Origin of the sequence: Faecalibacterium sp. BCRC 81149, from assembly GCF_022750605.1 — a bacterium.
Classification (GTDB): Bacteria; Bacillota; Clostridia; order Oscillospirales; family Ruminococcaceae; genus Faecalibacterium; species Faecalibacterium duncaniae.
The window spans coordinates 115344-571497 of the sequence record NZ_QXJA01000001.1; the positions used below are offsets into that span (position 1 = coordinate 115344).

Sequence of the window (456154 nt, forward strand, 5' to 3'; positions counted from 1 at the left end):
ATAACCGCCGCCCAGGCGGACAAGCTACCAGAAAGGGGGCGGCAAAATGGAACAGCTTTCCAGCCATCTGGCGGCAAATCTTGCGGAGCTCAACGCTAGGTTTGGCCAATCGGCAGATTTTTATGCGAAGGAGCTTGAGCTTTACCACTGCAAAGGAGCCATCGTTCTGTTTGATGGAATGGCCAGCCTGAAAGGGCTGTGGCAGCTGCTGCTGGATGCCGCCAGCCGCCGCACACCGCCCGGCCCGGCAGAACAGCTGACCGGGGAACAGGTGTTTGCGCTGTTGTTTGAGTACTCTGCACTGCCCGCAGAGCCTGCCCCTGTGGAGAACTGGGATGCCCTGATCCGGCGGCTGACGGCGGGCATGGCAGTGCTTTTGCTGGACGGATGCGCAAAAGGTATCGCCTTTTCGGTGCAAAGCCTGAACGCCCGCTCGGTGGATGAACCGGCAGGGGAGGGAAATCTCCGCGGCTCCCGGGAAGGCTTTGCGGATCTGCTCCGGGTGAATACCAGCCTGCTGCGGCGGTGCTTCCGCAATGATGCTCTGGTCATTGAGATCGGTCAAGCCGATTGTGAGATGAAAACGGAGTATGCTCTCTGCTACTGCCGGGATACGGCAGACCCAAAAGCGGTGCAAAAGGTGCGGCAGACCTTGCAGCGGGCCAGGCCGCAGCTGCTTTTGGATTCCAGCTACTTTGTGCCATGGCTCTTTCCCTGTAAGATCCGCACATTTGCCCCCGTGCGCTATACCGAACGGCCTATTGTGGCAGCGGCAAAGCTACGGGAGGGGAAATTCGTCATTCTGGTCAATGGCAGCCCCTCAGCGCTGATCCTGCCCACCCTGTTCTGCGAAAACTTTGAATGCCTGGATGACTATGCAGGAACGGCCTATTTTGCATCCTTTCTGCGGGTGCTGAAATATATCTCGTTCTACCTGAGCATTTTCCTGCCGGGCGTGTTCGTCTGCTGGGCGGTCTACCTGCCAGAACTCCTGCCGCCCCAGCTGCTGTTCAAAATCGAGGCCGCCGAGCAGGCAACGCCGCTGCCGCTGTTTGGGGAAATGCTTCTGGTGATTCTGATGCTGGAGATCATTCGGGAGGCTGGCCTGCGGATGCCCCAGACCCTGGGGCACTCTGTCAGCCTGATCGCTGCCCTCATCATCGGGGATGCCGCCATTGCCGCCGGATTGATGAGCACACCGGTCATCCTAACCGCCGCTGCCGCGTCCATTGCGGTGTTTGTCACGCCCTCGCTGTATGAGGTGGCAACCGTTCTGCGGCTGGTGGTGCTGCTGGCAGCAGGGGTGGCTGGCCCGGTGGGACTTGCCGCCTGCGCACTGGGCGTGTTATTTGGGCTGACCCGGGTCTCGGCGCTGGGTGTGCCCTACCTGCTGGATGCCGTATTTCCCGAGGTGCCGCTCTCGCCAGACGGTGTGACCCGGCGCAGCTACCCAAAACTTTCCCGGCAGCCCTTTACCATTTGGCAAAAAAGAGGTGGTTGAAATTGGAACGATCCTGTTTCTCCGAAAAAACACTGACCTTGAGTGTGCTCACTGCGGAGTTCGCTCGGTGTGTATTACAGACGGGTGCGCCTGTAACAACCCGCAGTCTCTTTTTGCAGGGCCTGCCTATGGCACTGGCGCTGGTTCTGATCACCGCCCTAACAGCCGGGGCAGAGCAGCGTGCAGACAGTTTTTGGGGTACAGACTTGCGTTCCCGGGTAGTCTGCGGCGGGCTGGGACTCTGGTTTGTCTGGGAGGCTGTGGAGACCTTCCGTCAGGCGCAGGAGCTTTGCTGGGGAAATTTTTCTTCCATGGCCATGCTGGGGCTTCTCCCGCTGCTGCTCTGGGCAGGATGGAAGCTGGAACCTGCCGTACTGGTTCGTTGTGCGCCGATCTTGTGCTGGGCGGCGGCGCTGGCGGGTTTGCTCTGCCTGCTGGGGCTGAATGGCCAGTTCCACTGGGAAAGTCTGATGATGCAAGCTGATGCTCAAACGATTATTCTGCCTCTGTATCCGGAATACTTTGCCCTGCCGCTGTTCTGCCCGGCAAAGCAGGTGCGGTGCGCTGTTTGGCTTCCGGTGAAAGTTTTTATATTGGCTGGCAGCTTTGCGCTCTGCACGGAACTGGTGTTTGGGGCGGGGAATGCCCTGCCCGGCATCGAGCTTCTGCAGGCGGGCAGGCTTGGCAGCATCTCCCGGTTTGATGCCCTTGTGCTGCTGGTCTGGTTGGCAGCGGCAATGTTCCGGTTCTGCGTGCTGGTGCAGGTGGTGCGCCAATTGGCCGGGCGGATGTGGGGCAGAACTACGCCTGCGGAGGAAAACGCATGACGGGCCGACAGCGTGCCCTCCGGTGGCTGGCGGCAGGGGTGCTGGTGCTCTGGTGCGGGGTATTTTTGCGGGCAGAGAATACCGAGAAAAGCATGGTGCGTGCCTTGATTCTTACCCCGCCCACGGTGGCGGTGCAGAGTTGGACAGTGGGTCTGCTCTACCAGTTTCCGGAAGCCGCCGCCGATGCTTCTGATGCCGCCGCACAGGTGCAGCTCTGCACCGGGCAGGGAAACACCCTGCAAACGGCTCTGACGGAAGCCGAGCGTGGCCTGCCCCGTAAAGCAAGCTACCGGCTGTGCGAGTATCTGCTTTTGAATGCCGAAACAACTTTAAAAACCATTCGACAGGCGGAGACCGTGTTGAAAGAGGAGCCGGTGCAGGGCTTGTCTGCCCGGGTCCTCTGCATGGATCTTTCCGGAGAAGAACTGGCCGCAGCAGACGGAGAAAACGAACTGTTCCCGGAACAGCTTTTGCAGGCCGTGAAGGAAGCCGCACCGCAGGCTCCGCACCTATACGAGAGCCGGAACGCTCTTTTGGCTCCGGTACTCATCCTGACGGATGGTGCCATTGAGAATGCGGAGGAAATGCTTCTGCTCACCGAAACAGGGAACACCCGGCTCACCCCGGCAGAGAGCCAGATGGCACAATTGCTGCTGGGTCAGAGCGGAGAACACACTTTTCCGCTGGGTAGCGGGCAGGTGACGTTCCGGCGCTGTGTGGTATCGGTGGAAGCCGTAGAAGATGGCTTTGCCGTGACCCTGACCGGCCAGCGCAGGGCGGGCACAGCTCTGCCCACAGCAGCACAGTGTGCGGCGCTGGAGCTGCTCTGCGTGCAGACCGTTCAGCGCTGCTGGGAAAACGGGTATGATCTGCTCTCTCTGGGAGCAGTCCGGGCGCTGAAGCAGGGAACAGGGCGAGAAGCGCTGACAACAAAAAACGCCTGCCCGCAGGTGCAGGCAGACGTGAGCTTTTTGCAGTTTTAGTGGGCGGTCTCAAAAACGATGGTGATGGTGGTGCCAACGTTCACTTCGCTTTCCAACTTGATGCGGGCGTTGTGGATGCGGGCAATGTGCTTGACAATAGCCAGCCCCAGACCGGTGCCGCCGGTGGCCTTGCTCCGGCTCTTATCCACCCGGTAGAAGCGTTCGAACACGCTGGACTGCGCGTCTTTCGGGATACCGATGCCGTTATCCTTGACGGTCAGGGTGCAATGGCCGTCCCGGGTGCAGGAGGTGATGAGCTGGACCTTGCCACCGGGGCGATTGTAGCGGATGGCGTTGTCGCACAGGTTCTGGCACAGCTCATCCAGCTGATCCCGGTTGCCAAGCACTCTGGCACTCTCGCCCAGATAGGTCAGGGAGATGAAGGAGCGCTGTGCGTTCAGCTTCTGGCGTTCCACACAATCCTTGGCCACGTCCAGCAAATCGACCGTTTCCATGTCGGGCTGTGCATGGGTCTCGCTGACGCTGTCCAGGTGCGACAGCTGCAGGATATCGTTCACCAGCTGGATCATCCGGCTGGCTTCTACATGGATCTTCCGGCCAAACTCGGGCACATCGGCAGGTTTGGCAATGCCGGTCTCAATGAGTTCCGCATAGCCGGAAATACTGGTCAGAGGAGTTTTCAGCTCGTGGCTGACATTGGCCGTGAAATCCTGCCGCATTTTCTCGTTGTTTTCCCGGAGCAGCCGGTCAGAGTGGATGCTCTCAGCAAAGGGGATGAGTTCCCGGTAGGGAACGTTTTCCTGAATGTGCTCAAGATCATCCGTCATTTTCAGAATGGGCTGGACAAGACTGCGGGTCAGCAGCCCGGCAATCAGCGCTGCGGCACCCATCATCAGGATGCAGCTCAGGATGATGGCGGGCAGGGCCGCGTCGTAGATCGACCAGATGGTCTCAGAATCCTGGGCCACACGCAGGATATCGCCGCCGGGCAGCAGCATGGCGTAATAGTAGGTCTCGTACCCCATGGTCTGGGAATCGCGGCAGTTACGGCCTACACCCTCCCGCATGGCCTGTTGGATCTCCGGGCGGGACAGATGGTTTTCCATCTGCTGGTCAGTGGCGGATTCGAACACCACACTGCCATCTGCTGCGATCAGGGTAATGCGCAGGTCACCGTTGACGAACACCGAGAGCTGATCCGGAGAGGAAAGCTGCTCGTATCCGGCGGAAACCAGATCGGCCTGATGCTCCAGCGAGGTCCACGCCTGTTCCCGGAACGCTTTGTGAAAGACGAAGAGACAGAGCACGGCGGTGCAGACCAGACCGACGAAGCCCATGAAAAACAGCCGGTAACTGATTTTTTCTTCCATGCTCTGCGGTTTCATTCTTCCTCGCCCTCCTCATTGTCGGCCAGCTTGTAGCCGACCTTGCGCACGGTGCAGATATATCTGCCCGCATCCCCCAGCTTTTTGCGCAGGGTGCGGATGTGCATATCCACGGTGCGGCTCTCAACAGAAATATCGGTGCCCCATACCACCTGCAGAATGGTCTCGCGGGTCACGACAAGGTTCGTGTTTTCCAGCAGCAGGCGCAGCAGACTGTACTCCTTGTAAGTCAGGTCAATATGGGTGCCGTTCACGGTCACGCTGTGGCGGGCGTTGTCCAGCAGGATCTCATGGAAGGCATAAACATTCTGCTTTTCCTCGGGGGCAGAGCGGCGCAGGGCGGCCCGCACCCGGCTCAGAAATTCCATGATGCCAAAGGGCTTGGTGATGTAATCATCTGCACCGCAGTCCAGCCCGCGCACGGTATCCAGCTCGCTGGATTTTGCTGTGACCATGATGATGGGCAGGCGGCGCAGAGCAGGGGTATTGCGGAGCTTTTTCAGGATGGAGAAACCGTCCTCACCGGGCAGCATCACATCCAGAATGACCAGCTCAGGCTCTGCGGTGCGCATGGCCTGCCAGAAAGGCTCAGAGGTTTCAAAGCTCTGCACTTCGTATCCGCTGGATTGCAGTGCATATTGCTCCAGCTCGCGGATGGCGGCATCGTCTTCTACAATGTAGATCATTTGTTGGGTTCCTCCTTTGCGGCTGCGGGTGCAGTGTCGCTGTCAGGGAAGAGATAGCGCTCACGGTAACGATCCAGACGGCGCTGGAACTGTTCGCTTTCCTTGGTCTCGTTGCCGTAGCGCAGGTCGTTCAGATAAGCGTGGGTATCAAAGCTGTCCTGTGCCACCTCGATCTGGGCAACAGCCACATTGCTGCAGTGGTCGCAGACACGCTCGTAGTTGGTCAGAAGATCTTCCAGAACAAAACCATACTCAATGGAACAGCTGCCGGTCTGCAGGCGGGCCACATGGCGGGCCTTGATGGCACGCACCAGTTCATCCACAACGGTCTCCAGCGGCTCGACCTTGCCGGCCATGTGCAGATCGCCTTTGCGGAATGCGTCGGTGGTGCGGCTCAGCACATCCTGCACGGCCCCCTCCAGCACCTGCAGCTCCTCCTGTGCATCCTTGGAAAACTCAATGCTCTTGGCGTGGATCTCTTCGGCGGAGCTCAGAACATTTACAGAGTGATCGCTGATGCGCTCAAAATCGCTGATGGTGTGGAGCAGAGTGTTCACACTCTGGCTGTCGGCATGGCTCATTTCACGGCTGGACAGCTTGACGAGATAGGTGCCCAGTGCATCCTCATATTTGTCCACCTTTTCCTCTTCCTCCCGCACCTTCTGGGCAAGGGAATCATCCCACTTGTGGGTCAGACTCATGGCCTGCACCACACCCACACGGGCCAGCTCGGCCATGTCAGCAGTAGCGGCACGGGCACGCTCCACAGCCACGGCGGGAGTGTTCAGCAGGCGCTCATCCAGCAGAGCAAAGCTCTCTTTTTCGGCATCGTCCGGAATGGTGAGGATGGCCAGCTTTTCCAGCCCATTTGCAAAGGGCAGCAGAACAACGGTGGCCGTCAGGTTGAAGATGGAGTGGACCACGGCAATGCCCCAGGCAGTGACTGTCTCATTGACAAAGGCAAAGTCAAGCAGCAGGTTTGCACCATAGAAAACAGCCAGGAACAGGGTGACACCGATGATGTTGAAGTACAGGTGCACCATGGCGGCGCGGCGGGCATTCTTGTTGGCACCCACGGAGGAGATCAGCGCGGTGACGCAGGTGCCGATGTTCTGGCCCATGATGATGGGGATGGCACTGCCGTAGGTGATGACACCGGTGGCGCTCAGTGCCTGCAGAATACCAACGCTGGCGCTGGAGCTCTGGATGATACCGGTGACAACGGCACCCACCAGAACGCCCAGCAGAGGATTGGAGAAGCGGATGAACAGGTTGGTGAACCATGCCTCATTCTGCAGGGGCAGCACAGCATTGGACATGGCGGTCATACCGGTCATCAGCACAGCAAAGCCGATGAGGATGGTGCCGATGCCCTTGCGCTTCTCGCTTTTGCCCATGTACAGAAGGATGCCGATAAAGGCCAGCACCGGGCTGAAGGAGGTGGGCTTGAGCATATTGATCAGGAAGCTGTCGCCCTGCAGGCCGGAAAGGCTCAGGATCCAGCTGGTGACCGTGGTGCCCACATTGCTGCCCATGATAACGCCTATGGCCTGATGCAGCTCCATGATGCCGCTGTTGACAAAGCCGACCACCATAACGGTGGTGGCGCTGGAGCTCTGGATCACGGCGGTGACGCACAGACCCAGGAAAAAGCCCTTGAGCGGGTTGTCAGTCAGTTTGCTCAGGATCTTTTGCAGCTGGCCGCCGGCCTGCTTTTCCAGCGCCTTGCCCATGATGTCCATACCGAACAGGAACAAGGCCAGGCCGCCCAGCAGGGAAAATACATTAAAAACAGTCATTTGAAGTTCCTCGCTTTGTTTGACACGTTTATTTGACGGAATGTTCTCCTATTTATGAGTATAGAGCCTGAATGTAAAATCGGAAATCCAGAGAATGTAAAAAGCGTGTAAAGTGAATGACTGTTTCCCGGTGCAGGGATGCCCCATCTCTATTATAAATGGATATGAGGGAGGATGCAACGGGATGCAGGCTCCGGAATGAAGATTTTCCGGCAGAATCATTGTAATCCGAAACCATCTCGTTTATAATAAGGGAAAGAAAAAGCGTGCCCCGCAGCCGGTGTGCTGCCGGGCAGGGAGAGGAAACATTTGTGCAGGAGGAAGAACGATGGCGAATTTCAATGTTTCGCTGAAGAAGCTGACGGAAAAGGTCAGTCTGGACGTGGTCTACACCCCGAAAGGGCTGGAAGAGATCAATGTCGAGATCGCGGAGGTCAACCGCCCGGGCCTGTTCCTTGCCGGATACTATGATTACTTTGATAAACTCCGGCTGCAGATCCTGGGTCTGGCCGAGATGAACTTTCTTTCTGGTCTTTCTGCCGAGAAGCGGTACGAGCGGCTGGACCAGCTGTTCAGCCAGCAGCCTCCGGCTGTCATCGTCTGCCGCAGTGAGGAACTGGAACCATTTCCCGAGATGCTGGAACTGGCTCAGAAGCACGGGGTGGCCCTGCTCCGCTCCAACGAGATAACCTGCACCCTGATGGGCAGTCTGATCAGCGTGCTGAATCTGGAGCTGGCACCCCGCATCACCCGCCACGGCGTGCTGGTGGAGGTGTATGGTGAAGGAATCCTGATCCTGGGCGACAGCGGCATCGGCAAGAGTGAGCTGGCCATTGAGCTGGTCAAGCGCGGCCACCGTCTGGTGGCGGACGACGCGGTGGAGCTGCGCAAGGTCTCCAACCGCCAGATCATGGGCACGGCCCCGGAGAACATCCGCCATTTTATCGAGCTGCGCGGCATCGGCATCGTCAATGTGGCCCGTGTGTTCGGCGTGGGTGCGGTCAAGGAGAGCGAGAGCCTGGACCTTGTGGTCCAGCTGGAAGCATGGGACCCCACCAAGAACTATCAGCGCACCGGACTGGAGAGCGAATATTACGAGATTTTAGGTGTGAATATCCCCAGCACCAGCATCCCGGTCTCCCCGGGACGCAATCTGGCCGTTGTGCTGGAAACCGCTGCCATCAACAACCGCCAGAAGCGGATGGGCTATAATGCCGCCAAGGAGCTGCTGATCCGTCTGGGTCTGGACGGCACCGTTGAATGAAGATTACAGATAAAGGAATCCTGTTTTATGGAACGATTGAAACAACAGCTGCAGGCGGAGAAGATCCGCTTTGTCGAAAACGAATCCCTTGCTGCCCACTGCACCTTTAAAATCGGCGGCCCGGCGGATGTTTTTGTCCAGCCGGAGACGGAGGAACAGCTCTGCCGTGTGATCGCACTGTGCAAAGCGTGCGATGTGAAATATTACCTGCTGGGCAACGGCAGCAACATCCTGTTTGAGGATGGGGGCTACCGGGGCGTGGTCGTGGATACCACGGCTCTGAAAATGGGAATTGGTTTTCTGGAAAACGTCAGCCATCCGGGTGCAGAGCCGGGGGCAGTCTACGATGCAGTCATCGCAGGTGCGGGCTTGAAGCTTTCTGCTCTGTGTAAGGCGGCGCTGGACAGCAGCCTTACCGGCCTGGAATTTGCTTATGGCATCCCCGGCACAGTGGGCGGTGCAGTTTATATGAATGCCGGTGCCTACGGCGGAGAGATGAAAGACGTGCTGGTCTCTGTGACGTATCTGACCAGAGAAGGCGAGATCGTGACAGAAGATGCCGCAAACCTCAACCTCTCCTACCGGCACAGCATCTTTGAGGAAAACGGCGGCTGCATCCTGAGCGCAAAGTTCCACCTGAAGCGTGGAGATTCGGCAGTCATCAAGGCCCGGATGGATGAGCTGATGCAGAAGCGCATCGACAAGCAGCCGCTGGATAAGCCCAGCGCCGGCAGCACCTTCAAGCGGCCGGTGGGAGCGTTTGCGGCTGCCCTCATCGACCAGTGCGGCCTGCGGGGCTATCGCCACGGCGGGGCTGCGGTCAGCGAGAAGCACTGCGGCTTTGTGGTGAATCTGGGCGGCGCGACCTGCGCTGATGTGCTGGCCTTGTGCGATGAGGTGCGGGCAGTCGTAAAGGAAAAGACCGGGTACGACCTGGAAAAGGAAATTCGAGTGGTCAAGGCATAAGAGGGAAAATGGTATGGATCTTCTGATCGTCAGCGGGCTTTCCGGTGCGGGAAAATCGGTTGCGATGAACGCACTGGAGGATATCGGCTTTTTTTGTATCGACAATGTTCCGGCAGAGCTTCTGCCCAGCATCACGGCGTTCTCCAAGGCGGGCGATAACCAGCTCAAGCGGGTGGCGCTCTCTATGGATGTGCGTGGCTGCCACACCAGCGAGCAGATCGAACAGGCACTGCACCAGCTGGATGAGCAGGGCATCGAGTACGAGATCTTATTCATCGATGCCCCGGATGATGTGCTGATGCGCCGTTACAGTGAGACCCGCCGCCGCCATCCCATCAGCATTGCCGAGGGAATCTCCACCCGGGAAGCACTGGCAAAGGAACGGCAGATCCTGCAGCCCTTCCGGGAACGGGCAGACTACACCATCAACACGGAGTTTCTCTCCACGGCCCAGAATAAGGAGCGCATTTGTAATTTGTTTGCGCCAGATGGCGGGGCAAAGGCAGCAATGCGGCTCACCGTGATGTCCTTCGGCTTCAAGTTCGGCATCCCGGAGGATGCGAACCTGGTGCTGGATGTCCGCTGCCTGCCCAACCCTTTCTATATCCCGGAGCTCAAACATAAAACGGGGCTGGATGAGGAAGTGGTAGATTTTGTCATGGGCCACCCGGAGGCAAAGGAACTGCTGCGCCGGTATGAAGGTTTTCTGGAGTATGCTCTGCCCCTCTATGTCAAGGAGGGAAAAAGCCAGCTGACCATTGCAGTGGGCTGCACGGGCGGCAAGCACCGCTCAATCACCTTTGCGCGGAAAATCGCAGAATATTGCAAACAACTGGGCTATCAGACCGGCATTCAGCACCGTGATGCGGCGCGCTGACCCGGCAGAGCCCGTGAGAACAGAAATGAGAGTGACATGAGTTTTGCATCCCAGGCACGGGAAGAAATCGCACAGCGCAGTTTGCAGCTGCAAAAGGATTGCTGTGTGCGGGCGGCAGCCTATGGCATCGCCTGCTTTGCCAAATATTTTGATGCACGGGGCCTTGTGCTGCAGACTGAGCAGGAGCTGACCGCCCGTGTGGCCGAACAGCTGTTTGCCCGCTGCGGCGTGCAGGGTACGGTGCTGGAAAAGCCCCGCCCCAGCGGTGTGGTGTATGAGTTTGGCATCCGGGAACCGGAGCAGGTGCGCCGGATGCACGAGCTGTTCAGCACCACGGGCAGCGAGACGAGCTTGCAGATCGACCCGGGGCTCATCCGGTGCCAGACCTGCGTGAGTGCCTATATCAGCACGGCGTTCCTGTGCGGCGGCACTGTGACGGACCCACAGAAGGAGTATAATCTGGAATTTCTGACCGGACGCACCAACCTTGCAAAGGATTTTGAGGCCCTGCTTGCTGAGCATGAATTTGCGCCCCACCGTACCCGCCGCAACGGCGTAAACCTGATTTACGTCAAAAGCAGCGCCAGCGTGGAGCGCATCCTTGCGTTTATGGGAGCAGCAGAAGCTTCGGCCCGGATGAATGCCCAAAAGGCAGTCAAGCAGCTGCGCAACCAGATCAACCGTCAGACCAATTGTGATACCGCAAATCTGGGCAAAACGGCCCGGGCCAATGCCCAGACCACCCGTGCAATCCGTTTTTTGCAGGAGCAGGGTGCGCTGGAAACACTGCCCGAGGTTTTACAGCAGGCTGCGGCCATTCGAATGGAAAATCCGGACTTGTCCCTGACAGCTCTGTGTGGCTGCTTTGACCCGCCCGTGAGCAAATCGGGGCTTTCGCACCGGCTGAAGAAGCTGGAAGCGCTGGCAGAGGATCTGCGCAGACGATTGGAAGAAAACGCGGAAAAGGAGGAAACGAAATGATCGAACCCAGTGAGGGCAACAAGCAGGGAAGAGACTTCGTCCACCTCCATATCCATACAGAATACAGCCTGCTGGACGGTGCCTGCCGCATTGACCAGCTGATGGATCGGGTGAAGGAGTGCGGCCAGACCGCCATTGCCTGCACCGACCACGGTGTGATGTACGGCTGTGTGCAGTTCTACAAGGCGGCCAAAAAGGCGGGCATCAAGCCAATCATCGGCTGTGAGGTCTATGTGGCCACCCGCACCCGCTTTGATAAGGTGAACAAGATCGATGGCAACAATCATCTGATCCTGCTGTGCAAGAACGAGACGGGCTATAAAAACCTTGCCAAGCTGGTTTCTGCCGCCTTTATCGAGGGCTTCTACTCCAAGCCGCGTGTGGATAAGCAGCTGCTGGAGCAATACCACGAAGGCCTCATCTGTCTCTCTGCCTGCCTGGCGGGTGAGATTCCGCAGGCGATCCTGTCCGGCGATTACGAGCGCGCTAAGGCTTCTGCCCTGTGGTATCGCGACCTCTTTGGTGAGGGCAATTACTACATTGAATTGCAGGATCACGGGCTGGAAGAGGATAACATTGTGCTGCCCCAGCTCATCAAGCTGGCACGGGAGACCGGCATCCCCATGGCAGCCACCAACGATTCCCACTACCTGCGCAAGGAGGATGCCAAGATGCAGGCGATCCTGCTCTGCATCCAAACCGGAAAAACCATGCAGGATGCCGACCGTATGGAATTCCAGACCGACGAATTCTACGTTAAAACAACGGATGAGATGTACGATCTGTTTGCCATGGTGCCGGATGCCTGTGCCAACACACAGATCATTGCCGACCAGTGCAATTTTGATTTTGAGTTTGGTAACACCAAAATTCCGTATTATAAGGCCCCCGGCGGCATGGACAACCAGGCGTTCTTTGAAAAGCTCTGCTGGGAGGGTCTGGAGCGCCGCTACGGTTCCGATGTGCCGCAGGCCAACAGAGACCGCCTGAACTACGAGATCAGTGTCATCAAGACGATGGGCTATACCAACTATTACCTCATCGTCTGGGATTACGTCAACTATGCCAAGAGCCAGGGGATCCCGGTGGGCCCGGGCCGTGGCTCCGGTGCGGGCAGTATCGCAGCATACAGCGTGGGCATCACTGACATTGACCCCATCCGCTATAACCTGATCTTTGAGCGCTTCCTGAACCCGGAACGTGTCAGTATGCCCGATTTCGACGTGGACTTCTGCTACGAGCGCCGCCAGGAAGTGATCGACTACGTCAACCGCAAGTATGGCGCTGATCATGTAGCTCAGATCGTTACCTTTGGTACCATGGCTGCCCGCAATGCGATTCGCGATGTGGGCCGTGTGATGGGAATGCCGTATCAGGAAGTGGATGTAGTGGCAAAGCAGGTCCCGGCGGAGCTCAAAATGACCATCAAACATGCGTTGGAGGTCTCACCGGAGCTCAGGCGGATGTATGAAACGGACCCGAAGGTGACGGAACTGCTCGACACTGCCATGAAGGTGGAGGGAATGCCCCGCCACGCTTCTACCCATGCAGCCGGTGTTGTGATTACCCCGGAACCAACGGATTACTATCTGCCCCTTGCCACCAACGATGGCCTGCCTGTGACCCAGTTCAACATGACGGAGATCGAGGAGCTGGGCCTGCTGAAGATGGACTTCCTCGGTCTGCGCACCCTGACGGTCATCCGGGATGCGGAGCTGGCCATTCAGAAAAAAGAACCGGATTTCTCCATCGCCAAGTTGGATTATGACGATCCCGAAACCTACAAAATGCTCTCCCGGGGTGAGACCGAAGGCGTGTTCCAGCTTGAATCTTCGGGTATGAAGCAGGTGCTGGTGGGCCTGCAGCCGCAGAATTTGGAAGATGTCATCGCTCTGATCAGCCTGTACCGCCCCGGCCCGATGGATTCCATCCCGACCTACCTGCGCAACCGCCATGAACCGGACAAAATCAGCTATAAGACCCCGCAGCTGGCCCATATTCTGGATGTGACCAATGGCTGCATCGTCTATCAGGAACAGGTCATGCAGATCTTCCGGGAGCTGGCAGGCTTTTCATTCGGGCAGGCAGATAATGTCCGCCGTGCCATGAGCAAGAAGAAACACGCTGTGATGGAGGCGGAGCGGGAACATTTTGTCCACGGCTGCACAGACCCCGGCAACGAGTGCCCGGGCTGTGTGGCAAACGGCATCTCGGAAAAGGTTGCAAACGAAATTTACGATGAGATGTCCAGCTTTGCATCCTACGCCTTCAACAAGAGCCATGCCGCCTGCTATGCCTATGTGGCATTCCAGACAGCCTACCTCAAGTGCCATTACCCCAGTGAGTTTATGGCTGCTCTGCTGACCAGTGTGCTGGACAACACCGGCAAGGTCATCGAGTATTCCGGCGAATGCGCCCGGCTGGGGATCAAGGTCCTGCCGCCGGATATCAATATCTCGGGCAGCGGCTTTACTGCAGAGGACAGCGGCCGGATCCGTTTTGGCCTGAATGCTGTGAAAAATGTCGGCACCCGGCTGATTGAACGCTCCGTAGAGGAGCGGCAGGAAAAGCCTTATACCAGCCTGTATGATTTCTGCAAGCGGATGCATGGCACCGAGCTGAACCGCCGCACTGTGGAAAGCCTCATCAAGGCCGGTGCCTTTGATAATCTCGGCTCCAACCGCCGCAGTCTGGTCGAAGCAACTGAGGGCGTGCTCAAGAGCATCGAGAGTGACAGCCGGAAGAATCTGGATGGTCAGATCGACCTCTTCTCGATGATGAGCGGCACGGACAATACGTCTGCCACCGACAGCTATGAGATCAAGCCCTGCCCTGAGTATACCCATGCCGAGCTGCTCCAACAGGAGAAAGAGGTCAGCGGCCTGTACCTTTCCGGACATCCGCTGGATGCCTACCGGGAGCAGTCAGCTCAGTTTGCCACCCACACCATCAAAGCTCTGACCGGCGAGGATGCCAATGTGCCGGACAACAGCCATGTCCGCATCGTCTGCACCATTGTCAAGAGCAAAATGGTGACGACCAAGACCAACAGCATGATGGCCTATACCAGCGTAGAGGATCTGACCGGCACCATGGAGGTCATCGTGTTCCCGCGTACACTGGAAACATTCCGGGACGTGCTGCACGATAACGCGGTCGTGGTCATTGAGGGCCGCCTGTCTATCCGGGAGGATGAACCTGCCCGCCTGGTCGCCGAGAGTATTTCGCCCATTGAGGGCTATAACCCCGTCAGGCCGCAGGCCAACCGCCCCAATCAGATGCGGGATGCAGCCCGGCGGCTCTACGTCCGGCTGCCCTCCCGCACCAGCCCGGAGTACGCCAAGGTGGTCAATTTGCTGGAGATTTTTGACGGTGATATGCCGGTGATCTTCTATCTGGAGGACACAAAACAGAAGCTGGCGGCTCCCCGCAGGCTGTATACGTCAGGTCATCCGCTTTTCTTTGAGGAACTGCAGCGCATCGTGGGTGAAAAGAATATTGCAACAAAATGACATGCGCAGGAACGATTCAAACCAGGTGCACATGTGCCAAAAACAACACCAAGACGTACGCCTGTGAATTTTAATAAACTTTTAACGAAGTGCCAAAAAGGTATTGGATTCAAGCGGGAACTGTGTTATAATGTCTAAAGGCAAGTTATGATCTGAGCAAGGCGATGGAGCTGGTGCCCAAAGAGAGAGGGTTAGTGCTCCATAGGTAAATGACGAAACAATTGGAGGGAATCTTTCCATGGAAAAGCAAATCAAAACGATTGGTGTGCTGACCAGCGGCGGCGACGCTCCGGGTATGAATGCTGCAGTTCGCGCCGTTGTCCGTGCAGGCCTGCACAAGGGCTTCCGTATGATCGGCATTCAGCGTGGCTACAATGGCCTGCTGGATGGCGAGTGCTTTGAAATGAACCTGCGCAGCGTTTCCAATATCATCTCTGCCGGTGGCACCATCCTGTATACGGCCCGCTGCCTGGAGTTCAAGACCAAGGAGGGTCAGGACAAGGGCGCTGCAAAGTGCCGTGAGCTGGGCATTGACGCGCTGGTGGTCATCGGCGGCGACGGCTCCTACCGCGGTGCCCGTGAGCTGGCACACCGCGGCATTCCGATGATCGGTCTGCCCGGCACCATCGATAATGATATCGCCTGCACCGATTATACCATCGGCTACGATACTGCAATGAACACCGCCCTGGAAATGATCGACAAGCTGCGCGATACCACCCAGAGCCATGACCGCTGCAGCGTGGTCGAGGTCATGGGCCGCAATGCGGGTTACATCGCTCTGAACGTTGCCATTGCCTCCGGTGCCATGGCTGTGCTGCTGCCCGAAAAGGAATTCGATATGCAGCACGATATTCTGGATAAGATCACCGAGACGCAGCGCACCGGTAAGCGCCACTTCATTGTCATTGTTGCCGAGGGCATTGGTCACTCTCAGGAGATCGCCAACGAGATCCAAGCCCGTACCGGCATCGATACCCGCGCCACCATTCTGGGCCATGTCCAGCGCGGTGGCTCTCCCACTCTGCGTGACCGCGTGAACGCTTCCGCAATGGGCTATCACGCTGTCTGCCTGCTGGAGCAGGGTAAGTATAACCGCATCGTCGGTATGAAGGGTGAGCACCTTGTGGATTACCCCGTGGATGAGGCGCTTGAGATGACTAAGACGCTTGACCCCGTACTTATTGACGTGTGCAACACCATTTCTATCTGAGAATAACAGACGTATCTATGCTTTATAACGCGTAAAATCAGCCCCCGGAGAGCCGTGAAACGTTCTCCGGGGGCTTTTGTGTCCCGCTTTACAGCACTTTGGCACCGTTTGCGGTCAATTTGAAGGTTGCGCCCAGCATATCCGCTGCCTCGCGGCACATCAGCATCCGCTGCAATCAAATTGCTGTAAAATCTATGTGCAAAAGTGGCTTCGCATTTTCATTTCTCTTCCCAGCAAATCGAATTCGTGCTACAATAGATTCGGACAAATCAAAGAGAGGGAACGTAACATGAAAATACAATCTGTTGCTATTTTGGGCGCTGGAGCGGTGGGCTCTTACATCATCTGGGGGCTTTCTAAAAAGGATAATATCCGTCTGGGTGTGATCGCGGAAGGCGACCGTGCCCAGCGGCTGAAGGAAAGCGGCTGCGCCATCAATGGAGCAGTTTACCACCCGGAGGTCTGGACCCCGCAGGAAGCACAGGGTGTAGACCTGTTGGTCGTTGCACTGAAATATGGCTCACTGCCCGGAGCTCTGGAAAGCATCAAGACCGCTGTTGGCAGCAATACCGTTGTGATGAGTCTGATGAACGGTGTGGACAGCGAAGAGCTGATCGCCGCACAGGTAGGTGCAGAGCATCTGCTGTATTCCTTCATTAAGGTTACATCTCACAAGGAAGCGGATGGTTACCATTTTGACCCGGATGCAACATTGGGTGTGATCTATGGCGAGCGATTTGCACCGTTTGAGAGCGAACGTGTCAAGGCAGTGCGGGAACTGTTCACGGATTCCGGGGTTAACTTCCGGGTTACGGAGCACATTCAGGAAGAGATGTGGAGCAAGTTCCGGCTGAACGTCTGCAATAATCTGCCGCAGGCGATTCTGGGGGCCGGTGTGGGCTGTTACCGGGACAGCGTCCACATGAAAGCCATCAGCGATGGCCTGCGCCGGGAACTGGAAGCCATTGCAATTGCACGGGGCATTGATCTGCGCATTGCAGATGCCGTCAGCCACGGATGCGCTGTTCCTGCCACGGCCCGTTATTCTACTCTGCAGGATCTGGATGCCGGACGGCATACAGAGATCGATATGTTCTCGGGAGCGCTGATGCGGATGGGAAAGGAGCTTGGGATTCCCACGCCGTATAACGAATACACCTACCACATGATCAAGGCCATGGAAGAGAAAAATGACGGCCTGTTCGATTATGATGGCACGGAGGAACCCACCTGGGCAAAATAAAGCGACTGTCTTATTAGGATTCGGCACGTCCACTCCCGAGTTACCGGAAGCACTTTTGGCTGTATTTTGCTTTTGAAATATGGTATAATTACCGTATTGGTATTGGGAAAAGGAGAGTAAACGAACGTGGAACTGGAACAGGCACGCAAACGCGCAGAAGAACTGCGCGTGATCATTGAAAGGAACAACCGTTTATACTATGATCAGGATGCCCCGGAGCTGGAGGATTTTGAATATGACGCTTTGACCCGGGAGCTGAAAGCACTGGAGGCAGAATTTCCGCAGCTGGTCACTGCGAATTCCCCGACCCAGAAAGTGGGCGGCACCCCCAGCGGGCGCTTTGCCAAGGTGACACATGCTGTGAAGATGGAAAGCCTGCTGGATGCGTTTTCCTATGACGAACTGCGTGATTTTGACCGCCGGGTGCGGGAAGCCGGAATCGAGCCGGAATATGTCGTCGAGATCAAGATCGACGGCCTTTCCTGCAGCCTGGAATATGAAAACGGTGTGCTAGTGCGTGCTTCCACCCGCGGTGACGGCGTGGTGGGTGAAGATGTGACAGCCAATGTCAAGGCCATCAAGCGTATTCCAAAGACTTTGAAAAATGCCCCGGAATATCTGGAAGTGCGCGGCGAGGTCTACATGCCGCACGATGCCTTCCAGCACCTCTGTGCGGAACAGGAATTACAGGGTGCGGCACCGTTCAAAAATCCGCGCAATGCTGCCGCAGGGTCTCTGCGTCAGAAGGATTCTAAGATCACCGGCAGCCGTGGGTTGTCCATCTTCGTATTCAACGTCCAGCAGGTGCGGGGCAGGGAGCTGACCAGCCATGCCGAAAGCCTAGACTACCTCAAGAGTCTGGGCCTGCCAGTCTCTCCGCGTTATCATATCGTGCACGATATCGAGGATGCCATTGCAGAGATCGAGCAGATCGGCCAGAACCGTGCAGCACTGGATTTTGATATGGACGGTGCTGTGATCAAGGTGAACAACTTTGCACAGCGGGAACTGCTGGGCTCCACCAACAAATTCCCGCGCTGGGCCATTGCGTTCAAGTATCCGCCCGAGGTCAAGGAGACCACATTGCGCAGTATTGAAGTCGGCGTGGGACGCACCGGCGTTCTGACTCCCACTGCCTGCTTTGACCCGGTGTTTCTGGCAGGTACCACGGTTTCCCGTGCCACCCTTCACAATGAAGATTTTATCCGTCAACTGGGTCTGTGTATCGGAGATACCATTCAGGTGCGCAAAGCGGGTGATATCATTCCGGAGGTCATCGGTGTGACCCGCCATGAACCGGATGCTCAGCCTTACCAAATGCCGGAATTCTGCCCCTCCTGCGGTGCCCCGGCAGTGCACCTGGAAGATGAAGCCGCATTGCGCTGTGTCAACCCGGAATGCCCTGCACAGGCACTCCGCAATATCATCCACTTTGCATCCCGGGATGCCATGGACATCGACGGTCTGGGTACTATGGTCGCCACGCAGCTGGTGGATAAAGGGCTGGTACACTCTGCGGCAGATCTCTATGACTTGACAATAGAGCAGCTGCTCACACTGGAAAAGTTCAAGGAAAAGAGCGCAAACAATCTGCTGCTGGCGATCGAAGCTTCCAAGCAGAACAATCTGGATAAGCTGGTGTTTGCGTTTGGAATCCGCAATATCGGCGATAAAGCCGCCGCATTGCTGGCAGAGCATTTTGGCTCTCTGCAGGCCATCCGGGAAGCAACCGAGGAGCAGATCGGCGAGATTGATGGCTTTGGCGGCGTGATGGCCCAGAGCGTGACTGAATTCTTTGCCAAAGACGGCACCACGGATCTGGTGCACCGTCTGGCCGATGCCGGTGTGAACATGCAGTGGAAGGGGGAGCCCAAGGGCGATAAGCTCACCGGGAAAACGCTGGTCGTGACCGGAACACTGGAAACACTCTCCCGCAGTGAAGCTGAGGCGCTCATCGTAAAGAATGGCGGCAAAGCCAGCGGTTCTGTTTCCAAAAAAACAGCTTATGTGGTGGCTGGTGCCGCCGCAGGTTCCAAGCTGACCAAGGCACAGGCACTGGGTGTGCCTGTGCTGACCGAGGCAGAGTTCCTTGCTATGATCGCAGAGGATAACTCCCAGCAATAATCAGAAAACCTGTTCTAAAAAGCCCGTACAGTTTGGATGCTGTGCGGGCTTTTCTGCGCCCTGCGGGTTCTAACCTCCGGGCCGGTGCATAAACTGATGTCAAAGGACACGGAAGGAGAACAGAAGATGGACGAGTATTATCAGGTGGTGCAGGCTTTGCCCCAATGGCTGGCAAGGCCGCTGGGGCAGCTCCCATCAGAAGACGCAGAGACTGTACATGAGCTGCGGCTCCGGCTGGGCTGTGCTCCACAGTTTACGGTGCAGGGGTGCAGCTGCACACCGACACAGCTGGCACCTGAACTGAACGCACTGCAAACGATGCAGCTGACCCCGCTGCAGATGGAAGAGATCCTGTTCACCCTCTGCGGCGGCTCAGTCCATACCCATCAGACAGAGATCGCACAGGGCTATGTCACACTGGAAAATGGATGTCGGGCAGGGCTTGGCGGGCGTTTTTTGCAAAACCCGGAACAGGGCACGGTTCTGCAGGAGCTCACCTCTGTCAACCTGCGCATTGCCCGGGAAAAGACCGTTCCGCTTCCCCCGGAACTGACCACCGCGCTGCAAGGGCATTTCATCGGGATGCTTCTTGTTGGAGAGCCGGGCAGCGGCAAGACCACATTGCTGCGCAGTATTGCCCGGGAGCTCGTCCGGCAGCAGAAGATCCTTTCGGTCATTGATGAACGGCGGGAGCTCTTTGCCGGGAATATACACGGCGAGGCGCTGGATGTTCTTGCCGGGCTCCCCAAGGGACAAGCAGTGCAGATGGCATTGCGCAGCCTTTCGCCACAGGTGATCCTGCTGGATGAGCTGGGAGGTCTGGATGAGGTCACAGCGCTGGAGCAGGGCCTGTTCAGCGGGGTGGATTTTGTTGCCACCCTTCATGCTGCCACACCCGAAGAGGCGACCATGCGCCCACAGGTAAAATGTCTGATGGAGCGCGGCGCGGTGCGGGTGCTCGTCTGGCTGACCGGCAGACAAGCACCCGGATGCATCGGGGAGGTGCGATTTCTATGAGCTCTCTGCGCTGGTTGAGTGTCTGCTGTTTTGTCGTCTGCGGCTGGTGTGCAGGCGACAGCTTTCATCAGCAGGCGCAGGCGCATCTGGAAGCCCTGCACAAAACACTGGATTTGCTGGAAACGCTGCATCAGGAAATCAGCTTCCGCCGCAGTGACCTGAATCTTCTCTGCCGGAAGTTGATACAGGATGGGCAGCTTCCACCAGAAACGGTTTCGTTACAAACGCTGGAGCCCTTTCCCTCCCTGACCTTAGAAGAACGCACCCGCTTCTCAGAATGTTTTTCAGGCCTGGGGCGGTTGGAAGCGGAGCAGGAGTGCAGACGGCTTGAATTGTATCAGGCACAGTTTCAGGCAGCCTTGCAGGAAAGTGAAGCTGTGGCCCGGACGCAGTCGATGCTTTCGCACAAGCTGGGCCTGGCCGCCGGGCTTGCAGCTGCCATTCTGCTGGGATGAATCAGCCCAAAAGGAGAGGACGCGGATGGAGATTGACCTTATCTTCAAAATTGCGGCCATTGGCATCATTGTTGCCGTGCTGAACCAACTGCTGATCCGCTCCGGGCGGGAGGATCAGGCAATGATGACGACATTGGCCGGTCTGGTGGTCGTGCTGTCCATCCTGGTCAAACAGATCAGTGTGCTGTTCGTTACCATCAAGTCGCTGTTTGCACTATGAGTGCAGCCGTGGCTGTATTCGGCATTGCGCTGCTCGCGGCACTGCTCTATGCAGTTCTGGAAAAGCAGGCCCCCGCCTATGCACTTCTGCTCTCCCTTGGGGCAGCGCTGGTGCTGCTGGTGCGGGCCGGGACAAGCATCCGGACAGTAATTTCCGGCATAGCACGCCTGGCTGGACAAGCTGACAGCGGGGCTTTTTCCTGCCTTGTACGGAGTGCGGCTATCGTTCTGCTGACAGATTATACCCGCACCCTGTGTGAGGAAGCCGGGGCAGAATCTTTAGGGTGGTGTGTTGGGCTGGCAGGTCGGTGTCTTGTACTGGCGGCGGCGTGGCCCTTGCTGGAAGAGATCCTGCAGACGATTGGGAGCATTGCAAGATGAAGAACTGGAAGTGGTGGGCTTTTCTGCTGGTGGGAACAAGCCTCTGCCTGTGCGCCCCGACAGCTATTGCGGCAGAGAGTGCCGGTTTGCACACACAGCTGCCGGGAGCAGAGCTCTGGCAGCCTTATCTTGACCAAAGCCCTGTGGATGCTTTGCAGGTAGCAGAAGACCCGTGGAGCGTTCTGCAAAGTTTTTGCACTTCGTCTCTGTTCCAGACACTGCGGGAAAGCATCCGCGGTTATGCCGCACTGCTGTTGTTTCTGCTCCTGTCTGCCATAGTCAGTCTGTTTCTTGGGGAGGAAGGTGATCACAGCTGGTGTGATCTTGTCTGCGCCGGTGGGTGCGGGATCCTTCTGTGGGAACCATTGCTTGAAATTGCCCGGCAGCTGTGCGCGCAGATTGAAAGCTGGAACCGCTTTCTCTCCGGTTTTCTTCCTGTCTATGCCGGTGTTCTGATCATGGGCGGTGAGACAAGTGCCGGGGCCGCCGCAAGCGGCTTTTTTCTGACATTGCTTTGTCTGCTGGCACAGGCCCTGACGGCCTTTGTACCGCCCATTCTGGAATGCTACCTTGCATTGAGCATGGCTTGCTGTATCACGGAACAGAGCTGCCTGGGGAACCTGTGCAAAGCGGCAGGGACACTGCTGCAAAAGGGACTTTCCCTTACTGGAAAGCTGCTGGCTGCACTGCTGGGATTCCAGCGCATCTCTACCGCACAGCTCGACCGAACGGCGCTTCGCACAGGACAGTTTCTCACCGGCACCATTCCCATTGTGGGGCAGAGTTTGAGCGATGCTTCCGAGGCTGTTCTGGCAGGCATCCAATTGCTCAAAAGCGGCCTTGGAATGGCCGCTATCCTGATTTTATTGGCTGAGTTTCTGCCACTGTATCTCGGGATGCTTGCACATCTGGGATGTATCGTTCTCTGCGGGACGCTGTGCAGTCTGACTGGAAACAGCCGTGGACAGGCACTGCTTACCTGCTTTGCTTCTGCTGTTCGGTGTATGATGGCCTGTATCGCACTCTTTTTCGGGTTGGCCGTAACAGGAACCGCACTTCTTTTTATGCTGGGAGGCGTTTGATGCAGACATTGAAAAGCGCAGCCGTGGTCTTTTGTACCGCCTGTATCTGCGCAGAGCTGCTGGCCCGGCTCACAGGAAACAGCTGGGCCCGGCGGTGCATAAAAGCCGTAGCTGGACTATATATTTTAGTGGTGCTTTTACAGGTCATCCCTCAGCTCCGGACAGAAGTTCAGTCCTTTTCTGTGCCGGATCTTTCGCCCACATCCATGGGCACGCTGGAAGATGCCATTCGGGCTGAACTGGATGCCCGCAGCAGCGGACAGGAAGCAAAGGAGGGGGACCTTTCCGGATGAAGAGCAGGGAACAGAGCCTCTTTGCCGGTTTGCTCCAGAAGCAAAACCGCACCCAGCTCGCGATCATTCTGGGTGTGGCGGCAATGCTGCTGATCTTATTCTCAGAATTATTCTCGACCCCCGCAAAACCCGCAGCAAGTGCGGGCAGTTCTGCTGCTGTTTCAGAAACTGTCTACCGGGAGCAATTGGAAACGCAGTTGAAAGAGCTGATCGAACAGCTCGATGGGGCAGGAAAAACCGTTGTGATGGTGACACTGGAAAGTGGGGAAGAAACGATCTATGCTGTGGATACGCAGTCCGGCCAGATGCAGAACCAGGAGACCCATGTTCTGCTGGAGGATGGCTCCGCCCTGGAAGAGACGACCTATCTGCCTGCCGTCTGCGGTGTGGCTGTTGTCTGTGATGGTGGGGGAGATGTCCGGGTCGCCGCCCGCATCACAGAGCTTGTCCGGGCACTGCTGGATCTTTCGGCCAATCGAATTTGTGTAGAACAGCGCAAAGGATAACGCACCATGTAATATAAGGAGGAAACAGCTATGAGAGCCATCTCGAAGAATACCCGCAAAGCAACAGCCATTACCCTGGCAGCAGCACTGGTCATTGCCGTTTACCTGAACTGGCAGTATGCCCGCACCGGTGTGACGCTGGAAGAGGATGCAGTCAACGTTTCTGCCGTCAGTCAGGAGACCGTTCCTGTCACAGATGAACTAATGACTGAAGCCGAAGCGGTTTCCAGTGCCAACAAGAATTATGGCGAAGCTCAGCTTGTGAGCGTTGCAAACAACAGCGGCTCCAAGTTCTTTGAGGAAGCGCGACTCAAGCGGACCAAAGCCCACGATGAAGCCATGGACAGCATTCAGAAAGCGCTGAAATCCGCTTCTCTCTCCACGGAAGAAAAGAAGGAGTACACCAGCCAGCTGACCGGAAACCTTGCGGATCTCAACGCGGAAAATGAGATCGAGACACTGGTCAAGGCCAAGGGGTTTGCGGATTGTCTCTGCTTTCTGCAGTCAGGTCGGGCCGATCTGACTGTTATGACCTCGGGCGATGCCTTGACAGCCGCACAGGTAGCGCAGATCCGTGACATTGTGTTGAGCAAGAGCAGTGTGACAGCCCAAAATATCACCGTTGTTGAGGTAAAGTAAGGGAGCAGTTGCGGCAGACAACAGAATGTGGTAAACTAAAACAGAACAATGAAATTGAGCGCCGCTTTTCCAGCGGCGTTTTTGCAGGGAGTGCACCATGAAGGAACCAAAACTCAAAACTGTTTACGTCTGCTCCAACTGCGGCGAAACCAGCCCGCGCTGGATGGGCCGCTGCCCCAGTTGCGGAAGCTGGAATACCATGAATGAGGATGTTGTTGCGGAAGCGCCCAAGGCAGGGCTTTCCGGCAGCAAAGCGGCAGCACCTGCCCGGCAGGAGGGTGTCACCTCGCTGACGGCCCGGCGGTTGGCCGATATCAGCACTACGGAAGAGAAAAGCCGCATCCTGACCGGCATATCGGAGCTTGACCGGGTGCTGGGCGGCGGCATCGTGCTGGGCGGCGTGGTTTTGCTCAGCGGAGAACCGGGTGTTGGCAAATCTACGATGCTTTTGCAGCTCTGCGGTGCCATCTCCAACCAGCATTCTGTTCTGTATATCACGGGTGAGGAATCTGTCCGTCAGGTCAAACTGCGTGCTGCACGGTTGAAAGTGCCGCAGGAGAACATCTATCTTGCTGCAGAGAACGATGTGGACGAGATCTGCGGCCTGATCGAAAAGGAAAAGCCGGAGCTTGTAGTCATCGACTCTATCCAGACGATGCGCTGTATGGATCTTTCTTCCTCGGCCGGTACGGTCAGTCAGGTCAAGGAGAGCGCCGCCCGTCTGCTGGCGGTAGCCAAAAAGCAGGAGATTCCCATGTTCATTGTGGGCCATGTCAACAAAGACGGGGCCATTGCAGGCCCCAAGGTCATGGAGCACATCGTGGATACTGTGCTCTACTTTGAGGGCGACAAGATGCTGCCTTATCGCATTCTGCGGGCCGCCAAGAACCGCTATGGCTCCACCAATGAACTGGGCATGTTTGATATGACAGGGCAGGGGCTGGAGGAGATCGAAAACCCCTCCCAGATGCTTTTGGAAGGCCGTCCGCTGGGGGTTTCCGGCAACTGCGTCGCCTGTACGATGGAGGGCAGCCGCCCCATTCTAAGCGAGATCCAGGCCCTTGCCACCAAAACGAATTTCCCGGCACCGCGCCGTGCCTGCAGCGGCTATGATTATAACCGCATGAATCTGCTCATTGCCGTTCTGGAAAAGCGGGCAGGGTATTTCTTTGGCAATCTGGATGTCTATATCAACATAGTGGGCGGCATTGCCCTGCGGGATACTGCCTGCGATCTGGCGGTATGCCTGTGTATGGTGTCGTCTCTGCTGGACTGTCCCGTGAGCGATAAGCTCATTGCCATTGGAGAAGTGGGTCTGGGCGGTGAGGTGCGCAGTGTGCCCAACCTTGAACAACGCCTGCGGGAAGCCGAGCGCATCGGCTTTGAGCGGGCTGTGGTGCCAAAACACAGCCTTGCCCACCTGAACCCGGCAGATTATCCGGGCATGAAGCTGATAGGTGCGGCTTATATCTCGGATGCGATCCATGCATTGAAATCAGACCGGTTGTAACGAATTTACGGAGAAACTATGTCAATCTATCTTGATGAAAAAAATCCGGGCAAGCATCCGCCGTTTGATGATGCTTCGCCGGATATTGTGGAATATGTGCGGTACCTGGAGGTGATCGCGGGCAAAAGCGCCAACACGGCCTTCAGTTATTACTGCGATCTGCGCGGTTTTTCTCGTTTTATGAAACGCCGCCGCGGGCTGGTTCCGGCAGATACGGAGATCAAGGATATTGACCCCAAGGGTCTGGATACAGCCTTCTGGGGCAGTGTGAGTAAAGAGGACATCTATGAATATCTCTATTTCCTGAACCGCGAATGCGGCAACAAGAAATCCTCGACCGCCCGGCGGCTGGCCAGCCTGCACGGCTTTTATGATTATCTGGTCAATCAGGTCAATAAGCTGACAGAGAACCCGACCGCCTCCATCAAGCCGCCCAAGCAGGATAAGGTCCTGCCCAAATACCTGACAGCGGAACAGTCCATGGATCTGCTGGAGAGCACGCAATATCAGAGCGATTTTCCGGAGCGGGATTACTGCATGGTGGTTCTGTTCCTGAACTGCGGAATGCGGCTTTCTGAGTTGGTGGGCATGGATCTGGGCGATATCGATCTGGAGCAGCGTCAAATCAGGCTCTTTGGCAAGGGCCACAAGGAACGGATGGTCTATCTGAATGAGGCCTGTGTCGAAGCCCTGCAGCTCTACCTGGCCAAACGCAACACGATGGAGGGCTTGAATCCAAAGGAAAAGGCTGTGTTTGTGACGCGCCGCCGGAAGGAGCGCATTTCCAACCGCAGGGTGGAGCAGCTCGTCACCGGTGCCATGAAAGCGGCCGGGCTCAAGGGCTTTTCCACCCATAAGCTGCGTCACACTGCGGCAACGCTGATGTATCAGACCGGCAATGTGGATATTCTGACCCTCAAGCAGCTGCTGGGTCACAGCAGTGTGGGTACAACGCAAATTTATACGCATCTGCAGGAATTTCAGGTGCGTGCCGCCATTGAGCAGAACCCGCTGGGTACGGTCACACCCGAAAAAGCACGCTTGGATACAACAAAACGGGCAGCAGGGGAGAACAGAGGGGAAAATAACGCCGATTCGATGGATGTTGAAGAAGCTGCCAGCCCGATGGAAGCTTTTGAGGGTGCTGCCAATGATGGCATCCGGGTGGATATCTCTTCTATGACCGGGGATGCAGATGGGGATGCTGATAAGGAAACTGTATGAACTATATCAACTTCTCTAAGAGCTATCATGTGCGGATGTTGATAGAACGCGATATTCCGTTGATTTTAAGACTTTGTGAGATAAACACACAGTTTTATGAACATTGTCCGCCATTTGTAACTGCGGAAAGCATTCGGGATGATATGTGTGCCTTGCCGCAGCGCAAAATGGACGAACCGCAGGATAAGTATTATCTCGGATTTTTTGATGATGCCGAGCAGCTTGTGGCTGTGATGGACTTTATTGACCATTATCCAACGGAACGAAGCTGCTTCATCGGATTCTTTATGATGGAACGTTCTGTACAGGGACATGGCATTGGAAGCAGGATCATCACAGAGCTGTGTGTGTATCTGCACAGTCTGGGTTACGAGTATATCCGGCTGGGTTACGTGGATGGCAACAAGCAAAGTGAATCGTTCTGGAAAAAGAATCAGTTCACAGATACCGGATTGAGAAATCACACGCAGGACTATACGGTCGTTGTGATGAACCGGATGCTGTAACAGATCAAACAGATCAATAACAGGAAAAACGTGTGTAAAAAACGCAGAATACACAGTTATTGTAAAACAGGCCTCCGGAGCTCAAATCGAGCCGAGGCGGCCTTAAAAACGCCCAAAACCAGAAAAGAGGGCTTTTCCACTCCCCTTTGTTTCGCATAACCTGCATTATACGAAAATACAATAATCAAAAAATCAGCCCCTCCTCTCTCTTCCCGCTGCTGGTTCTGAGATCTCAGAGAGTCTGACCGATCAACTGTTGTTATAGAAAATATGTACCCATCACTCTTCCGGCAATGGTGTGATTTCAAAGTATGCGCAGAGCGCTTCATAATATGCACGCGCAGTCCGCTTGCATCCGTCCTCACTGCCGAACTGGGCTACATCGGCATCGCTGGTCACAAAACACTGCTCCGCCAGCACAGCTGGACAATTTACATCTTCCAGAATCGTAAAGCTGCGCTCTACCCGCACTTCCTTGTGGCTGCTCTCCACCAACTGTTTTACTTCCCCTTGGTAATAGATATATCGGATTCCCCCGCGTCCCCGCAGGCTGGCCCCTGCCGCCTGCATAGCCTTGGCAAGCTGCTTTGCAAAATAATAGCTCTCCTGATGGTATGCTCGTCCCGGAACAGCCGGATAACATTCAAACCCGGCTGCGCTGGAGCCTTCGGGTGCTGAATTACCATGGATGGACAGCAACAGATCCGGGTCCTGTGCATTGGCAGCAGCGGCGCGCTCAGCGGGTTTTGCGGTGCTGTCGTAACTTTCCCGGGTGGTCAGTGGGATATAATTGGGATCACGCTCCAGCCAGGCGCTCAAAGCCTCCGCTGTGGCAGCGGTCATCTCGCTTTCCTGCACCACTCCCCTTGCCCCCGGATCTGAGCCGCCATGTCCTGCATCGATCACAATACGGTACGGCGGCTCACCAATGGTCGGACGAAAATCATCATCGTCCACGGTCGGTGATGGCTGTCCAATGGAGAATGCCGCCTGCCACAGATACAGCCCAAAACTGACACCAATAAAACAGAGAACCAGAACCACTGCGCTGCCAAAGGAAAAGCCATTGCTCTTTTTCTTTCTTTTGCGCTGTACCGAATGTTTTGCCATGATGATTTCCCTGCCGTTTTATAAGAAACGCCCGCCCAAAGAATGATCTTCCGGACGGGCGCTGCCGGGAAACTCCCGGTATGTTTTTACTTCAATTCAACCACGGTCACACCGCTCTCGCCCTCACCGTAACGGCCCAGCCGAAAGCTTTTGACCATCCGGTTGCCGCGCAGATGTTTATGAATCGCGGTGCGCAGAGCACCGGTACCGTTGCCATGGATCAGATACACCACTGTCTGCCCGTTCAGAATGGCGCGATCGATATAAGCATCCACCTCAGGCAGAGCTTCATCCACAGTCAGGCCCAGCAGATTCAGTTCCATTTTGGCCGAACGCTGCACACGCTCTACCCTGCCGTTGGGCCGGTTTGCATCGCCCGTCAGGCGGGAATAGCGCTGCTGTGCCTTGGTTTTGGGCTGAGGCTCTTTGATGAGCTTATCCGGCTGCTTCAGGCCCTTGAGCGGGACCTTGGTCTTGATGATGCCGGCACGCACCAGAACATCGCCGTTTTTATCCGGCAGAGCCAGCACGGTGGCCAGCTGGTTGAGCTCTGCAATGCAGACCTCCTGCCCTACCTTGACTTCTTTCAGTGGGACAAACTCCTTGACAGGGTTATGCACCACCTCGGTACCGATAAAGAGCTTTTCGGATTCTTTCTTTGCGATCTCGCGGGCACGCTGGGCTTTCTGCTGGGTGCTCAGACGCTCGTCCTTCTGCAGCTGGCGCAGCTCATCGGTCAGTGCATACGCCTTGCTTTCCACCTGCTGTGCCAGCGCACGGGCCTTGGCACGGGCAGCTTCCAACTCGTTTTCGCCCTGCTGGATCAATTCATCCCGCTTTTTTTGAGCGGCCTCCAGCTGGTGAGAAGCCTCGTTCTTCAGCTCCTCCACCTCGTCCTGGCTCTCCTTCAGCTGCAGCTTCAGGTCGTCCAGCTGGCCCAAAACTGCATCCAGACGCTTATCCTCGGCAGACAGATGCTGTTGGGCTGCCTCAATGACACGCTCCGGGATGCCCAGCTTCTCACTGATGAGGAAGGCGTTGGACTTGCCGGGCACACCTACGCTCAGCTTGTAAGTCGGGCGCAGTGTCTCCAGATCAAACTCGCAGCTGGCATTGACTACACCCTTGGTTTCCAGCGCAAATACCTTCAGCTCGGCGTAGTGAGTGGTCGCCATCAGCAGCACACCACGGCGGCGCAGTTCCTCGATGATGGCCACGGCCAGCGCTGCACCTTCGGCAGGGTCAGTACCCGCGCCAAGCTCATCCAATAACACCAACGTGTGCGGCATGGCAAGTTCCAGAATACCGGTGATCTTCTTCATGTGGCCGGAGAAAGTAGAAAGGCTCTGTTCGATGCTCTGCTCATCACCGATGTCCACAAGGAATTCATCGAACACGCAGATCTCACTGCGTTCATCGGCAGGGATCAGGAAGCCGCACTGTGCCATTGCACACAGCAGACCCGCCGTTTTCAGGGTGACGGTTTTACCACCGGTGTTCGGGCCGGTGATGATGAGCGAATCGTACTCTTTACCCAACGCAATGTCTACAGGTACACACTTTTTGGGGTCGATGAGCGGATGACGCGCCCGGATGAGTGAAAAGGAGCTGTCGGTGCGGACAGAGGGCTTGAATGCCTTCATATCCAGAGCCAGACGAGCCTTTGCCAACAGCACATCAATTTCCAGCATTGCCTTGTAGCTGTACTGGAACTGAGGCTCAATGGCGGCTACCTGTGCCGTAAATGCCACCAGAATGCGTTCGATCTCCTGCGCTTCTTGTGCACGATACTGCAGAATGCGTGCATTTGCTTCCACAACCGCCTGCGGCTCCACAAAGACAGTAGCACCGGTGGACGAGACATCATGGATGATGCCGCTCACCTCGCCGCGATACTCGCTCTTAACGGGCACAACATACCGTCCATTGCGAATGGAGACCACACTCTCCTGCAAATACTTAGAGGTATCCATATTGCGGACCATGCTTTCCAGCCGATCGCGGATGCTGTTTTCCGTAGCGCGGATCTTTTTGCGCAGCTCGTTCAGGGTGTGGGAAGCCGTGTCTGCCATGGCATCCGGAGCCAGAATGGCGCTGGAGATCTGCTGCTCCAGCCCGGGCTGAGGTGCCAGCGCGTAGAACAAATCATCTGTAGGCAGAGGATCATGTTCCGATGAGCCATACCAGCTGGTCAGGTTCTGAAAGTTGCGCAGAGCGCCGGCCACCATCAGCAGCTCCCCCATGGAGAGCACACCGCCCTTGACTGCACGGGCTACTAAAGAGCTGACACCATCTACCCCGCCAAAGCGCGGAGATCCGTTTTTGATGAGCAGGCTGTTGATGGCATCGGTCTGTTCCAGCGCGTAACGTACCTCATCGGGGTCGCACTGAGGTTCCAGAGCCAGCAGCTGATCTCTAGCTTCCTTGCACACGCAGCCCTCGGATGCACGCGCAATGATCTTATCAAGCTCCAAAGTTTTCAAATAGCTTGTTTCCATGTTTGTTCCCTATATCAAAATTGTTTATCCCGGTCAAGGCAGAACGGATTTCAAAAAGTCGTAACTTTTCAGCGGCTTGTCCAAGTGGGTCAAAGCGTAGCGCTCGGCCACTATGGACAGCTTTGCCAGACTGCCGACCGAAATCTTGAATGCAAATATTTTCTTATCCTCTACAAGGCAGATATGACGCAGGGCATACAGGGCACCTGTGTCCAGATTGCAGGCCTTGCCCGCCTTTTGCGCACAGTCCTCACAGAGCAGGATGCCTTCCTGCGGATCAAGATAAAACGCTGGGCCATCGTATTTTTCACAGATCTTGCAGCAGACCAACTGCGGCAGAAAGCCGCACTCGCTCATGGTGCGCAGCTCAAACACAGCCTTGACCACACGCAGGTCGGTTTTACCCTCGCTGATCATATACAGGCAGTTCAGCAGCAGGCGCAATTCCCTGGCAGCTTCCTCCCCCGTAGGAGAAAGTGCTGCTGCCATCTCGGCAAGATACATGGCAAGGCTCATCCCCTCGATGGTGGAGGAAATGCCGTGAAATACGTTGCGCACTTCCGCTTCTCGGATGGTGTACATATTCCGGCCGGGCAGCAGCACAAATTCCGAGTAGCAAAAAAGCCCGCAGGCGCTGAATAATTTGTTCTTCAGCCGCAGGCTGCTCTGTGCTGAGGCCGAAATAACTCCCAGCTCCGGTGTAAGAATGGTCAGAATCCGGTCAGATTCCTTATACCTGGTCTCTTTTAGCACAAGCCCAGGTGTTACGATCGTATCCATCTGCATATTCTCCCTGCCCGGGCAGTGTCCCGGGCAATGCAAAGAGAAAAATCAACGATTATTCGGGTTCTGTTTGAAGCCAAAGTTGTTCAGCAGAAACTCATTGTCCCGCCAATCTGCTTTGACCTTGACCCAGCACTGCAGGTTGACCCGGCAGCCCAGAAACTCCTCACAGTCCGCACGGGCAGAGCTGGCAATCTTTTTCAGCATCGCACCACCCTTTCCAATGACCATGCCCTTATGGCTCTCGCGCTCGCAGTAGATATTTACATCGATATCCACCAGATCTGTACCAGGGCGCTCCTTGAAGCGCTCCACCACGACTGCAATGCCGTGCGGGATCTCATCCCGCATATACAGCAGTGCCTTTTCACGGATGACCTCCGCCACCAGTTCCTTTTCCGGCATATCGGTGTAGGCATCATCGTCAAAATAGTGCGGGCCCTCCACAGCATAGTGGCTCAGGGCATCGAACAGTTCCTCACAGTGGTCGTCTGCCCGGACGCTTACGGTGTAAATGGCATCAAACACACCCAGCTCCTTGAGCTCAGCCTTGCGGGCTTCCAGATCAGCAGGCTCCTTGACAAGATCGGTCTTATTGATGACTGCAATGGCCGGGCCGCCGCTGCTGCGCAGAGCGTCCACCAGAACCATTTCCGGCTCATTCAGGGCACCGTATGGCTCAAACAGCATCATGGAAACATCCACATCCGCGATGGAATCGCTGGCCGTCTTGTCCATCCGCTTGCCAAGCTTATTGTGGGCCTTATGCACGCCCGGGGTGTCCAGCAAAACATACTGCAGGGGGCCGCGGGTCACAACGCCGGTGATACGGGTGCGGGTCGTCTGGGGTTTGGAGGTGACAATGGCCACCTTCTCCCCCACCAGACGATTGGTCAGGCTGGATTTGCCCACGTTCGGGCGGCCGATGACCGCCACGAACACAGATGAGGTATCGTAATGCTGCTGCATGGGTGCTGCGTTTTTCAAAATAGAACTCCTATCCTTTGCCGATATCTTTGATCATTCCGTATAGCTGACGGTGCGGGGCAGGCCAAGCTGGGTCAGCACAGCCTCTTCCTTTTCGCGCATCCGCATGGCTTCCAGACCACCGTTCTCATGGTCGTAGCCCAGCAGATGCAGCATGGAGTGAACGGTCAGGAAAGCGACTTCTCGCTGCAACGGATGGCCGTAGAGCGTTGCCTGCTCCTGAGCACGTTCCATGCTGATGACGATATCCCCCAGCATCTTGCAGCCGTTGTTCTCATCCACATCGTAAACGCCGTTTTCTCCCAGAGGAAAGCTCAACACATCGGTGGGCATCGGCTTGTTGCGGTACTGGTTGTTCAGCTCTGCAATGGCAGCGTTATCCACAAAAGTCACGCTGATCTCAGCAGGCTCATCGAAGTGCTCATATTCCAGCACAGCATTGCAGGCACGGCGGATCAGGATCCGCAGGCCAGAAGGTACTTTTACGGCTTTCTGTGAATTGGTGATCAAAACTTTATTGGACATAACATTCCTCTCCCTTCATTTTATGCTGCAATTGCAGCTTTCCGCGTCGGTTTCAACGCTTAGCCGGGTGCGCAGCCGCTTCGTAGGCCTTGATGATCTCCTGCACCAGACGATGGCGGACAACATCCTTCTCCGTAAAATAGCACTGTGCAATGCCATCCACGTTCTTGAGAATGTGCAGCGCATCCACAAGGCCGCTGCGGGTACGGTCCGGCAGATCGATCTGGGTCACATCGCCGGTCACAACCACCTTGGAACCTACACCCATACGGGTCAGAAACATCTTCATCTGCTCCGGTGTGGTATTCTGCGCCTCATCCAGGATGATAAAGGAATCATCCAGCGTGCGGCCGCGCATATATGCCAGCGGAGCAACCTCAATGATCTGCTTTTCCACCAGGCGCTCATAGGTCTCGGCACCCAGCATATCGAACAGGCCATCGTAGAGAGGGCGCAGGTAAGGGTCTACCTTCTGCTGCAGGTCACCGGGCAAAAAGCCCAGCTTCTCGCCTGCTTCCACGGCGGGGCGGGTCAGCACAATGCGGGAAACATCCTTGGCCTTGAACGCTTTGACCGCCATCGCAACGGCCAGGTAGGTCTTGCCGGTACCGGCGGGACCTACGCCAAAGGTCACAGCATTCTTGCGGATAGCATTCAGATATTCCTTCTGTCCCAGTGTCTTGGGGCGGATGGGGCGGCCCTTGACTGTGACCGTGACAAAATCCTCAGTCAGCTCCCGGACACGCTGCTCCTTTCCATCGTGAGCAAGGCTCAGGCAGTAGCGCACCGTCTGATCCTCCAGCGGCGTGTGGTTTTCGATCAGGAGCAGCATCCCCTCCACGGCACGCACAGCAGCAGCCACATTGGCCTCCTCGCCAGAGAGGCGAAGCATCGTACCCCGGCAGACTGCCGTGACAGAGAACTCCTTTTCCAATAGACGAATGTTGCGGTCACAGTTGCCAAAGATGGCAGCGGCGATCTCCACACTATCCAACTCAATACTTTTTTCGGCCATGTAGCTCCTCCAGCGGTTTATGAATTTCCACATCTATTGTACCACCAAAGGCTCAAATAGAAAACTGTGAAACTTGCACAAAATATTTTCAACATTTTGGAGCGTGTTACAAAGCAGAACCCTGAAACATAAAAAATCGATGCTGCTCTGCATTTCTGCAAAACAGCATCGATTTCATTTATTGGATCGTAAAAAACGACTCCTCAGAAACTTTTCAATTAGAACCAGTCACCGAAGCCCATCTTGACCAGATTGTCGTGGCTGATCTTCAGGCTATCGAACGGATCACGGCCATAGCAGTCATCCTGCTCCACCAGGAAGTACTCGCCGCCGCCCTCCAGGCCAGCCTGGATGATAGCGGGCATATCCAGAGTGCCTTCGCCAACCTCAGCAAACTGCACAATGTTGGTGAAGTTGCTCATGAACTTCATCATGCCTTCCTTGCTGGTGAAGTCCACGCCGCCCTCGGGGATGGGCATCTCACCGATGCGGTAATCCTTCAGGTGGACCAGACGGATGCTGCCGGCATACTTCTTGATGAACTTAACAGGGTCCTGGCCGCCGCGGTGGATCCAGTGGCTGTCCAGCTCAAAGCCCAGAGCAGGAGCATTTGCGCGGATGATGTCCAGCAGGAACTCGCCGTCGTAACGAACGAACTCCACGTGATGGTTGTGGTAGTACAGATCGATGCCGTCTTCCTTCAGCTTCAGAGCATACTCATTTGCTTCCTTGGCGAAATCCACAGCCTTCTGGTAGTTGCCCATGCAGGTCATGGGCAGCATGCCGATGCGCAGCATATCGCAGTCCAGCTTACGGCAGTCCTCGACGATCTTCTTATAGTCGTCGGGATTGCACAGGAACTCGCCGGGCATACCGGGCAGCATGGGAGAGGTGGATGCGGTGCAGGAAGAGACATTCAGGCCCAGCTCATCGATAGCCTTGCGGAAGCCTGCAACATTCTCAGCGGTCATGGGGACCTGAGAGATCTCAACGCAGTGATAGCCGATATCAGCCAGCTTGCCCATGCTCTCGTATGCGTCAAAGTGAGGCATCTTAGCGGGGGCAATGGTGCTCATCTGAACACCGATCAAACCTTTGTTTGCCATGGTTCATTTCTCCTTCTATCTGTGTTTTGCGGTCACGGAGCAACGGGATGGCCAGCCTTGCTGCTTGCATGGATGGCATCAATCAGCCGGATGCTCATTTCCGCATCTCTTACATGGATGTAATCGTCCGTGTTGTTCTCAATGGCGCGGTAAAACTTGTCGATCAGGATGCCATGAGAAGCACCAAAATAGAACTTGGCACCGGGCAGCTTCTCATTCTCGCACAGCCTGGTGCGCACGCCATCTGCATCAATCCGGAACAGGGCATCATCCTCGATCAGGAAGGAAGCCTTTTCACAGGCAACCTTGATCTGGACGCTCTCGTTGGTGTAATCACAGTTGGTGGCAAAGAACACACCGTTTGCACCATTAGCAAAGTGCAGGCGGGCAGCCACGGTGTCCTCGACCTCAATGCCGTAATCTGCCAGCTGATTCACTGAGCCATGGATGGCATCGATGTCGCCGCACAGATAATACAGCAGATCCAGCGTGTGAACACTCTGGTTGATCATGCAGCCGCCGCCAGCAGTTTTCAGCTGGCCACGCCAGGGCTGTTCGTCATAGTAAGCCTTGCCGCGGAACCAGGGTACAAAGCCGCGGCAGCCGATGACCTTGCCATATTCGCCGCCATCGATGATCTTTTTCAATTCAACGGTGGTGCGGTTCAGACGATTCTGCAGGCAGATGCCGATCTTAACCTCAGGGTGCGCAGCCTCAAATTCCACAAACTCCTTGGCCTGTGCGGTGTTCAGCCCCACCGGCTTCTCGCAGAAGACATTCACACCGTGGGAAGCAAAATACTCCGACACGGGCACATGCAGGTAATGCGGCAGGCAGAGATGTACCACATCGGGATGCTCCTTTTCCAGAAGCTCCTCATAGTCCGTATAGAACGGCACGGCCTTTGCTGCAGCAGGCAGCTTTTCCTGCACAGCGGGATTGTTATCGCACACGGCACACAGTTCGATTTCAGGATTTGCCACAATGATGGGCAGATGAACCTGAAAGATGGTGCCGCAGCCAATGATCGCAGCTCTTTTCATGGAAACGCAACTCCTTGTAAGCCTGGAACAGGCATTGCTTTTTTCAGGGATACTGATTACTCGCGGACGGGGAACTTGCCCTCAGCCTCGATCAGCTTGTTCAGCTCAGCAGCATACTCCTCGGGATCGCAGGGGTTGGAGACCTCGCGGCCGGTCCATGCAGACAGCTGGCTGCTGTTTGCCAGGTTGACACCGTTGATGCCGTCCTCGCCGGGAGCCAGCAGCGGGCTGCCGGTCAGGATGTGAGCAGCAAAGTTCTGCATAACAGTGGTGTGCTGGAAGCCCCAGCCATCGTTGTTCTCAAAGGTCTCTTCGGTGTACAGCTTGGAGCCTGCACCGTTGCCGCTGGTCAGCATGGCAACTTCCATCATGCTCATGTGCTCGTTCAGGTAATCCTCAGTGCAGGGGTTGCCTTCCTTGTCGATATAGTGGTAGACGTGAGCGGTCTTGCTGTTGTCAACAACGATCTTGCCGCCGTCCAGGTCGATCTCCAGACGATCGGTGCCGATGGCATCGTGGGTGCAGGTGGTAAAGGTGCCGGTAGCGCCGTTAGCGAACTCGACCAGCATGGTCACGTCGTTCTCAACGCCGATGTCACGATGGCAGCCGTTGATGTTCTTGGAGAAGACCTTCACGGGAATACCGCAGATCCACTGCCACAGGTCGAGCTGATGGGGAGCCTGGTTGACCAGGACACCGCCGCCTTCGCCACCCCAGGTAGCACGCCATGCGCTCTGCTGGTAGTAGCTGTCAGGACGCCACCAGGAGTTGATCATCCACTGAGAGCGGCGGATCTCGCCCAGCTCACCGCTGGCAACGATTTCCTTGATCTTCTGATACAGCTTGTTGGTACGCTGGTTGAACATGATGCCGAAGGAAACCTCGGGATGAGCCTTAGCGCAGGCGATCATCTTCTGAACATCCTTGCTGCGGACACCGGCGGGCTTCTCGCACAGAACGTTCATGCCATGCTCCATAGCGTAGATGGAGATCTCGTGGTGCAGGTAGTGAGGAACGGTGGTGATGATGGCATCAACAGTGCCGCTGGCGATCATATCCTTCCAATCCTTGAAGAAGGGCACATCGGGGTACTGCTCCTTGCACATCTTCTCCTTCTCGGGGTCGATATCACACAGAGCGCCCAGTGCGCAGTTGTCCGGGCACGGTGCGCAGACCATGCCGGGGAACGGAGCGGGAGCGTTGGTCAGGAAGCGAGCATAGCTGCCGCCCTGAGCACCGATACCGATCAGGCCATAACGAATCTTTCCTTCAGTCTTTTCCATTTGAATCTTCTCCTTTTTTCTGTTACGTTAGAATTTTGCCAGAATATCGCACAGTGCGTGATACTGTGCGGCGTAACCTTCAGCACCGTTTTTGTACTTGTTCTCACGGATGATGTTCTTTGCATCCGTGGTCTCAAGGCTCTGCAGGCTGTCAAACAGCACCAGATGCGGCTCAAGGGTCAGGAAGCCGGTATAGCCCTCTTCCACAATGGCCTTGTGCAGCAGCTCAGGAATCTTTCCCTCGCCGGTACCGCAGAGCACATTCTCCTTGTCGGTAGAAACGGCATCCTTAATGTGGATATATACAATGTACGGACGGAGAGCATCCCAGCACTTGGCGGTATCCTCGCCGCACTGTACAAAGTTTGCAAAGTCGAATGCGGACTTGAAGTGTGCGCTGTTCAGCGTCTGCATCAGGTCAACACAGCGGGAAAGAACATCACCATAGATATCCTTCTCGTTTTCGTGCATCAGGATCACGTCGTGCTTCTCAGCAATGGCAATGAACTTGCGCAGCTTCTCGATGACAGCGTCACGATAGTCGGCAGGATCCTTGCCTTCCGGCATAAAGAAGCTGAACATGCGGATGTACTTGCAATTCAGGACCTTAGCGATCTCGCACAGCGTTTCCAACTGAGCACACTGCTTTTCAAAGCCCTCTTCATCATCGATCTTGACCTTGCCAATGGGACTGCCCAGGCTGGAAACGCCAACACCAGCGGCCTGCAGGCGGGGCAGCAGATCGGTCTTGACTTCCTCAACGGTAAAGTCAGCGATTCCCTTTTTATCTGCACTGCGCAGGCTGATGTACTGCATTCCAAGCTCACGGACTGTCTTGAGCTGCTCATCAAAAGAAGAGCTGATCTCGTCGGCAAAGCCGGAAATATAAATATCCTTCATAAAAATCTCCTTTTTTGTGTAGGATACAAGCCTTACTATAACTAATATATCACAATTGTTAAAAAAATGCCGCACAAATCTTTTTCGGTTTTTTTAGCACATCGTGCAACAGAATTTGTTGTTTTGTTGCATATCATAAAATAAGGTGCCTCAAACCAATCTTGTGGGGTGAAAAAGGGAGAAAAACTGTGCAAAATGTCCATCTTTGACTTCGATTTCTTGGCAGCAAAAAACAGAGCAGCAGGATTTACAATGTAAACGGCACAGGATTTACACACGACAAACATCGAACAAACTGATATATTAGGTCTTGGAGATCGGCTCCTTTGATTCTTAAGGGCCGTGGCAGACTTTTAAAAATCGAAAAGGCCTGTCCCCCATGGGCAGGTTTGAGTTGTTTTCAGACCAATCAAAGGAGTTCAAACCCATGTCCAAGACGAAGACTGAGACCCCTGTCCTGCGCAATTCCGCTGATATCCCCTGGGAGGAGAACCGCCTGTATCTGCCTGCGGATGAGACCGAGGAAGAGAACAAAGCTCTTTACGAACGCCTCAAGAAAGAGATCGCAGACGGCCACCCGGTGGATGAATATAACAATGAAGTGCTCTGCCGCCTGACCCCGCGTAATGCTGGTTGATGTAGATAGAACAAGCCAAATGCATCCGCTGGGAACAACTCCGCTTTCCGCAAGTCCGCCATCCCGTCTCACCCTCCTCAGTGAAGATAGAACGAAGCCATACATTTGGCCAGATCCTCTGGTCGTTCTGCAAAGTTTCCATAGCGCCAGCTGTTGAAAAAACCCATATAGGCACCGATGAACGAGTTCCGGAAGTATCGGTTTTCGCCCGGCAATGAAACGGGCCATGGCACAAATTGTCTTGCGTCCCCGAATTCGATATTGGAGATCAGAACAAGAATGATCTTCTCACTCAACGCATCGCTGAAAAAGCTGGTCAGATGGCAATCCATCAGGATACAAAGATTCTTTCGCTCCGCATACGTCCAGCGGAACAGCGCAGTCAGGTTTTTTTCCAGGGTACTGTATGCAGGCAACTGCCCCGCAAGCAGGGTCATCTGCCGGTCGAGATAATAATCCAGCACGTCATCCTTGGATTCAAAACTGCGGTAAAAGGTTGTCCGGTCAAGGTCTGCCATGTGACACAGCTCTGTGACGGAGATCTTTTCCAGCGGCTTTTTCATTAAAAGCTGAAACAGTGCCGTGCAAAATGCATCCTGATTTTTCTGCGCAACGGGGTTGATATGGTTCGTGTACATTGTGCGTTGTGTTCAGCTCCTTCCTCAAAATGATTGGCTTTATTGTACCATATTCTCTAAAAAAAGCAATTTGATTTCACTGAAAGCGTTTTTTCAAAAAGAAATCTTGACAGTTATTTTCTTTTATGCTAAACTATCTATCGTTGCGAAACATTTGCTACTGTGGCTCAGTTGGTAGAGCAGTTCACTCGTAATGAACAGGCCGCCGGTTCAAGTCCGGCCAGTAGCTCCAAAATAAAAACTCCCGAGAATCAGCTTATGAGGCTGGTTTTCGGGAGTTTTTTGTCCAGACATTTCTCTTTTCAGCTCATATAAGTTTCGCCTGCCCTGCCAGATACAGCATCCCCACTGCCGCACCGCAAAGCGGCAGGAGCAGAAATAGCATCCGGGCGAACTGACCCAAAAGCGCGCCTGTGCTGGGGGCCTGTCCTCCACGCCCGAATGCGGCTGAACAGAGCCTTCCGCTTACCTGCAGTGCGGATGCGCCGAACGTGCACAGCGTTCCGGTCGCAAGGGATGCAGGGATACCGCAGACGCAGAGCAGCACAAATGCTGTCCGTGGGTTCAAATCCACAAGCAGCCTGGAGGAAAGCAATCCGGAGCCTGTCCCATACAGCATCGTAAAAAGGAAGATGGGCAGCGGCCCCAGGGCGGAAAGCCCCAGGAACAGCACTGCCGTCAGTGCACCTGCCACAGTGAAAAATTCAGTTCGGAACAGGCGCACTGCTCCGGCGGCATCCTGCACGGAAAACAGGTTCTGCCAGCAGTTCAGGTAATAGGAAAGCGTTTCGGCATCGCCTGCCACGCAACGCGCTGCCGCCACACCCGCCAGAAAGGTCCCCAGAAGGTACGCCGCCGCCAGAAGGGCAATCCCCTCACTCGGCTTGCTGCGGCGTGCAGCGGCTCTCTCCGGTGTATTTCCGCGACTCTCAGAGAACGCCGCCGGGATGGATCGTCTTTCTTCCTGCGCTGTCTCAGGAAGAACTCCACGGTTCTTCTGTTTTAACGGCTCTTCCTGTGCTGTCGGCAGGATCGCTTCGGGCAGTGCCTTTTCCGCTGCGGCTTCCGGTGTTTCCTGATAGACCCACATACTTCCCTGTCCTCCTGTTTTTCTGCTGTAAATTCTCAATGCCGGTGCCGTTCTGTACGCAGGATACTGAACACCCCGCCCAGACAGCCAAAGACAAACACCAGTGCAAAGCGGGCCAGCTGCATTTCCGTTGGTTCAATGCCCTCCGAAAGGCCGAACCCCAGCAGAAGCAGAACAAACAGTCCGCCCTGTACAGCACCGCAGATAAGGCCTCTGCTGTGATAGAAAAACGCCATGAGCCAGCCGCTGCAAAAGCTCCCGGCACAGACAATGGCACTGACCATGGGCCAGGCAGTGCTCTGCGCAAGGCTCTGGTTTGCCATCAGGTAGGCCAGCCCGGCCATGCAAGCGGCGGTGAATATCCCACCAATGCCGAATGCGGCCAGTGCTTCCAGGATGGGTAGCTTCTTCTGTTCCAACATAAAAACCCGCCTCCCTGCACTACTGTATGCAGAGGGGCGGGTAAAAAAGACCTTGCTTTTAGAGATTACTTCTTTGCGTTGGCAGGAGCATTGTCCATGTTCAGCTTCTCAACAGAGCTGATCGCATTCTTGGTGAAGCGGATCTTCACACGGTCGGAACCGGTCTCCAGAACAAAGGTGTCCTCCTTGATGGCGACCACACGGCCAACAATACCGCCGATGGTCACGACCTGATCACCGATCTCCAGAGCTGCACGCATGGCAGCATCCTTCTTCTCCTGCTTCTTCTGGGGACGATAGATCATAAAGTAGAGCAGGACCAGCATCAGAGCCAGGGTGAAGAACAGGCTGATATAGCTTTCAGTGGTAGTAGTCAGAAATTGCATGGGACAAAGTCTCCTCTCAAAATTCAGATAAACTCATTATAACCGCTTCTGCGCCCTCTTGCAAGGGAAAAGCATGAAAAAGCTCAAATTCTTGTATCCAGCAGCTTGACATAACGGTCATGGAAGGCGGTAAAGGTGCCTGCATCCAGTTCATCGCGGATGCGCTCCATCAGGTGGTTGTAGAACCACAGGTTGTGCATAACGGCCAGACGCATGCCCAGCAGCTCCTCTGCCTTGAACAGGTGGCGGATATAGGCACGAGAGTAGTTCCGGCAGGCCGGGCAGCCACAGGTGGGGTCAATGGGGCGCTCGTCACGCTCATACTTTGCGTTTTTGATATTGATGATGCCGCCCCAGGTGTTCAGGTGTCCATGGCGGGCATTGCGGCTGGGCATGACGCAGTCAAACAGATCCACGCCGCGGGAAACAGCCTCGATCATGTTGCCGGGGGTACCGACACCCATCAGATAGCGGATCTTATCCTTGGGCATATAAGGCTCCACCTCGCTGATCATCTCGTACATCACCTCAGCAGGCTCACCCACGGCCAGACCGCCGATGGCGTAGCCGTCCAGCTCCAGCTCCGCGATCTGCTTCATGTGCTCTACACGCAGGTCAGCAAAGGTACATCCCTGATTGATGCCGAACAGCAGCTGGTCGGGGTTGGTGGCCTTGCCCTCCTGCTTCAGGCGGGCCATCTCAGCCTTGCAGCGCTTGAGCCAGCGGGTGGTGCGCTCACAGCTGGCCTTGGAGTATGCGTGCTGGGCAGGATTCTCCACACACTCATCAAAGGCCATTGCAATGGTGGAACCCAGATTTGCCTGGATCTGCATACTCTCCTCAGGACCCATAAAGATGCGGTGGCCGTCCAGATGGGAGGCAAAGGTCACGCCTTCCTCCGTGATCTTGCGCAGCTTGGAAAGGCTGAACACCTGGAATCCGCCGCTGTCGGTCAGGATGGGCCCGTTCCAGCGGGTAAATTTGTGCAGACCGCCCATATCGGCTACCAGCTGATCACCGGGACGCAGATGCAGGTGGTAGGTGTTGCAGAGCATCACTTGGGTGCCAATCTGCTGCAGATCCTGCGCGGACAGGCCGCCCTTGATGGCACCGGCGGTGGCAACATTCTGGAAAGCCGGGGTCTGCACCGTGCCGTGCACGGTCTTGAACTCGCCCCGCCGGGCGTTGTGCTCCTGCTTGAGCAGCTTAAAAGTGGTCAAAGAAGGCATAAGTTTTTTCCTTTCTGTGTACGGAAAACAGCCGTACAGCCTTGTGCCGCCGGGCAGGCGGCAGGTTCAGAAGTGGTGGATACCGAGCTGCCGAAACGGATCCGGCAGTGTTTTGGGCTTTTGGGAGAGCGGGTGCTGAGGGATCACAGGATCAGCATCGCATCGCCGAAGGAAAAGAAGCGGTACTTTTCCTCTACGGCAACTTTATAGGCAGCCATGGTCTTTTCGTAGCCGTAGAGGGCAGAGACCAGCATGATGAGGGTGCTTTCCGGCAGGTGGAAGTTGGTGATCAGGCCATCGATGCAGTTGAACTTGACACCCGGGTAGAGAAAAATAGAGGTATTGCCGCTGCAGGCCTTGATCTCGCCATATTTTGCGGCGGCGGCTTCCAGTGTGCGGCAGCTGGTGGTGCCAACGGCGATCACGCGGTGCCCGGCGGCCTTGGTTTCCCGGATGCGCTGAGCAGTCTCCTCGCTGATGGAATACCACTCGCTGTGCATCTTGTGATCCGTGATCTCGTCCTCCTGCACGGGGCGGAAGGTTCCCAGACCCACATGCAGGGTAACCTCGGCAATGCCGACACCCTTGGAACGGATGGTATCCATCAGCTCCGGGGTGAAGTGCAGGCCTGCCGTGGGTGCAGCAGCGCTGCCCAGCTCCTTGGCATAGACCGTCTGATACTGGCTCTGATCTTCCAACTGCTTGGTGATGTAGGGTGGCAATGGCATCTTGCCAAATTCATCCAGTTTTTCATAAAGGGTCTCGGTGTCATAATAGAATGTAACAAACTTGTTGCCATCCTCCAGCGTTTCGTCCACCACAGCGGTCAGGGTGCCGTCACCAAAACTAACCTTGGTGCCGGGCTGCATCCGCTTGCCGGGCTTTGCCAGGCACTCCCACTGATCTCCCTTGACCTGCCGCAGAAGCAGTAGCTCACACACAGCACCGGTGGGCTGCTTGACACCCACGATGCGGGCGGGCAGCACCTTGGAATTGTTGACCACCAGCAGGTCACCCGGCTCAAGATATTCCGGCAGATCGCGGAAGATCCGGTGCTGGATGCTGTCGTCCTTCTGGCTCAGAACCATGAGCCGGGCCGAGTCTCTGGGGTCTGCAGGCTCCTGTGCAATGAGTTCTTTGGGTAAATCGTACCAAAAATCTTTTTTTAACATGCTTTGCATTTGCCTTTCCGATGATTGACACGAGTGCCGTATCAATGTTATCATAAAATCTGTATAAACAGTATCTATTATATTGCAAGGTCGGCTGGTTTGCAAGCCGTGTTCGATGTAAATTTGCTTTTATTGAAAGGAAAGGTGCTGGAAATGGAAAAACAGTATAAAGTTGGTATCGTTGGTGCAACGGGTATGGTGGGGCAGCGTTTTGTGACCCTGCTTGAGAATCATCCCTGGTTCAAGCTGACCACGCTGGCCGCATCCGGCCGCAGCGCAGGCAAGACCTATGAGGATGCCGTTGGCAGCCGCTGGGCAATGACTACCCCGATGCCCGAGAGCGTCAAGAAGATGGTCGTGCTGGATGCCGCCAAGGTGGAAGAGGTCGCTTCTCAGGTCGATTTCATCTTCTGCGCAGTCAATATGCCCAAGGCCGAGATCAAGGCACTGGAAGAAGCTTACGCAAAGGCCGAGTGCCCTGTGGTCTCCAACAACAGCGCAAACCGCTTTACCCCGGATGTTCCCATGGTCGTGCCTGAGATCAACGCGGACCACATTGAGATCATCCCTGCCCAGCGCAAGCGTCTGGGTACCAAACGCGGCTTCATCGCGGTCAAGTCCAACTGCAGCCTGCAAAGTTATGTGCCTGCCCTGCATCCTCTGATGAAGGAGTTTGGTGTCAACAAGGCTCTGGTCTGCACCTATCAGGCCATTTCCGGTGCAGGCAAGACCTTTGACCGGATGCCCGAGATCGTAGATAACGTCATCCCCTACATCGGCGGTGAGGAGGAAAAGAGCGAGCGCGAGCCGCTGAAGCTGTGGGGCCACATCGAGGGCGATCAGATCGTCAACGCCGAGAAGCCCACGATCACTGCGCAGTGCTTCCGTGTTCCCGTTTCTGACGGCCACACTGCTGCCGTGTTTGTAAGCTTTGACAAAAAGCCCACCCAGGAGCAGATGCTCGAGGCCTGGGCTAACTTCCGCGGCCCTGCACAGGAGCTGAACCTGCCCAGCGCACCCAAGCAGTTCCTGCACTACTTCACTGAGCCTGACCGTCCTCAGCCCAAGCTGGACCGCAACACCGAGAATGGCATGGCTGTCTGCATCGGCCGCCTGCGCGAGGACACCCTGTTTGACTACAAGTTCGCCTGCATGAGCCACAACACCCTGCGCGGCGCTGCCGGCGGTGCTGTGCTGCTGGCCGAGCTGCTGGCTGCAAAGGGCTATTTTGACTGAACAACACGTTCCTGACGGAGCGTACAAAGGAGTTTTATACTATGAAGAATCCTGTCTTTACCGGCGCGGCGGTGGCGATCATCACCCCCATGTACGAAGATGGCAGCATCAACTTTGATGAGCTGGGCCGCATCATTGAAGATCAGATCGCACGGGGCACCGATGCGATTGTGATCTGCGGAACTACCGGCGAATGCTCTACCATGACCGATGAGGAGCAGCTGGCCGCCATCAAGTTTACGGTCGAGACGGTCAACCACCGGGTGCCTATTATTGCGGGTGCTGGTTCCAATGATACCGATCACGGCTGTGCACTGGCAGCAAAGTCTGCTGCCTGCGGTGCCGATGCCCTGCTGCTGGTGACCCCCTATTACAACAAGACCACGCAGGCAGGTCTGGTGGCTCACTTTACCGCTATGGCCGAGGCGGGCGGCATCCCTGTTATCCTGTATAATGTACCTTCCCGTACCGGCCTGAACATCACCCCCGAGACAGCGCTGGAGCTGAGCCGGAATCCGCTCATCAACGGCATCAAGGAGGCCTCCGGCAACATCTCTCAGGTGGCCAAGATCGCTCAGCTGTGCGGCGATGAGCTGAACATCTACTCTGGCAACGATGATCAGGTGGTCCCCTTGCTGTCTCTGGGTGGCAAGGGTGTCATCAGTGTGGTCTCCAATGTCAAGCCTGAGCTGGTGCACAACTGCTGCAAGGCATGGTTTGAGGGCGACACCAAAACTGCCTGCAAGCTGCAGCTGGAGATCCTGCCCTTGGCGGATGCACTCTTCTGCGAAGTAAATCCCATCCCTGTCAAGTACGCCATGAATGTGCTGGGCTGGGAGGCCGGTCCCTGCCGTCTGCCGCTGGTCGAGCCCAGTGATGCCCACAAGGAGAAGATCGAGCAGGCACTGGAGGCCGAAGGTCTGATTCAGGAATAAACGAAACAACGCACAATGCCCGGTGGAAATGGTTTCTCCCGGGCATTTGCCGTTACAACAGAAAACGAGGAAACAAAAATGACGGATATTATCATTCAGGGCATTGGCGGCCGGATGGGCCACGCCCTCTGCGAGATGATTGCAAACCGGAGTGACTGCCGCGTGGTCGCCGGGATCGACCAGCAGGACGGTGAGCAGAACGGCATCCCCGTATACGACAGTCTGGATAAGCTGGACGGCAAGGGCGATGTCATCATTGATTTCAGCGCTCCTGCTGCTGTGGAAAAGGCACTGACCTATTGCGAAGCACACAAGATGCCCATCGTGGTCTGCACCACCGGCCTTTCCGAAGAGCTGCAGCTGAAGGTGGTGCAGCTGTCCCGCATTGTGCCCGTGTTCAAGAGCGCCAACATGTCCATCGGCATCAACCTGCTGTCGGAGCTGTGCAAGCGTGCATCGGCCATTCTGGGTGCAGACTATGATGTGGAGATCGTGGAGCAGCACCACCACAACAAGCTGGATGCCCCCAGCGGCACTGCCCTGATGCTGGCCGATGCCATCAATGAAGAGAACAACGGCGCATATCATTATGTGTACGACCGTTCCTCTGTGCGCCAGAAGCGCGACCCGAAGGAAATCGGCATCAGCTCCGTGCGCGGAGGCAGCATCGTGGGCGACCACGAGGTGCTGTTCTGCGGTCCGGACGAGGTCATCACCCTCAAGCATACTGCATATTCCCGCAGTGTTTTTGCAAATGGCGCAATAAATGCTGCTGTCTATCTTGCAAAAAAGGAGCCGGGCCTGTACAATATGGGTAACATGATCGCAGAGCTGTAAGGTCTCTGCGTCTTCCACCATTTTGAGCGGCAGGAGGGCTGACGGAATGGAACAGGCAAGACACGCTGCACCCACGAAACGACATTCGCGGCACGAACTGCAGAACCGGCGAAAACGAAAACCCGTTTTTCTGAGGATGATGGGAGTGCTGCTGGTGGCTGGTGCGGCATTGGCCTGCTTTGGCTTCTGGCGCTTCCAGACTCCCGGCATCGTGCTTGGCCCTTTTGAGGACGAGCCTTCGACCGCTGAAAGCGTTCCCCCGCCCGAACCGGAACCGCAGCCTGTTACAACCACACTGCGTTTTTCGGCCACCGGGGACAATCTGATCCATGCTCCCATCTACAAACAGGCAGCCCGCCGGGCAGCGGAAGGCCAGCGATATAATTTTGACTACTGCTACGAGCACCTGCTGGATTTTTATGCCGCGCAGGATGTTAACTGGATCAATCAGGAAACGCTCTGCAGCAAGGAACTGGAGCCTTCCACCTATCCCTGCTTTTCTACCCCCGGTGAATGCGCAGAGGCTCTTTACCGGGCAGGCATCCGGGTGTTCAGTCTGTCCAACAACCACACCTACGATAAAGGTGCCAAAGGTATCGCAGCAACACTGCGGTTCTGGGACGAGATGCCGGAAGATGTGGTCACGACCGGCCTGTGGTACGGAGAGAGCGATTATGGTACTATCCCCCTGCAGACGGTGAACGGTGTGACGATTGCCTACCTCTCCTACACCGACCACACCAATGGCATCCCGCAGAGCAGTGCCATGACGGCCAATGTCATCTACACCAGCCAGCGGGATGTGATGGAACAACAGGTGCGCAGGGCGCGTGAGCTGGCCGATTTCGTGGTGGTGGGAGTTCACTGGGGCGTGGAGGACAGCCACAAGATCACCCAGACCCAGCGGGATCTCGCCCAGCAGCTTTCCGACTGGGGTGCGGATGTTATTCTGGGCACGCACCCTCATGTGGTGCAGGATGCCGAGTGGAAGACCTCTGTGGATGGCCGCCAGACCTTTGTGGCCTATTCCCTGGGAAATTTCCTCAGCACCCAGAGCAAACCGGATCAACTCATCGGCGCCATCCTGACACTGGAGCTGAACAAGACGACGGACCCGGATGGCAGCGTTCGCTGCGCTGTCGCTTCCCCGCAATTACATCCCACCGTGACCCACTATGATGCCGGTAAATCCAACGTCCGCACCTACCTCTTCCGGGATTACACGTCGGAACTGGCGCAGGCGCATGGTGTCCGGGCCGCCTACCCTAGCTTTGGGATAGAGTACATTCAGAACGTATTACAGACCAACATCAACAGCGCGTTTTTGGCGCTCGCCTGAATTTGCAGCCCTTTGGGGCAGATTGGAGTGTTCATTATGTATGGTGTTTCCAAAATCAACATTGAGCCCAGCCTGATGATGATCAGTGTACAGGATGTGGAGTTCAAGGGCAACAGCCTGGCCCGCTACCTGCAGATCTTTGCCGATACCGGCGTTGTGGTGGATATGATCAGTCAGAGCGCCCCTCACGGTACCAACATTGATTTCAGCTTTACCGCATCTGCCAGTGATCTGACACTGGTGATGAAGGCCATCTCTGCAGCCAATCTCGACAAGGATGCCAAGGCCTCCCCGCTGATCAGCGTTGGTTACTCCAAGCTGAACCTCTTCGGTGAGGACATGGTCACCAGCTGCGGTGTAGCTGCCCGGGCCCTGAACGCATTGGCCATGGCTGACATCGAGGTTCTGCTCATCACCACCAGCGATCTGGATATTTCTCTGCTGGTGCGCAGTGAGAACGAGGACTCCGCTTACGATGTGCTGAAGAAAGCCTTTGAGCTGTAAGCTGCCATTCTCTGTGAATATCACATAAACGCAAAAAGCCCGGCGGCATCCCAAAATCGGATGTTGCCGGGCTTTTATCATACGCTGTTTCTAAAAGGTTACAGGGTCACTTTGTGGTAGACCTTCTTGCCCTTCTTGATGACGATACTGTTCTTCAGCTGATCAGCGGTAAAGCTGACAGTGGGAGCAGCTACCTTTTCACCATCCACCAGGACACCGCCCTGCACGACCAGGCGGCGGGCCTCGCCGTTGGAAGCGGCCAGACCGGCCTTGACCATGAGGGTCAGGATGCCGATGGAGCCATCGGTCAGATCCGCTTCGGTCAACTGAGTGGAGGGCATGTGCTCAGTGTCGGCAGCACCGCTGAACAGAGCGCGGGCAGCGTTCTGGGCTTTCTCAGCCTCTTCCTCGCCGTGGACCATCTTGGTCAGCTCGTAAGCCAGGATCTCCTTGGCCTCGTTCAGGCGCTGGTCCTTCCAGGTGCTCATCTCATCGATCTGCTCCAGCGGGAGGAAGGTCAGCATCCGGATGCACTTCATCACATCAGCATCGCCGACATTGCGCCAGTACTGGTAGAACTCAAAGGGACTGGTCTTGTTGGGGTCGAGCCAGACCGCATTGCCTGCAGTCTTGCCCATCTTCTTGCCCTGAGAATCGGTCAGCAGAGTGATGGTCATCGCATAGGCATCCTTGCCCAGCTTGCGGCGGATCAGCTCAGTGCCGCCCAGCATGTTGCTCCACTGGTCATCGCCGCCAAACTGCATGTTGCAGCCGTAGTGCTGGAACATGTAGTAGAAGTCGTAGCTCTGCATGATCATGTAGTTGAACTCGAGGAAGGACAGGCCCTTCTCCATGCGCTGCTCATAGCACTTGGCGCGGAGCATGTTGTTGACGGAGAAGCAGGCACCCACATCACGCAGCAGCTCAACATAATTCAGGTTCAGCAGCCAGTCGGCATTGTTCAGCATCAGAGCCTTGCCCTCAGAAAAATCGATGAACTTCTCCATCTGCTTCTTGAAGCAGGCTGCATTGTGAGCAATGTCCTCCTTGGTCAGCATCTTGCGCATGTCGGTACGGCCAGAGGGGTCGCCGATCATGGTGGTGCCGCCGCCGATCAGGGCGATGGGCTTGTTGCCGGCCATCTGCAAGCGCTTCATCAGGGTCAGGGCCATAAAATGGCCTGCAGTCAGGCTGTCCGCGGTGCAGTCAAAGCCAATATAGAAGGTGGCCTTGCCGTTGTTGATGAGGTCAATGATCTCATTGTCGGTGATCTGGGCCACCAGACCGCGTGCCTGCAGTTCTTCGTAAAGAGTCATGGGATGATCCTCCTGTTTTGTCGGGCAGAGGACAAAAGAGAACGCCCTCTGCCAAAAATGAATTTGGCAGAGGGCGAGAAAATCGCGGTACCACCTCTGTTTGCCGCCCCCTCACAGAAACGGCCTCACGAGTGCGCCCCACAGAGATGGGATACACTCCTGCGTTTGTAACGCTCGCACGCGGCACAGCCTACTAGCCAAAGCATTCAGCCTGCAACTCCGGGAGGTATTTCCCCTGCTGTTCTGCACACCCCTTGCACCAACCGGGGTCTCTCTGGGCAAACACTGACAAGGTACTTGTTCCCTTCAACGTCTTTCAACAGAAATCAGTTTAGCACAAATCAGCAGGGTTGTCAATCACTGGTTTCATGCTCGGCCAGTCCCAGCATCTCTCTGGCATTGGCACGGGAAAGCTCCGTGACATGGTCACCGGAAATAATATGCGCCAGCGCGTCCACTCTGCCTTCGATATCCAGCGGGTGGATCTCGGTATAGGTGCGTTCATTCGTGATATTTTTCTGGATAAGCAGATGGCAGTCGGCCAGTGCAGCGATCTGCGCTGTGTGGGTGATGCAGAGGATCTGGTGATCCTTTGCACTCTGTTTGAGCACCTCACCGATGCGGCTGGCTGCCTTGCCGGACACGCCGCTGTCGATCTCATCGTAGATGACCGTAGGCACTGCGTCCTTATCGGCCATGGCATTTTTGATTGCCAGCGTGATACGGCTCAGTTCACCGCCGGAAGCGATTTTTGCCAGCGGCTTGGGATCCTCACCGGGATTTGTGGAAATATAAAACTCCACGCTGTCCTGGCCATGGCTGGCCAGCGGGCCGCGGGTATGGCGCAGGGTCATGCGGACACCTGGCATGTTCAAAAAATCCAGTGTGCCGGAGATGCGCCTGTTCAATTCCTCAAAGGCTTTCAGGCGGGTCTGGGTCAGCACCTCGGCCTTATCCCGGGCCAGTACATAGAGCCGATGCTTTTCAGCCTGCAGGTGCTCTGTCCGCTCCTGTGAGAATTGGATGCGGTCCAGCTCTTCCCTTGCCTGCTGTCCAAAGGCGATGATATCTTCCACAGTATCACCGTATTTCCGCTTGAGCTTGTAGATCAGATCCATCCGCTGTTCGATTTCATCCAGCTCTGCATCATTCGTCTCGTAGCCCTCCAGCCGCCCGATCAGGTCAGCAGAAAGGTCTTTTGCGGTGTAATAAAGATCCAGCAGCTGTCCTGCAGCAGCAGAAAGGCCGCTGTCCAGTTGGGCGGCACCATCGATCGCATTGGAAGCTTCCCCCAGCAGATCAACGGCACCCGGGGCATCATCTCCGCCCGAAAGCAGCGCATAGCTCTGGGAGATGCGCTCCCGGATGGTGGAGGCATTCGCCAGCACCTTACGGCGGGCCGCCAGCGTCTCCTCTTCGCCTGCGGTCAGGCTGGCATCCTCGATCTCCTGTACCTGATAACTCAGCAGATCGATCTTTCGCTGTTTTTCACCCTCATCGGTGATGATGGCATCCAGCTCCTTTTTGACCTTGATAAGCTCCCGGTAAACAGCATAATACTCCTGATACACCGCCCCGTTCTGGGCGTAGGCATCCAGGATACCCTCATGGCGGGCCGGGTTCAACAGGCCTACGGAATCGTGCTGGCCGTTGATGTTGATGAGCCCACCGCACAGTTCCCGCAGAATGGCTGCTGTGGCAGGCATTCCATTGATGCGGCAGGTGCTCTTGCCCTCGGCAGTGATCTCACGGCTCAGGGTCAGCGCTTCTGAGCGCTCATACCCCGCCTTTTCCAGGCTGTCCAGCACTGCAGGCGGAACATCATCAAATGCCGCCCGGATGACTGCTTTTGCAGCCCCCGTGCGCACCAGATCCTTGGAGGTGCGGTTGCCCAGAATGGCATTGATGGAGTCGATCAGGATAGATTTGCCCGCACCGGTCTCGCCGGTAAGGACATTCAGGCCCTTCTCAAAATGCACGTTGGCCTTCTGGATGACTGCAACATTTTCAATTTGCAGACTGCTCAACATGTTCGTTCTCTCCCGCCTTTATTTCTGCCCGATGTAATGCCCAAGCTCGGTGCAAATGGTCTTTGCATCCCGCTCTGAGCGGGCCACGATCAGAAAGGTATCATCACCGGAAAGGGTGCCGACCACATTTTTCCACTTGAGTGCGTCAAATACCTCGCAGGCCGCATTGGCCATGCCAGAGTAGCACTTTACCAGCACTACATGTCCCGCAAAGTCCACCCCCAGGACAGATTCATGGAAGATGGTCTCAAACCGGGCCTGCATCTTGGGGTTCAGTACCTCGCTGTGGCCGGAAACATAGCGGTAGCCGGTGGTGGTGGCAGCTTTGACAAGGTTCATCTCCCGGATATCGCGGGAAATGGTCGCCTGTGTGGCATCAAAGCCCTCCTTGCTCAGGTACTCCAACAGAGTCTCCTGCCGGCTGATGGGATTCTCCTGGATCAGGCGCAGGATGGCCTGCTGCCGCTTCTGCTTGCTCTTGTTATCCCCTCGGCTGGTGCGTCCCATGTGATCTTCTCCCTTCGTCGTGTTTGTGTCATCGTCTGCCGCGCAGTTTCTGGTCAATGGCCTGGAACTGGTCAGCCTTGCTGAAGGTGATGAGCTGCACGACCTGGTCAGACAGCCGCACCTCCGCGGTGGCTCCGGCTTTTACGGAATAGCCCGCATCCCCATCACAGCTGATAAAAACTTCTTCATCTGCCACCTGGCCCACACAGAGGTTGATCTTGCGCTCCTGCGCAAAAACCATGGCCGGGCTGGCAAGGCTGTGGGGGCAGATGGGTGTGACAACGATGCCCTTGGTCTGAGAATCAAGGATCGGCCCGCCTGCCGCCAGAGAATAAGCGGTGGAGCCGGTGGGCGTTGCCACAATGACACCATCGCCCCGGTAATGCTCCACCAGGATATCGTCACAATAGATGCTGAAATCCACTGCCTGCTGCAGGCGGCCCTTGGTCATAACCACATCATTCAGGGCATGGCCCTCCCAGCTGTCATCTCCCAGCACACGAACATAGAGCAGCATCCGGTTATCCAGAAAATATTCACCCCGGGCTACGGCGGAGAGCTTGGCTTCCATTTCATCGACCTCACAGGTGGCCAGAAAGCCACACCGGCCCAGATTGATGCCGAGAATGGGCTTTCGGTATTCCAGTGAGAGGTTGGCTTCATGCAGGATGGTGCCATCTCCTCCGATGGTCAGGATGACATCCGTCCGCTCCAGGCATTCCTTCTGGGTCAGATACTCCACGCCCATGGTCATGCACTCAGCCTGCAGGCCGTCCTGCATCAGCACCTGTGCCCCATGGGTCAGCAGGATCTGCGCAGCACGCTGGGAAATGCCGTAGGCCATAGCCTTGCCGGGGTTTGGGGAAATGTAGACTGTCATCGTCTGCGTCCTCCCTGATGTTATGGATTATGGTTCAGCGGTCCAGCGTAGAATGGCTGGATGCCACCACCTGTTCAGCAACCGAATCATCCAGTGCACCGGGTTCATCGCTCTTCTGAACGAACATCAGATATTCAATGTTTCCCTCAGGGCCCTTGACGGGGCTGAAATCCAGTCCGCAGACCTTGAAGCCGTTGGCAGCAGCATAGCCCATGGCATTGTGCAGCACCTCGCGGTGGGTGGCAGGGTCACGGACAACGCCGTTTTTGCCCACCTTTTCGCGGCCAGCCTCAAACTGGGGCTTGACCAGGCAAACACCCATAGCGTCCGGGGTCGTGATGGCCTGCGCCACCGGGAAGATATGATGCAGCGAGATAAAGGAGACATCTACGCTGAAAAACTCGATCGGCTCTGCCAGCTGGTCAAGGGTCACGTTGCGGATGTTTGTGCGCTCCATATTGACCACCCGCTCATCGGTGCGCAGACTCCATGCCAGCTGACCGTAGCCCACATCCACTGCGTAGACCTTGACTGCACCATTTTGCAGCATACAGTCGGTAAAGCCGCCGGTGGATGCGCCAATGTCCATGCAGACTTTCCCCTTGGGGGTCAGCGGAAAACACTGCATCGCCTTTTCCAGTTTCAGGCCGCCGCGGCTGACATAACCGATATCATGGCCGCGCACCTCCACCTTGGCATCCTCTTTGATCATCTCACCGGCTTTGTCTACCTTCTGTTCGTTGACAAAGACCACGCCGGACATGATCATCGCCTTGGCGCGCTCACGGCTCTGGATCAGACCATGCTGAACCAGATATTGATCCAAACGAATCTTCAAGATTCTGCTCCTTTCCATGTACGGATGGCCTGTGCCAGATGTTCTGCATCCAGGCCGGTGCTTTGCTTGATCTGCGGAACCGTCGCATGGGGCAGACGCACATCCTCCACACCACGATGGATATAAGCACCCTGCCAGCCTGCTTTCCGCAGAGCCATTTCCAGATGCTCACCGATGCCGCCGCAGGCTACGCATTCCTCTGCGAACAAAACAACGTCATATCTTGAAATTTCAGAAATAAGCTCCGGTGTAAAGGGATATATCTTTACAATCTTATAGACATCACAGGGAACGTCTTCTTTGCCCAGAAGCTTCGCCGCAGTCAGCACATCCTCGACTTCATCGGCGTAACTGACCATCACAGCCTTGGCATCAGGGGCGGTATAGAGCCGGTCATATTCTCTGCCGGAACAGCCAAACTGCGCCAGTGCTGCGCTCTCACCACCGCGGGGATACCGGATTGCCCGTGGGCCCTGCATCTCATCACTGAGCAAGATGGGCAGCCAGTGCCGCAGCTCAGCATAGTTGGAGGGCGAATAGACCGGGATCCCCACCTGACTGAGGAAGGCCGGGTCAAAGATTCCCTGATGGGTCTCGCCGTCTGCCGGAACAAAACCGGCACGGTCGATGGCAAGGACAACATTCTCCTTCAGCAGGTTCACATCATGGATGATCTGGTCATAGGAACGCTGCAGGAAGGTGGAGTAGATACAGACCACCGGAAGCATTCCCTGGCTGGCGAGGCCCGCTGCAAAGGTCACAGCATGCTGCTCTGCCATGCCCACATCAAAGAAACGCTTGGGGTGGGTGTGTGCAAAGAACTGCAGGCCCGTACCATACTTCATGGCGGCCGTGATGGCACAGATCTTCTGGTTTTCCGCGCCCTCCTTGTTCAGGACATTGCCGAACACCGTCGAGAAAGACTCCTTGGGAGCCACCTCAGGGTCCGGGATGCTGTTGACCAGATCAAAGGTCGAAACACCATGGAAGTTACCGGGGTTGCTTTCAGCCGGGGCATAGCCCTTGCCCTTTTTGGTCACGACATGCAGGAAATGGGGGCCGGGCTGCCTGTGGATATCGCGCAGGATCCCTTCAAGCTCCGGTTCATTGTTACCATCAAAAGGACCATAATAGTGGAAGCCCATATCCTCAAACATGGTCGAATGATACATTGCCCTGCGCACCATGGCCTTGCTGTTCTGGATCGCAGATTTCAGCGGCGGTCCGATGACAGGCACACCATCCAGAAAGGAACGCACATTTTCCTTGGCATCGTAATAGCGGCTGGTGGTGCGCAGATGGCTCAGGTAGCGGGACAACGCGCCCACATTCTTGGAAATGGACATCTTGTTGTCGTTCAGGATGACCAGCAGATTGTCCAGCCCGCCGATATTGTTCATACCCTCGTAGACCATACCGCCGGTAAAGGCACCGTCACCAATGAGAGCAACCACCTGTCCCGGCTCACCCCGCAGCTTTTTGGCCCAGGCAATGCCCACAGCCAGCGAGAGCGCGGTGTTGCCGTGACCGGCAATAAAAGCATCATGCTCACTTTCGTTGGGGTTCGGGAAACCGGAAATGCCATCCAGCTGCCGCAACTTGGCAAAGCCCTCGCGGCGGCCGGTCAGCAGCTTGTGGGTATAGCACTGATGGCCTACATCAAACACGATCTCATCCGTGGGGGTGGTCAGCACCCGGTGCAGAGCCACCGTCAGCTCCACAGCACCCAGATTGGATGCCAGATGGCCGCCGGTCTTTGATACGTTATCCAGAAGAAATTCACGGATTTCTGCGCAAAGCTGCACGGTCTGCTGACTGGACAGCTTTTTCAGATCGCTGGGCTGAGAAATTTTCTCCAGCAAAGGCGAATTCATAGATTCACGTCCTTCTCACGTTTTGAAATGGGGCGCTCAGAGGCCCATAGGATAAAGGAAGCCGACCAGTATACCCAGTGCAAAACCGGCCATAACCTGCAGCGGAGTGTGACCGACCATCTCTTTCAGGTGCATATTCTGCAGGAAGGGATTGTTTTTCTCGGTCACTTCGATCCACTGCTCCAGCATCTTGTTCAGCACCTTGGCCTGCTCGCCGGTCTCGCGGCGTACACCCATAGCATCGTGCATGGTGATGATGGCAACAACTGCGGCCACCGCAAAGATAGCCGAATGGATGCCCTCGCTGCGTGCCGTAGCAATGACCATGGCCGTTACCGTGGCGCTGTGGGCACTGGGCATACCGCCATCGCCCCACATCCGCTCCAGCTGGAACCTGCCCAGCAGGACAAAGTTGATGATGGTCTTGAGCACCTGCGCCACAAACCAGGACAACAGGGATACTGTAAGGATCTCATTGAACGTCAGGACGCTATGGATAAATTGCATGGTAGTTCCACCTTCTTATTTTTTCGGATCAGCTGCGGCGCACCAGCAGCTCTTTTGCCAGCTGCTCCAGGAAAGCGGCCTTTTCGCCAAATTCCGCGTGCAGGGAGGCGCAGGTCTCGTTGTTCAGTTTTTTTGCCAGCTCCATGGCACCCTCGGCCCCATACAAGGTCACAAAGGTGGTCTTGCCGTTCTCACTGTCGCTGCCAATGGGTTTGCCCAGCTGTTCGGCGGTGCTGGTCACATCCAGCACATCGTCCACGATCTGGAACACCAGACCAATGCCGAAGGCATAGTCCTCCAGCTCCTTGCACTGGGTCCCATTGGCCTGAGCAGCGGCAGCACCCATCTGAACAGCAGCATTGATGAGCGCACCGGTCTTGTTCTGGTGGATCAGCCGCAGCTGCTCCTCGGTGGCAGCCAGTGCCTCATATTTCAGGTCAAGCTCCTGCCCGTAAACCATGCCATGGCTGCCCGCACCAGCGCCCAAGGCCCTTGCGGCCCGCACACTGACAATGGGCGAAGCCGGTGCATTTGCAACCACGTTGAACGCCTCAGTCAACAGTACATCGCCGGCCAGCATAGCAGTGGATTCACCAAAGGCCTTGTGGCAGCTGGGCTTGCCCCGGCGCAGGTCATCGTTGTCCATGCAGGGCAGGTCATCATGGATCAGAGAATAGCAGTGCAGCATCTCGACCGCCGCCGCAAACTGCTCGGCTGCTTCAGCGCTTCCGTTGAGCATATCGCACACGGCCAGAACCAGCACTGCGCGGATGCGTTTGCCGCCGCCCAGCAGGCTGTAACGGGCAGCCCGGCAGACCTCAGATTCCTCGGGCAAAAAAGTATCACAGGCCTTTTCCAGTGTCTGATTTGCCCGGGCAAGATACTCTTGATACTGCTTCGCATAATCCATGAAACTTCCTCCTTAATGTGCGGCATCCGGCCGGGGGGCCCGCTGCGCGTCGATCTCATCCAACTGCAGCGTGGCCTTTTCCAGCGTACCGTTACAATAATCCATCAGGGATGCGGCTTCGGCATAGAGTTTGACCGATTCCGCCAGCGTTGTTTCCGGCTGTTGCATCTGTTCAAGGATGGCTTCCAGCCGGGTCATTCCATCCTCAAAGCTTTTGGGTGCTCTCATCCAGTTCCTCCACTGTGTTGACCGTGCAGGTCACGCGGTGTTCCGTGCCCCGGAGTTTACAGGTCTGCCCGGGCCGGAGTGCATCCGGCGTGCAGATCCTTCCCCTATTGTCCTGCACCATGGCATAGCCGCGGGCCAGCACACCGTAGGGGTTCAGGGATGCGGCAAGTGCTGCCGTATGCTTCAGACACAGCTCTCCGGCCTGCAGCTTGCCTCTGGCGGCAGTTTGCAGCCGCCCGGCCAGAGTATCCAGGCGGGCAGCATGCTCCTCCAGCGCTGCCTGTACACCAGCACGGGAAAGCAGCTGTTCGGTCTGTTCCAGCCTATTATAACATAAACTCAGCTTAAATTGGATACAATTGTGAATATTTTCTTCCAAAGTGAATAATTTCCGTCCTTGTTCGGCACAGTCGGGCACAGCAAGCTCTGCCGCCGCTGAGGGCGTGGGCGCGCGCTGATCTGCCACAAAATCCAAGATCGTAAAATCGATCTCGTGACCAATGGCGCTGATGAGGGGCGTTTTGCAGCGGTAGGCCGCCCGGGCAATGACCTCGGCGTTGAACACCCACAGGTCCTCCCGGCTTCCGCCGCCGCGCGCTACAATGATCTCGTCCACCCGCCCGCTTTTGTCCAGCCGGGTAATGGCATCAGCGATCTCCTCTGCCGCTTCAAAGCCCTGCACATTCACAGGAGCCAGCAGCAGACGCACTGCGGGCCAGCGCCGACCGATGACATTGCGAATATCCTGCAGTGCAGCACCAGTCTTGCTGGTAACAAGGCCGATACACTGCGGGAACCGGGGCAGCGGCTTTTTATGCTCCGGTGCAAAAAGCCCCTCTTTGTCCAGTTTTGCCTTCAGCTGTTCAAAGGCCTGCTGTGTCGAACCAATGCCGTCCGGAAACATGTCGTTGACATAGACCTGAAACGCGCCGTCCCGCTCGTAGAGGGTCACACGGCAGCGCACCACCACCTTCATACCCTCTTCGGGCTGGAAACCCAGCCGCCGCGCATCGGAGCGGAACATCACAGCCCTGACGCTGGCGGCTTCGTCCCGCAGGGAAAAGTAGCAGTGCCCGCTCCGGGCGTTCTGCACAAAGTTGGCAATTTCGCCCCGCAGGGCCAGATCGAACAGAACATCATTCACGTCCAGCAGATTCTTGACGTACCGGTTCAGGGCCGAGACTGAGATCACTTCAGCCATAATCCAGCCCCCTGTGCGGCAAGAATGGACACACCGATGGCGTTGTCGCTGGAATACTGCCCGGGTACGAAATACACCTGCGGCAGGCGCTGCTGCACCCAAGCGCGGATGATATCACTGCTCATCACACCGCCCGCACAGACCACCGGCAGGCCGGGGTATTCCTTCTGGGCGGCTTTTGTCATCTTGACCACGGTGTCTGCCACACAGAGCAGGCAGTATTTGCAGACATACTCCGGGGTTTTGCCCTCATTCAGCAGGGCATTGCACTGATTTTCCAGCCCCGAAAGACTGCACTGCATCCCCTTCACGCTGGATCTGGGCTTAATGGGTTCCTCACACAAGGCAGCCAGACGGGAAACTTCCACACCTGCCGGGAAGCCAAACCCCAGCTTGACCCCCACACGATCCACTGCCTGCCCGGCGTATAGGTCGGTGCTGGTGCCCAGTGTGGTGATCTCCTTTACCTCATTGCAGAGCAGAAGATCCGTTGTACCGCCTGAGATGTGGAAGAGCAGCACTTTCTGGCGGAAGAGCTCTTCCCCTTTTGCTGCAAACAGCGCTGCCGCCGCGTGTCCCTGCTGATGGGTGGTATGGAGCAGCGGGATGCCCCGGGCCTGCGCAAAGGCTGTGGCCGCGCTGACACCCGCCAGGAAGCAGGGCATGTAGCTTCCCTCCACGGGGCGCGGCTTCTGGGAAACGCCCACTGCCGAGATTTGGGTCAGATCAAACTCCCGGCCAAGCTCCTCCAGCATCTCGGGCAGAGCCGTAGTATGGTGGAAGAGCGCATCACTCTGCCGCAGGCCCAGCTGGCCCTCCTTGACCGGCAGAAAACGTTTCTTTGCGCAAACAACCTCTCCGGCTGTGTGAAAAACCGCCAGAGAGGTTGCATAGTTGCTTGTGTCGATGCCCAGCGTATAGTGGCTCACTGTTCTTCCGACTCCACCGGCTCCGTATCCAGACCCTGCTCACGGGCAACAGCACCCAGCAGACCATTCACGAACTGATAGTCCTCATCTGCGCCGTATTTCTTGGTCAGCTCCACAGCCTCATTGATGACAACACCGGGCTTACGCTCGTCGCCATACAGCATCTCAGCCAGAGCCAGACGCAGGACAGTCAGGCTGACACGGGGCAGGCGCTCCATGGTCCAGTTGCGCAGATGGTCACGGATGAGGTCGTCCACCTCTGCAGAGTGGCTGTAATAGGCACTCAGCAGGCGCTGGCCGAACACATCCACAGGACGCTCTTCCCCACACTCGTTGTTCGTATCCAGTGCTTCCTGCAGGGGCACATCACCAAAGGTCTGGGAAAAAGCCAGCAGGAACGCATTCTCACGGGCTTCACGACGGGGCAAAATATTTTCCATAATCTTCCTCTTCTACTTTTTATTCCTGTTCCTCAGCCGCAAGGCCGGCAATGACAAGGTTCACACGGCTTACCGTGACATTGGTCATGTTCTGAACAGCAGACTTGACATTTTCCTGTACCTTTTCGGCCACAGCAGGGATCTTTGCACCAAACTTGACCACCAGATTCAGGGTCAGTTCAGCGGTGCCGTCCCGCATCTCCACGGTAACAGGGGGCTGGATGCTGGCAGCAGCCAGCAGCTCCTTGACCTTTTTGTTCTGCTTGCCGCAGGAGACCTCGGACACACCGTCCACTTCCAGTGCAGCACAGCGTGCGATCTTGCCGATGACCTCGGTGGAAATTTGCAGGCTCCCGCCCTTAAGATCCATATTCTGTAAATCCATTCTATGGTCCTCCATCTAAAATAAGCGTGTGCTCATTTATTTTATTTCCATCTGTTCAGGGAAGCTTCCCTGTCATTGAATGCTTACGTCTTATTATAGCAAAGTTTTGGAATTTATACAACACCCACCTGCATTTCTTGCCATCTGTTTCTGTTCAACTTGACGGATTCCACTGCGCAAAGTGCAGGCTGCCATACAGCACACTGCAAAAACGAGCAGGGCACAATCCGGCGGCACCCGCCGCATCAAAAGGACCCGGGCAGGCAGAGTACTGAACACATCCGCCTCCCCGCCCGGCAGCAGCAGATAGAACAGGGCCAGTGAAAGCGGCAGATGGAGCAACCTGGACCGGTAGAGCGGGCGCAGGGTCATTTCCGGCGGGCAGATGGTGCGCACCTGCAGCAGCACGGAAAGACCCTGCACGCTCAGTGCTGCACAGCAGAGCAGACTCCCCCACCTTCCGGTACGGGAGGCCAGGTCACAGCCAGAGCAGACTTCCAGCAGAATGGAACAGAGTGTGCCCGCACCGGCAGGCAAAAGCGCCCCTGCCCCGGCGGCCAGCAACCGAAAAAAGAGGATGAACCCGCAGAGCTTGCAGTACGTTATGGCGGCATCGGCCAGGATCTCATCCAGCCGCGGCGGTGCAGGGGATGCTGGCGCTGCAGATCCCGGTTTGACCGAACGCACTCCTGCAAACCGGTTCAGCAGGGCGGCAGTCAGATAGTTTGCGGTGATCTGTGACGCAAACAGCAGCACGCCAAGCTCTGCACTGCCCAGCAGGCTCTGCCCTACCGTCAGAACCACAAAGGATGGCCCGGAACAGATACAGGCCGGCAGCAGGGCATCCGCTTCCTCCGCCGTAAGCTGACCGGTCCTGACTGCCTGCGCCGCCGCACTGGCCGCTGGTGCAAAGCCACCCAGGAACCCGATGCAGAGCACCCGTGCCGCACAGGGTGTGCGGATGCCGATGCCCCACGCCGCCAGACGGAACGGCAGGGCCAGCAGGTCGCTTTCCGGACATTGGATGAGTAAGCGCGATACCACGAGAAACGGGAACAGAGAGAGCAGCAGCGGCCCGCTGCAGAGGGTCAGCCCTTCCCGCAGAGCAGCGGCACAAACCTCCGGCACAGCAAACGGCAGAATCCCTGCCGCCAGTGCCAGCAAAAACAAACCCATCTGAAAAGCCGATTCATACACACGCCCTCCGGTTCCATATATATGTGATACGGGGCGCAGTTTTGCCCGGCGGGGAGGGAGCGGGTGTGAAACAGCAGAAAACCGGGCGGCTCTCCCTGCGCGGCTGGTTTGGCCGGATGCTGCGCCAGCCTCCCCGGGGCTTTTACGGCCAGCCCTCTGTCTATCTGAGCGGCGGTGTGATGGAGATCGAGCACTTCCGCAGGGTGCGCACCTATGAGGAGGGCAGGCTCTGCCTGGAATTTGCGGGCGGACTGTTCACCGTGTATGGGGACGGGCTTAGAATCGAAACGCTGGCCGCGCACCGAATTACCCTGCGGGGGCGGTTTTTACGCACAGATTTTTCCAGCAGTTAGGGAGGGATGCAGCATCTTACAGCTTTGGGCCGGGGCAGCATTTTCTGCCCGGAACGGTGATACCGATGGCCTGCTCTCCGAAGCTGCACGGACAGGCCTGCACCTCACCGACATCTTCCCTGCTCCCGGCGGCTTTACAGCCCGATGTGCGGCATGGCGTTACCTCCGGCTGGCAAAACTTGCCCGCAAGCGGCGGGTGCATCTGCACATCCGCAAAAAGACAGGGCTGTTTTTTCTCCTGCGGCCCTACCTCCGGCGGCGGGGGCTGTGGGCCGGGCTTTTGCTGTTTGTGCCGCTTTTGCTTTGGTCACAGGGCCTTGTCTGGTCTGTTGATGCTTCCGGCCTGACGACCGGCCAGCAGGCGCGGGCCGCTTCCGTGCTGCGGGAAACCGTTTCCCTGATGCCGGGCAGTATCGTCACGCAGGAAAAACTTGCCGCCGTGGAATACGCTCTGCTGCAAAGCGGTGAATTCTCGTGGGTGAGCCTGAATTTTCAGGACGGGCGGCTGGAACTGGAAGCGGCAGAAGCCAAACCGGTGCCGGAGATCGCCGCCGGAACGCTCCATGGCCTGCGGGCAAAGACTGCGGGCACGGTGGTCAGCACAAACCTTTTCAGCGGGACGATGCTGGTGGTTCCCGGGCAGGCAGTGGAAAAAGGCCAGGGACTCATCGGCACTGCCCGGGCTGAACGGGACGGTACGCTTATCTTTCAACCTGCCGCTGGAAGCGTCCGGGCTCAGTTTGAGTGGGAGTTTGCGGAAGAGCTTCCGCTGACGGCTGCCACATACCAGCTGACTGGGAACACTGTCGTTCAGCGAAGGCTTTTCCTTGCCGGGCGGGTGTTCCCATTGCCTTCCCTTTTCTCCCCTGCGGACGATTCCACGGCGGTCACACGGCATCTTCAGCCGGAGCTTCTGGGGCTGATGTTCCCGCTTTCCGTCGAGGAAACTACCTATTACGAACAGGCAGAAAATGAAATTCATTCCTCAGAGGATGAAGCCAGAGCACTGACCCGTCTGCATGGCTTACAGGCCTTGCAAAATGATTACCCGGATGCAGAATTTGTGGCGCAGAAAGTAGATGTCACAACCGAGAACGATATGCTGCATTACCGGGTAGTCTACACCATCATTGCTGACATCTGCACCTGAAAACGGCCCGGAGTTTTTCGCTCCGGGCCGTTTTTAGGTTACATCTTATGCGTTTTCATTGGGTTCTTCGGCCGCTTCTTTTTTATAAGCAGCCTTCTCCACCAGCTGATTCAGGTCAAAATGATATTTGGTGTGGCAGAAATGACAGACGACCTCGCAGTCAGGGTCCTCATCCCGGAGCTTTTCCAGCTCCTTGCGGCCCAGGCTCAGCAGCATCTCTTCGGTGCGCTCGGCACTGCAGTCACACTTGTACTGCACCTCGCGCTCATCCAGAACATTGGGGTTGAAGCCTGCCAGTGCAAGGTTCATCATATCCTCGGGGATCTTGCCTTCCCGAAGCAGTTCAGTGACGGAAGGCATTGCGGCAATGTTCTGCTCCAGCTGGGTGATCTCGGCATCGGTGGCACCGGGCAGCAGCTGCAGCAGGAAGCCGCCCGCGCAGGCAATGGTCAGGTCAGTATCCACCAGCACCCCCAGAGCGCAGACGGTGGGCACCTGCTCGCTGTAAGCATAGTAGCTGGTCAGGTCCTCGGCGATCTCGCCGGAGACCAGCGGCACCTGGCCCACAGTGGGTTCTTTCTGCAGGCGGTTGTCACGGATGACAGTCAGCACGCCGTTTTTGCCCACAGCACCGCCCACATCCAGATGGCCGTTTGCTTTCAGAGGCAGCTCTACCAGCGGGTGGTCGATGCAGCCCTTGACATTGCCGGTACCATCGGTACAGGCAACAACCGTGCCGGTGGGGCCGCCGCCCGCCACACGCAGCGTAATGGAATCGCCATCGTCCTTGAGCATGGAGCCCATCAGGGACGCACCGGTGAGCAGGCGGCCCAGGGCTGCGCTGCAGGTCGCACTGGTGTGGTGCAGCTGCTCGGCCGTGCGGACGATCTCAGTGGAGTCCACACCGCAGAACACAACACCGCCGTTTTCAGAAATACCGCGGATCAGATTAGACATTTTCTTTTTCCTCCAATTGGGTATACTGCTTGACGGCACAGAAGAAATAGCGTTCGCTCTCTTCGGTCAGGGGGCCGAAGCTCTCACCGTCGCAGACCTTTTCCAGCACAAAGCCGTGCTTTTCCAATGCGGCTCGGATGGTATCCAGGTCGTAGGTATATTCATAGAACTGTTCATGGAAGTGTTCGCCGGTCTCGTGGTAGTCGATGTCCACCGTGATCTCCACCCGGCGGTCCGCAGGGTGATAGTGGTTGCGCCAGACGCAGGCAGCATCCTCTTCCTCAAAGGTAAATACATTCTCCCCCAGTACCTTCTGGTGCTTGTAAGGGGTGTTCATATCAAAGAGGAACACGCCGCCCTCTTCCATGAAAAAAGCCGCGTTGGCAATGGCGGTATCCAGGTCCGGGATGTGGTTGAAGGTATCGAAGGTAGACACCGCACCCCGGATGGTGCCGTAGAGGTCAAGCTTGAGCAGATCCTGCTGCAAAAGCAGCAGCTTACCGGAAAGGCCCAGCTGTTCCGCCTTATCCCGCACGACACAGAGCATCTCCTCGGACTGATCGATGCCGATCATATCATAGCCCGCCTGGGTCAGCATCAAGGTCAGCTCCCCTGTTCCACAGCCCAGATCGGCCAGAATGCCATCCCGGATATCGTGGGCATTCAGTTCCTGCCGGATCTGCTCATAGAGGGCATCATAGTCGGCTTCGCCGTTGAATTCATCATAGAAATAGGCAAATTCATTGTAGGCCATGGTTTACTCCGCTTCCTCGTCATCGGTGAACTCAGCCGCCACAGCCTCGTTCAACACCGCCTGCAGCTCCGGGATGCCGTAGCCGTTCTCGCCGCTGGTCAGTACCACCTTCTGGCAGCCATAGGGCAGGCAGACCTTTTCAAAATCCTCCTGTGTCTTGGCCAGCTGGCTCTTTTTGAGCTTATCGACTTTGGTCAATGCCACAACAAAGGGGATCTGATGGTAGTGCAGATACTTCAGCATCTGCAGGTCATCTGCGCTGGGGGCATGGCGGCTGTCGATAAGCTGTACCAGCAGAGTATGATGCCGGGGGGCCTCAAAATAGCTGTTGATGAGGTCATCCCAGCGCTCGCGGTCCGCATTGCTGACCTTGGCATAACCATAGCCGGGCAGATCCACAAAATAACAGTTGTCTACCTCATAGAAGTTGATGGTGGCCGTTTTTCCCGGCGTACTGGACACACGGGCAAGGTTCTTGCGGTTGCACAGCTTGTTGATGAGGCTGGACTTGCCTACATTGGAACGGCCCGAAAAGCTGAGTTCCGGGCGGTCACTTTCGGGCAGCTGGCTGGAAATGCCGTAGCTTGCAATAAAATCCGCTTTGTTGTAATTCATCGTTTGCTCCTTTGATTAGCAGACAGCCCCCGGCTTCGGTTTTTCCGGTGCGGGCGGGATGGCCGCTTCCACCGGCTTTGCCTTTTTGGCGGGGTGCGGATGACGGGCAGAAACGCTCTTGGGCTTGAGCAGAGCGGCATTGAGCACCTGCGCGAGGTCAGACATGGGCAGGAAGGTCAGATTCTTCTTCACCTCGTCGTCCACCTCGTACAGATCCGGAACGTTATCCTTGGGGATGAGCACGGTTTTCATTCCCTCACGGTAGGCAGCCATGCTCTTTTCGCGCAGGCCGCCGATGGGCAGCACATTGCCATGCAGGGTGATCTCGCCGGTCATGGCAACATCACCGCGCACCGGGATGCCGGACAGACAGGACACCAGAGCCGTGGTCAGAGTAACACCGGCGCTGGGGCCGTCCTTGGGCACGGCACCCTCGGGGGCATGGATGTGCAGATCGCATTTCTTCAGCCGCTCAGGGTCGATGCCATATTCCTCGGCGTGGACACGGACATAGGTGATGGCCAGCTGGGCACTTTCCTTCATCACGTCGCCCAGCGAACCGGTGACGGTGATCTTGCCGCTGCCATTGTCCATGACCTGCACCTCAATGGGCAGGGTCTCGCCGCCGATGCTGGTCCAGGCCAGACCGTTGGCAATACCAATGGCATTGGTCCGGTTGAGGAAATCGGGCTTGACGAAGCGGGGCCCCAGCAGCTCTTCCAGGCTGCTGCCGGTCACAGAAACGTTTTCTGCTTCACCGGACGCGATCTTGCGGGCGCACTTGCGCAGGACACTGGTGATGGTACGCTCCAGGGTGCGGACACCGGCCTCACGGGTGTAGCCGTCAATGATGCCGTAGAGCGCGCTCTGGGAGAAGGTGACCTTCCCGGCCAGACCGCAGGCCTTGAGCTGCTTGGGTACCAGATGCTTGCGGGCAATGTTGTATTTCTCCACCCGGGTATAACTGGGCAGCTCAATGACATCCATGCGGTCACGCAGAGGGCCGGGAATGGCGCTCAGATCATTTGCCGTGGTGATAAAAAGCACATGGCTCAGATCAAATGGCATATCGATAAAGTGATCATTAAAGGTGGTGTTCTGCTCGGGATCAAGAGCTTCCAGCAGGGCAGCAGCCGGGTCACCCCGGAAATCGCCCGCCAGCTTGTCGATCTCGTCCAGCAGCATCAGGGGGTTGGAGCTCTTGGCGGAGATCATAGCGTTGATGATCTTGCCGGGCATGGCCCCGATATAGGTGCGGCGGTGGCCGCGGATCTCTGCCTCATCCCGCACACCACCCAGACTGATGCGCACATACTTGCGGTTCAGGCTCTCGGCAATGGAGCGGGCAATGCTGGTCTTGCCGACACCCGGAGGGCCGACCAGGCAGATGATCTGGCCCTTGACATCCGGAGCCAGCTTGCGGACAGCCAACACCTCAAGAATGCGGTCCTTGACCTTCTTCAGACCGTAGTGGTCGCGGTCAAGGATGCGCTGTGCCTTGGCGATATCGAGGTCGTCCTCGGAAAAGCTGTTCCAGGGCAGATCCAGGCAGGTATCCAGATAGGTGCGGATGACCGTTCCCTCCTGATTGCTGCTCTGCATCTTGGCAAGGCGGTCTACTTCCTTGAGCAGTTTCTTCTCCCGCTCCTCGTCCAGATGCAGCTCCTGGATCCTGCGGCGGTACTCCTCGGCCTCTGCCGTGGTATCATCGTCCTCGCCCAGCTCCTGGCTGATCATGTGCATCTGCTCATGCAGGTAGTAATCACGCTGGTTCTTATCCATGGCCTCGTCCACTTTCTGGGCGATCTCCTTGTCGATCTCCAGCATCCGGCGCTCCCGATGCAGGCGTTCCACCAGCAGGCGCAGACGGCCGATGAGGGTGCTTTCCTCCATCACAGCCTGCTTATCCTCAAAGCGGAAGAGCAGATTGGCAGGAATGTACTCGCACAGGAAGGCGGGGTCGTTATTCGAGGTAACAGCAAACACCACGTCCTTGCTGATGCGGGGATTCATGGAAAGCACCGCGTCGAAGCTCGTTTTTACGTTGCGGAGCAGGGCCTCCGCCTCGGTCTCTTCCTCTGCCTTGATGGGGCGCATCGGAGCCGGCCGCACCGATGCCAGCAGGAAGCTGCCTTCGGTATCCAGCTCAGTGCGCTTGGCGCGGAACTTGCCCTCCACCAGAATGCGCACCAGATCATCCGAAACACGCATGACCTGCTTGATCTCGGCCACAACGCCGTACTGGTACATCTCCTCTGCCTTGGGGTCCTCAGCCTTCATATCCTTCTGCGCAATGAGGAACACCTCGGATTTATTCCGCACGGCCCATTCCACAGCAGCAATGCTCTTGTCACGACCCACCTCAAAATGCAGCAGGTTGTTGGGGAACACCACCAGCCCACGCAGGGCAATGGCGGGAAGATGGAGGATATTGCGCTCCACCTTGACAGTCACTTTTTCAGACATAAACTCATACCTCCCAGCTGCCCCGCGCCAAAGTGCGCTATCCCGTGGGCAGTTTTTTTGTTGGGTAAAAATTCAGATTTGATTTATTATATCGGATTCCAGCCCCGGTTGCAACCGGGCAGCTCATCCTTTGCGGTTTTCCTGGATATTATAACCCAGCCGTCCCAGCGCAGGCAGTATAGCCCGCAGGGTGACACTGGTGAGCATTCCCATCACAAGGCCCAGCACCAGCATAATCGGTGCATAGTAAAGGGACACTGCTGTGGAAAGGATGACACTGGCTCCCAGCAGCTGGCCGATGTTGTGGGCCAGCGCGCCACAAACCGACAGGATGAACCAGGTGGGCCGCAGCGGGCAGTGATAGTAGAGCAGCCACATCACCAGCAGCGAGAGCAGACCGCCGCAGAGGGAAAGAAAACCTGCCGTCCAGCCGGAGACCAGAAAGACGAAGAACGCCTTCAGCACATCCAGCACAAAGGCCTGTTTTGGCCCCATGAAGAACAGGGCATACATCACCACAATATTCGCCAGACCCAGCTTCATGCCTGGCAAAAGCCCGGGGATGACCAATGTGCCCTCGATGAAGGAAAGCGCCATCGCCAGAGCAAACAGCAGACCTGAAAGGGCGATGCTGTGCGTTTTGTTGTAATTGCGGCGGTTATGAGGCATCATTGTTCTCCTTTGCAGCGGATTATTCTTCACCAGCAGCCTGTTCGTACTGCTCCTGCTCTTCCATTGCCTTTTCCCAGGCAGCAAACAGCTCCTCCTGATGGAAGCGCAGATCACTGAGCTCATCGCTCTTTTGGCGGAGTAGATCGGGGTCATTGTAGACCTCCGGGGAGTTGATTTCATTGTCAAGCTCCACTTCCCTTGCCCCGCATGCTTCCATTTCATCCTCGCAAGCCTTGATCTTGGCCCGCAGCTCCGCGCGGCGGCGGCGCTGCTCCTTGCCGTAACCGGCCTTGGCGGGCTGATCCCCGGCTTTTTCCGGAGCGGCAGCAGGAGCGGCACGGCCCATCAGGGCATCGTAGCTCGGATACAGGGTGGCCTTGCCATCTTCCAGATAGAGGATGGGGCAGCCCAGACTGTTCATCAGATGGCGGTCATGGGTGACCATGAGCAGGGTCCCGGTGTATGCCATCAGGGCTTCTGTCAGGTTCTCGCGGGTGTAGATGTCCAGGTGGTTGGTGGGCTCGTCCAGAAACAGCAGATTGGGCCGCTCCAGCACAATCTCAGCAAAGCGCAGGCGGGCCAGCTCACCGCCGGAAAGTGCCTCGCAGGGCTTGAACACTGTCTCGCCCCGGAAACCCAGCTTTGCCAGATGGCTGCGCACTTCCAGCTCCGTCATCCGGGGATACTTGTTCCAGATGACATCGATCACCCGGCCCTGTCCCAGACGGTTCTGCTGCTGGGCAAAAATGCTGGGCCGGGCTCCCGTACCCAACCGTACCATGCCGCCGGAGGGGCGGCGCTTACCATCCAGCACCTGCATCAGGGTGGATTTGCCCGCACCGTTGGGGCCTGCGATCACCAGCCGCTGACCCCGGCAGACCGTGTAGGTAAAAGGTTCCAGCAGGGTGCGCTCCCCGATCCTGATGGTCAGGTTCTTCATCAGCACCAGCTCGTTCCACGGCTCCACATCATACTCAAAGCGGAACTTGAGCTGGTTTGTTTCATCTTTTGGCGCTTCCGTGATCTCCAGCTTTTCCAGCTGTCTGCGGCGGCTCTGGGCCATCTTGGTGGTGGAAGCACGCACAAGGTTGCGGTCAACATAATCCTGCAGCTTTTCGGCCAGCGCCACATCTGCATCGTGCTGCTTCTGGCGCAGGGCATCCGCAGCTTCCTTCTGAGGCAGATAGGCTGAGAAGTTGCCCTTATAAGTGGTCATGGTCTGGAAGGAGACCTCCCAGATCCTGGTGCAGATATTGTCCAGGAAATAGCGGTCATGGCTGACGACCATCACGGCACCGGAATAGCCCTTAAGGTAATTCTCCAGCCATTCCATGGTGGCAAAATCCAAGTGGTTGGTGGGCTCGTCCAGAATCAGGACATCCGGCTTCTCCAACAGCAGCTTTGCCAGACGAAGGCGCGTCAGCTCACCGCCTGAAAGCACAGCGATATTCTTCGTCCAGGTATCCTGCGCAAACCCCATACCGGACAGCACCTTTTTGATGTTGACATCCATATTGTAGCCATCAGCAGCATCGATGATGTTCTGCAAGGCATCATGCTGTTCCAGCAGAGAGGCATCCTCCGGGCTGGCGGCCATTCTGCGCTCCAGGATCTGCATCTGGGCCATGGCATCCAGCACATGGGCAAAGCAGGAGCGCATCTCGCCGTAGATATCCAACGTAGGGTCGAGCTTTGCATTCTGTTCCAGATAGCCCAGCGTCACACCATGGGTCACACTGAACTCACCCTCGTAGTCCGTATATTCGCCGGTCAGGATCTTCAGCAGGGTCGTTTTGCCTGCGCCGTTCTGGCCCACGATGCCGATGCGGTCCTCCCGTTCGACACTGGCCGTGACATCATGCAGGACGATCTTCTCGCCAAAGCTCTTGCCCAGCTTTTCCAAATGTATCAGCATTGTTCGTTTTCCAATCTCTCACACAGGCCGCACAGCATTACAGCTGGTGGCGGCGATTCTTCAGGCCCACATTGGCCAGCTCCTCCGGCTCCATCACCAGCGGATAAAGCTCTTCCAGGCTGCTGATCTCATAGGTAGGCACGACCTTGCCGGGATTCTCGGCGTGGTTGGGGTTATACCAGCAGGTATCCAGCCCGGCGTTCACACCGCCCTGCACATCACTGCTCAGGCTGTCGCCCACCATCAGCACATGCTCACGGTTCTCCACGCCCAGCGCACGGAGTGCGGCATCAAAAATTTTGCGGTTGGGCTTTTCGCTGTCCATTTTTTCAGAAACGAAGACATCCTCCACAAAATCCAGAATGCCGGATTCCCGCACACGGCGGCTCTGCACCCGGTCAAAGCCATTGGTCACTACAGCCAGTGTTGCCACTTCGGAAAGCTCCCGGAGCACGTCCAGCACGTTGGAAGATGTCAGGTCAGGGTGGGTAGAGAGCTGATCCAGATAGAATTTGTTCATCTCCACACCGTTGCCTGCGGCATTCACTGCCTTCAGAAAGCGGGTGAACCGCTCCCCCATCAGCTTGTCCCGGCGGATCTGGCCCTTTTCCAGCTGCCGCCAGAGCTCTTCGTTGATGGTGCGGTAGGTCTGCACCGTCTCGGCATCCGGCTCAATGCCGTACTCCCGCAGGGTGTCAGCCAGCGCCTTGTTTTCTGCTGCATCAAAATCCAGCAGCGTATTGTCTGCATCAAACAGAACACAGTAGTATTTTGCCATGGTTCATTACCCCTCTTTCATGCTTGTGTCATTTTCCGGGACGCTTGTCCCCGATCACCGGGGAATTTTTCCCAGATCAAAAGAACAGCGAGAAGCCAGCCCCGCCCCGGCAGAGCTGGCTTCCGGTTATTCCTGAACTATCTCATAGGTTTCATCATCGGTCTGCACCGGGGAATTGTCCGTGCACGGATCTTGCGCGGTGCAGGGTTTGTCAACGTTTCTGGGCATCTGCTCCTCGGTCACGCCGTTGTCCACATTCTCCCAGTCCATCTCATACCAGTCCACACTGCCATCGGTCACAGTTCCATCACCGGGCAGCCCGGGGATCTTGATCTCTTCACAGAACATCCGGCTCCCTCCCTTCTGCCCAGCCTATGCGGGCAGACAGAAAAAGGTTTACCGGCTGGCTTCTGCTTCGGTGGAAGCGGAAGGCTCCTCTGCGGGCTCAATATCATTTTCAACCGAAGCGGAGACCGATTCACTGTTGGTCTGCTCTTTGGATTCCGTTTTGCTCTCAGAGGCAGCACTGCTGGAGGACGAAGTGCTCTCTGCCTTACTCTCTGAGCTGCTGTGAGAAGAAGAGGTGCTCTCGCTCTTGGATTCGCTCTTACTCTCACTTTCCGCCGTGCTGTGGGAAGAACTGCTGCTCGAGCTCTCAGACTTGCCGCTCTCCGAAGAGGACGCGGATGTACTGCCGGAAGAAGTAGAAGAGCTGCCGGAATTTGAGCTGGAGGCAGGCTCCGGGCTGACCGTAATGGTCAGCGCATTGCTGACCACGGCGCAGTCGTTGTACACGACCACCGCATAGATCTTATAGCTGCCGCTGGTGATGGCCGAAGCGGACACGGTGACCGTTGTCCGGCCTGCGGCCTCCTTCACTTCCTGACCGTTGGCGAACCAATGCAGGTTTTCACTCTTGGCATATTTGCCCTCCAGCGCAGCCTTAAAGACATAGGAGCCGGCGGAAGCCTTGCCTTCCGAGATGTGAACGGAAGCAGCTGCAAACACGGCTGTCACGTCCAGATTCTGCTTGAAGCCGGTATCGGTACGGGTCTTGCTGGTCACGCCGTCGCTCCACTTGACGAACACATGGCCCTCCGCAGGGGTGGCCGTGACAGTCAGCGACTGGGATGCATCCGTGATGCTGTATGTCAGACTGGTCTTGCCGCTCTCATTTCCACAGCTCAGGGTGCCGCCGCCGCTCTTTTCCACCTGATAACGGGCCTCAAACTTGACGCTGGCGGTCTCAGAGCTGCTGACGCTTTCACTCTCGCTGGAAGAAGCGGGTTCTTCCGAGCTGGGAGCCTGCACCGCCGAGCTGGGGTTGGATACATATTCCAGTGTGCGGGTGGGGATATTATTGGTGTCCGGGCGGCGATCCTCGGTCTGGTAGGCGTGGGTGCGCAGATAGTTCAGCGCAGCCTTGAGACCAGCGCTCTTGAGGTGGATATCACCGTCCGTGTAGTAATCCGGCTGGCCGTAGCCATTTTCTCCTTTGAGGACCTCAGCCGTATTCAGAAATTTGACCCCCAGCTGTTCGCACATGTTGAGCAGCGCCATATTAAAATCATCGATCTTGGCCTGATCCATGTGGGGGTAATTGGAGTGATTCTCCGGGATAGGAGGCACCGTGTTCACGATGATATCGGTGTAGGGATAAGCCTCCTGAATGGCCTGCACCAGCGCGGTATAATTGCTGATAAAATCAGCCACCTCCATGCCGGTGTCGTTGGTGCCAAAGGTCATCACGACACGGCGGGGCTTCATTTTTGCCACCGCCTGTGCGATGGTGTAGTGGGTGGTGTCATTCTTAAAGGTGACGATTCCTTCGTTCAGGGCCACCTGGGTGCCAATGCCCTCCTTGGCGCAGAACTGCTGCAAGGAGATCAGACCGTTGTTATACAGACGCACGGTGTTGGAGTCTCCCAGAAACAGGGTGCTGTCCAGATATTCCGTGCCCGCATCCGCTGTTTCAGTCAGCAGTGCACTGGAGGTGTTGTCGATCTGATAGTGATTGGCAAGATCTGTGCTTTCACCGTCCCCGGTGGTGTCCGTCGGCACGGAGTCTGCGGGTGTGCCGGGCGTTTCCGGCTTTCCCCGTTTGAGCAGGGTCAGGGTGATGCCTACGGTCAGCAAAGCCGCCAGTGCGCAGACCACACAGACCAGAACGGCCTGCCGCTGCAGCGATGTCATAGACTGTTTGTCCGATTGATTCTTATGATTCATGTTATATTCACCACTTATCCTATCGTTCAACCGTTTGCACGGCAGGCCAGGAGCTTGTCCGTCAGTTCTTCACAGCTTTCCGCCAGCAGCACCGGGCCAAAGGGCTCCAGTTCTTCCCTGCTGCCGTAGCCATACAGAGCACCGGCAGCATCCAGCCCGCAATCAGCAGCACCGCGCATATCATCGTTGCGGTCGCCCACCATCAGCACCCGCTTGCCCTGTACACAGGGCTGGGTGAGAACATAGCGCACCACTTCCGTTTTGGTATCCCGGCTCTCATCCATGGACGCGCCGCCGATGAAATCAAAGTAAGGGGCCAGTCCCTGTTCTTCCAGAATGGGGGTCACGACCACAGTCGGCTTGGAGGTTGCGGTGCAGAGCACAAATCCTGCCTCCTTCAGGCGGCGCAGCATCTCTGCCGCACCGGGGTAGGCCGTACCCTCATGGCTGCCTTTTTCGCGGTAACTCTCCCGATAGAGCTCGGTGGCCTCCTCGATTTTTGCAGGGTCAGAAAAATGCTCTCCAAAGCTCTTGCGGAGCGGCGGCCCCAGATAGCGCCGCAGGTTCACATGGGTGACATCCACGCCCATCTTGGTAAAAACTTCTTCCAGTGTATTCAGGATGCCGGGGGCGGAATCGATCAGGGTTCCGTCCACGTCAAATAAGATCACGTCATAGTGCTGCAAGTTCGTTTCCCTCTCTTTCACACATATACACGGTATAGTATAGCACAGAATTGCGCTTTCAGCAATTCCAACAAATCGTTTTTATTCTTTTTATACAAATCGGTCACAATCTGGCCTTAAAACGAAAAATGCCTGCCCGCCAGAATGCGGACAGGCAGGGGGTCGTGCAGGCTTATTGGGCTGCAGCGCCGTTATCAGCGGAGGGATAATAGAGGTTATTGGAGATAAACTCCAGCTTTTCCTTCAGCACCAGCTCCAGATTTGCCACGGCGTGCACCATGTTGGTGGCCGAATCGTTCACTTCCAGCAGCTTGCACAGGTCGATCTCGTTCATGGCGAGTGCGGTTTTCATCTTCTGGCTCTCGGCGCAGAGGATGTGGCTCAGAGCACTTTCCTGCAGCGCGATACTTTCCATCAGATCGATCACAGCCTGACTCAGGGTAACACGGGGCAGGGCCGGACATTCCAGCGTGGTGGGACAATTGATTGTTGCCATAGGGGACTCATCCTTTCTATATAAGGTGTACCCCATCCTATGTCCCCTGCCGTGCAGCCGTTACTGCTTTTTCTCCTGTGCAGAGATCTTTTCAATTACGCTCTGGTAACCGCCGGTTCCGTATTGGATACAGCGATTGATACGGCTGATGGTCGCCGTGCTGATCTCTACCTCTTTCACGATCTGGTCATAGGTGCGGCCGCCAAGCAGCAGCTTTGCCGCTTCCAGCCGTTGTGCCATATCGGAGATTTCCTTTACTGTGCACAGATCCTCAAAAAAAGCATAACACTCCTCCCGGCTCTCAAGGCTCAGGATGGCATCGAACAATGCATCTACGGTCTCGTTTTTTCTGGAATTTTTCTCAGTCATTGCGGTCTCCTCTGCGGCAAACGCCGGAACTTCTGACAGAAAGAATCATATCATGCTATCACTTTAGCACACGAAAGTGTGAAAGTCAAGTCTTTTGCGTGAATCGTTTTCAATTCAGCGTGTCAACAGTTTTCTTCTTTTCACAAGTGAAATAAAATCACCTAAAATTTATTGCCGGATTTTCTGTCGAATTAGCACATCCTCTGAACTGCTCCGAAATATATTGACAAATTATGAAAATGGGGATAAAGTATACACAATTTTCAGGCAAAGGAGCCACAGCGTGACCTCTTTGCCGCATGAAAAGCAAAGGAAAGAGGTAAAAGAAATGAACACGCTGGTCATCGTTTTGATCGCAGCCGTGTGTCTGTTTGGTGCTTACACCCTCTACGGACGCTGGCTGGCAAACAAGTGGGGCATCGACCCCACCGCCAAGACCCCTGCGGTCGTCCATGAGGACGGCCGGGATTATGTTCCCACCAACGGCTGGACCGTTTTTGCACATCAGTTCAGCTCCATTGCAGGTGCCGGCCCTGTTACCGGTGCCATTCAGGCTGCTGCCTTTGGCTGGCTGCCCGTTCTGCTGTGGGTCCTGCTGGGCGGCATTTTCTTTGGTGCTGTTACCGACTTCGGCGCTCTGTATGCTTCTGTAAAGAATGACGGCAAGTCCATGGGTATGCTAATCGAAAAGTATATCGGCAAGACTGGCCGCAAGCTGTTCCTGCTGTTCTGCTGGCTGTTCTGCGGCATCGTTATTGCAGCGTTTGCTGACATGGTCGCCGGCACCTTCAATGCTTATGGTGCGGACGGCGCTCTGGTGGACGCTGCCCAGACCAACGGTGCTGCCGGCATGGTTTCCATCATGTTCATGGTCTTCGCTGTGGTCTTTGGCCTGATCCAGAAGAAGTTCAACTTCTCCGGTTGGAAGGAGAGCGTCATCAGCATCGTTTTCATCGTGCTGTCTTTTGTCATTGGCGCAAATCTGCCCATCATCCTGGGCAAGGCCGCATGGAGCTATATCACCTTCGTTTATATCTTCTTTGCCGCCGTGCTTCCCATGTGGCTGCTGAAGCAGCCCCGGGACCACATGACCACCTTCATGTTTGTTGCCATGATCGCAGGCGCTGTGGTTGGTCTGGTCGTTGCACACCCCACCATGAATCTGCCTGTTTACACCGGCTTCACCAACGAGAAGCTGGGTACCATGTTCCCCATCCTGTTCGTCACCGTTGCCTGTGGTGCTGTTTCCGGCTTCCACAGCCTGGTCTCCTCCGGTACTTCCTCCAAGACCGTTGAGAATGAGAAGGATATGCTGAAGGTTGGCTATGGCGCAATGATCCTGGAGAGCCTGCTGGCTGTTCTGGCTCTGTGCGTTGCCGGTGCTGCCGCTGCTGCGGACGGCACCCCCGCTGCAGGCACCCCGTTCCAGATCTTCAGCCGTGGTGTTGCCGGTTTCTTTGAGATGTTCGGCGTTCCCGCTTATGCAGCAACGGTCTTTATGACGATGTGTGTTTCTGCTCTGGCCCTGACCAGTCTGGATGCTGTGGCCCGTATCGGCCGCATGAGCTTCCAGGAGCTGTTCAGTGTGGAGGACATGGAGCACGCTGAGGGCTGGCGCAAGCTGTTCTGCAACGTCTACTTCTCCACCTTCCTCACTCTGGCCTTCGGCTTCCTGCTGACCAAGATCGGCTACGCAAACATCTGGCCTTTGTTCGGCTCCGCCAACCAGCTGCTGAGCGCTCTGGTTCTGGCCACCCTGTGCGTTTTCCTGAAGGTCACCGGCCGCAGCAACAAAATGCTGTTCCCCCCGCTGATCATCATGCTGTGCGTCACCTTCACCGCTTTGGTACAGCGCCTGATCGCTATGGTCAAGGCCATCAGCACCGCCGCTTCTGTCAGCATTCCTGCTGGCGAGACCACTTGGGGTGCCGTGTTCATTGCCAACGGCCTGCAGCTGATCCTGGCTGTCCTGCTGATCGTTCTGGGTCTGAACATTGTGTTCCACTCCTTCTCTGCTTACAAAAAGGCTGAGCACAACAGCGAGGCCAAAATCTGAGGTTTTCACGGTTTTACCGTAAAACGATAAAAATCTCCCACTGACGACATCGAACCCCGTCAGTGGGAGATTTTATTTTGTCCTTTTCAGGTCACAGCATCTTCACTATTCCTCTCTCCTCTTCTTTCAGATATGTGCTCGCTCCCATTCCTGCAGAACAGCCAATTGCAGCTCGGTGTGGAACCAGTGCTCTCCTTCTTCCATGATGGTCAGATGCGCACCCGTCCGTTGTTTGAACTGCTCAAGTACCGCCCTGGAAGTCAGGTTATCCCTTGCGCCATAGAGCACCTGCGTGGGCACTTTCCAGCGGTAGGGATGCTCCCTCACCCAGCAGAGATACTGCCACGACAGCGTCTCATCGAAATCCGTGGAAATCTCCCCTGCTTCTTTCAACTGGGCCTCACTCACATTTGCCCACTGCATCATATTGGTGATAAGATCTTCCATATCTACCACTGGTGAGAGCAAAAGAGCACTCCGTAAAGGCTTTTCCTGTAAGGCCAACATGGAAAACCAGGCTCCGATACTTGTAGCCCGCAGCGAAACATTCTTCCAACGCTCTGCAGCATAGGAATAGACCGCTTCCAACTCTGGAACCGCCACCCACGGCAGCAGCTTCTCCGAGCTGCCCCTGCGCTCTCCATGTTCGGGCAAATCAACAGCAAGAACCTGATATCCTGCTGGGCAGGCCAACTCGGCAAAATCAAGGGCTTCCTCCTTGCTGCCATTCTTTCCGTGGACATAAAGATATACCTTCCGGGAAGGTTCTCCAATCAGGAGTAGTGGGATATTTTTCAGCGTAAAACGTTCTGTTTTCATAGCATCTTTCCCATCATGACTTCATCCTCAATAAGTAAATGTGGATCGGCTTTGTGCAATCGGTTTGTTTTGCAATATCGTGAACACCGGAATGCATGGTTGCCCGCTTTACAAGCAGAACATCCGGGAACGATTCCAGAAGATACTCTGTATTTGCATCCAAATCTCCTCCGCAGGGTTCAAGAACCAGCAGATATTTTCCGCCTGGGAAGGAGCATTTCCGGTATTTTTCCACGTCTCCACGAATTTCTCTAGCATCCTCGCTGGTCCACAGTTTGTATTCAATCAGAGAATCTACACTTCTGCCCTCTGCAAGCAATGCCATATCTGCATGGAGTGTATGGTTTCCCGGGTAGGGATGTTCCCAGGAAACCTCCAGCGGAAAGTTGTTCCGCATAAGCTGTTTCCAGATAAGATAGACCAGCGTTGTTTCATACAGACAGCCAATCCCGTGGATACTCTGATGACAGTACAGGTTGTGGTTCTGTTCAAAGAGCCGATGCAGTTCTTTTTCTTCCGTTGCAAGTGCCTGACAGGCATCGTCAAAAAAACGAGTTTCATCAATCGAGTTCATCCGGCTTTTCCTCACTCTTTTACAAAAAAGAGCCGTAGAACCCTGTTACAGGCTCTATGGCTCTTCCGATACTTATGAGAAGTAAATTACTTCACCATGCTTGCAACTTCAGCAGCGAAGTCGTCAGCACGCTTCTCCAGGCCCTCGCCCTTCACGAAACGGGTGAACTTGACAATCTTGATCTCGCCGCCCAGATCCTTAGCGACCTTAGCGGTGTACTGAGCAACAGACAGATCGCCGTCCTTGACGAACTCCTGATCGACCAGGCAGTTCTCCTTGAAGAACTTCTTGATCTTGCCCTCGATCATCTTCTGCTTCACAGCATCAGGCTTGTTGGCGTTCTTGGGATCGCCAGCCATCTGAGCCAGCATGATCTCCTTCTCCTTGGCAACGACCTCAGCGGGGACAGAAGCCTCATCGACGTAGCTGGGGTTAGCAGCTGCGACCTGCATGGCGATGTCCTTGCCGTAAGCAGTGAACTCGTCCTTGCTGTCGATGTCGTTGGTGGTCTCGAAGTTGACCAGGATGCCGTGGGTGCCGCCGCCGTGGACGTAAGCAGAGCAAACGCCCTCGTAACGGACAAAACGACGAATCTTAATGTTCTCCTTGATGACCAGGATCAGGTTCTTCAGAGCCTCGTCAACGGTCTCACCAGCCTCGGTCTTGCAAGCCATCAGAGCCTCAACATCAGCAGGGTTCTGCAGCATGACGACCTTGGTTGCTTCCTTGACGAAATCAACGAACTTGTCGTTCTTGGCAACGAAGTCAGTCTCAGCGTTGACCTCGATGACAACACCGACCTTGCACTTGGGGCAGTAGTCAGCGTAGACCATACCCTCGGCAGCAACGCGGCTTGCCTTCTTGGCAGCAGTAGCCAGACCACGCTCGCGCAGGATCTCAATAGCCTTCTCGAAGTTGCCGTCAGCCTCAGTCAGAGCCTTCTTGCACTCCATCATGCCGCAGTCGGTCTGCTTGCGCAGTTCCATAACGTCCTTTGCAGAAATAGCCATTTTTGTAGTCTCCCTTACACGTTATTTCACGGGTTTGTTCTGTACAGCCAGAAATCAGGCGTTGGCAGCTTCCTCAGCGGGAGCCTCCTGGTTGCCCTGCTTGCCTTCCAGAACAGCGTCAGCCATAGCGCCAGCGATCAGCTTGACAGCGCGGATAGCGTCGTCGTTGCCGGGGATGACGTAATCGATCTCGTCGGGGTTGCAGTTGGTATCAACGATAGCCACGATGGGGATGTTCAGCTTGCGAGCCTCAGCAACAGCGATGCGCTCCTTGTGAGGATCAACGATGAACATAGCCTTCGGCAGGGTCTTCATGTTCTTGACACCGCCCAGGTACTTGTCCAGCTTCTCCATCTCCAGCTCGAGCTTAGCAACTTCCTTCTTGGGCAGCAGCTCGAAGGTGCCGTTCTCCTTCATCTTAGCCAGCTGATCCATACGGTCGATGCGCTTACGGATGGTGCGGAAGTTGGTCAGCATACCGCCCAGCCAGCGAGCGTTGACATAGTGCATGCCGCAGCGCAGAGCCTCGTCACGGATGGACTCCTGAGCCTGCTTCTTGGTGCCGACGAACAGGATGTCGCCGCCCTCAGCTGCAACTTCCTTCACGTAGTTGTAAGCCTCGTCCAGCTTCTTCACGGTCTTCTGCAGATCGATGATATAGATGCCGTTGCGCTCGGTGAAGATATACTTCTTCATCTTGGGGTTCCAGCGGCGGGTCTGGTGACCGAAGTGCACACCTGCCTCGAGAAGCTGCTTCATAGAAACGACTGCCATAGTAAAAATACCTCCAATATTGTTTTGCCTCCGCACACCGTGATCCGCGGCCATATCGGATGGCTTTGGACTGCCCTCCACTCCCGAAAGAGCACAAAAGGGCATAGTGATGCGTGTGTAATGCTAAATAATAATAGCACAGACAGGCGTGTGATGCAAGGGGTTTTCTCTGTTTTTTACAAGAAAATCGCGTATTTTTTGTTTATTCGTCCGTCTGAGTGCTGTTCAGGCTCTCCATGCCCATCCGGCTGAGGGCATAGCTCTTGCCGAACATCAGGTCATATTGCAGCAGCCAGTGCTTCTGGCTCCAGCTTTCCTGCAGGGAGCTTGGGGTCTGGGTGGTGGTGCCGTCCAGATTCATCACCGTACCCCGGGTATTGGCGCGGTCGGCTACCTGCAGCTGGCGGTTCAGCAGCTGGAAATAAAGCGGCTGTTCCAGACCGTAGAGGTTCATCATCACCGGCGAGATATCGTAAGCGGCAATGGTGCCCAGATCCACGGGCTTGTCGGTGTAGTTCGACCACATCAGCAGGGTGGTCTGGTGCAGGCGCGGGTCCGCACTGGAATCGCTGGCATAGCCGCTGCTGGTAAAGACATCATAATTGGAATCAATGGGGTTGTAATGGTCGCCCCAGAACACCAGGATCACCGGCTCGTCCACCTGCGAGAAGTATTGGGTCAGCTTGCCCAGCATGGCATCGGCATCCCGGATGCCGGTCGCAAAATCTTCCAGTGCGCCGATGGTGCTGGCCTTGAGGCCCGCCGGGTGCTCTGTCACCTTCACCCGCACATCGTCCGGGTAGTTGTCTTTATTATAATTGGTATGGTTCTGCATCGTGACCGCGTGCAGAAAAACCGGTGCATCCGAGGATGTCTTCATCTTCTCGTACTGCTGGATGATCTGGTCCGCCATGGAGTCATCCGTGACCAGACCGCTGGTCCAGTAGTGCCTGCGCACCTTGTTGACATGGGTCATCTGTTCCAGGCTCAGGAAGGTGTCAAAACCCAGATTGGGGTATGCCGTGTCCCGGCTCCAATATTTGGCCCAGAAGCAATGGACTGCCGCCGTCTGATATCCCTGCGTCAGCTTGAGGTAATTGGGCAGCGAGAACATGGGCTTGGTCACATGCTGCTGGTAGGGCTTGCTGCCGTTGGGCAGAAAGGAAGCCGAATAGCCGGTCAATGCTTCAAACTCCACATCGCAGGTTCCGCCGCCGAAACTGGGGCTGTACGCCCGGCCAGAAGCACTGGTCTGCTGCAGGGCGTGGAGATTGGCAGAGACATCGGTATCAAACTGGTAACCATACTGCTCCAGCTCCGATACATCCCAGTAGGACTCGTCCATCACATAGATGATGGTGGGCTTTTTCACGGTCTCGTCCGCAGAGGTGGTGGCACCGTAAGATTCCGGGTAGAGCGGAGCAGTGGAATATTTCTGTGCAGCTTCGGTATCATCCAGGATCTCGTTGACAGCCTCCTCTGAATACCCCTCCGGCTTGGAGATCTCCAGATTGGTCAGATTGGTCAGAAAGCTGGTGATGACACCATAATAGCGGTAATAGCGATCCTGCATCCAGGCATCCGGCACAATGCCAATGGCCTGTGTCACGGCAGGCTGCAGGAACACGCCAAAGAGCAGGCCGCAGGTAGCTGCTGCGCTGGCAAGAAAGCCTGCCACCCGAGGCTTCCAGTTCAGCTTCTGCCGCCCTCTATAAAGGAAGAAAGACACCACGACCAGCAGCACGATAATAACAATGGATACCACCATGCTGGTCTGGATGTGGATCCCGGCCGCAGCAGCCACACCCGCAGCCTCTGACACCTGCATCAGGTCCCAGGGCAGGAAGGGCTCGCCGCGCAGCTGCAGTGTGTAGAAATTGACTGCCGCCGGGGCACAGCCCAGCACCGCCGCCAGCAGGGTCGCCAACGGTGCAAACCGGGTCAGCCAGTCCACTGCCAGCCAGCTGAGAAACAGCATGGCCCACGCCAGCAGATAGGCTTCGGCATGGGGGAAAATGTATTGGGTAAAGGTCTCCCCTGTCAGGCTGCCGCGGGCGATCCACTCCGTCAGGAACAGGATGCCCAGCGTTGCCAGTGGCGGGAAGAGCAGCCGCAGCCCATGCAGGGAAAGCGGCGTATGTTTTTTTGCGTTCATAGAGAGAAGTTCCTTTCACTTCCGGAAATCAGATTTCAAGCCGGAGCGGCAAGGCTCTGCCGCTCACGGTTCTCTATTATAATCCGATTTTTTGTAAAATCAAACCCTGATGCTGGAAAAATTCACGAAAAATTTCAGCCGTCCAGCCAGTGCCGCATTTTTTGCCAGAAACCCTGCTTTTTGGCTTCCGGCTCCGGCAGCTCCGTGCGGACCAGGATCGCGTCCACTCCCAGTGTTTCGATGTCCGTCCAGGGGATGACCAGAGTCTCGTCCCGGCCCAGCAGCCCAAACAGATGAGGCTGCCCGAGCAGCAGCAGACTTTTGACCTGCGCCGTTTCCGGATCAAGTTCCAGATCATCGGCGCGGCCAAGGCAGGCCCCGTTGCTCAGTTGAACGATCTCCTTTGTGCACAGCTCCAGGAATTTCATCGTGCTCCCCTCCCCGCAGTTTGCCTGTTTCATCCTATGCGGCGACGCAGTGCTTGATGCAGGGCGGGCAGTTGTGCTATACTGTGGGCAGAATCTTTCTGGCAGAAACATCCATACAGAATTGAGGAAACAGCGATGTATAAAAATATCATCTTTGATCTGGGCGGTGTCATGGTGGATTTCGACCCCAAGACCTACCTGGTAGACCGCTTCTGCAATGCCGAGGTAGAGGAACAGGTCTCCCAGCTGACTTTTGAAAGCGAGGAGTGGAAGCTACTGGATGCAGGGCTTATCACCCGCTCTGAGGCCAACCTGCGGATGCTGGCCCGCGCAAAAGAATATGGCCGCGCGTTTGAGGTGCAGGGCGTGCTGGACGATTGGATGCATATCCTCCGCCCCCGCCGCCGGATGCAGGAGCTGGTGCGGAAACTCAAGAGCCGCGGCTACTGCGTCTATTACCTGAGCAATATCCCCGAGGATGTGCTGGATTTTCTGACCGAGCGCGACCTCAAGGGTCTGTTCGACGGCGGCGTGGCCTCCTGCGAGGTGCACATCAACAAACCTGACCCGCGCATCTATAAGGCCCTGCTGGACAAATACCAGCTCAAGGCCGGGGAAAGTGTTTTCATTGATGACCGGCTGGAGAATGTGCAGGCCGCTTTCCGTCTGGGCTTTGCCGGCATCCAGATGAAGGACAGCGTCGGTACACTGGTGCGCAGCCTTGCTACCTGCAGTGTAGTCATCCACTGAACAGCACACAAAAACTCCCCGCTCAATGCCCTGTTTGGGGCGCTGGGCGGGGAGTTTTCTGCCATTACAGATTATTTCTTTTCGTAATTCTGGCAGTAGTGCGGGGTCTCCACCTGCTGGGTGGTGCAGGAGCAGTGCTCTGTCACTTTGATCTGGGGCAGATCACACTTGCAGTTCTGCACATTGTGGCGGCACTCGCAGACATCGCAGGTCACACCTGTGTTTTCCATTTCTATCGCCTCCTTGGCTCTAGGTTGCCCCGGCTTCAGGCGATTATACATGGGTGCTTATTTTTCTGCGTTTGCTTCACGCCTTACCTTCATTGTCACGATCACATGCTTGATGGAGAGAACGGGATGCACCGGCAGCATCCGCGGCCCGGCCCAGCGCATGACAGTACGGATCTGCTCCCGCATTGCCGGTTTGTAGCAGTGAACTTTGCAGGCAGAGCAAAAGGTTTTCGTCTCCATAAAGGGGCAATGCTCGATCCGGGCCAGCGCATAATCATGGAGCTGCTGGCACTCCGGGCAGAGTTTTCCCTTCGGGCTGTGATGCTGTTTGCGGCAGTAAAGTGCGATCATCTCGCTGATCAGCAGTTTTTCATCGTTTCTCTTTTTGGCAAGGTCTTTCGGGGTGGTCTTTGACATTCTTTTCCTCCTGACAAAACAAAAACCGGCAGAGAGCCGGAATTCTTACACTCTGCCGGTTAGTCTATCAGAACAAACTTCTTTTGTCAAGCTGTGATCTTACCATGCAGCCAGGTCTGCACCCAGCTTGCGGCAGGCAGCCTGAACATCCTCATCCGGTGCCTCGTTGCAGATCAGACCCTCACCGTTGAGCACCTGTGCGCCATCACCCTGTGCACGCTCGACCCAGTCGCGCATCCACTGGCCGTCGCCCCAGCCATAAGAGCCGAACAGAGCGATCTTCTTGCCGTTCAGGGAGCCCTCCAGATCAGAGAACATCGGCTCAAACTCGCTCTCTTCCAGCTGCTCTGCGCCCATTGCGGGGCAGCCAAATGCAACTGCATCAAACTCTGCCAGCTTCGCGGCGTTCATTTCGCCACATGGAACGATGGTGCCGTTTGCACCCTCTGCCACGCAGTTTGCCATGGTCTCCGTGTTGCCGGTTGCGCTCCAGAATACAACTGCTACTTTGCTCATAATGAAGAACCTCTCTTTCAGTAATGGTTAGTATATTCTAACTTTCATCTTCAAGAAATTGCTCTGCCTGACATAAGACAGAGCAATTTGGTTAGGCTTTTCTAACCATCAAAAGAATACCACAGGGCAGACTCCTTGTCAAGAACCTTTTGCAGGATTTTTCAGAGCGCTCCTCCACCCCTGCGCAGCAACAGGAACACCACCGTCAGCACGCCGTAGATCACCGGCTGGTGGAGCAGATATAGCATCAGCGAGTTCCGCCCCAGCCACCCCAGCGGCGGGCAGACAGAACGATGAAGCGGTTCCAGCCGTTCCTTCCCGACCAGATGGTACAGATAGAAACCGGTCCAGAACAGAAACAGCCACGGGATCAGCGGGAAGTAATCGGCAGAGAAGAAACCAAAGGGGTAAAAGCCCAGATAAGCCGTGAAGTAGTTGGCGTAGAGAAAGCCCGGCGGTGTGATGAGCCAATGGCCCAGCTGCAGATAGCCATCGGCTGCATGGCGGGTGAAGTAAAACAGAAAAAAGCTCCCTGCAAGGCCTACCACCGGCGGCACCTTTTCCAGCCACTTTTCCAGCAGACCCGTGATGATCATAGCCGAACCCAGAAGCGTCAGCACGCCGAACCAAACGACATCCGCAGGCATGAAGATCAGCGTGACCGCCGTGACAAGCGCGCCGCACCCGAACACCATTGCGCCCCGTTTGACCGGGTGGCGGCCCAGCGGCAGGCAGAAGCCGGACAGCAGGAGGAACACCCAGCAGATGGATTGCTGCCACAGTTCTCCCTGCCAGCTGCCATACCACGGTGCACTCACACCAAACAGATAGACCAGGTCCCACATGCCATGGTAAAGCATCATGCTGATCAGGTCCAGCCCGCGCAGCTCGTCCAGCAGCGCGCAGCGAGTGGAAGTTGATTTCATAAGACTTCCCCTTTCGGAATGTTTTTTCCATTGTACGCCCTGCCATGGATCCCGTCAAGCAAAAAAAGCTGCCGTGCAGCTTTAGAACCGCACGGCAGCTTTATGATAACAGGTTCAGAAAAATGCAGGAGTTACAGCTCCACGTTGAAGTAGCGCTTCAGCAGGCCCTCAAAGCCGCGGCCATGGCGAGCCTCGTCCTTTGCCATCTCGTGGACGGTATCGTGGATTGCATCCAGGTTCAGGGCCTTTGCCTTCTTGGCCAGGTCCATCTTGCCGGAGCATGCGCCGCACTCAGCCTCAGCACGCATCATCAGGTTCTTCTTGGTGCTGTCGGTCACGACCTCACCCAGCAGCTCGGCGAAACGGGATGCGTGGTCAGCCTCCTCGTAGGCATAGCGCTTGTAAGCCTCAGCGATCTCGGGGTAGCCCTCGCGCTCTGCCACACGGGCCATGGCCAGGTACATACCGACTTCGCTGCACTCACCCTCAAAGTTTGCGCGCAGACCGTCAACGATCTCCTGAGGCACACCCTCAGCCTTGCCGATGCCGACCACATGCTCGGTCACATAGGTGTTGCCGGTCTTTTCGACAAATGCGGATGCAGGAGCCTTGCAGACAGGGCACTGCTCAGGGATAGAGCCCTCAGCGATATAACCACAGACGGTGCAGACATACTTTTTCATAGGAATATCCTCCATTGTTTTTTATTATGATCTTGGCCTCTCCTCTGGTACAGGGGGCCTTGCTTCTGAGCCTATTATAGCAATGATTCCCAGATTAGTCAAGACTAATTTTAAGAATTATTCCTATTTATTTTTTAGACCTGCAGGTTGCCGCTGCTCGGAGCATCGGAACCGTTGGCAGCATCAAACTCGTAATCATTGCCGGGGAGGATGGCGTTGAGCAGGATGCCCACGATAGCAGCAATGGCCAGGCCGGACAGGTTGATGGCGACACCGCCCACAGCGAAGGTCAGACCGCCCACAGAGTTGAAGCCCAGCGCGCAGACCAGGATGACAGCGGCAACGATCAGGTTGCGGCTGTTGGTAAAGTCCACACGGTTCTCGACCACATTGCGGACACCGATTGCGGAGATCATGCCGTACAGCACAAAGCTGATGCCGCCGATGATGCCGGTGGGGATGGTGTTGATGACAGCCTCAAACTTGGGGCTAAAGCTCAGGATCACAGCCATCACAGCGGCAATGCGGATGACGAGCGGGTCGTAGATGCGGCTCAGGGCCAGAACGCCGGTGTTCTCACCATAGGTGGTGTTAGCGGGGCCGCCCAGCAGACCGGCCATGGCAGTGGCAAGGCCGTCGCCCATCAGGGTGCGGTTCAGGCCGGGGTCGTTGATATAGTTGTGGCCGACCGTAGCGCTGATGGCAGCGATATCGCCCACATGCTCCATCATGGTTGCCAGCGCAATGGGAATGATGGTGAACATTGCGCTGATGAACTCAGGGCTGCCGTCGATGGCAAACAGGCCCATGGCGCTCTTGTGCAGGGGGATGCCGAACCAGTCGGCTGCAGCAATGGCCTCAAAGTTGACAGCACCGGTGACCAGAGCCACAGCATAGGAGACCAGCACACCGATCAGGATGGGCAGGATCTTGACCATGCCCTTGCCCCAGATGTTGCAGACAATAACGGTGCCCAGGGCCACAAAAGCCAGCAGCCAGTTGGACTCGCAGTTGGTGATGGCGGAGGGGGCCAGGATCAGACCAATAGAGATGATGATGGGGCCTGTGACCACCGGCGGGAAGAATTTCATAATGCGGCGGATGCCAAAGGTGGAGATGAGCAGGCTGACCAGCAGGTACAGAATGCCGGACAGTGCCACGCCCGCGCAGGCGTAGGGCAGCATTTTGGTATTGACAACGGTCAGGTTGCCGTCTGCGTCAGCCAGCATGGGGGCTACAATGGAAAAACCGCCCAGGTAAGCAAACGAGGAGCCAAGGAAGGCCGGGACCTTGCCCTTGGTGACAAGGTGGAACAGCAGGGTGCCCAGACCGGCACAGAGCAGAGTGGTGGAAACGCTCAGGCCGGTGAGCAGGGGCACCAGCACAGTTGCGCCGAACATGGCAAACATGTGCTGCAAGCCCAGAATCAGCATCCGTCCGGTACCGAGCTGCCGGGCATCGTAAATGCCCTTGGAGTAATCGATCTTTTCACTCATAGAGAAGTTCTCCTTTCATCGCTGCCCAAAAAAAGAGGCATTGCCGCAGCAACGGCAGTGCCTCAATCTTCTGGAGCAGATTCAAAAAAACGGGACCGGAAGGCAAAACACGCGCTCCGCAAAGTCGAACGAAACATTTTGCTCTCCCCTTCCCTGTCTGACTTTATAAAGTATACCAGAAACCCTGCCCGGATGCAATCCGTTTGCCGCAGTTTCCCTCAGCTTTTTGGCCGGACATCTTGAAATATGCCCCTGTCCGCACTATAATATAACCTATTGAATTGATTTGTATTTCAAGAGGAATGTTATGATCTATCTGGATTATTCTGCAAACACCCCGGTGGATGCGCGGGTGTTGGAGCAGTTCTGTGCCGTGGAGCGCCGCTGCATCGGCAACGCCAACTCTCACCACCAGGCAGGCTCTGCCGCCAAGGCAGAGATCGATGCCGCCACCATCAAAATCGCCTCCCTGCTGGGCGTTCAGCCAGCAGAGATCATCTATACCTCCGGTGCCAGCGAGGCCAACAACTTTGCTTTAAAGGGGCTGGCCCGTCTCTCCCGCCATGCGGGCAGGCACATCATCTCCACTCCGCTGGAGCATTCTTCGGTCAGCGGCACCCTGACGGCATTACAGGAGCAGGGGTATGAGATCGACCTGCTGGACGTGAAGCAGGACGGTACTGTAGATCTTGAGCACCTGACGGATCTGCTTCGCCCGGATACCATCTGCGTTGCCGTAACGCTGGTGGACAGTGAGCTGGGTGTGGTGCAGCCTGTACAGGAGATCGCCGCCATCCTGAAAGCATACCCTCACTGTCACCTGCATGTGGATGCGACCCAGGCTGTGGGCAAGATCCCCGTTTCTTTTGAGGGCGTGGACACCATGAGCCTGACGGCCCACAAATTCTATGGGCTGAACGGCATCGGCCTGCTGATCAAGCGGCGGAATCTGGCGCTGGAGCCTCTCATCCATGGCGGCGAGAGTACCACCATCTATCGCAGCGGCACCCCCACTGTGGCGCTGGCCTCCTCGCTGGCCTGTGCGCTTGATCTCGCCGTCACTGACCTGCCCGGACGCGTTGGCCATGTGGCAAAACTGAATGCAGAGCTCCGCGCCGCCCTCAGCACATATCCGCTGGTGCGCATCAACAGCCCGGAACACGCCATCCCTCATGTGCTGAATCTGAGCGTCCGTAATGTCAAGGGCACCGTGTTCCAGCGGGAGCTGGATGCCAAAGGGGTCTGCGTCTCGGTCAAGTCAGCCTGCTCGTCGGATGGTCTGCCTTCGCGTGCGGTGTTTGCGGTCAGCCGCGACCGCCGCAACGCACTGTCCTCCTGGCGCATCAGCCTGAGCCATCTGACTACCGAGGACGAGATCAAAGCCTTTTTGCAGGCGTTCGATGTCTGCTACCGTGAGCTGACCGCCGTACATTAAATAAAAAGAGGAACCAACATGAAACGTGAGCTTGAACCTTATCAGATGATCGAACGCAGCATCATCAAGAAATACCGCAAGGAGCTGTGGACCCCCTTTATCGTGGCGGTAAAGCGCTACGAGCTGGTACAGGAGGGAGACAAGATCGCCGTCTGCATCTCGGGCGGCAAAGACTCCATGCTGATGGCAAAGCTGATGCAGGAACTGCAGAAGCACAGCGATGTTCCCTTTGAGCTGGTCTTTCTGGTGATGGACCCCGGCTACAATGAGATCAACCGCCAGAAGATCGAGTCCAATGCAGAGCTGCTGCACATCCCGGTGACCATCTTCGAGAGCAATATCTTTTCCGTTGCCAACAATACCGAAAAGAATCCCTGCTATCTCTGTGCCCGGATGCGGCGCGGTCACCTGTACAGCAAGGCCAAGGAGCTGGGATGCAACAAGATCGCGCTGGGCCACCACTTCAACGATGTGATTGAGACGACCGTGATGAGCATGTTCTACGGCTCCCAGATGCAGGCCATGCCGCCCAAGCTCCACAGCACCAGCTTCCCCGGCATGACCCTGATCCGCCCCATGTACTGCATCCGGGAAGAAGATATCCTGGCCTGGAAGCGCTACAATGATCTGGAATTCATCCAGTGCGCCTGCCGCTTTACTGAGAACTGCACCATGTGCGACAACGGCGGCGGTGGTTCCAAGCGGCAGGAGATCAAGATCCTGCTTCGCCGCCTGAAGCGCGACAATCCCAATATCGAAAACAGCATCTTCCGCAGCATCCACAACGTTGCCATTGATACCATGCCGGGCTATCGATCTGAGGGTGTAGATCACAGCTTCCTGGAACGATTCAACGCAATGGAAAACCACTGAGCTGCATCCGCATTTCTGCCTGCGCCGAATCACGCTTTGTACGCGATACAACAGTAAAAAATCCCCCTCAGCTTACGCTGAAGGGGATTTTTTATGCCACCGGCGGGGCTTGAACCCGCACTCTGTCTCCAGAAAGGGATTTTAAGTCCCTCGTGTCTGCCAATTTCACCACAGTGGCGCATAGAAACCCGGCTTACAAAGCCCTGCTGCTCTGGACATTCACAGAGAGCCGGGAATAACAGGTGATGAGGTAAACATTTATCACAAGTCCGTCGTTACGGAGTTGCAAACATGTATCAAAACATGTAAGATTCACACAACGGCTATTATAATACAATAGAAACCCTGCTTTGTCAAGTTACACCTTTCCGCCATGCAGTTCCGAATACATCTTGGCACGGCACTCGGCCACAGCGGGGGTCATATTGACATAGTGCTTATGCGGCATCTCGATGCGCAGCTCGGTCTCCCAGGTCTCTTCGGTCAGCTGCCTTGCGATATAGGCCTTTTTCTCGGCAATCCCGGGCAGTTCGATGGCCAGTTCACCGTTCAGGATATGGGGCACCAGCAGCCGCTTGACCTTGGTGGGGGTGATGGTGATGGTGCGCTCGATGGCATCCGGGTCAAGATTGACCATCTTTACCGGTTTGCCCGCTTCGATGACCTCGCCATCCATGGCGATCAGATCGCACTGGGCCTGACCATTTTCATCGTAGAGCCGCCAAGGCATTTTCTTGCCCGGGATGATGGCCTTGCTGGCAGAATCCGAGCACTTCATCTTGGGCTGATAGGTGCCATCCGGCAGCTTGACCGCCACCAGTTTATACACGCCGCCGAACACAGGGTCAGAAGCGGAGGTGATGAGATTTTCGCCCACGCCGTAGGAATCAAAATGAGCGTGCTCATAGAGCTCCATGTTGGCGATCTTCCGCTCGTCCAGGCCATTGGAGGCCACCAGCTTGATATAGGGCTTGCCTGCGGCATCCAGTGCCTTGCGCAGGCGCTTGGAGCCACGGGCCAGATCGCCGGAATCGATACGGGCACTCTTGACGCGGCGGTTGGGGTCATTGGGGTACTTCTCGATCAGGTAGTCGTCCAGCTTGATGAGGTTGGGCAGGCCGCTCTCCATGATGTTGTAGGTATCCAGCAGCAGGCTGACGGAATCCGGGTAGGTATCCGCAAAGGCCTTGAAGGCATCAAACTCCGTCGGGAAGAACTCGATGAAGCTGTGTGCCACGGTGCCAACCGCCTTGACCTCAGAGCCATACTTCATCTCAGCCAAGCAGTTGGCAGTGCCGATGCAGCCGCCCAGAACAGCGGCATACGCGCCATCATTGCCTGCGCTCTCGCCCTGTGCGCGGCGGGTGCCAAACTCCATAACGCTGCGGGGCGTATGGGTGTTCAGGCCGGTCACACGGGTTGCCTTGGTGGTGATCAGGCTGTGGAAGTTCATCGTCTGCAGCAGGTAGGTCTCGATCAGGATCGCACCCACCAGGTCGCACTCAATGCGGACCATCTGCACATGGGGGTAGCAAACCGTGCCCTCGGGCAGAGCGTACATATCACCCTTCCACTTGTAGGTGCGCAGATACTCGCAGAATTCCTCACTCATACCCTTGGTGCGCAGCCAGCGGATATCCTGCTCGTTGAAGTGATAATTCAGCAGGAACCGGGTCAGCTTGCGTTGGCCTGCGCTGATGGAGTAACCCATGTTGTCCGGGTTCTTACGGAAGAACATATCGAACACAAGGGTGGTGTTCTTAAAGCCGTGCAGGAACAGGCAGTTTGCCATCGTGAATTCGTAGAAATCCACCACCATGGCAGGGTTATCATAATCTTCGTCCGGAATGTACGGAACAACTTTGATCTCGTCCATGAAAAGTTTCCTCTCCTTGTACTTCGCAGCAGCGAAAAAACCTTGCCACTGCTGAAAAAACAGCCCCTTCTCCCCCTGCCTTTGTTCCGGCAGTGCGTGGGCCTGCACCCTGTCTTGACAGGACGTTTGTACCATGATAGCATCTTTGCCGCCCGGGTGCAAGGGCTTTTGTAAATTTCCTGCGTGCAGAAAGAAAAATCTTTTTTTGGTACTGCCAAAAGGGCCGCCCCCGAAAGCTCCGGGAGCGGCCCTGCAAGCCTGTTCAGGCTCAGCCGTTTATAATATTGGGGGTCGCATTTTTCAGCACAACGTCATGGCTGCCGCCCTCCACGATGGAGGTGGAGGAAACCACAGTCAGCTTGGCCTTCTGCTGCAGCTCGGGGATGGAGAGTGCGCCGCAGTTGCACATGGTGCTCTTGACCTTGTACAGAGTGGTCTGGACACCATCGGCCAGAGGACCTGCGTAAGGAACATAGCTGTCCACGCCTTCCTCAAAGCTCAGCTTGGTGGAACCGCCCAGGTCGTAACGCTGCCAGTTGCGGGCACGGTTGGAGCCCTCGCCCCAGTACTCCTTCATATACTGGCCATTGATGCGCACCTTGTTCGTGGGGCTCTCGTCAAAGCGTGCGAAGTAGCGGCCCAGCATGACAAAATCAGCGCCCATGGCCAGAGCCAGAGTGATGTGATAATCGTGGACGATGCCGCCATCGGAGCAGATGGGCACATAGATGCCGGTCTCCTTGTAGTACTCGTCACGGGCCTTTGCGACCTCGATGACTGCGGTGGCCTGACCACGGCCGATGCCCTTGGTCTCACGGGTAATGCAGATGGAACCGCCGCCAATGCCGATCTTGACGAAGTCTGCACCGGCCTTTGCCAAGAAACGGAAGCCCTCGGCATCCACAACATTGCCTGCGCCCACCTTCACGGTATCGCCGTAGTGCTCACGGATCCAGGCGATGGTACGGCTCTGCCACTCGGAGTAGCCCTCGGAGGAGTCGATGCAGAGCACATCCACGCCAGCCTCGACCAGTGCGGGCACACGCTGGGCATAATCGCGGGTGTTGATGCCGGCACCGACCACATAGCTCTTGTTGGCATCCAGCAGCTCGTTGACATTCTTCTTGTGGGAATCGTAGTCCTTGCGGAACACGAAGTATTTCAGGTTGCCCTCAGCATCCACCAGCGGCAGAGTATTGATCTTATTGTCCCAGATGATATTGTTGCAGTCGTGCAGGGAGGTATTCTCCGGTGCGGTGACCAGCTTCTCGATGGGAGTCATAAAAGTGGTAACGGAAGCATCATCGGGGGTGTGGTTGACACGGTAATCACGGGAGGCCACAATGCCCATCAACTTGCCGTGAGGAGTGCCATCGGCAGTGACAGCAATGGTGGAGTGGCCGGTGCGAGCTTTGAGCTCCAGCACATCGTGCAGGGTGGCGGTAGGAGCCAGGTTGGAATCGGAGACCACATAACCAGCCTTATAGCTCTTGACGCGGCGCACCATGGCAGCCTCGTTCTCAATGCTCTGGGAGCCGTAAATGAAGGACACGCCGCCCTCCCGTGCCAGTGCAATGGCCAGTTTATCGCCGGAGACCGACTGCATGATGGCACTGATCATGGGGATGTTCATTTCCAGCGGGCAGGCCTCTTCCCCCTTGCGGTACTTGACCAGCGGGGTCTTCAGGCTGACTGCCGTGGGGACATTCTCTGCAGAGGAATAACCCGGAACCAGCAGGTACTCGCCAAAGGTGCGGGAAGGTTCTTCATAGAAATAAGCCATACTCTAAACTCCTTTTTTCTTAACGCATCAACAACGGGCCAGCATCAAAATAATTCATGTTTGCTGCTTATAAATTGATTGACTATACTTTACCACAAACCCCGTCAGAATACAAACCCCAGCGGCAACAAACTTTAGAACTGTCCTTTGCGGAAAAACAGTAAAATTGACCACCAAAAACGTGCAAGGTCATACTTTTTCGCCCGACAGGCCGGTTTTCTGGCACAAAGTGGAGTGCAAAAAAGTCCGCACCGGAAAACCGGACGGACTTTTTTGCACACGAAGCGAGATACCGCCTGTGCGGTACAGTGCCGACAGCTGTGAAGGAGAACAGCCGGAGGAGGAGAAGGCCCTGCACCCGATATCTCTTATTCAACAAGAAGAAAAAGATTTCAGTCTCAAAAAGCGCTCATCGCTTTCTGTAACCATATTGTAACTCTTTTGTTCCCGTTTTGCAAGACCTTTTTTGCAGATTTTGTAACATTTTTGTAATTTTCCCGGATTTATTTTGTAAATTCCAGGTAGCATTCAAACGCAGCGTGCTCTTCGCGGCGGCCCACCACATACCAGCCATCGGCCGAGGGCGCATAAAACACCTCGACCTGACTGCCCAGCGGGATCTCCCGGTGGTACTTGACGGAGACGAATTTCAGCGGCCCGGCCTCGACCACCTCCAGCGGCAGGGCATCACAGGCGATGTCCAGATAGCAGGCGTTATTCACATGGCCGTTCAGGTCGCACAGGGAGTAACTGGCTGTCCGACTGCCTGCACAGGTCAGTTCCTTTGCTTTGTGCACCAGCTGGGGCAGCTCCCCGTCCAGATTCTCGTTCCAGTAACCGGGCGTATACCAGGAGGGCTGGCGCAGGATGCACTCGCGATCGGTATCCACCATGATCCACCGGCTGTCGATCAGAGCGCACTCCTTCCCTGCTTCGTCCAGAATGCGGGTCAGCCGCTTCATCGAACCCTTCTTGCACGGCTCACAGGCGGTAAGAAATGTCAGCTTTTCGGCGCGCAGGGGCATCCGGGTGATCTGCGCCGCCTGCTTGCCCACCAGAAACGCCGTGTGGTGCGCTTTGAAAAAAGCATCATCCATGCCGTAGGCACGGGCGTGGTCTGCCGCCGCCTGCTCCACATAGCGGAACAGGGCGCTGGGCTTGATCATCCGGCGGAAATCGCCGTCTGCGTTCAGGACGGTGGTATGATAGGTATATTGATTCATACGTTTCCTTTCCAAAAGAGAACCCTCTCCGTCATTGCTTCGCATTGCCAGAGGCTTTGACGGAGAGGGCCCTTTCTTCTCAATACTGATTCCGGGTCTTTTTGCGCAGCTTGCGCCAGATATTGAAGCAGGCCAGCGCTACCATGGCAAGCAGCAGCAGCAGGAACACAACGCCGCTGCCGCCCTCATTGTAGCTCTTCATCTCGCTCCACTTTACATCGAGCTCGTTGTTGACCTCATCGCTCAGGGCGGTGAACACCTTTTCCTTGGCTTCCACTTCCTCAGAGGGGTATGCGATCTCACTGTACTTCAGGTCCTCGTCCAGGATATCCCACACCTTCTGCATGGGGGTGGTGTAGCCGATATACTCCGCATTGGCCTTTCCGATGTCCGGCTCGCACATGAAGTTGATGAACATCTCCGCAGCTTCCTTGTGCTCACTGGTGGCAGGCACCGCCATGCAGTCCACCGACAGCACACTGCCCTCCTCCGGGAACACCCAGGCCAGATCCGGGTTATCATCGATCATGGTGATGGCATCGCCGGAGTAATACACGCCGATGGCCGCCTCGCCGCCGATCATCTTATCAAAGATCTCATCCATGACGTAGGCCTGCACCAGCGGCTTCTGCGCTTTCAGGGTCTCCACCACCTCGTCCACCTCTTTCGGGGTTTCGGGGTTGATGCTGGTACCGTTCTTGAACGCCGCAATGGCGTAGGCATCACGGCTGTTGTTGAACATCAGGATGTTGCCCGCGTACTGCTCATCCCACAGGTCAGCCCATTTGGTGGGGGCATTCTCCACCATGGTGGTGTTGTAGATGATACCGGTGGTACAGAGCATATAGGGCACGGTATAGGCGTTGGTGGGGTCATAATCCGGATCACGGTAGACCGCATCGATGTTCTGGGAGTTGGGAATGTTGCTGTAATCCAGCGGTGCAAGCATTCCCTCGGCGATCATCTTTGCCACCATGTAATCCGAAGGGATGACCACATCGTAGTTGGCCGCACCGGATTTCAGTTTGGCGTACATGGACTCGTTGGAATCAAAGGTGGTGTAGTTGACCTTGATGCCGGTAAGCTTCTCGAAGGCGGCCACCACATCCACGCTGTCATCGGAGCCGTTGGAGATGTATTCGCCCCAGTTGTAAACGTTCAGGGTGAGATTCTGGCCCTGAAAGTGGGTCCAGTCGTAATCGTCCGAGACCGAAACGTCCTCGGTCACCTCAATGGTTCCGGCGGCAAAGGCGGGCGCAGCACAGCAGAACGCCATGGCCAGCGTCAGCAGCAGAACAGCAAAACGTTTCATTTTACGTCCTCCCCTCTCAGTGCCTTCTGATCCCGGCGGTACTCCCGGCTCTCCATGGCATTGGAGATGAGGATGATGGTCAGGATCACCACAAACATGATGGTGGACAGGGCATAGATCTCCGGGCTGACCTTTTTTCGGGTCATGGAATAGATGGCAATGGGCAGGGTCTCCACCGTGCCGCAGTTGAAATAGGAGATCATAAAATCATCGATGGAGTAGGTCAGGCAGATGAGGAAGGCCGACAGGATGGCCGGGCTGATCTCAGGCAGGATGACTTTGAAGAACGCCTGCCTGGGGTCGCAGCCCAGATCCAGAGCTGCCTCATACAGTTTGATGTCCAGCTGCTTGAGCTTGGGGGTCACGTTGAAGATGACATAGGGCACATTGAAGGCGATATGCGCGATCAGCAGCGTGGGCATTCCCATGATGGTGTCGGGCAGCCAGGAGACTCCCTCGGCAAAGCGCTGGTAAGCCACGAACAGCAGCATCAGGGAGATGCCGGTGATGATCTCCGGGTTGACCACCGGAATATAGGTGATATTGGTGACCACCAGGCGGCTCTTGCGGCTCATGGACGCAATGCCCAGCGAGGCCGCCGTGCCCAGAACCGTTGCAATGACCGCAGAGATGAGAGCTACCTCCAGTGAGACGCGCAAAGCGCTCAGGATGGCAGAGTTATGGAGCAGGCTGGTGTACCACTTGAAGGTAAAGCCTGTAAACAGTGCGTAGCCCTTGCTCTGGTTGAAGCTGAACACGATCATATAGGCAATGGGCAGGTACATGAAGCAGAAAAAGAGGATGACGTAGGCCCGCTGCATCAGGCGCAGATGTTTCGTTTTCATCAGGACACGCCCTCCATTTCATCTTCATCAAAGCTGGATGTGAAGCTCATGCAGAGCAGGACGATGATCATCAGCACAAGGCTCATGGCCGAACCGACATTCAGGTTGTAGCTGTTGCCCAGGAACTGCATCTCGATCAGGTCGCCGATCATCAGGTTGGAGCCGCCGCCCAGCATACGGCTGATGACAAAGGTAGACACCGCCGGAACGAACACCATGGTGATGCCGGTGCTGATGCCGGGCACGCTCATGGGGATGAGCACCCGGAAAAGGGTCTGGGTGGTGGAGGCTCCCAGATCCTGTGCCGCTTCCACCAGGCTCTGATCGATCTTGGTCATACTGGTGTAGAGGGGCAGGATCATGTAGGGCACATAGTTATACACCATGCCCAGCACTACCGCGCCGGAGGTGTTCAGCATGGTATAGGGGCCCAGACCAAAAAAGCCCAGCACCGCGTTCACAGGGCCGTTGATGCTCAGCAGGCCCATCCAGGCATAGGTGCGGAGCAGAAAGTTCATCCACATGGGCAGCATGACCAGCATCAGCATGATATGCTGCTTGTTTACCCGCAGACGGGACAGGAAATAGCCCACCGGAAATGCAATGATCAGGCAGATCACGGTAGCCACAAGGGCCAGCAGCAGGCTGCGGGCAAACACGGAGCCGTAGCCGCTGACGCTGGTCAGGTTGGCAATGGTGAAATTGCCGCTGCCGTCGGTCAGGGCGTAATAGACCACGATGATCAGCGGAACCACTGTGAACAGCACCATCCAGATAAAATAAGGATAGGCCAGCTTCTTATCGTAAATTTTCATCATTTCCCATTCAGCCCTCCGAACGTGCCATGATATGGATCTCGTTGGGGCCGATGCGCATACCAATGGTCTCACCGGGGGTGCAGGCGCGGGTGGAGTGGATCAGCCACTCACGGCCCTCGCACTCAACGTGCATCTCAAAGTGAACGCCCTTGAAGATGACATCATTGACCACGCCCACCAGCTGACCCTCCACGGGGCTGACCACTTCAATGTCCTCGGGGCGGACCACCACCTGTACGCTCTGTTCCCGGGCAAAGCCGCGGTCCACGCAGGGGAACTGCACACCCGAGAAGGAGACCAGGAAGTCGCGGTGCATCACGCCGTCCACAATGTTGGAATCGCCGATAAAGTCCGCCACAAAGGCATTTTTAGGCTCGTTGTAGATGTCCTCGGGGGTACCGATCTGCTGCACCTTGCCGCCGTTCATCACAACAACGGTATCAGACATGGTCAGGGCCTCTTCCTGATCGTGGGTAACATAAATAAAGGTGATGTTCATCTCACGCTGCAGGCGCTTGAGCTCCAGCTGCATCTCCTTGCGGAGCTTAAGGTCCAGTGCACCCAGAGGCTCGTCCAGCAGCAGGATCTCAGGCTCATTGACCAGACTGCGAGCAATGGCAACACGCTGCTGCTGGCCGCCGGACATCTGGCCGATGCTGCGGCGCTCAAAGCCCTTCAGGCCGACCACCTCCAGCATATCGCGCACCTTGCGGCGGATGGTCTCTTCGTCCATCTTCTTCAGGCGCAGGCCAAAGGCCACATTCTCAAACACGTTCAGGTGCGGGAACAGCGCGTACTTCTGGAACACGGTATTCACCGGACGCTTATAGGGGGGCACACCGGTAATATCCTGGCCCTTCAGCAGCACCTGACCCGCGTTGGGTTCCAGGAAGCCTGCGATCAGGCGCAGGGTGGTGGTCTTGCCGCAGCCGGAAGGACCCAGCAGCGTTACGAATTCTTTGTCATGGATGTCCAGGTTCAGCCCATCCAGAATGCGCTGACCGTCAAATTCCACCACGATATCGCGCAGTGAAACGATCACCGAGTTGTCCATTTTTTACTTTTCCTCCTTAAACTCAGATACGAAAAAAGACAGGGCATCCACCCTATCCTTCGTACCAGGGCGACCAGCCCCGCACAACATCCATGACATCCGTAATATTGTGCAGTTATTCTGCCCTGTCATCGCCTATCATAAACAATCCGAACTGAAATGTCAATCACTCTGTCGAGGTTTGCCGAAACTTTACATCCGGCGCAAAAAAATCCCGCGCTGTACCAAGAATTCGCACAGCGCGGGAGTGAAACGTTTTATTCTGCTTTCAGCTGATCCGCGGGGTACAAAAGCGCACTCACCACACTGGCATCCACCGTATAAACGGAGCGGTCCCCTTCCACCATCAGGTAACAGCCGTCTGTACCCATGGCATAGGTCAGATTTATTGTGCCATCGGCTGTGGTGACCTCTGCTGTGACCAGCGGGGCCTCAAAACCATACGCCGCCGGGTCGGCATCTGCTGCCTGTGCCGAGACATAGGTGCAGAGCGCCGAGAGGATGGCATCCACCTTTGTCTCGTCGAGGTCTGCGGCGGTGTCCCCTGCCAGCCGCCAGACAGTCTGGTAGGCGTTGCTGCCGCTCTCTGCCGCAGGCTCCGAGTTTGCTTTCAGGGTCACGGTCTCACCATCGGCCAGTGTATAAGAGACAGCTTCGATCTCCGAGGCCGTCAGCCCCGCCGGGTTGAAGGCACCGAACAGCTCCGCCCTGGTCAACTCAAAGCAGGCGGCTTTGGTGCCAGATACCGTGTATATGGTATCGCTGTTATTCTTGCGGACATAGAGATCTCCGGTCATGGTATTGCTGGCCCCGAAGGTATAGGTGTCCGTTTCGCCCGCTGCCGTCACCTCTATGGTCAGCGCAGGCTCCGCAAAGCCGTAGTCCTCCCCTGCCTGCGGGCTCAGCTCCCGCTTTGCATTCAAAGAGGAAAGCGCGGTGAGCATCGTGTTGCAGGCAGAGGTGTCTAAATGGTAAGCGGGATCTTCAGCCAGCGTCCAGCCATCGGCGGCATAGAGCAGGGTGTTCGTCTCGCCCTGATAGTGGAGCACGATCTGCGTCAGGTCATTGCCCGAAACTTCCGCCAGCGGAATGGTTCCATCTGCGGCCGCACTGGCAGCCTGTTCTTCCCGGGCATTCCGCAGCGTCAGCAGGGCAAACACCCCGCCTGCCAGCAGGATGAAGAAAAACAGCACCCCGAGGGTACGCTGTTTTGCTTTCATGGACAGGTCCTCACTTTCTGCGCCGCAGCACGACCACCACGGCACCCACAGCCAGCAGGGCCGCAGGCAGAACGATGACAAAGAGCAGGCCCAGCGTAGAGGCGGCAATGCCGGGCACTTCCAACGGCGAGGCTTCCAGCGCCTTGCTGTCGATGAGGACAGCGCTCTCCTGCCCGGCCAGCGAAGCCGCACACCCCTGCAGGAAGGTCACATTGCCCGGAATGACCTGATAGATGCCCTCATTGTCCATATTGCCGCAGTTGACCCAGATGACCTGGGCACCCGTGTCCTCATTGCGGGCGTATGCTGCCAGCGTGAAGGGACCGGCAATGTCGCCGTCCGCCTTCTCGGTGGTGGTCATCTCGTAGCCTTCCGGTTTGCTGTAAGCACTGTCCGAGCTGACCAGAAGGGCATCCGAGACCACATGCTCTGTCTCGGTCAGGGTGATGCCCTGTGCCATCTGCAGCAGAACTCTGCGGCTGGTGTTCACACCGTCCAGCGCGGTGGATTCCTCTGTACTGGCATAATCCGGCAGCAGGTAAAGGGCCGGGTAGCCATTGAGGTAATGGTTGGTGTCGCCCTCCACCACAAGGCCCTCGGTGCGGGTCAGGCCGAACTCGGCCATCACAGCATCCAGATTGGGGGTACTATAATAGGAATCCGTCAGCAGCAGCACGTGGCCTCCGTTGCTCAGATAGCTGCGCAGCTGGCCCAGCTCATCCACCAGACTGCCTGCGCCGGAAAAGTCCTGCGCCGGATCGTTGATAACAAGCAGGTCACAGTCCTCGGGGATGGTCTGGGAGAGCAGGTCAAGTGCCGAGACGGTCAGGTTCTGGCTTTCCAGCGCATCGGTCAGGGTGGAAGTCAGCGCCTGCTCGCCGTGGTTGGTGGTGTAGTACACATGGCGGCTCTCTCCGCTGGTCAGCTGGTAGATGGCAGAGGTGATCCTGCTTTCACCGTCAAAGGTCACGTTGGCCGCGCCGGTGGCGGCATAATCGCTGTAATCGTAGTCGTAAAGCTCTGCGGCATCCAGCACCTTGCTCTGTTCCCCGCAGACCAGGATCAGCCCACCGGAGGTCAGATCCTGTGCGCCGTACTGGGCCGCAAAGGTCGGGTAGACTGCCGAATCTTTCAGCTCCCAGGTGATATGGCTGCTCTGGGCGGCGTATTTGTCCAGCAGCTTGGAGATGATCTGGTCCTCATTGCCGGTCTGGGCCAGATAGTAAATGGTCACATCCTGCGTCAGGTCGTCGGCCACCTGTCTGGAGCTCTCGCTCAGGGTGTAGAGCCCAGCCTCGGAGAGATCGAACTCGGTATATCTGGAAGGAATGGCCCGGACGATAAGATTAACCAGCACGGCCAGCACGATCACAGCTGCGGCAATGGCTGCCGACCACACCCCGCTGCGGAACACCCGCCCGTCACCCGAGGAGCTCTGCTTTGCAAAAAGCTTCATCTGTGTTCCCTCCTCTCAGTTCCAGCGGCGCTTCTCAATGTCCTGCGCCGTAAAGAACAGGAACACCGCCGTCACGGTCAGATAATAGACCACGGCAGGGATGGAGAAGCTGTTGTTGACAAAATCCTCAAAGGGTGTAAACAGGCACAGGGCACTCAGCACGGCGCTGAAAGCCTCGGTAAGCCATGCACTGCGGAGCAGAAACAGCCCCGTCAGGCCCAGGCAGAGCGCCGCAAAGGTCAGGCACCCCAGCACAAAGCTGCGGGTGCGCAGACCGGCCGCCAGAGAAGCCGCGCCTGCGATCCCGGTGAACACTGCCAGCGCCACGGCGCTGCCCGCATTGAACATGCTGCGCAGGCTGGGCATCAGGTATGCCAGCAGCAAGGCTGAAAAGCCCGCCACGGCGGCAATGATCTGGTTCTCGGTCAGGCCGGAGAGAAACTCACACAATGCAATGGCCGCACAGCCCAGCAAAAAGTAGCAGAGCAGCCCCGCAAGGTTTGCGAGCAGAGCAGACACGGTGCCGCCCAGTGCCCAGAGGATGAAGATCATCACCGCATCCACAGCGCAGGGCAGAGCGAACACAGCCGCCATGGCAAAGAACTTGCCCAGCACGATGCCCCACACTGAGACCGGGCTGGTGAGCAGCAGCTGGTCGGTGCGGCTGTGGCGCTCCTCGGCCAGTGAGCGCATCGCCAGCACCGGGATATAGAGCAGCAGCATGAAAATGGTCTGGTAGAGGGTGTAATAACTGAAATCGGTCAGGCCGTAGATCAGGCACCGGGCCAGGAAATACAGGCCGGAGCTCGCCACCAGAAACGCCGTAAGGACGTACCCCAGCATCCCGTGAAAGAAGCTGCGGAATTCCCGCTTGAAAATAGCTGTCATTCTGCGTCCTCCTCTCCGGTTGCTTCTTCCGATTCACCGTCGGTCAGTTCCAGAAACACCTCTTCCAGGCTCTTGCCATCGGCGGTCAGCTCCTCCAGACTGCCTGCTGCCGCCAGATGCCCTTTGGAAAGGATCAGGATCTGCTGGCAGACTGCCTGCACTTCACTGAGGATATGGCTGGACAGGATGACCGTATGCGCCCGGCCCAGCTCCCGGATGAGCTTGCGGATCTCGATGACCTGTGCCGGGTCCAGGCCGACCGTCGGCTCGTCCAGAATGATGAGCCTGGGACTGCCCAGCAATGCCTGTGCAATGCCCATCCGCTGCTTGTAGCCCTTGGAAAGGCTGCGGATGAGCCGGGGCAGAACGGTTTCCAGCCCGGTACGGCGGGCAGCCCTGCACACCTGCTCCTTCCGTTCCGCCTTTTTCACACCCTTCAGCTCGGCGGCAAAGGTCAGGTACTCCTGCACCGTCATTTCCGGGTAAAGGGGCGGCTGTTCGGGCAGATAGCCCACACAGGCCTTGGCGGCATCGGCCTCCTCGGGCAGAGGGTGCCCTGCCACCGTCACCTGCCCACTGGTGGCAGAGAGATAGCCGGTGAGGATGTTCATAATGGTGGATTTGCCCGCGCCGTTGGGCCCCAGCAGACCACAGATCTGGCCATCTGCCACGGTAAACGAGACATCGTCCACGGCAAGATGATTGCCATACTGTTTGGTGAGATGAGAAACTTCGATCACGTTCACAACGCTCCTTTCTAAGGCAGCGCAAAGCGCTTTTTGAAGATACTGGTTTATTTTAGTCCGGAAATGTGTTCAAAATAAGGGAACGGCGTGTAAATTACAGAAAGAGAGCTTTTGTGCGGCATAACAACAAAAAACGCCGCCTCCCAAAGGAGACGGCGCTGAAAAGACCAGTAATTACTTACGGCCGAAACGCTTGTTGAAGCGCTCAACACGTCCGCCGGTGTCAACCAGCTTCTGCTTACCAGTGTAGAAGGGATGGCACTTGGAGCAAACTTCGACGTGGATCTCGGGCTTGGTAGAACGAGTCTTAATGACGTTGCCGCAAGCACAAGTGATGGTGCAGTCAACGTAGTTCGGATGGATACCCTGTTTCATTCTTTTTCACCTCATTTCTGGTTCTGACTTATTGGGGCCATATTATAAATGTATGTGCCCATCACAACCTTCAATATCGGCTACCCCCGCGAGCGGCCTTGGAAACGATTGCCTTAGTATTATAGCACAGATCTCAGAAAAAGCAAGAGGAAATTTCAGCTTTTTTCGTGTCATTTTTATACAGACTGTACTATGGAGTTTTATCTCAAGCTGATTTTCGTTCAACCTTATGTAAGCAGTAAAGATACTCTCTGTTATATTCCTTTGTTTTTCCACGCATTCCCGTTTATTTTGAGTTTTTTCACGGAATTGCGACCTACATATTATATCACGCCCAGCTCAAAAAGAAAAACCCGCAGTTCCCGACTTCTTGACAAGCCAGCTGCTTCTGATTACAATACAAAAAAGAGTTCGCAGACGTTCTCTTTTCATATTTCAGCCATCAGCTCCGGGAAAGGATTTTTTTCATGGAACCAAAAACAAAACAATATCTGCTCATAACTATTGTAGGTGTCACGCTTTTTGTGGCGCTGCTGCGGCTTTCTGCCGTTCTGACCTTTGCTGCACAGTTGGTAGATCTGGTACTGCCCATTCTGGCAGGCGGCATTCTGGCACTATTTATCAATGTGCCTATGACCGGGCTGGAAAAACGGCTGAAACGCCTGTTCTGCAAGGCCAAAAAACAGCCCTCGGATAAAGTACTCCATCTCCTGAGCTTCTTCATCACCCTGCTGGGTGTTGTGCTGGTGTTGGTGCTGGCGCTGACATTGCTGATTCCGGAGCTGGTGCAGTCTTTTCACAGCCTCTATGTACAGATCGAAGCAAACATCCCCCGCTGGACCGCCTATCTCAGCGCACAGGATGCCGACATGGGGTGGCTGATGAGCTGGCTGGAGGGCATCGACTGGGAGCAGCTGCTCCACAGAGTCACCGACAGCATCGATACCGTGCTGGTCAATGCGGTAGGTGCCGTATCTGCCACAGTAAATATCGTGGTGACCGCATCCTTTGCTCTGATCATCTCCGTTTATATGTCCGTTGGCTCGGAGAGTCTCTGCCACCACGCCCGCACATTGGTCTGTGCCTACCTGAAGCCCAGCCATGCCGACTGGCTGCTGAAGTTCTGCCGACTGTTCCGGCAATCCTTTGCAAACTTTCTGACGGGGCAATGCAGCGAGGCCGTGATTCTTGGCGTTCTCATGGCTCTTGCGTTTTCCGTTTTCAAGATTCCCTACGGCAGCCTGGTGGGAATGCTGACCGCCATCTGCGCCATTATCCCCTACGTTGGAGCGCTGATCTCCTGCGTAGTCAGCGTGTTTCTCGTGCTGTTGGTGGATCCCGTTCTGGCCGTGCGCTGTCTCATTGTTTACCTTGCCGTACAGTTTATTGAAAACCAGTTCATCTACCCCCGGGTGGTGGGAAAATCCGTGGGACTTTCTCCGCTGTACACCCTTGTGGCCGCTATGATCGGTGGAAAACTCTTTGGCATCATCGGTATCATCTTCTTTATCCCCCTGACGGCGGTGATCATCGAGCTTGTGAAGGAGGATGCCTGCCGACGCATACAGGCAAGAGAACCCCAGCGATCCGGGCCGTCTGAGCAATAAATTCTTCACCCCCCAGTGCCGCATCCAGAACCATCATCGTGGTGCGCCGCATCCGATTGCGAGACCTGCCGGCTGTTCCAGTGCAGGCGCAGGATGATATGGGTACAAAAATACCGCTGCTCTTGTGCATTTCCCCAAATGCAAGAGCAGCGGTATTTTACTGCGCCGCTTTCGTTTTCTTTTGCAGCGCTTCGTGCATATATCCCATCAAAATCAGGATCACCAGCAGATAATACGGAAAAATCGCGATCGTGGTGTGGTTTGCGATCACACCGAACAACGGCGGCATCAGGCAGTTGCCAATATAGGCGCTGGCCATCTGGACCCCAATGATCGCCTGCGACCTGTCCGCACCGAAGCGGCCCGGCGTTGCATGAATGATACTGGGATAGATCGGAGCACAGCCAAGACCAACCAGCAGCAGCCCTGCCAGTGTCACTGCTTCCCCAAGCGGCAGAAGAAACGCCGCTATCCCAATCGCGATGATCCCCTGCCCCATACGAACCATCTGGGTATCATCGAATTTCAAGGTCAGGAAGCCGCACAACGCCCGTCCCACGGTGATGCCGACAAAGAAAAGACTGGCAAAGCCGGCGGCGGTCTCCGGCGCGATTCCCCTGTTCAGCACCAGATAACTGCTGGCCCACAGACTGGTGGTCTGCTCCAGAGAACAGTAGCAGAAAAATGTAACCAGAACCTCTTTTACGCCGGAGATTCGGAAAATCTGTTTCAGGGTCAGCGCTTCTGCCGGGACTGCTTCCCGCTCCTCGGCATTCGCACCCGATTTCGTTTTCCAGAGCGGGAGGCTCAGCAGAATAATGATCGTCAGCACCATCTGCATCACACTGATGACCCGATACCCCGTCTGCCACCCGGCGCGGGAAGAAAGCGCCGCGCCCATGATGTAGGGCCCGACCGAGGCTCCGATCCCCCACATACAATGGAGCCAGCTCATGTGGCGGCTGGCAAAATGGAGTGCTACATAGTTGTTGAGTGCCGCATCCACGCTTCCAGCTCCAAGTCCATAAGGGATCGCCCACAGGCACATGGCCCAGAATGAGCTGCTGACAGAGAACCCGAACAGTGCTGCGGCGGTCATGGCAACGCTGATGGCCGTAACACCGCCTGCTCCAAACCGACGGGTCATCCGGTCACTTTGCAGGCTGGAGAGCACCGTTCCCACCGATATAATGCAGAAGATCACACCGGAATAGGAGACCGGAACCCCAAAACCCTGATAGATCGAAGGCCACGCAGCCCCCAGCAGAGAATCCGGCAGGCCCAGACTGATAAAAGAAACATAGATCACCGCTAACAGCAGATGGATCATCTTGCATTCCTCCTTTTGGTCGATACAATTATATCACAACAGAAGAAATGTCATTAGGATAAATTCCTCAATTTTGTACAACAAAAGCGTCAACATCGAAAGCACAGATTCATCATCGCACTTCCGTTCGGATCGTGAACCCATCCGGAAGGTTGGAAATCTCATCCTATATCCACTTTCCATCACGCTCCCACATTCATTCTTATTCGTACATCCGCCCCTATTTTACCAGCAATAAGAGAACATAGCAATTTCTTCAAGCAAAAACGCCAGCGTACCATGTTTTCGTAACACGATACGCTGGTGTCTTATTGTTCTGCTGTTACCCAGCCTTCGGTGTGAGCCATCCTTTTACAGTGTCCACATCGACCTTGCTTGCTTTTGCAATCTGCTCAATCGATACACCCTGTTCATAAAGGCTCTGTGCCATCTCAACTGCCATTTCTCTTCGGCTTTCTACTCTCAGCTCTTCCATAGCCTTGCACATTTCGCTCAACATGCTTTCGGGGCGATCCAACTGCTTACAGTATCAACATCATAGCCAAGAAGGTCTGCGATTTCTTCTACGGAATTTCCCTTCCGACTGAGTTTCAAGGCAGTCTTTTTTGCCTGTTCCATTTTACCGATTTCTACGCCTTCAGCTTTTCCCTCGGCATAGCTTTCAACTCTCAATTCTTCCATAGCCTTGCACATGCTGCCCACTCCTTTCGGGTTTTCTTTCAAGTAGCGCGTTCGTTCTGCCATCAGGTCAAAGTTCATCTCCTCTGCACTGGTGCAATTGAAATCGTGCATCAGTTTTCCAATGTCAGAATCATCACGATACTCGCCATTCACATACAGAATATGAGTTCCATCTTCAAACGGCAAGCCCAGTGTCAAGTTTATGTTCTGAATGACATATACAGGTTTTCCGGCCTTATAGTAATCTTTTTCCGTAATGAAAAGGTTTACCCACAATGATGCGGAGCACCAGTTCTGCCAATGGAATATTATCCTTGAACATCCCGCGCATAAACGTATCGTCGATAGGCCGGAACCCTCTCAATCGCTGAAGGTCTTCCTGATGATGCCGTTCACGCTTCTGTGCTTCAGTTTCCCGCAACGTCCCTTACCTCCTGTTTCTATTGTTTAGATTATCATAGAGCAGTCATTTTATCAACCCTCGTTCAACCACATTAGTTGACGCTAATATAGTTCTGTACCATCATGTGCGTCACCTTCTCCGTCTGCACGATCCCCTGTTCGTTGGAAAATCCAATAAATAATCGCATCGTCTGTTCGTAGCTTCCAATCGTCTTTTGGCTCAACCCCTTCAATTCACAGTGCTCTATGAACAGTTCCGCATCACGTTCCAACATAAAAATAACCTCCTGGATCATCCGCTGCCGCTCAATGAATCCAGAAGGTTTATTGCTATGGAAGGTTTCTGTTTATCGCTACGGAATCCATAATTCTATAATTCCATAGCGATAAACATTTTTCAGCCTCCCAGAATTGCCAGATGTGCACACAAAATATCACGTCGGCATGTGCATCCATCACACTGCCCTCTGCCGCTTATCCAGCCGCATTTTGTCAGCGATCATTGCAATGAATTCGCTGTTGGTGGGCTTGCCCCGCAGGTTGTGGATGGTATAGCCGAAGTAGCTGTTGAGGGTATCCACATCGCCCCGGTCCCACGCCACCTCAATGGCATGGCGGATGGCGCGCTCCACGCGACTGGCGGTGGTGCCGTTTTTCTTGGCAATTTCCGGGTAGAGGCGTTTGGTCACAGCGTTGATGTACTCCGGCTCGTTCATGGTGAGCAGGATGGCATCCCGCAGGAACTGGTAACCCTTGATGTGGGCGGGAACGCCGATCTGGTGCAGGATCTCAGTGACTGTCAGTTCATCGCTGTCCACGCTGGTATGCAGGATGCGCTTTTCCTGCCCGGCAGCCACCTTCAGCACGCGGCTTGCCAGAACCGTTTCGTCAAAGGGCTTGACGAAGTAGTAAGCAAAGCCCTCGTCCAGCAGCTCCTGCACCATTTCCTCGCTCTGGAACGCCCCCGTCACAAAGAAAGAGGTGTGACGCTCACCGGCTGCATTGTACTTCTGTTTCACGGCCAGCGCATCCAGCCCGGGCATAAAGGCATCCAGCAACACCACCTGGGGCCGCACTGCAAGCATTTTCTGCAGGACCTTCAGGCCGTCTTTTTCCACCACGGTCACCTCTACGCCCTTCTGCTCCAAAGCTTCACGACAGGCTGCCGTGATCTCTGCGCCAGTATCCGACATCAAAAATTTGATCTTGTCCATCGTTCATTCCTCCAATGTGTGCGGTTTTCCTTACGTTTCTGATTTTACCATAAATTCCCATGGATTTCAACTGTTATTTTTGCCATATTATGGAATCTTCAGTCGAATCAGCCTGTTTTGTTTTACCAAATCTGCTCATTTTTCCGCCGTTGCAACCTGTTCAGCCTGCTCCAACATGGTCTGCGCGAAAATTCCATAGCCCCGTGTCGGATCGTTGACGAGAACATGGGTCACTGCGCCGACCAGCCGCCCATTCTGCAAAATGGGACTGCCGCTCATCCCCTGCACAATGCCGCCGGTTCGGGTAAGCAGGGCTTTGTCCACCACCCGGACGACCATATTGCGGCGCGGGTCGGCATCGCTGATCTTCTCGATGCGGACATGGTAGGTACGGGGCGTTTCCCCGGCGACGGTAGCCAGGATCTGTGCATCCCCCGTCTCGACCTCCTGCGCAAACGCCACCGGCATGGTTTGCCCGGAAAAGCCTGTCCGTGTTGTGCCATAAACACCGTTTTCTCCATTGATCCGGATGCTGCCAATGGCGTGGGCGCTCAGGAATTTCCCCTTCAGCTCCCCTGGGCTGCCCACAGTGCCCATGCTGCACCCGGTGATCTCACACGGCACGATCTCCCCGCTGCGCAAAGCGATGCTTTCGCCGGTGTCGCCGTCGCTGATGGGATGGCCCAGCCCTGCAAAGACACCCTTTTCCGGGTCCACAAAGGTCAGGGTGCCCACACCGGCAGAGGAATCCCGCACCCACATGCCCGCCCGCCACTGGGCGGCAGCGGCATCCCAGACAGGGGTCAGGGTGGTGCTGCGCTGTTCCCCGCTGCGGACATAGATGACCTCTGCGGCGCTTCCCCGGGCGGCTTCCAGCGCTTCCTTCACAGCGTCATTGTTTTCCGTCCTGATCTGTCCAATGCGGATCACGCGGTCTCCCAGGCGCAGTCCCGCTGCCTTTGCCGGGTTCACTGTGCTCCCGCCGGGGCTGTCGATATCGGAAAAGCCAACGATCAGTGCCCCCTCGGAGAACATTTTGACCCCGAACGGCGTACCGCAGACCGTGACCTGCGTGCGCTCCGTGACCACCGTGCGGATATTCTTGATGGGAAGCCATCCGCCCAGTGACAGAGTGGTCTGGTAACTGCCCACGACCTGGGTACTGGCCGCATTCTGGCTGCCGTGAAGCCCCATAGGTTCCACCCAGCCAAAGCGAGGCAATAGCAAGGCCTGCCCGGGTTCCAGATAAACACGATCCGGCAGGCGGCTGTACAGCCAACCCAGCAGCAGAAACGGCAGCAGGAGCAGATATACTGCTGTCAGTCTCAGCAATCGGTATGCTCTGTTGCGTCGTTTCACGGTCCTGCCTCCCCGGTGATAATTTGTTCTAGTATGCACCGGGACACGATTGAATATGAAACGAGGAAATTTCTATCAAAATCGCTTGACTTTCCAGGGGTAATGTGGTAGTATATTCAAGCAGTCCGCAACAACGGTTTCAAGCCTCAGAAATCCAGGATTGCAACAATTTTATAGTTGTGCGAGGGTGGCGGAACTGGCAGACGCGCACGTTTGAGGTGCGTGTGGTTTATCCTTGGGGGTTCGAGTCCCCTCCCTCGCATAAAAGAAAAGCCCACGGTCTAGCGATAGATCGTGGGCTTTTCTTATGCTTTCTAACCAAAGCCGCAAACAAAACGGCAGGCCCGGATTCTCTCCAAGGGCCTGCCGTTTTGTGTATGCAGGAGAAGGGACTTGAACCCTCACTCACTGGGAACTGGTGCCTAAAACCAGCGCGTCTGCCATTCCGCCACTCCTGCACGGAGAACTTATTTAGTTTATCAATTTTTGCGGAAAATGTCAATTCCTCTGCCCGCTTTTGTATTCTACAAATTTTCAGCGGGTCATATCCTATAAGAGATACTGCAGATCCAATGCGATTTGTCAAGGAGGTTTGGGAGATGGTTTCATGGCTGAGAGCAAACGGGAAGATCTTATTTCGCGGGGCAGCTCTGCTTCTGGCGGGTGCAGCGGCAGGCTTTGGGCTGGGGCTGTTCTTTGCTGTGCCGGCGGAGCCCGGCTGCCAGGAAAGCGACCTGACCCCGGTACCGGACACCGGCTTTGCCTCCCCTGCTCCGGAGGCGGCCCCTGCAAGCTCATTGCCGCAGGAGGAGCCGGTGCCGGAGAAATGGGTCTGCCTGACCTTCGATGACGGCCCCAGCAAAACGACCCCGGCGGTTCTGGATGCGCTGAACGCCGCCGGGGTCAAGGCCACCTTTTTTGTGGTGGCCACGGGCTACAATGAAAAGTACCTGCCGCTCATTGCGGATGCAGCGGCAGCAGGCCACCAGATCGCGCTGCATTCCGCATCCCATGAATACAGCGACATCTACCAGAGTGCAGATGCTTACTGGCAGGATATCACCCTGTTGAAAGAGCGCATCTCGCCCTATGTCAACACAGCTTCTCTGCATTACCTGCGCTTTCCGGGCGGCAGCACCAACACGGTCAGCCGCCGCTATGGCGGGCGCGGCGTGATGGCCGAGCTGAAACAGCAGTGTGCCGAGAAGGGATATGCCTATGTAGACTGGAACGTCTGCGCTGAGGATGCCGTGGGCGGCAAGCCCAGTGCCGGGACCATCTACCGGAATGTAGTGCGTGAGACCGGCGAGCAGACCCAGTGCATCGTTCTGATGCATGATTCTGCCACCACCCGCACCACCGCCGAGGCGCTGCCGGATATCATACGGTGGTATACAGACAACGGCTACACCTTTTTGACCGTAGCCGAGGCGATGCCGCTGGGGTAATGCGCCTTACAGCCACTTTTCAAAGCAGCGCCCCAGCAGTACCCCGCCGGATGCCAGCGCCGCCAGCCAGAGCCAGTCCGTGCCGCCGGTGACTGCCCACCCCGCTGCCATGATAGCCGCAAAGACGCACACCGGCGGCAGCACGATACGCGCAATGCGCAGCAGCTTTTCCCGCCGGGAGGAAAGCCCGGTGTCAAGCTGCTCGGGATGCACGGCATCACAGCAGATCTCGTCCCGGTATTTGCCCGGATTGCGGTAAGCTTTATAAGGAATGCCATCCAGCGAGAACTCCGGGTACATCCCCTCTTTGGTCAGGGCGAACTGCATTCCCCGCTCTTCTGCATAGGTCTGCAACGCCGCCGTGAACTCCTGCGGGGTGTTGATGCTGCCCTGCGGAATAAAGAAAAAGTGCTTTTGATGCTGCACCCGCGCCAGCGTGCAGTAATCCTGCAGCCAGCCGAAGAAGAAGCCCTGCTGCGGGGTGGGGCTTTCCATGCGGGTCAGGCAGGCATCCACGTCCAGCGTATCTGCCTGCGGCTGCTGGCGGGCAAGGTCGGCACAAAACTGCATGGCTGCTGCCAGCTGCGCCGCCTGCTGCTCCAGCACAGTCTGCTGGGCTTGCAGCGCCTGCTGCAGGGGCTGTTCCCCGCGCAGCACCGCCTTGATGGTGGGCAGCGGCACATCCAGCATCCGAAGCATTCGGATGAGCTTGAGGGTGCGGACATCCCCGGCGGTGTAATTGCGGTAGTCATTGCCCTGCCTGCGCGCCGGTGTGAGAAGCCCCTCTTTTTCGTAAAAGCGGATGTTCGGGGCAGACACGCCGCTTTGTTCTGAAGCCTGTTTGATGTTCATTTGCTTCACCTCCGCCCTTACACTACACCATAAAGTCGGTTGAAGGTCAAGCATTTTTCTTAAAATAGCGCAGAAATGCCCCGGCGGGCGCAAAACCTGCCGGGGCATTCATTCTGGATCGCGCTTACTGTGCGTTGTTGAACAGGGAGAAGGCACGGTAAGCCATGTACAGGTCGTTCTTGTGGATGACCTCGAAGGGAGCATGCATGGACAGCACAGGCACACCGATATCCAGCACGGGGATGCCGCGGTTTGCGACATACTTGGCGATGGTGCCGCCGCCGCCCAGATCCAGACGGCCCAGCTCACCGATCTGCCATGCAACGTTGCCGTTGTCCAGCATCCGGGTGATATCGCTGACCAGCTCAGCGCAGGCATCGCTTGCAGAGCCCTTGCTGCCGCCGCCGGTGTACTTGAAGATGGCAATGCCGCGGCCTGCATAGGTGCCGTTCATGGGCTCAAATGCACTTGCCCAGGTGGGATCGTAGGCAGCGGTCACGTCAGCGGACAGGCAGACGCTGTGACGGAAGGCCAGGATATCATCCTGACCGGCGGTACGGCAAAGCTCCTGCATGAAGTGGAAGGCGTACATGCTCTGCATACCGGTCACGCCATCGGAGCCGATCTCTTCCTTATCGGTCAGGACGCAGACGGTGGTGTAAGCGGGATTCTTGGTCTCGATCTCGGCCATCAGTGCGGGATAAGCATCCACACGGTCATCGTGGCCATAGCCGCCCACCATGGAGCGGTCAAAGCCAACGTCGCGGCACTTGTAGGCCGGGGTGATCTCGATCTCAGCACGCATGAACTCCTTCTCGGTGATGCCGTACTTCTCGTTGAGCAGGATCATGGTATTCAGCTTGACAGCTTCCTTGACGTTCTCGTCATCAACAGCATCAGAGCCGATGAGGATGTTCAGCTCCTCAGCCTTGATGCCGTCCTTCAGGGGACGGGCGTTCTGCTCGGCACCCAGATGGGGCAGCAGGTCGGTGATGCAGAAGACGGGATCGTTCTCATCCTCGCCCACACGGACGGTGACGGTGGAGCCATCCTCACGGGTGAACACGCCGTGGATGGACAGCGGAATGGTGCCCCACTGATACTTGCGGACACCACCGTAGTAATGGGTCTTGAAGTAGCTCAGGTGGTCAGACTCATACAGCGGGGTGGGGCGCAGATCCAGACGGGGGCTGTCGGTGTGGGCAATGACCAGATGGAAGCCATCCTCAAAGCTCTTGGTACCGATGGTGGAAGCCACCACGGCCTTGTTGCACTGGACAAAGTAGATCTTGTCACCGGGCTTGTAGGTCTTTTTCGGGTCGAACTGCTGGTAGCCTGCATCCTTAAGCATCTGCTCGCTCTCGGCGGCGACCTCGCGCTCGGTCTTGCCTGCATCCAGGAACTTCTTGTAGCCCTCGGCAAAGTCGTGGGCCTTCTGCTTCACGTCAGCATCTTTATCGGCGACGTAAGCAGGCTTATAGAGCAGCTTTTCAGCCAGCTGCTGGTTCGGAGTTTTTTCTGCCATAGAATTTCTCCTGCCTTTCTCTTTCGATATTCCTAAATATTTCAAACCGGCGCAAGCCGGTTCAAGCGGGTTTGCAGCCTGCTCAAGCTCCGTACAGCTCGGTGTATTTGGCATAGCAGGCGGTGATCTTTTCCACATAGTGGTGCATCTGGTTATAGGGGAAGCCCGACAGGGTCAGCCCGTCCTCCGAGTGCTCTTCCTTCTGGAGCAGGGCATCCACGGTGCCCCACCCACTGTGGTAGGCTGCGGCGGCCGTGGAGATATCTCCGTTGTAACGCACCAGGCAGAGGTGGAGGTAATAGCACCCGAAGCGGATGCTTACATCGGGGTTATACAGGTCGCCAAAGGAAACCTCCTCCCCCAGGCCCAGCTTACTGCGGAGCCAGAGGAAGGTCTCCTCCGTCATCTGCATCAGGCCGCGCGCATCAACACTGGAAGTTGCGCCCGGGTCAAAGCCGCTCTCGGTGCGGATGAAGGAATAGACCAGCAGCGGGTCAAGGTCATACTCGGCGGCGTACTGCTCCACAAGGTCGTTGTATTTCCGCGGGTAGAGCCGCTGTTCCACCTGACGGCGCACCGGCGGCAGCGCCAGCAGGACCACACAGAGCAGAAAGAGCAGCACCAGCGTTTTCAAAAACTTTTTCAAAGCGAAGTGTCCACGCCACCTTTCCGTGCACCCTCAGCCTGCAGCTGCTCACAGAGCGCCGCAGCTGCCGCTTCCAGAGAAGCAAGGTCAGCATCGTTGCGCAGGACAAGATCGGCCCTGGCAAGCAGGACCTCTTCCGGGGTCTGGGCGTTGAGCCGCCGTGCCGCCATCTCCGGGGCGATGCCGTCCCGGGCCGCAATGCGGGCCACACTGGTGGCAAAGGGCGCAGTGACCACACAGAGGTGGTCGCACTCTTTTTCCGCATCGGTGCCCACGATCACAGCTCCGTCTATCACAAAAAGCGGTGCTCCGGCTTCCCGGGCGGCCTGCTTCAGTCTGCAGACCCGCCGGATGATCTCCGGAAGCACGAGGGAATCCAGAGCAGCCTTTCCCTCCGGTGCGGCAAAGGCGCGGTCTGCCAGTAGGCGGCGGTTCAGGCTGCCGTCGGCATACAGGATATCTGCCCCGAACCGCCGGGCCAACACTGGCAGCAGCGGAGAACCGGGCAGAAGGATCTCGCGGGAGATCTGGTCGGCATCCACCAGCGGGACACCATGGGCGGCAAACACCGCCGTCACGGTCGATTTGCCGCAGCCGCTGCGGCCGGTGATCCCAAGCGTGATCATAGCTGGATCACCCGGAACGCTGCCGCTCGGATCAGGCGGTTGTACACTGCCATGGACAGGCCGTCCTTTTTGGGGCAGCGGGCATAGACCACGCCGTCCCCCTGCTCATCCAGTGCGCGCAGGCTGCGGAAGATATGCTTTGCCTGATCGGCACCGTCACCCTCTCTGCCATACTCCACGCAGGGCCAGCCGAGCTTTTCGGCCTCGCCGGTAAAGCAGAGGCAGCTGGGGTTCTGGTCGGCATGGGCATCCACATAGGCTTTGAACTGCTCAAAGGTGCCGTCCAGCAGGGTGACATCTGCCTTAGGGGCGTAATGCTTATACTTCATGCCGGGGCTGCGGACAACAGCACCCTCGGGCAGCTTTTCGAGGATGGCCTTGGAGACCTCAACCTCCTCTCCCAAAGCACGCTCCAGATCTTCCAGCGTGATATGGCCGGGGCGGAACAGGGTGGGCTTTTCGCCTACCACAGAGATCACGGTACTCTCCACACCCACATCGCACTCGCCGCCATCCAGGATCAGGGGCAGACGGCCATCCATATCGGTGAACACATCCTGTGCGTTGGTGGGGCTGGGCTTGCCGGAAAGGTTCGCGCTGGGGGCCGCAAAGGCACAGCCGCTCTGCGCAATAACAGCCCGTGCCACCGGGTAGCTGGGCATCCGGATGCCCACCGTGTCCAGACCGGCACAGCACTCCGCGGCCACCTCCGGGCCGCGGGGCATGATGATGGTCAGAGGGCCGGGGCAGAACGCGGCCATCAGCAGCTGGGCACGCTCGGGCACCTCGCTGACAAGGCCGGGCAGCATCTCCGGGCCGGTGACATGGACGATCAGGGGGTTATCCTGCGGGCGGCCCTTGGCCACAAAGATCTTTGCGACTGCCGCGCCGTTCCGCGCATCGGCGGCAATGCCGTAGACCGTCTCGGTGGGCAGGGCCACCAGCTCCCCTCTGCGCAGCAGATCAGCTGCTTTGGCGATTGCTTCGCCCTCAGCAGGTAAAATTTCAGTTTTCATTTTCATGCGATTCATCGTTCTTTCTGTCTGTAAAGTATAAATACTTTTCAATCATTAAATCAACACAAACACGTTATTCTTTTCATCATAGCTTCATTCGGTCTGTGCGTTGAGCTGACGCAGCTTTTCGGCCTGTTCATGGGTTGCCAGTGCATCAATGATCTCGTCCAAATTTCCGTCCATGATCTTATCCAGATTGTGGACCGTCAGGCCGATGCGGTGGTCTGTGCAGCGATCCTGCGGGAAGTTGTAGGTCCGGATCTTCTCGCTGCGATCACCGGTTCCCACCTGCCCCGCGCGGTTGGCATTGATGGCATCCTGCTGTTCCTTCTGCTTCTGAGCCAGCAGGCGGCTGCGCAGGATCTCCAGCGCCTTATCCTTATTCTGGAACTGGCTGCGCTCGTTCTGGCACTCCACCACCATTCCGGTGGGGATGTGCGTGACCCGGATGGCGCTGGACGTTTTGTTGATGTGCTGGCCGCCCGCGCCGGAGGAACGGAAGGTATCGATGCGCAGATCCTTGGGGTCGATGACAAGATCCACCTCTTCGGCCTGCGGCATCACCGCCACGGTTGCCGTGGAGGTGTGGATGCGGCCCTGCGTTTCGGTCTCGGGCACACGCTGGACACGGTGCACCCCGCTCTCATACTTGAGCCGGTTATAGGCCCCTGCGCCGTTCACAGCAAGGATGGCTTCCTTGACACCGCCCAGCTCCGTCTCGTTGAGGTTCAGCACCTCCAGCTCCCAGCCCCTGCTCTGAACGTACATGGTGTACATCCGCATCAGGCTGTGGGCAAACAGCGCGGCCTCTTCGCCGCCCGCACCACCGCGCAGCTCCATGATGACGCTTTTGCCATCGTTGACATCCTTGGGCAGCAGCAAAATTTTGAGATTATTTTCCAGCTGCGCCACTTCCTGACTTTTTTCGCCGATCTCCTGCTGTACCATTTCCTTAAAGTCCGGATCAAGGGTCTCGCCCTCGAGCAGGGCTTTGGCCTGAGCAAGATGATCCTGCGCCGTGATCAGGGCCTGATAGGCCTGCACCACGGGTTCCGCCTCGTGATACTCCTGCATCAAGCGGCGGAACAGTGCGGGATCTGCCGCTGTTTCCGGCTGGTTCAGGCGGATGGAAAGTTCTTCAAACCGGTGGCTGACAGCCTCCATTTGGGAAAGCAGTCTTGACATACTGTGCAGTTCTCCTTACATGACCCAATGGTTACTCGGAAGCGCCGGGCTTGAGCACTTTCTTGATGTTTTTTTCAATTTTCGCGCGGGGCAGCATGACCTCACGGCCGCAGCCCGTGCAGCGGATCTTAAAATCCATACCGACCCGGAGCACCTCGAAGCTGGAAGCTCCGCACGGGTGTTTTTTGCGGGTCTGGATGGTATCTCCCACTGCGATATCCATATTTCTTTCCCTCCTGCCGCCCCTTGGCGGGGCAGTACCCTGTGCAGCTGGTTTCCATGCCGCACATACAGATATAGTATAAACCAAACTCGTATAAAATGCAATTGTCCGCGCATAGAGTTTTAATGCCGACACCTGCTTTGTGTGCCGACGTGCAGCGGAAAACGCTAAAATAACACAGAAAGAGGAACAAACCATGATGCAGACATTTCGTACTGAAGGCAATTACCGTTCCGCAGACCGGCTCAGCCCCGCAGAACTGCGCGCCGCCATCGCCAGCCGCGAAATTTTACAGAGCACTGCCCTTGCCTTTGACACCCAGCGCCAGCTCCGGTTCGACCTGGGCGGGGTAAAGGCCGTGATGCCCTTTGGCCAGTGTGCCGATGGGGCTGAGAGCGGCACCGTGCGGGACATTGCGGTGCTGACGCGGGTGGGCCGCCCCACCTGCTTTGTGATCGAAGGGATGGAGACCGGGGAAAACGGCCAGCCCTGCTACCAGCTTTCCCGGGCTGAGGCACAGCGGATGTGCAAGGCAGAGTATCTGGACACCTTACAGCCCGGGGACATCCTGCCCTGCACTGTGACCCACATCGAGCCGTTTGGTGCCTTTTGTGACGTTGGGTGCGGCATCAGCGCCCTGCTGCCCATCGACTGCATGTCGGTCAGCCGTATCTCCTCCCCTGCCGACCGGGTGAGTGTGGGCCAGCAGATCCTGTGCGCCATCAAAAGCCGGGATGCGCAGGGGCGGTTCGTGCTGACCATCCGGGAGCTGCTAGGCACCTGGGAGGAGAACGCCGCCGGGTTCACCGTGGGCGAGACCGTGGTGGGCATTGTGCGGAGCGTGGAGGAATACGGCACCTTTGTGGAGATCGCCCCCAATCTGGCCGGCCTTGCCGAGACCTGCCCCGACCTGCACCCCGGGCAGGCGGTGAGCGTCTACATCAAAAACATCCTGCCCGATAAAATGAAGATCAAGCTGGTCATCGTCAACCACAGCCTGGGCCAGAGCCACCGGTTCGACCTGCGCTATTTCATCACCGAGGGGCATATCGACCACTGGCTGTATTCCACCCCCGAAAGCCGCAAGCGCATTGAAACAGATTTTGCGGTTGCGGCTTGCAATCCTGTCTGAAACCCTTTATACTATAAGAAAGTGATTCTTTACGGCCTGCCCCGAGGCAGTGCCGGGCAGCAATTTGAAATGACAGGGGGATGTGCAGAACGATGGCCGCCAACGATGCTTTTACCGCCGGTGTTCGTCCCGGCGGGCTGACCGACAGCACGGAGATCCGGTTGCTGTTGTGTTATCTGGTGAAGAATGCCGGGCCGATCACCCGGACGGAGATCGAGAACGCGCTGATGGAAGAACAGCTGGTCAACTATTTTGAGATCGGCTCCTGTCTGGATGATATCACCCGCCAGCAGCTGGTCACGCTGAAGGAAGACCGCTACTCCATCACCGAAAAAGGACGCAAGGTCGCGCAGGAGCTTGCCTATGACCTGCCCCGCAGTGTGCGGGAGCGCGCGGTGGCGGCGGTTCTGCGCAGCCAGACCTGGGCCCGCAAAGAGGCCGAGTACAGCGCCCGCATCACCGAAAAGCCGGACGGCCACTGCTCCATCCGCTGCACCATCAAGGCACTGGATCAGGAGCTGTTTTGTCTGGACATCGGCACGCCTGACCGGCTGAGTGCCGATCTGGTCAAGAAGCAGTTCATCCTCAAGGGCAACGAGATCTATCAGATGCTCATCACAAAACTGACAGAGTAACAAAGAAACGGGGCTGTTGCAAAAACAGTCCCGTTTCTTTTAGTTCCAGCACGCTGCGGCGATCAGTTCCAGCACACTGCCCGCAATGCAGCGGGCCTTATCCGAGATGAGGAAGCAGTTTTCCAGCTCTGCGCGGCGGGGGTCCACATCAGCTACCTTGAATCCTTTGGTCACTGGGTAGCCATCCCGCAGCAGCCCCCGCAGGATGCCGGAGATCTGTGTGACCACCGGCAGACGCTGACCATCCGGCATTTCGATCTCGGCCACAGCCTCGCCTGCCTCCACAAAATCGGCGATGGAATGCAGGTTGCGGAAGATTCCCGCGGCCTGCGCATGGAGTACACGCTCGGCACCATAGCCGCCGATGATGCCCGGCACGCCGGAGTTGGGTGCGGCAGACCCTTCCCGGATGATGCGGCCCAGCTTGTGGCCGCGCTTGGTCTCCACCACCACGTCAACATCCTGCCCCGCCGCAAAGCCGGGGCCAAGGGCAATGGTCAGCGGAGCCATCTCCCGGGTGGTGCCCAGATTTTTCTTTGCGATGATGGCATCCACCAGAACAGCAGGCCTTGCCTGCGGCAGACACGCACCTGTTGGGTCTATCAAAATCGGCACGGCGTTCTGTGCCCAGACGGCATCGGCATCCGCCAGCGTCTCCACCCGGATGCCCCGCATTCCTTCCACAGCGGTCTCGCCTTCATAGACAGCCTCACAGAGAGATACCTGCCGACGGATGGCGGCGGGATGGGCCGTTTCCAACACCAGCACCCGCAGCCCTGCCGACCAGAGCCGATGCACAACACCGGTGGCAAGGTCTCCCCCGCCCCGGACAACGATCAGATCATCACGTTTCATGGCTCATTCCTCCGGTTCCAGACGCTGCAAAAAGACTTCCATGGAGCCGCCGCAGGCCGCAATGGCCGCGGCATCGCTGGCCCCCTCTGTGGTAAAGGCGGCCAGCCTGCACGGGGCAGCCCCCGGCTCCAGCAATTCCCGCGCCAGCTTCTGGGTGCGGTACTCCATGATGCCGCCGCCCACGCTGCCCACGGCAGAGCCATCGGGCAGGACCAACATCTTGGAGCCTTCCTCCCGTGGCGTAGAGCCATGGCGGCCTACGATGGTCGCCAGCACCGCCGGAGCGGTCTGCTGTTCCAGCGCGGCCAGCAGCGCCGGGGAAAAGCCCTCGGTCTGCTGGCGGCTGTTTTTAACGGAGACGATCTCCGCAAGAATAGAAAATGCGATCTCCTGTGCGTTTTTTGCGCCAATAGAAAGCCCAATGGGCGCGTGCAGGGCATCAATGCGCTCTTGCGGCAGCCCCAGCTCGGCCAGTTGTGTGTGCACCAGAGCCGCGCGCTTCCGGCTGCCCATCATGCCCACATAGGCGGCGGGCTTTTGCAGAATAGAACGCAGGCAGGCAATATCACAGCTGTGGGCACGGGTCACGACCACAAAGTATGTCTCCTGCCCGCCGGGGATCTGCGCAAGGCCCTCTGCAAAGGGCAGGCAGAGCACAGCATCGGCCCCGGCCTGACGCAGCTCCTCCGCAAACTCGGGGCGGTCCTCCAGCGCTGTGACCGGCAGGCCCAGCAGCTTTGCCAGCCGCACCACCGACGCGCCCACATGGCCGCCGCCGCAGACCACAAGCTGCGGGGCCGCGCCAAAGCGCTCCACAAAGATGCGCTGTCCGGCTGATTTCAGAATTCCACTGGAGGTCACAGCGGCCAAGGCAGGCAGATGCTCCCCCCAGAACGCAGGCAGTTCCTCCGGCCAGACCGGTGCTGTGTTCCGCAGCAGGACACGTTCCCCCTGCGCCTGGCCTTCCAGCACCGTGGCCAGCAGAAAATCCCCCTCCCGGTCATGGAGTGCATTGAAAAAAGAACGGTTTCCCATCCAATTCTCCTTTATTTGTTATTGTTCTACCGCCGCTGCGGCATCATAGGCAGCGGGGTCGATGCGGCTCTGCCACAGCGGCCAGTCCTCGGGCGGCATCCGCCACGCAAGGCCGCACCCGGCAGAGAGCTCCCGGGGCAGCGGAATAAGCCGCCCGGGGATGTGTTCCGCTTCGCAGTGTTTTTCCCATGCCATTGCTTCCACTGTGGTGCGGAAGGATAACACGATATAGGGTCTCTTTGCACGCATTATTTATTCCTCCGCCAGGCTGCGCACCGCACGGGCAGCGGCAAGCGCCTCCTCCCGGGTGTTGGTGTGGGAGAAGCTGAACCGTACCACACCCTGCTCCACGGTGCCCAGCGCCCTGTGCATCAGCGGAGCACAGTGCGCACCGGCCCGCACACAGATGCCGTACTCTTCCCAGAGCGCATCTGCCACCCGGGCGGAATCCTCGCCCGCCAGGTTCAGTGAAACGATGGGCGCACGCGGCGCAGTGAAGTCACCATAGAGCTGCACATCGGGAATTTCCCGGACAATTTCATAAAACAGGCGTGCAAGCGCATTTTCTTTTGTTTCCAGCGCTTCCACGCCCTGCGTCAGGAGCCAGCGCACCCCGGCCCCCAGCCCGGCGATTCCCGGCACATTCAGCGTCCCGGCTTCCAGAGCGGTGGGCATTTCGACAGGGTGGTGTTCATCAAAGCTGTGGACTCCGCTGCCGCCCACCACAAGGGGGGCAACCTGCAGCCCAGGCCGGACATACAGCCCGCCGGTGCCCTGCGGGCCAAGCAGCGCCTTGTGCCCGGTAAAGCAGAGCACATCGATCCCCAAAGCCTGCACGTCCATCAACATGGCACCCGCTGTCTGGGCGGCATCCACGATGAACAACAGGCCGTGCTTTTTTGCAAAAGCGGATACGAACGCCAGGTCCGTGCGGTTGCCGGTGACATTGGAAGCACCGGTCACAACCACTCCCCTGGTGTTGGGACGGAGCAGCTGCTCAAACTGCGCATAGCGGAGCACGCCGTTTGCATCCACGTCTACAAAGCTCACCTCACCCCCCTGCCTTTGGAGGCGGTAGAGGGGCCGCAGGACGGAATTGTGCTCACAGACCGTAGTGATGACATGTTCTCCCGGGCCAAAGAGCCCGTTGATGGCCGTATTCAGCGCCTGGGTCGCATTGGATGCAAAGGCGATGCAGGCCGGGCCTTCGGCATGGAAGAGCCGGGCCAGCGCTTCCCGGGTCTCGTAGACGATGCGGGAGGCGTGCAGGGTGGGCGCATGAGCTCCACGGCCCGGGTTGCCCGCTGTCTGGAAAGCATCCAGCATCGTCTGCCCCACCTCCGGGGGCTTATGCAGGGTGGTTGCGGCGTTATCAAGGTAGATCACGGTTTGACCACGTTCCCGGCATTCAGCATCTTTTCAGCGATGACATACATATTGGTCACGCCGCCCACGGCCAGCTTCTCCGTTATGCCGTAGTAGTTCAGGCAGGTGCCGCAGGTCAGGATCTCCACGCCCTCAGCTTCCAGTGCCTTCAGATCTTCCAGCATGGGCGAACCCTCACCGGTCAGGGATGCGCCGCCGTTGTAGAACAGGATCGTCTTGGGCAGCTTGTCCTGCTGGGTCAGGGAGAACACGAAGGCCTTGAGCAGGGTCTTGCCCAGCTCCTCGGCCCCTTCCCCCATCTTGTCGGACGCGATGACCACCACTGTATCGGTGCGGGCATCCGGGATGCAGGTTTCCGCTTCTGCCTGCTGTTTCTCTTCGCCCAGCACAGCGGTATCCGCAGCGGGCGTGTCCTTGATGGTAAAACGGACACGGTATTCCTGCTCGGCCAGCTTTTCGGAGCTGGACAGGTAGCCTTTCTGCTGGGCCATCTTGGTCAGGTTCTGGACAGCGATCTCATTGTCCACCAGCACTTCCACCTCGCCGGGGCCGTGCAGCTCTGCAATGGCCTTTTTGGCCTTGACCACGGGCAGCGGGCAGGCATCTCCACGGGCATCGATCTTGATCATCGGTTGTTCCTCCATCATTCGTATGTTACTGTGATCTCCGGTGTCTGCTTTTCCCCAATGGTGCCCACGATCTTTGCGGGCAGACCCGCCGCCTGCAGCTCTGCTTCCAGTGCAGCGGCATCCTGCGGGGCCACAGCAAACAACAGGCCGCCGGAGGTCTGGGGATCAAACAGAATTTCCTCCATCGGGAAGGGCACTTTCTCAAACCGAACAAAGGGCCCGGTGTGGTTTCGGTTGCGCTGACCGGCAGCGGTGTACAGGCAGGCATCCGCGGCCTCCCACGCACCGGGCAGTATCGGCACCGCATGGGCATCGATGACACTGGAAAGTTTCTCCCCCATCATCTCGTGCAGATGGCCAAGAAAGCTGAACCCGGTCACATCCGTGGCGGCGTGCACCTCGTACCTGCGCGCGATCTCTGCCGCTGCTTTGTTCAGGGTGGTCATGGAACGGACTGCGGCTTCCATCTGTTCCGGAGCGGCTTCGCCCACCCGGTTGGCAGTGCAGATCAGTCCCACGCCAAGCGCCTTGGTAAGAAGAAGTTTGTCGCCCGGGCGGCCGGTATCGTTGGCCGTCAGGCGGTGCGGGTCTACCAGGCCTGTCACCGACAGGCCGTACTTCACACCGGTATCGGCAATGGAGTGCCCACCCGCCAGCGTGCCCCCGGCTTCGGCCACCTTTTCGGCACCGCCGCGCAGGATCTCCCCCAGCACGTTCAGATCCATGCTCTCGGGGAAGCAGACGAGATTCAGTGCCGTTTTGACCTCACCGCCCATGGCGTAGACATCGCTCAGGGCATTGGCCGCGGCGATCTGCCCGAAGGTATAGGGGTCATCGACCATCGGCGGGAAGAAATCCACCGTCTGCACCAGGGCAATATCCTCGGTAATGCGGTAGACGGCGGCATCGTCCCGGCTGTCGTAGCCAACCAGAAGGTCGGGGTCTTTTTCGCCCCGGGGCAGCTTTTCCAGAATGCGGCTCAGTACCCCGGCACCCAGCTTTGCGGTGCATCCGCCGCCGGTGCAGAATACAATGGGGCCTTGTTCTGCCATTTCATGCACGCTCCCTTTCATCAAAATAAGTCAACATGCCCTGCACCTCATATTTTTCGCGCAGGAGCGTGAGGGTCTGTTCTCCGGCAGCAATGCGGGCGGGGTCATCCGCCTGATTGAGCACCACAGAAAAACAGCGGTTCCCCACCTGTTTTCGTCCTCCCTGCTCACTGGCCAGCAGCCTTGCCAGCAGCTCAGGGGTCAGAAGCGTTTCGGGGCCAGCGCCCAGCAGGGCGCAGGCCTGCTCCAGCCGGAAGCAGACCTCCCGCAGAGGTCTGCCCAGTGCGGACAATCCGGCCACAGCCAGCACGATATCGCTTTCCGGCAGCAGCACCGGTTCATGGGCTGCCGGGGCCTTGCAGGGCAGCCGTTTTGCACCGTCCGCTTCCAGAAGAACCATATCCGCCTGTGCCATCCAGCGGGTCAGCTGTTCCGACGGCAGGGCGGTCAGCTTGCCCTGCTCTGCCGGGACACCGGCCACGGCATATTGCCCTGCCGCCCAGAGGGCCGCAAGGGCTGCCTCATCTGCGGCATAATGTGCCCCGGGCTGCCGGATGTGGGTGGTGGTGCTCACCAGCACCCGCCAGCCTTTGGCGGCACAATGCCGGGCAAAGGCATAGAGCAGGGTGGTCTTTCCGCCGCCGCCCACCAGCGAGATCACATGGCCCTTTTCAGCCAGAAACGGAAAATATGTTTCCGAAAGCATCAGCGGTTCTCTTCCACCGCCATAGCGACCTGCTCCGGGGTGATGGGCAGCTCGTAGAAGCGGGTGCCGATGGCATTGTAGATTGCATCCGCGATGGCGGGCAGCGGGGTGTTGATGACCACCTCACCGATGGATTTTGCACCAAACGGGCCGTTAGGCTCGTAGCTGCTCTCAAACTCCACCCGGATGTGGCCGATGTCCACACGGGCGGGGATCTTATACTGCATAAAGGAGTTCTCCATCGGCCAGCCCTTGGCATCGTAGGTGATGTTCTCGGTCAGAGCCATGCCAATGCCCTGCAGGATGCCGCCCTCGGTCTGCACACGGGTCAGGTTGGGGTTGATGGGGGTGCCGCAGTCCACGCAGGCGGCATAATCCACCACCTTGACCTCACCGGTCTCCTTGTCCAGCTCAATTTCAGCCGCGCCGACCATGTAGGGCGGGGGCGAAAGGGGCGAGGTGTGGGTCTCGGTGATCTCCAGCGGCACCATGTGGCCGAACTGGGAGGCGAAGGCCACCTCAGAGAGAGAGACCCTCTTCTCCGGGTCTGCGTTCAGGGAGACGAATTTGCCGTCAAAATCCACGGCATCTTCGGTCGTCTGGAGCAGCTCCGCGCCCAGCTTGCAGATCTGGCCGCGCAGCCGGAGGGCGCACTTTTCCACTGCCTTGCCGGTGACATAGGTGGTAGAGGAAGCGTAGGAGCCGGAGTCATAGGGCGAGGTATCGGTATCCGCGCCAAAGACGGTGATATTGTCCAGGTCACAGTCCAGCACCTCGGCGGCGATCTGAGCCAGCGTGGTGTCACAGCCGGTGCCCATATCGGCAGCGCCGATGATGAGGGAGTAGAACCCGTCATCGTTTACCTTGAGGGTGGCACTGCCCACATCCATGCCGGAAATGCCGGAGCCCTGCATGGCCATGCCCATGCCCACGGCACGCACCTTGCCATTGCCAAGGTCGCGCACAGGGTATTTGTTGTCCCAGTCGATCATCTCGTGGACTTTTTTCAGGCAGCGGTCCAGCGCGCAGCTGGTGTTCACAGCGCCGTAATAGGCGGGCATCACATCGCCCTCTTTGACGATATTCATTTCACGGATCTTGAAGGGGTCCATGTGAAGTCTGGCGGCCAGCTCGTTGACGGCAGATTCCACTGCAAACAGGCCCTGGGTCGCACCATAGCCGCGGTACGCACCGGCAGACATGTGGTTGGTGTAGACCACGTCGCTGACAAAACGGAAGGCTTCGGCCTTGCCGTACAGCGGGATGGACTTGTGACCGGAAAGGCCCACCGTTGTGGGGCCGTGCTCACCATAAGCACCGGTGTTGGACAGGGTGTAGAGGTCGATGCCCTTCACGATGCCGTCCTTGGTGGCACCCAGACGGACGTGCATTTCCATCTCGTGACGGGGCGAGGATGCAGTCTGGCTCTCTTCACGGGTGAAGATAAGCTTGCAGGGCTTCTTTGTCTTCCAGGTAACAAAGGCCGGATAAATAGCCGAGACCGCCGTCTGCTTGGCACCAAAGCCGCCGCCGATGCGGGGCTTGATGACGCGGATCATGGATTTGGGGATGTGCAGGGCGTTTGCCACATTGCGGCGGGTATGGAACACGATCTGGGTCGAGCTGAGGATGTTCAGCCGCCCGTACAGATCCATCCAGCAGCAGGTGCGGAAGGTCTCCATCATGGCCTGCTGGCAGGCCTTGGTGTGGTAGACACGGTCGATGACAACATCGCACTTTGCCAGCACGGCATCGATGTCGCCGTCGCCGCACGCATCGTGGGCACAGAGGTTGCGCTTGTTGTCGGCACCTACGGGACTCAGGCTCTCCCAGTTGTCCTCCGGGTGGACAAGGATGGGGTTGTCCTTCGCAGTGTGGAAATCCAGCACCGGCTCCAGCACCTGATACTCCACCTTGATGAGCTTCATGGCTTTCTCGACACATTTCTCATCCTTGCCCACCACAATGGCCACCACGTCCCCCACGAAGCGGACGTGGCGGTCGATGACCAGGCGGTCGTAGGGGCTGGCTTCGGGGTAGGTCTGGCCGGCCTGCGTGTAGCGGCGGGCGTTCTGGTCCACATCCTCCCAGGTGAAGATGGCCTCGATGCCGGGCACCTTTTTGGCCACGGACGTGTCGATGCGCTCCACCATAGCGTTGGCATGGGGCGAGCGGTACAGCTTGACGATCAGGCAGTCTGCCGGGGCCAGATCATCCATGTAAACGGGCTTGCCGGTCACAAGCTGCATGGCATCCTTTTTGCGGAATGCTTTGTTGACGTTTTTCATTCAGCACCCTCCTGTTTTGCTTTTTTCCAGGCGAGGAAATTCTGGATGCCCCGCAGCTGGCCCTCGTAGCCGGAGCAGCGGCAGAGGTTGCCCGCGAGATATTCCTTGATCTCCTCCTCAGTGGGGTATTCCTTTTCCCGGAAGAGGGCGAGAGCGTTCATAATAAAGCCCGGGTTGCAGAAGCCGCACTGCTCCGCACCCTGATCGGCGATAAAAGCGCCGAACTCAGCAGCCTCCTCCTGCAGGCCCTCCAGCGTGGTCACCCTGTGACCGTCGGCACGGGCTGCCAGCACAGAGCAGGACAGCACCGGCACATCGTCCAGAAAGACGGTGCACAGGCCGCAGTTAGAGGTCTCACAGCCGCGCTTGACACTGTAACAGCCGTGTGCGCGGACAAAATCGATGAGCAGGGTGTCCGGTGCGGCCTCTGCCGTGACTTTGGTTCCGTTCAGAATAATATTCACCTGCATCTTGTCTCACCTGTTCCCTTCCAATTTCAGCACAGCGCGCTTGACCAGCACCCCGGCCAGATGATTGCGGTATTCCGCACTGCCGCGCATGTTGCTCTCCGTCCGGATGTTTGCCCGCACCTCAGCGGCAAAGCGGGCAGCGGTCAGCTCCGGCGTTTCGGCGGCATTGGGCTGCAGGGTATACAGCACTGCCTTGCCGGGCCGAGCACCAATGGCGACCCGGAAGCCCCCGGCTGTTTTCGCGGCGGCACAGGTCAGCACAGGAAAATCCGTCTGGCTGTTGCGCACCGACTGATAGCAGAATGCTGCCTGCTCTTTCGGCACGATGACCCGTACCAGGATATCTCTGTCGTACGGGCGCTGAGCATACTCCAAAAGCGGCACGATGCCGCCCTTGTAGAGCTCCACCGAAGCGTTCAGGGCCAGGAACATGGTCAGAACATCGGAAAAGCCAAAACGGCTGTAAATGCTGCCGCCCACGGTGGCAAGGTTGCGCAGCTGCACACCCACAATGTGGCGCACAGATTCCCGCACAGCGCCGTCCGTGTAGGCATTGAGTCCCTCGTGGAGCTCGATCTGCCGCAGGGGCACCATAGCCCCGATGGAAAAGCCCTCGGCCGTTTCCTCAATTTTGTCCAGCCCAAGGCCCGACAGGTCGATGGCGGTGCCGACATTGATGTTCTCCATCTTGAGCCAGATCATGCCGCCGATGACCCGATTGTTTCGCTTCTGGTTGAGCTGCCAGGCTTCCTCGAGGCTTTCGGCCCGTTTGTATTCCCGGATCGTCATCATACGCAGTACCTCTCTTTTTTCGATTGCTACTTTTATTTTATCACAAAATCCCTTATAATGCCACTGGAAAGACTGCCGCAGAGCCGGCAGGTTCAGGAGGAATGATTTTATGGCAGAGTTGTGCAGAAAGAACGCCCACCCTCCGGTGGGATGCGTCATCATGGCATCGGGGCTGGCCCGGCGGTTCGGCTCCAACAAGCTGCTGGCCGATTTCGGGGGCCGTCCCCTGCTCTGCCGGGCGCTGGAGGTCACCGCCACCCCTGCCCTTGCCGCCCGGGTGGTCGTGACCCGCTCTGCCAAGGTCAAGGCCCTGTGTGACGCACAGGCCGTTCCCTGCCTGCTCCACAGCCTGCCGGGCCGGAACGACACCGTTCGGCTGGGGCTGGAGGCGCTGCTGGAGCAATGCCCCAACCTTGCAGGCTGTATCTTCTTGCCCGGAGATCAGCCCCTGCTGCAGCGGGAGACGCTGGAAACGCTGATCACTGCTTTTGCCCAGACACAAAAAGAAACAGAGCGGGCGATCTTCCGGCTGGGAGCCCGGGCCGCACATGGCCCGGACACCGTTGTCGGAAGTCCCGTTCTGTTTGGATGCGGATATTTTCCCGCCCTGCGCACCCTGCCCGAGGGCAAGGGCGGCAGTGTTGTGCTCAAGGCTCACCCTGAGCAGGTACAGATCGTTTACGCCCAGCGGCGGGAAGAACTGCTGGATGCAGATACGCCGGAAGCTCTGGAGGAGCTCTCCGCCATTGCAGCGCAATGGCGCATCACCTGACAGGAGAGGCAAGGGCACTTCTTGGCTCCCCTGTCAGGGGAGCTGTCACCGAAGGTGACTGAGAGGTTTATACGGCCTTATCGTCCTTGGGCAGCAGCACGTTCAGCACAATGGCCACAAAGGCTGCGGGCACGATGCCGCTCTCGCCGCAGATCAACTGGAAGAACTGGGGGGTGTGTGCCAGGATGCTGGCATTGGCACCCATGCCGTAACCCACGCCCAGTGCAACGGAAACGATGGTCAAGGTGCGCGGGGTCATCTTTTCCTTGGTAATGAGCTGGATGCCGGACACCACGATGGAAGAGAACATCATCACGGCAGCACCGCCCAGAACGGCCTGCGGCATGATGGAGACCAGTGCGCCCAGCTTGGGGATCAGGCCGCAGAGGATCAGGAAGATGGCACCGGTAGCCAGTGCACCGCGGTTGACGACCTTGGTCATGGAAACCAGACCCACGTTCTGGCTGAAGGAGGTGTTGGGCAGAACGCCGAAGCAGGCGGCAAAGGAAGAGCCCAAGCCGTCGCAGATAACACCGCCGGACAGCTCCTTATCGGTGGCCTCACGGCTCATGCCGCCCTCCATCACGCCGGAGATATCGCCCACGGTCTCCACAGCGGTGACGATGAACATGATCAGCACGGGCAGGATGGCGCGCATATCAAAAATGATCTTGACGGGAACCAGCTTGGGGATGGCAAACCAGTCGGCCTGTGCCACCTTGCTCCAGTTCAGCACCCATGCCTTGGTGAACTCCACACCCTCGGCAGTGACACCGGTGGTGGGCAGGACAAAGCCCATGATGAAGGCTGCCAGATATCCCGCCACAATGCCGATGAGGATGGAGGAAGAACTCAGGAAGCCCGTGGTCCAATGCTTGAAGAACAGGATCACCACCAGCACGAATACAGCCAGCAGCAGGTTTTCCGCGGAACCGAAGTCCTTGGCTGCGTTGCCGCCGCCAAAGGAGTTGACACCCACGGAGATCAGGGACAGACCGATGGACAGCACCACCGTACCGGTGACCACCGAGGGGAAGAACTTGCGCAGGGGCTTGAGGAAGAAGCCCAGCACAGTCTCAAACAGGCCGCCCAGAATGGAAGCGCCCATGATGGCACCGTAGGCCAGCACACCGCCGCCCATGGAAGCAGCCACACTGTTGAACACGCCCAGGAAGCCGGAGCTGGTGCCCATGATGATGGGAACCTGACCGCCCACAGGGCCGATGGAGAACAGCTGCACCAGCGTGACCACACCGGCCACGAACATGGCGTTCTGCAGCAGGCTGACCTGCAGGTCAGCAAGCTCACCGCCTGCAAGGCCGCAGGCACTGGTGATGATAAGAAGCGGGGTCAGGTTGCCCACGAACATGGCAAATACATGCTGCAGGCCCAGCGGGATGGCCTGGCGAAGGGGCATCTTGGCATCAAACTGGTATGCACCCTTCTCCAACTCGATATTTTTGATCATAACTTCTCCTTTATCCAAAAGGCTTTTTTACACGACAAAAATTATTATAGCAGAGCCTTTCTCAAATTGGGAGAGGTCCGGGATGTTTTTTGTTCATTTTTAGTTCATAAGTCATACTTTAACTTTGAATTGTCCTTCTATGAAGCACAAAATTGGACAGATTAGCCCCCTGCTCCCGGCACCAGAAGCCTTTGAGGCGCATCAATGGCCGTGGTGCCCTCTGCAAGGTCGTTGGCGGCAAGCATCTGGGCCGGGGAGACATGGAACCGCCTGGCGATGGCAAACAGCTCCTCCCCCGCCTGTGCATAATAGATGCGCAGGCTGATCTCCGGGTCTGCCGGGGTCAACGGCTCCCCCAGCGCGATGGAGCCCACACAGGTGTTTCCGCTCCGCTGTAGGATGGCCCCTTCTGCCTTGACGGAAAGGTTGACCTCCAGTGTGCCGTTTGCGCAGACACAGCGCAGATCCTCGGCACGGAGCCAGCACTCCGGGATCAGCTCCGCGTCCGAGGGCAGCTCCCGCCCCAGCGGCAGGGCAAGCTCCAGCACCTTTTCATAGCTTTCCAGCTCCGAAAGGCTGTTCTCCCCAAAGGCAGTCACAGTCACCCGGCTGGTCAGATCCCAGTTGTTTTCCCTGTATGCCAACAGGGCCGGGCCAAAGGAGGCAAAGCAGGCCAAAATTTTTGCTCCTGCATCCGGCAGGGGGCCTGAGCCGGTCAGGGTCACGGTCTCGTCCAGGGTGCAGGCCAGCGATTCCGTCTGTACCGTCTGCGGGGTCTGTTCTGTCTCGAATTTCGTGGAGAAGGCATCCGCCACGCACTGCAGCTGGTAGGGCCTCCACGCCCGCAGGCGCAGCATCAGGTTGGCGGTCAGGCGGCTGGGTTCCTCCCCTTCTCCCTCCGTGAGCGTAAAGCCCACCGGCTCGGCCACGCAGAGGCAGCGGCAGTCCTCGCTCAGGCCGTCCACATCCAGCACCTGATTGAAGTTCAAGTTCACGCTCTGGCTCTGCAGTACCGGGTCGCCCTCGGCACGCCAGGCGCAGGAGACGACCAGCCCGCCCTTGGCAACGGCTTTCCCGTTCAGGAGCTTGAGGTCTCCGACAGAGGCATTGCCGCTGAGGTCCAAAACGGCGGCGGGCGGCGTGGGAAAGCGGATCTCGCCTTCGACCGTGACCAGCTTTTCCAGCACAGCGGCACGCCGCACCCCGGAAAGGGTGACCAGTTTCTGCTCTACCCCGCCATCCGACAGAGCCGTGATGACATCCGTTTTGACCTGCGTATGCACCGATACCACCAGCCCATACGCCCCCCGCACCTCGATGCGGCGCGGGTTGACGGTGCGGCAGTTCAGATATTCGGTCTGGCCCTCCACCTGCACGGCCCATGCCGTGAAGACGAACTCCGGCAGATCCAGCAGCTTGGTAAAAGGGAGCTTCTGCTCGGTCTGGCACAGACCCGCCCCATCTTCCCCCTGATAATAGACCACACAGCGCAGATATCCCTCCAATTGCAGCTTGCCGGGCTGCAGCCGCTTTTGCAGCACCACCGGCCTGACAAAGCACTTGACCAGCTTGAACACCGGTGGCAGATAATCAGAGATCAGGATCTCTGTTTCCAGCGGCAGCTCTGCCTTGAGGGTACAGTTTGTCCCCGCCGCCGGCAGGGCATCCCGAAAGATCTTCAACTCCATGGTACGCGCTCCTTTCCTGTCCGCTCTTGGTGTCATTTTATTCCGGGAACAGGCAGGATAGAACGAAGCTACTTTCCGGAGACACAAAAGGCCGCCGCACAGCGTTTCCACTGCGCGGCGGCCTTATCACAATCAGGGTTCGGGGAAAATCAGGTGCTTATTCAGCAGCCTTGGCAGCCTCGATCTGCTTGATCAGCTCGGGAACGACCTTGAACAGATCGCCCACGATGCCGTAGTCAGCAACACCGAAGATAGGTGCGCTCTCGTTCTTGTTGACGGCGATGATGCACTCGGAATCCTGCATACCGGCGGTGTGCTGGATGGCACCGGAAATGCCCAGAGCAACATAGATCTTGGGGTGGACCGTCTTACCGGTCTGACCGACCTGATGGTCAGCGGTCATCCAGCCTGCATCGGTAACGGCACGGGAAGCACCCACAACGCCACCGCCCAGTGCAGCAGCCAGCTGCTCAGCCAGCTCGATGCCCTTGTTGACATCCTTGCTGATGCCGCGGCCAACGGAGACGATGACATCGGCACCGATCAGATCGACCAGCTTCTCAGCAGCCTTCTCGACGCTCAGGACCTCGGTCTTGATGTCGGCAGCGGACAACTCGAAAGCGGGCTTCACGATCTGGCAGGCATCTGCCTTGGCCTGATCGAAGGGAGCCTTCTTCATAACGCCGGGGCGCACGGTGGACATCTGGGGACGGAAGCGGGGGCAGATGATGGTAGCCATCAGATGGCCGCCGAATGCGGGACGGGTCATCTTCAGGTTGCGGTCTTCCATATCGAACTTCTGCTTGGACAGGTCGATGGTGGAGCTCTCCTTCAGGAAGTCGATGTACTTTGCAGTGTCGATGTCCAGGTGGGTAGCATCAGCGGTCAGGCCGGTGTGCAGGCGGGCTGCGCAGCGAGGGCCCAGATCGCGGCCAATGTTGGTGGCACCGATCAGCAGGACCTCGGGCTTGTACTCGTTGACCATGTCGCAGACGACCTTGGCGTATGCGTCCGTGGTGTAATCCTTCAGCAGGGGGCTGTCGCAGACCATGACCTTATCAGCGCCATAGCCGCCCAGCTCCTTGGCAATGCCGTCCACGTTATCGCCCAGCAGCAGGCCGGTGACTTCGCAGTTCAGCTCATCAGCCAGCTTGCGGGCCTCGCTGACCAGCTCGAAATCGGTGGGCATCAGTTTGCCCTGGCGCTGCTCACAAAAGACCCAAACGCCCTTGTACTCGTTAAAATCAGCCATTGTAATCCTATGCTCCTTTCATCAGATCAGGTGCTTCTTGGCCAGGATACCTGCCAGCTGTGCGGCGGTGTCGTCGCCAGTCAGCATGGTGCCTGCGCCCTTCTGCGGAGGAGTGAAGGACTTAAAGACGTTCGTCGGAGAACCCTTCAGACCGATGGTATCGACCTCGATCAGCGGATCATCCTTCAGAGCGTTGTAATCGAACACTTCCATGGGCTTGTCGTAGCAGGTGAAGATGCCATTGACGCTCATGTAACGGGGCTGGTTCAGCTCCTTGATGCAGGTCAGCAGGCAGGGAGTCTGCACCTTGACCATCATGTAGCCGTCTTCCAGCATACGCTTCACGGTCAGGGTGTTGCCATCCTTCTGGATGTCAGCCACATAGGTGACCTGGGGCAGATGCAGCTTTTCAGCGATCTGGGGGCCGACCTGTGCGGTATCGCCATCGATTGCCTGACGGCCGCAGAACACAACGTCCTCGGGGCCAACGCCGATCTTATTGACAGCAGCAGCCAGGATCTGGCTGGTTGCAAAGGTATCGGAACCGCCGAACTCACGGCCAGAGACCAGAACAGCCTTGTCCGCGCCGCGGGCCAGCAGCTCACGCAGCATTCCCTCGGCCGGAGGAGGACCCATGGTGATGACAACGACCTCGCAGCCGGTAGCGTCCTTGAGCTTCAGAGCTGCCTCCAGAGCGTTCAGGTCATCGGGGTTGGTGATGGTGGCCATAGAGGCACGATCCAGAGTACCGTCTGCCTTGACGGCGACTTTGCCGGAGGTATCAGGAACCTGCTTTACACAAACAATTGCTTTCATTGTAAATCTTACCTCCCTTACTTCAGCAGAGCGCCGGAAATGACCATCATCTGCACTTCGCTGGTGCCCTCGTAGATCTCAGTGATCTTGGCATCACGCATCATGCGCTCGATGGGGTAGTCACGGGTGTAGCCGTAACCGCCGAACAGCTGCAGGCAGCGGCGGGTCACATCGCTTGCGGTGCGGGCTGCGATCAGCTTAGCCTGAGCAGCCTCGACACTGTAACGGACCTTTGCGCCGTCCATGGCCTGCTGCTTCTTCAGAGCGGCAGCGTAGACCAGATACTTGGCAGCCTCAACGCGAGCCTTCATCTCAGCCAACTCGAACTGGGTGTTCTGGAATGCAGAGATGCTGCGGCCAAACTGCTTGCGCTCCTTGACGTAGGCAACGGTCTCTTCCAGAGCGCCCTCGGCAATGCCCAGAGCCTGAGAAGCGATGCCGATACGGCCGCCGTCCAGGGTAGCCATGGCCAGCTGGAAGCCCTTTCCGCGCACGCCCAGCATACGATCCTTCGGGATACGGCAGTCCTCGAAAATCAGCTCACAGGTAGAAGAACCACGGATGCCCATCTTATCCTCAGCCTTGCCGACGGAGAAGCCCGGATCGGTGCGCTCAACGATGAAGGCAGAGCACAGCTTGGTGGGACGGCCCTTCTTATCCAGAACGCGGTCGGTGACAGCGATGACGATAAAGACATCAGCGAAACCGGCGTTGGTGATGAAGATCTTGGAGCCATTCAGGACCCAGCAGTCATCCTCTTCCTTGGCAATGGTCTGCTGACCCTGTGCATCGGTACCAGCGCCCGGCTCGGTCAGGCCGAAAGCGCCCAGCCACTCGCCGCTGCAGAGCTTGGGCAGGTACTTTGCCTTCTGCTCGGGGGTGCCGTTCTCATAAATAGGAGCAGCGCACAGGCTGGTGTGAGCGGAGACGATGACACCGGTGGTGCCACAGACCTTGCTCAGCTCCTCCACTGCCATGACGTAGGACAGCACATCGCCGCCTGCACCGCCGACAGAGGTGGGGAAGTAAATGCCCATCATGCCCAGCTTGCCCATCTTCTCGACGGTCTCTTTGGGGAAGTACTCTTCTGCATCAACCTTCTTAGCCAGGGGCTTGACTTCGTTTTCAGCAAACTCGCGGTACATCTTCTGCACCATCTGCTGCTGCTTGGACAGAGTAAAATCCATCGCTATATCCTCCTAACGGGTGTTTTTTATCTCCCGGGGTCGGGGTTCTCCCCTACCCGGTTGCAAACAAATTCCTCCCGACCGCTTTCCCCACGGCCGGGAGAAATGTTTATCAGAAATTACAGCTGGTCAACAGGGGTCTTGGTGCGGTCTGCGTTGTAAACGTAGAAGCCCTTGCCGGTCTTGCAGCCCAGGTTGCCGCCGCGAACCATCTTGCGGATCAGCGGGCAGGCGCGATACTTGCTGTCGCCGGTCTCATGGTACAGGACATCCATGATAGCCAGGCAGATATCCAGGCCGATGAAGTCGCCCAGCTCCAGGGGTCCCATGGGGTGGTTGGCACCCAGCTTCATAGCGGTATCGATGCCTGCGATATCGGAAACGCCCTCCATCTTGATGAAGGCAGCCTCGTTGATCATGGGGATCAGGATGCGGTTGACCACAAAGCCAGCAGCCTCGTTGACCTGAACAGGGCTCTTGCCGATGGCAACGGAGATCTCCTTGATCTTCTCAACGGTCTCAGCGGGGGTGTTGCAGCCGGCGATGACCTCGATCAGCTTCATGCGGTCAGCAGGGTTGAAGAAGTGCATACCGATCAGGGGACGGGTCAGGCCCTTGCCGATCTCGGTGATGGACAGAGAAGAAGTGTTGGAAGCGAAGATGCACTCGGGCTTGCAGATCTTATCCAGCTCGCCGAAAGTGGTCTGCTTGACCTTCATATCCTCGAAAGCAGCCTCAACGATCAGGTCGCAGTCTGCGCACAGATTTTCCTTCAGGCCCGGGGTGATGGCTGCAACGATCGCGTCAGCCTTTTCCTGGGGGATCTTGCCCTTAGCAACCAGCTTCTCGTAGCCCTTCTTGATCTTTGCCAGGCCGTTCTCTGCCCACTCCTGCTTGATGTCGCACAGAGCAACGGTGTTGCCCTCAACCTGTGCAAATGCCTTAGCGATGCCCTGACCCATAGTGCCAGCGCCGATAACACCGATCTTCATAGGAAATCTCTCCTTTAATATCAAAAATTGTATAGTTGATTAGTTGTTGGTGAACACTGCCTTGGGCTTCGGTTTCTCACGGCTCAGGAAGCAGGCCATGCCTTCCTTCTGGTCGTGGGTCTCGAAGCAATCGCCGAACAGCTTCTCCTCGACCTCAACAGCCTTCTCAATGGGCAGGCTGATGCCATCGTTGATGGCCTTCTTGCAGTTGCGCACTGCAATGGGAGCGTTCTTGGCGATCTTGCCGGCCAGCTTCAGCACGTTCTCCATCAGTTCAGCCTGCGGATACACGGCGTTGACCAGACCAATGCGGTAAGCATCGTCTGCCTTGATGTTCAGGGCAGAGTAGACCAGCTGCTTTGCCATGCCCATGCCGACCAGACGTGCCAGACGCTGGGTGCCGCCGAAGCCCGGGGTGATGCCCAGGCCGACTTCGGGCTGACCGAACACGGCGTTGTCAGAGCAGATGCGGATGTCGCAGCTCATGGCCAGCTCATTGCCGCCGCCCAGTGCAAAGCCGTTGACGGCTGCAATGACGGGGATGGGGAAGCTCTCGATCATCAGGAACACGTCATTGCCCAGCTTGCCGAAGGCCTCGCCCTCTGCCTTGGTCATGGTGCTCATGGAGCCGATATCAGCGCCTGCAACGAAGCTCTTGTCGCCTTCGCCGGTCAGGACAATGCAGCGGATGGCCTCCTGATCGACAGCCTCAAAAGCTGCCTTCAGGTCTGCCAGAACCTCGGGGTTCAGGGCATTCAGTGCCTTGGGACGGTCGATGGTGATGATCTCGACAGCGCCCTGCACCTCGGTTTTTACAAAAGCCATTGTGAAAACCTCCAATTCAAATTCTCAGCGTTTCAAAACAGTTCCCGCGCCCCGGCAGAGTCTCCGGTCTGAGCCGGGGCGCGGGCTGTCATTCATTTCAATTCCAAAGGGGGAGCTTACATCTCAACGATGGTAGCGCAGCCCATGCCGCCGCCGATGCACAGGGTAGCCAGACCCTTGTGAGCACCACGGTGCTTCATAGCGTACAGCAGGGTGACCAGGATACGAGCGCCGGAAGCGCCGACCGGGTGGCCCAGAGCGATTGCGCCGCCGTTGACGTTCACCTTGCTCATATCGAAGTTCAGAGCCTGGCTGACAGCCACAGACTGGGCAGCGAATGCCTCGTTGGCCTCGATCAGGTCCATGTCAGCAACGGTCAGGCCAGTCTTTGCCATGACCTTCTTGGTTGCTGCGATGGGGCCCAGACCCATGACCTCAGGCTCAACACCGGCCAGAGCGCCAGCGACCCAGGTTGCCAGAGGCTCAACGCCCAGCTCCTTGGCCTTCTCCTCACTCATAATGACCAGAGCAGCAGCGCCGTCGTTGATGGCGGAAGAGTTGCCTGCGGTCACGATGCCGTCCTTGGTGAAAGCGGGCTTCAGGGTTGCCAGCTTCTCGACCGGGGTCAGACGGGGGCCTTCATCGGTATCGAACACGGTGTCGCCCTTCTTGCCCTTGATGACAACAGGAACGATCTCGTCCTTGAAAGCGCCGTCCTTGATGGCCTTGTCGGCCTTGACCTGGCTGTTGTAGGAGAACTCATCCAGCATCTCGCGGGTGATGGGGCTGTAGCCGTACTTCTTCTGGAAGGTCTCGTTGGTGCAGACATTCTCAGCGGTCATACCCATGTGCTTGTTGAAGCCGGTGGCATCCCACAGAGCATCGTTGACCATGGTATCGACCAGCTCGCTCTTGCCCATGGGAGCGCCCATGCGGTAGCCGTAGCGGCCCTTCATCATTGCAAAGGGAGCCATGTCCATGTTCTCCATGCCGCCTGCGACCACGATATCAGCATCGCCTGCCTCGATCATCTGAGCAGCCATGTTCACGCAGTTCAGACCGGAACCGCAGACCACGTTGACGGTGACAGCGGGGGTCTCGATGGGCAGGCCAGCCTTCAGGGAAGCCTGACGGGCAACGTTCTGACCCAGACCAGCCTGGATCACGCAGCCCATGTAAACATGATCGACCTGCTCAGGCTTGACATTTGCGCGGTTCAGAGCCTCCTTGATGACGATGGAGCCCAGCTCAGCAGCGGGGACATTGGCAAGGGTGCCACCGAACTTACCAATGGCGGTACGGCATGCAGATGCGATAACGATCTTTTTCATGTGAATAGCCTCCTGATTGTGTATGTTGTGATTTAAGAAAGACTGTTTTATCAAAACGCCGAAGCGTTTCTTGCATAAGGAACGGGGGTCAGACGCTCTCTCCCCTGCTGCGCAGCTCGGCCATCTTCTGCTCCACGGCAGCTTCCACATTCGGAGTAACGAACTTGGAGATGCTGCCGCCGTAGCGGGCGGCTTCCTTTACAATGGTAGAGGAAAGATAGCTCCACTTGATGCTGGTTGCAAGGAACATGGTCTCAATACCAGGCATCAGCGCGTGATTGGTCTGCGCCAGCTGGATCTCGTTTTCAAAATCCGTTACCGCCCGCAGGCCCCGCACCATGACCGAAGCATGGCGCTTCTTGGCGAACTCCACGGTCAGGCCGTCGAAGCTCTCCACCGTGACATTGGGGATCCCCTTGCAGCATTCCTGCAGCAGGGCCACCCGCTCCTCCACGGTGAACAATGGGTGCTTTGCACTGTTGATGAGCACGGCCACGATCAGGTGATCATTGATCTTTGCCGCGCGCTTGATGATATCGAGATGACCTCGTGTGACCGGATCGAACGACCCGGGGTAAACTGCAGTTGCCATCGGTTTTGTCCTCCTTGCGCGCCTTTGAAAAGCGCATTGGTTCTGACATGATAGCACTTTCCAGTTTGCTGTGCAAGATGTTCTTTTCTTCTGCTGCGGTGTATCGTTAATTTTTAAACAATCTTACCCGCAGTGCCACGCTGCATCCTGCTACGCTATAAGTAAAGCACATCGTCAAAATTTTATCAAGTATTTTTTGTGTAAAATTTATTTTTTGTGCACCAAAGAATCTCTACAAAAAGCTAAGATTTTTAGTCATATTGCATCCAGCCCTGTTTTTTGCCAGGAAAGTATTGATTCTCCCGTTTGTTAATGATATAACTAAGTTGGAATTTACAATTCCTTTATGTTATTGTAAGAGAGGATGGTTTATAATGGATTTTACGGAATTGTATGCGCAGAAGAAAATGACAGCTGACCAGGCTGCCGCGTTGGTCAAAAGCGGCGACTGGGTGGATTACGGCTGGGCCGTGAACACCCCCGTTGCAGTGGACGCTGCCATTGCAAAGCGTCTGCCTGAGCTGGAGGATGTCAACTTCCGCGGCGGCATCCTGATGTGGGTGCCCGCCATCTTCCAGATCGAGGATCCCGCTGCCCACATGACCTGGAACAGCTGGCACATGGGCGGCATTGAGCGCAAGGCCATTGCCCAGGGCTTCTCCTTCTACTCCCCCATCCGCTACTCTGAACTGCCCCGCTACTACCGCGACAGCTCTGACCCCGTGGATGTGGCGGTGTTCCAGGTGACCCCCATGGACGAGCATGGCTATTTCAACTTTGGCCCCTGTGCTTCCCACCTGGGTGCCGTCTGCGATAAGGCCAAAAAGATCATCGTTGAAGTCAACCAGAACATGCCCAAATGCCTGGGCGGCACCGAGAACTGGGTGCACATCTCCCAGGTTGCCGGTGTTGTGGAGGGCAGCAACCCGCCCATCGGCCAGATGGCCGCTGCCGGTGCCGCCACCGAGGTCGATCTGAAGGTGGCAAACCTCATCGTCCCGCAGATCCCCGACGGTGCCTGCCTGCAGCTGGGCATCGGCGGTATGCCCAACGCCATCGGCAACCTGATCGCGCAGAGCGACCTGAAGGATCTGGGCGTGCACACCGAGATGTATGTGGATGCCTTTGTGGATATTGCAAAGGCAGGCAAGATCACCGGCCGCCACAAGAATCTGGACAAGGGCCGTCAGGTCTATGCCTTTGGTGCCGGTACCCAGAAGATGTACGATTACCTGAACAACAACCCGGAGTGCATGGCCGCTCCCGTGGAGTACACCAACGACATCCGCAGCATCTCCGCCATCGACAACTTCATCTCCATCAACAATGCGGTGGATATTGACCTGTTCGGTCAGGTGAACGCGGAGAGTGCAGGCATCAAGCACATTTCCGGTGCAGGCGGTCAGCTGGACTTTGTTCTGGGCGCATACCTTTCCAACGGCGGCAAGAGCTTCATCTGCCTGTCCTCTACCTTTATGAATAAAAAGACCGGCAAGCTGGAGAGCCGCATCCGTCCTACCCTGGAAAACGGCAGCATCGTCACCGACACCCGCGCAAACGTGCACTACCTGTGCACCGAATACGGCTGTGTGAACCTGAAGGGACTGACCAGCTGGGAAAAGGCAGAAGCACTGATCAGCGTGGCACACCCCGATTTCCGGGACGAGCTGATCGCCGAAGCCGAAAAACTGCACATCTGGCGCAGGAGCAACAAGCGCTGACATTGCCGCAGGGAATCCTGCTGTCTGCGGCAGGAATGGAGTTTCTATGACATGATGGACAAAAAACCGCATATCAAACCCTATCTCTACGGAATGTTCGCAGGCTTTGGCGCGATCAGCCTGAGTATTCTCTTCTTTTTCCTGATCTACCGCTTTCAGGGCTTCGGCAATGCCGTTTCGACCCTGACCGGCATCCTGATGCCCTTTATCTACGGCAGTGTGATTGCCTATCTGCTCAAGCCGGTGTGCAACTGGCTGGAAGCATTTCTCCACAAGCTGTTCCCGGAAAAGATGCACCGCTTTGCCAACATGTTGGCCGTTGCTCTGACCATCCTGTTCGGCCTGCTGCTGATCTACGCCCTGATCATGATGATCGTGCCGCAGCTCATCAACAGCGTGACTGCCCTGTACTACACGGCACGTGACAACATCGGCGACTTTGTGGAGTGGATCTCCAAGCAGGAGTTCATTGCCAACAACAAAAAGCTGCTGGACTTCATCGAGAACTCTTACGACAGCCTGGATGCCAACCTGGATGCCTGGATCAAAAACACCCTGCTCCCCTCCATGCAGAACATCCTCAGCGGTGCCGCTGTAGGCGTGGTGAATGTGGTGACCTGGATCAAAAATTTCATTATCGGCCTCATCGTTTCGGTGTATCTGCTGGCCAGCCGGAAGAAATTCGGGCAGCAGGGCAAGCTCATCCTTTATAGTTTGGTCAAGCCCCGCTGGGCCGACCTCATCATGGAGGAAGTCCGTTACGCTGACCGGATGTTCGGCGGCTTCATCAACGGCAAGATCCTGGATTCTGCCATCATCGGCGTGCTGTGCTATATTGCCTGCCTGATCTTCAAGTTCCCCAGCGCCCTGCTGGTGTCGGTCATCATCGGCGTGACCAATGTTATCCCCTTCTTCGGCCCCTTCATCGGTGCCATCCCCGCCACCCTGCTCATCCTGATTCAGAACCCCATCAAGGCGCTCTGGTTCGTGCTGTTCGTTCTGGTGCTGCAGCAGGTGGACGGCAACATCATCGGACCCAAGATCCTGGGCAACACCACCGGCCTTTCCAGCTTCTGGGTGCTCTTTGCCATCCTGCTGTTTGGCGGCCTGTGGGGCTTTGTGGGCATGATCATCGGCGTGCCGCTCTTCGCGGTCATCTATGATGTCATCAAAAAGCTGGTGTTCCACGGCCTGAATCGCAACGACGAATCCGGCATGGTAAACCTCTATCACGATGCCTTCGGTGACCCCGACGACGAGTGATCCCAAACGCAATAGAATCGCAAAACCGGCTCTGTCTCCTGCATGGGAGGCGGGGCCGGTTTTTGTATTCCTACCGCATGATTTTCTCAGAGCAGCCGAGAAATGCAAAGCTCCCCCTTCCCGGCGCTGTCTCGGCGCTTGGGGAAGGGGGAGCTTCGGCTTTCAGGGCAAATAAACCAAAAAGGGAGATTTCAGGGGGAGTACCTGCAATTACTGCTGATTGGGCTTCCAATCCTTATAGTTCTCGTAGCGGCTCTCACGGATCTTGTGGTGAGACCAGATCTCGTCGGCGGTGGGCTGCCAGTTGGCGGCGTAAGCCTTGCACTTCTCGCACAGATGATCGACGCTTTCCGGGCTCTGGAGGTCGGTGCTGTGAGCGCCGGTCTCGTGAACCATCTTGCGCAGCAGCTCGGGGTTTTCCAGCATCGGGCAGGGACGCAGATGGTTCTTGTTGAAGGGCTGGCCGTTGTGGTAGGCCATGAACAGCGGGCTCTGCAGGATCTCCAGAATGCTGCTGTCGTGGATGTTGGCGTTGGAGTAGTGGATGAACACGCAGGGCTCTGCGTCACCGGCGGAGTTGATGTGGAAGTAGTTGCGGCCGCCGGCAATGCAGCCGCCCACGAACTCGCCGTCGTTCTGGAAGTCCATGGGGTAGAACGGGATATCGCAGGCTTCACTGCGCAGATAGCGGATGCGCTGGATCATGTACTTGCGCTGCTCGGGAGAGGGCATCAGTTCAGGCGCCGCCTCGTTGCCCACGGGCATGTAGTGGAAGTAGAAGCCGAAGTGTGCACCCTTATCGCAGAGGAAACGCATGAACTCATCGCTGGTAACGGCTTCGATGTTGTCGCGGGTGTAGCAGATGGAGGTACCGAACAGGATGCCGTGCTCCTTGAGCAGATCCATCGCGCGCATAACGGCAGCATAGTGACCCTCGCCGCGGCGGGCATCGTTGGTCTCCGGGGTGCCCTCAATGGACAGCATAAACGCAATATTGCCCAGACGGACCACTTCCTTGCAGAAAGGCTCATCGATCAGGGTGGAGTTGGTGTAGATGGCAAACTGCACATCGTTGTGCTTCTCGGCCAGCTTGAGGATATCAGCCTTGCGCACCAGCGGCTCACCGCCGGTGAGCATGTACAGATAAACGCCCAGTTCCTTGCCCTCGGTGACGATCTTATCCATATCATCGAAGCTCAGGTTGTTCTTGTGGCCGTACTCACCGGCCCAGCAGCCCACGCAGTGCATATTGCAGGCAGAGGTGGGGTCAAACAGGATCAGCCAGGGAATGTTGCACTGATATTTGACACGATTCTCGCGGATGGTCTTGGTGCCGCGGAAGAAGGCCTCATAGCCCAGGTTCAGGGCCGTGGTGCGGGCCACGTTGGGATCCAGCTGGTTCAGCATACAGTTGATGAGCTTCGACCACTTGCTGTTGGGGTCGGTCAGGGTCTGCTTGGCGTGTGCATAGGTTTCCTCGCTGAAGGAATCGCCGTAGAACTGCTTTGAAAGATCTACGATCTGTCCAACCGTCTTGGCGGGGTCCTTCTCGGCATGAGAAAGCACGAGATCCACAGTCTTGCCCAGTGCAGCACGCTGCATTTTGTGCGTCAGAGAATCAAATGCGGTATTCATTTTTATTTCCTCCAGATTCCATAGAATTTTGCAGGGCTCTCTTCCCTGCCTGCCGGGCTGAATTTCCGGCGCTCAGATGATCTTATACTCCAGCAGCAGACGGCCCAGGTCGGTGTCCTGTACCTTTTCTACCGCTTTGCCCAGTGCAAATTTTTTGATCCAGTTCATTTTCAGATCACTCAGGGGTTTGCCATCCCGCAGCTGAACAGCGGCGTTCAGCAAGTCGCGGACATCGTAGGTGCTGCCCCAGACCTCCGGCACGCCCCGGTCGATATCCAGCAGGGTGTACACGGCTTCCATGCCGGTGCGCATGGAATACTCGGTGGTGAAGATGGTATCCCGCTTCGTCTCGGCAAACTGGCCGATGAAGGCAAAGTTCACTGCGCCCTCCGGCACCACCGCCGGACGGTCGCCTGCGGTGCGGGGCATGAAGAAAGCTGTGATATAGGGCATCATTACGGGCACGGTATTGGCACTGTGCTCTGCCAGGTCCTCGATCTGGTTTTCGGGGACTCCCAGATGATACAGCCACTCCATGCAGATCTCTTTGCCGGTACAATCCCGCATGGGCTTTTTGATGTAGTCGCCGGGCGTGTTGCTGAACAGGCCGTAAATCCAGCCCACGAGCTGGCCCTTGGGCTGATCCCGGAACTGGGGCTGACGGTTGAACGTCCAGCTGAGCAGCCAGCCGGAATCCCGCGCCGTGACAATACCGCCTGTGACGGTCCTGCCGCTGAACGGGTCACGCTGGCAGATGTTCTGGATGTAGGGCACGATGCGTTCGTCCAGCGTAGTGACCGTGGCGCTCATCCAGTTGGTCTGTTCCGGATCGGAGCAGAACTTTTCCGGGCGGCCAAAGGCCTCATCCTGCGCGGCGATCTTCTTCCACAGATCCCAGCCGTTGCCGGGCCGGAGGGTGGGGTTGAACACTGCAGGCTGATCCTGAGAGCCGATGGAAGTGCTTTCCACGCAGCCCCCGTTGGTGATGAACACCAGATCATTCTCGGTCAGGTCCACCCGTTCCGCTTCATCGTCCACCAGCAGGCAGATGGTCCTGGCCTGCTTTTTGCCCCCGGTCAGCTCAAACTCAATGTTGGTGACCTTGGTGTTGTAGTGGAAGCGCACGCCGTGCCCCTCCAGATAGCGGATCATGGGCAGGATCATGCTCTCGTACTGGTTGTACCGGGTGAAGCGCAGTGCCCGCAGATCAGGCAGACCACCCACATGGTGGATGTAGCGCTTCAGATAGAGCTTCATTTCCAGTGCGCTGTGCCAGTTCTCAAAGGCGAACATGGTGCGCCAGTAGAGCCAGAAGTTGGAAGAGAACACCTCCGCGTCAAAGACATCGGTGATGCGCTTATCATAGAGCTGCTCATCCGGGGTAAAAAAGAGCTGGATGAGTTCCATGCAGCCCTGATCCGAAAGGCCGAACTTCCCATCGGTGTGGGCGTTCTGCCCCCGGTTTTCCGTAGCGCGGCAGAGCGAGTAGTTGGGGTCTGCCTTGTTCAGCCAGTAGTACTCATCCAGCACGCTTGCGCCCTCGGTCTCAAGCGACGGGATGGAACGGAACAGATCCCACATGACTTCGAAATGGTCATCCATCTCCCGGCCGCCCCGCATCACATAACCGATGCCGGGGTACTGGCAGCCATCACAGGCACCGCCGGGAATGGCTCCCTTTTCAAAGAGATGGATATGTTCCCCTTTCATCTGACCGTCACGGACCAGGTAGCAGGCAGCTGTCAGCGCCGCCAGACCGGTGCCCACGAGATAGGCCGATTTCCGATCCACTCCCGCAGGCTTTTTCGGGCGCGCAAAGGCCTCATAGTTCCCGCTGGAATAATACATTTTATTCCCTCCGTTTGCTGTGGTTTCCAGGTTTTCACCTTTCATTTTGCGCTGACCATACTGTAACATTTTGTCAAACGGAAAGCCATAAACAGAAAAAGCACCGTGATGGAAAACCCATCACGGTGCCCGGATTGATAAAACATTGTCAGTCGTCAAGATCTGCGGGGCTGCGGTCGGTGCGGAAGCGGCGGAGCGCCCGCTCAAGATCGCCGTGGAGCAGAACATTCAGCCGCTCGGTCATCCGGACGGGGTCCTCCTTCATGTCCCTGCGGATCCATTCCAGTGCCATGCCAACCAATGCGTATTTGTAAAAATCCACGACGAACTGCTTGTCGGCATCCTGCACGGTAAAGCCCTGCGCACTGCAATCCACAAAGTCCCGCAGCATGGGGTCCAGCAGTTTATATAAGTACTGCTCCACCTGCTCACGGCTCACGGAGCGGTAGACATTCATCACCAGAACCTTGTTGTCCTGCACCTGATGCAGAATATCCAGAAAGGCATCTGTCCAGTTCTCAAAGCTCTGTCTGCCCTCCAGCGCCTTGGCGGCATCTTCGACCATGATCCAATCCACGAGGTCGTAGATGTCCTTGAAGTGGTAGTAGAAGGTCATACGGTTCACGCCGCAGTCCTCGGTGATATCATTGATGGTGATCTTATTCAGCGGCTTTTGAAGCAGCAGCTTTTTCAGCGATGCCTCCAGCGCCCTTTTTGTAGTTTGCGACACGAGATCCATCCTTTCCCAGCGGCACACACTGTGCCGCTGACCGTGGTAGCCGCCCTATGGGGCCAGAGAAGTAAGAATACTTCCTTTATACTATAACGCAAATGCCCCCCGTTTTGCAAGTTCAAAATCTCTCATTTTGATATTTTTTTCACGTTCTTCTCCATTTTGCAGCCGTCCCTCCGCCTTTTTGCCGGGTTTCCGGGAGGTTTCCTCTTGATTTTCTGGCTCCGGATGCTTACAATGGATGGAGTGGAACGAATGTGCGTTCCATTTATTTCTTTCTGAGTGAGAAAGGAAGGGAAAGTAAGTATGATCAAGACCATCGGATTTTTAGGCTGTGGGAACATGGGCGGTGCCATTGCGCGGGCCGTCTGCAAAGCTGCCGACCCACAGAATGTTTATCTTGCCAACCGCACTGCCGCCAAGGCAGAGGCGCTGGCCGCAGAGCTGGGCTGCAACACCACCACGAACGCCGAGGTAGCGGGCCGCTCTGACCTGATCTTTCTGGCGGTCAAGCCCCAGATGATGGAGGCTCTGCTGGCCCCGCTTAAGTTCACCCTGAACGAGCGGCCGAGCCGCTTCATCCTGTGCAGCATGGCGGCAGGGCTTTCCATCGCGCGCATCCAGGAGATGGCGGGGGAAGATTACCCTGTGATCCGCATCATGCCCAACACCCCGGCTTCGGTGGGGGCAGGCATGATCCAGTATTGCTCCGCCAATGTGACAGCGGAGGAGGAGCAGGAGTTTCTGAAGCTAATGGCTCCCGCCGGGCGGCTGGACGCTGTGCCCGAGGCCCTGATCGACGCGGCAAGCAGCGTTTCCGGCTGCGGCCCGGCCTGGGTGTATCAGTTCATTGAAGCGCTGGCCGATGGCGGCGTGGCCTGCGGCCTGCCCCGGGCCAAGGCACAGGAATACGCTGCCCAGATGGTATTGGGCAGCGCCAAGCTGGTGCTGGAAAGCGGCAGACACCCCGGCGAGCTCAAGGACGCAGTGTGCAGCCCCGGCGGCAGCACCATTCAGGGCGTGCGCGTGCTGGAAGAGCACGGCTTCCGCGGCGCTGTGACCGATGCGGTGATTGCCGCCTACGACAAGACAAAGGAAATGGGAAAGGGTTAAGTTTATGCGCATCGTCGTCAAAGTGGGCACCTCCACGCTGGCACACTCCACCGGACGGCTGAACATCCGCCACACAGAGGATCTGGTCAAGGTACTGAGCGACCTGAAGAACGCAGGGCACGAGGTCATCCTCGTCTCATCCGGTGCCATCGGCATGGGAGTGGGCAAGCTGTCCCTGCCCTCCCGCCCCGGTGATATGGCCACCAAGCAGGCCTGCGCCGCTGTGGGCCAATGTGAGCTGATGTACACCTACGACCGCCTGTTCACCGCCTACAACCACAACGTGGCGCAGATCCTGCTCACCGGCGTGGATGTGGAGCACGAGGGACGGCGGCTGAATTTCCAGAACACCCTGACCCGGCTGCTGGAGCTGGGTGCGCTGCCCATCATCAACGAGAACGACACCGTTGCCACTGATGAGATCACCTCCATCGGCGACAATGATACACTGGCCGCCATCGTCACCTGCTGCATCCATGCGGATCTGCTGGTGTTGTTGAGCGACATCGACGGCTTGTACACCGCCAATCCCCACACCCACCCGGACGCAAAGCTCATCCCGGTGGTAGAGCGCATCACCCCGGAGGTGCTGGCGCTGGCAGACGGGGCAGGCTCCGCATTGGGCACTGGCGGCATGTCCACCAAGCTCCGTGCTGCCCAGATGGTAACGGCAGAGGGCGCGGACATGGTGATCGCCAACGGTTCCCACCCGGAGTTGCTCTACGACATTGCAGACGGCAGACCCGCAGGCACCCGCTTTGCGGGCAGAAAGGAGGGCTGACCCATGACGACACAGGAGATCCTGGAAGCCGCCCGCGCGGCAAGAAGCGCGCTGGGCCTCTCCTCGGGCGAGGTGCGCCGCGCCGCCCTGCTTGGCATGGCGGAGGCGCTCTGCTCCCCTGCCCGCCAGCAGGCCATTCTGGAGGCCAATGCCGCCGATCTGGAAGCAGCCAGGGGGCACATCTCGGAGGTCATGCTGGACCGGCTGGCCCTGACACAGGAACGCATCAGCGCCATGGCAAAGGGCATCCGGGAAGTGGCTGACCTGCCCGACCCGGTGGGCAAAGTTCTGCGCCGGGTAGAGCGCCCCAACGGACTGGTCATTGAAAAGACCGCCGTGCCCATGGGCGTGATCGCCATCATCTACGAGAGCCGCCCCAATGTGACCAGCGATGCCGCTGCCCTCGCCATCAAGAGCGGCAATGCCTGCATCCTGCGGTGCGGCAGGGAGGCATGGCGCAGTGCCAACGCCATTGTAGCGGCTCTGCGAGAGGGTCTGCGGGCAAACGACCTGCCCGAAACAGCGGTCTGCCTGATCGAGGACACCACCCACGCTTCGGCCAACGCCCTGATGACGGCGGTGGGCTATGTGGATCTGCTCATCCCGCGCGGCGGGGCCGGCCTCATCCGCGCCTGTGTGGAAAACGCAAAAGTCCCCTGCATCCAGACCGGCACCGGCATCTGCCACATCTTCGTGGATGCTTCTGCCGAGCAGGATAAGGCACTGGACATCATCGAAAACGCCAAGGCCAGCCGCCCCAGCGTCTGCAACGCGGAGGAGGTGTGCCTGGTGCACCGTGACATTGCGGCAGAGTTCCTGCCCAAGCTGGCCCGGCGGCTGGGCCCTGACCGCACTGCAAAGGGACTGCATCCGGTGGAGCTGCGGCTGGACCCGCGTGCCGCCGCCATCATCCCCGGCACCCCTGCAGGCCCTGCGGATTTTGACACCGAGTTTCTGGACTACATTCTGGCCATCAAGATCGTGGATAACGTGGAGGAGGCCGTCGGCCACATCGCCGCGCACTCCACCGGCCACAGCGAAGCCATCCTGACCCGGAACGAGGCCCATGCTGCCCTCTTTACGGCGGCGGTGGACAGCGCGGCGGTCTATGTCAACTGCTCCACCCGCTTCACCGATGGCGGGGAATTCGGGCTGGGGTGCGAGATGGGCATTTCCACCCAGAAGCTCCACGCCCGTGGCCCCATGGGGCTGGAAGAGCTGTGCAGCTACAAGTACATCATTCACGGCAGCGGCCAGATCCGCTGAACCGTTCAAATGTGAAAGCTATTTTCCGTTTTTCTCTTACAGGCCGCTGTGGAAGGACAGCGGCCTGTATTTTTGTTTTGCAGGGATGGACTGTTTTTGCAGCAGAAACACTTTCGCCCCAGAATTCCGAAAAATATTTTTCCGTTCGTATCACGATGTATTTTTCATTTCTCCATTCTGTACAAAAACAAAGTCATACTTTTAGCTGAAATTAGGGCAAAAATTCTCATTTTCCACTTGACAACCCATATTTCGCCGCGGTAAAACTATATTGGAAGGTGTGGGAATCAGTTCAGCGGGGCGTTTTGAAATGTGCCCGGAACTGTTCTTCCCACAACAGCAATCCATTTCAAACAGCTGCCCGCATGACGACACTAGTACAAAGGAGAGGGCGAATTATGACAATTGCCATTCTTGCACATGATTCCCGCAAAGAACTTGCACTTCAGTTCTGCACCGCCTACAGTGGTATCCTGTCCCGGAACACTGTCATCGCCACCGGTACCACCGGCCGGATGTTGAACCAGGCTACCGGCTTGCCAGTTCACTGTTATCTCTCCGGAAAGCTGGGCGGCATCCAGCAGATCACCGCCCGTGTTGCCTGCGATGAAGTGGATCTGGTGCTGTTCTTCCGCGACCCGCTCCGAGCCGACAGCGGCAGCTCCAACGAGCAGAATCTGCTCCGCCTGTGCGATATGCACAGCGTACCCATTGCCACCAACATTGCCACCGCCGAGGTACTGCTCCGCGGCATGGATCAGGGGGATCTGGACTACCGGGAAGGGATGCACCCGCCGGTGATCGAGCCTCTGGCCGCTCCCCGCCGCGCCGTGTGCTGAGGACTGCCTGACATTTTTTGTGTATAGAGGGAAACGTAAAACAGCGCCGCCGAAGCTTTTCAGGGCTTCAGCGGCGCTGCATTTTTATGCGGTTTTCAGTTCATTTTCCGGGGAGTGACATCATTCCAGACCGGCCATCTGCTTGATGCTCTTCATGGCGAAGGTCAGGGTGCGGCCCATGGCAACACCAGCCATCAAGCAGGGATAGTTGTTGGCAAAGAAGCTGCCGGACATATCGCCGGTGATATACAGGCCGGGCATGGGCTTGTTATCGTTGTCCAGAGCCTGACCCTTTTCGTTGATGGCAATGCCCTGCTCAGTGGTCAGCAGAGAGGCACCCAGCCAGCAGCCGTAGAAGGGAGCGGTGCGGATGGCGCTGAGGCGGTAAGCGGGCTTGCCGAAGTCCTCGTCGTTCTGCTTGTCGTAGAGCTCGTTGTAGCGCTCCACGGTGGCAAGGAAGGTGTCCTTGGCAGCTCCAGTAAAGCCCATCTTGTCAGCCAGCTCGTCCAGCGTATCGCACTTGAACAATGCACCGGCCTCGATTGCCTCGTCCATCTTACCCTGAATGTACTTCTCACCGCCGTTACGGGTCTGGGCAGAGCAGCCGATGGTGTGGAAACGCTTTGCGTCCTCCAGAATGTTGGCATCGCAGATCTGAGCGTAGACACGGCCCGGCTGGTGAGCAGCGGCGTAGACGATGTCATTGTAGGGGCTGCTCTCGTTGGCAAAGCGCTCGCCGTTGCGGTTCACCTTCAGGAAGGGCTGGGTGCCGGGGTTGTACTGACGGATGGTACCAGGGAAAGCCTTGCCGCCAAAGGCAGTGTCGCTGTCCACATAGCCGCCATCCACGCCGGGGGCTACGATGCCGCGGTCAAACAGCATGGGAGCGGCCTCCTTGTCCAGATTGGCACCGGCCCACATTGCAGCCCGGATGCCGTAGCCCTTATCGGAGGGAGAGTAGGAGCATGCGGTGGTGACGGAGGTGCCCAGGGGATCCAGCTGCTCCATCATGTAGGGGTTGCCGGGGAAGCCGCCGCAGGCCAGCAGCACGCCCTTGTTGGCGTTGTAGCGGATGAAGTGGTCATCCTCGGTGCTCTGGGCGACGATGCCGGTAATGCGGCCATCGCTGTTCTTTTCCAGCTTGGCCAGACTGGTCTTGAAGTCCACATCGTAGCCCAGCTCCTGAATGTACTGAAGCAGCAGCTCGTTCCGGGCGGCACCACTGGAGCGATCATAGGTATACTCGATCTCGGGGTACATATAATCGGTGTTGTGCTCGGCGTTTTCTGCAGGCCATTTGGCCTCGTCGCCGTAGGTGTAGATCATCTTCACGCCGTACTTGTCCTCCATGATGGAGCGGACAAATTCGATCATCTCGGCAGACTCGTTGATCCAGGTCTTGACCACGCGCTGGTCGCACTTGCCGGAAGCGTAGCGGGAGACCTCGCTCAGCAGCTTGGCACGATCCATCTTGATGCCCTGTTCCTGAGCGCCAAAGCCGTCCACGGCACCCACCCAGTGACGGGTATCCTGCACATTGCCGTTCTGCTCGATGACGCGGAAGTTCAGGCCCTTGGCAGCGGCATAAGCAGCAGCGAACATACCGCCGTTGCCGGCACCCACGATGAGGATGTCGGTGTCCACGGTCTCGGTGATGGCAGCCTCGTCGATGTCAGGCTCCTTGCCCAGCCAATCGGTCTCGTCACCGGTGGGCAGCTGAACGGAAGTTACAGTTGCCTCTCCCTTTGCCTGTGCAAAGCAGCTCTTGGCGGCCTTCTTCACGGCATCGGAGGTGATGGTGGAGCCGGACACGCCGTCGATCTCGTCAGAGCCGGCGTTCAGCAGCTGGTTCTTCAGCTCCTCGGCAGCAGCAGCGCCGTAGGAAGCGGTCTCGCCGGAGGTATCGACCACAACGTCGGTCACAGCACTGTCAGAGAAGGTCATGGTGACCTTGACGGTAGAGGAAATGCCCTCGGCAGTGCCGGTGTAGGTACCGGGGGTGTAGCTGCCTGCTGCACCGGAGGAAGCGGCGGTGGAGGAGCTTGCAGCGTTGCAGGCAGCCAGTGCACCAGCGGTGACACCGGACATGGCAGCGGCAGCGGCGATCTTCAGAAAGCCTTTACGCGAGATCTTGTTCATGCTTGGATGATCCTTTCTTCTCTTTTTCTGTTCTTATTCTTCGATTTTCCTCTTATCCGAAACGCACCGCCACAATACGGCGCAGACTTCGTTCGATAATAAATTAACACAAAGTCTGCCTGTTGTCTTTTAAGAATTCTTAAACATCTTTACCGTTTCTTCACTGGAAAATTCCCGTTTCCCACTTTGTTTGATAAATAACGGTCAAATCAGAGCAGAAAAAACACCCACGGCTTAAGTTTCCTTAAGAAGTGGGTGCTTTGAGGGTTAACGATATTTAAGACAGCAAAACCATTTCAGACTTCCGTCTCCCCTTCCGGGCGGAAAATATAACCTTTGCCCCAGACATTTTTGAGGTAGATGGGCTTTGCAGGGTCGGGCTCGATCTTACTGCGGAGGTTATGGATGTGCACCTGCACAGTGCGGACATCCCCCAGGCTCTCCTTCCCCCAGATCTTCCGGTAAAGCTCGTTTGCGGTAAAGAAGGTGTTTGGATGCCGGATGAAGAGGGTCAGGATGCGGTACTCCATGTCGGCCAGATGGATGCTCCGGCCGTCCTTTTCCACACAATGACTGTTGGGATCCAGCGTAAAGGCCGCACAGTGGTAGCCGCTGACACTGGGCTCTGCGGCATCCATCTGGACACGGCGGATGTTTGCCATGATGCGAGCCAGCAGAACTTTGTGGTTGTAGGGCTTGGTCAGGAAATCATCGCCGCCCAATTCCAGCGCCCGTACCACTGTGTCTGTATCGTCCAGACAGGAAGTGAAAATGATGGGGCAGTGGTACCAGCTGCGCAGGCGCTGGCACAGTTCCATGCCGTTGGTATCCGGCAGAAGGATATCCATCAGGATCACATCGAACTTTTCCCGGGCGTGGCTCAGCGCCTCGCCGCCGGTGTCAGCGCAGACCACCTCAAAATTCTGCTGACAGTTCAAGAAATAGCTGGTAGTGTCCCGGATCACCGGATCATCTTCCACCAGAAGAATGCGGATCATCCTGTTTACCCTCCCCTTTTCGGCGTGAATTTGCTATAATATCTTTATCTAGTATACCGTATTTCCGGGCTGTTCTCAACCGGTTCTCCAAAGTTTTTGCAGGAGGTCTTTTTATGATAAAAAAGCGATTTCTGCTTCCGGCTGCTGCCGGGGCACTGGCACTGACCATTGGGTTGGCAGGGATCTGGTTCAACCAGCGGCTGCCGACGCTGGCGGATTTTGGGGTCCCCGGCATGGACACCGAAGGCCAATTGATGGCATGGGCTGCCCTGTTCCCGGAAAAAGGAGTGGCTGCCCTGACCTTCCGCACGGTGCTGCAGTGGATGGCCATAGCGGTATTCTGCACTCTGGGGGCGGTGGTGCTGGCCCTGTACCGATACAAGCCTCAGAAGGAACTGGGGTATTTTCTGCTGTATCTGACGGTGCTGACCCTCTGGGCTCTGGTGATCATTCTGGCTCCGGTGGGAAGTTCCGGCTGGAGCGTCTTTTTCCGCCGGGGATTCTTTACCGTCACGGTTCTGGCAGGTATTCTGCTGTGTGCCGCCCTGACAGGGGCTGTGCCGGTGTCCCACGGGCAGCGGCTCCATTCCCTGCTTCTGACGCTGGGGTATCTTGTTCTGACGCTGGTTCCCCTCAGCCGTGTACGAGCGGTGGGGCTGCTTTTGGGCATGGGCTACTGTCTGGGCATCCTGATGGCAATGTATGCCCGGGGCTCCGACGCTGCCCTGCTGATGTTATTTCCCTGTGCCATCACCATTGGTTTCCGGGTATGGGTGGTCCTGCCGGGCATGCACGTGCCGTTTTTTCAGGAGAGCGTGTTTTTCTACCTGTTCCGGTGTGCCCGGATCTACGATGCGCCTTTTACTCTGGGCTGCATGGCCTACGTCTGCCGCCGGTATGCCCTGCAATTTGACCGGGCGGAGCAGCTGGCCCGGGAGCTGGATGCCCGGGTCATTCAGCGGACAAAGGCCCTGACGGAGGAGACCGAGGCCCGGAAAAGCATGATGCTGAACATTTTCCACGACCTGCGCAGTCCCCTGTTTGCGGTCAGCAGTGGACTGGACACACTGGAGGCTGCACCGGAGGCCCTGCCGGCCCTGCTGCCGGCCCTGCAGCAGCGGACGGCCTTTCTCCGCCGCCTGACGGAGGATCTGTTTCTGGCTGCAAAGCTGGAGCAGAAGCAGGTGATGCTCAACGAGGACCGGGTATCTCTGGGGGAGGTCATCGCTGCGGTCTGTGACAGCTGCCGGGAGGAGGCTGAGAAGAAGGGCGTGGTGCTTCAGGCTCCCCCGGCTTCGGAGCTGCCGGTGTGGGGCGACCAGATCCGGCTGCAGCAGATCCTGCAGAACCTGTTAACAAATGCCATTCACTACACCCCTGCAGGAGGGAGCATCACCGTCAACAGCCGGGTGGAGGCCGGTGCTGCTCTGGTGAGCGTCCGGGACACGGGCTGCGGCATTGCGCCGGAGGATCAGGCCGCCGTATTTGACCGGTATTTCCACACCACCACCTCTTCCAAGCACGACTCCACAGGTCTGGGACTGACCATTGCGCAGGAGCTAGCCCACCTGCACCACGGAGAAATCCTATTGGAAAGTGAAGTAGGCAAAGGCAGCTGCTTCACATTAAAGCTCCCTCTATTATCTGCTTAACAGAGAAATCCCCCGCCATAGGCGGGGGATTTCTTTATAGCATCTTATTGAATTTAAGCCAGCGGATCCCACAGCTTCATGGGCAGGGGCTCCTGATCCAGCAGGGCGCGCTGGGCATCGCTCAGCAGGCTCTTGCGGACCGTGATCTGGTAGACATTGGCCTTGAACCACTTCTCGCTGCCGATGTAATAGCCCTTCTGGCCGGAGGCATCGCCCCAGCTGTTCTCGATCTTCCAGCGGTCAGCCTTGCCGTTCTCGTCCAGATTGACACCGCAGAACATCATGCAATGGTTCATGGTGCTTTCACGGGTGAGCAGCCGCTCGGCTTTGGTCATGCCAAAGGTCAGGCCGCCCAGCACCTCGCCGTACTGGAAGCAGTCGGGATCCCAGTAACCGTTGGCGCGGTCGCCGTCAGGGTGGCAGTCGCAGCTGAACATGACCCCCTCCCCTGCCTGCAGCTGACGGATGGTCAGATCCTCCAGCTCCTCCTGCGAGAGGTTGAGCCAGAACATATTTTCCTCCACCACGTCCCCCATAAAGGGCTGGCAGTAGGTGCGGTTCAGCGCATGGATGGGCGAGGAGATGATGACGACATAATCATCAAAATCATTGCCCACATACTTCTCCAGGAAGGTGTGCGGGGTCAGGTTCCGGTCGCAGTGGTAGTGCTCATCCTTGTCGGTATACTCAAAGTCAAAGCTCCTGGGAGGCTGGCCGTAGAGGATGCACAGGGCGTTGTAGATCTCCGCCAGCATCTCCTCGCGGCGGGCGGCCGTGTCCTTTCCCTCTTTTGCCATGGCCCGCAGTTCCAGCGCATCCTCCCGCAGCTTGCGGTTCAGGATGGGCAGATACTTGGCCGTGCCGGTGGAGTGGACTGTCTCCGGCATGACCCAGGAGGGCACCACGCCGTACTTTTTGATCAGGCTGATGGCCATATCCCACTGGCCGCCGTCGGGCAGCGGGTTGCCCAGCAGGGTGTAGGTCTCACGGTCGGTCAGGTCCTGATCCGCAAAGTGGAGGATGTTCTCAAGGAAGAGATTTGCCTTTTCCAGCTTATCGTAGAACGCCAGATAGGTGGGAGAGAAGGAGAAATCCTCCAGATCACACTTGGCGATCACCCGCTGGCGCAGGACGTTCAGGGTGGAGAACATCCAGCAGCGGCCGCTCTGCTTCTGGTTGGTGATGTTATTTGTCTTGACCAGCACAGAGAAGTCCATCCGCAGCTTGGCAGCGGCGGCGGGCACAAAGGCCGCGTCCGGCAGAGCCGTGCGGGAAACTGCATTGGACATCACATTCAGCTCCGGGCGGGCAGCATAGCCCTGCTCAAAGCGTTCCAGCATCCGGGCATCAATGGGAGTAACACGATTCATTTGATTCACGCTTTCTTTCTGAAAAGATCAATCCTTGAAATAAGCATTCTGCACGGCCAGCAGGACACCGGCACGGCTTGCGGCAAAGTTCAGGCCGCCCTGCAGGTAGCAGGTGTAAGGCTCACGCAGGGGGCCGTCGCAGGAGAGCTCGATGGTGCTGCCCTGGGTAAAGCTGCCGCTTGCCATGATGACCTCATCGGTATAGCCCGGCTCCGGAGAGGGTTCCGGTGCGGCATAGCTGTCCACGGGGCTGGCGGCCTGAATGCCGCGGCAGAAGCCGATGAGGGCATCGGCGGTATCGGCATCGAAGCAGGTCACGATATCGTTGTGGTCCTCGCAGTAGCGCGGGATGGGCTTTTTGCCCACCAGCTCCAGCAGGCACTGGGCATAGATGGCGGTCTTGATAGCCTCACACACCACGCCGGGGGCATAGTAGAAACCAAGATACATATCACGGGGCGTTTCCAGTGTACAGCCCAGCTCCTTGCCCAGACCGGGGGCGTTCAGGCGGTAGGCACACAGCTCCACCAGATCCTTCCGGCCTGCGATATAGCCGCCGGTGGGGGCGATGCCGCCGCCCGGGTTCTTGATGAGGCTGCCCACCACAAGGTCAGCACCGGCCTGGCAGGGCTCCTTCATCTGGGTGAACTCACCATAGCAGTTGTCCACAAAGATGATGATCTCGGGGTTGGCGGCACGGGCCGTGTCGGCGATCTTCTGAATGGTATCCAGATCAAAGGCATTGCGCTGCAGGTAGCCGCGGCTGCGCTGGATATGGCAGACCTTTGCCCCCGGGGCCTTTTGAGCGATCAGCGCGTAATCCGGGGTGAAATCGGCCTTGAGGGGGGCTTCGTCGTACCGGATACCGTAGTCCATCAGGGTGCCGGTGCCCTTGCCCTTGCCGTCCAGACCGATCACGCCCTCCAGCGTATCGTAGGGGCGGCCGGTGGCAGCCAGCAGGGTATCCCCTGCCCGCAGCAGGCCGAACAGGGCCACCGCCAGCGTATGGGTGCCGCTCTGGAACTGACTGCGCACAAGGGCATCCTCCGCGCCCATCACCTCGGCAAAGATCTGCTCAAGCTTGGCGCGGCCGGTATCCCACAGGCCGTAGCCGGTGGTGCCCAGCATATCGGTGGAGGACATCTGGGTATCGGCAAAGGCCTTGAGCATTTTCAGCTGGTTGTAGTCCCGGATCTCCTCCATGTGACGGAAATAGGGCTGGCAGAGCTCCATGGCTTTTTCGTCCAGCGCCAGGACTTCGGGTTTGTAATCAAAAAAGTGGTTCAGCATTGACATTTTGGTTCCTTAATCTTTTTGTAAGTTTATGCTATGATGACCCGTCGGCAGCTTTCTCCTCGGACACGAAACGGGCCATTCCATCGCCCGCCCTATTGCCTGCGGCAACAGGGTCCCACCCCAGCGGACGGTCCTCAGAGAAACTCCCGCCGTGTCAGACTGTGGCTTCGTACCGGGCATACTCTCCCAGCTTTTCAAAGCCGAGGCGGGTGTAAAAGTGCACCCGTTCCGGGGAGCAGAGGAAAAGGGGCTGCAGGCCCTGCGCCGAGAGGGTGTTGGCCAGCCGGACGATAAGCCGCCCGCCGATGCCGCGCCCCCGCAATGGCTCCGCAGTCTCGCCGCAGGCCATGTAAGCCTGCTCCGTTCCAATGGCGTAAGCGCCCACGGTGCAGGCAAGCTCCCCTCCCTGCTCCAGAGCCCAGACCACAGCCCTGCCGCGGGCGCGCTTTGAGCAGAGCTCAGAGTAAAAATCATCCCGCCGCGTGGGGCGGTCCGGAAACAGCATCTGTGCAACGGGGCCCGCCGGGGGCTCCGGGTCAAAATGCAGGGAGGCCCAGAGCGTTTCTTCCACAGCGGGTTCCGGCAGCTGCTTTCCGGGCGCCAGGCCAAAGACAAAAAGGGACTTTACCCGGGCCCAGCCGGTGGGCGGCGGGCACTCGGCTTCGTCCAGGACAACCGCCTTACAGCCGCAGAAATGCAGGAAGCTGGCCAGTTCGTCCGGGTTGGCGTGGCCCGCCAGCCAGGCGGTGCTGCCGCCCACATCCAGCGCCAGCGTTGGCCCGGCGAAGAACCGGCCCGGCTGGCTTTTGCCGAAGAGCGCCAGCGCCTGCGGCATCGTGACCCCAAGGCAGAGCTTTCCGCGGCAGGCGCTGCGGAACCGCTGCCTCTGGCGAGGCGTTCTGACCTGCGTGATCATTTCAGTGCGTTGACGATGTTCTTGAACTCGCGGCCGCGCACCTCAAAGTTGGGGTAGAGGTCGAAGGAGGCGCTGGCGGGAGACAGGATGATGATATCGCCGGGCTTTGCGGCGGCACGGGCCAGCTCCACGGCGTGCTGCATATTGTCCGCATGCTGGATGGGCAGTGCGGCCTCGTTGAAGCCAGGGTCTTCCCGCAGAGCCTTTTCAATGCGGGGGCCGGTGGCACCCATCAGCACCAGATCCTTGACGTGGGCCACGATCTCGGGAGCCAGCGGCTCATAGGGGATGTGCTTATCGTAGCCGCCCGCAATAAGGATGACCTTCTGGTCAAAGCTGCGCAGGCCCGCAATGGTGCGGGTGGGGCTGGTGCCGATGGAATCGTTGTAGTAGAGCACGCCGTCCAGCGTGCGCACCGGCTCAATGCGGTGCTCCACGCCGGTAAAAGTGCTGCCCACCTTCTGGATGGCCTCTACGGGCACCTCTCCCCAGACTGCGGCGGCAGCGGCCAGCAGATTCTCGATATTGTGCAGGCCCCGCAGCTTGATGTCCTTCTGGGCCAGGAAGGGCGTTACCACGCCGTCCTCGGCCATGCAGAGCATGTTGTCCTCTTTGCGCAGGAATGCACCGTTGTCGGTATCGTGCAGGCGGGTGAACCAGACCTGCCTACCCTTGCAGTCCTTCTGCATGGAGCGGCTGATCTCATTCTCGTAGCCCAGCACGGCACGGCAGGGCGGGTTCTGGTAGAGCAGGATGTTGCGTTTTGCGTCGATGTACTCCTGCATATCCTTATGGTGATCGAGGTGGTTGGGGGTGACGTTGGTCACCACCGCGATCTTCGGGCTCTGGTGCATGCTGATGAGCTGGAAGCTGGACAGCTCCACCACAGCCACATCCTCCGGCCGGACCTCAGGCAGCATGGGCAGCAGGGCCGCACCGATGTTGCCGCCCAGATGCACCTTGCGGCCTGCGGCCTCATAGAACTTGGAGATGAGGGTGGTGGTGGTGGTCTTGCCGTCAGAGCCGGTCACGGCCACGATCTCGCAGGGGCAGAAATCGAAGAAAAGCTCGACCTCGCTGGTGACCATGGTGCCCGCCGCCATGGCATCCTGCAGGGGCTTTTCAAAGTAGCCCACAAAGCCGGGGGTGCGCATGATGATATCCTGGCCCTTGAAGCCGTCCAGATAGTGTTCGCCCAGGCTCAGGTCAATGCCCAGTTCCCGGATGGTAGCGGCATAATCGCCAAACTCCTCCACGCTCTTTTTCTGGTCGCACAGGGTCACATGGGCCCCCAGCTCCACAAACTCCTTGATAAGGGTCTTGTGGCTGACACCGGCACCGATGAACGCCACCTTTTTGCCCCGGATAAGTTCTGCAAGCTTCTGCTGATCTTTCTGCATAAGGAAAGAACCTCCTCTATGAAAATTCAGGCTGAAATTGATTCACTGCTCCATTTTACACCTTTTCCAGCCAATTGGCAACGCCAAACCTTGTTCTGGCCCCGGATGCACCGAAATCCTATCTGAATTCACAAAATGTCGATTGTCTTTTCCGACCGTTTCCGCTATACTTTAGTTGTATCATCTTACAAGGAGCGCATTTTCTTGAAACATTCCCTGATCCGCTTTTCCGCAGTGGTGCTGACCATTGCGTTTGTTTTTGCCCTGACCGGCTGTGGTTCGGGCTCCAACAGCTTCACCTGGTTCGTGGACAGCATCCCGGCCAACCTTGACCCGCAGGTGGCCTCGGCTTCTGCGGATGTCATCGCCTGCGAGAACCTGTACAGCGGCCTTGTCCGCAAAGATCCCAGCGGCAAATATGAGCCTGCCCTCTGCGAACGGTGGGAGAAGTCCTCCGATGGCCTCACCTACACCTTCTACCTCAAGGACGGCCTGACTTACACCGCCGCCAAGGGCAACGCCACCGACTACGCCATCACCGCCGAGGATTTTGTGTTCGCTTTCCGGCGCTTGTTCCGGGCGGAGACCAACTCCCCCTACGCGGTGGAGTTTGCGGCCCTTGAAAACAGCGCCGCCGTGCTGGCCGGGCAGATGCCCGAGAGCGCGCTGGGAGTCACGGCCTCCGGGCCGCTGACACTGGTGTTCCACCTGAGCAGTGCCGATGACAACTTCCTCGAGAAGCTCACCCTGCCCGGTGCCATGCCCTGCGATGAGGAATTTTTCAATTCCACCCGGGGCACCTACGGTCTGAATGCCTCGTCCACCCTTTCCAGCGGCAGCTTCTATATCTACAACTGGACAGCCAGCGGCTTGTTCCTGCGGCGTGCCCCCTCGGGCAGCCTCATCGACAGCCTGCGGCTGGTGCAGAACACCAACAGCGCCGGGCAGTCCGCCGCAGAGCTGATTGCCAACGAGAAGTGCTCTGCCGCCCCGGACGACACCGCCGCGCCCACCACCCTGACTTCCCTCTCCTACTCCGATACCACATGGAGCCTGCTGTTCAACTGCAGCAGCGTGTTTGCTTCCACCGAGCTGCGGCAGGCACTGGCCTCCGCCGCGCGGGGTGCAGCCGAGGTGCCGGACGGCGGGCTCTATGCCGCCGCCAACGGTCTGGTACCGGACGGCCTGACTGTGGACGGCATGAACTACCGGGATACCGCCGGGGATGTGACTCCCGCCGCGGTGGATGCCCGGGCGCTCTACCTCACGGCGCGGCAGACGCTGACCACCTCCGACTTCAACAAGGTCAGCCTGATGGTGCCCGCCGGTTCCGGCGTGACCAGCGCCGCCGAGGAGATCAACGGCGTGTGGCAAAAGGAGTTTTCCCTCTTCTTCTCCGTAGAGGAGGTGGACGAGGAGACCTTTGCGAAACGGCTGGCCGAGGGGGACTACACCATCGCCTTGGCCCCCATCAGCGCCGAGGGCGGCAGTGTGTACAACATGCTGAACCAGTTCACCGCAGCGGGCGGCGGCCTGACCGGCTATGCAGATTCCCTGTATGCCACCCAGCTGCAGGCCAGCACCCAGGCCACCGGAAGCTCCCGCTGCCGCCTGCTGGGCGATTGTGAGCGCCAGCTGCTCAGCAATGCCGTGGCGGTCCCTCTGTTTGCCCAGCAGAAGCGCCTGCTGATCGCACCCGGCATCCAGAACCTCATCTTTGACCCCTTTGGCCCGGTGCTGGATCTGACCTATACCACAAAAGAATGATGTGCCACAAAAAATACCGGAGCAGCTGCCTGCCCCGGTATTTTTCTTATCCCTTTTTAATGCCGAACAGCCTGCGCAGAACGCCGCGCAGACACTTCGGGCTTTTGATAACGACCACCTGCATCGCTCTCCCGCCTTTCGTGGTGTGATACCACAATATAAGCGGCAGAACGGCAAAGTGTGCGGCTCAGGCCTTGTTCCCGGTCAGGATCGGTGTATCCGGCACCGTTTCCACGACCACCAGCGCCCCCTTGCGGGTGGAGATGGTGATGCAGTCTGAGCCTTCGGCATACTCATTGCTGACTCCCAGCGGATAACCGGCCACCAGCACATCGTCGGTGAGCTCATAATAGGAACCGCGCTCACACACGCCCTCCGCCCTGCCCTCCATGGGGAAAGCGGAGAAGTAGAAAAATTCCTCCTTCGGGTAGGCGCGGGTCTCGCCGGAGCGGACAAAGGTGACGCGGCTGCGCTCATCCTGAAGCGTTGCCCGCACCCCCCGTTCTTCCAGCCCAAGGCCGGTGGCAAGATTCGAGAGGGTATGCTCGATCCGCCTGCCGCCCAGCGCCCCCAGAAGAAGCACCTCAGTAAAGCCCTTCTCACTGGCAAGCTTAGCGGCATATTCGGTGTCGGTGTCGTCCTTGACGTGAGGCAGGACGATGATATCGTCGTTCTGCTGCACCGGACAGGGCGCGGTATCGAAATCTCCCAGGATGATATTGGGCTTGCAGCCCAGCGGCGCGCAGTTGCGGTAGCCTGCATCACAGGCGATGATGAAGTCATCGGGGCGGAGCAGACGCTTCAGCTCCGGCGAGACCGGGCAGGCCGAGAGGATCACGCAGCGCATCACATTCCCCTCCTCTGCCAGTCCTTGACATCCTTGACTTCCTCATACATGGCACAGTAGCTGTCGTACCGGGTCTGGGAGAGTTTTCCCTCGGCCAGAGCGGCACGGATGGCACAGCCCTTTTCCGTGCGGTGGGAGCAGCCGGTGAACTGACACTGCCCAAGGTAGGGCCCGAACTCCGGGAAGGCGTGCTCCAGATTCTCCTTGGGGATGAACCCGGCGCGGTTGGCTTCCAGGCTGGCAAAGCCGGGGGTATCCGCAATACGGCCTCCAAAGGCCTCAAAGATGGTCACCTCGCGGGTGGTGTGGCGGCCGCGCCCCAGCTTCTGGCTGATGGCACTGGTCTCCCGCTCGGCCTGAGGCAGCAGGGTGTTGAGCAGGGTCGATTTGCCTACACCGGAGTTGCCGCAGAAGGCGCAGAGCCGCCCGCTGATCCACTGCCTGACCTCGTCCAGCCCTTCCCCGCTGTCGTAGCGGATGGCAATGAAGGGCAGAGTGGATCTTTCATAGGCGCTGCGCAGGAACTCCACCTCGCCAAGGTCAGCCTTGGTGCAGACGATGACGGGCTGCACCCCCTTGTCCACGGCGATGGCCGAGAGCTTGTCCAGCACCAGTGTGCTGGGGGTGGGCTGGGTGGTGCTGGCCACAAGGAACAGCACATCCAGATTGGCCACAGGCGGCCGGACAAACACGTTTTTGCGGGGTGCGATCTCGGCAATGACTGCCGCGCCGTTCTCGGTCTCCAGCGTCACCTCATCGCCCGCCACGGGGGTGATCTTCTGTTTGCGGAAGATGCCCCGGGGCTTGCACTCGATCACACCCTCTTCGGTCTTGACGTAGTAAAATCCGCCAATTCCTTTTACGATATATCCCTTCATCCGTTCCTCCCTCAGGACAGCAGCGCGCTCCACCAGTCGCCCAGGCCGGTGCCCTCACTGCTGGAAGAATCGCCGCTGCTGGAAGAGCTGCCCCCGATCAGGCCGCTCCACCAATCGCTGGAGGAGCTGCCCGGCTGTTCAGCCGGGGTCTCAGGCACCGGCTCGGGGCCTGCGCTCACGGTAATGCTGACACGGCTGTTCACCTTGACGGTAGATCCTGCCGCCGGGCTCTGGCCGATGATGGTACCGGCGGGCTGGTCGCTGTACTGCTCGGTGGTGCTGCCAAGGCCCAGCTTGTTCTGCACCAGCACGGAGCGGGCATCGTCCACACTCTTGAGGCCGGTCAGGGCAGGCACCTTGGCCGTGGTGTTGACCTGCGGGCGGCTGACATAAACCACCACTGTGGAGCCTGCAGCCACCTGACTGCCCGCAGCAGGTTCGGTGCGGATGATGGAGCCTGCGGCCACGCTGGGTTCCACCGCCTGGGTGATCAAAACAGAGACCCCCAGATCCTTGAGCTGCTGCTCACCATCTGCCTGCACATAGTTGGAGACATCCGGCACGGTGACATACTGGATGCCCAGGCTGACGGTCAGGGTCACGCTCTGGCCCTCGCGGACGGTACGGCCCGCCACCGGGGACTGCCGGTAGACGTAACCGGCGGCGTAATCGTTGCTGTAGGCCTGCTCCCAGTTGATGACGATCTGGCCGGATGCCACCTGCTGGGAAGCGTTGACCTCATCCTGGGTCATGCCGCTGTAATCTGCCAGCACCACATCGGCCTTTTCCCCCATCAGGGAGCTGGAATCATTCAGGATCATCCAGCACAGGGCCGCGCAGGCCAGTGCAAAGGCCACGGTGATGCCGAACAGCACCGGCAGGAACACGGTGCGCTTTTTCTTTTTTCTGCCTTTTGCCGGAGCACTGCCGCGCTCCGGACGGGATTCTTTTCTGGGCATAGGGGGTTCCACCACCTTTTCAGGAATTTCATCGGGGAGATAGGTGTAGTTGAACACGATGGCCGGGTTCTCTACATAGGCGTTGAGGGCTTCCAGCATCTCAGCGGCGCTTTTATAACGGTTTTCGGGCCGCTTTGCCATGGCGCGCTCGGTGATCTCCACCAGCCCCACCGGCACCCAGGGAGCCAGTTCCCGCAGGTTCCTGGGCTGATCCGAGATCTGCTTGATGGCCACCTCCACCACGTCATCGGCATCGAAGGGCAGATGCCCTGAGAGCATCTCGTACATCATCACGCCCACCGAATAGAGGTCGCTGGTGAAGTCGGTCTCATCGCCCTTGGCCTGCTCCGGGCTGATATAGTGGACGCTGCCCATGGCCTTGCCGCCCGAGAGCTGGTTCTCGGCCCGGGAGATGCGGGCAATGCCAAAATCCATCATCCGCAGCTGGCCGTTGTCCAGCAGCATGATGTTCTGGGGCTTGATGTCCCGGTGCACCACGCCGTTGCGGTGGGCATGATCCAGCGCTTTCAGGATCTGAGAGATAAAATGGACGGTCTCCCGGCTGGTCAGCTTGCCGCCCCGCTCGTTCAGATACTCGCGCAGAGTCATGCCGTCCACATATTCCATGACGATATACTGCAGATGGTCGCTCACCGAGACATCATACACCTTGACGATGTTGGGGTGGTTGAGCAGCGAGATGGCCTTGGACTCGTTCTTGAAGCGGCGCACAAGGTCGGGGTCGTGCATGAGCTCCTGCCGCAGCACCTTGACGGCCACGACCGTGCCCTCCGGCACCGGGCCGCCCGGCCCCACAACGGCCTTGTAGACATTGGCCATGCCGCCGGTGCCGATGAGCTCCCGCACCGTGTACAGGCCGTCCAGCGTTTTGCCGATCAGGTTATCCATGGTGCACCTCCGTAGGTTCCACAGCCAGCAGCAGGGCGGTGATGTTGTCGGAGCCGCCGTTCTCGTTGGCGGCATCCACCAGCCGATCGGGCAGATCGTAGAACGGGCCCTGCGCCAGCAGCTGCTCCATCTGCTCCACCGGAACCATGTTGGTCAGGCCGTCCGAGCAGAGCAGCAGCAGATCCTTTGCCTGCAGCTGCACCGAGGTGACCTCCGGCTCCAGCCGGTAATCCACGCCCAGCGCCCTGGTGATGATGTTCTTCTGGGGATGATGCTCGGCCTCCTCCTCCGTGATGGTGCCGCAGTCCACCAGCTCCTGCACATAGGAGTGGTCGTGGGTGAGCTGGGTCAGTTTACCGCCCCGGCAGAGGTAGGCGCGGGAATCGCCCGCGTGGCAGAGGGTGGCTTCCCCGCCCCGCACCAGGGCGCAGACCGCCGTGGTTCCCATACCGGCCAGCGATTCCTCGTGGGCGGCTTTGTTGAACACATAGCGGTTGGCACTGATGAGGGCCTTTTTCAAAAAAGCTCCCTCCTGCCCTGCTCCGCACTGGGCGTACTGCTCCTGAAACACCTGCTCGATGACATTGCAGGCCCCCTGTGAGGCCTCGCGGCCGCCTTTGGCTCCGCCCATGCCATCACACACCAGTGCCCAGACAGCACCGCCAGGCAGCTCCCCGGCACGGTAATCATCCTGATTTTCCTGCCGGACGCGGCCCACATCCGTTTTTCCTGCTAGTTTCATAGGCTTCTCCTCTTGCGATTTACGCCTTACCATTCATTTCGTCCCGGCGCAGCTGGCCGCAGGCGGCGCTGATCTCGCTGCCAAGACGGCGGCGTACCGTGGCGTTGACCCCCAGGCTCTCCAGCTTTTTCTGGAAGCGCTGGACATTGGCGGCATCGGTAGCCGAGTAGGGGCTTCCGTCCACCGGGTTGATGGGAATGAGGTTCACATGAGCACCCATGCCCCGGATGAGGTCGGCCAGCTGTCTGGCACAGGCATCGGAATCATTGACACCGCGCACCATCGAATACTCAAAGCTGACCCGGCGGCCCGTGGTCTCCTGATAGCGGCGGACGGCGGGCATCAGCACCTCCACGGGGTAGGCATCATTGACCGGCATCATGCCGCTGCGGATCTCGTTGTTGGGGGCGTGCAGGGAGACCGAAAGGGTCAGCTGCAGCTTTTTCTCGGCCAGCTGGTCGATCTTGGGCACCAGACCGCAGGTGGAAAGGCTGATGTTGCGCATTCCGATGTTCACCCCCTCCGGGGAGGAGATGTTCTCAAGGAAGCGCATGACCTCGTCAAAATTATCCAGCGGCTCCCCGATGCCCATGAGGACGATGTGGGAGATGCGCTCCCCGATGTCCTTCTGGGCGGTATAGATCTCAGAGCAGATCTCACCGGCTTCCAGGTTGCGCACCCGGCCTGCCTGGGTGGAGGCGCAGAAGCGGCAGCCCATCCGGCAGCCCACCTGGGTGGAGACGCAGACCGTGTTGCCGTAGTGGTAGCGCATGACAACGGTCTCGATGCAGTTGCCGTCGGCCATCCGCAGCAGATATTTCACGGTGCCGTCCTTGGCTTCCTGCCGGCGCTCGATCTTGGGGGCAGCAATGTAAAACTGCTCTTCCAGCTTTGCCAGCAGGGTCTTGGGCTGGTCGGTCATGGCAGAAAACTCGGTGACCAGCTTCTGGTGCACCCAGTGGAAGATCTGCTTTGCCCGGAAGCCCGGCTGACCCATGGCTTTCAGCGCAGCGGTCAGCTCGGCCAGCGTCAGGGAAGAGATACAGCGTTTTTGTTCCATGGTATTCTCCTATGAATCAATACGAACCGGACGGCGGGTTCATTGGGTTTTCTGCATGGCGCAGAGGAAAAAGCCGTCCATCCCGGTGCGGGTGGGCACCGAGAGCGCCCCGTGCTCCCCCACTGTCATTCCGTCAGGGAACGCCACAGCGGGCCGGACCACCCGGAACTCCGGGTGGCGGGCAAGGAATGCCGCCACCTGCTCCTCGTTCTCAGCGGGGTCGATGGTACAGGTGGAGTAAACCAGCCGCCCGCCCGCTTTCAGCAGAGCAGCTGCTGTGTCCAGAATGGACGACTGGGTGTCCAATAATTCATCGTGGCGTGCTTTTTCCAGCGTCTTATAGCGGATATCCGGCTTTTTTGCCAGAATGCCCAGGCCGCTGCAGGGGGCATCCACCAGAATGCGTTCTGCGGCGGGCAGCTTTGGGTTGGGGCGGGTGGCATCATTGCAGAGAGCGGTGACATGGGCAAAGCCCATCCGTTCCACAGCGCTCCGGATGAGCCCGACCCGGTGCTCTGCCACATCGCAGCTGTACAGTGCGCCCTGCCCCTGCATTTCCTCGGCCAGCAGCAGCGTTTTGCCGCCGGGTGCCGCGCAGAGGTCGATCACGGTATCGCCGGGCTTTGCCTCCACACAGAGGGCTGCCAGTTGGCTGGCCTGCCCCTCCACATGAAAACAGCCCTCCTTGAAGAGCGGGTGCTCCGCCGGGCTGCCCTCGAACTTTGCCAGCACACTGCCGGGCACAAGGCCGGGCTGTGCGCTCTTCACGCCGCTTTCCAGCAGTTTTTCACAGAGGGCCGCGGCATCCATTTTCAGGCAGTTGGCCCGCAGGCTGGTGCAGCCGCCGTCGGCGGTGTGGGTCAGGATGCCCAGCGCTTCCTCGGGGTAATGGGTACGCAGAAACTCCGCCACATCCTGCCCCGCAGAGCCCAGCACCATGAGGCGCTGGGTCTCGTTCCGGAAGCGGGCAGTTTCCAGATCATAATTGCAGGCCTTGCGCAGAACGGCATTGACCAGCCCGGACGCACTCGCCTTTTTGAAGGTGCGGGTCAGCTTGACGGCCTCGTTCACCGCCGCCGACACCGGCACCTGCATATAGCGGGCCTGCGCCAGCGCAGCCCGCAGGATCTCGCGCACCTGCGGGTCCAGCCTGGCAAGGCCCTTGGGCAGGAACTGCTCCAGAATGAAATCCAGCGTGCCCTGATGTTCCAGCACAGTGTAGAAGATGGCACCGGCAAAGGCCTTATCCCGGCCCTCCAGCTTCTGGCGGCGGAGTTCGGCATCCAGCACAAGGTTTGAGAAGCCGTCCTGCTCCTGCCGGACCAGTGCAGCCACTGCCGCTGCCCGTGGATTGGCCGCCATCAGAGGGTATCCCCCGCTTTGAGGCGCAGACCGGCTGCAAAGGAGGTGCCATCCATCGGCTTTTTGCCCTCAGGCACCACATGGAGCAGCTGGACCGCACCATCGGCACAGGCCACCGTCAGGGGCTTTGTGGAAAGCACCGTGCCGGGAGCCTCACCGTTGGAAGCGGCCACGCGGCACTCGGTCACCTTGACCTTTTTGCCGCCTGCGGTCACGAACCAGGCCATGGGCCAGGGGTTCATGCCGCGCACCCAGTTGTGGATGTGCGCGGCAGTATCGGTCAGCCTGAACTCCGCCAGCTCCTTGTCCAGCATGGGGGCCAGGGTGGCGTTCTCATGCTGCTGGGGCTGGGGCCTGAGGGTGCCGGCTTCCAGGGCGGGCACCGCCTCACAGAGGACGCGGGCACCTACGGCGGTGACCCGGTCAAACAACTCACCGCTGGTCTCCTCCGGGCCGATGGCGATCTTCTCGCAGACCAGCACATCGCCGGTGTCCAGCCCCTCGTCCATCTGCATGATGGAAACGCCGGTCTCGGTGTCGCCGTTCAGAACAGCCCACTGCACGGGGGCGCTGCCGCGGTACTTGGGCAGCAGGGACACATGCAGGTTGATGCAGCCATGCTTCGGAGCTTCCAGCACGGACTTGGGCAGGATGCAGCCGTAGGCCACCACCACGATGAGGTCAGGGGCCAGCGCCCGGATGTTGGCATCCTCGCTGCCGTCCCGCAGGGTACGGGGCTGGAACACGGGGGTCCCATGCTCCAGAGCAACTTCCTTGACCGGGGGCGCGGTGAGCACCTGCTTGCGGCCCACCGGCTTATCCCGCCGGGTGTACACGCCGCAGATCTCGTGACCGGCAGCATACAGGGCCTTCAGGCACTCCGCGGCGATATCCGGGGTTCCCATGAACAGAATGCGCATCAGTTGTTTCCTTTCGCTTCACGGGCAGCCTTTTTGCCCTCCTCGGTGTCCTCGTAGAAATACTCGCTGGACTCCATGATGGTAATGCCGTCCAGATGGTCGTTCTCGTGCTGGATGCAGCGGGCCAGCAGGCCCTCGGCCTCCAGCTCAAACCAGTTGCCGTTGCGGTCCTGCGCACGCACCTTGACGGCAGCGGGACGGGTCACGGCACCGTTGTGACCGGGGAAGGACAGGCAGCCCTCGTAGGCGGTCTCCTCCTCCTCAGAAACAGCCAGGATCTCGGGGTTGACGAAGTCGATGAACTTGTACTCATAATCCTCGGGGATCTCCTCGGGGGCATCGGTGGTGTCCCACACCACGAACACGCGGCGCAGCATGCCCACCTGAGGACCTGCCAGACCCACGCCGTCGGCGGCGATCATCGTCTCCCGCATGTCATCCAGCAGGGTGGCAAGGCGGTCGTCAAAGTTGGTCACGGGGCGGCAGACCTTGTTCAGGATGGGGTCGCCCTCTTTTACGATATTGCGGATAGCCATAGTGGTACCTCCAAAATTTATTGTGTTGTATCAGATATCCCCGTCCGAGTGCAGATCGACCACAACGGTGGCCTTGCCGGGCAGCTTTTCCTGCTCGTAGAGGGTCAGCGTTTCCCGGATGAGGTCCCGGAAACGGCGGTCGTTGCGGCACTTGACAGTGAGTTTATAGCGGTAGGAATCGTTGATCTTTTCAATGCTGCCGGGGGTGGGGCCCAGCACCCGCAGGGGCAGGTCGGGCTGTTTGGCCGCCTGCCGGCCCAGCAGGGCCGCAAAGCGGGCGGAAGCCCGGGCCACCTCGCTCTCCTTTGGCCCGGCAAAGCCCACAACGCAGAGCCCGCAAAAGGGCGGATAAAGCCCCAGCTTCCGGTAGGCGATCTCCTGCTCGAAGAACGCGTCGTAGTCCTGCGCGGCGGCAAGGTTGAGCACCGGGTTGTCCGGGTCGGTGGTCTGGATGATGGCAAAGCCGGGGTCTTTTGCCCGGCCGCTCCGGCCCACCACCTGCGTGACGAGGCTGAACACGGTCTCATAGGCCCGGAAGCCCTGGGCGAACAGGAGCGAATCGATGCCCAGCACGCCCACCAGCGTCACATCCTCGAAATCCAGCCCCTTGGCCACCATCTGGGTGCCCACCATGATGTCATATTCATGCCGGGCAAACTTTGCCAGCAGCTTTTCATGGGCATCCTTGGCGGCGGTGGTATCTTGATCCATCCGCAGGACGCGGGCCTCCGGAAAGAGCTTTGCCAATTCCTCCTCGGCCTTCTGGGTGCCAAACCCCCGGTACTGCAGTTTGCCGCCGCAGGCGGGGCATCTGGCAGGGGGCGGATCCAGCTGGCTGCCGCAGTAATGGCAGAGCAGCTTGTGGGCCGATTTGTGGTAGACCATGGGCACGCTGCACTTCTGGCATTTGAGCACCTCGCGGCAGTCCTCGCACTGAGCCACGGTCTGGTAGCCCCGGCGGTTGAGCAGCAGGATGGTCTGCTTGCCTGCCTCAAGGTTGTGCCGGATGGCATCCTCCATGGCAAGGCTGATCTCCCGGGGGTTGCCGGAGGCAAGCTCGGCCCGCATATCCACGATCTGGACTTTGGGCAGCGGGTTGCCGCCATAGCGTTTGGTCAGGCGCACCAGCTGGGTGCGGCCATGCTGGGCGGCATAATAGCTCTCGGTGCTGGGGGTGGCGCTGGCCAGCAGGAGCAGGGCCCCGTTCTCCGCCGCGCGCTGCCGGGCCACCTCGTGGGCCGAGTAGCGGGGCGCAGATTCGGAGCGGTAGGTGTGCTCCTGCTCCTCATCAATGATGACAAGGCCGATGTTTTCCAGCGGGGAGAAGATCGCGCTGCGGGTGCCCACCACGATATCCGCACCGCCGTCCTGGATCATCTGCCATTGGAGCAGGCGCTCGGTATGGTTGAGGGCGGAATGCTGCACGGCCACCCGCTTGCCAAATTGGCTTTTCAGCCGCAGGATCATCTGAGGGGTCAGGCTGATCTCAGGCACCAGCACCAGCGCCCGGCGGCCCATCTGCAGACAGTGCTCGATGAGCTTCAGGAACACCAGCGTTTTGCCGCTGCCGGTCACGCCGTAGAGCAGCGCCGAGTGCGGGGCAGCATCCTCCAGCCCGGGCAGCAGCGCGTTATAGGCGGCCTGCTGCTCCTCCGTGAGAAGGATGGGCTCGTTTTTCAGCGGGATGGAAGAATACAGGTCGATGGATTTGTTCACCTTGCTGCATTCCAGCACGCCCTTGGCGCAGAGGTTGTCCAGCACCGCCCGGCTGATGCCCTTTTCCTCCAATGCAGACAGGGTGCGCTCACCTCCGGCCAGCAGGGCCACTGCGGCCAGCTGCTTGGCGGTCGGCCTGGGCTTTGGAGGCAGCGTGCCCACCAGCTTGTAGGCATTTTCCGTGTGGCGGACGAGCTGCTTTTGAAGCACCGGGGTCACGCCGTCCTCCGCCACGGTGGGCTTGTACTGCGCGCCGTAGGGAATAACCGCCTTGACGGCCTCGTAGTAGGTGCAGAAGGTGCGCTCCTTCAAAAAGTGCACCAGCCGCAGCAGCTCCGGGGTGAGGCAGGCAGAGGCCGGGGCAACATCGAACAGGAACTTGAGCTTTGCGCTCTCCGGTTCGGCATCGCAGGCCAGCACCACGCCCATCCGGGCACGGCTCCCCCGCCCGAAGGGCACCAGCACCATGCTGCCCAGCCGGACGGTATCCTGCTGGTCGGGCATGACGGCATAGGTATAGAGTTTGTCGAAATGAAAGGTCGCGTTGCTCACTGCAACGCCTACCGTTTTTGGCATTCAGGCAGCTCCTTCAAAGCGTTTTAGCGGGTCAGGTCCGCACGCTGGCAGATGACACCATAGAGCCTTTCGGCGCAGGCATTCACCTCGTCGTTGACCAGCTTGAGGGTGAATTTGTCCTGCTGGGCCAGCTCATTGCGGGCGATCTCCAGGCGCTCCCGGATGCTCTCCTCGCTCTCGGTGCCGCGGCCGCGCAGGCGGCGCTCCAGCTCCTGGGTGGAGGGGGGCAGCAGGAAGATGGTGGTGGCACCGGGATACATGCGGCGGATATTGGCCGCGCCATGCACATCGATGACCATGACCACCAGCTTGCCCGCGTTCAGCCGCTTGTTGACCTCTTCCTTCAGGGTGCCGTAGTAGTTGCCGTTGAAGAAGTTGTGCTCCACGACCTCATCCTGATCAATGAGCTGCTGGAACTGCTCCTTGGTGCGGTAGTAGTAGTCTACCCCTTCCTGCTCCCCGGGGCGGGGGGAACGGGTGGTGGCAGAAACCGTTTTTTCGATCTCGGGGTGGGCCTTGCGCAAAGCGCTCACCACACTGTCCTTTCCGGTACCGGCGGCACCGGAAACGACAAACAGATATTTTTCATTTTCCATGGTCTTACTGCTCCTCTTCTGTCACTGCTTTGCCCTCGGCCTGACCGGCGGCACGGCTGGCCACTGTTTCGGGCTGAAGGGCTGAAAGGACAACGTGGTCGGAGTCCATGATGAGGACAGCGCGGGTGCTGCGGCCATAGGACGCATCAATGAGCATCCCCCGCTCCCGCGCTTCCTTGACCAGACGCTTGACCGGGGCAGAATCGGGGCTGACCACAGCCACCACCCGGCCCGCGCTGACCAGATTGCCAAAGCCGATGTTGATCAGTTTCATCTTTTCCTCCGAACCATCTGAATCTCAGGGTTTACTCCAGATTCTGGATCTGCTCGCGGATCTTCTCGATCTCCGCCTTCATATCCACCACGATGCGGGTGATATCCAGATCCTGACACTTGGAACCAATGGTATTGGTCTCACGGTTCAGCTCCTGGGTCAGGAAATCCAGCTTGCGGCCCACGGGCTCGTCCAGCTCCAGAATGGAGCGGTACTGGGCAATGTGGCTGCGCAGGCGGACGGTCTCCTCATCCACGGCGGTCTTGTCGCCAAAGATGGCGGCCTCGGTCAGGACACGGGCATCATCGATGTTCCGGTCCTCCAGAATGACCTTGAGCTTTTCGTACAGGCGGTTGGTGTAGTTCTCCACCCGGCCGGCGCTCAAGGTCTCCACCCGGCCCACGCATTCTTCCAGAAAACGCAGGCGGTTCTCCACGTCAGCCTTCATCTTGGCACCCTCAGCGGCGCGCATCTCCACAAAACGATCCAGTGCCTGGGCGGTGACAGCGGAAACATCCTCCCACAGCTGCTCCTCATCCACATCGGCGTGGCGGGTGGTCAGCACATCGGGAAAGCGGGCGATCATCCCGGCGGTCACATCGTTCTTGACCTCCAGCGTCTCAGACAGGTCCCGCAGGGCCTGCTGGTAGCTCTTGGCCAGCTCCTGATTCACAGCCACCACGGTATCGGCGGCATCCACGGTCTGCACCGTCAGGCTCAGTTCTACCTTGCCGCGGGTCACCCGCTCGTTCAGCTGCTTTTTCAGGCGGCTGTCCAGATAGCTGCAGGTGCGGGGCATCCGGGAAGAATACTCAAAGTACCGGGAATTGACGCTGCGCAGCTCCACCGTGATCTCACGGCCATTGCGCACAGCAGTTCCCCGGCCAAAACCGGTCATGCTCAAAATCATGCTTTTTTCCTCGTATTCCAAAGGGTTTTCTGCGGACATTCTTCGTATATGTATCCGCTTTGGGGCACACAGACCCATGTTACGATACATATACTATATATTTTACTCTGCCGCCCCTTTTTTTGCAAGCAATGCGGCGAAAAAAATCTATTTTGCCCCCTTGACAAGGGGCAGGAACAGCGCTATACTATGCATCGTGAACAGTGTTCATGTTGAGGAGGTGGTCATACGAATCCGATGGCAACGTCCAAGGAGGAGATCCTGAAAACGAGCCGGGTCCTCATCCAGCAGAATGGATGGGAAGCGGTCAACATCCGTGCTGTGGCAGCAGCCTGCGGGGTATCCGTGGGATGTATCTACAACTACTTTGGTTCCAAGACCGAACTGGTGAGCGCGGCGGTGGAAAGCATCTGGAGCGATATCTTCCGCCACCCGGACGACCCGGCGGTGTTTGAGGATACCCTGTCCTGCATCCGCTGGATGTACCGGCAGCTGGAGTATGGCTCTGCGCAGTACCCCGGCTTCTTCACCCACCACGCGCTCGGCTTTGTGCGGCAGGATACCGCCGATGGAAAGCAGCAGATGCGGCAGACCTGGCAGCACATTCTGGATGCGCTGACCATGGTGCTGACCAGGGACAAAAAGATCCGGCCAGACGCATTTACTGAGGAGTTCAGCCGCCAGAAATTTGCGGGCATCCTGTTCTCCCTCATGCTTTCTGCCGTGGTGCAGCAGGATTTTGACCCCACAGCGGTATTGGAGATCATCCGCAGGACCATTTATGAAGTGTAAAAAACATCCCACAGTCTTGTGGGAGTTTTTTACGGCCAAAAGTGAACAGCGTTCATATTGACTGCTGTGGAGTATCTCCCCCAGCAGGCCACCCACGGCAGTCTGCACATCACAACGATGCAGTCCGGCCGGCAATCGCTGACCGAATCGCGATAGAGCAGCAAACCAACCATAAAGGAGCAACATTCTTATGAGAGCAATCATTGAGACCGTTTTCGACATTTTTTATCTGGTCACCGTGCTGACCGTGGGCATCCGCATGATCCGCGGCAGCAAGGCTGGCACCCAGTTCCGCCTGTTCGGCCTGATGGCCGTGGTGCTGGGTGCAGGTGACTCCTTCCATCTGGTGCCCCGTGCCCTGGCACTGTGCACCACCGGCTTGGAGAACTACGCTGTGCCTCTGGGTCTGGGCAAGTGGATCACCTCCGTGACCATGACCGTGTTCTATGTACTGCTGTATTACGTCTGGCGCAAGCGCTACCAGATCGAGGGCCAGAAGGATCTGACCATTGCCGTGTACGCCCTTTCCGCTGTGCGCATCGTGCTATGCATGATGCCGCAGAACCAGTGGCTGACCAACCACACCCCGCTGACCTGGGGCATCCTGCGCAACATCCCCTTTGCACTGCTGGGCCTGCTGATCATCGTGCTGTTCTACCGCAGTGCCAAGGAACACAAGGATCAGGCTTTCCGCTGGATGTGGCTGACCATCGCGCTGAGCTTTGGTTTCTATATCCCGGTGGTGCTGTGGGCAGAAGTCAACCCCCTGATTGGTATGCTGATGATCCCCAAGACCTGCGCCTATGTCTGGACCGTGCTGATCGGCTACAACGCCATGAAGGCTGAGAATGGCAAGAACAACTGAGACCTGCGGGAACACAAAAAACAATAACAAAAAGAAGGGGCTGCTGCATCAAACGGTGCAGCAACCCCTTCTGGTATTATGATTTAGACAGGGTGAGACTGATTGGTGTAATCAGCGTGGTCAGCGTCCACGCCCTGCTTCTTGGCATTGCGCTTCTCAAAGAACTTGGGTGCGACCTGCGGGAACATTGCGTAGGTCAGAACATCCTCTTCCTGAGTTGCCCACTTGGCGGCCTCAGCCTTCAGCTTGTCCATCTCGGGAGCCAGGGTGTCGGCAAAGCGGCAGGTGATGGGCTGCTCGTCGCCCAGGATCTTCTTGGTGAACTCGGGGCTGATGGGAGCGGGAGTCTTGCCGTAATCGCCGTGGACCAAGCCCTTGAACTCCTTGGTGACCATCTTGTAGCGCTCGCCCAGGATGACGTTGAACACAGCCTGCGTGCCAACGATCTGGCTGGTGGGGGTGACCAGCGGAGGATAGCCTGCGTCCTCACGAACGCGGGGGATCTCGGCCAGCACTTCGTCCAGCTTATCTTCCTTGCCTGCATCCTTCAGCTGCTTGAGCATGTTGGAGAACATGCCGCCGGGCACCTGATACAGCAGGGTGTTGGCATCCACGCCCAGGCTCTTGGGGCTGATCTGGCCGTTGGCGATGTACTTCTCGCGCAGCTTTGCAAAGTAAGCGCGGACAACGTTCAGCTGCTTCAGATCCAGACCGGTGTCGTAATCGGTACCCTGCAGGGCAGCGACCAGACTCTCGGTGGGCATGTGGCTGGTGCCAAGGCTCAGGGGGCTCATGGCAGTATCGATGATATCAGCACCTGCCTCGATACCCTTGAGGATGGACATGGAAGCCAGACCTGCGGTGTAGTGGCTGTGGATATCCACGGGGATGCTGACGGTCTCCTTCAGCTTCTTGACCAGATCATAGCAGGTATAGGGGGTGAGCAGACCAGCCATGTCCTTGATGCAGATGGAGTTTGCACCCATCTCCTCCAGGGTCTTGGCGTAGGCTGCAAAGTACTCGTTGTTGTGCACGGGGCTCAGGGTATAGCTGATGCAGCCCTGAACATGTGCGCCTTCCTTGTTGGCAGACTTGATGGCAGTCTGCAGGTTGCGGGGATCGTTCAGTGCGTCGAAGATGCGGATGACATCGATGCCGTTTGCAACAGACTTCTGCACAAAGTACTCGACAGCATCATCGGCGTAGGGGCGGTAGCCCAGCATGTTCTGGCCGCGGAACAGCATCTGCAGCTTCTGGTGGGGCAGCTCCTTGCGCAGGATGCGCAGACGCTCCCAGGGGTCCTCATCGAGGAAGCGGATGCAGCTATCAAAGGTAGCGCCGCCCCAGCACTCGACAGAGAAGTAAGGGATCTTATCCATTTCGGGCAGGATGGGACGCATCTCATCCATCGTCATACGGGTGGCCAGCAGAGACTGGTGAGCATCGCGCAGGACGACTTCCGTAATCTTGATCGGCTTTTTGGCCATGGTTGTCACCTCTTCCTCAGTTCTCAGTTCATGGAAACCAGAACGTCACCGGAGTTGACGGTGTCGCCCTTGTTGACGTTGACGGAGGCCACAGTGCCATCCTGAGGAGCAACGATCTCGTTCTCCATCTTCATGGCCTCGAGGATAACCAGCACGTCACCGGCCTTGACGGAAGCACCGGCTGCGACCTTGACATCCAGGATGTTGCCGGGCATGGGAGCCTTGACGGCGACAGCACCGGCAGCACCGGCGGGAGCAGCAGCCTTGGGAGCGGCAGCAGGAGCAGCCGGAGCCTTGGGTGCGGCGGGAGCAGCGGGAGCTGCAACGGGAGCAGCGCCTGCGGCGGTCTCCTCAACGGAAACGCTGTAAGCAACGCCATTGACGGTAATATTGTAGTACTTCATGGAAGGATCCTCCTGAACAAAATCAATGTATGGATTCGATGTACGGTTTACGTTCCGAAACCGCTTACAGAGCCATGTTGCCGTGCTTCTTGGGCAGGCGGGCGGCACGCTTGGTGCTCAGCAGCTCAAAGGCGGCAACCACGCTTGCACGGGCGTTGGCAGCGTCGCAGGTCATATCAGCGGCACCGGCGGCAACGGCGTTGGCAGCACTGCACACCTCAGCGGTGTACTGGGCAGCCTTGGCGTTGGTGGCAGCAATGATGTTGTCGGAAGCGTCGATCTCGGCCTTGTACAGGACGGAGACGGCAGCGTTGGGCTCCAGAGCGCTGACGGTGCAGCCGTTGACGGCGATCTTCAGGTCTGCGTTGGCCAGAGCGGTGTAGACAGGGCCCACAGCCTTGCCGGACAGCAGAGCCACCTTGGCGGTGGTAGCATCGGCATAGGTAGCAGCCAGACGGGCAGCCTCACGGATGCCGCCTGCGATGTCATCGGTGGCGCTGGGTACAAAGCCGTTGGTGTTGACGATGGTCAGCACGGGCACGCTGAAAGCATCGCACAGGCGGACAAAGCGGGAAGCCTTGGCCACGCAGTTATGGCACAGGGTCTCGCCGGTGGCCACAATACCCACAGCGTTGCCGCCGATGGTTGCGAATGCGGTGTAGACGTGCTTGCCAAAGCCTGCGTACAGCTCCACAGCGCTGTCCTTGTCGATCAGGGCAGCGGCAGCCTTCTCGGGAGCAGCACCGGCACTCAGAACGCTGGTGGGCTGCTCGAACTCGAAGATGGCGGGGCCGGTCAGGTTGTTGGCGGGCAGCAGACCCACGATGTGGGCAGCCTTCTCGGCAGCTTCCTCAGCGTTGGCAGCCACGATGGCAGCCACACCAGCCTTGGCAGCAGCCTCGGCAGTGCCTGCGCCGGGGACCTTGTCGCCCTTGGCGGCGGAGGTGAACGGAGCGGTGAAGAACAGCTCTGCATCCTCAGCCATGACGCACACGTCAGCATTGGCAGCGCTCAGTGCGCTGGTGCCGCCGCACACGCCGGTGACGACTGCGATCTGGGGGATGACACCGGAAACCTTGGCGATGGTGGCGTTCAGCTTGGCGCTGGCGGTCAGAACGTCCAGACCCTCAGCCAGCTTAGCGCCGACAGAGTTGTAGAACGTGACCACCGGGCAGCCGGTCTGAGCAGCCATCTCCAGGACCTTGATGTTCTTCTCAACGTCCTTGACAGAGACAGCCTCGCCGTTCTGGTAAACAGCATAAGCCTGCTGACCAGCCGCATAGCCGCAGGCAGCACTCACTGCGCCGTCCGCAAACAGTGCGGTATACTCCCCGTCATCGAAAAACTTGGCGAGGATTTCTCCTTTGTTACTCTTTGAAGCCATGGTAAGACCTCCTGCTTTTCTATTTTGAGCTTTTTATTTTGAGCTTTCAAAATTAGTATCATTATACCTTATTTTGAGAGCGTTCACAAGGGCTGAAAGGCCCATTTTGCGGAAAAATTTCACAATCTTTTCCAGGATCAGACGGTTTTTGCGCCGTGAAAGCCGAAAAAACGATCACTTTCTCCGTTTTGCGGGGGCATTGCCGCTGCCCACAGGGCCCTTGGGACGGCGGGCGGCAGCCTTGGACTGCAGCGATGCGCTGCGGGTCTGGGCACGGCCCTTGGCGGCGGCGGCACGCAGGCCGTTGACCTCTGCCTTGGTCAGTTCACGGTAGGTGCCGGGCTTGAGCATTCCCAGCTTGACCACGCCCTCGGCGTTGCGCTTCAGGCGGACGACCTCCAGACCAACGGCCTCGCACATGCGGCGGATCTCGCGGTTCTTGCCCTCTTTCAGGGTCATCTCCATCACGGTGCGGCCGGGCTCGTCGGTGACGACGTTGATGGCGCAGGGCATGGTCTTGGTGCCATCGTCCAGCACAACGCCGGAGCTCATCTTCAGGATCTGGCTCTCATCGGCCCGGGGCTGCACGGTGACGCGGTACAGTTTGGAGATGCCGCCCGACGGATGGGTGACAGCCTGCGCGAAGGCACCGTCGTTGGTCATCAGCAGCAGGCCCTCACTGTCCTTGTCCAGGCGGCCCACCGGGTACAGGCGGGCGGGGATATCACTGACCAGCTCCATAACGGTCTTGCGGCCCAGCTCATCGCTGGCGGTGGTCACATAGCCGCGGGGCTTGTACAGGGCCAGATAGTAGAGCTGCTGGTTCTTCTGGATGTAGATGCGCTCGTCATCCACATGCAGCACATCCCGGTTGGGGTCCATCTTGTCGCCCACTTTGACGGGGTGGCCGTTGACCTTGACACGGCCCTCGGCAATGATCTGCTCGGCCGCGCGGCGGGAGCACAGGCCCTGCTCGGCCATGATCTTCTGAATACGTTCTTCTGCCATAATAAAACTCCTTGTGCGCCTCCCGGCGCTCAAAAGCGCACGCCGGAGCATGCGCTGAAAAAACTGCAAGTTGGAATCTTGCAGTTACGGCGATGTGTTGAGGGTCGGCGGGCAGTTTCCTGAGCAAGTGTCCGCTGGGGTGGGACCCTGCTGCCGCAGGCAGTAGGGCGGGCGATGGAATGGCCTGCAACGACAGCGACCGCCGCCAGTGGCGGATGCAGGGAGCTGTTGTTGGGGCCGCGGCCAGCGATTTGTGAGTGCAGGCGCACGAAACAAATGCTGGGAGCCGCAACCCGTATTCACTTGCGAGGGAAAGCTGCCCGCTGGCCGTCACTGCTCGCTTTTAGGAGCAGCAGGCTCGTCCTTTTTAATGAGTGCGCTGACCTTTTCCACCAGTTCGGGGATCATGGTCAGGGCGCGGTCCACGGTGTTGTTGCCGTCAGAGAGCTGGATGGTGCGGACACAGCCATCCTTGACCACCAGGAATGCCACGGGCTGGATATTGACACCCGCGCCGGAGCCGCCGCCGAACAGATCCTTGTTGGCGGCGTTCTTGCCGTCGAAATCGGTGCCGGCAGAGGCAAAGCCGAAACTCACCTTGGACACCGGCAGGATGGTGGTGCCGTCATCGGTGGTGATGGGCTTGCCGACGATGGTGTTGGAATCCACCATCTGACGGATCTTGTCCATCGTAACGTTCATCAGGTTCTGAATGGGATGCTCAGCCATAAATTCGGCCTCCTTACTTCTATATCAGGGAGCGGAACGCCGCTCCCACGGAACCACTTCCCTGCCCTGTACGGGCCGGGACGCGGACGCACCATACAAAAATATTATACCCGAGCTAGAGAAAAACGTCCAGTACCTTTTCGCGCCAGAACGCATACAGAACGCGCAGAAGCGTGAAAACGATGGCGTAGGCCCGGGCCGTGACCCGGAAGGAGACGTGATCCTTTATGGTGGGCTCAACATTGCCGAAATCCGGCAGGAGCCGGAACTGCTCGAAGTCCAGATAGAGGAACCGGTCCAGGAAACCCAGCGTCGGGTAGAGCCAGGCGTTCAGCCTGCCATAGCTGCGGGCAGCCTCGGCAGGGTCTTCGCCCCGGACACCGAGGACAACGTCGATCCGGGTGAAGCGCAGAGAGCCGATGATGGCCCGGGTAAGCTTTCCCGCCCCTTTTAAGATGGTGCAGACGATCTGCAGGGTCAGCTTCGCCTTCTGGCGGGGCGGGGCTTCCTTTTGGGGCTTCTGCCCGCCGGACGCTTTCTTCTTTTTATCTTTTTTCTTTTTCTCCGGCTTTTCCGGCGCGGGATACCGGAACACCGGGAAGGTGATGCCCAGTGCACCGGCCTTTACCTGAAAGATGCCCTCCGCCCACTGTACATCGGCGCAGAAGGGGCAGAACATGAGCAGCAGACCCAACACCAGCACCACCAGCAGCAGGATGCCCACCCCTTTTAAGAGGAACAGCAGCACCGTACCGATACCAGCGAGAACACTCCACAGGACGCTCATTGGGCCGCCTCACTTTCCGTGCCCCGCACCGGAGGCAGATCTTCCAGACTGGACAGGCCGAAGCACCGCAGGAACACGTCCGTGGTGCGGAAAGCCACCGGCCTGCCGGGCAGGTCGAGACGGCCCGCCTCTTCAATGAGCCCCTTTTCCAGCAGGCCCGACACACTGGAGGAGGAATCCACGCCGCGCACCTGCTCGATGAAGGCGCGGGAGACGGGCTGGTTGTAGGCGATGACGGTCAGTGTCTCCATGGCCGCCGGGCCCAGCGGGATGGAGCGGCGGGTGTCCAGCACACGGCGGACGCACTCCGCAAATTCCGTTTTGGTGGCCAGCTGCCAATGGGTGTTCAGGTGGAGCAGGCACAGGCCGCTGTCCTCTTTCTGGCAGCGCTCGTGCAGCGCTTCCAGCGCAGATTCCACGCTGGCGGTGGGCAACTGCAGCGCCTGGGCCAGCTTGTCGGCCCCGATGGGCTCCGCGTAGGCAAAGAGCATTGCTTCCACGGCGGCACGAATTTGTTTCTGATTCATTGCTCCTCCTTTGTGCGGTCGATGCGGCCCCGGCGCATCTTCAGCTCGCCCTCCGGGCCAAGCGTCACACGGCCGCCGCGCACCAGCTCCAGCAGCGCCAGAAAGGTGGCCACGTTGGCCCCCCGGGTCTGGCGGCGGGAAAACAGCTGGTCCATCTTTTTTGCACCGCCTGCAATGAGCTGGCGCAGGATGTAGACCACCCGGCTGCTCACCGAGACCTGCGGAGCCGACACCAGCGGCTCGAACTGTTGCTGGGTGGGCATTTTGCGGACGGTGGTGCGCCCCATCAGGGCCTGCCAGCAGTCTGCCAGCACCTGCGGCGCATGGAAGAGATCATAGGTGTTGTCCCATTCCAGCCGGGCCGGGGTGCGCACGAACACGGTATATTCCTCTCCCCGCTCCCGCAGACGGGCGGCCATCCGGCGGCACTGATCATATTCAATGAGCTGGCCGGTGAGCTCCTGCTTCATCCGCTCGCCCTCTTCACTGCGGGGCAGCAGCAGATAGCTCTTCATCTCCACCAGGTGGGCGGCCATCTCGATAAAGGCGCTGGAAATTTCAGGGTCGGTGCTCTCGGCCGATTCCACCGCGTGGGTGTACTGGTCGATGAGCTCCAGAATGGGGATGTTGTGCAGGTCCATCTTGTGCTTCTGCACCAGCGTGAGCAGCAGCTCCAGCGGGCCCTCAAAATCCTCCAGACGGAAGGTCAGTTCTTCTGCCACTCAGATCACCGTCCCGATGGCTGCATAATACGCAGAATAGGCGATCTGGTCGATGTAGCCGGTGCCGAGATCCAGCAGATCCCAGACCACATCATTGAAGGTGCCCAGCACGCCATCCAGCACACCGGCCCAGACAGCCGCCAGCAGGATGACGAAGATGACGCGCTCGTACCGCATGATCTGGAAGTAGATGCGCTGGGGCAGCACCACCAGCAGGATGCGGCTGCCGTCCAACGGCGGGATGGGAATGAGGTTGAACACCGCAAGGCCCACATCCATCATCACTAAGTATTGGAGGAAACGGGCTGCGAAAATCGTGATCATGGTGGTAGGGGCCCAATAATACAGGATCTTCCACGCCACCATGCCGAGGTAGGCCAGCAGCAGATTGGCCGCCGGGCCTGCCAGCGCGGTGAGGGCCATGCCCCACTTGGGGTTTTTGAAATTGCGGGGGTCGGTGGAAACAGGCTTTGCCCAGCCCACCCCGGCAAAGATCATGCAGAGGGTGCCCACGAGGTCAAAGTGGCGGAACGGGTTCAGGCTGATGCGGCCCTCCCGCTTTGCGGTGGGGTCGCCCAGCAGCCAGGCGGCCAGCGCGTGGCCCGCCTCATGGAACGGGATGGCGATCAGGGTCACCAGTGCCCGGATGAGATAATACATTCCTTGTGCGGTCATTCGTTTCTCCCTCAGTTGGATTTTATCCTATTGTACTATTTTTTCGCTTTTGGGGCAAGGGTTTGGCCCTGCAAGAAAAAAGTTGCGGAAAAATCAAATTTACTCTTGCTTTTTCTCCGCATCTCTGGTAAAATAGTCAAGCTGATTATTTTGAATTCCATACTTCACTGTAGGAGGTGCAAGTACCATGGCTAAGTGTGAATGCTGCGGCAAGGGTGTTACCTTTGGTATCAAGGTTTCCCACTCTCATCGCCGTTCCAACCGTACCTGGAAGCCGAATGTCCGTCGTGTCAAGGCGGTCGTGGAAGGCTCTCCCAAGTATATCTACGCATGCTCTCGCTGCCTGCGCGCTGGCAAGGTTACCCGCGCTGTCTAAGTAGCTGCATCTGCCGGTCACTTTGTCGAGTGGCCGGCTTTTTTGTTATCTTCTGGAGGGATCGACGATGGCTCTGCCAAATGACCCGATCATGCTGCTGAGCATGATCAACCTGAAGCTGCGGGACTTCTACCCCACTCTGGACGCGCTGTGCGAGGATCTGGATGAGGACAAGGCCGCGCTGTGTGCCAGGCTTTCCGCTGTGGGGTACGCCTATGACCCCCAGCGCAATCAATTTGTGTGACAACAGGAGGATGCTGCCATGATCCAAGGGACGTATTATAAGGAATGGAGCCGGATGCTGGGCCGCGACATGGAGTTCAAGGTCTACGGCCATGCCGGTACGCCGGTGCTGGCTCTGCCCGCGCGGGGCGGCCGCTTTTACGACTGGGAAAACAACGGGATGCCCGATGCCATTGCCCCGCTGCTGAATGAGGGCAAGGTGCAGCTGTTCTGCGCCGACAGCATCGATGCCGAGAGCCTGCTGGCCGGGGACACGGCTCCCCGCCGCCGGGCCGAGATGCAGGAAAAGTATTTCAATTACCTGACAAGCGAGCTGGCTCCCCGCATCCTGACCCTGAACGGTGCCAAAAAGGACACGCTGCTCTGGGCGGTGGGCGTGGACACCGGCGCGTATCAGGCAGTGAACTGCCGTCTGCGCCGCCCCGAGGTGTTCGCGGGTGCCATCGGCCTTTCCGGCCTGTACGATGTGCGCCGTTTCCTGGGCAATGCAGCAGATGACCTGGTCCTGCGCAATGCCCCCCTGGCCTATCTGGCAGAGGACGGCCTTGTGGACAAAAAGCTGCTGGCAAAGGCTGAGGAGAATGCCCTTCTCCTCTGTGCCGGTCAGGGCAGCTACGAGGGTGACGCGCTGGTGGACACCCAGGCCATGGCCGATGCACTGACCGACTGCAGCCTGCCCGTGCATCTGGAGGTGTGGGGCAGCGATGTCTCCCACGACTGGTACTGGTGGGGCAAGGAGCTGAATCTCTTTGCCGCCCGTGTGTTCGGCTGATGGAGGTGCAGGATGCCTGAATTCATTCTTGGTGCGCGCGGCCACGATTTTGGCCGCCATGACCCCGAGACCCTCTTTTCCTCCATCGGGCAGGCAGGCTTTGCCTGCACCCAGCTGGCCTTTACCAAGGCGGTGGAGGGCGTAAAGAGTTATGCCGATGTGACCCCTGCGCTGGTGGAGCGGGCAAGGACGGCTGCGGCAGCTTCCGGCGTGGGCATTGCCGTGGACGGCACCTATGTGGAGCTGAGCTATGCCGACGAGAACAAGCGCCGTGCCGAGGTGGCAAAGGTACTGAGCCAGATCCCCGTTGCCAGGGCGCTGGGTGCAGGCTGCATGGGAAGCGAGACCACCAACATGGCCAAACAGCCCGGTGTGACCCGGAAGGAGGCGCAGGAAGCGCTCCTGCGCAGTCTGGGCGAGATCCTGCCCGCCTGCGAGGAGCAGGGAGTGCTCTTTGCCGTGGAGTGCGTCTACTACCATGCCATGAATACCCCCGAGGCGGTACGGATGGTGCTGGACACCATGGCAAGCCCCAACCTGCGCGTCATCTGCGATTTTGCCAACTATGTGGGCCCGGAGGCCGCGTCTGTGGATGCACAGCGCCGCATCTGGGATAAGGTGGGCAGCTGGTACGGCGACAAGATCACGGCGGTCCACTTCAAGGGTCAGAACTTCCAGCCGGATGGAACGCTCTATTCCACCAGTCTGGAGGATTCCTGCGTGGACTACGCCGGCGGCTTTGAGATGCTGCGGCAGATGCCGCAGGCTTCCCTGCCCGTGCTGCGGGAGGAAGCTGTGCCCGCCCGCGCCGCAAGCGACCTTGCCTTTATGCGCAGATTCGCCTGCTGATTGTTCCAAATGCTTCAAAGGCTCTGTTCCCCGTTTGGGGCGCAGAGCCTTTTGTTTTATCTTCTGTATTCATAAAAAATTCACAACAATACCCCCCAGCCCTACTTGCAGAAACAGGACCGCCGTGCTATAATGCAGCTATGGAATAGGATACCCCCAAGGGGTAACGGAAGGAGAATAGACATGAGTGATGTGAACAAGACCCCGGAGGGCAGCTGCCCCCACTGCTCCCCCGCCCCGGCAGAAACACCCTGCTGTGCCCCGGCCGAGGGAAGCACCGGCTGCGGCTGCCGCCACAAACAGCGCACCGAGGAGGAGTACAAGCACCTCATCACCCGGCTGAACCGCATCGAGGGCCAGATCCGGGGCATCCGGAGCATGGTGGAAAAGGACGTGTACTGCACGGATATCCTGGTGCAGGCCGCTGCCGCCAGAAGCGCCCTGAACGGTTTTACCCGGGAGCTGATCGACCAGCACCTGAGCACCTGCGTGGCTGAGGACCTGAAAAACGGCGGTGAGGAGAAGCTGCAGGAGTTTTTGTGGATCCTGAACAAGCTCGTTTGATCCCATTCACGCAGCGTTTTTTATCGGAGGGAAACAATGGAACAGTATACTGTTACGGGCATGAGCTGCGCGGCCTGCTCTGCCCGGGTGGAAAAGGCCGTAAAAGCTGTACCCGGCGTGACCAGCTGCTCGGTGAGCCTGCTGACCAACTCCATGGGAGTGGAGGGCACCGCCAGCGCCTCGGCCATCGTCAAGGCAGTGCAGGAGGCGGGCTACGGCGCAAGCCCCAAGGCTGCTGCCGCCGAGACCCCCAGCGCCGAGCTGGATGCACTGGCTGACCACGAAACACCCAGGCTGAAGAAACGGCTCATCGCATCACTGGTCTTTCTGGCGGTGCTGATGTATTTCTCGATGGGCCACATGATGTGGGGCTGGCCGCTCCCCCACTGGTTCGACGGCAACCACGTTGCCATGGGTCTGGTCCAGCTGCTGCTGGCGGGCATCGTGATGGTCATCAACCAGAAGTTCTTCATCAGCGGCTTCAAGGGCCTGCTCCACCGTGCCCCCAACATGGACACACTGGTGGCGCTGGGTTCCTCGGCCAGCTTTCTCTGGAGCACCTATGCCCTGTTCGCCATGACCCGCGCTCAGGTAGACGGCAACGACGCGCTCGTCATGCACTACATGATGGAGCTCTACTTTGAATCTGCCGCCATGATCCTGACCCTGATCACCGTGGGCAAGATGCTGGAGGCCCGCTCCAAGGGCAAGACCACCGACGCGCTCAAGAGCCTGATGAAGCTGGCCCCCCAGACCGCCACCCTGCTGCGGGAGGGGGCCGAAGTGACTGTGCCCATTGCACAGGTGAAAAAAGGCGACCTCTTTGTGGTGCGCCCCGGTGAGAACATCCCGGTGGACGGCCTTGTGCTGGAAGGTTCCAGCGCCGTGAATGAGAGCGCCCTGACCGGCGAGAGCATCCCGGTGGACAAGGCTGCGGGAGACAAGGTCAGTGCCGCCACCACCAACCAGTCCGGTTTCCTGAAGTGCGAAGCCACCCGTGTGGGCGAGGATACCACGCTGGCCCAGATCATCCGGATGGTCAGCGATGCCGCTGCTACCAAGGCCCCCATTGCCAAGATCGCCGATACCGTTTCCGGCTTTTTTGTGCCCGCAGTCATCTCTATTTCGGTGCTGACCACCCTTGTCTGGCTGCTGCTGGGCCGGGAATTTGGCTATGCGCTGGCCCGGGGCATCTCGGTGCTGGTCATCAGCTGCCCCTGTGCGCTGGGTCTGGCAACGCCTGTGGCCATCATGGTGGGCAACGGTCTGGGGGCCAGGAACGGCATCCTGTTCAAGACTGCCGCCTCGCTGGAAGCCGCAGGCCGCACCCAGATCGTGGCGCTGGACAAGACCGGCACCATCACCAGCGGCGAGCCCCGGGTCACTGACATCCTGCCTGCGGAGGGCGTTTCCGAGAGCGAGCTGCTGACGCTGGCGGCCTCGCTGGAGCAGAAGAGTGAGCACCCGCTGGCCAAGGCGGTGCTGGCCTATGCCGAGACAGAGACCATCGCCTGCCCCGATGTGACCGATTTTGCCGCCCTGCCCGGCAACGGCCTTGCCGCCCGGCTGGACGGCATGGAGATCTACGGCGGCAATGCGGAATTCATCGCCGCCAAGGCATCCGTACCCGCCGAACTCCAGGCCGAAGCCGCCCGGCTGGCCGCTGAGGGCAAAACGCCCCTCTTCTTTGGCGGTGCAGGCCACCTGATGGGCGTGATTGCCGTGGCGGACACCCTCAAGGAGGACAGCCCCCGTGCCATCCGGGAGCTGCAGAACATGGGCATCCGGGTGGTCATGCTGACCGGCGACAACCAGCGCACCGCCGATGCCATTGGCCGGCAGGCGGGCGTGGACGAGGTCATTGCAGGCGTTCTGCCCGACGGCAAGGAGGCCGTGATCCGCAGGCTGCAGGAGAGCGGCAAGGTGGCCATGGTGGGCGACGGCATCAACGATGCCCCCGCCCTGACCCGCGCGGACACCGGCATCGCCATCGGTGCCGGTACCGATGTTGCCATTGACGCGGCCGATGTGGTCCTGATGAACTCCCGGCTCTCCGATGTGCCCGCCGCCATCCGGCTGAGCCGCGCCACCCTGCGCAACATCCACGAAAACCTGTTCTGGGCGTTCATCTACAACATCATCGGCATCCCGCTGGCTGCCGGTGTGTTCATCCCCTTCGGCCTGACCCTGAACCCCATGTTCGGGGCTGCGGCCATGAGCCTTTCCAGCTTCTGTGTCGTGAGCAATGCCCTGCGGCTGAACCTGTTCGACCTGCACAGCACCAAACACGACCGCAAACCCAAGTCTGCCGCCCTGCCCGCTGCCCCCGTGCAGCCTGCAGCGGCTGAAAATACTGCCGAACCCGTTTCGGCTCCCGTTGTCAAGGAGGACAATGCCATGAAAAAGACCCTGCATATTGAAGGTATGATGTGCGGCCACTGCGAGGCCCGCGTGAAAAAGGCGCTGGAAGCCCTGCCCGCCGTGGACGAGGCCGTGGTCAGCCATGAGGCCGGTACCGCCATCGTCACCCTGAACGCCGAAGTTTCCGACGCAGACCTGAAGAAGGCTGTTGAGGATCAGGATTACAAGGTGACCGGCATCGAATAACGGATGCGCAAAAAGCAGCGCCCTGTTTCCCATTGCGGGAGACAGGGCGCTGCTGCTTTTTCTGGATTCTTTGGGGATTGGGATCACACCCAGCTGAGGATGCTTCTGTGCTCCGGCTCGTATTGCTTCAGCGCAATGGCCTGCTGGTAAGCATCCAGCACCTGCTGGGCGAAATGCTCTGCCGAGTAGCGGGCGGCGGTGGCCAGAGCGTTCTGGCGCAGCTGCCCGCGCAGGGCGGGGTCCGAGATGATGGTGTTCAGTGCCGATGCAAACTCGGCTTCGTCCTTCCACTGCCAGCCGTTGAAGCCGTTTTCCACCACGCCATCCAGGCAGGGGTCCGCACGGCAGAGCACCGGCAGACCACAGGCCATGCCCTCGAAGTAGGTCAGACCCTGGGTCTCGCTCTGGGAGGCGCTGACGAAGATATCGCCCACGCGGTACCACCGGGGTACCTCATCGGGCTTGACCATGCCCGCAAAGCGGACACGGTCGGTCAGCTTCAGCTCCCTTGTCAGTGCTTCCAGGTCAGGCCGGGCGGGGCCGTCGCCCACGAACACCAGCCACGGGCGGCTCTGCTCCGGCTGTGCGGCCAGCAGACGCACCAGCTGGGCGTGGTTCTTCTCGGCAGCCAGACGGCCCAGCGAGAGCAGGACGGTATCCCCTTCCGGGATGCCCAGCTCTGCCCGCATCCGGGTCTTTTCCTCGCCGTTGTCCTTCGCCGGGCCAAAGGCGGTCAGGTCAATGCCGGTGGGCACTGTGACCACCGGGCAGCTGACCCCGTAGCGGTTGAGCATGGCGCGCACCTTTTCGGTGGGGGCCAGCATGAGGGAGCAATAGCCCGAGAGGATGCGGGTGGCCTTTTCGGCGGTCATCCGGCCCAGACGCTCACTGAAGAAAAGGTACTGGGTATAATCCTCGTAGACAGTATGGTAGGTATGTACCACCGGGCAGTGGCACCGGCGGGCCACCCGCTGTGCCAGCATAAAGGTAGAAAACTCGCTTTGCGTATGGATGACCTCCGGGCCCCAGGCTTCCAGCTCGTCCAGCCAGTGGGAGATGGGCAGAGCGCCCGCCGCACTGATCCGCACGCCCGGGTAGACCCGCTCCGCGCTGATGCTGCCCACATACAGGATGCCGTTTTCCTCATGGGAATGGCCATTCTGGGCAAGGGTCACCACCCGCACGTCATGGCCCAGTGCCAGCAGCTGGTGGTACAGCAGCTCCACCGAGCGCACCACACCGTTGACCATTGGGGACCATGTATCTGATGCAAGAAGAATTTTCATTGGAACACCTCAGATTACCGCATAGAATAGGGGTTATGTTCTCTGTTCTATCTTTAATACGTTTCAGGGCCGCAGTTTCTTGCAGCTCCGCCCTGATTTTTTCAAAAAATTTCCGGTTTCACCACCGAGACCGTCTCCACGCCGTAGGCTGCGAAAAGCTCCAGCGCCGCCGGGCCGATCACCTCGCCGCTGACCACGATGGGGATGGCGGGCGGGCAGGACACAGTGGGCAGAGCGCAGACCCTGCCCAGCGCAGACCCTGCCGGGATGGTCTCCTGCGGGGCAAACACGGCCTGCCGCACGGTCAGGCGGGGCTCCGCCTGCCGGGCCAGCGCACAAAACGCCTCCCGATGCTCGGCAGGGGGTTCTGCCGGGGGGATGCCCCCTGCACAGAGTTCTGCCAGAGCCGCTTCCAGCCGGGCAATGTCCTCCGCCGGGTTTTCCGGGGTAAACATCAGCACAAGGTAGCGGGGGTCGGCATATTCGCATTCCATTCCGTTTTGCCGCAGATGGTCGGCCAGTGCCTGCCCGGTCAGGCCCAGCGCCGCCGCGTCCAGCGTCAGCTTCATGGGTTCCCGGGCGGGGCTGTCCAGTGCCAGCGGCAGGGCCGTGCCCTGCCCGGCAGCCAGCGCGTTCAGGCGGGCACGCAGAGCAGCCAGCCGGTCACAGCACTCCTGCAGGCGTGCCGGGTAATCGGTGGAAAGCAGCCGGTTGCAGGCATCGAGAGACTGCAGGATCAGATAAGACGGGCTGGTGGAGCCGAACAGCGCCAGTGCGCTGCGCACAGTGCTTTCCTCCTGCACGGGGGCCTTGGGGCCCAGATGCAGGTAGGCCCCCCCGGTGAGCACTGGCAGGGTCTTGTGGCCGGAGTCACAGCAGGCCGCCGCGCCCAGGTCGATGGGATGGCGGCTCCCGCCGGGCAGAAAGCGCAGGTAGGCCCCGTGGGCGTTATCCACCAGCAGGGGCACGCCGTGAGCATCGCAGACGGCAGAGAGGGCCGCGATATCCTGCATCCCGCCCAGATAGTCCGGGCTGGTCAGGTAAACGCCGAAGGGTGTTCTCCCCTGCCCGGCCAGCTCCTCAAGGGCGGTGGAAAGGGCCTGCACCGTTACCGGGCAGCTGCACAGCGCGCCGGTATCCTCCGGCGCGGGCCAGAGCCACCGGATGTCAAAATCCAGCAGAGCCGCCGCATAGAGCAGGGCTTTGTGGGCATTGCGGGCCGCCAGCAGCACCGGGCGCTTGCCGGTGCGGGGCGCACCCTGCATAGCAAGACAGAGCATGGCCCGGATGCACTGGGAAGAGCCCTCGGTGCTGTAATAAGTGTGGGCCGTGCCGAACAGCCGGGTGGCGTTGGCCTCGCTCTGCGCAATGATGCCCTCGGCCTCGTAGAGCTCATCAGCCCCCCGGATCTCGGTGATATCCCACGGCTCACAGCCCAGCAGGCTTTGCCCCTTATGCCCCGGCATGTGGAGCCGGGCGGTGCCGGACCGGGCGTACTGCCGCACAAAATCGACGATGGGGGTGGTCATTTATTCGCAGGCCTCGCCGTCGGCGCAGGCATTGCAGGTGGAGCCCAGCTGGATGGGCACTTCGATGCCCTGTGCAGCCAGCTCCTGATTCTGTGCCACCTGGATCATAATAGCGCACTCCATCCGCTTGCGGAACAGCTCACAGCCGTACTCGTACACGCCGGTAATGCTGCCGGTTGCGTGGTAGGAGTTGGCTGCACAGCCGCCGGAGCAGTAGAGCTTTGCCCAGCAGTCCTGGCACTCCTTGCGGGCGTAGGCGTTGCAGTGCTTGAACTCGTCCCGGACTGCCGTGTTGGTGACACCCTTCCAGATATCGCCCATCAGGTACTTGGGATCGCCCACGAACTGATGGCAGGGATACAGATCGCCCCAGGGGGTCACAGCCATGTACTCAGTGCCGGAACCGCAGCCCGAAATGCGCTTGTAGATGCAGGGGCCGCCGGTCAGGTCGATCATGTAGTGGTAGAAGGTGAAGCCGCGGCCCTCACGGTTCCGCTTGATCATCTCCTTGGCCAGGATCTCATACTGCTCCTTCAAGATGGGCAGATCTGCCTCGGTCAGAGCGCTGGGGTCACTGGGGTCGCAGACCACGGGCTCCATGCTCAGCTCGGTAAAGCCCAGATCTGCCATGTGGAAGATATCGTTGGTGAAGTCTGTGTTGTAGTGGGTAAAGGTGCCGCGCATGTAGTAGCCCTTATCGCCGCGCTTCTTCACGAACTCCTGGAACTTGGGCACAATGGTATCATAGCTGCCATGGCCGGCGTAGTCCTTGCGGAAGCGGTCGTGGACCTCCTTGCGGCCGTCCAGGCTCAGGACCACGTTGTGGCACTCCTTGTTGCAGAAGTCGATGACATCATCGTCAATGAGCATGCCGTTGGTGGTCATGGTGAAGCGGAAGTTCTTATTGTGGATCTTCTCCTGCTCACGGCAGTAGGCCACCAGCTTCTTGACCATATCAAAGTTCATCAGAGGCTCGCCGCCGAAGAAGTCCACCTCGAGGTTGCGGCGGCTGCCGGAATTCTCAATGAGGAAATCCATTGCCCGCTTGCCCACCTCAAAGCTCATCAGGGCACGCTCGCCCTGATAGCGGCCCTGCGAGGCAAAGCAGTAGGAGCAGTTCAGGTTGCAGGTGTGGGCCACATGCAGGCAGAGGGCCTTGACCACGGTGTTGCGGTTCTTGAAATCGAACGCAAGGTTCTCATAGGTATCGGGGCTCCACAGCTTGCCGGATTCCTTCAGGCTTGCCACATCATCGATGCACTGGCGCAGGTCGGCCTCGGTCACGTCCTCACGGTCGCCGTACTTTGCCATCATGGCGGCAACGATCTCGTCGGCGGTGTGGTCGGGGTACATGGCAATGACATCATACGCCACCTCATCCACCACATGCACCGAGCCGCTGCAGGTATCCAGCACGATGTTATAGCCGTTCAATTGATACTGATGTACCATTTTATTCTCCATTCCATTGTAACATAAAAAAATGCCGCCCGGCAAAGGCGGCATCCGATTTGCAGAAATTACTTGTTGCTGTTCTCGCACTTCTGGTTAGCCACGCCGCAGGAAGTCTTGCAGGCAGACTGGCAGGAAGTCTGGCACTCGCCGCAGCCACCGGTCACAACGCTCTTGGTCAGGTCACGAGTAGCGATCGTCTTAATACGTTCCATAATTAAAAACCTCTCTAGCTCCAAATAGTTGATACGCAGAACCACCTGCGCATTGTTATCTTGATATAGGATAGCACGGTTCAGGGATTCTGTCAAGATTTTTGTCGCATCTTCTGCGGGCAGTATTTTGTAGGCTGTACAAAGACGAGGCCTTACCCCACCGGCTGATACTTTTCCAATATTGTATGCAGCCCCAGCTCCCGGGCCTTGCCCAACAAGTACCGGTAGCGGGCCAGAAGGGCCTGCCGCTCATAGATGTGCTGTTCGATGAGGTCGGTGTCCACCTCAAGGTCGAACATCATCTCGTTCCGGTGCAGGCAGAACAGGCACTCTTTCAGCTCCTCCTCCAGCTCCGGGTGGTAGCGCTCGTGTTCGGTGTCCCGCGGGATGCGGGGCGAAAGCAGGGTCTTTTCCTTTTGCGTGGTCTGGGTCATAGCAGTTCCTCCTCTTTGTGCGTCTTTGCTTCTTCTGATTTCCAGTATATGCAAAGAGCATGAGAAGGATGACGGAATCAAGCAGCCCGCAAGAACTCCTGCGAAAGTGCGTCTTTTTTCTGAATTCTGCAAAAAATTTCAAAAAAGCGCTTGACAAAGCGGCGTTTTTTCCGTATAATAGCACACGTTGAGCGGCTCACCCCGCAAGACAGACCCAAGCTGATGGGGATTTGCATAGTGGTAGTGCGGTAGACTCTGACTCTACTTGTGGGAGTTCGATTCTCTCATCCCCAACCAAAAGACATCCGAACACTTCGGATGTCTTTTTTGTTCTTTGTTCACAGAGAAAGCAAAAGAGCGATGCAGCAAACGCTGCATCGCTCTTTTTGGTTAACGGCAATCAGTAATTCAGACCGAAGCCGCTGCGGTAGTAGTTGCCGTCGGCATCGCAGTAGGCGTAGCTGCCGCCCTTGACGTTGGCGAGGATGGCGGGATCAATGTACTGATCCTTATCGTAGCCGGGCACGTCGTTGGGAGAGGCACAGATCTCGCGCACCACACCGTCGATCTCCTGCTCGGTGATGGCAATGACGGCGGGGTCAGAGACCATGGTCAGGCTCAGCTTGCCGGTGGGGGCAAAGTCACCGCTGATGACATCGACCTGAGCGTTCAGGGCGTTGTTCAGGGCAACGGCGCTGACGGTGTACTGGATGGTCAGTGCGTCGCAGTAGGGCTCCAGCTTGTCCAGCAGCCAGGGGTTGCAGACCACGCAGGTGCCAACCACCTTGCCGCCGCGGGCATGGATGGCATCGGCCAGTTCCTTGATCTTCTCCACGTCCTTCAGGGTGACAACGGTGACCTTGCTGCCGGTCTTTTTCTGGCTCTTGTTGCGCTCGCGCTCGTCAGTGACGATCTCGCCCATCTCGATGACGGGCATTGCGTACTGGTTGAACACCAGACCGTTGCTGATAGGCCAGACGTGCAGGTAGAGCACATCGGCTTCCTCCGGGGTGGCCACCACGGTGTAGCCCTTCTTCTCAAAGGCTTCCGTCAGGGTCTTGCGCAGAGCGGCATCCTCGTCCGTGTTGCCCAGACCGGCACCCATGGCCTGTGCCATCTGTGCAAAGCCGGAGTCCACACCCTTGAAGGTGACGATGCAGACCTTCTGGCTCTTGGCCAGAGGCAGGAGCTTCTCATGGTTCTTGACCAGAACAACGGCCTTCTGGTTGGCCTCGTAAGCCTTCTTCTTGGCACCATCGAAGTTATCCACGCGGGCCTGATCGGCCTTGTCGGGGTCGAGGTAGGGGTTATCCACCCGCTTGGTGCGGAACAGGCTCAGCAGACGGTTGTAGCTGGCGCGGTCCAGATCTGCCTTGGGCAGCAGACCATCCTCCACAGCCTTGACGATGTTCTCGGGGTCGGTGTTGCCGCCGATGACATCGGTACCGGCAGAGATGGCCTTGGCGTAGCGCTCGGGCTCGGTAAGGTTCTCCACGCCGTAGATCTGAACGGTGGTGATGCCGGAGTCGGAGTTGACATAACCGTCAAAGCCCATCTTGTTCCGGGCCAGATCGGTGATCAGCTCCTTGCTGTAAGCGCTGGGCACTTCCTCGGTGCTGGTGATCTCGCCCCGGTAGGTCTGGGGCACGGCACGGCCATCGGTGGCAATACGGGAGTAGTCCGGCATGATGGAAGAGACCTTGTGGTCAAAGGCGCGCTGGAACGGGGGCAGATGATACTTTTCCATAGAGCCGGGGGTGCGGTAGATGCGCCACTGGCCGATGGGCACATGGGGCTCAAAGCCATTCTCAGAGGGGGCATCGCCGGGGAAGTGCTTGATGGTCAGAACAACAGAGCCTTCGTTCAGGCCGTTGTCGCCATTCTGATAGCCCTTGACCAGAGCCTCGGCAATATCGCTGGTGACATCGGGACGCTCGCCGTAGGTACCGGAGGTACGGGGCCAGCGGGGGTCAGAGGTCACATCGACCTGAGGGCCGTACATGATGTTCAGGCCCTCAGCCTTCATCATCTTGCGGTCGGTCTGGGCCATCTCATAGACCATGTCGGTGTTGCCATCGCCAATGACAGCCGCGCCGATGCCCAGAGAGTCCGGGTAACCGATGTTGATGGGGTTGGTGTGGAGAGAGTACGGAATGGCCACGCCGCCCTTGCAGGCCTCGTATTCCAGCATCTGGGTGCCGGCGTTGTGGTACAGGGCCACCATACCGGCCTCGCAGCGCATGTCACCGCGGTAAACACCGGCGGCAATGTGCTTTTCCAGAACGTGGCTGTCATCAATGCTGACGGTCATGCCGGGCAGAGGGCCGGGCATGGGCTTTTCACCGGGGTTGTGGTGCTTGTAGATCTTGCCCAGCTCCAGCTTGCCTTCGGCGTTGGTGGCCTCGGCACGGGTGGGCACCACAGGGGTGTTGAACAGGGTGTTCAACACAAGGCCTGCCTGCTGATCCAGCCGCAGATGCTTGACCATATCCTCAGCGCGCTGCTCAGGGCTCAGCCGCCAATCCTTGTAGGGGGCCAGCTCGCCGCTGTTGTCCAGATCCTTAAAGTACAGGCCGTCCTTGACGATCACGCCGCAGGTGGTCACACCGATGTCGGGGCCGTTGACGTTGTGGAAGATGACCGGCTCAAGGTACTGGTCAATGATCTGCTCGCCCTCTTCCAGAGCGTAGGGTGCAGGGATCACGCCGTCTTTGGCCTCTGCCCACTGGTCGGCGCTGGTATACCGTGTCTGCATAATGTTTCTCCTTTGTCTCTGTGCCTGCCACAGCACAGCTGATATATTACTTGCCTGTTTATTATACTTCCAGCGCAGATCGTTCGCAAGCAAACAAATAAAAAAAGTTACAAACTTTGGCGTAGTATACAAGGATGTTCTGCCGGATTTGTGCAACTTTCCCCTATCCTGATCCACAAACCGGGTTCGTTTCCTACTGACAACGCTGCTTAAAAATAACCCCCTCCGTCAAAGCCTGCGGCGTTGACGGAGAGGGTCGTATCCTTAATTTACCAGATCATCTGGATGCGGCCTGCGCCGTGCGGGTCCTCGTAGTTGAGCAGGTAGCCGGGGTAATCGGCCAGCGGGCTGTTGGCGCTTGCCAGATGCGGCAGACCATTGGCATCCACGCCGCCGAACATGGCTGCATAGCTGGACATGACAAGGTAGTCCTCAGAGACATAGTCTTTGATGAGGGTCGCGCCATCGAACATGGCAAAGCCATCACCCAGATTGCGCAGGGTGTAGTTCATGCCGGCCAGAGCATAGGTGGCGTTCGGGTCAAGGGGCTTATAGGTGCCGGTGGTCTTGTCGTAGATCTCCACATTGCTGACACGCGGGGTGGCGGCGCTGCCGGTCCAGACATTCTTGTCGTTGGTCTGAACGGTGTTGGGGATCATGGGGTGGATCGTATACCTGGCACCTGCCACCTGCAGGAAGCCGCCGTTCTCCTTGCCCTCAGCACCGGCAAAGCGGGCACCAAACTCCAGAGCGTCCTGGATCTGCTGGCCGGTCACGGACATCAGGCAGGCCACGTTGCCAAAGGGGCTGACGGTCTTGCAGGTCTTGAAGCTCCAGGGGCCAGCCTCCACATCGGTGCGGATGCCGCCGCCGTTCATAATGGCGACATCACAGTGGAGCTCCTCGATCTCGTTGAAGTAGGTGTAGATGCCGTCGGCCACGAAGTCGCCGAGGTTGGTCTCGCCGGAGCGGATGCGGCGCTTGCCGGTGGCGGGATCGTTGATGTAGAATTTGGTATCGCCCACTGCGATCTCCTCGCCCAGCATATCGTCCACTGCGCTGATCCAGTTGGAGGCGGTGGCGGCCACGGCAGCGTCCAGACCCTCGTAGGTGTTGATGAGCTCAGTGGTGATGGTACCGTCTGCGCCCACGGTCATCTTGCCGATGTTCTTGAAGTAAGAACCGGTCTGGGTCAGGGTGACTGCCTTGCCGGAAGCATCGGTGACCTGCTTGTTGGCCATCACGGTGTGGGAGTGGCCGTCGATGAAAGCGGTAAAGCCGTGGGTGTGTGCAATGACTTCCTCACTGGTCCAGGGAGAGGAGGAGGGGTCAACGCCCAGATGGCCCAGACCGATGATGGTGTCAGCGCCCCAGAACTCAGCTTTGTCGATGGCCTTCTGAACGGCATCGTAGAGCTTCTGGCCGTCCTCACCGCCCAGAATGTCATAGATGTACTTGGTCTGGGCATCGTTCATAAAGTAGGCCGGGGTAGACTTGGTGAAGGTCTCGGGGGTGGTCACGCCCACAAAGGCGATCTTGCGGCCGCCCACAAAGAAGAACTTGACGCTGGGCAGAACGTTGAAGCCGGTGCGCAGATCGACCCAGTTGCAGGAGACATAGGGGAAGTCGGCTTCCCGGAGCACAGCCTTGGCACGGGCCATGCCGTAGTCGAACTCATGGTTGCCGGGGGTAGCCAGATCGTAACCGGCCTCGTTCATCAGCTCGATGATGGTAGCGCCGTCATCCATGGAGCCGTAAGCGGTGCCCTGGATATGGTCGCCTGCATCCACCAGCAGCACATCCCGGCCGGTGTCCTCGATGCTCTTTTTCAGGGCAGCAATGGCGGCATAGGTGGGCTTGGGGGACTTGTTGTCGATATAGGTGTGGACATCGTTGGTGTAGAGGATGGTCACATCCGCTTTGTCACCAAAGAAGCAATTGGTCTCCTCCGCAAAGGCGGCGGGTGCACCGACAGAAACTGCGGTCAGTGCCGTGGCAGCACCGGCAGCCTTGATAAAGCTGCGGCGGGTAATGAACTGTTTCACAGGGAAAGACCTCCTTTGATTCAATACGCTCTTTCAGCCCTCTCCGTCAATGCTGTGCTGCGTTGTTTTCCCTTTTGGGGAACTGGCAGGCTTCAGCAAGACCGAGAGGGCTGTTTGTTACCTAAATCTTAACATAGAACCCCAGTTTCCGCAAGGGATTTTTGTAAAATTCGTGTCAAGAAATCCCACAATAGTCATACTGTTTTGGTAAAACGTTTGAAAATTCAGAGAAAAAGGGCAAAGCCCCACATCCCATGGAAAGGGTGCAGGGCTTTGCCGCATTCAGAAAAGAGGGTCAGAGGATCGGGGGACGATTCTCAGACAGCATCAGATGGCATGGTATTCTTTGAGGAACTTCTCAAGGTCGGTGCCCTCGATTTTCTTGAGCACTTCCTTGAGGGCCACCCGCTGGATGAAGGGCAGATCCATATCGGTGATCTTTCTGCCGTCACGCAGTTTGACCGTTGCATCGATCAGGCTGCGGACATCATAGGTGCTGCCCCAGACCTCGGGCACGCCGCGGTCGATGTTGAGCAGGGTGTAAACCGCTTCCATGCCGGTGCGCATGGAGTACTCGGTGGTGAAAATGGTGTCACGGCCGGTCTCGGCAAACTGGCCCAGGAAGGCGAAGTTGACAGCGCCCTGGGGCACGATGTCGGGGCGGTCGCCGAAGGCACGGGGCATGAAGAAGGCATCGATATAGGGCATCATCACAGGCACGGTGTTGGCGCTGTGCTCAGCCAGCTCGGCAATGTCCTCCTCGGGCACGCCGATGTGATACAGCCACTCCATGCAGATCTCGCGGCCGGTGCAGTCGCGCATGGGCTTCTTGACGTAATCGCCGGGCTTGTCGCTGAACAGGCCGTAGACCCAGACGCAGAGCTGGTTCTTGGGCTGATCACGGAACTGCTGCTGACGGTTCAGGGTCCAGCTGAGCAGCCAGCTGGAATCCTTGACCGTGACGATGCCGCCGGTGACGGTGTGGCCGCTGAAGGGGTCACGCTTGCAGATCTTCTTGATATACTGGGGGATCTTGTCGTCCAGGGTGGTGATGGTGGCGCTTTCCCAGTTGGACAGCTCCGGCTGAGAGCAGAACTTTTCGGGATGGCCGAAGGAGGGATCCTGTGCGGCGATCTTCTTCCACAGATCCCAGCCGTTGCCCGGCCTGATGGTGGGATCAAAGCCTGCGGCCTTGTCCTGAGAACCGATGGTGCAGCTCTCCACGCAGCCGCCGTTGGTGATGAAGAGCAGGTCGTTTTCGGTGAGGTCGATGGTCCTGCTCTCACCCTTGTGATCCACGGTCACGCTGCTGGCCTGCTTTTTGCCACCCTCGATCCGGAACTGGACATCGGTGACCTTGGTCTCGTACTGGAAATCCACGCCATGGTCCTTCAGGTAGGTGACCATGGGCAGGATGATGGACTCGTACTGGTTGTAGCGGGTAAAGCGCAGGGCGGTGAAATCGGGCAGACCGCCGATGTGGTGGATATAGCGCTTGAGGTAGAGCTTCATCTCCAGCGCGCTGTGCCAGTTCTCAAAGGCGAACATGGTGCGCCAGTACATCCAGAAGTTGGAGGAGAACACCTCATCGTCAAAGATATCGGTGATCTTTTTATCCTGCAGCTGCTCGTCCGGGGTGAAGAAGAGCTTCATGATCTCCATGGCACCCTGATCGGAGATGGCGAACTTGCCGTCGGTATGGGCATCCTGGCCGCGGTTGACGGTGGCACGGCAGAGGGACTTGTTGGGGTCCTCCTTGTTCAGCCAGTAATACTCGTCCAGCACGCTGGCACCCTCGGTCTCCAGAGACGGGATGGAGCGGAGCAGATCCCACATGACCTCGAAATGGTTGTCCATCTCACGGCCGCCGCGCATGACATAGCCGATATCGTACTTGTAGCCGTCGCAGGCACCGCCGGGCAGCGGGTCCTTCTCAAACACATGGATGTGGCCGCCCTGCATCTGGCCGTCACGGACCAGGTAGCAGGCGGCAGTCAGGGCCGCCAGACCGGAGCCGATGAGGTAAGCAGATTTATTGTCAACGCCCTCAGGCTTTTTGGGGTGTGCAAATGCTTCGTAGTTGCCACTGGAATAATACATACTGGGAACCTCCTGTAAATCGTATTGGGAAGACCGCGTTCATGGTTCTGTGTCATCTTCCCTTTCGTTGTGCTTAGTATACCCCAGTGGTTTTTTCAGAACAACAAACAAATCCTGAACAGTGTATAAAATTTATACAAACACCGACCATTGTCGGAAATATGGAGAAAGTGTGTATAACCCCGCACAAAAAAGCGCCCGCTTCCGAAGAAGCAGGCGTTTTTGAACGTTCACGGATTATTTGCTTTCAGGTGCCACCTCAAAATCGACCTTGCCAAGGTTGATATCGGCGCGGACGATGGTGATCATCATGCTGTCGCCCAAGCTCCAGGTCTTGCCGGAGGCGGGGTCAGAAAGGCGGATGCCCTCGGTGAGGGTGGTGCCGGTGGCGGTCAGGCTGGAAGCAGGCACAAAGCCCTCCACGCCGTTCTCCAGCTCCACAAAGATGCCGCGCTGGGTCACGCCGGAGATGATGCCCTGGTAGCACTCACCCAGATGGCGGCGGGCGTACTCGGCCTTGTAGTAATCCTCGGCTTTGCGCTCGATCTGAACGGCCAGCACTTCCCGCTCGCTGGACTGCTTGGAGGCCTTCTCCGCGAAATCGGTGTAGCGGACGATCATGGTCTCCTTGTCGGTGCCGCTGAGCAGGTCGGTCATCATGCGGTGGATGGCCAGATCCGGGTAGCGGCGGATGGGGCTGGTGAAGTGGGCGTAATCCTTGAGCACCAGACCATAGTGGCCCTTGGGCTTTTCCTCATAGCAGGCCTTGGACATGCAGCGGAGCATTCCGGTGTTGACGATCTGCTCAAACGGAGTGCCGCGCACGCCCTCCAGAATGGCGCTCAGCTCCTTGGGGGTGGGCACTTCCTTGGCAAAGTGGTCGTTGATGCCGCAGGCCTGCAGCAGGCTGTGCAGGCGCTCCAGCTTCTCGCCGTTGGGCTCCTCGTGGACACGGTAGACAAAGGGGATCTGCTTGACCCGGGCAAAGTGGGCGGCGCACTGGTTGGCCAGCAGCATGAACTCCTCGATCATGGCCTCGCTCTCGCCGGAGGTACGCTTTTTCACATCGATACAGTGGCCGTTCTCATCCAGAATGAGCTTAACTTCCCCGCTCTCGAAATCGATGCAGCCGCGCTCCTTGCGCAGGCGGGCGCGGTGGGCGTACAGTTCCTTCATGGCGGGCAGCTGATCCAGCACCTCGGCATACTTGGCCTGGGTCTCGGCATCGGCAGTGCCGGCCAGCAGGGCGTTGATCTCAGAATACACGCCCTTGACCCGGCTGCAGATGATGGACTTGACGAACTTGTAATCGGTCAGATTGCCGTCCTGATCCAGACGCATCAGGCAGGAGAACGCCAGGCGCAGCTCCTTCTCATTCAGGGAGCAGATGCCGTTGGAAAGGCTCTTGGGCAGCATGGGCACCACCTGATCCGCATAGTAGACCGAAGTGGCGCGGTTGAAGGCTTCCTCGTTCAGCTCACTGCCGGGCTTGACGTAGTGGGAGACATCGGCGATATGAACGCCCAGCTCATAGCCGCCACCGGGGAGCCGGGTCAGGCTGACGGCATCGTCGATATCCTTGGTCTCGGCGCTGTCGATGGTGAAGATGGGCAGAGCGCGCAGATCCATGCGGCCCTTGCAGTCCTCCTCAGACACGGTCATGTCCTCGAACTTCTTGGCCTCGTCCCGCACCTTCTCGGGGAAGCGGGTGTGGATGTCCTTGGCATAGAGCAGGGCCTTGGCGCAGCGCTTGGCCTCCTCGCAGCTGCCAAAGCGCATGGAAACGCCCACGCGGTGATCCTCCTGCCGGGTCCCGCGCTGCAGGATCTCCACAGCCACCTTGTCGCCGTCCTTCGCGCCGCCCTCGCAGTCGCGCTGGATGGTCATGGAGATGGCCGGGCAGTCATCGGGCACGAACTTCAGGCGGCCCTCGATGCGGCGGGCAGTGCCCACCATGTCGTTCTTCTGCTCGAGCACGGCAAGGATCTCGCCCTCATCGCTGCCCTCCACCCGGGGGTGGGCAAACTTTTCCACCAGAACGGAATCGCCGGGCATGGCACCGCGGGTGAAGCGGCCCGGGATGAAGATATCGCCGGATTCATCCTCCAGCATCACAAAGGCAAAGTTCTTGCCCAGCTTGACCACCTTGCAGGGCAGGGCCTTTTCGGCACGGCCGGAGCGGGCAGTGAAGAACACGCCGGACTTCTGGCAGACCACAGCGTCGTGTACCAGCTCGTCCAGAGCCTCCATCACCTTGCGGTCCGCGGCACGGTCGCCGCCGAACTTTGCCTTGAGGTCCTTGACCATGCAGGGCTGGTTCTGGATGGCATGTTCAATTTTATCGCGTAATGACATATTTTTCTCCTTAACACTTTTCCGGCATTCTCCAATGGAACCCGGACAACTTCTTTCCCACGAGAGGTTTAGACAGAAAAACAGCCCCGCCTTACACGGGGCTGTACACGGGTGCTCAGGCCAGACGGCTGGCGAACACACAGGCCAGGATAGCCACCACAAAGAACACGATGCCTGCAATGCGGGTCACCTTGGCCAGCATCTGATCCGCAGGGGTCAGGCGTGCATTGTTGGCACCGCCCACACCACCGTTGATGGCACCGGCCAGACCCTGACCGTGGGTGTGCTGCATCAGGGTGAGGATGATGATGACGGCCGAGACGACCAGCAGGATGGCACCGCCGACGATTTCAATGACAGACATGGATGGAACGCTCCTTTTATCTTTAGTTTCATAGAGACTGCATACAAATACAATTGTATGATAGCACAAAAGGCCGGGAAATGCAAGAAAAACCGTGGGCTACGGGGCCAGAATTTCCAGCCCTGCCGCCACCCGGGCAAAGATGGCCGCGCTGGAAAAGGCAGGCTCGGCCTGCGTATCCTGCAGCACCACGATGGTATAGCGGGGATGCTCTGCCGGGACAAAGCCCGCAAACCAGTAATTTTTCAGCTCAGTGCCGCCGGAAAACTGGCCGGTCTGGGCCGTGCCGGTCTTGCCCGCCGCGGTCTGGCCGGGCAGGGCGGCCTCATGGCCGGTGCCCCCGGCCACTACACCCGCCAACAGGGCCTGCAGGGTGGCGGCGGTGCGCTTTGTAAGCACCCGCCTGCTCCGGACATGGGAAAGCGCCGTGAGGGGCGCGCCGGTGGCCTCGTCCAGAGTGGTCTCCAGCAGCAGCGGGGTGCGGCAGATCCCCCCGCAGGCAATGGTGTTCATCATGGCGGCGACCTGCAGGGGGGATGCCAGCAGCTCCCCCTGCCCGAAGCAGAAATTGGCGTAGGCCCCGCTGGACGCAAGAGCCTCCCGCTCCGGCAGGACCCCCGCCGCCGTGTGCAGGGCATCGGTGAGCGGGATTGCCTGCCCGAAGCCCAGCTGCTCTGCCATGGCGCGGACAGCATCGGCCCCCAGCGCCTGCCCCAGCCGGATGAAGTAGCCGTTGCAGCTCTTTTCCAGCGCACCGGCCAGATCCACCTCGCCATGGGGGATGCCGCCCGCACAGCGGAAGATCCGGCCATCCACCGCGCACCAGCCGGGGCAGGTGTAGACAAAGCCGCTCTCCCCTGCCTCCAGCGCCGCTGCCGCCACCACCGGCTTGAACACCGAGCCCACGGCATAGCACTGGAACGCCCGTTCCAGCAGGGGGCTGTCCGGGGCGTTCAGGCTGGCCGAAATGTTTTCCGGATCATAGCCGGGGCGGCTGACGCAGGCCCGCACCTTGGCGTTGGCGGTGTCCAGCACCAGGATGCAGCCGCTCTGCATCGTCTCGTTGGCCACGGCTTCGGCGGTCTGCTGGATCTCCCGGGAAAGGGTCAGCTGCACCCCCACGGCCCCGCTGTCGGCGGGAGTGAGGACGGGCTCGGCCCGCAGCTTTCCCTGGGCGTTAACGGTGCAGAGCAGGGTATCCCCCGCCCCGCTGCCGGTGAGCAGATCATCAAAGGCGGCTTCCAGCCCGGCGGCACCGTGGCCCTCGCCATCAAGATACCCCAGCAGCTGCACTGCCAGCGGGGCGGCAGAGCTTCGCCGTGCCGCCGGCCAGCAGGAAACGCCCAGCGCGGAAACATCCCGGTCCACCTCCAGCAAGAACGGGGACGCGGCGTTCCGCTTCTGGTAGAGCGCCGCCTGCCCGGCGGCATCGGTGTAGGCGAACAGGCGGGCATAGCTGCCCTCCCCGGGCACGCAGAGGGCCATCCAGCGGGTGGTCTGCCCCGTGAGGAGCTGCCCCCTGTGATCATAAAAATTGCCCCGCCGGGCGGGCAGGTGGAGGGTGACCACGCTCTGCGCCGCCGCCCGGGCCCCATAGGCCGTGTCGGAGCAGAGCCAGTACAGGCGGCAGACCACCGCCGCAAAGCAGAACAGCAAGGCCCCATACAGGGCCAGCACCCGTTTGCCGGACATAAAAACGCCCCCTCTCCCGCTTAGGATGGGCAGGAAAGGGGGCATTGATACGTTCAGGAGCAGATTTTTCGGACGAGCTCAGCGGCACGGGCGGCATCCTCGGCCGTGGCGGTGCCGTTGTAGCGGGCTTTGAGGTAGATCTGGCGCAGCTCGGCCTCGGCGGCAAAGTCCATACCGAAAGCGCGGCCGGTCAGGTCAAGGCTGGTATCGCCCCGCAGGATGGTCACGCCGTGGCGCTGGCAGTGGTCCAGATAGATGGCATACTCCCGCCGCACTTTGTCCACCGGGCTGAGGAAGAGCCTGGGCCAGCGGCGGGCACGCTTGTGGGTGCTATGCCGGACAGTGGTGTCCGTGCAGGCAGTGTCCGTGTGCCGGAACTTCTGACGCAGGAAATGCCGCACCACCAGCACCGCACAGAGGACCGCCAGCAGGATACCGAGCACGGTCAGCATCAACATCCCGTTGATGAGCGGTTCTGCGTCCTCGGCGGCCTTTTGGGCGTTGGCGATGACCTCATCGGTAGAAACGATCTCGGTGCGCTCCAACGGTTTGGGCGGAAAGAGGGTGAAGAGCCAGTGGATGAACTGCAGGATGCCGTGGAACAGCCAAGTTACACCCTGCACCACAATGTTGTTCAAAAACAGCTGCAGCACCGGCACGATCCCGCCAAAGTAAACGGCAGACGCAGCCGCCTTTGCACCGGCAACCACAACACTGCGGCTGAGCAGGAACGGCCCTGCGCACACCGCCGCCAGCACGCCGCCGGAAAGCAGCAGATAGCCCGGCCGGGTGGAGATCTCCGGGTCCTGCCGGGTGGTGCGGTTGAACCCCACCAGAAGCACCGCTGCCGCCGCTGCAAAGGGCAGTGCCGCCGAAAGCACCGCGTTGGCGTTCCACAGCAGCATTGCCACTGCAAAGAAGGGCCATACCCGGCAGAGCCAGCGCAGGCGCTCGGCCTGCCGCACCGGCGAAAGGGCAAAATCGCCGGTGTAGGCCAGCAGCACCGGGTAGACTGCCGCCGGGAAGTAGCAGAACTTGTCCGCCCCTGTAGGCAGGAGGAGCAGCGCCGCCGCGCTCAGGGCCGCAAGAGTGGTGCGGAGGGGACGGCTGCCCTCAAAGCAGGAGGCCAGACCAAAGCAGAGGGCAGGCCAGACCAGCACCAGCGGCATGGGTGTCCCGCCGAAGCTGGCGGCAAAAAAGCCCGCAAAGGCATAGTAAAAGCTCAGATCACCTGCCAGGCGCAGGGTATGTAAGAACATCATGCGCCCGCCTCCCCTGTCTGGGCCGTCTCTACGGCCATTTCCGGAGTGAGCACCAGCAGCGGAATGCCAGGCAGGGGCTGCACGGCAGCACGCACAGCTTCTTCCGGCTCCGTTGTCACCACGATGCAGCCGACCTGCTCCTGCGGGTGGTAGTATTCGGCGCAGAACCGCGCGCAGGAAAGGGCGGTCTGCCCGGTGGCGCGGCCCAGAATTTCCAACACCCTGCGGTAGTGTTCGGGGCCGTAGCCCTGCGGGGTTTCCAGCGGCTTTCTCCACTCCTCACCGGAGAGAGCCGCATTGAGCAGCAGGTCAAAGGCAGCGTTTGCCGCAAAGCGATAGGACACCGCCCTTTCTTCCAGCCTCCGGCAGATTGTGCGGGCCATGGAGTAGCAGAGCTCCGCCGGTTCCGGGTGGTCGTAATCCTTGGTATCCGCATGGACTAGCACCACTGCCCGGGGCTCAGTGGTGTAATCCCACTTTTTGACCATAAGCCCCTGCCCCCGGACGCTCTGCTTCCAGGCGATGGAGCGCATGGGGTCACCGCTGGTGTAGGGGCGGTAACCCGCCGTGAGAATAGGATCCTCGTAGAGATAGCGGTTCACCGAAAGCTCGCCCAGAAAACCGCCCAGCATCTCTTCCAGTTCCGGCAGAGCGCACTCCCTGGGTGGAACAATAAGCTCGTGGAAGCCCCGCTCGGTGCGGGACTGTTCCACAAGACCCAGAAAGTCGCCGCCGATGACCTGCATCGGTTCCAGCACATAGCGGCCCCGGCGTTCCAGCCTGAGGGCGGTGGAGAAATCCGCCTCCTGCCCCGGGCGCAGCCAGGTGGTGAACCGCACCGTGTGACCCAAACCTGTCTGATCCTGCGTAATGTGGTGCTCCGCGCAGGGAAGAAACTCCTTGTTCAGGTGGAGCTTTGCCGCCAGGAACATCTTCCAACGGGGGCCGCTGTTCCGGACAACAAGGTGGATCACGGCGGGTTCCCCGGCTTCCACAAGATGATCCTCCACTTCCAGCCGCCCCTGCACATCGTCAAGGCTGTGGACTGTGCTGTAACGCTCCAGCCCAAGGGCTGTGGCCACCAATAGCAGCGCGAAGATGACGGCGCTCATTCCGCACTCTCCAGCGGCACAGTGATCTCGGCCAACAGCTTGCGCATCCGCAGAGCGGCGGCTTCGGCGTTCATGCTGCTGCCCAAAGAAATGCGGTGAGAAAGCACCGCCGGGGCCAGCCCTTTGATGTCCTCGGGGATGACGTATTCCCTGCCCTGCAAGGAGGCATACGCCTGCGCAGCCTGATAGAGCGCCAGCGCACCGCGGGTAGATACGCCGCTGACAAAGCCGCTCTGTGTGCGGGTGGCTTCCACGATGTCCATAAGGTAGTGCTTGACCTCCTCGGAGACCTTGACCTCCCGGTAAGCCGTGCGGACGTATGCGGTCTCCTCGGGAGTAACGACGGCCTGCAGCTCGTTCAGCACGGTCTGGGCCGAGGGGCGGGAGAGCACCTCCAGCTCCTGCTCCCGGGTCATATAGCCCAGCGACAGGCGCATGAAAAAACGGTCCATCTGGGCATCTGGCAACGGGAAGGTGCCAAAGGATTCCAGCGGATTCTGGGTGGCCAGCACCATAAAGGGCTCAGCCAGGCGGCTGGTCACGCCGTCCACGGTAATCTGCCTTTCCTCCATGGCTTCCAGCAGGGCCGACTGGGTACGGGGCGTGGCGCGGTTGATCTCGTCCGCCAGCACAAAGTTGGTGAAGAGCGGGCCGGGCCGGAACTCGAACTCACCGGACTTCTGGTTGTAGAAATTGATGCCGGTCAGATCGGAGGGCAGCAGGTCGGGCGTGAACTGCACCCGTTTGAAGCCCCCGCCCACCGTGCGCGCAAATGCACGCAGGAGCATGGTTTTGCCGGTGCCGGGCTTATCCTCCAGCAATACATGGCCTCCGCAGAGGAAGCTGACCAGAATTTTCTCGGTAGCATCCTCCTTGCCCACAATGACACGGGCACAGTTGGACACAACTTTTTCGCGGTAGGCGGTAAAAGCGGCAGTGTTCATTGGTGTTTCCTTTCCCAAAAACAATTTTTCTAAGTGTACTCTTGTTTGGAAAGGGTGTCAACAAAAAAGAAGGCAGAGCCTCCCGGGTGGGAAGTTCTGCCTTCTGCGGCGTATTGAATTGGTATGGGGAGCCGGTGCGGCTTAGTACATGCCGCCCTTCCAAACCACACTTTTGGAGCCGAATCACGAATATCGGGAAACGTAGACTTTTGTAGAATTATCAAGGCCACAAGCCGATTTTTCCAGATTCTCCGTTTTTGCACAATCCACGCTTTTCTACATAAATCTACGCCATTTACCGGGTGATTGGCGTAAGTTTTGGCGTAAGTTTTGGCGTAAGTTTCGGCGTAAGCAATTCCGCTTCATGCGCCGAAAATCACAGGTTGCCGGCGATCTGTTCAAAGGCTCTTTCAACCGATTCAAAACTGCTGTGCGTGTAGACATCCAGCGTCACACTGGCATTGGAGTGCCCCATCAGGTATTGCAGGCTCTTCACATCTAACCCGGCCTGCTGGACATTGGTGCAGAAGGTGTGTCGCAGCACGTGAGGTGTAATGCGCGGAACAGGTTTGCTGTACGCCTTCTCAAACTTTCCCTGCACGCCACGCATATAGTTTTCCAAGTGCATTGCCACCTTCGGCATTCCGGACTTGTCCAGAAAGAGGAATCAGCTACAACCATCCACCAGCGCTTCCACTTTCGTGGACGCTCTGGCTTTTACTACACGCCGCAACGCTGCACAAACAGTATCTGTCATGGGAACATTGCGGATACCGCTTTTTGTTTTCGGCGGTGTGACAAAGTAGGGCTTTTCAGCCGTCCGGCAAAGCTGCCGCCGGACATGGATACAGTGCCGTTCAAAGTCGATATCTGCTCGTGTCAGGCCATACAACTCACTCACACGCAAGCCGGTTCCCATAAGAATGACGATATCATCATAATAGTTGCCGCCATAGTCCTGAACGAATTGCAGATATTTCTCCTGCTGCTCTCTGGTCAGTGCATCACGCACATAAGCGTCCTTCGGCACAACATCCGACAGCTTGAACTTGAATGGATTCTTGCGGATGATGTCATCCTCTACCGCCATCTCAAACGCCGGTCTGACAACGCTTTGCAGGATTCCTATGGTGTTTTGCTTGAAACCGCTGTCATGCAGAAACACGAACCAGCCTTTCGCATCGGACAATTTTACCGTTTTGATGGCTTTTTGCCCGAAAGGGTCAGCATGAATCCGCTTGACCGCTGTGTTGTACGACCGAAGTGAATTGGGTTTCAACCCACGTTTCAGGTTCATATAGCGGTCAACCAGATCAGCCACCGTCATCTCCCCGGCGACGTAGTCGATGCCGTCTGCCAGATCGCGCCACAGTTCTTCCTCTTTTTTCCGCAGCTCTGTCAGGGATTTAGCGTAAATACAACGCCGTTTCTTGTGGATATCGGTATAACGATAGTCGTAGGTGCCGTTTGCTCTTTGGCTTTCGCCATCCTTCAAAACACGGCCCTTGCTATCTTTGCGCTTTTCAGACATTTAGAAACTCCTTTCTGTGAAAAGCGCATATAGGGGTTGATTTTAGTATACCATACCAACCATGCGATTTCCACCGATATCGAATAGAAAAGACGTTGCATCATTCTCAAATAGAATACGCCTGCTCGATAAAGCAATCAAACAGACGGCGCTTGATCAAACGCTTGTTGCCCACCCAAAGGACAAATTTGCACTTATCCTCGTTGGTAATCTCGCGCAGTTTATTGATGCCAATGCCGGAGTATGCTGCAGCTTCCTCCAGCGTTAAATTGCTCTTTTCCCAAATCGGAACTTGTCGGGACTTGGTCCCTCCATCTTGCTGATGCAAGACCGTTCCATCGCTTAAAGTCCCCACCGGGGACTTCATTGCTTCGCAAACGCGAACTTCCTTCATAGGCAGACCTCCATATCCTTGTAACCGAACGCCTGTAACCGGGCAGGAAAACTTTCTTTTTCTGTACGCAGGACATTCGGTGGACTTTATACTTTTTCTTATCTTTTTAAGGTTACATGGTTACAGAAAGCGGAAAACGCAGCAATCATGCGGTTTTTTCGCTGTAACTGCAGCGTAACCAAACCTGTAACTGACCGTGTAACCGCTGTCCATCAGAAGGGAAATCCCAGTTGCTGGGCTTCCGCATCCGTCATTTCGGAGAAATCTTCAGCCCCGGTTTCGGGGCTGGTTACGCGCTCCCAGCCTTTCTGAACACCGTACTTCGGGTAACGCTTGGCGGTTTTGTGAGCCTGCCAGCCTTGAATGTCGCCGCGCGAAATTCCTGTGTTCATGATCTCGCAGATAGCACGGGTCTCCCACTCTGCCGGGATATTGGTGTTGCCCAGTGCTTCTGCATAGAGCTGCTTGGAACACACCCGGTCACCTGCGTAGTCCTCCAGAAAGGCGTAGATCATGCCAGCCTGCGCATCCTCCTGCATGAAGTCCTGCTGGTGGGCTTGCAGCGTTTCCTGCATGGCAGGGCTGAATGCCAACTTGTAGTTGCCGCTGTTGTAGATGGTCATGGCTTCTGCCCAAAGCTGGTCGATATAGGCACGGGATTCGGCTTCATCGTCTAGAATGTGGACTTCGGCCAGTTCCGCATCCACCGGAACGGGGATAAAGCGGCGATTACCCGTGCGGTCACGGGGCAAAAAATCCTGCCGGTTGGTCGTGCCAGCAAAGACACACTGGCGCAGACGGTCGGCAGGATGGGTCTCGTAGGGGACTTTATAGGTCTCCTTCTGTTTGCTGAGAAAACTCTTGATCTCCTCGATGCTCTTGGCATTGGCGGTGGCGATCATCTCCGACATTTCAATGATCCAGTGGCCCTGCAGCTTGCGGTACACATTGTCATCGTCCAGCCGCCGCAGGTCATCCGAGAACCACTCGTCCTTGACTGCCAGCAGCCGGAAGAAGGTGGACTTTCCTGCACCTTGCCCGCCCACCAGACAGAGCATGGTTTCAAATTTACATCCCGGCTGGAACACCCGCTTGATGGCTCCCAGCAGGAAAATTTTCATAGCTTCGCAAGTGTACTCGTCCTCCGCAGCACCGAGGAAATGGTGCAGGACGTGGGCTATCCGTTCCGTACCGTCCCACTTTAGGCCATTCAGGTAATCCCGGATGGGGTGGTAGCGGTTCTCGTTGGCAATGATGCGGATGGCGGATTCAATCTTCTTTTCGCTGAAAATGCCGTACTTCTCCATTCGCCGCAGGATATACTTCATATCGGTGTCGTTCAGTGTCTTGCCGGAGCGGGGCCAGCCCACGGGCTTTACAATGTCAATGCGCTCGCTCAACAGGTTCAGCCGGATGGCATCGGCAAGCACATGGTCGTTCTGCAAAATTGTAATGCAGTTCTGAATCGTCCGCTGTATCTCTCCGTTGGAGTGCTTGGTCAGCATCTCCTTTACTTCGGCAACGGTTCGGGGAGTGCGTTCTTCGTTGACTTCTTTGCTCAATAATCATCACCTCGTACTATTGAAAACGATTTTCTGACTTTTCCGCAGTTGAAAGTACAGATGGATTCCGCTGCGCCTGTTCTGCCTGCAAACGGCTCAACAGTTGCAGAACGGAATCCCGTGCTTTCTCCTTGACCTGTTCCTTGCCTTTCTGCCGAGCCTCCGGCTTCAGGAGTTTCTCCTGCAAGCGGGCAGCGGTGGTCTGCATGGTCTTGAGGAACTTGTCCAGCACGGTGTCCAAACGGTGGGCGGCATATTCCCTCGTGGCCTGCGGAGCCTTGCGCTCCGGGGACAGCACCCACTTCTTCGTGTCCTCGATCATCCGCATATCTTCCTTGCGGGTTTCAGTGCGCACCACATCCGTCACGACCTCCACTGCCTTGTCGTAGGCCGCAGCCGAAACTTCATCGATCAGTGTTTCCATGTCGTTGACCTTGAGGGTCAATTCGTCCAGCCTGTTCTGCTGGACGGCAAGCTGTTCCTTCTGCTTGGCAAGGATGAAGTCCTGCTTTTCCAGATATTTGCGGTTGCCGTACTCCGCTTCTTCCTCCAAATCCAGCCCATGACGTTTGGCAATCTCGAACAGCATCTTTCGACAGGCGGCATCAAAGGTGATCTTGCGGTTGTTGCGGCGGCTGAGGGGCTTGTCCGGGTCGGGCAGGTCGAAGCCCAGTGCTTCCAGTGCCTTTTCCTGCTGGGGAGCTACATCGCCGTACTTGTTCTTGCAGTCGAACACATGGCGCTCGTGGATGTGGGGTGTGCTTTCGTCCAGATGCAGTGCCCAGTCCAGCACATGAACGTGTTCGCCAAACTTGGCCTTGAACTCGTTAATGAACTCCGTGACGATGTTCAGCAAGTCCTCTGCGGAAGCGTGTTCATCCAGCGTTCCAAGTTGGTAGATGGTCTCCTCCGGGCAGGTCTTGCGGCTGGACAGCAGGTCGGGAATGGAGCGGTTGCGCTCTGTGTGCCGGATCTTGGCATTGCGCTCGTTCTGGCTTTCCACAAAAGCCGTGTAGTGGGTCTCGTAGAATTGCCGTTCTACATCCGAGAAGGTCGCCGCCAGATCGTCCGGGTCTTGTGGAGCGAGAGCCGAACGGAAACCGTGGAAGCAGTCCCAGTAGATGTTGCCCTTGGCTCGTTCCGGGTCGATGTGCTCACTGTTGGCAAGGTTGAAACTGCGGTCGTTGTGCTTGGGGTTGTAAGTGCCGTGTGCTCCGGCTCGTCCGTTGTGTCGTGTTAATTTCAGATAGACATCCCTCTTTTCCTGTATTTTTTGTGTACGGCCACTCGTGCGATCAAATCACAGGAGTGATACAATTCTTCTAAGCAACGGGTCTCGCATTTCAAGACTGTGTCTTGAAATCTTCTCTCGAAATCGAGAGGTAATCCTTTCGGAAAAGGATTTATGTGTTTGTTATACTGCAAAGAAAGTGGCCTACCGCTCCTTCCCTCAGTGGGAGATCATGGCGTTTGTCGCTTTCTGCTTAGAAGAGTTTGCTTCTGCTCTGCAAGAAAAGTATAACGGAGAAACTCATAGTCGAACAGGAACTGTGAGTTCCTAATTTTCAGTGAAAGTAGGAAGCATCGTTCCCATTTCTTGTTGCATCGCTATTCTTTCTTTGCGGAAAATCATTAAGATGCTGTATCTCTGCAATTATCATAGCACCTGAAATCACTAAAGTCGTGGGCTTCGCAGGCCTATTATTGGCCCCTAGGTGAACCCGTTTTGATTACTTTTTCCTGATTTTGGTATAAGGTTTAGCAGGAACTTCTTTCATTTCAACAGCTTGGCGTGGGAGAACGCAGCAGCGGAGCTGCTGGATCTGCCGCCGTTTTGCGCCAGATAATACCCAGTAGGATATGACGCACAGCATCATATCACTGGGCAAGGCGTTCCCCCTTGACTCCCTTCAAAGGGCTGCGGTCTCGCCTGTCGGCTCGGTCGGTGCTTCAAAATACCTGCGGCCTTTTGAGGTCGCCACTGGCGACCCGCACCTCTGCACTCTTGCTCCGGGCAAGCTGTCCTGGAATGGACAGCTCGTCCGGCTCCGATGTAACGAGAACTGACAAATTCGTCCGTTTTCGTAATCGTATAGCACAAAAAAGGCGGCCGTCTGCACCCATGCAGACAGCCGCCTTTGGTTTTATGCTGTATTCTATTTGTCAGTCTCTGAAAATCTTATCCAGTTCCCTTTCCATGGTGCCCGCCTTGGCAAATTCCAGCGTATCCGCCTGACGGATATGGTGGGCAGTGATGCCGTGACCCTTTGCAAAGCCCAGAATATAGCTGATGGCAATGCGGTAGATGATCTCTGTCGGGGCAAGCCCATAGACCTGCTTGGCAAAGATATGTTCCAGCCGGGCGTTATCGTCCGGGAAGGCTTGCCGCATCTTCTCGCTGCGGTAGAGCCGCTTGACGATTTCCGTAATGTACAGGCCGGACTTCATGTAGGGGTCCAGGAAGGTCTTGCCGGGATCATCGAAGCAGCCGGGGTTTTCCTGTTCCAGCAGGTCCACCATCTTTTTCACCACCCATTTGGGGGTAAAGATCTGGTTGGTTTTCTGGGGTGGGATGTAATCAAAGATATCCTCGGTGCGGCTCTCATCAAAGTAATCTGCCAGCTTGACCTTCAGGTTCAGGAACTCCTTCACCGAATCGTCAAACACCACCGGGTCGAACAGGTGGCCTGCAAAGTGCTCCTCCTGTCCGGTGGCTTGGTTGAGGTAGGGACCGCCGTCCCGCAAAAAGCGGAACTGTTCCAGCGTGATGCTGGTGACCTCCTGAAAGACCTTGTCCGGGATGATCTGGTCAAAGTTCGCCAGCGTCACGGTCTCGTCGCCGTAGGCCATGAGGAAGGACGGGATGGTGCGGGAGAAGCCCCGCAGATGGTCACGGACGGTGTCCTCGTAGCCCTTTTTCTCCTGCTCCTTCTGGTTGGTCTCCACGGTGCGCACGATGGTCTGCTGCATTTCCTGCGCCGTCTGCTGGATGGTGGATTGCAGGTTTTCCATCAGGGCGGCGGTGCTCTGCTGCTGCTTTGCGTCAAACTCCCGGTTGACCTGCTGGCGCTGCTGGGCAGTGGTGCAGCTCTGTAACTTTTGGGTGCGCTTTTCCTCCAACTGGCTCTGGTCGATGCGGTAGTTGTCCACCACCTTGTTCACCGCCACGTCCATTTTTGCCTTGGCGGCGCTCTCGAACCGCTTTTGGTCGGACAGCTTCAGGTCCCGCCCATACTCCTGCTTTGCCTGCTCCACCATAGGGGTGATGATCTCCTTGGTGATGCTCTTTTTCAGGGGTTCCAGATGTTCCTCCTTTGCCGGGGCATCGGTGAGGGTCTGCAAGGCGGTGTCCAATGCCGGGGTGCTCTCATAAATTTTTTCCCCGAACACATCCGCTGCCTTGCCGATGACGTAGCCCTCGTCCAGATTCACCTCGCCCTTGTCGTTCAGGGAGAGGTCTGCGCCGGTGTCCGGGGTGATCTGGATGGGCTTTGCCTTGGCTTCGCTGATGGGCTGGAAGTTTTGCAGAATATCCAGCACCTCCTGCGGCGCACTGAACACGTTGGAAATGTTCTGGAACAGGAAATTGCTCTGGAAGCCCATCCGCACCACTTCTTTCGACTTAATCTTGCGGGGGATGCTGAGGACTTTTTCCGCATCCAGCGGGATCATCTCCCCTTCCTCGTCCTCGCCGATGACCGGGAAGAAGTTGAGCAGATTCTGGATGTGCGCCTTGCGCTCCTCGGTGTCGCCCTTGCCGCTGGCGGTGTTCTGAGAAAGGTCGTTGGCGAACTGCTCGTAGATCAGCAGAGTGCGGGCGGGGTCAAAATCGAACACATAGGCGTTCTCTTTGCGGCGGAAGGTGCCGTTTTCGTGGAAAAGGCAGGGGTTCTGGGCACGGAACGCCGCCTGCATATACAGCGCCGGGCTTTTCAGGTTGGAGAGCATCAGCACCGCCGACCATTCCGGGATGGTGACACCGGTGGTGAGCTGCCCCACAGACAGGGTGATGGTCTTTTCGTGGTGGGCGATGGCGGCTTTTACCCGGTCAAAGCTCTTCTGGTTCTCGTCCGTGTCGTCCAGCTTGCCGTCACCGGCGGCAAGGATCACCTCATAGTCCCGGAACACCGGGTGCGCCTGCAGCTTTTTTGCCAGCGCTCTGGCACTGTCCACCCGGTTCAGCAGCCAGAAGGTGTGCTTCAGCTCGGCCCGCAACTCCGGGGTGGAAAACGGAAACTTGTTCTGGGTGGTCATGGCATCCAGAAAGCGGTCTACCTCGGCGTCGTGCTCAAAGCTGCCGCTGGGCTTCACCTTGAAGAACTCGTTCAGGTCAAAGGCAAATTCCTGCGTTTCGCCGTCGATCTCCACGCCCTGCCGGATCTCGTCCCGGATGATCTCGGACATCTGGTAGGTGTAGAGGTTGAGCATGGGGAGGTTTGCGTAGGGGTTCTGCTGCCCCGGTGCGCCCTGCCAGTTCCGCTTGGCGGCCTGCTCGTCGGCGTAGGTCCAGTTGAAGATGGCATCCCCGGCAAACTTATCGTTCGCCAGCGCCTTGAAGGGCGTGCCGGACAGGTGCAGCGTGAACTTGCGGCGGATACGGTCAAAGGCAAGGTCGGTCTTGTAGGTGTCCACGCCCTCGTGGGCTTCGTCGATGACCAGCACATCCCAGTTCAGCTCGGTCAGGTGGCGCAGCTTGTCGTACTCGCCGCCGAAATACTTGGAGCCTTTCATATCCTGCAAGCTGACGAACTCAATGCGCTTATACAGCTCCTCGCCCTGTGCGGCGGCATCCAGATAGCCTTGCTCGTCCAGCACATGGGGCTGCCCGGCAAGGGCATCCACATGGCTGACGAAGAGATAGCCGGACTCCCTGCCCAGAAAGCGCACATAGTCGCTGTACCAGCTGTTGGCGATGGCAGGGCGGTTGGTGACGATGAGCACCGTCTGTGCATCCACCTGCTTGCAGAAATCGTAGACGGAAAGGGTCTTGCCAAAGCGGGGCTTGGCGTTCCACAAAAACTCCCCGCCGGGGTGGCTCTGACAATAGGCTTTGGTCTGCGTCACGGCCTCTGCCTGCTCCTTCCGCAAGGTATAGGGGATGGCGGCATCCAGCTTTACCCTGCCCCGGTTCATGCGGAAATCCTGAAAATACCGCCGGGACTGCTCCCCGTCCAGATGGAACCACTCGTTTTTGCGGTCGTTCTCCACGTTCAGCTTGCGGAGATAGGCGTGGAAATCGTGGTCAGTGAACATCTCGCCGCTGCCGTCATCGTAGACGGCATTGCCCCGCCACTCCTCGTGGAACAGCACATCGGCGGTATGGGTCTGCTGTTTCAGGCGTTTGTCCACCGATTGCTCGGTGTAGCCGATCTTCGTCCAGCCGTTGTGCCGAGCAATTTCCGGGGTGGTATAGGCGTAGATCATGGGCACCACCTGCCGGGCAGTGCGCAGAGTTATGCCAGCCATTATGCCATCTCCTTTACATGGGTCTCGATAAATTCGATTTCATCGGCGGTCAGGTCATACTTGCGGTAAAGCTGCCGGTCAATTTCCGCAATCGACTTGCTCCAATCAATGTCGGAATGGGCGGTAAAATCTTGAAGGGGAACGTATTTCCATTTTGTTGGCGTGATATCTTGCGTCACCTTCAAAACACCAAGCATTGTTCTTGCAAATTTAGTTTTTATGTATTTCAAGCAGTTTTCTGCTTCATTGCGTGTTTCAAACCTTCCAATTCCAAGAAATGTTTCTGTTGAACCAACCCATGGTTCAACAATTTCTGCCTTGCCAATAATTCTTGCCGGGATTGGTTTTCCGATATGCCCTGATGCGCCATCTGCTTTAGAAATTAAAAGTTTGTACTTGTCAAGATTTGATACTTTATTGACATATTCTTTTCGGATATATTTAAGCGTTCGATTGCTTCCATCTCGCCCAAAAATTCGAATGTATTCATGGCCATCATTTGGTTTTTCATCATAAAAAATCATTGAAAGTCTATCAAACACATTAGACTTCAAATCGTATGCGTGTCCCTTACTCATCAACGAAGCCGCATCAGGATAATCATCATGCATTTTCTGTGTGAAGTGGTATGCAAAGCTTGTAACTACAATATCAGCAAAAGAAGAGAATTTCCCATTATCACGGACTTTTTCTAAAATAGAGTTCAATTCCACAAACGGTGTAAACGTTCCAATTACTCCAAAATCCTTCTTTTTATCCCAGTATGAAATTGCAACGCCTCCTTCAATAGGGGCTGACAAATTAGGAAAAATCACGTCGCTATTAGATTCATACGACAAAATCTTAAAATGCGGATTATTTAACATCTTCTCATTCCAAGCTTTAGGCGTAGACCCCGCATTAAACAAGAAGCGTGCGGGATGAATCATTTCGACTTTATCTGCCACTTCATGTGATGCATCAAGAAATTTATCGTATACCGAATTTGCTCCTGAAGAATTTCCGTTATACATTTCCTGATACGGCGGGTTTCCGATGACATAATCAAACTTCATGCTGGTACTCCCTTCCTGAATGGTTTCAAAGTTCTGGGTCGTTCCATGGCTGCCCTTGCGCCAGTTTTTCACTTTACAGGATACCGTGGGCGGCTGCAGCTCTGCCGCCCCGAACATGGAAAAGAGGTCAAGCTGTTCTGCCTCCGGCTGGGGCTTGCCGCCGGGCACAGACAGGTGCAAGCCGTCCATCTGCCACAGGTTCCAGCTGATGATGGTGGCGATAGGCTGTAACTCTTCTTTTGTGGGTTTGCGCTGCCAGCGTGCTTGCAGATGCTCCGCATAGGTCAGCAGCAGGTTGACCCGCGCCAGCAAAAGGTTATCGCCCTGATACTCGTAGCCGTAGGTGGACTGCACCGCATGGGTGGCAAACTTGCGCCACTCGTCCTCTGTGGCGGCGTTCTCGCTTACCACACGCAGCTTGCGGTCCAGAATGCCAATGCGCCGGGCTACCGGGATCATCTCGCCGGTGGCGGCATCGTAGCGGGACGCCAGAAAAGGGGCTTCGCCGCAGGTCACCTCCAAGCGGCGGCTCTGCACATACTGCACCCATGCCGGGGTCTTGCCCCCGCAAGCCGGGAACTGCACCGGCGTTTCCACCGTCTGCCAGCCTTGGGGCAGTTCCACCGTGAACTGCCCGGCGATCTCTCCTGCCCCCAGCGCACCGAACCAGTCAGCATCCAGTGCGTTGTTCATCTTGTTGCAGACCCATGCGGGCGAGAATACTTCGCCCTTTTTGCGGGTGCGCTGCTGCTGGGTGTCGGTCTGCTTCATCATCCGGGGCAGCACCACCTCGTAGTGGGTCAGCCCGAGCTGCTGGGTGGTAATCTGGGATCTATCCGTCACCGGCTCGTACATCACTGTTTGCAGTTCCTCCGGCGGGTCGGTTGCCCAGATGATGTTTTTACCGGTGGAGCGGTCTTTTAGAAGTGTATCCAGCACCGCCTGTACTTCCGGTGCGTGAAAGTCGATCAGTTGTTCCAACGGGGATTCCCTCGCTTTGCCTTAGCGTTGCGGCGGAAGTAGTATTTTTGTACTAGTTCCGCCCTATACTAGCATTATAACTACTTGTTTGTATCGTGTCCAGCATTTTAAGTGCGTCTTTCGTCAAAAACTAGTAGAATTCCCTATACTAGTAACAGGAAAGGTGGTATTGATAATGCTTGGAGAGCGACTGGCAGAGATCCGAAAGAACTACCATGACACCCAAAAGAGCCTTGCGGACAAGCTGGGGCTTACCGTTTGGGCGGTCAGCGCTTGGGAGCAGGGACGCAATTCGCCGCCTAGCGATGTGCTGCTTGCCATCTGCAAGCTCTACGGCACCTCCGCCGACTACCTTCTGGGCCTGACCGACATCGACCCCTCGGACGAAGCCCGCAAACAGCGCCAGCGCCTGACCGAAGAAGAACAGAACGAGATGCACCGCTACGAAGAATATTTGCTCTGGAAACGCAAAAAATAAGCCGCCCAGCGAGACCGTAAGGTCGCTGGGCGGCTGTTTTTGCTATATCAATATCAGTTTTTACTTAAAATGGTCTGAATCGTCTGTGCATCTTTCAAGTCGTTTGCATGATTATATTTTTCCACATGTCCATATGCATCTAGCTCTTTCTCAGTCGCAAATGATAACACCGATGTGTACCCCGTTTTATCATCTGATTCATCGGCAAAAAACAATGTAGTTGTGCCATCCGCTACCTTTACATCCGCTAGCTTGCAGTTAAACATACCAAAAATAGAGGGACACTTAAACTCTTGTCCCATAATATTAAATTTCAGATCTCCTGTATACTGAAAATACCTTGGTTTTCCGATTGCATTTTTTATTCGATCCATGCTCTCAGCATTCCATTCAGATGATAGTGAGGTTATTTTATGCTCTTCACGTATAGGTTTTTTCAATATAATTGTTTGGTATAGTTTTTCAATATTATATATTGTTTCCATTTTGGGAACATCTTTCGTTGGCTTAAATGTAAGTCCTAATGCAGTTTCTACTTTTAGCACCTTTTCCCAAAATTCCAAAGTTTTTTTATCGAATTTGTCTTTCGGTTCATCGGGCACCATATTCGATGGTATTTTTTCACCCATCAAATATCCTTTTCCATCTATAAAGGCATTAAAAATTTCCACGCTTTCTACGATTTCCTGAACAGATTTTGCACAATTCAAATTGTACGTTAGCTGAATGTGACTACTTTCTTTTTTGTCATCCATAGTTAATTTTAATTTCAGAGACTTTCCATCTTCACTTTCAAAATGTTTCTCGGTTAAACTTGCATAAGGATATCGTTTCATTTTCAATATGCGAGTGTATTTATCCGATGCAATTTTGATATCGGGCACTTCCGGAAACGGCTCTGGCATCAAGAAAAATTGCATATTCTTTTGCTTTATTGGATTATATATATTGCGGTGCAAGGCTTCTACTGGCAGTTCTTCACCATTAATAATAATATACCCATCTTTATTTAGGTTGACTTTTAACTCCATCTGCGCATTATAAACAAATTGATTAAACTCATCTTTGCTAAAACTTTCAACCTGTTTTTTTATTGATTTGGGGATTTCAAGTGTAAATCCACTGATGGTAAATGGCTTTCCATCTGCTATTAACGTTATGCCTCCATCTTTGTCTTGAATATATCTTGTTCCTGTCGGAGCAGTTGAATTCAAATATTCCATCACAGCCTTGGGTATTGTTTTTTCTGCCGTGGGAGTGCTTTTAAAAGCTTTATTAAAATTTGGAATCATCAGAAATCCTCCTGCTTATCCGGCCAAATAATCACTTTTGATAAAATTTCGGATTTGTCTTCAAATTTCCACGAATCGATAGCCCTGCTCAATTCCTGATATTCTTCTTTTGTCTGAAGAACGATGTGCTTTATATCCGAATACTCAAAATGCAGGGAAACTTCTTCTCTAAAATTCATCGAGTTGCTGGCCAATTGAACATATCCTACATTTTCCACGCCGGGATTTACTATCACTTGTTCAAGGTCAAGGGTAGCTACATCTGGAATATACCTCCATTCGCATTCATCCATAAGGCATTTGACCGCTATTTTCTTGGTTTTTCTGTTTTTCATTTTTCCTTGATATGGTTTATAATACATTAACTCATGCAACAAATAGTTTTTAAGCATTTCATGGGTTTTAGAACCGGCCTTTTCCTCATTCAGGGCAGCTTTTAATACTTCTGTAATATCCTTTCTTAAATCAGATTCTTCATTTAAATAGTGCACTGGCTGGATATTATGCCGCATTCCCCATTCTTTCCCAAACGCAATTCCATAGTCACCATACCAGTCCATGTGAACTTTTAGCTTTTTTAGACTGATATCACAAAAACATTTCATTGGACAGGCTAAAGATTTTACTCTTCTAAGATTTAAGTATCGTACATCTTCTTCACAATACCGTGGAGAAAGCATTTTATGTTCTAAGCATCCCAAAAGAAATCCGAAATCTGTCATAAAAGTAAACAATGTATCTGGATGAACCTTAGATGGAATATGTTTTGGGACTTTGTTTCTTTGCTCATTCGGGTTAATTTTGCCTAAGTTAAGCGTATCCTTCATTATAGTTGTCCTTTGCTGCCACTTTCCTAGTATCTATCACTTTATATCATCGATTCGATATACTCCCACTATCCATCCAGTGCTCGAAAGCTACGATACTGCTCGTCGATTTCCTTCATGTTGTAGTCCATCAGGCCGGGAATCCCCATTTCGCCGCCGCATTCGTTGCAGAAAGCAGCCGTAATCTCAAAAGTATATTCCTTTTCCCGGATGGTCTGGTTGATTTTGATTTTCTTCAGGGTGTAGCTCGTTTCTCTGCGGCATTCTGTGCAGAAGTCCCTCTGATTTTGCATGGCGGCGCGCTCCCTTCCGGTTTTACATTCTTTTTTATTATTGTATCCCTACCTTTGTTTTTCGTCAACAATAAAGCCGCTGACAGTCTGCCGCTCGCAGAATCCATCAGTGGGTTTCATGAGTCTTCAAATCCCCTAGACGCAAAAAATCGGCACCCGCTTTTCAGCGAGTGCCGATTTTGTTACCCTATAGTGCGCTTTGATTTTTGGCGTAAGTGGCGTAAGTTTGGCGTAAATCCGTTTTCGCACGCTCCAAAAATCAAGTGTTCATGCGGGTTTTTGGCAGTTATTAGTACATGCCGCCCATGCCGCCCATGTCACCACCGGCTGCGGGAGCAGCGGGGGGTTCGGGCAGGTCAGCGACCAGGCTCTCGGTGGTCAGCACCATCTCAGCAACGGATGCTGCGTTCTCCAGAGCGGAACGGGTGACCTTGGTGGGGTCAACGATACCGGCGGCGATCATATCCTCAACAAAGACCTCGTTCTGAGCGTCGAAGCCGTAGTTAGGCTTGTTGGCAGAAACGATCTTGTCGATGATGACGCTGCCCTCCAGACCGGCGTTCTTGGCGATCTGGCGCAGAGGTGCCTCCAGAGCCTTCAGGACGATCTTGGCACCGGTGCGCTCGTCGCCTTCCAGCGTGTCGCACAGGGCGCGCACAGCGGGGATGGCGTTGATGGGAGCGGTGCCGCCGCCAGCAACAACACCTTCCTGAACAGCAGCCTTGGTTGCGTTCAGAGCGTCCTCGATGCGCAGCTTCTTATCCTTCATCTCGACCTCGGTAGCAGCACCGACCTTGATGACTGCAACGCCGCCGGCCAGCTTTGCCAGGCGCTCCTGCAGCTTCTCACGGTCGAAATCGCTGGTGGAAGCCTCGATCTGGTTGCGGATCTGTGCAATGCGGGCTGCAATGGCATCCTTATCGCCTGCGCCGCCCACGATGGTGGTGTTCTCCTTGGTGACCTTGACCTGACGGGCATGGCCCAGCATCTGGACGGTAGCGTCCTTCAGCTCATAGCCCAGATCAGCGGACACAACGGTGCCGCCGGTCAGGATAGCGATATCCTGCAGCATCTCCTTGCGGCGGTCGCCAAAGCCGGGAGCCTTGACAGCGCAGACGTTCAGGGTGCCGCGCAGGCGGTTGACGATCAGGGTGGACAGAGCCTCGCCCTCGATGTCCTCAGCCACGATCAGCAGCTTCATGCCGTTCTGCATGACCTGCTCCAGCAGGGGGACCAGATCCTGGATGACGCTGATCTTCTTATCGGTGATCAGGACGGCGGCGTTGTCCAGAACAGCCTCCATCTTGTCGGTATCGGTGACCATATAGGGGGTCAGGTAGCCGCGGTCAAACTGCATACCTTCCACGATCTCATTGTAGGTCTCAGCGGTGGTCTTGTTCTCCTCGATGGTGATGACACCGTCGGAGGTGACCTTCTCCATGGCCTCGGCGATCAGGCGGCCGATCTCGGGGTCACCGGCAGAAATGGTGCCGACGCGGGCGATATCGTTGCTGTCCTTGACCTTCTGGCTGTGGGCCTTGATGGTCTCAACAGCCTTGGCAACAGCCTTGCTCATGCCGCGGCGGATATCCATGGGGTTGGCACCGGCGGTAACGTTCTTCATGCCCTCGGTGACCATGGCCTGTGCCAGAACGGTTGCGGTGGTGGTGCCGTCGCCTGCGGCATCGTTGGTCTTGGTTGCGACCTCACGCACCAGCTGCGCGCCCATGTTCTCGAACTCGTCCTTCAGCTCGATCTCCTTGGCAATGGTCACGCCGTCGTTGGTGATGACGGGTGCGCCGAACTTCTTGCCCAGCACCACATTGCGGCCCTTGGGGCCCAGGGTGATCTTCACGGTATTTGCCAGGGTATCAATACCGGCACACAGTGCCTTGCGGGCATCCTCGCCCTGCTTGATCTGTTTTGCCATAATCAAATCGCTCCTTCAAAGCTCAAATTTCAATTTCAGAGGGGAAACTTACTCCACGATGGCCAGGATATCGCCCTGACGCACGATGGTGCACTCCTCGCCGTCCACCTTGACCTCAGTACCGGAGTACTTGCTGGTCAGGACCTTATCGCCGACCTTCACGGTCATCTTGACTTCGTTGCCGTCCACGATGCCGCCGGGGCCAACAGCCACGACCTCAGCCACCTGGGGCTTCTCCTTGGCGCTGCCGGTCAGGATGAGGCCGCCCTTGGTGGTCTCCTCGACTTCAACGGCCTTGATAACAACACGGTCTGCAAGAGGAATGATCTTCATAGTTCTTGCCCTCCTATAATAAAATATAATGAAAACTTTTTTGGCACCTTCGGCCCGTTTCTGCCGGGCCTTTGGTTGTTTAGCACTCCTTTTCTCTGAGTGCTAAGTGTATTGTACTCATCTCAGGGGTAAAAATCAAGGGTTTTCTCAAAATTTGTTTGTTAAGAATTTATGACAACGCAAAAGCGCCCGGATATCGTACTTTTTCGTTGCGATACCCGGGCGCTTTTTCTCCTGTTTCAACCTGCTTTCGGCGTGAGCCATTCCTCCACCTTCTCGGTGCTGTACTCCACCATATCAGCGATCTCCTCAATGGAGTATCCCTTTCGGTACAATTTCTGTGCCATCATTCTGGCCTGTTCTTCCCGGCCTTCCGTATAGCTTTCCACTCTCAGGTCTTCCATCACTTTACACATTTCGCTCACTCCTTTCGGGTTTTCTTTCAGATAGCGTGTTCTCTCTGCCAGCAGTTCAAAATTCATTTCATCCGCGCTGGTGCAATTGAAATCGTGCATCAGCCTGCCGATCTCTGAATCATCCCGGTATTCCCCATTCACATACAGGATATGGGCACCATCATTGAACGGGCGGTTCAGCGTCAGATTCATGTTCTGGATCGTATAGATCGGCTCGCCAGCCTTGTAGTAATCATTTTCCGTGATGAAAATAACATAGGTATCCGGCAGTTCTTTATAATCCTGCTTTTCGTCCAGATTTTCCACGTCCATCACACTGGAATGATATCTTGCCCGGTGCGGGTCTGCGCCATTGTCCGCGCGCTGGACCTCAATGTCATACTTCTTGCCCGCACTGTCGGTTGCATAGGCATCCAGACAGATTGAACGCGCACCGGTCACTCGCTTCATATCAGCCTGTGTCTCGCATTTTGTCAGGATCAGATCAGGCTTTCCGGTAATGATCCGAAGCACCAACTCTGCCAGCGGAAGATTTTCCTTAAAGAGCCCTCGCATAAAGGTATCATCCATAGGGCGAAAGCTGCGCAGACGATCAAGATCTTCCTGATGCCGCTTTTCTTTTTTCTCTGCATCCGACCAGTTCATAGCCCCATCCCTCCTGCTTTTTTCCAAACACCTTCTTACGGCTTCATCTTATCATAGAATTCTTCATAAATCAAGCGTATTTCTGTAAATTTCATACCACAGCGTGTTTCGTCACAAACCGCTCATACGCCGAGGCAGGCAGGAGGATGCGGCCGCTCAGGGGGCGCAGAATAGCCTCCACCGCATCACAGGGGGCGCACTCGCCGTCGGCGGTGGCAACGATGGGGCCGCGGCCATCGGCAGGGTGCAGCGCCACCCGCCGGGCACGGCGGTAGAGGAAGTAAGGCTTTGCCTCCTCGGTGAGCTGGCCGTTCACAAAATGCCGGCCGCTCTTGTACATCCCCAGCAGCTTGGCAATGGTCAGCCGCCCCACCCTGCGGACGATCATCACGTCCAGCCAGCCGTCGGCGGGGTCGGCCTCGGGGGCGGCAAGGAAGCCGCCGCCATAGGCCCGGCCATTGCAGATGGCGCACATCAGGCAGTCCACGGTCAGCTCCTCGTCATCAATGGTAAAGGTGACCCTGCGGCCGATATGCCCGCAGAGCTGCTCCACGATGGAGAGCAGGTAGGACATCTCGCCGCCGCACAGGGGGATCCGCCGGAACTTGGGGATGCCGTAGGCCACCTGCGCGTCCAGACCCGCCGCGCAGATGGTGGCGGACAGGCCCAGACTGGTCTCCAGCAGGTCGATGGTCACTTCCCCGCCCGCCAGCTGGGCATCGAGGTCGGTAAACTCCGCCCGGGTGCCGTAGGTGCGCAGGAAGTCGTTGCCGCTGCCGTAGGGCAGGCAGCCCACGGCGGCGTTGGCAAAGCCCTGCACGCCGGTCATGGCTTCCATGAAGGTGCCGTCGCCGCCCGCTGTCCAGATGCGCAGGCTGTCCCCTGCCTGCGCTGCCTCCTGGGCTGCGGCACGGGCCAGCTCCCGGGCGTGGCCCGCATACTCAGTGGTGTGGATGGTATAATCGGCCTGGCTCCACCCGGCCCGGGCGGCAGCGGCTCTGATCTGCGGGATGAGCTGGACGGTGCAGTCCTGCTTGCCCGCAGCGGGGTTCAGTAAAAACAAATAACGCATGGTTTCCTCCTTGGGGCGTTTCGCTTTCTCTATGATAAACGAAAACGCCGGAGGATGCAAGGGGGAAGCGTGCTCACCCTCTCAGTCTCGCTTCGCTCGCCAGCTCCCCCGAAGGGGGAGCCAATGCATCTGTAAGGGCAGCGTGACTGATGGGTTTAGCCGATGGTTTGCTCTACTGCTTCCCCCTCTTCCAACACGATTGCCCCATCCACCGTGCAGTCGGCGGTCCAGTGCTGGCCGGTGTGGGCCGTGCCGGAGGCGATCTGGTTGGCGAGGGCCTGTTCCACAGCGCGGTCCACCTGCCGCCGCAGCTCCCGGGCCCCATAGGGCGAGCGCGCCCTTGCGGCCAGCACTGCCCCCACCCGGGGCGTATGGGTCAGCTGATACCCATTGCGGGCGGCACGGGCTTCCAGCTGGCCCAGCAGCTTCTCGGCGATGGCACACAGGCTGTCCTCTGCAAGGGGACGGAACACGATGAGCTCATCCAGCCGCCCCACCAGCTCGGGCCGGAACCACTTTTTGGCCTCTTCAATGGCCTGGGCCGACTGCTTTTCAAACACGGCCTCGCTGCCCGCCGCAAAGCCCAGCGGGGCGCTCTGCCCGGCCAGAAAGCGTGCCCCCAGGTTGGAGGTGAGCAGGACGATGGTATTGCGGAAATCGGCCTTGCGGCCCATGGCATCGGTGAGCTGGCCGTCCTCCAGGATCTGCAGCAGGATATTCTGGATGTCCGGGTGGGCCTTTTCGATCTCGTCAAAGAGCACCACGCTGTAGGGGCGGCGGCGGACAGCTTCGGTGAGCTGGCCGCCCTCATCGTGGCCAAGGTAGCCCGGAGGCGCGCCCAGCAGGCGGGCCGTGGTGTGCTGCTCCTGATACTCCGACATATCGAACTTGAGCAGAGCTTTTTCGCTGCCGAACCAGCTGGCGGCAAGGGCCTTGGCAAGGGCGGTCTTGCCCACACCGGTGGGCCCCAGAAAGAGCATGGCCCCCATGGGGCGGCCCGGCTCCCCCAGCCCGGTGCGGCTGCGCCGGATGGCCCCGGCCACCGCCGCCACGGCCTTCTGCTGGCCCACGATCTCGGCGTTGAGGCGGGATTCCAGCTTGTCCAGCCGTTCCCGTTCCTTCTCCCCCACCCGCTCCACGGGCACGCCGCTGGCCTGCGCCACCACCCGGGCAATGTCCTCCCGGGTGAGGGTGGGATCTGCTTTCCCCTCCCGCTCGGCGCGGATGCGGGCAGCGGCACAGGCCTCGTCCACAAGGTCGATGGCCTTATCGGGCAGGAAGCGCCCCGGCAGGTACCGCACCGAGAGCTCCACGGCCTCCCGCAGCGTCTCGGGCGGCAGATGCACGCTGTGATAGCGCTCGTAGCGGGGGGCAAGGCCCTCCAGGATCGCCGCGGCCTGCGCCGGGGTAGGCTCCTCGATCTGCACCCGGCCAAAGCGACGCTCCAGTGCGGCATCCTTCTGGATATGGGTGCGGAACTCCTGATCGGTGGTGGCCCCGATGAGCTGCAGCTCCCCCCGGGCCAGCACGGGCTTCAGGATGCTGGCGGCATCAATGGCCCCTTCTGCCGCGCCGGCTCCCACGATGGTGTGGAACTCGTCCACAAACAAAATGGCGCTGCCGTCCCGCACAAGCTCCTCCAGAAGGGTCTTGAACCGCTCCTCAAAGTCGCCCCGGTACTTGGTGCCCGCCACAAGGCTGGCCATATCCAGCGCCAGCAGCCGCCGCCCCTGCAGCATCCGGGGCACGTTCCGGCTGGCGATGCGCTGGGCAAGGCCCTCGGCAAGGGCTGTTTTGCCCACGCCCGGCTCCCCCACCAGACAGGGGTTGTTCTTCTGGCGGCGGCACAGGATCTCCACCATCCGGTCCAGCTCCGCATCCCGGCAGAACACCGGGTCCAGCTCGCCGTCCACCGCGCGGCGGGTCAGGTCGCGGCAATACTTATCGCTGGCGCGGCTGCCCCGGGGCATGGCGCTGGCCCGGGGCGTGCCGGGCAGGATGAACTGCCCCGAGATCTGACGGCACTCCCGCACGGCCTCGGCCAGCTGCACCCCCATGGAGGCCAGCAGCACCCCCGCCGCACAGTCGGTATCCTCCAGCATGGCACAGAGCAGATGCTCCGGCTCCGCCTTGGGCAGGTGGGCGTTCTGTGCCCCGATGAGAGCATAATCCATAGCCCGGCGCAGGTCTGGGGCCAGCGCCTTTCTGTCCAGCTGCCGGGCCGGGCTGGTGCGGCCCTCGGCCAGCTGGCGGCGCACGGCGGGCTCGGTGATGTTCTTGCCCGCCAGAAACCGCCCCGCCGGGCCGCGGTCGGTCTGCAGCATGGCAAGCAGCAGATGCCCGGTATCCGCCCGGGCACAGCCCATGCTGCCCGCAAGCTCCACGGCTTCGTCCAGTAGCAGCCCTGCCTCCCGCGAAAACCCCTTGTGTCTGCCCATGCCGAATGCTTCCCAAATGCTCATGCTCTGCTCCTTGCTGTATTGTTTCATACACAGCAAAGTATAGGCCCGGTGAATGGAAAAAAAACAGCGGTTTGTGTCAACCCTCTCAGTCAAAGCCTATCGGCTTTGCCAGCTCCCCCGAGGGGGGAGCCAATTGCGGCCTGGCCTTTAGTGGCTGCTGAATTGAGACGATGCGTTGGCTCTCCCTTTGGGAGAGCTGTCGAGCAAAGCGAGACTGAGAGGGCGCTGCCCAACAAAAAACCGCCCTGCCATGCAATGCACGACAGAGCGGTGTTTCGCCTGTTCTGATTACAGTTCTGCCAGAGCCTTTTTCAGGTTCTTGGCGATCTGGTCGGGGCAGCTGGTGGGGCGGGGGCCGCAGGTAGTACCCTCCATGCGGGCGATGGCATCCTCAGCCTTCATGCCCTTGAGCAGGCGGCTGATGCCCTTGAGGTTGCCGTTGCAGCCGCCGATGACCTCAACGGACTCGATGGTGTGGTCATCGTTCAGCACGATGTTTGTCTGCCTGGAACAGGTGCCCACATTGGGGAAGCTGAAAGATTTGCTCATGGAAAACATCCTCTCTTTTTGACTTGCCCACAGTATACTACAAAAACAACGTTCCTGCAAGAGGCGGAACCTGCCCTCTTTGCCAAGGGCTCCCCCTTCGGGGGAGCTGTCGAGCAAAGCGAGACTGAGAGGGTGAGGATGCTCACGGACTTTACCGAACTCACCCTCTCCGTCATTGCTGACGCAATGCCACCTCTCCCGAAGGGCGAGGCCTTGGCAGTTCTCATAAGAATGCTCAAATCGGTTTACTTTTTTCTCTTCCTCGCCAGCTCCTCGATCCGCACGATCTGGTCATCGGGGGTGGTGCAGGTGCCCACGGGGTAGACCTTTTTATGGTTGGCCCCGTGGAAGTCGGTGCCGCCGGTGTGGATGAGGTGATACTGCCCACAGAGGGCGGCACACTCGGCCTTGTCCTCGGGGCTGTTGCTGGGGTGGTCGATCTCGATGCCGTCCACCATCCCCTCCCTGACCAGCTCCCGGAGCAGGGGCATACTCTTGTACACGGTGGGGTGGGCGAACACCACCACGGCACCGGCGGCTCTGGCTGTGGCCAGAACCTCCCGCACCGGGATATACTCGGGCGAGTGGAGCACCCTGCCCCGCGGGTTCCAGCCGAACAGCTCATGGTAGCGCTCGCCGTAGATGCTGTCGGCAAGGCCCAGCTCCCGCAGCGCCTGCATGATGCCGCTCTTATAGAGCACGCCGCTGTCTCTGGCGTATTCCAGCGCCTGCTCGGTGCGGAACTGGGGGAAGATGGCTTCCAGCTCCCGGGCGCTCTGCAAACAGCACTCGTTGCGGCGCTGGCGCATGATATCGCAGTGGCGGCGCAGGGCCTCGCTCTCGGGGTCAGGCCAGTAGGCCAGCAGGTGGACCCGGTGCTGGCGCTCGTAATCGTAACCGGTGAGCTCGGTGGCCGGGATGAGCTTTACCCCATCCTGCACCGGGTGGTCGTAGGCATACTGCACGCTGCGCAGCGTATCGTGGTCAGAGATGGCCATGGCATCCAGCCCCACCCGGGCTGCCATCAGGGGCAGCCGGGCCACGGGCACGGAACCGTCGGAATAGGTGGTGTGGTTGTGTAGATCGCCGGGCATGGAATGGAACCTCCTCGCCCTCTCCGTCAAAGCCTGAGGCTTTGCCACCTCTCCCAGAGGGAGAGGCAATTGCAGCATCAAGGCAGGGCACTGCAAACTTGCAGTCCTTCACCGGTCAGATGCATTGGCTCTCCCTTTGGGAGAGCTGTCGAGCAAAGCGAGACTGAGAGGGCTTTATCTCTTATAATAATTGATCAAACACCCGTCTGCCAAAATCTCCCGCTCATCAGAGGTCAGGGGTGCCATATAGAGGGCAAAGGGCTTCACTTCCTCCCCCAGCACATAGGCAGGGATGTTCTGCAGATCGCCCTTGAGGGCTTCCCGGACATGGGGGATGAGGATGTAATCCCCCAGGCCGAAGGGAGCCGCACCGTTGAGCTGGAAGGGCAGCATGCCCCAGTTGATGAGGTTGGAGCGGTAACGCTTGGTGGCGTACTCGTTGACGATGTTGGCCCCGGCCCCCAGCACGCGCTGGCAGCTGGCGGCCTGCTCACGGGCAGAGCCGTCGCCGGGCTTGACGGCAAAAATGGTGGAGGCCAGCTGTACATCGTCCCAGGTCAGGGCCTCGCAGCCGGGCACGGCACGGATCTTTGCCAGCAGGGCGGCATCCCCCTGCCCGGCCCGGCGGGCGGCTTCCTCGGCCTGCACGGCCTTGGCGCGCCCCACATAGGCGGGGTCCTTGCGGCTGAGGGTGAACTCGGCCAGACCCAGGGGGTTGGAGCGGTAGGAAGAGGTCTCACCTGAGGGGATGAGCTCGTCCGTGGTGGTGACGGGGTCGGTGATGTAGGAGGCCACCTTCAGCAGCAGGTTGTCGCCCAGCGGGGCGATCTCGGGCCAGTCCTTGATGTTGGGGCCCAGCTTGAGCAGGGCATCGTAATCGCCGTGGCCAAAGCCCTGATACACCCGGGCCTCGTAGCTGGAGGGGTCGTAGTGATATTCGGGCACGGTGGGGTCGTAATCCACCTCCGTTGCGGGGGTCAGGATGCCGCCGTTGGCCGTGGTGGCGGCAATGCTGCGGGCATCCATCAGGGCCACGCCTGCCAGCTGGCCGCTGCCGGGCTTGGAGCCCTCGCGGCTGGGGAAGTTGCGGGTGGTGTGGCGGATGGACAGCGCCCCGTTGGCGGGCACATCGCCCGCGCCGAAGCAGGGGCCGCAGAAGGCCGTGCGGATGGTGGCACCGCTGGCCATCAGGTCGGTGAGCACGCCGGTGCGGTTCAGCTCCATCATAATGGGCTGGCTGCCGGGGTAGACGCTGAGGGCGTAGTCCCCGCAGCCGCCGGTATGGCCCTTGAGGATGGCAGCGGCCTCGTAGATGCTGTCGAACAGGCCGCCCGCGCAGCCTGCGATGACTCCCTGATCCACCCGGAGCCTGCCGTTTTCGATCTTGCTGCACAGATCCAGCTTCACGTCAGAGCGGCCCACCAGCTTCTGGACGTTCTCCTCACATTCGTGGAGGATGTCCTTGAGGTTGGCGTTCAGCTCCTCGATGGGAAAGGCGTTGGAGGGGTGCATGGGCAGGGCGATCATGGGCCGGATCTTGGAAAGGTCCACGCTCACCACGCCGTCGTAATAGGCCAGATCTGCCGGGTGCAGGGGCTTGTAGTCCCCTGCCCTGCCATGGACCGTGAGGTACTGCCGGGTCTTTTCATCGGTCTCCCAGATGGAGGAAAGGCAGGTGGTCTCGGTGGTCATGGCATCAATGGCGTTGCGGGTGTCCTGCCGCAGGGAGGCAATGCCGGGGCCAACAAACTCCATGACCTTGTTTTTGACATAGCCGCTCTTGAACAGCTCGCCCACCAGTGCAATGGCCACATCGTGGGGGCCGCAGCCTGCGGGCAGAGCGCCGGTCAGGCAGATGGCCACCACGCCGGGGCGGGCCACATCGTAGGTGCGGCCCAGCAGCTGCTTTGCCAGCTCGCCGCCGCCCTCGCCGATGGCCATGGTGCCCAGCGCGCCGTAGCGGGTGTGGGAATCGGAACCAAGGATCATTTTGCCGCAGCCCGCAAAGCGCTCGCGCATGTACTGGTGGATGACCGCCATGTGGGGCGGCACAAAGATGCCGCCGTACTTTTTGGCAGCGGACAGGCCGAAGCGGTGGTCATCCTCGTTGATGGTGCCGCCCACGGCGCACAGGCTGTTGTGGCAGTTGGTCAGCACATAGGGGATGGGGAATTTTTCCAGCCCCGAGGCGCGGGCCGTCTGGATGATGCCCACAAAGGTGATGTCGTGGCTTGCCATGGCATCGAACCTGATCCGGAGATCCCGGTCGTTGCCGCTGGTGTTGTGGGCGGTGAGGATGCCGTAGGCCATGGTGCCCTTGTAGGCCTGGCCGGCCTGCTCCGCAGTCACGCCTGCAGCTGCCAGTGCCGCAGGAGCCTGCGCGTCGGCGGGCACCCACTGCCCCCGCAGGTAGTATGCACCCGAGGTGCTGCATTTGATCGATTCCAACATAATACTTCCCCCTCGCTTTTGCAAAAAAGGGGCTGTTGCCAGCCCCTCTGAATTAGTCAAACAGCATATCGTGGATGGCGCTGACCGCCTTGTCAGCGTCGTCACGGTCAATGATGCAGGAGATCTTGATCTCACTGGTGGAGATCATCTTGATGTTGATGTTGTTGTTGGAGAGTGCCTCGAACATCTTGGAGGCAACGCCGCTGTGGCTCTGCATACCGGCACCCACGATGGAGACCTTTGCGCAGGTCTCGTCGCAGGTGGCATCCTTGAACTTGCCGCTCTCCTTGAGCACCCGCATGGCGGTCTCAGCCTCGCCCTCGGCGCAGGTGAAGGAGATATCCTTCTTGCCGTCGCGGCCGGTGGACTGCAGGATGATATCCACGTTGATGTTCTTCTGGGCCAGCAGGCCAAAGATCTTGAAGCTGGTGCCCGGCTCATCGGGAACGTTCAGGATCGTGATAACGGCAACATCGGTGTCCTTTGCAACACCCTTGATCAGCATACCTTCCATGTCTTTTGTAACCTCCTTGACCACCGTACCGGGCACGGGATTCAGGCTGGACAGCACTTCCAGCTCCACATTATACTTCTTTGCCAGCTCCACGCTGCGGTTGTTCAGCACCTGCGCACCCAGAGAGGCCAGCTCCAGCATCTCGTCAAAGGTGATCTCTTCCAGCTTGCGGGTGTTGCGCACCTTGCGGGGGTCTGCGGTGTAAACGCCTTCCACATCGGTGTAGATCTGGCAGCGGTCTGCGTGCAGGGCCGCTGCAATGGCCACGGCGCTGGTATCAGAGCCGCCGCGGCCCAGGGTGGTGATATCATCCAGCTTGTTCAGGCCCTGGAAGCCTGCCACGACCACCACGCGGTTGCGCTCCAGCTCGGAGGAAATGCGCTCGGTCTCCATGCGGGTGATGCGTGCCTTGGTGTAGGCACGGTCGGTGCGGAAGCCAGCCTGCCAGCCTGTCAGGCTGGTGGCGTGGCAGCCCAGCTCGTTCAGAGCCATGGCCAGCAGCGCGATGCTGATCTCCTCACCGGCGGCCAGCAGCATATCCATCTCACGGGCCGAAGGGTTGTGGGTGATCTCAGCAGCCTTTGCGATCAGGTCGTCGGTGGTGTCGCCCTGTGCAGACACCACCACCACCACGTCATTGCCCGCCTTGTGGGTGTTGGCCACGATGCGGGCCACGTTGAAGATACGGTTCCGGTCCTTCACCGAAGAACCGCCGAACTTCTGTACGATCAACGCCATAGTTTGTCACTCTCCTCTAGTTTCTCCCAATTTATATCATTCCACAGTTGCGCCGGTATTATCTGCATCCAGCTCTAACAGTGTAAATGCTTCACATCCGTCCAGGCCTTCCAGCGTTTCCAGCCCGGCACGCAGCCCGGCATAAAAGCGCTCAGCCTCCGGGCGCTCGGCCACCGCCATCACGGTGGAACCGGCACCCGATACATACACGGCCTTTGCCCCGCACTGCTTTGCCAGCCCGAACACCTCCCGGGAACCGGGCATCAGGGGCATCCGGTAGGGCTGGTGGAGCTTATCCTCGGTGGCAATGCCCAGCAGGTCATGCCGGCCCTCACAGAAGGCGGCAGGCACCAGCGCGGCCCGGGACAGGTTATACACGGCATCCTTGTGGGCCACCTGCTTGGGCAGGGCCGCGCGGGCGGCCTCCGTCAGCAGCTTGTAGTCCGGCACGATGGCCGCAAAGCAGAGGCTCTGATCCACATCCCGCTTGACGGAGTAGACCACGCCGTCCTCAAAGACGCTGCTGGTCAAACCGCCCAGCAGGGCCGGGGCCACGTTGTCGGGGTGGCCCTCAATGGCCGTGGCAAGGGTGAGCAGCTCCTGGGTGTTGAGCACATCGCCCAGCATCCGGTTCGCGCCCAGCAGACCCGCGATGATGCAGGCCGAGGAGGAACCCAGGCCCCGGGCCATGGGGATGGGGTTGGTCTGCAGGATCTTCAGGGGCGGGATCTTCTTGCCCACCTTCTCGAACAGGCCCTTGGCCGAGCGGTACACCAGATTGCTCTCGTTGCGGGGGATGCGGGTGCCGTCCGCCGCCGAGATGTCCAGCCTGTCGCTCTCCTCAAAGGTCACGGTGTTGTACAGGGTCACGGCCAGACCCAGCGCGTCGAAGCCGGAGCCTACGTTGGCGCTGGTGGCCGGAACAGAAACTTTGATCTTCATGGTCCGTCCCCTTTTCTCATGCATCCTCGGGCAGCTTTTTCAGCACCAGCTTCACGCTGCCGCCCACGGTCTCCACCTTGCGGGCTGCCTCGGCCATGGCCTTTGCATCGGCCTGCTCCACCAGATAGGAGCAGCCGTCAAAGTGCTCATCCACCACACGGCCCCTGCCGTAGATGGCTTCCACCACGGCGGGAGCAACGCCCGCTGCACGCACATAATATGCGGCGGGAGCCGGGTCGGTGAGCATCCCCTCCACCGGCTCCGCAGGCTGCCAGAACAGGCTGTCGTGGACCTTGGAGCCGTTCTTGAGGGCATCCACCACATCGGCCACCACGGCGCTGGCGGTGGGCAGCTTGCCCGCGCCCTTGCCGTAGAACACCACGTCGCCCAGCATATCGCCCTTGACCAGGACGGCGTTGAACACATCGTCCACACCGGCCAGCTGGTGGCTCTTGGGCACCAGGCAGGGCTCCACACCGGCGGCCACGCTGCCGTCGTCGCCCCGCTTCATCCACGCGATGAGCTTGATGACGCAGTTCAGCCGCTCCGCCGCAGCCACATCGGCCACGGTGATGTCCCGGATGCCCCGGGTGGGGATGTTCTGGGGGTAAATCTGGTGGCCGCAGACCAGCGAGGACAGGATAGCGATCTTGCGGCAGGCATCCCGGCCGTCCACATCGTCGCCGGGGTCCTTGGTCTCGGCGTAGCCCAACTCCTGGGCGATCTTCAGGGCCTCGTCAAAGCCCAGGTTCTCCCGCACCATCTTGGTCAGCATGAAGTTGGTGGTGCCGTTCACGATGCCCTCCACCTCGGTGATGACGTTGGCAGCCAGGCACTGGTGCATGGGGGTGATGATGGGGGTGCCGCCGCCCACGGAGGCCTCGAACAGGAAGGCACAGTTGTGGGCCTTGGCCAGCGCCAGCAGCTCCGCACCGTAGGTGGCCACCATCTCCTTGTTGGAGGTGCACACGCTGCGGCCGCTCTCGAGGCAGGCCTTGACATAGGGGTATGCAAAGCGGGTGCCGCCGATGGTCTCCACCACCACCCGGATCTCCGGGTCTTCCAGAATGGTATCGAAGTTCTTGATGAAGAGGTTTGCCGCCGGATGGGCGGAGAAATCCTTGGGGTCAAGGATGTACTTGACCTCCACCGGCTCACCGGCCCGGCGGGAAACACCGGCGGCGTTGCGGCACAGCACCTCGTACACGCCGCTGCCCACCGTGCCAAAGCCTAAAATCGCGATCTTTGCCATAGTTCAACCCTCGTTCCTATTTCCTCACTGTTCTGGTGCCCTTACAGGTTATACCCGCAGTGCACGCCCACCACCATGCGCTGGCGGCTCAACCGCTCCGTCAGCTCCTCAGGGGTCATCTGCATGGTATCGGTACGGATGGTAACGGCAACCAGCGCAGCGCCGTTTTCCGGCGTGGACTGGTTGATGGTAACAATGCTTGCCCCGGCGGCGCTGATGCCCGCCAGCAGGCTTTGCAGCGCGCCTGTTTCATCCCGGAGCGTTGCCATTACGGTCACGACCTCGCGGCCATTTTCGGAATCAAAGATGCAGTCCTTATATTTATAAAAAGCACTGCGCGAAAGGTCCACGCTGCGGGTGGCAGCCGAGATGCTGCGCACTTCCCCGCTTGCCAGAAGCTCCTTGGCCTTGACCACTTTCAGAAAGACCTCAGGCAGGACCTCCGCGTCCACCAGATAAAAACGGCGTTCCAACTTGTTCACCTCACAAACACAAGTGTTCTTACAGGGAATATAATAGCATCCGGCCCCCTGCATTGCAAGAGACCGGATGTTTTTTTGTCAGATTATCCAGTTTTGAAGCGTGAAGTGGCAAACTGTCGCAACGGAATTGAAAAAGTGCGACTTTTAATAAGGGGCGGCCTTGCGCCCTCTCCGTCAATCCGTATCCAGCCCGGTGGTATCCTGACCCACAACGGGGGCGGTGTCCGCGCTCTGGGCTGCGGCCACGCCGCTGCTGTGGGAGTAGTTGCAGGTATCGGGCAGGTCATCGGCACGGTAGTAGCCGGTGGCGCGGCTGGGGCAGTTGGCCCCGGCCAGCAGGCCGCTCTGGGTGCAGTAGGCGCGCTCCACCACGCCGTCGCTGGTGGGGAACGCCTTATAGGGCAGGTTTGCCTGCACCTGCTCCATATAGGCCTTCCACGCCATGACACAGGTGCGGGTCTTGGCCTGCTGCTTGCCCAGGGTGTTGGTCATATCGTAAGGCGCATCGTAGCCCCACCAGACAGCGGTAACGTAGTAGGGCGTGCCGCCCACGAACCACAGATCCTTTTCGTCGCTGGCGGTACCGGTCTTACCAAAGGACTCCATGCCATTGGAGTTGGGGTAGCGGCCGCTGGCGGTGCCCACGTTGGAGTAGAGCACGTTCTTGAGCAGACGGTTCATAATATAGGCTGTCTGCGGGGTCAGGGCCTGATAGCTGGTGGCGTTGTTTTCCAGGTAGATGTTGCCGTCCCGGTCCAGCACACGGGTGTACAGGTGCGGGGTGGTGTACTCGCCGTCATAGAAGATCTGGAAGGCAGCAGCCAGCGCCGTGGGGGTCACGCCGTGGGTCTGGCTGCCCATGACCATCTGGGCAAGACCCACATCGTTGGCGGGGTCCAGGGTGGTCAGCTGCAGGGTGTTGTAGGCAAAGTTGAAGATGTTGCTTGCGCCCACCAGGTCGCCCACCCGGATGGCGATGGTGTTCAGGGAGCGGGCCAGACCGTTCCACAGGGGCAGGTCGCTGCCGTCGCCATAATTGCCGCCGTAGTTGCGGGGCCAGCTGCGCCATGCGTTGGGGTAGGCCTTGAGCTGACTGTCGGAAAGGCCCATCAGGCCGTTTTTGCGGCAGTAGTCCTCATCCCGGATGACCATGTCCTGCTTCTGGTACAGGGGCGAGTTGTTGAGCATGGTGGACCAGTTCACCAGCCCGTACTCCACGCCCAGCGCGTACGCGCCGATGGGCTTGATGGTGGAGCCGGTCTGCCGGGTCACACTGTAAGCACGGTTCAGGGAAAGGCTCTTGGTCTTTTCGCCCAGACCGCCCACCATGGCCAGCACATTGCCGTCATAGTCCAGCGTGACCATGGCCGCCTGGGTGCGGACATTGCGGTAGTAGTACACGGTGCCGTCGTCGCCGGTGCGGGTCTTGGGGGTGCCGTCGGCGTTCATCACCTGCACGTCATCGTCCGAGATGCTGGTCACCTCTTCCTCATGCCAGCCGGCCGGGAAGTAAGCGTCGCCCTCGTTGCGCATCAGGTTCTCCATGGCCGTCTGCATCTTGGGATTGACGGTGGCCTCGATGGTATAGCCGCCGGTGTAGAGCATGGACTGGGCCGTGGATTCGTCCACGCCCTCCTTGTCCATGATGTCGCGGACCACCTCGGTGAAGAGGGCATCGGTGAAGTAGCTGGTCACGGAGGAGGTCTTCTTGTTGGTGTCCTCCTCGGCCAGCACAAGGGGCTGGGCCGCGCCGTTGCGGTAATCCTCCTCCGAGATGATGCCCTGCTGCCACATATTATACATGATGAAGTTGCGGCGGTGGATCAGGTTCTCGGGGTTGGTGTAGGGGTTGTAGTTGGTGGGGTTCTTGGTGATGGACGCGATGGTGGCGCACTCCCAGAGGGTGAGCTGGCTCACGTCCTTATTGAAATACTCGTTGGCCGCCGTCTGAACGCCCTGAATGGTGCCGGTGAAGCTGATGGTGTTCAGGTAAGCCTCCAGAATGGTCTCCTTGGAGTAAGCGCGGCTCAGGCAGAGGGCGCGGTAGATCTCGCGCAGCTTGCGCAGCGCACCCTCCACGCCGCTGGCGCTCTTGTCGCTGGTCAGGTTCTTGATGAGCTGCTGCTCCAGCGTGGAAGCGCCCTGCTTGGAGCTGTAAATGGGCAGCAGATACTCGTTGATCATGGCACCGATGGTGCGCTTGAAGTTCACGCCCGGCTCGTTGTAGAAATCCTTGTCCTCGGTGCAGATGAACGCATACTGCAGATTGGTGGGGATCTGTTCCAGGTCTGCCCAGACCCGGTGGCTGTTGGAGGAGCGCAGGGTGGCATACTCCACCTGCGCGCCGGTGTCGGGGTCGGTGGCCACCACGGTGCTGGACTGGCTCAGCTCGATGTTGTCCAGGTCCAGCAGGTTGCCATCGTTGGCCGTGGCCTGCACGGCGTAGTACACCGCCGCCACTGCCGCCAGGCTGCACACCATGATGCCCAGGCAGATGAGGGTGGCCAGCGTGCGGCCCAGCGCCCTGAGGATAGGGTGCTTCGCCTTTTCCCGGGGCTCCTTTGGCTCCCTGGGGGCACGCCCGCGCTTGGGCGGCTCTTCCCTGCGGCTGTTGCTCACATTCACTTTACGTCCCCCCGTGGGCTGCACGTCCGTGCGTGCAGCGCCCCGGTGGATCTTTCTCGATTCGTTTGAGATAAGGATCGCCTCCTGACCTGCTTAAACGGTTATTCCTGACAAGTTCATCCTCTCTGCCATCCTCACCCTCTCAGTCTCGCTTCGCTCGACAGCTCCCCCAAAGTGGGAGCTTCTGACGAAATCGGAAACTTTGCCGGGTGCTGCCAAGGCCTCTCCCTTTGGGAGAGGTGGCAATGCGCCAGCATTGACGGAGAGGGCGAGCCCGCTGTCGGGGCTGAACCCTATTTCTAATCAGATACTGCTAGTATAGCACACTTCCCCCCGTAAAGTACAGCATTCCGGTGTGAAAATTGTGCACTTCTGTCTCAGGGGCGGCATTTTTGCGCATACTACCGCTGGAAAGACCCGCTGGAAAGGAGTGATTTTCTCCATGCGGAAAGTATTTCTCTGCCTGTTTTACGCCCTGTGCGCCTTTGCCATCGCCTTCAGCCTGTTCTGGATGGCCCTGCCCCGGCTGGCGCTTCCCTCCCCTGCACCGGGAGCGGACAGCGCCGCCGGAACGCCGGTGCCCTCCGAGCCGAGCCTTGCGGCCCAGACTCTGCCCGACACCGGCCAGCCCACCCAATACCTGCTCCGGGACGAGGGCGGCATGGTGGCTGTCTACACCTGCGGGCCGGATGGCTCCCCCACCCGCCTTGCCCGGCAGACGGATATTTACGTCAACCTCCTGCCGGAAAATGACGCACTGCGTGTCAAGCAGGGCATGACAGTGACGGGAGATGCCGCCCTGCAGGAGGTGCTGGAGGACCTGGGCGGGTGAACCGCTCCGTCCGGATTACGACCCCCTGCGCGAACTTGACAAAACATCGCAAATCAACTATACTATGAACAGAAAGAGCGCTGACCGCAATATGGCCAGCTCCACGTTCCCTTTTAAGTCAAAAAGATTGACCGCCGAGTTTGTGAGACTGGGGGCGGTCAATCTTTTTTGATTGTATTTCAAAAACCCCCTGTACCAGACCATGGCACAGGGGGTTTGTTTTGCGGTTCTGTTTCAGCCGGAGTGCATTTTACTCCACGCTGATCATATAATAGTATACGGGCTGACCGCCGCGGATGTGGCTGACCTCAACGTGGTTGGGGCACTTTGCCTTGACGATCTCGGTCAGCTTCTCGGCCTCCTCGTCGGAGACATCGCAGCCGGAGATGATGGTGACAAAGCTGGAGTCCTTCTTGCACATGCTGCGGGCCAGGCGGTAGGTGGCCTTGGTCAGGTCGGTGGAGGTGGCAACGATCTTGCCGTTCTCCAGAGCCATGATCTCGCCCTTCCGGATCCGCTTGCCGTCAAACTCGCTGTCGCGGGCGGCGTAGGTGATGAGGCCGGTGCTGACCTTGTCGGCGGCGGCCATCATGTTGATGGTGTTGGTCTCAGCGTTGGCGGAGGGGTCGAAGTTGAGCAGCGCGGTGATGCCCATGGGCACGGTGCGGGTGGGCAGAACGATCACCTGACGGTCGGCCAGCTTCTGGGCCTGCTCCGCTGCCATGATGATGTTCTTGTTGTTGGGCAGCACGAACACGGTCTTGGCGGGCACGCTCTGGATGGCGGCAAGGATGTCCTCGGTGGCGGGGTTCATGGTCTGGCCGCCGGAGACGACAGCGTCCGCAGCCAGGTCGGTGAACACGGCCTTCAGGCCCTCACCGGCGGCAACGGCCACAAAGCCGTAGTCACGGCTGGGGTCCACTGCGGCGTAAACGAACTCGCTGGCCTGTGCGGGAGCCTTTTCAGCGGAGGCCTGCTTTTCCAGGCTCTTGCCCTGCTTCTGGCGGGCCAGGAACTGCTCGTGCATGTTCTCGATCTTGAAGTTGGTCAGGTAGCCGTACTTGATGGCCTCGCTCAGGATCTTGCCGGGGTCAGCGGTGTGGACATGCAGGTTGATGACATCGTCATCCTCGATGCAGACCACGCTGTCGCCGTTGGATTCAGCAAAGGCGCGCATCTTTGCGGCGCTTGCGCCCTCGTACTTGTTGATGAGGAACTGGGTGCAGTAGCCGTTTTTGATGTCCTCCACCTTCATCAGGTCGTCGGTGAACACGCCCTTGCCTGCGTTCTCGGTGGAGAGCTTGGCCTTGTTGGGGGCACCCTCGCCGCCGGCCACCATGGGTTCGCCGTGGAACACCTTGCCCATGCCCTCAAAGATGATCATAATGCCCTGGCCGCCTGCGTCCACAACGCCGGCCTTTTTCAGCACGGGCAGCAGGTTGGGGGTATCCTCCAGCGCCTTCTGGCCTGCGGTCATCACCACGTCCCACAGGGCGGGGATCTCCTTGGCACCGCAGGCGGCAGCTTCCTCGCTGGCCACCCGGGCAACGGTCAGGATGGTGCCCTCGGTGGGCTTCATCACGGCCTTGTAGGCACCCTCCACGCCCTTTTTCAGGGCGGCGATGATGTCGGCGGTGTCGGCTTCCTTCTTGCCTTCCAGCGCCTTGGAGAAGCCGCGGAACAGCAGGCTGGTGATCACGCCGGAGTTGCCGCGGGCACCGCGCAGCATGGCGGAGGCAGCGGTCTTGGCGGCCTCACCCACGGTGCAGCCGTCGTCCAGTGCGTTCAGCTCTGCCACGGAGGCACCCACCGTCATGCCCATGTTGGTGCCGGTGTCGCCATCGGGCACGGGGAAAACGTTCAGCTCGTCCACACGGGAGCGCTGGTTGTTGATGTTGTTCGCGCCGGAGATGATCGCGTCGCGCAGGATCTTACCAGAAATCATTGTCCTTACTCCTTAATAAAAAGTTCCATCAGGCGATCACGTCGTCCACCGACACGATCACGCGGGCAACCTTCAGGCCGGTGGCCTGCTCCACTTCGTCCTTGACGCGGTGCGAGATGCTGCGCGCGGCGGTGGAGATGTTGAGCCCGTAGCTGACGGCAATGTGCAGCTCGATCACGAGACGGCCCTCTTCCTGTGTGACACGAACGCCCTTTTCAGAGTAATCGCTGCCGCGCACCACGCTCTTGACCACGTCGGTCAGATCGCGGGGGGTCATTGCGGCCACGCCGTAGCATTGTTTGGTTGCTTCGCCTACCAGCGTAGAGAAGTACTCGGCGGAAAAGCTGACATCTCCCAGCGGGAAACGGGAAGTGATCATAGTCGCTCTGCTCCTTTATTTGAAATCTTGTTGGGGTGGCCCGGCTTGCCGCGGCAAACCCGCCGCATACCGGGAAAGGAATCGGTATCCTTATTATACAACTTCCCACGCCCTGTGTACAGCACAATTTCCAAAGGGCGGGCAATGTGAGCCGATTCGTGTTCCTATTATACCACAAAACCCTGCCCTGTGCACGGTTTTCCTGCATGTTTTGCAAAAAGGCCGGGAGCGACTGTGAATAAATTCTAAAAAGTATGAGTTTTGACTTTATTCGGCTGTGGAAAAGTGCTAAAATCAAAGCAGAGAAACGGGAGCTGCGCCCTTACGGCAGAACCACTGTTTACGATAGGATAACGATTGGAGAGCTGTTTGATGAACATTTTGTTTTTCCTTTCCCCCAAGCAGGACCTGATGTATGTCTACGATGACTTCACCCTGCGGCAGACGCTGGAAAAATGGGAGAACAACCGCTACGCATCCATCCCGGTGCTCAACCGCAAGGGCGAGTATGTGGGCACCCTGACCGAGGGGGATATCCTCTGGGGGCTGAAACAGCAGCACGGGCTGGACATTGAAGCCGCCGAGGACGTACCCATTTCGAGCTTTGCCCACAAGCGGGATTACAAGGCCGTGACTGTCACCACCAGCATGGACCAGCTGATCGAAGCAGCCATGAACCAGAACTTTGTGCCCGTGGTGGACGACCGGGGCATCTTTATCGGCATCGTGCGGCGGCAGGCCATCATCCGCTACTGCTACGACAAGGCCCGCACCGAGGCCCGGAAGGCCCAGAGCGCCCCGGATGCCTGCCCCAAGGGCAGCCTTGCGGCGGGGGGGTGAACTGGCTCACCCTCTCAGTCAAAGCCTGACGGCTTTGCCAGCTCCCCCGAAGGGGGAGCCCTTGGCATTGCGCAGGGCTTTTTCTCGTTATACTAACATTCATCATTGAAGTCATTGAAATCATTGCTCTTCATTGCCACCAGTCAATGACAATCAATGATAACCAATGATATCAATGATAATTATGTCTTAACGATAACTGTGCAGACACTGGAACCGAAGCATTGTGATCGGTTCGTTCCTGTCGAAAGTTATGCTTTCTCCCAGCGTTTCCATTGCTGTTATACCAATATCTAATGGTATCTCGTTCCCAAAGCATAGGTTGCAGCTCCTGAATACGCTTTGAAAGCATTTGCAGATTTGGTGCCAGCTCGGTATGGGCGTACCGCTGGCCCATTTCCATCAGGTTCTTGGAGTAGCCGCACCATGTTCCATCTCCCTGCTGCAGGAGTACCCGCAGGGTCCTGACGATGGGCTCTGCCTCATACTCGGCCACCCGGCGCTGAGCGGCCAGCTGGGCCGCCGTGCCCTGCATGACCCAGCGGCAGCGGGCCTTATCAAAGCGGATGACCCGCTCGCACTGCTCGATGTCGCGGCCGGTGAGCAGAAAGCCTGCTTCATCGTCCATCCGGCTCTGCTTGTCCAGCACGATGGTGAAATCCGCCGCGCCCAGGATGCCGGTGGAGCCGTTGATGTTGTCGAAGCTGTCCTCGGGGTTCTTGCTCTTGCGGGTGTGATGCACCAGCAGCACGCAGATGCCCCGGCTGTCGGCAAAGGCCTTCAGCCTGCCCATGTAGTCGTAGTCGGCATCGTAGGCATTTTCAAAGGGCTTTGCCTTGGGTTTGATCTTGGATAAGGTATCGATGCAGACCAGATGGATGTCCGGGTTGGCATCCAGATACTCCCCCAGCGTTTCCAGCAGGCCCTCGCCCAGCCGCTGGGCCTGAAACATGACGTGCATGTTGGCGGGGGCGGGCCTTCCCTCCAGCAAGCGGCGCAGGCGGGTCTGCATCCGGCTCTTGCCGTCCTCCAGGGCGAGGTAGAGCGTGCCGTGCTGCCGGGTGGGGAACCCCAGAAACGGCTCCCCCTGTGCCACGGCAAGGCAGAGATCCAGCACCATCCAGCTCTTGCCCAGCTTGGGCTTTGCCACCAGCACCCCCATGCCCATGGGCAGCAGGCCCTCCACCACATGGCGGATGGGCGGCAGCACCATCTCAGACAGCTCCCGGGCCGACCACGCCTGCACCCCGGCAGGCTTTGCGGTCTCCGGCTCCGGGGCGGCCTGCTGCGGGGCGGCCTCCGGGTCGGTCAGGCTGTTGATGTAATCGGCGTAGTCCTCGCCGATGCGGGCCGCGAACGCCTCCTTTCCGATCTGCTCGTACTCGTCGGCCACACGGTCCTGCCAGCGCCGGAGCTTGAGCTCCAGCCCGTTCCAGAGCCGCAGTTCCCGGGCCCGCTCCTGCACCAGATGATACCGCTGGTTCTGGTCCGCAGGCAGGCCCCGGAAGGTAAACCAGAAGGTCAGCCGGGAAAAGAGCTTTTCCTCGGTGTCGGCCTTGTCCAGCCACCGCAGGAAATCGTTCTCGTCCGCCGGGCTGAACTGCTTTGCCTCCCGCCAGTTCCCCACTGCTTCCTTCATTTCGTTCATGGAAACACCTCTTTCTTTTGCATTACACAGCGTTGTTTTATTGTCCAAAGTGTAACACCTTTTGGTTGTGCCGTCAACGAGTATGTTCCGGCGATTTTTCGCGCAAAAAATGCGAAAAAAGAGGGAGAAAATTTGCCTTTTTCCTTCCCGCATGATAAAATAGAAGCAGAAAGGGGCTGTGCCGATGCTGCTGCAATATTTCGTTACAGAAAACAAGACCGGAGCCTGTATCCCGGTGGAGATCACGCCTGCCACACAGTCAGACCTTCTGGTGACAAAAAGCGGCTGGCAGTCCGATTGGACCAGTGACTTTATCCGTGACTCCCAACTGGAAAAACGGGTCGCCAAAGCGGCAAGCGGTGAGATCATTGCGCTGGGGGCTTACCGGGAGGATCAAAACGGCATTTCTATCTTTATCGTGAACATGGAAGCTCACCCGCAGAGCAACCCGACGCTGACAGATCAGCGTAAATATACCGGTATCGGTCGTATGATGATCGCCTATGGCATCCAGCTATCCATTGACAGCGGCCACGGCGGTGTCGTGACCTTTGCCGCTAAGACAGATGAACTGTACGAACACTATATTCAGGATTTCCATGCTGTGCCGATCTTCCAGCCGCTGCCAGGCGGCCCCAAGCTCTTGATGCTGGCTGATGAAGGCGCGCAGGAGATCTTCAGCACCTATTTATCCTGAGAACAGGAGGGGTTATTATGGCAAATCACGAAATCGAACTGCAGGTCGCACCCATGTCGGATGAAACGATGGATTATCTTGATACCCTGTTTTCCGTCTGCAAGCGTTTCAACACCGATTATTATCATGCAACACAAAAAGAGCGTGATTTTATTGATGCTGTTGCCAGCCATGAGTACCAGCTGAAAAAGGCTCGCGAAAAGGGCCAGCAGCGTGCAAGCGTTCCGCCCTTCCTCGGCATCGTGCGAAGCGAGCGGAGCGATCACATGCCCGCCTGATGATTTGAAAACCTCTGCAAAGAGTTTCCACCGATGCAGAGGTTTTTTCATGCCCGCTTCTGAAAGTCCCCCTTATCGTACCCCGCATCTGGTATACTCCTCTTGTCGAACAAAACAGGAGCGGCCCGGAGGCGGGCTGCAGGAACAGGAGGGAACACCATGAGTGAGTACGAGATCCGATCTGTAGGCGGCCATGTGGAGGTTTATACCCGGGGCGGGGTGTTCCTCTTCTCGGCGGACACGGTGCGGGAGGCCATGGAGGAGCTGGATGAGGCCGCATGACATATTCCCGGCAGTTCCCGGAAGCATGTCAGGAGCGCGCGGGGAAAGTTCAAATGTAAAATACCTGTAAAATATAAGAAAAGAACCGTTGACAAAAGGACAAAACGGCGCGGAAATGCAGTAAAAATGCAAAAAACATGTAAAATAACGCTTGTTGTCCGGGGGAGTTCAATGCTATAATAAAAAGGACGGCGTTCAGGGCAGGAAGCCCCGGGCGGCCGTCCTTGGTTTGTTTTAAGAGCAAAAGGAAGTTTTTAGGAGTATCGAGATGGATATCACACACATCACCTCATTGTTGGGCGGTATTGCGCTGTTCCTCTATGGTATGTCGATCATGGGTGCCGGCCTGGAAAAGCTGGCGGGCGGCAAGATGCAGGGCGTGCTGCAAAAGCTGACCTCCTCCACCATCAAGGGTGTCATTTTCGGCACCCTCATCACCGGCGTGATCCAGTCCTCCGCAGGCACAGTCGTCATCTGTGTCGGCCTTGTCAACTCTGGCATTATGACCCTGACGCAGTCGGTGGGTGTCATCATGGGTGCAAACATTGGTACCACGGTCACCGGTCAGCTCATCCGCATGGCGGATATCTCGGGTGACAGCCTTCTGCTGACCCTCATCCAGCCCAAGACGTTTGCGCCGGTGGTGGCATTTGTCGGCTGCATTTTTTATGTGTTCCTGCGCAACGCCAAAAAGAAGAACATCGGCCAGATCATGCTGGGCTTTGGCATCCTGTTCACAGGCATGAGCCTGATGGACACCGGCGTGTCCCCTCTGCGGGAGAGCGCAGCCTTTCAGGAGCTGTTCGTCACCATGACCAACCCCATGCTGGGTGTGCTGGTGGGCATGGTCGTCACCGTCATCATCCAGTCCTCCTCGGCCTCGGTGGGTATCCTGCAGGCCTTGTCCAGCACCGGCCTTGTCACCTTTGGCAGCGCCATCCCCATCATTCTGGGTGCCCACATCGGCACCGCCTTTACCCCGCTGCTGACCATCGGCGGCTCCTCCAAGGACGGCAAACGCGCCGCCCTGATCCACCTGTATTTCAACATCATCGGCAGCTTTGTGCTGCTGGCTGCCATTTACGCCGTGCGGTACACCATCGGCATCCCGGTGTGGGGTGACGTGATGAACAAGAGCACCATTGCAAACATCCACACCCTTTCCAGTGTGGCGGCCATGCTGCTGTTCCTGCCTTTCAGCAGTGTGCTCTCCAAGCTGGCCATGCTCACCGTGCCCAACAGCGCCGAGGAAGCACAGGAGATGAGTATGCCCGTGCTGGATGAGCGCCTGTTCAAGAGCCCGGCCGTGGCCCTGCAGCAGGCCAAGAGCGCCGTGGTCAAGATGTCCCGCCGTGCCGCCCGCAACGTCAGCCTCTCCACTCCCCTGCTGCTCAAGATGGATGAGGACGTGGTGAGTGCCATCAATGTGCGGGAGAACCTCATCGACCGGATGGAGGTGGAGATCTCCAACTACCTCATCAAGATGACCGACCAGGAGCTGGGCGACGACGAGAGCCACGCCGTGACCGAGCTGCTGAACTTTGTCACCGAGTTCGAGCGCATCGGCGACTACGCCGTGAACATTCAGGAAAAGGCTGTGGAGCTCTACGAGAAAGAGGCCTCCTTCAGCGACATTGCCAAGAACGAGCTGCAGCTGCTGGATTCCGCGCTGGAGCAGATCCTGACCCGCACCAACGATGCCTTTGAGAACGATGACATCGCGCTGGCCCGTCAGGTGGAGCCGCTGGAAGAGGTCATCGACATTCTGGTGGAGAAGCTCCGCGACGGCCACATCAAGCGCCTGAAGGATGGCATCTGCTCCATTGATACCGGCGTGGTGTTCCTGGATGTGCTGAACAATGTGGAGCGCATCTCCGACCACTGCTCCAACGTGGCGGCCCGTCTGGTGGGCACCAGCGAGGGCGACGACTACGATTCCCACACCCTCAAGAGCCTGATGCACCACAACCCCAGCAAGGAATACTCCCTCATGTACGAGGAGTGCTGCAAGGAGTACCTGACCCCGCTGGCCGCTATGGAAAAGGAAGCGTAAAGGGGCTGCTGAAGTCAAACCCCACCGTCATCCCTACGGGATGCCACCGCCCCTAATAGGGGCGGCCTTGGCAAAGAGATGAAGCTTTACGCCATGCCAAGGGCCCCCCTACTAGTGGGGGCTGTCGCCGCAAGGCGACTGGGGGGTTCAGCCGTAAGCAGCTGCTGCACCACACAACTCAAAAATCCCCTGCCAATATCCGGCAGGGGATTTTTTGTTGCACTTGATGAACGATTCGGAGCCTGAGTCTGCCTGCCCCCAAAAGTCAAGGGGTCAGAAGAAGCTCACCTGGCTGCTTTCGGGCAGGTCTGCCAGCACACCGGCGGTGCGCAGGCTTTCCAGCACGGCGCTGGTCACGCCGGTGGCCTGCTGGAGCTCCTCCACGGAGATATACTCCTGCCCGTTGATGGTGGCCCGCTCCAGCGAGGCGGCAGCAGTGCCGCCCACACCCTTCAGGGCACAGAAGGGCAGGCGCACCTTGCCATCCTCCACGATATACTTGTTGCCGCGGCTCTTGCCCAGCTCGATGGGCAGGAACGCATACCCGCGGGACAGCATCTCGTTGACCAGCTGCAGGCTGACCAGCACGTCCTCGTCCTTGGCGTTCTTCTCCTCTTTCAGGCGGCGCTTCACCGCCTCCATGTGGGCGCGGGCCACAGCCGCACCGCCCACAGCGGCCTCATAGTCGATATCATCGCCGCGCACAGTGAAGTAAACGGCATAGAACTCTGCCGGGCGGTAGAGCTTGAACCACATCAGCCGGATGGCGCTCATCAGGTAGGCCACAGCGTGGGCCTTGGGGAACATATACTTGATCTTGCGGCAGGACTCGATGTACCAGTCCGGCACCTCGTGCTCCCGCATGGCTTCCTCCCAGCCGGGCTTGAAGCCGCCCTTGGCCACCTTGCCCTTACGGACTGCCTCCATGATATCAAAGGCCATCTTGGGCTCCAGCCCTTTGCGCAGCAGGTAGAGCATGATGCTGTCACGGCAGCCGATGACCTCCGCGATGGTGCAGGTGCCGCTGCGGATCAGCTCATCGGCGTTGCCGGTCCAGACATCGGTGCCGTGGGACAGGCCCGAGATCTGGATCAGCTCTGAGAAGTTCCGGGGCCGGGCCTCCACCAGCATTCCGCGCACGAAGTTGGTGCCCATTTCCGGGATGCCGAAGGTGCCGGTCTGGCTGTCGATCTGCTCCGGGGTCACGCCCAGCTCCTCCGGGCTGGTGAGCAGGCTGTACACCCGGGGGTCGTTCATGGGGATGCTGTCCACGGGGATGCCGGTGTATTCCTCAAAATACTTGTAGAAGGTGGGCATATCGTGGCCCAGCTCGTCCAGCTTGAGCAGGGTGTCGTGGAGGTACTTGAACTCGAAATGCGTCGTGAGCAGGCCGCCCGCCACATCATCCGCCGGGTGCTGGATGGGGCAGAAATCGTAGATCTCGTAGGTGTCGGGCACAACCACCATGCCGCCGGGGTGCTGGCCGGTGGTGCGCTTGACACCGGTGCAGCCCAGGGTCAGGCGGTTCTCCTCAGCGTGGTTGACGGTCTGGCCGCGGGCCTCCAGATACTTTTTGACGTAGCCGTAGGCGGTCTTGTCCTGAATGCCGGACACCGTGCCCGCCTTGAACACATTGGCCTTGCCGAACAGCTCCTCGGTATAGCGGTGGACGTTGGACTGATACTCGCCCGAGAAGTTCAGGTCGATATCAGGCTCCTTGTCGCCGTAGAAGCCCAGGAAGGTCTCAAAGGGGATGTCGTGGCCGTCCACCAGCATCCGGGTGCCGCAGTGGGGGCAGTCCTTATCGGGCAGGTCGAAGCCGTCGTCCACGCTGCCGTCGGTGATGAACTCGCTGTACTTGCACTTGGGGCAGCGGTAGTGGGGCGGCAGGCTGTTGACCTCCGAAATGCCCGAGAAGTGGGCCACGGCGGAGGAGCCCACCGAGCCACGGCTGCCCACCTGATAGCCGCCCGCGTTGGAGTAAGCCACCAGCTTGACGGCAATGACGTACAGAACCGCGTAGCCGTGGCCGCAGATGGAATCCAGCTCCTTTTTCAGGCGGTCCTCCACGATCTTGGGCAGGGGGTCGCCGTAATCCCGTCTGGCGTGTTCCCAGGTGGCATCGCGCAGCTGCTGCTCCGCACCCTCGATGCTGGGCGGGTAGGTGCCGCGCGGGATGGCCCGCACGTTGTTGTCGATGGTGGCCGCGATCTTGCGGGGGTTGGTCACCACGATCTCGTAGGCCTTTTCCTTGGGCAGATAGCTGAACTGCTTCAGCATATCCTCAGTGGTGCGGTAGAACAGCGGGGGCTGGGTGTCCGCATCCTTGAAGCCGTTGCCCGCCTGCAGCACCGTGCGGTAGATGGCATCCTCCGGCTCGGTAAAGTGCACGTCGCCGGTGGCGATGACCGGTTTGTGCAGGTCCTCGCCCAGCCGGATGATGGTGCGGTTGAAGTCCTTGATGACTTCCTCGCTCTCCACCTTGCCGTCCCGCACCATATACTCGTTGTTGCCCAGGGGCTGGATCTCCAGCACGTCGTAGTAGGAGGCGATCTTCTTCAATTCCTCGTAGGAACGCCCCTCCACAACGGCACGGTAAAGCTCGCCCGCCTCACAGGCGCTGGTCAGGATCAGGCCGTCGCGGTACTTGTTCAGCAGGCTGCGGGGCACACGGGGCTTCTTGAAGAAGTAGTTGACGTGGGCCTCGCTCACGATCTTGTACAGGTTCTTCAGGCCCATCTGGTTCTTGACCAGAATGATGAGGTGGAAGTACTTCTTTTTCAGCACCTCCCGGTTGCCGCCCAGACCGGTGTTGATGCCCTCCACGGTGGTGACCTCTTTCTCGGCAAGGTCACTGAGCATGACGCAGAAGATGCGGCCCAGCGCGGCGGAGTCCTCGCAGGCGCGGTGGGCCTCGTAGCTGGGCAGCTCCAGATGCTTGTTGATGGTCCCCTGCTTGTAGTTGTGCAGGCCCGGGTACATGGCCTGCGCCATGGTCAGGGTGTCGATATAGGTCGGCTCAAAGGAAATGCCGCTGCGCTTGGCGGCGGCTTTCAGGAAGCGGATATCGAACGCATGGGCATTGTGGGCCACCAGGATGCGGCCATCCGCGAACCGGAGAAAGGCTTCCAGCGCTTCCTTCTCCCCGGGGGCATCGGCCACCATCTCGTTGGTGATGCCGGTCAGCTCGGTGATCTTGGGGGTGATGGGTTTGCCCGGCTTGACAAAGGTGTCGAACTCCTCCACCACTTCCCCGTTCCGCACGATCACCGCGCCGATCTCGGTCAGGTACTCCACGCCGGGGTCCAGGCCGGTGGTCTCGGTGTCGAACACGCAGAACTCGCCGTCCAGCGGCTGGTCCTTCACGCCGTAGACGCAGGGCACCATATCATCCACAAAGTAGGCCTCGCAGCCGTAGATCAGCTTGAAATCCGGGTCGCTCTTGTGGATCTCGTCGGTGGCCAGCATGGCCTCCGGGTAGCCCTGACAGACACCGTGGTCGGTGATGGCAATGGCAGGGTGGCCCATCCGGTGGGCCAGCTTGACGATGCCGCCCGGGTCGCAGAAGGCATCCATGCTGGACAGCTTGGTATGCAGGTGAAGCTCCACCCGCTTTTCCGGGGCGTTGTCCTCCCGCTTTTTCCGCTCCACGAACAGGACATCGTAGGGGTAAACGATGTAGTCGTGCTCGTACTTGTCGTAGGTGCAGTCGCCGCGCACCAGCAGGGTGGTGCCCTTGGCGATGTTCTCCCACTTGGAGCAGTCCTCCCCTTCCTGCGCGCGGATCTTCAGGTTGATGGAGCCGGTGTAATCGGTGATGGACACCGTGTAGATCTTGCGGTAGTTGCCCTTGACCTCGGTAAAGAACACGTCGCCCCAGATCACGCACTTGCCGCCCTCGCCGCCCAGGTCCTTGAGGGGGGTGAGGTTCTTGGGGGTGAACATCTTGCCGTGGAAAATGGTCACAGGCTTGTCGGTCAAGTCAAGGCCCTCCACCTTGATGGAGGGGGCGGTGTTCTTTTTCTCGAACTTGACCACCGGCGGGGCGATCTTGCGCTCCAGCTTTTCCTCCATCTGGCGCTGTTCGGCCTCGCCCACCGCGCTTGTCAGGGTGACTTTTGGCCTGACACCGGTGTGGGCGGCAACGCGGTCTGCCAGCAGGCGCTCAAACTCCATCTCCTGCAAAAACTTGGTGCCGTGGCAGACCCCCACCGTGATGTTCTGGCCGGTGATGGTGATCCGGCACCGGTCCAGAAAGCCGTTGATGGGGATGCCGTCCCGCTTCATCTCCTCCATCAGCTCCCGCAGGGCGGCTTCGTCCAGCGCGGCATAGCCGAAGAGGTTGTCGATCTTCAGTTCAAAGCCCTCATAGTCCGGCTGCAGGGAGGCCAGCAGCCGGGCGCACAGCCCCTTGTCCAGCGGGGCGGCACTGCGCAGGGTAAAAACGACCTGCCGCTCCTGCCGCAGCATCCGGGCATGTTCCACGATCACGCGCCCGAAGCTGGCCGCGAAATCCGGGTCCGCCATGAACTGCGGCCATAGCTGAGATACAAGTGGTGTCACGATGGGTTACTCCTTTACAAATCTTCCGTCCTAAAGACGTGATAGCCCTCATAATGATAGCTTGCATCGATGCCCTTCATATAGACCAGCCGGTCTGTGATCCGGTCTGTGAGGGCTGCTTTGAGCAGGGCCTTGACCTCCACATCCTTGACGGGGCTGCGCTCCATGGCAAGGAGATAATCGCTCTTATCCACCCGGCTCCAGTCAATGACCTGATGCAGCTCCTTTTTCAGGATGCAGTCCAGCCAGATGCGGGTGCTGCGGCCATTGCCTTCCCGGAAGGGGTGGGCAACATTCATCTCCACATACTTCTCGATGATCTCGTCAAAGGTGGACTGGGGCATCCGGTCGATGCTTTCCAGAGCCGCAGCCAGATACATGACCGGTGCGAACCGGAAATTGCCCTTGGCAATGTTCACGGTGCGCATCTGCCCGGCAAAGGGGTAGATCTCGCCGAACAGATAGCCGTGGATCTTTTGCAGGCCCGCAAATGTCCCCACCGGGAAGGCATCCAGCAGGCCGGTGTCGTAAAGCTCCAGCGCTTTGGTCTTGCTGATCTTTTCCTCAGCCCGGGCCAGCGCGGCCTCGTCAGTCAGGTGCAGTTTATTTTCCAAAGGCATAGTGGTCTCCCTGCTTAACCCCCCAGTCACGCTTCGCGTGCCAGCCCCCGCTAATAGGGGGGCCCTTGGCATGGCGTAAGGCTTTCCAGTTTTGCCAAGGCCGCCCCTATTAGGGGCGGTGGCATCCCGCAGGGATGACGGTGGGGTTTATTGTCTCTTAAATCTTATAGATCTCCTCCATGAACTGGTCGAGGATATTATCCCCGGTCAGCTTCTTGATGGGCTGGCCGTGGATGAAGAGGACAGCCTCGCCCTTGCCGCCTGCAATGCCGATATCGGCTTCGCGGGCCTCGCCGGGGCCGTTGACCACGCAGCCCATCACGGCCACCTTGATGGATTTCTTATAGCCCTGCAGGCGCTTTTCCACCTCATTGGCGATCTCGGTGCAGGGGTACTGGGTGCGGCCGCAGGTGGGGCAGGTGATGACCTCGGGGCCAGCCACGGGGAAGCCCACGGCGCGCAGGATGTTGTAGCCTGCTTCCACTTCCTTCTCAGGCTCGGCGGCCAGCGAGACGCGGATGGTATCGCCGATGCCCTCCAGCAGCATCCCGCCGATGCCCATGCCGCTCTTGAGCAGGCCCATCTGGTAAGTACCGGCCTCGGTCACGCCCACATGCAGGGGGTAATCGGTCACAGCGCTCAGCTGGCGGTAGGCCTCCATCATGCGGGGCACGTTGGAGTTCTTGATGGAGATGACGATGTTGTTGAAATCGAACTTCTCCAGCAGGCGGACATGGTACAGGGCGCTTTCCACCATGGCCTCGGGCACGGGCGCGCCGTACTTTGCCAGGATGTGCTTTTCCAGGCTGCCGCCGTTCACACCGATGCGGATGGGGATGTTCTTCTGCTGGCAGGCCTGCACCACGGCCTTGACCCGGTCGTCGTCGCCGATGTTGCCGGGGTTGATGCGGATCTTGTCCACACCAACGTCGGCGCAGGCCAGCGCTGCCTTGTAGTCAAAGTGGATATCCGCCACGATGGGGATGTTCACCGCATTCTTCACGGCCTCGATGCACTTGGCATCCGCCGCGCTGGGGCAGGTCACACGCAGGATCTGGCAGCCTGCCGCCTCACAGCGCTTTGCCTGGGCAACGTTGCCCTCAATGTCCTCCACGGGGACATTCAGCATGGTCTGCACCGCAATGGGGTTGTTGCCGCCAATGGTCACATTGCCGATCTTTACTTCTCGTTTCAGCTGCCGCATGGTCGTTTTCCTTTCCGTATCACATTGCCCCGGTAATGAGCCGGAGGATATCGTTGTAAGTTGCAAAAATCATCAGCCCGAACAGCAGCGCAAAGGCTGCCACGGTCAGGCCGCTCTGGATCTTTTCGGGCACGGCATGGCCGGTCACGCCCTCAATGAGCAGGAACACCACCTTGCCGCCGTCCAGCGCCGGGAAGGGCAGCAGGTTAAAGATGCCCAGGTTCACGGTGATGAGCACCAGCAGCTCCAGCAGGTCCTGCCAGCCGTAGCTGGCGGCCTGCCCGATGGCCGTTACGATGCCCACCGGGCCGGAGAGGTCGTTGATGCTCTCCCGCCCCCGCAGCAGGTCGGAGAGGGAGGCAAAGATGATGCGCCCGTAGTAGAGCACACTGTTGCCCGCCTCTTTCAGCACGTTCAGCGGTGTTTTTCTGATGCCGTAGACCGTAAAGCCCAGGCTCATGTGGGTCTCGCCCTTGTCATCCTGCCAGGTGTCGAACTGCACACCGGGCAGCTCCACCTTTTTGCCGTCCCGCAGAACGGTGAAATCGGCGGTGTAGTCCTCCGTGCGCATCAGCTCATAGAGGATATCGTTTGCCACAAAGCAGCGGCGGCCGTTCACCGCAAGGATCTTATCCCCTGCCTGCAGGCCGGTCTGGCCGCAGAGGGCGTTTTCCTCCACCTGATAGAGCACCTTGCTGGTAATGGGCTCGCTCTGGGCCGTGATGAGGATGGCCATGACCACAAAGCCCAGCACAAAGTTCATCCCGGCACCCGCCAGCATGATGAGGGCCCGCTGCCAGACAGGGGCCTCATTCAGAGGAATACCAGCAGGCTTTTCCTCCTCGGGGGAAGTCTCCGCTATGCCAAGGGCTCCCCTATCAGGGGAGCTGCCGCCATCGGCGGCTGAGGGGTTTGACCGTTCCTCCGCCTGCTTGCTCTCGGGGCTCTCCTCCCCTTCCAGCGCCACAAAGCCGCCCACGGGCAGGGCGCGGATGCTGTACTGGGTGCCCTTGCGCACCCGCTTCCACAGCACCGGCCCCATACCGATGGAGAACTCGTTGACCTGCACGCCGCAGAGCTTTGCCACCATGAAGTGGCCGAACTCATGGATGGCGATCACGGCGCTGAACACGAACACCGCAGCAATAAAGGTGACAATAAAAGACATCAGTTCTCCTTACAGGTGCGCTCTCACAAAGGCGCGGGCCATCTTGTCGCACTCATACACATCGGCCAGGGTGTAATCGCCGCCAAAGCTGTCGCTGTCCACAACAGCCTCCACCAGACGGCCGATATCGAGGAAGCCGATCTTATCCTCGAGGAAGAGCTTCACCGCCTCCTCGTTGGCACCGTTGGCGGCGCAGGGGCCCAGACCGCCCTTCTTGATGGCCTTTTTGCAGGCAGCCAGGCAGCGGAAGGTCTCCTCGTCGGCCACATCGAAGGTCAGCAGCTTCAGGGTGGTAAAGTCCAGCTCGGGCACCACACCGGGCACACGGGCCGGGTAGGTCAGGGCGTACTGGATGGGGATGCGCATATCGGGCACGCCCAGCTGGGCAATGATGGAGTTATCGCTGTACTGCACGGCAGAGTGGACAATGCTCTGGCGCTGCACCACGATCTGGATCTTCTCGGGGGGCAGGCCGAACAGCCAGACCGCCTCGATCAGCTCCAGGCCCTTGTTCATCAGGGTGGCGGAGTCGATGGTGATCTTGGCACCCATGTTCCAGTTGGGGTGCTTGAGGGCATCGGCCTTGGTCTTGCCCCGCAGCTCCTCGGTCTTCATGCCGAAGAAGGGGCCGCCGGAGGCCGTGAGCAGGATCTTGGTCAGGCTCTTGGCGCTCTCCTTGTCCTGCAGGCACTGGAAGATGGCGGAGTGCTCGCTGTCCACAGGCAGCAGCTTCACACCGTGCTTTGCCACGGCCTGGGTCACCAGGTGACCGCCCGTGACAAGGCTCTCCTTGTTGGCAAGGGCCAGATCATGGCCGCTCTCAATGGCGGTCAGGCTGGCACCCAGACCGGCGATGCCCACCACACTGTTCAGCACCACATCGGGGCCTTCCATGGCGGCCAGCTCCTTCAGGCCCTCGGGGCCGGTCAGCAGCCGGGGGGCGTTGGCACGGCCCGCCAGCGCCGCGTCCAGCCGGGCGGCGGCATCGGGGTCGGTCATGCAGACATACCGGGGGTGGAACTCCTCGATCTGCTCCAGGATCTTTTCCACATGGCTGTGGGCGGAAAGGCCGAACACCTCATACCCCTGGGCACGGATGACATCCAGGCTCTGGGTGCCGATGGAACCGGTAGAACCCAGCAGCGTGATTTTTTTAGACATAAGCTACCTCCTGCATTCAGTGATAGAAAACAGCGATGACCACCATGGTGACGAACGGCGCAATGAACATTACGCTGTCGAAGCGGTCCAGAATACCGCCGTGGCCCGGGAAGATGGTGCCATAATCCTTGATGCCGCACTGGCGCTTGACCACGCTGGCGAACAGGTCGCCGTAGATGCCCAGCACAGCGGCCACGCAGGCCAGCAGGGCAATGATCAGGTACATGGAAACGCCGATGTTGGTGCGGGTGAACGCCTCCATCCGGTTGGCCGCAATGGAGTAGATGACGGTGGCGACCACGCCGAACACCATGGTGCCCAGCACGCCGCCAATGGCTCCCTCCACGGTCTTTTTGGGGCTGACCACGGGGCAGAGTTTGTGCTTGCCAAAGGCTCTGCCTGCAAAGTAGGCGCAGGTATCGCCGCCCCAGGCAAAGCAGAGGATGAGCAGAATAAAGAACATCGCGTCATAGCCGTAGGTCTCCACCGGCAGCAGCTCCTTCAAACGGATAAAGGAGTAGAAGCAGAAGATCACGATGCCGGAAAACATCACCAGACCGCTGGCTTTTGCAAAATCCACCTGTGCGTTGCGCACCACCAGATAGATGCCGAAGAACAGCACCATCAAAAAGGAGGCCGGCATGACCAGCCGCCGCCACACCTGATAGCTGGACAGCATGATCAGCAGGGTGTAGGGCACGAACACGGCGTACATGGGCCATTCCTTTCTGCCAAAGCCCAGGGCCTTGAAGACCTCGTGGATGGCGATCAGGGTAATGGCGGCAATGACAAAATTGAACACCAGCGTGTCAAAGGTGAACAGCACCCCGATCAGGACGAGGATGCCCACAATTGCGGTTATGATACGAGTTTTCATTCAAATTTCTCCTTTTGGGAATTGCAAGGGTCAGATGCCGCCAAACCGGCGGGAGCGCTTGTTGAACTCCGTGATGGCGGCATCCAGGTCATCACGGGTGAAATCAGGCCAGAGCACATCCATCTCCACCAGTTCGGCGTAGGCGGCCTGCCAGAGCATGAAGTTGGAAAGGCGCTTCTCGCCCGAGGGACGCAGGATGAAATCCGGGTCCTTCTGGCCGGCGGTATACATGTGGTCGCTCATCATCTCTTCGGTGATGTCCTCGGGCTTGAGGGTGCCCTCTGCCACCTGCTGGGCCAGCTGCCGGGCGGCCCGCACGATCTCGGGGCGGCCGCCGTAGTTCACGGCAATGTTCAGGGTCATGCCGGTCTTGGCGGCAGAGTCCTCCTCCAGCTCGTTCATCAGCTTCTGGAGCTTTTGGTCCAGCGCGGCCCGGTCGCCCAGGAACTTGATGCGGATGTTGCGGTCCTTATAGTTGAAGCCCTTGAGCAGATACTCGCCGAACAGCTTCATAATGGCGGAGACCTCTTCCAGCGGGCGCTTCCAGTTCTCGGTGGAGAAGGCGTAGAAGGTCACGGATGAAACGCCCAGCTCCTCGCAGTAGTTGGCGATATCCTGAAATACGGCGGCACCCTTTTTGTGGCCCGCGGTGCGGGGCAGGCCCCGCTGCTTGGCCCAGCGGCCGTTGCCGTCCATGATGATGCCGATGGAAAGGCCCTCGGCAAATTCTTTGGGATGGTTCATAATCATTCTCCTGCGTTTGCGGGGTGGGGTGTTCCCTGCCCCGGTTCCGGCAAAAAGTGCCGCGCACTCGTTCCAGCGCACGGCACCTCACACGTTTCGTTTCGCCGCGGCGATCAGACGGACATGATCTCCTTCTGCTTTTCCTCAACGGCTGCGTCGATGTTCTTGATATACTTGTCGGTCAGCTTCTGGACCTCTTCTTCCATGGTCTTCTGGGTATCCTCGGTCAGCTCACCGGCCTTCTTCATGGCCTTGGCCTTGTCCATAGCGTCGCGGCGGACATTGCGCACGGCCACCTTGGCCTCCTCGCCCAGCTTGGCAACTTCCTTTGCCAGCTGCTTGCGGCGCTCCTCGGTGGGGGCCGGGAAGTTCAGGCGGATGGTGGAGCCGTCATCAATGGGGGTGATGCCCACATCGCTGGCCATGATGGCCTTGCTGATGGCGCGCAGCAGGGTGCGGTCCCAGGGGGTGATGGTCAGGGTGCGGGCCTCGCTCACGGCCACAGAGGCCACCTGCTGGATGGGAGTGGGGGCACCGTAGTAGTCCACGCTCACCTTGTCCAGAACGGCGGGGTTGGCGCGGCCTGCACGCACAGCGGCCAGCTCGCGGTCCAGATGCTCCACGGAGCTCTTCATCTTTTCTTCAAATGCCTTGGTGTTGCTGCTCATTGTCCTTTTCTCCTGTTATATATTGTTCTGCACAGGCGCTGTAATTGCTGCCTGTTCCATTCTATGGTACGGGGATGCGGGCTATGCTCAGCCCTCGTAGACCAGGGTGCCCACATTCTCGCCCTGCACGGCCTTTGCAATGTTGTCCGGGTCGGCCAGGTCAAAGACCAGGATGGGGAGTTTGTTGTCGCGGCAGAGGGTGGCGGCAGTGCCGTCCATCACAGCCAGGCGATCCTCCAGCACCTTGGTAAAGGTCAGGGTGTCGTACTTTTTGGCATCGGGGTACTTGTGGGGGTCCTTGTCGTACACGCCGTCCACCATGGTGGCCTTGAACATGATGTCCGCACTCACCTCAACAGCACGCAGAGCCGTGGTGGTGTCGGTAGAGAAGAAGGGGTTGCCGGTGCCGCCGCCGAAGATGGCGATCTTGCCGTCTGCCATGGCCTTCAGGGCATCCTTGCGGGTAAAGGCGGGGGCCACCTGCGGCATGGTGATGGAGGTGAACACCTCGGTCTCCACGCCCAGCTGCTCCAGCTTGTCGGAGACGGCCAGCGCGTTCATCACGGTCGCCAGCATTCCGATCTTGTCGGCCAGGGTGCGCTCCATTTTGCCGCTGGAACGGCCGCGCCAGAAGTTGCCGCCGCCCACCACGATGCCGATCTGCACGCCCAGGTCGTGGGCCTTTTTCACGCCGCCGCAGATTGCGTCCATGGTCGGCTCGTCAAAGCCGGTGCCCTTTTCGCCGCCCAGGGCCTCGCCGCTGATCTTCAGAAGGATCCGCTGATATTTCAATGCCATATCAATACACCACCTAAATCATTTCTCTCATCAGGCCAAAGTTTCCCCTGCCCCTGATTTATTCACCTTATTTTACTATAAAATCGCTTCAAAGTAAACAGGTAAAGTGAACAAGCTCTCCGTCTGAAACCTCTCTGTCATCCCTGCAGGCTGCCGCCTCTCCTGACAGGCACGGCAGAACGACAGCCGCACACCGCCCGGCTCCCCTGTCAGGGGAGCTGCCGTGCAAAGCGAGGCTGAGCGGTTCTGCCCAGCAAAAAAGCCCCGAGTTCCGGAGAACTCAGGGCTTTTTTCTGCATGGAGCGGGCAATGGGAATCGAACCCACCTCCTCAGCTTGGAAGGCTGATATACTAGCCGATGTACGATGCCCGCGAATGCAGGATGAATTATACCACGTTTTGGCTCAAATGTCCAGTGCTAATTTTTAAGAACCGGACTTCATGCCCAGATAGACGGTGCCCACACCCGCAGCGATGTTCAGCAGGCCCATGCCGATGCCGGCCACGCTGGAGAAGTAGGTCAGGGTGGAATCGATGATGAGGTTGCCGTTGATGGTGCCTTCCGGCTCAGGGTACTTCTCAGGGTCTTTCTTCTGCAGCTGGACTGCCACACCGGCAATGTTGGAGACATTCAGGTAGGCCAGCATACTGGTGGCCAGGCCCATAACGGTGGAACCCAGTGCCATCCAGTTGATGGACAGGCCGCCGCTGGTGTACTCCATTTCCTCTTCCGCCAGAGGAGCATAATTCTTGGGATAGTTGATCATGGTTCTGTACCTCCAAATGTGTTTCAAGAGGGGTCATCGTGGTTTCATTATAGGTTCTGCGGCTCCGGCTGTCAAGGGTCGAAACTTCAGCAGACAAAAGCAGCGCCCTCCCTTCTTCAGGAAGAGCGCCGCGTTCCGGTTTCTCTTATTTTTTCTCAGAGCCGCCCTGCTGCTCCTGTTCCTGCTCCCTGCGCAGCTTTTTGATCCGCTTCTTCTCGCTTTCCACATGGGGCCAGGGCCAGGAGAAGCCCTCGTTCTCGCGGCACCATTTGACCAGCGGATAGAACGAGAACGCCAGCCCGAACAGATACAGCAGCACGTAGAGCGCGCCGGAAAGGCTCACCAGTGCGTCCAGCGCGCCGATGAGCGCCATGATCAGGCCCGCCTTCAGGAAGAACAGGCCGTTCTGGCGGCAGTATTCCGGGAAATTCTCCGCCTTGACTGCCTGACGGCCCTGATCTCCCCACACACGGGGATTTTTCATCACCGAGTAGCCGTAAAAGACCATCATCAGGCCGCAGGTAAGCTGGAATCCAAAAAACATATCACACCTCGCAGGTTTTCAGGGGGCCTCAGTCGTCGTAGCCCTCGAACAGGGGCTTCATGGCGGGCAGGAAGTCCAGCGTTGCAAAGTAGTCGCGGGGGGTCTCAGCGCGGCGGATGAGGCGGTGAGAGCCGTCCTCGCAGAGCAGGACCTCGGCGCTGCGGAGCTTGCCGTTGTAGTTGTAGCCCATGGCGGAGCCGTGGGCACCGGTGTCGTGGATATAGATCAGGTCACCGATGTCGATCTTGGGCAGCATCCGGTCAATGGCGAACTTGTCGTTGTTCTCGCACAGGCCGCCGACCACATCGTATTTGTGGTCGCAGGGGGCGTTCTCCTTGCCCAGCACGGTGATGTGGTGGTAAGCGCCGTACATGGCGGGGCGCATCAGGTTGGCAGCGCAGGCATCCAGACCGATGTACTCCTTGTAGATGTGCTTTTCGTGGATGGCAGTTGCCACCAGCGCACCGTAGGGGCCGGTGGTAAAGCGGCCCATCTCGGTGAAGATGGCCACATCGCCCATCCCTGCGGGCACAAGGATCTCCTCAAACTTCCGGCGCACGCCCTCACCAATGGCCATGATGTCGTTCTCGGTCTGGTCGGGGCGGTAGGGGATGCCCACGCCGCCGGACAGGTTGATGTAGCCGATGTGGGCACCGGTGGCCTTCTGCACACGGACTGCCAGCTGGAACAGGATGCCTGCCAGCTCGGGGTAATAGGCATCGGAGATGGTGTTGGAGGCCAGGAAGGCATGGATGCCGAAGTTCTTTGCGCCCTTTGCCATCAGCTTCTTGTAGCTGTCGATCATCTGCTCCTCGGTCATGCCGTACTTGGCATCGCCGGGCTTGTCCATGACCTGGAAGCCTTCCTCGCTCTCGCCCAGCTGGAAGGTCCCGCCCGGGTTGTAGCGGCAGAAGATGTTCTCGGGGATCCCGGCCACACGGTCCAGGAAGTCCACCATGGTGGCATCGTCCAGGTTGATGTATGCGCCCAGCTCGTATGCCTTCTTCATGTCCTCCACGGGGGTCTGGTTGGAGGAGAACATGATATCGCTGCCGGTAAAGCCGCAGGCCTCGCTCAGCATCAGCTCGGTCAGGGAGGAGCAGTCCACGCCGCAGCCCTCTTCCTTCAGGATCTGCAGGATGATGGGGTTGGGCAGCGCCTTGACGGCAAAATACTCCCGGAAGCCCTTGTTCCAGCTGAAGGCCTTGTTGATGCGGCGGGCGTTCTCACGGATGCCCTTTTCGTCGTAGACGTGGAACGGGGTGGGCACGTCCTGGATGATCTCCTGGGCCTGCTCTTCGGTCAGAAACGGTCTCTTTTCCATAATATACTTCCCTCTCGTTTTTATAGCGCATACGGCTTTGGAGCCGCAGTTGCGAACGTAGTTTACTCCCTCAGTCTGCTTCGCAGACAGCTCCCTCGGAGAGGGAGCCTGACCGCACGGCAAAGCCTCCCTCCCTGAGGGAGGTGGCATCGCGCCAGCGATGACGGAAGGAGTTTACACCTTTAGATTTTTCCGGGTGGGGGTAAAGGTGGGGATCATCTTTTCCAGCTGATCCACCACGCCCTCGTCGTTGTGCTGGGCGGCAGCGGCAAGATCCTGCAGCTGCTGGTAGAACACGGCCAGGTCGATGTCCCGGGGCGATGCCACAAAGATCTTGTTGTGCTCGGTGCGGCGCATCTTGCCCTGCTCCTCGTCCATCATCAGCTCCTCGTAGAGCTTCTCGCCCGGGCGCAGGCCCACGATCTTGATCTCCATATTCACGCCCGGCTCGTAGCCGTAAAAGCGGATGAGCTGCTTGGCCAGATCCATGATCTTGACCGGCTCGCCCATGTCCAGCACATAGATGCTGCCGCCCTCGGCCAGCGCGCCCGCCTGCAGCACCAGCTGGGCCGCCTCGGGAATGGTCATAAAGTAGCGCTCGATGTTGGGGTCGGTCAGAGTGACGGGGCCGCCCTTCTTGATCTGGGCCTCAAACAGCGGGATCACGCTGCCGTGGCTGCCCAGCACGTTGCCAAAGCGGACCGCCACGCACTTCATGTCGGTGTTGCCCGCAAAGGTCTGGATGAGCATCTCACAGATCCGCTTGGTGCAGCCCATCACGCTGGTGGGGTTGACCGCCTTGTCGGTGGAAAGCTGGACGAACCGCTCCACGTCGTGCTCGCTGGCGCTGGTGAGCAGGTTCTTGGTGCCCAGCACATTGTTCTTCACGGCCTCGGCGGGGCTGATCTCCATCAGCGGCACATGCTTGTGGGCCGCTGCATGGAACACTACAGTGGGGTGGTAGGTCTCAAATACCTCGTCCAGCCGCTTTTTATCCCGAATGGAGCCGATCAGCACGGTCACGGGGATATCGCGGCCGTACTTCTGCTGCAGCTCCATCAGCAGCTCGTAGGCGCAGTTCTCGTAGATATCAAAGATCAGCAGCTTGCCGGGCCGGAAGCGCATCACCTGACGGCAGAGCTCACTGCCAATGGAGCCGCCGCCGCCCGTCACCAGCACGGTCTTGCCGGTGAGGTAGCCGGAGATCTTCTCGTTGTCCAGCGTGACCTCGTCACGGGAGAGGAAATCGGCGGTGTTCAGCTCACGGAACGCGCCCTGCTGGGGGCCGTTGCTGCCCACCAGCTGGGGGTCGCTGAGGATCTGCACCGGGCAGTGGGTGGAAACGCAGAGGTCGATGACATGGTTCAGCCTGCTGCCCCGCAGGGTGGGGATGGCAATGATGATGTTGTGGATGTTGTACTGGGTGCAGAGCTGGGGGATCTGCTCCAGCGTGCCCTTGACCGGCACGCCGTGGATGGTCTGTCCCTGCTTGACCAGGTCATCGTCCACCGCCACAACGGGGTGACCGTAGCTGCTGTTGGATTTGCAGACATTGATGGCCCAGGCACCGGCCTCGCCCGCGCCCACGATCATCACGGGGCGGTTGGGGTCCTTGTTGGGCACGCCCCGCAGCCGCTCGCCGATGGGATGGTTCAGGAAGAGCCGCCATGCCAGACGGCTGCCCCCCACCAGCAGGAAGATGAGGACAGCGGCCATGGCGTTGGCAGAATCGAACAGCACGCCGTGGACACAGAAATGGTTCACGAAATAGACCACCCCCGTGGGCACGGCGATCATGCCGCCCAGACGGATGAGGTCACGCTCCCCGGCATACTTCCAGAGCACATGGTACAGCCCGCCCGCCAGAAAGCTGAGCAGGTAGAGCGCCACGATCCAGGGCAGATTCTGGTAGAGCAGGGCACGGTTGTGGGGCCACCAGCTGGCCTCCACCGCGCCGTCGGCCCGGAGCAGCAGGGCAAAGTAAAAGCTGAATATCACGATGGCCGCATCCAGCAGCACCAGGATCATCCGGCGCAGCAACACCTGCGGCACAAGCTTCTTTGTTTTCTTCACAAAAATCCTCTTTTGCATCGGGGCGGGATCTGTCCGCACCCGTTTTTCCCGGCGTTGCCGGCCACAGGGTCCAAAGCCCCATGCGCCTGTTCCGCCATAATATCCATTGTATTATACTCAATTCTCCCCCCTGTGTCCAGAACAATTCCGATTCTCCGGGCTTTTCTGCCGCTTCCTGCGGGATTTTTCCGTCCGCAGGATGGCCTGCACCTCTTCGCCCAGCCCCAGCGGCCACTGCACGGCAAGGCAGACTGCCGCCATGCCAAAGCCGCCTGCGCAGAGCGCCGCCAGCCGGGTGGGCGTGCTCCCGCTGCCCAGCCACCCCGCCAGCAGGACGCGCAGGCCCTCGCCCGCCCCCGCTGAGACCAGTGCCGCCAGCGCCGGAGCCCCCAGCCACCGCCAGAGCCTGGGCTGCAGCCCGCTGACGTGCAGCAGACGGGCCGTATTCATCTGGCAGGTATAGGCACTGGACAGCAGGATCACCCACAAAAAGCCCTTCATCCCCCATCTGGGCAGGAGGAACAGCACCCCCGCAATGCGGAGCACCGCGTCCCACAGGCTGTACCGGAACACGGCCTTCTGCTCCCCCATCCCCTTCATGGCACCGTCCACCATGCTCTCCAGATACATCAGCGGCATGGCCGGGCCCAGCACCCGCAGATAGAACCCGGCCTCCCGGCTGTGGTAGAGCAGCAGGGCCAGCGGCTCGCCCCACACCCAGAACAGCGCCCCCGCCAGCGCCGAGAAGCAGCCCGTCAACCGGAGCATCCGGTCCAGCAGGCAGCCCAGCCGGGCGCGCTCGCCCCGGATGTGGGCCTGGGTGATCTCAGGCATCAGCAGCACCGAAAGGCTCCCCAGCAGCCCGAAGGGAAAGGTGAGCAGAGGCAGGGCCATCCCCTTCAGGCTGCCGTACTGGGCCACTGCGGCACTGCGGCCCCCGGCATCCAGCAGGCAGACCGTCAGGCAGGCGGGCACCAGCATGTTCTCCGCCGTGTGCAGGGCGCTGGCAAGGCACCGCCCGCCCTCCACCGGCCACAGGATCTCCCAGAGCCGCCGGGCAGGGTCGGCAGGCCGTCGGGCCTTTTCTGCGCCGAACGCACGCACCGCCTCCCCACGGTAAAACAGCAGCAGGATGCAGGCCGACACCGCTTCGCTCACCGCCGTGGCGGCCAGCACCGCCGTGCAGCGGGCGCTCACGTCCTGCGCGCTCCCCCATTCCAGCGCGTACCAGATGATCCCGATCCGCACACTCTGCTCCACCAGCTGGCTCAGCACGTTGGGCTCCACCCGCCGCCGGGCGATAAAGAACCCCCGCAGCACAGCCGAGAGGGCCATCCAGGGCATCCCGAAGGCCGACACCCGCAGCGCGCCTGCCGCCCGCACATCTCCCAGCCACCACCGGGCAGCGGCCCCGGCCAGCCCGTACTGCGCCGCCATGGCCGCCGCACCCAGCAGCAGCCCCGTGCCCGCCAGGCGCACCAGCATCCCCCGCGCCTGTGCCCGGCCCCGGGCCAGCTCCTCGGCCATCAGCCGGGTGGCCGCCACCGAGACCCCCGCTGTTGCCAGCGTGACAAAGAGCGCGTAGACCGCCAGCACCAGCTGGTACAGCCCCATCCCCTCGCCGCCCAGGGCGTTGGCCAGATAGATGCGCAGACCCATCCCGGCCAGCCGCAGCAGGACATCCGCCCCGGTCAGGAGGGCGGCGTTTTTCAGGTAGCTCTGCCCCATGGTCTTCCTCCTTCCCCCGCACAGGCGTTCGGTTCAGTGTATGCGGCCTTTCCCGGGCAATATGCACTCTTGTGAAGATGAGCGCCCCTGTGGGTTGTTTCCCACCCGGTTTTATGGTATGATATGGGTTGGTCAAGACGATCTGTCTAATTAAGATAAAGGAGAAAAGGTTAGAGTATGAGCGAAGAATGTACCCATGACTGTTCCACCTGCGGGGCAGCATGTTCTTCCCGCACCGCCGCACCTGAGCACGATGCCCCCAACCCCAACAGCAGCGTGAAAAAGGTCATCGGCGTTGTTTCGGGCAAAGGCGGTGTCGGCAAGAGCATGACCAGTGCCCTGCTGGCCTGCGCCATGGCCCGCCGGGGCTACCACTGCGGCATCCTGGATGCCGACATCACCGGCCCGTCCATCCCCAAGCTGTTCGGCATCCATGGCCGTGCCATGGCCGATGAAAAAGGCTGCTGGCCCATCCAGAGCCGGATGGGCATTGATGTGATGAGCATCAACCTGCTGGTCGAGAACGAGGAGGACCCCGTTGTGTGGCGCGGCCCCGTGATCGCCGGTGCGGTCAAGCAGTTCTGGACCGATGTGGTCTGGAAGGACGTAGACTTCCTGTTTGTGGACATGCCTCCGGGAACCGGCGACGTGCCCCTGACCGTGTTCCAGAGCCTGCCTGTGGACGGCATCGTGGTGGTTGCCAGCCCCCAGGAGCTGGTCAGCATGATCGTGGCCAAGGCCGTGAACATGGCCGAGATGATGAAGGTGCCCATGCTGGGCATCGTGGAGAACATGAGCTACATCGTCTGCCCCGACTGCGGCAAGAAGATCAGCGTGTTCGGCGAGAGCCATGTGGATGAAGTGGCCGCAAAGCACGGCCTGCCCGTGCTGGCCAAGTGCCCCATCGATCCCCAGTTGGCTGCCTGCTCCGATGCCGGCATGATCGAGGCCTACCCCGGCCAGTACCTTGAGGGTGCCGCCGATGCCTGCGAGAAGCTGCTGAAGAAGTAAATCGTGCACCACTCCCCCGCCAGCGCCAGCCGCCTGCGGGGGATTTTTGTTTGCATTTCCGGCATTCTATGGTACAATATTGGTAGAGAATTTCCGATTGGAGGTGTCCGCATGAACACGCTTTCCCGCACTGAGATCGAGCAGGTCATCCGGGAGCTGCTGCACAAATATCACGCCGAGTACGCCCTGCTGTTCGGCTCCTATGCCCGGGGAGAAGCCACTGCCGCTTCGGATATCGATGTGATCGTGGTGGGCGGTGCCAACTTCCGGCCAAGGGACATCTTTGCTTTTGGGGAGGAGCTGCGCCAGCGCACCCAGAAGGACGTGGATGCCTTTGAGATCCGGGAGGTCAACACCGGCACTCCCTTCTATGAAAGCATCATGCGGGAGGGGGTCAGGATCGCATGAAGAGATCGGACAAGGAACGCCTGAAAAAGATCGTTGCCACATGGGAAAGCCTGAAAGCCGAGATGCACAAGCGCGGCATTACGCCGGAGCTTCTGCTCGAGGACGAGTTTTCTCAGTGGGCCGTCACGACCCCGCTCTATAACATCGGGGAACAGGTCTACCAGCTCAGTCCGGAGTTCAAGGCCTCTTATCCGGAGCAGCCCTGGAATATGGTCGCCGGGCTGCGCCACCGGCTGGTGCATGACTACGACGGTATCAACTGGAGCATCATCGTCGAAGTCCTGTTTGAGGATATGGAGCCCTTTGTGACTGCCGTGAACGCCATTTTGGCCGGAATGTAAAGGAGAACGCAAATGCCGAACGAACTCAGGATCGGCCGGGTATACCGGCACTTCAAGGGCGACTTTTATCTGGTAGAGGCCGTTGCCAACGATTCCGAAACGGGGGAGCCCTTTGTGATCTACCGCAAGCTCTACGGGGACGGCGGGCTCTGGCTGCGGCCCCTTGCCATGTTCCTCAGCCCCGTGGATAAGGCAAAATATCCCGATGCCGCGCAGGAATACCGCTTTGAGCTGCAGGAGATCCCCAGCGCTGCCGGACACTGACACTGTGAAGCGGATTCATTTTTATTTTGGCTTCACTGAAACATTTTCCGATTTCCTCTCTTGTAAATCGCCGCACAATGCTTTATAATGGTGAAGCGTTCTGTGATAGTGGGCAGAGCGATTGTAAATCATGGGAAAAGGAGTATTCTATTATGCTGACGAATGAATACCTGAAGCGCGTTTACGACGGCCTTGCACAGCGCAATGCCAATGAGCCTGAGTTCCTGCAGGCTGTCCGCGAGGTGCTGGAGAGCATCCAGCCCGTGGTGGAGAAGCATCCCGAGTACGAGAAGGCAGGCCTGATCGAGCGTCTGGTCGAGCCCGAGCGCATCATCACCTTCCGTGTGCCCTGGGTCGATGATCAGGGCAAGGTCCAGGTGAACCGCGGCTACCGCGTCCAGTTCAACAGCGCCATCGGCCCCTACAAGGGCGGCCTGCGCTTCCATCCCTCTGTCAACCAGGGCATCCTGAAGTTCCTGGGCTTTGAGCAGATCTTCAAGAACAGCCTGACCACCCTGCCCATGGGCGGCGGCAAGGGCGGCTCTGACTTTGACCCCCACGGCAAGAGCGACATGGAAGTCATGCGCTTCTGCCAGAGCTTTATGACCGAGCTGTACCGCCACATCGGCCAGTTCGTGGACTGCCCCGCCGGTGATATCGGTGTCGGCGGCCGCGAGGTGGGCTACATGTTCGGCCAGTACAAGCGCCTGACCAACAGCTTCCAGGGCGGTATGCTCACCGGCAAGGGCCTGACCTTCGGCGGCTCTCTGGCCCGTACCGAGGCCACCGGCTACGGCCTGTGCTACTTCACCGCCGAGGCTCTGAAGTGTATGCGCAACGACAGCTTTGCCGGCAAGACCGTGGTCATCTCCGGCTCCGGCAATGTTGCCATCTATGCCTGCCAGAAGGCTCAGTCTCTGGGCGCAAAGGTCGTTACCATGTCCGATTCCAACGGCTACGTCTACGACCCCAACGGCATTGATCTGGCTTACGTCAAGGAGCTGAAGGAAGTCCGCCGCGGCCGCATCAAGGAGTATGCCGAGACCCACGCCGGTGCAACCTACGTTGCCGACTGCTCCAAGGTCTGGACTGTCCCCTGCGACATCGCCCTGCCGTGCGCGACCCAGAACGAGATCAACAAGGAGTCCGCTGAGGCTCTGGTCAAGAACGGCTGCACCGTTGTCTGCGAGGGCGCAAACATGCCCAGCACGCCCGAGGCCATCGAGGTCTACCTGTCCAACGGTGTCCTGTACGGACCCGCAAAGGCAGCCAACGCCGGCGGCGTGGCCACCTCCGGCCTGGAGATGAGCCAGAACTCCGAGCGTCTGAGCTGGAGCTTTGAGGAAGTGGATGCCAAGCTGAAGGGCATCATGGAGGGCATCTTCCACGCTTCTTACGATGCTTCCGTTGCTGCCGGTTCCGAGGGCAACCTGATGGTCGGTGCAAACTGCGCCGGTTTCCTGAAGGTGGCCACCGCCATGATGGCACAGGGCATCACCTACTAAGCATTCCTTTTCAGAGGGCCGCATCCGAAGGGGTGCGGCCCCTTTTTTTCCCTGCATATTTCCTCTGTCCGTTGTCCATACTCCCTTTGCCAGAAAGCGAAGGGAGTATTTTTATGGATGAGCAGATGTTTTGTTTCCAATGTGAGCAGGCGGCCAACGGGACTGCCTGTACCGGTCGGGCAGGCGTGTGCGGGAAATCGGCTCCGACCGCAGCGGCGCAGGACCGGCTGACCGGTGCCCTGATCCGGTATGCGGAGCAGCTCATTGGCGAAGGCCGTGCTCCGGCTCCGGAGCAGGCTTTGCTGCTGATGCAGGGGCTGTTCACCACCATCACCAATGTAAATTTTGACGAGCACACCGTCGGGCAGCTGATCGAGAAGATCCACGCCGCCTGTCCGGGCATTGCCGAGGATTATGATATGCAGCAGCTCTGGCAGGAGCCTGACCCGGATGTGCGAAGCCTGAAATGCTTTGTGCTGTTCAGCCTGCGAGGAATGGCCGCTTATAACTATCATGCTCGGGTGCTGGGCCGCATCGACCCGGAGCTGGACAAATTTTACTGTACCGCCCTGAAGGCAGTGGGCACCTCGGGGCTATCCATGGAGGAGCTTTGGCTCCTGGTGCAAAGGACCGGAGAAGCCAGCTTCCACACCATGGAACTGCTGGATCATGCCAACACCGGTGCCTTTGGCGAACCGGAACCGACAGAAGTCCCTCTGACCATCGAGAAAGGGCCTTTCATCGTCATTTCCGGCCACGACCTTTACGACACCCAGCAGCTTTTGGCCCAGACCGAGGGCAAGGGCATCAACGTTTATACCCACTCGGAACTCCTGCCCGCCCACGGTTATCCGGAGCTGAAAAAGCGCTATTCGCACCTCAAGGGAAATTTCGGCACCGCCTGGCAGAACCAGCAGTCGGAGTTTGAGGACATCCCCGCCCCCATCCTCTTCACCACAAACTGTATCATGCCGCTGCGCCCCAGCTACGCCGACCGGGTCTTTACCACCTCGGTGGTCTCCTATCCCGGGGTGCCGCACATCGGGGAGGACCGGGACTTCACCCCCGTCATCCGGAAAGCGCTGGAACTGGGCGGCTACCCGGAGGATACCATCATCCCGGGCATGAACGGCGGCAAAACGGTCACCACCGGCTTTGCGCGGAGCGCTGTGCTCTCCCACGCCAATGAGATCGTTGCGGCCGTGAAAAGCGGGCAGATCCGTCACTTCTTTCTGGTCGGCGGCTGCGACGGCACCCGGCCCACCCGCCGTTATTACACCGAGTTTGCCCGGCTGACACCGCCGGATACGGTCATTCTGACCCTTGCCTGCGGCAAATTCCGCCTGAACGATCTGCCTCTGGGCACAGTGCCCGGCACTGGCCTGCCCCGCATCCTCGATGTGGGCCAGTGCAACGACGCATACAGCGCCATCCGGATCGCACTGGCTCTGGCCGATGCCTTCGGCTGCACCGTCAACGACCTGCCGCTCTCGCTGGTGCTCTGCTGGTTCGAGCAGAAGGCAGTCTGCATCCTGATTGCCCTGTTGGCTTTGGGCATCCGGAACATCCGCCTCGGCCCCACCCTCCCGGCCTTTCTCTCTCCGGGGGTCGTGCAGGAGCTTCAGCGGCGCTACAACCTGATGGCCGTCACGACCCCGGAAGAGGACCTGCGGGCCATTCTGGGACGCTGACTGCCGCCGCAGGGAATTTCTTGCTTCGTTTCTGCTATGCTCCCGGGATTTCCCGGGAGTTTTTCTTGTGTCGAAACTTTTTCATAATTTCTGGGAATTTCCGGCGCATGGACAAGCTTTCACTCCTGTGCAGGAATCATTTTCCGGAGAAACTCCGGCGCGGTTCCCCACCGTTTCAAAAATTTGGATCTTTCGGTTTCAAATTCGTTTGAACCTCTTGTATTTCCGAACATCCGATGCTACTATATTGTCAGTGTACAAAATGCACTACATTTCAGAAAGAGGAGGAAAAAAACCATGAAAAAAAGATGGTTCGTAGTGATACTTACCATCGGATTGCCGCTTCGTGTTCTGCCGCTGAGTGTACTTGCACTGAGCCCCGACCCCACCATCACGGATTCGGACGGCACCCTTTTGGGTTGGAGTGACCTTTCCACCGTCCCCTACTCCCTTGATGATTCGCAGGAACAGGAACCTCCTGTTCCCGACCTTTCGGAGACGGGCTCGGAGAAAAGCCTTGCGGATGCGGACAACGATGAAGAAGCAGCGGATGACCGGCCCACAGTGAATCTCACCCCCAAAACTCCTGACGAGGAATCGGGTGGCGATGACCCTGCGGATGCGGACCGCGATGAAGCAACGGATGACCTGCCCGCAGGGAATCCCACCCCCAAAACTCCTGACGAGGAATCGGGTGGCGATGACCTTGCGGATGCGGACCGCGATAAAGCAGCAGCGGATGACCGGCCCACAGTGAATCTCACCCCCAAAACTCCTGACGAGGAATCGGGTGGCGATGACCCTGCGGACGACGACGACAGCACCACAACCCCGCCTGTGTGCAAGATCGGCGATACGCCCTACTCTACACTGGACGAGGCGATCAGCATGGCGATACCTGGCGACCAGATCGACCTGCTGAAGGACATTGAGCTGGATACAGGTCTTAGCTTCGATACGAAGAAGGACCTGACCATTTCCGGCGGCGGCACCCATACGCTGACGCTGAAGGAGCTGGGCATGTACGCAACGAATGGCAGTGACATCACGTTCAAGGATCTCACGCTGATAATCAATGCGCACACAAACCCCTCTGGCGCAGGCGCAACGGCCAACCTGATTTATTCCTCCAAGCTCCGTTTGAGCCATGTTGAATTCACGTTGACACCAGACATACTCTATGGCAGTGGCATTTGTCTGTATAATGGCAGTGATTTGTATTTCGAAGACAATACAAATGCTGTGATTGATGGCTTTTCTGCCGATAGTTGCAGTGGTATCTATGCGGACACAGACACTTACAGCGAAGACGAGATTCATGAAGTCCGGGTCAGTTCCTCTACTCTGACAGTCACGGATTCCGGTTGGAATGGCATGACCATAAATCCGGTCAACCTTAATCTGACCAATTCCCACGTCACCCTGAACAACAATGGCAAGGGCGGCCTCGGCTGCTACTATGGCAAGCTGAAAATGGAAAACTCCACCTTGGATGCAAACAACAATGGCGGAAAAGGCGGCATAGAATTTGGAACACGTGGTTCTTTTGTTGACGAGCTGGACATGGACAGTTCTTCCGTTCTGAACGCCAACAATAACAACGGCATTGCCGGTCTTCTTATTGGTGACGGCGGCGTGATCCGAAGCGGTGCGAAACTTAACTGCAATAACAACGCTTACATCGGTCTGTACGTCTTCACCGATGGCAATTGGCTCGGTGACGTAGTGATTAAACACGGTGCAACAGTCACCGCCTGCGGCAACGGATACTCTGGTGTCCACAACGCCTATAAGCTAAAAATCGAAGGCACTGTTATTGCGGACTCTAACAAAGTGTGTGGTATCACCAATGACGCTGGTGACAAGCTTATCATTACCAGCACTGCAGATGTCTCGGTATGTCAGAATACTTTGTTCGGCATTTTTAATTATGCCCGTGCAAATCTGACTGTGGAAAGCGGCGCAACCCTTAAGGTAGAAGAAAACACCGGTAGCGGTATTGCCAACGGTCCAAAAGCGACTTTGAATTTGGGTGCTGGTATCGTACAACGCAACAACGCACTCTATAAAATTACGTTCACGTTTTATCCGGAAGGCGCTGTCGACTTCACTGCCCAAGGCGGTGGTATCCAGAACTTGGGCACCGCAATCCTCTCGGACGATGTAGAGCTGTACAACAATCACGCAAGGCTTTCTGGTGACGACATCTACAACGCAGACGGTGCCACCATCACCTTTGGCGATACCGGCAAAGGCTGGGCGCTGGACGGCGAACCGGACTGCTATGATTTCATTACCGGCTGGTACGACGACTCTGAAACCACCCGCTGGAACGCCCATGGGGACGAAGCGGATCTGCACATGGTTCTCGTCGCACCCGTCACTTCTTACACCGGCCCCCTGTCCCTCAAGGCCGCACACGGCAGCATCGGCAGCCTGACCGTCTGCAAAGAGACGCTCGGGGAACTGCTGCCGAGCGACTATGACACCGCGTTCACCTTTGAGCTCACGCTGGACGATGATACCATCACCACGATCGACGACAAATGGTGCGGTGTCCCATTCAAAAACGGCAAGGCATCTTTCACCCTGAAAGGCGGCGAGAGCATCACGCTCTCGAACCTGCCCGCAGGCATCGGCTATACCATCACCGAAACCGCTCAGGACGGCTGGACCCTGCTGAATCTCAACCCTGCAGAGACCGGCGTTGTGCCCCAGAACGACACCGCCAAGGTCGTCTTTACCAACCTGAAGAACAGCCCGGACGACCCCTATGTTCCGGTCGTTCCCGTAGACCCGGAGACCCCCGAGATCCCCGAGGAGCCTGAGGGGCCGGAGATTCCCCAGGAGCCTGAGGAGCCTGAGGAGCCCGAGATCCCCGAGGAAACCGAGGAAACAGAGGAAACAGAGGCCCCCGGCGAGCTGCCTGCGGAGGAACCGGCTCAGACTGACACGTCCGCGTCGTTGGCCCAGCCGGAGGAAACGCCCACGCAGAACACCACGACCGTGACCCTGATCCAGACCGGTACCACCGATTGGCTGGCTGCCGTGCTTCTGATCTTTGGCATCGGTCTGTTGGTATGCGGGTGGTTCTTCGACCGCAAACAGCGCGCCGCAAAGCACTAAGGACAGAAACGCCCCGCAATCATACGCAAACCGCCGCATCCCCTGCCCCAGACCGGCAGCCGGATGCGGCGGTTTTTTCAAGGTTTTGATGAAATGCGTTCATCATTCCATCAAACCGCACAAGATGACCGGACTTCAGGGCATCAAGTTTGGCGCAGCTGTCACTTGAACATCTCTCACCATCCGCTATAATAGAATCATCGGAACAAAGGCGTTCCAGAAGGGTATTCTATACCCTTCTGGGGCGCTTTTTTGTTTTCTGTGCAAGATCGGCTGCGGAATGTGCCGCGGCCCAGAGGATATTTTGAGAGATAAGGATGGGAAAGGCAATGGATCAATTTACGGAAAACGCCACGCCTCTTGGCCTGTATGACCCTCAGTTCGAGCACGATGCCTGCGGCATCGGCGCTGTGGTGGACATCAAGGGCCGCAAGAGCCATCAAACGGTCAGCGATGCCCTGAGCATCGTGGAACGGCTGGAGCACCGCGCCGGCAAGGATGCCGAGGGCAAGACCGGCGACGGCGTGGGCATCATGCTGCAGATCAGCCACAAGTTCTTCTCCAAGGTGGCCGATGAGCTGAACATCAGCCTGGGCAACGAGCGGGAATACGGTGTCGGCATGTTCTTCTTCCCCCAGAACGAGCACCTGCGGGCACAGGCCATGAAGCTGTTTGAGCTGGTCACCCGCAAGGAGGGGCTTGAGTTTCTGGCATGGCGCAGGGTGCCGGTAGACCCCGATGCCGTGGGCCAGAAGGCCCGGGACTGTATGCCCTCCATCTGGCAGTGCTTCATCAAAAAGCCTGCCCGTGTGAGCAGGGGCATTGATTTTGACCGCAGGCTCTACATCATCCGCCGAGTGTTCGAGCAGGCCAGCAACGGCACCTATGTGCCCAGCCTGTCCAGCCGCACCATCGTCTACAAGGGCATGTTCCTGGTGCACGATCTGCGCCTGTTCTACCTTGACCTGCAGGACGAGGACTACGAATCCGCCATCGGCATGGTGCACAGCCGCTTTTCTACCAACACCAACCCCAGCTGGATGCGTGCCCACCCCAACCGGTTCATCCTGCACAACGGCGAGATCAACACCATCAAGGGCAACACCGATGCCATGCTGGCCCGTGAGGAGAGCATCGAGAGCCCCATCCTGCAGGACGACATGAACAAGATCCTGCCCATCATCAACACCTCCGGCTCGGACTCCGCCATGCTGGACAACGCGCTGGAGTTCATGGTGATGAACGGCATGGACCTGCCTCTGGCGGTGATGATCACCATCCCCGAGCCCTGGGAGAACAACAAGAACATCAGCCAGAAAAAGCGCGATTTCTACCAGTATTACGCCACCATGCTGGAGCCCTGGGACGGCCCCGCCGCCATCCTCTTCTCCGACGGCGATGTGGTGGGCGCGGTGCTGGACCGCAACGGTCTGCGCCCCAGCCGCTACTATATCACCAAGGACGGCCGGATGATCCTGTCCTCTGAAGTGGGCGTGCTGCCCTGCGCCCCGGACAATATCCTGATGAAAGACCGCCTGCGCCCCGGCAAGATGCTGCTGGTGGATACCGTCAAGGGCGAGGTCGTGGATGACGAGAAGCTGAAGGAATACTACGCCAGCCGCGAGCCCTACGGCGAGTGGATCGACCGGAATCTGGTCCGGCTGAAGGACCTGAAGATCCCCAACATCAAGGTCCCCAGCTACACCGGCGAGGAGCTGACCCGCCTGCAGAAGGTCTTTGGCTACAAATACGAGGAGATCAAGGAGCTGATCCTGCCCATGGCCCGGGCCGGTGCCGAGCCTTCCGGGGCTATGGGCACAGACACCCCGCTGGCTGTCCTGAGTGACCAGCACCCCCCGCTGTTCAACTACTTCAAGCAGCGGTTCGCACAGGTCACCAACCCGCCCATCGATGCCATCCGTGAGAAGGTGGTCACCTCCACCAGCGTCTATGTGGGTGCCCACGGCAACCTGCTGGAGGACAAGCCCGAGAACTGCAAGGTGCTCAAGGTGCAGAACCCCATCCTGACCAGCACGGATCTGCTCAAGATCAAGCACATGAACGTGCCCGGTTTCAAGACCGCCACGGTGTCCATCAATTACTATAAGAACACCAGCCTGGAAAAGGCCATCGACCGCGTATTCTTGGAGGTGGACCGCGCCTACAAGGACGGTGCCAACATCATCATCCTCTCTGACCGCGACATTGACGAGTACCATGTTTCCATCCCCAGCCTGCTGGCCGTTTCTGCCGTGTCCCAGTACCTCATCCGCACCAAGAAGAGCACGGCCATGGCCCTCATCCTTGAGAGCGCCGAGCCCCACGAGGTGCACCACTTTGCCACCCTGCTGGGCTACGGTGCCTGCGCCGTCAATCCCTATCTGGCCCACGACACCATTGCCCAGCTCATCGACGAGGGTCTGCTGGACAAGGATTACTACGCCGCCGTGGATGACTACAACAAGGCTGTGCTGAACGGCATCGTGAAGATCGCCTCCAAAATGGGCATCTCCACCATCCAGAGCTACCAGAGCAGCCAGATCTTTGAGGCGGTCGGCATCTCCAAGGATGTCATCGACAAGTACTTCACCGGCACGGTCAGCCGTGTGGGCGGCATCGGTCTGGAGGACATTCAGGCGGACGTGGAAGCTGCCCACAACGCCGCCTTTGACCCGCTGGGTCTGGATATCAACATGGAGCTGGCCGACGGCGGTGCCCACAAGTTCCGCAGCGGCAAGGAAGAGCACCTCTTCACCCCGCAGACCATCCATCTGTTCCAGAAAGCCTGCTTCACGGGCGACTACAAGGCCTTCAAGGACTTCACCCGCACCGTGGACAACATGGGTGCCGAGGGCATGCACCTGCGCAGCCTGCTGGACTTCAGCTATGACCCCAACGGCGGCATCCCCCTTGAGGAGGTGGAGTCTGTCAGCTCCATCGTCAAGCGGTTCAAGGCCGCTGCCATGAGCTACGGTGCCCTGAGCAGCGAGGCCCACGAGACCATCGCCATCGCCCTGAATCGTCTGGGCGGCCGGAGCAACACCGGCGAGGGCGGCGAGCCCGAGGAGCGCTACCAGAGCGAGAGCAACTCCAAGATCAAGCAGGTAGCCTCGGCCCGCTTCGGCGTGACCAGCAAGTATCTGGTCTCCGCCGAAGAGATCCAGATCAAACTGGCACAGGGCGCAAAGCCCGGCGAGGGCGGCAACCTGCCCGGTGCCAAGGTCTACCCCTGGATCGCCAAGACCCGCCACAGCACCACCGGCGTGGGCCTGATCTCTCCCCCGCCCCACCACGACATCTACTCCATCGAGGATCTGGCCGAGCTGATCTATGACCTGAAGAACGCCAACCGCCACGCCAACATCAACGTGAAGCTGGTCAGCGAGGCCGGTGTCGGCACCATTGCTGCCGGTGTTGCCAAGGGCGGCGCGCAGGTCATCCTTGTCTCCGGTTACGACGGCGGCACCGGTGCAGCCCCCCGCACCTCCATCAAGAATGCGGGCCTGCCCTGGGAGCTGGGCATCGCCGAGACCCACCAGACCCTGATCCTGAATGGCCTGCGCAGCCGCGTCCGCATTGAGAGCGATTCCAAGCTGCTCTCCGGCCGCGATGTTGCTATCAGCTGTATGCTGGGCGCTGAGGAGTTCGGCTTCGGCACCTCCCTGCTGATGTGCGAAGGCTGCGTGATGATGCGTGTCTGCAACCTGGACACCTGCCCCATGGGCATCTGCACCCAGAACCCCGAGCTGCGCAAGCGGTTCAAGGGCAAGCCCGAGTATATCATCAACTACCTGACCTTTGTGGCGCAGGAGCTGCGGGAGTACATGGCCAAGCTGGGCGTGCGCACCATCGACGAGCTGGTGGGCCGCACCGACCTGCTCCATGTCAAGCCCAGCGCTGCCGGCAGCCGTGCCGCCAAGATGAATCTGGACTGCATCCTGCACAACCCGGCCATTGCAAACAGCAACGTCCACTTTGTGCCCGCCGATACCTATGACTTCCACCTTGAGAACACCCTCGACATGAAGGTGCTGATGAAGAAGTTCAAGCTGGGCAGCAAGGCACCCCAGAGCGTCCGGCTGGAGGTCTCCAACACCGACCGTGCCCTGGGTGCCATCTTTGGCAGCGAGATCACCCGCAAGTACGGCAGCTCCCTGCCCGACGATGTCTACACCGCCGAGTGCATCGGCGCAGGCGGCCAGAGCTTTGGCGCGTTCATCCCCAAGGGCCTGACCCTCAGCCTGACCGGCGACTGCAACGACTACATGGGCAAGGGCCTGTCCGGCGGCAAGATCATCGTCCGCCCGCCCGAGGGCATCGGCTATAAGCCTGAGGAAAACATCATCACCGGCAATGTAGCCCTTTACGGTGCCACCAGCGGCAAGGCCTTCGTCTCCGGCGTGGCCGGTGAGCGCTTCTGCGTCCGCAACAGCGGCGCGACCGCCGTTGTCGAGGGCGTGGGCGACCACGGCTGTGAGTATATGACCGGCGGCACTGTCGTGGTCCTGGGCCAGACCGGCAAGAACTTCGCGGCCGGCATGACCGGCGGCGTGGCCTACGTTCTGGACGAGAACTGGGATTTCTACCAGCGGGTCAACAAGGAGACCGTGAGCCTGGAGCCTGTGGAGCACAAGTACGATGTTGCCGCCCTGAAGGAGCTCATCCGCGAGCATGTGGAAGCCACCGGCTCCCCCCGCGGCAAGGAGATCCTGGACAACTTCAGCGAGTATCTGCCCAAGTTCAAGAAAGTCCTCCCCTACGATTACGACCGGATGCTCCGGGTCATCGCTTCCATGGAGGAGCGCGGCCTGGACGGCGAACAGGCACAGATCGAAGCATTCTACGCTGTGCAGAAGAAGAAGTAAGGAGGGCTGGATCATGGGCAAGATCACTGGATTTATGGATTACACGCGCAAGACCAGCACGGATGTCCCGCCGCTGGAGCGCATTGAAAATTTCAACGAGTTTCACGTCTGGCTCTCCCGCGAGGAGCAGCAGACCCAGGCCGCCCGCTGCATGGACTGCGGCGTGCCCTTCTGCCAGGCCGGCATGATGATCGGCGGCATGGCATCGGGCTGCCCGCTGAACAACCTGATCCCCGAGTGGAACGACCTGGTCTATCAGGGCAAGTGGGAGCTGGCGCTCCACCGTCTGCGCGCCACCAACCGCTTCCCGGAGTTCACCAGCCGGGTCTGCCCCGCCCTGTGCGAGGCCGCCTGCACCTGTGGTGATGTGACCGGCAGCAGCGTGACCGTGCGCGAGAACGAGCACGCCATCGTGGAAACGGGCTACGCCAAAGGCTGGCTCCACGCCGCCCCTCCCCCGGCCCGCACCGGCAAGAGCGTGGCCATCATCGGCAGCGGCCCGGCCGGTCTTTCGGTGGCCGAGTACCTGAACATCCGGGGCCACGCCGTCACCGTGTTTGAGCGCGCCGACCGCGTGGGCGGCCTGTTGATGTACGGCATCCCCAACATGAAGCTGGACAAAGCCGTCATCGAGCGCCGCATCAGGATCATGCAGGCCGAGGGCGTGGAGTTCCGCACCAGCATGGATGTGGGCGGTGCCGTGGATGCCGAGAGCATCCTGAACAGCTACGATGCCGTGGTGCTCTGCTGCGGTGCCAAAAAGGCCCGCGACCTGAACGTTCCGGGCCGGGATGCCAACGGCGTGCACTTTGCCGTGGATTACCTCACCAGCGTGACAAAGAGCCTGCTGGACAGCAAATTTGCCGACGGCAGGGCCATTGATGCCAAGGGCAAGAACGTTCTGGTCATCGGCGGCGGCGACACCGGCAACGACTGTCAGGGCACGGCCCTGCGGCAGGGCTGCACTGATCTGGTGGCTCTGGAAATGATGCCGCAGCCCCCCAGGGAGCGTGCCACCAGCAACCCCTGGCCCGAGTGGCCCCGGGTGCTCAAGGTGGACTACGGCCAGACCGAGTGCATGGCCAAGTTCGGCAAGGACCCCCGTGTCTACCAGACCACAGTCAAAGAATTCCTCAAGGACGATGCAGGCAACCTGACCGCTGCCGTCATCTCCTACCTCAAGCCCGAGCGTGACCCCGAGACCGGCCGCACCAGCATGGTGCCCACCGGCGAGGAGTTCACCTACAACTGCGAGCTGGCCTTCATTGCCGCCGGTTTTGTGGGCTGTGAGAGCTATGTGGCCGATGCCTTCGGTGTCAGCCTGACCGGCCGCGGCTGCGTGGACACCGACCACTTCCGCACCAACGTGGACAAGGTGTTTGCCTGCGGCGATATGCGCCGGGGCCAGAGCCTTGTGGTCTGGGGCCTGCGCGAGGGCCGCGACTGCGCCGCCGAGGTAGACCGCTACCTCATGGGCTACACCAACCTGTAAGCCCGCATCCCGGCCATTACTGAACCATTCTCTTTCCTATCCTAAACAAGCCAGAGCGGAAGCTTCCTCCATGGGGCTTCCGCTCTGGCTTTTCCTGTAACTATCGACCTGCATCAAAAAAGCGGCCTGCCCTCTCCGGCAGGCCGCTTTGCGTCAATCCGTATCGTATTCGGTGCCGGCCCCACCGGTCGGCGGCTCCGTCTGCCCGGCAGACGGTGTGGCACCGGCGGAAGGAGTTGTGGTCTCGGGCGGGGTGGCGGGCACCTCGGCCTCGACCTCTGCCGCCATATAGACGATGATGGTCGAGCCGACCTCCACCATGGCACCGGGCTCCTCGCTGCAATAGGCCACACAGCCCGAAACATAGGAACCATCGTTATAAATGGGATAGAAGCTCGCATTCAGCCCCACCTGCGCCAGCTGCTGCTCCGCGCCGTCCCGGGTAAAGCCTGCCACGTTGGGCATCTCCACCATCTGCGGGCCGCGGCTGACCACCAGATCGATGGTGCTGCCCTTTTCGATGACCTCTCCGGCTTCGGGGGTCTGACGGATGATCTTGCCCTTTTCCACAGTATCACTGTATTCCATGGTCACATAGAACAGGTAATCCCCGGCATAGCTGTGGTTGTTGCGCACCTGCGAATCGTAGTCCATCCCTACAAAATCCGGGGCCAGATTCACCGGCTCTGTCACCAGCGAACTGGCCGGTTCGGAGACCGGGGTGGATTCCGCAGGCTTTGCGGTGTGCAGCCCCTGATTCACCAGCCCCCACACGATGAGCAGCGTCAGGATGGCCAGCAGGATCAGGATGGCCGCCAGCAGGTTGCGCAGGCTGAGGATATGCTTTTTCTGCTCCTCTTCCTCGGTGGACTGAGGGCGCGGCGCGGCCTGCTGCAGGGTCTGGGTAAGCTCCGTGGTATACTCCTGACTGCTCAGTGCCCGGAATAGCTGGGGCACGGTCTGGATGCGCTCGGCAGGCCTGAGCTGCAGGCCCATCCAAAGCACATCCGAAACATACTCCGGCACCGCCCGTTCCAGCGTGCGGGCGCGGGGGTTGGAGTCCGACACCAGCCGCTGTGCCGCAGGAACAGGGCTCTGCCCGCAGACCATACGGTAGACCACGGCGGCAAGGCTGTATTCATCGGTGTAGCGTCCCTCAAATTCGGTGGTGGAATACTGTTCCGGTGCCGAGTAGCCCTCATACAGCTGCTCGTGCAGGCCGCTGCCCGCCGTGCGCAGACCCACGGTAGCGTAACCCGTCAGGCGTGCCCGGCCGTTTTCCAGCACCCGGATGTTCTCCGGGCAGATGCCACGGTGCACCAGCCCCACCTGATGCATGGCCGCCACGCCGTCAAACACAGGCTGCAGCATATTGCGGGCCGTCTCGGCCGAAACAGGGCTGGGACGCTCATCCAGCCACTGCTGCAGCGGGATGCCGCCGGGATTCTCCATCACGGCGTAGACGGTGTTGTTCTCCTCGAACACGTCCAGCACAGCCTCCAGACCGTTTGCGGGGGTGATGCGCTGGATGGAGCGGTAGAGATCGGCAAAGTCCATCCGGGTGGTCTTGAACAGCACCTCGCTGCCCAGCTTGGGCCGGAGCAGCGCGTCCGTGCCCCGCTCCGCCGACAGCGTCAGGGGCATATACTCCTTGATGGTCACCCGGAACCGCCCGGTGTTTTCCACGCCCCGGTACAGGATGCCCTCGCCGTCGATGCTCTGCATCTCGCCCACGGTATACCGCCCGGCCAGCAGCGTGCCCACCGGCAGGCTGCCCGCCGGGTTGCGCCCGGCCAGTACCCCGCCGCAATGGGGGCACACCGACACCCGGCTTTCCAGTTCTCCCATGCAGTACGGGCAGATGCGTTTTGCTTCCATGTGCGCCACCTCGTTTCATCGTGGTCTGTTTCAAATCATTGTACCATATTTACCCCCGCCGCGCAATCCGCAAAGCAAAAAAGCGCCGCCCTCTGAGTTTTTTTCACAGGGAGCAGCGCTTTGATTTTCTATTACAGAGTCAGCGGACGCAGATACACCTTATTCCGGCAGGTCCTCTTCGTTCTCCAGGCTGTGCCAGACGTTCTGGACATCGTCGTTGTCCTCCAGAGAGTCCAGCAGCTTGCCCATTGCCTTGAGCTGATCGGGGTCGGTCAGGCGGGTGGTGGTCATGGGGACCATGGCCAGGTCGTCGCTCAGGATCTCGTAGCCCTTCTCTTCCATGGCCTTGACCACTGCGGAGTAGTTCTCGGGATCGGTGGTGATCTCAGCAGCCTCTTCGCCTGCATCAAAGTCCTCGGCACCGGCATCCAGAGCGTCCATCATGGCCTCGTCGGCATCCTTATCCTCCAGAGAGATGTCAATGACACCCTTCTGGCTGAACAGGAAGGCCACACAGCCCATAGCGCCCAGGTTGCCGCCGTTCTTGTCGAAGTAGTGGCGCAGGTCGGCAGCGGTACGGTTGCGGTTGTCGGTCAGGGTCTCGACCATGACAGCAACACCGCCGGGGCCGTAGCCCTCGTAGGTGATGGCCTCGAACTCGGTCTTGTCGCCGCCCTCAGCCTTCTTGATGATGCGCTGGATGTTATCGTTGGGCACGCTCATGCGCTTTGCCTTGGCGATCAGGTCTGCCAGCTTGCTGTTGGAAGCCGGGTTGGGGCCGCCGTCACGGACGGCAACGCTGATCTCGCGGCCGATCTTGGTAAAGACCTTGGCTCTTGCGCCATCGGTCTTTTCCTTCTTGCGCTTAATGTTGTTCCATTTGCTATGTCCAGACATGGGAACCTCCTAAAGTTTTATCGAAATCTCCGCCTGCGGGCAGACGGGCTGTGGTCGCCCGCTTGTGGCAGCACACAAAATCTAACTCTATTATTGTAGCACAATCACGAATCCCATTCAAGGGCTCCGGGCGTGTTTTTCGCCTGTTCGTGTTGGAAAACCGGCTTTTCAGGCCAGTTTACAGCAGCCGCAGGGCCTTGGGGTAATGGTTTTTGACTCGTCCGCCCGACACCTTGCCGCCGCCCATGGGGCAGCCGTCCACGGTCACGCAGCACCAGCCATCGGCGGCAGTGTCCGCAGCGATCTCACGGCCGGAAAGGTACTCCGTTACCCGCGGGTCGGCAAGGGTCAGTGCTTCGCGGTTGGTGCAGAGTGCGCCGAACGCCGTGAACAGGTGGTGCTCCGGCACGAAGCGGCCCTTCTGCACGCTGCCCACGAACACCCCCGCCCGCAGGACATGCAGTCCCGTCTGCGGGAAGGGCACGGGCAGCAGAACGCTGCCGCCATGCACCACGGCAGGGCGGTCCGCCAGCGCCGGGAAATACTGCCGGGCAAACTCCTGCCATGCAGCAAGGCTCTGGGCCGGGGTAGCCTCCCCTGCCCCGGCATCCCGGCTGCGGGCGCTGCGGCCCTGCACCGCCTCCCGCAGGGCACGGCTGCTCTCCCGGCGGGCGCTGCGGGCATCCGGGGCCTTGGCAGACTTGCCGCCCTTGCTTCCCTTCTGCTTTTTGCTCTGTTCTGCGGCAGCAGCCAGCCAGAGTTCTTCCTCTGCTGTATAGGTTCCGGAGGCAGGCAGCGTCCGCGGCGTACCTGCCTTGACCAGCCGGGCAATAAAATGCCCCTCGCCGCCCTGACAGGGCCAGATTCGGCGCACTTTGCTCACATCCAGCGGCAGGCCGCCGGTGCGGTTTGCCTCACCCGGGCTGCCAAAGCTGTAATCCACATTGCCGAACACATCGGCCAGTGTGAACTCCGGGTGGCGCTGCAAAAACGCCGCCACCTGTCCCTCGTCCTCTTCCGGGGCAAAGGTGCAGGTGGAGTAGATCATCTCGCCGCCGGGGGCCAGGCAGGCCGCCGCGTTGTCCAGGATCTGTGCCCCCAGTGCGGCGCACTGCTTCACCAGCGCTTCACAATGCTGGGTCACAGCCACGGCCTCCTTGCGGAACATCCCCTCGCCGGAGCAGGGTGCATCCACGAGAACACGGTCAAAAAACTCCGGCAGAGCGGCGGCAATGCGGCCGGTGTCCTCGTTCAGCACCACAGCGTTGGGCACGCCCATCCGCTCCAGATTGCTCCGGAGCACCTCGGCGCGGGCAGCAACGAACTCGTTGCTCACCAGCAGCCCCTGCCCGCCCAGCGCCGCCGCCAGCTGGCTGCTCTTGCCGCCGGGGGCCGCGCAGGTATCCAGCACCCGCATCCCGGGCCGGACCCCCAGCAGGGGCGCGGCACTGGAAGCGGAAGGCTCCTGCGAGTAGAACACGCCCGCATGGTGGTAGGGGTGCCGCCCGGGCTTGAAGGCGGGGTCCTGCACCACAAAGCCCGCCTTGCAGAAGGGCGAGGGCTCCACCGGAAAATCTGCCTGCGCGGCAAACTGCTCCGGCGCAGCACGCAGGGCCGAGACCGTCACACCCCGGGCAGCAGTCTCCTGCGGGGCGGCATAGAGAGCATCGAACCGGTCGCCCAGCAGAGCGCGCTCCCGGCGCTCAAAATATTCCGTAGGCATGAAAGCTTATCCTCCCATGAATAAAGCCGCCGTTCGCGGCAAAACTAAGGCTGTGAGGGAAATCCCCCTCACGAAAGGAGTAACGAACCATGAAGGACCACAGCGAGAATCGCACCGAAAACCGCACGAACAACTGCAAGAACCAGAGCCAGAACCGCACCACCAATCAGACCACCAACGAGCACAAGCACCCCAACCAGTATACCAAGGGTGCTGACGACGAGGGTGCCAAGAACAAGAAGTAACGCCGCATAAGAAAGCCCGCTGCCTTCCCTGCACTGTTTTCCAGTGCGGAAAGCAGCGGGCTTTCGCGTTTTATTTCTGGTTCGGGTCAAACTGCTGCCACAGGGCATCGAACAGCTCTTCCACACGGGCCATCTGCCCAGTGAGGTAAAGCCAGCCCAGCAGACACTCAAAGCCGGTGGAAGCGCGGTATTCCTCAGGGGAAGCGTGCTTGGCCACACTGGCCTTGCTGGCGTTGCGGCCCCGCTTGAACACGGACAGCTCCTCCTCTGTGAAGAGCGGCTCCAGCAGCTGCTCCTCCCGGAACTGTGCCCGGGCCGAGACATACTTGACCTTTTCCACATTGAGCTTGCCTGCCGACATCCGGTGGTGCCGTGCCAGACGGGTGCGCACCAGCAGTTCCAGCACGCTGTCTCCCACAAAGGCCAGCGCCAGCGGGTTCAGCTCACGGGGGTCGATGGTTTCCGATTCGTTCATAAGAAAATCCCTTTTGTCAGCGCCCTCACCCTCTCCGTCAGTGCTTCGCACTGCCACCTCTCCCGAAGGGCGAGGCTTTGGCAATCCACGCAAAACAGCTTGTTTTTGCCAAGGGCTCCCCCTTTGGGGGAGCTGGACGCGAAGCGGCCTGAGAGGGCGAGCCAGTTAACCTCTTAGAAGATATAATCAAACTGATACTCACCAATGAGGATGGTGTCGTTCTCCTGCACGCCCTTTTCCACCAGTTCGGTCAGGATGCCGCTCTCATCCAGCTGACGCTGGAAATACTGCAGGCTCTCGTAGTCATCCACATTGCTGCCGGCCAGGATATACTCCAGCCAGGGCGCGTCGATGCTCCACACATGGGCCTCCATCCGCTGGATGGTATAAGCACGGTCGTTGGCCTTGGGCTCGGGCTTCTTGTACTCGGGGGTGAACACAGGCACCGGCGGGATATCCTTCAGGCGGTTGTAGACCAGACCCGGCAGCTCCCGCACGCCCTGCATGGTGGCGGCAGAGATGGGCACAAAGGTCAGGCCCTTGCCCTCCACATAGCTGCGGAAGCTCTCGATCTGCTCCTCGGTGGCCAGGTCGCACTTGTTGCCCACCACGATCTGGGGGCGCTGTGCCAGCTCGGGGCTGAACTTTGCCAGCTCCTCGTTGATCTTTTCAAAGTCCTCCACCGGCTCACGGCACTCGCTGCCGGAGACATCCACCACATGCAGCAGCAGGCGGCAGCGCTCCACATGGCGCAGGAAGTCGTGGCCCAGACCAATGCCCTCGCTGGCACCCTCGATCAGGCCGGGGATATCGGCGCAGACAAAGCTTGCACCCTCACCCACCGACACGACACCCAGGGTGGGCACCAGCGTGGTGAAGTGATAGTTCGCGATCTTGGGCTTGGCCGCGCTGATGGTAGAGATGAGGGTGGACTTACCCACATTGGGGAAGCCGATCAGGCCCACATCAGCGATCAGCTTCAGCTCCAGCGTCACCTGGATGTCCTCGCCGGGCATACCGGGCTTGGCAAACTTGGGGATCTGGCGGGTAGGCGTTGCAAAATGCGCGTTGCCGTAGCCGCCGCGGCCGCCCTTTGCGATGGTGACGGGGGTGTGGTCGGACAGGTCCGCAATGACCAGCCCGCTCTCCGCGTCCTTGATCACGGTGCCCAGCGGCACCTTGATGATGAGGTTTTCGGCATTCTTGCCGTGGCAGAGGCTTGCGCCGCCCTTGCCGCCCTCGGGGGCAGTGTACTTGCGCTTGTAGCGGAAGTCCATCAGGGTGGAAAGATGATCGTCCGCCACAAAGATGATGTCACCGCCGCGGCCGCCATCACCGCCGTCCGGGCCGCCAGCGGCCACGAACTTCTCACGATGGAAGCTCACTGCGCCATCGCCGCCCTTGCCCGCATGGAGCCAGATGGTGGCGATATCGATAAAATTGGTTTGTGCTGCCATACAGCCCCTCCTATTCTCAAAAAGGCTTTTTTGTTACCTAAAAAGAGCCGGGCCACGAGGGTCCGGCTCTTCGGGTTGCAGTTTTTCAGGCAGAAGTTACTGCTTCACGCTGCACTTCTTGCCGCTCTTGCCCACGCGCTCAAAACGGACAGTGCCGTCAACCAGAGCAAACAGGGTGTCATCGCTGCCCTTGCCAACGTTCTCACCCGGCATAATGTGGGTGCCACGCTGACGAACCAGGATGTTGCCGGCCAGAACGAACTGACCGTCTGCACGCTTGGTGCCCAGACGCTGTGCTGCGGAATCGCGGCCGTTCTTGGTGCTGCCTACGCCCTTTTTATGTGCCATTGTAATTTACCTCCTTAGCCGTTGATCGCAGTGATCTCAACCTTGGTGTAGGGCTGACGATGGCCCATGCGGCGAGCACTGTGCTTCTTTGCGCGATAGGTGATGATGTTCAGCTTCTTGCCCTTGCCATTCTTGATGACCTTGGCAGAAACGGAAGCGCCCTCAACAACGGGAGCGCCAACCTTGACAGAACCCTCCTCGCCAATAGCGAGAACCTGATCAAACTTCACTTCGGAGTCGGCCTCAACGTCCAGCTTTTCGATGTAGACGATGTCGCCCTGCTCCACGCGGTACTGCTTACCGCCGGTAACAATGATTGCGTACATTTGTTTCATTCCTTTTCGTTGTACTCGCTGGTCGTAAAGGCAGGCCCTCACGGGGCCGTTTCCGGTGCCCACACCATGCGGCTAGAATATTATAGCAGAAAAAAGTCCGCTTTGCAAGGGCTTTTCGGACATTATTTCAAAGTTTTTTGAAATTTCAGGTGTCAACTGTTCAATCCGTGGACTACCGATATCTGATTGCGTGATCCATTAACGACCCGAAGTATGCGAACCTTTTTCTTCTCTTGCAGGACATGATAGTAAAGAAGATAATTTCCAATTACTTTTCTTCGGACGTTCTTTCCCGGCAGATATTCCACAAAAATACGGCTCCCGCTGGATGGAAAGTCACACAATCTCCGGATGCATTGTTCCACATCATTCAGAAAATTCATGGCTGCGCTGGCGTTGCTCAGCTCATCCCGGATATACCCTGCAATTTCGTCAATATCTTTTTCTGCACGGTCTGTCAATTCATAGCCATAATCAGACTGCATACTTTCTCCTCAATTCAGCCATTGCGGTCGGACCATCTACTATACGGCCTTCTTCGTCATCTTTCAGCCCTTCCATTACCAGTTTCAGTTCTTCCATTTCCTTCATGATCCGCTCGTAGTAATCAATATCCATCACCACAAGACGGCCGTAACCATTTTTTGTCACAAACACCGGGCCGTTTTCCTCGGCGCAGCGGCGCTCGATCTCCACGGTATTCTTCAATTCACGCATTGGAACGATCTGCATATAGTACCTCCTGTGATTCCTGCGGCTTTTTCTGTGTCTTTATTGTACATCAAAAAGAGCCACAGTGCAAGAGAAGTTTTTCTTCTCTGCACTATGGCTTTGGTTCTTATTTCTGCTCTTTGTTCTGTTTGTCCAGCTCCGCCTTCACGGCCTCATTCCACGCTGCCGTTTTCTCAACGAACTCCGCGCGGGATGCAGAGGCCGGCAGAGCAGCGTCCGTCCCCGCAAAGGCAGTGGGGCCGTCCAGCTTTTTCATCCGTGCCCGGTTCTCGCTGTTCAGGGGCAGCTCTACCATCAGGGGCTTGTCCCTGAACTTTTTTGTCAGAAGGATCTCAGCGATCACACCGCCCACCACGGCAATGCCCGCCACCAGCTGGGATACCCGCAGGCCGATGCTGGGCACCAGCAGCAGGCTGTCGGTGCGGAGGGCTTCGATCCAGAAACGGCCTGCGCCGTACCAGATGAGGTACCGCAGGGCGATATCCCCTGCAAACCTACGCTTTTTGATGTAGCGCACCAGCAGAAACAGGCCCACAAAGCACCAGATGCTCTCATATAAGAAGGTGGGATGCACCGGCAGGTTCGGGTCGATGGTCACGCCTTTGGGCACCGTGACCACGCTGCTCGTCAGGTAATCGTGGGTCGCCTGGCTGTACATGCCCCAGGGCAGGGTGGTGTTGCAGCCAAAGGCCTCCTGATTGAAGAAGTTGCCCCAGCGGCCGCAGCCCTGCCCGATGAGGAAGCCCATGGCCGCCAGATCGAACATGGGCAGCATGGGGACTTTCCGCCACCTGCAGGCCAGCCCTCCGAACAGAAAGGCCCCGATGATGCCGCCGTAAATGGCAAGACCGCCATCCCGGATGGCAAGCACATCTTTCAGGCTGTGGTACTGATAGGGCGAAAGGGCCACATAGTAGAGCCGGGCACACAGGATACCCATGACCACACCGATGAGGATGACATCCACCATGGCATCGGCATCCACACCAAACTCCACACTGTGCCGGAAGGCGAACACCAGCGCCAGGCACATGCCCACGGCAATGCAGACACCGTACCAGTAAATGTTCATGCCTCCGATGGAAAAGGCCACGCGGTCAAGCTCAAAGCTCAGCCCCAGCCCCGGAAACTGCACCAGATTCGTCATTCTTCCATCTCCTCCTCATCGTCCAGCTCTTCCCCGGCCGTGCCGTCGGGCTGGATGTACATCACAGCCATCCGCTCTTCGCTCAGGATCTTCTGCAGCGCTGCGTCGGCATCCTCTGCCGTCAGCGCCGCCAGCGTGGCGATCTGCTGGGCCACGGTCTGGCCGCTGAGGGCAAAATCTGCCATCTGGCTGGCCGAGTCCTCCACGTTCTCCAGATTTTCGATCAGCTGGCCGTATTTTTCATTCTTGCACAGGGTAAAGATCTCCCGGTCCACGCCCTCAGCACGGATGCGCCGGATCTCCTCCAGCAGCAGCTGCTTCACAGTGTCGGGCACATCGCTCTCGCCGGTGAACAGGATGCAGCAGCAACCGTCCACCCGGAGCACCTCCCCGCCAAAGCCGGGGTTGGTCAGGCCCTCATCATAGAGCTTCCGGTAGAGCCTCGACATACCGCCCGAGATGCAGCAGAGGATGAGATCATACAGGATCTCGCTGCGCAGGTCGTCATGCTGCAGCGGCTGCTCCTTGAAGCCGATGCCGAAGCAGGGCTTGGACACCGGCATCGTGATGGTCTTTTCAGCGGCGGCCAGCGTCATGGGTTCCTCTGTCCAGAGCCGCTGCACCCGCTCCACCGGGCGCGCTTCCATCAGGCCGTGGCGCGCACAGGCCGCCAGGATCTGTTCCATGCTGGTGCTGCCTGCGGCGGCCAGCACCATGTTGTTGGGGGCATAGAACGCCTTGCAGCAGTCGTACAGCATCTCCGGCGTGATCTCCGCAATGCTTTCCACCGTGCCCGCAATGTCGCTGCGGATGGGGTGGCTGTGATACAGGCACTCACACAGGCCGGTGATGAGCCGCCAGTCAGCGCTGTCATCGTACATTTTGATCTCCTGCCCGATGATGCCCTGCTCCTTGGCGATGGTCTGCTCAGTAAAGTAGGGACGGCCCACCATGCCCAGCAGCACATCCAGGCTTTCGTCCAGCTGCTCGGTGGCGGTAAACAGGTAGCAGGTGCGGTCAAAGCTGGTAAAGGCATTGGCGTTGGCACCGGTCTTGGCGAACTTTGCAAAGGCATCGCCGTCCTCATCCTCAAACATCTTGTGTTCCAGAAAATGCGCCACACCGGCGGGCAGGTGCACTTCCCTGCCGCCCACCCGGAAATCCCGGTCGATGGAGCCAAAGCGGGTGGCATAGATGACATGAGTGCCGGAATAGCCCGGCATGGGCCGCACCAGCACCGTCAGGCCCGAGGGCAGCACCTTCCACTCATCGGCGGCGGCCTCGGTCAGGGCACGGTTCGTGTTCTGTTCAGGCATGGGCGCTCTCCTCCTCTCGGGTCAGAAGATAGCTGACTGAAAGGGTCAGCTGCCGCAGGACGGTGCGGACATCCTCCTCGGTCACAGCCTGCAGGGCCGCGCGGGCATCGTCCGGGGTCTGCACCGGGCCGCCCCGCAGCACCTCCATGTAATACCAGGTCTCAATGCCGCCCAGCGTATCCTCAATGCCCGCCATCCCGCTCAGCAGGGAGCGGCGGCAGTCCTCAAGCTCCTCAGCCGTGATGGGGCCGCTGCGCAGGTCATCCAGCTCCTTCAGGATCGCTTTTTCGGCCCGGGCTGCGTCGGCGTGCTCCACGCCGCTGTTCACGGCCATGCTCCCGGTAAAGCTCTGGAAGCTGGAGGAGCAGTAATAGCACAAATGATCCCGTTCCCGCACGTTCAGGAACAGGCGGCTGGTCACACTGCCGCCATACAGCGCCATGGCAAGCCGCACCGCCGCCATCTGGTCGGGGCGCATGGGCACGCCCAGCGTGAACAGCATGCAGAGCTTGGCCTGCACCGTGTCAAAGCATTCCACCCTGCGCACGGCATCCTGCCGGGGCATGGCAAGGTTCTCGCACAATGGCAGCGGGGCCCGCCCGATGTGGGAAAGCTCTTCCAGCAGGGCTTGCTTCACCTGCTCGGTCTCCGCTTCCCCGCAGCCCAGCACCAGCAGCTCGATGCTGGCGGTGCGGAGCATCTCACGATAAGCCTCTGTCAGCGTCTCCGGGGTCAGGCCGTCCACCTCGTCCAGATAGCCCTCCTGCCGGATGCCGGCGGGGCTGCTCCCAAAGAACTCCCGGTTGGCCTGCCGCTGGCAGTAGATGCGCTTTTCGTTGATCTCATCCTCCAGCGCCTTTTTCAGCATCTGCTTTTCGATGGTGACCGCCTCCGGGTCAAACACACCGCCCACAAAATAGGGATGGAACGCTGTGCCCAGCGCCAGCGCGGCATACTCCCGGGTCAGGGCCTCGCCCTCCAGTGCAAAGCGGTCCTTGATGCCGGTCACACTGACGCAGAGGTTGTGGTTTGCACCCAGCGGGCGGGCATCCACGGTCAGGTCCGCGCCGTACAGCCGGGCAAGCTTTTTGGTCATCTGGGTCATATCCGGGCAATCCGCATAGCCCCGCTCCATCAACAGAGGCAGCAGAGCGTGAGCGGTTGCCGTCTCCCGCCGTGCCGGAAACGCAAAGTGGATGCTGATCCGGCAGCGGTTGAATTTCTGCGCCGGGTCCCAGGAAAGATGGACCCCGGGCGCGATCTCGGTTCGTCTCAACAGTCGTTCTCCTTTTTGTTACAGCTTTGTGCGCTCCAGCGCAAGGAACTCCTCCAGCGAGAGTCCGGACGCGCGGATGGCGAGGGCATTTTCCACCCCCACATAGCGCCAGTGCCAGGGCTCGTATACCATGCCGGTGGCGGCCTGCCGCTCCTCCGGCCAGCGGAGGATAAAACCATACTCCGCAGCGTAGGCGGTCAGCCACTCGTAGGCGCGGGTATCGGCAAAGCGGGTGGTCTTTTCGGTGCAGTCCGGGCTGAGAATGTCCGCCGCATAGCCGGTGGCCTGCTCGCTGGCATTGGCCGGAGGGCAGACGCAGGCGGCATAGGCCGCAGCCTCCTCTTCGGAAAGCCCCTTTTCCAGATACACCTGCTTCCGGGCATCAAAGGCCGCTTCCCGTGCGGAAACATCCTGATAACCCGTCACCAGTTCCAGCGTGATGCCGTCTGCCGCTGCAGCTGCCGCCATGGCGCGGTACTGCTCTGCGGCTTCCGCTTCCAGCTGCTGGCCTGTGGCATCATCCGCCACCGCAAGGGCCGGGGCAGGCTCTGCGTCCAGCGGCAGATTCCCGTTCACCAGCACCAGCCGGGCATCGGCAAGGTTCAGCTGGTATTCGGTGCCATCGTAATTTCTGGCCACAAAGTCCTCCGGCCCCGCGATCAGGGCGTGGGCCTTGGGCAGCAGCCATAAAATGCCGCTGGTCATCAGGGCAACAGCCGCGCCGCAGGCCGCCAGAAACACGGCCCAGTTCCGTGCCAGACGCAGGCAGCGCCGGATTCTCCACTCCCGCCGGGTCATCCGCCGCCGGGGCGCTTGCTTGTTTTGGTTCATCGATATCGGTTCCCTTCTCACATCATTTCGCAATGCACAGCCGCACAATTACATTATTTTATTATACACTTCTTTCGCCGGGGTGTAAACGGAAAGGGATGTTAAAAAATTGTGTCTTTCAAAAAAGGGAGTTCCGTTACGGACGAACGTCCGAACAGAACTCCCTTTGGGGTTTATAAAAAATCCCGCGTTAAAGCGCTTTCCTCCATTCAGAATTTTCCCGTCAATGGAGAGGGTGACCGGCTACCGTGGCAGAGGACTCGTTCAGGACAGCTTGATCTTCAGATCTGCTCCAAGCTCTTTCAGTTCTTTCTCGTTTTTGATGTCTTCATCAGTTTTCTTTCCGGTGATAGCACTGTATGCTTCTTTAATACCATTTTTCACTGCCCACTTGATAACAAAATACAGCGCAATTAAAACAACGATTGCGGTTCCACCGCTGATTCCTAGTTCATTCCACATAATAATATCAATGCCTCCGATTTCATAAATTCCGAGTTGTCGTTCTCAGTATACCATAATTTCTCTCTGCGGAAAAGATACCAGGAAACAAAAAATGGCCCCGGAGGGCTTGTTGCAGCTCTCCGGGGCCACTTTATGTGCGTGTGTGACTTGGCGCACACGACCGGCGTTTTACTCGATCTCGATCAGGTTCGGGTTCTCAGGCAAAGCCTTCGTCTGCTGAGGAGCAGGCAGCTCGACGTGCAGGACACCATCCTCGAACTTTGCGTGGATGTCTTCCTTCTTCACATCGCCCACGTAGAAACTGCGTGCACAGGTGCCGGAGAAGGTCTCGCGCCGCAGATAGCGACCATTCTTATCCTTTTCGTCATTGCTGTGGCTGCGGGCTGCCACGCCTTTTTTTCGTTGCCGCCCGGTTTGGCACTTTTCAACGGCCCCGTTCCGTGTTACAATAGGAAAAAACGAAACCGGGTGATTTTTTGGAATTTTATGGTACCATCGGCCCCGCCTGTGCCCAGCTGGAGACCTTGCAACGCATGGTGGAAGCTGGCATGACGGGCATCCGCATGAACCTTTCCCACGGGCCCCTTTCGGCCCACAAAGACTGGCTGGATATCATCCACGCCGTGGGCATCCCCCAGCTGCTCATCGACCTGCAGGGGCCGGAGCTGCGCATTGGCACGCTGCCCCAGCCCCTTGTGCTGGAACCAGGCCAAAGCCTCCGGCTGGGGCAAGGGGGTGTCCCCTGCCCGGCGGCGCTGGTGCATGCAGCCCGGCCGGGCCAGAACCTCCTGCTGGACGACGGCAGGCTCCTTGTGCAGGTGGCCGAAGCCGATGGCGCTGCCCTGCAGTGTACTGTGGTACGGGGCGGCACCCTGCAAAGCCGCAAAAGCCTTGCGACACCGGGGCTGACGGTGGCCTCCCCCACGTTGACGGAGGAGGACCTGCAAAACCTGCAGCTGGCGGGAGCCTGCGGCGTTACCGGGGTGATGCTGCCCTTCGTGCGGGGGGCTGAGGACATCCGCACCCTGCGCCGGGCGCTGGAACAGGCCGGGGCCGGGCAAATCCGCATTTTTGCCAAGATCGAGAGCCTTGCGGGGGTACAGGCCCTGCCGGAGTTCCTACCCCTTGTGGATGAAGTAGTCATTGCCCGCGGTGACCTTGGCAACGCCATGCCCCTGTGGGAGCTGCCCCGGTGCCAGAAACAGCTTTCGGCAGTCTGCCGGTCTGCCGGGGTGCCCTTTATGGTGGTGACCCAGATGCTGGACAGTATGTGCAGCCGGGCGGTCCCCACCCGCGCCGAGGTCAGCGACATCTACAACGCCGTAGCAGACGGCGCTTCCAGCGTGATGCTCACCGGGGAGACCGCCGCCGGGCAGTACCCGGTGGAGGCCATGGAGTATCTTGTGCGCACTGCCCGCACCGCCTTGGAATAACCCAAAGTCAAAGACACTCGGTCGATTTGTGTTGCCGCATTTAGTCCAGAATTTTTCCGTCAATGGAAATGGTGACCACCTGCCACGGAATGAACTTTCCGCTGGCTTGAAGTGCCTTTTTCGCTGCCATCTCCAGGCCGCCGCAGCAGGGCACCTCCATGCGGAGGATGGTCACGCTCTGGATGTCGTTGCTGCGCAGGATCTCGGTGAGCTTTTCGCTGTAATCCACAGCGTCCAGCTTCGGGCAGCCGATGAGGGTCACCTTGCCGCGCATAAACTCCTGATGGAAATTGGCGTAGGCATAGGCCGTGCAGTCCGCTGCAATCAGCAGCTTTGCGCCATCAAAGTAGGGCGCATGGATGGGTGCCAGCTTGATCTGCACCGGCCAGTTGCGCAGGCGGGAAACTGGCTGCACGGGGACAGAAGCTGCGCTTTCGGCAGCCTCCGGCTGTTCCAGCATCCGCATCCGGGAGCCGGGGCAGCCGCCCTCGTGGAGGTGCTTCATCTTCTCCTGCAGCTCCTTTTTCTTTTTGTTCTCCTGCACCGCCGCCTCGTCGTAGGCAGGGGCTTCCCGCTCTTCAAAGGTAATGGCTCCGGTGGGGCAGCCCGGCAGGCAGTCGCCAAAGCCATCGCAGAAATTCTCCCGCACCAGCTTTGCCTTGCCGTTGATGATATCAATGGCACCTTCATGGCAGGCGGTTGCGCACAAGCCGCAGCCGTTGCATTTTTCTTCGTCAATATGGATGATCTTCCGAATCATATCTATACTCTCCTGTTGTGGGTGTTTTTTGCATTTGCATCCTTATTATAGTATACTAAAGGCAGCTTGTATGTTTGAATTCCAACAAGGAGGGCTTTTATGCAAAAATATCTGCCTGTTCTGCGGAACTGCCCCTTTTTTACCGGGCTTACCGACGATGAGATTCTGTCCATCCTGCACTGCGTCAGTGCGTCGAAGATCACCCGGCCCCGGGGCTCCTACATTTTCCGTGCCGGAGATTCCACGGAGGTCATGGGGCTGGTACTGTCCGGCTCTACCCTTGTGATCCAGGAGGATCTTTGGGGACACCGCAACATCCTGTCCAAGTGCAATACCGGAGATTTTTTCGGGGAGCCTTACGCCGCCACCCCCGGTGCCATCCTGAACATCAGCGTGGTGGCAGAGGAGGATTGCGAAATTCTGCTGCTGAACGTCAAGCGGCTGCTCACCTCCTGCCCCACCGCCTGCGACCATCACCAGAAACTCATCCGCAATCTGGTCAGCGTTCTGGCAAACAAAATACTGCTTTTTAACGATAAGATCACCCATGTCAGCAAGCGAACCACCCGGGAAAAACTGCTGTCCTACCTGTCTGCCGAATCCATCCGGCAGTCCTCCCTTTCCTTTGACATTCCCTTTGACCGTCAGCAGCTGGCGGATTTTCTCTGCGTGGAGCGTGCCGCCATGTCGGTGGAGCTTTCCAAGCTGCAAAGGGAAGGGCTGCTGGTCACCAAACGGAACCATTTTGAGCTGTTGACCCGTTGACCGCTCCATACGCCGCCCGCAGGCAATGTAGTAAAGTTGATCATCGCGTGCCATTATCCTTTATGAATTTCATAATGCAGCAGCCCATTGCAATAATAGCGAACAAAGTGCGCAGACCCAGCGTATCCGCACCCAAAAGACCCTCAAGGAAGCCGCCGACAAGCCATGCTCCCATAGTAAAAACCGTTGCCCATCCGTAGCCCATAGAAATTACTCCTTTGTAGAAATCGCTTTTATTGATTAAATGGAACCAACCCGGTTCACAGGATATATTCCATCTGCCGTTCCTTTGTCCTCATACCCATTTTTTCGTAGAAGTGTTCTGCCGGGGTGTTTCCTGCCCAGATGTTCAGCGTCACCTCATAGCAGCCCTGCTCTTTTGCCTGCTGCTTCACATATTCAAACAGGCTTTCTCCGATGTGCTGTCCCCGTGCCTGCTGGTCAACGCACAAATCGTCGATGAACAGTGACTTAAAGGGCACCATATTTGTGGAAAATGGCTGCTCCTGCATCTGACAGAAGGCATAGCCCATACACACATCATCTTCGTTCACGGCAACATAAATGGGTTTATCTTCCTGCTTCATAAGTTCAGCCAGTTCGCAGACAGTGTATTTGGTAGTACCAGGAATAAAAACATCCGGTCGAATCTCTGCATGGATCTGCAATACCTGCCCCAGCAGCGCAAGAAGTCTGGGAATATCTCTTTCCTCTGCCTTACGGATTTTCATTTCATTTTGCACCTTCCCGGTTTTCAATTTTACGAATTCAGTATACCACACCCAATCCCATTGTAAAAGAGCTTATGTACGCCGCCCGCAGGCGGCCCCCTTTATTCTCCCGGTGATTCTTGAAGCCAGCCTTTGCGCAGATGTTCCAATGCGTGGGTCTCGAGCCTTGAGACATAACTTCTGCTGATCTGGAGCGGCTGTGCCGTTTCCAGCTGGGTCAGGGGCGGCTGACCCGCCAGCCCGTACCGCAGCAGGATCAGCTTGCGCTCCCGGGCGGGATGTCTTTCAATATGACTGCTATGATAGCATAAATCCTGTGCTGTTACCAGAAAAACAAGGAACCACCATCCTGCTCCAACTGCACGTCTCCATTCAGCAAAACGGAGGGCGGCTTTTATACCGTTCTCCGTTATTTGCTCTTATTTTATCTGCGGTGTATCCTTTCGCTGCCGGGTGGATTTCAGATATTCCAGCAGCGTCCGGCTCACCACCGAGCTGGCAGTTTTGGAAAACGCCAGCCCCAGCGTCCGGCAACAGGCAGGCTCCAGCGGACGGGACACCACACCGGGGCAGCCAAATGCCTGCATCACCAGCTCCTGCGAGATGGTCACGCCCAGCCCGCTGCGCACGAACGCCATGATGAGGGTATCGTCCCGGAAGCTGTAAGAAATATTCGGCTTCACCGGGCATTTGAGCATCAGGTGCTGGATGTCATTATCACAGCCGGGCGTTTCAATGATGAGCGGATACTGAAACAGCTGCGACAGCGTTACGCTGGGTCGTGCAGCCAGTGGATGCCCCTCCGGGAACACGGCACACAACGGGTCGTCCCAGAGCGGGTAGAATTTCAGGTCGTCTGCCACAATGGATGAGAGAAAACCGCAATCCACCTGCCCATGGATGATCCATTCCCGGATCTCATCATAGTTGCCGTCCAGGATCTCTATACTCACCTTCGGGTAGTTCTCCTTGAAATAGTGCACCACTTCCGGCATCCAGAGCGTTGTGATGCTGGAAAAGCTGCCCACCCGCAGCTTGCCCTCCACCTTGTGGTTGATATTGAACGCAGCCTGCCGCAGCCGGTTCTTCTGGTTGGCCAGTTCCCGGACGTAGGGCAAAAGACGTGTCCCGTTGTCGGTCAGGGTCACGCCCCGGTTGATGCGGGCGAACAGCTTCACGCCCAGTTCTTCTTCCAACCCCGCCATCATCTGGCTGATGCCGGATTGGGTATAGTTCAGTGCCTCCGCTGCTTTGGAAAAACTGCCCGTTTCGCACACTTTCAAGAATATCTCGTATCGGTCTTTCTGTTCCCGCATCTCAAGCGCTCCATAAGCAAAATTTATAGGTCGTAGTAATTTTATTCGGTTTACTGATATGATACTCCATGTTATCCTATATTACAATAGGAAATATGGATAGGAGTTTCAGAATCATGGAAAAGAAAGCAAGCAGTTTCTCCGGACAAATCGGATTTGTCCTTGCTGCCGCCGGAAGTGCGGTGGGTGTCGGCAACCTGTGGCGGTTCCCGTACCTTGCCGCAAAAGATGGCGGCGGTTTGTTTTTGCTGGTGTATCTGGTGCTGGTGCTGACCTTCGGTTTCACGTTGCTCACCTCGGATATCGCCATTGGCCGCCGCACCAAGCAGAGTGCCATCCGCGCCTACGAGACAATGCGCCCCAAGTGGAAATTCCTCGGCATCCTGACCTTTCTGGTACCAGTTCTGATTATGACCTACTATGCCGTCATCGGCGGGTGGATCACAAAATATGCGGCAGTCTACCTGACCGGACAGTCTGCTGCCGCTGCTGAGGACGGTTATTTTACCAGCTTCATCACCTCGCCGGTCTCCCCTGTGGTGTTCGCTCTGCTGTTCATGGGCGTGACTGCTTTCATCGTGTACAACGGCGTGGAGGGAGGCATTGAGCGGGTGTCCCGCTACATGATGCCCATTCTGCTGGTTCTGGTGGTGGTGATTGCGGGTTACGCCCTCACCCTGCGCCACGAGGACGCTTCCGGCCAGATGCGCACCGGTCTGGAAGGTCTGCGCTACTACCTGACCCCGCACATGGAAGGGCTGACCGTCAGCCGCTTTTTGCAGATTTTGCTGGATGCCATGAGCCAGCTGTTCTTCTCCCTCAGCGTGTCCATGGGCATTATGATCACCTACGGTTCCTACGTCAAACCGGAAGTAGACCTGAACAAAGCGGTGAATCAGATTGAGATCTTCGATACCGGCGTAGCCCTGCTGGCCGGTGCCATGATCATCCCCGCCGTGTATGTTTTCTCTGGCACCGAGGGCATGAGCGCAGGCCCCAGCCTGATGTTCGTCTCGCTGCCCAAGGTATTCAACGCCATGGGCAAGGCGGGCGTGTTCGTTGGCATCCTGTTCTTTGTCACTGCCATTTTTGCCACCCTGACCTCCTGCATCTCGGTGCTGGAATCCATCACCGCCAACTGCATGGAGATCTTCCACTCGGGCCGCAAAAAGACGGTGCTTGTGCTGGCGGTCATCTATCTGGCCGCTTCCGCCATCATTGCGCTGGGTTACAGCATCTTCTATTTTGAAGTACAGCTCCCCAACGGATCGGTGGGTCAGCTGTTGGATATCATGGACTACATCAGCAACAGCGTCATGATGCCTTTCATTGCCCTGCTGTCTACCATCCTGATTGGCTGGGTCATGACACCGGATTACGTCATTGACGAGATGCAGCGCAACGGCGAGACCTTCCGCCGCAAGAAACTCTACCGGGTGATGATCCGATACGTTGCTCCGGTGATGATGCTGGTGCTGTTTTTGCAGTCCACCGGGATCCTTGCTTAAGCCGAAAATCCCCCACTGGCTTTTGGGAAACCGGACGAGCAAAAAGTGATTTACCCCGACACGCTCGGTTCCGTTATCATCTGATCCACGCCATTGAGGGTGCGTATAAGTATCGGAAAGACTGATGATACCAGTTTTAGCGGATGGTTCTGCGGAGCCATCCGTTTTTTCTTATTCAGATCGCATTTTTTCTGTTTTCTCTTGACGATGCCCCGCCAATGGAGTAGGATGGTGCTGCAAAAACGAATTGCAAAAGAGGAGATTCAAATGCAAATCAGCCTTTTATTGATGCAGCAGATCGCGCAGCTGTTTCTGATTCTGCTGATGGGATATGCCGTTGTGAAAACCGGTCTGTTGAAGGCATCGGACAGTAAGGTGCTGTCTGTGGTCTTTGTCTATCTGGTCATGCCCTGTGTCGTTCTGAACGCCTTTCAGATCAAGGATACACCGGAGATCCGCACCGGGCTGCTTTATTCCATGGGCATCGCCGTTGGAATGCACGTTGTATTTCTGCTTCTGAATGCGCTGTTCCGCAAAGCTCTCAAGCTGGACGCCGTGGAGCAGGTCAATATCATTTACAGCAATGCCGCCGCCTGTGCAACAGTCACCTCCATGGCACAGCTCTATGACCGGGATGCTTCTCATTCCAGTGCGATCTATGTCCTGAGCACGCTGCTTTCCATCCTGACCATGCCGCTGATGATCGGGTTGTTTGAGCTGTTGCTCTGAAATACGGAAAAAGGCCGTCCGGCACCGTAGCAGGGCAGCCTTTACAACTACAAGGATGTGTCTCTATGAAACTACTCAAACAATTCATTCAGCAGGAAACGGTCCTCACCGCAGCCGCTGTGCTGGCCGTTGTCTCCGCCTTCTTTGTTCCACCGGATGTGCAGTATCTCGGCTACATCGACCTGCGCACGCTGGCGATCCTGTTTTCCCTGATGACGGTCATGGCCGGGCTGCGGCGGCAGGGCTTTTTTGATGGACTGGGCCGGGCATTGCTGTCCCGCACCCACAGCACCTTTCAGCTGACACTGGTACTGGTCGGGCTGTGCTTTTTCGGAAGCATGTTCATCACCAACGATGTTTCCCTGCTGACCTTCGTTCCCTTTACGTTCGTGGTACTGAGCCGTTTGGGAGCGGATGTCCGCCGCTCCCTTCTGGTCCCGGTGGTCTGTATGCAGACCATTGCGGCAAACCTTGGCAGTATGCTGACCCCCATCGGCAACCCGCAGAACCTCTATCTTTACGGAAAAAGCGGCATGAGCATCGGGGGATTTGTGCTTCTTATGCTGCCCTACACCCTAGTCTCTCTGTTCCTGCTGCTGGCTTGGGCAGCAATGGTCTGCCGGAAAGCCTCTGCCGCCCTCTCCGTGGACGAGCTTGTTTCTTCCTCTGCGTCTCAGGGGGATCAGAAGATCATCCTGCTGTATCTGGTGTTGTTTGCCGTTTGCCTGCTGTCCGTGATCCGGGTGCTGCCCTATGGCATTGCCTTTGCCGCTGTACTCGTCTGCGTTCTTTTTGCAGACCCGCACACCTTACGGGCAGTGGACTATTCCCTGCTTTTGACCTTTGTGGCTTTTTTCATCTTCATTGGCAATCTGGGGCGCATTCCGGCCTTTTCCGGCTGGCTGCAGGAGTTTCTGACCGGCCGGGAAGTGCTGGTGGCAGTTCTTGCTTCGCAGGTCACCAGTAATGTTCCCGCCGCCCTGCTGCTGTCCGGGTTCACGGCAGAGACACAAGCCCTCATCATCGGCACCAATCTGGGAGGTCTTGGCACTTTGATCGCATCCATGGCCAGTCTTATCTCCTACCGGCAGATTACACGGGAGCTGCCACAGGGAAAGAAGCAGTATTTTGGGCTGTTCACCCTGTCCAACCTGATTTTCCTTGCGATCCTGCTGGGTGTGTGGTTTTTGCTCCGCTGAGCGTGGCAGATGACTTATGGATTTTCTATACCCTTTTTGTACCCGCAGTCGCAGTAGGGTCCGCCGGAGGCAAGGGTGTACTGCCGCACAAAGTTCGTCACACCGCCTGCTTCGCTCATGGTGTAGTCCAGACGGCACAGGGCGGGGGTCAGGTCGTACAGACCCAGTACCTTCATCAGCACACACATCCCAAAGGGCATCCCTGCGTATTTCATTGTCTGTCTCCAAATCCGATCTTCACGATCTGCATTTTCATCCCGTTGTCCCCGACCCTTGCAAGAAACCGAAAAAAGCCGCTGACAGAAGGATCTTTCAAATCGTTGTACCCCAGCATATAGCCCCGGCTGGACACTTGCAAACGGCTGTCCCATGGGGAAAGCTCGCTTTTCGCATCCGAAACCGCGAAATATGCTCCCACATCCTTGATTTTTGCCGTCCTGAGCCACGTTTTGGCGATCATCTTCACCGCCGTGCGGTTGGCGGCATCAAAGACCAGCACTCCGCCGGGGAAAGCCTCCGCCATCCCCTGCACCAGATCCCGGACCTGCTGGGTCAGGAAGTAATAGAACACCCCGGAGGCAAAGAACACCGCCCCGCCGGAGGCATCGATCTTGTCAAACCATGCGGGGTCTTTCAGGTTGCAGGGGATGTTTTGCTCCCGCTCCCCGGCGGGCAGCAGCTGCTGCCGCAAGGCGATCACATCCGGGAAATCCAGATTGTAGATCTTGCATCTGCCATTGTCGCAGGCTCTGCCGGTGTTATCCAGCCCGCAGCCCAGATTGACCACTGCCGCACAGGGGTGTGTTTTCAGGTATGCCTGCACCTCAAAGGCAAGGTCATTCTGCCGCATAGCGACCTCCAGCGCACCGAAGCGCTGCATCAGGCTGCGGGAATTCTTCTCTGCCTCTGAAAAGTCGTAGTCGATTTCATCGATCAGGCGCACCGCTGTTTCGTCCCGATAAAGGTTTGGGTACAGTTCGGTACACAGCTTCCGGGAATACAACGGGAGGATCAGCGTCTCCTGCACGGTGTTTTTCTCGATTTTGTATTTCATAGGTTCCTTCCTGTTCTCCTTATTCTGCTTTCCGGCAGACAAACCATGCCATGCTCTTCACTATTCCAAATGTTACGGTTGCACTGCTTCACCGCTTTTGCGCCGTAACGCACAGCCAGCCCTTTTTATTTTTGTGGCTTTGGATCTGACAAAATCCTGCTTGTTCCAGATACTCTTTCAATGCAGTATCCGTATAGATGGTCATGCCGCCGATGATCTCCGTCCACTTCTTGTCCTTGTCCGTATCGCCGTTCGCTTCGTTACAGATGAAAAAGATTCCGCCTGGCTTCAGCACTCGATAAACCTCTCGGAAATTCTGCGCAAGCTCCGGCCAGAAATAGACCGTTTCAAAGGCGGTCACCACATCAAACTGCTCCACTTCAAACGGCAGCTCTGCCACACTTGCCTGCTGCACGTTGCATCGTCCTGCCGCAATGGCTCTGGCATTGACTTTTCGCGCTTTTTCCACGCTGACGGCTGAGTAGTCGATGCCCTGCACCTTGCCGTTGGGGCACAGTTTCAACAGCGTTTTAATGTTCGCTCCACCGCCGCAGCCGCAGTCCAGCACCATGGCATCCGGGGCAGGCTGTAAAAAGCGCAGCCCCCATTCTGCCATTGCGCTGTGTCCAAAATTCATCATAGCAACCATGATCTTCCCGCCAAAGCCTACGGGCTTTCGTGTGTTTTCAAAAAAGGACATAACGCCACCCTCTTTCTGTTTACCGTTCACAATGCAATACTTTTTACCAGATGCGCCCACTGCACCAGATGACAGGCCAGCAATTCCTCGTGCTGCAAGTTAGGTAAAGCTAACTTTCTGTTCTATAAAAAGCCGCTTTTCAGCGGTCCTTCTGCCAAAATAATACGCCCTGCCGTCTCCTCTGTCAAGAAGTTCAGGCATTTTCGGAGATTCCGAAAAAGATTTCGCCTTCGAGGGTTCCCAACCATCACCCCAGTGCTACGTCCAGCACCATCATCACGCTGAAGCCCACCGCGAAAAATACCGTGCCAACGTTGGAGTGCTGCCCCTGCGACATTTCCGGGATCAGTTCCTCCACCACCACATACAGCATGGCTCCGGCAGCAAAGCTGAGCAGATAGGGCAACGCGGGCACCACGATGCCTGCCGCCAGAATCGTCAGCACTGCCCCGATGGGCTCTACGATGCCGGACAACACGCCGCCCCAGAACGCCCGGCCTTTTTTCATTCCTTCCGCCCGCAGGGGCATGGAGATGATGGCACCCTCCGGGAAGTTCTGGATGGCTATGCCAAGGGAAAGTGCCAGCGCCCCGGCGGCGGTGATCTGAGCAGTTCCGGCAAGGTATCCGGCATAGACTACGCCCACTGCCATGCCCTCCGGGATGTTGTGCAGCGTCACCGCCAGAACCATCATGGTGGTGCGCTGGAGCTGGCTTTTTGGCCCTTCGGCCTGCAAGCTGTTCTGGTGCAGATGCGGGATGAGATGGTCCAGCAGCAGCAAAAACAGGATCCCCAGCCAGAAACCCACCGCCGCCGGAAAAAATGCCAGCCTGCCCAGATCCACGGCCTGCTCCATGGCCGGGATCAGCAAGCTCCATACCGATGCCGCCACCATCACTCCGGCGGCAAATCCGGTGAGGGCACGCTGGATGCCGTCACGCAGAGAGTTTTTCAAAAAGAACACACAGCCCGCCCCAAGACTTGTGCCCAGAAAGGGGATCAAAATCCCCCAGAATGCGTCTTGTATCATGTAGTACCTCCTTGCGGTTAAATATAGCTAACCGTACAAGCAGTATACTGCGCTCCGGCAAAAAGGTCAAGGGCTTTGCGGTATAGAGGATGCAGGTCGTTTCCTGCATCGAAAAATTCACCTCTGCAAACTTTCCGGTTTCTACTTGACAACGCCCGGTGGGAGTGCTATTTATATTTCGTAAATTTGTTTCGCCTAACCATCTGAGGCGCTTTGCCTCTGCATTTTTTGCACCAATTGTTAGGTGAAGCTAACTGTTTTTTCAAAACTGAGATAGAGGTGTGTTACTATGAGATTGAAAAAAGTATTTGCAGGTGCACTTGCGGCCGCTATGCTGGTATGCGCTGTGGCAGTCCCGGCCTTCGCTGCGGAAGAGGTGGAACAGGAAAACTGCCTGACCTCCAGCTATGTCCAGATGAACATCCCCTACGCCGACTTCTACAAGGCTGCCGGTGTGGACAACGCATCTGAGATCGACGCTGTGACCAGCGCTACCAAGAATAAGACCCGTGCGGGCAAGCTTGCCGCCGGTTCCTACCACGTCAACGCAGATGGCACCGACATCACCGGCGTTTCCTTCCCGGTCAAGGTGCTGACCCCGTGGGCGCTGGAGAACGCAAAGCAGGTCACCGATGCCGACAGCTACGACATTACCGTTACCCTGAAGGGCAAGGAATCCACCACCACCTACACCGGCGCAGATGCCTTGTTTGAGAACGAGAGCTACGCTTACTACAAGCTCAGTGAGACCCCTGCCTACTACATCACCGCATGGTATAACCTGCTGAGCGGCAAGTGGGAGTTTGGCAAGGTCAACGCCACCGAGACCACCGTAGAGGGCACCACTGTGGAGCTGAATACCAACGGTCACCACACCACCTACGAAATGAAGATCTCCGGTTTTGATCTGGACTACAAGGCCAACAAGGTCTACGGCGTAGTTCTGACCACCGCCGATGGCAGTGAGTACGGCCTGCATCATGTGACCAACATCTGGCATGGTACCAAGCTGGGCTTCAATGCCGATGATCCTTACTTTGCATCCATCATCGGCAAGACGATTACTCAGATCACCTTCTACGCCGCCGACGGCGTGTATGTCCTGCCGGTCAACGTGGCGCTGTGAGTTTGCGGAAGGCTGCCTAATTTATTGTAAAATATAACACAAAAGGGTCCATCCAACTGCGGGATGGACCCTTTTTATTCGCCTTCCGGCTCCTTGCAGACATCCACCCAGCCTTCGGCTCCGGCGGCTGCTTCCAGCTCCTGCAAGGTCAATTTGACGGCGGTGTGGCCGTTGCCCGCTGCCGGGTAGACGGTATCAAACTTGCGCAGGCTCTCGTCCAGATAGACCGCCACGCCCTCGTTCACCCCAAAGGGGCACACACCGCCGGGTGCATGACCCACATAGGCCTCCACCTCATCGTAGGGGATCATTTTGGCCTTGATGTGGAACAGGCTCTTGTACTTGTGGTTGTCCAGCTTTGCCGTGCCCTCGGTGACGATGAGCACCGGCTTTTCGCCCTGCAGAACCGACAGCGTTTTGGCGATGCTGGCAGGCATGAAATCATTGAACGGTATCGCCCCGGCGAAGACGACCCCCATTTGAAAGTGTTGCAAGCCGCCCATATCAGTGATGATGAATATTTCAGCCACATGGTTCTGGATGACCTCAGCCTCATTATCCGGGATATTCGAGAAGCCCATAAAAAGGACGGTGAGAGTGCACCCCAGACCGCTGTTGCATGGTTTGTTGGCTTCCATGTAGTAGCGGTTCGTGCTGTGGTTATTCAGTTGATATTGTATAAAGCGATAAACTGTAAGCTATCAATCGCCACTTAGGCGTGTTTTCCCAATAACAATGTAAAACAACGGTATCATTATAATCATTGCTACTATGATATGTACATATATGAAACTTTGTGTTCCTGTAACAAGAAACAAACTTGTTATTGTATAATTCCATAACCAATGAAATCCTGTGGGCATCCAAATACTCTTTGTAGTGTAAAACATTTCATTGGCAAATATTCCATATAGAAAAGGAAAAATAAACATTACCAGAACAGAAATATTATCGGTATTAAAAATATGTGGTAGTGTAAAAATAAGTGCAGCTATTACGCAACTCAAATACTTATTTTTACATTTTTGCAGCAACAGCCCAAAAATAATTCCTCTAAAAATAACTTCTTCAATAAAGGACACGAAAAAGTAAAATATGAATTTCCCTTTATGATTCATCAACAGTGATAAAAAATCAGTGTCTTGAAGAATTATATTTGATTTGACTGATGAATAAACTATAAACAATACAATGATTGGCATTATAGCTCCAACTGCAAAATTCAGAAAATCTATTTTTCTAAAATATAACCCTATGCTTTTTAACATAACGCACCTTTTAACCTCTGATTTGTCATAATCCTGACACCATACTATTATGAATAAATTATCTCATGTAAAACAATTTCTTCTGCCCGATTGTGGATATTATTGCACCGCCGCACCCATTCCATTTGACGGGTACACTTTAATTCCTCGGTTACGCCCTCGGCAATTTTCATCTGCTCCATGATGGTGTCTAACCGTTCCTGTGCCTGTTCGTTCAGGTCTGAAAGATATATCCATAACTCCCCAGTCAAGGTCAATGTGTTCAATCGGGCTGGATGGATTTTCCTTAAATATTCCCGATGCAGCCGTCCATACTTTCCAATGGGGCGGTGTTCTTTCGGCAGTTTCAGGTCTGGGATGTAGTAATCTCCAACAAGGATATAATCAATTCCATTTTCCGTTATTCTTGGTTTCAATTCGCTCATATTTTAATTTCCTCATTCTGGCTCATTTTTTTGCAAGTCTGGCTCTCCAGAAATATTGGTAAATCTTTGGTAAATTTGAGACTGAAGCACAAAAAACGCTTAAAAACGGGGCTTATGAGACGATATGAGACTTTTCATCATGCCCGGTAAATCCTGCCATGGCAAACAAACAAGATCTTCTTCATCTTACTCTCCCAGCACCTCGCCCAGTGCCAGAACAGCGTTGCGGACGCACTCCGGGCACGGGCACAGCGGTGCGCCGTTCTCTATCCCCTTCAGATCCTTGCAGATGGTAGCACCGCACTTTTCCTGAAAGTTTTGCAGCAGTTCCTTGGAAATGCGGGGTGTGCCCTTGCCGTCGGTGACGATGCCCGCCACCATCACAGCGCCGATCAGTGCGCCGCAGGTGCTCTCCATGCAGCCCATGCCGGCGGCATAGCCTGCGCCCAGCTTCATCAGGGTGTCGGCATCCACCGGCAGCTTGTCCTCAAATGCCTTCAGCACCGCCTGTGCACAGTTGCACTGTCCAGTAGCTTTCCATGCGGCAGCCTGTGCCGCCCGTTCTTCGATGTTCATTTTACAGTCCTCTTTCTTTGATGAATCGTAGTTTATTCGACATTATCATAAAATTCCTGTAACACTGTTGCCAATTCCTCCGGAGATTCTATGTTTACTTCATGACCTGCTTTCAGAAGTTCATGGAAGTGGGAATCGCTCAAATAACTGGCAAGTTCCTTTGAGGCTTTTTTGTTTGCGTTGTCCTTTTCTCCACAAACGATCAATGCCGGACAGGACACCTTACATAATGAATCCCTGAAATCCAATTCCGTCATCGTACCGCACAAACTGATCACATCGGCTTTTTTGAGGCCAAATTGCTTGAACATTGTATTCGGCATAAAGCGAAACAGCATATTCTGGAACTTCAATAGCTTTTCAGGCATTTTATATTGTGCTGCAATTAGCACCAGTGCCTTTACTTTATTCGGATGGTCTATCGCATAATTAAGTGCCAGAACAGCACCCAAGGAAAGCCCGCACAAGACGATTTCATCATGTTCCTTATCACACTCTCCTGAGAATGCAGCATACAGTTCCCCATAAGTGGCCGCTTTGTCCTTCAGCATCTCTGCCAAACTCAAGCAGACGCTGCTGTCCGAGACCTTCGTTTCTTTTATTACTCTGTCCCAACTGTCTGGTTTTTGTCCCAACCCATGCAAGTATAAAAACTTCATCTAATTTCCGCTCTCCTTCACACGTCCCGCTTCCTTTCCAGCGCTTCAAAGTGATACCGTGGCTTTCCCCTGCTCTTTTTGCCGTACTCGATGGCCTCTTTGGGGCAGTAGCAGATGCACGCCATGCAGTGGGTGCAGTTCTTGCCCCAGACCGGTTTGCTGTTTTTCAGACGGATGTTGTTCAGGGGGCACAGCTCCACGCACTTACCGCAGCCGATGCAGGCATCCGTTGCCCGGAAGGCATCGGCTTTTACAAAGAAGCGATAGAACACCGGGTTTATCGGGCCGCTCATAAAACGGTCGTAAAGGTTCTCTCTCGGCGGAGAAAACTCCTGCCCGGCCTTGAGCTGCGCCAGCACCTTCTGAAGTTCAGGCTCTGCCTGCTCCACGATACTCCGGGCCTGCTCCTTCCGGGGCGCATTGAACATGGCAATGTAGTTTTCCGGCATGATGATCTGGGCTGTGCCCATGTACTGCAGCTGCTTTTGCACCGCAAGCTGCCGGTTATAGCCTGCCGCATTGCCAATTTCGCTGCCGCAGTCCATCACAAACCAGATGCGCTCCGCCCCGGTCAGCGCGGTCTTGCCCAGCCACTCTGACACCACCCGGGGGATGCGCCATGCGTAGGTAGGCGTGACCAGCACCACATTCCGCCCGGTCTGCACCGGGGCAGTATCCCCTGCCTTGATGCAGGCGTTCAGGTCGTAAAGCGGCATCCCCAGCCCCTCGGCAATGCGCCGCGCCAGATACCGGCTGTTGCCGGTTCCCGTAAAATAAAGTACCATGGCTGCTCCTTCGTTTTTTGTGTGGTTTTCAGTTGCCTGTCCGCCCGACAAGCTGGATTTTTTCACTTCTTCGCCTTAGGCGCAATAAGTAGCATGACTGTCACAAGAATATATAAACCATACAGTAACCAAGTAATAGTATTGTTCCAAGGAAAGCTCATTTCTGGATGGTTCAATGCAAACACTATAAATGCAATAGCTATAATCAGCATTATTAAACCGAGAATCCTTGATATACGCTTTTTCATGCAAAGCACTTCCTTGTCAAACTGGAATTGTTAATCTTGAACTGGTCCTATAATGCCAAATGCTATTGCATCAATAAAAAGCACGAACGCTATCACACAAACAATTAAAATAGTTGCAATGACTTTAATAACAAGTTGTTGATTTTGTCTTAAATTACTCTTACTAACAATCCTTAAGACAAAAATCAAAGCAACGAGGATGATAAAAGAAATAATATTATAAAGAACCACTGTTTTCATCTATGTGTCCTCCTTTTTTATATCAATTCCGAGTTGCCGCTCTCCGTATGCCATAGTCTCCGCACGCAAAAAGCCCTTTGCGGCAAGGTGTGTGCTTACACCTCACCCGCAAACTTCATGCCCCAGCTCATGCGGGTGTCGTACATCAGGCGGGTCAGGGCAAGGCTGTCCTGCGGGGTGTAGCGGTTGCTGCCGGTACGCCCCAGCTTGACGCAGCGGCTTGCCTCCCGGATCTCGTACTCAAAGCCGTTGATGTCCACCGGGCAGCGGATGATCTCCGGCTCTTTGCCCTCCACTTCCAGCGTCATGGTGCCGGTGGCTAAAATTCCCCACTTCATAACGGTACTCCCGGTTTATTACTTTGGATTCGTTGCGTCCAGTATACCACGCTTTTCCCTTGCGGAGAAGATAACGAAGCAAAAATATCCCCGGAGGGCGTGTTCCGGCTCTCCGGGGACAGATCCTATGCATCGGTATCTTTCATCTTGTTCCAAACATTCTCATCCATTATAATAGAGATAGAAAGAAGGTGCCAACATGAAACATCGCATTGTGACGGCTGCGCAGATGAAGGAAATTGAACGGGCCGGGGATGCCCACGGTCTGCCCTACCTGCAAATGATGGAAAATGCCGGGCTGGCTGCTTACGCCGAACTGCAAAAGCAGTTCCCACATCCCGGCAGGCTGCTGGTGGTCTGCGGAAAGGGCAACAACGGCGGCGATGGGTTTGTGATTGCCCGCGCCGCAGCAAAAGACGGCTGGAGTGTGACCGTTCTTCTGGCCGAGGGCGAGCCGAAAACCGCGGATTCCATCCTCAATTTTGAGCGTCTGCACTCCCTGCCAGTGCACATCTGCACTGACGGTTCTGTACTGGAAACCCAGAGCTTTGCTGCCGTTGTGGATGCCCTCTACGGCACCGGGTTCCATGGTGCACTGCGGCCTTCCGGTCTTGCTGCCTGCGGGCTGTTGCACCGTCTGCACAAGAGCGGTGCCTTTGTGCTTGCCGTAGACCTACCCAGCGGCATCAACACGGATACCGGCGAGGTTGCCGAAGGTACTGCTCATGCGGATCTGACCGTAACCTTCGACAGCTATAAGCCTTTGCATATCGCAGAATCTTCTGCGCCGCTGTGCGGAAAAATCGTCTGTGCCGACATTGGCATCCGGGACGAATGGCACCCGGAGTTTTGACGAGGCTTGCCGCTACGGAAAAGCACCTGCACGCAAAAGACCCCGGCAGCTTTCAAGGCACGCCGGGGTTCTTTTTGTCATTCTGCTGCAAAATGTCTGCACTTTCTTGGCAGAACGCAGAAAATACGGAAACCGCTTGATTTAGCTCGGTTTCCGCACTAGAATGGAAACCAGAAAAGCAAGCACAGTTTCCACAAGGAGGACGCTCATGCAGGAAAAGCTCGATGCCCTTGTGCGCACGCAGGCCATGCAGTTATTCCGTCAACAGGGGCTGCATTTCACCATGCAGCAGGTGGCAGAGCCGCTGCATATCAGCAAAAAAACCATCTACACCGTTTACCCCTCCAAGGAGGCCCTTCTGCTGGACATGGTAGACCACGCCTTTGCGGACATCCACCGCTGCAAGCAGGAAATTCTGGCGGGCAGCGGTACTTTGCAGGAAAAGCTGCGGGCAGTCATCATTGCCATGCCGACGGAATATGCTGCGCTGGACCTGCGGCAGATGAAGGAGCTGGACGAAAAATACCCGGTGGTGGCGGCGCGGGTGCGCAGTCAATTGGAAAACGGGTGGGAACACACCATGGCGCTGCTGGAACAGGCTGTGGCAGAGGGGGTCATGCGCCCGGTGTCCCTGCCGGTGCTGCGGCAGATGATCACCGCATCCATTGAGAGCTTTCTGGCAGACCGCAGTCTGGCAGAAAGCGGGGTGCAGTATGTGGCTGTACTGGAGGAAATGATCTCGATCTTACTGGAAGGAGTATTGCCGCGATGAAACACAGTTTTTGCGATGATTGGGAGTTTACCCACCACTGGACCGAAGCCTTTGGCAAGGGGCTGCCGGTGCCAAAACAACAAGCCGTCCGCTTGCCCCATACCTGCCGGGAGGTGCCGCTGCACTATGCCACCCCCGCTGATTACGAGATGGTCTGCGGCTACCGGAAGCGGTTCCGGGTGCCGCCGGTGCAGGCTGCGCCCCGGCTGTTCCTCCTCTTTGACGGAGCCGCCCATCAGGCGGTGGTGCGGGTCAACGGCAGGGTTGCCGGGCAGCACCGGGGCGGCTATACGGGCTTTGCGGTGGAGATCACAGACCTTGTAGACCGGGAGGGTGAAAACCTGCTGACCGTGCAGTTGGATACCCGTGAAGACCCGACCATTCCACCCTTTGGCTTTGTCATCGACTACCTGACCTACGGCGGGCTGTACCGGGAGGTCTGGCTGGAAGCCACGGCAGAGAGCCGCCTGACCGATTTGTTCGTCTACACGCCCACCCTGCATGAGGCTGTGGTGCAGTGGACGGCAGAGCTCACACCCGCAGCCGTGGCGGTCCGCATTCGGCTGGAGACCGCAGACGGCACCCTGCTGGCAGAGCGGACCGCACAGGCGGCAGAAACCGGGAAGATCCAGCTTTCTGTGCCGGATGCACAGCCGTGGGATACCGAGCACCCGGTTTTGCATCATGCCGTGGCAGAGCTTTTGAACGCAGCCGGACAACCCATCGACCGCAGGCAGGTGACCTTTGGCTTCCGCACCGCAGAGTTCCGGGCGGATGGCTTTTATCTCAACGGAAAAAAGACCTTCCTGCGGGGTCTGAACCGACACCAGAGCTACCCTTACATCGGCTACGCCGCACCGGAAAGCCTGCAGCGGGAGGATGCCCGCATTTTGCAGGAGGAACTGCACTGCACCGCCGTGCGCACCAGCCACTACCCCCAAAGTCCATATTTTCTGGACGAGTGCGACCGGCGGGGTCTGCTGGTGTTCACCGAACTGCCGGGCTGGCAGCACATCGGGGACGACAACTGGAAGGACGCCGCCTGCGAAATGCTGCGGGAGATGATCTTGCAAAACCGCAATCATCCCAGCATCATCCTGTGGGGCGTGCGCATCAACGAGAGCGTGGACGACGATGCCTTCTACACCCGCACCAATCAAATTGCCCATCAGCTGGACCCCAGCCGTGCCACCTCCGGTGTGCGGTATCTGGAAAAAAGCCATCTGCTGGAGGATGTCTACGCCTACAACGATTTTTCCCACAACGGCACAACGCCCGGCGCAAAGCCCAAAAAGGACGTGACCCCGGATATGGGCAAGGCGCTGCTCATCTCGGAGTGCAACGGTCACATGTACCCCACCAAGCCCTTTGACGATGGCCCGCACCGGCAGGAGCACGCCTTGCGGCACGTCCGGGTGCAGAACGCCGCCTATGCCAGCAAGGAGCACGCCGGGTGCTTTGGCTGGTGCATGTTCGACTACCAGACCCACAAGGACTTTGGCTCCGGGGACCGCATCTGCTACCACGGGGTGCTGGACAGCTTCCGCAACCCCAAATTGGCGGCAGCGGTCTATGCCAGTCAGGGTGACGCTGACCCGGTGCTGGCGGTCAGCTCCTCCATGGACATCGGCGATAACCCCGCCGGGCAGCTGGGCACGGCCTATGTTTTCAGCAATGCCCAACAGGTAAGGCTTTATAAAAACGATGTGTTCGTCACCGCCCTGCGCCAAAGCGAGTGGACGGCGCTGCCCCACCCTCCCTTTGTGATGGACGATTCCATTGGCGAGCTGCTGGAAACGCAGGAGCACTTTTCCCCCGCCAAGGCAGCCGCTGTGCGGGACTGCCTGCTGGCCGCCGGAAAATACGGCTTGGCGGGACTGCCGCTGGCCTACAAGGTCAAATTCGGCTGGTGTATGCTGCACTACAAAATGAGCTTTGAAGATGGCGTGGCGCTTTACGGCAAATATGTGGGCAACTGGGGCGGCGAAGCCACCCGATGGCGGTTCGATGCCGTGCAGGACGGCAACGTAGTGCGCAGCGTGACCCTCTGCCCCAGTGCAAAGCTGCACTTGGAAGTCAAGGTCAGCCGGACGGCTCTTCGGGAAAAAGATACTTACGATATGGCCGCTGTCCGGGTGCGCATTCTGGACGAGAACGGCACCCTAGCCCCCTACGCACAGTTCCCGGTGCAGTTTGCGGTGGAGGGCAGCACCGCCCTTGTGGGTCCACAGACCTCCGTTGCCGAGGGCGGCATGACCGGAACCTATCTGCGCACCGTGGGCACTGCCGGAGAAGCCCTGCTGACCGTTTCTGCACCGCAGACCCAGCCCGTTGTGCTGCGGTTCACCATTGAAAAGGAGGACGCTGTATGGAACTGACCCTGAAACAGAAAACCGCATTTGGTATTGGTGCCGTGGGCAAGGATATGGTATATGCTCTGTCGGCTTCTTACGTCATGTATTATTATCAGGATGTGCTGGGGCTTTCGGCCAGCTTTGTGGGCGTCGTGCTCATGGCTGCCCGGTTCTTTGATGCCTTCAACGACCCCTTTATGGGGGTTCTGGTGGCAAAGACCCGCACCCGCTGGGGACGTTTCCGTCCGTGGATCTTTTCCGGCACGCTGCTCAATGCGCTGGTGCTCTACGCCCTGTTTGCCGCCCCGGTGCTGGACGAAGCGGCGTTGATGGTCTATTTCAGCGTGATGTACATCCTGTGGGGCGTCACCTATACCATGATGGATATCCCCTACTGGTCCATGATCCCCGCCGTGACCCGCACCCCAAAAGACCGGGAGAACCTTTCCATGGTGGGGCGTACCTGTGCAGGCGTTGGTTCGGCTCTCATTGCCATGTTCACCATGCTGCTGGTGGGAGCCCTTGGCGGCGACAGCGAGCGCGCTGGCTTCCGCTGGGTGGCATTGATCGTAGCGGCAATTTTTGCAGTGACAGAGCTGGTGTGCTGCATTTCCATGAAAGAAACCACCCCCAGTGAGATGAAGACCGCCACCGTAAAGGAGATGTTCTCCGCCCTGTTCCGCAACGATCAGGCTATGGTAGTGGTAGGCAGCATCGTGCTGATCAACTCGGCACTGTACCTTACCTCCAACTTCATCATCTATTTCTTCAAGTACGACCTTGGCGGTGCAGGCTGGAAAGCCACCTACACCCTGTTTTCCACCGTGGGCGGTGCGGCGCAGATCCTTGGCATGATGGTGCTTTACCCCTTGCTGCGCAAAAAGTTCAGCAGTACGCAGGTATTTTACCTGAGCCTTGTGCTGGCGCTGTGCGGCTACGGCATGCTGCTGGTGTTCTGCCTGACCGGCCTGTCCCACAGCCTTGCCCTGCTGTGCATTCCGGGCGTGGTGGTGTTCGCCTGCAACGGAATGCTGACCGTGCTGACCACCCTGTTCCTTTCCAACAGCGTGGATTACGGCCAGCTCAAGACCGGCCGCCGGGAGGAGAGCGTCATCTTTTCCATGCAGACCTTTGTGGTCAAGGCTGCCTCCGGTGTGGCGGTATTCCTGACCGGCATCGGGCTGGACCTCATCGGTCTTGTGGGCAACACAGAGGAGACCGGCCCGGTGGCAGTACAAAGTGCCGGAACCCTGCTGGGTCTGCGCCTGATGATGACCGTTCTGCCCATGCTGGTGCTGGCTGGTGCGCTGGTGCTGTTCCGCCGCAAGTTTGTTCTGACCGATGCCCGCGCTGCCGAGATCAGCGCACAGCTCCACGGGGAGGAAACGCACCATGACTGAAACGCTGCACTGGTACGCGGAAACTTCCGGCGGCGTACAGACAGGCAACTGCACGGTCACGGAGAATGGCGGTGCGCTGCATCTGACGGCAGACCTGCCCGCCGGGACGCTGAAGGCGGTGCGTGCCGAGATGCCGTGGACGATGGAAGCAGACGAGCGTCTGTTCATGAACGGCTACCAGACATGGACCTACAGCCCGGAGCTTGACCGGAACGGCAAGCTGCGCGGCACCGACCACATCCTCGGCTTTCTGCGCAAAAAATATGCCTTTGACCGCTACGGCGATTATCATTTTGCGCCTTATGGGCATCAAAAGGGGCAGAGCCACGGCTTTTCCTACTGCTATTTCCGCAAGGGCACACAGTTCCGGCTGGTGGCATCGCTGGACGAGAAGCCGGGCTACACCATCCTCCGCTACGACAGCGGCAAAGCCCTGCTGACGCTGGAGCGTGACTGCGCCGGGGTGGAGCATCCCGGCGGCAGTTTCCCACTCCTTGACCTGTTTTTTGCCGAGGGCGGCGAGACCGAGGTGTTCGACGGCTGGTTTCAGGCTATGGGCATCAAGCCCCGGACTGAAAAGAAGCTGGCAGGCTATTCCAGTTGGTACAACCGCTATCAGGACATCACCGAGGATACCATCCGGGAGGACCTGACCGGATGTCGCAGCCTGCTTTGTCTGGGAGACCTGTTCCAGATCGACGATGGCTGGGAGCCCAAGGTGGGCGACTGGCTGGAAACAGATGCACAGAAATTCCCCCACGGGCTGAAAGGCATGGTGGAGGAAATTCACGCCGCCGGATTTCAGGCTGGGCTATGGCTTGCACCCTTTGTGTGCGAAAAGGACTCTGCCCTTTTCCGGCAGCACCCGGACTGGCTGCTGAAGGTGAACGGCAAACCGTGGTGCTGCGGCTGCAACTGGAGCAGCTTTTATGCGCTGGATATCGACAACCCGGCCGTGCTGGATTATCTGCGCCGGGTATTTGACCGGGTGCTGAACGACTGGGGCTTCGACCTTGTCAAGCTGGATTTTCTGTACGGTGCTGCCCCCTTTGGCAACGCCCGCGAGAGCCGGGCAGCCAGGATGTACCGGGCTATGGAGCTTTTGCGCACATGGTGCGGGCAAAAGCAGATTCTCGGCTGCGGCGTACCGGTGATGCCGGCTTTCGGGCTGGTGGATTACTGCCGTGTCAGCTGTGACGTAGGGCTGGACTGGGACGATGTGTGGTATATGCGCCTGTTCCACCGGGAGCGGGTGTCCACAAAGCAGGCCATCAACAACACGGTATTCCGGCGGCAGCTCAATGGCCGTGCCTATGGCAGCGACCCGGATGTGTTCTTCCTCCGGGAGGAAAACTGCAAGCTGACGGCAGAGCAAAAACGCACCCTTGCCACGGTCAATGCCCTGTTGGGCAATGTGTTCCTTACCTCGGATATGCCGTCCCGCTATACAGAGGCGCAGCGGGCAGAGTACCGCCGTCTGCGCGATATATTTGAACATGCAGAACAGGTGAAGGTGAAAACGGAAGAGGGGGCGGTTTGTATTCACTATCTTCTGTACGGCAGACCGCAAAAGTTGCTTTGCAGCCTTTTTTAGAAAGCAGCCGAATATGTGCTTGTACTGTGGAGAGATTTAATCGGTATCTGGAAACTGATTTGCTTCCCCATCTGAACGGCAATTCTGTCCTCGCAATGGATAATATGAAATCGCACCATGCAAAGGCAGTGAAAGAGCTACTGGACAGTTCCGGTGTTCGATACATTTATCTTCCTTTGAAATACCAAACGAACATTGCCGGCATATCCAAGATACGTTTTACCCGCCCTGCAATTTCCCTTATAATAGCACCGCAGTCTTGAAACGGCTGCAACATTCCCATATCACAAAGGAGGCTTTCCGGTATGGGACAACGGCAAAGTGAGATCATCAAAAATCACATGGAAGTCTACTGGCACGACTATGCGTCGGCCAGCAAGGGCGTCCCCATTACCGAGGCGGGGCTTGTGGAAAAAGCCTCCGTCATTGGACGCACCGGGCTGATGCTGCTGGAATGCGGCACCGGCGCATGGCGTGTCCGAAGCTCCATGAACACCCTTTCGCGGGAGCTGGGAGTCACAACAACAGCGGACATCGGCCTGTTGTCCATTGAGTTCACCTGCTTTGATGGTGACCAGTGTTATACCCAGTCACTCTGTCTGACAAACACGGGCGTGAATACCTCCCGGCTGAACCGGCTGGAGCATTTCGTCAACGACTTCGACCGGGAAGGAAAATTTATGACCGGCGAAGAGCTGCACAGCCACCTCGATGAGATTGAGCGCATCCACGGCTTGTATTCGCCCATCGCACTGGGCTTTGCAGCCGCACTGGCCTGCGGCTGCTTCACCTTTCTGCTTGGCGGCGGCATTGTGGAAATGCTGTGTGCCTTCTGCGGTGCAGGCATCGGCAACTTTGTACGGTGCAAGCTGACAAAACACCATTTCACCCTGTTTCTGGGCATTACGGTGTCGGTCTGTTCAGCAAGCCTCGTGTATGCCATCCTGCTGAAGCTGGCAGAGGTGCTGTTTGCCGTATCGGCGCAGCACGAGGCGGGGTATATTTGCTCCATGCTCTTCATCATTCCGGGCTTTCCGTTCATTACCAGCGGCATCGACCTTGCCAAGCTGGATATGCGCTCCGGGCTGGAACGTCTGGCCTACGCCGTCCTCATCATTCTGGTGGCAACCATGACGGCTTGGATCATGGCACTGCTGCTGCATTTGCAGCCGGTGCAGTTCCCTGCCCTGAGCCTGACACTCCCGGAAGAGATCGTGTTCCGGCTGTTGGCAAGTTTTGGCGGTGTGTTCGGCTTTTCGCTCATGTTCAACAGTCCCCGGAACCTGGCAGTCTGCGCCGCCCTTATCGGTGCGGTAACGAACACGTTCCGGCTGGAGCTGGTGAGCCTTGCGGGCTTTCCGCCCGCTATTGCAGCGTTTCTGGGCGCACTGCTGTCCGGCTTGCTGGCCTCCTGCCTGAAGAGCGCCGTCGGTTATCCCCGCATCTCCGTCACCGTGCCGTCCATCGTTATCATGGTACCGGGACTGTATTTCTACCGTGCCATCTATAATCTGGGCATCCTGTCTCTGATGGACTCCGCCACATGGTTTGCAGATGCCATTCTCATCATCGTGGCACTGCCGTTAGGGCTGATCTTCGCCCGTATTGTCACTGACAAGACTTTCCGTTATTGCACCTGATGTGCAGCATTTCCATTCTCCCTTATAAGGCAAAACGCAGCGAATCTTTTAACGGTTCGCTGCGTTTTGTTTTGCTGTGATGCACTTATAAAGGGAGTTCGTTTACAGGGCGTTTACTCGCCGTAAACGATCTTGGTAGAAGTTTCCACATGGCGTTCCAGCCGGTCGGCAAAGTGTTCCAGCGGCAGAAAAACGCCAAGTTCATCGTAGCGGGTTCCGCCGTCCTTGAGCGTATCCTGTCCATAGTAGACCACGGAACGGGGCAGTGCGTGCTGCAGCCTCATCTGGATATCCCAGACGGTGGAGTAGGCCTCCGCTTCCGTTACCTTCTGCTTCACGGTGTCCGGCAGTTCGTAGATCAGCAGCAGCCCCAAATGCTGGTTGTAGTGGTACTCCACCACATCCATCGAGCCTTCGTCGTAGCCGTGATACTTGCAGTAGCCGCTGGCAAGGTACATTTTTACCTTTTCCTGCTTCTGGAACACCCGGATGAACCGGTCGTATACTTTGCTGCTCACGGCAAATTTGTTGTTCGGCAAAAGAACGCCGGCATCATCCGTCAGGATCACCGGGTTCGGCTGACCATCGGCGTTGAATTTGAACGGGATCAGAGCAGCGTTCCGTAGCAGGTCAAACATACTGTGCTGGCAGATCGCCATCAGAAAGGCAGACAGATCCTTGTTCTCGTAGGCATTGAACAGCGCTGCGGCAAACTGCTGTGCACTCACGGCCGGCGCATCCAGTACTTCTGCCATGTCCAGCGAGTCGTTGAAGGTATCCATCAGGCGGTGGCAGGCTTCTGGATTTTTCAGGATCTCCCCGAACAGTGCCTCTGCCTTTTCTTCTCTTGGAAATATCGTTGCCATCAAAAGACCCTCTTTCTGTTTATTTCCAACTACTATTATAGGTTCATAATGCCCCGCTGTGAAATACTGCTTTCATATTGCTGCTATATACAGAACACTTTTTACACATTTTCCAAGTGCCTGTATAATGGATGCTGCAATCATGTATGATGGCCAGTGGTTCAGCCCGCTGCGCAAAGCTCTGAGTGCCTTTGTCACCTCCACACAGGAGCATGTCACCGGCAAGGTACGTCTGGAACTGTACAAGGGCAACCTCATCAATGCAGGGGTCTGGTCGCCGTACTCTCTGTATCGTGAGGACATCGCCACCTTTGCCGCAGGCGGCGACTACAAGCAGAGCGATGCCACCGGTTTCATCAGCATCTATGGTCTGCCCACTAAGGTGCAGGCTATCGTAAACAGCGAAAAAAAAGGGGAATGAAGTAGTTTATAGCAGTTTGTGTTTTTAATGCACAAGCATCGCTTGTGGTTTACTCTGCGAATAAAAATGGCCCCGGAGGGCTTGTTGCAGCTCTCCGGGGCCATTTTATGTGCGTGTGTGACTTGGCACACACGACCGGCGTTTTACTCGATCTCGATCAGATTCGGGTTCTCAGGCAAAGCCTTCGTCTGCTGAGGAGCAGGCAGCTCGATGTGCAGGACACCATCCTCGAACTTTGCGTGGATGTCCTCCTTCTTCACATCGCCCACGTAGAAACTGCGTGCGCAGGTGCCGGAGAAGGATTCGCGCCGCAGATAGCGGCCCTTCTTATCCTTTTCGTCATTGCTGTGGCTGCGCACTGCCTGAATGGTCAGGTAGCCGTCGTTCAGATCCATCTGAACGTCTTCCTTCTTGCAGCCCGGCAGGTCAACCGCTACTTCGTAGCCGTTGTCCGTCTGTTTGACATCGGTCTTCATCATGTTTGCACCACGCTTACCAAAGGTATCACGAGCCTCACGGTTCATCATACGTTCCAGTGCAGCGTCATTCCAGAACGGATCGAAGAAATCATCGAACAGGTTTTCATGGAAAACAGTCGGCATAAGCATAAATCATTCCTCCAATCCCGGCGTTCGGGTCGGGGCAAAAAATCTGAAGCGTCCACTCGGAAAGGCTTTCCGGGGAGCCTTGCGGCTCTCCTTTTGCCCTTCCTCCTGAGCACGCCACTATTATAGCACCATGCGTTAGCAGTGTCAATAGTAGAGTGCTAATATTCACGAAAAAATAACACTTCTGCAACAATTTCTTGGTTCTGTCTTTCCCTATTACCACAATGAGACAAAAATCACCCCTGGGAGATGGAATCGCATACCGTTTACTTTCCGGCTTATCCCATTTTAGCGAAAAAAGCTACGTTTCAGTTGTTTTCCTTCATAACGGTCACTCCTCTCTTATGGATGTTCTTGGGTGGCAAACTGGAAGTTGTTTATTTCTACTTTTTCGGTTTTGGGGCTGGCAGTTCATCATACATTGCATGAAACAAGCCTGTCAAAAATTCCTTATTATCAACTTCATCTACCAACAACATCTCTTTTGCTCCCTCATAGGGTAATTCATACGGAGCTGTCGGCATATAACTAATTGCTGATTTTACTGGTTTAACAAGTAATCTATCATCATAGATACCGCCTACAACCTTGCCACGATAATAAATAATAAATTCTCCCATCATAGCTCGATAAGTAATTTCTTCTAACTCAGATAGCTGCCCTAAAATAAACTCTAAGTATTCCTTGCTTGATGCCATATTTCCACCTCAAATTCCGATTTTCCGCCCTCAGTATACCACGCTTTCCCCTTGCAGAAAAGCACCTGCACGAAAAGGGGCCGCCCGCAGATCCTCCGGCAGGCGCTTCAAGGTCTCTGCCCGCAGTTCCTGTGGCATCCCGTAAAAGGCTTCGGCAATGCCACCGCCGCCCAGCAGGCTGCGGTTGGCTGCATTCACGATGCAGTCACAGTCCAGCTTGGTAATGTCTCCCTGCACGATTTCCAGTTGGTTTTTGATTTGTTCGGAACGCATGGTATTTCCTCCTCAAAGCGTAGTTGCATCAAAATATACTCGTAAGTTAGTTTCTTGCGAGTATAATACTTCATCCTCTGCACAAGGTCAAGCAGAACATTTTCAGCGCCACATCACCCCTCTGACCGCACGCAAAACAGGCTCCTGCAAGCGTTTAGCCACTGGCAGGAACCCGTTTATTTCTTAGTGTTTCATCATCCACAGACCATGCAGGTTGCAGTAGGCGTATATTAACACCGACTTTGGGCTTATCGGCAATAAATTTCAATGGCTTTCTGAGCAAATTCTGCCGCGCCCTCTCCCCCGGCAGCGTTGATGTTCTCCGTAAACTCGCCGCCGGCACCGTACATCTGTCCAAGTTGATACAAAATGGGCTTCGTGCAGGTATAGTAATTCTCGGTGATAAAGTCCTGCAGCTTTTTCACCTGTGCCTGTACTGCGGGGTCTGCCGGTTCTCTGGTTTGCAGCGTTCCGAATGCCGCTACGAGCCCCATCAACTGCTCGTTGATGTTGTCAGATTCCTTCTGCGTCCGCCGGGCATTTTTTGCCTCAAATTCCTGATACTCTGTGGTTTCGCCCCACTCTCTCTTTGCACGTTCTGCGTATTCCTTGATCTTCTGTGTGTCAAATGCGTTGAAGTCCATAACGTTTCCTCCTGTTGTCCGAATCTTCTCCGCAAGAGCGATCAACTTTTCCAGATGCTGTTTTTTCAGGGTCAGCAATGTGATCTGCTGTTCCAGTGCCTTTTCCCGGTCAAACTCCGGGTTTTTCAGAATTTTTCGGATATCCTCCAGTGAAAATTCCAGTTCTCGGAACAGCAAGATCTGTTGCAATCGTTCCAGTGCAGCATCATCATACAGGCGATAGCCCGCCTGCGTTCGATGCGTCGGATGCAGCAGACCGATTTTATCGTAATATTGCAGCGTCCGAATGCTCACCCCGGTCAGATTGCTCACTTCCTTGACAGTCATCATTTCGTTTTCCTCCCTTGCGACAAGCTCAGTATACGCTATGACGCAACGTCAGGGTCAAGTGCTTTTTTAGTTTTTTTCGCCGTTTACCACAAGCAGCTCTGCACCGTGGGGATGCCCTCAGCTTCCCATAGCGATGAGCACCAGCACGACCACCACCGCGATAGCGATGAGGCAGCCGCATCCGCTGCCATCTCCCCCGCCGCCGCCATTGTTGTGATTTCCGCCGCCACCGCCGGACGAGCCACCAAAGTTGCGGTTGAAGGCCGTCATGTATTGGGCATAGCCCGTGTCACCTTTGCCGAAATAGCCGTAATCGCCGTTTGCCATTGTGTTTTCCTCCATCCGAAGTGTGTTTTGCTTCTTCTGAGGTCATTTTACTGAAAGAGCTGTCCTATAAACATCTCTTTCAGCATTTTTTGTCATCTCATTCTTCCCCGATGCCCAGATATACATCAATGTCCATGATACCTTCCCCGCTGACCTCCACCAGATCCTCAAAGGGCACTACGGTGTCGCCCACCTGCAGGGTGCGGAACACCGGGTCGATGCGGTCTGCTTTGCCGGTCAGGGTGAGGTAATCGCCTACCGCCGGGATCTCCGGGTGGGCGGTATCCTCCTTGAAGTACCGCACCGTGATGGTCATGCCCTTGGTGACCTGCATCAGCCGATCGGACAGGGCGGACATTTCTTCCTCGGTCAGAATGCGCTTGGTCACACGCTCCGTGCGCTGCTTTTCTGCGGCAAGCTGCTCGTCGTAGCCTCGTAGCGGAGAGAAGGGCGAGAATATCTTGGCACGGTTCTGCAAGGTCATGCGGGGGTGCTTGCGGAGGGATTCTTCGGTCTGGGGGCGTTCCATCTCCAGGATGTCCCCGTACTTTTGGGCGGTCTCCCGCCCGGCCTTGCTATTTTTGTAGTTTTCCATCTGAACCTCCTGCGCTGTGACCGCCGATCTGTGCGTTGCGCTGTCGCATGGTGGCACCTTCTTCGTAGCTGCTGGCTTTCAGCACGGCGTTTTTGCCGTACTTGTTCTTGATGCCCAGCATGGCTTGCTGGAGTTTTTTCTCCTTTTCCAGCTTCTTGGTGTCCGTGAAAAAATCCACCTGATAGATGCCCTCGTCCGGCGTGACCTTATTGGCGTTGATGGTAATGCGCCGCACCGTCAGCGCCGGGTCGGTGATGTGCTCAAACAGCTTTGCACTTTCGTTGATGATGGTGCTGCCCAGATTGGTGGGAGCATCAAACCGGACAGTTCCGTGGGCTGCCTTGGGGATGACCCTGCCGTAGCGGTCGGTCTGGGTCTGACCACGGTAGCCGCCCTTGTCCACGTTCTCCCGGTCGTAGCCTATCTCCAAGGTGATGGATTCGGTCACCAGCTTCTTTTCGGTGAGCCGGAACATCAGAATCTCCGCCATCTCCCGGACGATGAGCTTTGCCTTATCGTTGGGGTAAGGGCAGGTCAGCACCTGCCCCTCGCTGATGCTGTTGGTGCTGGGCTTGTAGCTTTTGATCTCGGCCATGCCGCAGGGCTCATAACCCCATGCGTGGTCGATGAGAATTTCCGCGTCCACGCCGAAAATCTCATACAGACGATCTTCCCCGTGGATAGAAAACCGTGCCAGGTCCCCCATGGTGTAGATACCGTGAGCTTCCAGCCGCTTGGCCGTGCCGGGACCGGTCATCCAGAAATCCGTCAGCGGGCGGTGGTTCCACAGCAGATACCGATAGGACTGCTCGTCCAGCTCTGCAATGCGAACACCGTCCTTGTCCGCCGGGATGTGCTTTGCCACAATGTCCATGGCCAGCTTTGCGAGGTAGAGGTTGGTGCCGATGCCTGCCGTTGCGGTGATGCCGGTGTTGTACAGCACCTCCCGCACCATGGTCATGGCAAGCTCGTGGGCGCTCATGTGGTAGTAGGGCAGATAGCCCGTCACATCAATGAAAACCTCGTCAATGGAGTAGGGGTAGATATCCGCCGGGGACACATATTTGAGGTAGGTCTTGTAGATCTGGGTGGAAACATCCAGATACCGCTGCATCCGGGGCGGCGCAACAATGTAACTCAACCCCAGTGCAGGGTCTGCGTTCAGGGCATTGGCATCAAAAGAGGTGCTGGCAAAGTGGTACTTGCCATCCTCTCCCCGGACTGCCTTTTTCTGCCGGATGGCAGTCTGCAGCCGCTGGGTGTTGACTTCCCGGACACGCTGGACGGCTTCAAACAGCCGCGCTCTGCCGGGTATCCTGTAAGTTTTTAAGGACGGCGACACCGCAAGGCAGATGGTCTTTTCGGTGCGGGAGGCATCCGCCACCACCAGATTGGTGGTCAGGGGGTCCAGATGACGGTCTACGCACTCCACCGAGGCATAGAAACTTTTCAGGTCGATTGCCAGATAGGTGCGCTGCGCTGCCATGGTTCAGCCCTCCTTTGCAAAAGTCACAACTATTTATTTTATTATAATAAATCTTTACGCTGTTTTCAAGATAGAACGGCTATTTTATCTGTGATATAGACAACAAAAAAGAGTGGCAGCATTTCAAGCTGAAACGCTGTCACTCTGTAGGAACTGCGTAATGACTGACGATTATCCTTCTACTTTGACCGTAGCGCGATCGCTCTTTGCGTTTCCATCCGCATCCAGCGTGATATGCACAAAATGTTCCGGCTTATCATAATCCTTTGTCTCGCCGTCATCGGTATAGTATTCATAGGATGCACCATCGGGAGCAAAGGCAAGCAGGCGCAAGTCTGCAAAATCCACATCGGAAACGCTCTGGATCTTTTTGCCGTCCTTGGCAAGGGGCAGAAGGTGTCCCTTGCGCATAAAGAACACCATTTCATCCAGCTCCACCGGAATGTAATGATGGCCTGCTGGCAGCACGCTGGTTTCGATGCGGTTGCTTTCGCTGCACTTTACCCGCACCTGCAGCATCTCCTCCGGCAGATAAACATACCGACCTCGGGCATTTTGCTCATATACCGGGGCGATCAACAGGCTTTCACCGATCATCACCTCATCCTCCACCCGGCGGGCAAAGTCGTCCTCCGGGAAGGCGAACGACAACGGCATACAGTACATGCCGTCGTGCAGAGCAGCCTTCATGTACTCGCTGTAAATGTAGGGCAGCAGCAGGTAGCGCAACTGTAAAATCCCGGCAAAGGCGGCCTTGTTCTTAAAGCGGTAGGGCTCCTGCCGACGGGTACCGTTGGCAGAGTGGTTCCGCAGCAGCGGAGAGAAGATGCCCAAGCCGTACCAGCGCAGCACCAGATCCTCCGTGGTATTGCTGCCAAAGCCGCCAATGTCGGGGCCTTCGTACAGGAAGCCGCACATATTCAAGGAGGGCATCATGTGCAGCGCAAGCAGAATGTGGCTCCACCAAGAATGGTTGTCGCCGGTCCAGATGCCGCCATACCGGTGCATCCCGATGCAGGCAGAACGGGAGTATATCAAAATGCGCTTGTCCGGCTCCAGCCGCTCGAAAGCCTCGCCTGCCGCACGGGTCATGTTATAACCAAAAAGATTATGTACCTTGTCGTGCCGCATACGCCCCTGTTTGGTGTTGTGGTAGAACAGCTTATAATCGTTTTCGTTGTTGGAAAGCTCTGCCACCATGCCGGTAAAAGCACCAAAGCTGGAAATATCCAGGTTTTGCTTGCTGTATTTCTCAATTTGAGCAAAGGTCTTTTTCAGTCTTTCTTCTGCGTAGAAGATAGCAGGCTCGTTCATATCATTCCAGAAGCCCTCGATCCCCTGATCCAGCAGAACTTTATATTGACTGCCAAACCAAGCACGTGCTTCCGGGTTGAGCATATCGGGGAAGTGTACCCGTCCCGGCCACACACCGGCTACAAAGGGGGTGCCATCCTGATTCGTGCAGAAGTAGCCGTTTTTCACGCCTTCCTCGTACACATCATATCCATCTTCGACCTTGACTGCTGCATCGATGATGGGGACAAGATGGATGCCCTGCGCTTTCATCTCGGCGGCAAAGTCTGCAAAACGCGGGAAGCGCTGCGCATCCACCGTAAAGTCCTTGTAACGCTCCATGTAATCGATATCCAAAACCACAGCGTCCAGCGGCATATGATTGGCACGGTAATTTGCCACCACCTCGCGGACCTCGTCCTCGTTCATGTAGCTCCAGCGGCTCTGGGCGTTGCCAAAAGCCCATTTGGGCGGAATATAACTGCGCCCCACCAACTGGCGGAACTGGTGTACAATATCGGTCAGGCTCTCGCCCTCAATGATGTAGAGATCGTAATTTTCCTCGGCCACCGTGATGTGTAAGGTATCCAGGTCAGTGTAGCCGCAGTCAAAGGTGACCTTGCCCGGGTAGTCGATAAAAAAGCCAAATGTATCCTTGCCGGACACGATCATAAAATTATAAGCACCGTACAGCGAGGATTTGCTCTCGGTATGGTTGCCGTCATCGGAGCACTTGCTTTCGTACACCCACCCGCGCTTGTTGATACCACGGACGTTTTCGCCAAGACCATACAGAATATCCTGCGGCTCCATGGCATAGGAGAAACCATCCGGCTCCTTGGTCAGATAGGGTATCGTTTCCATCATGGGCAAAAAAGAACCCACTACACTTTCGGTATCAAACGGTTGACCGTATTGCTTTTTGTAGATCATAGTAAAATATCTCTCCTCTGTTTTTTGAATCGTCACAGTGTAAAACGTACCAACGTATTTCTGATGGACAATTAAGAAACTCTGACATTGGCTGGAGCAATTGGGGCTTCAGCCTATCTGCCGTGGATGCCGATGCGGTCTTTGCTGTCGTTTTCAGCGCACCCTCCACCCGGATCCGCAGATTTAGCTTACAATATAACTAGTATAGTATACTTGCGCAGCGTTTCGATTTCAAGCGCTAATTGGCATTGGCTGTGAAAAAAGAGAGGCCAATCTGCGTAAAAATTTACGCAAGTTGATTCCTGTACTTTTCCACAATCCGGCTATCAGTATAGACAGTCGTCTTGCGATGCGGTATACTCGAATCAGATCAACATTTTCAGGAGGAAAGTCATGGCAGGAGAAATCAACAAGGTCGTCATTGTTACCGGAGGAAGCTCCGGCATCGGACGGTGCACGGCATCCGCTCTGAAAGAGAATGGCTGCATCGTTTATGAGTTCAGCCGCAGAAATATCCCTATGGAGGGCGTCACCCATCTGTCTGTCGATGTGACCGATGAAGATGCGGTCAACGCCGCTGTGCAGCAGGTCATCCAAAAAGAGACCAAAATTGATGCAGTGATCAACTGTGCAGGCTTTGGCATTTCCGGTGCGGTGGAGTTTACGTCCATGGAGCAAGCCAAAGCACAATTTGATGTGAACTTCTTCGGAACGGTCACTGTAAATAAAGCAGTTCTCCCCTTCCTACGCCGTCAGGGGAAGGGACATATTGTGAACATCAGCTCTGTTGCTGCCGTAGCACACATTCCGTTCCAGACCTTCTACTCTGCAAGCAAAGCCGCCGTTTCTTCTTATTCTTACGCTCTTGCAAACGAAGTCAAGCCCTACGGCATCCATGTTACCGTCGTAGAATTGGGTGACATCTGCACCGGATTTACAAAAGCACGTCAGAAAAGCATTCTCGGCGATGATGAATACGGCGGGCGCATCTCCCGGAGCGTCAGTCAGATGGAGCATGACGAGCAAAACGGCATGGACCCGGCACGCATCGGACGGTACATCGCCGGTATTGTGGAGAAAAAGAACCCGGCAGTCGTTTATGTTGCCGGCACACAGTATAAATTCCTGAGCCTTTTGTGCAAGCTCCTGCCCGCCGCAGCACGCGGAAAGATCGTGGGGAAAATATACGGGTAACAGGCGCATCGCTCCGCAAAGCTGCTAAAAGAGGATATGTACGCCGCCCGCAGGCGGCACGCTCTATTCCACCGATGATTCTTGAAGCCAGCCTTTGCGCAACTGATCCAGTGCGTGGGTCTCGAGCCTTGAGACATAACTTCTGCTGATCTGGAGCAGCTGTGCCGTTTCCAGTTGGGTCAGGGGCGGCTGACCCGCCAGACCGTACCGCAGCAGGATCAGCTTGCGCTCCCGGGCGGGCAGGCCCTCGATCAGCCTGCGCAGCCGCCGGGCCTCGTCCTGCCGCTCACAGGCATCCTCCATGCAGAAACCGTCCTGCAGTACATCGGAAAGGGTCAGTGCGCTGTCCTCCTTTCCCGCTTCCAGTGTTTCCTGCAGGGAAACGACCACACCATTTCTGCGCTCCCTGCGAAAATGCATCCGCAGCTCATTTGCTATCCTCTCCCCAGCGCACTTTGGGATGGAAAAGAGAATCCACCTCTTTCGCGCAATGACGCATCTACGTCAAAATGGATTTTTTGGAGCTGAGAGAGCGGTTCCTTTTTTCTGCTTCAGAGGGTGTCATGTGAGGGTTGTGGTCTAACCCCTCTATACATCTTGCAGGTAACTTTGGTAGGCCCCCGCACCACCGTAGAGGCGCAGGCGTTCTACCGTATGTACCACTCTTACGCCGACATCCCGAACCCATGGGACCGTTTGCGTTGGTGCCGCTATGGTCTTGACCTGCTGCAAAAAGAGGTTGCTGCCATGGTGGGCATGGAGGAATGGCTCTATCGGGATCTGGAAAGCGGCGCATTTCACCGCAGCTTTACGCCGGAACTTGCGGACAAGCTCGCTGCCCTTTACGGCATCCCGGTGGAGGACATTCTGGACGACTACACCCTGTTTCTGCACCGGGGCGGCGGAGCCTTCCTCCGCAGATACCGGGAGGCAAAAGGCTGGAACCGTCAGCAACTTGCCGACCACGCAAAGGTCAGCCGGACAAGCATCCGCTGCTGGGAAAACGGACAAAAGACCATCAGTCAGAAGTGCTTTTGCCATCTGGTGGAAAACTTTGGTTCCGATTTTCCATCTATGCTTCGCATGTGAGGTATGGTAATTTTTCTCTGGTCAAACGAAAAAGCCCGTCTGCAAGCCACGATATGTGGCAGCGCAGACGGGCTTTCGTTATGGAATCATCCTGTTTTAATTATCCTGCTATTCGCTCTATCTTACATGGCGTTCCGTAAAACACGCAGTCGTTCTTCAAACGTTGCTTTCCATGCCGGATGCCCGGAGAATACGGCGTGCTCTACCTGACGGACTTGGTTCAGTCCGATGTTCCGCACCGCTTCCACTGCAGCATCTTTTTGGCTCAGATGGCGTTTTCCCACGGTCAGACAGTTTGCGCCTTCTGGCGTGTCGTACTGCTGAAACGCCCGGTTGAAGTCCATCAGGTCATGCAGACGGATGGGCTGATTGGTTTCGTTGTCTACCAGCAGACCCCAATTTTCCCAATGACGGTCGGTATTGCCCACCAGATAATCCAGAATGTTCATCATATAGTAGCCGGGAGCATCCAACTCTAAGATCTTATCCAGCGTATTCCAATCACGGTTTGTGCAGTAGACGTCATAGGCTGCATAGGTCACAAGACTGTATCGCTGGGATGTCATGATTTTGCTGATGGAAACCGGCTCATTTTCAAACATCCCCTGCTCATACAGTACCTGATGGCAGTCAAAGCACCGGCAGATTTTGCTTGCCAGCACTTCACGTTCCACCGCTTCCCTGCCACCATCCTTGTAAAGATAGAAGCCATCCTCTTTTCGCACCCACGCCTTGGGGTACAAGCCGCCCGTAGACAGGTCATTTGCCAGAAGATGGGCGTTTGTCACCGTCATTTGGTGCCCCCGCAGCGCAATATCCACAAGCGCATTGCTTAAGGAGTGTGCAAAAAGGTTGATATCCTCGAATCGAATCTTCTCGTTTTCTTCTTTCACCCAGAACACATCCAGCAAAGACAGACAATGGTAAGATAATGCAATCTGTGCTCGTTCCCTGTCCGTAACACTCTGAGATGCACCGATACTGTTCAGGATTTCCTTGGCGTAGGTGCGATCCAACGTCAACATCCGGGAGGCGCACCAATAGTAAAAGTTCGTTACATTATTGATGCGCTCGTCAAAATCATCCGATTCCACCAGAACCAGATCATAGGGCATGAAATCCTCGAGGCAGACCCTGCATTCCCCTGTCGTGCTGAGTTGTGCCACACAGCTTTCCCGGTGCATGATCTCGTAAAACATGGTTTTCATCCCTCCCTGCGTTCTGTGTCTTGCTCTGTATTTATATTACCTTCTTTTTTCACGGGACGCAAGAGCTTTTACTTTTCAAAAAGCTTTTTCTGCTGCTCCATCAGGACGGTTTCGATACGCTCTTTCAGCAAAAAGTGGAACTGTTTTGCGTGTTACGCAATGTCACAGGATGCCATATTGGCTGCCAACAATCAACAGTTTTGTTGTGTCAGCCGTATTTCAAAAGACTTATGTAACACAAAAAGCCCCACGCTCAACACTGCCTCTGAATCTAACCGTCTCTGGTCGGAGCAGAAAAGCATATGTTGAGCGTGGGGCTTTGTTTATCGGCTCGGCTGCCAGCCGGGCTTTTGGTGTTCCTTGGGTTTGTAAGTTCCTTTGGTAGTATCGATCACCGCCTGCAGCAATTCGAGCTTCTGCCATGTGGGGCAGTTCAGACGGTCGATTTTTTCGATCACATAGTTGGCGTGGGCGGTTGCGACCCGTTTTCCGAGTTCGTCCCATCCCTCTTTCGTTTTGGGGTAATGTACCACCACTTCAATGGGGGCACTCTTTCGCATGGCTCACTCACCTCCGATTACATCGCTATCACCTCATTTTTACGGGTTACTGGTTGTCCGCTATTCGCTGCGGTTTCCGCTCAGAACATTCAGAGCCAGACTGACCAGCAAAGCCATATCAATGCGGAGCATTTCAGCCTTGCTGGCATATCATTATCTGGAAGTACCTGAAGCTGCATATTCAATTTTCAAGGTCCGCCCGGCTGCGGCTCCCGCTCCCTTTCGGAGGTGGGCCGCTGCCGTGACAATAGTGTATCGTACTTTCGAGCAAAAGTTTATGGACTTGTAGTCCAAGTCACCCACCCTCTTAGTCCATATATTGTATACAACAGTCCCAAAAAGCAAAAAAATCCCGCCTGAAAAGCAAAACCTTCGCTTTGCCCTCAGACGGGATGTCTTTCGACACGACTGTTATAAATTCAAAAAAGCTCTTGACCTGCAGTCAACTTTAAGGATTATACTGAACCTGTCAGAAAAATTTTTGCCGTTCTTATGCGGCAGGCATGATGACAAAGGAGAATTCATTATAATGGCCGACCGTCAGAAGTCCCACCGACATGATAGAACACCCTGTTTCCTGCTTTTCTTGCAGTAAGCAGCCCCATCTCATGGAATTTCATCACAAACGTCCGAATGGTTGCATACGCAGCGTTTCGGAAATCCTTTTCCAGCTGCTTTGTGGTAAACTCCTCTGCACCATAAGCAGACAGAACATACTCCCAGAGCAGCCGTTCTTTTTCTGTGATTTTTCCTTCCGCAAGAGCAGTTTGATATACCTCAAGACCAGTTTTCGACGGGACTGCATCCACCTGCAGGCGGTTATAGACCTCATTGCAGAAGTAGAACAGAAAGGGAGTCACATCCGTATAGCCGGAAATCAGAGCATTTCTCTCCACGCGTTCGTAGGCTTTGTAATATGCGTCCTTGTTTTCAGCGATGTATCGGGAAAACGGCGTGAACAGTGCCGCAGGATAGCCCTGCTGAACAAGATACCAGAGGTGAAATAGCCGTGCAGTGCGTCCATTCCCGTCAAAATAGGGGTGGTAGTATGGTGCAGAATGGCAGCCTTATGCAGCTCATTGATGCCGTCATTGGCATTCGCAAAATCGACAAGACATTTCATGGCACCGGGAAGCCGCTCTGCCGGAAGTCCCGGTCTGGGTTCTTCACCGCCCACAATAAAAACCTCGCCATGCCGATAAAAGTGGTTTGGCAGTAATCGATCTTCATCCGGGAGATAATCCCCTGTGCTGATCTGATATAGGTGATGCAGATTCTCCTCGGTGATCCTATTCTGACGATTCGCGATAAACTCCAGTCCGCGCTTCATACCATAGATGCGGGCTTCTTGTTCATCACGAGGGGCATAACCATCGAGGATATAACGGATACTGCTGCGGGTCGAGCGGATACTTTCAATTTGAAAAGTCGCATAAATTTCCTCGGTCATCGCCGACAAACCGAAGTTTTGTCCACTGACAGGGACAGAGAGCAACTGCTTCATACCATTTGTTGAAATTTGCGCGAGGTTCGGCAGGTAAAACAGCTTATTTCCAGAAAAATCAGTCAACGGCAGAGGCTGCGCAAAGTTTTGCCGCAGCAATTCGGCAAATTCTTTGACGCTGACAGTCGAGTACTTGTATTCCATCCGATTGAGTTCAAACAAATGCTTATCTGAAAGCATTTTGGCAAACTGTGCCCCATCCATTCTGTCCACCTCGCAGTTGATACTTATTGATACTATATAGTATCAATATACCGATTCTTTATAAAAAAGTCAACCGAAACAGGCCGAACCAACTTTTTTCCATACTCTCCGTCAAAATTCCCGCGGCACAGCCACGAATCACATCTCCATCGGCTTATTCCCCACTTCGTCCAGATACGCATTCAAAAATTCCGCTGCAAGGCTGTTGGGACGGATGTTTTCTCTGGCTTCCTGCGGGGTGAACCACTTGCAGCGGTCCACTTCGTGGTTGATATGCAGCGCCTTTGCGGTTCTGACGAAAGCCGTAAAGTTGCACATCAGCGTGTTAGACGGCTCAAAAAACTTGGTACGGTTGAACCGGAGGTGCTCTACTTCCAACCCGGTTTCTTCCCGGACTTCCCGCACCACGGCGTGTTCTTCTGCCTCACCGCGGTTCACATATCCAGCCACCAGAATATAAGAGGGCTTGCCGTACTGCTGGATGAGCAGAATTTTCCCGGTTTCCTCATCCACAACAATCATGCTGACCGCCACATTGTACATCGGGAACCGGTATTGCTGGCATTTCGGGCAATAAGGCACAATGCCCTCTTCTTCCAGTTCTTTTTCAATCAATGCCGTACCGCATTCAAAGCAATGCTTCTGAATCATTTTTACACTCCAAACACTGTTTTCGTCAGCCGGATACCTGCTGCCGTTTTGGCATAGGTCCACACGCAGCTCAGGTGCGTGATGTCATGGATATTCCCTTCGGAAAAGGCGATCATCTTTTCCATGATCTGTGCAATGGTCATCATTTGTTTCACTCCCGTTTTTAATACTTAAATGTTCACCTTGATAAACGCGAACTTATTCTTCAAATTTTTTATGACACTTTGGACATTCTTTAGGGATCGGCCTATAACCAACAAGCGAGCAACCGCAATAAGGACATTTCATCATGGTGAGGTGATATACAATACCACCAATAACAGCCATTGCACCGATTAGCAGGCATAGGTTTACTCTGTACTCCTTTGCCGTCATTGCTCCTATTACTGCGAGCAATATTCCTATCATCAAAATGATCCAAGAAATGGCAGCCTGCTTTTGTGGGCTATTGTTTTTCATATAATCACACCCCCTCTACAAATTCCGATTTATCAAATAAGAATTTCCGTCAATTTTTCTCTTGATGTAGCTCGCTTCTAAGAGTAGGAACGAACTGTTCTGTTGCCGGAGACGGACCATTCGGGTCGGTCTCCGGCAGTATTTTTGTTATCGCCTATTAAAAAACAGCCGGAACGACTTTCTGCTGCGCTACATCGATGATGCCGTATGTATTCAGTCTGAGTTTTGGAATGACCGGAAGGCTGACGAAGGCGAGGGTCATAAAGATGCCGATATCTTCCGCTACACCATGTGCCTTGAGGGCATCGTTCAGCGCCTGCATTTTCGCCGCAACGCTCTCTGCGCTTTCGGTGCTCATCAATCCGGCCACCGGAAGCGCAAGTTCTGCCACGACCTGTCCATCTGCCACAAACGCAAGTCCGCCTTTGTTTTTCCGCACGGTGTTGCCGGCCAACATCATATCGGTATCGTTGTCCCCTGCCACAATCAGGTTATGGGAATCATGTGCGATGCTCGATGCAACGGCTCCGCATTTCAGGCTGAAGTTTCCTAAAAAGCCAATGCCCACATGGCCGGAGTGATGATGCCGCTCAAAAACGGCCAGTTTTACGATGTTGTGTTCCGGGTCCACACCGGGAGCTTTGCCCGGATGCCGTTGGAACGGGATGATTTTTTCCTCCGTAAGCAGCTCGCCCCGGTTCAGGCAGATGACACGCTCCTGCTCCCCGCTTTCCCGAAGTTCCAGGTCCTGCAGTGTGATCTCATCCAGATCAAAGGAATCCATAACGTGGGAAAATCTCACACGGTCGATGTCAAGCGGTGCGAGTTTCAGCGTTTTTCCGTGCTCGGCCACCAGCGTGCCATTCTTGTAAACCTGTTCGACCGTAAAGGATTCCAGATCAGGAACCACAACCAGATCTGCCCGGTACCCCGGTGCCACGGCACCGTGCTGCTTGAATCCAAAATACTGTGCCGGAACCAGCGTTGCCATTTTGACGGCCACTGCTGGGTCTGCGCCCAGCCGGATTGCTTTACGGATGTTGGAATCGATGTGTCCGCTATCCAGCAGGTCACTGGGGTGCTTGTCATCCGTCACCAGCATGCAGCGGCTGCAATAAGGCTCCCGGAACAGCGGCATCAGGGCCTCCATATTTTTGGCAGCCGTTCCTTCCCGGATCATGATGTATTGTCCGAGCCGGAATTTTTCCATGGCTTCCTCAATGTTGGAGCACTCGTGATCAGACTGAACGCCTGCCGCAATATAAGCATTCAGATCCTTATCGCTCAAGAGCGGTGCGTGTCCATCCACGATCTTTCCCGCTTCGGTGCAGTCGCGGATCTTCTGCAGGATCTTCGGGTCACAGCGCACCGTCCCGTAGGCATTCATCAGTTCCGCAAGCCCCAGCACGCGGGGATCGCCGTAGTAAGGCCGGAGCTGTTCTGCGTTCAGCACCGCGCCGGATTCATCCAGATCCGTGGCCGGCACACAGGAGGGCAGCATGAAATAAACCGAAAGGGTCAGATTTTTTGTCGTTTCCAGCATAAAATCCAAGCCTTCCAGCCCCGCAACGTTCGAGATCTCGTGTGGGTCTGTGACCACCGCAGTGGTACCGTGGGGCAGCACTGCCTGCTCGAAGGCCGGACCACAGAGCATGGAGCTTTCGATGTGGATATGCCCATCGATCAGGCCCGGGCAGACATATTTGCCGTGCAGATCAACTTCTTTCCGGCCATGATACGTGCCCACGCCCACGATCGAATTTCCGCTGATGGCAATGTCAGCGGTGTCGATCTCATCGGTAAACACATTGACGATTCTGGCATTTTTCAAAACCAGATCGGCCAAAGCATCTCCTCTGCCTGCCGAGATCCGGCGTTTCAGCTCATCAGACTGCATAGAAACATCTCCTCTCTCTGAAGTTCGATTTTCTCACCTGTGGATTGGTTCTGCCCTTATTCTACCACGCCTTGCCGCTGCGGAAAAGATGTCGGGAAACAAAAATGGCCCCGGAGGGCTTGTTACAGCTCTCCGGGACCACTTTATGTGCGTGTGTGACTTGGCGCAGACCGTCAGCACTCCACTGCCACCTTGATCACGCCGTCCCGTTTCTTTTCAAACAGCTCGTAGCCCTCTGCGATCCGGCGCAGGGGGTAGGTGTGGGTGATGAGCGGTTCGGTATCGATCTTGCCTTCTGCGATGAGATGCAGCGTTTCTTCACAATCGCAGCCGTCCACGCCGCCGGTCTTAAAGGTGAGGTTTTTGCCGTACATTTCCGGCAGCGGCAGGGTCTGTGCCTTATCGTACAGTGCCACCACCGTCACAATGGCGTTGGGCCGTGCACACTCCCATGCCAGCCGGAAGGTGGAGTCTGCCCCTGCCACCTCCAGCACCACATCGGCCCCGCCGTGGTCGCTGTGGGCACGCACAAAGGCGGCGCAGCCCTCCGGCTGCACGGTGAGCACCTGCGGGTAGTGCCGACGGATGAACTGCAGGCGGCTTGCGTCCTTTTCACAGACGATGATGCGCTTGGGGCTGTGCAGCATGACGCACAGCAGCGTGCAGATGCCAGTCGGCCCTGCACCGAGGATCAGCACGGTATCCTCGGGGGTGATTTCCGAGATGCGTGCCGCCCAAAAGCCGGTGGCCAGCACATCGCCCACCAGCAGCGCCTGCCGATCGGTGACGCCGTCCGGGATCTTGTTCAGTCCCTGATCCGCAAAGGGCACCCGGACATACTCCGCCTGCCCGCCGTCGATGCGGCAGCCCGGGGCACGCTGCCGTGCTTAATGTGCAGGTCGCTGGAGCAGATGCTGGCAAGGGTCACCTTTACAATGGCGTCCCGCTCGTGCTGCAGCACCGGCTTTGGTTTTTCCATCAGGGCAAACGTCCCCTCTGAAACATAGGTATAGGTCAGCATGCTTTTTACCTCCATGCGCTTTGATATTTCCGGACTTGAGTATACCACGCAGCTCTCCGCCGATCAGATCTTGGGCTGATACTGCATGCTGGACACATTGTAAATGGTAACAAAAGCCTTGGGGTCTTCCCGGTTGATAAAGTTCATCAGCTTCTGATATTCGCTCTTGTCCACGATGGTAATGATCTCGTTGTGCTTTTCCAGATTGTATGCACCGATGGCCTCGTACATGGTCGCACCGCTGTGCAGGTCATGGAGGATGAACTGACGCAGCGCCTCCTCTTTTTCGGTGATGATGCAGACGCGGCGTTTGATGCTGCTATCAAAGATGAAATGGTCCAGCACGATGCCGTTGAAGTAAGTACCGAGGATACTCAGCACCACGGTCTTTTTATCGTAGACCAGGGCCGCGGAAAGCGCCACACACATTCCCGACAGAGACATGGCTTTTCCCAATTCCATGTGCAGGTACTTGTTCATGATCTTTGCCACGATATCCAGCCCGCCGGAGGATGCATTGCGGTTGAACAAAATACTCAGCCCGATGCTGACCACCAGAATATAGCACAGCACGTCCAGCTCCTGACTGCCGGTCATCGAGCCGAACTCCGGGAACAGCTTTTCAAACAGCCCCAGAAACACCGGCAGCAGCACACTGGTGTATACGGTCTTTGCGCCAAATTCTCTGCCGCAGGTAAAGAACCCGATGATGAGAAGCACGACGTTCAGGATCATCGTAATGACCGACAAGGGCAGCGGCACAAAATTGGACAGCACGATGCCAAGGCCGGAAATGCTGCTGACGGATGTATGGCTCGGCACCAGAAAAAAGAAAACGCTCGCCGCAATGATCGCCACCGCCCCGGTCAGGACTGCCGTCTCCCTCAGGACTGCGCCGGTCTTTCCTTTTACATCACTCATCTTTGTCCCCCTAAAATCAAATTTGTTTCACCGATTTCCTCATCTTTGTCGATGCGGACAAGGAGCTTACCGCCAAAGCGTTTGTATTCCATAGTGAAGTACCTCCATAAATTCCGAGTTGCCGTTCTCAGTATACCATGATTTTCCCTTGCGGAAAAGATAGCGAAACAAAAATGCCCCCGGAGAGCTTGTTGCGGCTCTCCGGGGGCATCTTATGTGCGTTGTGCTTTGGCGCACACGACCGGCGTTTTACTCGATCTCGATCAGGTTCGGGTTCTCAGGCAAAGCCTTCGTCTGCTGAGGAGCAGGCAGCTCGATGTACAGGACACCATCCTCGAACTTTGCGTGGATGTCTTCCTTCTTCACATCGCCCACGTAGAAACTGCGTGCGCAGGTGCCGGAGAAGGATTCGCGCCGCAGATAGCGGCCATTCTTATCCTTTTCGTCGTTGCTGTGGCTGCGCACTGCCTGAATGGTCAGGTAGCCGTCGTTCAGATCCATCTGAACGTCTTCCTTCTTGCAGCCCGGCAGGTCAACCGCTACTTCGTAGCCGTTGTCCGTCTGTTTGACATCGGTCTTCATCATGTTTGCACCACGCTTACCGAAGGTGCCACGAGCCTCACGGTTCATCATACGTTCCAGTGCAGTGTCATTCCAGAACGGATCGAAGAAATCATCGAACAGGTTTTCATGGAAAACAGTCGGCATAAGCATAAATCATTCCTCCAATCCCGGCGTTCGGGTCGGGTAAAAAATCTTTATGTTGTTTATTCGGAAAGGCTTTCCGGGGAGCCGCTCGATCACCTTGCGGCTCTCTCTTTTGCCCTTCCTCCTGAGCACGCCATAGTTATAGCACCGTTTGTTAGCAGTGTCAATAGTAGAGTGCTAAAATTCATAAAAGAATAATACTTTCATAAAATCCCATGCAATCTTTTCAAAATTCAGTCGCATCATCGTGTTTTTATCATTTCTGCCGGTACATCGGCGTAGACAGATATTTCATGCCGTTGTCCGGGACGATGACCACGATGTTCTTTCCCTGATTCTCCGGTCTGCGGCCCACCTGCACCGCTGCGTGCAAAGGCGATAGACTGGTTTGCGCCTTTCCCTCCAAAGCCCCGCTGCATGGACTTGGCTGCAAGGGTCTCTTTGGGCGCGAGAAAGTGCTCGACCTCATAGGTATAATCGTAGTTGAGGGAACCAAACGAAAGGATTTTCATGGTATATCTTTTTTACTCCATTCTATGAATCACCGCACCCAGCCATCGGCACAGGGTATCGCCTGCCTGATTTGCGATCTCCAGCACGCGGGCGTGGCTATGCTTGACCGTCTGGATGCCGGTGGCCATGTTAGTGATGCAGCTGACGGCCAGTACCTTCATGCCCATGTAGTTGCAGACCATGGTTTCCGGCACGGTGCTCATGCCCACGGCATCGGCTCCCATCCCCGCAAAGGCGCGAATTTCAGCCGCCGTTTCATAGCAAGGGCCCATAAAGCCCATGTAAACGCCCTCCTTGTAGGCAATGCCCAGTTCATCGGCGGTCTGCTTGGCAAGGTTCCGCAGTTCCAGACTGTAAGGTTCGGTCATGTCCGGGAAGCGGGGGCCGAAGCGCTCATCGTTGGGGCCAATGAGGGGGTTCGTGCCCATCATGTTGATGAAGTCGGTAATGAGCATCAGGGTGCCCGGCGCAAACTCCCGGTTGATGCCGCCGCAGGCGTTGGTCAACACCACCTTTTCCACGCCCAGCAGCTTGAACACATAGAACGGGTAGCAGACTTCCTTCATGGAGTAGCCCTCATAGAAATGGAAGCGGCCTTCCATGGCGTAGACTTCCGTGTCCCCCAGCTTGCCAGCCAACAATGCGCCTTTGTGTCCTGCCACCGTGGATACCGGGAAGTTGGGGATATCCTTGTAGGACAGTTCTTCCGTGTCCGTAAAGTCCGCGGTCAGCTTGCCAAGGCCGGAGCCCAGCACCACCGCGATCTTCGGGCGCTTTTTCGTGTGCGTCTTGATATATTCCGCACTTTCCAGTGCCTTTTCATAAAGATGTTCCATACCATTCTCTCCTTTTCCCCAAAAATTCGATATACTCTCTGGGTTCAGTATATCGGATTTTTCAGGCCGATGCAAGACACCCTCCATCGAGTCTTATTAAAAACCAAGGAGCAGATACTTCACATCACGAGTGTGTTGTATCTGCTCCTTGGTTCTCCGAATGTCTTATCTCTGGCCGATGTTCCACCGAAACAGCTCATATCTTTCCCGGATATCCTCCGGCAGACGTTTCAGAGTCTCGTCCCGCAGTTCCTGCGGCATCCCGTAAAAGGCTTCGGCAATGCCGCCGGTGATGCAGGCAAGGGTGTCGCTGTCGCCGCCCAGAGAAACTGCATTGCGAAGTGCATCCTCAAAACTGACGCTTTCCAGAAAAGCAATGATTGCTTCCGGCACAGTTTCCTGACAGGTCTCCACATGATGATAGGTCGGGCGTATCTCATCGCAGGTGCGGTTCAGGTCATAGCCGAAGGTCTGCTCCACATATTGTTTGATTTCCGGCTTGCTGCGGCCGGTACGGGCCAGAAAAATCACTGCCGCCGTGGCCTGCGCGCCTTTGATGCCCTCCGGGTGGTTGTGGGTGACTTCGGCGGTCACTTTTGCCATTTCCAGCGTTTTGTCCAGCGTATCGAACAGCCAGCCCGCTGCCGACACCCGCATAGCCGAGCCGTTGCCGAAACTGCCATAGGGATTCGGATTTTCTGCGTGTAGCCACCGGCGGAACATCCCGCCGTAACCGGCATGGGGGTATTTTTCTCCCCAATATTGCATCTCGCTCTTTGTTTCTTCAAATGTTCTCTCCGGGATGCCCTTACCTGCAATCAATCCCCGTGCCACCGCAACGGTCATGACCGTATCGTCGGTGAAGTGCGATTTCTCGCTCAGCAGCGGAAAATCCTTGTGCTTGTAATTGTTGTGGTCAAATTCATAGGGACTGCCCACGATGTCACCCAAGATTGCTCCTAACATGGCTGTTTCCTCCCTTACCTATGATGCCGCTTCTGGAAATCAGCTTCGATTTGTTCTTTCCACTCTGCGCCGATGGTGTCCTGCTCCAGCCCGCCCATGGAACCGCTGCGGTCCAGAATGAAAACAAGCTCGGTAAGATTTTTCTTCATAATAAATGCCCTCCGTTTTGTGGTGTATCGCTTTCGTTGGCAAAAGGATACCACAAACCGGAGGGCAAAAGGTCAACGGGCAGGCGACAAATCACGCACCCAGCTGTTCCTGATCGTATTCAAACAATAGCGTATTGACCTGATTGATGTTATAGATTTTGTGTTCCAGACAGTACCGCACGATCCAGTCCCGCTTGGAGCCATCCGAAAAGGCATAGCCCGCGCTCTTGAGCAGGTCGATGGTTTCATTTTCGGACAGGTGCAGCCCCACCGCAAAGGCCAGCACCGTTTTCTTTTTGGGGTTGTAGTCGCGATTGCACTGAATTTTGGAGAAATGCTGCCGGGAGATGTTGGACTGCTTGTACACGGTGGAGTCTTTCAGCCCCCGCTCGTCAATGAGCCGCAGCAGACGAGTGGTGAAGCTTTCACCGAGATTATCCATCAGGCTTTCCAGACTGCGGGCTATCCTGGGTGCCGCGGCGGGTGCCGGAACCGCACCTAGCATCGGCACGGCGGCATCTTCTTCCAGAAGCCTCCGCCGCTCTGACAATTCTCTGCGCCGACGGCCAAATCCGTAGCTTTCATCGTTCTGTGCTACATAGTGGTCGTCAATGTACTCCTCCACCGAGGCGAACAGCTTCCGGCTCACGGCCAGCGAGCCCCGGTCGTAAAGCACCAGATACACGGTAAGGTCGTGCTCCATGACGTACTGCGTGATGGTGTCCACCGCAATGCGGAAGGCCTGTTCTTTGGGGTAGCCATAGTTCCCGCTGGACAGCAGCGGGAAAGCCACGCTTTCGCAGTGGTACTTTGCGGCTAATTTCAGTGCAGAGTGGTAGGCACTGGCTAATTGTTCTGCTTCACCGAACGCGCCGCCGTGCCACGCTGGGCAGACTGCATGGAAAACGTACTTTGCCGACAGCCCGAATGCCGGAGTACACACGGCTCTGCCCAAATCGCAATGGCCGATGGCTTCGCAGGAAGCGGTCAGCTCCTGCTCCCCTGCCGCCTGATAGATGGCGCGGCTGGTGCCGCTGCCCTGCAAAAGGTTCCGGTTGGCCGGGTTGACAATGGCATCCGCCGCCACTTTGGTGATGTCATTGCGGATCATCAGAAACGGCATGGTGGTTCCTCCCTCACATGGTTTTCTTCATCCTATCACATCCGATGGGGCGGTGCAAGGGGTGCTCTTGTTTCCTGTCCGCGCAGCTATTATAATAATAGGTACCGAAAGAAGGTGAGCTTCCTGCACGACATCTGGAATCCATGGCACGGCTGCGTCAAGTGCAGCGAGGGCTGCCAGAACTGCTACATGTATTTTCTCGACCGGATGCGGGACCAGAACGGAGCCGAGATCTACAAAACGAAAAGCGGCTTTTTCTACCCGCTCCAGAAAGACCGCACCGGACACTACAAAATCCAAAGTGGTGAGCAGATCCGGGTCTGCATGACCTCGGATTTCTTCTTGGAAGAAGCCGACCCGTGGCGGGCTGAGGCGTGGGGCATCATGCGCCAGCGCAGCGATGTGGTGTTTTTTCTGCTCACCAAACGGCCGCAGCGGGTACGGGAGTGCCTGCCGCCGGACTGGGGCAGCGGTTGGGACAACATCTTTTTCAACGTCACCTGTGAAAACCAGCGCCGCGCCGATGAGCGCATTCCCATTCTGTTTGACCTGCCCTTCAAGCACAAGGGCATCATGTGCGCGCCCTTCATCGGACCGGTGAGTATCCGGCAGTACCTTTCCGCCGGGCAGATCGAGCAGGTCATCTGCGGCGGCGAAAACTATGATGGTGCCCGCCCCTGCAATTTTGATTGGGTCAAGTCTCTCCGGCAGGAATGCGTGGATGCCAATGTGACCTTCTGCTTTATCGAGACCGGCACCGTGTTCATCAAGGACGGCAGGCGCTACCACCTGCCAAACAAGCAGCTGCAAAGCCGAATGGCCTGTAAATCCGGCATGAATTTTCAGGGCAGGCCCATTCATTTTGATCTCGTGGACGACTGGGGCTACCCCATCCCGCAGGAAGATTTATATACGCCCCATTTCCGCGCAAACTGCGAGACCTGCGGCAGCAAGTTGATCTGCAACGGCTGCAGTGACTGTGGAAAATGCTTATAAAATAAAGGAGTTCTATCAGGAATCAATACAAATGAAATTTATGGCTGATCTAGTGTGCAATTTCGTCCGGCAGCGGGCGGAAACCGATGCAGGTCAGGGTCATGCCTTCTCCGTTTTCATCAAATTCTTCCGGCTCCAGCTCGGTGTGGCAGGCATCCCGGATAAGGAAGAAGTCTTTGTTTTCCACAAGGCCCAATTCCTCGGCAATTGTTTTTGCTTTCAGCAGTTGATTGCGGTTCTTTGCCCCGCAGATAGTTTTGGTAAAAGAGCCATCGAACCATTCTTCATAGGTTGCTTTCTCCAACATGATTTCTGCCCGATAGCCGGTAATTTCTCCGTCTTTCTCGATGGGTTCCACGCCCTGTCCCATGCCGATGGGGTCGGTGAGGAACGCCAGCGAAGCGTGGCAGCACTGCGCCGCCAGCTTACCGGGAGACATCTGCAGGTCTTTTCGGGCAATGATAAGTTGACGCATTTTCTCTCCTTCTTACGACAGCTTGATCTTCAAATCTGCCAACAGATTCACCGCTTCCGGCAGCGAAAATTTCGCATCTTTCAGGCGGCTGCCCAGAATGTCCACCTTATAACCGGCGGCATCCCGGAAATCCGCCTTGCGCAGATCACACTGGTAGAACTCCGTTTCGTGAAGTTCTACACCCTTGAAATTCGCCAGCTGCATCTCGCATTTGGCAAACATGGAGCCGACGATCTCGTTTCCGCCTGAAAAGTTGAAGCGGTTGAGGTTCATTTCGGTGAAGGTGTTATATTTCAGACTGCACTCTTTCAGCGTGTGGATAGGGTCCGGGAAGGCACCGTTGGACATCAGCGGTGCCCACTCAATTTCATTCAGGCGGCAGTCCTCAAAATCCAGCGACTGCACCGAAGAATGAGTGCTGCGCAGACCTGTGATCTCACACCGCACGAATTTGCACTCATTCAGCGTGGTATGATCCAGTTCGCATTTGGTAAAGGAGCAATCCACAAACACGCAGTCGGTAAAGTCGCAATCCTCAAAAGCCTCCTCGGTGAACGACAGGTCAGCAAACCGTTCACCCTCACAATAACGCTCTGTCATAAAATTCTCCTGTCAGCGCAGTTCTTCCAGCAGAGCCGTGCAGCCTTCCAGCACATCCTGCCAGGTAGCTTCAAAGTCCCCGGTATACCATGGGTCGGCCACATCGCCGGGGCGGCGGGTATGGTCCATCAGCAGAGACACTTTATGCTCCGGGTCGCCGCCCACAAAGCGCGCCATATTGCGCAGGTTGTTGTGATCCATGGCGATCAGGTAATCGTAGGTTTCGTAATCCCTCCGTGTCATCTGCCGGGCGGTTTTACCCTCGCAGGAGATGCCGTGCTCGGCCAGCTTCCGCCGGGCGGGCGGATAGACCGGGTTGCCGATCTCCTCGGTGCTGGTGGCGGCGGATGCGATTTCAAATTTATCAGAAAGCCCGGCTTTGACCACCAAGTCTTTCATTACAAATTCGGCCATTGGGCTGCGGCAAATGTTGCCGTGGCAGATGAAAAGCACTTTCGTCATGTCAAAATATTTCCTTATATCGTATCATTTTGAATTTTGCACACATGCGTGCAAAATTCAGTTCTGCTTCAAGAACTCCCGCAGCACATCCTCTGGGCGGGGTGTATGGTTCGGGTACTTTTCCCGCAGCGGTGCGGCGGCACCATCCATAATGTAGGGCACACCCACAATGTCCAGCATCGACACATCGTTATAATTGTCGCCAAAAGCCATCACATCGGCAAGGTCGATGTCCAGAGTTTTGCAGATGCTGCGCACACCGATGCCCTTATTGGCAAAGGTGGTGTCGATCCAGTACGGCCCTGCCACAGCGCAGTTCGCCTCTTTCCATCGTGGGACAAACCGCTCCGTGTAAGATTCTACGCCTTCGTGCAGATACACCGATACTTTTGTGATCTCCTCCGGCACCTCGGAAGGGTCATGGATGATTTGATAATTGTTCCCGATGAACTGGATGCGCTGGAGCATTCCCATGCCCCGCTCCATCAGGTAGGCGGTGTTCTGGCCGGAAAGCATCACTTCGCCCTGCCCGTCGCTGCGGGTCCACAGGTCGTTGGCGATTTCTTCGGCCAGTGCACGGGGCATCGGGTTCTTGGCGATGCACTGTTCGTCTTTATAGATTACGCCGCCGTTCTCACAAAGAAACACACAGCAGTCCGCCACCGGCGCAAAGAGCTTGCGCAGGCTGGTATACTGCCGACCGGATGCCGGGCAAAACAAAATACCGCGCCGATGCAGCTCCCGTATCTGTTCAAAGATCTCGCCTTCCAGCTCTTTCCTGCCGTATTGCAGCAGCGTACCGTCAATGTCGCTGCAAATCAGTCTGATTGACATTTTCCGTCCTCATTTTTCAAGATAATTTTAGGCAATTCCCCGGCATCCAGAACACGGATGCCTTCGTCCATCAGCATCTTGGCAAAAACACCCTGTCCGGGAATCTTTGTCCCGGAAAACGTTCCGTCGTAGATTTCCTTCACGCCGCAGCTGGGACTGCGGGATTGCAGGATGGCAAGCTCCACCCCATTTTCTTTTGCAATGGCAAGGGCTTTCGCTGCACCTGCCCGGAACTCCCGGTCCACATTGATGCCCTCTTTGTTCGTGACAACGCCCTGCACGATTTCCGCCGGGCACCGCGGTGTGGGCAGGCCGCCCAGCACCTCCGGGCAGACCGGAACCACCTGATGCCCCCGCGCAAAATCGCAAACCGCCTGATTGTAATTGTTTCCGCCGCTGTATTTGCAGTTTTCGCCCAGCAGGCAGGCGCTGACCAGAATCTTCATTGTTGCGCGCTCCGTTTTTCAGATACTGAATCTTTTACCTATTCTACCACGCTTTTGGGCATTGAAAAAGAGGATTTTGCTTTTCCTATCCCCATACCGGGAGGTCCGCCGTAATCTTTTCTAATTCCTGTGCAAGAAACGTCAGTCTTTCCCTCAGATGGTTGTTATGCGGTGCATCTCCGTTCAGCAGATAGTCCGTTCTGACATTCAGGCAGAACGAAAGATCCTGCAGCAACTCAATCGAGCAGCAGCGGCTTCTCGTTTCAAAAACATCAATATGTCCTAGTTTGCAGCGCAACCATATCAAATTTTCTACGTTTTTCGCAGGTCTCATTTTCACGATTCCACGCAAAAAATTGAACACTGTTAGCGTTTAACAAACGCATATAGTGTGCCTACTCATTTTATCCATCCCATTTATACACAGTTCCGAACCAAAAGAACCGCATAAAGTTCTCATCAAAAAACAGGGAGTGACATCAAATCACTCCCCGTTTGCATTGATTGTATTAGAGTTTCGTCATCCAGAGCCCATGCAGATTGCAGTATGCGTAAACGGCCACCGGTTTTTCACTGCCCAGTTCAAAAACAGTGCTGGGAGCCTGCCCCGGATTCAGATAGCGGATCTGCCCACCGTTCTCAGTCTCCACGAAGATCCACTGGATATAGTGAACATCCGCCATGGGGTGCTCTACCGCGCCCACTGTGACCGTGAGACGACTGCCGGAAAGCTCTGCCACCGGCAGATGCTTCTCGCCGCTGGCTTCCACCGTATTGGGAACCAGCTCTTTCATCTTCTCCCCGCAGCAGACCAGCGGAACGCCTGCGTTATGGATGGTAGTGACGAGGTTGCCACAGTGATTGCAGATGTAAAACTTTGCCTTCATATCGAAATCCTCCATCGGAATGTTGTCGGTGTGTTTCTTGTATCTATATGATAACATTTCCTATTTATGATTTCTGTGACTGAATCACGCAAAGCGTTTTTCTGCCGTCTTCACCCTTCCCTCTGCTCCACGATTTCCAGACTATCCCGCCCTACATGGCAGAGCAAAAACAGCACTTGCACACCTGCAGCCTTTGCTTCGGCCAGTGCCGTGCCAAACTCCGGCTGTGTGCTGACATTTGGCCGCATCTCGGTGATGCCTTCCATCTGAATCACGAAAGCCACTGCGCACCGATACCCTGCCTGCTGTGCCTGCGCCAGCTCGTGCAGGTGCTTCACGCCGCGCTCGGTGGGTGCATCCGGGAAATAGCCGATACCGTCCACTTCCAGTGTGCAGCCCTTGACTTCCATCAGATACTTCTGTTCGCCCTTTTCCATGTAAAAGTCGATGCGGGACTTCCCATAGGTGAATTCCGGCCTGATATAGTCGTAGCCCTGTTTTGCAAGCCACTCCCCTACCACCTTATTGGGTGCCTGACTGTCCATATTGACCCAGCCGAGGCCCTGCTTGTGTACCGCCACAAGGTCGTATTTTGTTTTGCGTTTCGGGTTGTCTGACACTTCCAGCCGCACCGCAGTACCGGGCAGCAGCAGTTCTCTGCACCGCCCGGTGTTCTTGACATGGACGGTTTCCACTGCTCCATTCACTTCTACATGGGCAATAAAGCGGTTGGGACGGTCAACAAAAATGCCGTCTGCGATTTCTCTGTATTTCAATCTTTACTCCATTTTCAGTACAGGATTCGGGAGCCATGCCCATCCTGTTTACCAAGATACAGTTCCACGACCCTCCTGCCGCTTTCGCTGTTGCAGAGTTCTTCCTTGCAGTAGCCGCAGAGTTTTCCTTCCGCTTCCGATACATAGCGGTGCAGCGGTTCCTGCAGGTCTTTCGGGATGCTGCCCCACGGAATGACATAGCTTATGCCCGTATCCCCCACATCCACGATGCAGGCCCGCTCACTATCCTCATCAGACAAAATCAGGTTCACCAGAAACACATCCGCAAACGGTGCCCCCTGATACTCTGCCTTTTGCCGTCTGCGCTCCGTCCGAAGCTCATCCAGCGCTTGATTCAGGTCATTTTCTGTCAGCGTGGACTTGTACAACAGGATATGCAGTTTCTGCTCCGCCGCTTCACTGTCATTCTGACCGTCCGTCGGGAGTTTCACGTCTGCATGAATACACAATCACTGACAAGCATCCGAAGAACAGAAATCCTGCCGCAAAACCGATCCCTGTAAACAGCTTTTTGAAAAAGCCCATCTCTCACACCTCTTCCGGTTACAGCCTTGCCTGATACACCCGCTCCGTCCGGGCATCGAAGCAGCAGAAAATCACCTGCATGGCGTAATCCGCGTGATCTTCCAGCCATTGTGCCACTGTTTTGACTGCAATCTCCGTGGCATCTTCCAGCGGGTAGCCATACACGCCGGTCGAAATTGCCGGGAACGCAATGCTATGGACATCATGCTCTTTGGCAAGGTTCAGCGAATTGCGGTAGCAGTCCGCCAGCTGCGCGGCATCCTCTGCTGTGCCGGAATAAATCGGGCCTACCGTATGAATGATATACTTTGCTCTCAACCGGTAGCCCTTGGTGATTTTTGCTTCTCCGGTGCGGCAGCCGTGCAGCGTGCGGCACTCCGCCAACAGTTCCGGCCCTGCTGCCCGGTGGATGGCTCCATCCACGCCACCGCCGCCCAGCAGACTGCGATTGGCCGCATTCACGATGCCGTCACAGTCCAGTTTGGTAATATCCCCCTGCACCACTTGAATCTGATTTTTTACTTTTTCAGAAATCATTGTAAACACATCACTTTTTGAGCAGTTCCAACGCTTTCTCCATAGGCACGCAATCGGCATAACAATCTGGCCAGAGGAATTCATTGTAATAGCGGTAGCTCTGCTCCCCTGTCATATACTCGTTGTCCCGCGTGGAATTTGCATAGGCAGGAACGATCATGTGCAGGCCATGCTCAAAGCCCGCCTCCACCGTTGCATTGATGCAGAAGTCGGTCATGATGCCGCAGACCATCACATCTTTTTCGCCCTTTGCGGTCAGATATTCCAGCAATCCGCTCTCTTTCTTGAAAGCGTTGCATACAGTCTTGACGAACCGTTTTTCGGTCTGCAGTGGTGCAAACTCAGAATAGATATCAAACTCATCATCCCCGATGGAGAAACCGGTGCCGGGCCCATCGTCATGCTGGACATAGACGACCTCGATTCCCTGTTCGCGGGCAGTCCGGATCAATTCCCTGATGTTGCTGACAAACTTTTCAAACGCATACAGGCGTTCATCCACGATACCTTTCTGTGTATCCACAACCAGTAAAACCATGTGTAAGCCCTCCTGTTTTTTTTTTTGGTTTCATTCTACCATAGACCGTTTCTTTCTACAAGCGGATTCAAAAAATCCCAACAGGGAAAACCTGTGTTTCACCTGCAGGGATTGATTCAGCCACCCAAGACGATCAGGATCAGCACCACGACCACTGCAATAGCGATCAGGCAGCCGCACCCGCTGCCGTCCCCGCCGCCACCGCCATTGTTGTTGTGGTTTCCGCCACCACCACCGCCGCCGGACGAGCCGCCGAAGTTGCGGTTGAACGCCGTCATGTACTGGGCATAGCCCGTATCGCCTTTGCCGAAGTAACCATAATCACCGTTTGACATTGTTTTGTCTTCCTCAGAAATATATTTTTTCCCTTCTGAGGTTCATTTTATCGAAAGTGATGTCCAACAAGCATCTCTTTCAAAGCATTTTATGCAAAAATCTTTGAAAGCCATGGAAATAACGATTTCTTAAAAGTGATACCAAAGAACTTCTGCGCCTCCTCCAGATTCATCATCAGGCAGTCTCTGGACTTACGTACTTCCAATGTCTCTGGCAATTCTTTCAAAATTCTGTCGGCCTCATATGTCGCACCCGCATTATAGCAGATTTCATTTGTTCGGGGATAAATTTCAAATGAATCCTTGCTGGTTTTCCATGCATGGGAGGAGTTTTCGTGGATACGATCAAGCGTGTTCAGGATTTGATGCAAGCGCGTGATATGAATCTGTGTGTGTTGGCAAAGAAATGCGGAATATCGTACTCCACAATCCAAACCACTGCTCGTCGGGGAGGCCAGTTGAGCGTAGAGACGATTGAAAGAATCTGTCTGGGTTTGTTATGGTTCCCCATCGCCGCAGCAGTCCATAGGCGGTTTTGAAAGATAAATCTCCTTCATTTTCGTTTTCTGCTTAACGGCAGCAAGAAAAAAGACCCCCGCAGCGTATGATTGATATGTACCCGGTTTTCTGGACACCGGTTCAAAATTGAATAATTAAGCTTCCATCATGGATGCTTCCCTGAATTTAGAGGGAGGCATCCATTTTGTTTTCGCTTGGATCCTGCTATTATTGTAATAGTCGATATAATCAGCAATAGCTTTGGAGAATGCTTCAAAGGAAGGATACTGATTCTTGATGAGTCACCCAGCGGTCTTGACGGGCAGAATTATGCGCCAGATCGCAGAAAGGCTGAAAAGCGAGGTGCGGAGCGGCAGAACCATTCTCGTGATCACCCACGACAGGGAGCTGATCGAGAGCTGCTGCGATAACATTGTGGAGGTTGAAAAACGATCATCATGAAACCGCCGAGGACTATTATGGGATATCCGCGCCGGAGGAATCGTTTTTCGCCCCTGCCGGCAGCTCCACCGCAATGGTAGTGCCCTTCTCCGAACTTTTCTCCACCCAAACGGAGCCGCCGTGGAGGTCGGCGATCTCCCATACCAGTGAGAGCCCCAGTCCTGCGCCGCCGTATTCCCGGCTGCGAGACTTGTCCACCCGGAAGAAGGGCTGGAAGATACTGCGCTGATACTCCTCCGGGATGCCGCAGCCGGTGTCGGAGACGCGGAGCAGGAGCTTTTCCAACTCCTGAGTGACAGAAACCCGTACCGAGCCGCCCGGCCGGTTGTACTTGACAGCATTCTCCGTCAGGTTGAAGATCAGCCGGTAGATCAGTGCATCGCTGCCGGTCATAATGCCGTCGCCCTCCGCCGTCAGCGTGACACCGAGCTTATCTGAGAGCGGCGCAAGATCTGTGAAGATTTCCTCGATCATGGGAGCGAGCTGGATCCGCTCGTTCCGCGCCACCTGCCGCAGATTGCTCATCTCCAGCAGTGTCCTGGTCATCTGTGCCAGCCGCTCCGTCTGCTCACGCAAAAGCGTGAGGAACTCCGCCGTCTCCGGCCGCACATCAGGATGCTCCGCGGAAAACAGCTCCAACTGCGCCTGCATTAGTGCCAGTGGCGTGCGCAGCTCGTGAGCGGCGTTGCCGGTAAACTGCCGCTGGGCGGAAAAGGCGTTGTTCAGCCGCTCCAGCATCTGGTTGAACGAGCGGCTCAGCTGCCGGAACTCCGAAATAGTGTCTTCATCGATCCTCATATCGGCAAGATTGTTCAGCTGCACCTGCTCCACCTGCGAGGTAAAGCTGCGCAGGGGCTTGAGAGCGCGTCCGCTGACGAAATAGGCGAGGATGCCGCTGAGCAGCGTTACCGCCGCCGTGATGTACCAATTGGTGGTGCGGAAGCGCCCCTGCACCCCATCGACGACGATGGTCAACTCCTCGTTGGGCGCTATGAGCTGCGGGTCAAAGCTCGCCGCTCCGCCATCATTCAGGATCACCGTGCCGCCGCCTTGCAAGCTGTCCGCAATGGTGTCCATATAGTACACACCGGAGGAGCACAGCAGCAAATTCATGGCCACGCAGGTGATGCCAATGAGCAGGACGGTCATCAGCGTGATGCGCCACTGCAGGGAAAGCCGCTTCATTCCTCCTCGCCTCCCATCAGATAGCCCTCGCCGATGCGGTTGCGGATGGGGTCATAGCCCAGCACGGCGCGGAGCTTTTTGCGCAGAGCGGAGATGTGGACGCGAATGGAATTGCTGAAGTTGTCCACGCTGTTGTCCCAAACGTGATCCATCAGCTCCTCCTGACTCACGGGCCTTCCTTGATGCACCATCAGGTATTCCAGGATTCCTGTTTCCTTCCGGGTGAGCGTCAGCGTCTGCCCGTTGACGGCGGCGGTACGGGAGCGGGTGTCAAAGGTCAGGCCTCCGCAGCTCAGCAGCACATCCTGCTGGGTGAACTGCCTCAATGTCAGGCTGCGGATGCGGGCCTCCAGCTCGGCAAGATGAAAGGGCTTTGCAAGATAGTCGTTCGCCCCGGCATCCAGCCCCTGCACCTTGTCCTCCACTTCGCTGCGGGCGGAGAGGATCAGCACCCGCGTCTCCCGGTCGGTCTGCCGCAGGGTGCGCAGCACCGTCATGCCGTCCTTTTTCGGCAGATTCAGATCAAGAAGCACCAGATCGTATCGTTCCACGCCCAGAAGCGCCAGCGCCTTTTCCCCGTCATAACAGTAGTCCACGCTGTAGGCCAGCCGCCGCAGGCTGCGGACGATGGTCTCGCACAGGGCGCGTTCATCTTCAATTACTAAAAGGTGCATGAGAGCCCTCCTTTTTATTTCTTCGTTTTTTGTGTTGCTTTCATTATAGCAAAAACAGATAAGGTTTGCGTTAAGTTTTCGTTCTTAACAGAGACTTTAACTCTCCCGCGCTATGATGGGGGCAGAAAATCGGAAAGGGTGATGAAAAATGAGCTGCGGGAAAAAGGCAGCGGCGCAGATCGTGCTGCTGATGGCCGGAGCCGCCATGCTGTGCTTCGGTGTCTGGCGGGGCGAGGCGGCGACAGTGCTGAGCAAAGCAATCAAATTATGTCTGGAGTGTGTTGGCATTGGGTAAAAAGTTTTCAGGCGTTTCACAGACCATGTCCCGCTTCCGGGGCTGGATTCAGGCGGGGGCGACACTGCTGACCAACCTGCATCTGCCGAACTTTCTCAAGGGCGGACTGTATCAGGGAGCAGGGAAGACCGTCTGCGTGCCGGGGCTGAACTGCTATTCCTGCCCGACAGCCTCCGGTGCCTGTCCCATCGGTGCGTTTCAGGCAGTGGTAGGCTCGTCAAAGTTCAGTTTCTCCTATTATATCACAGGCTTTCTCATTTTGCTGGGAGTCCTACTGGGACGCTTTATCTGCGGTTTTCTGTGTCCCTTCGGCTGGTTTCAGGAGCTGCTGCATAAAATCCCGACAAAGAAGCTCTCCACAAAGAGGCTGACGCCCCTGACATACCTGAAATACGCTGTCCTGCTGGTGATGGTTTTCCTGCTGCCGGCGTTCCTTGTGAACGATGTTGGCATGGGAGACCCGTTCTTCTGCAAATACCTCTGCCCCCAAGGCGTGCTGGAGGGAGCCATCCCTCTGTCCCTTGCCAATTCCGGCATCCGGGCGGCGCTGGGCAAGCTGTTTACATGGAAATTCAGCATTCTGCTGTCGGTGATCGTGCTGAGCGTACTGTTCTACCGACCGTTCTGCAAGTGGCTCTGCCCGCTGGGCGCGTTCTACGCGCTGTTCAACCGGGTGTCCCTCTTCCAGATGAAGGTGGATAAGAATAAGTGCGTTTCCTGCGGGAAATGCGCCAGAGCCTGCAAGATGGATGTGGATGTGACGAAAACGCCCAACCATACCGAGTGCATCCGCTGCGGGATGTGTATCCGTGCCTGTCCGACGAACGCCGTGTGCTTCCGCTACGGCTTCGGCGATGGAAAAGAGAAAGAAAACGCAGCGACACTGCGAGAAAACAACAACAAAGCTTAAGGAGAAACGAATATGAACGCAAAGAAGATACTGGCTCTGATGCTGTGCGCGATGATGCTGCTCTCCCTTGCAGCCTGCGGCGCAAAGGACAACGACAAGCAGGCGGATATGAGCGGAGACAGCTCCGCCATGACCGGCGAGCCGAAAACCGCCGAGGAGGCACTCGCCCTGCACAAGGAGCTGCTGGAGCGGGAGAACGCGATCCTGTCGGAAAATACCGAGCTGTGGGAAAAGGTTTTCATGGCGGCCGACAAGGGCATGACCATGCAGGAGGACGGCAAAAACTACGGCGACTTCCTGCTGGATACCGTCGAGGCTGCTAAAGAGCAGTTCACCGACAAGGAGTATGAGTGGCTGAAGGAGTCAGCCACGGAGATCAGCAATATTGAAAACAGGCTGACCGAGTTGGAAGAGAAGTATCCCGAGATCATCCAGAAGTCCATGGACGGCGATATGAGCATGCCCGCGGGCAGCGACACGAGCACCCCTCCCGACGACGGCAGTATGCAGAAGTTCCCCGCCTTTGAAGGGAAAGATCTGGACGGCAACACGGTGAAGAGCGACGAGCTGTTCTCCGCCAACGCCGTCACCGTGGTGAATTTCTGGTTCACCACCTGCAATCCCTGCGTAGGCGAGCTTTCCGAGCTGGATGCGCTGAACAAGGAACTGGCGGAGAAAGGCGGCTCCCTCATCGGCGTCAACACCTTCACGCTGGACGGCGACGAGAAGGCCATCGCCGAGGCGAAGGATGTGCTTGCCAAGAAGGGCGCCACCTATCAGAATGTGTATTTTGACTCCGACGGTGAGGCGGGAAAGTTTACTACCAACATCTTTGCTTATCCCACCACCTATGTGGTCGACCGCAGCGGCAATATCGTGGGTGAACCCATCGTAGGAGCCATCACAGAAAAGAAGCAGGCGGAGACGCTGCAAAAGCTCATCGAGCAGGCGCTCGCCGCCGATGTGGGCTGACCCGAGATTTAAAAAAGCGCCTGCTGTGCGCCGCTGCATTGCCCATGGCGCTCGAAGGGTCGGAGTGAGTCCTGATTCCCCTGAAAGGAGGAAACGTGATGTATCGAAGCGTATTGGCACTGCTTTTCGCCTCGGTGCTGCTGCTCAGCGGCTGCGCTGTCGGGCAGCAGACTGTGCCGAAGGAAAAGAGCGGACAGGAAACAAACATGGACGGAGCGGCTTTTGACCGGTCCGACGAGGAGATCACCTATATGGATACCACAGACAATGTCATCTATCTGGCGGGCGGCTGCTTCTGGGGCATGGAACAGCTGATGCAGTCCATCCCCGGCGTCATCGATGCCGAGAGCGGCTACGCCAACGGCACCTGCGAGGCGGATGCCGATTACAAGACCGTCTGCAAGGGAGAGACCGGCTTTCGGGAGACCGTGCGGGTGGAATACGACCCCGAGCAGGTGAGCCTCGACGCGCTGCTGATGGCGTACTTCTATGTGATCGACCCCACGGTACAAAACCAGCAGGGCAACGACCGAGGCAGCCAGTACCAGACCGGCGTTTACTTCACCAATGAAAGCGCGAGAGAAACGGTGAAGCGCATCGCGGAGATCGAGCGCGGCCGCAGCGAGAAATTCTTTGTGGAGATCGGCCCACTCAAGAACTACTATCCCGCCGAGGAATACCATCAGAACTACCTCGAAAAGAATCCGGGCGGCTACTGCCACATCCCGCGCGCGGAGATGGAGCTTTTTTCCCGGCTGCGCATCGACCCGGGCGACTATCAGAAGCCCGCGGCGGAATCCATCCGGGACAAGCTGACGGCGGAGCAGTACCGTGTTACGCAGGAGAGCGGCACAGAGCGCCCTTTCACAGGCGAGTTCTGGGATAAGTTTGAAAAGGGCATCTATGTGGATGTCGTCACCGGCGAGCCGCTCTTTTCCTCCACAGATAAGTACGAGAGCGGCTGCGGCTGGCCGGCTTTCACAAAGCCTATCGAGGGCCCCGCTGTGGTGGAAAAAGAGGATTTGAGCCATGGAATGCGCCGCACGGAGGTCAGAAGCCGCGCCGGAGACTCCCATCTCGGTCATGTGTTCACCGGCGATCCGGAGTCCCCCAATGGCGTGCGCTACTGCATCAACAGTGCGGCCCTGCGCTTCGTCTCCTATGAAAAAATGGAGACCGAGGGCTACGGATACCTGCTGTACCTGTTTGAAAAATAGGACGCAAACGGTCGGCAGTTCTCATGCAAGGAACTATCAGCACATCACAGCATATCGGACTGCCACCGGGCAGTCCGATATGCTGTGAATGGAACAGAGAAGCGCCCGTATCAGCATTTATGCTGGCACGGGCGCAAATCATTTAAGGCATGCTTTACACCCCTGTTTCTTTCGTTATATCAGAAACGGGGAGATGACTTTGTGGTTTTTTGACAGGCTGAGGAAGGCTCCGGCGCTTTTGGCACCGGAGCCTTCCTTGAGTCTTACTTCGCTAGTACAACGGAAATTTTGATCTCCTTTTCCGCCTCGCTCAGGTCGAACGCACCGCCGTCGGCAACGGTCACGCGCAGCTCGTAAAGCGTGCCGGCGGTAAGCTCTGTTACGGTCTTGCCGTCCTCGTCCGTGATCGACCACAGCGCGGGTTCGACCTTTGCCAGCTTGCCGTCTGCGCCATAGGCGTAGAGGGTCAGCGCGGAGGTGCTTCCGGAAAGATTGTTCATCCGGAAGGCGACGGTGGTGTTGGGGTGGACGTTTTCGACTGTCACGGTATTGCGCCAGCTTGCAACCTCGCCTTCGCCTCCGTCCTGTTCAAACTGTGCCTGCGTCAGCACGTTTCGTGTGGCCTTATCGAGGTTGACCTCTCGGTACGGCATTTCGGGAAGATACACAAAACGGTCCTGCAGGCGCAGCAGCTCCAGATAGCCGGTCGGGCAGTAGAGCGCGTTGCCGCTGTTGCCGGCGTACATCCCGATCGCCATGTTGTTGTAGCCGTATTTATTGGAAACATCCATCGTGAAAACGGTCTCGCCGGTCTCAAAGTCCAGCATGATGTACTGCCACATCCCGGTGGTCACATCCTGCACATAGCCGTACAGATAGCCGGTCGCGGTGGAGAGCTTGAAAATCGAGGTATCGCTCAGGTCGTTCCGGCACCAGACGCTCTTCATCTCGTAGCCGTTGGCGGTCTTTACGGTGTCTACGCGCTCAATGCCCGGGGCGATCATGATGTTGCCCTTCATAAGCCAGTTCTGGTCGTAAATATTGGCGTAGCTCTGGATGGAGGAGTCGTTGTTGGGGTCTGCCAGACCTGCGTTGCCCGCGCCGAACCAGTTGCAGACGATGGTACTGACGGTGCCTTCGCCGTCATCGTAGACGATGGCAGAGTTCTCAACGGCTACCTGATAGCCCTCGGGCAGATCATCCAGCACCGGGGTGCTTGCCACCACCTCGCCGGTCTTCATATCGAGCGCAAGAAGATTCACGGGGTCCTGATTGTCGGTGAACAGCACAAGGTTCGGCGTCAGGGTGGGCGAGCAGCCGCCGCCCCATGCAAGACCGCCGCCGGTGGTCTTATCGCCTTCGCCGCTCACCTTTGCGCCCGCGCTCTTGTACGGCGTGCACCACACAACGTTTACGCCGTCCTCTGCGCGCAGAAGATAGCAGTTCTGGTTGGTCAGGATGACCGCACCCTCCTTGGAGGCGGCGATGCCGTTTTCTGCACCCTCGCCGGGGGTCAGCTCGTGGACAAAGACCGCCTTGGAAAGGTCTGTCTGCCTGCCGTTCAAAATTGCATCAATGGCAGAATGGGCAATATAGCCGATAACGCCCTGCTGCTGGCGCTGCGGATAAATGCGGAAGCCGCCCGTTGCAAACCAGAGGTTTCCGTCATAATCAAAGACCACGGACAGAAGATTCTGGGTCAGCTCCTTGCCAAGTGCAGCCTCGGCGGCAGCCTTGATGTCGATGTCCAGCACCTTTTCAAATTCGGGCAGCACGTTGCCGCTTTCGTCTGTTGCGCGGAGCATCAGCACATGATTGTTGCTCGTGGGGCAGACGATGCGGTTGGATTCGTCCAAGAAGGTGTAGGAGCTTTGGATAACGTAACCGCCGCCGTCATGCTTCTTCGGGGAGAAATAGCCGAGCGTCTTTGTTTCTTCGGCGTTCAGATCCCGGATGGCGATGCCGCCAAGCAGCGGCACAACGGCATGACCGTAGCTGTCAAAGTAGATGGCGGGAGAAGCGTTTGCGTTCGTTTTCTCGTAGGAAACGTTGATCTCGGGGTAGATGCCCAGCGGCAGGATCTCATCCGTCGAGTCAGTATTGTAGCCGTCATGGTGGATGTTGGCATCGCTCTTTGCCATGTAGGGGTTCTCATCTACCTGCTTGGGGTGCAGGGCTTTCACGGGCAGTGCCGTAGAGGTGGGTTCCTCCGCCGCGGGCTGTACCGCAGCAGGCTGTGCGGGAGCTGCCGAAGCGGCGCTGCTGTCCGCAGGGGGCTGCGTTCCGCCGCAGGCAGCCATGGAAAGGCACAGGGCAGCTGTCAGGGACAGGCTTAACGCAGAATGGATGATATTTCTCTTTTTCATAAACCGTTCTCCTTGTTGTGTTCGTTGCGGTCAGACCGGAGCGGCGCTTTCTTGTCCAGCCAGCTGCAAAAGCCCTGCCGTAAAGCGTCTTCGGTCACCGGCTCGAGCAGAAAGTAGTCTGCGCGCAGCCGGAAGGCGTGGAGCGAAAAATTCAGGTCACTGCACCAGATGATGCGCGTTTGGGGACAAAGTGTGCGCAGATGCTCTACCGCGTTCAAGCCATCGACACCCGGCAGGGCAATCAAGGCATTGGTCAGCGGCTCGTTGTGTGCGGCTTCAAAAAAGCTTTCCTGATCGCGGTAACAATCCATTTGGGGAAACAAACAATGCTCGGCGCAGAACCGTAGGAGCTGCTCTGCTAAAAAGGCTTCCTGCGCCATGCTGTTTGTCAGCACGGCGATTCGATGCACAACACCCCTCCTTTCCTTCTGCCGTCGTTGGGGGTTTTTCTGTCTTCAGTATACGGGCAGGCGCAGCCTTTTCAAGGCATTTGGCACGAAAGCCCGGTTTCCGGCACGAAATCCAGGTTTCTGCTGCGACAGAACCGGGCAACTGTGCTATAATCAGGATGAAAGATTTTATAAAGGAGGTTGGAAGCTGTTTGTAAGCAGCTTTCCGGTATAGCATGAGAATTGCAATTGTCGATGACCTCGATGCGGAGCGCGCGCAACTGAAGGAGCGCCTGGTGCGGCAGCTGCGCGCGCGCGGCACAGAGGCGGAGCTTCTGGAATTTGACAGCGGAGAGGCTTTTCTGGCGGCAGAAAACGAGCAGCGTTTTTCCGCCGCATTTCTGGACATTTACATGGAAGGCTTAAGCGGCATGGAGACGGCAAAGGAGCTGCGAAAAACCGATGCAGACTGCCTTCTGGTTTTTACCACGACCTCGACAGACCATGCGCTCGAGGGCTTTCAGGTGCGGGCGCTGCACTATCTGGTCAAGCCCTTTTCCGAAGCCGAGCTTTCTGCCCTGCTGGATGAGATGCTCTCAAAGCTTCCGCGCCCCGAGCCGATTCTGACGGTGAAGGTCGATGGCAGTGACATCCGTTTGTGCTACCGGGATATCGTTTCCGCCGAGCATTTTGCCCACATGATCAGCATCCGCACCACCGCCGGCAAAACGCTTGCCACGCGCCAGAGCTTCAAGGCGTTCACAGAGCCGCTCAAAAAAGACCCTCGGTTTTTCGTCTGCGGTCGCGGTGCAATCGTCAATATGGAGAACGCTGCCGATTTTCAGGATGCCGCCTTTTGTATGACGGACGGCAGCCGCATCTATGTCAGTCAGGAGCTTTTAAAGGCAGCCCGGCAGGCATTTATGGAGTTTCTGTTGCAAAGGGGGCGTGTGGGTTGAAGGACCTCCTGCGCCCGATTTTGGAGCTCACCGTGGTCTTTCCGGGTCTGCTGCTCGCGTATTTTCCGGTGCGCTCTTATTTGAAGCAGCCGCCCGCAAGGCTTGCGGCATGGGCAGTGCCGCTGCTGCTCGGGCTTTGCCTTGGCGGCGGACTGCTTTGCTATTGTTTCAACAGCCCGACTGCGCTCCCCCTGCTGGTTATCACACTTGCGGCGAGCCTTCTGTATGTCAAAACATTGCAGACCTCTCTCTGGAAGTCCGGAACGATTGCGCTGGCGGTCTGCGCGGTATTCGCCTGCCTGAACAGCTTATCCCGCGCCATCGGCACGGCGATCACACTGCGGCAGCAGCTGCCGCCGGATAAGCCGTGGTTCTGTTTTGCTGCCTGCATTTTTTATAATGCGGTCTGCTGGCTGATCACTGCCGCAGCGTATTATCCCGCCACCCACGCAGTGCGCATGATGGTGGAGGATGATAACTTTGCGCAGACATGGTATGCGTTCTGGGTGCTGCCGCTTGTGTTCATTCTGCTGAACCTTTTCATGATCCCGCGTTACCCGACGACGCTTCAGACCGGGCGGGTCTTGCAGGTCTACATCGTTATGAGCATCGCGCTTTTGTTTTTGATGCTCTTCTTCAACGCGATCTTCCTTCTTATGGCGATCAGCATCAACCGGAACGCGAGATTGCAGCAGGAGAACCAGTTTCTTTCCATGCAGCAGCAGCGCTACGAAAGCCTGAAAGCCGCCATCGAGGAAGCCCGGCAGGCACGGCACGATATGCGCCACCAGATGAATCAGCTCTCCGCGCTGGCTGAAGCGGGAGATTTGGACGGTCTGAAGGCTTATCTTGCAAAAACCGTCTCCCGCATCCCGGAGCTGGATATGAGCTTTTGCGAAAACCGGGCGGCGGACAGTGTTGTAGGCTATTACTGTGCCCTTGCAAAGCGTGAGGGAATCCCCTTCTGTGCCAAGCTGGATCTGCCGCAGACGCTTCCCGTGGACGAGATCGATATGTGTCTGGTGCTGTCGAATCTTCTGGAAAACGCATTCGAAGCCAGCCTTCGCACCGCTCCCGCCCGGCGGAAGATCGAGGTCACCGCGTATGTCCATGCCGCGCGGCTCGTGCTGATCGAAGCGGAAAACGCCTTTGACGGGGAGATCAACGAAAATAGCGGAGTTTTCCGCTCGTCCAAGCGCAAGGGAAACGGCATCGGAATCCAGTCCGTCCGCCATATCGCAGAAAAATCCGGCGGGGCAAGTACGGTTACCTATCAGGACGGTCTGTTCTGCGCAAAGGTCATGCTTCGTGGATAATTATGTCCAGCCTTTCCAAAACGGCACGACTACAAATTTCAGCAGTCTCGCTTCCGGAAATCCCTGTATGTACCGGATCACCGTTTTTGCAAAGATGTTGGATGTTGTCGTGTTCCAATCTGCCAGTTTTACTATCTCGGCTGTGCCGTTCTCAAAGTCAAACCGCAGCTCGCCCCATTCGCCATCGTTGTCTACCAGATATTCGTAGACAGCGGCGGTAATCGTTTCACCTGTTTTCCGACACTCCGTCTGCCGCAGAGAAATTGTGTGTGCGGGATTGATCTTCGTTGCTTTTGCCGTGCTCGTCGGAAGGGCGGGTTTTTCCGAAATCCCCATCTCAAACGGCACGACCACGGATTTCAGCAGCCTCGCTTCCGGTAAGCCCTGAACAAACCGGATCGCCGTTTTTGCAAAGATGTTAGATTTTACCGTATCCCAATCCGCCAGCTTTACGATCTCCGCTGTGCCGCTTTCAAAGTCAAACCGCAGATTACCCCATTCGCCGTCGTTGTCCGCCTGATACAGGTAGACCGCGGCGGCTATTTTTTTGTTCCTTTTGCGGCACTCGGTCTGTTTCAGCGTCACGGTATGGATCACACCGCTTCCCAGCATCTTCAGCCGTACTGCGTGCCACGAGCTGTTTTTCGTTCAACAGCGGAACGGACACTGTACGCCCATCAACGTGGAGGGCGCACTCTAGGACTGCACCAGTTTTCCGGCCACATCCGCCAGCTGCTGGCCAAAACTTTCGCTTTGAACGCCATAGTTTTCTGCCAACATAGACCTGACCGGCTCTTTCAGGGATTCATTGATCTGCCACAGGTCCGGGTACAGGGCGTTTCGCCGCGGTGCCGTATCAGACACATCAAAGACATAGTGCAGGCGCGGGTATCCGCCGGATTCATCCAGCAGCGCAATGCCCTTGGAACCACGCCGGACGTAACGGTTCATGCACCAGCTGACAAGATAACCGTTTCCCTCCCAATAGCCATCTTGGCGGTTTGTCGCACCGAGAACTTTTGCATAAGCAGCCCCGACTGAGGGCTTTTCTGCGATTACTAAGCGATAAGACAATAAGTATTCCTCCATTTCTTCTTGATTTTTTCGCAAAATTCACTTGAAAAAGCATATCGCTTCGGCTAAAATGTAATCATATGAAAAATCAGCCGAAACAATTGAAAGTAGGTGATGAACGTGAGCTATATTACCAGAAGTCTTGAGAAAGTTGTGCAGCAGGTCACGCAGGAATATTCGGTTGTGCTTGTGACCGGCCCCCGGCAGGTAGGAAAAACAACTATGCTGCAAAAACTCATGGAAGGAACTTCCCGTGGATATGTTTCACTGGACGATTTGAACGAGCGGGCACTCGCAAAAAATGATCCGGAATTGTTTTTGCAGCTGCATAAGCCGCCTGTTCTGATTGATGAGGTTCAATATGCACCGGAACTATTTACCTATATCAAAGTCTATGCAGATACTCACCATGAGCCGGGTGCCTTTTGGCTGACCGGGTCACAGGTGTTCAAGCTGATGCACGGGGTACAGGAATCACTTGCCGGGCGTGTTGCAGTGCTGTCAATGACTTCTCTTTCGCAGTCAGAAATAAACGGTGCAGATACCGAGCCATTCCGTGTAGATTTGGACGCTCTGCTGAACCGCGAGGAAAAAGCTGTGCCCGCAGATACCAAAGATATCTTTGAGCGTATCTATCGGGGCTCCATGCCCGCTATTGCAAGCGGAAAAAATACCAACAGCCAGATTTTTTACAGCAGCTACCTTTCTACCTATATTGAACGCGACGTAAAAGAGCTTTCAGATGCCATCGATGCACTGAAATTTCTGCGTTTCATGACGGCGGTTGCGGCCCGCTGCTCGCAGATGCTGAACGTTTCTGAGATTGCACAGGATGCGGACATCAACCAGAAGCAGGCAAAAGATTGGCTGCACATTCTGGAAACACTGGGTATCATCTTCTATCTGCACCCCTATTCCAATAACCTTCTGAAGCGTTTGGTAAAAACCCCAAAGCTCTATTTTTATGATACGGGATTGGTCTGCTATCTGACCAAGTGGAGCAGTGCAGAGGTTCTGGAGTATGGTGCCATGAACGGTGCAATCCTCGAAAACTATGTTGTTTCCGAAATTGCGAAGACCTATCTGAATACCGGCAGAGAGCCGTTTTTGTACTACTACCGCGACAAAGATGCAAAAGAGATTGATATTGTTCTGGAGCAGGATGGTGTTCTGAATCCCATCGAAATCAAAAAGACCTCGAATCCCGGCACCGAATTGACGAAGGTGTTCTCTTTGCTGGACAAAGCCTCTGTCCCACGCGGGAAAGGTGCTATCGTCTGCATGAAGCCAAAAGTCGGCATCATAGATCGAGATAACTATATCGTCCCGATTTGGATTATCTGAATTTCAATATGTAAGGCGGCAAACGCCGCCAGTAAAATTATTCTTCTGCGTTATCCCCCTCGCCGGGTTCCTCCGGCTCATCCTCCATCGGAATCTCAAAATCGCCCTTGTCCTCGGTGTAATCTGCATCGGGGTCAAGGGCTTCTTTTTCAGCAGTATAGGCTTCGGCATCCTCTTCTTCCATCAGGGTCAGAAGGTCGGCTTCATCCACCAGATTCATGAAGTGGACGGTCTGCTGTCCCTTGGCATTACGGTCAATGACCAGATAAAAAGTCGCACCCGACTTGCTGACCAGCGTGATGAACTGCTGCCCGCTGCCATCGGAATAGCTGGTGTGGTAAATAATTCTTAATCATTGGTTTTACCTCACTTTTAGAAAATGAAAATCGCAATATGGCGAACCATTTCCTAATGTGCCAGTTCGTTCAAAACGAATTTTGGGTAATAAACCTGAAAAAGAAATATCATCATTTTCACAATACACACAACATAACTCTGGACAATCATACATTTTTGTTAGTTCCCAATAAATGCAATTATGCAAATTGAAGTGTATCTCTTTGCCATTACATTTAACCCATTCCGTTGTCCAACCGTCATCGGGAAAATTTTTTCGCATATGCTTTTTTACACCTAACCGATAGATGGTATATGCAAAAGGCATACTTCCTAACTTTTTCATTTCTTCTTTTTGAACGTTTGCGGCTTTATGGGTTTCGTTTCTAACATATTCTAACGCTTCATTTTGGTTTATACCCTCTCCTCGAAGTGCCTTGTAATAAGCCAACGTTGGAAATAGCTTTAATTGCAAATGATTTTGAATTGTGGCGTTATTGCGATAGTCGGCGTTATTCAGAAGTTCTTGATAAATTTTTTCTGCTTGCTCAAAAATCAGCTTTCCTTTTTCTTGCCCAAACTGTTGAATACAATCCACTTCTAAAAAGGGAAGCGTAGTTTCATTTAGTTTCATCATCATTTCCTCCCTTGAAGTGGCCTAAACCTTTCAAAATCTTTACAGCAACCTCTTTCATTACATCAGCTTTGACTACAGCTATTCCTTGTTCCTCATCGCCTAAAACGAGTAGCGTGTCTCCGGGATTTATGTCAAATATTTCTCGCGCTTCTTTGGGAATGACAATTTGTCCGCGCTCCCCAACCTTAACAGTTCCAAATATGTGCTTTCCTTTTGGCATGGACATTGTACAGCATCTCCTTAATTCATGTTTTTCATACTTACATGAAAAGTATACACCACTTCAAGAAAAATGTCAAATCACCTTTACTGATTACGGAATAATGGGAATAGCTGTCTTTCATATTGTGGTGTTACTTTATGGCACATGAGCATTGGCACCGGGGTTATCCGAGCCATAACCTTCCAGCAGATTTACTGCGCCCCAAACACCGAGACCGGCACCCAGAGCCACCACCAGAGTCTGCAGAACTTCCACAGCAGAGTTAAAGAATTCCATAGTCGTTTCTCCTTTATAATTAAAACCTTGCAGACCATGGCCTGCCATGCTACAATAGCCGCATCTACGGCCACCGGACAACAGGAAAGGAGTATCTCATGGCCAAAACTGCTGACACCATTGCCATCTATTCCCGCAAATCCCGCTATACCGGCAAGGGCGAAAGTATCGGAAATCAGATCGACCTCTGCCGCGAATATATCCGCACTCACTACGGCGATGCCGCTGCGGAACATGCCGTTGTCTTTGAGGACGAGGGCTTTTCCGGCGGCAACCTGAACCGCCCGGACTTCAAAAAGATGATGACTGCGGCCAAGGAACGGAAATTCAAGGCCATTGTGGTCTACCGTCTGGACCGCATCAGCCGCAACATCAGCGACTTTTCCAGCCTGATTGAAGAACTGGGACGGCTGGGCATCGACTTTGTGTCCATCCGGGAAAGTTTTGACACGTCCAGCCCCATGGGCCGCGCGATGATGTACATCGCATCCGTGTTCAGTCAGCTGGAACGTGAGACCATCGCGGAGCGCATCCGGGATAACATGCACGAATTGGCAAAGACCGGGCGCTGGCTGGGCGGCACGACCCCCACGGGCTATGCTTCCGAAAGCGTCAAGAGCATCACGGTGGACGGCAAGACCAAAAAGGCCTGCAAGCTCAAGCTGCTGCCGGACGAAGCAGAGATCATCTACAAAATTTTCGACCTCTACGAGCAGTACGATTCCCTGACCATGACCGAGACCGAGCTGCTGCGGCAGGGCATCAAAACAAAAACCGGGCGTTCGTTCACCCGGTTTTCCATCAAGTCTATTTTGCAGAATCCTGTCTACCTGATTGCAGACAAGGACGCCTATCAGTATTTTGTGGACAATGAGGCAGAACTGTTCGCCCCGGAGTCCGATTTCGACGGTGTGCGCGGCGTGCTGGCCTACAACCGCAGCGACCAGGAAAAAGGCCGTGCTACAGTCTACAATCCCATCAGCGAATGGATCGTTTCGGTGGGCGGACACCCCGGCATCATCTCCTCGAACCGGTGGATTCGGGTGCAGGAATCGCTGGAGCGGAACAAATCCAAGTCCTACCACAAGTCCCGCGGCAACGAAGCTTTGCTCACCGGTCTGCTGTGGTGCTCCTGCGGCAGCCGGATGTACCCGAAGGTCACCGGTCGCAAAACTGCCGACGGGCAGGTGGTCTTTCCCTATATGTGCAAACTGAAGGAGCGCAGCCGGAGGGAGTTATGTAATGTCCGGAATGCCAATGGCAATCTGTTGGATGCCGCCATCTGCGAACAGGTCAAGCACCTTGCCGACCATTCCAGCGACTTTATGAAGCAGTTGGAAAAGGCAAAGTCCGCCCACGCAGGCAACCGTTCCGAGTGTGAGACCAAGCTTTCTGCCCTGCGCAAGGAGCAAGCCGAGACGCAGCGGAAAATCAATGCACTGATCGATTCGCTCGCTGACTTCAGCGACAGCACCGCTGCTGTCCACCTGAAAAAGCGCATCGAGGAACTGAATGCACAGGATGCCACCCTGAGCTCCCGCATCCGGGAGCTGGAACGCCTTACGGACGAAGGCGTTCTGGCAGGGATGGAATTTGACCTGATGCGTCAACTGCTGACCGTGTTCCACGACAACATCGACCACATGACCGTAACCCAGAAGCGTGCCGCCATCCGCACGGTGGTGCGCAAGGTGGTATGGGACGGCAAGGTGGCGCATGTGGTGCTCTTCGGTTCACCGGAGGATGAAATCGACTGGACCACCTTCCCCGTAGACCCGGAGGATGACGAAGGCGGCGGCTCCGGCCCGGAAACGGATGGTTCCGATTCTCCGTCCGGCGTTCGCTGGGGTGAGGATAGCATTCTCAATGCATCTGCTGGCATAGGTCGCAAATCGCGCCTTGCGGGTGGTGTCAAAGGTATCCACGGCCTTCATCAGCCCAATGGTTCCAATTGAGATCAGGTCCTCCTGGTCGCCAGGCTGGGCGTAGTATTTCTTTGCCACATGGGCCACCAGCCGCAGGTTGTGCCGGATGATCTTCTCCCGCGCACTCCTGTCCCCCGCCCGCAGAGCCGCAAAGGTTTCGATCTCCTCCCGTGCACTGAGCGGCTTTGGGAAACTCCCCGCTTCCAGATGCAGCGCCAGCACCAGAAATTTTGTAGCGAAAAATTGCAGCAGCGTTAATAGCATACACAGCACCCCCTGGTGCTACTGTATGCTGTTGGAAGATCACAAAGTATTCCTCCGAATCCGGAGCGCAGGGATGGCATTCTGCAATTTTCCTGCGGGTTCGTTCGTATTAAGGATAAGGGACCGAATTTTGTTGGTAAAACGGAGGAACCATTATGGCGATCTTTGAAAAGACCATTCAAAACAAGAAATTTGATCAGCTGCTCTGGAAGTTGGAAAACGAAATTCCGGCCAGCAGCTGGTCGGCAAAGCTGGAAGCCGGAAGTGATTTCAAAGAGGGCGATGCCCGGTGCAGCGTCCGCGTCTTTGAACGGTACAGCGTGATGGGCGGTAATCGCCTGAGTCTGACGCTGACCATGTTTCAGAACGGGGACAGCCCGATCCGGTTATCCGCCATCACCGCAGGCGGCAGTCAGGCGGTGTTCTTCAAAGTGAACACCCTTGGAGAGGAATCCTTTTTGGAGGACGTAAAGGGACTGCTGGAAGAAATTTTGGAGGAGTAAGATGTTTTTCGCTGGATTTGATCTGTTGTTCAGCATCCTGTTTCCCATCCTGTTCCTTGTGGTTCTGGGCATGATCCTATACACCATCATCGGAAATATCCGCACATGGAATAAAAACAACCATTCGCCGCGGCTCACCGTTCCGGCAGCGGTAGTGGCAAAGCGCACGGAGGTCTCTCATCACCACACGGACAACACGATGATGCATACGTTTACCACCTATTATGTGACCTTTCAGGTAGAGAGTGGCGACCGTATGGAACTTACCGTAGACGGCTCAGAGTATGGGATGCTTGTGGAGGGCGACATTGGAAAGCTGAGTTTTCAGGGTACCCGCTATCTTGGGTTCCAGCGGAACTGAGTGTTTCTGCACTGCTGCCCAACTGGATGAATCGTAAGTTGAACAAGGCAGGATTACACACAAAAAAACATCTGCCGCCCCTTTGCCGGACGTAACAGCCTCCGACGCGGGGCAGCAGATGTTTTTCCTTTTTTACGATGCAGTCAGATTCACTCCGCAATGGGCATGGTCTGGTAGAACCAGTCCTCAATGGCCTTGCGGGTCCGGGCGAAGAACTGCTTCACCGGGCAGGCAGCGTCGCGGGCTTCCTGCTCCAGATCCGTGCCTGCGGGGAAATTGCGGATGACGGTATAAGCCACCGACTGCGGCGGCAGCGACATCATCACGGCAGGGTCGTGCACCACACAGATCTGCTCCCCCACTGCAAGGGTAGCGGGATCGGAGGTGGTCTTTTCGTCATGGTCCTGCCACTGGGTGCGCTCAGTGATCACCATTTCATAGGTCTCCTGCCCCTCTGCGGTCACCAGTACAGACTCCACTGTACCGTCCGCAGCGCGGCTGATCTCTTCTACCGTACCATAGTAGTAGAGCCGCTCCGAAAACAGTGCCGAGGCAGCGGGCAGTGCACTGACACTGAGCAGCAGCACTGCAAGCAGACAAAAGAACGAGCGATAGGTCTTTTTCATAAAAGCCTCCATTTTTCATGTTGAAGCGGAGCGCCCTCCGCATGGCGCTCCCGGATGCCTTATTCTAACACAACTTTTGTCGGATTTCTATATCCAGGCTTAACCGGCGGAAAAATATCGCAGAGGGCGGCCAATGATCACGTCTTTTCCCGAAAAAAGCAAGCCCGGAAGGCACACAGACCTTCCGGGCTTGCACTTTTGGCGATGCGCTGCGCGCATCTCAGACTACTTTACAGCTGGCAGGCGGTATCGTAGCCGGTACGGATGGCGTTGGAGATATCCGCAGCCTTGCCTGCGGCATCGCCGATGGAGTACACCGGGATGTTGGCAGCTTCCAGCGCAGCAGCGTCAAACTCGTTGGAGCGTGCGCCCATAGCCAGCACGATGTAATCGCAGGGGATGGTCACCTCTGCGCCGTCCTTGTTCTCACAGACAACGGCATCCATGCGGAACTCCTTGACCTTGTGGCCGGGGTACTGCTCCACGCCGTAGGTCTTGTAGTTCTCCAGCAGGGTAGGCAGAATGGTGGTGCTCTCGCCTGCTGCGATCTTGTCCATCATCTCGATGACAGACACCTTGCAGCCCCGGGCAGCCAGATACTCTGCGGTCTCGCAGCCCACCATGCCGCCGCCGATGACAGCCACGGTGCCGTAGACCTGCTGCTCACCGGCCAGCACCTTCCAGGCATCGGCCACGTTCACGCTGTCAATGCCGGGGATGCGGGGTGCGGCGCTGTGGGCACCCACAGCGTTGATGACAGCCTCAAAACCGGCATCCTTCAGCTGCTCTGCCGTGCGGGTCTGTCCCATGCACAGGTGCACCCCGGCATTGCAGACCGCGCGGATCAGATCCTGTGCGGCGCGGCGCATCTCCTCCTTGCGGGGAGGCACGCAGGCGATGTTCAGCTGACCGCCCAGAGAGGTGGTCTTTTCAAACAGGGTCACATCATGGCCGCGCAGGGCTGCCACACGGGCTGCTTCCAGACCGGCAGGGCCGCCGCCCAGGACAGCGATCTTCTTTTTCTGCTCTGCAGGCTGGATGCTGCGGCTGTTCTCGTAGCCGTTCTCTGCGTTCAGCACGCAGGAGAGGAACTGGCGGTTCTGGATGGCATCAGTGCAGCCCTTGTTGCAGCTGATGCAGCGGCGGATATCGCAGGCCTTACCGGCAGCGATCTTTGCGCCCCAATCAGGGTCTGCCAGCAACGGACGGCCAACAGCCACCATATCAGCCATGCCGCTCTCGATGACACGCTCTGCCATCTCGGCATCCACGATACGGCCCACGGCGCTGACCGGCACATTGACAGCCTTTTTGATGTCCCCGGCGATCCTGACAAAGAAGCCGTAGGGCTGCACACCCATGGGAGGAATGGTATCCGCCATGTTGCCGGTGTGGTTGGCCTGGGCAACGTGGAACATATCCACGCCGTCCTCCACCAGCCACTGGGCAAACTGCACGGCGTCGGCCTCGTCGATGCCGCCCTTGCCCCGCTGCGGGGTAACGATGGACAGCTTGTAGTCGATGATCATATCCGGCACAGCCTTGCGGATGGCGCGGGTCAGCATGCGGGCAAAGCGGACCCGGTTTTCCAGACTGCCGCCGAACTTATCGGTACGGTGGTTCATCCGGGTGGAGCACAGGCAGCCGTTCAGGCGGTCGCCGTGGATCTGGATCACATCCACACCGGCCTTCTGGGCACGCACTGCGCAGGCGCACATCTTATCGATGATGGACATCAGCATCTCCTCGCTGGCCTCATCGGTAAAGAACATCATATCGTGATGCAGGCGCTGACGCATCTCGTCAAACTTTTTCTGCATGAACAGGCTGTTGATGGCATCCACATCGTACTCCGGGTGGAAGAGCTGGACACCCAGCTTGGTGCCGTAGGCGTGAACGCTGTCGGCCAGCTCCTTGAAGGCCGGGATCTGGCTGTCGTCAAACAGCTTGGGGGTGGGAGAAAAGCTGTTGATGGGTGCCACATCGCCCAGAACGATGTAACCCACGCCGCCCTTTGCCAGACGGGTGTAAAAGCCCATGTCCTGCTCGCTGATCATGCCGTTCTTCTCGTAGCCAGTGGTCAGCGGGGGGAACATGATGCGGTTCTTAAAGGTCTGTCCACCCACTACAATGGGCTGCAGGATCATGTTTTCCATACAAATGCCTCCTTACAGATGTGCTTTGATGAATGCGGCGGTCTTTTCCTCCACGGCGGCACGAGCGGTCAGCGTGGCAAAGTTGTGTCCGCCGCCTGCAATGGTATCCACCTCGGGTGCGGTGTAGCCCTCGGCATAGCGGCTGCAGGTGCCCTCGTCCACCAGACGGTCATCGTCGGCCCGCAGCAGAAGCACCGGGCCGTTGTAGCCCTTGGCCTCGGTAAAGGGATCGGGGTGCTTGGCCATCTCATAGTTAAAGGCCATCTTGTAGCACAGACCCTCCATGTCGGCGTAGTCCTTGCCGGTCTGGGTCACACCGTCGGCGCGCTGGGCGCAGCCGAACCACATCCCTGCGCCCGGGCACAGCAGGATCAGGCCGTGGGGCTGGATCACCGGAGCGCAGGAGGCAGCAATGTAGCCGCCCATGCTCTGGCCGGAGAGGAACATCTTTTCGCTGTCCACATAGGGCTGCTGGGCTGCCCATGCAAAGATATCCTGTGCATCGGTGTGCAGGCCGTCGAAGCTCATATCCTCGAACTCGCCGTCACTCTCGCCGTTGCCGTAGAAATCAAACCGGGCGCTGCCGATGCCCTGCGCTGCCAAAGCGCGGGACAGGTGGGTGTACATGGACTTGTAGCCGCTGCAGCTGCCGGCAAAGCCGTGCAGGTGCACCACAAAGGGCACCTTGCCCTCCGTATCAGGCAGGGTCACGATGCCGCGCAGGGTGTGGCCATTGCGGTTTTGAAACTGGACCTGTAAGATCTTCATTTACTTGCTCTCCTTTGCGGCACGGCGAGCCTTCAGCTCGGTCAGCATCTCAGCAGTCTTCTGCTTGGTCAGGGGGTAGACGAAGAACAGGATGGCAACTGCAATGCCGTAGCCCAGGAAGTAGACGCCGGTGTAGCTCTTCCAGATAGCGTTCACAACGCCTGCGGTCTGCACAGCGCCAGCGGTAACGTTGTAGCCGATGGCCCCCAGCACAAAGCTGGACAGGCTGCCGGAAATGGCGCTTGCAAGCTTGCGGAAGAAGGAGTAGGTGGAGTAAACGATGCCCTCGTTGCGCTCGCCGGTCTGCAGCTCGTGGTAGTCGATGGCGTCGTTGACCATGGCCCAGATCAGCACCTGCATGCCGGAAGCGCCCAGATAGCAGATACCGTTGATGACGATGAAGGCCACGGGGTTATGGACGGGGAAGAAGAACAGGATGCCGAACACGATGGCGGCAAAGCCGGCACCCATGCAGCACCACTCCTTCTTGCCGAACTTGTTGGCCAGAGGCTGGGTGATGGCAAAGGAGAGCACTGCATACAGCACGCTGAGCATACCGGAAACGGCCTGGATCTTGACGTTGCCGAAGAAGTCCTTGTACAGGTAGGTGTTCAGGCCGTTGACCACAGATGCACCGATCATGCCGGTCAGGCTGAAGAACATCACGCCCAGCAGAGCCTTGTTGTGAGAGATCTCCTTGAGAACATGCAGGTAGTTCAGCTTTTCGCCCTGCGGACGCTCAGGCACTTCCACACGCTCCTTGCACCACACGCAGGTGATCTGCAGGCACAGCAGGCCCAGCAGGGCGCAGATGCAGGCCAGCATCAGGAAGCGGCCAGCCACGGGCTTGTTGTCCACATACAGGAACAGGGGGCCGATCATGACCATGACGGTCATGAAGATGGTGCCGCCCAGGCTGCGGTAGCGGGACAGGGCGGTGCGCTGGCTCACATCATCGGTCATCACGCTGGACAGGGTGCCGAAGGGCACGTTGACGCAGGTGTACAGTGCCTCATACAGCACATAGGTGATGAACATGTAAGCCAGACGCAGGCCGTAGTTGATGTTGCCCACATTGACAAAGCCCAGCACACAGAGCACTGCCATGGGGAACGAGAAAGCGCGGATCCACGGGATGAACTTGCCGCCCTTGGTGGCCTTGCGGGAGTCCACGATTGCACCGATGATGGGGTCATTGACGGCATCCCAGATCTTGGTGACCAGCAGCAGGATACCCACATGGAAGGGGTTGACCTGCAGGATCAGGGTGTAGAAGATCGACAGATACATGGCGCGGTACTGCTCCGTGAAGCAGCAGCCCAGATCGCCCAGTGTATAGCCGATCTTGTCCTTCATGGAGAAGGGCCGAACGGTCTTTTTCTGGTCCATTGCGTTTTATCCTCCTTAAAAACAGATGAAACCACGAGGCTTTTCACACAAGCCTCTTCTCTTCAATTGTATTATACGTTAATTTTGCGTCAAAGCATATCCAAAAAATGATTGAAAACTATCGCAAATTGATGTATTATGCAATTATGACAGTTGTACTTTTCAGTTGTGTACAACAAATTGTCGCATCTGACAGTTCCACGGAGGAAATTTTGGTGAATTATACAGCCAAACGTTATCTTTTTGAACAAAGCACGGTTCGGGAATTCTTTTCCGGCGCGTATTATGACCTGTTTCTGGTCATCCGGGGCAGCGGTGTGTTCCGGTGCAGCGAGGTGGTGCTGCCCGCCCAGCAGCAGAACCTGATCATCCTCAAGCCCGGGCAGGGCGGCAGGCTGGAATATGCCGGAACCTACGGCCCGCTGGAGATCATCCGGGTGCAGTTGTCTCCCCAGATGCTGGCGCAGTTGTCGGATGAGGACACTGACTTTGAAAAAAGCTTCAACGTGGTGCCCTTCCGGCAGGTGGCTGTCCGGCCGGACAGCCAGATCTATATGCTGCTGAAGAATCTTGCCCGGAAACTGCTGGTGCTCCCCCAGGAGAGCAGCCAGTTCGGCGCGGCGGCGTTCGAGCACGGCATCCTGCAGATGTTCGTGGTGCTGGCACTGCGTGCCTGCATCCATGCCGAATTCCACACCGCTTCGGTCAGCCGCCACCACCTGATGCTGGATGAGGTATTCCTGTTTATTCAGGCGCACCTCACCGAGGAACTGACGTTGGATCGTCTGGAAAAGGAGTTTTTCGTCTCCCGGGAGCATATTGCCCGGGAATTCAAACGCCAGACCGGCCAGACCGTGCACCGCTACATCGTAAAGGCCCGGCTGGACCGCTGCTGCACCCTCATTGAGCAGGGCCTGCCCATCACCGAGGTGTACAAGACCAGCGGCTTTGGGGGCTACAACCACTTTTTCCGCGCCTTTAAAAAGGAGTACGGCATGACACCCAAGGAATATTTCAGCACCACCCGGCAGGATGCCCGGGGATGAACCTTTGCAAAAGAAGTCCCGGCTGCAATTTTTGTGCAGACTGAAACGTATCCTGTATAAAACGGCAGCTGCCGTTTTTCAACGAACGATCTCCATTGCTGACAGGAGGGAAGCTCTATGAAACTTTCTGCTGATTATCGTGCCCTTGCGCTGGATGCCCTGCGTGGCAGATGGAAGACAGCTGTTCTGGCCGGACTGATCGCCAGTTTGCTGGGAGCCAACATTGTGAGCAGCTCAGACAGGGTCATCTCCAACATGAGCCAGAACGCCAATGGCGACACCCCGGGGGTTGCCGGGCTGCTTTCTACCGGCAGCGGCGGCGTGCTGGCGGTTCTCGTGGTCTGCATCCTTGCCTGGGCAGTGTTCACCGTCATCGTGAGCGGTGCGGCGCGGCTGGGCTACGCCCGGTTCAACCTGAACCTTGCAGACGGCAGGGACGCTGCCCTCTCCGACCTCGCTTCCCAGAAGCACCGCCTGTGGGACGGCTTCTGCATGAATTTCCTGCAGGGGCTTTATGTGGCGCTCTGGTCGCTGCTGCTGTTCATCCCCGGCGTGGTAAAAGCCTACAGCTATGCCATGACCCCCTATATCATGGCCGAGCACCCCGGCCTGACGGCCAACGAAGCCATCACTGAATCCCGGCGCATCATGGACGGCAACAAGTGGCGGCTGTTCTGCCTCGATCTCAGCTTTCTGGGCTGGGAGCTGCTCTGCACCCTGCCCATGCTGATTGGTTTCTCTCTCGTCTTTGCCTTTACCCACTCGGCGGATACGGTCCTTGTTCTGCTGATCCTGCTGTCCATCCCGCTGAGCGCCGGCTTCTTCTTTCTGCACCCCTACGAGGAAGCGGCCTGGGCGATCTTTTACCGGGATATCACCGCTGCACCTTCTGACACCGAGGAAATCCGAGAATGAAACACACCGCCTGCTATCACCTGCCCGGACTGTTCGAGTTCTACGAGCTCTACCGCCTGTTCCTGCCCCTGTTCCGGGAGCACCGGGAATATTTTTATGACTGGTGCGAGATCGGCTCCATCTACGGCGCGCCGCCGGACTGCATCTGGGGCGGGGGCCGCGTGGAGGCCGGGGAGCACTCCCCCGCCGAAGTTCTGGCTCTGACCCAGGAATACGGCATCTCTGCCCGGCTCACATTCAGCAATTCCCTGCTCCGCCCGGAGCACCTCTCAGACCGGAAATGCAACGCAGTGTGTCAGCAGTTTGCCCAGCGGGGCACTGTGCAGAATGGGGTCATCGTCCACTCCGAGCTGCTTTTGAACTACCTGCAGCAGCATTACCCGGAGCTTTATCTCGTATCCTCCACCACCAAGGTCCTGACGGATTTTCAGGCGTTTCAGGCAGAGGTCCGGCGGCCGGAGTTTCGGTATGTCGTGCCGGACTTCCGGCTGAACAAGTCCTTCGATGTCCTGAATGCACTCTCCCAGCCCGAAAAGGACAAGGTAGAATTTCTCTGCAACGAGTGCTGCTGGTTCGGCTGCACCGAGCGCAGGCGCTGCTACGAAGCCGTCAGCCGCAAAAATCTGGGGGAGGTCTGCGAACATCGGTGCACTGCCCCCGGCGCGCAGGAGGGCTACCGCTTTTCCAAGGCGATGGAAAACCCCGGGTTCATCGGCACTGCGGACATCCGGGAGCGCTATCTGCCGTTGGGTTTTTCCAATTTCAAACTGGAAGGGCGCGGGCTGGGCAGCGCGCTGGTGCTGGAGTTTCTGCTCTATTATCTGACCCGGCCGGAGTATCAGATCCACGTCCGGGAGGCGATCTATCTGGACAACATGCTGGACCTCTTTTAAGGGTTGCACCACCGGCGCAGTGTGGTATAATCAGCATAACAGAGCACTTGCAAGCGGCGCTCTGTTCCGTCCAATCCAAGTCAGGAGGAGATCGTTATGGAATTCACTCAGCTTATTGCACAGCGGTATTCCTGCAAAAATTTTGGTACAGGCAAGGTAGATGCCGCGGCACTCCACACCATTCTGGAAGCCGGTCGGCTGGCACCCACCGCCAAGAACACCCAGGAACAGCGCATCTACGTCGTTCAGTCCGAAGAAGGGCTGGCAAAGATCGATGCTGCCACTCCCTGCCGCTACGGTGCCCCCGTTTGTCTGGTGGTCGCCTATGACAAGAACCACACCTTTACTTACCCCGGCGAGCGGATGAACTCCGGCATGGAGGATGCCGCCATCGTGGCCACCCACCTGCTGCTGGGCGCTGCCAATGCAGGCGTAGACAGCTGCTGGGTCAACTTTTTTGACCCGGACAAGCTGGCAAACGCGCTGGGTTTGCCCGAAAACGAGGAGATCGTGCTGCTCCTTGATCTGGGCCACGCTGCCGAGGGTGCAGGCCCCCTGCCCAACCACAGCTCCCGCAAACCTCTGTCCGAAACCGTCACCTTCCTGTAACCATCACAGGGATGCAAAAAAGCCCCCGCACGTTGGTTTTTCGGCCAACATGCGGGGGCTTGCGTTTTATTTTCAGTTTTCAGTTCTGCGGGTGGACGATATCCCGCCAATCCAGATCTCCACGTTCCAGACCGTGGATGAGCACCTCCGCGGTGGCAATGTTGGTGGCCAGCGGGATGTTATGCACATCACACAGGCGCAGCAGGGTCATCTCGTTGGGTTCGCTGGGCTTTGCGTTGATCGGATCGCGGAAGAACAGGAGCAGATCGACCTCATTGCAGGCAATGCGGGATGCGATCTGCTGATCACCGCCCTGAACACCTGCCAGAAAGCGCTGGATCTGCAGACCCGTTGCCTCGGAGATCAGCTTGCCGGTGGTACCCGTAGCCACCAATTTATGCTGGCTCAAAATCCGGCAATACGCCGTACAGAACTGAACCATCAGCTCTTTTTTGGAGTCATGCGCAATCAGTGCAATCGTCATCGGTCAACCTCTCCTTTGTTTCGCCAGTGGGCATTTTTCTTGCATATATCATAGTATCACAGTTTCCGTTCTTTTACAACCGTTTTTTAGACAAACTTCATACTTTTTTCGGAAAAAAGCGCCAAATTTCACCAAAAGAAGCGTTTCAGCGTTTCAGCGTTTTATCTCTCTTCAATTGTCTAAAGCGTCCTGCCCGGCAGGTGCGGTCTCCTGAGCAGCATCCGTGGTGCCTGCGGCGGGATCTGTGGCCGTATCCGCGCCGGTTTCGGTCTGAGCGGGGGCAGTCTGGGCAGCAGAAGTGCTGTCTGCGGCGGTCTCCTGCTTTCCGATGGTGCCATCCTCATTCAGGGTGCCGTCCTGCATGGCGAAGTAGGCGTTGGCAATGTCCACCACCAGATCGCCGGTTCGGGCACCGTAGCCGCCGTACTCAATGGTGATGCCAATGGCGATCTGCGGGTCATCGGCGGGCAGATAGGCCACCATCATAGCGTTCAGGTAGTGCTTGCCCGGGGCGTAGGTCTCACTGCGCTGAGGGGTGCCGGTCTTACAGGCAATGGCAATGGGGTAGCTGCTGATCTTGCTGTTGGTAATGGTGCTGGGCACCTGCCGCATCCCCTGCCGCACCAGCTCAAAGGTGTTGCCGGTGCCCTCGATGATATCCATCACCTCGGGCTGGGTCTCGCTGATCACCTCGCCGGTGTTGGAATCCAGGATCGCCTTGACAAAATGGGTGCGGTAGCGGGTTCCGTTGTTGGCCAGCGTTGCAGCATAGGTGGCCAGCTGGATGGGCGTGACCACCGTGTTGCCCTGACCGATGGCTGCCTGAACGTCCAGTGACTCCATATAGTTGGAGTCGTTCTTGGAGGTCAGGTGGCCCACAGCCTCACTGACCTCCACGCCGGTGCGCTGGCCAAGGCCCAGCTTATAGGCGTAGGCATCGTAAACATCACTGGTCAGGCGGCGGCCCACATCGTAGAAAAAGACGTTGCAGCTCCACTTGATGGCCGTGACCACATCAATGTTGCCGCTGTGGCCATGGCGGGTGCAGCGGGGGCTGTACCCTTTATAAAAGGTGTACACGCCGTTGCAGAACACCGTGGAGTACTGGTTGATGAGCCCGGAATCCAGCGCAGCCACGGCCACGGCAGGCTTGAAGGTGGAGCCGGGGGTGTACAGGCCCTGCAGCGCCCGGTTGAACAGGGGCAGACTCTCGTCCGCGCTGTACTCGCTGTACTGGGTGGCATACAGGTTCTGGTCAAAGCTGGGATAATTGGATGCGGCCAGCACACTGCCGTCCTTCACATCCAGCACCACGGCGGCACCGGCGGCAGCTTTCATGCTGCCGGTGTTGTAGACCCGGTTGATCATGTCGATGTTCTCGGCCAGTGCCTTGTCCACCGCCTTCTGGAACCGGCTGTCGATGGTCAGCTGCACGGTGTGGCCCGGCTCGGGCACAGTGGTCAGGGCCGTATCCACAATGACCCCATCGGAGTTGCGGGTGATGGTCTCCACGCCATCCTTGCCCCGCAGTTCTTCCTCGTAAGCCGATTCCAGGCCCGAAATGCCGATGATGTCGTTCATGTTGTAGCCTTTTTCGCGCAGAGGGTAGGTGGTCTGGCCATTTTCATCGGTCACCTTCCACTTTTCAGCGGTGATCTTGCCCACCCGGCCCAGGACATGGGGCAGCACCGTGGATTGCTCATAGCTGCGGGTACTCGTTTCCACGATCTCCACACCCGGCAGCGAGAGGCTGTGCTCCTTGATGGTCGCCACGGTGGCCTCGCTGACGTTTTCCGCCATGATAAAGTTGTTCACATTGGAAAACGCCTGCAGCTGCATCTCGTAATGGATACCGCCCAGCGTGCGCTGCCAGCTCAGCGGATAGCTGGCAAGGTCGTAGTCCTCCACCAGCTTCTCCATCACATCATTGGCCGTTGCGTACTGTTGTAAACCAAGGTTGTCCTTCATGGCGGCAAGGGCTTTCTGATCCCTGGTGCTGCCCTCTTCGGCGGTAAAGGTATAATTGCCCGCTGCATCCGGCTGGCTGATGAGCAGGGTATCGTTCCAGTTCTCACCGTTGGCGCGCAGCAACTCGACGATCTTCTGGAGCATCCCGTCCAGATCTTCGTCTCCCATCAGCAGCTTGTTGAGCACCACATTGTAGCCCGTGACGCTGGTGGCAATGCGCTCCCCCCGGCTGTCCACAATGTCACCGCGTGCCGCCGTGACCGTAAACTTGTAGTCGGTGGTGTTGGTGGCCTGGGATCTGAAATCATCCCCGTTGACCAGCTGCAAAAAGATGAGCCGCAGCCCGTACAGCAGCATGAGGATGCAGGCGGCGGCAACGAGAACACACATCCGCCGGATGGCGGTTTTCCGTTCTTCTTGGTTCATGGATTCTCCTTCCGGCGCGGGGTGCGTTACACCACGCCGTTGTCGATCTTAAATTCTTCGTGGATGCGGCGCACGACCCCGAACAGAGGGAAGCAGACGGGCACCGAGAGCGCCGCCGTGGGCAGCACGAACCACAGCCAGCGGCTGGCCGCGCCGCTGTAACCGGGCATGTAGTAGAAAAACAGCCAGTCCAGCGTGAGCACCAGCAGGGCGGCAGCAGACGCAATGAGTGCAAAGTTTGCGGCCGAATTCTTGAAGTAGAGCTGCATCACCGCCGAAACGGCAAAGCAGAGCAGCAGCAGCTCCAGCGCCAGCATGCCCACGGTGCGCCCGGCCAGCCAGTCCCACATCAGACCGCAGACCGCCCCAAAGACAGCCCCGGCGAACTCGCCCTCAAACACGGCGACCGCCAGCGCCAGCGGCAGCAGCCAGAGCGGCTTTGCCGCCCCGAACTGGAACAGCCCGGGCGTGGTCTGCAAAACAGCACAAAGAAGGCCCAGCAGCACATAGCAGATCCATTTGACGATCTGGCCCCGGCTGCGTTTCCGGCGTGATTCCATCAGGGTCCCTCCTCAGAAACTGGTAATGATGAACGCATGGCGCACCGTGCGGGGGTCGGTGCCGGGTTTGATGACAGCAATGGTCGATTTGCCGCTGACCTCGGGCACCAGTTCCTGTACCACGCCCACCAGCAGGTCAGCCGGGAACACCCCGCCCAGCCCGGTGGTGATCACCTGGTCGCTTTTCTCCGTCAGAGTGTTGCGCGCAAGGTTGGTCAGCACGCACAGGCCATCGGCGGCGTATTCGGAGCTGCCGGTGACGATGCCGTTGTCACGGGTGCGGGATACCACGCCCGCTGCGTTGAAGTTGGGGTGAAGAATGGTCATTACCTTGCAGCTGGTGGGCTCGGCCTCCACCACCATGCCCAGCAGGTAGCCCTGGTCGCTGACCACGGCATCGTTGACGGCCACGCCGTCCAGCGTGCCGCGGTCCAGTGTGAAGCCATAAAAGGAATCCAACGGATCTCGGCCAATGACAAAGCTGGAAAGATAGCTCATCTCAGGCCGCTGGCTCTGGATGCTTTCCAGTGCCTTGTAGGCTTGGTTCTCGGCCTTGACGCGGTCGTAATCCACCATCTGCTGGCGCAGCTCGGCGTTTTCGGCCTTGAGCGTCTCGTTCTCAGCCATCACGTCATCGATGCTGGTGTACTTTTCCCACAGGGAGGCCACGCCGCCGCTGACCACAGCAGCCACTTTCTGGAATGGAGCAGCCGCCACGCTCAGCAGCTCCTGCGGAGCGGCAGTCAGGCGGCCGTTGGCACCGGCGTAGGCCATGATGCCCACCAGAAACACCGCGATGCCCACCAGGATCTTGAATTTCCAGGTATCGAAAAAGTCTTTCAAGGGGTTTTCCTCCGATTGCAAAAGGGCGCGGACAGCCCAGAGCCGTCCGCACCCTCTGTTACATCGTTACATGTGAGCTCCATCGGTGTCCAGCACATCGTGCAGAACATCCACATGATCCAGCACCGCACCGGCACCCTTGGCCACGCAATCCAACGGGTCCTCCGCAACATGGACATCAATGCCGGTCTCGCTCTGGATCAGCTGATCCAGGCCCCGCAGCAGGGCACCGCCGCCGGTCAGGGTGATGCCGTGGTCGATGATATCGGCACTCAGCTCAGGCGGGGTGCGCTCCAGGGTCTCCTTGATGGCGCTGGTGATCTTGACCAGGCACTCCAGCAGGGCCTCGCGCACATCCTCAGAGTGGACGACGATGTTCTTGGGCAGGCCGTCCACCAGGTTGCGGCCCTTGATCTCCATGGTCATCTCAGGGTCCATGGGGTAGGCAGAGCCGATCTCGATCTTGATCTGCTCGGCGGTACGCTCACCGATGAGCAGGTTATACTTGCGCTTGATGAAAGCGATGATGGCCTGATCGAACATATCACCGGCCATCCGGACGCTGCGGGAGGCCACGATGCCGCCCAGAGAGATAACTGCGATCTCAGCGGTGCCGCCGCCGATGTCCACGATCATGCTGCCGGTGGGCTCGCTGATGGGCAGGCCCGCGCCGATGGCAGCAGCCATAGGCTCCTCGATGACGGAGACCTGACGGGCACCGGCCTTGAGGGTCGCCTCACGCACAGCACGGCGCTCCACCTCGGTCACGCCCGAGGGAATGCAGATGACCACGCGGGGGCGGGAGAACATGCTGTTGCCGCAGGCCTTTTTCAGGAAGTTCTCCAGCATATTTGCCGTGATATCGAAATCGGCGATGACACCATCCTTCAGGGGACGGACTGCCACAATGCTGCCGGGGGTACGGCCGATGACAGCCTTTGCCTCAGCACCCACGCAGCGCACCTCATCGGTCTTGGTATCCACAGCCACGACCGAAGGCTCCCGCATGATGATGCCCTTGCCCTTCATGTAAACCAGGGTATTGGCAGTACCCAGATCAACGCCAACGTCCTTTGACAAAAAACTCATAATGAAGCTCTCCTTCGTATTTCCGGTCTATTCCAAAACGCACAGCAGCCCAAACTCCACAGGGTTTGACCGCCTATCGCAGAATAACACGTTTCTATTATAGCCGCAAGTCAACGTTTTCTCAAGCGTTTTGTCAAGTTTTTCCGTATTTTTCATTTTTCTGTGCATTCCGCCGCGCAAACTGTCAGAACTGTTCAAGCAGGCGGACCGTCCGGCTGACGGGCAGGCCCATAATGGTGTAATAATCACCCTCAATGGCATCCAGCCAGACCGCCGCGCGGCCCTGGATGGCGTAGGCACCGGCCTTATCGTAGGGCTCCTCTGTGGCGGCGTACCGCTCGATCTCCTCCTCGCTCAGCGGGAAGAAGGTGACTTTGCAGGTATCCACAAAGCTCTCGGTGCGGGTACCATCGGAAACGCAGACACCGGTGTGCACATAGTGGGTCGCGCCGGACAGCGCACGGAGCATCCGTCTGGCATCGTCCGGGCTGTGGGGCTTGCCGAACACCTCGCCGTTCACATCCACCACGGTATCGCAGCCCAGCACCACGGCACCGGGGTGTTCCTTGGCCACAGCAAGGCACTTGCCCCGGGCAAGCTGTTCCACCAGCCGGGCGGGGGTATCCGCCGCCACGGCATCCTCGTCAAAATCGCTGACACAGACGGTAAAATCCGTCGTGTACAGGCTCAACAGTTCTTTCCGGCGGGGGCTCTGGGAAGCCAGGATCAGATCTTTCATACGCTTCACTTCCCCGTTGAACCAAAGCCGCCCGCGCCGCGCTGGGTATCCCCCAGTTCAGCCGCCTGAGCAAAGGCAGCGGTATACACCGGTGCAATGCAGAGCTGTGCCACACGCTCACCGGGCTGGATGGTATAGGCCTCGGTGCCCAGATTGATCATGGGCACCTTCAGTTCCCCGCGGTAGTCACTGTCCACCACGCCCACGCCGTTTGCCATGCACAGGCCGTGCTTGATGGAAAGGCCGCTGCGGGCATAGACCAGCGCCACAGCGTGGGGGCCGGGCAGCTCGATGGCAAGGCCGGTGGGCACCAGTGCCCGCTGCATGGGGGCCAGTGTCAGCGGCTCATCCAGCACGGCGCACAGGTCGGCAGCCGCCGCCCCCGGCGTTGCATAGGCGGGCACCTTGGCCCGGGGGTCCAATACTTTATAGTTTACGGTGATCGGTTCCATAGTATACCTCTTGTTAAAGTTATATTCGGGCGTGTTCCGGGAGCTTTCTCCTCGGACACGAAACGGGCCATTCCATCGCCCGCCCTACTGCCTGCGGCAGCAGGGTCCCACCCCAGCGGACGGTCCTCGGAGAAACTCTCGGCTCCCGCCCGGGGAAACTGCATCTTTAGTTGGTTCCCTTGAAATAAAGTCCTCTTGTAAACTCTCCCTCAAAGGGTGCGTGGACACGGATGCTGTCCAGAATGGCGGCTGCTTCTTCCCGGGATTCCAGTGTGAAGTAGGCCACACCGTAGTCCACAGTCAGCGCACCGGGCTTATCACCCATATAAATAGGTACAGGGTTATAGATTGTCCGCACGCCCATGCCGCAGCGCACCGGGAACTTTTTGGCCTTGCGGTCGGTCAGTTCCCCTGCTTTATTGCAGTGGGCGCAGTCATGGATGTTCTGCAGCGGGCAGGCACGGGTAACCATCAGCGGCATGTGGCCATAGACCAGCACACCGGTGGGCACAGGCTTGCCGTTACGGGTGGGGGCAATGGTGCTGATATCGCTGTCCTTGACTTCGGGCAGGATGAGCACACTGTTCAGGCCATGGTCGGCGTAGAACTGTGCTGCCATCTGGTTGGTGACGTTCAGGCCAAAGCCGCCGGTCATCGGCAGCCCGCGGCAGAGCCGCAGGTGGGCGATGTTGCTTACCTCATAGCCCGCAAAACCCGCATCCTGGGTAGCGGCAATGCGGCGGGCGGTGTCCTCCTCCAGCGCGCCGAACATCACGCGCGGCAGCTCCAGAAGGGTCTTTTCCCGCCACTCCCGGGGCACCCGGTCGGCCTGAGCAATGGGCAGGATGAGATACTCCACCCCGCTCAGGGCCTGCTCCGGCACCTGCTCCCAAGCTTCAAAGCGGGCGCGCAGGGTGCGGTGAGGCGGCAGAGTGCGCAGGGGCAGAGCATCCGGCTCCGCCTCGTGTACCGGCCAGGGGCGCAGGACCTCCCGCTTTTTCAGCAGGGCCTCCAGCGCATCCCGGCGCAGCTCGTTCACGGCACTGCCCGGCACGAACCAGGGACCGCCGTCCATCTCCACATCGATCTTTTCCACCGCAAAGGGGGTGCCGCCCGTCTTGGAAAGGCTGCGCTGCAGGCTCTCGGTGGGGTCGGTGCGGGCAGGCTGCGGTTCCGCATCGCCGTAGGCAAAGGCCTTGTTGCCGTCCGCGTCGGTCACGGTCAGCTTCTCGCCGCCCTCTTCGATCTCCAGCCTGAACTGCACCGGCACCCGGCTGCGCTCGCGGCGGTAGAGCTCGCGCAGGGCAGGCAGGGTCTTTTTGGTCAGCTCCGCATCGGCTTCGCTGCGTACGCCGAACATGGTACCGTCGATCTTTCCATCCAGATAGCCGGAGGTGAAGCCGGAGCGGCTGAACGCATTTTTCAGCAGGTCACGGTCGTAGGCGCGGCCCTCGCGGCCTGCCAGACAGGCACTGACCGCCGCCGCCACATACTCCGGCGTGCGCAGGCGGCCCTCGATCTTAGCCGATGCCACGCCGACGGCCTGCATCCGATCCAGCTTGTCGATGACAGAGTTATCCTTCAGGGAAAGGTGGTGCAGACGGCCCGGCTTGCCCTCGGGCAGCGGGTTTGCCTCAAAAGGCAGGCGGCAGGGCCCGGCGCAGGAGCCCCGGTTGCCGCTGCGGCCGCCCAGGAAGGCCGACATATAGCACTGGCCGCTGACGCACATGCAGAGCGCGCCGTGGACAAAGCACTCCGTCTCGATGCCGCAGTGCTTTGTGATATGCTCCACCTCAGGCAGGCTCAGCTCACGGGCCAGCACCACCCGGGTAAAGCCCAGCTCCTTCAGCTCCAGTGCGCCCTGCAGGGTGTGGACGCTCATCTGGGTGGAGCCGTGGCGGGGCAGGTCGGGGGCGATCCGCCCGATGAGCTGTGCCACCGCCAGATCCTGGCAGATGATCGCATCCGCGCCGCTCTCGGCCACAGCCCTCACGGCAGCGGCCAGCGCGGCCAGCTCCCCGCCGTAGACCGTGGTATTCAGTGTCACGTACACCTTGACACCCCGCGCGTGGCAGAACCGGACTGCCTCCTTCAGGCTGTCCGCATCAAAATTTCCGGCTCCTGTGCGGGCATTGAAGCCCGAAAAGCCCAGATATACCGCGTCCGCACCGCTGAACACCGCAGCGCGGAGCATCTCTTCACTGCCCACCGGGGCAAGGATCTCGATCTTTGGCATAATACTCCCTTTGTTCCGGCGCATTCACCGCGCCTCCATTCACACTTCCGTCTTTGCTTCCCGGTCGGCCTTCTGCTTGGCCTGCAGGCGTGCCAACTGCTCCCGCAGGGCATCGTTTTCACGCCGCAGCGTTTCATTTTCCGCTTTCACCTTGTCCTCAGCCAGCTTTGCCCTGGCGGCATCGGCAATATAATCCTGGATCTGGCTGCGCATATTCTCGGCGCTGCCGGTGCTCTTTTTGTATTCATCCAGATAATCCATGGCGCAGAACACCGCCGCCTTGGTCACCGAAAGGTTTTCGTTGGTGTCCAGCAGTTTGGTGATATCCTCATCCAGCCGTTTGGCCAGAGAGGCAATATACTTTTCGGAATCCGTCGTTGCGATCGCATAGGGCGCGCCCGCAATGGTCACTCTCACTTTATTAACCATCGTATCCTCACTAATAATTACTCTGAGCGGAGTTTGTGGCCGAGTTTCCTGCCCCGGCACACGCTTTTGCCCCCGCCGGGACAGCCGTTCACTTCTTATTATAATATAAATGCGTTCCAAGAGAAAGTGCTATTTTTGATTTTTTTGCATATTTACCAGAAAGATTGTGATAAAAATGTCAGTTACGGCAAAAATCGGCGTTTTTCCTTGCTTTTACGAATAGAACTGATTATAATGTTCTTGTTGTGGTAACAGGGAGAGGGAAAGAGGAGAAATTCTCTGTTACGATATTTCAAAACAGCACAAGTGTGTGTGCGGATAGGAGTTCCTTATGACTACAAAAGAATTTGCAAAAATTCTTCAGGACAAGCTGACCAGCGAGTACGGCGTGGATCTGAGCGTTGCTTCCAAGCAGCAGATCTACCGCTCTCTTGCCCTGATCTGCCGTCAGATGATGAGCGAAAACCACAAGAAGTTCCAGTCCAAGGCCATTGGCACCGGCACCAAGCAGGTATACTACCTCTGCATGGAGTTCCTGATGGGCCGCAGCCTGAAGGTGAGCCTGTTCAACCTGGGTCTGGAAGATGTTGCCCAGAAGGTGCTGGCTGATGCCGACATCAACATTGAGGGCATCTTTGAGGAAGAGCCCGATGCAGGCCTGGGCAACGGCGGTCTGGGCCGTCTGGCTGCCTGCTATCTGGACGGCATGGCCACCACCGGCATCTGCGGCACCGGCTACTCCATCCTGTACGAGTACGGCATTTTCAAGCAGAAGATCGTGGACGGCTGGCAGCAGGAGCGCGCTGACAACTGGCTGCCCGGCGGTCAGGTCTGGCTGAAGAGCCACCCCGATCAGGCCATCGAGGTCCGCTTTGACGGCGAGATCCGCGAGAACTGGGATCACGGCTTCCACTATATCCAGCACACCAACTACAACAGCGTTATGGCTGTGCCCTCCGACATGTATGTGCAGGGCTACGACGGCAAGGGCGTTGCCAAGCTGCGCCTGTGGCAGGCCAAGGCTCCTGACTTTGATATGTCCAGCTTCTCTCTGGGCAACTACAACACTGCCATGAGCAAGAACGCCAGCGCCGAGCTGATCTCCAAGGTGCTGTACCCCAACGACAACCACATTGAGGGCAAGATCCTGCGCCTGCGCCAGCAGTACTTCCTCTCTGCCGCATCCATCGGCGATATCGTGCAGAACCACCTGTCCACCTACGGCACGCTGGAGAACCTGGCCGACAAGGTCGCCATCCAGCTGAACGACACCCATCCCACGCTGGCCATCCCTGAGATGATGCGCATCCTGCTGGACGAGTGCGGCTTTGACTGGGATAAGGCCTTTGAGATCTGCCAGAAGGTCTTTGCCTACACCAACCACACCGTTATGGCCGAGGCTCTGGAGAAGTGGAATGTGGACATCTTCAAGATGACCCTGCCCCGCATCTACCAGATCGTGGTCGAGATGAACCGCCGTGCCCGCGAGGAGCTGGAGAAGGCATTCCCCGGCGACGAGGGCAAGATCAACTACATGGCTCTGATCGGCGACAACCAGGTCCGCATGGCAAACATCTGCGCCTACACCGCCAACAGCATCAACGGCGTGTCCAAGCTGCACAGCGAGATCATCAAGGAGAGCGTGTTCCACGATTACTACCTGTTCAAGCCTCAGGCTTTCAAGAACGTGACCAACGGCATCGCTTACCGCCGCTGGCTGCTGGCCTCCAACCCTGAGCTGTGCAAACTGCTGGACGAGACCATCGGCGAGGAGTACAAGCACGACGCTTCCAACCTCTCCAAGCTGAACAAGTATGCGGACGACAAGACCGTGCTGAAGCGCATCAACGAGATCAAACTGGACAATAAGAAGAACTTTGCCGCCTATCTGGAGAAGAGCACCGGCCAGGTCATCGACCCCAACTCCATCTTCGACTGCCAGGTCAAGCGGATGCACGAGTACAAGCGTCAGCACCTGAACGCCCTGAACATCGCCGCTCAGTACCTGTACCTGAAGGAGAACCCCAGCGCCGACTTCATCCCCAAGACCTATATCTTCGGCGCAAAGGCTGCCCCCGGCTACTACATGGCCAAGCAGATGATCCGGATGATTTGCAAGCTGGGCGACCTGATCAACAATGACCCCGCCGTGCGCGACAAGCTGCGCGTGGTCTATCTGGAAGAATACTGCGTCTCCCTGAGCGAGCACCTGATGCCCGCCGCCGAGGTCTCTGAGCAGATCTCTCTGGCTGGCACCGAGGCTTCCGGTACCGGCAACATGAAGTTCATGCTGAACGGTGCCATCACGCTGGGTACGCTGGACGGCGCAAACGTTGAGATCGCCGATGCCGCCGGCAAGGAGAACGAGCTGATCTTCGGCATGCTGACTCCCGAGGTCAACAACCTCAAGCAGGTGGGCTACCACCCCAGCGCCTTCATCATGGGCGATGACGTGGCAAATGCCGCTCTGAACTTCCTGGAGCGCGGCTGGAACGGCGAAGACTTCCACGAGGTCACCGAGAACCTGCGCACCAGCGATCCTTATATGGTCATGGCCGACTTCAAGGATTACCGCCGTGCTCAGGCCGACCTGCAGCGCCTGTATGCTGACCGCGAGAAGTGGGCACAGATGAGCCTGAAGAACACTGCCAACAGCGGCATCTTCAGCGCAGACCGTTCTGTGCTGGATTACGCCCGCGATATCTGGCACGCTTCTGCTGTGAAGTAATTGGAAAGGTCAACCCCCCAGTCACCTACGGTGACAGCCCCCCTAGTAGTGGGGCCTCTGGCGTTACGGAAAGTTTTACAGCTTTTCCTTTACGCACAGACTTCACCGTTCTGCCAAGGCCTCCCCTACTAGGGGAGGTGGCAATGCGAAGCATTGACGGAAGGGTTTAGCACAAATATATCTCTGCCCCGGAGCCATTACGGAACCGGGGCTTTTTTTGAGAAAGGAACGACCCCACTTGTCTTGTCTGTTCAACAGTTTTGACCCCTATTTCAAGCAGCCCTTTGGTGCGGTGCGCGCCGGGCAGACTGTCCGGCTGTCGCTCTGCATCCCCGAAGAGCTGGGCTATGTAGACCCGCACCTTGTCCTGAAAAAAGAGGGCAAGTTCGATGTTCCCGTCTACTACCGGATGAACTTCGATGGCCAGACCCCCAGGCAGAACCACTTTTCTGTGGAAGTGCCTCTGAATGACCCGGGCCTCTACTTCTACTATTTCGATCTCTACACCGACTTCCGCCGCATCGTGCGCGGCCCCGACAACTGCGGTGTGATCAGCTGGCAGGATGGCGAAAGCTGGCAGATCACGGTCTATGAGCAGGACTTTGAGACCCCCGAAAGCATCAAGGGCAAGGTGTTCTATCAGATCTTCCCGGACCGCTTCTGCGAAGGGGTGGAGAACAAGCCCATGCCCTTTGCCGACCGCATCTATCAGGCCGACAAGCACGCCGAGCCCTTCTGGCAGCCCAACGAGGTGGGCGGCCACCTGAATGAGGATTATTTCGGCGGCGACCTCAAGGGCATCCAGCAAAAGCTCCCTTACCTGCATGAGATGGGGGTGGATTTCATCTACCTCAACCCCATCTTTGAGGCCCACTCCAACCACCGCTACAACACCGCAGACTACCTGAATGTGGACCCCCTGCTGGGCACCAACGAGGATTTTGAGGCACTGTGCACCGCCGCCAAAAAATACGGCATCGGCATCGTGCTGGATGGCGTGTTCAGCCACACCGGCTCCGACAGCCGCTACTTCAACCGCGAGGGCCGCTATGGCGAGGGCGGCGCGTACCGGAACCCCAACTCCCCTTACCGCTGCTGGTACGATTTCGGCCCCCAGTACAAGGGCGGCTACCGCAGCTGGTGGGGCTTTGAGACCCTGCCCGAGGTCAACGAGGAGACCCCCTCCTATGTGGAGTTCATCACCGGCCCGGGCGGTGTTATCGACACCTGGCTGCGGCGCGGCGCGGCAGGCTTCCGGCTGGATGTAGCCGATGAGCTGCCCGACGAATTCATTGAGAAGGTGCGCGCCGCCGTCAAGCGGGTCAGCCCCGAAAAGTTCCTGCTGGGCGAGGTGTGGGAGGATGCCACCACCAAGTTCGGCTTCAATAAGCGCCGCACCTATCTGCTGGGCAAGGGCCTGGACAGCGTGATGAACTACCCCTTCAAGAACGCCGTGCTGGATTTCGTCAAGGGCAAGCCCGCCGAGCAGGCCATGACGGAGATCCTGACCATCTGCGAACACTACCCTGCCCCGGCCATGGACACCGCCCTGAACTTCCTCTCCACCCACGACACCGAGCGTGCCCTGACCGTGATTGCTGACGAGCCCGCCAATGGCCGGGGCCGCGCGTGGCAGAGCGGCCGCTGTGTGACCGGCGATGCCTACGAGGAAGGCCTGCTCCGCCTGCGGATGGCCTACGCCATCATCTACACCCTGCCGGGCGTGCCCTGCCTGTACTACGGCGACGAGATTGCCATGCAGGGCTACCGGGACCCCTTCAACCGGGCTTTCTTCCGGTGGGATGCCCACGAACAGCGCCTGCGCCCCGTGCTGGCACAGCTGGCACAGCTCCGCCACACCTGCGAGGCCTTCCGCACCGGCCAGCTGCGGGTTCTGCGTGCCGAGGACGGTATCCTGCACTACCAACGGGTGGGCAAGGTGGAGACCGCGGAGATCATCGTCAACCGCACCGAGCATATCATCGTGGAGACCCTTGCCAGCGGCAAGAGCACTGAGGTGAATCCTATGGGCTTCACCATCGTGGTGGAAGAGGTGGGGCATAACCCGAACCACAGCTACTATGATTATGTATGACCGCATTTTGTTTTCTGCGCAACAATTCAGCAAAAATCTCTTGACCTTCCCCCAACCGGATGCTCTATAATAGGATCATAAGGAGGGATGTTCGATGTCCATTGACCCCATTTTCTGGCTCCTTGCCGCCGTCGGGTTCCTTGCGTTGGAGGGTATGACCTTCAGCATGGTATCCGTCTGGTTTGCGGCAGGCAGCGCGGCAGCCCTGCTCTGCTGCCTGTTCACCCACTCGTTCCGGGTGCAGGCGGTGGTGTTCATTGCGGTCAGCGCGGTCTGCCTGCTGGCATTCAAGCCGCTGGCCAAACGGCTGCACAAGCAGCCCACCCCCACCAACGGTGACCGCGCCCTTGGCCGGGAAGCCCGGGTGCTGACCCCCGTTTCCGCCCAGCAGACGGGCCGGGTGCGGCTGGACGGCGTGGACTGGAGCGCCCGCTGCGCCACCCCCGGCGATACCCTGACCCCCGGGCAGGCCTGCCGGGTCACCGAGATCCACAGCACCCTGCTCATCGTGGAACCCATTCTGACCGAATCCATCAACCACTGAAAAAAGGAGCGTCTCTATGCCTATCATGCTATTCGTGATCCTCGCGCTCATCTTTGTCATCCTGCTCATCGTCGTCACCAACATCGTCATCGTGCCTCAGTCCATGGTGTACGTTGTGGAGCGTCTGGGCAGCTACTCCGACACCTGGTCGGCCGGCCTGCATGTCAAGATTCCGTTCATTGAGCGGATTGCCAAAAAGGTCAGCCTGAAGGAGCAGGTCGCGGACTTTCCTCCCCAGCCTGTGATCACCCGCGATAACGTTACCATGCAGATCGACACCGTGGTGTTCTTCCAGGTCATGGATGCCAAGCTCTACACCTACGGTGTCAACCAGCCCATCGCAGCCATCGAGAGCCTTTCCGCCACCACCCTGCGCAACATCATCGGTGAGATGGAGCTGGATCACACCCTGACCAGCCGCGATGTCATCAACGGCAAGATCACGGCCATCCTCGATGAAGCCACCGACAAGTGGGGCATCAAGGTCAACCGCGTGGAGGTCAAGAACATCATCCCGCCGCGCGAGATCCAGGAAGCCATGGAGAAGCAGATGAAGGCAGAGCGCGAAAAGCGCGCCGTCATCCTGAAGGCAGACGGTGAGAAGCAGGCTGCCATCACCGCTGCCGAGGGCGAAAAGGAAGCTGCCATCCTCCGCGCCGATGCCGTCAAGCAACAGCGCATTCTCGAAGCTGAGGGCGAGGCACAGGCCATTCTCGCCGTGCAGAAGGCCAACGCCGATGCCATCCGCCTGCTGAACGAGGCCATGCCCAACGACAAGGTGCTGGCTCTGCGCAGCCTGGAAGCACTGGCCAAGGTAGCCAACGGCAAGGCCACCAAGATCATCATCCCGTCGGAGCTGCAAAATCTGGGCGGCGTTGTGCCCAGCATCAAGGAGCTTCTGACCGACCCGAAAGAGGACTGATCCATGATCTACGATACCCTGAACAATCTCCCCAACTATCTGGGCCTGTGCAGCAGTCTGGACAGCGTCATCGAGTTCATCATGGCGCGGGATATCAACAACCTGCCCGCCGGGCGCACCCGCATCGATGGTGACAAGGCTGTGGTCACGGTGAGCACCGTGACCCCGCAGGCCAGCGACAAGGCCCCCTTTGTCCGGCACGACAACCACCTGACCCTTGAGACCGACCTTGAGGGCAGCGAGCTGTTTGAGGTGTCCCTGGGCGAGTTCAGCCCCACCCGGCCCGCTGACGAAGCCGCTGATACCACCGTGGGCACCGCCGGCACCAGCATTGCCGGAATGCTCTGCGAGGGCCGCTTTGCCCTCTATCTGGCCGGGGAGCCGTACAAATCCGGCTTGAAGGCCCAGGGCTGCGGCAAGCTGAAAAAGGCCGTGTTCACCATGGAGCTGGACCCGGACGAGGAAGACGAGACCGAGGCCGAATAATTCCTGAAAGCACGAACTCCACGCAGCGTAGGTTGCGTGGAGTTTTTTTGTATAGTATACTCTGGTTCAACAATTACGCTTGCCCGACTTGCCAAGGGCTCCCCTATTAGGCAACGACGACGACCGCCGCCAGTGGCGGATGAAGGGAGGAGTTGTTGGGGCCGCGGCCAGCAAGACACGAGCACAATACTTTGTGCGAAGTGGATGCTGGGAGCCGCAACTCGTACGCTGTCGAGCAACGCGAGACTGAGAGGTTTCATTCATTATGAACACATACGTCACCGGCAGTACCATCCGACAGCTGCGGGAAGCCAAAGGCCTGACCCAGGCAGAGCTTGCCGGAATGCTCTCTGTCAGCGCCAAGACCATTTCCAAGTGGGAGACCGCCAAGGGCCTGCCTGATATCTCCCTGCTGGAACCTCTGGCTGCAGCTCTGGGAGTCAGTGTGCTGGAGCTGATGCAGGGAGAACCCATCATCAACCGGAACCGGGCAGCCAACCTGCTGCGGAGCAAGCTCTACGTCTGCCCTTTCTGCGGCAATGTGCTCCACGCCACCGGACAGGCTGTGGTGAGCTGTTGCGGCATCACCCTGCCTGCGCTGGACATCGCCGAAGCCGAGGATGCCGACGAGCATCATCAGCTGACCGTGGAGCGGGTGGAGGACGAGCTCTTCGTCACCCTGCACCACCCCATGGAGAAAAACCATTACATCTCGTTTCTGGCCTACCTCACCGGCGATAAGCTGCAGCTGGTCAAGCTCTACCCCGAGGGAGATGCCTCTGCCCGCTTCTCCCTGCGGGGCGCAGGTGTGCTTTACTTCTACTGCAACTGCCACGGCCTGATGAAGGCTCCGGATTTCCGCACCGCCACCCGGCGCACCTCACCCCAGAAGATCCACCTGCGGGAGCCGGATGAGGGCGACCGGGAACAGGTAATGGCCTACCGGGAAGAATTTTTGGCCATCGGCTCCCGGATGGACGGCACCTCGGCTCTGGACAAATATGCCGACTTCGATGCCTGGCTGGCCCAACTCCGCAAGCTGAAAGACCCGGCCACAACCCCCGCCGGTCTCGTGCCCGCCACGGAGTATCTGGCTCTGGATGAGCACGAGCATCTGGTGGGCATGACCAACCTGCGCCACCGGCTCAACGATTACCTGCTGACCTACGGCGGGCACATCGGGTACAGCGTCCGCCCCTCGGAGCGGCAGAACGGCTACGCCACCCAGATGCTTTGCCTGACGCTGGAAAAGGCAAAAGAACGAGGCATCGAAAAGGTACGCATCTGCTGCGACCATTACAACGTTGCCTCAGCAAAGACCATCCGCGCCAACGGCGGCGTGCTGGAGGATGAGCAGTTCGATTCCTCCGATGGAACGCTGACACAGCGGTATTGGATCCAGAATAAGTAAAAAGAGGCTGTTGCCAAACTCCTTCCGTCATCGCTCACGCGATGCCACCTCCCTCAATGAGGGAGGCTTTCACAGATTGCCATTACGTCAAGGCTCCCTCCAAGAGGGAGCTGGCGCGGCGAAGCCGTGACTGAGGGAGTTGTCGGCAGCAGCCTTTCTCTATTTCAGCCCAGGTGGAACATATCGATCAGCACCACGGCGGCCAGGCCATAGTAGACCACCACAGCCACCAGATCATTGATGGTGGTGATGAGCGGGCCGGAAGCCACGGCGGGGTCGATGTGGATCTTATGGAACAGCATGGGGATGACCGTGCCCACCAGGCTGGAGATCACCATGGCCACGACCAGAGATACGCCCACACAGCCCGAGAGCAGGAAGGCTTCACCCCAGGCGTAGGCCTTGAAGAAGTGGATGTAGCAGCCCAGGAAGCCCAGCGCCAGCACGGCCAGCAGTGCACCGTTGGTCAGGCCCACCCGCATTTCCTTCCAGAGCAGCTGGAGCTTTTTGGCAGTGGTCAGGTTCTCGTCCACCAGCACACGGATGGTCACAGCCAGCGACTGGGTGCCCACATTGCCGGCCATATCCAGCACCATGGACTGGAAGCAGATAACGATGGGCAGCACCGCCACCACCGATTCAAACGCACCCACCACCGAGGACACCAGCATCCCGAGGAACAGCAGGGCGATCAGCCAAGGCAGGCGCTTTTTCACACTCTGGAACACACCCTCGTTCAGGTCCTCTTCACTGGTCAAGCCGCCGAGTTTTGCGTAATCATCGCCCATCTCGTCGTCCACCAGCTCGACCACATCCGCCGAGGTGATGATGCCCAGCAGCTTCCCGCTGTCGTTCAGGACAGGGAGCGAGCGCTCGGCGTAGTCCACGATGCGGTCGATGCAGTCGCTGATCTTCTCGTGGTCGGTGACGTAGGGGTAGGAGCGTGCGATCAGCTTTTCCAGGCGCTCCTCCGCACGGGCCACGATGAGGTCTTTCAGGTCAATGGCACCATAAAAGTGCTCATTTTCATCCACCACATACAGGGTGGAGATGTTATCGTTCTCGCCTGCCTGCTTCACCAGCTCACTCATGGCCTGCCGGATGGTCATATCCCTGCGGATGCAGATGTAGTTGGTGGTCATGCAGCTGCCGATCTCGTCCTCGTGATAGGAGAGCAGCAGCTTCACATCATCGGCGGCATCCTTGTCCAGCTTGTGGACGATCTTTGCCTTATCGTCCTCTTCCAGGTCATCCAGAGCATCCACGGCATCGTCCGAATCCATGTGGGAGATGACCCGGGCGGCCCGCTCGGGGTCCAGCTCCTTCAGGTAAGGCTCTGCGTCGTCCAGATAGGAGAAGATCTCTGCCACCGTATCCACGCCCAGTGCGGTGTACACCTTCTGGCGCTCCTCCGGTGTCAGGGCCGTCAGGGCATCGGCCAGGTCGTTTTCATGGTAATCGGACAGCTTTTCAGCCAGCTCTGCCTGGGGCAGACCGCTGTGGATGATCTCCAGAATCTCCTGCACATAATTTTTCTTCTGCATGGTTTGGTCCCTCCGTTTCCCGTTTCCGGGCATAAAAAATACACCGCATCGGTCTGGTTACAACTCCTGCGGTGTACAAAGGGCATGCAGTTCAGGATGCGGCTAACACGTTTGCACGGCCCGCATCGCAGGAGAAGCGTTGTTTGGGGTGATCCGTATGGTCACTGGACATGGAAACAAACTCCTCCTTGGTGTAAGATTTTTCTTTCAGCCCCGTTATCATACTACGCCGGGCCGGATTTTTCAACCCCTTTTACAGTTTTTTTACCGGATTATTGCTCTATTGCACAAAGAAGAGCTTACTTCTTATACTTTCCATACCATGCCACCGACACCCGCCAGGACACAGCATACAGGGCCAGTACCGCCAGCAGAAGCACTGCGGCCAGCCAGAGGGGCACAGGAAGCGGCCCACTTCCCGTGCCGTTCTGCTGCAGTTCATCCATCACGGCACCGCCGCCGCCCAGCAGGGCACCCAGTCCGACAAAGGTCAGGATATAGATCATGCTGGCTTTTTCTGCCCCAAAGCGGTACAGCAGCGGCAGAGAAATACCGTTGATCAGCAGGATGGCACACACACTGCCCGCCAGCAGGGACAGCACATCCTTGTCCGGGGCCGTTCCGGTACGCAGCGGGATCACCGTTACGAACAGTCCTCCGATCACAACAGCCGCCGCAGCACAGAACAGACCGATGAGGTACTTTTCCGCTACCAGCGTCTTTTTGCTCACCGGAAACGTCCGGCCATACTCCACCCAACCGACACTCTGGTCGTAGGCAAGCAGGTTTATCGGCAAGATGCCCAGAAAAACGGCCGCATAACTCACCGGGAACACATAGGCGCTCGATGTGCTGAACACCCAGATCACCAGCACAAATGCAACCGTCAGGTACATGGCTTTCATACTGGTTCTGACCTGATACCAATCCTTCAACAGCAAACCTTTCATCGCACATTCTCCCCTTTCACCATCAAAACGAACAGTTCTTCGATACTCACCGGTGTCAGGGTGCTGCCCAACGGGACAAGTTCCCTTTTCACCAGTGCCTCGGCCCCGTAGGCTGTCACCCGATGGCTGACGATGGCGTTTTTATCCAGCTCCTCCAATTGCCCGGCAGTGCCGTGCCAAAGAGCGTACTCATCCCGCAGAGTGTCCTTGTCCTCACAGAGCAGGAGCTTCCCCTTGTGCAGAAAGGCAATGGTGTCACAGAGCTTTTCCAAATCGCTGACGATGTGAGACGAGATCAAAATTGCATGGTTCTCATCCCGCACAAAGTCCAGCAGCAGATCGATGAGCTCATCCCGCACCACCGGGTCCAGGCCGCTGGTGGCTTCGTCCAACAGCAGCAGCTTGGGGTGATGAGAAAGTGCCACGGCAAGGCACTGCTTCATCTTCATGCCGGTGGAGTAGTCGCCGTACTTCTTGTTCTCCGGCAGGTCAAAGCGGCGGCACCAGTCGGCGTAGGCGGCGGCATCCCAATTGGGATAGATGCCCGCCATCACTTTACCCACCTGCGGCGCGGTCAGGCAGGTGGGGATGCCCTCGCCGCCCATCACCACACCGATATCGGCCTTGGCAAGCGGAGTGATTTCCTCCTGCCCGAACAGCCTCACAGTGCCAGCGTCCCCGTCGATCATGTCCAGGATCAGCTTAATGGTCGTGCTCTTGCCCGCGCCGTTCTCACCGATCAGCCCGCAGACTGTGCCGCCGGGCAGTTCCAGATCAATGGGCCCCAGCGCAAAATCCGGGTAGTGCTTTTCAAGGCCGTGCAGTTCTAATGCGTTCATGGTTCATTCCTCCCACAGTAATTCCAACATTTCGGTCAGTTCCTGTTTGGTCAGCCCGCAGGGTGCCGCCAGCCGGACGGCTTCCGTCAGGTGTGCTTCGATTTTTTTCAGGTTCTCTTCCCGGAGCAGCTCGGTGTTCTTCGCCGCCACGAAAAAGCCTTTGGCGGGCACCGCATACAAAAAACCCTCCTGTTCCAGCTCATCGTAGGCCCGCTTGGTGGTGATAACGCTGATGCGCAGATCCCGCGCCAGCCCCCGGATGGACGGCATAGCTTCCTCCGGCTGCAGTTCCCCGCTCAAAATCTGGTTCTTGATCTGGGTGTAGAGCTGCTCGTAGATGGGTGCACCGCTCTTGTTATCGATGAAGAGATTCATGTCTGCCGCCTCCGTTGCATCTGTATATTTACAGTATATACAGTAGATACACGGTTGTCAATAGGCAGATACAAAAAAGCAGCTTTCCCGTTGGACGGGAAAGCTGCTTTTTTCATCGGATCAGGCTCTGACTGTGGGGCGGCTTAGTAAGCCACGCCCCAGTAGACCATCTTGCTGGCGGGCTTGCCGCAGCAGGGGCAGACATCGCTGATGTGCTCCTGCTCAAAGGGCATGCAGCGGCTGGACAGGCCAGCCTCTTCCTTCATCTTCATCTCGCAGGCCAGGTCGCCGCACCACATGGTCTTGATGTAGCCGGTGTTGGCCTTGGCCAGCTCCTTGACTTCCTCCATGGTGGTGGCTGCCCAGGTGCGCTTCTCGCGGTTGGCGAGGGCACGCTCGTACAGGTCCTTGCGCAGGGCCTCCAGCTGGGCCGGGATCGCGGTCTCCAGCTCGTCCAGGCTCACGAAGATCTTTTCACGGGTGTCGCGGCGGACCAGCACGCACTGGTTCTTTTCCAGATCCTTGGGGCCGATCTCCAGGCGCAGGGGAACGCCCTTCATCTCCCACTGGGAGAACTTCCAGCCGGGGGCGTTGTCGCTGTCGTCCAGCTTGACGCGGGCATACTTGCTGATCTTCTCAGCCAGCTCGGCGGCCTTCTCGGAAACGCCGGGCTTGTGGGCGGCGATGGGCACGACCACGACCTGGATGGGGGCCACTGCCGGGGGCAGGATCAGGCCGTCGTCATCGCCGTGGGTCATGATGATGGCACCCACCAGACGGGTGGAAACGCCCCAGCTGGTCTGGAACGGGTGATGCAGCTGGTTGTCGCGGCCGGTAAAGGTCACGTCGTAAGCCTTGCTGAACTTATCGCCGAAGTAATGGCTGGTGCCGCTCTGCAGGGCCTTGCCGTCCTTCATCATGGCTTCGATGGTATAGGTAGCCTCGGCACCGGCAAACTTCTCCTTATCGGTCTTGCGGCCCTTGACAACAGGGATGGCCAGATCCTGCTCGCAGACATCCGCATAGCAGTTCAGCTGCTGCTGGGTCTCAGCCTCGGCCTCGGCGGCAGTCTCGTGGATGGTGTGGCCTTCCTGCCACCAGAACTCACGGCTGCGCAGGAAGGGACGGGTGGTCTTTTCCCAGCGCACCACGCTGCACCACTGGTTGTACTTCATGGGCAGCTCACGGTAGCTGTGCAGCACGCGGGACCAGTGGTCGCAGAACATGGTCTCGCTGGTGGGACGCACCGCCAGGCGCTCTTCCAGCTTGTCGGAGCCGCCCATCGTGACCCACGCCACCTCCGGCGCGAAGCCATTGACCAGCTCGCCTTCCTTCTGCAGCAGGCTCTCGGGGATCAGCACGGGCATGGCCACGTTCTCGTGGCCGGTTGCCTTGAACCGGGCATCCATGTCCTTCTGGATCAGCTCCCAGATGGCCTGACCATAGGGGCGCAGGATGATGAAGCCCTTGACACTGGAGTACTCCACCAGCTCTGCCTTGACGCAGATGTCGGTGTACCACTGTGCAAAGTTCTCTTCCTGGCTGGTGATCGCCTGCACAAGCTTCTTGTTGTCTTTTGCCATTTTGTTATATCCTCCTAAGCCGTGCGCCAAACGCCTGTGTTCCAGCCGTTCCGCACGAGCTCATATTAAAAGCCCCGCTGCAGCGCCGCCGTGTGCAGCGCTGCGGGTGCGGGGCCTTTTTGCAAAACTGTTATCAGCCCTTGTGGCTGTCCACAAATTCCACCACGTCGCCCACGGTGCGCAGATTCTCGATGGCATCGTCCGGCACCTCAACGCCAAACTCATCCTCCAGCGTCATCACCATGTCCACGATATCCAGGCTGTCGGCCTCGAAATCACTCATAATGTCGCTCTCCATCGTGATCTTAGCAGGGTCAATATCCAGCTGCTCTGCCAGCAGTGCACGGATCTTTTCAAAAGTATCCATCGTCGCGGTCTCCTTTTGTCAATGATTCTTTCTTCTCTGCCTGCACGCCCTCTCCGGCGCGCAAAAGCACTCTCTCTTTTTATATCCCATGGGCCGTATCTTGTCAAGCCCTGTTTTGCATTCCGGCCCTTTACGGGCAGAAAAAACCGATGAAAATTGCACAAAGCCCTCTTTTTTGCTTGACAGAAGCCCGTTTGATTCTTATGATTATATGTGACGAACCAAACCTCTCAGCCATGCTGCATCAGCATGGCCGCAGAGGTCCCGCCTGTAAAGGAGAATGCTCCATGAAATTGTCATTTACCAAGATGCAGGGCTGTGCCAATGATTACATCTATCTGGACTGCCGTGCATCCGGTGTGCCCGCAGACATTGCCGCACTTGCACAGCGGCTCTCTGCCCGGCATTTTTCCGTGGGTGCGGACGGCATCATCTGCATCTGCACCCCTGTGACCCCCGGGGCCGATGGCCGGATGCGCATTTTCAACGCGGACGGCAGCGAGGCCCAGATGTGCGGCAACGGCGTGCGCTGTGTGGCCGAGTGGCTCTACACCCACGGGGTGGAAAAGCCTGTCGTGACCATCGACACCAACAGCGGTGTCAAGCGCATCACCCGGCAGGGCGCACAGCTGTGGCAGGTGGAGATGGGCGCTTACAGCACCCTGCCGGCCGACCTGCCTGCCATCCACATGGGCGAAGGCCCGCTGGTGGATCAGCCGCTCACCGTAGAGGGAAAAGTGTGGAAGGTGACCTGCATCAGCGTGGGCAACCCCCACTGCGTGACCGTAGTGGAGGATGTGGACAGCCTGAAGCTGGAAGCCATCGGCCCGGCATTCGAGCATCACGCCAACTTCCCGGAGCGCATCAACACCGAATTCGTGCAGGTGGTGGATGCCGCCCACCTGAAGATGCGGGTGTGGGAACGCGGCAGCGGCGAGACCTGGGCCTGCGGCACCGGCACCTGCGCCACCGTGGCGGCCCTGACCGAGCTGGGCATCTGCCCCGCCGGACAGGATATCCATGTGCAGCTGCGCGGCGGTGAGCTGGTCATCCGGGTGCTGCCCGGCAGGCAGCTGCTGATGACCGGCAGCGCTGTCACGGTGTACGAGGGAGTTGCGGAAGTTTAACATAACCTCTCAGGCGCTTTGCGCCAGCTCCCCTGGCAGGGGAGCCAAGTTCACACGGGCGTTGGCTTGCCTCTCCTATTAGGGGAGGTGGCATCGCGTCAGCGATGACGGAGAGGTTCAATCTTATAAAGTGAGGGAACAACCTATGAAAATGAATCATCATTACGGCGAGCTGAAGGCAAGCTACCTGTTCGTGGACATTGCCCACAAGGTGGCCGCCTATCAGGAAGCACACCCCGAAAAGGAGATCATCCGCCTGGGCATCGGCGATGTGACCCAGCCTCTGGCAAAGTGCGTGGTCACCGCCATGCAGGATGCCGCCGCTGAGATGGGCACCAAGGAGGGCTTCCACGGCTACGGCCCCGAGCAGGGCTATCCGTTCCTGAAGCAGGCCATTCAGGGCTACTACGCAGGCCGCGGCACCCAGCTGGCTGAGGACGAGATCTTTATCTCCGACGGTGCCAAGAGCGACTTGGCCAACGTGCTGGGCCTGTTTGATGTGGACAACACCGTTCTGGTCCCGGACCCCGTTTACCCCACCTATGTGGACGACAACGTGACCGACGGCCGCAAGATCATTTACGGCCGCACCAGCCAGGAGAACGGCTTCCTGGGGATGCCCGATGACAGCGTGAAGGCTGACATCATCTACATCTGCAGCCCCAACAACCCCACCGGTGCCGCCTACACCCGCGAGCAGCTCAAGGCCTGGGTGGACTACGCCAAAAAGAACAACGCCGTTATCCTGTACGATGCCGCCTACGAGTGCTTCATCACCGATCCCGCTCTGGCACGCAGCATCTTTGAGGTGGAGGGTGCCCGCGAGTGCGCCATTGAGATCTGCTCCTTCTCCAAGATCGCAGGCTTCACCGGCACCCGCTGCGGCTACACCATCGTGCCCCACGAGCTGGAGCGCGAGGGCATGAACCTGAACAAGCTGTGGCTGCGCCGCCAGACCACCAAGTTCAACGGCGTGCCCTACGTCGTTCAGCGCGCTGCTGCCGCCGTGTTCACCGAGAGCGGCATGGCTGAGATCCAGGCCAACCTCGATTACTACCGCCAGAACGCCAAGGTCATTGCTGACGCGCTGGACGAGTGCGGCGTGTGGTACTGCGGCGGCAAGAACAGCCCCTACATCTGGCTGCGCTGCCCCGGCGGCATGAAGAGCTGGGAGTTCTTCGACTGGCTGCTGGAGAACTGCGGCGTGGTCGGCACCCCGGGTGTCGGCTTCGGCGAGTGCGGCGAGGGCTACTTCCGCCTGACCGCCTTCGGCGATGCCGAAAAGACCAAGGTCGCCGCCCAGCGCATCAAGGCCGCCATCCAGACTCTGTAATCTTACACAAGCAAAAAGGCGATGCAGTTTCGAACAGCTGCATCGCCTTTTTCTTTTATTTCCGGCCCGTCAGCCGGTTGAGCAGCATCACTGCCAGAACAATGATACCGATGACAAGGATGATGCCGACCATCCCGATCAGCATCATCGGCAGCGTGGTCATCCACGAAGTAAGATGAAGCATGCGATCACCTCCGTTAAGCCATCAGGGTCAGGATCAGGCCGCCTGCAATGACGGACGCGATCTGTCCCGAAACATTGACGCTGATGGAATACATCAGCAGGAAATTCTGGTTGTCCTCTTCCAGGCCCATCTTGTTGACCACACGGCCGCTCATGGGGAAGGCCGAGATGCCGGCCGCGCCGATCATGGGATTCAGCTTTTTGCCCTCCGGCCGGAAAAGGTTCAGCAGCTTTGCAAACAGCACGCCGCCTGCCGTATCAAAGACGAAGGCCACCAGACCCAGTGCAAGGATGAGCAGGGTGTCGGGCCGCACGAACTTGTCGGCGGTCATCTGCCCGGCAACGGTCAGGCCCAGCACGATGGTGATGAGGTTTGCCAGCACATTCTGGGCGGTTTCGCTCAGCGCATTCAGCACCCCGCACTCCCGCAGCAGGTTGCCGAACATCAAAAAGCCCACCAGCGCCACACTGGCCGGAGCCACCATGCCTGCAATGATCGTGACCACGATGGGGAACAGGATCTTGGTCAGCTGGGAAACACTGCCCTTTTCATAGGACATCCGGATGCGGCGCTCCTTCTGCGTGGTCAGCAGCCGGATCACGGGCGGCTGCACGATGGGCACCAGCGCCATGTAGCTGTAGGCCGCCACCATGATGGCACCGAGGTACTGGGAGTTGAGCGTGTTGGCCACGAAAATGGCGGTGGGGCCGTCCGCCGCACCGATGACAGCGATGGAGGCAGCATCCTTCAGGTCAAAGAAGAAGCCCGCCAGAAACAGGGTAAAGAAGATGCCGAACTGGGCCGCCGCGCCAAAGAGCATCAGCCACGGCTTTTCCAGCAGCGGGCCAAAATCGATCATGGCACCGATGCCGATGAAGAGCAGCAGCGGGAACAGCTCGTTGGACATGCCCGCTTCAAACAATGCAGAGATGGGGCCCACCGTATCCCCCTGCGTGATGGCACCCGAGAGAGGCAGGTTGACCAGAATGGCACCAAAGCCCATGGGCAGCAGCAGGCTCGGCTCCATCTTTTTGGCGATGGCAAGGTAGATGAGCAGTGCACCGATGCCCCACATTACCACCATCTGCCAGGTCAGATTTCCAAAATTGGAAAAGAGACTGGCGAATGTGTTCAGAAGATCCATATTTATTTTTCCTCCTTGTGTTCCGGTGCCGGGCAAGAAAAAAGAGACCCCTGCCACAGCACTCTGTCTGTGACAAAAGTCTCAAGCCAACACATGACATCGGGCATTTCTGCCGTGATGACGCTGCCATGCAGCACCCCGCAGGCCCTGCGGAATGCCCTTTACTCCCTTTTATCGATTCTAATTAAATCAGAATGCAGTCCCCTCTGTCAAGGGGTTCCTGCATTTCTTTGCCAAACTTTGCTTTCAGCGCTCAAACGTTGTGCTGAGGGTGGTCTCCCAGGACTGGCCGGGGGCAAGGCAGGCGGCAGCGGCGCGCCGGCTCCACTCCTGGGTATCGGTCTGGGCACCGGGCAGGGAGTGCCACGGCTCAATGCAGACAAAGCGCACAGGCTTTGCCGGAGCCGACCAGATGAGGGTGTAGGGGTAGCCCTCCACATTGCAGACGATCCCCTTGCCGGTGTCCTTTTCGTAGATGCCCAGCGTACGGCTGCGCAGACCGGCCATGCAGAAGCTGTCGTTCTCAAACAGATCGTCTGTCAGGGGGATGCTCTGCTCATTCTTCCACCGGTAACCGCACTTGCCGGTCAGCAGACCGTTGGGGTAAGCGTCCAGGATCATCGGGCTCTCCGGCTGGTCGAAGCGGAACTCGTAATCGGTGGTGGTGTGCTTGTCATCAAAGGGGATGCGGAACGCCGGGTGGTAGCCGATGCCGAACTGCAGCTCCTCGGCGGCATCGGCGGGGTTGGTGACGGTCAGGGTGTGGTGCACCGTCCTGCCCTCCAGCCGGAAGGTGCTGGTCAGAACAAAATCAAACGGGAAGCGCTCTGCCTTGCTCTTTTCATCCGAGCGCAGCTCCAGCCGGATGGTGTCGCCCTCGGCGCAGAGCAGGGTGTGCTCCACGTCCCGGGCAAAGCCGTGCTGCCCGCCGGGGTAGGTCTTGCCCTTATGGGTAAAGGCCCCGCCGGTCAGCTTGCCCGTCCAGGGGAAAAGGATGGGGGCGTGGCGCTTCCAGACAGCCGGGTCGGCCTGCCAGAGCATCTCCTGCCCGGCGGCATTTTTCAGGCTGACTGCTTCGGCACCATGGGTATCCACGGTCAGGGTCAGGAATTCGTTGTGAATGGTTGCCTGCATGATTCATCTCTCCTTTTTATCTGTTGACGATGTGCTCGCCGTTTCCTTCCAGCCAGGTGCGCAGGTTCCGGGTGGTAATGTCCATCAGGTTCTGCAAAGCCTCCCGGGTCGTCCACGCAATGTGCGGTGTGAGGATAGCGTGGGGTTCTGCCCGCAGGGGGCTTTCCTGAGGCAGAGGCTCGGTGACAAAGGCATCGGCCCCGTAAAAGCCCAGCTGGCCGCTGTGGAGAGCCGCTGCCACGGCCTCCTCATCCACCAGCGCGCCCCGGGCCGTGTTGAGCAGAATGGCCCCGGGCTTCATCTTCGCCAGCGCCTCCGCGTTGACAAGGCCCCGGGTCTGGGGTGTAGCCGGGCAGTGCAGGCTGAGGATATCGCACCGCCTCAGCAGGGTATCATAATCTACGAACTCCACACCGTCGGCGGCATATTCGGGCCGGACGGTGCGGGTGCAGACCAGCACCTCCATGCCAAAGGCTCTGGCAATGCGGGCTGACTGCCGCCCGATGCTGCCATAGCCGTAAACGCCATAGGTCTTGCCGTAGAGCTCCATCTGGGGCAGCAGGCCGATGCTCTCCGGGATATCCAGCTGCCAGCATCCCTGCTTGACGGCACGGTTGTAGCGCTCCGCGCACTGGCAGATGGCCAGCAGCAGGCTGAAGGTCATCTGGGCCACGCTGTAGGTAGAATAGCCCGGCACATTGGCCACTGCAACGCCGTGGCGGCGGCAGGCTTCCAGATCCAGGTTGTCGGTGCCCGTGGCAATGATGCCCACCCATTTCAGGTTCGGGCACTGCTGTAAGATCTCCTCATCCATGCGGCACTTGTTCAGCAGAACGATGTCCGCATCACCGATGCGGGGGGCGATCTCCTCGTAGGTCGTGCGGACATAACTGACGGTATCGGGCACCAGCGCCTTTACCCCCGACCAGTCGAGGTCGCCTTCCTCCATGACATAGCTTTCCAGAATGACAGCTTTCATCTCAGTCCTCCAACAATACGTCCTCGCTCAGCACCTGACCGATGGGCTTTACAATGCACAGGTCGGCCTGCGCATCGGCCCCGGTGGGCTGCATGTTGATGACCACCAGATGGCGGCCCCGGAAGTACCGGATAAGCCCCGCCGCCGGGTAGACCACCAGACTGGTGCCGCCGATGATGAGAGTATCCGCCTTGCGGATGGCAGACACGGCCCCGGAGAGCACTTCCTCGTCCAGCCCTTCCTCGTACAGAACGACATCCGGCTTGACGATGCCGCCGCACTTGGGGCAGCGGGGCACGCCGGTGCTGTTGGCAATGAAGTCCACATCGTAGAACGCGCCGCACTTCACGCAGTAGTTGCGCAGGGTGCTGCCGTGGAGCTCGTAAACGGTCTTGGAACCTGCCGCCTGATGCAGGCCGTCGATGTTCTGGGTGACGATGGCCTTCAGCCTGCCCTCCCGCTCCAGCTTTGCCAGCCGCAGGTGGGCAGCGTTGGGCTTTGCCCCCTTCACAATGAGCTTATCCCGGTAGAACCGGTAGAACTCCTCGGGGTTCTCCTCCCAGAAGGTGTGGCTCAGGATGGTCTCGGGCGGGTAATCGTACTTCTGGTGGTACAGGCCGTCCACGCTGCGGAAATCGGGGATGCCGCTTTCGGTGGAGACCCCCGCGCCGCCAAAAAAGACGATGCGGTCGCTCTCGGCAATGATTTTTTCCAGTGCAGGAACCATAAAAGAAACGCTTCCTTTCCGGCAGATCGTTGTGTTTTGGATAGCTCCAGTATAACACAAATCCAGCGGAAAGGAAGCGTTTCTTTTTTGATGGGATCGTCCCCTTGCTCAGCGCCCGTTTTCGGCAAACAGGGTCCCCAGTGCATCCAGCAGATCATGCGGGAGCATCCCGGTTTCCCCGTGCAGGGCAGCAGCACGGTCGGCAGCCGCACCATGGAGATAAACGGCGCAGGCCGCAGCTTCAAAGGCAGGCAGGCCGCAGGCCAGCAGGGCACTGGTCATGCCCGCCAGCACATCCCCGCTGCCGCCCCGGGAAAGCCCCGGGTTGCCGGTGGGATTGACCGCGCAGCGGCCATCCGGCCCTGCAATGACGGTGTGCGCCCCCTTCAGCACCACCACAGCATTCCATGCTTTCGCGAATTGAATTGCGATTTCTTTTCTATCCATTGAAATTTCAGAAGAGGAAAGTCTCGTCAGCCGGGCCATCTCGCCGGGGTGGGGCGTTAAAATCAGTTCTCCTTGAGGGTGAGGCATTTTTTCCGTTTGGAGCAGGTCAGCGGCGGCGTTCAGGCCGTCCGCATCCAGCACTGCACTGCCGGAAAAACCGGGCAGGAGCGTTTTTACCAGCGCCCGGGTCTCGGCAGCACGGGCCGCGCTCTGGGCCGTATAACCCAGCCCGGGGCCAACCAACAGGACCGAAGCCCTCTGCCGCCGGATATGCTCAATATTTTGGGGCGAGATGCCACCCTCTGCCCCCGCTTCGCAGGGGCAGAGACAGCACTCGGGCAGGCGGGCGGCCACAGCCGCCAGCACCGGCTCCACACTTGCCAGCGTAACGATACCGGCTCCGGTGCGCAGGGCACCTTCCACGGCCAGCGCCGCCGCGCCCCGGTAGGACGCACTGCCCGCCACCGCCAGCACGGAACCAAAGGTTCCTTTATGCGCGTCCCGGGGGCGGGGCTGGATGGCCTGCCAGACAAAATCGGAAGTTATTGTCATTTTATCACGCACCCTTTCATACAACCTCTCAGTCGGGCTTGCGGCTCAACCCCCCAGTCGCCTGCGGCGACAGCCCCCACTAGTAGGGGGGCCCTTGGCATGGCGTAAAGCTCGTCCTCTTTGCCAAGGCCGCCCCTATTAGGGCAACAACGACGACCGCCGCCAGTGGCGGAAACAGGGAGGAGTTGTTGGGGCGAACCCCCCAGTCGCCTGCGGCGACAGCCCCCACTAGTAGGGGGGCCCTTGGCATTTCGTAAAACTCGCCCTCTTTGCCAAGGCCGCCCCTATTAGGGGCGGTGGCATCCCGCAGGGATGACGGTGGGGTTTAATCCGTTCCCTGCAAATACCTCCGGATCTCCTTCTCTGCCTCCTGCACCTCTTCATGGAACATGCGGGCAGAGACACGGAGGGCACCATGGCCCAGGATGATGACCTGTTCCATGCCATCGGAGGTGGCCACGCGGACGCGGCGGCCCTTGCCGATCTCATGGGTGACACGCTCGATGAACATATCGGCGGTCTCGGCTTCCCGGGTGTAGACCACATGGATATTGTGGTACTGCTCTATGCTGCCGGGGCTGCCCGGCACACGGTAGGCATCAAACACAAGGATGAGCACGCACTTCTTAAAGCCCTGATAGTTGCAGAGGATGTCCATCAGCCTGTGGCGGGCCGCTTCCAGGCTCTCTTTGGAGAGTGCGTTCAGCTCGTCCCATGCAAAGATGATGTTGTAGCCATCCACCAGCAGGTATTCGGGCTGGATCTCCCACTGCTCGGCGTTGAAATCAGGGCGTTCCCGCTTCTGGGTGGGGCGGAACGCCGCCAGCGGATCCCGCTTAATGGGCCCATAGGTCTGCTCAAAGATCTTCAACAGCTCGGCATCCTCTTCCAAAGTAGCACGATAGGCGGCCATCCGGCGGGGACGGGCCTGCACCGTTTCCTCGGTCTTTGCAGTCTTGCCCCAGCCGCTGTCCACATGCATGTGGCTGCGCACCTGCTCCCAGGGCACCACAAATCCGGCTCCGTGGGCGCAGAACACCGAATCCGCCGGGTTGTCGAGGTCGTGTTCCGGCTCATAGCCCGCGGCCTCGATGACCTCCGCTGCATTGTGGCAGGGACGGTAGCCGTCCAGCGTCAGGGTCAGGTGTCCCCTGCCCCGGGTGTAGCCCACCACCTCCATGGGGTAGCTGCGCATGGTGGAGGCTGGTGCCGTGCCGGTGAGCAGGGTGGTATCCCCGTCAGCGCCGGTCTCGGGCGGGTCAAAGCTGCCGCCCATGTTCTGGATATCGTTCATGGCGCGGCCCACGTTGTCAGAGGGCAGCTCCAGCCGGAAGGCATACCACGGCTCCAGCAGCTGGGTCTTGTGGATCTGGTCTGCCATCATCAGGCCCTGCCGGACGGCGCGGTAGGTCGCCTGCCGGAAGTCGCCGCCCTCGGTGTGCTTGAGGTGGGCGCGGCCCGCAATGAGGGTGATCTTCACATCGGTCAGAGGTGCCCCGATGAGCACGCCCAGATGCTGCTTTTCCTCAAGATGCGTCAGCACCAGCCGCTGCCAGTTCTTGTCCAGCACCTCTTCCCGGCAGTCGGCGGCAAACTGCATTCCGCTGCCCCGGGGCAGCGGCTCCAGCTTGAGGTGGACTTCCGCATAGTGGCGCAGGGGCTCGTAGTGGCCCACGCCCTCCATGGCTTCGGTGATGGTCTCCTTATACAGGATGCCGCCGGGACCGAAGCTGACCTCCAGCCCGTACCGCTCGGCCAGCAGGCTTTTCAGCACCTCCAGCTGGATCTCGCCCATCAGCTGGACATGGATCTCGCCCAGGGTCTCGTTCCAGACCACATGGAGCTGGGGCTCCTCCTCTTCCAGCCGATGGAGCTTTCCCAGCGCGGCGTGCACATCCGCGCCCTCGGGCAGCAGCACCTGATAGCTCAGAACCGGCTCCAGCACCGGCAGGTCACTGTCCCGTTCCGCCCCCAGACCCTCGCCCGGGCGGGCTCTGGTCAGGCCGGTAACAGCGCACACCTGGCCGGGGCCGATGCACTCCGCCAGCGTAAACTTTGCGCCGGAGTAGAGCCGCAGCTGGTTGGCCTTTTCGGCCCATGGCTCCCCGTCGGCTTCTCCGGTGAGCTGGGCTTTCACCTTGAGCGCGCCGCCGGTCACCCGCAGCCAGGTCAGGCGGTTTCCCTGCTCATCCTGGCTCACCTTGAACACCTTGGCCCCGAAGGCTTCCAGCGCGGGGGCCGGGCGGGTATAGCGGTCAAGGCCCTCTACCAGCGCATCCACACCCTGCAGCTTCAGGGCTGAGCCAAACCAGCAGGGAAACACATGCCGCCGGGCAATGGCGGGGATGAGGTCGGTATCGGTCAGGATTCCCCGGTCCAGCATTGTCTCCATCAGCCGCTCATCGCAGAGAGCCAGCGCCTCGTCCCGGTCAGCCTGCTCTGCCCCAAAATCCACAAAGCCATCCCCCAGCCGACGGTTCAGCTGGGTCAGAAGCGCTTCCCTGCCCGGGCCGGGCAGGTCCATCTTGTTCACGAACACAAAGGTGGGGATGCGGTACCGCCGCAGCAGCCGCCAGAGCGTCTCGGTATGGCTCTGCACGCCGTCGGTGCCGCTGATGACCAGCACCGCATAATCCAGCACCTGCAGTGTCCGCTCGGTCTCCGTGGAAAAATCCACATGGCCCGGGGTGTCCAGCAGGGTAAAATCGGTATTGCCCGCCGTGAAGAGGGCCTGCTTGGAGAAAATGGTAATGCCGCGCGCCTTTTCCAGCGCATCGGTGTCCAGAAAAGCATCCTTATGGTCCACCCGGCCCAGCTTGCGGATGGTGCCGGTGCCGTAGAGCAGGGCCTCGGAAAGGGTGGTCTTGCCGCTGTCCACATGGGCCAGAATGCCGATGACCAGCTGCTTGTGCTCTTGTTCCATGCCGCGGCCCCCTTACAGCACGCTGGCGATCAGCGCAGCAGCAACCAGCGGCAGGCCCAGCACCAGATTGGAGAGCAGGCTGCAATAGGTGCGCTCCTCGGGTTCCAGCTCCTCAAAGGAGACGATCTTCTCATCCGCATAGTCGATGATGGAGCGGGTGGAATGGACCTTTTTCTGCCGCTTGCCCATCCCCTTGAATTCCTCCAGCAGATGGTGGATGGTCACGCCATCCAGCCGCAGGTAGTCCACCCAGGCCCAGATGAGCAGCACCACGCCGCACAGAAAGCCCGGGGCCTCCCAGATGGTAAACGTGCCATCGCTGACATAGCGCTGCCACAGCAGCATCAGCACGGCCACAATGGAGGTGCGGGTCACGGTCTTATATAAAATGGGGTGGAACATGTAGCGTTTGTACATCGAGGTCAGTTTCTTCATGGTGCGCTCCTTATTGATACAGATACACTTTATTGTATCATGTTTTTGTGAAAAAAGATAGCTGTTTTGTGCGCACGGCGTGAACAGTTTCTCTCTTTTGCCTGTCCTTCATAGATATACAGTTCTTTCCATTTTATAGTAATTTTTTCCATATTCTTTTCCCACGAAAGTGTTTGTCACCGTTTTGTTTCCAATTCAGTGCTGCGGCGGATTGACTTCTTTCCAGTAAAGTGCTAAAATATACAGCGGTGCGACTTTTGTCTTTCCTGTGCACTTTTTGGAAAGGCAGACAGCCTCACTGCATTTAGGAAAAGGAAAAACGCGCGGCTCTGTCCGCGCAAGATCTGGGAGGATCATCCAATGAGCTTCAATTTTGATCGCCGCACCTTCCTGAAGGGTGCAGGTGCTGTGGGTGCCGCCAGCCTGCTGGCAGCCTGCGGCGAAAAGTCCAACAACACCGGCAATGGCGCTGCCGCCAGCGGTGCTGCTGCCCCCAACTCCACCGGCGCTACCCCCCTGAAGGAGTTCATCTCCTTTGAGAGCGGCAACCGTGAGCTGGAAAGCTGGAACATGCTGTACAGCCAGAGGGCTGAGGATGCCAACGTGGTCACCAACCTGTGGGACGGCCTGCTGAGCTTTGACTGCTACGGCAAGGTGGTGCCCGCCATCGCTTCCAGCTGGGAGCACAATGAGGATGCCACCGTCTGGACCTTCCACCTGCGGGACGACGTGGACTGGGTGGATTGCAACGGTGAGGTGAAGGCTCACCTGACCAGCAAGGACTTCCTGGTTGGCTTTGAATGGGTGATGAACGCCATCAAGAACGAGGCCAACAACACCTCCATGCCCAACGACACCATTGTGGGTGCTTACGAGTACTACCAGCTGACCAAGGAAGCCGGTGACGCTGCCGCTGACATGACCTATGAGGACATGCTCGCTGCCGGTGTGGGCATCGAAGCTCCGGATGATTACACTCTGGTGTTCACCTGCCCCAACGCCTGCCCCTACTTTGATACCGTTGCTGCCTACACCAGCTTCTACCCCGTGGCTCCCGCTCTGATCGAGGAGCTGGGTATCGATGGCTTCCGTGGCTGCGACAACACCACCATGTGGTACAACGGACCCTATATGGTGGAGGAGTACATCCAGGGCAACACCAAGAGCTACATCCCCAACCCCAACTACTACGATGCTGCCAACGTCAGCCGCTTTGAGCGTTTCACTGTCACCATGATCAGCGACGGTGCCATCAGCCTGCAGCTGTATCAGAACCGCGAGCTGGACGAGGTGGATCTGGGCGAGAGCAGCATCACCACCATTCAGTCCGACCCTTCCAACGAGTACAATCAGCAGCTGTGCGAGAAGCGTGCCAAGAAGTTCAGCTACTGCTTCATCTTCAACTACGACAAAATGAACACCGATGGCACCCCCGATGAGAACTGGAACAAGGCCATTGCCAACAAGGCGTTCCGTCAGTGCTTCTCCAAGGGCATGGTGCTGAACAAGTTCTTCGCCCGTTATAACCCCATCAATCCCCTGAAGTGTGAGAACGACTTCTTCACCATGAAGGGCCTGTGCTACACCTCTGACGGCACCGACTACACCAACCTGGTGGCCAAGGAGATGGGTCTGGACGGCGAGGCTTACGATGGCAAGACCATGAAGCGTCTGCGCGCCAACAACGGCGACATCACCGAGCTGAAGAAGCAGGCCATGGAAGAGCTGAGCGCCATTGGTGTCACCTTCCCTGTCCACTGCTCCTACTACATTCTGGCCGGCTCCACCTCCGCTCTGGACCACGCCACCGTCCTGAAGCAGTGCTTCACCGACAGCTTCGGCGATGACTTCATCGTGCTGGATGTCAACACCTTCGTGTCCTCCACCATGAAGGAAGTCGTGGCTCCCAAGCTGCAGAGCTTCACCCACATGGGCTGGGGCGCTGACTTCGGTGATCCCATCAACTTCCTGACCCAGATCATCATTCACGATGAAAACGCTTACTACAGCTGCAACATGACCAACATTGCAAGCATTGTGAACAATGGTCCCGCCAGCTACCAGACCGAGCTGGTGGCTGCCTATGAGAAGTTCACCGATCTGGTGAACGAGGCCCGTGCCATTGTTGACGACACCGATGCACGCTACGCAGCATTTGCCAAGGCCGAGGCCTACTTCCTGGACGAGAACCTGATCTTCCCCACCGTCTACGATATCACCTGGTGCCTGACCCACGCCAACGAGTACAGCAAGATCAACGCAATGTATGGTCCCTGCAACTACAAGGCTGTGAACTGGGAGACCAGCGAGGAGGCCTACACCACCGAACAGTACGATGCGTTTGCCGCTGCATTTGACGCAGCCGCTCAGGCCTGATCGAGTGGACCAATAACCAATCGCAAAAGCAGAACCGGACGTTTTTAAAGCGTCCGGTTCTTTTTTCTCTCCATGGCAGCACAAAACCCCGCCGCGCGGGAAAGCTCCCAGCGCGGCGGGGTCATTGTGTTAAAATACAGGAAAGCGGTTCAGCTTACAGCTGGCTTTCATACTCCTTGCGGTAGCCTTCCAGCTCACGCTGGTTGCCATACACAAAGTGGCCGTTTGCGATTTCTTCCCAGACCGGCTTGTCCACGCTGTAATCGTGGATCGAGGGGTCATAGACCAGCAGCTTCTTGTGCTTTTCAAGGCTGGGGTCAGGGATGGGAACCGCGCTCAGCAGAGCTTTGGTGTAGGGATGCAGCGGATGGAGGAACAGCTCCTCCGCCTCAGCCAGCTCCACGATGCGGCCCTTGCTGATAACGGCGATACGATCCGAGATGAACCGGACCACCGACAGGTCATGTGCAATGAACAGGTAGGTCAGGCCGCGGCTCTTCTTCATCTCGTTCAGCAGGTTCAGCACCTGTGCACGGATGGAGACATCCAGTGCGGAGATGGGCTCATCGGCCACGATGAACTCCGGCTCCATGACCAGAGCACGGGCAATGCCGATGCGCTGGCGCTGGCCGCCCGAGAACTCGTGGGGGAAGCGGGAGGCAAACTCCGGCAGCAGGCCGACTTCATGCAGGGCGTTCATCACCTTTTCGTGCAGATCTTCCTGATCCTTGTAGAGATGATGGTTCAGCAGGCCCTCGGCAATGATATACTCCACCTTGGCGCGCTCGTTCAGCGAAGCCATGGGGTCCTGGAAGATCATCTGGATCTTACGGATGACCTCTTTGTCCAGTTCCTTGGAGATCTTGCCGTTGATCTTCTGGCCCTTGAAGAAGATGTCGCCGCCGGAGGTCGGGTTGATGCGGCAGATGGCACGGCCAATGGTGGTCTTGCCGGAGCCGGACTCGCCGACCAGCGAGAAGGTCTCGCCCTTATAGATGTCAAAGTTGACATGATCGACAGCAACAAATTTCTTCTTACCGGAGCCAAAGGTGATCTGAAGGTCTTTCAGCTCAATCAGCTTTTCGCGTTCAGCCATTTAAGTTGGCGCCTCCCATCTTTCCCATTTTCTCACGCAGGTTCTGGATGGAGTGCGGCCGCTCGATCTTGGGAGCGCGCGGGTCCAGATACCATGTCTTTGCGGCGTGGGTCTCGGACACCTGGAAGAACGGAGGCTCTTGCACAAAGTCGATTGCCAGCGCATGCTTGTTGCGGGGCGCAAATGCGTCACCCTTGATCTCATTGAACAGGTTCGGGGGAGTACCATCCACGCTGGGCAGGGCCTCACCCTTGGTGCCCAGCTGCGGCAGAGCCTGCAGCAGAGCCCAGGTGTAGGGGTGCCATGCGTCGTAAAAGATTTCCTCCACGGTGCCGTATTCCACGATCTGGCCGGCATACATCACGGCCACACGGTCTGCCACGTTTGCCACAACGCCCAGGTCATGGGTGATGTAGATAACGGACATGCCCAGCTCCTTCTGCAGGTCGCGGATCAGCTGCAGGATCTGTGCCTGAATGGTCACGTCCAGTGCAGTGGTGGGCTCGTCGCAGATCAGGATCTGCGGGCGGCAGGCCGCTGCAATGGCAATGACGACACGCTGACGCATACCGCCGGAGAACTCGTGGGGGTACTGCTCGTACCGACGCTCGGGGTCGGGGATACCCACCTTGCCCAGCATCTCGATGGCAGCCTTTTTGGCTTCCTCACCCTTCAGACCCTGGTGATGCTCAATGCTCTCCTGGATCTGCTTGCCGATCTTCTTCAGCGGGTTCAGGCTGGTCATAGGATCCTGCATGACCATGGCGATCTTCTTGCCGCGGACACCCAGCCAATCCTTCTCGGTGAACTTGGTCATATCGCGGCCTTCAAACATGATGGAGCCGCCGGTGATCTTACCGTTGGCATCCAGCATACCCACAAAGGTCTTGGTGAATACGGACTTGCCCGAGCCGGACTCGCCCACGATGGCAAGGGTCTCGCCTTCGTACAGATCCAGCGAGCACTTGCGGATGGCGTTCAGCTTGCGGCCGCGCAGGCTGAAAGTGATCTCCACGTCTTTGGCAGAGATAATCGGTTGTCTATCCATTTACGTCTCTCTCTCCAATCTATCAAACGTGGTTGCGCGGATCAGCCGCATCCGACAAAGCGTTGCCCATGATATAGAAAGAAATGGAAATGATGGACACGATGGATGCAGGGAAAACCAGCAGGTACGGATAATCCAGGAAGAAGCCGCGCACCTTGCTCAGGATCAGGCCCAGAGAAGGCGTGTCGATGCCCAGGCCCAGGCCCAGGTAGGACAGCGTGGATTCCAGATTGATGGTGCCCGGAATGGACAGTGCCATACGCAGGATGATAACGGAGACCAGATACGGCAGGATATTCTTGGTCAGCACGCGCCACAGCGGGGTGCCCAGGCAGCGGGACGCAAGGTTGTACTCGCGGTCACGGAACATGAACACCATGTTGCGGACACGGCGTGCCATGGAAAGCCAGTTGATGGCGATCATGGAGATGGCCATGATCCAGAAGCTCTGGCCCACCATCAGGGCGATCAGGGTCATATAGATGATATAGGGCACGTTGTCGATCAGGTTGTACAGCTCCGTGAAGAAGCGGTCCAGGCTGCGCACATAGCCCCAGATCAGGCCGAAGATCACGCCCACGATGCTCTCGCCCACGGCGACCACCAGAGCCAGACGGATGGACACCTGGGTGGCGTACCACACCTGGCACCAGTAGTCACGGCCCAGGTTGTCGGTACCGAACCAGTACTCACTGTTGGGCCTGATGAAAGCCTTGCTGGAATCAGAGACCAGGCTGGTGAAGTGATACTTGCCAACGCTCAGCGCAATGAAGGAGAACACCGTCAGCGCCAGGAACAGGATCAGGCAGAAGACAGCGACCTTCTGCTTGAAGAAGTTCTGGATGACAGAACCCCAGTAGGAATAGTTGGAGTAGCCGATGCGTTCAGCTTCTTCCGGGGAATAATCCACAAAGTAGAACAGTTCTTCGGGCTTCTTGCCCTCAAAATCCGATGCCTTAGCCATCAGCGAGCCTCCTCCTTTCCGGTCAGAGTAATACGGGGGTCAACCACCATCATCAGCACATCGCCCAGGAACACGCCCACGATGCCCAGCACGGCGTAGAGGATGACCAGGGTCTGAACGACATTCAGGTCATAGCGCTGGATGGCATCCGTCAGCAGGGGGCCCATGCCGGGAACGGAGAAGAACCGTTCCATCAGCGCAGGGAGCCGCCCACCGTCAGCAGGATGGACTGGGGGATATACTGCACCATGGGGACCATGGCGTTGCGCAGAACATGCTTGAACATGATCTCGCGGGAGCTCAGGCCCTTGACACGGGCCAGCTTGATATAGTCGCGGGTCAGCTCATCCACCATGTAGCGGCGGGTCCACAGGGCATAGCCTGCAATGGATGCCAGCGAAAGGCAGGTGATGGGCAGCACGCTGGAAGCACTCACATTGCGGGTGGAATACAGCGTGGGGAATCCCAGGTACTTGGAACCAAAGACCAGCACCAGAGAATACGACACCAGCGACGGGACCGCGTTGACGAACACGGTGTAGGCCGTGCCGATCCAGTCGAATACCTTGTCCTTGAATGCCGCCTGCAGGATGCCCATCAGCACACCGACCACCAGAGAGATGGCGGACGCCGTGAGGCCCAGACGCATGGAGACACCAAACTTTTTACCAATGACCTTGACCACCGGGGCACCGTTCTGGATGCGGCGGGAAGTGCCGAAATCCAGATGCAGCAGGTTGTTATAGAACTTGACCAGCTGGGTGGGGATGGGATCGGTCAGGCCAGCTGCTTCCAGAGCGGCGGTCTTCTGCTGATCGGTAAACTTCATGAGCTGTTCCTCAGTGAAGTAGTAGTCCGTCGGCAGGCAGCGCATCATCAGGAAAACTGCTGTTGCGATCAGAAAGATTGTGACAAGCGACTGGAGCAGCCGCTTAACCGTGTATTTTAACATGTTATCGAACCCTTAACTTTTATTTCTACCCTTTCGGGCGGGGAAACGGGGAACTTAAGCCTTGGTAGCTGCGTCGAATGCAGCGGCGAACTCCTCGTACTGTGCGGTGGTGTAAGCCTCTTCGCTGGTCTCCCAGTTGACAGCCTTGTAGTTGCAGGGACCATACATAGCGTTGATCTTGCTGTACTCGTTGGCGTGGGTCAGAGTCCAGGAAACTTCGAAGTAGCAGGGGCAGGCCAGAACGTTGTTCAGCATGCTGGCCTCAGCCTTTGCGAAGGCAGCGTAGCGGGCATCGGTATCATCGACGATGGCCTTTGCGGTATTGACCAGATCAGTGAACTCCTCGTAGCAGGCCACCAGATCCTTCTGCCAGTCAGCGGGGCCGGCCTCGACGACCTTGGCGATGTTGGAGTAGTACCAGCTGTAGTAAGCGTTATCGTCGTGCAGGATCTCCTGACCAACGAAGTTGACGGGATCGCCGTAGTCAGCGCCCCAGCCGTTGATGACGAAGCTCTGCAGCTGAGGATTACGGACTTCCTGGGTGATGGAGGAGACGAAAGTCTTGATGTCCAGCACGATGAAGTCATCGCCGAAGCTGTCGGTGAAGCACTGCTTCAGGACAGTAGCGTTATCCAGATCGGAGGTGGAACCGGCGATGATGTAGTAAGCAGCGTGGACAGGGAAGGTGACGCCGATGGCGCTCAGCTCGTCCATGGCCTGCTTCTTCAGGTCAGCGATGTCGCCGTTGTTGGCGCGCAGACGGATCATGGTCTTGCCATCGTATGCTTCCTTGTCGAAGCCCATCTCCTTGGCAACCAGGGTGGAGTACTCCTGGCCCTGGGTGTTGTAGCAGACACCGGGCATGGTGTAGTAGTCGTTCTCGCACTTCAGGGGGTTGATCTTGTTGGTACGTGCATACCAGTTGGTCATCTCCAGGCCCTTGTAGAAGCACTGACGGAAAGCAGTGTTGGCAATGGCCTTGTTCCAGTTGTCGTCGGGGGTGCCGTCCTCGTTGTTCTTCTGATAGTTGAAGTGCATCTGGTAGCTGAACTTCTTGGGGCGCTTCTCGCACAGCTGCTGATTGTACTCGCTGTTGGGATCAGCCTGGATGGTGGTCAGGGTGCTCTCGCCCACATCCATCTCGTCCAGCTCACGGTTCTGGTACAGCTGGAAGGTAACAGTTTGGTCGCTGATCATGGTAACGGTGAAGCGGTCGAAGCGGGACACATCGTTTGCACCAAAGTAGTTGGGGTTGGGGATGTAGCTCTTGGTGTTCTGGCTGATGAACTCCTCCACCACATAGGGACCATTGTACCACATGTTGGTGTAGTCGCAGGCACGGAAGCCCTCAACGCCCAGCTCGTTGATCAGATCCTCAGAGGCAGGGTAGAAGCTGGTGTAGGCAGCAACGGTATCGAAGTAGGGGCAGGGATCCTTGCAGGTGAAGACCAGGGTGTAGTCATCCGGAGCCTCAACGCCCACGCCTGCGTCCAGCATATCCTGGTAGGTCAGGTCGGCAGCAGCATCGCCCATATCGCTGGTCTTCTGATAGTAATCAGCAGCACCGGTCAGGGTCTCGTTGGGCATGGAGGTGTTGTTGGCCTGGTTCTTGGCTGCGTTCAGCACCCACTCCAGACCCACGAGGAAGTCCTTGCTGGTCAGGTGAGCCTTGACTTCGCCGTTGACATCCACCCAGTCCACATCGTCACGGAGGTTGAAGGTCCAAACGGAAGAGTCCTCATTGTGGCTCCACTCCTTGGCCACGGAAGGCACGGCCTTGCCGTAGCAGTCAAAGCTCAGCAGGCCTTCCCACAGGTTGGTGGTGACATTCATGTCGGAAGCCATCTGACTGTACAGCATGTTCCAGCTCTCCAGCTCACGTTTGGTGCTCTCCCAGGAGATAAACTCCTTCAGCGGGGTAGCGCCAGTGGTGTTGGGAGCGCTGGTAGCACCAGAGGAAGCAGCGGTGGAGCTGCTGCCAGAGTTGCCGCCGCAGGCGGCCAGAATGCCGGCGGCACCAACGACACCGGAAGCCTTCAGAAAGCTGCGGCGGCTGATTGCATGAGACTCGTAGTTGTTGTTCATTGTGTTTTCCTCCCTATAATAATTCCGTGCTTCAGTGCATGGTGCAGGGCGGGATGTCCTGCTGTTTTCCCACTATTCTGCGGAGGTTTTTTGAATCCTGTATTGCCAGGGAATACAAAAGAGCGCAGAAACAGACCCCTCTGTCTGCACCTGTGCTCCTCCCGCAAAACCTTAACACGTCATATATTGTACCATTGAAATAAAAAGATGTCAATGGAGCACACACAGCTTTTTCTTCAAAAAGCAAAGTCTGCTACACAAAAACGATGAAATATATTTGCTTTTGCATGGTAAAGCGTGCAGGAAATTTAACAGACAATGCTGCGGACAAAACAACCGGAATTGTTCTTGTCAAAAGGACACCGTATTTTCTGCTTTATATTCTAAAAGAGCAGGCGCTCCACGCTTTGCGAAGAGCCCCTGCTTTTGGAAAACCGAATTATTAAAACAAGTCACCGTGCCAGTGCGCTCTGGATCTTTGCAAAATCCTCCAGCGTCAGGGCCTCAGGACGGATGCGGGCATCGAAACCGGCGGCTTCAATGGCAGCGGTCACGGCATCCTTGGGCATCCCCAGGCCGCTGGCAATGGCATTGGCGGCAGTTTTGCGCCGCTGGCCAAAGGCCGCGCGGACAAGGGCAAAGTAGCTCGCCTCATCCTCCACCTGCACGGCGGGGGTGGGGCGGATCTCCATCCGCACCACAGCGCTGGTCACCTTGGGGGCCGGGTAAAAGCTGCCCGGGGCGGCGGTGAACATCATCTTAGAGGTCGCGTAATAGCTCACCGCACAGCTGATGGCGCTGGAGGCCCGGGTACCCGGGGCAGCGGCCAGACGATCGGCAGCTTCCTTCTGCACCATCACAGTCAGGCTCTCGATGGGCAGGCGATCACCCAGCAGCTTCATCACAATGGGGCTTGTAATATAGTAGGGCAGGTTGGCGCAGACCGCCACCGGCATCCCGGGGAACTCCTGCGCGATCAGGGCTTTCAGGTCTACCTTGAGCACATCCTGCAGGACCAGCTTGAAATTGTCCACACCGGCCATGGTCTCGGCCAGCAGGGGCGGCAGACGCTCGTCCACCTCGATGGAGACCACCTTTGCCGCCCGCTTTGCCAGCTCTCGGGTCAGCACGCCGATGCCGGGGCCGATCTCGAGCACGCCGTAGCGCTTGTCCACACCGCTGGCATCCACGATCTTGGGGGGAAGGCCTGGGTTGACGATGAAGTTCTGGCCAAAGCCCTTGGAAAGGGCAAAATCATATTTTTCGCACAGGGCGCGCACATAAGACAGGTCGGTCAGTTCGGGCATGGCTCTATCCTTTCTTTTCCAAAATAACCCTCTCAGTCTCGCTTCGCTCGCCAGCTCCCCCAAAGGGGGAGCTTTTGACAAAACCGCAAACTTTGCATGAATTGCCAAGACCTCGCCCTTCGGGAGAGGTGGCAGCGCGTCAGCGCTGACGGAGAGGGTTGTTCTCTTATTCTTGACTACTGGATGCAGTGCTCTCCCCTGCTGCTTCACTTTCGGCGGGCGCGGTCTCTGCCGGGGTGCTCCCGGCAGATGCAGCCTCAGCGTCCCCTTCCGCCACGCTCTCAGCGGCGGCGCTGTCGGCAGCTTCACTGGAAGCCGCCTCGTTGACACCGCTCACGGTGGTGGTGCCGCTCATCTGCTGGGCAGTGCTCACGGCACGCTGGATCTGGGGATCGTTCTCCACAGTGTAATCATAGTATGCGATCTGCTCGTCCGCAGTCAGGGGGCGCTCCACATCCACGGTCAGGCCGGTGCCGTCAAAGCAGCTGCCGTCGCCGCAGACCAGCTTTGCCACGGTGACCACCACAGCACTGCCATCGGACAGGCGCTGGGGGCTGCTCTGGATGGTGCCCTTGCCCTGCGTGGTGGTGCCCACCAGACGGGCACCATTCAGGGTGCGCAGGCTGCTGGCAAAGAGCTCCGCCGCGCTGGCAGTGCTTCCGTTGACCAGGCAGACCACGGGCAGGCCGATCTGGGACTCGCTGGTGCTGGTGCCCAGCAGGGTCTGGGTGCCGTTCTTGTCCTCAGCAAAGGCCAGCGTGCCCTCCGGGGCGATCAGGTCGATGCACTGGATGGCATCGTCCAGCAGGCCGCCGCCGTTATCGCGCAGGTCAAACACCAGGCTGCCCGCGCCGTTGGCGCTCAGGCTGCGGATGGCGTAATCCAGCTCGCTGGGGGTGGTGGAATCAAACTGGCGGATCCGGATGTAGCCCACATTGCCCTGCACCATCTGGTAATCCACGGTGGTGGAGCTGTAGCCGGAGTGGGTCAGGTCAGCGGTGTGCTCGGCGGCCTCGCTGTCCAGCCAGGTCACATTGACGGTGGTGCCGCTCTCGCCGCGCAGGCGGGTCTGGATGGCATCCACGCTGCTCATGCTCTTGACATCGGTGCCGTCCACAGCGGTGATGTAGTTTCCGACCTGAATGCCGGCCTCCTTGGCGGGGGATTCATCGTAGACCTTGATAACCTTGGCATAGCCGGACTGATCCACAGCCAGCTCCACGCCAATGCCGATCAGGGTGCCGTTCTGGGTGTTCATCAGCTCCGTATAGGCGGTGGCGCTGAAATAGCGGGCGTACTTGTCGCCGGTGCCCAGCAGGTAGCCAGCCGTCAGGCGGTCGTAGAGGGTGGTCTCATCAATGGGATAGTAATCGTTGCTGCGGACATAGCGGTCCACCTCAGCGATCTTGTTGTACATGCTTTCCTTTTCCTTCACGCTGGAAACGGTGCGGTCAAACAGGCGCATCGCCACCAGCATGGTAATGGAAAAGGTAACGGTCATGGCCAGGATGACAATGCTGACCGCCATGCCGACCGATATCTTACGGTTCATCTTCTTCCCTCCTCTGTCAGACCAGCAGCATCATAACCACGCTGCCCAGCATGGAAAGTGCAAAGATCCCTGCCAGGATCAGACAGCCCACGCGCAGGATGCGCTTGCGTTTTTCTTCCTTCATAAGCCCTGACGGCCTCCTTTGATACAATGCAGATTATTTCATGGGGATATAACCACGGGGGTTGACGGCATTGGCCTTGGAGCCGCCCTTCCAGACCTCCAGATGGAGGTGGTTGCCGGTAGAGTTGCCCGTGCTGCCCACATAACCGATGATCTCGCCCTGCTGGACATACTTGCCCGCCGAGGTGGCGACCGACCGCATGTGGCCGTACAGGGTGCTGTACTGGTTGCCATCGGACATTTTGCCGTGGTAGATGATGACATAGTTGCCGTAGCCGCCGCTGGACCAGCCCGCCACCTGCACATAGCCGCTGGCGGCTGCATAGATGGGCGTGCCGCCCGGGGCGGCAAAGTCGGTACCGGCGTGGAGCTTGTTGACCCCCGTAACGGGGTTCTTGCGCCAGCCGTACTCACTGGAAATGCGGCTATAGCTCTTGAGCGGGCAGATGAAGCCGGTAAAGCTCAGGGTGGGCTTGGAGGCAGCGGCCGCGGCGATCATCTTCTGGATCTGCTTCTTGACGGCCTCATAGTTCATCTCGTCCGATTCAATGGCGGCCTGCGCGTCCTTCTGGGCCTGCTGCGCCTCGGCAGCGCTCATCTGGGCGGCGGCCACGCTGGAGTTGAGCTCGTTCTGCTTGGCACGCATCTGGCTGTTCTGGGCATCCAGATCTGCCTTTTTGCTTTGCAGCTCGCTGCGCTGGGATTCCAGCGTCAGCTTATCGCTTTCCAGCGCTTCCTTGGCGTTCTTCATGTTGTCCAGGATCTCGGTGTCCTTGATGGAGATGTCCTGCATGACCTCGTTGAAGGTCAGCAGTTCATACAGGTCGTTCACCGCAGACAGCATGGCAACGCTGCCGCCGTCCCGCAGCTCCTGCATGGCGGCCATGTGCTGCTTGAAATCCCCCCACTGGTCGGCGATCTCCGCTTCTTTTTCGGTGATCTGCTGCTCCTTGGCGGCGATCTCCTGTTCCTTCAGGCCGATGCTGTTCTGCACCTCGGCGATCTGGCCCTTCAGCACGCTGATCTGGCTCTGGACCACCGTGACCTTTTCCTTCAGCTCCGATTCCAGCGCCTTGGCGGCCTGCTCCTTCTTTTTTGCATTGGACAGTTCCTTTTTGTGCTGTACAATGGACTGGGAGAGCTTATCCAGCTTGTTCTGCAGGCTGGACATGCTGGTAGCCGCCGTGGCCGGGTAGACCGAAACGCTCAGCAGCAGGCAGGCCGCTGCCAGAAACAGGCTGGCGGCGCGCATGGCCCGGCTGTGCCCGGGGGCGGGTTTTGCGTGGGTGGGGGTATACATGAGGTGCAGGCGGAAGCCCGCAGAGTGTTTTGCTTGTTTCACAGAGAAGGCTCCTTTCGCTTACACATTCAGATGCTTGCGGATGGAGAACATGCTGCCCAGCGCACCCACCAGCGCACCACCGGCCAGACTGTACGTCAGGATGGTGGGCCAGACGGCATCCACAGGCACCATGGCGGTGCCCATGAGCAGCTGCCACAACCCGCCCAGCGTGCTGGAGGCCTGCACGATGTAGGCATAGCCGAAGATACCGGCTACCGAGGTGATGGCACCAGAGATCAGGCCCATGGTCAGGCCCTCCACAAAAAAGGGCAGGGTGACAAGGTGGTTGGTCGCGCCCACATACTTCATGATCTCGATCTCACGGCGGCGGGCAAAAACGCTCAGGCGGATGGTGCTGCCCACCGTGATGATGCTGACCGCCATCAACACCAGGATCACGATCTGGCCCACCTTGGTCACAGCCCGCTGGACCTCCACAAAGGTCTGGGTCATCTCAATGGGGGCGGTAACGCTGTACACGCCCGGGATGCTCTGGAAGTTCTGGCTCATGGTCTGCATCTGGCTCAGGTCTGCCAGAGAGACACGGTAGTTGGCCTTGAAGGGGTTATCATTCTCAAATTCGTCCAGCAGGACGGCGTAATCCGCCATGTACCCACGGTACTGGTTGAGCACATCCTCCTTGGACATGTACTGCACCCGGCTCACGCCCGGGGTGGCAGTGATGCGCTCCCCTACCGACTGGATGGTGGCATCGTCGGCTTCGGGGTCCACATAGACCACCATCTCGTTCTGCTGGCCCAGATAGTTCACCATGCTGTTCACATTGACTTCCGCCAGCGTGGCAAAGGTGTTCAGGGTCATACAGACGCTCAGGGAGGCGATGCAGGCAATGGTCATGGCCCAGTGCTTGCCCAGGTTGCGCACGCCGCGCACCACAAGGAAACCGAACGTAGAAGGCTTCATCATACCAGCGACACCTCCATTTCCAGTTCCTTCGGGTCTACGGGTGGGTGGGGGATCATGGAGCCCGTGGGCACATCCGAGATGATGTGTCCGCCGGACAGGGTGACCACACGGCGGTCAAAGTGACGGACCAGCTCGTGCTCATGGGTGACCACCAGCACAGTGATGCCCATCTCGCTGACACGCTCCAGCAGCTCCATCATCTCAAGGCTCAGCTCGGGGTCGATGTTGCCGGTGGGCTCGTCCGCAATCACCAGCTTGGGGGCGTGGGCCAGGGCGCGGGCCACAGCCACACGCTGCTGCTCACCGCCGGAGAGCAGGTCGGGGTAGACCTTTGCCTTGTCCTCCAGGTGGACAAGCTCCAGCATGTAATTCACGCGCTCCTTGATCTGCTTGTGCCCGATGTTGGTAACATGCATGGCAAAGGCAATGTTCTCGTAAACTGTCATGGTGGGGATGAGCCGGAAATCCTGAAAGATGATGCCCATCTGACGGCGCAGGTAGGGGATCTTGCGGCGGCGCAGGCGGGCAACATCCTGCCCGTTCACCAGCACGCGGCCCTCGGTGGGGGTCTCCTCGCGCAGGATCAGCTTGAGCAGGGTGGATTTGCCCGCGCCTGAGTGACCCAGCAGAAAAACAAACTCGCCGTCATCCACATGGAAGTTGACATCCTCCAGGGCAGGCTTTGCGTTGTGCTTGTACTGCTTTGAAACGTGTTCAAAATCTATCATGCATTTTTCGCTCCCAATAATTTTCTCCAAACCAAAAAGAACCGGCCAGCATCGGTTTCGAGCGGCCGGTTCTGCGCCGACGGCTTTGCGCCGCAAGCGTTTGCTTAATATTTGGCCGGGTTGTTGGACAGGTACTTCTTGACCATCAACGCCACCTTAAAGACGATGGCATCGTCGAACTCACGCAGATCCAGACCGGTCAGTTTTTTGATCTTTTCCAGACGATACACCAGCGTGTTGCGGTGGACAAACAGGCCGCGGCTGGTCTCAGACACATTCAGGTTGTTCTCGAAGAAGCGCTGGATGGTGAACAGGGTCTCCTGATCCAGGCTCTCGATGCTGCCCTGCTTGAACACCTCGCGCAGGAACATCTCGCAGACAGTGGTGGGCAGCTGGTAGATCAGGCGGGCAATGCCAAGGTTGTCGTAGCGGATGATCTGCTTCTCGGTGTCGAACACCTTGCTGACCTCCATGGCGATCTGGGCTTCCTTGAAGGAGGTAGCCAGATCCTTCACGTTGGAGATGGGGGTGCCGATGCCGACCACAGCCTTGATGTAATGCTCACCGGACAGGGTGTCCACGATGCTGGCAGCCAGCTTCTCCATATCGGTGCGGTCGATGCCCTTGCGGATCTCCTTGACCAGCACGGTGTCGGTCTCGCTGATGTTGAACACAAAGTCCTTCTGCTTGTCCGGGAACAGGCTGCTGACCACATCGTAAGCGGAGATGTCGCCGCCGGAGGTCACGCGCACAATGAACACCACGCGGGAAACATCGGTGGCAAAGTGCAGCTCACGGGCCTTGGCGTAGATATCGCCGGGCAGGATGTTGTCCAGCACCACATTCTTGATAAAGTTGGCTTTATCGAACTTTTCATCGTGGTACTGCTTGATGCTCTGCAGGCTGATGGAGAGCAGGGCCGCAAACTGGCCCGCAGTCTCGTCCGCGCCTTCCACAAACACGGCATAGTCGTTATGCTTTGCGCTGGAGAACTGCTGATAGGTGTAGCCATCCCGCACAAAGCGGTCACCGGCCGTCAGGCGCTCTGCCATAAAGCCCTCGCGCACCTCTCCGATCAGGTTCAGCTCCGAGCAGGAGATCACAGCGCCGGTCTCATCCACCACACCGACCACACGATCGATGGCGTCTTTCATCTGGTAGATCACGCTCTGGAATACTCTATTGGCCATAAATGGATACCCCTTTTCCTCTTTTGTGCAAGCCGCAGGGGCGAGATTGTCGTTTTTAACAATTTCGCCGCTTTACATTATCTATTTTACACAAAAGAATTTACTTTTGCAACATATTTCACCAAAATATTTTTGACTTTCTTGGTGAAATTATCTTTCAGGGGTATTTTCAGGCCCAAAAAGCACTGTTTTGCGTGGTTCTTGTGAATATTTTACCGGCAAAATGTGATGTTTTTTTGAAAATCAGGTGAAAAGCAGTCAGGCTCCGGTGGTAATTGCTGTCACTTCCTCCGCAGAAAGCTCCCGCCACTGCCCCGGTGCAAGGGCCGGGTCCAGCGCAAGCCCGCCGATGGCATCCCGGTGCAGGGCGTTCACGCCCGCGCCGTACACACCGAACATCCGCTTGATCTGGTGATACACCCCCTGCCTGAGCCTGACTTTCACGGTCAGGCCGTCCGGGGTCAGGGCTTCCACCTCTGCCGGGGAGAGGGCGGTGCCATCCGCCAGCGTCACGCCCTCGGCAAAGCCCCTGCGCATCTCCTCGGTCAGCGGTGTGTCAATGACCACCGTGTAGGTCTTGGAGACATGGCGCTTCGGGGCAAGGATCTCGTGGGCGAAGCCGCCGTCATCCGTCAGCAGAACAAAGCCGGTGCTGGTCTTGTCCAGCCGGCCGGCCGGGAACAGCTCCCGCCGGGGGTAGGCATCCCCGATCAGATCCACCACGGTGGTATCCCGCTTGTCGGTGGAAGCGCTCACCACGCCCTCAGGCTTGTTGAGCATCAGGTAGACGAACTGCTGGTAAGCAAGCGGCGCACCGTCCACCGCCACGCTGTCCCCTTCCCTGAGCTGGGTGTCCCCCTTTTTGCACACCGCGCCGTTCACCGTCACCCGTCCCCTGCTCAGCAGGGTCTTTGCCTCGCTCCGGGTGCACTGGGCCGTCTCGGCCAGATATTTGTCTAGTCGCATAAAAACTCCTTCTGTGTGCAGAAAAGAGGCCGTTGCCTCCGGCAACAGCCTCTTTTCTAAAAATTTTACGCTCAAACGCTCAGGCTTGCGTGCTGTTCCACAGCATCGGGGTTGGCATCAAAGATGGGCTGGAGCACATTTGCAATGAACTCCTCCACCTGCTGGGGTGCACGGCCCACAAAGTTTTCGGGCACCAGACCGGCCACGATCTCCTCCTTGGTCAGGCCAAAGGCGGGGTCGGCTGCAACGCGGTCCACCATATCGTTGGGCAGGCCCTCTTCCTTGACCTGCTTGCCAGCGGCAATGGCGTGCTGGCGCAGGCGCTCGTGGAGCTCCTGACGGTTGCCGCCCTTTTCCACAGCCTGCATCATAATGTTCTCGCTGGCCATGAAGGGCAGCTCTGCCATCAGGCGGCTGCGCACCACTTTGGGGTAGACCACGATGCCGTCGGTAACATTGAGCATGATGTTCAGGATGGCATCGGCAGCCAGGAAGCCCTCGGCCATGGCAACGCGCTTGTTGGCGCTGTCGTCCAGAGTGCGCTCAAACCACTGGGTGCCGGTGGTGAAGCTGGGGTTCAGCACATCCACCATCAGGTAGCGGCTCAGGGCGCAGATGCGCTCACACCGCATGGGGTTGCGCTTGTAAGGCATGGCGGAGGAACCGATCTGGTTCTTCTCAAAAGGTTCTTCCATCTCCTTGAAGTTGGCCAGCAGGCGCAGGTCGGTGGCAAACTTCATGCAGCTCTGGGCAATGCCTGCCAGAGCGTTCAGGATAAAGGCATCCACCTTGCGGCTGTAGGTCTGGCCGGACACGGGGATCACGGCATCCGGGGCAAAGCCCATCTCCCTGGCAATGGAAGCATCCACAGCGCGGATCTTGTCTGCATCGCCCTTGAACAGCTCCATAAAGGAAGCCTGCGTGCCGGTGGTGCCCTTGACACCGCGCAGCTGCAGGGTGGCAAGGCGGTGGTCGATCTCGGCAAGATCCATCACCAGCTCGTTGGCCCACAGGGTGGCACGCTTGCCCACGGTGGTGGGCTGTGCAGGCTGGCAGTGGGTATAGGCCATGCAGGGCATGTCCTTGTACTCCTCAGCAAAGCGGGAGAGCTTTGCCAGCACACCGATCAGCTTTTTGCGAATGAGCTCCAGGCCCTGCCGCATCACGATGATATCGGTGTTATCGCCCACATAGCAGCTGGTGGCACCCAGATGGATGATGCCGGCTGCCTTGGGGCACTGCTGGCCGTAGGCGTAAACGTGGCTCATCACATCATGGCGCACCAGCTTCTCGCGCGCAATGGCGACCTCGTAGTTGATGTCGTCCACATGGGCTTCCAGCTCGGCCACCATTTCGGGGGTGATATTGGTCAGGCCCTGCTCCATCTCGGCCCGGGCCAGCGCCACCCACAGGCGGCGCCAGGTGCGGAACTTGTTGTCATCCGAAAAGATATACTGCATCTCGTCGGAAGAATAACGGGTAGAGAAGGGGCTGATATAACGATCATGCTGTGACATTGGTTGTTTCCTCCTGAAAGTAACTCCCCCAGCCGCCTTCCGGCGACAGCCCCCTCGAAGAGGGGGCCTTTCACCCTCCCTCGGAGAGGGAGGTGGCATCGCGTCAGCGATGACGGAAGGAGTTTTTCTCTATTCTACCATCAAACCTTGAAATAGTCTACGCCGCCCTCAAAGATCGGCTGATATTTGTCGCCGGTGACATTCTTGTACAGGTACTCGCCGCTGCGCTCCGAGTGGCCCATCTTGCCGAACACGCGGCCGTCCGGGCTGGTGATGCCCTCAATGGCCAGCAGAGAGCCGTTGGGGTTGTAGCGCTGATCCATGGTGGGCTCGCCTTCCAGATCAACATACTGGGTAGCGACCTGGCCGTTGGCAACCAGCTGATCCAGCACGTTCTGGGGTGCCACAAAGCGGCCCTCGCCGTGGCTGATGGCGATCTCGTACTCGCTGCCTGCATCGCAGTGGGACAGCCAGGGGCTGCCGGTGGATGCAACACGGGTGCGCACCAGCATGCTCTGGTGGCGGCCGATGGTGTTGAAGGTCAGGGTCGGGTCATAGGCCGTGATGGGGCGGATATCGCCGTAGGGCACCAGACCCAGCTTGATCAGGGCCTGGAAGCCGTTGCAGATGCCCAGCATCAGGCCGTCGCGGTGCTGCAGCAGGTCGCGGACCGCCTCGGTGACCGCAGGGCTGCGGAAGAAGGAGGCGATGAACTTGGCGCTGCCGTCCGGCTCGTCGCCGCCGGAGAAGCCGCCGGGCAGCATCACGATCTGGCTCTCGCCGATGGCCTTGACCAGTGCCTCGCAGCTGGCGGTAACGTCCGCCGGGGTCAGGTTGCGGATGACCAGGATCTCAGGGTCGGCACCGGCGCGGGCAAAGGCCTTGGCGGTGTCGTACTCGCAGTTGGTGCCGGGGAACACGGGGATGATCACCTTGGGCTTTGCCACACCGATCTTGGGAGCAGCAGGGGCGTTCAGCTTGCCATTGATCTTTTCCACAGTGGGGCCTGCCTTGCGGTAGGGGTACACAGGCTCCAGCTTGCTTTCCCAGATCTCCTGCAGCTCTGCCATATCCAGCGTCTCACCGCAGCTTTCAAAGGTATACTCCCTGGTGGTCTCGCCCAGCAGCTCGCCTGCGGGGGAATCAGAGACCATTTCCAGCACGATGGAGCCGTACATGGGCTCGAACATCCGGTGGGTGGGCATATCAGCGCGCATCTTGAAGCCGATGCGGTTGCCCAGGCCCATCTTGAACAGGGCCTCGGCAATGCCGCCGTAACCCACGGCGCAGGCAGATGCCACCATGCCCTCTTCGATCATCTGCTCCACGATCTTGTAGTTTGCCTTCAGGGAGAAGAAGTTGGGGCAGCCGGTCTCGGGGTCCAGAATGGGCCGGATGAGGACAACAGTGCTCTCGGGCTTCTTGAACTCGGTGGAAACCACCTTGCTGGCCTTGCCGATGGCAGTGGCAAAGGAGACCAGCGTGGGGGGCACATCCAGCTGCTCGAAGGAGCCGGACATGCTGTCCTTGCCGCCGATGGAGGCAATGCCCAGACCCATCTGGGCATCCAGAGCACCCAGCAGAGCGGCCAGCGGCTTGCCCCAGCGCTCGGGCTTGGTGCCCAGGCGCTCAAAGTACTCCTGGAAGGTCAGGTAGGCATCCTCATAGCGGAAGCCGGAGGCCACCAGTTTGGTGACGCTGTCCACCACGGCCATCCGTGCGCCGACATACTGGTTGGCGCTCATCAGGTAGGGGTTGTAGCCCCAGGCCATGCCGGAGCAGGTGTTGGTCTCGCCATCCACAGGCAGCTTTGCCACCATGGCGTTCTGGGGGGTCAGCTGGTGAGCACCGCCAAAGGGCATCAGGACGGTGGCGGCACCAATGGTGCTGTCGAACCGCTCAGAAAGGCCCTTCTTGCTGCAGATGTTCAGGTCGCCCACCATGTTCTTCATCTTCTGGCTGAAGGTGATGCCGGCCCACTGGGGCTGCCAGACGGTACCCTGCTCCACATGGACGTTCTGGTGCTTCTCCGCACCGTTGGAGTTCAGGAACTCACGGCTGATGTTGACGATGGACACGCCGTTCCACACCATGTTCAGGCGCTTTTCCTCGGTGACCTTCGCCACGGGGGTCGCCTCAAGGTTCTCCTCGGTGGCAATGGCGATGAACTTGTCCACATCCTCGGGGGCAAGGGCCACAGCCATGCGCTCCTGGCTCTCGCTGATGGCCAGCTCGGTGCCGTCCAGGCCGTCATACTTCTTGGTGACCTTGTTCAGGTCGATATACAGGCCGTCGGCCAGCTCGCCGATGGCAACGGAAACGCCGCCCGCACCAAAGTCGTTGCAGCGCTTGATCATCTTGCAGGCATCCTCACGGCGGAACAGGCGCTGGAGCTTGCGCTCGATGGGCGCATTGCCCTTCTGCACCTCAGCACCGCAGTGGTCCAGGCTGCCCAGATTGTGGGCCTTGGAGGAGCCGGTGGCACCGCCGATGCCGTCGCGGCCGGTGCGGCCGCCCAGCAGGACGATGACATCCCCGGGGGCGGGGCACTCGCGGCGGACATGGGAAGCGGGGGTCGCACCCACCACAGCGCCGATCTCCATTCGCTTTGCCACATAGCCGGGGTGGTAGATCTCATCCACCTGGCCGGTGGCAAGGCCGATCTGGTTGCCGTAGGAGGAGTAACCAGCAGCGGCAGTGGTCACCAGCTTGCGCTGGGGCAGCTTGCCGGGCAGGGTCTCGCTGACAGGCTTGAGCGGGTCGCCCGCGCCGGTCACACGCATGGCCTGATAGACATAGCTGCGGCCGGACAGCGGGTCACGGATGGCACCGCCGATGCAGGTGGCCGCACCGCCGAAGGGCTCGATCTCGGTGGGGTGGTTGTGGGTCTCGTTCTTAAAGAGGAAGAGCCAGTCCTCATCCTTGCCGTTCACATCGCACTTGATCTTGACGGTGCAGGCGTTGATCTCCTCGGATTCGTCCAGATTCTTGAGGATGCCCTGCTTCTTCAGCTCCTTGGCACCGATGGTGGCAAGATCCATCATGCAGCGGGGCTTCTCCTCACGGCCCAGGTCGGCGCGCATGGCCATGTAGCGGTCAAACGCTGCCTGCACCACGGCATCGTCGATCTGGACATCATCCAGAATGGTGCCGAAAGTAGTGTGGCGGCAGTGATCGGACCAGTAGGTGTCGATCATCTTGATCTCGGTGATGGTGGGGTCGCGGTGCTCAGAGCGGAAGTACTCCTGGCAGAACTTGATATCGCCCAGATCCATGGCCAGGCCCTTTTCGTCGATGAACTTCTTCAGGCCCTCTTCGTCCAGCTCGTTGAAGCCCTCCAGCGTGGCCACAGCGGTGGGCATGGGATACTCCATCTTCAGGGTAGCTTTGGTCTCCAGCGAAGCCTCGCGGGCCTCCACCGGGTTGATGACGTACTTCTTGATCTCTGCCACCTGCTCCTCGGTCAGGGAACCCTCCAGCAGGTAGACACGGGCAGAGCGGACCAGCGGGCGCTCACCCTGGCTGATGAGCTGGATGCACTCGGCGGCAGAATCGGCGCGCTGGTCAAACTGGCCGGGCAGGTACTCCACAGCAAAGGAAATGCCCTCGAATTCAGGCAGCTCCGCATAGGTGTTATCCACCGGCGGCTCACTGAACACGGTGGTAGCGCACTGGTTGAACAGTGCCTCGTCGATGCCCTCCACGTCATAGCGGTTCAGCAGGCGCAGGCCGCTCAGGGACTGGATGCCCAGCAGGCTCACCAGCTCATTTTTCAGGCCCTGGGCTTCCACATCAAAGCCGGGCTTCTTTTCCACATAAATACGATAAACCATGGGTGAATCCCCCTCTTTTTTATTGTTCAGCGATTGCTTTCAGCGCTCTCATGCCAATATCCGTGCGCTTGTGCAGCTTTTCAAAGCTGATCTTCTCAGCGGCGGCGTATGCCTGCGTGATGGCGGCGGTCAGGCGGGGCGCAGTTGCAGTCACGCCCAGCACGCGGCCACCGTTGGTGACCAGCGTGCCGTCCTCACGCAGTGCCGTGCCTGAGTGGTAAACTGTGATGCTGCTCTCCCCTTCCAGCTGGCCGTTGGTCAGGCCGGAAATGGGCTTTCCCTTTTCATAGGACACCGGGTAGCCGCCAGAAGCCAGAATAACGCAGCAGGCGGCACCCTCGGAGAATTTGACCTCGGTATCGGCCAGTGTGCCCTCGGTGCAGGCAGTCATGATCTTCAGCAGGTCACTCTCCAGCAGAGGCAGCACCACCTGGGTCTCGGGATCGCCGAAGCGGCAGTTGTACTCGATGACCTTGGGGCCGTCCGGGGTGAGCATCAGGCCGAAGTACAGGCAGCCCTTGAAGGGGCAGCCCTCGGCGTTCATGGCCCGAATGGTGGGCAGGAAGATCTTTTCCATGCACTCGGCAGCAATGGCCGGGGTGTAGTAGGGGTTGGGGGCCACGGTGCCCATGCCGCCGGTGTTCAGGCCGGTGTCGTGGTCGTTGGCACGCTTGTGATCCATGCTGGACACCATGGGCTTGACCACCTTGCCATCGGTAAAGCTCAGCACACTGACCTCGGGGCCGGTGAGGAACTCTTCCACCACCACATGGTTTCCGGAAGCGCCGAACTTTTTGTCCAGCATGATCTCCTTCACGCCATCGGCGGCCTGTTCCTCGTTCTCGCAGATCAACACGCCCTTGCCCAGTGCCAGTCCGTCGGCCTTGATGACCACGGGGTACTTGCCCTTTGCCTTGATGTAATCCATGACCTTGGCGGGGTCATCAAAGGTGGCATAATCTGCAGTGGGGATGCCGTATTTCTTCATCAGGTCCTTAGAGAACACCTTGGAGGCCTCGATGCGGGCAGCGGCCTTGTCCGGGCCAAAGGCAGGGATGCCCACTGCAGCCAGTGCGTCCACCATGCCCAGCGCCAGCGGGTCATCCTGCGCCACGACCACATAATCAAACTTTTCCTCAGCGGCAAAGGCCACCATGGTCTCTACGTCCGTAGCCTTGATGTTCTTGCATTTGGCATCATAGCTGATGCCGCCGTTGCCCGGAGCGCACCAGATCTCGCCGCAGTCCGGGCTCTTCTTCAGTGCCTTGATGATGGCGTGCTCGCGGCCGCCGCCGCCGACCACTAAGATTTTTTTAGCCATTTTAACATCTCCTAAAATATTCGTTTCTGCTTCTCTGTCAGCGTCCTCACCCTCTCAGGCGCTTCGCGCCAGCTCTCCCAAAGGGAGAGCCAGGACTGGCACTAACACCAGCAGCTACTAACGGGATGCTGCCAAAGGCTCCCCCTTTGGGGGAGCTGGCAAAGCCGACAGGCTTTGACTGAGAGGGCGAACCAGTTTTCCTTTTAGTGATGGAACAGCCGGATGCCGCAGAACGCCATGGCGATGCCGTACTTATTGCAGGTGTCAATGACCTGCTGGTCGCGGATAGAGCCGCCGGGCTGGACAATGGCGGTCACGCCGGAACGGCGGGCACGCTCGATGTTGTCGCCAAAGGGGAAGAAGGCATCGGAGCCCAGGCAGACACCGGTAACGTGGCTCAGGTACTCTTTCTTTTCCTCAGCGGTCAGGGGTGCGGGCTGCTCGGTGAAGGTCTCGGCCCAGACATCGTCGCCGATGACATCCTCGGGGGTGTCACCGATATACACATCAATGGCATTGTCGCGGTTGGGCTTGGCGACATCGTCACGGAAAGGCAGATTCAGCACCTTGTCCATGTGGCGCAGCTGCCAGTTGTCGGCCTTCTGGCCTGCCAGACGGGTGCAGTGGATGCGGCTCTGCTGGCCGGCACCCACGCCGATGGTCTGGCCGCCTGCGGTGTAGCAGACACTGTTGGACTGGGTGTATTTCAGGGTGATGAGGGCAATGATCAGGTCCCGCTTCTGCTCCTCGGTCACGCTCTTGTTCTCGGTGACCCAGTTGGTCAGCATGGTGTCGGCGTTGATGGTCAGCTCGTTGCGGCCCTGTTCAAAGGTGATGCCGTACACCTGCTTGTGCTCCACAGGGGCGGGCTTGTAGTCGGGGTCAATGGCCACCACATTGTAGTTGCCCTTTTTCTTGCCGGCCAGAATGGTCAGAGCCTCCGGCTCATAACCGGGAGCAATGATGCCGTCAGAGACCTCATGCTGGATGAGCTTTGCAGTGGGCACATCGCAGACATCGGAGAGGGCGATCCAGTCGCCAAAGGAGGACATACGGTCAGCACCGCGGGCACGGGCGTAAGCGCAGGCCAGCGGAGAGAGCTCAAAGTCCGGAGCAATGTGGTACATCCTGCGCTCCACATCGGTCAGGGGCAGGCCCAGGGCGGCACCCGCCGGGGACACATGCTTGAAGGAAGCGGCAGCAGGCAGGCCGCAGGCCGCCTTCAGCTCCTTGACCAGCTGGATGGAGTTGAGGGCATCCAGAAAATTGATGTAGCCGGGCTTGCCGTTCAGCACAGTCACGGGCAGGTCGGAGCCATCTTCCATATAGATGCGGCTGGGCTTCTGGTTGGGGTTGCAGCCGTACTTCAGTGCGAGTTCGTTCATTGATGCATCCTCCTTAAGTCTTCGTTATTCCGCTTCGGCATCGAGTTTTGCCAGCAGCTCCAGCTCCTCGGGCAGCAGTTCAGGCTCCTCGGGGTCGTCCAGATCGCTGTTGACAGCATCGTATTTGTTGAAGATCATATCGCCGGTCTCGCCGCTGTCCAGATCAATGACGCGGGCAAACAGGCTGACCTTGTTGTCGGGGTTCAGGTTCTGCCACAGGCCATGGGCAAAATCGCCGATGGTGCGGGGGCAGGCAAAGCGCAGGGGCTCGCCCTCAAAGCTGGGGATGGGGTTTCCGTTGTGCTTGTAGGTGCTGATGAAATGTCCCTCACCGGCCACAGGCTGGGGGTAATCAAAGAAATAGCGCTGGACGCTGTCGCCGTTGCCGTCGGCAGATTTCAGGATGCTCATCTGGTAGCTGCCATCAGCGTACACCACAGCGGAGATGCGGGGGGTGTAGTTGGGGCCGTCCGGCTCAAAGGTGCGGGTGCGCAGGGCATCGGCAAAGCTCTTGCCCTGACTCATCAGGTCAAAAATGGTATCGGTCTGGTCGCCGTTGGTCACGATATGGGTCTTGCCCAGGGTCAGCACGGGGTTATAGATGATAAGGCTGGGGTCCTCCAGCTTGTCGGGGTCTGCAGCCATGGTGCAGATGCCGCCGCGCTCGGGCACGGGGTCGAACACTCGGTTGCGGCTGTTCTCACTGCGGCCCATGATAAAGTAGCCGATGAACATCTGACGGCCATCGGGGGCCATTGCCACTGCAATGCCGCGGCCGGGGTACTCGTTGGAGGCCAGATAATCGTTCAGGTTGATCTTTTCCATTGTTGTTCTCCTTTACGGATAACGACCTCGCCCTCTCCGTCAGCGCTGACGCGCTGCCACCTCCCCCAAAGTGGGAGGCTTTGGCAGTCCACACAAAGTTCATGGTTTTGCCAAGGGCTCTCCCTTTGGGAGAGCTGGACGCGAAGCGGCCTGAGAGGGCGAGCCAGTTTATTTTTTTACTCGATCTCGCCACTGCACACCATGGCAACTGCCTTGGGCAGCAGCTTCCACTCGGCCTGTTCCATCACCCGCTTCTGCAGCACCTCGGGGGTGTCGCCGGGCAGGATCTCCACTGCCTTCTGCAGCAGGATGGGGCCGCCGTCGCACTCCTCGTTGACAAAGTGGACGGTAGCGCCGGTCACCTTGCAGCCCCGGGCCAGAGCGGCCTGATGGGGGCGCAGGCCGTACATGCCGGGCCCGCAGAAGGAAGGGATGAGCGCCGGGTGAACATTCAGGATGCGGCGGGGATAGGCTTCAATGACACTGGGGCCCAGCACAGAAAGGAAACCGGCCAGCACCACCAGATCGATGTTGTGGCTTTTCAGCGTTTCCAGCAGGGCCGCGTCAAAGGCCTCGCTGGTGGCGTAGTCCTTGCGGCGGACCACAACGCCCTCCACACCGGCTTTTGCAGCCCGCTCCAGCGCAAAGACACCGGGCTTGGAGGCTACCACCAGCGTGATCTTTCCGTTGGGGTTCTCGCCCCGGGCTTCGCTGTCCAGCAGGGCCTGCAGATTGGTGCCGCCGCCGGAAACCAACACAGCTACGTTCAGCACAGCTCCACACCGTCCCCTTCAGCGATGACACCCAGCTTGTAAGCCTCGGGCTCGCCGTTGGCGTGGAGGATCTCCAGCGCCTTATCGGCCTGCTCGGCGGGCACGGTGAGCACCATGCCCACGCCCATGTTGAAGGTATTGAACATGTCGTGCTCGGAGATGCCGCCCACCTTCTGCATCAGGTGGAACAGCGCCGGGGTGCGCACATCCTCCTTCTTGATGCGGGCGCAGCAGCCCTTCTTCAGGCTGCGGGGGATATTCTCGTAGAAGCCGCCGCCGGTGATGTGGGAGATGCCCTTGACATCCACTTCTTCCAGCACCTTGAGCACCGGCTTGACGTAGATCTTGGTGGGAGCCAGCAGGGCATCGCCCAGGGTCTTGCCGCCCAGCTCGGCGGGGGTGGTGTGCAGAACATCGGGATCGTTGTCAATATCAAAGATCTTGCGCACCAGCGAGAAACCGTTGGAATGAACACCGGTGGAGGGCAGAGCGAGGATGACATCGCCAGCCTGCATGGTCTCGTTGCTCAGGATCTTTTCCTTGTCCACAACGCCCACGGTGAAACCGGCCAGATCGTACTCATCCTCCGGCATCATGCCCGGGTGCTCGGCAGTCTCACCGCCCACCAGAGAGCAATCAGCCTGCACGCAGCCCTCGGCCACGCCCTTGACGATCTCGGCGATCTTCTCAGGGATGTTGCGGCCGCAGGCGATGTAATCCAGGAACACCAGCGGCTTTGCACCGGCGCAGATCACATCGTTGACGCACATGGCAACGCAGTCGATGCCAATGGTGTCGTGCTTGTCCATGATCATGGCGATCTTCAGCTTGGTGCCCACGCCGTCCGTACCGGAGATCAGAACCGGGTGCTTGTAGCCGGTGCAATCCAGCTCAAACAGGCCGCCAAAGCCGCCCAGACCACCAATGCAGTGCTCGTTCATGGTGCGGGCAACATACTGCTTCATCAGTTCAACGGAGCGGTAACCGGCGGTGATATCCACACCGGCAGCTGCGTAACTCTCAGAATAGCTCTTTTCCATCTTCTTACTCTCCTAACTTTTTCTCGTTTTTGGGACGGTCGTTCAGGTGGCGTTCATGGATATCGGTGGAAAGCACCTCTTCCGGCCTCACGGCATACTCGCCGGTAAAGCAGGCGGTGCAGAAACCGCATTTTGCGTTCTTGGCCAGCTGCACCACATGCTCGGTGGACAGGTAGCCCAGGGTGTCGGCCCCGATGATCTCATTGATCTGCTCCACATTGCGGCCCGTGGCCACCAGCAGCTTCTGGTCGGGGATGTCGGTGCCGAAGTAGCAGGGGTATTTGAACGGGGGGGCCGAGACCCGGAAGTGAACTTCCTTTGCACCGGCATCCCGCAGCAGCTTGATGATGCGGGCGGAGGTGGTGCCGCGCACGATGGAATCATCCACCAGCACCACCCGCTTGCCCTTGACGGTGCTGGACACCACGTTCAGCTTGATGCGCACGCTGTTTTCGCGCTGCTTCTGGCTGCCCTGGATAAAGGTGCGGCCGATGTATTTATTCTTGATGAAGCCGATGCCGTAGGGGATGCCGCTCTCCTGCGAGTAGCCGAGCGCCGCATCCAGACCGGAATCCGGCACGCCGATGACCACATCGGCCTCCACAGGATGCTCCTGCGCCAGGAACCGGCCTGCCTGCTTGCGGGCCTCGTGCACCGAGCTGCCCTCGATGATGCTGTCCGGGCGGGAGAAATAGATGAACTCGAACACGCACATCTGGGTGTCCGGGCGGCCGCAGTGATCCTTGATGCTCCGCAGCTCACCGGTCTTGGTGTCGGCAATGACGATCTCGCCGGGCTCCACGTCCCGCAGCAGGGTCGCGCCCGCAGCATCCAGCGCACAGCTCTCGCTGGCAAAGACGTAGCCGCCGCCGGGCAGGGTGCCGATGCACAAAGGGCGGTAGCCCCGGGGGTCCCGGACCGCGATGAGCTTGGTGGCGGACATGATCACCAGACTGTATGCACCCTCCAGCACATCCATGGTCTTGCTGATGGCAGTCTCAATGCTGCCCATCCGCAGGCGGTTGCGGGTGATGAGGTAGCAGATGACCTCGGTATCGGAGGAGCCGTGGAAGATGGCACCCTCGTTCTCCAGCTGACGGCGCAGCTCCAGGGCATTGGTCAGGTTGCCGTTGTGGCAGAGGGCCATGGTGCCCCGGCCATGCCGGACGATCATGGGCTGGGCGTTGGCCCGCACCCGGCTGCCGGCCGTGGCATAGCGGACATGGCCCGTTGCCATGTGGGCCGTGGGGGTGGAAAGACTGCCCAGCACGGCGGGGGTGAACACCTCATTCACCAGGCCGAGGTCGCGGTGGCCCTGGATGACACCGTCATCGTTGACCGCAATGCCGCAGCTCTCCTGCCCGCGGTGCTGCAGTGCATACAGGGCAGAATAGGCGGCAGCGGCCACGTCCTCGGTGCCCGCCCGGTCGTAAATGCCAAAAACGCCGCATTCCTCGTGCAGCGGATATGCAAAATCAGACATTGGTTCTCCTTACAACTCTTTCAGTTCGTTCTGCAGCTTTTCTTCCTTAGCTGCGATCTGCTGTGCCATGCTCACCCGCTCGGCCTCCAGCTTCCCGGCCAGTGCATCATCGCTCAGGGCCAGGATCTCGGCGGCCAGCCAGGCGGCGTTCTTGGCCCCGTTCAGGGCCACGGTAGCCACCGGGATGCCGCTGGGCATCTGGACCGTGGCCAGCAGCGCATCCAGACCGTCCATCGCGCCGCCCTTCATCGGGATACCGATGACAGGCAGGGTGGTGTTGGCGGCAAAGGCACCGGCCAGATGGGCCGCCATGCCCGCCGCGCACAGGATCACACCAAAGCCGTTGGCCCGGGCATTTTTGGCAAAATCCGCGGCCTCGGCAGGGGTGCGGTGGGCCGAAAGGATGTGTGCCTCAAAGGGGATGTCCAGCGCCTTCAGCTGGGCACAGGCCCCCTTTACCACCGGCCAATCACTGTCCGAGCCCATGATCACTGCAACTTTCCGAATCATATCCGAACCTCTCTTTCTCCGTCTGCAAAACAAAAAAAAGCTGTGGTACACCTGCACCACGGCCTTTATTTCTGCGTATGCTCTCCCAGCGCTTTGCACAAAGCTGCACGATGCCCCTGAACAGCACAAATGGTGTTCTGTTCTGTGAAGCCCGACAGCATCTTCATCTTTGAAGTTCCCCTTTTGCTCTGCGCTTTTTTCAGGCGGCACCCGGCATCCGCCGGGGTACCGTCCCTGTACTACATACAGTTTACGGCAAAAATTCCACTTTGCAAAGGCCCTTGGGGCAATTTCTCCCTTGTGTTCTCCCGTGTCAAAAAACTTTCAAAAGTTTTGTGCAGTTTCGACACCGTATTTCTTTTTAAGTATGACTTTTTTAGAAAATATAATAAAGCAAGTTTTATCTCACTGAGCAGGCCCCGCTCTGTACAGCCTCTCCGTCATTGCGTTGGCAGTAAGGGCGTTTTACCTTAGAAGATGATCTTCGCTGTTGCTGCCCTTGCTGCCCGGATGAGGTCGGCGGGTGCGCAGCACACCTGCGTACCAATGCGGCCGCCGGAGACATAGACCTTTTCCTGGGTCAGCACGCTTTCATCAAACACGGTGGTGTACTGCTTTTTCATACCCACCGGGCTGCAGCCGCCGCGCACATAGCCGGTGACCTTATTGATATCGGCCACATGGATCATGGCTACGCTTTTTTCGCCCACGCTGCGGGCAGCGGCCTTCAGGTCAAGCTCTGCCGCCACCGGAATGACGAACACAAAGTAGTTTTTGCTGCTGCCCTGGGTCACCAGCGTCTTATATACGCAGGCCGGGTCCTCCCCCATGCTGGCGGCCACGGTCACACCGTCCACCGCCACGCCCTCCTCGTGGGCATACTCGTGGGCTGTATAGGGCACCTTGGCCCGTTCCAGGATGCGCATGGCATTCGTTTTTGCTTCTTTTCCCATTGATGATCGCTCCTTGTAAACTCCTTGCCCTCTCAGGCTGCCCCTATTCTACCACTTTCTTTCCAAAATTTCAAAATTTCTCTTGACTTCAGTTCCCTGAAGTGTTATCATAGGCCCATGCTTCAGGAAACTGAACTTCACGAAAATAAATCGCGGCAATGGAGCCGGTCTCCTGTGCCGTTTGTGTGAGAAGGATAAGGAGACGACCACCATGATCATTGTACTGAAACAGGATGCCCCTGACGCACAGGTCCGCGAGTTCTGCCACGAGCTGCAGGATATGGGGCTGCAGATCAACGACTCCAAGGGCAGCGACACCCACATTCTGGGCCTGATCGGCGACACCAAGGCCATTGCCGAGAGCTGGGTGCTGGCCAACCCCGTGGTCGAGACCTGCCGCCGCGTGTCTGAGCCTTACAAAAAGGCCAACCGCAAGTTCCACCCCGACGACAGCGTGATCGATGTCAATGGCGTGAAGATCGGCGGCGGCAACTTCGCCGTCATTGCAGGCCCCTGCAGCATCGAGAGCGAGGAGCAGATCACCTACTGCGCCCAGCGCGTTAAGGATGCAGGCGCTTCCCTGCTGCGCGGCGGCGCGTTCAAGCCCCGCACCTCCCCCTACTCCTTCCAGGGAATGCGGAGCGAGGGCCTGGATCTGCTCAAGCTGGCCCGCCGCGCCACCGGCTCCCCCATCGTCACCGAGATCATGAACACCGAGCACCTGCCCCTGTTCGAGAATGTAGACCTCATCCAGGTGGGTGCCCGCAATATGCAGAACTTTGAGCTGCTCAAGGCCGTGGGCCGCCAGAAAAAGCCCGTGCTGCTCAAACGCGGCCTGGCCAACACGCTGGAAGAATTTGTGATGAGCGCCGAGTACATCATGGCCGAGGGTAACGAGAACGTTATCCTCTGCGAGCGCGGCATCCGCACCTTTGAGACCAGTATGCGCAACACCCTGGACCTGGCCGGAGTGGTCATGCTCCACAAAATGACCCACCTGCCCGTGGTGGTGGACCCCAGCCACGCCTGCGGCCACGCCTGGATGGTGCCCCAGCTGGCCAAGGCCGCCGTGGCCGCCGGTGCCGACGGCCTGATGATCGAGGTGCACAACAACCCCGCCAAGGCCAAGTGCGATGGTGCCCAGAGCCTGACCCCCGACCAGTTCGATGAGCTGATGGGCTTTATCACCAAAGAAGTCGAGTTCTTTGGCAAGAAGATGAACTGAGAATGGAACGACCCTCTCGGCACGCGGCAGCGTGACTGAGGGGGTTGTTTTCTTTTGTCATCAAATATGGTATACTATGGTGTATTTTGAATTCACCCTTGAAACGAGGTATTTCTATGAAAGCTCACATTGCACGCAACCAGAATGCCGGCATCCCGCTGGCGCTGGTCTGGAACCTTTCTGCCGCCGACCGGGGCATTCTGGAGGGGATGGCCCCCGCTTTCGGGATGAAGCTGCTGCTGGTCTCCCCTGCCGATGCAGGCAGGACCGTGGCCCAGCTGCTGGGCGAGGTGGAGGTCAGGACCACCCGCACTCTGGTGCTGGAGCCGGGTGCTTATCCCCCGGCGCTGGTACTGGCCAACTTCACGGATAAGGATGTGGATACCTTGCTGGACCTGATGAAGCAGGCACAGGTAAACATCCCCCTCAAGGCCGTTGTGACCCCCACCAGCAAGAGCTGGGTGTTCGGTGACCTGCTGGCACATCTGCAGGAAGAGCACACCGCCTTTACCGCCGCAAAGGAGACCGCCAAAGCATGATGACCAAGCGTATTTTTTCCGCCCTGCTGGCGGCTGCGCTCAGCCTGAGCCTGCTGGCTGGCTGCGGCAGCACCTCCGGCTCCACCGCCTCCAGCGCCGCTGATGGCCCGCAGCGCTACTCCACCGTGTTCTATGATGTGTTCGACACCGTGACGCAGGTCATCGCCTACTGCGACAGCGAGGAAGAGTTCACCGCCCAGATGGACGCACTCCACGCCGACCTTGTGGAGTACAACCAGCTCTATGATATTTATAATGATTACGATGGCGTGACCAACATCAAGACCATCAACGACAATGCGGGCATTGCCCCGGTGACGGTGGATGACAAGATCCTCGGGATGCTGGAGCTGGCCCAGACCATGTACGACACCACCGGCGGCAAGCTGAACATTGCGCTGGGCAGTGTGCTGAACATCTGGCACAACTACCGCGAGGCCGCACTGGCCGATGACAACGACAGCAATAACCAGCTGCCCACGCAGGAAGAGCTGGATGCCGCCGCACAGCACTGCGATATCGCCAACCTCATCATTGATGAAGATGCCAAAACGGTCTATCTGGCCGACCCGGCCATGTCGCTGGACGTGGGCAGCGTGGGCAAGGGTTACGCCGTGGAGCAGGCCGCACAGGCCGCCGAAGCCCGGGGCCTGACCAGCGCCCTCATCAGCGTGGGCGGCAACCTGCGGGCCATCGGCACCAAGCCGGACGGCTCCCAGTGGGTAGGCGGCGTGGAAAACCCGTGGAACTCCTCCGAGGTCTACACCAACGGCAGCTCCACTGTAGCCGCCGTCAAGATGAGCGACCTTTCCCTTGTGACCAGCGGCGACTACCAGCGCTACTACGTTGTGGACGGTGTGCGCTACCACCACCTCATCGACCCGGCCACCCTCTGGCCCGCCGCCTACTTTGACGGCGTGAGCGTGCTGGCTCCGGACTCCGGTGTGGCCGACTGCCTGACCACCGGCCTGTTCTGCCTGCCTCTGGAAGAGGGCAGGCAGCTCGTGGAATCGCTGGACGGTGTGGAAGCCCTCTGGTGCACCACCGATGGCGAAGTGATCACCTCCAGCGGGTGGAGCGAGCATACGAATTAAATAAGGAACGACCCTCTCCGTCATTGCTTCGCAATGCCACCTCTCCCGAAGGGCGAGGCTATGCTGCCTTTATCCCAGGCCAGCGATAGGCTCCCCCTTCGGGGGAGCTGGCAAAGCCAACAGGCTTTGACTGAGAGGGTCGTTCTTTTACTTGATATCCAGTTCGGGCGGCACGTCGATCTGGTCAGAGACGTACTTGCCGTTCTTTTTGCGCTGACGCACACACTCGGTGAGCAGATACTCGATCTGCCCGTTCACCGAGCGGAAGTCATCCTCAGCCCATGCGGCAAGGGCATCGTAGAGCTTCGCATTCAGGCGCAGGGGGATCTGCTTTTTCGGCTCTGCCATCAGTACAGGCTGCCGCTGTTCACAATGGGCTGCGCATCACGGTTGCCGCAAAGCACCACCAGCAGGTTGGAGACCATTGCCGCTTTGCGCTCATCGTCCAGTTCCACCACTTTGTTCTCACTCAGGCGATCCAGCGCCATCTCCACCATACCCACGGCACCGTCCACGATCATCTTACGGGCATCAATGATGGCGCTTGCCTGCTGGCGCTGCAGCATGACCGCTGCGATCTCGGGGGCGTAGGCCAGATAAGTGATGCGGGCTTCCACCACCTCGATACCGGCCTCGGCCACGTTCTTCTGGATCTCGTCCCGGATGCGGGCAGCCACTACCTCGGAGGAGCCGCGCAGGCTGCCCTCGTCGGCTACGCCGTCGCCGGTGGTATCCACGTTGGGAGAAACATCATAGGGGTACACCCGCACCACGTTGCGCAGGGCGCTGTCGCACTGCAGGGAGAGATATTCCTTGTAGTTGTCCACGTTGAACACAGCCTTGGCGGTATCGGTCACGCGCCAGATGACAGCAATGCCGATCTCCACCGGGTTGCCCAGACAATCGTTGATCTTCTGGCGGGAGTTGTTCAGGGTCATCATCTTGAGCGAGATTTTCTTGCTCATGGACTCGGCACTCATCTGCGCATTCTGGCCGTTATTACCAAACAGTGCAGCCACGCCATTTTCCTTACTGTTCACATCTCCGCTCTGGCTCAGGCGGGTGCCGGCGGCGGGGTTGACGGCGGTACAGAAGGGGTTTACCCAGTAAAAGCCCTGTCCCTTCAGGGTGCCGATGTAATCGCCAAACAGGGTGAGCACCAGCGCCTCCTGCGGCTTTAGCACTTTAAGGCCGCAGAACAGGAAAATACCTGTGATCCAATACGCAATGGACAAAATCAGCAGCGGCACGCCCAGAAGCATCCGGTCTGCATCCAGCAGGGTGATGCTGCAAATGAACAGAGCAATGGATGCTACATAGCCCAGCAGGGTCAGCAGCAGCATGGTCATGCCGTTCTTCTTGGTCTGTAAGATCTTCTCTTCCATAAAAAGTCCCTCCTTTACAGGGTTTGGAAGTTTCTTTCTGATATCAAAATCATATCACATTGTATTTTGATTGTCAAGAACTTCCGATAAACACAAAACCTCCCACTCGAATGAGCGGGAGGTTTTATGATACACAGTTATGATTACCAGAACCAATACCGTTTCTTGACGGCGATATACACGATCAGGCAGACCACGGTCAGCGCACCGGCGGCGATGAAGAAGGTCCAGTTGATATTGGTGAAGCGCAGATTCTGGTTGGTCAGCAGGTAGCTGCCAGCCGTATCGGCGGTGATGGTGCCATCCTTGTAGCTGTTCAGGAACTGCCACTTTTCACTGGCAGTGTTGTGCAGATACAGGCGGCTGTAAGCGGCATTCTCACCGGTCAGGGTGATCTGCACCACGCAGGGCAGCGCACCGCTTTCGCCCAGCTGGAAGCTCAGGCCGTTTTCATCGGGGGCAAAGGTCAAGGCGGTGCTGAACCCGCCCTGGGTGCTCTTGATGCTGGTGCCATCGATCCGCAGGGTATAATCCTCGCCCAGCACGATCAGGCTGCGGCCTGTGGTGCGCAGGGCACTCAGGATCTCGCCGGTGATGGCAGGCACGTCGCTCTGATAGAGGGACACTTCCTCCCCTGCGGCGTTCTGGATGGCGGCCACGGTGGCATCGGTGGTGACGTTGTCCTCGGTGCCCTCACCGCTGGTATCGCTGCTGCTGCCGGAGGTGGAGGCGGTGCGGTTGACGATGACCGTGACCGAGGTGGAGGCGGTGCCGTTGGAGACCACCACGGAGGTGGCACCCGTGGCAACGCCGGTGATGACACCGGAACCGCTGACGGTGGCAATGCTCTTGTCCTGGCTCTTGAAGGTCAGGCTCTGGCTGGCAGAGGCCGGCGACACCTTGCCGGTGATGGTCTTGGAGGAGCCCGGCTTGAGCACCACATAGTTGGTGTTCAGGGAGATGGACTGGCTGGAGACGGTGCTGGTGTTGGCCGCAACCACCGTAACGGTGGCCGTGCAGCTCACGTTGCCGTCCGTGGCGGTGATGGTGGCCTTGCCGGGGGCAACGCCGGTCACCTTGCCAAAGTTGTTGACGGTGGCCACCTTCTCATTGGAAGAGCTCAGGCTGACGTTGATATAGTTGGCCGCCGAGGTGGGCAGCACTGCCAGCGAAAGGCTGGTGGTCTCGCCCACGGCAATGGTGCTGGATGCAAGGGTGATGTCCATTTCGGTGGCGATCATGCTGGCATCCGGCTGGGGGGTAATGGTATAGGTGCAGCTCACCCCGCCGCAGGTGGCGGTGATGTTGGCCGTGCCCAGGCCCACAGCCTGCGCCACGCCCTCACTGTCCACCGAGACAACATTGGGGTTATCAGAGACATAGGTCACACCGTTCTTGCTGGCGGCATTGGCGGGGGTGGTCACCGGGGAGAGCTGCTGGGCCGTGCCCGCCAGCGGGGCGGCATCGTAGCTGCCGGTCTCGATGCTCTCGGCGGTAACTTTATCCCAGGGAAAGCTCACCTTGGGCAGCGTGAGGGCCAGCGGCGTGGTAACAGGGCCGGCAGCCGACGCAGGCAGGGCGGCGGCACAGGCCAGCACACCCAGCAAAGCCGCGCTGGCGGCCAGCTGTTTCGGGTTCAGTTTCATTCTTTCGTACCTCTTGGGCGTGGAATCGGCGGGCGCTTAGCGGAACAGCACGCCCAGGGCCTCCATCACATAGTCAAAGTAAGTCAGTTCATCGTACTCCACACGGGCGGTGACGCTCATGCCGTTGGAAAGATCCACCTTGTCGCCGCTGGTGCTCACGACATAGGTGTTGTCCGGCTTGATGGTCATCTTGTAGTAAGACCCGCTGGTGTTGGTGGTCACGTCACTGTCGATGGAGGTAACAGTGCCGGTCAGGGTGCCGTAGGAATACTCCGACAGGCCGGTGATGGCGATCTTGCAGGGGTCGCCCACGTTGATCAGCGGCCGGTCGTTGACGGTGACAGCCGCCACGATCTCAAGGTCGCTGTTCTCGCTGGCCACGGTGGCCAGAGCGGAGCCCGCGCTGAGCACCATGCCCACCTTGTAGGGGGTGTCCATGTGGATGACACCGGAGGTGGGAGCGTAGATGTAGTAATCGTTCGCGCCAGTGTTCAGGGCATCCAGCTGGGCCTCGATGTTGTCAATGTTGGCCTGCACGCTGGTCAGGTTGGCAGAAATGGACTGCAGGGTGGAGTAATACAGGCTCTCCACCTCGCTCTGGTTCTGCTCCATCAGGGTCTTGATCTGCTCGTCGGTGTAACCGGCTGCCTGATAGGGCGAAGCATCAAACGCCTTCTGGCTGACCTGGCTCTTGTAGCTTTCGTACTGGTAGTAATAGGGCTGATCGTCGATGTCGGTCTCGCTGAAGTAGTTCTTGTCGTCCTGAATGGACTTGAGCAGCTTTTCGTACTGGCTCTTCTGCTTTTTGTAGATGTCCAGCTGCTTCTGGTAGCTGTCCTGCTGGATGTCCAGATCGGTGCTCTTGATGTGGGCAATGAGGTCGCCCTCGGTGACATAGCTGCCCTCCGAGATGTTCAGCTCAGTGATGGAGCCGGAGTAGCTGGACATGATATAGGTCTTGTTGGCCGCCTGCACTGAGCCAGTGGACTGGCTGACGTAGGTGCGCTTGTTCTGGGTGCTCCAGATCACCAGAAACACCATGAGGAAAGCCACCAGAAGAATGAGCGCGTAGCCAAAGGCCGGCAGCTTCTTCTCCATCATAATGCGGCGGTCCTGCAGGTCGGAAAGATTCTGAATGCGAGTGGTCATATTACTTCGTCTCCATAAAAACGTCCATGACACCGTTTTCGCTGTCCTGATTGACGTAGATGCTGTAGGCGGTGCCGGTCAGCTCGATCTCGTGCTCGTAGGCATAGATGTTCAGCTTCTGGCTGGCAAGGCTGCTGTGGTCCATGGGGCCGGTGAAGTGGGCGTACAGGCAGCCCTTCACCCGCAGCACAGCGTCCTGCTCGTAGCCCGGCTCCAGGCGGGGGATGAGCTGGTTGACCTGCATCATAAAATAGATCTGCGGCTCCGGGTTGGGGCCGGAGGTAAACTTGACGCACTGGATCACAGGGCCAACCGGCATGGCGCTGTGGCTCTTGATAAAGTTCTGCATCTGGGTCAGGATCACGCCCAGGTTGCCCAGCTCGCTGGCATCGATCTTGCGTGCCAGAACGTTGGTCAGCTTCAGGGTCTTGTTTTCTGCAACTTGGATCTCTCTCATAATAATGTCCACCTGTTTCTTTTTTGTTTGCAATAAGCAATTGTCTGGGGTCAAAGATTCTTTTTTACCGTTTTGCCAAAGACTCTCCTCAAAGCGGCCTCACCCTCTCAGTCAAAGCCTAACGGCTTTGCCAGCTCCCCCAAAGTGGGAGCTCTTGACAAAAAGGGTCACAGCTGCTTTTATATCCGAATTTGTACTTCCCTATCAATGGTCTCGCATACAGCATCAAAATGATTGTTAACATCCCGATTAGAGAACCGTAAAACTTTCAAGCCATAGCCATGCAGGATAGCACTTCGTTCCTCATCGTAAGCTTTCCCCTGTTCAGTATAATGCTGTGAGCCGTCAAGTTCAATAACCAATCTTGCATCCGCGCAATAAAAATCCACAATAAACGATTCAATGATCCGCTGTTTGTAGAATTTTACCGGATATTTCCGCAAGAAAACATACCAAAGCCGTTGCTCCTGTGGTGTCATTTCCCTCCGAAGTCTTCGGGCTACATCCAGCATGTCGTTATTCTTGACAACTATCGTCTTTTTCATCAGCTTATACCTCTACCGGGCTCACCCTCTCCGTCAGCGCACACGCGCTGCCACCTCCCCCAAAGTGGGAGGTTTTGACAGAATGATTCACTCCCTGCACTGTGGGCAAGTCTGCGTTCACACTACGCAAAGGGAAACCCGCCGTACACTGCGCTATGCCAAGGGCTCTCCCTTCGGGAGAGCTGGCGCAAAGCGCCTGAGAGGGTGAGGATGCTCACGGTAAGCCACTCACACAGCGATAAAGTGTCACTATAGCTTATACCTCTACCGGGCTCGCCCTCTCCGTCAGCGCACACGCACTGCCACCTCCCCCAAAGTGGGAGGTTTTGACAGAATGATTCACTCCCTGCACTGTGGGCAAGTCTGCGTTCACACTACGCAAAGGGAAACCCGCCGTACACTGCGCTATGCCAAGGGCTCTCCCTTCGGGAGAGCTGGCGCAAAGCGCCTGAGAGGGTGAGGATGCTCACGGTAAGCCACTCACACAGCGATAAAGTGTTACTATGTAAAGAGCATTCCTGTAAGGATAAACATAATCTTCTACCACACACAATTGCCTACCGCAACGCGATAAGCAACATAAAAATAAGGTGTGCCAGGAGGCACACGCCTCCTGGCACACCATAACGAGGCATTGTTGTCTGCCCCGCGCTAACAAGTAGGGCGGTGCAGTTTCCTCAACGCTTCATAATTTCAGATCACGTCTAATTAGATAATGAACTTAACGTCAGTCTCCTTGACGGTGTTCTTGGTGGGAGCCACGCCCAGGTTGTAGACAGCAGCAGCAATGCCCAGAGCGTTCATAGCATAGTCACCAAAGTTGTTCTTCTCGATCGGGTCGCCCTTAACATTGGTGCCGAACAGGTTCTTGCCGATGTTGCCGACTTCCTTCCAGGTGGTGTTGCCGCTGAACAGGACACCGATGGTGCGGTTAATGGTGGACTGCAGGAAGGTGTTGCCAACCAGAGTCACGATGTTGGTGTTGAAGGTCTTAACGTTGTCCAGAGTCCAGATAGGAGCGGTAACAGCGCCGATAGCGTCGATAAAGCTAGCGCCACCGTTGACGTAGGTCATTTCGTTCTCTGCGATAACAGAGTAGTTTGCAGGCATCATCATAATGAATTACTCCCTTCAAATGAATGAAAAAACTTATTTTAGCGATCTTTTTCCGGCTGCGCATCCATCCAAAGATCATTTATGTAACCGAGTGCGCACTCGGCTGCAACTTAATAGGTCATTGCCTCGCCATCGTCGTCTTCTTCAACAACTGCCGCGGGGGCAACGGGTGCAGGCTCTTCCTTCTTGCGGCGGAAGATACCCTGCTGCAGGTTCCAGAGCTCGTAATACTTGCCCTGCTTTGCCAGCAGCTCGTCATGGGTGCCGCGCTCCACGATCTGGCCGTGATCCATAACCAGAATCAGGTCGCAGTCACGGATGGTGGAAAGGCGGTGTGCCACGATCAGCATCGAACGGTCAGCCAGCTGGTTATAGATCATATCAAAGATGGTATTCTCTGTACCAAAGTCCAGGCTGGAGGTCGATTCATCAAAGATGTAAAGGCTCGAATCCTTCAGGAACGCACGGGCCAGTGCAATGCGCTGCTTCTCACCACCGGACAGGCCGTTGCCGGCTTCCTCCAGATAGGTGTTGTACTGCAACGGCAGCTTGCGGATGAACTCGTGTGCGTCGGCCTTCTTGGCCGCTTCCCGTACCTGATCGAGGGTAGCCTCGGGGCGGGAGATGCGGATATTCTCGAAGATCGTCTTGCTGAACAGCTCAACGTTCTGCGGGACATAGGAAATGCAGCGGCGGACGGATGCATTGCTGTACTCGTCCAGATCAACGCCATTCACGCTGATGGTGCCGCTCTCCGGCTCGTAATACTTGAGCAGGAGCTTGGTGATGGTGGACTTGCCGGAACCCGAGGAACCAACCAGCGCCACCTTCTTGCCCTGCGGGATGGTGAAGGAGATGTGGTCCAGTGCCGGGGTGCGGTTGCCATACCGGAAGGTGACATCCTTGAATTCAATGTCGCCCTCCATGCTCTCCATCTCGGTGTATTCGCGGTCATCGTCCTGCTCGGATTCATAATCCATGATCTCCGTCAGGCGCTTCATGGAGATGGAAGCTTCCTGAATGGACATCTGCATACTGATGAGCTCGCTCACCGGAGAAGTAAAGTAGCCCGAAAGGGTGCTGAACGCCATATAGCCGCCCAGCGTCAGCTGGCCATTCAGCACCTGCGTGATGCCCACATAGGTGGTGACCATGTTCAACACGGTCATGATCACGCTGGAGATCAGGCTCTGGCCGGTGCTGATCTTGCTGGAACGCAGGCTGATCTTCAGGCTCTTGATGTATTCACGCTCAAGGGCTTCCAGCTCGCGCTCTTCGCAGGCGTTGCACTTGATGGTCTCGATGCCGCGCAGGCTCTCGATCATCTGGCTGTTCAGAACGGCCGACTGCACCATCGTCTCTTCATTGATCCGCTTGTAGGGCTGCTTGAAGATGATGACGAGCAGCAGGCTCAGAACGGTGGTAAACAGGGTAATGGAGAACAGCGAGGAGTTCATCCGGAACAGGACAAAGCCTGTACCCACGGCCATCACAATGTCCATGACCACGCTCATCGCGATGCTGGTCAGCACCGATTTGATGGTGCCTGCATCGGAATAGCGGGTGGTGATCTCGCCGGTCTTACGGGATGCAAAGAACTTCATCGGCAGTTTGTACACATGCTCGAAGTAGCCCAGCATCAACGGAATGTCAATTTTAATGGAAAGGAAGATCAGGATCCACTGTCTCACAGTCGAGAGCAGCGTGCTGGTCAGGTTGACCACACTGAACACGACAATGAGCGATATGAGCAGGTTTTTCAGCCCATAGGGCAGCACCTCGTCCATGATCGCCTTATTAAAGACGGTGGACACGATGCCAATCAGTGTCAGGATCACTGAACTGAGAATGGCGTAAGCAAACAGCTTTTTCTGGGGAAGCAGCAGATCCATGTACCGCTTCAACATGTTGTTGCGGGCTGCCTTGGCTTCCTCTTTGCCCTCCACCTTATGCTTGCCGGTACCGCCCTTGAACTCCGCTGTGGGGTTCAGCAGCAGCAGCACGCCGGTGAAGTTTTTATAGAACTCATCCAGGCTGATCTTTTTCAGTTCATTTGCAGGGTCGCCGATGACGACGTAATCCTTGCATTTGTACTTTTTGCTTGCATCAGCCTTGCGTTCTTCTTCCTGCACCACATGCTTGCGGCGGGCATCGTCCTCCTTAATGGTCGTCTTTTTGAAGATGACCACAAAGTGGGTCATGCCCTGGTCAGTAATGACCTGCGCAATTGCGGGCAGTGTGAAATCGCTTAAAAAGTTTTCGCGGTCAACACGGACAGCCGCCGTGCTGAAGCCCAGCTCATTGGCTGCTTTCTGCAGGCCAACGAGGTTCGTGCCTTTCATGTCGGTTCCCATCATGTCCCGCAGGCGGGTGATGGTGATTTCCTTTTTGTAATGGAGGCACACCATTGCGAGCGAAGCGGCCGCGCAGTCCGTAGAATCATGCTGCCGCACATAGGTATAACGCATACGATGTTTCCTTTACAAGAGACCGACAACCAAAAGCAAACGATCTCTTTTTCAATGTACTGTGTCTATTTCAAAACTACGGCTTTTATTCTAGCACACCCGGTCTGTTTGCACAAGCCCCAGTTTGCTGTTGTTTTGACCGTAGGTCTGACAAATGAAAAAGGTTTTCTTTTTGCACTCCGGTTTAACAGCGCATAGCCTTCTGCTTTGCCCTGCCCTGCGGAGAACCAGGGCAAAGCAGAAGTCCGCTGCTATCAAAAGAAGGGAGCGCCTACCCTTTGATCTGAGTCAATCACCACAGAACGTTTAAAAATTGTTCCAAGGTTTGGGTGTAGTATACCACAATCTGACAGCATCTTCAAGAGGACATTTTTTAAGAAATCATTAATTTTGAAGATTTTGTGAAAAAAGTCTCAGATTGGTTACAACACCCGGTTAAAAAACGAGCGGCGAAGTTGCCCTCGCCGCCTAATGGCGCCTCTTGCCTGACTCGAACAGGCGACACCCTGATTAACAGTCAGGTGCTCTAACCGACTGAGCTAAAGAGGCACATCTTTCAAAACGCAATTGCGCAGCGCACAATTGACTGCGAGAGGTATTATAACTCTTCTCGCTCCCTTTTGCAAGCCTTTTTTGGAAATTTGTGAAAAAAGTTTTTCAAAGGGGCAGAACCCCCCAGTCGCCTGCGGCGACAGCCCCCGCTAGTAGGGGGGGGGGGCCTTGGCATAACGCAAAGCCTATCCTCTTTGCCAAGGCCGCCCCTATTAGGGGCGGTGGCATCCCGCAGGGATGACGGTGGGGTTGAACGTCTTTCCTTCGCCCTCTTTCTCCCCCACCTTCTGCTACACTGATATCTACCAGAAAGAAGGTGCCGCCCATCAAGACTGTGATCTACCTCGATGTCCTGCTGCTGACGAATTTTGCGCTCACGCTGTTATTCCTGCTGGCGGCGGGGCTGCTGGCAGGGGTGGAGTGCCGGGCCGGGCGGCTGCTGTTGGGCGGGGCAGCGGGGGCAGCTTCCTCGTTGGCCCTGCTGGCCCCGGAAGCGCCAGACGCTGCCGCGCTCCTATATAAAGTATCAACCGCCGCCCTCACGGTGGCCGCCGCCTACGGCTGGCCCGGGGGCCGATGCTTTGCCCGGCTTGTGGGGTGG

The 456154-nt window shown here is 57.7% G+C and carries 433 protein-coding genes, 7 tRNA genes, 9 pseudogenes and 1 other annotated feature (1 of these 450 running past the window's edge); of the genes and pseudogenes, 122 read left to right on the forward strand and 327 right to left on the reverse strand.

What is annotated here, in order from left to right; all coding sequences use genetic code 11:
- The first annotated feature begins 46 nt into the window (after positions 1–46).
- The 3 genes from D3F01_RS00550 to D3F01_RS00560 all read left to right on the forward strand — a co-directional run bounded on the left by D3F01_RS00550 (position 47) and on the right by D3F01_RS00560 (position 3311).
- The gene (locus D3F01_RS00550; RefSeq protein ID WP_242885494.1) at positions 47–1501 is read left to right on the forward strand and encodes a spore germination protein; all 1455 of its coding nucleotides are present in this window, start codon (positions 47–49) and stop codon (positions 1499–1501) included.
- Between the two features lie 128 nt (positions 1502–1629).
- Positions 1630–2328, forward strand: coding sequence for a hypothetical protein (locus tag D3F01_RS00555; protein WP_242885497.1), 699 nt, complete (start codon positions 1630–1632; stop codon positions 2326–2328).
- Positions 2325–3311, forward strand: a complete 987-nt coding sequence (locus D3F01_RS00560) for a hypothetical protein (protein WP_242885500.1) — start codon at positions 2325–2327, stop codon at positions 3309–3311. Before D3F01_RS00555 ends, D3F01_RS00560 begins: the two co-directional genes overlap by 4 nt.
- Here D3F01_RS00560 and D3F01_RS00565 read toward each other — a convergent pair.
- Genes D3F01_RS00565 through D3F01_RS00575 form a run of 3 tightly spaced genes read right to left on the reverse strand, consistent with a single transcriptional unit; the run spans position 3308 to position 7142 of the window.
- A complete protein-coding gene (locus D3F01_RS00565) occupies positions 3308–4657 on the reverse strand; it encodes an ATP-binding protein (protein ID WP_117534174.1) in 1350 nt (449 codons plus the stop codon). The genes D3F01_RS00560 and D3F01_RS00565 overlap by 4 nt on opposite strands.
- A complete protein-coding gene (locus tag D3F01_RS00570) occupies positions 4654–5343 on the reverse strand; it encodes a response regulator transcription factor (protein WP_097771952.1) in 690 nt (229 codons plus the stop codon). The genes D3F01_RS00565 and D3F01_RS00570 overlap by 4 nt, the downstream gene beginning before the upstream one ends.
- Positions 5340–7142: a Na/Pi cotransporter family protein gene (locus tag D3F01_RS00575; protein WP_242885502.1), complete on the reverse strand. Its 1803-nt coding sequence runs from the start codon at positions 7140–7142 to the stop codon at positions 5340–5342. Before D3F01_RS00575 ends, D3F01_RS00570 begins: the two co-directional genes overlap by 4 nt.
- Positions 7143–7470: 328 nt before the next feature.
- Here D3F01_RS00575 and hprK point away from each other — a divergent pair, with 328 nt between their 5' ends.
- The 19 genes from hprK (at position 7471) to D3F01_RS00675 (ending at position 27154) form a co-directional block, all read left to right on the forward strand.
- A complete protein-coding gene (gene hprK / locus D3F01_RS00580) occupies positions 7471–8406 on the forward strand; it encodes an HPr(Ser) kinase/phosphatase (RefSeq protein ID WP_154276110.1) in 936 nt (311 codons plus the stop codon).
- A 27-nt stretch (positions 8407–8433) separates the two neighbouring features.
- Positions 8434–9372 carry a UDP-N-acetylmuramate dehydrogenase gene (gene murB, locus D3F01_RS00585; RefSeq protein ID WP_242885504.1) on the forward strand — a complete coding sequence of 313 codons (939 nt, stop codon included), beginning with the start codon at positions 8434–8436 and terminating at the stop codon, positions 9370–9372.
- Positions 9373–9385: 13 nt separating this feature from the next.
- Positions 9386–10249: an RNase adapter RapZ gene (gene rapZ / locus D3F01_RS00590; RefSeq protein ID WP_097771147.1), complete on the forward strand. Its 864-nt coding sequence runs from the start codon at positions 9386–9388 to the stop codon at positions 10247–10249.
- Between the two features lie 36 nt (positions 10250–10285).
- Positions 10286–11230: a DNA-binding protein WhiA gene (whiA, locus tag D3F01_RS00595; protein WP_242885505.1), complete on the forward strand. Its 945-nt coding sequence runs from the start codon at positions 10286–10288 to the stop codon at positions 11228–11230.
- Entirely contained in the window at positions 11227–14742 is a 3516-nt protein-coding gene (locus D3F01_RS00600) for a DNA polymerase III subunit alpha (RefSeq protein WP_242885507.1), read from the forward strand. The genes whiA and D3F01_RS00600 overlap by 4 nt, the downstream gene beginning before the upstream one ends.
- 238 nt (positions 14743–14980) lie before the next feature.
- On the forward strand, positions 14981–15955 hold the full coding sequence (gene pfkA / locus D3F01_RS00605; protein WP_097771144.1) for a 6-phosphofructokinase: 975 nt from the start codon (positions 14981–14983) through the stop codon (positions 15953–15955).
- A 289-nt stretch (positions 15956–16244) separates the two neighbouring features.
- The gene (locus tag D3F01_RS00615) at positions 16245–17198 is read left to right on the forward strand and encodes a 2-dehydropantoate 2-reductase (RefSeq protein WP_242885509.1); all 954 of its coding nucleotides are present in this window, start codon (positions 16245–16247) and stop codon (positions 17196–17198) included.
- Between the two features lie 126 nt (positions 17199–17324).
- Entirely contained in the window at positions 17325–19322 is a 1998-nt protein-coding gene (ligA, locus tag D3F01_RS00620) for an NAD-dependent DNA ligase LigA (RefSeq protein ID WP_242885511.1), read from the forward strand.
- Between the two features lie 126 nt (positions 19323–19448).
- Complete coding sequence (locus D3F01_RS00625; protein WP_242885513.1) at positions 19449–20339, forward strand: ATPase, T2SS/T4P/T4SS family; 891 nt, start codon at positions 19449–19451, stop codon at positions 20337–20339.
- Positions 20336–20794 (forward strand): hypothetical protein, encoded by a 459-nt coding sequence (locus D3F01_RS00630; RefSeq protein WP_242885515.1) that lies wholly within the window; start codon positions 20336–20338, stop codon positions 20792–20794. Before D3F01_RS00625 ends, D3F01_RS00630 begins: the two co-directional genes overlap by 4 nt.
- 25 nt (positions 20795–20819) lie before the next feature.
- Positions 20820–21014: a stage III sporulation protein AC gene (spoIIIAC, locus tag D3F01_RS00635; protein WP_005934292.1), complete on the forward strand. Its 195-nt coding sequence runs from the start codon at positions 20820–20822 to the stop codon at positions 21012–21014.
- An 8-nt stretch (positions 21015–21022) separates the two neighbouring features.
- Entirely contained in the window at positions 21023–21394 is a 372-nt protein-coding gene (locus tag D3F01_RS00640; protein ID WP_242885516.1) for a SpoIIIAC/SpoIIIAD family protein, read from the forward strand.
- Positions 21391–22476: a stage III sporulation protein AE gene (locus D3F01_RS00645; protein WP_117476179.1), complete on the forward strand. Its 1086-nt coding sequence runs from the start codon at positions 21391–21393 to the stop codon at positions 22474–22476. Before D3F01_RS00640 ends, D3F01_RS00645 begins: the two co-directional genes overlap by 4 nt.
- Positions 22476–22769 (forward strand): hypothetical protein, encoded by a 294-nt coding sequence (locus D3F01_RS00650; RefSeq protein ID WP_156073832.1) that lies wholly within the window; start codon positions 22476–22478, stop codon positions 22767–22769. The genes D3F01_RS00645 and D3F01_RS00650 overlap by 1 nt, the downstream gene beginning before the upstream one ends.
- On the forward strand, positions 22766–23275 hold the full coding sequence (locus tag D3F01_RS00655; protein WP_242885517.1) for a stage III sporulation protein AG: 510 nt from the start codon (positions 22766–22768) through the stop codon (positions 23273–23275). The genes D3F01_RS00650 and D3F01_RS00655 overlap by 4 nt, the downstream gene beginning before the upstream one ends.
- 30 nt (positions 23276–23305) lie before the next feature.
- Positions 23306–23914: a SpoIIIAH-like family protein gene (locus D3F01_RS00660; RefSeq protein ID WP_005934277.1), complete on the forward strand. Its 609-nt coding sequence runs from the start codon at positions 23306–23308 to the stop codon at positions 23912–23914.
- 97 nt (positions 23915–24011) lie between these two features.
- Positions 24012–25424: a DNA repair protein RadA gene (gene radA / locus D3F01_RS00665; protein ID WP_117476182.1), complete on the forward strand. Its 1413-nt coding sequence runs from the start codon at positions 24012–24014 to the stop codon at positions 25422–25424.
- A gap of 18 nt (positions 25425–25442) precedes the next feature.
- The gene (locus D3F01_RS00670; RefSeq protein ID WP_117504103.1) at positions 25443–26648 is read left to right on the forward strand and encodes a tyrosine-type recombinase/integrase; all 1206 of its coding nucleotides are present in this window, start codon (positions 25443–25445) and stop codon (positions 26646–26648) included.
- The gene (locus D3F01_RS00675; protein ID WP_242885519.1) at positions 26645–27154 is read left to right on the forward strand and encodes a GNAT family N-acetyltransferase; all 510 of its coding nucleotides are present in this window, start codon (positions 26645–26647) and stop codon (positions 27152–27154) included. Before D3F01_RS00670 ends, D3F01_RS00675 begins: the two co-directional genes overlap by 4 nt.
- A 279-nt stretch (positions 27155–27433) precedes the next feature.
- Here the strand turns inward: D3F01_RS00675 and D3F01_RS00680 are convergent, their stop codons facing one another.
- The 10 genes from D3F01_RS00680 to D3F01_RS00725 form a co-directional block, all read right to left on the reverse strand.
- Positions 27434–28264, reverse strand: coding sequence for an N-acetylmuramoyl-L-alanine amidase (locus D3F01_RS00680; RefSeq protein ID WP_242885520.1), 831 nt, complete (start codon positions 28262–28264; stop codon positions 27434–27436).
- An 86-nt stretch (positions 28265–28350) separates the two neighbouring features.
- Positions 28351–30762 carry an endonuclease MutS2 gene (locus D3F01_RS00685; protein ID WP_242885522.1) on the reverse strand — a complete coding sequence of 804 codons (2412 nt, stop codon included), beginning with the start codon at positions 30760–30762 and terminating at the stop codon, positions 28351–28353.
- A gap of 33 nt (positions 30763–30795) precedes the next feature.
- A complete protein-coding gene (recO, locus tag D3F01_RS00690; RefSeq protein ID WP_242885524.1) occupies positions 30796–31542 on the reverse strand; it encodes a DNA repair protein RecO in 747 nt (248 codons plus the stop codon).
- Positions 31543–31593: 51 nt separating this feature from the next.
- Positions 31594–32514 (reverse strand): GTPase Era, encoded by a 921-nt coding sequence (era, locus tag D3F01_RS00695; RefSeq protein ID WP_097771259.1) that lies wholly within the window; start codon positions 32512–32514, stop codon positions 31594–31596.
- Between the two features lie 51 nt (positions 32515–32565).
- A complete protein-coding gene (gene ybeY / locus D3F01_RS00700; RefSeq protein WP_005934255.1) occupies positions 32566–33057 on the reverse strand; it encodes an rRNA maturation RNase YbeY in 492 nt (163 codons plus the stop codon).
- Between the two features lie 52 nt (positions 33058–33109).
- Complete coding sequence (locus D3F01_RS00705; RefSeq protein ID WP_035394446.1) at positions 33110–34072, reverse strand: PhoH family protein; 963 nt, start codon at positions 34070–34072, stop codon at positions 33110–33112.
- Between the two features lie 218 nt (positions 34073–34290).
- Positions 34291–35178, reverse strand: a complete 888-nt coding sequence (locus D3F01_RS00710) for a sugar phosphate isomerase/epimerase (RefSeq protein ID WP_005934249.1) — start codon at positions 35176–35178, stop codon at positions 34291–34293.
- 32 nt (positions 35179–35210) lie between these two features.
- Positions 35211–36221, reverse strand: a complete 1011-nt coding sequence (locus D3F01_RS00715) for a Gfo/Idh/MocA family oxidoreductase (RefSeq protein ID WP_242885527.1) — start codon at positions 36219–36221, stop codon at positions 35211–35213.
- Positions 36222–36277: 56 nt separating this feature from the next.
- Positions 36278–37504 carry a Gfo/Idh/MocA family oxidoreductase gene (locus tag D3F01_RS00720; protein ID WP_097771129.1) on the reverse strand — a complete coding sequence of 409 codons (1227 nt, stop codon included), beginning with the start codon at positions 37502–37504 and terminating at the stop codon, positions 36278–36280.
- Positions 37505–37531: 27 nt separating this feature from the next.
- Complete coding sequence (locus D3F01_RS00725) at positions 37532–38404, reverse strand: sugar phosphate isomerase/epimerase family protein (protein WP_005934239.1); 873 nt, start codon at positions 38402–38404, stop codon at positions 37532–37534.
- Positions 38405–38831: 427 nt separating this feature from the next.
- On the opposite strand from D3F01_RS00725, the gene D3F01_RS00730 reads away from it, so the two are divergent.
- Positions 38832–39041 (forward strand): hypothetical protein, encoded by a 210-nt coding sequence (locus D3F01_RS00730; protein ID WP_242885529.1) that lies wholly within the window; start codon positions 38832–38834, stop codon positions 39039–39041.
- 77 nt (positions 39042–39118) lie between these two features.
- On the opposite strand, the gene D3F01_RS00735 is transcribed toward D3F01_RS00730, so the two are convergent.
- The gene (locus D3F01_RS00735) at positions 39119–39559 is read right to left on the reverse strand and encodes a hypothetical protein (RefSeq protein ID WP_156061151.1); all 441 of its coding nucleotides are present in this window, start codon (positions 39557–39559) and stop codon (positions 39119–39121) included.
- A 276-nt stretch (positions 39560–39835) separates the two neighbouring features.
- Here D3F01_RS00735 and D3F01_RS00740 point away from each other — a divergent pair.
- A tRNA-Thr gene (locus D3F01_RS00740) sits at positions 39836–39911 on the forward strand.
- A 75-nt stretch (positions 39912–39986) separates the two neighbouring features.
- Here the strand turns inward: D3F01_RS00740 and D3F01_RS00745 are convergent.
- The 5 genes from D3F01_RS00745 to queA form a co-directional block, all read right to left on the reverse strand.
- Positions 39987–40769, reverse strand: a complete 783-nt coding sequence (locus tag D3F01_RS00745; RefSeq protein WP_242885532.1) for a hypothetical protein — start codon at positions 40767–40769, stop codon at positions 39987–39989.
- Positions 40770–40804: 35 nt separating this feature from the next.
- The gene (locus D3F01_RS00750; protein WP_156058074.1) at positions 40805–41191 is read right to left on the reverse strand and encodes a TIGR04086 family membrane protein; all 387 of its coding nucleotides are present in this window, start codon (positions 41189–41191) and stop codon (positions 40805–40807) included.
- Between the two features lie 65 nt (positions 41192–41256).
- Positions 41257–41577 carry a preprotein translocase subunit YajC gene (yajC, locus tag D3F01_RS00755; protein ID WP_097771124.1) on the reverse strand — a complete coding sequence of 107 codons (321 nt, stop codon included), beginning with the start codon at positions 41575–41577 and terminating at the stop codon, positions 41257–41259.
- Positions 41578–41660: 83 nt separating this feature from the next.
- Positions 41661–42806 carry a tRNA guanosine(34) transglycosylase Tgt gene (gene tgt, locus D3F01_RS00760; protein WP_097771961.1) on the reverse strand — a complete coding sequence of 382 codons (1146 nt, stop codon included), beginning with the start codon at positions 42804–42806 and terminating at the stop codon, positions 41661–41663.
- Positions 42807–42949: 143 nt separating this feature from the next.
- Positions 42950–43978: a tRNA preQ1(34) S-adenosylmethionine ribosyltransferase-isomerase QueA gene (queA, locus tag D3F01_RS00765; protein WP_097771258.1), complete on the reverse strand. Its 1029-nt coding sequence runs from the start codon at positions 43976–43978 to the stop codon at positions 42950–42952.
- Between the two features lie 153 nt (positions 43979–44131).
- Here queA and asd point away from each other — a divergent pair, with 153 nt between their 5' ends.
- The 5 genes from asd (at position 44132) to D3F01_RS00790 (ending at position 48829) form a co-directional block, all read left to right on the forward strand.
- Positions 44132–45214, forward strand: coding sequence for an aspartate-semialdehyde dehydrogenase (gene asd / locus D3F01_RS00770; protein ID WP_035394444.1), 1083 nt, complete (start codon positions 44132–44134; stop codon positions 45212–45214).
- Between the two features lie 41 nt (positions 45215–45255).
- Positions 45256–46149, forward strand: coding sequence for a 4-hydroxy-tetrahydrodipicolinate synthase (gene dapA, locus D3F01_RS00775; RefSeq protein WP_242885535.1), 894 nt, complete (start codon positions 45256–45258; stop codon positions 46147–46149).
- Between the two features lie 78 nt (positions 46150–46227).
- Positions 46228–46986: a 4-hydroxy-tetrahydrodipicolinate reductase gene (gene dapB / locus D3F01_RS00780; protein WP_098922361.1), complete on the forward strand. Its 759-nt coding sequence runs from the start codon at positions 46228–46230 to the stop codon at positions 46984–46986.
- A 46-nt stretch (positions 46987–47032) separates the two neighbouring features.
- Positions 47033–48325: a CapA family protein gene (locus tag D3F01_RS00785; protein ID WP_242885536.1), complete on the forward strand. Its 1293-nt coding sequence runs from the start codon at positions 47033–47035 to the stop codon at positions 48323–48325.
- A 36-nt stretch (positions 48326–48361) separates the two neighbouring features.
- Positions 48362–48829: an ACT domain-containing protein gene (locus D3F01_RS00790; protein ID WP_097771119.1), complete on the forward strand. Its 468-nt coding sequence runs from the start codon at positions 48362–48364 to the stop codon at positions 48827–48829.
- Positions 48830–48927: 98 nt separating this feature from the next.
- Here D3F01_RS00790 and tyrS read toward each other — a convergent pair whose 3' ends face one another.
- The 14 genes from tyrS to D3F01_RS00860 all read right to left on the reverse strand — a co-directional run bounded on the left by tyrS (position 48928) and on the right by D3F01_RS00860 (position 62071).
- Positions 48928–50145, reverse strand: a complete 1218-nt coding sequence (gene tyrS, locus D3F01_RS00795; RefSeq protein ID WP_242885538.1) for a tyrosine--tRNA ligase — start codon at positions 50143–50145, stop codon at positions 48928–48930.
- A gap of 66 nt (positions 50146–50211) precedes the next feature.
- Positions 50212–50464: a binding site (T-box leader), on the reverse strand.
- A gap of 34 nt (positions 50465–50498) precedes the next feature.
- A complete protein-coding gene (gene recN / locus D3F01_RS00800; RefSeq protein ID WP_242885539.1) occupies positions 50499–52175 on the reverse strand; it encodes a DNA repair protein RecN in 1677 nt (558 codons plus the stop codon).
- Between the two features lie 18 nt (positions 52176–52193).
- On the reverse strand, positions 52194–52682 hold the full coding sequence (locus D3F01_RS00805; RefSeq protein ID WP_097771116.1) for an arginine repressor: 489 nt from the start codon (positions 52680–52682) through the stop codon (positions 52194–52196).
- Between the two features lie 28 nt (positions 52683–52710).
- The gene (locus D3F01_RS00810) at positions 52711–53562 is read right to left on the reverse strand and encodes an NAD(+)/NADH kinase (RefSeq protein WP_223383783.1); all 852 of its coding nucleotides are present in this window, start codon (positions 53560–53562) and stop codon (positions 52711–52713) included.
- A 34-nt stretch (positions 53563–53596) separates the two neighbouring features.
- The gene (locus D3F01_RS00815; protein ID WP_097771114.1) at positions 53597–54400 is read right to left on the reverse strand and encodes a TlyA family RNA methyltransferase; all 804 of its coding nucleotides are present in this window, start codon (positions 54398–54400) and stop codon (positions 53597–53599) included.
- Positions 54397–56274, reverse strand: a complete 1878-nt coding sequence (gene dxs / locus D3F01_RS00820) for a 1-deoxy-D-xylulose-5-phosphate synthase (protein ID WP_242885541.1) — start codon at positions 56272–56274, stop codon at positions 54397–54399. The genes D3F01_RS00815 and dxs overlap by 4 nt, the downstream gene beginning before the upstream one ends.
- Before the next feature lie 36 nt (positions 56275–56310).
- Positions 56311–56781 (reverse strand): divergent PAP2 family protein, encoded by a 471-nt coding sequence (locus D3F01_RS00825; protein WP_005934165.1) that lies wholly within the window; start codon positions 56779–56781, stop codon positions 56311–56313.
- Positions 56782–56809: 28 nt separating this feature from the next.
- Positions 56810–57691: a polyprenyl synthetase family protein gene (locus D3F01_RS00830; protein ID WP_242885542.1), complete on the reverse strand. Its 882-nt coding sequence runs from the start codon at positions 57689–57691 to the stop codon at positions 56810–56812.
- A 12-nt stretch (positions 57692–57703) separates the two neighbouring features.
- Positions 57704–57919, reverse strand: coding sequence for an exodeoxyribonuclease VII small subunit (gene xseB / locus D3F01_RS00835; protein ID WP_223383781.1), 216 nt, complete (start codon positions 57917–57919; stop codon positions 57704–57706).
- The gene (xseA, locus tag D3F01_RS00840; RefSeq protein WP_242885543.1) at positions 57897–59120 is read right to left on the reverse strand and encodes an exodeoxyribonuclease VII large subunit; all 1224 of its coding nucleotides are present in this window, start codon (positions 59118–59120) and stop codon (positions 57897–57899) included. Before xseA ends, xseB begins: the two co-directional genes overlap by 23 nt.
- Complete coding sequence (locus D3F01_RS00845; protein WP_242885545.1) at positions 59108–60049, reverse strand: glycoprotease; 942 nt, start codon at positions 60047–60049, stop codon at positions 59108–59110. The genes xseA and D3F01_RS00845 overlap by 13 nt, the downstream gene beginning before the upstream one ends.
- Positions 60046–60489, reverse strand: coding sequence for a transcription antitermination factor NusB (gene nusB, locus D3F01_RS00850; RefSeq protein ID WP_005933702.1), 444 nt, complete (start codon positions 60487–60489; stop codon positions 60046–60048). The genes D3F01_RS00845 and nusB overlap by 4 nt, the downstream gene beginning before the upstream one ends.
- A gap of 19 nt (positions 60490–60508) precedes the next feature.
- Positions 60509–60874: an Asp23/Gls24 family envelope stress response protein gene (locus tag D3F01_RS00855; RefSeq protein WP_223383779.1), complete on the reverse strand. Its 366-nt coding sequence runs from the start codon at positions 60872–60874 to the stop codon at positions 60509–60511.
- A gap of 93 nt (positions 60875–60967) precedes the next feature.
- Positions 60968–62071, reverse strand: coding sequence for a hypothetical protein (locus D3F01_RS00860; RefSeq protein ID WP_242885548.1), 1104 nt, complete (start codon positions 62069–62071; stop codon positions 60968–60970).
- 65 nt (positions 62072–62136) lie between these two features.
- Here D3F01_RS00860 and D3F01_RS00865 point away from each other — a divergent pair, with 65 nt between their 5' ends.
- Entirely contained in the window at positions 62137–62424 is a 288-nt protein-coding gene (locus D3F01_RS00865) for a YabP/YqfC family sporulation protein (RefSeq protein ID WP_223454142.1), read from the forward strand.
- Positions 62336–63574, forward strand: a complete 1239-nt coding sequence (locus D3F01_RS00870) for a sporulation protein YqfD (protein WP_242885550.1) — start codon at positions 62336–62338, stop codon at positions 63572–63574. The genes D3F01_RS00865 and D3F01_RS00870 overlap by 89 nt, the downstream gene beginning before the upstream one ends.
- A gap of 45 nt (positions 63575–63619) precedes the next feature.
- Here the strand turns inward: D3F01_RS00870 and hslO are convergent, their stop codons facing one another.
- The 12 genes from hslO to D3F01_RS00930 form a co-directional block, all read right to left on the reverse strand.
- Complete coding sequence (gene hslO / locus D3F01_RS00875; RefSeq protein WP_242885552.1) at positions 63620–64531, reverse strand: Hsp33 family molecular chaperone HslO; 912 nt, start codon at positions 64529–64531, stop codon at positions 63620–63622.
- The gene (locus tag D3F01_RS00880) at positions 64524–65285 is read right to left on the reverse strand and encodes a class I SAM-dependent methyltransferase (RefSeq protein ID WP_156058052.1); all 762 of its coding nucleotides are present in this window, start codon (positions 65283–65285) and stop codon (positions 64524–64526) included. The genes hslO and D3F01_RS00880 overlap by 8 nt, the downstream gene beginning before the upstream one ends.
- 3 nt (positions 65286–65288) lie before the next feature.
- Entirely contained in the window at positions 65289–65900 is a 612-nt protein-coding gene (gene yihA, locus D3F01_RS00885) for a ribosome biogenesis GTP-binding protein YihA/YsxC (RefSeq protein ID WP_242885555.1), read from the reverse strand.
- A gap of 15 nt (positions 65901–65915) precedes the next feature.
- Positions 65916–68366, reverse strand: a complete 2451-nt coding sequence (gene lon, locus D3F01_RS00890) for an endopeptidase La (RefSeq protein ID WP_242885557.1) — start codon at positions 68364–68366, stop codon at positions 65916–65918.
- 123 nt (positions 68367–68489) lie between these two features.
- Complete coding sequence (locus D3F01_RS00895; protein ID WP_242885561.1) at positions 68490–69038, reverse strand: Gx transporter family protein; 549 nt, start codon at positions 69036–69038, stop codon at positions 68490–68492.
- Positions 69039–69057: 19 nt separating this feature from the next.
- The gene (locus tag D3F01_RS00900) at positions 69058–70953 is read right to left on the reverse strand and encodes an ABC-F family ATP-binding cassette domain-containing protein (protein WP_242885563.1); all 1896 of its coding nucleotides are present in this window, start codon (positions 70951–70953) and stop codon (positions 69058–69060) included.
- A gap of 37 nt (positions 70954–70990) precedes the next feature.
- Positions 70991–71731: a YjjG family noncanonical pyrimidine nucleotidase gene (locus D3F01_RS00905; RefSeq protein ID WP_242885565.1), complete on the reverse strand. Its 741-nt coding sequence runs from the start codon at positions 71729–71731 to the stop codon at positions 70991–70993.
- Positions 71732–71857: 126 nt separating this feature from the next.
- Positions 71858–72079 carry a hypothetical protein gene (locus D3F01_RS00910; protein WP_242885568.1) on the reverse strand — a complete coding sequence of 74 codons (222 nt, stop codon included), beginning with the start codon at positions 72077–72079 and terminating at the stop codon, positions 71858–71860.
- Positions 72080–72127: 48 nt separating this feature from the next.
- Positions 72128–73957 carry an SGNH/GDSL hydrolase family protein gene (locus D3F01_RS00915; protein WP_242885571.1) on the reverse strand — a complete coding sequence of 610 codons (1830 nt, stop codon included), beginning with the start codon at positions 73955–73957 and terminating at the stop codon, positions 72128–72130.
- Between the two features lie 26 nt (positions 73958–73983).
- A complete protein-coding gene (locus D3F01_RS00920; RefSeq protein WP_035394092.1) occupies positions 73984–74643 on the reverse strand; it encodes an HAD hydrolase-like protein in 660 nt (219 codons plus the stop codon).
- Between the two features lie 172 nt (positions 74644–74815).
- A complete protein-coding gene (locus D3F01_RS00925) occupies positions 74816–75139 on the reverse strand; it encodes a hypothetical protein (RefSeq protein WP_035394090.1) in 324 nt (107 codons plus the stop codon).
- Between the two features lie 60 nt (positions 75140–75199).
- Positions 75200–75508: a YerC/YecD family TrpR-related protein gene (locus tag D3F01_RS00930; RefSeq protein WP_097771978.1), complete on the reverse strand. Its 309-nt coding sequence runs from the start codon at positions 75506–75508 to the stop codon at positions 75200–75202.
- 328 nt (positions 75509–75836) lie between these two features.
- Here D3F01_RS00930 and D3F01_RS00935 point away from each other — a divergent pair, with 328 nt between their 5' ends.
- The gene (locus D3F01_RS00935; RefSeq protein WP_117533139.1) at positions 75837–77564 is read left to right on the forward strand and encodes a carbon starvation CstA family protein; all 1728 of its coding nucleotides are present in this window, start codon (positions 75837–75839) and stop codon (positions 77562–77564) included.
- A 126-nt stretch (positions 77565–77690) separates the two neighbouring features.
- Here D3F01_RS00935 and D3F01_RS00940 read toward each other — a convergent pair whose 3' ends face one another.
- The 6 genes from D3F01_RS00940 to D3F01_RS00965 all read right to left on the reverse strand — a co-directional run bounded on the left by D3F01_RS00940 (position 77691) and on the right by D3F01_RS00965 (position 83324).
- Positions 77691–78383 (reverse strand): alpha/beta hydrolase, encoded by a 693-nt coding sequence (locus tag D3F01_RS00940; protein ID WP_242885573.1) that lies wholly within the window; start codon positions 78381–78383, stop codon positions 77691–77693.
- Positions 78384–78396: 13 nt separating this feature from the next.
- The gene (locus D3F01_RS00945) at positions 78397–78957 is read right to left on the reverse strand and encodes a hypothetical protein (RefSeq protein WP_242885576.1); all 561 of its coding nucleotides are present in this window, start codon (positions 78955–78957) and stop codon (positions 78397–78399) included.
- An 86-nt stretch (positions 78958–79043) separates the two neighbouring features.
- Positions 79044–79967, reverse strand: coding sequence for a translation elongation factor Ts (gene tsf, locus D3F01_RS00950; protein WP_005932850.1), 924 nt, complete (start codon positions 79965–79967; stop codon positions 79044–79046).
- A gap of 54 nt (positions 79968–80021) precedes the next feature.
- Positions 80022–80741 carry a 30S ribosomal protein S2 gene (gene rpsB / locus D3F01_RS00955; protein ID WP_035394088.1) on the reverse strand — a complete coding sequence of 240 codons (720 nt, stop codon included), beginning with the start codon at positions 80739–80741 and terminating at the stop codon, positions 80022–80024.
- Between the two features lie 202 nt (positions 80742–80943).
- The gene (locus D3F01_RS00960; protein ID WP_242885578.1) at positions 80944–82896 is read right to left on the reverse strand and encodes an LTA synthase family protein; all 1953 of its coding nucleotides are present in this window, start codon (positions 82894–82896) and stop codon (positions 80944–80946) included.
- Between the two features lie 134 nt (positions 82897–83030).
- A complete protein-coding gene (locus tag D3F01_RS00965; protein WP_242885580.1) occupies positions 83031–83324 on the reverse strand; it encodes a YlmC/YmxH family sporulation protein in 294 nt (97 codons plus the stop codon).
- A 135-nt stretch (positions 83325–83459) separates the two neighbouring features.
- On the opposite strand from D3F01_RS00965, the gene D3F01_RS00970 reads away from it, so the two are divergent.
- Positions 83460–84074, forward strand: a complete 615-nt coding sequence (locus tag D3F01_RS00970; protein WP_098922412.1) for an HAD family phosphatase — start codon at positions 83460–83462, stop codon at positions 84072–84074.
- A 71-nt stretch (positions 84075–84145) separates the two neighbouring features.
- Here D3F01_RS00970 and D3F01_RS00975 read toward each other — a convergent pair whose 3' ends face one another.
- The 6 genes from D3F01_RS00975 to D3F01_RS01000 form a co-directional block, all read right to left on the reverse strand.
- Entirely contained in the window at positions 84146–84304 is a 159-nt protein-coding gene (locus D3F01_RS00975; RefSeq protein WP_097771092.1) for a DUF1540 domain-containing protein, read from the reverse strand.
- A 57-nt stretch (positions 84305–84361) separates the two neighbouring features.
- A complete protein-coding gene (locus D3F01_RS00980) occupies positions 84362–84721 on the reverse strand; it encodes a nitrous oxide-stimulated promoter family protein (protein ID WP_242885582.1) in 360 nt (119 codons plus the stop codon).
- Between the two features lie 99 nt (positions 84722–84820).
- The gene (locus tag D3F01_RS00985; RefSeq protein ID WP_097771090.1) at positions 84821–85237 is read right to left on the reverse strand and encodes a flavodoxin; all 417 of its coding nucleotides are present in this window, start codon (positions 85235–85237) and stop codon (positions 84821–84823) included.
- 161 nt (positions 85238–85398) lie between these two features.
- Positions 85399–86163 (reverse strand): heparan-alpha-glucosaminide N-acetyltransferase domain-containing protein, encoded by a 765-nt coding sequence (locus D3F01_RS00990; protein ID WP_117476214.1) that lies wholly within the window; start codon positions 86161–86163, stop codon positions 85399–85401.
- 131 nt (positions 86164–86294) lie between these two features.
- A complete protein-coding gene (locus tag D3F01_RS00995) occupies positions 86295–86846 on the reverse strand; it encodes a ferritin family protein (RefSeq protein WP_035394078.1) in 552 nt (183 codons plus the stop codon).
- Positions 86847–86980: 134 nt separating this feature from the next.
- Positions 86981–88342: a uracil-xanthine permease family protein gene (locus tag D3F01_RS01000; RefSeq protein WP_242885584.1), complete on the reverse strand. Its 1362-nt coding sequence runs from the start codon at positions 88340–88342 to the stop codon at positions 86981–86983.
- 307 nt (positions 88343–88649) lie between these two features.
- Here D3F01_RS01000 and D3F01_RS01005 point away from each other — a divergent pair, with 307 nt between their 5' ends.
- Complete coding sequence (locus tag D3F01_RS01005; RefSeq protein ID WP_242885586.1) at positions 88650–89777, forward strand: cysteine desulfurase family protein; 1128 nt, start codon at positions 88650–88652, stop codon at positions 89775–89777.
- A gap of 18 nt (positions 89778–89795) precedes the next feature.
- On the forward strand, positions 89796–90650 hold the full coding sequence (locus D3F01_RS01010; protein WP_098922422.1) for an ATP-binding protein: 855 nt from the start codon (positions 89796–89798) through the stop codon (positions 90648–90650).
- 94 nt (positions 90651–90744) lie between these two features.
- On the opposite strand, the gene D3F01_RS01015 is transcribed toward D3F01_RS01010, so the two are convergent.
- The 3 genes from D3F01_RS01015 to D3F01_RS01025 form a co-directional block, all read right to left on the reverse strand.
- Positions 90745–90828 (reverse strand) — tRNA-Leu (locus tag D3F01_RS01015).
- Between the two features lie 180 nt (positions 90829–91008).
- Positions 91009–92526: a nicotinate phosphoribosyltransferase gene (locus D3F01_RS01020; protein ID WP_242885588.1), complete on the reverse strand. Its 1518-nt coding sequence runs from the start codon at positions 92524–92526 to the stop codon at positions 91009–91011.
- Between the two features lie 268 nt (positions 92527–92794).
- A complete protein-coding gene (locus D3F01_RS01025) occupies positions 92795–94309 on the reverse strand; it encodes an IMP dehydrogenase (RefSeq protein ID WP_098922427.1) in 1515 nt (504 codons plus the stop codon).
- 166 nt (positions 94310–94475) lie between these two features.
- Here D3F01_RS01025 and D3F01_RS01030 point away from each other — a divergent pair, with 166 nt between their 5' ends.
- Positions 94476–94745 (forward strand): hypothetical protein, encoded by a 270-nt coding sequence (locus tag D3F01_RS01030; protein ID WP_242885590.1) that lies wholly within the window; start codon positions 94476–94478, stop codon positions 94743–94745.
- Between the two features lie 67 nt (positions 94746–94812).
- On the opposite strand, the gene D3F01_RS01035 is transcribed toward D3F01_RS01030, so the two are convergent.
- From D3F01_RS01035 to rpmE, 10 genes are all read right to left on the reverse strand, one after another.
- The gene (locus tag D3F01_RS01035) at positions 94813–95532 is read right to left on the reverse strand and encodes an acyl-ACP thioesterase domain-containing protein (RefSeq protein ID WP_223385268.1); all 720 of its coding nucleotides are present in this window, start codon (positions 95530–95532) and stop codon (positions 94813–94815) included.
- Positions 95533–95611: 79 nt separating this feature from the next.
- Positions 95612–96844, reverse strand: a complete 1233-nt coding sequence (locus D3F01_RS01040) for a spermidine/putrescine ABC transporter substrate-binding protein (protein WP_242885592.1) — start codon at positions 96842–96844, stop codon at positions 95612–95614.
- Positions 96841–97689, reverse strand: coding sequence for an ABC transporter permease (locus tag D3F01_RS01045; RefSeq protein ID WP_117504034.1), 849 nt, complete (start codon positions 97687–97689; stop codon positions 96841–96843). The genes D3F01_RS01040 and D3F01_RS01045 overlap by 4 nt, the downstream gene beginning before the upstream one ends.
- Positions 97689–98504 (reverse strand): ABC transporter permease, encoded by an 816-nt coding sequence (locus tag D3F01_RS01050; RefSeq protein WP_097771254.1) that lies wholly within the window; start codon positions 98502–98504, stop codon positions 97689–97691. Before D3F01_RS01050 ends, D3F01_RS01045 begins: the two co-directional genes overlap by 1 nt.
- 10 nt (positions 98505–98514) lie before the next feature.
- Complete coding sequence (potA, locus tag D3F01_RS01055) at positions 98515–99561, reverse strand: spermidine/putrescine ABC transporter ATP-binding protein (protein WP_097771080.1); 1047 nt, start codon at positions 99559–99561, stop codon at positions 98515–98517.
- 257 nt (positions 99562–99818) lie between these two features.
- Positions 99819–100781: a DUF4340 domain-containing protein gene (locus D3F01_RS01060; RefSeq protein WP_242885594.1), complete on the reverse strand. Its 963-nt coding sequence runs from the start codon at positions 100779–100781 to the stop codon at positions 99819–99821.
- Positions 100782–100791: 10 nt separating this feature from the next.
- A complete protein-coding gene (locus tag D3F01_RS01065) occupies positions 100792–102237 on the reverse strand; it encodes a Gldg family protein (RefSeq protein ID WP_242885596.1) in 1446 nt (481 codons plus the stop codon).
- Between the two features lie 15 nt (positions 102238–102252).
- Entirely contained in the window at positions 102253–103125 is an 873-nt protein-coding gene (locus D3F01_RS01070; RefSeq protein WP_117504026.1) for an ABC transporter permease, read from the reverse strand.
- Positions 103122–103865: an ABC transporter ATP-binding protein gene (locus tag D3F01_RS01075; protein ID WP_347567983.1), complete on the reverse strand. Its 744-nt coding sequence runs from the start codon at positions 103863–103865 to the stop codon at positions 103122–103124. The genes D3F01_RS01070 and D3F01_RS01075 overlap by 4 nt, the downstream gene beginning before the upstream one ends.
- Positions 103866–104045: 180 nt before the next feature.
- Positions 104046–104246: a 50S ribosomal protein L31 gene (gene rpmE, locus D3F01_RS01080; RefSeq protein ID WP_005926533.1), complete on the reverse strand. Its 201-nt coding sequence runs from the start codon at positions 104244–104246 to the stop codon at positions 104046–104048.
- 467 nt (positions 104247–104713) lie between these two features.
- Here rpmE and D3F01_RS01085 point away from each other — a divergent pair, with 467 nt between their 5' ends.
- Positions 104714–105853: an AI-2E family transporter gene (locus D3F01_RS01085; RefSeq protein ID WP_242885598.1), complete on the forward strand. Its 1140-nt coding sequence runs from the start codon at positions 104714–104716 to the stop codon at positions 105851–105853.
- A 157-nt stretch (positions 105854–106010) separates the two neighbouring features.
- Here the strand turns inward: D3F01_RS01085 and D3F01_RS01090 are convergent, their stop codons facing one another.
- From D3F01_RS01090 to spoIVB, 7 genes are all read right to left on the reverse strand, one after another.
- Positions 106011–107183, reverse strand: a complete 1173-nt coding sequence (locus tag D3F01_RS01090; protein ID WP_227610703.1) for an MFS transporter — start codon at positions 107181–107183, stop codon at positions 106011–106013.
- 322 nt (positions 107184–107505) lie between these two features.
- Positions 107506–107658: a hypothetical protein gene (locus tag D3F01_RS01095; protein ID WP_156075657.1), complete on the reverse strand. Its 153-nt coding sequence runs from the start codon at positions 107656–107658 to the stop codon at positions 107506–107508.
- 17 nt (positions 107659–107675) lie between these two features.
- Positions 107676–108062, reverse strand: a complete 387-nt coding sequence (locus D3F01_RS01100; RefSeq protein ID WP_242885600.1) for a helix-turn-helix domain-containing protein — start codon at positions 108060–108062, stop codon at positions 107676–107678.
- A 37-nt stretch (positions 108063–108099) separates the two neighbouring features.
- Positions 108100–108285, reverse strand: coding sequence for a hypothetical protein (locus D3F01_RS01105; RefSeq protein ID WP_242885602.1), 186 nt, complete (start codon positions 108283–108285; stop codon positions 108100–108102).
- A gap of 73 nt (positions 108286–108358) precedes the next feature.
- Complete coding sequence (locus D3F01_RS01110) at positions 108359–108541, reverse strand: site-specific integrase (RefSeq protein ID WP_181966817.1); 183 nt, start codon at positions 108539–108541, stop codon at positions 108359–108361.
- Between the two features lie 180 nt (positions 108542–108721).
- Positions 108722–109480, reverse strand: a complete 759-nt coding sequence (spo0A, locus tag D3F01_RS01115) for a sporulation transcription factor Spo0A (RefSeq protein WP_117476226.1) — start codon at positions 109478–109480, stop codon at positions 108722–108724.
- A gap of 135 nt (positions 109481–109615) precedes the next feature.
- A complete protein-coding gene (spoIVB, locus tag D3F01_RS01120) occupies positions 109616–110839 on the reverse strand; it encodes a SpoIVB peptidase (protein WP_242885604.1) in 1224 nt (407 codons plus the stop codon).
- Between the two features lie 181 nt (positions 110840–111020).
- Between spoIVB and D3F01_RS01125 the strand changes: the two genes are divergently transcribed.
- Positions 111021–111101, forward strand: a tRNA-Leu gene (locus D3F01_RS01125).
- A 116-nt stretch (positions 111102–111217) separates the two neighbouring features.
- On the opposite strand, the gene D3F01_RS01130 is transcribed toward D3F01_RS01125, so the two are convergent.
- A tRNA-Leu gene (locus D3F01_RS01130) sits at positions 111218–111297 on the reverse strand.
- A 141-nt stretch (positions 111298–111438) separates the two neighbouring features.
- Here D3F01_RS01130 and D3F01_RS01135 point away from each other — a divergent pair.
- On the forward strand, positions 111439–112287 hold the full coding sequence (locus tag D3F01_RS01135; protein WP_242885606.1) for a polysaccharide deacetylase family protein: 849 nt from the start codon (positions 111439–111441) through the stop codon (positions 112285–112287).
- Positions 112288–112293: 6 nt separating this feature from the next.
- Here D3F01_RS01135 and D3F01_RS01140 read toward each other — a convergent pair whose 3' ends face one another.
- The 7 genes from D3F01_RS01140 to D3F01_RS01170 all read right to left on the reverse strand — a co-directional run bounded on the left by D3F01_RS01140 (position 112294) and on the right by D3F01_RS01170 (position 118360).
- Positions 112294–113139 (reverse strand): MerR family transcriptional regulator, encoded by an 846-nt coding sequence (locus tag D3F01_RS01140; protein ID WP_242885608.1) that lies wholly within the window; start codon positions 113137–113139, stop codon positions 112294–112296.
- Between the two features lie 124 nt (positions 113140–113263).
- Positions 113264–114664, reverse strand: a complete 1401-nt coding sequence (locus D3F01_RS01145) for an aminopeptidase (protein ID WP_242885610.1) — start codon at positions 114662–114664, stop codon at positions 113264–113266.
- An 82-nt stretch (positions 114665–114746) separates the two neighbouring features.
- Positions 114747–115310, reverse strand: coding sequence for a lytic transglycosylase domain-containing protein (locus D3F01_RS01150; protein WP_227612345.1), 564 nt, complete (start codon positions 115308–115310; stop codon positions 114747–114749).
- Complete coding sequence (gene coaE / locus D3F01_RS01155) at positions 115307–115936, reverse strand: dephospho-CoA kinase (protein WP_242885611.1); 630 nt, start codon at positions 115934–115936, stop codon at positions 115307–115309. The genes D3F01_RS01150 and coaE overlap by 4 nt, the downstream gene beginning before the upstream one ends.
- The gene (locus D3F01_RS01160) at positions 115933–116958 is read right to left on the reverse strand and encodes an L-threonylcarbamoyladenylate synthase (protein WP_242885612.1); all 1026 of its coding nucleotides are present in this window, start codon (positions 116956–116958) and stop codon (positions 115933–115935) included. Before D3F01_RS01160 ends, coaE begins: the two co-directional genes overlap by 4 nt.
- An 87-nt stretch (positions 116959–117045) precedes the next feature.
- Positions 117046–118137 (reverse strand): peptide chain release factor 1, encoded by a 1092-nt coding sequence (prfA, locus tag D3F01_RS01165; RefSeq protein ID WP_242885613.1) that lies wholly within the window; start codon positions 118135–118137, stop codon positions 117046–117048.
- A gap of 31 nt (positions 118138–118168) precedes the next feature.
- The gene (locus tag D3F01_RS01170) at positions 118169–118360 is read right to left on the reverse strand and encodes a DUF951 domain-containing protein (protein WP_223454096.1); all 192 of its coding nucleotides are present in this window, start codon (positions 118358–118360) and stop codon (positions 118169–118171) included.
- A 196-nt stretch (positions 118361–118556) separates the two neighbouring features.
- Between D3F01_RS01170 and D3F01_RS01175 the strand changes: the two genes are divergently transcribed.
- Both D3F01_RS01175 and D3F01_RS01180 read left to right on the forward strand, forming a co-directional pair.
- On the forward strand, positions 118557–119492 hold the full coding sequence (locus tag D3F01_RS01175) for a S1 RNA-binding domain-containing protein (RefSeq protein ID WP_242885614.1): 936 nt from the start codon (positions 118557–118559) through the stop codon (positions 119490–119492).
- A gap of 92 nt (positions 119493–119584) precedes the next feature.
- On the forward strand, positions 119585–120127 hold the full coding sequence (locus D3F01_RS01180) for a DUF4364 family protein (protein ID WP_097771065.1): 543 nt from the start codon (positions 119585–119587) through the stop codon (positions 120125–120127).
- 39 nt (positions 120128–120166) lie between these two features.
- On the opposite strand, the gene yqeB is transcribed toward D3F01_RS01180, so the two are convergent.
- From yqeB to D3F01_RS01230, 10 genes are read right to left on the reverse strand one after another with little or no spacing between them, the layout of a single operon-like run.
- Positions 120167–120982: a selenium-dependent molybdenum cofactor biosynthesis protein YqeB gene (gene yqeB, locus D3F01_RS01185; RefSeq protein ID WP_242885615.1), complete on the reverse strand. Its 816-nt coding sequence runs from the start codon at positions 120980–120982 to the stop codon at positions 120167–120169.
- A 3-nt stretch (positions 120983–120985) separates the two neighbouring features.
- Positions 120986–122017 carry an XdhC family protein gene (locus tag D3F01_RS01190; RefSeq protein WP_242885617.1) on the reverse strand — a complete coding sequence of 344 codons (1032 nt, stop codon included), beginning with the start codon at positions 122015–122017 and terminating at the stop codon, positions 120986–120988.
- 18 nt (positions 122018–122035) lie between these two features.
- Positions 122036–122266, reverse strand: coding sequence for a DUF3343 domain-containing protein (locus D3F01_RS01195; protein ID WP_117476795.1), 231 nt, complete (start codon positions 122264–122266; stop codon positions 122036–122038).
- 3 nt (positions 122267–122269) lie between these two features.
- On the reverse strand, positions 122270–123403 hold the full coding sequence (locus tag D3F01_RS01200) for an aminotransferase class V-fold PLP-dependent enzyme (RefSeq protein WP_242885619.1): 1134 nt from the start codon (positions 123401–123403) through the stop codon (positions 122270–122272).
- Positions 123400–124032, reverse strand: coding sequence for a sulfurtransferase-like selenium metabolism protein YedF (gene yedF, locus D3F01_RS01205; protein ID WP_242885621.1), 633 nt, complete (start codon positions 124030–124032; stop codon positions 123400–123402). The genes D3F01_RS01200 and yedF overlap by 4 nt, the downstream gene beginning before the upstream one ends.
- Positions 124033–124046: 14 nt before the next feature.
- Entirely contained in the window at positions 124047–125084 is a 1038-nt protein-coding gene (gene selD / locus D3F01_RS01210; RefSeq protein WP_242885624.1) for a selenide, water dikinase SelD, read from the reverse strand.
- A 1-nt stretch (position 125085) separates the two neighbouring features.
- Positions 125086–125790, reverse strand: coding sequence for a selenium cofactor biosynthesis protein YqeC (gene yqeC / locus D3F01_RS01215; RefSeq protein ID WP_242885625.1), 705 nt, complete (start codon positions 125788–125790; stop codon positions 125086–125088).
- Positions 125790–128078: a molybdopterin cofactor-binding domain-containing protein gene (locus D3F01_RS01220; protein ID WP_097771057.1), complete on the reverse strand. Its 2289-nt coding sequence runs from the start codon at positions 128076–128078 to the stop codon at positions 125790–125792. Before D3F01_RS01220 ends, yqeC begins: the two co-directional genes overlap by 1 nt.
- Entirely contained in the window at positions 128075–128548 is a 474-nt protein-coding gene (locus D3F01_RS01225) for a 2Fe-2S iron-sulfur cluster-binding protein (RefSeq protein WP_005932760.1), read from the reverse strand. The genes D3F01_RS01220 and D3F01_RS01225 overlap by 4 nt, the downstream gene beginning before the upstream one ends.
- A gap of 6 nt (positions 128549–128554) precedes the next feature.
- Positions 128555–129340: an FAD binding domain-containing protein gene (locus D3F01_RS01230; protein ID WP_156057935.1), complete on the reverse strand. Its 786-nt coding sequence runs from the start codon at positions 129338–129340 to the stop codon at positions 128555–128557.
- A 109-nt stretch (positions 129341–129449) separates the two neighbouring features.
- Between D3F01_RS01230 and D3F01_RS01235 the strand changes: the two genes are divergently transcribed.
- Entirely contained in the window at positions 129450–130112 is a 663-nt protein-coding gene (locus D3F01_RS01235) for a nucleotidyltransferase family protein (protein ID WP_242885626.1), read from the forward strand.
- Positions 130113–130179: 67 nt separating this feature from the next.
- Here D3F01_RS01235 and D3F01_RS01240 read toward each other — a convergent pair whose 3' ends face one another.
- The 9 genes from D3F01_RS01240 to coaD all read right to left on the reverse strand — a co-directional run bounded on the left by D3F01_RS01240 (position 130180) and on the right by coaD (position 140263).
- Positions 130180–131580, reverse strand: coding sequence for a nucleobase:cation symporter-2 family protein (locus D3F01_RS01240; RefSeq protein WP_242885627.1), 1401 nt, complete (start codon positions 131578–131580; stop codon positions 130180–130182).
- 161 nt (positions 131581–131741) lie between these two features.
- Positions 131742–133268: an SPOCS domain-containing protein gene (locus D3F01_RS01245; RefSeq protein WP_242885628.1), complete on the reverse strand. Its 1527-nt coding sequence runs from the start codon at positions 133266–133268 to the stop codon at positions 131742–131744.
- 157 nt (positions 133269–133425) lie between these two features.
- Positions 133426–134520 carry an acryloyl-CoA reductase electron transfer subunit beta gene (gene acrA, locus D3F01_RS01250; protein WP_005932752.1) on the reverse strand — a complete coding sequence of 365 codons (1095 nt, stop codon included), beginning with the start codon at positions 134518–134520 and terminating at the stop codon, positions 133426–133428.
- A 21-nt stretch (positions 134521–134541) separates the two neighbouring features.
- Positions 134542–135336 carry an acryloyl-CoA reductase electron transfer subunit gamma gene (gene acrB, locus D3F01_RS01255; RefSeq protein ID WP_005932750.1) on the reverse strand — a complete coding sequence of 265 codons (795 nt, stop codon included), beginning with the start codon at positions 135334–135336 and terminating at the stop codon, positions 134542–134544.
- A 17-nt stretch (positions 135337–135353) separates the two neighbouring features.
- Complete coding sequence (locus D3F01_RS01260; RefSeq protein WP_005932748.1) at positions 135354–136523, reverse strand: acyl-CoA dehydrogenase; 1170 nt, start codon at positions 136521–136523, stop codon at positions 135354–135356.
- Positions 136524–136642: 119 nt separating this feature from the next.
- Positions 136643–137515, reverse strand: coding sequence for a 3-hydroxyacyl-CoA dehydrogenase NAD-binding domain-containing protein (locus D3F01_RS01265; protein ID WP_242885629.1), 873 nt, complete (start codon positions 137513–137515; stop codon positions 136643–136645).
- Positions 137516–137554: 39 nt separating this feature from the next.
- Positions 137555–138340, reverse strand: a complete 786-nt coding sequence (locus D3F01_RS01270; RefSeq protein ID WP_242885630.1) for an enoyl-CoA hydratase-related protein — start codon at positions 138338–138340, stop codon at positions 137555–137557.
- Between the two features lie 116 nt (positions 138341–138456).
- Entirely contained in the window at positions 138457–139671 is a 1215-nt protein-coding gene (locus tag D3F01_RS01275; RefSeq protein ID WP_005932742.1) for an acetyl-CoA C-acetyltransferase, read from the reverse strand.
- Positions 139672–139759: 88 nt separating this feature from the next.
- Positions 139760–140263 (reverse strand): pantetheine-phosphate adenylyltransferase, encoded by a 504-nt coding sequence (gene coaD, locus D3F01_RS01280; RefSeq protein ID WP_186850660.1) that lies wholly within the window; start codon positions 140261–140263, stop codon positions 139760–139762.
- A gap of 374 nt (positions 140264–140637) precedes the next feature.
- On the opposite strand from coaD, the gene D3F01_RS01285 reads away from it, so the two are divergent.
- Together D3F01_RS01285 and D3F01_RS01290 are read left to right on the forward strand one after the other, a co-directional pair.
- Positions 140638–141984, forward strand: a complete 1347-nt coding sequence (locus tag D3F01_RS01285; RefSeq protein ID WP_242885631.1) for a butyryl-CoA:acetate CoA-transferase — start codon at positions 140638–140640, stop codon at positions 141982–141984.
- Between the two features lie 51 nt (positions 141985–142035).
- Positions 142036–143247 carry an AI-2E family transporter gene (locus tag D3F01_RS01290; RefSeq protein ID WP_097771049.1) on the forward strand — a complete coding sequence of 404 codons (1212 nt, stop codon included), beginning with the start codon at positions 142036–142038 and terminating at the stop codon, positions 143245–143247.
- A gap of 210 nt (positions 143248–143457) precedes the next feature.
- Here D3F01_RS01290 and D3F01_RS01295 read toward each other — a convergent pair whose 3' ends face one another.
- The 3 genes from D3F01_RS01295 to D3F01_RS01305 form a co-directional block, all read right to left on the reverse strand.
- Positions 143458–144882 carry a radical SAM protein gene (locus D3F01_RS01295; RefSeq protein ID WP_242885633.1) on the reverse strand — a complete coding sequence of 475 codons (1425 nt, stop codon included), beginning with the start codon at positions 144880–144882 and terminating at the stop codon, positions 143458–143460.
- 72 nt (positions 144883–144954) lie between these two features.
- On the reverse strand, positions 144955–146730 hold the full coding sequence (locus D3F01_RS01300) for an oleate hydratase (RefSeq protein WP_242885635.1): 1776 nt from the start codon (positions 146728–146730) through the stop codon (positions 144955–144957).
- Positions 146731–146878: 148 nt separating this feature from the next.
- Positions 146879–147469, reverse strand: coding sequence for a TetR-like C-terminal domain-containing protein (locus D3F01_RS01305; protein WP_278251973.1), 591 nt, complete (start codon positions 147467–147469; stop codon positions 146879–146881).
- Between the two features lie 300 nt (positions 147470–147769).
- On the opposite strand from D3F01_RS01305, the gene proC reads away from it, so the two are divergent.
- The 4 genes from proC to D3F01_RS01325 all read left to right on the forward strand — a co-directional run bounded on the left by proC (position 147770) and on the right by D3F01_RS01325 (position 151462).
- Complete coding sequence (gene proC, locus D3F01_RS01310; protein ID WP_227610728.1) at positions 147770–148576, forward strand: pyrroline-5-carboxylate reductase; 807 nt, start codon at positions 147770–147772, stop codon at positions 148574–148576.
- Between the two features lie 4 nt (positions 148577–148580).
- Entirely contained in the window at positions 148581–149357 is a 777-nt protein-coding gene (gene proB / locus D3F01_RS01315; RefSeq protein WP_215665807.1) for a glutamate 5-kinase, read from the forward strand.
- A gap of 3 nt (positions 149358–149360) precedes the next feature.
- A complete protein-coding gene (locus D3F01_RS01320; protein ID WP_227612329.1) occupies positions 149361–150623 on the forward strand; it encodes a glutamate-5-semialdehyde dehydrogenase in 1263 nt (420 codons plus the stop codon).
- 398 nt (positions 150624–151021) lie between these two features.
- Positions 151022–151462 (forward strand): methylglyoxal synthase, encoded by a 441-nt coding sequence (locus D3F01_RS01325; RefSeq protein WP_005932722.1) that lies wholly within the window; start codon positions 151022–151024, stop codon positions 151460–151462.
- Between the two features lie 120 nt (positions 151463–151582).
- Here the strand turns inward: D3F01_RS01325 and D3F01_RS01330 are convergent, their stop codons facing one another.
- Positions 151583–153601 carry an FAD-binding protein gene (locus D3F01_RS01330; RefSeq protein ID WP_242885639.1) on the reverse strand — a complete coding sequence of 673 codons (2019 nt, stop codon included), beginning with the start codon at positions 153599–153601 and terminating at the stop codon, positions 151583–151585.
- Positions 153602–153897: 296 nt separating this feature from the next.
- Positions 153898–154599, reverse strand: a complete 702-nt coding sequence (locus D3F01_RS01335) for a response regulator transcription factor (protein WP_242885641.1) — start codon at positions 154597–154599, stop codon at positions 153898–153900.
- Between the two features lie 113 nt (positions 154600–154712).
- Here D3F01_RS01335 and D3F01_RS01340 point away from each other — a divergent pair, with 113 nt between their 5' ends.
- Positions 154713–156251: a HAMP domain-containing sensor histidine kinase gene (locus tag D3F01_RS01340; protein ID WP_242885643.1), complete on the forward strand. Its 1539-nt coding sequence runs from the start codon at positions 154713–154715 to the stop codon at positions 156249–156251.
- A 53-nt stretch (positions 156252–156304) separates the two neighbouring features.
- Here D3F01_RS01340 and D3F01_RS01345 read toward each other — a convergent pair whose 3' ends face one another.
- The 4 genes from D3F01_RS01345 to murD all read right to left on the reverse strand — a co-directional run bounded on the left by D3F01_RS01345 (position 156305) and on the right by murD (position 161233).
- Positions 156305–157621: a C1 family peptidase gene (locus D3F01_RS01345; protein WP_242885645.1), complete on the reverse strand. Its 1317-nt coding sequence runs from the start codon at positions 157619–157621 to the stop codon at positions 156305–156307.
- 27 nt (positions 157622–157648) lie between these two features.
- Positions 157649–158911, reverse strand: coding sequence for a methionine gamma-lyase family protein (locus D3F01_RS01350; protein WP_005932709.1), 1263 nt, complete (start codon positions 158909–158911; stop codon positions 157649–157651).
- A 160-nt stretch (positions 158912–159071) separates the two neighbouring features.
- The gene (locus D3F01_RS01355) at positions 159072–159833 is read right to left on the reverse strand and encodes a GNAT family N-acetyltransferase (RefSeq protein WP_242885647.1); all 762 of its coding nucleotides are present in this window, start codon (positions 159831–159833) and stop codon (positions 159072–159074) included.
- Complete coding sequence (gene murD / locus D3F01_RS01360; protein WP_005932707.1) at positions 159830–161233, reverse strand: UDP-N-acetylmuramoyl-L-alanine--D-glutamate ligase; 1404 nt, start codon at positions 161231–161233, stop codon at positions 159830–159832. Before murD ends, D3F01_RS01355 begins: the two co-directional genes overlap by 4 nt.
- A 204-nt stretch (positions 161234–161437) precedes the next feature.
- On the opposite strand from murD, the gene D3F01_RS01365 reads away from it, so the two are divergent.
- Positions 161438–163000, forward strand: coding sequence for an ABC transporter substrate-binding protein (locus D3F01_RS01365; RefSeq protein ID WP_242885649.1), 1563 nt, complete (start codon positions 161438–161440; stop codon positions 162998–163000).
- Between the two features lie 187 nt (positions 163001–163187).
- On the opposite strand, the gene D3F01_RS01370 is transcribed toward D3F01_RS01365, so the two are convergent.
- The 12 genes from D3F01_RS01370 to D3F01_RS01425 are packed head-to-tail and all read right to left on the reverse strand — an operon-like array spanning position 163188 to position 175285.
- Positions 163188–163847, reverse strand: coding sequence for a thiamine diphosphokinase (locus D3F01_RS01370; RefSeq protein WP_154276281.1), 660 nt, complete (start codon positions 163845–163847; stop codon positions 163188–163190).
- Positions 163847–164725: a ribosome small subunit-dependent GTPase A gene (gene rsgA / locus D3F01_RS01375; RefSeq protein ID WP_035394041.1), complete on the reverse strand. Its 879-nt coding sequence runs from the start codon at positions 164723–164725 to the stop codon at positions 163847–163849. Before rsgA ends, D3F01_RS01370 begins: the two co-directional genes overlap by 1 nt.
- Before the next feature lie 11 nt (positions 164726–164736).
- On the reverse strand, positions 164737–166593 hold the full coding sequence (gene pknB, locus D3F01_RS01380) for a Stk1 family PASTA domain-containing Ser/Thr kinase (RefSeq protein ID WP_242885651.1): 1857 nt from the start codon (positions 166591–166593) through the stop codon (positions 164737–164739).
- Complete coding sequence (locus D3F01_RS01385; protein WP_097770787.1) at positions 166586–167335, reverse strand: Stp1/IreP family PP2C-type Ser/Thr phosphatase; 750 nt, start codon at positions 167333–167335, stop codon at positions 166586–166588. The genes pknB and D3F01_RS01385 overlap by 8 nt, the downstream gene beginning before the upstream one ends.
- A 19-nt stretch (positions 167336–167354) precedes the next feature.
- Positions 167355–168395, reverse strand: a complete 1041-nt coding sequence (gene rlmN, locus D3F01_RS01390; protein WP_005932700.1) for a 23S rRNA (adenine(2503)-C(2))-methyltransferase RlmN — start codon at positions 168393–168395, stop codon at positions 167355–167357.
- 39 nt (positions 168396–168434) lie between these two features.
- Positions 168435–169757 carry a 16S rRNA (cytosine(967)-C(5))-methyltransferase RsmB gene (gene rsmB / locus D3F01_RS01395; protein WP_242885652.1) on the reverse strand — a complete coding sequence of 441 codons (1323 nt, stop codon included), beginning with the start codon at positions 169755–169757 and terminating at the stop codon, positions 168435–168437.
- Positions 169757–170677, reverse strand: coding sequence for a methionyl-tRNA formyltransferase (fmt, locus tag D3F01_RS01400; RefSeq protein WP_242885653.1), 921 nt, complete (start codon positions 170675–170677; stop codon positions 169757–169759). Before fmt ends, rsmB begins: the two co-directional genes overlap by 1 nt.
- Complete coding sequence (gene def, locus D3F01_RS01405; RefSeq protein ID WP_242885654.1) at positions 170677–171213, reverse strand: peptide deformylase; 537 nt, start codon at positions 171211–171213, stop codon at positions 170677–170679. Before def ends, fmt begins: the two co-directional genes overlap by 1 nt.
- A 30-nt stretch (positions 171214–171243) precedes the next feature.
- Positions 171244–173505 (reverse strand): primosomal protein N', encoded by a 2262-nt coding sequence (priA, locus tag D3F01_RS01410; RefSeq protein WP_242885655.1) that lies wholly within the window; start codon positions 173503–173505, stop codon positions 171244–171246.
- Positions 173506–173528: 23 nt separating this feature from the next.
- Positions 173529–174101: a guanylate kinase gene (gene gmk / locus D3F01_RS01415; protein ID WP_242885656.1), complete on the reverse strand. Its 573-nt coding sequence runs from the start codon at positions 174099–174101 to the stop codon at positions 173529–173531.
- A 4-nt stretch (positions 174102–174105) separates the two neighbouring features.
- Positions 174106–174375 carry a DUF370 domain-containing protein gene (locus tag D3F01_RS01420; protein WP_097770781.1) on the reverse strand — a complete coding sequence of 90 codons (270 nt, stop codon included), beginning with the start codon at positions 174373–174375 and terminating at the stop codon, positions 174106–174108.
- Positions 174376–174406: 31 nt separating this feature from the next.
- Positions 174407–175285: a YicC/YloC family endoribonuclease gene (locus tag D3F01_RS01425; protein ID WP_098925172.1), complete on the reverse strand. Its 879-nt coding sequence runs from the start codon at positions 175283–175285 to the stop codon at positions 174407–174409.
- A 237-nt stretch (positions 175286–175522) separates the two neighbouring features.
- On the opposite strand from D3F01_RS01425, the gene D3F01_RS01430 reads away from it, so the two are divergent.
- A complete protein-coding gene (locus tag D3F01_RS01430) occupies positions 175523–176077 on the forward strand; it encodes a TetR/AcrR family transcriptional regulator (RefSeq protein ID WP_242885657.1) in 555 nt (184 codons plus the stop codon).
- 190 nt (positions 176078–176267) lie between these two features.
- A complete protein-coding gene (locus tag D3F01_RS01435; RefSeq protein WP_242885659.1) occupies positions 176268–176942 on the forward strand; it encodes a hypothetical protein in 675 nt (224 codons plus the stop codon).
- Positions 176943–177025: 83 nt separating this feature from the next.
- On the opposite strand, the gene D3F01_RS01440 is transcribed toward D3F01_RS01435, so the two are convergent.
- The 9 genes from D3F01_RS01440 to D3F01_RS01480 form a co-directional block, all read right to left on the reverse strand.
- Positions 177026–178429 (reverse strand): oxaloacetate decarboxylase subunit alpha, encoded by a 1404-nt coding sequence (locus D3F01_RS01440; protein ID WP_097770778.1) that lies wholly within the window; start codon positions 178427–178429, stop codon positions 177026–177028.
- A 23-nt stretch (positions 178430–178452) separates the two neighbouring features.
- On the reverse strand, positions 178453–178833 hold the full coding sequence (locus tag D3F01_RS01445; protein ID WP_117476824.1) for a biotin/lipoyl-containing protein: 381 nt from the start codon (positions 178831–178833) through the stop codon (positions 178453–178455).
- A gap of 64 nt (positions 178834–178897) precedes the next feature.
- Positions 178898–180217: a carboxyl transferase domain-containing protein gene (locus D3F01_RS01450; protein ID WP_097770776.1), complete on the reverse strand. Its 1320-nt coding sequence runs from the start codon at positions 180215–180217 to the stop codon at positions 178898–178900.
- A 174-nt stretch (positions 180218–180391) separates the two neighbouring features.
- Positions 180392–181225, reverse strand: a complete 834-nt coding sequence (locus D3F01_RS01455; RefSeq protein WP_097770775.1) for a pseudouridine synthase — start codon at positions 181223–181225, stop codon at positions 180392–180394.
- Between the two features lie 330 nt (positions 181226–181555).
- Entirely contained in the window at positions 181556–181954 is a 399-nt protein-coding gene (ytfJ, locus tag D3F01_RS01460; protein WP_005932665.1) for a GerW family sporulation protein, read from the reverse strand.
- 115 nt (positions 181955–182069) lie between these two features.
- Complete coding sequence (locus tag D3F01_RS01465) at positions 182070–182741, reverse strand: DUF2953 domain-containing protein (RefSeq protein WP_242885660.1); 672 nt, start codon at positions 182739–182741, stop codon at positions 182070–182072.
- Positions 182738–183268, reverse strand: coding sequence for an SMC-Scp complex subunit ScpB (gene scpB, locus D3F01_RS01470; protein WP_005932660.1), 531 nt, complete (start codon positions 183266–183268; stop codon positions 182738–182740). The genes D3F01_RS01465 and scpB overlap by 4 nt, the downstream gene beginning before the upstream one ends.
- Positions 183265–183990: a ScpA family protein gene (locus tag D3F01_RS01475; protein WP_242885661.1), complete on the reverse strand. Its 726-nt coding sequence runs from the start codon at positions 183988–183990 to the stop codon at positions 183265–183267. The genes scpB and D3F01_RS01475 overlap by 4 nt, the downstream gene beginning before the upstream one ends.
- Positions 183991–184665 carry a site-2 protease family protein gene (locus D3F01_RS01480; protein ID WP_097770771.1) on the reverse strand — a complete coding sequence of 225 codons (675 nt, stop codon included), beginning with the start codon at positions 184663–184665 and terminating at the stop codon, positions 183991–183993.
- A 187-nt stretch (positions 184666–184852) separates the two neighbouring features.
- On the opposite strand from D3F01_RS01480, the gene rpmB reads away from it, so the two are divergent.
- From rpmB to D3F01_RS01510, 6 genes are all read left to right on the forward strand, one after another.
- Entirely contained in the window at positions 184853–185041 is a 189-nt protein-coding gene (gene rpmB / locus D3F01_RS01485) for a 50S ribosomal protein L28 (protein WP_005932647.1), read from the forward strand.
- Positions 185042–185108: 67 nt separating this feature from the next.
- On the forward strand, positions 185109–185285 hold the full coding sequence (locus tag D3F01_RS01490; protein ID WP_005932644.1) for a DUF4250 domain-containing protein: 177 nt from the start codon (positions 185109–185111) through the stop codon (positions 185283–185285).
- 18 nt (positions 185286–185303) lie between these two features.
- The gene (locus D3F01_RS01495; RefSeq protein ID WP_242885662.1) at positions 185304–186056 is read left to right on the forward strand and encodes an alpha/beta hydrolase-fold protein; all 753 of its coding nucleotides are present in this window, start codon (positions 185304–185306) and stop codon (positions 186054–186056) included.
- 12 nt (positions 186057–186068) lie between these two features.
- Complete coding sequence (locus tag D3F01_RS01500) at positions 186069–186905, forward strand: TIM barrel protein (protein ID WP_242885663.1); 837 nt, start codon at positions 186069–186071, stop codon at positions 186903–186905.
- A gap of 183 nt (positions 186906–187088) precedes the next feature.
- The gene (locus tag D3F01_RS01505) at positions 187089–187469 is read left to right on the forward strand and encodes a metal-sensing transcriptional repressor (RefSeq protein ID WP_242885664.1); all 381 of its coding nucleotides are present in this window, start codon (positions 187089–187091) and stop codon (positions 187467–187469) included.
- A gap of 36 nt (positions 187470–187505) precedes the next feature.
- Positions 187506–190076 (forward strand): heavy metal translocating P-type ATPase, encoded by a 2571-nt coding sequence (locus D3F01_RS01510; protein ID WP_242885665.1) that lies wholly within the window; start codon positions 187506–187508, stop codon positions 190074–190076.
- Between the two features lie 83 nt (positions 190077–190159).
- Here the strand turns inward: D3F01_RS01510 and D3F01_RS01515 are convergent, their stop codons facing one another.
- The 5 genes from D3F01_RS01515 to D3F01_RS01535 form a co-directional block, all read right to left on the reverse strand.
- Complete coding sequence (locus D3F01_RS01515) at positions 190160–191362, reverse strand: glycosyltransferase family 4 protein (RefSeq protein WP_242885667.1); 1203 nt, start codon at positions 191360–191362, stop codon at positions 190160–190162.
- A gap of 101 nt (positions 191363–191463) precedes the next feature.
- Complete coding sequence (locus D3F01_RS01520) at positions 191464–192891, reverse strand: amino acid decarboxylase (protein WP_242885669.1); 1428 nt, start codon at positions 192889–192891, stop codon at positions 191464–191466.
- Complete coding sequence (gene scfB / locus D3F01_RS01525; protein ID WP_181966812.1) at positions 192892–194343, reverse strand: thioether cross-link-forming SCIFF peptide maturase; 1452 nt, start codon at positions 194341–194343, stop codon at positions 192892–192894.
- Between the two features lie 68 nt (positions 194344–194411).
- Complete coding sequence (scfA, locus tag D3F01_RS01530) at positions 194412–194558, reverse strand: six-cysteine ranthipeptide SCIFF (RefSeq protein WP_015563834.1); 147 nt, start codon at positions 194556–194558, stop codon at positions 194412–194414.
- A gap of 152 nt (positions 194559–194710) precedes the next feature.
- Positions 194711–194992 carry a DUF2508 family protein gene (locus tag D3F01_RS01535; protein ID WP_005932624.1) on the reverse strand — a complete coding sequence of 94 codons (282 nt, stop codon included), beginning with the start codon at positions 194990–194992 and terminating at the stop codon, positions 194711–194713.
- 223 nt (positions 194993–195215) lie between these two features.
- On the opposite strand from D3F01_RS01535, the gene D3F01_RS01540 reads away from it, so the two are divergent.
- Positions 195216–195289 (forward strand) — tRNA-Gln (locus D3F01_RS01540).
- 103 nt (positions 195290–195392) lie between these two features.
- On the opposite strand, the gene D3F01_RS01545 is transcribed toward D3F01_RS01540, so the two are convergent.
- The 15 genes and pseudogenes from D3F01_RS01545 to D3F01_RS01615 form a co-directional block, all read right to left on the reverse strand.
- The gene (locus tag D3F01_RS01545; RefSeq protein ID WP_242885671.1) at positions 195393–197747 is read right to left on the reverse strand and encodes a glycoside hydrolase family 3 N-terminal domain-containing protein; all 2355 of its coding nucleotides are present in this window, start codon (positions 197745–197747) and stop codon (positions 195393–195395) included.
- 269 nt (positions 197748–198016) lie between these two features.
- Entirely contained in the window at positions 198017–199792 is a 1776-nt protein-coding gene (locus D3F01_RS01550) for a bifunctional UDP-sugar hydrolase/5'-nucleotidase (RefSeq protein WP_242885673.1), read from the reverse strand.
- Positions 199793–200119: 327 nt separating this feature from the next.
- Entirely contained in the window at positions 200120–201892 is a 1773-nt protein-coding gene (locus D3F01_RS01555) for an oleate hydratase (RefSeq protein ID WP_242885675.1), read from the reverse strand.
- Between the two features lie 237 nt (positions 201893–202129).
- Positions 202130–204247, reverse strand: coding sequence for a ribonuclease R (gene rnr / locus D3F01_RS01560; RefSeq protein WP_242885677.1), 2118 nt, complete (start codon positions 204245–204247; stop codon positions 202130–202132).
- A gap of 115 nt (positions 204248–204362) precedes the next feature.
- Complete coding sequence (gene secG, locus D3F01_RS01565) at positions 204363–204611, reverse strand: preprotein translocase subunit SecG (protein ID WP_098922549.1); 249 nt, start codon at positions 204609–204611, stop codon at positions 204363–204365.
- 99 nt (positions 204612–204710) lie between these two features.
- Positions 204711–206303: a penicillin-binding protein 2 gene (locus D3F01_RS01570; RefSeq protein WP_242885678.1), complete on the reverse strand. Its 1593-nt coding sequence runs from the start codon at positions 206301–206303 to the stop codon at positions 204711–204713.
- A 53-nt stretch (positions 206304–206356) separates the two neighbouring features.
- Positions 206357–207565: a hypothetical protein gene (locus D3F01_RS01575; RefSeq protein ID WP_242885679.1), complete on the reverse strand. Its 1209-nt coding sequence runs from the start codon at positions 207563–207565 to the stop codon at positions 206357–206359.
- Positions 207562–208677, reverse strand: a complete 1116-nt coding sequence (locus tag D3F01_RS01580) for a DUF58 domain-containing protein (RefSeq protein WP_242885680.1) — start codon at positions 208675–208677, stop codon at positions 207562–207564. Before D3F01_RS01580 ends, D3F01_RS01575 begins: the two co-directional genes overlap by 4 nt.
- Positions 208674–209621: an AAA family ATPase gene (locus tag D3F01_RS01585; protein WP_098922558.1), complete on the reverse strand. Its 948-nt coding sequence runs from the start codon at positions 209619–209621 to the stop codon at positions 208674–208676. The genes D3F01_RS01580 and D3F01_RS01585 overlap by 4 nt, the downstream gene beginning before the upstream one ends.
- Positions 209622–209997: 376 nt before the next feature.
- Positions 209998–211152 (reverse strand): annotated as a pseudogene (locus tag D3F01_RS01590) (site-specific integrase).
- Positions 211153–211258: 106 nt separating this feature from the next.
- Positions 211259–211480, reverse strand: coding sequence for an excisionase (locus tag D3F01_RS01595; protein ID WP_227623440.1), 222 nt, complete (start codon positions 211478–211480; stop codon positions 211259–211261).
- A gap of 278 nt (positions 211481–211758) precedes the next feature.
- Positions 211759–213051: a virulence-associated E family protein gene (locus D3F01_RS01600; RefSeq protein WP_242885881.1), complete on the reverse strand. Its 1293-nt coding sequence runs from the start codon at positions 213049–213051 to the stop codon at positions 211759–211761.
- A 73-nt stretch (positions 213052–213124) separates the two neighbouring features.
- Entirely contained in the window at positions 213125–214111 is a 987-nt protein-coding gene (locus tag D3F01_RS01605) for a plasmid recombination protein (protein WP_242885681.1), read from the reverse strand.
- A gap of 1160 nt (positions 214112–215271) precedes the next feature.
- Positions 215272–218574 carry a DEAD/DEAH box helicase family protein gene (locus D3F01_RS01610; RefSeq protein WP_242885682.1) on the reverse strand — a complete coding sequence of 1101 codons (3303 nt, stop codon included), beginning with the start codon at positions 218572–218574 and terminating at the stop codon, positions 215272–215274.
- Entirely contained in the window at positions 218574–220610 is a 2037-nt protein-coding gene (locus tag D3F01_RS01615) for an Eco57I restriction-modification methylase domain-containing protein (RefSeq protein WP_242885683.1), read from the reverse strand. Before D3F01_RS01615 ends, D3F01_RS01610 begins: the two co-directional genes overlap by 1 nt.
- A gap of 175 nt (positions 220611–220785) precedes the next feature.
- On the opposite strand from D3F01_RS01615, the gene D3F01_RS01620 reads away from it, so the two are divergent.
- Positions 220786–221088: a helix-turn-helix transcriptional regulator gene (locus D3F01_RS01620; protein ID WP_015538063.1), complete on the forward strand. Its 303-nt coding sequence runs from the start codon at positions 220786–220788 to the stop codon at positions 221086–221088.
- A gap of 53 nt (positions 221089–221141) precedes the next feature.
- Here the strand turns inward: D3F01_RS01620 and D3F01_RS01625 are convergent, their stop codons facing one another.
- The 16 genes from D3F01_RS01625 to D3F01_RS01700 all read right to left on the reverse strand — a co-directional run bounded on the left by D3F01_RS01625 (position 221142) and on the right by D3F01_RS01700 (position 241005).
- Positions 221142–222380 carry an abortive infection system toxin AbiGii family protein gene (locus D3F01_RS01625; protein ID WP_242885685.1) on the reverse strand — a complete coding sequence of 413 codons (1239 nt, stop codon included), beginning with the start codon at positions 222378–222380 and terminating at the stop codon, positions 221142–221144.
- Positions 222380–223207 (reverse strand): abortive infection system antitoxin AbiGi family protein, encoded by an 828-nt coding sequence (locus D3F01_RS01630; protein ID WP_242885686.1) that lies wholly within the window; start codon positions 223205–223207, stop codon positions 222380–222382. Before D3F01_RS01630 ends, D3F01_RS01625 begins: the two co-directional genes overlap by 1 nt.
- Positions 223208–223275: 68 nt before the next feature.
- On the reverse strand, positions 223276–223500 hold the full coding sequence (locus D3F01_RS01635; protein WP_242885687.1) for a hypothetical protein: 225 nt from the start codon (positions 223498–223500) through the stop codon (positions 223276–223278).
- Between the two features lie 289 nt (positions 223501–223789).
- Positions 223790–225430, reverse strand: a complete 1641-nt coding sequence (gene groL, locus D3F01_RS01640) for a chaperonin GroEL (protein ID WP_097770751.1) — start codon at positions 225428–225430, stop codon at positions 223790–223792.
- 48 nt (positions 225431–225478) lie between these two features.
- On the reverse strand, positions 225479–225763 hold the full coding sequence (locus D3F01_RS01645; protein ID WP_005932536.1) for a co-chaperone GroES: 285 nt from the start codon (positions 225761–225763) through the stop codon (positions 225479–225481).
- A 239-nt stretch (positions 225764–226002) separates the two neighbouring features.
- Positions 226003–226824 carry a PD-(D/E)XK nuclease family transposase gene (locus D3F01_RS01650; protein WP_242885688.1) on the reverse strand — a complete coding sequence of 274 codons (822 nt, stop codon included), beginning with the start codon at positions 226822–226824 and terminating at the stop codon, positions 226003–226005.
- A 91-nt stretch (positions 226825–226915) separates the two neighbouring features.
- Positions 226916–227896 carry a diacylglycerol kinase family protein gene (locus D3F01_RS01655; protein WP_242885689.1) on the reverse strand — a complete coding sequence of 327 codons (981 nt, stop codon included), beginning with the start codon at positions 227894–227896 and terminating at the stop codon, positions 226916–226918.
- Positions 227897–228051: 155 nt separating this feature from the next.
- A complete protein-coding gene (locus D3F01_RS01660; protein ID WP_117504427.1) occupies positions 228052–230358 on the reverse strand; it encodes an ATP-dependent Clp protease ATP-binding subunit in 2307 nt (768 codons plus the stop codon).
- Positions 230359–230646: 288 nt separating this feature from the next.
- Positions 230647–230907 (reverse strand): TIGR03905 family TSCPD domain-containing protein, encoded by a 261-nt coding sequence (locus D3F01_RS01665; protein ID WP_117476878.1) that lies wholly within the window; start codon positions 230905–230907, stop codon positions 230647–230649.
- 245 nt (positions 230908–231152) lie between these two features.
- Positions 231153–232001: a PHP domain-containing protein gene (locus D3F01_RS01670; RefSeq protein ID WP_242885690.1), complete on the reverse strand. Its 849-nt coding sequence runs from the start codon at positions 231999–232001 to the stop codon at positions 231153–231155.
- Positions 232002–232175: 174 nt separating this feature from the next.
- The gene (locus D3F01_RS01675; protein ID WP_242885691.1) at positions 232176–234452 is read right to left on the reverse strand and encodes a hydratase; all 2277 of its coding nucleotides are present in this window, start codon (positions 234450–234452) and stop codon (positions 232176–232178) included.
- Between the two features lie 52 nt (positions 234453–234504).
- Positions 234505–235704: an aspartate kinase gene (locus D3F01_RS01680; protein ID WP_097770747.1), complete on the reverse strand. Its 1200-nt coding sequence runs from the start codon at positions 235702–235704 to the stop codon at positions 234505–234507.
- A gap of 36 nt (positions 235705–235740) precedes the next feature.
- Positions 235741–236646, reverse strand: coding sequence for a homoserine kinase (gene thrB, locus D3F01_RS01685; protein ID WP_242885693.1), 906 nt, complete (start codon positions 236644–236646; stop codon positions 235741–235743).
- 16 nt (positions 236647–236662) lie between these two features.
- Positions 236663–237898 carry a homoserine dehydrogenase gene (locus D3F01_RS01690; protein WP_117503892.1) on the reverse strand — a complete coding sequence of 412 codons (1236 nt, stop codon included), beginning with the start codon at positions 237896–237898 and terminating at the stop codon, positions 236663–236665.
- Between the two features lie 41 nt (positions 237899–237939).
- The gene (locus tag D3F01_RS01695; RefSeq protein ID WP_035394385.1) at positions 237940–238380 is read right to left on the reverse strand and encodes an ACT domain-containing protein; all 441 of its coding nucleotides are present in this window, start codon (positions 238378–238380) and stop codon (positions 237940–237942) included.
- Between the two features lie 174 nt (positions 238381–238554).
- Positions 238555–241005, reverse strand: coding sequence for a transglycosylase domain-containing protein (locus D3F01_RS01700; protein ID WP_242885695.1), 2451 nt, complete (start codon positions 241003–241005; stop codon positions 238555–238557).
- Between the two features lie 442 nt (positions 241006–241447).
- Here D3F01_RS01700 and D3F01_RS01705 point away from each other — a divergent pair, with 442 nt between their 5' ends.
- Positions 241448–241837 carry a hypothetical protein gene (locus tag D3F01_RS01705; RefSeq protein WP_242885697.1) on the forward strand — a complete coding sequence of 130 codons (390 nt, stop codon included), beginning with the start codon at positions 241448–241450 and terminating at the stop codon, positions 241835–241837.
- 250 nt (positions 241838–242087) lie between these two features.
- Here D3F01_RS01705 and D3F01_RS01710 read toward each other — a convergent pair whose 3' ends face one another.
- Together D3F01_RS01710 and D3F01_RS01715 are read right to left on the reverse strand one after the other, a co-directional pair.
- The gene (locus D3F01_RS01710; RefSeq protein ID WP_242885698.1) at positions 242088–243782 is read right to left on the reverse strand and encodes a DAK2 domain-containing protein; all 1695 of its coding nucleotides are present in this window, start codon (positions 243780–243782) and stop codon (positions 242088–242090) included.
- Between the two features lie 28 nt (positions 243783–243810).
- A complete protein-coding gene (locus tag D3F01_RS01715; RefSeq protein ID WP_223453992.1) occupies positions 243811–244161 on the reverse strand; it encodes an Asp23/Gls24 family envelope stress response protein in 351 nt (116 codons plus the stop codon).
- A 372-nt stretch (positions 244162–244533) separates the two neighbouring features.
- Here D3F01_RS01715 and D3F01_RS01720 point away from each other — a divergent pair, with 372 nt between their 5' ends.
- Positions 244534–245001: a CBS domain-containing protein gene (locus D3F01_RS01720; protein ID WP_097770740.1), complete on the forward strand. Its 468-nt coding sequence runs from the start codon at positions 244534–244536 to the stop codon at positions 244999–245001.
- Between the two features lie 172 nt (positions 245002–245173).
- On the opposite strand, the gene D3F01_RS01725 is transcribed toward D3F01_RS01720, so the two are convergent.
- Positions 245174–246649, reverse strand: a complete 1476-nt coding sequence (locus D3F01_RS01725; RefSeq protein ID WP_242885700.1) for an AAA family ATPase — start codon at positions 246647–246649, stop codon at positions 245174–245176.
- 178 nt (positions 246650–246827) lie between these two features.
- Here D3F01_RS01725 and D3F01_RS01730 point away from each other — a divergent pair, with 178 nt between their 5' ends.
- The 4 genes from D3F01_RS01730 (at position 246828) to D3F01_RS01740 (ending at position 249959) form a co-directional block, all read left to right on the forward strand.
- Positions 246828–247346 carry a hypothetical protein gene (locus D3F01_RS01730; RefSeq protein WP_157774366.1) on the forward strand — a complete coding sequence of 173 codons (519 nt, stop codon included), beginning with the start codon at positions 246828–246830 and terminating at the stop codon, positions 247344–247346.
- A gap of 17 nt (positions 247347–247363) precedes the next feature.
- Positions 247364–247624 carry a hypothetical protein gene (locus D3F01_RS01735; RefSeq protein ID WP_098922612.1) on the forward strand — a complete coding sequence of 87 codons (261 nt, stop codon included), beginning with the start codon at positions 247364–247366 and terminating at the stop codon, positions 247622–247624.
- Between the two features lie 159 nt (positions 247625–247783).
- Positions 247784–247906, forward strand: a complete 123-nt coding sequence (locus D3F01_RS15895; protein WP_255536694.1) for a hypothetical protein — start codon at positions 247784–247786, stop codon at positions 247904–247906.
- Positions 247907–248174: 268 nt separating this feature from the next.
- Entirely contained in the window at positions 248175–249959 is a 1785-nt protein-coding gene (locus D3F01_RS01740) for a Na/Pi cotransporter family protein (RefSeq protein WP_097770737.1), read from the forward strand.
- A gap of 273 nt (positions 249960–250232) precedes the next feature.
- Here the strand turns inward: D3F01_RS01740 and D3F01_RS01745 are convergent, their stop codons facing one another.
- From D3F01_RS01745 to D3F01_RS01815, 15 genes are all read right to left on the reverse strand, one after another.
- Entirely contained in the window at positions 250233–254522 is a 4290-nt protein-coding gene (locus D3F01_RS01745) for a PolC-type DNA polymerase III (protein ID WP_242885703.1), read from the reverse strand.
- 14 nt (positions 254523–254536) lie between these two features.
- Positions 254537–255142 carry a Fic family protein gene (locus tag D3F01_RS01750; RefSeq protein ID WP_242885705.1) on the reverse strand — a complete coding sequence of 202 codons (606 nt, stop codon included), beginning with the start codon at positions 255140–255142 and terminating at the stop codon, positions 254537–254539.
- Positions 255143–255299: 157 nt separating this feature from the next.
- Complete coding sequence (gene ispG / locus D3F01_RS01755) at positions 255300–256346, reverse strand: flavodoxin-dependent (E)-4-hydroxy-3-methylbut-2-enyl-diphosphate synthase (protein ID WP_005933865.1); 1047 nt, start codon at positions 256344–256346, stop codon at positions 255300–255302.
- A 19-nt stretch (positions 256347–256365) separates the two neighbouring features.
- Entirely contained in the window at positions 256366–257514 is a 1149-nt protein-coding gene (locus tag D3F01_RS01760) for a site-2 protease family protein (protein ID WP_242885707.1), read from the reverse strand.
- Positions 257515–257523: 9 nt separating this feature from the next.
- A complete protein-coding gene (gene dxr, locus D3F01_RS01765; RefSeq protein ID WP_098922618.1) occupies positions 257524–258675 on the reverse strand; it encodes a 1-deoxy-D-xylulose-5-phosphate reductoisomerase in 1152 nt (383 codons plus the stop codon).
- A 16-nt stretch (positions 258676–258691) separates the two neighbouring features.
- A complete protein-coding gene (locus D3F01_RS01770) occupies positions 258692–259552 on the reverse strand; it encodes a phosphatidate cytidylyltransferase (protein WP_097770732.1) in 861 nt (286 codons plus the stop codon).
- Positions 259553–259582: 30 nt separating this feature from the next.
- On the reverse strand, positions 259583–260296 hold the full coding sequence (uppS, locus tag D3F01_RS01775; protein WP_117503870.1) for a polyprenyl diphosphate synthase: 714 nt from the start codon (positions 260294–260296) through the stop codon (positions 259583–259585).
- 113 nt (positions 260297–260409) lie between these two features.
- Positions 260410–260964, reverse strand: a complete 555-nt coding sequence (gene frr, locus D3F01_RS01780) for a ribosome recycling factor (protein WP_005933879.1) — start codon at positions 260962–260964, stop codon at positions 260410–260412.
- Between the two features lie 87 nt (positions 260965–261051).
- The gene (gene pyrH / locus D3F01_RS01785; protein ID WP_005933880.1) at positions 261052–261762 is read right to left on the reverse strand and encodes a UMP kinase; all 711 of its coding nucleotides are present in this window, start codon (positions 261760–261762) and stop codon (positions 261052–261054) included.
- Between the two features lie 298 nt (positions 261763–262060).
- Positions 262061–262135 (reverse strand) — tRNA-Gly (locus D3F01_RS01790).
- 52 nt (positions 262136–262187) lie between these two features.
- Complete coding sequence (locus D3F01_RS01795; protein WP_005933882.1) at positions 262188–262529, reverse strand: hypothetical protein; 342 nt, start codon at positions 262527–262529, stop codon at positions 262188–262190.
- A gap of 145 nt (positions 262530–262674) precedes the next feature.
- Positions 262675–263073, reverse strand: a complete 399-nt coding sequence (locus D3F01_RS01800) for a hypothetical protein (protein WP_156064843.1) — start codon at positions 263071–263073, stop codon at positions 262675–262677.
- Positions 263074–263101: 28 nt separating this feature from the next.
- Positions 263102–264397: a diaminopimelate decarboxylase gene (locus D3F01_RS01805; protein WP_035394396.1), complete on the reverse strand. Its 1296-nt coding sequence runs from the start codon at positions 264395–264397 to the stop codon at positions 263102–263104.
- A 174-nt stretch (positions 264398–264571) separates the two neighbouring features.
- On the reverse strand, positions 264572–266470 hold the full coding sequence (locus tag D3F01_RS01810) for a nucleoside-diphosphate sugar epimerase/dehydratase (protein WP_005933885.1): 1899 nt from the start codon (positions 266468–266470) through the stop codon (positions 264572–264574).
- 117 nt (positions 266471–266587) lie between these two features.
- Positions 266588–268198, reverse strand: coding sequence for a polysaccharide biosynthesis C-terminal domain-containing protein (locus tag D3F01_RS01815; RefSeq protein WP_242885709.1), 1611 nt, complete (start codon positions 268196–268198; stop codon positions 266588–266590).
- A 177-nt stretch (positions 268199–268375) separates the two neighbouring features.
- Between D3F01_RS01815 and D3F01_RS01820 the strand changes: the two genes are divergently transcribed.
- The 9 genes from D3F01_RS01820 to D3F01_RS01860 all read left to right on the forward strand — a co-directional run bounded on the left by D3F01_RS01820 (position 268376) and on the right by D3F01_RS01860 (position 282901).
- Positions 268376–269209, forward strand: a complete 834-nt coding sequence (locus tag D3F01_RS01820) for an Mrp/NBP35 family ATP-binding protein (RefSeq protein ID WP_154276326.1) — start codon at positions 268376–268378, stop codon at positions 269207–269209.
- 111 nt (positions 269210–269320) lie between these two features.
- Positions 269321–269617, forward strand: a complete 297-nt coding sequence (locus tag D3F01_RS01825; RefSeq protein WP_242885712.1) for a nucleotidyltransferase domain-containing protein — start codon at positions 269321–269323, stop codon at positions 269615–269617.
- Positions 269614–269958, forward strand: coding sequence for a HepT-like ribonuclease domain-containing protein (locus D3F01_RS01830; RefSeq protein WP_098922632.1), 345 nt, complete (start codon positions 269614–269616; stop codon positions 269956–269958). Before D3F01_RS01825 ends, D3F01_RS01830 begins: the two co-directional genes overlap by 4 nt.
- A gap of 12 nt (positions 269959–269970) precedes the next feature.
- Positions 269971–270222, forward strand: coding sequence for a DUF1653 domain-containing protein (locus D3F01_RS01835; protein WP_242885714.1), 252 nt, complete (start codon positions 269971–269973; stop codon positions 270220–270222).
- Positions 270223–270374: 152 nt separating this feature from the next.
- Positions 270375–271727, forward strand: a complete 1353-nt coding sequence (gdhA, locus tag D3F01_RS01840) for an NADP-specific glutamate dehydrogenase (protein ID WP_242885716.1) — start codon at positions 270375–270377, stop codon at positions 271725–271727.
- Positions 271728–271840: 113 nt separating this feature from the next.
- On the forward strand, positions 271841–273418 hold the full coding sequence (hcp, locus tag D3F01_RS01845; protein WP_242885718.1) for a hydroxylamine reductase: 1578 nt from the start codon (positions 271841–271843) through the stop codon (positions 273416–273418).
- Between the two features lie 297 nt (positions 273419–273715).
- Positions 273716–276544 carry a DUF5979 domain-containing protein gene (locus D3F01_RS01850; RefSeq protein ID WP_242885719.1) on the forward strand — a complete coding sequence of 943 codons (2829 nt, stop codon included), beginning with the start codon at positions 273716–273718 and terminating at the stop codon, positions 276542–276544.
- A gap of 329 nt (positions 276545–276873) precedes the next feature.
- Entirely contained in the window at positions 276874–281409 is a 4536-nt protein-coding gene (gltB, locus tag D3F01_RS01855) for a glutamate synthase large subunit (protein WP_242885720.1), read from the forward strand.
- 13 nt (positions 281410–281422) lie between these two features.
- Positions 281423–282901: a glutamate synthase subunit beta gene (locus D3F01_RS01860; RefSeq protein ID WP_242885721.1), complete on the forward strand. Its 1479-nt coding sequence runs from the start codon at positions 281423–281425 to the stop codon at positions 282899–282901.
- Positions 282902–283054: 153 nt separating this feature from the next.
- On the opposite strand, the gene D3F01_RS01865 is transcribed toward D3F01_RS01860, so the two are convergent.
- The 3 genes from D3F01_RS01865 to D3F01_RS01875 form a co-directional block, all read right to left on the reverse strand.
- On the reverse strand, positions 283055–284779 hold the full coding sequence (locus D3F01_RS01865; RefSeq protein ID WP_242885722.1) for a PASTA domain-containing protein: 1725 nt from the start codon (positions 284777–284779) through the stop codon (positions 283055–283057).
- Positions 284780–284938: 159 nt separating this feature from the next.
- A complete protein-coding gene (locus D3F01_RS01870) occupies positions 284939–285676 on the reverse strand; it encodes a YebC/PmpR family DNA-binding transcriptional regulator (protein ID WP_227610832.1) in 738 nt (245 codons plus the stop codon).
- 178 nt (positions 285677–285854) lie between these two features.
- Positions 285855–287399: an RsmB/NOP family class I SAM-dependent RNA methyltransferase gene (locus tag D3F01_RS01875; protein ID WP_242885723.1), complete on the reverse strand. Its 1545-nt coding sequence runs from the start codon at positions 287397–287399 to the stop codon at positions 285855–285857.
- Positions 287400–287488: 89 nt separating this feature from the next.
- Between D3F01_RS01875 and D3F01_RS01880 the strand changes: the two genes are divergently transcribed.
- On the forward strand, positions 287489–287644 hold the full coding sequence (locus D3F01_RS01880) for a hypothetical protein (protein WP_005933941.1): 156 nt from the start codon (positions 287489–287491) through the stop codon (positions 287642–287644).
- A 70-nt stretch (positions 287645–287714) separates the two neighbouring features.
- Here D3F01_RS01880 and D3F01_RS01885 read toward each other — a convergent pair whose 3' ends face one another.
- The 12 genes and pseudogenes from D3F01_RS01885 to D3F01_RS01940 all read right to left on the reverse strand — a co-directional run.
- Positions 287715–288119, reverse strand: a complete 405-nt coding sequence (locus D3F01_RS01885; RefSeq protein WP_242885724.1) for a ribonuclease III domain-containing protein — start codon at positions 288117–288119, stop codon at positions 287715–287717.
- Between the two features lie 173 nt (positions 288120–288292).
- Positions 288293–289576, reverse strand: coding sequence for a GTPase ObgE (gene obgE / locus D3F01_RS01890; RefSeq protein WP_117533039.1), 1284 nt, complete (start codon positions 289574–289576; stop codon positions 288293–288295).
- 96 nt (positions 289577–289672) lie between these two features.
- Positions 289673–289924, reverse strand: a complete 252-nt coding sequence (gene rpmA, locus D3F01_RS01895) for a 50S ribosomal protein L27 (RefSeq protein WP_005923362.1) — start codon at positions 289922–289924, stop codon at positions 289673–289675.
- Positions 289925–289938: 14 nt separating this feature from the next.
- Entirely contained in the window at positions 289939–290250 is a 312-nt protein-coding gene (gene rplU, locus D3F01_RS01900) for a 50S ribosomal protein L21 (protein ID WP_035394408.1), read from the reverse strand.
- A 161-nt stretch (positions 290251–290411) separates the two neighbouring features.
- Positions 290412–290744 (reverse strand): type II toxin-antitoxin system RelE/ParE family toxin, encoded by a 333-nt coding sequence (locus D3F01_RS01905; RefSeq protein WP_242885725.1) that lies wholly within the window; start codon positions 290742–290744, stop codon positions 290412–290414.
- Positions 290734–290991: a type II toxin-antitoxin system prevent-host-death family antitoxin gene (locus D3F01_RS01910; protein WP_242885727.1), complete on the reverse strand. Its 258-nt coding sequence runs from the start codon at positions 290989–290991 to the stop codon at positions 290734–290736. The genes D3F01_RS01905 and D3F01_RS01910 overlap by 11 nt, the downstream gene beginning before the upstream one ends.
- Before the next feature lie 106 nt (positions 290992–291097).
- Positions 291098–292138, reverse strand: coding sequence for a prolipoprotein diacylglyceryl transferase (lgt, locus tag D3F01_RS01915; protein ID WP_242885729.1), 1041 nt, complete (start codon positions 292136–292138; stop codon positions 291098–291100).
- Complete coding sequence (locus D3F01_RS01920) at positions 292135–293454, reverse strand: pitrilysin family protein (RefSeq protein WP_242885731.1); 1320 nt, start codon at positions 293452–293454, stop codon at positions 292135–292137. The genes lgt and D3F01_RS01920 overlap by 4 nt, the downstream gene beginning before the upstream one ends.
- Entirely contained in the window at positions 293447–294730 is a 1284-nt protein-coding gene (locus tag D3F01_RS01925; protein WP_117503836.1) for an insulinase family protein, read from the reverse strand. The genes D3F01_RS01920 and D3F01_RS01925 overlap by 8 nt, the downstream gene beginning before the upstream one ends.
- An 18-nt stretch (positions 294731–294748) precedes the next feature.
- Positions 294749–295561 carry a M15 family metallopeptidase gene (locus D3F01_RS01930; protein WP_242885733.1) on the reverse strand — a complete coding sequence of 271 codons (813 nt, stop codon included), beginning with the start codon at positions 295559–295561 and terminating at the stop codon, positions 294749–294751.
- Between the two features lie 264 nt (positions 295562–295825).
- Positions 295826–296023: a DUF6019 family protein gene (locus D3F01_RS01935; protein WP_117503832.1), complete on the reverse strand. Its 198-nt coding sequence runs from the start codon at positions 296021–296023 to the stop codon at positions 295826–295828.
- Between the two features lie 171 nt (positions 296024–296194).
- A pseudogene (locus D3F01_RS01940) lies at positions 296195–296407 on the reverse strand (Hsp20 family protein); the annotation flags it as partial.
- A gap of 95 nt (positions 296408–296502) precedes the next feature.
- On the opposite strand from D3F01_RS01940, the gene D3F01_RS01945 reads away from it, so the two are divergent.
- Complete coding sequence (locus tag D3F01_RS01945) at positions 296503–297459, forward strand: pyruvate kinase (protein WP_242885737.1); 957 nt, start codon at positions 296503–296505, stop codon at positions 297457–297459.
- Between the two features lie 40 nt (positions 297460–297499).
- Here the strand turns inward: D3F01_RS01945 and D3F01_RS01950 are convergent, their stop codons facing one another.
- Positions 297500–298219: a 4Fe-4S binding protein gene (locus D3F01_RS01950; protein WP_242885739.1), complete on the reverse strand. Its 720-nt coding sequence runs from the start codon at positions 298217–298219 to the stop codon at positions 297500–297502.
- Between the two features lie 99 nt (positions 298220–298318).
- On the opposite strand from D3F01_RS01950, the gene D3F01_RS01955 reads away from it, so the two are divergent.
- The gene (locus D3F01_RS01955; protein ID WP_186850595.1) at positions 298319–298984 is read left to right on the forward strand and encodes a Crp/Fnr family transcriptional regulator; all 666 of its coding nucleotides are present in this window, start codon (positions 298319–298321) and stop codon (positions 298982–298984) included.
- A gap of 40 nt (positions 298985–299024) precedes the next feature.
- Here the strand turns inward: D3F01_RS01955 and D3F01_RS01960 are convergent, their stop codons facing one another.
- The 4 genes from D3F01_RS01960 to D3F01_RS01975 all read right to left on the reverse strand — a co-directional run bounded on the left by D3F01_RS01960 (position 299025) and on the right by D3F01_RS01975 (position 301031).
- Positions 299025–299189 carry a hypothetical protein gene (locus D3F01_RS01960; protein WP_186850594.1) on the reverse strand — a complete coding sequence of 55 codons (165 nt, stop codon included), beginning with the start codon at positions 299187–299189 and terminating at the stop codon, positions 299025–299027.
- 55 nt (positions 299190–299244) lie between these two features.
- Positions 299245–299715, reverse strand: a complete 471-nt coding sequence (locus D3F01_RS01965) for a GNAT family N-acetyltransferase (RefSeq protein WP_242885741.1) — start codon at positions 299713–299715, stop codon at positions 299245–299247.
- Positions 299716–299816: 101 nt separating this feature from the next.
- Positions 299817–300128: a sigma factor-like helix-turn-helix DNA-binding protein gene (locus D3F01_RS15900; RefSeq protein WP_186850816.1), complete on the reverse strand. Its 312-nt coding sequence runs from the start codon at positions 300126–300128 to the stop codon at positions 299817–299819.
- A gap of 6 nt (positions 300129–300134) precedes the next feature.
- Positions 300135–301031: a LysR family transcriptional regulator gene (locus D3F01_RS01975; RefSeq protein ID WP_117477517.1), complete on the reverse strand. Its 897-nt coding sequence runs from the start codon at positions 301029–301031 to the stop codon at positions 300135–300137.
- A gap of 116 nt (positions 301032–301147) precedes the next feature.
- Here D3F01_RS01975 and D3F01_RS01980 point away from each other — a divergent pair, with 116 nt between their 5' ends.
- The 3 genes from D3F01_RS01980 to D3F01_RS01990 all read left to right on the forward strand — a co-directional run bounded on the left by D3F01_RS01980 (position 301148) and on the right by D3F01_RS01990 (position 304467).
- Positions 301148–302539: a sodium-dependent transporter gene (locus D3F01_RS01980; RefSeq protein WP_242885743.1), complete on the forward strand. Its 1392-nt coding sequence runs from the start codon at positions 301148–301150 to the stop codon at positions 302537–302539.
- Positions 302540–302806: 267 nt separating this feature from the next.
- Positions 302807–303268 carry an AEC family transporter gene (locus tag D3F01_RS01985; protein ID WP_117533027.1) on the forward strand — a complete coding sequence of 154 codons (462 nt, stop codon included), beginning with the start codon at positions 302807–302809 and terminating at the stop codon, positions 303266–303268.
- Between the two features lie 65 nt (positions 303269–303333).
- Positions 303334–304467 carry an SLC13 family permease gene (locus D3F01_RS01990; protein WP_242885745.1) on the forward strand — a complete coding sequence of 378 codons (1134 nt, stop codon included), beginning with the start codon at positions 303334–303336 and terminating at the stop codon, positions 304465–304467.
- Positions 304468–304481: 14 nt separating this feature from the next.
- Here D3F01_RS01990 and D3F01_RS01995 read toward each other — a convergent pair.
- The 4 genes and pseudogenes from D3F01_RS01995 to D3F01_RS02010 all read right to left on the reverse strand — a co-directional run.
- Positions 304482–304658 (reverse strand): annotated as a pseudogene (locus tag D3F01_RS01995) (L-2-amino-thiazoline-4-carboxylic acid hydrolase); the annotation flags it as partial.
- A 20-nt stretch (positions 304659–304678) separates the two neighbouring features.
- Positions 304679–305521, reverse strand: coding sequence for a class I SAM-dependent methyltransferase (locus D3F01_RS02000; protein ID WP_242885750.1), 843 nt, complete (start codon positions 305519–305521; stop codon positions 304679–304681).
- A gap of 88 nt (positions 305522–305609) precedes the next feature.
- On the reverse strand, positions 305610–306221 hold the full coding sequence (locus tag D3F01_RS02005) for a class I SAM-dependent methyltransferase (protein WP_242885752.1): 612 nt from the start codon (positions 306219–306221) through the stop codon (positions 305610–305612).
- 247 nt (positions 306222–306468) lie between these two features.
- Positions 306469–307251: a ZIP family metal transporter gene (locus D3F01_RS02010; protein ID WP_156068811.1), complete on the reverse strand. Its 783-nt coding sequence runs from the start codon at positions 307249–307251 to the stop codon at positions 306469–306471.
- A 289-nt stretch (positions 307252–307540) separates the two neighbouring features.
- Between D3F01_RS02010 and D3F01_RS02015 the strand changes: the two genes are divergently transcribed.
- Positions 307541–308377: a hypothetical protein gene (locus D3F01_RS02015; RefSeq protein WP_242885754.1), complete on the forward strand. Its 837-nt coding sequence runs from the start codon at positions 307541–307543 to the stop codon at positions 308375–308377.
- 74 nt (positions 308378–308451) lie between these two features.
- Here D3F01_RS02015 and D3F01_RS02020 read toward each other — a convergent pair whose 3' ends face one another.
- Positions 308452–308880, reverse strand: coding sequence for a YbaK/EbsC family protein (locus tag D3F01_RS02020; protein WP_156182595.1), 429 nt, complete (start codon positions 308878–308880; stop codon positions 308452–308454).
- On the opposite strand from D3F01_RS02020, the pseudogene D3F01_RS02025 reads away from it, so the two are divergent.
- Positions 308809–308997 (forward strand): annotated as a pseudogene (locus tag D3F01_RS02025) (transcriptional regulator); the annotation flags it as partial. The gene D3F01_RS02020 and the pseudogene D3F01_RS02025 overlap by 72 nt on opposite strands.
- Positions 308998–309078: 81 nt before the next feature.
- Here the strand turns inward: D3F01_RS02025 and D3F01_RS02030 are convergent.
- The 7 genes from D3F01_RS02030 to D3F01_RS02065 form a co-directional block, all read right to left on the reverse strand.
- A complete protein-coding gene (locus D3F01_RS02030) occupies positions 309079–309645 on the reverse strand; it encodes a CPBP family intramembrane glutamic endopeptidase (RefSeq protein WP_118265302.1) in 567 nt (188 codons plus the stop codon).
- Between the two features lie 47 nt (positions 309646–309692).
- A complete protein-coding gene (locus tag D3F01_RS02035) occupies positions 309693–310070 on the reverse strand; it encodes a TnpV protein (protein ID WP_242885755.1) in 378 nt (125 codons plus the stop codon).
- Positions 310071–310256: 186 nt separating this feature from the next.
- Positions 310257–310646: a C-GCAxxG-C-C family protein gene (locus D3F01_RS02040; protein ID WP_005934047.1), complete on the reverse strand. Its 390-nt coding sequence runs from the start codon at positions 310644–310646 to the stop codon at positions 310257–310259.
- A gap of 32 nt (positions 310647–310678) precedes the next feature.
- Positions 310679–311305 (reverse strand): alpha/beta hydrolase, encoded by a 627-nt coding sequence (locus D3F01_RS02045; RefSeq protein ID WP_242885756.1) that lies wholly within the window; start codon positions 311303–311305, stop codon positions 310679–310681.
- 17 nt (positions 311306–311322) lie between these two features.
- Complete coding sequence (locus tag D3F01_RS02050) at positions 311323–312090, reverse strand: EFR1 family ferrodoxin (RefSeq protein WP_242885757.1); 768 nt, start codon at positions 312088–312090, stop codon at positions 311323–311325.
- Between the two features lie 278 nt (positions 312091–312368).
- Positions 312369–312578, reverse strand: a complete 210-nt coding sequence (locus D3F01_RS02060; RefSeq protein WP_097772305.1) for a hypothetical protein — start codon at positions 312576–312578, stop codon at positions 312369–312371.
- A 95-nt stretch (positions 312579–312673) separates the two neighbouring features.
- Complete coding sequence (locus D3F01_RS02065) at positions 312674–312916, reverse strand: hypothetical protein (RefSeq protein WP_242885758.1); 243 nt, start codon at positions 312914–312916, stop codon at positions 312674–312676.
- 199 nt (positions 312917–313115) lie between these two features.
- Between D3F01_RS02065 and D3F01_RS02070 the strand changes: the two genes are divergently transcribed.
- From D3F01_RS02070 to D3F01_RS02095, 6 genes are all read left to right on the forward strand, one after another.
- The gene (locus D3F01_RS02070) at positions 313116–313769 is read left to right on the forward strand and encodes an NAD(P)H-hydrate epimerase (protein WP_242885759.1); all 654 of its coding nucleotides are present in this window, start codon (positions 313116–313118) and stop codon (positions 313767–313769) included.
- A 208-nt stretch (positions 313770–313977) separates the two neighbouring features.
- Positions 313978–314541 (forward strand): TetR/AcrR family transcriptional regulator, encoded by a 564-nt coding sequence (locus D3F01_RS02075; protein WP_242885760.1) that lies wholly within the window; start codon positions 313978–313980, stop codon positions 314539–314541.
- Positions 314538–316919, forward strand: coding sequence for a glycoside hydrolase family 2 TIM barrel-domain containing protein (locus D3F01_RS02080; protein ID WP_242885761.1), 2382 nt, complete (start codon positions 314538–314540; stop codon positions 316917–316919). Before D3F01_RS02075 ends, D3F01_RS02080 begins: the two co-directional genes overlap by 4 nt.
- The gene (locus tag D3F01_RS02085) at positions 316910–318295 is read left to right on the forward strand and encodes a glycoside-pentoside-hexuronide (GPH):cation symporter (protein WP_242885763.1); all 1386 of its coding nucleotides are present in this window, start codon (positions 316910–316912) and stop codon (positions 318293–318295) included. The genes D3F01_RS02080 and D3F01_RS02085 overlap by 10 nt, the downstream gene beginning before the upstream one ends.
- Entirely contained in the window at positions 318288–319889 is a 1602-nt protein-coding gene (locus D3F01_RS02090) for a glycoside hydrolase family 36 protein (protein WP_242885765.1), read from the forward strand. The genes D3F01_RS02085 and D3F01_RS02090 overlap by 8 nt, the downstream gene beginning before the upstream one ends.
- A 305-nt stretch (positions 319890–320194) precedes the next feature.
- The gene (locus tag D3F01_RS02095; protein WP_156075556.1) at positions 320195–321529 is read left to right on the forward strand and encodes a threonine/serine exporter family protein; all 1335 of its coding nucleotides are present in this window, start codon (positions 320195–320197) and stop codon (positions 321527–321529) included.
- Positions 321530–321642: 113 nt separating this feature from the next.
- On the opposite strand, the gene D3F01_RS02100 is transcribed toward D3F01_RS02095, so the two are convergent.
- The gene (locus tag D3F01_RS02100; RefSeq protein ID WP_097770688.1) at positions 321643–322395 is read right to left on the reverse strand and encodes a DUF4866 domain-containing protein; all 753 of its coding nucleotides are present in this window, start codon (positions 322393–322395) and stop codon (positions 321643–321645) included.
- A 139-nt stretch (positions 322396–322534) separates the two neighbouring features.
- Between D3F01_RS02100 and D3F01_RS02105 the strand changes: the two are divergent.
- Positions 322535–322816: pseudogene (locus D3F01_RS02105) on the forward strand (argininosuccinate synthase); the annotation flags it as partial.
- A gap of 143 nt (positions 322817–322959) precedes the next feature.
- On the opposite strand, the gene D3F01_RS02110 reads toward D3F01_RS02105, so the two are convergent.
- The 8 genes and pseudogenes from D3F01_RS02110 to D3F01_RS02145 form a co-directional block, all read right to left on the reverse strand.
- Entirely contained in the window at positions 322960–323424 is a 465-nt protein-coding gene (locus tag D3F01_RS02110; RefSeq protein ID WP_055191187.1) for an Hsp20/alpha crystallin family protein, read from the reverse strand.
- A gap of 383 nt (positions 323425–323807) precedes the next feature.
- Positions 323808–324122 carry a TfoX/Sxy family protein gene (locus tag D3F01_RS02115; RefSeq protein WP_242885767.1) on the reverse strand — a complete coding sequence of 105 codons (315 nt, stop codon included), beginning with the start codon at positions 324120–324122 and terminating at the stop codon, positions 323808–323810.
- A 156-nt stretch (positions 324123–324278) separates the two neighbouring features.
- Positions 324279–324395 (reverse strand): annotated as a pseudogene (locus D3F01_RS02120) (ADP-ribose-binding protein); the annotation flags it as partial.
- A 248-nt stretch (positions 324396–324643) separates the two neighbouring features.
- Positions 324644–325369, reverse strand: a complete 726-nt coding sequence (locus D3F01_RS02125; protein ID WP_242885769.1) for a MerR family transcriptional regulator — start codon at positions 325367–325369, stop codon at positions 324644–324646.
- A 117-nt stretch (positions 325370–325486) separates the two neighbouring features.
- Positions 325487–325696, reverse strand: a complete 210-nt coding sequence (locus tag D3F01_RS02130) for an HFLK protein (RefSeq protein ID WP_158398056.1) — start codon at positions 325694–325696, stop codon at positions 325487–325489.
- A 97-nt stretch (positions 325697–325793) separates the two neighbouring features.
- The gene (locus D3F01_RS02135; protein ID WP_242885771.1) at positions 325794–326291 is read right to left on the reverse strand and encodes a hypothetical protein; all 498 of its coding nucleotides are present in this window, start codon (positions 326289–326291) and stop codon (positions 325794–325796) included.
- On the reverse strand, positions 326272–327777 hold the full coding sequence (locus D3F01_RS02140; protein WP_242885773.1) for a DNA methylase: 1506 nt from the start codon (positions 327775–327777) through the stop codon (positions 326272–326274). The genes D3F01_RS02135 and D3F01_RS02140 overlap by 20 nt, the downstream gene beginning before the upstream one ends.
- Positions 327778–327948: 171 nt before the next feature.
- Positions 327949–330003: a TIM-barrel domain-containing protein gene (locus tag D3F01_RS02145; RefSeq protein WP_242885775.1), complete on the reverse strand. Its 2055-nt coding sequence runs from the start codon at positions 330001–330003 to the stop codon at positions 327949–327951.
- Between the two features lie 393 nt (positions 330004–330396).
- On the opposite strand from D3F01_RS02145, the gene D3F01_RS02150 reads away from it, so the two are divergent.
- The gene (locus D3F01_RS02150) at positions 330397–331197 is read left to right on the forward strand and encodes an SDR family oxidoreductase (protein ID WP_242885778.1); all 801 of its coding nucleotides are present in this window, start codon (positions 330397–330399) and stop codon (positions 331195–331197) included.
- A gap of 63 nt (positions 331198–331260) precedes the next feature.
- Here the strand turns inward: D3F01_RS02150 and D3F01_RS02155 are convergent, their stop codons facing one another.
- Positions 331261–331617, reverse strand: coding sequence for a sigma-70 family RNA polymerase sigma factor (locus D3F01_RS02155; RefSeq protein WP_097770677.1), 357 nt, complete (start codon positions 331615–331617; stop codon positions 331261–331263).
- Positions 331618–331806: 189 nt separating this feature from the next.
- On the opposite strand from D3F01_RS02155, the gene D3F01_RS02160 reads away from it, so the two are divergent.
- Positions 331807–332286 carry a helix-turn-helix transcriptional regulator gene (locus D3F01_RS02160; protein WP_242885779.1) on the forward strand — a complete coding sequence of 160 codons (480 nt, stop codon included), beginning with the start codon at positions 331807–331809 and terminating at the stop codon, positions 332284–332286.
- 122 nt (positions 332287–332408) lie between these two features.
- On the opposite strand, the gene D3F01_RS02165 is transcribed toward D3F01_RS02160, so the two are convergent.
- The 16 genes and pseudogenes from D3F01_RS02165 to D3F01_RS02235 form a co-directional block, all read right to left on the reverse strand.
- Entirely contained in the window at positions 332409–333485 is a 1077-nt protein-coding gene (locus D3F01_RS02165; RefSeq protein WP_347567984.1) for a hypothetical protein, read from the reverse strand.
- A 332-nt stretch (positions 333486–333817) separates the two neighbouring features.
- Positions 333818–334054 (reverse strand): hypothetical protein, encoded by a 237-nt coding sequence (locus D3F01_RS02170; RefSeq protein WP_005922522.1) that lies wholly within the window; start codon positions 334052–334054, stop codon positions 333818–333820.
- A 524-nt stretch (positions 334055–334578) separates the two neighbouring features.
- Entirely contained in the window at positions 334579–334950 is a 372-nt protein-coding gene (locus D3F01_RS02175; protein ID WP_242885783.1) for a hypothetical protein, read from the reverse strand.
- On the reverse strand, positions 334932–335762 hold the full coding sequence (locus D3F01_RS02180) for a hypothetical protein (RefSeq protein WP_242885784.1): 831 nt from the start codon (positions 335760–335762) through the stop codon (positions 334932–334934). Before D3F01_RS02180 ends, D3F01_RS02175 begins: the two co-directional genes overlap by 19 nt.
- A gap of 138 nt (positions 335763–335900) precedes the next feature.
- Positions 335901–336413 carry an NUDIX domain-containing protein gene (locus tag D3F01_RS02185; protein ID WP_005922551.1) on the reverse strand — a complete coding sequence of 171 codons (513 nt, stop codon included), beginning with the start codon at positions 336411–336413 and terminating at the stop codon, positions 335901–335903.
- Between the two features lie 2 nt (positions 336414–336415).
- Entirely contained in the window at positions 336416–336559 is a 144-nt protein-coding gene (locus D3F01_RS02190; RefSeq protein ID WP_223385157.1) for a hypothetical protein, read from the reverse strand.
- A 52-nt stretch (positions 336560–336611) separates the two neighbouring features.
- Positions 336612–336872: a hypothetical protein gene (locus D3F01_RS02195; RefSeq protein WP_117477486.1), complete on the reverse strand. Its 261-nt coding sequence runs from the start codon at positions 336870–336872 to the stop codon at positions 336612–336614.
- A gap of 157 nt (positions 336873–337029) precedes the next feature.
- Positions 337030–338769, reverse strand: coding sequence for an adenine deaminase (gene ade, locus D3F01_RS02200; RefSeq protein WP_242885785.1), 1740 nt, complete (start codon positions 338767–338769; stop codon positions 337030–337032).
- 173 nt (positions 338770–338942) lie between these two features.
- Positions 338943–339805, reverse strand: a pseudogene (locus D3F01_RS02205) (zinc-binding dehydrogenase).
- 48 nt (positions 339806–339853) lie between these two features.
- On the reverse strand, positions 339854–340711 hold the full coding sequence (locus tag D3F01_RS02210; RefSeq protein WP_112115323.1) for a YitT family protein: 858 nt from the start codon (positions 340709–340711) through the stop codon (positions 339854–339856).
- A 249-nt stretch (positions 340712–340960) separates the two neighbouring features.
- Positions 340961–341425, reverse strand: coding sequence for an Hsp20/alpha crystallin family protein (locus D3F01_RS02215; RefSeq protein WP_242885786.1), 465 nt, complete (start codon positions 341423–341425; stop codon positions 340961–340963).
- 236 nt (positions 341426–341661) lie between these two features.
- Positions 341662–341931, reverse strand: coding sequence for a PfkB family carbohydrate kinase (locus tag D3F01_RS16000; protein WP_347567985.1), 270 nt, complete (start codon positions 341929–341931; stop codon positions 341662–341664).
- A gap of 12 nt (positions 341932–341943) precedes the next feature.
- Positions 341944–342768, reverse strand: a complete 825-nt coding sequence (locus D3F01_RS02225) for a purine-nucleoside phosphorylase (protein ID WP_242885787.1) — start codon at positions 342766–342768, stop codon at positions 341944–341946.
- Between the two features lie 165 nt (positions 342769–342933).
- On the reverse strand, positions 342934–343734 hold the full coding sequence (locus D3F01_RS02230; RefSeq protein WP_242885788.1) for an ADP-ribosylglycohydrolase family protein: 801 nt from the start codon (positions 343732–343734) through the stop codon (positions 342934–342936).
- Between the two features lie 14 nt (positions 343735–343748).
- The gene (locus D3F01_RS15905; RefSeq protein ID WP_255536305.1) at positions 343749–343883 is read right to left on the reverse strand and encodes a hypothetical protein; all 135 of its coding nucleotides are present in this window, start codon (positions 343881–343883) and stop codon (positions 343749–343751) included.
- A gap of 91 nt (positions 343884–343974) precedes the next feature.
- Positions 343975–345006 carry a macro domain-containing protein gene (locus tag D3F01_RS02235; RefSeq protein ID WP_242885789.1) on the reverse strand — a complete coding sequence of 344 codons (1032 nt, stop codon included), beginning with the start codon at positions 345004–345006 and terminating at the stop codon, positions 343975–343977.
- 114 nt (positions 345007–345120) lie between these two features.
- Between D3F01_RS02235 and D3F01_RS02240 the strand changes: the two genes are divergently transcribed.
- On the forward strand, positions 345121–346002 hold the full coding sequence (locus D3F01_RS02240) for a DUF5131 family protein (protein WP_347567986.1): 882 nt from the start codon (positions 345121–345123) through the stop codon (positions 346000–346002).
- A gap of 49 nt (positions 346003–346051) precedes the next feature.
- Here D3F01_RS02240 and D3F01_RS02245 read toward each other — a convergent pair whose 3' ends face one another.
- The 11 genes from D3F01_RS02245 to D3F01_RS02295 form a co-directional block, all read right to left on the reverse strand.
- The gene (locus D3F01_RS02245; protein ID WP_242885791.1) at positions 346052–346477 is read right to left on the reverse strand and encodes an aminoacyl-tRNA hydrolase; all 426 of its coding nucleotides are present in this window, start codon (positions 346475–346477) and stop codon (positions 346052–346054) included.
- A 12-nt stretch (positions 346478–346489) separates the two neighbouring features.
- Positions 346490–347077: a pentapeptide repeat-containing protein gene (locus D3F01_RS02250; RefSeq protein ID WP_242885793.1), complete on the reverse strand. Its 588-nt coding sequence runs from the start codon at positions 347075–347077 to the stop codon at positions 346490–346492.
- 12 nt (positions 347078–347089) lie between these two features.
- A complete protein-coding gene (locus D3F01_RS02255) occupies positions 347090–347539 on the reverse strand; it encodes a low molecular weight protein-tyrosine-phosphatase (protein ID WP_242885795.1) in 450 nt (149 codons plus the stop codon).
- Positions 347540–347596: 57 nt separating this feature from the next.
- Positions 347597–348373 carry an HAD family hydrolase gene (locus D3F01_RS02260; protein ID WP_242885797.1) on the reverse strand — a complete coding sequence of 259 codons (777 nt, stop codon included), beginning with the start codon at positions 348371–348373 and terminating at the stop codon, positions 347597–347599.
- The gene (locus D3F01_RS02265; RefSeq protein ID WP_005921352.1) at positions 348358–348819 is read right to left on the reverse strand and encodes a DUF523 domain-containing protein; all 462 of its coding nucleotides are present in this window, start codon (positions 348817–348819) and stop codon (positions 348358–348360) included. The genes D3F01_RS02260 and D3F01_RS02265 overlap by 16 nt, the downstream gene beginning before the upstream one ends.
- A 509-nt stretch (positions 348820–349328) precedes the next feature.
- Positions 349329–349706, reverse strand: a complete 378-nt coding sequence (locus tag D3F01_RS02270) for a desulfoferrodoxin family protein (RefSeq protein ID WP_149793754.1) — start codon at positions 349704–349706, stop codon at positions 349329–349331.
- A gap of 110 nt (positions 349707–349816) precedes the next feature.
- Complete coding sequence (sfsA, locus tag D3F01_RS02275) at positions 349817–350482, reverse strand: DNA/RNA nuclease SfsA (RefSeq protein WP_242885799.1); 666 nt, start codon at positions 350480–350482, stop codon at positions 349817–349819.
- A gap of 14 nt (positions 350483–350496) precedes the next feature.
- Complete coding sequence (locus D3F01_RS02280) at positions 350497–350934, reverse strand: hypothetical protein (RefSeq protein ID WP_242885801.1); 438 nt, start codon at positions 350932–350934, stop codon at positions 350497–350499.
- A gap of 112 nt (positions 350935–351046) precedes the next feature.
- A complete protein-coding gene (locus D3F01_RS02285; protein WP_242885803.1) occupies positions 351047–351565 on the reverse strand; it encodes an O-acetyl-ADP-ribose deacetylase in 519 nt (172 codons plus the stop codon).
- Positions 351566–351575: 10 nt separating this feature from the next.
- Positions 351576–352103 (reverse strand): cysteine hydrolase family protein, encoded by a 528-nt coding sequence (locus tag D3F01_RS02290; protein ID WP_242885804.1) that lies wholly within the window; start codon positions 352101–352103, stop codon positions 351576–351578.
- Positions 352104–352219: 116 nt separating this feature from the next.
- A complete protein-coding gene (locus D3F01_RS02295) occupies positions 352220–352438 on the reverse strand; it encodes an HFLK protein (protein ID WP_097793250.1) in 219 nt (72 codons plus the stop codon).
- A 365-nt stretch (positions 352439–352803) separates the two neighbouring features.
- Here D3F01_RS02295 and D3F01_RS16005 point away from each other — a divergent pair, with 365 nt between their 5' ends.
- Both D3F01_RS16005 and D3F01_RS15910 read left to right on the forward strand, forming a co-directional pair.
- Positions 352804–352977, forward strand: coding sequence for a helix-turn-helix domain-containing protein (locus D3F01_RS16005; RefSeq protein ID WP_347567989.1), 174 nt, complete (start codon positions 352804–352806; stop codon positions 352975–352977).
- Positions 352978–353266: 289 nt separating this feature from the next.
- A complete protein-coding gene (locus tag D3F01_RS15910; RefSeq protein WP_278251974.1) occupies positions 353267–353398 on the forward strand; it encodes a hypothetical protein in 132 nt (43 codons plus the stop codon).
- Positions 353399–353413: 15 nt separating this feature from the next.
- On the opposite strand, the gene D3F01_RS02300 is transcribed toward D3F01_RS15910, so the two are convergent.
- Positions 353414–354583 (reverse strand): HAMP domain-containing sensor histidine kinase, encoded by a 1170-nt coding sequence (locus tag D3F01_RS02300; RefSeq protein WP_242885805.1) that lies wholly within the window; start codon positions 354581–354583, stop codon positions 353414–353416.
- Positions 354580–355257: a response regulator transcription factor gene (locus D3F01_RS02305; RefSeq protein WP_156072628.1), complete on the reverse strand. Its 678-nt coding sequence runs from the start codon at positions 355255–355257 to the stop codon at positions 354580–354582. The genes D3F01_RS02300 and D3F01_RS02305 overlap by 4 nt, the downstream gene beginning before the upstream one ends.
- Positions 355258–355405: 148 nt before the next feature.
- Between D3F01_RS02305 and D3F01_RS02310 the strand changes: the two genes are divergently transcribed.
- From D3F01_RS02310 to msrB, 4 genes are all read left to right on the forward strand, one after another.
- On the forward strand, positions 355406–355552 hold the full coding sequence (locus D3F01_RS02310; RefSeq protein WP_165643166.1) for a CD1871A family CXXC motif-containing protein: 147 nt from the start codon (positions 355406–355408) through the stop codon (positions 355550–355552).
- Between the two features lie 25 nt (positions 355553–355577).
- Positions 355578–356462 carry a 4Fe-4S binding protein gene (locus D3F01_RS02315; protein ID WP_242885884.1) on the forward strand — a complete coding sequence of 295 codons (885 nt, stop codon included), beginning with the start codon at positions 355578–355580 and terminating at the stop codon, positions 356460–356462.
- A 12-nt stretch (positions 356463–356474) separates the two neighbouring features.
- Positions 356475–357434 carry a TlpA disulfide reductase family protein gene (locus D3F01_RS02320; protein ID WP_242885806.1) on the forward strand — a complete coding sequence of 320 codons (960 nt, stop codon included), beginning with the start codon at positions 356475–356477 and terminating at the stop codon, positions 357432–357434.
- 98 nt (positions 357435–357532) lie between these two features.
- Positions 357533–358651 carry a peptide-methionine (R)-S-oxide reductase MsrB gene (msrB, locus tag D3F01_RS02325; RefSeq protein ID WP_242885807.1) on the forward strand — a complete coding sequence of 373 codons (1119 nt, stop codon included), beginning with the start codon at positions 357533–357535 and terminating at the stop codon, positions 358649–358651.
- 263 nt (positions 358652–358914) lie between these two features.
- Here msrB and D3F01_RS02330 read toward each other — a convergent pair whose 3' ends face one another.
- Together D3F01_RS02330 and D3F01_RS02335 are read right to left on the reverse strand one after the other, a co-directional pair.
- Positions 358915–361017, reverse strand: a complete 2103-nt coding sequence (locus D3F01_RS02330) for a hypothetical protein (RefSeq protein WP_242885808.1) — start codon at positions 361015–361017, stop codon at positions 358915–358917.
- On the reverse strand, positions 361014–361427 hold the full coding sequence (locus D3F01_RS02335) for a response regulator (RefSeq protein ID WP_179860369.1): 414 nt from the start codon (positions 361425–361427) through the stop codon (positions 361014–361016). The genes D3F01_RS02330 and D3F01_RS02335 overlap by 4 nt, the downstream gene beginning before the upstream one ends.
- 215 nt (positions 361428–361642) lie before the next feature.
- Between D3F01_RS02335 and D3F01_RS02340 the strand changes: the two genes are divergently transcribed.
- Positions 361643–362365, forward strand: coding sequence for a LytTR family DNA-binding domain-containing protein (locus D3F01_RS02340; protein WP_242885810.1), 723 nt, complete (start codon positions 361643–361645; stop codon positions 362363–362365).
- Positions 362362–363681 carry a sensor histidine kinase gene (locus tag D3F01_RS02345; RefSeq protein ID WP_117536126.1) on the forward strand — a complete coding sequence of 440 codons (1320 nt, stop codon included), beginning with the start codon at positions 362362–362364 and terminating at the stop codon, positions 363679–363681. Before D3F01_RS02340 ends, D3F01_RS02345 begins: the two co-directional genes overlap by 4 nt.
- Here D3F01_RS02345 and D3F01_RS02350 read toward each other — a convergent pair whose 3' ends face one another.
- Positions 363682–364278, reverse strand: a complete 597-nt coding sequence (locus tag D3F01_RS02350) for a hypothetical protein (RefSeq protein WP_242885812.1) — start codon at positions 364276–364278, stop codon at positions 363682–363684.
- A 99-nt stretch (positions 364279–364377) separates the two neighbouring features.
- A complete protein-coding gene (locus D3F01_RS02355; protein ID WP_179860366.1) occupies positions 364378–364755 on the reverse strand; it encodes a hypothetical protein in 378 nt (125 codons plus the stop codon).
- Between the two features lie 120 nt (positions 364756–364875).
- On the opposite strand from D3F01_RS02355, the gene D3F01_RS02360 reads away from it, so the two are divergent.
- Complete coding sequence (locus D3F01_RS02360; RefSeq protein ID WP_242885814.1) at positions 364876–366099, forward strand: ATP-binding protein; 1224 nt, start codon at positions 364876–364878, stop codon at positions 366097–366099.
- A 37-nt stretch (positions 366100–366136) separates the two neighbouring features.
- Here the strand turns inward: D3F01_RS02360 and D3F01_RS02365 are convergent.
- The 4 genes and pseudogenes from D3F01_RS02365 to D3F01_RS02380 all read right to left on the reverse strand — a co-directional run.
- Positions 366137–366439 (reverse strand): annotated as a pseudogene (locus D3F01_RS02365) (DUF4366 domain-containing protein); the annotation flags it as partial.
- Between the two features lie 21 nt (positions 366440–366460).
- Positions 366461–367069 (reverse strand): L-2-amino-thiazoline-4-carboxylic acid hydrolase, encoded by a 609-nt coding sequence (locus tag D3F01_RS02370; RefSeq protein ID WP_242885816.1) that lies wholly within the window; start codon positions 367067–367069, stop codon positions 366461–366463.
- Positions 367056–367298 carry an AbrB/MazE/SpoVT family DNA-binding domain-containing protein gene (locus tag D3F01_RS02375; RefSeq protein WP_097770648.1) on the reverse strand — a complete coding sequence of 81 codons (243 nt, stop codon included), beginning with the start codon at positions 367296–367298 and terminating at the stop codon, positions 367056–367058. Before D3F01_RS02375 ends, D3F01_RS02370 begins: the two co-directional genes overlap by 14 nt.
- Before the next feature lie 132 nt (positions 367299–367430).
- On the reverse strand, positions 367431–367571 hold the full coding sequence (locus D3F01_RS02380; protein WP_117505164.1) for a Maff2 family mobile element protein: 141 nt from the start codon (positions 367569–367571) through the stop codon (positions 367431–367433).
- Positions 367572–367669: 98 nt separating this feature from the next.
- Here D3F01_RS02380 and D3F01_RS02385 point away from each other — a divergent pair, with 98 nt between their 5' ends.
- A complete protein-coding gene (locus D3F01_RS02385; RefSeq protein WP_242885818.1) occupies positions 367670–369526 on the forward strand; it encodes a recombinase family protein in 1857 nt (618 codons plus the stop codon).
- On the opposite strand, the pseudogene D3F01_RS02390 reads toward D3F01_RS02385, so the two are convergent.
- Positions 369479–369760: pseudogene (locus D3F01_RS02390) on the reverse strand (sigma factor); the annotation flags it as partial. The gene D3F01_RS02385 and the pseudogene D3F01_RS02390 sit on opposite strands and share 48 nt — an antisense overlap.
- A 155-nt stretch (positions 369761–369915) precedes the next feature.
- On the opposite strand from D3F01_RS02390, the gene D3F01_RS02395 reads away from it, so the two are divergent.
- Both D3F01_RS02395 and D3F01_RS02400 read left to right on the forward strand, forming a co-directional pair.
- A complete protein-coding gene (locus D3F01_RS02395) occupies positions 369916–370263 on the forward strand; it encodes a DUF6054 family protein (protein ID WP_242885820.1) in 348 nt (115 codons plus the stop codon).
- Position 370264: 1 nt separating this feature from the next.
- Positions 370265–370624: a DUF2500 domain-containing protein gene (locus tag D3F01_RS02400; RefSeq protein ID WP_097770644.1), complete on the forward strand. Its 360-nt coding sequence runs from the start codon at positions 370265–370267 to the stop codon at positions 370622–370624.
- Between the two features lie 149 nt (positions 370625–370773).
- Here the strand turns inward: D3F01_RS02400 and D3F01_RS02405 are convergent, their stop codons facing one another.
- The 4 genes from D3F01_RS02405 to D3F01_RS02420 all read right to left on the reverse strand — a co-directional run bounded on the left by D3F01_RS02405 (position 370774) and on the right by D3F01_RS02420 (position 375563).
- The gene (locus D3F01_RS02405) at positions 370774–371250 is read right to left on the reverse strand and encodes a hypothetical protein (RefSeq protein ID WP_156182308.1); all 477 of its coding nucleotides are present in this window, start codon (positions 371248–371250) and stop codon (positions 370774–370776) included.
- 230 nt (positions 371251–371480) lie between these two features.
- Positions 371481–373406, reverse strand: coding sequence for a bilirubin reductase, long form (gene bilR / locus D3F01_RS02410; RefSeq protein ID WP_242885822.1), 1926 nt, complete (start codon positions 373404–373406; stop codon positions 371481–371483).
- A gap of 12 nt (positions 373407–373418) precedes the next feature.
- Positions 373419–374174 (reverse strand): alpha/beta fold hydrolase, encoded by a 756-nt coding sequence (locus D3F01_RS02415; RefSeq protein WP_097770641.1) that lies wholly within the window; start codon positions 374172–374174, stop codon positions 373419–373421.
- Complete coding sequence (locus D3F01_RS02420; RefSeq protein ID WP_242885824.1) at positions 374175–375563, reverse strand: glycoside-pentoside-hexuronide (GPH):cation symporter; 1389 nt, start codon at positions 375561–375563, stop codon at positions 374175–374177.
- 215 nt (positions 375564–375778) lie between these two features.
- On the opposite strand from D3F01_RS02420, the gene D3F01_RS02425 reads away from it, so the two are divergent.
- The 4 genes from D3F01_RS02425 to D3F01_RS02440 all read left to right on the forward strand — a co-directional run bounded on the left by D3F01_RS02425 (position 375779) and on the right by D3F01_RS02440 (position 379026).
- Positions 375779–376609 carry an AraC family transcriptional regulator gene (locus D3F01_RS02425; RefSeq protein ID WP_223453879.1) on the forward strand — a complete coding sequence of 277 codons (831 nt, stop codon included), beginning with the start codon at positions 375779–375781 and terminating at the stop codon, positions 376607–376609.
- A 117-nt stretch (positions 376610–376726) separates the two neighbouring features.
- Positions 376727–377524 (forward strand): DUF975 family protein, encoded by a 798-nt coding sequence (locus D3F01_RS02430; RefSeq protein WP_242885826.1) that lies wholly within the window; start codon positions 376727–376729, stop codon positions 377522–377524.
- Positions 377521–378417, forward strand: a complete 897-nt coding sequence (locus tag D3F01_RS02435; protein ID WP_242885828.1) for a hypothetical protein — start codon at positions 377521–377523, stop codon at positions 378415–378417. Before D3F01_RS02430 ends, D3F01_RS02435 begins: the two co-directional genes overlap by 4 nt.
- Positions 378418–378513: 96 nt before the next feature.
- Positions 378514–379026 carry a nitroreductase family protein gene (locus D3F01_RS02440; protein ID WP_097770636.1) on the forward strand — a complete coding sequence of 171 codons (513 nt, stop codon included), beginning with the start codon at positions 378514–378516 and terminating at the stop codon, positions 379024–379026.
- Positions 379027–379105: 79 nt separating this feature from the next.
- Here D3F01_RS02440 and mgsA read toward each other — a convergent pair whose 3' ends face one another.
- The 9 genes from mgsA to D3F01_RS02485 form a co-directional block, all read right to left on the reverse strand.
- Complete coding sequence (gene mgsA, locus D3F01_RS02445) at positions 379106–379510, reverse strand: methylglyoxal synthase (RefSeq protein ID WP_097770635.1); 405 nt, start codon at positions 379508–379510, stop codon at positions 379106–379108.
- Positions 379511–379681: 171 nt separating this feature from the next.
- Complete coding sequence (locus tag D3F01_RS02450; protein WP_242885829.1) at positions 379682–381904, reverse strand: penicillin-binding transpeptidase domain-containing protein; 2223 nt, start codon at positions 381902–381904, stop codon at positions 379682–379684.
- Positions 381905–381930: 26 nt separating this feature from the next.
- The gene (gene mreD / locus D3F01_RS02455; protein ID WP_242885830.1) at positions 381931–382464 is read right to left on the reverse strand and encodes a rod shape-determining protein MreD; all 534 of its coding nucleotides are present in this window, start codon (positions 382462–382464) and stop codon (positions 381931–381933) included.
- 12 nt (positions 382465–382476) lie between these two features.
- Positions 382477–383307, reverse strand: a complete 831-nt coding sequence (gene mreC / locus D3F01_RS02460) for a rod shape-determining protein MreC (RefSeq protein ID WP_223453870.1) — start codon at positions 383305–383307, stop codon at positions 382477–382479.
- Positions 383308–383373: 66 nt separating this feature from the next.
- Positions 383374–384396 carry a rod shape-determining protein gene (locus tag D3F01_RS02465; protein WP_005932353.1) on the reverse strand — a complete coding sequence of 341 codons (1023 nt, stop codon included), beginning with the start codon at positions 384394–384396 and terminating at the stop codon, positions 383374–383376.
- Positions 384397–384580: 184 nt separating this feature from the next.
- Positions 384581–385135, reverse strand: coding sequence for a Maf family protein (locus tag D3F01_RS02470; protein ID WP_242885831.1), 555 nt, complete (start codon positions 385133–385135; stop codon positions 384581–384583).
- A gap of 5 nt (positions 385136–385140) precedes the next feature.
- On the reverse strand, positions 385141–385587 hold the full coding sequence (dut, locus tag D3F01_RS02475; protein ID WP_035394001.1) for a dUTP diphosphatase: 447 nt from the start codon (positions 385585–385587) through the stop codon (positions 385141–385143).
- A 166-nt stretch (positions 385588–385753) separates the two neighbouring features.
- Positions 385754–387823 (reverse strand): U32 family peptidase, encoded by a 2070-nt coding sequence (locus D3F01_RS02480; protein ID WP_242885885.1) that lies wholly within the window; start codon positions 387821–387823, stop codon positions 385754–385756.
- A gap of 39 nt (positions 387824–387862) precedes the next feature.
- Positions 387863–388252 (reverse strand): cell division protein ZapA, encoded by a 390-nt coding sequence (locus D3F01_RS02485; RefSeq protein ID WP_117532971.1) that lies wholly within the window; start codon positions 388250–388252, stop codon positions 387863–387865.
- A gap of 331 nt (positions 388253–388583) precedes the next feature.
- On the opposite strand from D3F01_RS02485, the gene D3F01_RS02490 reads away from it, so the two are divergent.
- From D3F01_RS02490 to D3F01_RS16010, 6 genes are all read left to right on the forward strand, one after another.
- Complete coding sequence (locus tag D3F01_RS02490; protein ID WP_242885832.1) at positions 388584–390980, forward strand: glycogen/starch/alpha-glucan phosphorylase; 2397 nt, start codon at positions 388584–388586, stop codon at positions 390978–390980.
- Between the two features lie 238 nt (positions 390981–391218).
- Positions 391219–393075: a glycoside hydrolase family 13 protein gene (locus D3F01_RS02495; RefSeq protein ID WP_242885833.1), complete on the forward strand. Its 1857-nt coding sequence runs from the start codon at positions 391219–391221 to the stop codon at positions 393073–393075.
- Positions 393076–393169: 94 nt separating this feature from the next.
- Positions 393170–393619: an NfeD family protein gene (locus tag D3F01_RS02500; protein ID WP_005932324.1), complete on the forward strand. Its 450-nt coding sequence runs from the start codon at positions 393170–393172 to the stop codon at positions 393617–393619.
- 16 nt (positions 393620–393635) lie between these two features.
- Complete coding sequence (locus tag D3F01_RS02505) at positions 393636–394541, forward strand: SPFH domain-containing protein (protein ID WP_005932322.1); 906 nt, start codon at positions 393636–393638, stop codon at positions 394539–394541.
- Between the two features lie 3 nt (positions 394542–394544).
- Positions 394545–395027 carry a YhcH/YjgK/YiaL family protein gene (locus D3F01_RS02510; protein ID WP_117532970.1) on the forward strand — a complete coding sequence of 161 codons (483 nt, stop codon included), beginning with the start codon at positions 394545–394547 and terminating at the stop codon, positions 395025–395027.
- A gap of 265 nt (positions 395028–395292) precedes the next feature.
- Complete coding sequence (locus D3F01_RS16010) at positions 395293–396438, forward strand: GNAT family N-acetyltransferase (protein WP_347567987.1); 1146 nt, start codon at positions 395293–395295, stop codon at positions 396436–396438.
- A gap of 164 nt (positions 396439–396602) precedes the next feature.
- Here D3F01_RS16010 and mgtE read toward each other — a convergent pair whose 3' ends face one another.
- The 6 genes from mgtE to acpP all read right to left on the reverse strand — a co-directional run bounded on the left by mgtE (position 396603) and on the right by acpP (position 402096).
- The gene (gene mgtE / locus D3F01_RS02525; RefSeq protein WP_347567988.1) at positions 396603–397982 is read right to left on the reverse strand and encodes a magnesium transporter; all 1380 of its coding nucleotides are present in this window, start codon (positions 397980–397982) and stop codon (positions 396603–396605) included.
- A gap of 299 nt (positions 397983–398281) precedes the next feature.
- Positions 398282–398932, reverse strand: coding sequence for an ABC-2 transporter permease (locus D3F01_RS02530; protein ID WP_117505198.1), 651 nt, complete (start codon positions 398930–398932; stop codon positions 398282–398284).
- Positions 398929–399771, reverse strand: coding sequence for an ABC transporter ATP-binding protein (locus D3F01_RS02535; RefSeq protein ID WP_242885836.1), 843 nt, complete (start codon positions 399769–399771; stop codon positions 398929–398931). The genes D3F01_RS02530 and D3F01_RS02535 overlap by 4 nt, the downstream gene beginning before the upstream one ends.
- 3 nt (positions 399772–399774) lie before the next feature.
- Positions 399775–400146, reverse strand: coding sequence for a GntR family transcriptional regulator (locus tag D3F01_RS02540; protein ID WP_005932304.1), 372 nt, complete (start codon positions 400144–400146; stop codon positions 399775–399777).
- A 143-nt stretch (positions 400147–400289) separates the two neighbouring features.
- Positions 400290–401729: a proline--tRNA ligase gene (gene proS / locus D3F01_RS02545; RefSeq protein ID WP_005932298.1), complete on the reverse strand. Its 1440-nt coding sequence runs from the start codon at positions 401727–401729 to the stop codon at positions 400290–400292.
- 133 nt (positions 401730–401862) lie between these two features.
- The gene (gene acpP / locus D3F01_RS02550; protein WP_242885838.1) at positions 401863–402096 is read right to left on the reverse strand and encodes an acyl carrier protein; all 234 of its coding nucleotides are present in this window, start codon (positions 402094–402096) and stop codon (positions 401863–401865) included.
- Positions 402097–402383: 287 nt separating this feature from the next.
- On the opposite strand from acpP, the gene dapF reads away from it, so the two are divergent.
- Both dapF and D3F01_RS02560 read left to right on the forward strand, forming a co-directional pair.
- Positions 402384–403223, forward strand: a complete 840-nt coding sequence (gene dapF / locus D3F01_RS02555) for a diaminopimelate epimerase (RefSeq protein WP_242885840.1) — start codon at positions 402384–402386, stop codon at positions 403221–403223.
- A gap of 145 nt (positions 403224–403368) precedes the next feature.
- On the forward strand, positions 403369–404556 hold the full coding sequence (locus D3F01_RS02560) for an LL-diaminopimelate aminotransferase (RefSeq protein ID WP_097770617.1): 1188 nt from the start codon (positions 403369–403371) through the stop codon (positions 404554–404556).
- Positions 404557–404611: 55 nt separating this feature from the next.
- On the opposite strand, the gene D3F01_RS02565 is transcribed toward D3F01_RS02560, so the two are convergent.
- The 8 genes from D3F01_RS02565 to D3F01_RS02600 all read right to left on the reverse strand — a co-directional run bounded on the left by D3F01_RS02565 (position 404612) and on the right by D3F01_RS02600 (position 413081).
- Positions 404612–404740, reverse strand: a complete 129-nt coding sequence (locus tag D3F01_RS02565) for an oxaloacetate decarboxylase (RefSeq protein ID WP_097770616.1) — start codon at positions 404738–404740, stop codon at positions 404612–404614.
- A 13-nt stretch (positions 404741–404753) separates the two neighbouring features.
- A complete protein-coding gene (locus D3F01_RS02570; protein ID WP_097770615.1) occupies positions 404754–405884 on the reverse strand; it encodes a sodium ion-translocating decarboxylase subunit beta in 1131 nt (376 codons plus the stop codon).
- Positions 405885–406130: 246 nt separating this feature from the next.
- The gene (locus tag D3F01_RS02575) at positions 406131–407018 is read right to left on the reverse strand and encodes an aldose 1-epimerase family protein (RefSeq protein ID WP_242885842.1); all 888 of its coding nucleotides are present in this window, start codon (positions 407016–407018) and stop codon (positions 406131–406133) included.
- 16 nt (positions 407019–407034) lie between these two features.
- Complete coding sequence (locus tag D3F01_RS02580) at positions 407035–407997, reverse strand: D-2-hydroxyacid dehydrogenase (protein WP_117505206.1); 963 nt, start codon at positions 407995–407997, stop codon at positions 407035–407037.
- A 1-nt stretch (position 407998) separates the two neighbouring features.
- Positions 407999–408724 (reverse strand): NAD-dependent protein deacylase, encoded by a 726-nt coding sequence (locus D3F01_RS02585; protein WP_242885844.1) that lies wholly within the window; start codon positions 408722–408724, stop codon positions 407999–408001.
- 108 nt (positions 408725–408832) lie between these two features.
- Positions 408833–409723: an NAD(P)H-hydrate dehydratase gene (locus D3F01_RS02590; protein WP_242885846.1), complete on the reverse strand. Its 891-nt coding sequence runs from the start codon at positions 409721–409723 to the stop codon at positions 408833–408835.
- 325 nt (positions 409724–410048) lie between these two features.
- Positions 410049–412646 carry a TetM/TetW/TetO/TetS family tetracycline resistance ribosomal protection protein gene (locus D3F01_RS02595; RefSeq protein ID WP_242885847.1) on the reverse strand — a complete coding sequence of 866 codons (2598 nt, stop codon included), beginning with the start codon at positions 412644–412646 and terminating at the stop codon, positions 410049–410051.
- 12 nt (positions 412647–412658) lie between these two features.
- Complete coding sequence (locus D3F01_RS02600) at positions 412659–413081, reverse strand: hypothetical protein (RefSeq protein ID WP_156075011.1); 423 nt, start codon at positions 413079–413081, stop codon at positions 412659–412661.
- A gap of 360 nt (positions 413082–413441) precedes the next feature.
- Here D3F01_RS02600 and D3F01_RS02605 point away from each other — a divergent pair, with 360 nt between their 5' ends.
- The gene (locus D3F01_RS02605) at positions 413442–415457 is read left to right on the forward strand and encodes an ABC transporter substrate-binding protein (RefSeq protein ID WP_242885849.1); all 2016 of its coding nucleotides are present in this window, start codon (positions 413442–413444) and stop codon (positions 415455–415457) included.
- A 154-nt stretch (positions 415458–415611) separates the two neighbouring features.
- On the opposite strand, the gene D3F01_RS02610 is transcribed toward D3F01_RS02605, so the two are convergent.
- The 23 genes from D3F01_RS02610 to ybaK form a co-directional block, all read right to left on the reverse strand.
- Positions 415612–416553, reverse strand: coding sequence for an ATP-binding cassette domain-containing protein (locus D3F01_RS02610; RefSeq protein WP_005932252.1), 942 nt, complete (start codon positions 416551–416553; stop codon positions 415612–415614).
- The gene (locus D3F01_RS02615; protein WP_097772386.1) at positions 416546–417601 is read right to left on the reverse strand and encodes an ABC transporter ATP-binding protein; all 1056 of its coding nucleotides are present in this window, start codon (positions 417599–417601) and stop codon (positions 416546–416548) included. Before D3F01_RS02615 ends, D3F01_RS02610 begins: the two co-directional genes overlap by 8 nt.
- Before the next feature lie 22 nt (positions 417602–417623).
- Positions 417624–418565 carry an ABC transporter permease gene (locus D3F01_RS02620; protein ID WP_156075013.1) on the reverse strand — a complete coding sequence of 314 codons (942 nt, stop codon included), beginning with the start codon at positions 418563–418565 and terminating at the stop codon, positions 417624–417626.
- Positions 418565–418759, reverse strand: coding sequence for an ABC transporter permease subunit (locus D3F01_RS15915; RefSeq protein WP_278251977.1), 195 nt, complete (start codon positions 418757–418759; stop codon positions 418565–418567). The genes D3F01_RS02620 and D3F01_RS15915 overlap by 1 nt, the downstream gene beginning before the upstream one ends.
- Positions 418759–419517, reverse strand: a complete 759-nt coding sequence (locus D3F01_RS15920) for an ABC transporter permease (RefSeq protein ID WP_278251978.1) — start codon at positions 419515–419517, stop codon at positions 418759–418761. The genes D3F01_RS15915 and D3F01_RS15920 overlap by 1 nt, the downstream gene beginning before the upstream one ends.
- 54 nt (positions 419518–419571) lie before the next feature.
- Complete coding sequence (locus D3F01_RS02630) at positions 419572–421602, reverse strand: ABC transporter substrate-binding protein (protein WP_242885851.1); 2031 nt, start codon at positions 421600–421602, stop codon at positions 419572–419574.
- 452 nt (positions 421603–422054) lie between these two features.
- The gene (rsmA, locus tag D3F01_RS02635; RefSeq protein WP_242885853.1) at positions 422055–422909 is read right to left on the reverse strand and encodes a 16S rRNA (adenine(1518)-N(6)/adenine(1519)-N(6))-dimethyltransferase RsmA; all 855 of its coding nucleotides are present in this window, start codon (positions 422907–422909) and stop codon (positions 422055–422057) included.
- 166 nt (positions 422910–423075) lie between these two features.
- Complete coding sequence (locus tag D3F01_RS02640) at positions 423076–424461, reverse strand: S41 family peptidase (RefSeq protein WP_242885855.1); 1386 nt, start codon at positions 424459–424461, stop codon at positions 423076–423078.
- 157 nt (positions 424462–424618) lie between these two features.
- Positions 424619–425926, reverse strand: coding sequence for a M23 family metallopeptidase (locus D3F01_RS02645; protein WP_179860368.1), 1308 nt, complete (start codon positions 425924–425926; stop codon positions 424619–424621).
- Between the two features lie 18 nt (positions 425927–425944).
- Positions 425945–426853 (reverse strand): permease-like cell division protein FtsX, encoded by a 909-nt coding sequence (locus tag D3F01_RS02650; RefSeq protein ID WP_117535064.1) that lies wholly within the window; start codon positions 426851–426853, stop codon positions 425945–425947.
- Positions 426850–427581 (reverse strand): cell division ATP-binding protein FtsE, encoded by a 732-nt coding sequence (gene ftsE, locus D3F01_RS02655; protein WP_082210781.1) that lies wholly within the window; start codon positions 427579–427581, stop codon positions 426850–426852. The genes D3F01_RS02650 and ftsE overlap by 4 nt, the downstream gene beginning before the upstream one ends.
- A 104-nt stretch (positions 427582–427685) precedes the next feature.
- On the reverse strand, positions 427686–428771 hold the full coding sequence (locus D3F01_RS02660) for a helix-turn-helix domain-containing protein (RefSeq protein WP_005932217.1): 1086 nt from the start codon (positions 428769–428771) through the stop codon (positions 427686–427688).
- Positions 428772–429029: 258 nt separating this feature from the next.
- A complete protein-coding gene (locus D3F01_RS02665) occupies positions 429030–429737 on the reverse strand; it encodes a pseudouridine synthase (protein ID WP_097770600.1) in 708 nt (235 codons plus the stop codon).
- A gap of 71 nt (positions 429738–429808) precedes the next feature.
- A complete protein-coding gene (gene purB, locus D3F01_RS02670; RefSeq protein WP_156075500.1) occupies positions 429809–431254 on the reverse strand; it encodes an adenylosuccinate lyase in 1446 nt (481 codons plus the stop codon).
- Between the two features lie 140 nt (positions 431255–431394).
- Positions 431395–435087 carry a phosphoribosylformylglycinamidine synthase gene (locus D3F01_RS02675; RefSeq protein WP_242885857.1) on the reverse strand — a complete coding sequence of 1231 codons (3693 nt, stop codon included), beginning with the start codon at positions 435085–435087 and terminating at the stop codon, positions 431395–431397.
- Positions 435088–435106: 19 nt separating this feature from the next.
- Complete coding sequence (gene purD, locus D3F01_RS02680; RefSeq protein WP_242885859.1) at positions 435107–436408, reverse strand: phosphoribosylamine--glycine ligase; 1302 nt, start codon at positions 436406–436408, stop codon at positions 435107–435109.
- 203 nt (positions 436409–436611) lie between these two features.
- Positions 436612–437793 carry a phosphoribosylaminoimidazolecarboxamide formyltransferase gene (locus tag D3F01_RS02685; RefSeq protein ID WP_005932199.1) on the reverse strand — a complete coding sequence of 394 codons (1182 nt, stop codon included), beginning with the start codon at positions 437791–437793 and terminating at the stop codon, positions 436612–436614.
- 24 nt (positions 437794–437817) lie between these two features.
- A complete protein-coding gene (locus tag D3F01_RS02690; RefSeq protein ID WP_035393990.1) occupies positions 437818–438618 on the reverse strand; it encodes an IMP cyclohydrolase in 801 nt (266 codons plus the stop codon).
- Positions 438619–438794: 176 nt separating this feature from the next.
- Positions 438795–439391: a phosphoribosylglycinamide formyltransferase gene (purN, locus tag D3F01_RS02695; protein WP_242885861.1), complete on the reverse strand. Its 597-nt coding sequence runs from the start codon at positions 439389–439391 to the stop codon at positions 438795–438797.
- Positions 439385–440431, reverse strand: a complete 1047-nt coding sequence (gene purM, locus D3F01_RS02700) for a phosphoribosylformylglycinamidine cyclo-ligase (protein ID WP_242885863.1) — start codon at positions 440429–440431, stop codon at positions 439385–439387. The genes purN and purM overlap by 7 nt, the downstream gene beginning before the upstream one ends.
- 4 nt (positions 440432–440435) lie before the next feature.
- Entirely contained in the window at positions 440436–441914 is a 1479-nt protein-coding gene (gene purF, locus D3F01_RS02705; protein ID WP_097770595.1) for an amidophosphoribosyltransferase, read from the reverse strand.
- 9 nt (positions 441915–441923) lie between these two features.
- The gene (purE, locus tag D3F01_RS02710) at positions 441924–442424 is read right to left on the reverse strand and encodes a 5-(carboxyamino)imidazole ribonucleotide mutase (protein WP_117532949.1); all 501 of its coding nucleotides are present in this window, start codon (positions 442422–442424) and stop codon (positions 441924–441926) included.
- 470 nt (positions 442425–442894) lie between these two features.
- Positions 442895–443377, reverse strand: coding sequence for a Cys-tRNA(Pro) deacylase (gene ybaK, locus D3F01_RS02715; RefSeq protein ID WP_186850447.1), 483 nt, complete (start codon positions 443375–443377; stop codon positions 442895–442897).
- Positions 443378–443588: 211 nt separating this feature from the next.
- Here ybaK and aroF point away from each other — a divergent pair, with 211 nt between their 5' ends.
- From aroF to D3F01_RS02730, 3 genes are all read left to right on the forward strand, one after another.
- Positions 443589–444602: a 3-deoxy-7-phosphoheptulonate synthase gene (gene aroF, locus D3F01_RS02720; RefSeq protein ID WP_035393988.1), complete on the forward strand. Its 1014-nt coding sequence runs from the start codon at positions 443589–443591 to the stop codon at positions 444600–444602.
- Between the two features lie 116 nt (positions 444603–444718).
- Positions 444719–445141, forward strand: coding sequence for a DUF3783 domain-containing protein (locus D3F01_RS02725; protein ID WP_242885865.1), 423 nt, complete (start codon positions 444719–444721; stop codon positions 445139–445141).
- Positions 445138–446235 (forward strand): FAD:protein FMN transferase, encoded by a 1098-nt coding sequence (locus D3F01_RS02730; protein ID WP_227613102.1) that lies wholly within the window; start codon positions 445138–445140, stop codon positions 446233–446235. The genes D3F01_RS02725 and D3F01_RS02730 overlap by 4 nt, the downstream gene beginning before the upstream one ends.
- 147 nt (positions 446236–446382) lie before the next feature.
- Here D3F01_RS02730 and D3F01_RS02735 read toward each other — a convergent pair whose 3' ends face one another.
- The 9 genes from D3F01_RS02735 to D3F01_RS02775 all read right to left on the reverse strand — a co-directional run bounded on the left by D3F01_RS02735 (position 446383) and on the right by D3F01_RS02775 (position 455550).
- On the reverse strand, positions 446383–446583 hold the full coding sequence (locus tag D3F01_RS02735; protein WP_005932170.1) for a PTS ascorbate transporter subunit IIC: 201 nt from the start codon (positions 446581–446583) through the stop codon (positions 446383–446385).
- Positions 446583–447620, reverse strand: a complete 1038-nt coding sequence (locus D3F01_RS02740; protein WP_242885866.1) for an SPFH domain-containing protein — start codon at positions 447618–447620, stop codon at positions 446583–446585. Before D3F01_RS02740 ends, D3F01_RS02735 begins: the two co-directional genes overlap by 1 nt.
- 143 nt (positions 447621–447763) lie before the next feature.
- A complete protein-coding gene (locus D3F01_RS02745; protein ID WP_156070098.1) occupies positions 447764–449266 on the reverse strand; it encodes an Ig-like domain-containing protein in 1503 nt (500 codons plus the stop codon).
- A 36-nt stretch (positions 449267–449302) separates the two neighbouring features.
- On the reverse strand, positions 449303–450415 hold the full coding sequence (locus D3F01_RS02750) for an HlyD family efflux transporter periplasmic adaptor subunit (RefSeq protein WP_097772406.1): 1113 nt from the start codon (positions 450413–450415) through the stop codon (positions 449303–449305).
- 1 nt (position 450416) lies between these two features.
- The gene (locus tag D3F01_RS02755) at positions 450417–450872 is read right to left on the reverse strand and encodes a hypothetical protein (RefSeq protein ID WP_154276424.1); all 456 of its coding nucleotides are present in this window, start codon (positions 450870–450872) and stop codon (positions 450417–450419) included.
- 179 nt (positions 450873–451051) lie between these two features.
- Positions 451052–451417 carry an endonuclease domain-containing protein gene (locus D3F01_RS02760; RefSeq protein ID WP_117535055.1) on the reverse strand — a complete coding sequence of 122 codons (366 nt, stop codon included), beginning with the start codon at positions 451415–451417 and terminating at the stop codon, positions 451052–451054.
- 708 nt (positions 451418–452125) lie between these two features.
- Entirely contained in the window at positions 452126–452533 is a 408-nt protein-coding gene (locus D3F01_RS02765) for a hypothetical protein (RefSeq protein ID WP_242885867.1), read from the reverse strand.
- A 110-nt stretch (positions 452534–452643) separates the two neighbouring features.
- Entirely contained in the window at positions 452644–455001 is a 2358-nt protein-coding gene (locus D3F01_RS02770; protein WP_242885868.1) for a peptidase domain-containing ABC transporter, read from the reverse strand.
- A 472-nt stretch (positions 455002–455473) separates the two neighbouring features.
- Positions 455474–455550: transfer RNA gene (locus D3F01_RS02775), tRNA-Asn, on the reverse strand.
- A gap of 319 nt (positions 455551–455869) precedes the next feature.
- On the opposite strand from D3F01_RS02775, the gene D3F01_RS02780 reads away from it, so the two are divergent.
- Positions 455870–456154: the start of a sigma-E processing peptidase SpoIIGA gene (locus D3F01_RS02780; protein ID WP_242885869.1), read on the forward strand. The gene runs 597 nt beyond the window's last position; the window shows 285 of its 882 coding nt (coding positions 1–285); it begins with the start codon at positions 455870–455872; the stop codon falls past the right edge of the window.

Coding starts and splice junctions, on each gene's coding strand:
- D3F01_RS00550 (WP_242885494.1), top strand. CDS start 47: ATGGAACAGCTTTCCAGCCATCTGGCGGCAAATCTTGCGGAGCTCAAC.
- D3F01_RS00555 (WP_242885497.1), top strand. CDS start 1,630: ATGGCACTGGCGCTGGTTCTGATCACCGCCCTAACAGCCGGGGCAGAG.
- D3F01_RS00560 (WP_242885500.1), top strand. CDS start 2,325: ATGACGGGCCGACAGCGTGCCCTCCGGTGGCTGGCGGCAGGGGTGCTG.
- D3F01_RS00565 (WP_117534174.1), bottom strand. CDS start 4,657: ATGAAACCGCAGAGCATGGAAGAAAAAATCAGTTACCGGCTGTTTTTC.
- D3F01_RS00570 (WP_097771952.1), bottom strand. CDS start 5,343: ATGATCTACATTGTAGAAGACGATGCCGCCATCCGCGAGCTGGAGCAA.
- D3F01_RS00575 (WP_242885502.1), bottom strand. CDS start 7,142: ATGACTGTTTTTAATGTATTTTCCCTGCTGGGCGGCCTGGCCTTGTTC.
- hprK (WP_154276110.1), top strand. CDS start 7,471: ATGGCGAATTTCAATGTTTCGCTGAAGAAGCTGACGGAAAAGGTCAGT.
- murB (WP_242885504.1), top strand. CDS start 8,434: ATGGAACGATTGAAACAACAGCTGCAGGCGGAGAAGATCCGCTTTGTC.
- rapZ (WP_097771147.1), top strand. CDS start 9,386: ATGGATCTTCTGATCGTCAGCGGGCTTTCCGGTGCGGGAAAATCGGTT.
- whiA (WP_242885505.1), top strand. CDS start 10,286: ATGAGTTTTGCATCCCAGGCACGGGAAGAAATCGCACAGCGCAGTTTG.
- D3F01_RS00600 (WP_242885507.1), top strand. CDS start 11,227: ATGATCGAACCCAGTGAGGGCAACAAGCAGGGAAGAGACTTCGTCCAC.
- pfkA (WP_097771144.1), top strand. CDS start 14,981: ATGGAAAAGCAAATCAAAACGATTGGTGTGCTGACCAGCGGCGGCGAC.
- D3F01_RS00615 (WP_242885509.1), top strand. CDS start 16,245: ATGAAAATACAATCTGTTGCTATTTTGGGCGCTGGAGCGGTGGGCTCT.
- D3F01_RS00625 (WP_242885513.1), top strand. CDS start 19,449: ATGGACGAGTATTATCAGGTGGTGCAGGCTTTGCCCCAATGGCTGGCA.
- D3F01_RS00630 (WP_242885515.1), top strand. CDS start 20,336: ATGAGCTCTCTGCGCTGGTTGAGTGTCTGCTGTTTTGTCGTCTGCGGC.
- spoIIIAC (WP_005934292.1), top strand. CDS start 20,820: ATGGAGATTGACCTTATCTTCAAAATTGCGGCCATTGGCATCATTGTT.
- D3F01_RS00645 (WP_117476179.1), top strand. CDS start 21,391: ATGAAGAACTGGAAGTGGTGGGCTTTTCTGCTGGTGGGAACAAGCCTC.
- D3F01_RS00650 (WP_156073832.1), top strand. CDS start 22,476: ATGCAGACATTGAAAAGCGCAGCCGTGGTCTTTTGTACCGCCTGTATC.
- D3F01_RS00655 (WP_242885517.1), top strand. CDS start 22,766: ATGAAGAGCAGGGAACAGAGCCTCTTTGCCGGTTTGCTCCAGAAGCAA.
- D3F01_RS00660 (WP_005934277.1), top strand. CDS start 23,306: ATGAGAGCCATCTCGAAGAATACCCGCAAAGCAACAGCCATTACCCTG.
- radA (WP_117476182.1), top strand. CDS start 24,012: ATGAAGGAACCAAAACTCAAAACTGTTTACGTCTGCTCCAACTGCGGC.
- D3F01_RS00670 (WP_117504103.1), top strand. CDS start 25,443: ATGTCAATCTATCTTGATGAAAAAAATCCGGGCAAGCATCCGCCGTTT.
- D3F01_RS00675 (WP_242885519.1), top strand. CDS start 26,645: ATGAACTATATCAACTTCTCTAAGAGCTATCATGTGCGGATGTTGATA.
- D3F01_RS00680 (WP_242885520.1), bottom strand. CDS start 28,264: ATGGCAAAACATTCGGTACAGCGCAAAAGAAAGAAAAAGAGCAATGGC.
- D3F01_RS00685 (WP_242885522.1), bottom strand. CDS start 30,762: ATGGAAACAAGCTATTTGAAAACTTTGGAGCTTGATAAGATCATTGCG.
- recO (WP_242885524.1), bottom strand. CDS start 31,542: ATGGATACGATCGTAACACCTGGGCTTGTGCTAAAAGAGACCAGGTAT.
- era (WP_097771259.1), bottom strand. CDS start 32,514: ATGCAGCAGCATTACGATACCTCATCTGTGTTCGTGGCGGTCATCGGC.
- ybeY (WP_005934255.1), bottom strand. CDS start 33,057: ATGTCCAATAAAGTTTTGATCACCAATTCACAGAAAGCCGTAAAAGTA.
- D3F01_RS00705 (WP_035394446.1), bottom strand. CDS start 34,072: ATGGCCGAAAAAAGTATTGAGTTGGATAGTGTGGAGATCGCCGCTGCC.
- D3F01_RS00710 (WP_005934249.1), bottom strand. CDS start 35,178: ATGGCAAACAAAGGTTTGATCGGTGTTCAGATGAGCACCATTGCCCCC.
- D3F01_RS00715 (WP_242885527.1), bottom strand. CDS start 36,221: ATGAAAAGAGCTGCGATCATTGGCTGCGGCACCATCTTTCAGGTTCAT.
- D3F01_RS00720 (WP_097771129.1), bottom strand. CDS start 37,504: ATGGAAAAGACTGAAGGAAAGATTCGTTATGGCCTGATCGGTATCGGT.
- D3F01_RS00725 (WP_005934239.1), bottom strand. CDS start 38,404: ATGAAGGATATTTATATTTCCGGCTTTGCCGACGAGATCAGCTCTTCT.
- D3F01_RS00730 (WP_242885529.1), top strand. CDS start 38,832: ATGTCCAAGACGAAGACTGAGACCCCTGTCCTGCGCAATTCCGCTGAT.
- D3F01_RS00735 (WP_156061151.1), bottom strand. CDS start 39,559: ATGGCAGACCTTGACCGGACAACCTTTTACCGCAGTTTTGAATCCAAG.
- D3F01_RS00745 (WP_242885532.1), bottom strand. CDS start 40,769: ATGTGGGTCTATCAGGAAACACCGGAAGCCGCAGCGGAAAAGGCACTG.
- D3F01_RS00750 (WP_156058074.1), bottom strand. CDS start 41,191: ATGTTGGAACAGAAGAAGCTACCCATCCTGGAAGCACTGGCCGCATTC.
- yajC (WP_097771124.1), bottom strand. CDS start 41,577: ATGCAATTTCTGACTACTACCACTGAAAGCTATATCAGCCTGTTCTTC.
- tgt (WP_097771961.1), bottom strand. CDS start 42,806: ATGCCTTCTTTGACCACTTTTAAGCTGCTCAAGCAGGAGCACAACGCC.
- queA (WP_097771258.1), bottom strand. CDS start 43,978: ATGTTAAAAAAAGATTTTTGGTACGATTTACCCAAAGAACTCATTGCA.
- asd (WP_035394444.1), top strand. CDS start 44,132: ATGGAAAAACAGTATAAAGTTGGTATCGTTGGTGCAACGGGTATGGTG.
- dapA (WP_242885535.1), top strand. CDS start 45,256: ATGAAGAATCCTGTCTTTACCGGCGCGGCGGTGGCGATCATCACCCCC.
- dapB (WP_098922361.1), top strand. CDS start 46,228: ATGACGGATATTATCATTCAGGGCATTGGCGGCCGGATGGGCCACGCC.
- D3F01_RS00785 (WP_242885536.1), top strand. CDS start 47,033: ATGGAACAGGCAAGACACGCTGCACCCACGAAACGACATTCGCGGCAC.
- D3F01_RS00790 (WP_097771119.1), top strand. CDS start 48,362: ATGTATGGTGTTTCCAAAATCAACATTGAGCCCAGCCTGATGATGATC.
- tyrS (WP_242885538.1), bottom strand. CDS start 50,145: ATGACTCTTTACGAAGAACTGCAGGCACGCGGTCTGGTGGCCCAGATC.
- recN (WP_242885539.1), bottom strand. CDS start 52,175: ATGTTGAGCAGTCTGCAAATTGAAAATGTTGCAGTCATCCAGAAGGCC.
- D3F01_RS00805 (WP_097771116.1), bottom strand. CDS start 52,682: ATGGGACGCACCAGCCGAGGGGATAACAAGAGCAAGCAGAAGCGGCAG.
- D3F01_RS00810 (WP_223383783.1), bottom strand. CDS start 53,562: ATGACAGTCTACATTTCCCCAAACCCCGGCAAGGCTATGGCCTACGGC.
- dxs (WP_242885541.1), bottom strand. CDS start 56,274: ATGAATTCGCCTTTGCTGGAGAAAATTTCTCAGCCCAGCGATCTGAAA.
- D3F01_RS00825 (WP_005934165.1), bottom strand. CDS start 56,781: ATGCAATTTATCCATAGCGTCCTGACGTTCAATGAGATCCTTACAGTA.
- D3F01_RS00830 (WP_242885542.1), bottom strand. CDS start 57,691: ATGGATTATGCGAAGCAGTATCAAGAGTATCTTGCCCGGGCAAATCAG.
- xseB (WP_223383781.1), bottom strand. CDS start 57,919: ATGAGAGCACCCAAAAGCTTTGAGGATGGAATGACCCGGCTGGAAGCC.
- xseA (WP_242885543.1), bottom strand. CDS start 59,120: ATGGCTGAAGTGATCTCAGTCTCGGCCCTGAACCGGTACGTCAAGAAT.
- nusB (WP_005933702.1), bottom strand. CDS start 60,489: ATGGAAAATATTTTGCCCCGTCGTGAAGCCCGTGAGAATGCGTTCCTG.
- D3F01_RS00855 (WP_223383779.1), bottom strand. CDS start 60,874: ATGGATTTACAGAATATGGATCTTAAGGGCGGGAGCCTGCAAATTTCC.
- D3F01_RS00870 (WP_242885550.1), top strand. CDS start 62,336: ATGGGGACGGGCTTAGAATCGAAACGCTGGCCGCGCACCGAATTACCC.
- hslO (WP_242885552.1), bottom strand. CDS start 64,531: ATGTCTAATCTGATCCGCGGTATTTCTGAAAACGGCGGTGTTGTGTTC.
- D3F01_RS00880 (WP_156058052.1), bottom strand. CDS start 65,285: ATGGCCTACAATGAATTTGCCTATTTCTATGATGAATTCAACGGCGAA.
- yihA (WP_242885555.1), bottom strand. CDS start 65,900: ATGAATTACAACAAAGCGGATTTTATTGCAAGCTACGGCATTTCCAGC.
- lon (WP_242885557.1), bottom strand. CDS start 68,366: ATGTCTGAAAAAGTGACTGTCAAGGTGGAGCGCAATATCCTCCATCTT.
- D3F01_RS00895 (WP_242885561.1), bottom strand. CDS start 69,038: ATGATGCCTCATAACCGCCGCAATTACAACAAAACGCACAGCATCGCC.
- D3F01_RS00900 (WP_242885563.1), bottom strand. CDS start 70,953: ATGCTGATACATTTGGAAAAGCTGGGCAAGAGCTTTGGCGAGAAGATC.
- D3F01_RS00905 (WP_242885565.1), bottom strand. CDS start 71,731: ATGGCAAAATACTACTGTGTTCTGTTTGATGCAGACAATACGCTGCTG.
- D3F01_RS00910 (WP_242885568.1), bottom strand. CDS start 72,079: ATGTTCTGTGAAGAGATCAAGATCCCCGGGCTGCCCGGTGATGGAACT.
- D3F01_RS00915 (WP_242885571.1), bottom strand. CDS start 73,957: ATGAATCATAAGAATCAATCGGACAAACAGTCTATGACATCGCTGCAG.
- D3F01_RS00925 (WP_035394090.1), bottom strand. CDS start 75,139: ATGGCAACAATCAATTGTCCCACCACGCTGGAATGTCCGGCCCTGCCC.
- D3F01_RS00930 (WP_097771978.1), bottom strand. CDS start 75,508: ATGACTGAGAAAAATTCCAGAAAAAACGAGACCGTAGATGCATTGTTC.
- D3F01_RS00935 (WP_117533139.1), top strand. CDS start 75,837: ATGAACACGCTGGTCATCGTTTTGATCGCAGCCGTGTGTCTGTTTGGT.
- D3F01_RS00940 (WP_242885573.1), bottom strand. CDS start 78,383: ATGAAAACAGAACGTTTTACGCTGAAAAATATCCCACTACTCCTGATT.
- D3F01_RS00945 (WP_242885576.1), bottom strand. CDS start 78,957: ATGAACTCGATTGATGAAACTCGTTTTTTTGACGATGCCTGTCAGGCA.
- tsf (WP_005932850.1), bottom strand. CDS start 79,967: ATGGCTATTTCTGCAAAGGACGTTATGGAACTGCGCAAGCAGACCGAC.
- rpsB (WP_035394088.1), bottom strand. CDS start 80,741: ATGGCAGTCGTTTCTATGAAGCAGCTTCTCGAGGCAGGTGTGCACTTC.
- D3F01_RS00960 (WP_242885578.1), bottom strand. CDS start 82,896: ATGAACGCAAAAAAACATACGCCGCTTTCCCTGCATGGGCTGCGGCTG.
- D3F01_RS00965 (WP_242885580.1), bottom strand. CDS start 83,324: ATGAAATTCCTGGAGCTGTGCACAAAGGAGATCGTTCAACTGAGCAAC.
- D3F01_RS00970 (WP_098922412.1), top strand. CDS start 83,460: ATGTATAAAAATATCATCTTTGATCTGGGCGGTGTCATGGTGGATTTC.
- D3F01_RS00975 (WP_097771092.1), bottom strand. CDS start 84,304: ATGGAAAACACAGGTGTGACCTGCGATGTCTGCGAGTGCCGCCACAAT.
- D3F01_RS00980 (WP_242885582.1), bottom strand. CDS start 84,721: ATGTCAAAGACCACCCCGAAAGACCTTGCCAAAAAGAGAAACGATGAA.
- D3F01_RS00985 (WP_097771090.1), bottom strand. CDS start 85,237: ATGAGCAAAGTAGCAGTTGTATTCTGGAGCGCAACCGGCAACACGGAG.
- D3F01_RS00990 (WP_117476214.1), bottom strand. CDS start 86,163: ATGAAATCAACTTCCACTCGCTGCGCGCTGCTGGACGAGCTGCGCGGG.
- D3F01_RS00995 (WP_035394078.1), bottom strand. CDS start 86,846: ATGAAAAAGTATGTCTGCACCGTCTGTGGTTATATCGCTGAGGGCTCT.
- D3F01_RS01000 (WP_242885584.1), bottom strand. CDS start 88,342: ATGAGTGAAAAGATCGATTACTCCAAGGGCATTTACGATGCCCGGCAG.
- D3F01_RS01005 (WP_242885586.1), top strand. CDS start 88,650: ATGATCTATCTGGATTATTCTGCAAACACCCCGGTGGATGCGCGGGTG.
- D3F01_RS01010 (WP_098922422.1), top strand. CDS start 89,796: ATGAAACGTGAGCTTGAACCTTATCAGATGATCGAACGCAGCATCATC.
- D3F01_RS01020 (WP_242885588.1), bottom strand. CDS start 92,526: ATGGACGAGATCAAAGTTGTTCCGTACATTCCGGACGAAGATTATGAT.
- D3F01_RS01025 (WP_098922427.1), bottom strand. CDS start 94,309: ATGGCTTATTTCTATGAAGAACCTTCCCGCACCTTTGGCGAGTACCTG.
- D3F01_RS01035 (WP_223385268.1), bottom strand. CDS start 95,532: ATGAATCAATATACCTATCATACCACCGTCCTGAACGCAGACGGCGAT.
- D3F01_RS01040 (WP_242885592.1), bottom strand. CDS start 96,844: ATGAAACGTTTTGCTGTTCTGCTGCTGACGCTGGCCATGGCGTTCTGC.
- D3F01_RS01045 (WP_117504034.1), bottom strand. CDS start 97,689: ATGAAAACGAAACATCTGCGCCTGATGCAGCGGGCCTACGTCATCCTC.
- D3F01_RS01050 (WP_097771254.1), bottom strand. CDS start 98,504: ATGAAAATTTACGATAAGAAGCTGGCCTATCCTTATTTTATCTGGATG.
- potA (WP_097771080.1), bottom strand. CDS start 99,561: ATGGACAACTCGGTGATCGTTTCACTGCGCGATATCGTGGTGGAATTT.
- D3F01_RS01060 (WP_242885594.1), bottom strand. CDS start 100,781: ATGAAAGCAAAACAGCGTACCCTCGGGGTGCTGTTTTTCTTCATCCTG.
- D3F01_RS01065 (WP_242885596.1), bottom strand. CDS start 102,237: ATGAAGCTTTTTGCAAAGCAGAGCTCCTCGGGTGACGGGCGGGTGTTC.
- D3F01_RS01070 (WP_117504026.1), bottom strand. CDS start 103,125: ATGACAGCTATTTTCAAGCGGGAATTCCGCAGCTTCTTTCACGGGATG.
- rpmE (WP_005926533.1), bottom strand. CDS start 104,246: ATGAAACAGGGTATCCATCCGAACTACGTTGACTGCACCATCACTTGT.
- D3F01_RS01085 (WP_242885598.1), top strand. CDS start 104,714: ATGGAACCAAAAACAAAACAATATCTGCTCATAACTATTGTAGGTGTC.
- D3F01_RS01090 (WP_227610703.1), bottom strand. CDS start 107,183: ATGATCCATCTGCTGTTAGCGGTGATCTATGTTTCTTTTATCAGTCTG.
- D3F01_RS01095 (WP_156075657.1), bottom strand. CDS start 107,658: ATGGAAGAGCTGAGAGTAGAAAGCCGAAGAGAAATGGCAGTTGAGATG.
- D3F01_RS01110 (WP_181966817.1), bottom strand. CDS start 108,541: ATGTTGGAACGTGATGCGGAACTGTTCATAGAGCACTGTGAATTGAAG.
- spo0A (WP_117476226.1), bottom strand. CDS start 109,480: ATGGACAAGATCAAATTTTTGATGTCGGATACTGGCGCAGAGATCACG.
- D3F01_RS01135 (WP_242885606.1), top strand. CDS start 111,439: ATGGTTTCATGGCTGAGAGCAAACGGGAAGATCTTATTTCGCGGGGCA.
- D3F01_RS01140 (WP_242885608.1), bottom strand. CDS start 113,139: ATGAACATCAAACAGGCTTCAGAACAAAGCGGCGTGTCTGCCCCGAAC.
- D3F01_RS01145 (WP_242885610.1), bottom strand. CDS start 114,664: ATGGCAGAAAAAACTCCGAACCAGCAGCTGGCTGAAAAGCTGCTCTAT.
- coaE (WP_242885611.1), bottom strand. CDS start 115,936: ATGATCACGCTTGGGATCACCGGCCGCAGCGGCTGCGGCAAATCGACC.
- D3F01_RS01160 (WP_242885612.1), bottom strand. CDS start 116,958: ATGAAAATGAAAACTGAAATTTTACCTGCTGAGGGCGAAGCAATCGCC.
- prfA (WP_242885613.1), bottom strand. CDS start 118,137: ATGTCAAGACTGCTTTCCCAAATGGAGGCTGTCAGCCACCGGTTTGAA.
- D3F01_RS01170 (WP_223454096.1), bottom strand. CDS start 118,360: ATGGATATCGCAGTGGGAGATACCATCCAGACCCGCAAAAAACACCCG.
- D3F01_RS01175 (WP_242885614.1), top strand. CDS start 118,557: ATGATGCAGACATTTCGTACTGAAGGCAATTACCGTTCCGCAGACCGG.
- D3F01_RS01180 (WP_097771065.1), top strand. CDS start 119,585: ATGGCCGCCAACGATGCTTTTACCGCCGGTGTTCGTCCCGGCGGGCTG.
- yqeB (WP_242885615.1), bottom strand. CDS start 120,982: ATGAAACGTGATGATCTGATCGTTGTCCGGGGCGGGGGAGACCTTGCC.
- D3F01_RS01190 (WP_242885617.1), bottom strand. CDS start 122,017: ATGGGAAACCGTTCTTTTTTCAATGCACTCCATGACCGGGAGGGGGAT.
- D3F01_RS01195 (WP_117476795.1), bottom strand. CDS start 122,266: ATGCGTGCAAAGAGACCCTATATCGTGTTATCCTTCCGCACCACAGTG.
- yedF (WP_242885621.1), bottom strand. CDS start 124,032: ATGATCAAGATCGATGCCCGTGGAGATGCCTGCCCGCTGCCCGTGGTC.
- selD (WP_242885624.1), bottom strand. CDS start 125,084: ATGGCAGAACAAGGCCCCATTGTATTCTGCACCGGCGGCGGATGCACC.
- yqeC (WP_242885625.1), bottom strand. CDS start 125,790: ATGCTTTCGGAAACATATTTTCCGTTTCTGGCTGAAAAGGGCCATGTG.
- D3F01_RS01220 (WP_097771057.1), bottom strand. CDS start 128,078: ATGAAAAACGTCAACAAAGCATTCCGCAAAAAGGATGCCATGCAGCTT.
- D3F01_RS01225 (WP_005932760.1), bottom strand. CDS start 128,548: ATGCAGGTGAATATTATTCTGAACGGAACCAAAGTCACGGCAGAGGCC.
- D3F01_RS01230 (WP_156057935.1), bottom strand. CDS start 129,340: ATGATGACGATCCGGGAATACAAACGGGCCGAAAGCCTCGAGGAAGCC.
- D3F01_RS01235 (WP_242885626.1), top strand. CDS start 129,450: ATGGCAGAGTTGTGCAGAAAGAACGCCCACCCTCCGGTGGGATGCGTC.
- D3F01_RS01240 (WP_242885627.1), bottom strand. CDS start 131,580: ATGATCAAAAATATCGAGTTGGAGAAGGGTGCATACCAGTTTGATGCC.
- D3F01_RS01245 (WP_242885628.1), bottom strand. CDS start 133,268: ATGGAGTTGAAGATCTTTCGGGATGCCCTGCCGGCGGCGGGGACAAAC.
- acrA (WP_005932752.1), bottom strand. CDS start 134,520: ATGGCTGATTTTAACGAGTACAAGGGCGTTTGGGTCTTTTGTGAGCAG.
- acrB (WP_005932750.1), bottom strand. CDS start 135,336: ATGAAAGCAATTGTTTGTGTAAAGCAGGTTCCTGATACCTCCGGCAAA.
- D3F01_RS01260 (WP_005932748.1), bottom strand. CDS start 136,523: ATGGATTTTACTCTGTCCAAGCAGCAGCAGATGGTGCAGAAGATGTAC.
- D3F01_RS01265 (WP_242885629.1), bottom strand. CDS start 137,515: ATGAAGATCGGTGTTATCGGCGCTGGCACTATGGGTCAGGGCATCGCT.
- D3F01_RS01270 (WP_242885630.1), bottom strand. CDS start 138,340: ATGGCTTTTGTAAAAACCGAGGTGCAGGGCGCTGTCGAGATCATCACC.
- D3F01_RS01275 (WP_005932742.1), bottom strand. CDS start 139,671: ATGAAAAAGATCGTTATCGCATCTGCATGCCGTACCGCCATTGGTAAG.
- coaD (WP_186850660.1), bottom strand. CDS start 140,263: ATGGCAACTGCAGTTTACCCCGGGTCGTTCGATCCGGTCACACGAGGT.
- D3F01_RS01285 (WP_242885631.1), top strand. CDS start 140,638: ATGGATTTTACGGAATTGTATGCGCAGAAGAAAATGACAGCTGACCAG.
- D3F01_RS01290 (WP_097771049.1), top strand. CDS start 142,036: ATGATGGACAAAAAACCGCATATCAAACCCTATCTCTACGGAATGTTC.
- D3F01_RS01295 (WP_242885633.1), bottom strand. CDS start 144,882: ATGAATACCGCATTTGATTCTCTGACGCACAAAATGCAGCGTGCTGCA.
- D3F01_RS01300 (WP_242885635.1), bottom strand. CDS start 146,730: ATGTATTATTCCAGCGGGAACTATGAGGCCTTTGCGCGCCCGAAAAAG.
- D3F01_RS01305 (WP_278251973.1), bottom strand. CDS start 147,469: ATGGATCTCGTGTCGCAAACTACAAAAAGGGCGCTGGAGGCATCGCTG.
- proC (WP_227610728.1), top strand. CDS start 147,770: ATGATCAAGACCATCGGATTTTTAGGCTGTGGGAACATGGGCGGTGCC.
- proB (WP_215665807.1), top strand. CDS start 148,581: ATGCGCATCGTCGTCAAAGTGGGCACCTCCACGCTGGCACACTCCACC.
- D3F01_RS01320 (WP_227612329.1), top strand. CDS start 149,361: ATGACGACACAGGAGATCCTGGAAGCCGCCCGCGCGGCAAGAAGCGCG.
- D3F01_RS01325 (WP_005932722.1), top strand. CDS start 151,022: ATGACAATTGCCATTCTTGCACATGATTCCCGCAAAGAACTTGCACTT.
- D3F01_RS01330 (WP_242885639.1), bottom strand. CDS start 153,601: ATGAACAAGATCTCGCGTAAAGGCTTTCTGAAGATCGCCGCTGCCGCT.
- D3F01_RS01335 (WP_242885641.1), bottom strand. CDS start 154,599: ATGATCCGCATTCTTCTGGTGGAAGATGATCCGGTGATCCGGGACACT.
- D3F01_RS01340 (WP_242885643.1), top strand. CDS start 154,713: ATGATAAAAAAGCGATTTCTGCTTCCGGCTGCTGCCGGGGCACTGGCA.
- D3F01_RS01345 (WP_242885645.1), bottom strand. CDS start 157,621: ATGAATCGTGTTACTCCCATTGATGCCCGGATGCTGGAACGCTTTGAG.
- D3F01_RS01350 (WP_005932709.1), bottom strand. CDS start 158,911: ATGCTGAACCACTTTTTTGATTACAAACCCGAAGTCCTGGCGCTGGAC.
- D3F01_RS01355 (WP_242885647.1), bottom strand. CDS start 159,833: ATGATCACGCAGGTCAGAACGCCTCGCCAGAGGCAGCGGTTCCGCAGC.
- murD (WP_005932707.1), bottom strand. CDS start 161,233: ATGCAGAAAGATCAGCAGAAGCTTGCAGAACTTATCCGGGGCAAAAAG.
- D3F01_RS01370 (WP_154276281.1), bottom strand. CDS start 163,847: ATGCGCTGCGTGATCCTCTCGGCCTGCCCGGTCTCGCCGGAGCTGAAG.
- rsgA (WP_035394041.1), bottom strand. CDS start 164,725: ATGAAGGGATATATCGTAAAAGGAATTGGCGGATTTTACTACGTCAAG.
- pknB (WP_242885651.1), bottom strand. CDS start 166,593: ATGGATAACCTGATCGGCAAAACGCTGGACGGCCTGTACACGGTGCGG.
- D3F01_RS01385 (WP_097770787.1), bottom strand. CDS start 167,335: ATGAAACTAGCAGGAAAAACGGATGTGGGCCGCGTCCGGCAGGAAAAT.
- rlmN (WP_005932700.1), bottom strand. CDS start 168,395: ATGGAACAAAAACGCTGTATCTCTTCCCTGACGCTGGCCGAGCTGACC.
- rsmB (WP_242885652.1), bottom strand. CDS start 169,757: ATGGCGGCCAATCCACGGGCAGCGGCAGTGGCTGCACTGGTCCGGCAG.
- fmt (WP_242885653.1), bottom strand. CDS start 170,677: ATGCGCATTCTGTTCATGGGAACCCCGGATATCGCCGCGGAGTGCCTG.
- def (WP_242885654.1), bottom strand. CDS start 171,213: ATGGCTATCCGCAATATCGTAAAAGAGGGCGACCCCATCCTGAACAAG.
- priA (WP_242885655.1), bottom strand. CDS start 173,505: ATGCCAAAAACGGTAGGCGTTGCAGTGAGCAACGCGACCTTTCATTTC.
- gmk (WP_242885656.1), bottom strand. CDS start 174,101: ATGGAAAATGAAAAATATCTGTTTGTCGTTTCCGGTGCCGCCGGTACC.
- D3F01_RS01420 (WP_097770781.1), bottom strand. CDS start 174,375: ATGAAACTGATCAACATCGGCTTTGGCAATCTGGTCAGCGCGGGCCGG.
- D3F01_RS01425 (WP_098925172.1), bottom strand. CDS start 175,285: ATGATTTTGAGCATGACCGGTTTTGGCCGGGGAACTGCTGTGCGCAAT.
- D3F01_RS01430 (WP_242885657.1), top strand. CDS start 175,523: ATGGCAACGTCCAAGGAGGAGATCCTGAAAACGAGCCGGGTCCTCATC.
- D3F01_RS01435 (WP_242885659.1), top strand. CDS start 176,268: ATGAGAGCAATCATTGAGACCGTTTTCGACATTTTTTATCTGGTCACC.
- D3F01_RS01440 (WP_097770778.1), bottom strand. CDS start 178,429: ATGGCCAAAAAGCCGATCAAGATTACGGAAGTCGTCCTGCGCGATGCT.
- D3F01_RS01445 (WP_117476824.1), bottom strand. CDS start 178,833: ATGAAGTACTACAATATTACCGTCAATGGCGTTGCTTACAGCGTTTCC.
- D3F01_RS01450 (WP_097770776.1), bottom strand. CDS start 180,217: ATGGCTTCAAAGAGTAACAAAGGAGAAATCCTCGCCAAGTTTTTCGAT.
- D3F01_RS01455 (WP_097770775.1), bottom strand. CDS start 181,225: ATGGCAGAAGAACGTATTCAGAAGATCATGGCCGAGCAGGGCCTGTGC.
- ytfJ (WP_005932665.1), bottom strand. CDS start 181,954: ATGGCTGAGCATCCCATTCAGAACCTGATGAACGTTACGATGGACAAG.
- D3F01_RS01465 (WP_242885660.1), bottom strand. CDS start 182,741: ATGAGCGTCCTGTGGAGTGTTCTCGCTGGTATCGGTACGGTGCTGCTG.
- scpB (WP_005932660.1), bottom strand. CDS start 183,268: ATGAATCAGAAACAAATTCGTGCCGCCGTGGAAGCAATGCTCTTTGCC.
- D3F01_RS01480 (WP_097770771.1), bottom strand. CDS start 184,665: ATGACCGCACAAGGAATGTATTATCTCATCCGGGCACTGGTGACCCTG.
- rpmB (WP_005932647.1), top strand. CDS start 184,853: ATGGCTAAGTGTGAATGCTGCGGCAAGGGTGTTACCTTTGGTATCAAG.
- D3F01_RS01490 (WP_005932644.1), top strand. CDS start 185,109: ATGGCTCTGCCAAATGACCCGATCATGCTGCTGAGCATGATCAACCTG.
- D3F01_RS01495 (WP_242885662.1), top strand. CDS start 185,304: ATGATCCAAGGGACGTATTATAAGGAATGGAGCCGGATGCTGGGCCGC.
- D3F01_RS01500 (WP_242885663.1), top strand. CDS start 186,069: ATGCCTGAATTCATTCTTGGTGCGCGCGGCCACGATTTTGGCCGCCAT.
- D3F01_RS01505 (WP_242885664.1), top strand. CDS start 187,089: ATGAGTGATGTGAACAAGACCCCGGAGGGCAGCTGCCCCCACTGCTCC.
- D3F01_RS01510 (WP_242885665.1), top strand. CDS start 187,506: ATGGAACAGTATACTGTTACGGGCATGAGCTGCGCGGCCTGCTCTGCC.
- D3F01_RS01515 (WP_242885667.1), bottom strand. CDS start 191,362: ATGAAAATTCTTCTTGCATCAGATACATGGTCCCCAATGGTCAACGGT.
- D3F01_RS01520 (WP_242885669.1), bottom strand. CDS start 192,891: ATGACCACCCCCATCGTCGATTTTGTGCGGCAGTACGCCCGGTCCGGC.
- scfB (WP_181966812.1), bottom strand. CDS start 194,343: ATGGTACATCAGTATCAATTGAACGGCTATAACATCGTGCTGGATACC.
- scfA (WP_015563834.1), bottom strand. CDS start 194,558: ATGGAACGTATTAAGACGATCGCTACTCGTGACCTGACCAAGAGCGTT.
- D3F01_RS01535 (WP_005932624.1), bottom strand. CDS start 194,992: ATGACCCAGACCACGCAAAAGGAAAAGACCCTGCTTTCGCCCCGCATC.
- D3F01_RS01545 (WP_242885671.1), bottom strand. CDS start 197,747: ATGCAGACACGGTATACCAGCGCCGACCAGTGGGCAGAGGCCAAAGAC.
- D3F01_RS01555 (WP_242885675.1), bottom strand. CDS start 201,892: ATGTATTATTCCAGTGGCAACTACGAAGCATTTGCACACCCCAAAAAG.
- rnr (WP_242885677.1), bottom strand. CDS start 204,247: ATGTCATTACGCGATAAAATTGAACATGCCATCCAGAACCAGCCCTGC.
- secG (WP_098922549.1), bottom strand. CDS start 204,611: ATGTCTGTCATTGAAATCGTCGGCGGTGCCATCCTGCTGGTCGTCTCG.
- D3F01_RS01570 (WP_242885678.1), bottom strand. CDS start 206,303: ATGTCCGGCAAACGGGTGCTGGCCCTGTATGGGGCCTTGCTGTTCTGC.
- D3F01_RS01575 (WP_242885679.1), bottom strand. CDS start 207,565: ATGATGTTCTTACATACCCTGCGCCTGGCAGGTGATCTGAGCTTTTAC.
- D3F01_RS01580 (WP_242885680.1), bottom strand. CDS start 208,677: ATGAGCGCCGTCATCTTCGCGCTGCTATTGGTGGCCACAGCCCTTGGG.
- D3F01_RS01585 (WP_098922558.1), bottom strand. CDS start 209,621: ATGAACACTGCCGCTTTTACCGCCTACCGCGAAAAAGTTGTGTCCAAC.
- D3F01_RS01600 (WP_242885881.1), bottom strand. CDS start 213,051: ATGCTGACCAAGCACTCCAACGGAGAGATACAGCGGACGATTCAGAAC.
- D3F01_RS01610 (WP_242885682.1), bottom strand. CDS start 218,574: ATGGCTGGCATAACTCTGCGCACTGCCCGGCAGGTGGTGCCCATGATC.
- D3F01_RS01620 (WP_015538063.1), top strand. CDS start 220,786: ATGCTTGGAGAGCGACTGGCAGAGATCCGAAAGAACTACCATGACACC.
- D3F01_RS01625 (WP_242885685.1), bottom strand. CDS start 222,380: ATGATTCCAAATTTTAATAAAGCTTTTAAAAGCACTCCCACGGCAGAA.
- D3F01_RS01630 (WP_242885686.1), bottom strand. CDS start 223,207: ATGAAGGATACGCTTAACTTAGGCAAAATTAACCCGAATGAGCAAAGA.
- D3F01_RS01635 (WP_242885687.1), bottom strand. CDS start 223,500: ATGCAAAATCAGAGGGACTTCTGCACAGAATGCCGCAGAGAAACGAGC.
- groL (WP_097770751.1), bottom strand. CDS start 225,430: ATGGCAAAACAGATCAAGCAGGGCGAGGATGCCCGCAAGGCACTGTGT.
- D3F01_RS01645 (WP_005932536.1), bottom strand. CDS start 225,763: ATGAAGATCATTCCTCTTGCAGACCGTGTTGTTATCAAGGCCGTTGAA.
- D3F01_RS01650 (WP_242885688.1), bottom strand. CDS start 226,824: ATGAACTGGTCGGATGCAGAGAAAAAAGAAAAGCGGCATCAGGAAGAT.
- D3F01_RS01655 (WP_242885689.1), bottom strand. CDS start 227,896: ATGCGTTATTTGTTTTTACTGAACCCCGCTGCGGGCAAGCAGGACTGC.
- D3F01_RS01660 (WP_117504427.1), bottom strand. CDS start 230,358: ATGAGCATTTGGGAAGCATTCGGCATGGGCAGACACAAGGGGTTTTCG.
- D3F01_RS01665 (WP_117476878.1), bottom strand. CDS start 230,907: ATGAGCAAATCTTTCAGCTTCCCCAATGTGGGCACCTGTTCCAGGCAG.
- D3F01_RS01670 (WP_242885690.1), bottom strand. CDS start 232,001: ATGCCCGGCGATCTACACAACCACACCACCTATTCCGACGGTTCCGTG.
- D3F01_RS01675 (WP_242885691.1), bottom strand. CDS start 234,452: ATGTTGGAATCGATCAAATGCAGCACCTCGGGTGCATACTACCTGCGG.
- D3F01_RS01680 (WP_097770747.1), bottom strand. CDS start 235,704: ATGGCGTTGATCGTACAGAAGTTCGGCGGTTCTTCGGTGAAGGACCGG.
- thrB (WP_242885693.1), bottom strand. CDS start 236,646: ATGAAGATCAAAGTTTCTGTTCCGGCCACCAGCGCCAACGTAGGCTCC.
- D3F01_RS01690 (WP_117503892.1), bottom strand. CDS start 237,898: ATGGCAAAGATCGCGATTTTAGGCTTTGGCACGGTGGGCAGCGGCGTG.
- D3F01_RS01705 (WP_242885697.1), top strand. CDS start 241,448: ATGCGGAAAGTATTTCTCTGCCTGTTTTACGCCCTGTGCGCCTTTGCC.
- D3F01_RS01710 (WP_242885698.1), bottom strand. CDS start 243,782: ATGATTTCTGGTAAGATCCTGCGCGACGCGATCATCTCCGGCGCGAAC.
- D3F01_RS01715 (WP_223453992.1), bottom strand. CDS start 244,161: ATGATCACTTCCCGTTTCCCGCTGGGAGATGTCAGCTTTTCCGCCGAG.
- D3F01_RS01720 (WP_097770740.1), top strand. CDS start 244,534: ATGAACATTTTGTTTTTCCTTTCCCCCAAGCAGGACCTGATGTATGTC.
- D3F01_RS01725 (WP_242885700.1), bottom strand. CDS start 246,649: ATGAACGAAATGAAGGAAGCAGTGGGGAACTGGCGGGAGGCAAAGCAG.
- D3F01_RS01735 (WP_098922612.1), top strand. CDS start 247,364: ATGGCAAATCACGAAATCGAACTGCAGGTCGCACCCATGTCGGATGAA.
- D3F01_RS15895 (WP_255536694.1), top strand. CDS start 247,784: ATGAGTGAGTACGAGATCCGATCTGTAGGCGGCCATGTGGAGGTTTAT.
- D3F01_RS01740 (WP_097770737.1), top strand. CDS start 248,175: ATGGATATCACACACATCACCTCATTGTTGGGCGGTATTGCGCTGTTC.
- D3F01_RS01750 (WP_242885705.1), bottom strand. CDS start 255,142: ATGCCTTTGGAAAATAAACTGCACCTGACTGACGAGGCCGCGCTGGCC.
- ispG (WP_005933865.1), bottom strand. CDS start 256,346: ATGCGGCAGCTGAAACGAGAAGTAAAGATCGGCAATGTGACCATTGGC.
- D3F01_RS01760 (WP_242885707.1), bottom strand. CDS start 257,514: ATGTCTTTTATTGTCACCTTTATTGCTGCGGTGTTCGTGTTCAGCGCC.
- dxr (WP_098922618.1), bottom strand. CDS start 258,675: ATGTCTAAAAAAATCACGCTGCTGGGTTCTACCGGTTCCATCGGCACC.
- D3F01_RS01770 (WP_097770732.1), bottom strand. CDS start 259,552: ATGAAAACTCGTATCATAACCGCAATTGTGGGCATCCTCGTCCTGATC.
- uppS (WP_117503870.1), bottom strand. CDS start 260,296: ATGAACCATCCCAAAGAATTTGCCGAGGGCCTTTCCATCGGCATCATC.
- frr (WP_005933879.1), bottom strand. CDS start 260,964: ATGAGCAGCAACACCAAGGCATTTGAAGAAAAGATGAAGAGCTCCGTG.
- pyrH (WP_005933880.1), bottom strand. CDS start 261,762: ATGGCATTGAAATATCAGCGGATCCTTCTGAAGATCAGCGGCGAGGCC.
- D3F01_RS01795 (WP_005933882.1), bottom strand. CDS start 262,529: ATGATCAACTATCCCAAGAATTATGCTCCTCTGGCGGAAGAGGAAATG.
- D3F01_RS01800 (WP_156064843.1), bottom strand. CDS start 263,073: ATGTTTTTTGGATTCCAGCTTACCTGCGGCCTGATGATGGTCTTTTAC.
- D3F01_RS01805 (WP_035394396.1), bottom strand. CDS start 264,397: ATGGAAAAGAGACCGTTTCTGACCGAAGAGCAGGCCCAGGAGATCATC.
- D3F01_RS01815 (WP_242885709.1), bottom strand. CDS start 268,198: ATGGGGCAGAGCTACCTGAAAAACGCCGCCCTCCTGACCGGGGCGGAT.
- D3F01_RS01820 (WP_154276326.1), top strand. CDS start 268,376: ATGAGCGAAGAATGTACCCATGACTGTTCCACCTGCGGGGCAGCATGT.
- D3F01_RS01825 (WP_242885712.1), top strand. CDS start 269,321: ATGAACACGCTTTCCCGCACTGAGATCGAGCAGGTCATCCGGGAGCTG.
- D3F01_RS01830 (WP_098922632.1), top strand. CDS start 269,614: ATGAAGAGATCGGACAAGGAACGCCTGAAAAAGATCGTTGCCACATGG.
- D3F01_RS01835 (WP_242885714.1), top strand. CDS start 269,971: ATGCCGAACGAACTCAGGATCGGCCGGGTATACCGGCACTTCAAGGGC.
- gdhA (WP_242885716.1), top strand. CDS start 270,375: ATGCTGACGAATGAATACCTGAAGCGCGTTTACGACGGCCTTGCACAG.
- hcp (WP_242885718.1), top strand. CDS start 271,841: ATGGATGAGCAGATGTTTTGTTTCCAATGTGAGCAGGCGGCCAACGGG.
- D3F01_RS01850 (WP_242885719.1), top strand. CDS start 273,716: ATGAAAAAAAGATGGTTCGTAGTGATACTTACCATCGGATTGCCGCTT.
- gltB (WP_242885720.1), top strand. CDS start 276,874: ATGGATCAATTTACGGAAAACGCCACGCCTCTTGGCCTGTATGACCCT.
- D3F01_RS01860 (WP_242885721.1), top strand. CDS start 281,423: ATGGGCAAGATCACTGGATTTATGGATTACACGCGCAAGACCAGCACG.
- D3F01_RS01865 (WP_242885722.1), bottom strand. CDS start 284,779: ATGGAAGCAAAACGCATCTGCCCGTACTGCATGGGAGAACTGGAAAGC.
- D3F01_RS01870 (WP_227610832.1), bottom strand. CDS start 285,676: ATGTCTGGACATAGCAAATGGAACAACATTAAGCGCAAGAAGGAAAAG.
- D3F01_RS01875 (WP_242885723.1), bottom strand. CDS start 287,399: ATGCCTACGGAATATTTTGAGCGCCGGGAGCGCGCTCTGCTGGGCGAC.
- D3F01_RS01880 (WP_005933941.1), top strand. CDS start 287,489: ATGAAGGACCACAGCGAGAATCGCACCGAAAACCGCACGAACAACTGC.
- D3F01_RS01885 (WP_242885724.1), bottom strand. CDS start 288,119: ATGAACGAATCGGAAACCATCGACCCCCGTGAGCTGAACCCGCTGGCG.
- obgE (WP_117533039.1), bottom strand. CDS start 289,576: ATGGCAGCACAAACCAATTTTATCGATATCGCCACCATCTGGCTCCAT.
- rpmA (WP_005923362.1), bottom strand. CDS start 289,924: ATGGCACATAAAAAGGGCGTAGGCAGCACCAAGAACGGCCGCGATTCC.
- rplU (WP_035394408.1), bottom strand. CDS start 290,250: ATGTACGCAATCATTGTTACCGGCGGTAAGCAGTACCGCGTGGAGCAG.
- D3F01_RS01905 (WP_242885725.1), bottom strand. CDS start 290,744: ATGCAGTCTGATTATGGCTATGAATTGACAGACCGTGCAGAAAAAGAT.
- D3F01_RS01910 (WP_242885727.1), bottom strand. CDS start 290,991: ATGCAGATCGTTCCAATGCGTGAATTGAAGAATACCGTGGAGATCGAG.
- lgt (WP_242885729.1), bottom strand. CDS start 292,138: ATGACGAATCTGGTGCAGTTTCCGGGGCTGGGGCTGAGCTTTGAGCTT.
- D3F01_RS01920 (WP_242885731.1), bottom strand. CDS start 293,454: ATGCCTGAACAGAACACGAACCGTGCCCTGACCGAGGCCGCCGCCGAT.
- D3F01_RS01930 (WP_242885733.1), bottom strand. CDS start 295,561: ATGAACCAAAACAAGCAAGCGCCCCGGCGGCGGATGACCCGGCGGGAG.
- D3F01_RS01935 (WP_117503832.1), bottom strand. CDS start 296,023: ATGTGGAATGAACTAGGAATCAGCGGTGGAACCGCAATCGTTGTTTTA.
- D3F01_RS01950 (WP_242885739.1), bottom strand. CDS start 298,219: ATGATTCGGAAGATCATCCATATTGACGAAGAAAAATGCAACGGCTGC.
- D3F01_RS01955 (WP_186850595.1), top strand. CDS start 298,319: ATGCAAAAATATCTGCCTGTTCTGCGGAACTGCCCCTTTTTTACCGGG.
- D3F01_RS01960 (WP_186850594.1), bottom strand. CDS start 299,189: ATGGGCTACGGATGGGCAACGGTTTTTACTATGGGAGCATGGCTTGTC.
- D3F01_RS01965 (WP_242885741.1), bottom strand. CDS start 299,715: ATGAAAATCCGTAAGGCAGAGGAAAGAGATATTCCCAGACTTCTTGCG.
- D3F01_RS01975 (WP_117477517.1), bottom strand. CDS start 301,031: ATGCGGGAACAGAAAGACCGATACGAGATATTCTTGAAAGTGTGCGAA.
- D3F01_RS01980 (WP_242885743.1), top strand. CDS start 301,148: ATGGAAAAGAAAGCAAGCAGTTTCTCCGGACAAATCGGATTTGTCCTT.
- D3F01_RS01985 (WP_117533027.1), top strand. CDS start 302,807: ATGCAAATCAGCCTTTTATTGATGCAGCAGATCGCGCAGCTGTTTCTG.
- D3F01_RS01990 (WP_242885745.1), top strand. CDS start 303,334: ATGAAACTACTCAAACAATTCATTCAGCAGGAAACGGTCCTCACCGCA.
- D3F01_RS02000 (WP_242885750.1), bottom strand. CDS start 305,521: ATGAAATACAAAATCGAGAAAAACACCGTGCAGGAGACGCTGATCCTC.
- D3F01_RS02005 (WP_242885752.1), bottom strand. CDS start 306,221: ATGTCCTTTTTTGAAAACACACGAAAGCCCGTAGGCTTTGGCGGGAAG.
- D3F01_RS02010 (WP_156068811.1), bottom strand. CDS start 307,251: ATGATACAAGACGCATTCTGGGGGATTTTGATCCCCTTTCTGGGCACA.
- D3F01_RS02015 (WP_242885754.1), top strand. CDS start 307,541: ATGAGATTGAAAAAAGTATTTGCAGGTGCACTTGCGGCCGCTATGCTG.
- D3F01_RS02020 (WP_156182595.1), bottom strand. CDS start 308,880: ATGGGCGGCTTGCAACACTTTCAAATGGGGGTCGTCTTCGCCGGGGCG.
- D3F01_RS02030 (WP_118265302.1), bottom strand. CDS start 309,645: ATGTTAAAAAGCATAGGGTTATATTTTAGAAAAATAGATTTTCTGAAT.
- D3F01_RS02035 (WP_242885755.1), bottom strand. CDS start 310,070: ATGAGCGAATTGAAACCAAGAATAACGGAAAATGGAATTGATTATATC.
- D3F01_RS02040 (WP_005934047.1), bottom strand. CDS start 310,646: ATGAACATCGAAGAACGGGCGGCACAGGCTGCCGCATGGAAAGCTACT.
- D3F01_RS02045 (WP_242885756.1), bottom strand. CDS start 311,305: ATGAAGTTTTTATACTTGCATGGGTTGGGACAAAAACCAGACAGTTGG.
- D3F01_RS02050 (WP_242885757.1), bottom strand. CDS start 312,090: ATGGTACTTTATTTTACGGGAACCGGCAACAGCCGGTATCTGGCGCGG.
- D3F01_RS02060 (WP_097772305.1), bottom strand. CDS start 312,578: ATGAAAACAGTGGTTCTTTATAATATTATTTCTTTTATCATCCTCGTT.
- D3F01_RS02065 (WP_242885758.1), bottom strand. CDS start 312,916: ATGAAGTGGGGAATTTTAGCCACCGGCACCATGACGCTGGAAGTGGAG.
- D3F01_RS02070 (WP_242885759.1), top strand. CDS start 313,116: ATGAAACATCGCATTGTGACGGCTGCGCAGATGAAGGAAATTGAACGG.
- D3F01_RS02075 (WP_242885760.1), top strand. CDS start 313,978: ATGCAGGAAAAGCTCGATGCCCTTGTGCGCACGCAGGCCATGCAGTTA.
- D3F01_RS02080 (WP_242885761.1), top strand. CDS start 314,538: ATGAAACACAGTTTTTGCGATGATTGGGAGTTTACCCACCACTGGACC.
- D3F01_RS02085 (WP_242885763.1), top strand. CDS start 316,910: ATGGAACTGACCCTGAAACAGAAAACCGCATTTGGTATTGGTGCCGTG.
- D3F01_RS02090 (WP_242885765.1), top strand. CDS start 318,288: ATGACTGAAACGCTGCACTGGTACGCGGAAACTTCCGGCGGCGTACAG.
- D3F01_RS02095 (WP_156075556.1), top strand. CDS start 320,195: ATGGGACAACGGCAAAGTGAGATCATCAAAAATCACATGGAAGTCTAC.
- D3F01_RS02100 (WP_097770688.1), bottom strand. CDS start 322,395: ATGGCAACGATATTTCCAAGAGAAGAAAAGGCAGAGGCACTGTTCGGG.
- D3F01_RS02110 (WP_055191187.1), bottom strand. CDS start 323,424: ATGCTTATGCCGACTGTTTTCCATGAAAACCTGTTCGATGATTTCTTC.
- D3F01_RS02115 (WP_242885767.1), bottom strand. CDS start 324,122: ATGGCATCAAGCAAGGAATACTTAGAGTTTATTTTAGGGCAGCTATCT.
- D3F01_RS02125 (WP_242885769.1), bottom strand. CDS start 325,369: ATGATGACTGTCAAGGAAGTGAGCAATCTGACCGGGGTGAGCATTCGG.
- D3F01_RS02130 (WP_158398056.1), bottom strand. CDS start 325,696: ATGGCAAACGGCGATTACGGCTATTTCGGCAAAGGTGACACGGGCTAT.
- D3F01_RS02135 (WP_242885771.1), bottom strand. CDS start 326,291: ATGGAAAACTACAAAAATAGCAAGGCCGGGCGGGAGACCGCCCAAAAG.
- D3F01_RS02140 (WP_242885773.1), bottom strand. CDS start 327,777: ATGGCAGCGCAGCGCACCTATCTGGCAATCGACCTGAAAAGTTTCTAT.
- D3F01_RS02145 (WP_242885775.1), bottom strand. CDS start 330,003: ATGATCTACAAAAAGCAATACGGTCAACCGTTTGATACCGAAAGTGTA.
- D3F01_RS02150 (WP_242885778.1), top strand. CDS start 330,397: ATGGCAGGAGAAATCAACAAGGTCGTCATTGTTACCGGAGGAAGCTCC.
- D3F01_RS02155 (WP_097770677.1), bottom strand. CDS start 331,617: ATGCATTTTCGCAGGGAGCGCAGAAATGGTGTGGTCGTTTCCCTGCAG.
- D3F01_RS02165 (WP_347567984.1), bottom strand. CDS start 333,485: ATGTTTTACGAGATCATGCACCGGGAAAGCTGTGTGGCACAACTCAGC.
- D3F01_RS02170 (WP_005922522.1), bottom strand. CDS start 334,054: ATGCGAAAGAGTGCCCCCATTGAAGTGGTGGTACATTACCCCAAAACG.
- D3F01_RS02180 (WP_242885784.1), bottom strand. CDS start 335,762: ATGGATGGGGCACAGTTTGCCAAAATGCTTTCAGATAAGCATTTGTTT.
- D3F01_RS02185 (WP_005922551.1), bottom strand. CDS start 336,413: ATGATTCAGAAGCATTGCTTTGAATGCGGTACGGCATTGATTGAAAAA.
- D3F01_RS02190 (WP_223385157.1), bottom strand. CDS start 336,559: ATGATGACCATTGCACAGATCATGGAAAAGATGATCGCCTTTTCCGAA.
- D3F01_RS02195 (WP_117477486.1), bottom strand. CDS start 336,872: ATGAAAAACAATAGCCCACAAAAGCAGGCTGCCATTTCTTGGATCATT.
- ade (WP_242885785.1), bottom strand. CDS start 338,769: ATGCAGTCTGATGAGCTGAAACGCCGGATCTCGGCAGGCAGAGGAGAT.
- D3F01_RS02210 (WP_112115323.1), bottom strand. CDS start 340,711: ATGAGTGATGTAAAAGGAAAGACCGGCGCAGTCCTGAGGGAGACGGCA.
- D3F01_RS02215 (WP_242885786.1), bottom strand. CDS start 341,425: ATGCTTATGCCGACTGTTTTCCATGAAAACCTGTTCGATGATTTCTTC.
- D3F01_RS16000 (WP_347567985.1), bottom strand. CDS start 341,931: ATGAAAATCCTTTCGTTTGGTTCCCTCAACTACGATTATACCTATGAG.
- D3F01_RS02225 (WP_242885787.1), bottom strand. CDS start 342,768: ATGGAACATCTTTATGAAAAGGCACTGGAAAGTGCGGAATATATCAAG.
- D3F01_RS02230 (WP_242885788.1), bottom strand. CDS start 343,734: ATGTTAGGAGCAATCTTGGGTGACATCGTGGGCAGTCCCTATGAATTT.
- D3F01_RS15905 (WP_255536305.1), bottom strand. CDS start 343,883: ATGAAGAAAAATCTTACCGAGCTTGTTTTCATTCTGGACCGCAGCGGT.
- D3F01_RS02235 (WP_242885789.1), bottom strand. CDS start 345,006: ATGCCGTTTCTGATGATCCGCAATGACATCACCAAAGTGGCGGCGGAT.
- D3F01_RS02245 (WP_242885791.1), bottom strand. CDS start 346,477: ATGCGTCAACTTATCATTGCCCGAAAAGACCTGCAGATGTCTCCCGGT.
- D3F01_RS02250 (WP_242885793.1), bottom strand. CDS start 347,077: ATGACAGAGCGTTATTGTGAGGGTGAACGGTTTGCTGACCTGTCGTTC.
- D3F01_RS02255 (WP_242885795.1), bottom strand. CDS start 347,539: ATGACGAAAGTGCTTTTCATCTGCCACGGCAACATTTGCCGCAGCCCA.
- D3F01_RS02260 (WP_242885797.1), bottom strand. CDS start 348,373: ATGTCAATCAGACTGATTTGCAGCGACATTGACGGTACGCTGCTGCAA.
- D3F01_RS02265 (WP_005921352.1), bottom strand. CDS start 348,819: ATGAAGATTCTGGTCAGCGCCTGCCTGCTGGGCGAAAACTGCAAATAC.
- D3F01_RS02270 (WP_149793754.1), bottom strand. CDS start 349,706: ATGAAGGCAAAGTTTTACATCTGCAATCACTGTGGCAACCTCGTCACT.
- D3F01_RS02285 (WP_242885803.1), bottom strand. CDS start 351,565: ATGATTTCTGAAAAAGTAAAAAATCAGATTCAAGTGGTGCAGGGGGAT.
- D3F01_RS02290 (WP_242885804.1), bottom strand. CDS start 352,103: ATGGTTTTACTGGTTGTGGATACACAGAAAGGTATCGTGGATGAACGC.
- D3F01_RS02295 (WP_097793250.1), bottom strand. CDS start 352,438: ATGTCAAACGGTGATTATGGTTACTTCGGCAAAGGCGATACGGGCTAT.
- D3F01_RS16005 (WP_347567989.1), top strand. CDS start 352,804: ATGCAAGCGCGTGATATGAATCTGTGTGTGTTGGCAAAGAAATGCGGA.
- D3F01_RS15910 (WP_278251974.1), top strand. CDS start 353,267: ATGCGCCAGATCGCAGAAAGGCTGAAAAGCGAGGTGCGGAGCGGCAGA.
- D3F01_RS02300 (WP_242885805.1), bottom strand. CDS start 354,583: ATGAAGCGGCTTTCCCTGCAGTGGCGCATCACGCTGATGACCGTCCTG.
- D3F01_RS02305 (WP_156072628.1), bottom strand. CDS start 355,257: ATGCACCTTTTAGTAATTGAAGATGAACGCGCCCTGTGCGAGACCATC.
- D3F01_RS02310 (WP_165643166.1), top strand. CDS start 355,406: ATGAGCTGCGGGAAAAAGGCAGCGGCGCAGATCGTGCTGCTGATGGCC.
- D3F01_RS02315 (WP_242885884.1), top strand. CDS start 355,578: ATGTCCCGCTTCCGGGGCTGGATTCAGGCGGGGGCGACACTGCTGACC.
- D3F01_RS02320 (WP_242885806.1), top strand. CDS start 356,475: ATGAACGCAAAGAAGATACTGGCTCTGATGCTGTGCGCGATGATGCTG.
- msrB (WP_242885807.1), top strand. CDS start 357,533: ATGTATCGAAGCGTATTGGCACTGCTTTTCGCCTCGGTGCTGCTGCTC.
- D3F01_RS02330 (WP_242885808.1), bottom strand. CDS start 361,017: ATGAAAAAGAGAAATATCATCCATTCTGCGTTAAGCCTGTCCCTGACA.
- D3F01_RS02340 (WP_242885810.1), top strand. CDS start 361,643: ATGAGAATTGCAATTGTCGATGACCTCGATGCGGAGCGCGCGCAACTG.
- D3F01_RS02370 (WP_242885816.1), bottom strand. CDS start 367,069: ATGAAACTAAATGAAACTACGCTTCCCTTTTTAGAAGTGGATTGTATT.
- D3F01_RS02375 (WP_097770648.1), bottom strand. CDS start 367,298: ATGTCCATGCCAAAAGGAAAGCACATATTTGGAACTGTTAAGGTTGGG.
- D3F01_RS02380 (WP_117505164.1), bottom strand. CDS start 367,571: ATGGAATTCTTTAACTCTGCTGTGGAAGTTCTGCAGACTCTGGTGGTG.
- D3F01_RS02385 (WP_242885818.1), top strand. CDS start 367,670: ATGGCCAAAACTGCTGACACCATTGCCATCTATTCCCGCAAATCCCGC.
- D3F01_RS02395 (WP_242885820.1), top strand. CDS start 369,916: ATGGCGATCTTTGAAAAGACCATTCAAAACAAGAAATTTGATCAGCTG.
- D3F01_RS02400 (WP_097770644.1), top strand. CDS start 370,265: ATGTTTTTCGCTGGATTTGATCTGTTGTTCAGCATCCTGTTTCCCATC.
- D3F01_RS02405 (WP_156182308.1), bottom strand. CDS start 371,250: ATGAAAAAGACCTATCGCTCGTTCTTTTGTCTGCTTGCAGTGCTGCTG.
- bilR (WP_242885822.1), bottom strand. CDS start 373,406: ATGGAAAACATGATCCTGCAGCCCATTGTAGTGGGTGGACAGACCTTT.
- D3F01_RS02415 (WP_097770641.1), bottom strand. CDS start 374,174: ATGAAGATCTTACAGGTCCAGTTTCAAAACCGCAATGGCCACACCCTG.
- D3F01_RS02420 (WP_242885824.1), bottom strand. CDS start 375,563: ATGGACCAGAAAAAGACCGTTCGGCCCTTCTCCATGAAGGACAAGATC.
- D3F01_RS02430 (WP_242885826.1), top strand. CDS start 376,727: ATGAAACTTTCTGCTGATTATCGTGCCCTTGCGCTGGATGCCCTGCGT.
- D3F01_RS02435 (WP_242885828.1), top strand. CDS start 377,521: ATGAAACACACCGCCTGCTATCACCTGCCCGGACTGTTCGAGTTCTAC.
- D3F01_RS02440 (WP_097770636.1), top strand. CDS start 378,514: ATGGAATTCACTCAGCTTATTGCACAGCGGTATTCCTGCAAAAATTTT.
- mgsA (WP_097770635.1), bottom strand. CDS start 379,510: ATGACGATTGCACTGATTGCGCATGACTCCAAAAAAGAGCTGATGGTT.
- D3F01_RS02450 (WP_242885829.1), bottom strand. CDS start 381,904: ATGAACCAAGAAGAACGGAAAACCGCCATCCGGCGGATGTGTGTTCTC.
- mreD (WP_242885830.1), bottom strand. CDS start 382,464: ATGGAATCACGCCGGAAACGCAGCCGGGGCCAGATCGTCAAATGGATC.
- D3F01_RS02465 (WP_005932353.1), bottom strand. CDS start 384,396: ATGAGTTTTTTGTCAAAGGACGTTGGCGTTGATCTGGGTACTGCCAAT.
- D3F01_RS02470 (WP_242885831.1), bottom strand. CDS start 385,135: ATGAAAGATCTGATCCTGGCTTCCCAGAGCCCCCGCCGGAAAGAACTG.
- dut (WP_035394001.1), bottom strand. CDS start 385,587: ATGGAACCGATCACCGTAAACTATAAAGTATTGGACCCCCGGGCCAAG.
- D3F01_RS02480 (WP_242885885.1), bottom strand. CDS start 387,823: ATGCCAAAGATCGAGATCCTTGCCCCGGTGGGCAGTGAAGAGATGCTC.
- D3F01_RS02485 (WP_117532971.1), bottom strand. CDS start 388,252: ATGGTTAATAAAGTGAGAGTGACCATTGCGGGCGCGCCCTATGCGATC.
- D3F01_RS02490 (WP_242885832.1), top strand. CDS start 388,584: ATGACTACAAAAGAATTTGCAAAAATTCTTCAGGACAAGCTGACCAGC.
- D3F01_RS02500 (WP_005932324.1), top strand. CDS start 393,170: ATGTCCATTGACCCCATTTTCTGGCTCCTTGCCGCCGTCGGGTTCCTT.
- D3F01_RS02505 (WP_005932322.1), top strand. CDS start 393,636: ATGCCTATCATGCTATTCGTGATCCTCGCGCTCATCTTTGTCATCCTG.
- D3F01_RS02510 (WP_117532970.1), top strand. CDS start 394,545: ATGATCTACGATACCCTGAACAATCTCCCCAACTATCTGGGCCTGTGC.
- D3F01_RS16010 (WP_347567987.1), top strand. CDS start 395,293: ATGAACACATACGTCACCGGCAGTACCATCCGACAGCTGCGGGAAGCC.
- mgtE (WP_347567988.1), bottom strand. CDS start 397,982: ATGCAGAAGAAAAATTATGTGCAGGAGATTCTGGAGATCATCCACAGC.
- D3F01_RS02530 (WP_117505198.1), bottom strand. CDS start 398,932: ATGAAAGGTTTGCTGTTGAAGGATTGGTATCAGGTCAGAACCAGTATG.
- D3F01_RS02535 (WP_242885836.1), bottom strand. CDS start 399,771: ATGAACGCATTAGAACTGCACGGCCTTGAAAAGCACTACCCGGATTTT.
- D3F01_RS02540 (WP_005932304.1), bottom strand. CDS start 400,146: ATGAATCTCTTCATCGATAACAAGAGCGGTGCACCCATCTACGAGCAG.
- proS (WP_005932298.1), bottom strand. CDS start 401,729: ATGGCAAAAGACAACAAGAAGCTTGTGCAGGCGATCACCAGCCAGGAA.
- acpP (WP_242885838.1), bottom strand. CDS start 402,096: ATGGATACTTTTGAAAAGATCCGTGCACTGCTGGCAGAGCAGCTGGAT.
- dapF (WP_242885840.1), top strand. CDS start 402,384: ATGAAATTGTCATTTACCAAGATGCAGGGCTGTGCCAATGATTACATC.
- D3F01_RS02560 (WP_097770617.1), top strand. CDS start 403,369: ATGAAAATGAATCATCATTACGGCGAGCTGAAGGCAAGCTACCTGTTC.
- D3F01_RS02565 (WP_097770616.1), bottom strand. CDS start 404,740: ATGCTTCATCTTACTTCGTGGATGACCACGCTGCCGATGATGCTGATC.
- D3F01_RS02570 (WP_097770615.1), bottom strand. CDS start 405,884: ATGGATCTTCTGAACACATTCGCCAGTCTCTTTTCCAATTTTGGAAAT.
- D3F01_RS02575 (WP_242885842.1), bottom strand. CDS start 407,018: ATGCAGGCAACCATTCACAACGAATTCCTGACCCTGACCGTGGATACC.
- D3F01_RS02580 (WP_117505206.1), bottom strand. CDS start 407,997: ATGAAAGCTGTCATTCTGGAAAGCTATGTCATGGAGGAAGGCGACCTC.
- D3F01_RS02585 (WP_242885844.1), bottom strand. CDS start 408,724: ATGGTTCCTGCACTGGAAAAAATCATTGCCGAGAGCGACCGCATCGTC.
- D3F01_RS02590 (WP_242885846.1), bottom strand. CDS start 409,723: ATGACAATAACTTCCGATTTTGTCTGGCAGGCCATCCAGCCCCGCCCC.
- D3F01_RS02595 (WP_242885847.1), bottom strand. CDS start 412,646: ATGGAACAAGAGCACAAGCAGCTGGTCATCGGCATTCTGGCCCATGTG.
- D3F01_RS02600 (WP_156075011.1), bottom strand. CDS start 413,081: ATGAAGAAACTGACCTCGATGTACAAACGCTACATGTTCCACCCCATT.
- D3F01_RS02605 (WP_242885849.1), top strand. CDS start 413,442: ATGAGCTTCAATTTTGATCGCCGCACCTTCCTGAAGGGTGCAGGTGCT.
- D3F01_RS02610 (WP_005932252.1), bottom strand. CDS start 416,553: ATGGCTGAACGCGAAAAGCTGATTGAGCTGAAAGACCTTCAGATCACC.
- D3F01_RS02615 (WP_097772386.1), bottom strand. CDS start 417,601: ATGGATAGACAACCGATTATCTCTGCCAAAGACGTGGAGATCACTTTC.
- D3F01_RS02620 (WP_156075013.1), bottom strand. CDS start 418,565: ATGGCTAAGGCATCGGATTTTGAGGGCAAGAAGCCCGAAGAACTGTTC.
- D3F01_RS15915 (WP_278251977.1), bottom strand. CDS start 418,759: ATGGAACGGTTCTTCTCCGTTCCCGGCATGGGCCCCCTGCTGACGGAT.
- D3F01_RS15920 (WP_278251978.1), bottom strand. CDS start 419,517: ATGTTAAAATACACGGTTAAGCGGCTGCTCCAGTCGCTTGTCACAATC.
- D3F01_RS02630 (WP_242885851.1), bottom strand. CDS start 421,602: ATGAACAACAACTACGAGTCTCATGCAATCAGCCGCCGCAGCTTTCTG.
- rsmA (WP_242885853.1), bottom strand. CDS start 422,909: ATGCCCGAACTGACCGACCTGTCTTATGTGCGCGCCCTGTGCGAAAAA.
- D3F01_RS02640 (WP_242885855.1), bottom strand. CDS start 424,461: ATGAACCGTAAGATATCGGTCGGCATGGCGGTCAGCATTGTCATCCTG.
- D3F01_RS02650 (WP_117535064.1), bottom strand. CDS start 426,853: ATGATGAAGCCTTCTACGTTCGGTTTCCTTGTGGTGCGCGGCGTGCGC.
- ftsE (WP_082210781.1), bottom strand. CDS start 427,581: ATGATAGATTTTGAACACGTTTCAAAGCAGTACAAGCACAACGCAAAG.
- D3F01_RS02660 (WP_005932217.1), bottom strand. CDS start 428,771: ATGGCCAATAGAGTATTCCAGAGCGTGATCTACCAGATGAAAGACGCC.
- D3F01_RS02665 (WP_097770600.1), bottom strand. CDS start 429,737: ATGCGACTAGACAAATATCTGGCCGAGACGGCCCAGTGCACCCGGAGC.
- purB (WP_156075500.1), bottom strand. CDS start 431,254: ATGTCACAGCATGATCGTTATATCAGCCCCTTCTCTACCCGTTATTCT.
- D3F01_RS02675 (WP_242885857.1), bottom strand. CDS start 435,087: ATGGTTTATCGTATTTATGTGGAAAAGAAGCCCGGCTTTGATGTGGAA.
- purD (WP_242885859.1), bottom strand. CDS start 436,408: ATGGCTAAAAAAATCTTAGTGGTCGGCGGCGGCGGCCGCGAGCACGCC.
- D3F01_RS02685 (WP_005932199.1), bottom strand. CDS start 437,793: ATGAACGAACTCGCACTGAAGTACGGCTGCAACCCCAACCAGAAGCCC.
- D3F01_RS02690 (WP_035393990.1), bottom strand. CDS start 438,618: ATGGAAAAGATCAACCTGAACGATTATCTGGCCTCCAACGAGTACCCC.
- purM (WP_242885863.1), bottom strand. CDS start 440,431: ATGGAAAAGAGCTATTCTGAGAGTTACGCAGCTGCCGGTGTGGATATC.
- purF (WP_097770595.1), bottom strand. CDS start 441,914: ATGTCTGATTTTGCATATCCGCTGCACGAGGAATGCGGCGTTTTTGGC.
- purE (WP_117532949.1), bottom strand. CDS start 442,424: ATGATTCGGAAAGTTGCAGTGATCATGGGCTCGGACAGTGATTGGCCG.
- ybaK (WP_186850447.1), bottom strand. CDS start 443,377: ATGGGAAAAGAAGCAAAAACGAATGCCATGCGCATCCTGGAACGGGCC.
- aroF (WP_035393988.1), top strand. CDS start 443,589: ATGATCATTGTACTGAAACAGGATGCCCCTGACGCACAGGTCCGCGAG.
- D3F01_RS02725 (WP_242885865.1), top strand. CDS start 444,719: ATGAAAGCTCACATTGCACGCAACCAGAATGCCGGCATCCCGCTGGCG.
- D3F01_RS02730 (WP_227613102.1), top strand. CDS start 445,138: ATGATGACCAAGCGTATTTTTTCCGCCCTGCTGGCGGCTGCGCTCAGC.
- D3F01_RS02735 (WP_005932170.1), bottom strand. CDS start 446,583: ATGGCAGAGCCGAAAAAGCAGATCCCCCTGCGCCTGAATGCGAAGCTC.
- D3F01_RS02740 (WP_242885866.1), bottom strand. CDS start 447,620: ATGGAAGAGAAGATCTTACAGACCAAGAAGAACGGCATGACCATGCTG.
- D3F01_RS02745 (WP_156070098.1), bottom strand. CDS start 449,266: ATGAAACTGAACCCGAAACAGCTGGCCGCCAGCGCGGCTTTGCTGGGT.
- D3F01_RS02750 (WP_097772406.1), bottom strand. CDS start 450,415: ATGACCACTCGCATTCAGAATCTTTCCGACCTGCAGGACCGCCGCATT.
- D3F01_RS02755 (WP_154276424.1), bottom strand. CDS start 450,872: ATGAGAGAGATCCAAGTTGCAGAAAACAAGACCCTGAAGCTGACCAAC.
- D3F01_RS02760 (WP_117535055.1), bottom strand. CDS start 451,417: ATGAAAAAGACGATAGTTGTCAAGAATAACGACATGCTGGATGTAGCC.
- D3F01_RS02765 (WP_242885867.1), bottom strand. CDS start 452,533: ATGATGATGCCTGCAAACTACTCTGTTATCGCAGAGAACGAAATGACC.
- D3F01_RS02770 (WP_242885868.1), bottom strand. CDS start 455,001: ATGCGTTATACCTATGTGCGGCAGCATGATTCTACGGACTGCGCGGCC.